The organism is Soonwooa sp. T0.1_25 (assembly GCF_057652215.1).
This window is the reverse complement of record NZ_JBYFBZ010000001.1, coordinates 172,223-633,595: the sequence shown is the minus strand read 5'-3', so window position 1 is coordinate 633,595 and position 461,373 is coordinate 172,223. Positions and strand designations below refer to the sequence as shown.

Annotated in this window: 437 protein-coding genes, 10 tRNA genes, 2 other RNA genes, 4 pseudogenes and 2 riboswitches (2 of these 455 only partly in view); of the genes and pseudogenes, 199 read left to right on the top strand and 254 right to left on the bottom strand. The window is 35.1% G+C overall.

The window, feature by feature from the left end:
* A protein-coding gene (locus AC23MB_RS03095; protein WP_312321759.1) for a beta strand repeat-containing protein crosses the window boundary here: on the top strand, positions 1–4,209 show its 3' portion. Its footprint begins 1,452 nt before the window's first position; 4,209 of the gene's 5,661 nt are visible here — the last part of the coding sequence; the start codon falls outside the window, past its left edge; it ends in the stop codon at positions 4,207–4,209.
* A 190-nt stretch (positions 4,210–4,399) separates the two neighbouring features.
* Here AC23MB_RS03095 and AC23MB_RS03090 read toward each other — a convergent pair whose 3' ends face one another.
* The 29 genes from AC23MB_RS03090 to AC23MB_RS02950 all read right to left on the bottom strand — a co-directional run bounded on the left by AC23MB_RS03090 (position 4,400) and on the right by AC23MB_RS02950 (position 29,266).
* On the bottom strand, positions 4,400–4,960 hold the full coding sequence (locus AC23MB_RS03090; RefSeq protein WP_313030029.1) for a hypothetical protein: 561 nt from the start codon (positions 4,958–4,960) through the stop codon (positions 4,400–4,402).
* Between the two features lie 5 nt (positions 4,961–4,965).
* Positions 4,966–7,362, bottom strand: coding sequence for a hypothetical protein (locus AC23MB_RS03085; protein WP_487786491.1), 2,397 nt, complete (start codon positions 7,360–7,362; stop codon positions 4,966–4,968).
* Positions 7,363–7,441: 79 nt separating this feature from the next.
* Entirely contained in the window at positions 7,442–8,107 is a 666-nt protein-coding gene (locus AC23MB_RS03080; RefSeq protein WP_487786490.1) for a hypothetical protein, read from the bottom strand.
* A gap of 108 nt (positions 8,108–8,215) precedes the next feature.
* The gene (rplL, locus tag AC23MB_RS03075) at positions 8,216–8,584 is read right to left on the bottom strand and encodes a 50S ribosomal protein L7/L12 (RefSeq protein WP_079667294.1); all 369 of its coding nucleotides are present in this window, start codon (positions 8,582–8,584) and stop codon (positions 8,216–8,218) included.
* A 48-nt stretch (positions 8,585–8,632) separates the two neighbouring features.
* On the bottom strand, positions 8,633–9,202 hold the full coding sequence (rplJ, locus tag AC23MB_RS03070; RefSeq protein WP_313030039.1) for a 50S ribosomal protein L10: 570 nt from the start codon (positions 9,200–9,202) through the stop codon (positions 8,633–8,635).
* Positions 9,203–9,214: 12 nt separating this feature from the next.
* Positions 9,215–9,907, bottom strand: coding sequence for a 50S ribosomal protein L1 (gene rplA / locus AC23MB_RS03065; RefSeq protein WP_312323392.1), 693 nt, complete (start codon positions 9,905–9,907; stop codon positions 9,215–9,217).
* Positions 9,908–9,912: 5 nt separating this feature from the next.
* Positions 9,913–10,356: a 50S ribosomal protein L11 gene (gene rplK / locus AC23MB_RS03060; protein WP_313030042.1), complete on the bottom strand. Its 444-nt coding sequence runs from the start codon at positions 10,354–10,356 to the stop codon at positions 9,913–9,915.
* Between the two features lie 155 nt (positions 10,357–10,511).
* Positions 10,512–11,630, bottom strand: coding sequence for a DUF6080 domain-containing protein (locus AC23MB_RS03055; RefSeq protein ID WP_487786489.1), 1,119 nt, complete (start codon positions 11,628–11,630; stop codon positions 10,512–10,514).
* A gap of 128 nt (positions 11,631–11,758) precedes the next feature.
* Positions 11,759–12,304 carry a transcription termination/antitermination protein NusG gene (gene nusG, locus AC23MB_RS03050; RefSeq protein ID WP_312323386.1) on the bottom strand — a complete coding sequence of 182 codons (546 nt, stop codon included), beginning with the start codon at positions 12,302–12,304 and terminating at the stop codon, positions 11,759–11,761.
* A gap of 11 nt (positions 12,305–12,315) precedes the next feature.
* A complete protein-coding gene (gene secE / locus AC23MB_RS03045) occupies positions 12,316–12,522 on the bottom strand; it encodes a preprotein translocase subunit SecE (RefSeq protein WP_079667288.1) in 207 nt (68 codons plus the stop codon).
* A gap of 14 nt (positions 12,523–12,536) precedes the next feature.
* A tRNA-Trp gene (locus AC23MB_RS03040) sits at positions 12,537–12,607 on the bottom strand.
* A gap of 53 nt (positions 12,608–12,660) precedes the next feature.
* A complete protein-coding gene (gene tuf / locus AC23MB_RS03035; RefSeq protein WP_312323385.1) occupies positions 12,661–13,845 on the bottom strand; it encodes an elongation factor Tu in 1,185 nt (394 codons plus the stop codon).
* A gap of 184 nt (positions 13,846–14,029) precedes the next feature.
* Positions 14,030–17,131 (bottom strand): efflux RND transporter permease subunit, encoded by a 3,102-nt coding sequence (locus tag AC23MB_RS03030; protein WP_487786488.1) that lies wholly within the window; start codon positions 17,129–17,131, stop codon positions 14,030–14,032.
* 118 nt (positions 17,132–17,249) lie between these two features.
* Positions 17,250–18,335, bottom strand: coding sequence for an efflux RND transporter periplasmic adaptor subunit (locus AC23MB_RS03025; RefSeq protein ID WP_487786487.1), 1,086 nt, complete (start codon positions 18,333–18,335; stop codon positions 17,250–17,252).
* Positions 18,336–18,337: 2 nt separating this feature from the next.
* Positions 18,338–19,477 (bottom strand): TolC family protein, encoded by a 1,140-nt coding sequence (locus tag AC23MB_RS03020; protein WP_487786486.1) that lies wholly within the window; start codon positions 19,475–19,477, stop codon positions 18,338–18,340.
* A gap of 339 nt (positions 19,478–19,816) precedes the next feature.
* Entirely contained in the window at positions 19,817–21,175 is a 1,359-nt protein-coding gene (locus tag AC23MB_RS03015) for a HAMP domain-containing sensor histidine kinase (RefSeq protein WP_487786485.1), read from the bottom strand.
* Positions 21,176–21,859 (bottom strand): response regulator transcription factor, encoded by a 684-nt coding sequence (locus tag AC23MB_RS03010; protein WP_313030067.1) that lies wholly within the window; start codon positions 21,857–21,859, stop codon positions 21,176–21,178. It abuts the gene before it with no gap.
* Between the two features lie 150 nt (positions 21,860–22,009).
* A complete protein-coding gene (locus tag AC23MB_RS03005) occupies positions 22,010–22,561 on the bottom strand; it encodes a hypothetical protein (protein ID WP_487786484.1) in 552 nt (183 codons plus the stop codon).
* A 5-nt stretch (positions 22,562–22,566) separates the two neighbouring features.
* Positions 22,567–22,971 (bottom strand): hypothetical protein, encoded by a 405-nt coding sequence (locus tag AC23MB_RS03000; RefSeq protein ID WP_312323033.1) that lies wholly within the window; start codon positions 22,969–22,971, stop codon positions 22,567–22,569.
* A 238-nt stretch (positions 22,972–23,209) separates the two neighbouring features.
* Positions 23,210–23,281, bottom strand: a tRNA-Thr gene (locus AC23MB_RS02995).
* A gap of 48 nt (positions 23,282–23,329) precedes the next feature.
* Positions 23,330–23,402 (bottom strand) — tRNA-Gly (locus AC23MB_RS02990).
* Positions 23,403–23,478: 76 nt separating this feature from the next.
* Positions 23,479–23,559, bottom strand: a tRNA-Tyr gene (locus AC23MB_RS02985).
* Between the two features lie 14 nt (positions 23,560–23,573).
* Positions 23,574–23,647 (bottom strand) — tRNA-Thr (locus AC23MB_RS02980).
* A gap of 239 nt (positions 23,648–23,886) precedes the next feature.
* Entirely contained in the window at positions 23,887–24,177 is a 291-nt protein-coding gene (locus tag AC23MB_RS02975) for an HPF/RaiA family ribosome-associated protein (protein ID WP_313030074.1), read from the bottom strand.
* A gap of 56 nt (positions 24,178–24,233) precedes the next feature.
* On the bottom strand, positions 24,234–25,115 hold the full coding sequence (locus tag AC23MB_RS02970; protein WP_487786483.1) for a tyrosine-type recombinase/integrase: 882 nt from the start codon (positions 25,113–25,115) through the stop codon (positions 24,234–24,236).
* Positions 25,116–25,200: 85 nt separating this feature from the next.
* A complete protein-coding gene (gene rpsU, locus AC23MB_RS02965; protein ID WP_079667281.1) occupies positions 25,201–25,398 on the bottom strand; it encodes a 30S ribosomal protein S21 in 198 nt (65 codons plus the stop codon).
* A gap of 304 nt (positions 25,399–25,702) precedes the next feature.
* Entirely contained in the window at positions 25,703–26,686 is a 984-nt protein-coding gene (locus AC23MB_RS02960) for a pyruvate dehydrogenase complex E1 component subunit beta (protein ID WP_409508543.1), read from the bottom strand.
* 110 nt (positions 26,687–26,796) lie between these two features.
* The gene (locus AC23MB_RS02955; RefSeq protein WP_409508544.1) at positions 26,797–27,216 is read right to left on the bottom strand and encodes a DUF2147 domain-containing protein; all 420 of its coding nucleotides are present in this window, start codon (positions 27,214–27,216) and stop codon (positions 26,797–26,799) included.
* Between the two features lie 130 nt (positions 27,217–27,346).
* The gene (locus AC23MB_RS02950) at positions 27,347–29,266 is read right to left on the bottom strand and encodes an LTA synthase family protein (protein ID WP_487786482.1); all 1,920 of its coding nucleotides are present in this window, start codon (positions 29,264–29,266) and stop codon (positions 27,347–27,349) included.
* Positions 29,267–29,365: 99 nt separating this feature from the next.
* On the opposite strand from AC23MB_RS02950, the gene AC23MB_RS02945 reads away from it, so the two are divergent.
* From AC23MB_RS02945 to AC23MB_RS02930, 4 genes are all read left to right on the top strand, one after another.
* Complete coding sequence (locus tag AC23MB_RS02945; protein WP_487786481.1) at positions 29,366–30,100, top strand: CDP-alcohol phosphatidyltransferase family protein; 735 nt, start codon at positions 29,366–29,368, stop codon at positions 30,098–30,100.
* An 82-nt stretch (positions 30,101–30,182) separates the two neighbouring features.
* On the top strand, positions 30,183–30,947 hold the full coding sequence (locus AC23MB_RS02940; protein WP_079667276.1) for a 3'-5' exonuclease: 765 nt from the start codon (positions 30,183–30,185) through the stop codon (positions 30,945–30,947).
* Between the two features lie 38 nt (positions 30,948–30,985).
* Positions 30,986–31,594, top strand: coding sequence for a fumarylacetoacetate hydrolase family protein (locus AC23MB_RS02935; protein ID WP_431412942.1), 609 nt, complete (start codon positions 30,986–30,988; stop codon positions 31,592–31,594).
* A gap of 127 nt (positions 31,595–31,721) precedes the next feature.
* Positions 31,722–32,165, top strand: a complete 444-nt coding sequence (locus AC23MB_RS02930; RefSeq protein ID WP_409508549.1) for a universal stress protein — start codon at positions 31,722–31,724, stop codon at positions 32,163–32,165.
* A 72-nt stretch (positions 32,166–32,237) separates the two neighbouring features.
* Here the strand turns inward: AC23MB_RS02930 and AC23MB_RS02925 are convergent, their stop codons facing one another.
* Positions 32,238–32,471: a hypothetical protein gene (locus tag AC23MB_RS02925; protein WP_079667273.1), complete on the bottom strand. Its 234-nt coding sequence runs from the start codon at positions 32,469–32,471 to the stop codon at positions 32,238–32,240.
* A gap of 43 nt (positions 32,472–32,514) precedes the next feature.
* Between AC23MB_RS02925 and AC23MB_RS02920 the strand changes: the two genes are divergently transcribed.
* Complete coding sequence (locus tag AC23MB_RS02920) at positions 32,515–33,423, top strand: DUF6427 family protein (RefSeq protein WP_487786480.1); 909 nt, start codon at positions 32,515–32,517, stop codon at positions 33,421–33,423.
* A gap of 2 nt (positions 33,424–33,425) precedes the next feature.
* A complete protein-coding gene (locus tag AC23MB_RS02915; RefSeq protein WP_374328978.1) occupies positions 33,426–34,007 on the top strand; it encodes a DUF3109 family protein in 582 nt (193 codons plus the stop codon).
* A 10-nt stretch (positions 34,008–34,017) separates the two neighbouring features.
* On the opposite strand, the gene rnpB is transcribed toward AC23MB_RS02915, so the two are convergent.
* The 5 genes from rnpB to AC23MB_RS02890 all read right to left on the bottom strand — a co-directional run bounded on the left by rnpB (position 34,018) and on the right by AC23MB_RS02890 (position 39,434).
* Positions 34,018–34,324: RNase P RNA component class A (rnpB, locus tag AC23MB_RS02910), an RNA gene on the bottom strand.
* 46 nt (positions 34,325–34,370) lie between these two features.
* Positions 34,371–34,886 (bottom strand): hypothetical protein, encoded by a 516-nt coding sequence (locus tag AC23MB_RS02905; protein WP_487786479.1) that lies wholly within the window; start codon positions 34,884–34,886, stop codon positions 34,371–34,373.
* Between the two features lie 89 nt (positions 34,887–34,975).
* The gene (locus AC23MB_RS02900) at positions 34,976–37,267 is read right to left on the bottom strand and encodes a TonB-dependent siderophore receptor (RefSeq protein ID WP_487786478.1); all 2,292 of its coding nucleotides are present in this window, start codon (positions 37,265–37,267) and stop codon (positions 34,976–34,978) included.
* A 185-nt stretch (positions 37,268–37,452) separates the two neighbouring features.
* Positions 37,453–38,529: a putative type IX sorting system protein PorV2 gene (locus tag AC23MB_RS02895; protein WP_487786477.1), complete on the bottom strand. Its 1,077-nt coding sequence runs from the start codon at positions 38,527–38,529 to the stop codon at positions 37,453–37,455.
* Entirely contained in the window at positions 38,529–39,434 is a 906-nt protein-coding gene (locus AC23MB_RS02890) for a DMT family transporter (protein WP_487786476.1), read from the bottom strand. Before AC23MB_RS02890 ends, AC23MB_RS02895 begins: the two co-directional genes overlap by 1 nt.
* A 70-nt stretch (positions 39,435–39,504) precedes the next feature.
* Between AC23MB_RS02890 and AC23MB_RS02885 the strand changes: the two genes are divergently transcribed.
* Positions 39,505–40,290 (top strand): TerC family protein, encoded by a 786-nt coding sequence (locus AC23MB_RS02885; protein ID WP_487786475.1) that lies wholly within the window; start codon positions 39,505–39,507, stop codon positions 40,288–40,290.
* Between the two features lie 166 nt (positions 40,291–40,456).
* Here AC23MB_RS02885 and AC23MB_RS02880 read toward each other — a convergent pair whose 3' ends face one another.
* From AC23MB_RS02880 to AC23MB_RS02870, 3 genes are all read right to left on the bottom strand, one after another.
* On the bottom strand, positions 40,457–41,128 hold the full coding sequence (locus AC23MB_RS02880) for a response regulator (RefSeq protein ID WP_487786474.1): 672 nt from the start codon (positions 41,126–41,128) through the stop codon (positions 40,457–40,459).
* On the bottom strand, positions 41,097–41,873 hold the full coding sequence (locus tag AC23MB_RS02875) for a sensor histidine kinase (protein WP_487786473.1): 777 nt from the start codon (positions 41,871–41,873) through the stop codon (positions 41,097–41,099). Before AC23MB_RS02875 ends, AC23MB_RS02880 begins: the two co-directional genes overlap by 32 nt.
* A 72-nt stretch (positions 41,874–41,945) precedes the next feature.
* Positions 41,946–42,641, bottom strand: coding sequence for a hypothetical protein (locus AC23MB_RS02870; protein ID WP_374328973.1), 696 nt, complete (start codon positions 42,639–42,641; stop codon positions 41,946–41,948).
* A 129-nt stretch (positions 42,642–42,770) separates the two neighbouring features.
* Between AC23MB_RS02870 and AC23MB_RS02865 the strand changes: the two genes are divergently transcribed.
* The 6 genes from AC23MB_RS02865 (at position 42,771) to AC23MB_RS02840 (ending at position 48,187) form a co-directional block, all read left to right on the top strand.
* Complete coding sequence (locus tag AC23MB_RS02865) at positions 42,771–44,399, top strand: acyl-CoA carboxylase subunit beta (protein WP_313215948.1); 1,629 nt, start codon at positions 42,771–42,773, stop codon at positions 44,397–44,399.
* Between the two features lie 138 nt (positions 44,400–44,537).
* Entirely contained in the window at positions 44,538–44,804 is a 267-nt protein-coding gene (locus AC23MB_RS02860; RefSeq protein WP_409508557.1) for a DUF2089 family protein, read from the top strand.
* Between the two features lie 3 nt (positions 44,805–44,807).
* On the top strand, positions 44,808–45,392 hold the full coding sequence (locus AC23MB_RS02855) for a hypothetical protein (RefSeq protein WP_409508558.1): 585 nt from the start codon (positions 44,808–44,810) through the stop codon (positions 45,390–45,392).
* Positions 45,393–45,402: 10 nt separating this feature from the next.
* A complete protein-coding gene (locus tag AC23MB_RS02850) occupies positions 45,403–46,758 on the top strand; it encodes an alpha/beta hydrolase family protein (protein WP_487786472.1) in 1,356 nt (451 codons plus the stop codon).
* 37 nt (positions 46,759–46,795) lie between these two features.
* Positions 46,796–47,458 carry an HAD-IA family hydrolase gene (locus tag AC23MB_RS02845; RefSeq protein ID WP_419311344.1) on the top strand — a complete coding sequence of 221 codons (663 nt, stop codon included), beginning with the start codon at positions 46,796–46,798 and terminating at the stop codon, positions 47,456–47,458.
* Between the two features lie 174 nt (positions 47,459–47,632).
* The gene (locus AC23MB_RS02840) at positions 47,633–48,187 is read left to right on the top strand and encodes a hypothetical protein (RefSeq protein ID WP_487786471.1); all 555 of its coding nucleotides are present in this window, start codon (positions 47,633–47,635) and stop codon (positions 48,185–48,187) included.
* 37 nt (positions 48,188–48,224) lie between these two features.
* On the opposite strand, the gene AC23MB_RS02835 is transcribed toward AC23MB_RS02840, so the two are convergent.
* From AC23MB_RS02835 to lptB, 13 genes and pseudogenes are all read right to left on the bottom strand, one after another.
* Complete coding sequence (locus AC23MB_RS02835) at positions 48,225–49,616, bottom strand: type III PLP-dependent enzyme domain-containing protein (protein ID WP_487786470.1); 1,392 nt, start codon at positions 49,614–49,616, stop codon at positions 48,225–48,227.
* A gap of 93 nt (positions 49,617–49,709) precedes the next feature.
* On the bottom strand, positions 49,710–50,321 hold the full coding sequence (locus AC23MB_RS02830; protein WP_487786469.1) for a thiamine diphosphokinase: 612 nt from the start codon (positions 50,319–50,321) through the stop codon (positions 49,710–49,712).
* Complete coding sequence (locus tag AC23MB_RS02825) at positions 50,322–50,906, bottom strand: cob(I)yrinic acid a,c-diamide adenosyltransferase (protein ID WP_487786468.1); 585 nt, start codon at positions 50,904–50,906, stop codon at positions 50,322–50,324. It lies immediately after the preceding gene.
* 116 nt (positions 50,907–51,022) lie between these two features.
* Positions 51,023–51,607 (bottom strand): hypothetical protein, encoded by a 585-nt coding sequence (locus AC23MB_RS02820; protein ID WP_487786467.1) that lies wholly within the window; start codon positions 51,605–51,607, stop codon positions 51,023–51,025.
* A gap of 174 nt (positions 51,608–51,781) precedes the next feature.
* The gene (locus tag AC23MB_RS02815) at positions 51,782–53,512 is read right to left on the bottom strand and encodes an ABC transporter ATP-binding protein (RefSeq protein ID WP_487786501.1); all 1,731 of its coding nucleotides are present in this window, start codon (positions 53,510–53,512) and stop codon (positions 51,782–51,784) included.
* Between the two features lie 276 nt (positions 53,513–53,788).
* Positions 53,789–54,208 carry a DUF6691 family protein gene (locus AC23MB_RS02810; protein ID WP_312322524.1) on the bottom strand — a complete coding sequence of 140 codons (420 nt, stop codon included), beginning with the start codon at positions 54,206–54,208 and terminating at the stop codon, positions 53,789–53,791.
* A gap of 80 nt (positions 54,209–54,288) precedes the next feature.
* The gene (locus AC23MB_RS02805) at positions 54,289–54,852 is read right to left on the bottom strand and encodes a YeeE/YedE family protein (RefSeq protein WP_312322525.1); all 564 of its coding nucleotides are present in this window, start codon (positions 54,850–54,852) and stop codon (positions 54,289–54,291) included.
* 106 nt (positions 54,853–54,958) lie between these two features.
* On the bottom strand, positions 54,959–55,603 hold the full coding sequence (locus tag AC23MB_RS02800; RefSeq protein ID WP_312322526.1) for a methyltransferase domain-containing protein: 645 nt from the start codon (positions 55,601–55,603) through the stop codon (positions 54,959–54,961).
* Positions 55,604–55,673: 70 nt separating this feature from the next.
* Complete coding sequence (locus AC23MB_RS02795; RefSeq protein WP_487786466.1) at positions 55,674–55,994, bottom strand: rhodanese-like domain-containing protein; 321 nt, start codon at positions 55,992–55,994, stop codon at positions 55,674–55,676.
* A complete protein-coding gene (locus AC23MB_RS02790) occupies positions 55,991–57,403 on the bottom strand; it encodes an MBL fold metallo-hydrolase (RefSeq protein WP_313032051.1) in 1,413 nt (470 codons plus the stop codon). The genes AC23MB_RS02795 and AC23MB_RS02790 overlap by 4 nt, the downstream gene beginning before the upstream one ends.
* Positions 57,404–57,628: 225 nt before the next feature.
* Positions 57,629–58,420 (bottom strand): sulfite exporter TauE/SafE family protein, encoded by a 792-nt coding sequence (locus tag AC23MB_RS02785; RefSeq protein ID WP_313032049.1) that lies wholly within the window; start codon positions 58,418–58,420, stop codon positions 57,629–57,631.
* Positions 58,421–58,589: 169 nt separating this feature from the next.
* Positions 58,590–59,213 carry a Crp/Fnr family transcriptional regulator gene (locus tag AC23MB_RS02780; RefSeq protein WP_312322530.1) on the bottom strand — a complete coding sequence of 208 codons (624 nt, stop codon included), beginning with the start codon at positions 59,211–59,213 and terminating at the stop codon, positions 58,590–58,592.
* A 337-nt stretch (positions 59,214–59,550) separates the two neighbouring features.
* Positions 59,551–60,276 (bottom strand): annotated as a pseudogene (gene lptB, locus AC23MB_RS02775) (LPS export ABC transporter ATP-binding protein); the annotation flags it as partial.
* Between the two features lie 243 nt (positions 60,277–60,519).
* Here lptB and AC23MB_RS02770 point away from each other — a divergent pair.
* Positions 60,520–61,290, top strand: a complete 771-nt coding sequence (locus AC23MB_RS02770) for a TrmH family RNA methyltransferase (protein WP_313030235.1) — start codon at positions 60,520–60,522, stop codon at positions 61,288–61,290.
* A gap of 52 nt (positions 61,291–61,342) precedes the next feature.
* On the opposite strand, the gene AC23MB_RS02765 is transcribed toward AC23MB_RS02770, so the two are convergent.
* Complete coding sequence (locus AC23MB_RS02765) at positions 61,343–61,594, bottom strand: hypothetical protein (RefSeq protein ID WP_079667241.1); 252 nt, start codon at positions 61,592–61,594, stop codon at positions 61,343–61,345.
* Positions 61,595–61,776: 182 nt separating this feature from the next.
* Here AC23MB_RS02765 and AC23MB_RS02760 point away from each other — a divergent pair, with 182 nt between their 5' ends.
* Positions 61,777–62,943, top strand: a complete 1,167-nt coding sequence (locus AC23MB_RS02760) for a hypothetical protein (protein WP_313030231.1) — start codon at positions 61,777–61,779, stop codon at positions 62,941–62,943.
* A complete protein-coding gene (locus tag AC23MB_RS02755; RefSeq protein ID WP_313030229.1) occupies positions 62,933–63,586 on the top strand; it encodes a hypothetical protein in 654 nt (217 codons plus the stop codon). The genes AC23MB_RS02760 and AC23MB_RS02755 overlap by 11 nt, the downstream gene beginning before the upstream one ends.
* A gap of 44 nt (positions 63,587–63,630) precedes the next feature.
* Here AC23MB_RS02755 and AC23MB_RS02750 read toward each other — a convergent pair whose 3' ends face one another.
* From AC23MB_RS02750 to AC23MB_RS02735, 4 genes are all read right to left on the bottom strand, one after another.
* The gene (locus tag AC23MB_RS02750) at positions 63,631–63,852 is read right to left on the bottom strand and encodes a hypothetical protein (RefSeq protein WP_312324125.1); all 222 of its coding nucleotides are present in this window, start codon (positions 63,850–63,852) and stop codon (positions 63,631–63,633) included.
* A gap of 177 nt (positions 63,853–64,029) precedes the next feature.
* The gene (locus tag AC23MB_RS02745; RefSeq protein WP_487786465.1) at positions 64,030–64,602 is read right to left on the bottom strand and encodes a 5-formyltetrahydrofolate cyclo-ligase; all 573 of its coding nucleotides are present in this window, start codon (positions 64,600–64,602) and stop codon (positions 64,030–64,032) included.
* Positions 64,602–64,832, bottom strand: a complete 231-nt coding sequence (locus AC23MB_RS02740) for a ferredoxin (RefSeq protein WP_313215525.1) — start codon at positions 64,830–64,832, stop codon at positions 64,602–64,604. The genes AC23MB_RS02745 and AC23MB_RS02740 overlap by 1 nt, the downstream gene beginning before the upstream one ends.
* A gap of 11 nt (positions 64,833–64,843) precedes the next feature.
* On the bottom strand, positions 64,844–66,139 hold the full coding sequence (locus tag AC23MB_RS02735) for a peptidase U32 family protein (protein WP_487786464.1): 1,296 nt from the start codon (positions 66,137–66,139) through the stop codon (positions 64,844–64,846).
* Positions 66,140–66,486: 347 nt separating this feature from the next.
* Here AC23MB_RS02735 and AC23MB_RS02730 point away from each other — a divergent pair, with 347 nt between their 5' ends.
* Positions 66,487–68,010, top strand: coding sequence for a trypsin-like peptidase domain-containing protein (locus AC23MB_RS02730; RefSeq protein ID WP_313030215.1), 1,524 nt, complete (start codon positions 66,487–66,489; stop codon positions 68,008–68,010).
* 55 nt (positions 68,011–68,065) lie between these two features.
* Here AC23MB_RS02730 and AC23MB_RS02725 read toward each other — a convergent pair whose 3' ends face one another.
* The 4 genes from AC23MB_RS02725 to AC23MB_RS02710 form a co-directional block, all read right to left on the bottom strand.
* The gene (locus tag AC23MB_RS02725; RefSeq protein ID WP_312323762.1) at positions 68,066–68,959 is read right to left on the bottom strand and encodes a DUF72 domain-containing protein; all 894 of its coding nucleotides are present in this window, start codon (positions 68,957–68,959) and stop codon (positions 68,066–68,068) included.
* Positions 68,960–69,090: 131 nt separating this feature from the next.
* Complete coding sequence (locus tag AC23MB_RS02720) at positions 69,091–70,746, bottom strand: ribonucleoside-diphosphate reductase subunit alpha (protein ID WP_312323763.1); 1,656 nt, start codon at positions 70,744–70,746, stop codon at positions 69,091–69,093.
* 66 nt (positions 70,747–70,812) lie between these two features.
* Positions 70,813–71,022 carry a hypothetical protein gene (locus tag AC23MB_RS02715; RefSeq protein WP_313030211.1) on the bottom strand — a complete coding sequence of 70 codons (210 nt, stop codon included), beginning with the start codon at positions 71,020–71,022 and terminating at the stop codon, positions 70,813–70,815.
* A 12-nt stretch (positions 71,023–71,034) separates the two neighbouring features.
* Positions 71,035–72,009, bottom strand: a complete 975-nt coding sequence (locus AC23MB_RS02710; RefSeq protein WP_079667232.1) for a ribonucleotide-diphosphate reductase subunit beta — start codon at positions 72,007–72,009, stop codon at positions 71,035–71,037.
* A gap of 420 nt (positions 72,010–72,429) precedes the next feature.
* On the opposite strand from AC23MB_RS02710, the gene ssrA reads away from it, so the two are divergent.
* Positions 72,430–72,829, top strand: a transfer-messenger RNA (tmRNA) gene (ssrA, locus tag AC23MB_RS02705).
* 49 nt (positions 72,830–72,878) lie between these two features.
* Here the strand turns inward: ssrA and AC23MB_RS02700 are convergent.
* The 31 genes from AC23MB_RS02700 to AC23MB_RS02550 all read right to left on the bottom strand — a co-directional run bounded on the left by AC23MB_RS02700 (position 72,879) and on the right by AC23MB_RS02550 (position 89,748).
* The gene (locus tag AC23MB_RS02700) at positions 72,879–73,553 is read right to left on the bottom strand and encodes a hypothetical protein (RefSeq protein ID WP_487786463.1); all 675 of its coding nucleotides are present in this window, start codon (positions 73,551–73,553) and stop codon (positions 72,879–72,881) included.
* Positions 73,554–73,573: 20 nt separating this feature from the next.
* Complete coding sequence (locus tag AC23MB_RS02695; protein WP_487786462.1) at positions 73,574–74,944, bottom strand: DUF4403 family protein; 1,371 nt, start codon at positions 74,942–74,944, stop codon at positions 73,574–73,576.
* Positions 74,945–75,041: 97 nt separating this feature from the next.
* A complete protein-coding gene (gene rplQ, locus AC23MB_RS02690) occupies positions 75,042–75,548 on the bottom strand; it encodes a 50S ribosomal protein L17 (RefSeq protein ID WP_313214974.1) in 507 nt (168 codons plus the stop codon).
* A gap of 8 nt (positions 75,549–75,556) precedes the next feature.
* Entirely contained in the window at positions 75,557–76,552 is a 996-nt protein-coding gene (locus tag AC23MB_RS02685) for a DNA-directed RNA polymerase subunit alpha (protein WP_079667199.1), read from the bottom strand.
* 31 nt (positions 76,553–76,583) lie between these two features.
* The gene (gene rpsD, locus AC23MB_RS02680; protein WP_487786461.1) at positions 76,584–77,192 is read right to left on the bottom strand and encodes a 30S ribosomal protein S4; all 609 of its coding nucleotides are present in this window, start codon (positions 77,190–77,192) and stop codon (positions 76,584–76,586) included.
* A 19-nt stretch (positions 77,193–77,211) separates the two neighbouring features.
* Complete coding sequence (rpsK, locus tag AC23MB_RS02675) at positions 77,212–77,601, bottom strand: 30S ribosomal protein S11 (protein WP_487786460.1); 390 nt, start codon at positions 77,599–77,601, stop codon at positions 77,212–77,214.
* 15 nt (positions 77,602–77,616) lie between these two features.
* A complete protein-coding gene (gene rpsM / locus AC23MB_RS02670) occupies positions 77,617–77,994 on the bottom strand; it encodes a 30S ribosomal protein S13 (protein WP_079667197.1) in 378 nt (125 codons plus the stop codon).
* 16 nt (positions 77,995–78,010) lie between these two features.
* A complete protein-coding gene (gene rpmJ, locus AC23MB_RS02665) occupies positions 78,011–78,127 on the bottom strand; it encodes a 50S ribosomal protein L36 (RefSeq protein WP_007839480.1) in 117 nt (38 codons plus the stop codon).
* Positions 78,128–78,171: 44 nt separating this feature from the next.
* Positions 78,172–78,387: a translation initiation factor IF-1 gene (infA, locus tag AC23MB_RS02660; protein WP_079667196.1), complete on the bottom strand. Its 216-nt coding sequence runs from the start codon at positions 78,385–78,387 to the stop codon at positions 78,172–78,174.
* A 6-nt stretch (positions 78,388–78,393) separates the two neighbouring features.
* Positions 78,394–79,776 (bottom strand): preprotein translocase subunit SecY, encoded by a 1,383-nt coding sequence (gene secY / locus AC23MB_RS02655; RefSeq protein ID WP_079667195.1) that lies wholly within the window; start codon positions 79,774–79,776, stop codon positions 78,394–78,396.
* Positions 79,777–79,787: 11 nt separating this feature from the next.
* Complete coding sequence (rplO, locus tag AC23MB_RS02650; RefSeq protein WP_313214977.1) at positions 79,788–80,237, bottom strand: 50S ribosomal protein L15; 450 nt, start codon at positions 80,235–80,237, stop codon at positions 79,788–79,790.
* Positions 80,238–80,307: 70 nt separating this feature from the next.
* Positions 80,308–80,490, bottom strand: coding sequence for a 50S ribosomal protein L30 (gene rpmD, locus AC23MB_RS02645; RefSeq protein WP_313030173.1), 183 nt, complete (start codon positions 80,488–80,490; stop codon positions 80,308–80,310).
* Positions 80,491–80,500: 10 nt separating this feature from the next.
* Positions 80,501–81,016 (bottom strand): 30S ribosomal protein S5, encoded by a 516-nt coding sequence (rpsE, locus tag AC23MB_RS02640; protein ID WP_079667192.1) that lies wholly within the window; start codon positions 81,014–81,016, stop codon positions 80,501–80,503.
* A gap of 20 nt (positions 81,017–81,036) precedes the next feature.
* Positions 81,037–81,390 (bottom strand): 50S ribosomal protein L18, encoded by a 354-nt coding sequence (gene rplR / locus AC23MB_RS02635; protein WP_079667191.1) that lies wholly within the window; start codon positions 81,388–81,390, stop codon positions 81,037–81,039.
* Positions 81,391–81,401: 11 nt separating this feature from the next.
* Complete coding sequence (gene rplF / locus AC23MB_RS02630; protein ID WP_313030168.1) at positions 81,402–81,947, bottom strand: 50S ribosomal protein L6; 546 nt, start codon at positions 81,945–81,947, stop codon at positions 81,402–81,404.
* An 18-nt stretch (positions 81,948–81,965) separates the two neighbouring features.
* A complete protein-coding gene (gene rpsH / locus AC23MB_RS02625) occupies positions 81,966–82,364 on the bottom strand; it encodes a 30S ribosomal protein S8 (RefSeq protein WP_079667189.1) in 399 nt (132 codons plus the stop codon).
* Positions 82,365–82,523: 159 nt separating this feature from the next.
* The gene (gene rpsN / locus AC23MB_RS02620; protein WP_027383308.1) at positions 82,524–82,793 is read right to left on the bottom strand and encodes a 30S ribosomal protein S14; all 270 of its coding nucleotides are present in this window, start codon (positions 82,791–82,793) and stop codon (positions 82,524–82,526) included.
* Positions 82,794–82,796: 3 nt separating this feature from the next.
* Complete coding sequence (gene rplE, locus AC23MB_RS02615) at positions 82,797–83,348, bottom strand: 50S ribosomal protein L5 (RefSeq protein WP_313030165.1); 552 nt, start codon at positions 83,346–83,348, stop codon at positions 82,797–82,799.
* Between the two features lie 10 nt (positions 83,349–83,358).
* On the bottom strand, positions 83,359–83,688 hold the full coding sequence (gene rplX / locus AC23MB_RS02610) for a 50S ribosomal protein L24 (protein WP_079667187.1): 330 nt from the start codon (positions 83,686–83,688) through the stop codon (positions 83,359–83,361).
* A gap of 20 nt (positions 83,689–83,708) precedes the next feature.
* Complete coding sequence (rplN, locus tag AC23MB_RS02605) at positions 83,709–84,077, bottom strand: 50S ribosomal protein L14 (RefSeq protein ID WP_002661337.1); 369 nt, start codon at positions 84,075–84,077, stop codon at positions 83,709–83,711.
* On the bottom strand, positions 84,077–84,331 hold the full coding sequence (gene rpsQ, locus AC23MB_RS02600) for a 30S ribosomal protein S17 (protein WP_079667185.1): 255 nt from the start codon (positions 84,329–84,331) through the stop codon (positions 84,077–84,079). The genes rplN and rpsQ overlap by 1 nt, the downstream gene beginning before the upstream one ends.
* Before the next feature lie 12 nt (positions 84,332–84,343).
* Complete coding sequence (gene rpmC / locus AC23MB_RS02595) at positions 84,344–84,532, bottom strand: 50S ribosomal protein L29 (RefSeq protein WP_079667184.1); 189 nt, start codon at positions 84,530–84,532, stop codon at positions 84,344–84,346.
* Positions 84,533–84,545: 13 nt separating this feature from the next.
* Positions 84,546–84,971 carry a 50S ribosomal protein L16 gene (gene rplP / locus AC23MB_RS02590; protein ID WP_312322624.1) on the bottom strand — a complete coding sequence of 142 codons (426 nt, stop codon included), beginning with the start codon at positions 84,969–84,971 and terminating at the stop codon, positions 84,546–84,548.
* A gap of 85 nt (positions 84,972–85,056) precedes the next feature.
* On the bottom strand, positions 85,057–85,779 hold the full coding sequence (rpsC, locus tag AC23MB_RS02585; protein ID WP_079667182.1) for a 30S ribosomal protein S3: 723 nt from the start codon (positions 85,777–85,779) through the stop codon (positions 85,057–85,059).
* Positions 85,780–85,787: 8 nt separating this feature from the next.
* Positions 85,788–86,186: a 50S ribosomal protein L22 gene (gene rplV, locus AC23MB_RS02580; protein WP_079667181.1), complete on the bottom strand. Its 399-nt coding sequence runs from the start codon at positions 86,184–86,186 to the stop codon at positions 85,788–85,790.
* A gap of 2 nt (positions 86,187–86,188) precedes the next feature.
* Positions 86,189–86,467 (bottom strand): 30S ribosomal protein S19, encoded by a 279-nt coding sequence (gene rpsS / locus AC23MB_RS02575; RefSeq protein WP_079667180.1) that lies wholly within the window; start codon positions 86,465–86,467, stop codon positions 86,189–86,191.
* Positions 86,468–86,469: 2 nt separating this feature from the next.
* Positions 86,470–87,291 carry a 50S ribosomal protein L2 gene (gene rplB, locus AC23MB_RS02570; protein WP_079667179.1) on the bottom strand — a complete coding sequence of 274 codons (822 nt, stop codon included), beginning with the start codon at positions 87,289–87,291 and terminating at the stop codon, positions 86,470–86,472.
* Positions 87,292–87,312: 21 nt separating this feature from the next.
* Positions 87,313–87,603 carry a 50S ribosomal protein L23 gene (gene rplW, locus AC23MB_RS02565; RefSeq protein WP_079667178.1) on the bottom strand — a complete coding sequence of 97 codons (291 nt, stop codon included), beginning with the start codon at positions 87,601–87,603 and terminating at the stop codon, positions 87,313–87,315.
* A gap of 6 nt (positions 87,604–87,609) precedes the next feature.
* Positions 87,610–88,239 (bottom strand): 50S ribosomal protein L4, encoded by a 630-nt coding sequence (gene rplD / locus AC23MB_RS02560; protein ID WP_487786459.1) that lies wholly within the window; start codon positions 88,237–88,239, stop codon positions 87,610–87,612.
* The gene (gene rplC / locus AC23MB_RS02555) at positions 88,230–88,856 is read right to left on the bottom strand and encodes a 50S ribosomal protein L3 (protein WP_313030149.1); all 627 of its coding nucleotides are present in this window, start codon (positions 88,854–88,856) and stop codon (positions 88,230–88,232) included. Before rplC ends, rplD begins: the two co-directional genes overlap by 10 nt.
* A gap of 451 nt (positions 88,857–89,307) precedes the next feature.
* Entirely contained in the window at positions 89,308–89,748 is a 441-nt protein-coding gene (locus tag AC23MB_RS02550; protein WP_487786458.1) for a low affinity iron permease family protein, read from the bottom strand.
* Positions 89,749–89,837: 89 nt separating this feature from the next.
* On the opposite strand from AC23MB_RS02550, the gene AC23MB_RS02545 reads away from it, so the two are divergent.
* Positions 89,838–90,680, top strand: coding sequence for an aldo/keto reductase (locus AC23MB_RS02545; protein ID WP_487786457.1), 843 nt, complete (start codon positions 89,838–89,840; stop codon positions 90,678–90,680).
* 12 nt (positions 90,681–90,692) lie between these two features.
* Here the strand turns inward: AC23MB_RS02545 and AC23MB_RS02540 are convergent, their stop codons facing one another.
* Positions 90,693–91,475 (bottom strand): GLPGLI family protein, encoded by a 783-nt coding sequence (locus AC23MB_RS02540; RefSeq protein ID WP_312322608.1) that lies wholly within the window; start codon positions 91,473–91,475, stop codon positions 90,693–90,695.
* Positions 91,476–91,525: 50 nt separating this feature from the next.
* The gene (locus AC23MB_RS02535; RefSeq protein WP_312322607.1) at positions 91,526–91,765 is read right to left on the bottom strand and encodes a hypothetical protein; all 240 of its coding nucleotides are present in this window, start codon (positions 91,763–91,765) and stop codon (positions 91,526–91,528) included.
* Positions 91,766–91,926: 161 nt separating this feature from the next.
* Between AC23MB_RS02535 and AC23MB_RS02530 the strand changes: the two genes are divergently transcribed.
* The 3 genes from AC23MB_RS02530 to AC23MB_RS02520 are packed head-to-tail and all read left to right on the top strand — an operon-like array spanning position 91,927 to position 95,999.
* On the top strand, positions 91,927–92,907 hold the full coding sequence (locus AC23MB_RS02530) for a hypothetical protein (RefSeq protein ID WP_487786456.1): 981 nt from the start codon (positions 91,927–91,929) through the stop codon (positions 92,905–92,907).
* A gap of 3 nt (positions 92,908–92,910) precedes the next feature.
* Positions 92,911–95,604, top strand: a complete 2,694-nt coding sequence (locus AC23MB_RS02525) for a hypothetical protein (protein ID WP_487786455.1) — start codon at positions 92,911–92,913, stop codon at positions 95,602–95,604.
* Positions 95,605–95,606: 2 nt separating this feature from the next.
* The gene (locus AC23MB_RS02520; RefSeq protein WP_312322627.1) at positions 95,607–95,999 is read left to right on the top strand and encodes a hypothetical protein; all 393 of its coding nucleotides are present in this window, start codon (positions 95,607–95,609) and stop codon (positions 95,997–95,999) included.
* 57 nt (positions 96,000–96,056) lie between these two features.
* Here AC23MB_RS02520 and AC23MB_RS02515 read toward each other — a convergent pair whose 3' ends face one another.
* The 6 genes from AC23MB_RS02515 to rpsL all read right to left on the bottom strand — a co-directional run bounded on the left by AC23MB_RS02515 (position 96,057) and on the right by rpsL (position 104,212).
* Positions 96,057–98,279, bottom strand: a complete 2,223-nt coding sequence (locus tag AC23MB_RS02515; RefSeq protein ID WP_487786454.1) for a zinc-dependent metalloprotease — start codon at positions 98,277–98,279, stop codon at positions 96,057–96,059.
* 237 nt (positions 98,280–98,516) lie between these two features.
* Entirely contained in the window at positions 98,517–100,709 is a 2,193-nt protein-coding gene (locus tag AC23MB_RS02510; protein WP_487786453.1) for a TonB-dependent siderophore receptor, read from the bottom strand.
* 141 nt (positions 100,710–100,850) lie between these two features.
* Positions 100,851–101,156 (bottom strand): 30S ribosomal protein S10, encoded by a 306-nt coding sequence (gene rpsJ, locus AC23MB_RS02505; RefSeq protein WP_002661363.1) that lies wholly within the window; start codon positions 101,154–101,156, stop codon positions 100,851–100,853.
* Positions 101,157–101,173: 17 nt separating this feature from the next.
* Entirely contained in the window at positions 101,174–103,291 is a 2,118-nt protein-coding gene (gene fusA, locus AC23MB_RS02500) for an elongation factor G (RefSeq protein WP_313030127.1), read from the bottom strand.
* An 8-nt stretch (positions 103,292–103,299) separates the two neighbouring features.
* The gene (gene rpsG, locus AC23MB_RS02495; RefSeq protein WP_079667158.1) at positions 103,300–103,776 is read right to left on the bottom strand and encodes a 30S ribosomal protein S7; all 477 of its coding nucleotides are present in this window, start codon (positions 103,774–103,776) and stop codon (positions 103,300–103,302) included.
* Positions 103,777–103,798: 22 nt separating this feature from the next.
* Entirely contained in the window at positions 103,799–104,212 is a 414-nt protein-coding gene (gene rpsL / locus AC23MB_RS02490) for a 30S ribosomal protein S12 (protein WP_002983146.1), read from the bottom strand.
* 159 nt (positions 104,213–104,371) lie between these two features.
* Between rpsL and AC23MB_RS02485 the strand changes: the two genes are divergently transcribed.
* Positions 104,372–105,304: a hypothetical protein gene (locus AC23MB_RS02485; protein ID WP_487786452.1), complete on the top strand. Its 933-nt coding sequence runs from the start codon at positions 104,372–104,374 to the stop codon at positions 105,302–105,304.
* Between the two features lie 16 nt (positions 105,305–105,320).
* On the opposite strand, the gene AC23MB_RS02480 is transcribed toward AC23MB_RS02485, so the two are convergent.
* Positions 105,321–106,724 (bottom strand): glycosyltransferase family protein, encoded by a 1,404-nt coding sequence (locus tag AC23MB_RS02480; protein ID WP_312322879.1) that lies wholly within the window; start codon positions 106,722–106,724, stop codon positions 105,321–105,323.
* A gap of 174 nt (positions 106,725–106,898) precedes the next feature.
* On the opposite strand from AC23MB_RS02480, the gene AC23MB_RS02475 reads away from it, so the two are divergent.
* The 4 genes from AC23MB_RS02475 to AC23MB_RS02460 all read left to right on the top strand — a co-directional run bounded on the left by AC23MB_RS02475 (position 106,899) and on the right by AC23MB_RS02460 (position 111,145).
* Positions 106,899–108,524 carry a leucine-rich repeat domain-containing protein gene (locus tag AC23MB_RS02475; protein WP_487786451.1) on the top strand — a complete coding sequence of 542 codons (1,626 nt, stop codon included), beginning with the start codon at positions 106,899–106,901 and terminating at the stop codon, positions 108,522–108,524.
* Between the two features lie 246 nt (positions 108,525–108,770).
* On the top strand, positions 108,771–109,949 hold the full coding sequence (gene pncB / locus AC23MB_RS02470) for a nicotinate phosphoribosyltransferase (RefSeq protein WP_313026669.1): 1,179 nt from the start codon (positions 108,771–108,773) through the stop codon (positions 109,947–109,949).
* A 161-nt stretch (positions 109,950–110,110) separates the two neighbouring features.
* A complete protein-coding gene (locus AC23MB_RS02465; protein ID WP_313026673.1) occupies positions 110,111–110,563 on the top strand; it encodes a YciI family protein in 453 nt (150 codons plus the stop codon).
* A gap of 3 nt (positions 110,564–110,566) precedes the next feature.
* A complete protein-coding gene (locus AC23MB_RS02460; protein WP_487786450.1) occupies positions 110,567–111,145 on the top strand; it encodes a DUF1572 family protein in 579 nt (192 codons plus the stop codon).
* Between the two features lie 69 nt (positions 111,146–111,214).
* Here AC23MB_RS02460 and AC23MB_RS02455 read toward each other — a convergent pair whose 3' ends face one another.
* The 10 genes from AC23MB_RS02455 to AC23MB_RS02410 all read right to left on the bottom strand — a co-directional run bounded on the left by AC23MB_RS02455 (position 111,215) and on the right by AC23MB_RS02410 (position 120,869).
* Positions 111,215–111,769, bottom strand: coding sequence for a DUF4252 domain-containing protein (locus AC23MB_RS02455; protein WP_487786449.1), 555 nt, complete (start codon positions 111,767–111,769; stop codon positions 111,215–111,217).
* Between the two features lie 65 nt (positions 111,770–111,834).
* Positions 111,835–113,106, bottom strand: coding sequence for a DUF4252 domain-containing protein (locus AC23MB_RS02450; RefSeq protein ID WP_312322886.1), 1,272 nt, complete (start codon positions 113,104–113,106; stop codon positions 111,835–111,837).
* 29 nt (positions 113,107–113,135) lie between these two features.
* The gene (locus tag AC23MB_RS02445; RefSeq protein ID WP_487786448.1) at positions 113,136–113,873 is read right to left on the bottom strand and encodes a hypothetical protein; all 738 of its coding nucleotides are present in this window, start codon (positions 113,871–113,873) and stop codon (positions 113,136–113,138) included.
* Positions 113,839–114,357, bottom strand: coding sequence for an RNA polymerase sigma factor (locus AC23MB_RS02440; RefSeq protein ID WP_374329619.1), 519 nt, complete (start codon positions 114,355–114,357; stop codon positions 113,839–113,841). Before AC23MB_RS02440 ends, AC23MB_RS02445 begins: the two co-directional genes overlap by 35 nt.
* A 111-nt stretch (positions 114,358–114,468) precedes the next feature.
* Positions 114,469–115,629 carry a GlmU family protein gene (locus tag AC23MB_RS02435; protein WP_374329621.1) on the bottom strand — a complete coding sequence of 387 codons (1,161 nt, stop codon included), beginning with the start codon at positions 115,627–115,629 and terminating at the stop codon, positions 114,469–114,471.
* Between the two features lie 120 nt (positions 115,630–115,749).
* Complete coding sequence (locus AC23MB_RS02430) at positions 115,750–116,001, bottom strand: type B 50S ribosomal protein L31 (RefSeq protein ID WP_079667302.1); 252 nt, start codon at positions 115,999–116,001, stop codon at positions 115,750–115,752.
* A 361-nt stretch (positions 116,002–116,362) separates the two neighbouring features.
* Positions 116,363–117,118 carry an enoyl-CoA hydratase/isomerase family protein gene (locus AC23MB_RS02425; protein WP_313026710.1) on the bottom strand — a complete coding sequence of 252 codons (756 nt, stop codon included), beginning with the start codon at positions 117,116–117,118 and terminating at the stop codon, positions 116,363–116,365.
* 189 nt (positions 117,119–117,307) lie between these two features.
* Positions 117,308–118,033 carry a LytR/AlgR family response regulator transcription factor gene (locus AC23MB_RS02420; RefSeq protein ID WP_487786447.1) on the bottom strand — a complete coding sequence of 242 codons (726 nt, stop codon included), beginning with the start codon at positions 118,031–118,033 and terminating at the stop codon, positions 117,308–117,310.
* Positions 118,024–119,946 (bottom strand): sensor histidine kinase, encoded by a 1,923-nt coding sequence (locus tag AC23MB_RS02415; protein WP_313026720.1) that lies wholly within the window; start codon positions 119,944–119,946, stop codon positions 118,024–118,026. Before AC23MB_RS02415 ends, AC23MB_RS02420 begins: the two co-directional genes overlap by 10 nt.
* A 62-nt stretch (positions 119,947–120,008) precedes the next feature.
* A complete protein-coding gene (locus AC23MB_RS02410; protein ID WP_487786446.1) occupies positions 120,009–120,869 on the bottom strand; it encodes a two-component regulator propeller domain-containing protein in 861 nt (286 codons plus the stop codon).
* A gap of 167 nt (positions 120,870–121,036) precedes the next feature.
* Between AC23MB_RS02410 and AC23MB_RS02405 the strand changes: the two genes are divergently transcribed.
* Positions 121,037–123,187, top strand: coding sequence for a LamG-like jellyroll fold domain-containing protein (locus tag AC23MB_RS02405; RefSeq protein WP_487786445.1), 2,151 nt, complete (start codon positions 121,037–121,039; stop codon positions 123,185–123,187).
* Between the two features lie 110 nt (positions 123,188–123,297).
* Here the strand turns inward: AC23MB_RS02405 and paaZ are convergent, their stop codons facing one another.
* The 12 genes from paaZ to AC23MB_RS02345 form a co-directional block, all read right to left on the bottom strand.
* Positions 123,298–125,346, bottom strand: coding sequence for a phenylacetic acid degradation bifunctional protein PaaZ (gene paaZ / locus AC23MB_RS02400; RefSeq protein WP_313026732.1), 2,049 nt, complete (start codon positions 125,344–125,346; stop codon positions 123,298–123,300).
* Positions 125,347–125,439: 93 nt separating this feature from the next.
* The gene (gene pcaF / locus AC23MB_RS02395; RefSeq protein WP_312321814.1) at positions 125,440–126,645 is read right to left on the bottom strand and encodes a 3-oxoadipyl-CoA thiolase; all 1,206 of its coding nucleotides are present in this window, start codon (positions 126,643–126,645) and stop codon (positions 125,440–125,442) included.
* A gap of 43 nt (positions 126,646–126,688) precedes the next feature.
* Positions 126,689–127,843: a 3-hydroxyacyl-CoA dehydrogenase NAD-binding domain-containing protein gene (locus AC23MB_RS02390; RefSeq protein ID WP_313026738.1), complete on the bottom strand. Its 1,155-nt coding sequence runs from the start codon at positions 127,841–127,843 to the stop codon at positions 126,689–126,691.
* Positions 127,844–127,873: 30 nt separating this feature from the next.
* Positions 127,874–128,362 carry a 1,2-phenylacetyl-CoA epoxidase subunit PaaD gene (gene paaD, locus AC23MB_RS02385; RefSeq protein WP_313026743.1) on the bottom strand — a complete coding sequence of 163 codons (489 nt, stop codon included), beginning with the start codon at positions 128,360–128,362 and terminating at the stop codon, positions 127,874–127,876.
* 162 nt (positions 128,363–128,524) lie between these two features.
* Positions 128,525–129,289: a 1,2-phenylacetyl-CoA epoxidase subunit PaaC gene (gene paaC / locus AC23MB_RS02380; protein ID WP_312321817.1), complete on the bottom strand. Its 765-nt coding sequence runs from the start codon at positions 129,287–129,289 to the stop codon at positions 128,525–128,527.
* A 209-nt stretch (positions 129,290–129,498) separates the two neighbouring features.
* The gene (gene paaB, locus AC23MB_RS02375; RefSeq protein ID WP_079666698.1) at positions 129,499–129,786 is read right to left on the bottom strand and encodes a 1,2-phenylacetyl-CoA epoxidase subunit PaaB; all 288 of its coding nucleotides are present in this window, start codon (positions 129,784–129,786) and stop codon (positions 129,499–129,501) included.
* Between the two features lies 1 nt (position 129,787).
* Positions 129,788–130,744, bottom strand: coding sequence for a 1,2-phenylacetyl-CoA epoxidase subunit PaaA (paaA, locus tag AC23MB_RS02370; protein ID WP_313026755.1), 957 nt, complete (start codon positions 130,742–130,744; stop codon positions 129,788–129,790).
* A 416-nt stretch (positions 130,745–131,160) separates the two neighbouring features.
* On the bottom strand, positions 131,161–132,243 hold the full coding sequence (paaE, locus tag AC23MB_RS02365) for a 1,2-phenylacetyl-CoA epoxidase subunit PaaE (protein WP_487786444.1): 1,083 nt from the start codon (positions 132,241–132,243) through the stop codon (positions 131,161–131,163).
* A 6-nt stretch (positions 132,244–132,249) separates the two neighbouring features.
* On the bottom strand, positions 132,250–132,834 hold the full coding sequence (locus AC23MB_RS02360; protein ID WP_312321820.1) for a TetR/AcrR family transcriptional regulator: 585 nt from the start codon (positions 132,832–132,834) through the stop codon (positions 132,250–132,252).
* Between the two features lies 1 nt (position 132,835).
* Positions 132,836–134,917: an alpha-ketoacid dehydrogenase subunit alpha/beta gene (locus tag AC23MB_RS02355; RefSeq protein WP_487786443.1), complete on the bottom strand. Its 2,082-nt coding sequence runs from the start codon at positions 134,915–134,917 to the stop codon at positions 132,836–132,838.
* A gap of 14 nt (positions 134,918–134,931) precedes the next feature.
* The gene (locus tag AC23MB_RS02350) at positions 134,932–135,051 is read right to left on the bottom strand and encodes a hypothetical protein (protein ID WP_313215383.1); all 120 of its coding nucleotides are present in this window, start codon (positions 135,049–135,051) and stop codon (positions 134,932–134,934) included.
* On the bottom strand, positions 135,044–135,283 hold the full coding sequence (locus tag AC23MB_RS02345) for a hypothetical protein (protein WP_487786442.1): 240 nt from the start codon (positions 135,281–135,283) through the stop codon (positions 135,044–135,046). Before AC23MB_RS02345 ends, AC23MB_RS02350 begins: the two co-directional genes overlap by 8 nt.
* Before the next feature lie 214 nt (positions 135,284–135,497).
* On the opposite strand from AC23MB_RS02345, the gene AC23MB_RS02340 reads away from it, so the two are divergent.
* From AC23MB_RS02340 to AC23MB_RS02300, 9 genes are all read left to right on the top strand, one after another.
* Positions 135,498–136,892 carry a hypothetical protein gene (locus tag AC23MB_RS02340; protein ID WP_487786441.1) on the top strand — a complete coding sequence of 465 codons (1,395 nt, stop codon included), beginning with the start codon at positions 135,498–135,500 and terminating at the stop codon, positions 136,890–136,892.
* A 17-nt stretch (positions 136,893–136,909) separates the two neighbouring features.
* Positions 136,910–137,236, top strand: coding sequence for a nucleotide pyrophosphohydrolase (locus AC23MB_RS02335; RefSeq protein ID WP_079666692.1), 327 nt, complete (start codon positions 136,910–136,912; stop codon positions 137,234–137,236).
* Positions 137,237–137,243: 7 nt separating this feature from the next.
* Positions 137,244–138,464, top strand: a complete 1,221-nt coding sequence (locus AC23MB_RS02330) for a 3-phosphoshikimate 1-carboxyvinyltransferase (protein ID WP_487786440.1) — start codon at positions 137,244–137,246, stop codon at positions 138,462–138,464.
* 176 nt (positions 138,465–138,640) lie between these two features.
* Complete coding sequence (locus AC23MB_RS02325) at positions 138,641–139,435, top strand: SDR family oxidoreductase (RefSeq protein ID WP_487786439.1); 795 nt, start codon at positions 138,641–138,643, stop codon at positions 139,433–139,435.
* Positions 139,436–139,465: 30 nt separating this feature from the next.
* A complete protein-coding gene (locus AC23MB_RS02320) occupies positions 139,466–141,073 on the top strand; it encodes a BamA/TamA family outer membrane protein (protein WP_313026788.1) in 1,608 nt (535 codons plus the stop codon).
* Between the two features lie 124 nt (positions 141,074–141,197).
* Positions 141,198–142,418 carry a response regulator transcription factor gene (locus AC23MB_RS02315; protein ID WP_313026791.1) on the top strand — a complete coding sequence of 407 codons (1,221 nt, stop codon included), beginning with the start codon at positions 141,198–141,200 and terminating at the stop codon, positions 142,416–142,418.
* A 28-nt stretch (positions 142,419–142,446) separates the two neighbouring features.
* On the top strand, positions 142,447–143,655 hold the full coding sequence (locus tag AC23MB_RS02310) for a response regulator transcription factor (protein ID WP_487786438.1): 1,209 nt from the start codon (positions 142,447–142,449) through the stop codon (positions 143,653–143,655).
* A 116-nt stretch (positions 143,656–143,771) separates the two neighbouring features.
* Positions 143,772–145,232, top strand: coding sequence for an IMP dehydrogenase (guaB, locus tag AC23MB_RS02305; protein WP_312324596.1), 1,461 nt, complete (start codon positions 143,772–143,774; stop codon positions 145,230–145,232).
* A 177-nt stretch (positions 145,233–145,409) separates the two neighbouring features.
* Positions 145,410–145,859 carry a DUF6759 domain-containing protein gene (locus AC23MB_RS02300; protein ID WP_487786437.1) on the top strand — a complete coding sequence of 150 codons (450 nt, stop codon included), beginning with the start codon at positions 145,410–145,412 and terminating at the stop codon, positions 145,857–145,859.
* Positions 145,860–146,048: 189 nt separating this feature from the next.
* Here the strand turns inward: AC23MB_RS02300 and AC23MB_RS02295 are convergent, their stop codons facing one another.
* The 7 genes from AC23MB_RS02295 to AC23MB_RS02265 all read right to left on the bottom strand — a co-directional run bounded on the left by AC23MB_RS02295 (position 146,049) and on the right by AC23MB_RS02265 (position 151,373).
* The gene (locus AC23MB_RS02295) at positions 146,049–146,738 is read right to left on the bottom strand and encodes a T9SS type A sorting domain-containing protein (protein WP_487786436.1); all 690 of its coding nucleotides are present in this window, start codon (positions 146,736–146,738) and stop codon (positions 146,049–146,051) included.
* A 13-nt stretch (positions 146,739–146,751) separates the two neighbouring features.
* Positions 146,752–147,321, bottom strand: coding sequence for a phage tail protein (locus AC23MB_RS02290; protein WP_487786435.1), 570 nt, complete (start codon positions 147,319–147,321; stop codon positions 146,752–146,754).
* 47 nt (positions 147,322–147,368) lie between these two features.
* Positions 147,369–147,863, bottom strand: a complete 495-nt coding sequence (locus AC23MB_RS02285; RefSeq protein WP_487786434.1) for a phage tail protein — start codon at positions 147,861–147,863, stop codon at positions 147,369–147,371.
* Between the two features lie 86 nt (positions 147,864–147,949).
* Entirely contained in the window at positions 147,950–148,540 is a 591-nt protein-coding gene (locus AC23MB_RS02280) for a phage tail protein (protein ID WP_374330906.1), read from the bottom strand.
* Positions 148,541–148,682: 142 nt separating this feature from the next.
* Positions 148,683–149,717, bottom strand: a complete 1,035-nt coding sequence (locus AC23MB_RS02275; RefSeq protein ID WP_487786433.1) for a DUF4407 domain-containing protein — start codon at positions 149,715–149,717, stop codon at positions 148,683–148,685.
* A 192-nt stretch (positions 149,718–149,909) separates the two neighbouring features.
* Positions 149,910–150,854, bottom strand: coding sequence for a YihY/virulence factor BrkB family protein (locus tag AC23MB_RS02270; RefSeq protein ID WP_487786432.1), 945 nt, complete (start codon positions 150,852–150,854; stop codon positions 149,910–149,912).
* 3 nt (positions 150,855–150,857) lie between these two features.
* A complete protein-coding gene (locus AC23MB_RS02265) occupies positions 150,858–151,373 on the bottom strand; it encodes a gamma carbonic anhydrase family protein (protein ID WP_079666678.1) in 516 nt (171 codons plus the stop codon).
* Positions 151,374–151,639: 266 nt separating this feature from the next.
* Here AC23MB_RS02265 and AC23MB_RS02260 point away from each other — a divergent pair, with 266 nt between their 5' ends.
* From AC23MB_RS02260 to AC23MB_RS02240, 5 genes are all read left to right on the top strand, one after another.
* The gene (locus AC23MB_RS02260; RefSeq protein ID WP_487786431.1) at positions 151,640–152,518 is read left to right on the top strand and encodes a NifU family protein; all 879 of its coding nucleotides are present in this window, start codon (positions 151,640–151,642) and stop codon (positions 152,516–152,518) included.
* 41 nt (positions 152,519–152,559) lie between these two features.
* Complete coding sequence (gene hemH, locus AC23MB_RS02255) at positions 152,560–153,618, top strand: ferrochelatase (protein WP_487786430.1); 1,059 nt, start codon at positions 152,560–152,562, stop codon at positions 153,616–153,618.
* A gap of 3 nt (positions 153,619–153,621) precedes the next feature.
* A complete protein-coding gene (locus AC23MB_RS02250; protein ID WP_487786429.1) occupies positions 153,622–153,999 on the top strand; it encodes a VOC family protein in 378 nt (125 codons plus the stop codon).
* A gap of 89 nt (positions 154,000–154,088) precedes the next feature.
* Entirely contained in the window at positions 154,089–154,706 is a 618-nt protein-coding gene (locus AC23MB_RS02245) for a hypothetical protein (RefSeq protein ID WP_487786428.1), read from the top strand.
* 41 nt (positions 154,707–154,747) lie between these two features.
* On the top strand, positions 154,748–155,011 hold the full coding sequence (locus AC23MB_RS02240; protein WP_487786427.1) for a hypothetical protein: 264 nt from the start codon (positions 154,748–154,750) through the stop codon (positions 155,009–155,011).
* A 99-nt stretch (positions 155,012–155,110) separates the two neighbouring features.
* Here the strand turns inward: AC23MB_RS02240 and AC23MB_RS02235 are convergent, their stop codons facing one another.
* Positions 155,111–157,852 carry a M16 family metallopeptidase gene (locus tag AC23MB_RS02235; protein WP_487786426.1) on the bottom strand — a complete coding sequence of 914 codons (2,742 nt, stop codon included), beginning with the start codon at positions 157,850–157,852 and terminating at the stop codon, positions 155,111–155,113.
* Positions 157,853–157,954: 102 nt separating this feature from the next.
* Between AC23MB_RS02235 and ruvC the strand changes: the two genes are divergently transcribed.
* The 3 genes from ruvC to AC23MB_RS02220 are packed head-to-tail and all read left to right on the top strand — an operon-like array spanning position 157,955 to position 161,106.
* A complete protein-coding gene (ruvC, locus tag AC23MB_RS02230) occupies positions 157,955–158,509 on the top strand; it encodes a crossover junction endodeoxyribonuclease RuvC (protein ID WP_312323618.1) in 555 nt (184 codons plus the stop codon).
* 12 nt (positions 158,510–158,521) lie between these two features.
* Positions 158,522–160,654 carry a helix-turn-helix domain-containing protein gene (locus tag AC23MB_RS02225; RefSeq protein WP_487786425.1) on the top strand — a complete coding sequence of 711 codons (2,133 nt, stop codon included), beginning with the start codon at positions 158,522–158,524 and terminating at the stop codon, positions 160,652–160,654.
* A gap of 8 nt (positions 160,655–160,662) precedes the next feature.
* Positions 160,663–161,106: a hypothetical protein gene (locus tag AC23MB_RS02220; RefSeq protein ID WP_374330098.1), complete on the top strand. Its 444-nt coding sequence runs from the start codon at positions 160,663–160,665 to the stop codon at positions 161,104–161,106.
* Positions 161,107–161,144: 38 nt separating this feature from the next.
* Here the strand turns inward: AC23MB_RS02220 and AC23MB_RS02215 are convergent, their stop codons facing one another.
* The 21 genes from AC23MB_RS02215 to AC23MB_RS02115 all read right to left on the bottom strand — a co-directional run bounded on the left by AC23MB_RS02215 (position 161,145) and on the right by AC23MB_RS02115 (position 184,187).
* The gene (locus AC23MB_RS02215; protein WP_487786424.1) at positions 161,145–161,822 is read right to left on the bottom strand and encodes a hypothetical protein; all 678 of its coding nucleotides are present in this window, start codon (positions 161,820–161,822) and stop codon (positions 161,145–161,147) included.
* Positions 161,823–161,852: 30 nt separating this feature from the next.
* Positions 161,853–162,719: a dTDP-4-dehydrorhamnose reductase gene (gene rfbD / locus AC23MB_RS02210; RefSeq protein ID WP_312322012.1), complete on the bottom strand. Its 867-nt coding sequence runs from the start codon at positions 162,717–162,719 to the stop codon at positions 161,853–161,855.
* A 4-nt stretch (positions 162,720–162,723) separates the two neighbouring features.
* Positions 162,724–163,209: an acyl-CoA thioesterase gene (locus AC23MB_RS02205; protein WP_313026858.1), complete on the bottom strand. Its 486-nt coding sequence runs from the start codon at positions 163,207–163,209 to the stop codon at positions 162,724–162,726.
* Between the two features lie 60 nt (positions 163,210–163,269).
* On the bottom strand, positions 163,270–163,767 hold the full coding sequence (locus tag AC23MB_RS02200) for an OmpH/Skp family outer membrane protein (RefSeq protein ID WP_312322010.1): 498 nt from the start codon (positions 163,765–163,767) through the stop codon (positions 163,270–163,272).
* A 25-nt stretch (positions 163,768–163,792) separates the two neighbouring features.
* Positions 163,793–164,464, bottom strand: coding sequence for an OmpH/Skp family outer membrane protein (locus tag AC23MB_RS02195; RefSeq protein ID WP_312322009.1), 672 nt, complete (start codon positions 164,462–164,464; stop codon positions 163,793–163,795).
* 18 nt (positions 164,465–164,482) lie between these two features.
* Complete coding sequence (locus AC23MB_RS02190) at positions 164,483–167,023, bottom strand: BamA/OMP85 family outer membrane protein (RefSeq protein WP_313026870.1); 2,541 nt, start codon at positions 167,021–167,023, stop codon at positions 164,483–164,485.
* A gap of 39 nt (positions 167,024–167,062) precedes the next feature.
* Positions 167,063–167,806, bottom strand: a complete 744-nt coding sequence (gene uppS, locus AC23MB_RS02185; RefSeq protein ID WP_312322007.1) for an undecaprenyl pyrophosphate synthase — start codon at positions 167,804–167,806, stop codon at positions 167,063–167,065.
* A 4-nt stretch (positions 167,807–167,810) separates the two neighbouring features.
* Complete coding sequence (porG, locus tag AC23MB_RS02180) at positions 167,811–168,494, bottom strand: type IX secretion system protein PorG (protein ID WP_374330089.1); 684 nt, start codon at positions 168,492–168,494, stop codon at positions 167,811–167,813.
* Positions 168,495–168,745: 251 nt separating this feature from the next.
* A complete protein-coding gene (locus tag AC23MB_RS02175) occupies positions 168,746–171,235 on the bottom strand; it encodes a polysaccharide biosynthesis tyrosine autokinase (RefSeq protein WP_313026878.1) in 2,490 nt (829 codons plus the stop codon).
* Between the two features lies 1 nt (position 171,236).
* Positions 171,237–172,112, bottom strand: coding sequence for a polysaccharide biosynthesis/export family protein (locus AC23MB_RS02170; RefSeq protein WP_374328923.1), 876 nt, complete (start codon positions 172,110–172,112; stop codon positions 171,237–171,239).
* Positions 172,113–172,140: 28 nt separating this feature from the next.
* Positions 172,141–173,250, bottom strand: a complete 1,110-nt coding sequence (locus tag AC23MB_RS02165; protein WP_487786423.1) for a glycosyltransferase family 4 protein — start codon at positions 173,248–173,250, stop codon at positions 172,141–172,143.
* Positions 173,251–173,453: 203 nt separating this feature from the next.
* Positions 173,454–174,461, bottom strand: a complete 1,008-nt coding sequence (locus AC23MB_RS02160; protein WP_487786422.1) for a glycosyltransferase — start codon at positions 174,459–174,461, stop codon at positions 173,454–173,456.
* Between the two features lie 5 nt (positions 174,462–174,466).
* Entirely contained in the window at positions 174,467–175,537 is a 1,071-nt protein-coding gene (locus AC23MB_RS02155) for a formimidoylglutamase (RefSeq protein WP_312322001.1), read from the bottom strand.
* Between the two features lie 40 nt (positions 175,538–175,577).
* Entirely contained in the window at positions 175,578–176,039 is a 462-nt protein-coding gene (locus AC23MB_RS02150) for a heme-binding domain-containing protein (RefSeq protein ID WP_312322000.1), read from the bottom strand.
* A complete protein-coding gene (locus tag AC23MB_RS02145; RefSeq protein WP_487786421.1) occupies positions 176,036–177,691 on the bottom strand; it encodes an Ig-like domain-containing domain in 1,656 nt (551 codons plus the stop codon). The genes AC23MB_RS02150 and AC23MB_RS02145 overlap by 4 nt, the downstream gene beginning before the upstream one ends.
* 68 nt (positions 177,692–177,759) lie before the next feature.
* On the bottom strand, positions 177,760–179,037 hold the full coding sequence (locus AC23MB_RS02140; protein ID WP_487786420.1) for a serine hydrolase domain-containing protein: 1,278 nt from the start codon (positions 179,035–179,037) through the stop codon (positions 177,760–177,762).
* 164 nt (positions 179,038–179,201) lie between these two features.
* Positions 179,202–180,140 (bottom strand): 2-hydroxyacid dehydrogenase, encoded by a 939-nt coding sequence (locus AC23MB_RS02135; RefSeq protein ID WP_487786419.1) that lies wholly within the window; start codon positions 180,138–180,140, stop codon positions 179,202–179,204.
* 51 nt (positions 180,141–180,191) lie between these two features.
* Positions 180,192–180,713, bottom strand: coding sequence for an acyl-CoA thioesterase (locus AC23MB_RS02130; RefSeq protein ID WP_312324248.1), 522 nt, complete (start codon positions 180,711–180,713; stop codon positions 180,192–180,194).
* 3 nt (positions 180,714–180,716) lie between these two features.
* Positions 180,717–181,355 carry a hypothetical protein gene (locus AC23MB_RS02125; RefSeq protein WP_487786418.1) on the bottom strand — a complete coding sequence of 213 codons (639 nt, stop codon included), beginning with the start codon at positions 181,353–181,355 and terminating at the stop codon, positions 180,717–180,719.
* A 114-nt stretch (positions 181,356–181,469) separates the two neighbouring features.
* Positions 181,470–183,584: a TonB-dependent receptor gene (locus AC23MB_RS02120; RefSeq protein WP_487786417.1), complete on the bottom strand. Its 2,115-nt coding sequence runs from the start codon at positions 183,582–183,584 to the stop codon at positions 181,470–181,472.
* Between the two features lie 210 nt (positions 183,585–183,794).
* Positions 183,795–184,187 carry a DUF2752 domain-containing protein gene (locus AC23MB_RS02115; protein WP_487786416.1) on the bottom strand — a complete coding sequence of 131 codons (393 nt, stop codon included), beginning with the start codon at positions 184,185–184,187 and terminating at the stop codon, positions 183,795–183,797.
* Positions 184,188–184,460: 273 nt separating this feature from the next.
* Here AC23MB_RS02115 and AC23MB_RS02110 point away from each other — a divergent pair, with 273 nt between their 5' ends.
* Positions 184,461–187,223, top strand: coding sequence for a bifunctional aconitate hydratase 2/2-methylisocitrate dehydratase (locus AC23MB_RS02110; protein WP_487786415.1), 2,763 nt, complete (start codon positions 184,461–184,463; stop codon positions 187,221–187,223).
* A gap of 374 nt (positions 187,224–187,597) precedes the next feature.
* Entirely contained in the window at positions 187,598–189,868 is a 2,271-nt protein-coding gene (locus tag AC23MB_RS02105; RefSeq protein WP_487786414.1) for an aconitate hydratase, read from the top strand.
* A gap of 69 nt (positions 189,869–189,937) precedes the next feature.
* On the opposite strand, the gene AC23MB_RS02100 is transcribed toward AC23MB_RS02105, so the two are convergent.
* A complete protein-coding gene (locus tag AC23MB_RS02100; protein WP_487786413.1) occupies positions 189,938–190,372 on the bottom strand; it encodes a hypothetical protein in 435 nt (144 codons plus the stop codon).
* Positions 190,373–190,565: 193 nt separating this feature from the next.
* On the opposite strand from AC23MB_RS02100, the gene AC23MB_RS02095 reads away from it, so the two are divergent.
* Positions 190,566–192,761 (top strand): outer membrane beta-barrel protein, encoded by a 2,196-nt coding sequence (locus AC23MB_RS02095; protein ID WP_487786412.1) that lies wholly within the window; start codon positions 190,566–190,568, stop codon positions 192,759–192,761.
* A 96-nt stretch (positions 192,762–192,857) separates the two neighbouring features.
* Here AC23MB_RS02095 and AC23MB_RS02090 read toward each other — a convergent pair whose 3' ends face one another.
* From AC23MB_RS02090 to AC23MB_RS02075, 4 genes are read right to left on the bottom strand one after another with little or no spacing between them, the layout of a single operon-like run.
* Positions 192,858–193,556: an RluA family pseudouridine synthase gene (locus tag AC23MB_RS02090; protein WP_487786411.1), complete on the bottom strand. Its 699-nt coding sequence runs from the start codon at positions 193,554–193,556 to the stop codon at positions 192,858–192,860.
* A complete protein-coding gene (locus AC23MB_RS02085; RefSeq protein ID WP_312321675.1) occupies positions 193,556–193,882 on the bottom strand; it encodes a hypothetical protein in 327 nt (108 codons plus the stop codon). Before AC23MB_RS02085 ends, AC23MB_RS02090 begins: the two co-directional genes overlap by 1 nt.
* A gap of 9 nt (positions 193,883–193,891) precedes the next feature.
* Entirely contained in the window at positions 193,892–194,707 is an 816-nt protein-coding gene (panB, locus tag AC23MB_RS02080) for a 3-methyl-2-oxobutanoate hydroxymethyltransferase (RefSeq protein ID WP_312321676.1), read from the bottom strand.
* A 47-nt stretch (positions 194,708–194,754) separates the two neighbouring features.
* On the bottom strand, positions 194,755–195,468 hold the full coding sequence (locus tag AC23MB_RS02075) for a Crp/Fnr family transcriptional regulator (RefSeq protein ID WP_313026946.1): 714 nt from the start codon (positions 195,466–195,468) through the stop codon (positions 194,755–194,757).
* Between the two features lie 92 nt (positions 195,469–195,560).
* Here AC23MB_RS02075 and AC23MB_RS02070 point away from each other — a divergent pair, with 92 nt between their 5' ends.
* The 8 genes from AC23MB_RS02070 (at position 195,561) to AC23MB_RS02035 (ending at position 204,408) form a co-directional block, all read left to right on the top strand.
* Complete coding sequence (locus AC23MB_RS02070) at positions 195,561–197,939, top strand: heavy metal translocating P-type ATPase (RefSeq protein ID WP_487786410.1); 2,379 nt, start codon at positions 195,561–195,563, stop codon at positions 197,937–197,939.
* Positions 197,940–198,049: 110 nt separating this feature from the next.
* Positions 198,050–198,241 carry a cbb3-type cytochrome oxidase assembly protein CcoS gene (ccoS, locus tag AC23MB_RS02065; protein ID WP_300672485.1) on the top strand — a complete coding sequence of 64 codons (192 nt, stop codon included), beginning with the start codon at positions 198,050–198,052 and terminating at the stop codon, positions 198,239–198,241.
* A gap of 2 nt (positions 198,242–198,243) precedes the next feature.
* Entirely contained in the window at positions 198,244–200,514 is a 2,271-nt protein-coding gene (ccoN, locus tag AC23MB_RS02060) for a cytochrome-c oxidase, cbb3-type subunit I (RefSeq protein WP_487786409.1), read from the top strand.
* Positions 200,515–200,526: 12 nt separating this feature from the next.
* Positions 200,527–200,736: a CcoQ/FixQ family Cbb3-type cytochrome c oxidase assembly chaperone gene (locus tag AC23MB_RS02055; RefSeq protein WP_313215099.1), complete on the top strand. Its 210-nt coding sequence runs from the start codon at positions 200,527–200,529 to the stop codon at positions 200,734–200,736.
* Positions 200,737–200,751: 15 nt separating this feature from the next.
* Positions 200,752–201,630, top strand: coding sequence for a c-type cytochrome (locus tag AC23MB_RS02050; RefSeq protein ID WP_374329284.1), 879 nt, complete (start codon positions 200,752–200,754; stop codon positions 201,628–201,630).
* 130 nt (positions 201,631–201,760) lie between these two features.
* Positions 201,761–203,212 (top strand): cytochrome c oxidase accessory protein CcoG, encoded by a 1,452-nt coding sequence (ccoG, locus tag AC23MB_RS02045; RefSeq protein WP_487786408.1) that lies wholly within the window; start codon positions 201,761–201,763, stop codon positions 203,210–203,212.
* 9 nt (positions 203,213–203,221) lie between these two features.
* Complete coding sequence (locus AC23MB_RS02040) at positions 203,222–203,677, top strand: FixH family protein (protein ID WP_313215096.1); 456 nt, start codon at positions 203,222–203,224, stop codon at positions 203,675–203,677.
* A complete protein-coding gene (locus tag AC23MB_RS02035) occupies positions 203,668–204,408 on the top strand; it encodes a sulfite exporter TauE/SafE family protein (RefSeq protein ID WP_313215095.1) in 741 nt (246 codons plus the stop codon). The genes AC23MB_RS02040 and AC23MB_RS02035 overlap by 10 nt, the downstream gene beginning before the upstream one ends.
* Positions 204,409–204,462: 54 nt before the next feature.
* Here AC23MB_RS02035 and AC23MB_RS02030 read toward each other — a convergent pair whose 3' ends face one another.
* From AC23MB_RS02030 to AC23MB_RS02015, 4 genes are read right to left on the bottom strand one after another with little or no spacing between them, the layout of a single operon-like run.
* Positions 204,463–204,933 (bottom strand): DUF6702 family protein, encoded by a 471-nt coding sequence (locus AC23MB_RS02030; protein ID WP_487786407.1) that lies wholly within the window; start codon positions 204,931–204,933, stop codon positions 204,463–204,465.
* Between the two features lie 49 nt (positions 204,934–204,982).
* Entirely contained in the window at positions 204,983–205,699 is a 717-nt protein-coding gene (locus AC23MB_RS02025; RefSeq protein WP_487786406.1) for an LOG family protein, read from the bottom strand.
* The gene (locus AC23MB_RS02020; protein ID WP_374329296.1) at positions 205,696–206,409 is read right to left on the bottom strand and encodes a nucleotidyltransferase family protein; all 714 of its coding nucleotides are present in this window, start codon (positions 206,407–206,409) and stop codon (positions 205,696–205,698) included. Before AC23MB_RS02020 ends, AC23MB_RS02025 begins: the two co-directional genes overlap by 4 nt.
* An 8-nt stretch (positions 206,410–206,417) precedes the next feature.
* Entirely contained in the window at positions 206,418–206,834 is a 417-nt protein-coding gene (locus AC23MB_RS02015; RefSeq protein WP_313215091.1) for a RapZ C-terminal domain-containing protein, read from the bottom strand.
* Between the two features lie 159 nt (positions 206,835–206,993).
* On the opposite strand from AC23MB_RS02015, the gene AC23MB_RS02010 reads away from it, so the two are divergent.
* The 5 genes from AC23MB_RS02010 to ypfJ all read left to right on the top strand — a co-directional run bounded on the left by AC23MB_RS02010 (position 206,994) and on the right by ypfJ (position 211,074).
* On the top strand, positions 206,994–208,202 hold the full coding sequence (locus AC23MB_RS02010; protein ID WP_487786405.1) for a hypothetical protein: 1,209 nt from the start codon (positions 206,994–206,996) through the stop codon (positions 208,200–208,202).
* Between the two features lie 4 nt (positions 208,203–208,206).
* Positions 208,207–208,743 carry an adenine phosphoribosyltransferase gene (locus tag AC23MB_RS02005; protein ID WP_374329291.1) on the top strand — a complete coding sequence of 179 codons (537 nt, stop codon included), beginning with the start codon at positions 208,207–208,209 and terminating at the stop codon, positions 208,741–208,743.
* Between the two features lie 70 nt (positions 208,744–208,813).
* Entirely contained in the window at positions 208,814–209,515 is a 702-nt protein-coding gene (locus AC23MB_RS02000; protein WP_374329292.1) for a YfgM family protein, read from the top strand.
* A gap of 3 nt (positions 209,516–209,518) precedes the next feature.
* Positions 209,519–210,001 carry a 6,7-dimethyl-8-ribityllumazine synthase gene (gene ribH / locus AC23MB_RS01995; protein WP_374329293.1) on the top strand — a complete coding sequence of 161 codons (483 nt, stop codon included), beginning with the start codon at positions 209,519–209,521 and terminating at the stop codon, positions 209,999–210,001.
* 215 nt (positions 210,002–210,216) lie between these two features.
* On the top strand, positions 210,217–211,074 hold the full coding sequence (gene ypfJ / locus AC23MB_RS01990; protein ID WP_374329294.1) for a KPN_02809 family neutral zinc metallopeptidase: 858 nt from the start codon (positions 210,217–210,219) through the stop codon (positions 211,072–211,074).
* Between the two features lie 88 nt (positions 211,075–211,162).
* Here ypfJ and AC23MB_RS01985 read toward each other — a convergent pair whose 3' ends face one another.
* Complete coding sequence (locus tag AC23MB_RS01985; RefSeq protein WP_374329295.1) at positions 211,163–211,696, bottom strand: sensor histidine kinase family protein; 534 nt, start codon at positions 211,694–211,696, stop codon at positions 211,163–211,165.
* A gap of 645 nt (positions 211,697–212,341) precedes the next feature.
* Between AC23MB_RS01985 and AC23MB_RS01980 the strand changes: the two genes are divergently transcribed.
* On the top strand, positions 212,342–212,518 hold the full coding sequence (locus tag AC23MB_RS01980; protein ID WP_079666618.1) for a histone H1: 177 nt from the start codon (positions 212,342–212,344) through the stop codon (positions 212,516–212,518).
* A gap of 207 nt (positions 212,519–212,725) precedes the next feature.
* On the opposite strand, the gene AC23MB_RS01975 is transcribed toward AC23MB_RS01980, so the two are convergent.
* From AC23MB_RS01975 to AC23MB_RS01965, 3 genes are all read right to left on the bottom strand, one after another.
* Positions 212,726–212,809 (bottom strand) — tRNA-Leu (locus AC23MB_RS01975).
* Positions 212,810–212,815: 6 nt separating this feature from the next.
* Positions 212,816–212,891 (bottom strand) — tRNA-Gly (locus AC23MB_RS01970).
* A 4-nt stretch (positions 212,892–212,895) separates the two neighbouring features.
* Positions 212,896–212,977: transfer RNA gene (locus AC23MB_RS01965), tRNA-Leu, on the bottom strand.
* A 178-nt stretch (positions 212,978–213,155) separates the two neighbouring features.
* On the opposite strand from AC23MB_RS01965, the gene AC23MB_RS01960 reads away from it, so the two are divergent.
* The 3 genes from AC23MB_RS01960 to AC23MB_RS01950 are packed head-to-tail and all read left to right on the top strand — an operon-like array spanning position 213,156 to position 215,126.
* Positions 213,156–213,530, top strand: a complete 375-nt coding sequence (locus AC23MB_RS01960; RefSeq protein ID WP_312323428.1) for a DUF3127 domain-containing protein — start codon at positions 213,156–213,158, stop codon at positions 213,528–213,530.
* Between the two features lie 56 nt (positions 213,531–213,586).
* Positions 213,587–214,240: a leucyl/phenylalanyl-tRNA--protein transferase gene (gene aat / locus AC23MB_RS01955; protein ID WP_312323426.1), complete on the top strand. Its 654-nt coding sequence runs from the start codon at positions 213,587–213,589 to the stop codon at positions 214,238–214,240.
* The gene (locus AC23MB_RS01950) at positions 214,230–215,126 is read left to right on the top strand and encodes a DMT family transporter (RefSeq protein WP_374329685.1); all 897 of its coding nucleotides are present in this window, start codon (positions 214,230–214,232) and stop codon (positions 215,124–215,126) included. The genes aat and AC23MB_RS01950 overlap by 11 nt, the downstream gene beginning before the upstream one ends.
* 14 nt (positions 215,127–215,140) lie before the next feature.
* Here AC23MB_RS01950 and AC23MB_RS01945 read toward each other — a convergent pair whose 3' ends face one another.
* The 7 genes from AC23MB_RS01945 to AC23MB_RS01915 form a co-directional block, all read right to left on the bottom strand.
* Positions 215,141–216,511: a tetratricopeptide repeat protein gene (locus tag AC23MB_RS01945; RefSeq protein ID WP_487786404.1), complete on the bottom strand. Its 1,371-nt coding sequence runs from the start codon at positions 216,509–216,511 to the stop codon at positions 215,141–215,143.
* 113 nt (positions 216,512–216,624) lie between these two features.
* Positions 216,625–218,007, bottom strand: a complete 1,383-nt coding sequence (glmM, locus tag AC23MB_RS01940) for a phosphoglucosamine mutase (RefSeq protein ID WP_487786403.1) — start codon at positions 218,005–218,007, stop codon at positions 216,625–216,627.
* A gap of 62 nt (positions 218,008–218,069) precedes the next feature.
* Complete coding sequence (locus AC23MB_RS01935; protein ID WP_487786402.1) at positions 218,070–218,210, bottom strand: FeoB-associated Cys-rich membrane protein; 141 nt, start codon at positions 218,208–218,210, stop codon at positions 218,070–218,072.
* A gap of 20 nt (positions 218,211–218,230) precedes the next feature.
* Positions 218,231–220,270 carry a ferrous iron transport protein B gene (feoB, locus tag AC23MB_RS01930; RefSeq protein WP_374329681.1) on the bottom strand — a complete coding sequence of 680 codons (2,040 nt, stop codon included), beginning with the start codon at positions 220,268–220,270 and terminating at the stop codon, positions 218,231–218,233.
* A gap of 2 nt (positions 220,271–220,272) precedes the next feature.
* The gene (locus AC23MB_RS01925; RefSeq protein ID WP_374329679.1) at positions 220,273–220,521 is read right to left on the bottom strand and encodes a FeoA family protein; all 249 of its coding nucleotides are present in this window, start codon (positions 220,519–220,521) and stop codon (positions 220,273–220,275) included.
* A 114-nt stretch (positions 220,522–220,635) separates the two neighbouring features.
* Positions 220,636–221,529: a GLPGLI family protein gene (locus AC23MB_RS01920; RefSeq protein ID WP_313027050.1), complete on the bottom strand. Its 894-nt coding sequence runs from the start codon at positions 221,527–221,529 to the stop codon at positions 220,636–220,638.
* A gap of 64 nt (positions 221,530–221,593) precedes the next feature.
* Positions 221,594–222,364, bottom strand: a complete 771-nt coding sequence (locus AC23MB_RS01915; protein WP_374329687.1) for a Rossmann-like and DUF2520 domain-containing protein — start codon at positions 222,362–222,364, stop codon at positions 221,594–221,596.
* A gap of 112 nt (positions 222,365–222,476) precedes the next feature.
* Here AC23MB_RS01915 and AC23MB_RS01910 point away from each other — a divergent pair, with 112 nt between their 5' ends.
* The 13 genes from AC23MB_RS01910 to serS all read left to right on the top strand — a co-directional run bounded on the left by AC23MB_RS01910 (position 222,477) and on the right by serS (position 236,635).
* On the top strand, positions 222,477–223,034 hold the full coding sequence (locus tag AC23MB_RS01910; protein ID WP_313027056.1) for an RNA polymerase sigma factor: 558 nt from the start codon (positions 222,477–222,479) through the stop codon (positions 223,032–223,034).
* A gap of 12 nt (positions 223,035–223,046) precedes the next feature.
* Positions 223,047–223,625 carry a hypothetical protein gene (locus tag AC23MB_RS01905; RefSeq protein WP_374329676.1) on the top strand — a complete coding sequence of 193 codons (579 nt, stop codon included), beginning with the start codon at positions 223,047–223,049 and terminating at the stop codon, positions 223,623–223,625.
* 16 nt (positions 223,626–223,641) lie between these two features.
* The gene (locus tag AC23MB_RS01900) at positions 223,642–224,265 is read left to right on the top strand and encodes a hypothetical protein (protein WP_487786401.1); all 624 of its coding nucleotides are present in this window, start codon (positions 223,642–223,644) and stop codon (positions 224,263–224,265) included.
* A gap of 155 nt (positions 224,266–224,420) precedes the next feature.
* The gene (locus AC23MB_RS01895; RefSeq protein WP_487786400.1) at positions 224,421–226,568 is read left to right on the top strand and encodes a peptidylprolyl isomerase; all 2,148 of its coding nucleotides are present in this window, start codon (positions 224,421–224,423) and stop codon (positions 226,566–226,568) included.
* A gap of 123 nt (positions 226,569–226,691) precedes the next feature.
* Positions 226,692–227,633, top strand: coding sequence for an MlaD family protein (locus AC23MB_RS01890; protein WP_487786399.1), 942 nt, complete (start codon positions 226,692–226,694; stop codon positions 227,631–227,633).
* 12 nt (positions 227,634–227,645) lie between these two features.
* Complete coding sequence (locus AC23MB_RS01885) at positions 227,646–228,980, top strand: 4Fe-4S dicluster domain-containing protein (protein ID WP_487786398.1); 1,335 nt, start codon at positions 227,646–227,648, stop codon at positions 228,978–228,980.
* A 95-nt stretch (positions 228,981–229,075) separates the two neighbouring features.
* Positions 229,076–229,861, top strand: coding sequence for a (Fe-S)-binding protein (locus AC23MB_RS01880; RefSeq protein WP_487786397.1), 786 nt, complete (start codon positions 229,076–229,078; stop codon positions 229,859–229,861).
* 120 nt (positions 229,862–229,981) lie between these two features.
* Entirely contained in the window at positions 229,982–230,467 is a 486-nt protein-coding gene (locus AC23MB_RS01875; protein WP_409507854.1) for a hypothetical protein, read from the top strand.
* Between the two features lie 6 nt (positions 230,468–230,473).
* Positions 230,474–231,595 (top strand): glycosyltransferase, encoded by a 1,122-nt coding sequence (locus AC23MB_RS01870; protein WP_487786396.1) that lies wholly within the window; start codon positions 230,474–230,476, stop codon positions 231,593–231,595.
* Positions 231,592–232,827: an oligosaccharide flippase family protein gene (locus tag AC23MB_RS01865; RefSeq protein WP_487786395.1), complete on the top strand. Its 1,236-nt coding sequence runs from the start codon at positions 231,592–231,594 to the stop codon at positions 232,825–232,827. The genes AC23MB_RS01870 and AC23MB_RS01865 overlap by 4 nt, the downstream gene beginning before the upstream one ends.
* Entirely contained in the window at positions 232,827–234,731 is a 1,905-nt protein-coding gene (gene asnB, locus AC23MB_RS01860; protein WP_487786394.1) for an asparagine synthase (glutamine-hydrolyzing), read from the top strand. The genes AC23MB_RS01865 and asnB overlap by 1 nt, the downstream gene beginning before the upstream one ends.
* Before the next feature lie 33 nt (positions 234,732–234,764).
* Complete coding sequence (locus AC23MB_RS01855; protein WP_487786393.1) at positions 234,765–235,265, top strand: hypothetical protein; 501 nt, start codon at positions 234,765–234,767, stop codon at positions 235,263–235,265.
* Positions 235,266–235,366: 101 nt separating this feature from the next.
* Complete coding sequence (gene serS, locus AC23MB_RS01850) at positions 235,367–236,635, top strand: serine--tRNA ligase (RefSeq protein WP_487786392.1); 1,269 nt, start codon at positions 235,367–235,369, stop codon at positions 236,633–236,635.
* Positions 236,636–236,798: 163 nt separating this feature from the next.
* Here serS and AC23MB_RS01845 read toward each other — a convergent pair whose 3' ends face one another.
* The 3 genes from AC23MB_RS01845 to AC23MB_RS01835 form a co-directional block, all read right to left on the bottom strand.
* Positions 236,799–238,037 carry an MFS transporter gene (locus AC23MB_RS01845; protein ID WP_487786391.1) on the bottom strand — a complete coding sequence of 413 codons (1,239 nt, stop codon included), beginning with the start codon at positions 238,035–238,037 and terminating at the stop codon, positions 236,799–236,801.
* 69 nt (positions 238,038–238,106) lie between these two features.
* Positions 238,107–238,478, bottom strand: coding sequence for a hypothetical protein (locus AC23MB_RS01840; RefSeq protein WP_312323302.1), 372 nt, complete (start codon positions 238,476–238,478; stop codon positions 238,107–238,109).
* Positions 238,479–238,482: 4 nt separating this feature from the next.
* Entirely contained in the window at positions 238,483–239,976 is a 1,494-nt protein-coding gene (locus tag AC23MB_RS01835) for a GH3 auxin-responsive promoter family protein (protein WP_487786390.1), read from the bottom strand.
* A 385-nt stretch (positions 239,977–240,361) separates the two neighbouring features.
* Here AC23MB_RS01835 and rplU point away from each other — a divergent pair, with 385 nt between their 5' ends.
* Together rplU and rpmA are read left to right on the top strand one after the other, a co-directional pair.
* On the top strand, positions 240,362–240,778 hold the full coding sequence (gene rplU, locus AC23MB_RS01830) for a 50S ribosomal protein L21 (protein ID WP_300675738.1): 417 nt from the start codon (positions 240,362–240,364) through the stop codon (positions 240,776–240,778).
* Positions 240,779–240,809: 31 nt separating this feature from the next.
* Positions 240,810–241,067: a 50S ribosomal protein L27 gene (rpmA, locus tag AC23MB_RS01825; protein ID WP_312323300.1), complete on the top strand. Its 258-nt coding sequence runs from the start codon at positions 240,810–240,812 to the stop codon at positions 241,065–241,067.
* A gap of 305 nt (positions 241,068–241,372) precedes the next feature.
* Here rpmA and AC23MB_RS01820 read toward each other — a convergent pair whose 3' ends face one another.
* Both AC23MB_RS01820 and AC23MB_RS01815 read right to left on the bottom strand, forming a co-directional pair.
* Complete coding sequence (locus tag AC23MB_RS01820; RefSeq protein ID WP_487786389.1) at positions 241,373–243,976, bottom strand: MGH1-like glycoside hydrolase domain-containing protein; 2,604 nt, start codon at positions 243,974–243,976, stop codon at positions 241,373–241,375.
* A 209-nt stretch (positions 243,977–244,185) separates the two neighbouring features.
* Positions 244,186–244,992, bottom strand: a pseudogene (locus tag AC23MB_RS01815) (glucose 1-dehydrogenase).
* A 273-nt stretch (positions 244,993–245,265) separates the two neighbouring features.
* A riboswitch (SAM riboswitch) is annotated at positions 245,266–245,370 on the top strand.
* A gap of 39 nt (positions 245,371–245,409) precedes the next feature.
* On the opposite strand from AC23MB_RS01815, the gene AC23MB_RS01810 reads away from it, so the two are divergent.
* From AC23MB_RS01810 to AC23MB_RS01760, 11 genes are all read left to right on the top strand, one after another.
* Positions 245,410–246,369, top strand: coding sequence for an alpha/beta fold hydrolase (locus AC23MB_RS01810; protein WP_487786388.1), 960 nt, complete (start codon positions 245,410–245,412; stop codon positions 246,367–246,369).
* 6 nt (positions 246,370–246,375) lie between these two features.
* Positions 246,376–247,914, top strand: coding sequence for an ACT domain-containing protein (locus AC23MB_RS01805; RefSeq protein WP_313027102.1), 1,539 nt, complete (start codon positions 246,376–246,378; stop codon positions 247,912–247,914).
* Between the two features lie 62 nt (positions 247,915–247,976).
* Positions 247,977–249,176 (top strand): O-succinylhomoserine sulfhydrylase, encoded by a 1,200-nt coding sequence (locus AC23MB_RS01800; protein WP_313027104.1) that lies wholly within the window; start codon positions 247,977–247,979, stop codon positions 249,174–249,176.
* 176 nt (positions 249,177–249,352) lie between these two features.
* Positions 249,353–250,393, top strand: coding sequence for a homocysteine S-methyltransferase family protein (locus AC23MB_RS01795; RefSeq protein ID WP_312324064.1), 1,041 nt, complete (start codon positions 249,353–249,355; stop codon positions 250,391–250,393).
* Positions 250,394–250,465: 72 nt separating this feature from the next.
* The gene (metH, locus tag AC23MB_RS01790) at positions 250,466–253,132 is read left to right on the top strand and encodes a methionine synthase (protein WP_313027107.1); all 2,667 of its coding nucleotides are present in this window, start codon (positions 250,466–250,468) and stop codon (positions 253,130–253,132) included.
* Positions 253,133–253,403: 271 nt separating this feature from the next.
* Positions 253,404–254,360 carry a methylenetetrahydrofolate reductase [NAD(P)H] gene (metF, locus tag AC23MB_RS01785; RefSeq protein ID WP_487786387.1) on the top strand — a complete coding sequence of 319 codons (957 nt, stop codon included), beginning with the start codon at positions 253,404–253,406 and terminating at the stop codon, positions 254,358–254,360.
* A 200-nt stretch (positions 254,361–254,560) separates the two neighbouring features.
* Entirely contained in the window at positions 254,561–256,270 is a 1,710-nt protein-coding gene (gene recJ, locus AC23MB_RS01780; protein WP_374329633.1) for a single-stranded-DNA-specific exonuclease RecJ, read from the top strand.
* 9 nt (positions 256,271–256,279) lie between these two features.
* Positions 256,280–256,867 (top strand): nicotinate (nicotinamide) nucleotide adenylyltransferase, encoded by a 588-nt coding sequence (nadD, locus tag AC23MB_RS01775; RefSeq protein WP_312322231.1) that lies wholly within the window; start codon positions 256,280–256,282, stop codon positions 256,865–256,867.
* Between the two features lie 29 nt (positions 256,868–256,896).
* Positions 256,897–257,817 (top strand): alpha/beta hydrolase, encoded by a 921-nt coding sequence (locus AC23MB_RS01770; protein ID WP_312322229.1) that lies wholly within the window; start codon positions 256,897–256,899, stop codon positions 257,815–257,817.
* Between the two features lie 42 nt (positions 257,818–257,859).
* A complete protein-coding gene (locus AC23MB_RS01765; RefSeq protein WP_312322227.1) occupies positions 257,860–258,201 on the top strand; it encodes a DUF3817 domain-containing protein in 342 nt (113 codons plus the stop codon).
* A 267-nt stretch (positions 258,202–258,468) separates the two neighbouring features.
* The gene (locus AC23MB_RS01760; protein ID WP_487786386.1) at positions 258,469–260,724 is read left to right on the top strand and encodes a TonB-dependent receptor domain-containing protein; all 2,256 of its coding nucleotides are present in this window, start codon (positions 258,469–258,471) and stop codon (positions 260,722–260,724) included.
* A gap of 194 nt (positions 260,725–260,918) precedes the next feature.
* Here AC23MB_RS01760 and ctlX read toward each other — a convergent pair whose 3' ends face one another.
* The 3 genes from ctlX to AC23MB_RS01745 all read right to left on the bottom strand — a co-directional run bounded on the left by ctlX (position 260,919) and on the right by AC23MB_RS01745 (position 264,432).
* Positions 260,919–261,842, bottom strand: a complete 924-nt coding sequence (ctlX, locus tag AC23MB_RS01755) for a citrulline utilization hydrolase CtlX (protein WP_487786385.1) — start codon at positions 261,840–261,842, stop codon at positions 260,919–260,921.
* A gap of 84 nt (positions 261,843–261,926) precedes the next feature.
* Positions 261,927–263,213, bottom strand: coding sequence for an O-acetylhomoserine aminocarboxypropyltransferase/cysteine synthase family protein (locus AC23MB_RS01750; protein WP_487786384.1), 1,287 nt, complete (start codon positions 263,211–263,213; stop codon positions 261,927–261,929).
* A gap of 138 nt (positions 263,214–263,351) precedes the next feature.
* Positions 263,352–263,452: riboswitch (SAM riboswitch) on the bottom strand.
* Between the two features lie 65 nt (positions 263,453–263,517).
* Positions 263,518–264,432: a dimethylarginine dimethylaminohydrolase family protein gene (locus tag AC23MB_RS01745; protein ID WP_312322219.1), complete on the bottom strand. Its 915-nt coding sequence runs from the start codon at positions 264,430–264,432 to the stop codon at positions 263,518–263,520.
* Positions 264,433–264,691: 259 nt separating this feature from the next.
* Between AC23MB_RS01745 and AC23MB_RS01740 the strand changes: the two genes are divergently transcribed.
* Positions 264,692–265,564 (top strand): DMT family transporter, encoded by an 873-nt coding sequence (locus tag AC23MB_RS01740; RefSeq protein ID WP_487786383.1) that lies wholly within the window; start codon positions 264,692–264,694, stop codon positions 265,562–265,564.
* 111 nt (positions 265,565–265,675) lie between these two features.
* On the opposite strand, the gene AC23MB_RS01735 is transcribed toward AC23MB_RS01740, so the two are convergent.
* Positions 265,676–266,962 carry a citrate synthase gene (locus AC23MB_RS01735; RefSeq protein ID WP_487786382.1) on the bottom strand — a complete coding sequence of 429 codons (1,287 nt, stop codon included), beginning with the start codon at positions 266,960–266,962 and terminating at the stop codon, positions 265,676–265,678.
* Between the two features lie 81 nt (positions 266,963–267,043).
* A complete protein-coding gene (gene eno / locus AC23MB_RS01730; RefSeq protein WP_487786381.1) occupies positions 267,044–268,336 on the bottom strand; it encodes a phosphopyruvate hydratase in 1,293 nt (430 codons plus the stop codon).
* A gap of 290 nt (positions 268,337–268,626) precedes the next feature.
* Between eno and AC23MB_RS01725 the strand changes: the two genes are divergently transcribed.
* The 4 genes from AC23MB_RS01725 to AC23MB_RS01710 are packed head-to-tail and all read left to right on the top strand — an operon-like array spanning position 268,627 to position 271,287.
* Positions 268,627–269,397, top strand: a complete 771-nt coding sequence (locus tag AC23MB_RS01725) for an enoyl-CoA hydratase/isomerase family protein (RefSeq protein ID WP_312324836.1) — start codon at positions 268,627–268,629, stop codon at positions 269,395–269,397.
* Position 269,398: 1 nt separating this feature from the next.
* Positions 269,399–269,833: a deoxycytidylate deaminase gene (locus tag AC23MB_RS01720; RefSeq protein WP_312324835.1), complete on the top strand. Its 435-nt coding sequence runs from the start codon at positions 269,399–269,401 to the stop codon at positions 269,831–269,833.
* A gap of 38 nt (positions 269,834–269,871) precedes the next feature.
* The gene (gene xerD, locus AC23MB_RS01715) at positions 269,872–270,777 is read left to right on the top strand and encodes a site-specific tyrosine recombinase XerD (protein WP_313027140.1); all 906 of its coding nucleotides are present in this window, start codon (positions 269,872–269,874) and stop codon (positions 270,775–270,777) included.
* A 6-nt stretch (positions 270,778–270,783) separates the two neighbouring features.
* Entirely contained in the window at positions 270,784–271,287 is a 504-nt protein-coding gene (locus AC23MB_RS01710) for an NUDIX hydrolase (protein ID WP_312323340.1), read from the top strand.
* 62 nt (positions 271,288–271,349) lie between these two features.
* On the opposite strand, the gene pckA is transcribed toward AC23MB_RS01710, so the two are convergent.
* The 15 genes from pckA to rimP form a co-directional block, all read right to left on the bottom strand.
* Positions 271,350–272,945 carry a phosphoenolpyruvate carboxykinase (ATP) gene (gene pckA / locus AC23MB_RS01705; protein ID WP_487786380.1) on the bottom strand — a complete coding sequence of 532 codons (1,596 nt, stop codon included), beginning with the start codon at positions 272,943–272,945 and terminating at the stop codon, positions 271,350–271,352.
* Between the two features lie 107 nt (positions 272,946–273,052).
* On the bottom strand, positions 273,053–273,961 hold the full coding sequence (locus tag AC23MB_RS01700; RefSeq protein ID WP_487786379.1) for a GYDIA family GHMP kinase: 909 nt from the start codon (positions 273,959–273,961) through the stop codon (positions 273,053–273,055).
* A gap of 9 nt (positions 273,962–273,970) precedes the next feature.
* The gene (gene fabD, locus AC23MB_RS01695) at positions 273,971–274,846 is read right to left on the bottom strand and encodes an ACP S-malonyltransferase (RefSeq protein ID WP_313027150.1); all 876 of its coding nucleotides are present in this window, start codon (positions 274,844–274,846) and stop codon (positions 273,971–273,973) included.
* 28 nt (positions 274,847–274,874) lie between these two features.
* Positions 274,875–276,827, bottom strand: coding sequence for a LysM peptidoglycan-binding domain-containing protein (locus tag AC23MB_RS01690; RefSeq protein ID WP_374329161.1), 1,953 nt, complete (start codon positions 276,825–276,827; stop codon positions 274,875–274,877).
* Positions 276,828–276,858: 31 nt separating this feature from the next.
* Positions 276,859–278,436 (bottom strand): bacillithiol biosynthesis cysteine-adding enzyme BshC, encoded by a 1,578-nt coding sequence (gene bshC, locus AC23MB_RS01685; RefSeq protein WP_487786378.1) that lies wholly within the window; start codon positions 278,434–278,436, stop codon positions 276,859–276,861.
* Between the two features lie 10 nt (positions 278,437–278,446).
* Positions 278,447–280,363 carry a putative porin gene (locus AC23MB_RS01680; RefSeq protein ID WP_487786377.1) on the bottom strand — a complete coding sequence of 639 codons (1,917 nt, stop codon included), beginning with the start codon at positions 280,361–280,363 and terminating at the stop codon, positions 278,447–278,449.
* Between the two features lie 40 nt (positions 280,364–280,403).
* Positions 280,404–281,093 (bottom strand): hypothetical protein, encoded by a 690-nt coding sequence (locus AC23MB_RS01675; RefSeq protein ID WP_487786376.1) that lies wholly within the window; start codon positions 281,091–281,093, stop codon positions 280,404–280,406.
* Between the two features lie 73 nt (positions 281,094–281,166).
* A complete protein-coding gene (locus AC23MB_RS01670; protein WP_487786375.1) occupies positions 281,167–282,660 on the bottom strand; it encodes a RagB/SusD family nutrient uptake outer membrane protein in 1,494 nt (497 codons plus the stop codon).
* 12 nt (positions 282,661–282,672) lie between these two features.
* Positions 282,673–285,522 (bottom strand): SusC/RagA family TonB-linked outer membrane protein, encoded by a 2,850-nt coding sequence (locus AC23MB_RS01665; RefSeq protein WP_487786374.1) that lies wholly within the window; start codon positions 285,520–285,522, stop codon positions 282,673–282,675.
* Between the two features lie 137 nt (positions 285,523–285,659).
* Positions 285,660–286,988, bottom strand: a complete 1,329-nt coding sequence (locus tag AC23MB_RS01660) for a T9SS type A sorting domain-containing protein (protein WP_487786373.1) — start codon at positions 286,986–286,988, stop codon at positions 285,660–285,662.
* 88 nt (positions 286,989–287,076) lie between these two features.
* Complete coding sequence (locus AC23MB_RS01655; protein WP_312321561.1) at positions 287,077–288,519, bottom strand: RagB/SusD family nutrient uptake outer membrane protein; 1,443 nt, start codon at positions 288,517–288,519, stop codon at positions 287,077–287,079.
* Positions 288,520–288,529: 10 nt separating this feature from the next.
* Positions 288,530–291,391: a SusC/RagA family TonB-linked outer membrane protein gene (locus tag AC23MB_RS01650; RefSeq protein ID WP_487786372.1), complete on the bottom strand. Its 2,862-nt coding sequence runs from the start codon at positions 291,389–291,391 to the stop codon at positions 288,530–288,532.
* 223 nt (positions 291,392–291,614) lie between these two features.
* Complete coding sequence (infB, locus tag AC23MB_RS01645; RefSeq protein WP_487786371.1) at positions 291,615–294,548, bottom strand: translation initiation factor IF-2; 2,934 nt, start codon at positions 294,546–294,548, stop codon at positions 291,615–291,617.
* A gap of 77 nt (positions 294,549–294,625) precedes the next feature.
* Complete coding sequence (nusA, locus tag AC23MB_RS01640) at positions 294,626–295,861, bottom strand: transcription termination factor NusA (protein WP_313027182.1); 1,236 nt, start codon at positions 295,859–295,861, stop codon at positions 294,626–294,628.
* 17 nt (positions 295,862–295,878) lie between these two features.
* Positions 295,879–296,346 (bottom strand): ribosome assembly cofactor RimP, encoded by a 468-nt coding sequence (rimP, locus tag AC23MB_RS01635; RefSeq protein ID WP_487786370.1) that lies wholly within the window; start codon positions 296,344–296,346, stop codon positions 295,879–295,881.
* A gap of 275 nt (positions 296,347–296,621) precedes the next feature.
* On the opposite strand from rimP, the gene AC23MB_RS01630 reads away from it, so the two are divergent.
* From AC23MB_RS01630 to AC23MB_RS01555, 16 genes are all read left to right on the top strand, one after another.
* A complete protein-coding gene (locus AC23MB_RS01630) occupies positions 296,622–297,932 on the top strand; it encodes a UDP-glucose dehydrogenase family protein (protein WP_487786369.1) in 1,311 nt (436 codons plus the stop codon).
* A gap of 3 nt (positions 297,933–297,935) precedes the next feature.
* Positions 297,936–299,015, top strand: a complete 1,080-nt coding sequence (rfbB, locus tag AC23MB_RS01625; protein WP_487786368.1) for a dTDP-glucose 4,6-dehydratase — start codon at positions 297,936–297,938, stop codon at positions 299,013–299,015.
* Between the two features lie 13 nt (positions 299,016–299,028).
* The gene (gene rfbA, locus AC23MB_RS01620; protein WP_487786367.1) at positions 299,029–299,889 is read left to right on the top strand and encodes a glucose-1-phosphate thymidylyltransferase RfbA; all 861 of its coding nucleotides are present in this window, start codon (positions 299,029–299,031) and stop codon (positions 299,887–299,889) included.
* Positions 299,890–300,750 (top strand): ABC transporter permease, encoded by an 861-nt coding sequence (locus AC23MB_RS01615; protein ID WP_487786366.1) that lies wholly within the window; start codon positions 299,890–299,892, stop codon positions 300,748–300,750.
* A gap of 21 nt (positions 300,751–300,771) precedes the next feature.
* Positions 300,772–302,040, top strand: a complete 1,269-nt coding sequence (locus AC23MB_RS01610; RefSeq protein ID WP_487786365.1) for an ABC transporter ATP-binding protein — start codon at positions 300,772–300,774, stop codon at positions 302,038–302,040.
* Positions 302,037–302,441 (top strand): sugar 3,4-ketoisomerase, encoded by a 405-nt coding sequence (locus tag AC23MB_RS01605; RefSeq protein ID WP_374329174.1) that lies wholly within the window; start codon positions 302,037–302,039, stop codon positions 302,439–302,441. Before AC23MB_RS01610 ends, AC23MB_RS01605 begins: the two co-directional genes overlap by 4 nt.
* Positions 302,428–303,210 (top strand): acyltransferase, encoded by a 783-nt coding sequence (locus AC23MB_RS01600; protein WP_374329175.1) that lies wholly within the window; start codon positions 302,428–302,430, stop codon positions 303,208–303,210. Before AC23MB_RS01605 ends, AC23MB_RS01600 begins: the two co-directional genes overlap by 14 nt.
* 222 nt (positions 303,211–303,432) lie before the next feature.
* On the top strand, positions 303,433–304,533 hold the full coding sequence (locus AC23MB_RS01595) for a DegT/DnrJ/EryC1/StrS family aminotransferase (protein ID WP_487786364.1): 1,101 nt from the start codon (positions 303,433–303,435) through the stop codon (positions 304,531–304,533).
* 2 nt (positions 304,534–304,535) lie between these two features.
* The gene (locus AC23MB_RS01590; protein WP_487786363.1) at positions 304,536–305,435 is read left to right on the top strand and encodes a glycosyltransferase family 2 protein; all 900 of its coding nucleotides are present in this window, start codon (positions 304,536–304,538) and stop codon (positions 305,433–305,435) included.
* An 87-nt stretch (positions 305,436–305,522) separates the two neighbouring features.
* A complete protein-coding gene (locus AC23MB_RS01585) occupies positions 305,523–306,596 on the top strand; it encodes a glycosyltransferase family 4 protein (RefSeq protein ID WP_487786362.1) in 1,074 nt (357 codons plus the stop codon).
* A gap of 487 nt (positions 306,597–307,083) precedes the next feature.
* Positions 307,084–307,677: a hypothetical protein gene (locus AC23MB_RS01580; protein ID WP_487786361.1), complete on the top strand. Its 594-nt coding sequence runs from the start codon at positions 307,084–307,086 to the stop codon at positions 307,675–307,677.
* Positions 307,678–307,994: 317 nt separating this feature from the next.
* Entirely contained in the window at positions 307,995–308,846 is an 852-nt protein-coding gene (locus tag AC23MB_RS01575; RefSeq protein ID WP_487786360.1) for a glycosyltransferase family 2 protein, read from the top strand.
* Complete coding sequence (locus AC23MB_RS01570) at positions 308,847–309,812, top strand: glycosyltransferase family 2 protein (RefSeq protein WP_487786359.1); 966 nt, start codon at positions 308,847–308,849, stop codon at positions 309,810–309,812.
* Positions 309,813–310,685: a glycosyltransferase family 2 protein gene (locus tag AC23MB_RS01565; RefSeq protein WP_487786358.1), complete on the top strand. Its 873-nt coding sequence runs from the start codon at positions 309,813–309,815 to the stop codon at positions 310,683–310,685.
* Between the two features lie 156 nt (positions 310,686–310,841).
* Positions 310,842–311,834: an SDR family oxidoreductase gene (locus tag AC23MB_RS01560; protein ID WP_487786357.1), complete on the top strand. Its 993-nt coding sequence runs from the start codon at positions 310,842–310,844 to the stop codon at positions 311,832–311,834.
* A 4-nt stretch (positions 311,835–311,838) separates the two neighbouring features.
* Positions 311,839–313,125, top strand: a complete 1,287-nt coding sequence (locus AC23MB_RS01555) for a nucleotide sugar dehydrogenase (RefSeq protein ID WP_487786356.1) — start codon at positions 311,839–311,841, stop codon at positions 313,123–313,125.
* A 40-nt stretch (positions 313,126–313,165) separates the two neighbouring features.
* Here AC23MB_RS01555 and AC23MB_RS01550 read toward each other — a convergent pair whose 3' ends face one another.
* Positions 313,166–314,164, bottom strand: a complete 999-nt coding sequence (locus AC23MB_RS01550) for a glycosyltransferase (protein ID WP_313027246.1) — start codon at positions 314,162–314,164, stop codon at positions 313,166–313,168.
* A 69-nt stretch (positions 314,165–314,233) separates the two neighbouring features.
* Between AC23MB_RS01550 and AC23MB_RS01545 the strand changes: the two genes are divergently transcribed.
* The 13 genes from AC23MB_RS01545 to AC23MB_RS01485 all read left to right on the top strand — a co-directional run bounded on the left by AC23MB_RS01545 (position 314,234) and on the right by AC23MB_RS01485 (position 326,827).
* The gene (locus AC23MB_RS01545; RefSeq protein ID WP_374329183.1) at positions 314,234–314,776 is read left to right on the top strand and encodes an acyltransferase; all 543 of its coding nucleotides are present in this window, start codon (positions 314,234–314,236) and stop codon (positions 314,774–314,776) included.
* A gap of 4 nt (positions 314,777–314,780) precedes the next feature.
* Entirely contained in the window at positions 314,781–315,587 is an 807-nt protein-coding gene (locus tag AC23MB_RS01540; protein WP_374329184.1) for a glycosyltransferase family 2 protein, read from the top strand.
* Positions 315,587–316,609, top strand: coding sequence for a glycosyltransferase (locus AC23MB_RS01535; protein ID WP_313027255.1), 1,023 nt, complete (start codon positions 315,587–315,589; stop codon positions 316,607–316,609). The genes AC23MB_RS01540 and AC23MB_RS01535 overlap by 1 nt, the downstream gene beginning before the upstream one ends.
* Positions 316,610–316,625: 16 nt before the next feature.
* Positions 316,626–317,819: a glycosyltransferase gene (locus tag AC23MB_RS01530; protein ID WP_487786355.1), complete on the top strand. Its 1,194-nt coding sequence runs from the start codon at positions 316,626–316,628 to the stop codon at positions 317,817–317,819.
* Positions 317,806–318,714 carry a glycosyltransferase family A protein gene (locus AC23MB_RS01525; RefSeq protein WP_487786354.1) on the top strand — a complete coding sequence of 303 codons (909 nt, stop codon included), beginning with the start codon at positions 317,806–317,808 and terminating at the stop codon, positions 318,712–318,714. Before AC23MB_RS01530 ends, AC23MB_RS01525 begins: the two co-directional genes overlap by 14 nt.
* A 3-nt stretch (positions 318,715–318,717) precedes the next feature.
* Positions 318,718–320,160 carry an MBOAT family O-acyltransferase gene (locus tag AC23MB_RS01520; protein WP_487786353.1) on the top strand — a complete coding sequence of 481 codons (1,443 nt, stop codon included), beginning with the start codon at positions 318,718–318,720 and terminating at the stop codon, positions 320,158–320,160.
* 5 nt (positions 320,161–320,165) lie between these two features.
* Complete coding sequence (locus AC23MB_RS01515; protein ID WP_487786352.1) at positions 320,166–321,098, top strand: hypothetical protein; 933 nt, start codon at positions 320,166–320,168, stop codon at positions 321,096–321,098.
* Positions 321,099–321,103: 5 nt separating this feature from the next.
* Positions 321,104–322,252, top strand: a complete 1,149-nt coding sequence (locus AC23MB_RS01510; RefSeq protein WP_487786351.1) for a glycosyltransferase — start codon at positions 321,104–321,106, stop codon at positions 322,250–322,252.
* 21 nt (positions 322,253–322,273) lie between these two features.
* Positions 322,274–323,422 (top strand): glycosyltransferase, encoded by a 1,149-nt coding sequence (locus AC23MB_RS01505; protein ID WP_487786500.1) that lies wholly within the window; start codon positions 322,274–322,276, stop codon positions 323,420–323,422.
* Positions 323,423–323,431: 9 nt separating this feature from the next.
* Positions 323,432–323,989 (top strand): serine acetyltransferase, encoded by a 558-nt coding sequence (locus AC23MB_RS01500; RefSeq protein ID WP_312321612.1) that lies wholly within the window; start codon positions 323,432–323,434, stop codon positions 323,987–323,989.
* Between the two features lie 121 nt (positions 323,990–324,110).
* Positions 324,111–324,779 (top strand): carbonic anhydrase, encoded by a 669-nt coding sequence (locus AC23MB_RS01495; protein ID WP_313027284.1) that lies wholly within the window; start codon positions 324,111–324,113, stop codon positions 324,777–324,779.
* 30 nt (positions 324,780–324,809) lie between these two features.
* The gene (locus AC23MB_RS01490; protein ID WP_313027289.1) at positions 324,810–325,106 is read left to right on the top strand and encodes a hypothetical protein; all 297 of its coding nucleotides are present in this window, start codon (positions 324,810–324,812) and stop codon (positions 325,104–325,106) included.
* Positions 325,107–325,234: 128 nt separating this feature from the next.
* Positions 325,235–326,827, top strand: a complete 1,593-nt coding sequence (locus tag AC23MB_RS01485) for a SulP family inorganic anion transporter (RefSeq protein ID WP_312321607.1) — start codon at positions 325,235–325,237, stop codon at positions 326,825–326,827.
* Positions 326,828–326,898: 71 nt separating this feature from the next.
* Here AC23MB_RS01485 and pth read toward each other — a convergent pair whose 3' ends face one another.
* Genes pth through mfd form a run of 3 tightly spaced genes read right to left on the bottom strand, consistent with a single transcriptional unit; the run spans position 326,899 to position 331,710 of the window.
* Complete coding sequence (gene pth, locus AC23MB_RS01480; protein ID WP_312321605.1) at positions 326,899–327,462, bottom strand: aminoacyl-tRNA hydrolase; 564 nt, start codon at positions 327,460–327,462, stop codon at positions 326,899–326,901.
* Between the two features lie 3 nt (positions 327,463–327,465).
* Positions 327,466–328,302, bottom strand: a complete 837-nt coding sequence (locus tag AC23MB_RS01475; protein WP_312321604.1) for a hypothetical protein — start codon at positions 328,300–328,302, stop codon at positions 327,466–327,468.
* A 39-nt stretch (positions 328,303–328,341) separates the two neighbouring features.
* Positions 328,342–331,710: a transcription-repair coupling factor gene (mfd, locus tag AC23MB_RS01470; RefSeq protein ID WP_374329191.1), complete on the bottom strand. Its 3,369-nt coding sequence runs from the start codon at positions 331,708–331,710 to the stop codon at positions 328,342–328,344.
* 153 nt (positions 331,711–331,863) lie between these two features.
* On the opposite strand from mfd, the gene AC23MB_RS01465 reads away from it, so the two are divergent.
* From AC23MB_RS01465 to AC23MB_RS01450, 4 genes are all read left to right on the top strand, one after another.
* Positions 331,864–332,217, top strand: a complete 354-nt coding sequence (locus AC23MB_RS01465) for a hypothetical protein (RefSeq protein WP_312321602.1) — start codon at positions 331,864–331,866, stop codon at positions 332,215–332,217.
* Positions 332,217–332,837 (top strand): hypothetical protein, encoded by a 621-nt coding sequence (locus tag AC23MB_RS01460; RefSeq protein ID WP_312321601.1) that lies wholly within the window; start codon positions 332,217–332,219, stop codon positions 332,835–332,837. The genes AC23MB_RS01465 and AC23MB_RS01460 overlap by 1 nt, the downstream gene beginning before the upstream one ends.
* Before the next feature lie 114 nt (positions 332,838–332,951).
* A complete protein-coding gene (locus tag AC23MB_RS01455; protein ID WP_312321600.1) occupies positions 332,952–333,242 on the top strand; it encodes a hypothetical protein in 291 nt (96 codons plus the stop codon).
* A 103-nt stretch (positions 333,243–333,345) separates the two neighbouring features.
* Entirely contained in the window at positions 333,346–333,693 is a 348-nt protein-coding gene (locus tag AC23MB_RS01450; RefSeq protein ID WP_312321599.1) for a hypothetical protein, read from the top strand.
* Between the two features lie 32 nt (positions 333,694–333,725).
* Here AC23MB_RS01450 and AC23MB_RS01445 read toward each other — a convergent pair whose 3' ends face one another.
* Complete coding sequence (locus AC23MB_RS01445) at positions 333,726–334,520, bottom strand: DUF2797 domain-containing protein (RefSeq protein ID WP_487786350.1); 795 nt, start codon at positions 334,518–334,520, stop codon at positions 333,726–333,728.
* A gap of 141 nt (positions 334,521–334,661) precedes the next feature.
* On the opposite strand from AC23MB_RS01445, the gene AC23MB_RS01440 reads away from it, so the two are divergent.
* From AC23MB_RS01440 to msrA, 5 genes are all read left to right on the top strand, one after another.
* Positions 334,662–335,687: a GDP-mannose 4,6-dehydratase gene (locus AC23MB_RS01440; RefSeq protein WP_312321595.1), complete on the top strand. Its 1,026-nt coding sequence runs from the start codon at positions 334,662–334,664 to the stop codon at positions 335,685–335,687.
* Positions 335,688–335,843: 156 nt separating this feature from the next.
* Positions 335,844–336,065 carry a DUF2795 domain-containing protein gene (locus AC23MB_RS01435; protein WP_079666493.1) on the top strand — a complete coding sequence of 74 codons (222 nt, stop codon included), beginning with the start codon at positions 335,844–335,846 and terminating at the stop codon, positions 336,063–336,065.
* A 114-nt stretch (positions 336,066–336,179) separates the two neighbouring features.
* On the top strand, positions 336,180–339,251 hold the full coding sequence (secA, locus tag AC23MB_RS01430; protein WP_312321591.1) for a preprotein translocase subunit SecA: 3,072 nt from the start codon (positions 336,180–336,182) through the stop codon (positions 339,249–339,251).
* 191 nt (positions 339,252–339,442) lie between these two features.
* On the top strand, positions 339,443–340,408 hold the full coding sequence (locus AC23MB_RS01425) for an ROK family protein (RefSeq protein WP_313027319.1): 966 nt from the start codon (positions 339,443–339,445) through the stop codon (positions 340,406–340,408).
* Positions 340,409–340,430: 22 nt separating this feature from the next.
* Complete coding sequence (gene msrA, locus AC23MB_RS01420) at positions 340,431–341,078, top strand: peptide-methionine (S)-S-oxide reductase MsrA (RefSeq protein WP_313027323.1); 648 nt, start codon at positions 340,431–340,433, stop codon at positions 341,076–341,078.
* Between the two features lie 62 nt (positions 341,079–341,140).
* On the opposite strand, the pseudogene AC23MB_RS01415 reads toward msrA, so the two are convergent.
* Both AC23MB_RS01415 and AC23MB_RS01410 read right to left on the bottom strand, forming a co-directional pair.
* Positions 341,141–342,028: pseudogene (locus tag AC23MB_RS01415) on the bottom strand (DUF3078 domain-containing protein).
* Between the two features lie 30 nt (positions 342,029–342,058).
* A complete protein-coding gene (locus AC23MB_RS01410) occupies positions 342,059–343,165 on the bottom strand; it encodes a DUF3078 domain-containing protein (RefSeq protein ID WP_487786349.1) in 1,107 nt (368 codons plus the stop codon).
* 141 nt (positions 343,166–343,306) lie between these two features.
* Here AC23MB_RS01410 and AC23MB_RS01405 point away from each other — a divergent pair, with 141 nt between their 5' ends.
* From AC23MB_RS01405 to gdhA, 3 genes are all read left to right on the top strand, one after another.
* Positions 343,307–344,083 carry a rhomboid family intramembrane serine protease gene (locus tag AC23MB_RS01405; RefSeq protein ID WP_487786348.1) on the top strand — a complete coding sequence of 259 codons (777 nt, stop codon included), beginning with the start codon at positions 343,307–343,309 and terminating at the stop codon, positions 344,081–344,083.
* Between the two features lie 20 nt (positions 344,084–344,103).
* The gene (gene dprA / locus AC23MB_RS01400; RefSeq protein WP_312323603.1) at positions 344,104–345,210 is read left to right on the top strand and encodes a DNA-processing protein DprA; all 1,107 of its coding nucleotides are present in this window, start codon (positions 344,104–344,106) and stop codon (positions 345,208–345,210) included.
* A gap of 177 nt (positions 345,211–345,387) precedes the next feature.
* Positions 345,388–346,746 (top strand): NADP-specific glutamate dehydrogenase, encoded by a 1,359-nt coding sequence (gene gdhA / locus AC23MB_RS01395; RefSeq protein WP_487786347.1) that lies wholly within the window; start codon positions 345,388–345,390, stop codon positions 346,744–346,746.
* Between the two features lie 78 nt (positions 346,747–346,824).
* On the opposite strand, the gene AC23MB_RS01390 is transcribed toward gdhA, so the two are convergent.
* Positions 346,825–347,709, bottom strand: coding sequence for a cupin-like domain-containing protein (locus AC23MB_RS01390; protein WP_312323283.1), 885 nt, complete (start codon positions 347,707–347,709; stop codon positions 346,825–346,827).
* A 227-nt stretch (positions 347,710–347,936) separates the two neighbouring features.
* On the opposite strand from AC23MB_RS01390, the gene AC23MB_RS01385 reads away from it, so the two are divergent.
* From AC23MB_RS01385 to porW, 5 genes are all read left to right on the top strand, one after another.
* A complete protein-coding gene (locus tag AC23MB_RS01385; protein ID WP_487786346.1) occupies positions 347,937–350,624 on the top strand; it encodes a hypothetical protein in 2,688 nt (895 codons plus the stop codon).
* Positions 350,625–350,720: 96 nt separating this feature from the next.
* Positions 350,721–351,611, top strand: coding sequence for a GLPGLI family protein (locus AC23MB_RS01380; RefSeq protein WP_487786345.1), 891 nt, complete (start codon positions 350,721–350,723; stop codon positions 351,609–351,611).
* A 66-nt stretch (positions 351,612–351,677) separates the two neighbouring features.
* Entirely contained in the window at positions 351,678–352,199 is a 522-nt protein-coding gene (locus AC23MB_RS01375; protein WP_312323288.1) for a KdsC family phosphatase, read from the top strand.
* 1 nt (position 352,200) lies between these two features.
* The gene (locus tag AC23MB_RS01370) at positions 352,201–352,779 is read left to right on the top strand and encodes a Maf family nucleotide pyrophosphatase (protein WP_312323290.1); all 579 of its coding nucleotides are present in this window, start codon (positions 352,201–352,203) and stop codon (positions 352,777–352,779) included.
* An 85-nt stretch (positions 352,780–352,864) separates the two neighbouring features.
* Positions 352,865–355,408 carry a type IX secretion system periplasmic lipoprotein PorW/SprE gene (gene porW / locus AC23MB_RS01365; RefSeq protein ID WP_487786344.1) on the top strand — a complete coding sequence of 848 codons (2,544 nt, stop codon included), beginning with the start codon at positions 352,865–352,867 and terminating at the stop codon, positions 355,406–355,408.
* A 43-nt stretch (positions 355,409–355,451) separates the two neighbouring features.
* Here porW and tnaA read toward each other — a convergent pair whose 3' ends face one another.
* From tnaA to AC23MB_RS01350, 3 genes are all read right to left on the bottom strand, one after another.
* Entirely contained in the window at positions 355,452–356,828 is a 1,377-nt protein-coding gene (gene tnaA, locus AC23MB_RS01360; protein ID WP_487786343.1) for a tryptophanase TnaA, read from the bottom strand.
* Positions 356,829–356,921: 93 nt separating this feature from the next.
* Entirely contained in the window at positions 356,922–357,536 is a 615-nt protein-coding gene (locus tag AC23MB_RS01355; protein WP_487786342.1) for a DUF502 domain-containing protein, read from the bottom strand.
* Between the two features lies 1 nt (position 357,537).
* A complete protein-coding gene (locus AC23MB_RS01350) occupies positions 357,538–358,116 on the bottom strand; it encodes a MiaE family protein (RefSeq protein WP_374329943.1) in 579 nt (192 codons plus the stop codon).
* 66 nt (positions 358,117–358,182) lie between these two features.
* Here AC23MB_RS01350 and AC23MB_RS01345 point away from each other — a divergent pair, with 66 nt between their 5' ends.
* A complete protein-coding gene (locus AC23MB_RS01345) occupies positions 358,183–359,043 on the top strand; it encodes a DUF4846 domain-containing protein (protein WP_487786341.1) in 861 nt (286 codons plus the stop codon).
* Between the two features lie 116 nt (positions 359,044–359,159).
* Positions 359,160–359,396 carry a hypothetical protein gene (locus AC23MB_RS01340; protein WP_079666407.1) on the top strand — a complete coding sequence of 79 codons (237 nt, stop codon included), beginning with the start codon at positions 359,160–359,162 and terminating at the stop codon, positions 359,394–359,396.
* A gap of 29 nt (positions 359,397–359,425) precedes the next feature.
* Here AC23MB_RS01340 and AC23MB_RS01335 read toward each other — a convergent pair whose 3' ends face one another.
* Entirely contained in the window at positions 359,426–360,517 is a 1,092-nt protein-coding gene (locus tag AC23MB_RS01335) for an acyltransferase family protein (protein ID WP_487786340.1), read from the bottom strand.
* Positions 360,518–360,664: 147 nt separating this feature from the next.
* On the opposite strand from AC23MB_RS01335, the gene mutL reads away from it, so the two are divergent.
* From mutL to AC23MB_RS01315, 4 genes are read left to right on the top strand one after another with little or no spacing between them, the layout of a single operon-like run.
* Positions 360,665–362,458 (top strand): DNA mismatch repair endonuclease MutL, encoded by a 1,794-nt coding sequence (mutL, locus tag AC23MB_RS01330; protein WP_487786339.1) that lies wholly within the window; start codon positions 360,665–360,667, stop codon positions 362,456–362,458.
* Positions 362,459–362,461: 3 nt separating this feature from the next.
* Positions 362,462–363,214 carry a rhomboid family intramembrane serine protease gene (locus AC23MB_RS01325; RefSeq protein ID WP_487786338.1) on the top strand — a complete coding sequence of 251 codons (753 nt, stop codon included), beginning with the start codon at positions 362,462–362,464 and terminating at the stop codon, positions 363,212–363,214.
* Positions 363,214–364,194, top strand: a complete 981-nt coding sequence (locus tag AC23MB_RS01320; protein WP_487786337.1) for an endonuclease/exonuclease/phosphatase family protein — start codon at positions 363,214–363,216, stop codon at positions 364,192–364,194. The genes AC23MB_RS01325 and AC23MB_RS01320 overlap by 1 nt, the downstream gene beginning before the upstream one ends.
* Before the next feature lie 4 nt (positions 364,195–364,198).
* Positions 364,199–364,570 carry a hypothetical protein gene (locus tag AC23MB_RS01315; RefSeq protein WP_487786336.1) on the top strand — a complete coding sequence of 124 codons (372 nt, stop codon included), beginning with the start codon at positions 364,199–364,201 and terminating at the stop codon, positions 364,568–364,570.
* A 21-nt stretch (positions 364,571–364,591) separates the two neighbouring features.
* On the opposite strand, the gene AC23MB_RS01310 is transcribed toward AC23MB_RS01315, so the two are convergent.
* The 6 genes and pseudogenes from AC23MB_RS01310 to AC23MB_RS01285 all read right to left on the bottom strand — a co-directional run bounded on the left by AC23MB_RS01310 (position 364,592) and on the right by AC23MB_RS01285 (position 369,898).
* Positions 364,592–365,275, bottom strand: coding sequence for a hypothetical protein (locus AC23MB_RS01310; protein ID WP_487786335.1), 684 nt, complete (start codon positions 365,273–365,275; stop codon positions 364,592–364,594).
* 102 nt (positions 365,276–365,377) lie between these two features.
* The gene (gene prfA / locus AC23MB_RS01305) at positions 365,378–366,463 is read right to left on the bottom strand and encodes a peptide chain release factor 1 (RefSeq protein ID WP_079666401.1); all 1,086 of its coding nucleotides are present in this window, start codon (positions 366,461–366,463) and stop codon (positions 365,378–365,380) included.
* A gap of 263 nt (positions 366,464–366,726) precedes the next feature.
* Positions 366,727–366,876: pseudogene (locus AC23MB_RS01300) on the bottom strand (DUF4260 family protein); the annotation flags it as partial.
* A gap of 103 nt (positions 366,877–366,979) precedes the next feature.
* Complete coding sequence (locus AC23MB_RS01295; RefSeq protein WP_312324214.1) at positions 366,980–367,252, bottom strand: hypothetical protein; 273 nt, start codon at positions 367,250–367,252, stop codon at positions 366,980–366,982.
* A 124-nt stretch (positions 367,253–367,376) separates the two neighbouring features.
* A complete protein-coding gene (locus AC23MB_RS01290) occupies positions 367,377–367,925 on the bottom strand; it encodes a HutD family protein (protein WP_313027387.1) in 549 nt (182 codons plus the stop codon).
* A gap of 365 nt (positions 367,926–368,290) precedes the next feature.
* Positions 368,291–369,898, bottom strand: coding sequence for a fumarate hydratase (locus tag AC23MB_RS01285; RefSeq protein ID WP_313027391.1), 1,608 nt, complete (start codon positions 369,896–369,898; stop codon positions 368,291–368,293).
* A 166-nt stretch (positions 369,899–370,064) separates the two neighbouring features.
* On the opposite strand from AC23MB_RS01285, the gene AC23MB_RS01280 reads away from it, so the two are divergent.
* Positions 370,065–370,826 carry a Rossmann-fold NAD(P)-binding domain-containing protein gene (locus AC23MB_RS01280; protein ID WP_487786334.1) on the top strand — a complete coding sequence of 254 codons (762 nt, stop codon included), beginning with the start codon at positions 370,065–370,067 and terminating at the stop codon, positions 370,824–370,826.
* 8 nt (positions 370,827–370,834) lie between these two features.
* The gene (gene fumC, locus AC23MB_RS01275; protein ID WP_374329962.1) at positions 370,835–372,229 is read left to right on the top strand and encodes a class II fumarate hydratase; all 1,395 of its coding nucleotides are present in this window, start codon (positions 370,835–370,837) and stop codon (positions 372,227–372,229) included.
* A 454-nt stretch (positions 372,230–372,683) separates the two neighbouring features.
* Here the strand turns inward: fumC and AC23MB_RS01270 are convergent, their stop codons facing one another.
* From AC23MB_RS01270 to AC23MB_RS01255, 4 genes are all read right to left on the bottom strand, one after another.
* A complete protein-coding gene (locus tag AC23MB_RS01270; RefSeq protein WP_487786333.1) occupies positions 372,684–374,723 on the bottom strand; it encodes a M16 family metallopeptidase in 2,040 nt (679 codons plus the stop codon).
* Between the two features lie 4 nt (positions 374,724–374,727).
* Positions 374,728–376,041 carry a M16 family metallopeptidase gene (locus AC23MB_RS01265; RefSeq protein WP_487786332.1) on the bottom strand — a complete coding sequence of 438 codons (1,314 nt, stop codon included), beginning with the start codon at positions 376,039–376,041 and terminating at the stop codon, positions 374,728–374,730.
* Positions 376,042–376,129: 88 nt separating this feature from the next.
* Positions 376,130–376,831: an ABC transporter ATP-binding protein gene (locus AC23MB_RS01260; RefSeq protein ID WP_487786331.1), complete on the bottom strand. Its 702-nt coding sequence runs from the start codon at positions 376,829–376,831 to the stop codon at positions 376,130–376,132.
* Between the two features lie 12 nt (positions 376,832–376,843).
* Positions 376,844–378,310, bottom strand: coding sequence for a DUF5687 family protein (locus AC23MB_RS01255; RefSeq protein WP_374329968.1), 1,467 nt, complete (start codon positions 378,308–378,310; stop codon positions 376,844–376,846).
* A gap of 201 nt (positions 378,311–378,511) precedes the next feature.
* Between AC23MB_RS01255 and dnaB the strand changes: the two genes are divergently transcribed.
* The 9 genes from dnaB to AC23MB_RS01210 all read left to right on the top strand — a co-directional run bounded on the left by dnaB (position 378,512) and on the right by AC23MB_RS01210 (position 389,370).
* Positions 378,512–380,131: a replicative DNA helicase gene (dnaB, locus tag AC23MB_RS01250; RefSeq protein ID WP_312322188.1), complete on the top strand. Its 1,620-nt coding sequence runs from the start codon at positions 378,512–378,514 to the stop codon at positions 380,129–380,131.
* A gap of 10 nt (positions 380,132–380,141) precedes the next feature.
* Entirely contained in the window at positions 380,142–380,618 is a 477-nt protein-coding gene (rnhA, locus tag AC23MB_RS01245) for a ribonuclease HI (protein WP_419308745.1), read from the top strand.
* Positions 380,619–380,810: 192 nt separating this feature from the next.
* Complete coding sequence (locus tag AC23MB_RS01240) at positions 380,811–381,437, top strand: NAD(P)H-dependent oxidoreductase (protein ID WP_487786330.1); 627 nt, start codon at positions 380,811–380,813, stop codon at positions 381,435–381,437.
* 17 nt (positions 381,438–381,454) lie between these two features.
* Positions 381,455–383,026, top strand: coding sequence for an L-aspartate oxidase (nadB, locus tag AC23MB_RS01235; RefSeq protein WP_487786329.1), 1,572 nt, complete (start codon positions 381,455–381,457; stop codon positions 383,024–383,026).
* Positions 383,027–383,085: 59 nt separating this feature from the next.
* A complete protein-coding gene (gene nadC / locus AC23MB_RS01230) occupies positions 383,086–383,946 on the top strand; it encodes a carboxylating nicotinate-nucleotide diphosphorylase (RefSeq protein WP_312322193.1) in 861 nt (286 codons plus the stop codon).
* Between the two features lie 142 nt (positions 383,947–384,088).
* Complete coding sequence (locus AC23MB_RS01225; protein ID WP_487786328.1) at positions 384,089–386,692, top strand: TonB-dependent receptor; 2,604 nt, start codon at positions 384,089–384,091, stop codon at positions 386,690–386,692.
* Between the two features lie 80 nt (positions 386,693–386,772).
* The gene (locus AC23MB_RS01220) at positions 386,773–387,204 is read left to right on the top strand and encodes a hypothetical protein (protein WP_312322195.1); all 432 of its coding nucleotides are present in this window, start codon (positions 386,773–386,775) and stop codon (positions 387,202–387,204) included.
* Between the two features lie 94 nt (positions 387,205–387,298).
* Complete coding sequence (locus tag AC23MB_RS01215) at positions 387,299–388,288, top strand: aspartate-semialdehyde dehydrogenase (protein ID WP_487786327.1); 990 nt, start codon at positions 387,299–387,301, stop codon at positions 388,286–388,288.
* Between the two features lie 77 nt (positions 388,289–388,365).
* Positions 388,366–389,370, top strand: coding sequence for a cation diffusion facilitator family transporter (locus AC23MB_RS01210; RefSeq protein WP_487786326.1), 1,005 nt, complete (start codon positions 388,366–388,368; stop codon positions 389,368–389,370).
* Here AC23MB_RS01210 and AC23MB_RS01205 read toward each other — a convergent pair.
* Positions 389,367–389,804 (bottom strand): exosortase F system-associated membrane protein, encoded by a 438-nt coding sequence (locus AC23MB_RS01205; protein WP_487786325.1) that lies wholly within the window; start codon positions 389,802–389,804, stop codon positions 389,367–389,369. The two genes, AC23MB_RS01210 and AC23MB_RS01205, sit on opposite strands and share 4 nt — an antisense overlap.
* A complete protein-coding gene (gene xrtF / locus AC23MB_RS01200; RefSeq protein WP_487786324.1) occupies positions 389,791–390,327 on the bottom strand; it encodes an exosortase family protein XrtF in 537 nt (178 codons plus the stop codon). The genes AC23MB_RS01205 and xrtF overlap by 14 nt, the downstream gene beginning before the upstream one ends.
* A gap of 77 nt (positions 390,328–390,404) precedes the next feature.
* Here xrtF and AC23MB_RS01195 point away from each other — a divergent pair, with 77 nt between their 5' ends.
* The gene (locus tag AC23MB_RS01195; RefSeq protein WP_487786323.1) at positions 390,405–391,418 is read left to right on the top strand and encodes an aminoglycoside phosphotransferase family protein; all 1,014 of its coding nucleotides are present in this window, start codon (positions 390,405–390,407) and stop codon (positions 391,416–391,418) included.
* A 50-nt stretch (positions 391,419–391,468) separates the two neighbouring features.
* Here the strand turns inward: AC23MB_RS01195 and AC23MB_RS01190 are convergent, their stop codons facing one another.
* The 3 genes from AC23MB_RS01190 to AC23MB_RS01180 form a co-directional block, all read right to left on the bottom strand.
* Positions 391,469–392,143: a C40 family peptidase gene (locus AC23MB_RS01190; protein ID WP_374329990.1), complete on the bottom strand. Its 675-nt coding sequence runs from the start codon at positions 392,141–392,143 to the stop codon at positions 391,469–391,471.
* 247 nt (positions 392,144–392,390) lie between these two features.
* The gene (locus AC23MB_RS01185) at positions 392,391–392,855 is read right to left on the bottom strand and encodes a GNAT family N-acetyltransferase (protein WP_312323801.1); all 465 of its coding nucleotides are present in this window, start codon (positions 392,853–392,855) and stop codon (positions 392,391–392,393) included.
* Between the two features lie 270 nt (positions 392,856–393,125).
* Positions 393,126–395,324: a glutamine synthetase III family protein gene (locus tag AC23MB_RS01180; protein WP_374329992.1), complete on the bottom strand. Its 2,199-nt coding sequence runs from the start codon at positions 395,322–395,324 to the stop codon at positions 393,126–393,128.
* Between the two features lie 308 nt (positions 395,325–395,632).
* On the opposite strand from AC23MB_RS01180, the gene AC23MB_RS01175 reads away from it, so the two are divergent.
* On the top strand, positions 395,633–397,300 hold the full coding sequence (locus AC23MB_RS01175; protein ID WP_374329994.1) for a DUF6909 family protein: 1,668 nt from the start codon (positions 395,633–395,635) through the stop codon (positions 397,298–397,300).
* Between the two features lie 86 nt (positions 397,301–397,386).
* Here AC23MB_RS01175 and AC23MB_RS01170 read toward each other — a convergent pair whose 3' ends face one another.
* Complete coding sequence (locus AC23MB_RS01170) at positions 397,387–397,914, bottom strand: hypothetical protein (RefSeq protein WP_313027447.1); 528 nt, start codon at positions 397,912–397,914, stop codon at positions 397,387–397,389.
* A 276-nt stretch (positions 397,915–398,190) separates the two neighbouring features.
* Between AC23MB_RS01170 and mnmA the strand changes: the two genes are divergently transcribed.
* Positions 398,191–399,378: a tRNA 2-thiouridine(34) synthase MnmA gene (gene mnmA, locus AC23MB_RS01165; RefSeq protein ID WP_487786322.1), complete on the top strand. Its 1,188-nt coding sequence runs from the start codon at positions 398,191–398,193 to the stop codon at positions 399,376–399,378.
* 78 nt (positions 399,379–399,456) lie between these two features.
* On the opposite strand, the gene AC23MB_RS01160 is transcribed toward mnmA, so the two are convergent.
* The 4 genes from AC23MB_RS01160 to AC23MB_RS01145 form a co-directional block, all read right to left on the bottom strand.
* Complete coding sequence (locus tag AC23MB_RS01160) at positions 399,457–400,203, bottom strand: LytR/AlgR family response regulator transcription factor (RefSeq protein ID WP_487786321.1); 747 nt, start codon at positions 400,201–400,203, stop codon at positions 399,457–399,459.
* Positions 400,204–400,272: 69 nt separating this feature from the next.
* On the bottom strand, positions 400,273–400,575 hold the full coding sequence (locus AC23MB_RS01155) for a 2TM domain-containing protein (protein ID WP_487786320.1): 303 nt from the start codon (positions 400,573–400,575) through the stop codon (positions 400,273–400,275).
* On the bottom strand, positions 400,559–400,858 hold the full coding sequence (locus AC23MB_RS01150) for a 2TM domain-containing protein (protein WP_487786319.1): 300 nt from the start codon (positions 400,856–400,858) through the stop codon (positions 400,559–400,561). Before AC23MB_RS01150 ends, AC23MB_RS01155 begins: the two co-directional genes overlap by 17 nt.
* Positions 400,859–400,860: 2 nt before the next feature.
* On the bottom strand, positions 400,861–402,087 hold the full coding sequence (locus AC23MB_RS01145) for a 2TM domain-containing protein (protein WP_487786318.1): 1,227 nt from the start codon (positions 402,085–402,087) through the stop codon (positions 400,861–400,863).
* 277 nt (positions 402,088–402,364) lie between these two features.
* Between AC23MB_RS01145 and AC23MB_RS01140 the strand changes: the two genes are divergently transcribed.
* The 3 genes from AC23MB_RS01140 to AC23MB_RS01130 all read left to right on the top strand — a co-directional run bounded on the left by AC23MB_RS01140 (position 402,365) and on the right by AC23MB_RS01130 (position 404,564).
* Complete coding sequence (locus tag AC23MB_RS01140; RefSeq protein ID WP_487786317.1) at positions 402,365–402,562, top strand: hypothetical protein; 198 nt, start codon at positions 402,365–402,367, stop codon at positions 402,560–402,562.
* A gap of 168 nt (positions 402,563–402,730) precedes the next feature.
* Complete coding sequence (locus AC23MB_RS01135) at positions 402,731–403,771, top strand: PA0069 family radical SAM protein (protein WP_487786316.1); 1,041 nt, start codon at positions 402,731–402,733, stop codon at positions 403,769–403,771.
* Between the two features lie 34 nt (positions 403,772–403,805).
* Entirely contained in the window at positions 403,806–404,564 is a 759-nt protein-coding gene (locus AC23MB_RS01130) for an amidohydrolase (RefSeq protein ID WP_312322062.1), read from the top strand.
* Between the two features lie 32 nt (positions 404,565–404,596).
* On the opposite strand, the gene AC23MB_RS01125 is transcribed toward AC23MB_RS01130, so the two are convergent.
* From AC23MB_RS01125 to AC23MB_RS01110, 4 genes are all read right to left on the bottom strand, one after another.
* Complete coding sequence (locus AC23MB_RS01125; protein ID WP_300673561.1) at positions 404,597–404,896, bottom strand: thioredoxin family protein; 300 nt, start codon at positions 404,894–404,896, stop codon at positions 404,597–404,599.
* A gap of 11 nt (positions 404,897–404,907) precedes the next feature.
* Positions 404,908–405,303, bottom strand: a complete 396-nt coding sequence (locus AC23MB_RS01120; protein ID WP_312322061.1) for a rhodanese-like domain-containing protein — start codon at positions 405,301–405,303, stop codon at positions 404,908–404,910.
* A gap of 1 nt (position 405,304) precedes the next feature.
* Complete coding sequence (locus tag AC23MB_RS01115; protein ID WP_487786315.1) at positions 405,305–406,714, bottom strand: MBL fold metallo-hydrolase; 1,410 nt, start codon at positions 406,712–406,714, stop codon at positions 405,305–405,307.
* 120 nt (positions 406,715–406,834) lie between these two features.
* Positions 406,835–407,278 carry a hypothetical protein gene (locus tag AC23MB_RS01110; RefSeq protein ID WP_487786314.1) on the bottom strand — a complete coding sequence of 148 codons (444 nt, stop codon included), beginning with the start codon at positions 407,276–407,278 and terminating at the stop codon, positions 406,835–406,837.
* A 140-nt stretch (positions 407,279–407,418) separates the two neighbouring features.
* Here AC23MB_RS01110 and AC23MB_RS01105 point away from each other — a divergent pair, with 140 nt between their 5' ends.
* From AC23MB_RS01105 to AC23MB_RS01090, 4 genes are all read left to right on the top strand, one after another.
* On the top strand, positions 407,419–408,945 hold the full coding sequence (locus tag AC23MB_RS01105; RefSeq protein ID WP_487786313.1) for a helicase HerA-like domain-containing protein: 1,527 nt from the start codon (positions 407,419–407,421) through the stop codon (positions 408,943–408,945).
* Positions 408,946–408,979: 34 nt separating this feature from the next.
* Positions 408,980–410,206: a 3'-5' exonuclease gene (locus AC23MB_RS01100; RefSeq protein ID WP_487786312.1), complete on the top strand. Its 1,227-nt coding sequence runs from the start codon at positions 408,980–408,982 to the stop codon at positions 410,204–410,206.
* Positions 410,207–410,306: 100 nt separating this feature from the next.
* Positions 410,307–411,506, top strand: a complete 1,200-nt coding sequence (gene lysA, locus AC23MB_RS01095) for a diaminopimelate decarboxylase (protein WP_487786311.1) — start codon at positions 410,307–410,309, stop codon at positions 411,504–411,506.
* A 9-nt stretch (positions 411,507–411,515) separates the two neighbouring features.
* Entirely contained in the window at positions 411,516–412,025 is a 510-nt protein-coding gene (locus tag AC23MB_RS01090) for a hypothetical protein (RefSeq protein WP_487786310.1), read from the top strand.
* A gap of 25 nt (positions 412,026–412,050) precedes the next feature.
* On the opposite strand, the gene AC23MB_RS01085 is transcribed toward AC23MB_RS01090, so the two are convergent.
* Positions 412,051–412,737: a class I SAM-dependent methyltransferase gene (locus AC23MB_RS01085; protein ID WP_487786309.1), complete on the bottom strand. Its 687-nt coding sequence runs from the start codon at positions 412,735–412,737 to the stop codon at positions 412,051–412,053.
* A gap of 108 nt (positions 412,738–412,845) precedes the next feature.
* Between AC23MB_RS01085 and AC23MB_RS01080 the strand changes: the two genes are divergently transcribed.
* The 4 genes from AC23MB_RS01080 to tsaB are packed head-to-tail and all read left to right on the top strand — an operon-like array spanning position 412,846 to position 415,392.
* The gene (locus tag AC23MB_RS01080; RefSeq protein WP_312322052.1) at positions 412,846–413,595 is read left to right on the top strand and encodes an SDR family NAD(P)-dependent oxidoreductase; all 750 of its coding nucleotides are present in this window, start codon (positions 412,846–412,848) and stop codon (positions 413,593–413,595) included.
* Entirely contained in the window at positions 413,595–414,026 is a 432-nt protein-coding gene (locus AC23MB_RS01075) for a nuclear transport factor 2 family protein (protein ID WP_487786308.1), read from the top strand. Before AC23MB_RS01080 ends, AC23MB_RS01075 begins: the two co-directional genes overlap by 1 nt.
* Positions 414,027–414,048: 22 nt before the next feature.
* Entirely contained in the window at positions 414,049–414,684 is a 636-nt protein-coding gene (locus AC23MB_RS01070) for a hypothetical protein (RefSeq protein WP_487786307.1), read from the top strand.
* 21 nt (positions 414,685–414,705) lie between these two features.
* The gene (gene tsaB, locus AC23MB_RS01065; RefSeq protein ID WP_487786306.1) at positions 414,706–415,392 is read left to right on the top strand and encodes a tRNA (adenosine(37)-N6)-threonylcarbamoyltransferase complex dimerization subunit type 1 TsaB; all 687 of its coding nucleotides are present in this window, start codon (positions 414,706–414,708) and stop codon (positions 415,390–415,392) included.
* 22 nt (positions 415,393–415,414) lie between these two features.
* Here tsaB and AC23MB_RS01060 read toward each other — a convergent pair whose 3' ends face one another.
* The 5 genes from AC23MB_RS01060 to AC23MB_RS01040 form a co-directional block, all read right to left on the bottom strand.
* On the bottom strand, positions 415,415–416,629 hold the full coding sequence (locus tag AC23MB_RS01060; protein ID WP_312323002.1) for a PQQ-dependent sugar dehydrogenase: 1,215 nt from the start codon (positions 416,627–416,629) through the stop codon (positions 415,415–415,417).
* A gap of 178 nt (positions 416,630–416,807) precedes the next feature.
* Complete coding sequence (locus tag AC23MB_RS01055) at positions 416,808–417,122, bottom strand: T9SS type A sorting domain-containing protein (protein ID WP_312323001.1); 315 nt, start codon at positions 417,120–417,122, stop codon at positions 416,808–416,810.
* A 46-nt stretch (positions 417,123–417,168) separates the two neighbouring features.
* Complete coding sequence (locus AC23MB_RS01050; protein ID WP_312323000.1) at positions 417,169–417,618, bottom strand: hypothetical protein; 450 nt, start codon at positions 417,616–417,618, stop codon at positions 417,169–417,171.
* The gene (locus tag AC23MB_RS01045) at positions 417,603–417,986 is read right to left on the bottom strand and encodes a hypothetical protein (protein WP_312322999.1); all 384 of its coding nucleotides are present in this window, start codon (positions 417,984–417,986) and stop codon (positions 417,603–417,605) included. The genes AC23MB_RS01050 and AC23MB_RS01045 overlap by 16 nt, the downstream gene beginning before the upstream one ends.
* A complete protein-coding gene (locus AC23MB_RS01040; RefSeq protein WP_312322998.1) occupies positions 417,983–418,189 on the bottom strand; it encodes a hypothetical protein in 207 nt (68 codons plus the stop codon). The genes AC23MB_RS01045 and AC23MB_RS01040 overlap by 4 nt, the downstream gene beginning before the upstream one ends.
* A gap of 292 nt (positions 418,190–418,481) precedes the next feature.
* Here AC23MB_RS01040 and uvrB point away from each other — a divergent pair, with 292 nt between their 5' ends.
* Entirely contained in the window at positions 418,482–420,473 is a 1,992-nt protein-coding gene (uvrB, locus tag AC23MB_RS01035) for an excinuclease ABC subunit UvrB (protein ID WP_487786305.1), read from the top strand.
* A gap of 10 nt (positions 420,474–420,483) precedes the next feature.
* Here uvrB and AC23MB_RS01030 read toward each other — a convergent pair whose 3' ends face one another.
* The 4 genes from AC23MB_RS01030 to AC23MB_RS01015 all read right to left on the bottom strand — a co-directional run bounded on the left by AC23MB_RS01030 (position 420,484) and on the right by AC23MB_RS01015 (position 423,367).
* Positions 420,484–420,738 carry a DUF3820 family protein gene (locus AC23MB_RS01030; RefSeq protein ID WP_487786304.1) on the bottom strand — a complete coding sequence of 85 codons (255 nt, stop codon included), beginning with the start codon at positions 420,736–420,738 and terminating at the stop codon, positions 420,484–420,486.
* Position 420,739: 1 nt separating this feature from the next.
* Entirely contained in the window at positions 420,740–421,834 is a 1,095-nt protein-coding gene (locus AC23MB_RS01025) for an AI-2E family transporter (RefSeq protein ID WP_487786303.1), read from the bottom strand.
* Between the two features lie 19 nt (positions 421,835–421,853).
* Positions 421,854–422,582, bottom strand: coding sequence for a beta-carotene 15,15'-monooxygenase (locus AC23MB_RS01020; protein ID WP_487786302.1), 729 nt, complete (start codon positions 422,580–422,582; stop codon positions 421,854–421,856).
* A gap of 65 nt (positions 422,583–422,647) precedes the next feature.
* Complete coding sequence (locus tag AC23MB_RS01015; protein WP_487786301.1) at positions 422,648–423,367, bottom strand: hypothetical protein; 720 nt, start codon at positions 423,365–423,367, stop codon at positions 422,648–422,650.
* Between the two features lie 51 nt (positions 423,368–423,418).
* On the opposite strand from AC23MB_RS01015, the gene AC23MB_RS01010 reads away from it, so the two are divergent.
* Positions 423,419–424,396, top strand: a complete 978-nt coding sequence (locus tag AC23MB_RS01010) for an aminodeoxychorismate synthase component I (protein ID WP_487786300.1) — start codon at positions 423,419–423,421, stop codon at positions 424,394–424,396.
* Entirely contained in the window at positions 424,380–425,009 is a 630-nt protein-coding gene (locus AC23MB_RS01005) for an aminotransferase class IV (protein WP_487786299.1), read from the top strand. The genes AC23MB_RS01010 and AC23MB_RS01005 overlap by 17 nt, the downstream gene beginning before the upstream one ends.
* On the opposite strand, the gene menD is transcribed toward AC23MB_RS01005, so the two are convergent.
* Entirely contained in the window at positions 425,004–426,677 is a 1,674-nt protein-coding gene (menD, locus tag AC23MB_RS01000; RefSeq protein WP_487786298.1) for a 2-succinyl-5-enolpyruvyl-6-hydroxy-3-cyclohexene-1-carboxylic-acid synthase, read from the bottom strand. The genes AC23MB_RS01005 and menD overlap by 6 nt on opposite strands.
* Before the next feature lie 281 nt (positions 426,678–426,958).
* Between menD and AC23MB_RS00995 the strand changes: the two genes are divergently transcribed.
* The 6 genes from AC23MB_RS00995 to AC23MB_RS00970 all read left to right on the top strand — a co-directional run bounded on the left by AC23MB_RS00995 (position 426,959) and on the right by AC23MB_RS00970 (position 430,685).
* Positions 426,959–427,393 (top strand): DUF6646 family protein, encoded by a 435-nt coding sequence (locus tag AC23MB_RS00995; protein ID WP_487786297.1) that lies wholly within the window; start codon positions 426,959–426,961, stop codon positions 427,391–427,393.
* Positions 427,394–427,439: 46 nt separating this feature from the next.
* The gene (locus tag AC23MB_RS00990; RefSeq protein WP_487786296.1) at positions 427,440–427,916 is read left to right on the top strand and encodes a hypothetical protein; all 477 of its coding nucleotides are present in this window, start codon (positions 427,440–427,442) and stop codon (positions 427,914–427,916) included.
* Positions 427,917–428,032: 116 nt separating this feature from the next.
* Entirely contained in the window at positions 428,033–429,370 is a 1,338-nt protein-coding gene (rseP, locus tag AC23MB_RS00985) for an RIP metalloprotease RseP (RefSeq protein WP_487786295.1), read from the top strand.
* Positions 429,371–429,455: 85 nt separating this feature from the next.
* Positions 429,456–429,529 (top strand) — tRNA-Asn (locus AC23MB_RS00980).
* Positions 429,530–430,248: 719 nt separating this feature from the next.
* Positions 430,249–430,322 (top strand) — tRNA-Asn (locus tag AC23MB_RS00975).
* Between the two features lie 54 nt (positions 430,323–430,376).
* On the top strand, positions 430,377–430,685 hold the full coding sequence (locus tag AC23MB_RS00970; protein WP_374331144.1) for a GIY-YIG nuclease family protein: 309 nt from the start codon (positions 430,377–430,379) through the stop codon (positions 430,683–430,685).
* Between the two features lie 129 nt (positions 430,686–430,814).
* Here the strand turns inward: AC23MB_RS00970 and AC23MB_RS00965 are convergent, their stop codons facing one another.
* On the bottom strand, positions 430,815–431,321 hold the full coding sequence (locus tag AC23MB_RS00965; protein WP_313027553.1) for a hypothetical protein: 507 nt from the start codon (positions 431,319–431,321) through the stop codon (positions 430,815–430,817).
* Positions 431,322–431,386: 65 nt separating this feature from the next.
* Positions 431,387–433,510, bottom strand: coding sequence for a carboxy terminal-processing peptidase (locus tag AC23MB_RS00960; protein ID WP_487786294.1), 2,124 nt, complete (start codon positions 433,508–433,510; stop codon positions 431,387–431,389).
* A gap of 209 nt (positions 433,511–433,719) precedes the next feature.
* On the opposite strand from AC23MB_RS00960, the gene surE reads away from it, so the two are divergent.
* Positions 433,720–434,487 (top strand): 5'/3'-nucleotidase SurE, encoded by a 768-nt coding sequence (gene surE / locus AC23MB_RS00955; RefSeq protein ID WP_312323156.1) that lies wholly within the window; start codon positions 433,720–433,722, stop codon positions 434,485–434,487.
* Positions 434,488–434,524: 37 nt separating this feature from the next.
* Here the strand turns inward: surE and AC23MB_RS00950 are convergent, their stop codons facing one another.
* Positions 434,525–435,118 carry a 5'-methylthioadenosine/S-adenosylhomocysteine nucleosidase family protein gene (locus tag AC23MB_RS00950; protein ID WP_374331136.1) on the bottom strand — a complete coding sequence of 198 codons (594 nt, stop codon included), beginning with the start codon at positions 435,116–435,118 and terminating at the stop codon, positions 434,525–434,527.
* Between the two features lie 193 nt (positions 435,119–435,311).
* Between AC23MB_RS00950 and AC23MB_RS00945 the strand changes: the two genes are divergently transcribed.
* Complete coding sequence (locus AC23MB_RS00945) at positions 435,312–435,881, top strand: Crp/Fnr family transcriptional regulator (RefSeq protein ID WP_374331134.1); 570 nt, start codon at positions 435,312–435,314, stop codon at positions 435,879–435,881.
* 119 nt (positions 435,882–436,000) lie between these two features.
* Here AC23MB_RS00945 and AC23MB_RS00940 read toward each other — a convergent pair whose 3' ends face one another.
* From AC23MB_RS00940 to AC23MB_RS00915, 6 genes are all read right to left on the bottom strand, one after another.
* Positions 436,001–437,404 (bottom strand): radical SAM protein, encoded by a 1,404-nt coding sequence (locus AC23MB_RS00940; protein WP_312323403.1) that lies wholly within the window; start codon positions 437,402–437,404, stop codon positions 436,001–436,003.
* 9 nt (positions 437,405–437,413) lie between these two features.
* Entirely contained in the window at positions 437,414–437,650 is a 237-nt protein-coding gene (locus tag AC23MB_RS00935; protein WP_312323402.1) for a hypothetical protein, read from the bottom strand.
* Entirely contained in the window at positions 437,628–438,413 is a 786-nt protein-coding gene (locus AC23MB_RS00930) for a prolipoprotein diacylglyceryl transferase (RefSeq protein WP_312323401.1), read from the bottom strand. Before AC23MB_RS00930 ends, AC23MB_RS00935 begins: the two co-directional genes overlap by 23 nt.
* A 57-nt stretch (positions 438,414–438,470) precedes the next feature.
* A complete protein-coding gene (fabG, locus tag AC23MB_RS00925) occupies positions 438,471–439,214 on the bottom strand; it encodes a 3-oxoacyl-[acyl-carrier-protein] reductase (protein WP_079667527.1) in 744 nt (247 codons plus the stop codon).
* Positions 439,215–439,295: 81 nt separating this feature from the next.
* A complete protein-coding gene (rsmI, locus tag AC23MB_RS00920) occupies positions 439,296–439,970 on the bottom strand; it encodes a 16S rRNA (cytidine(1402)-2'-O)-methyltransferase (protein ID WP_312323398.1) in 675 nt (224 codons plus the stop codon).
* The gene (locus tag AC23MB_RS00915; RefSeq protein ID WP_312323397.1) at positions 439,970–441,199 is read right to left on the bottom strand and encodes a hypothetical protein; all 1,230 of its coding nucleotides are present in this window, start codon (positions 441,197–441,199) and stop codon (positions 439,970–439,972) included. Before AC23MB_RS00915 ends, rsmI begins: the two co-directional genes overlap by 1 nt.
* Before the next feature lie 131 nt (positions 441,200–441,330).
* On the opposite strand from AC23MB_RS00915, the gene AC23MB_RS00910 reads away from it, so the two are divergent.
* From AC23MB_RS00910 to AC23MB_RS00885, 6 genes are all read left to right on the top strand, one after another.
* Positions 441,331–441,930: a thymidine kinase gene (locus AC23MB_RS00910; protein ID WP_079667530.1), complete on the top strand. Its 600-nt coding sequence runs from the start codon at positions 441,331–441,333 to the stop codon at positions 441,928–441,930.
* A 15-nt stretch (positions 441,931–441,945) separates the two neighbouring features.
* Positions 441,946–444,393, top strand: coding sequence for a bifunctional UDP-N-acetylmuramoyl-tripeptide:D-alanyl-D-alanine ligase/alanine racemase (locus tag AC23MB_RS00905; protein WP_487786293.1), 2,448 nt, complete (start codon positions 441,946–441,948; stop codon positions 444,391–444,393).
* 2 nt (positions 444,394–444,395) lie between these two features.
* Entirely contained in the window at positions 444,396–446,552 is a 2,157-nt protein-coding gene (locus AC23MB_RS00900) for a patatin-like phospholipase family protein (RefSeq protein ID WP_313027585.1), read from the top strand.
* A 4-nt stretch (positions 446,553–446,556) separates the two neighbouring features.
* Positions 446,557–446,976, top strand: a complete 420-nt coding sequence (gene ybeY / locus AC23MB_RS00895; RefSeq protein WP_487786292.1) for an rRNA maturation RNase YbeY — start codon at positions 446,557–446,559, stop codon at positions 446,974–446,976.
* 61 nt (positions 446,977–447,037) lie between these two features.
* Positions 447,038–448,900, top strand: a complete 1,863-nt coding sequence (mnmG, locus tag AC23MB_RS00890; protein ID WP_313027588.1) for a tRNA uridine-5-carboxymethylaminomethyl(34) synthesis enzyme MnmG — start codon at positions 447,038–447,040, stop codon at positions 448,898–448,900.
* 137 nt (positions 448,901–449,037) lie between these two features.
* Positions 449,038–449,862, top strand: a complete 825-nt coding sequence (locus AC23MB_RS00885) for a class I SAM-dependent methyltransferase (protein WP_487786291.1) — start codon at positions 449,038–449,040, stop codon at positions 449,860–449,862.
* Between the two features lie 220 nt (positions 449,863–450,082).
* On the opposite strand, the gene AC23MB_RS00880 is transcribed toward AC23MB_RS00885, so the two are convergent.
* Entirely contained in the window at positions 450,083–451,276 is a 1,194-nt protein-coding gene (locus AC23MB_RS00880) for a phosphoglycerate kinase (RefSeq protein ID WP_487786290.1), read from the bottom strand.
* A 635-nt stretch (positions 451,277–451,911) separates the two neighbouring features.
* Here AC23MB_RS00880 and rpiB point away from each other — a divergent pair.
* From rpiB to AC23MB_RS00855, 5 genes are all read left to right on the top strand, one after another.
* A complete protein-coding gene (rpiB, locus tag AC23MB_RS00875; protein WP_487786289.1) occupies positions 451,912–452,343 on the top strand; it encodes a ribose 5-phosphate isomerase B in 432 nt (143 codons plus the stop codon).
* Positions 452,344–452,397: 54 nt separating this feature from the next.
* Positions 452,398–454,542: a ribonuclease R gene (rnr, locus tag AC23MB_RS00870; protein WP_487786288.1), complete on the top strand. Its 2,145-nt coding sequence runs from the start codon at positions 452,398–452,400 to the stop codon at positions 454,540–454,542.
* Positions 454,543–454,628: 86 nt separating this feature from the next.
* Positions 454,629–455,315 (top strand): LysE family translocator, encoded by a 687-nt coding sequence (locus AC23MB_RS00865; protein ID WP_487786287.1) that lies wholly within the window; start codon positions 454,629–454,631, stop codon positions 455,313–455,315.
* Position 455,316: 1 nt separating this feature from the next.
* Positions 455,317–456,252, top strand: coding sequence for a S66 peptidase family protein (locus AC23MB_RS00860; protein ID WP_487786286.1), 936 nt, complete (start codon positions 455,317–455,319; stop codon positions 456,250–456,252).
* Between the two features lie 2 nt (positions 456,253–456,254).
* The gene (locus AC23MB_RS00855; protein WP_313027612.1) at positions 456,255–456,623 is read left to right on the top strand and encodes a YraN family protein; all 369 of its coding nucleotides are present in this window, start codon (positions 456,255–456,257) and stop codon (positions 456,621–456,623) included.
* A gap of 32 nt (positions 456,624–456,655) precedes the next feature.
* Here the strand turns inward: AC23MB_RS00855 and AC23MB_RS00850 are convergent, their stop codons facing one another.
* Positions 456,656–457,162: a superoxide dismutase family protein gene (locus tag AC23MB_RS00850; protein ID WP_313027617.1), complete on the bottom strand. Its 507-nt coding sequence runs from the start codon at positions 457,160–457,162 to the stop codon at positions 456,656–456,658.
* A 192-nt stretch (positions 457,163–457,354) separates the two neighbouring features.
* Here AC23MB_RS00850 and AC23MB_RS00845 point away from each other — a divergent pair, with 192 nt between their 5' ends.
* From AC23MB_RS00845 to AC23MB_RS00835, 3 genes are all read left to right on the top strand, one after another.
* Positions 457,355–459,565: a TonB-dependent receptor gene (locus AC23MB_RS00845; RefSeq protein ID WP_312321774.1), complete on the top strand. Its 2,211-nt coding sequence runs from the start codon at positions 457,355–457,357 to the stop codon at positions 459,563–459,565.
* A gap of 105 nt (positions 459,566–459,670) precedes the next feature.
* On the top strand, positions 459,671–460,318 hold the full coding sequence (locus AC23MB_RS00840; RefSeq protein WP_487786285.1) for a hypothetical protein: 648 nt from the start codon (positions 459,671–459,673) through the stop codon (positions 460,316–460,318).
* A 95-nt stretch (positions 460,319–460,413) separates the two neighbouring features.
* On the top strand, positions 460,414–461,373 hold the 5' portion of the coding sequence (locus AC23MB_RS00835; RefSeq protein WP_487786284.1) for a prolyl oligopeptidase family serine peptidase. Its footprint extends 1,161 nt past the window's final position; the window shows 960 of its 2,121 coding nt (coding positions 1–960); the start codon lies at positions 460,414–460,416; its stop codon lies off the right edge, out of view.

Sequence of the window (461,373 nt, the reverse complement as noted above, 5' to 3'; positions counted from 1 at the left end):
AGATTTGATGATGTCATCTTTGATGAGAAATCTGGCTTTACAGCAGGTAATAATACCCTGACAGGAAGTTCTACCTCATTGGAGGTTCGTAATATGACCTGGAACAATACTCCCGGAAACCCTGTATTTAATCCTGGGTTTTCTTATGTCAATATTTACGGGAGTCTTTATTTACAAAAAGATATGACAGCTTCCAACGCAACGTTTAGCTTTTTTAAAATTAGTCCTGCAGATCCGCCGATAGACCGTTATCTGAGCTTTGAAGGGCAGAAAATTAAGACCTTATATGTAAGTGAGTTGGCAAATGACAATTTTCACTTGCAACCGGCAAGCTGGGCAGCACCTTATGATGTAGAGGTAGTGGAAGGTTTTAGCTTCAATGTAATGAACAATGGTATTTGGCAACCTGCCAATCTATATGCCAATAGTACAAAGATTAATGCAAACTCTGTTTATCTTGGAGGTAAATCTGTATTCATAGATCATACGCTCATCCGTACCCCTACGCTTTGGATGTACACCCAGCAGCCTGTAAATGCACCAGCTTCTACACTATATATTGCAAAAGAGTACAATGGTAAAAAAGACACCTATACTCATGCTAATCATTTCTTTGGCAATCTCTATATGGAGGGTACAGCAACAGGTACTTTTTCAGCGGTAAAATCCAATTTGTTCCAGATAAATTCTGGGACAGATATTAGCATTACCGATGCAACAACTAATATATTGAATGTCAACGCTGGAAATAAAATATCTTTTACAGGAACTGATTTCGTAAAGAATTTTAATGTTAATACAGCAGTTGATTTGGTTATTAATCTACTTACTAATTTGACTGTTACCGACACCTTTTTGTATAAGCGTTTGGATTGCGATATCGTAAAATCCTTTACAGGAGCAGGAAACAGTAATCTTATTTTAGGAAATACTATTAACGGTAATGGTTTTGTAGAGCTTAATCGTTTATCAGTTTCTTATATCCGTGCGTCCTATGTGACACCGGTTGCTGGTTCCAATCCTATTAATGCCAACAATTCTATAAATAATACAGGCAATAGCGGTGTAAATTTCACATTACCTGCTCCCAAAAACTTTTATTGGAAAGGTGGCTCTGGCAATTGGAATGATATCAATCACTGGTCTCTGGATTCTTCCCCGGCAAGAGCTACCAGCACTTGTGGGATTCCTTCGCTATACGATAATGTATTTTTTGATGAATATTCTGGAATTGCTACGGTTGGTACAACGAATGTTGAAACACAAAATCCCGTTTATGTTAATAATATGACATTTAGTGGGCTTCCAGCAACTGCAATTTTTAATATTACAAATAATAATAGTTATCAGACTTATATAAACGGTGATCTTACACTATATCCCGGATATGGAGCCGTATACAACAACAACCCTGGGTTTACCCTGATTAACAGAAATAAGCCGGCAGGCATCAACAAATCGGTGTACCCGAACGGAGCAGGTGCAAATTTAATTTTTACGGATAATGCCAACTGGAAAGTGCATCACGGGACAGAAGCTGTAGATATGTCATCTGGCTCAATTAATCAACAGTATATTGCTAGGCTGGATCTTAGCGGTACGGTGTTGAGGCTGAATCAACTCTCCACAACCGGAACAGAAATCCTATTAGACGGATCAGATATTTCTGCAAGCACGATTAATATTAGTCCGCAAACCCCAGTTAATTCGCTTAATAGTATTTTGAAAGGTGGTTCTATTAAAACCAATTCTCTTGCTCATTATTTTGAGAGGATCGATATACGCGGTTATTATAGCAATTATACTGACCAGTTTTTGACCACTATTGATTTACCAAATACCAAAGTAAATCTTCTGAATATTTTAACAAATAGTAATAGTAGCACCCCTATAACTACTACATACGCGACTGTAAGATTTGCCAGTCTGAAGGAAGTAAATCAACTGAACATTGAGAGATCAAATATCATTGAGCTGGCAAATAATATCAAGGTAAACCAGTCTATGTTGTTGCAGGGAGGATGTACGGATGCGGATCAGCTGCTGATACGGGGATATAAAAATGCGCTAAGGCAAATCATTATCCCTGCATACAATACTACAGATTTTATCATCAACCGAGTAAGGTTAAACTATATATCATCTTCCGACGGACAAAGCTACACCGCGACCGAAAGTACGAATGTGGGCGGAAACTCTGGGATTAATTTTGTTGCATCTCCTTCCAAGGATTTGTATTGGGTAGGAGGGCAAGGTAACTGGAATGACGGAAATCATTGGTCGCTAACCTCCGGCGGAACTCCTGTCGGGAGTTGCGGTTTCCCCAGCGCAAAAGACAATGTGTTTTTTGATGCTAATTCAGGTTTCACGACGACACACAAAACCGTAATCGTTGGTGGTAATCAAAGTTCCCTTGCCAATAATGTCACTTTTAACAGTGATCCTAATTCTCCATTAATAAATGGAGCTACATATTCTATTGAGAGAAATCTTCTAGTTTATGGAAACCTTGTATTACAAAACAATACAACACTTGGCTCTTCTATTGACGTTACTATGCCGCAAAGTACCACACCTGGACAAACCAGGTATATTGACACTAAAGGAGTAATGGGAATGAGGATTAGCATAAACGCGTCTCAGGATTATTTTGAGCTTCAGAGCCCTTATAAAGGTTCAATATACGGAACGAATGTAAAAGGTTTCAAAACCAATGCCTATGCAATGGATATTAATAATTATGGGTTGCAGTTCCATTACACACAGAACATTAATCAGGTATTGGATTTCGGACAATCCGTAATTACTGATGCTTCATCAGGTAGCGGTATTGTTATTTCATCAGGTAACAATTATCCTGTAACGATAAATGCCGCGAATGCTAAGATAGCAACCGGTAACTTTGTCATCAATGTTCCGAACCAGAATAGCTTTGGCGATATTACCATCAACAAAAACGGAATATTTAATGCGGGAACAACAATACACAACTTCAACAAGGTAACTTTCCTGGGAATCCTGACGCCTTCGGCAACCAGTACGCTGGCTTCTGCTGGGAATTATAAGACTCTGTACTTCTCTCCCGGAAATTATAAAATAGCTTCGGGACAAAACATTTCCGAAAACCTGTTTATGACAGGAACACCATGCAACAGGATCAATATAAGTAGGACAGCAGATTCCGGGCAAAGTCTTATCAATTTGAATATGGCAGCAAGCTATACATTGTTTTACGCTTCTATTCAGGATATGAATTTTTCAAGAACTGTAAATGCCTATGGAAACAGTCAGGATTTGGGTAACACCAACAACCTTACTATTGTACCCACCAATGTACAGGCTGCGGGATTTGGGAGTAAAACACTTTGTGCTTCTGATTTCCCCAAAACCTATGATGGATCAGCTTTATTTGGTACAGACCCTAATGCAACTTATACGTGGACAAAGATGGGAACACCTGATGTGGTGATCAGTACTCAGCCTATTGTTACCTTTACCCAACCGGGAAGCTACAAGGTAAATGTAACTTACAGCCAAGACGGATGTAACATTACAGAAAACTTTACGGTTTCTTCTGTTGCTTTACCTGTAGATAATACTACTGTGTCTACTACTAGTGTATCCCAGTTGCCTATGGGAAATGTTCCCGTTATTTTCAAAGGAAGCCAGACCAGCCAGACCTATATCTTTACATACAGTATTAACAACGGTCCCGATATGGAAATCACTTCCAATACAAATGGGGTTGCAACAATTAATCATCCGAGAAATGTCGCGGGCACTTTTGTGTATCATCTGAAAGGGATTCGTTTTGCTAATGGAATGGCTTGTCCAGTTGTTATTAGTAATAAAGATATTGTTGTTCAAATTAATCCTGATTGCCCAACACCCGGAGTTGTTCAGATGTATGGCACCGAATTGATGGGATGTACAGCAAGTAAGGGAGCAAAAAGACTCGCAGAGGCATCCCCGATTAGCATTACAATTCCTTCTTTGGATCTCAATATAGCACGCTTCATCCCAGAAACTGGCATTATTGTTAAAGAAGGTACAGATATTTTCCTGCTTAGAAACAGCAATGCTTCACCTGAGACTTTAACAGGACTTCCAGCCTCAAAACCTCATGCAGTAGGTGCGATACTCTACCATAACGATCATTTTTATGAAGGCGTAGAAAACGGAAAATGGATACGGATTGATAATGATTAAATAATGGCTCAAAATTTATAATGATTATTGAATAAGCAATACCATTCGTAAAATAACCTGAGTTCGGTTTAGGCAAAGTCTAAAAATACTTGACCGTCATTTACTTTTTTCAAGTTTAATGGCGGTTTTTTTTGGAAAGAAAAAAACCACTTCACAAAGAAGTGGTTTAGAAATATTTAGATTTAAAATCTTAAGGCTTAGTCCAGAAAGTCCATTCTCTACCGTTGTACAAAGCCAATTGCTGTGTTCCGGTTACATAGACCATCATTCCAGCTGTTGGATTGACGATATCTGTGTGTGAATTCACTCTCGGTAAGATCATCGCTTTATTTGTATCCCCTAAGACCAAAATCCCAGAAGTTGTATCTGTAGCCGGCGTTCCACCAATCAAGGTTTTCGCTGTTGAATTTTCAGTATTAGTATCTGGAACGTTGGCTGTTGTTGGTGCATAGGCACCTGCCGACAAATCTCCCCAACTAGTCACAGCAGTTGCATTAGCTGTAGCTGCAGTTCCAAATTTAACTTTCTGATCAGTACTATCAAAAATTATAGTTCCTGGAACTGCAGAAGTTACACCTGCTGCAGAAGTCACCCAAGGCAATACAACTCCTCTCGCGCCTCCAGCTGCATTTCCAAATTCTAAGGACACTGTTGCGTTAGCCGCTGTATATGGACTCGCTTTACCAATAGTAACTTGAGCAAAACTAAGGTTAGAAACTAAAATTATTAGTGATGTTATATATGTTTTCATCTTAATTATGGATTTGAATCATTACAAGTTTGTTTAGTATAACAGTTCCAAGACGTCCCGTCATAAATCTTAAGACAATTGACAGTTGTGTCATATACCATCATTCCCGTTACTCCAGTAATAGAAGTCAATGCAGAAGTTGGCACCCTATTGATAACGAAACCTTTTGTTTTTGCATCTAATACCGTATATGCTCCATTTACTCTTACAGGCCATTCTCCTGTATTACCTCCAGCTCTAGCAAGAGCAGTAATACCGTGTTTAGTAGGCAATGTTGTTCCTGTAGTCGTAGCAGGGCGGAAACAACGATCACAATCTGGATCTCTTACAAAACTATTTTGAGAACTTCCAAAATTTTGACCAATATCAGCCGTACCATCTGTATTGTCAGAAATACCTGCTAAGTTGGATGGGTTTGTAGTTGTATTCAAGTTACTTCCTGCAACATTCACCAATTGAGGAACTCCGTTAGCTCCCGTAGATGTACTAATGATCTGAGCCGGAGTACCCGTTGTTGTGCCATTATAAGTCACTTTGATTTGACCACGGTAAGGATAATTCGCATCTGTTGTAGGTAGAGATAATGAATGGATGTGAGTTCTTCTTACAAATTCTGACCCCTCCAAAGCATCTGCACAACCATCATTGTCTGAATCAACATCAAACTGATTGGAAATCCCATCATTATCTGGATCACAGAAACCATTTTTGACTCCATTTGCTTTTCCAGTAATATGAGTAGGTCCTTGAACGATCTGACTTAGAATAACCGTGTTAGATCCTGTCCTATTCCAAGTGATATTTTTAAATGCATTTCCATTAAAAAGCTGAAGAGGAAACAGCTGCCCCCCACTAACTTTACTACCATACATATTAACCGTTCCATTTTTATGAATTATAATTCTCACCAGCGGATTAGCAGCTGTTCCTGTCATGGTATAAATCTGGGGTATGCTTCCATTACCATATCGATCTCCATTAAAAAACCTTACGTTATCCGTTTGATCCGGCTGAAACTGCAATTCACTTGTTGTTAAATTTGTACCATTTATATTCAGTGTAAATGAATTATCTAATGTGTAAACATCAAAGATAAATCCTAAATCTGCAGCAGGCGCAGAGAAGTTAACCGTAGTTCCGTTTGAAGTATTATAATTAACAGTTCCTACTTCATCTCCACATTCAAAAATATCTAATATACCATCATTATCAGAATCTAAATCTTGATAATCAGGAATAGTATCAGCATCCGTATCTTTTTCTACTACCACATTCACACTACAAGCAGTAGTACTACCATTTAGGTTGACAGAAAGTGTTCTTGTTCCTGAGCTACCACCACCATCATAAACTAGTGGAACATCAATAGACGTAGTAGAAGATGTAATATTTACGGTAGATGAACTATTGAAATTTGCTCCTATGATATTAATAGTATAAGTTCCAGGTCCATAAACATTAGTAATTGGAATATTAAGAGACCTTACACCGTTACTAGGTACTCTCTCAACAAAAGGAATTGTTGTAGATGATTGCGATATCCCACCACAAGTCAATGTGAAAGGAACATAATAAGGCACTGTTGCTAAGTCTAGATTAGCCCGAGAAGGAGTGTTATAAGTAGCTGATACAATAGATGTACCATCATATATATTGATTCTTCTCACAACTATAGTTCCAGCCGTTGTATTACCAGTTGTTGTTGCAATATAAACGTATCCCTGTAAGTAAGCCATTCCTTGAATCCCATTTGCTGTAGGCAAATTCGCAATACTAGCCGCCCCAGTTATAGCAGTAGAAATTGCCTTTGTAGCAACGCCAGTAGCAATAGAAATTTTAAAAAGATATCTTGCTGTACCCGCAGCATTGTTAATAAACATGTAGATATTATTCTGATAATCAAAGAATGTATCGGTTCCAAACGTAGTTCCATTATTCCAGTCAGTATCTGTACTGGTAATAGGTATAGCAGATCCGGATGGATAAATTGGGTAAAGAGTCTTGGTATCAGATCGGAAACCATAAACATTTCCAAAATAAGGACCTGGAACGTTATTGGTTGCTATCCCTCCAATTTCTACACCAGGATTAGTAGTTCCAGATATAGCAGTACCATTTTTATACAATGTAGAACCTGCTGCATTATTAGAATTAATGAAAACAAGTGTTGATGGATTCCCGCCAGGCTGATCATAACCAACAGCTAAGTTGCTTATATTTGAAGGTGTTCCACTTGAATTAGGTATTGTTATAAGTATTGGCGAAGCTCCATCTGTTATATCATAAACTCTACCAGTGGAAGCAGTTGATAAATAAAGTCTATCTGCGGCGGCTTGAGAAAATAGCATTCCACTAGTCATAAGTAGAAATACTAATATATAAAGTAGATTTAATTTTTTCATAAAAGATTATTATTAATAAATATATAATTTGCCTTGGAAAATTATTCCCAAAGAAAATGTCTAGTAAAAAAACTTATGATTAAATTAAATCCGGTGGTGGCCTTACTGAATAGCCAACTGGATTGGCTTTTAAGTTGTAATTACTATGAGTATAAAAATAATCCGCCGAATAAAGAAAATCTAATGAAACGGTTTTGGACTGCTCATTAGAAAGAACAATGCATTTAAAATATTGATAATCGTTATTTGGTGAAATAAAAGAAATATTTCCAGATCTCTTTCCTATTAAGAACCGACTACCATCAAGACCATTAGAAATCTTCAAAGTGATTTCTTTTTTTGGCAAATCAGGTAGTGATTTCGCCATTTTTTCTTCTTTAGAAACCAACAGTTTCTTTTTCGGATGAAGTTCTTCCGCGCTTTGCTTTGCAGGAGATTCGGTTGTAGAATTTTTAGCGATAAGTTTGATCTCATCGTCGTTAAGCTTAACGACTTTTGAGTATTGCTGTATGCTTTTGCTTTTAGATATCTGCTGGTTGAAGGATTCATCTTTGGAATAGATGACCGCGTCTCCAACCACTACAATTCCTGGAGGAGCAGACTCATTATGGCTTATTTCTTGAGCCGAAACAGAAAAAGAGCCTAATGAAAAAAAGAAGAATAAAAGAGAAAACTGCCACAATTTAAAATTTAAATTGGCATAATCTCTTGCTTGCACCGAGGTAGGCAATAAACTTTTTTTCATTTTGCAAAAGTAATAAAAATAATGGCTTAGTATCAACAATAACAAAACTTAACATAAAAAAGCGACTAGGTGTAAACCTGTCGCTTCTATTATATTATTGAGTAATGATTACTTCAATTCTACTTCAGCACCAGCTTCTTCAAGTTGTTTCTTAAGAGCTTCAGCTTCGTCTTTAGATACACCTTCTTTGATTGGAGAAGGAGCTCCGTCTACGATATCTTTAGCTTCTTTAAGACCAGCACCAGTTAAATCTTTTACTAATTTAACAACAGCTAATTTAGAAGCACCAGCTGACTTAAGGATTACGTCGAATTCAGTTTTTTCCTCAGCAGCATCACCAGCACCACCAGCAGCTACAACTACAGCAGCAGCAGCAGGCTCAATTCCGTACTCATCTTTAAGGATTGTAGCTAATTCGTTAACGTCTTTTACAGTTAGGTTTACAAGCGTTTCCGCTAAATTTTTTAAATCTGACATTGTATTAATGTTTTGTTTGTTGAACTTATTTGATTGTTTTGAGTTTAATTATTCTGCGCTAGCTTCAGGAGTTTCTGTAGCTGGAGCTTCTTCTGCGTTTACTTCTTCTACAGCTGGCGCTTCTACTTCTGTAGCACCTTCTGCTTTGTTTTGTAATGCAGAAACCAATCTTTGGATTGGTGATTGAAGTAATCCAATGATTTCTCCGATCATCTCCTCCTTAGACTTGATGTTAGCAAGAGTGTCTAGGTTGTTATCACCAACGTAGATAGTCTCTTGTAAGAATGCAGACTTAAGTGCTGGTTTTTCAGCTTTCTTTCTGAATCCTTGGATTAATTTTGCAGGAGCGTTAGCGGTTTCAGCGATCATTACTACTGAATTCCCTTTGAAAGTTGGGAACATTTCAGAATAATCAACACCTTCAACTTGCTCCATAGCTTTTTGTAAAAGTGTATTTTTAACAACTTTTACTTTGATATTTTGCTTGAAAGCTTGTCTTCTAAAATCTGAAGTCTGACCAGCATTCAATCCTTCAAGATCAGCTACATAAACAACTTTAGCATCTTGTAGTAGATCTTTTATATCTTGTATTACTAATACTTTTTCTTCTTTTGTCATTTCTTCTCGATTTTAGTTTACAGATTTCGTGTCAATGGCAATACCTGGACTCATAGTAGAAGAAAGGTAGATAGACTTAACGTAAGTACCTTTAGCCGCGGTTGGCTTTAACTTCATTAGAGTTTGGATCAATTCCTGAGCATTTTCCTTGATTTTATCAGCATCGAAAGATACTTTACCGATAGCAGCATGGATAATACCATATTTATCAACTTTGAAGTCGATTTTACCAGATTTCACTTCAGAAACTGCTTTACCTACTTCCATTGTAACAGTACCAGATTTTGGGTTAGGCATTAGACCTCTTGGACCTAACACACGTCCTAAAGGACCTAGTTTACCCATAACTGCTGGCATAGTAACGATAACGTCAACATCTGTCCAACCATCTTTTATTTTTTGTAAGTACTCATCAAGACCTACATAATCAGCACCAGCTTCTTTAGCTTCAGCTTCTTTATCTGGAGTTACTAAAGCAAGAACTTTAACATCCTTACCAGTACCATGAGGAAGAGATACAACACCTCTTACCATTTGGTTAGCTTTTCTTGGATCAACGCCTAATCTTACAGCGATATCTACAGAAGCATCAAACTTTGCAGTGTTTACTTCTTTCACTAAAGCAGAACCTTCTTCTAAAGAATAAACTTTGTTCTTTTCTACTTTTGCTAAAGCTTCCTTTTGCTTTTTTGTTAATGTTGCCATAATTCTTACGCGTTTGTTGGTTTAGTTCCTGTTACTCTTAATCCCATAGATCTTGCAGTACCTGCAACCATACTTAAAGCTGAATCGATTGTAAAGCAGTTAAGGTCTGCCATTTTATCTTCAGCGATTTTTTTAACTTGATCCCAAGATACAGATCCTACTTTGTTTCTGTTTGGTTCTCCAGAACCTTTCTTTACCTTAGATGCCTCCATCAACTGAATAGCTGCTGGAGGAGTCTTGATTACGAATTCGAAAGATTTATCTTCGTAAACCGTAATAACTACTGGTAAAACTTGTCCTGGCTTGTCTTGAGTTCTTCCGTTAAATTGTTTACAAAACTCCATGATGTTAACACCTGCAGAACCCAATGCTGGACCTACTGGTGGCGAAGGGTTTGCTGCACCTCCTTTCACCTGAAGCTTAACCATTTTAAAGACTTTCTTAGCCATTTTGATTTGTTTTTGTGTGAATAATTAATGAATTTGGAAGCATTATTTATTCATACCAAATTGTTGTCTCACCTAACAAGATGGTATTTCGGATTGCAAAATTATAAAATATTTTTGAATCTACAAACACCAAATCGTTAAAAATCAATAAGTTTTTAATTTTTGTAGAAATACAAAGCAAAATGATACAATTCGTAAAGTGATCTACTATTCAAAATAGCAAAACCTACTAAGAAAAACATTAGGATACCAACGTATAATTTTCTGAATTTAAGAGAACTAATATTTTTAAATCCTATTCCGAAAATAATTGGAAAAATAAAAGCATAATTACCAGTAAATATATAAGCTTCGTGAATGCCCAGACCGAAAACAACATGGATAACAATATCAACCAAGAAACTTACAATTAAAAAGCGCATCCATATATTACTTCTATTTTTTAAAACAATAAAAACTAAAAATAAAAACAAACTATAGAATAAAACATTTGGAAATATCGCCGAATAAGAACCACCAATGACTGCATCAATACTAGATCCATCGATATACAAGATTCTAGTTGTTACAACTCTTGGTATTACAAAAACACTTCCTAAAAAGAATTGAAAGTAATAACTGAAATCAAAACTTGGTCCGTATAAATGTGACTTCATAAAACTTAAAGAAGCTTGAATCTTGTCATAAAACACAATAAAAATACCTAAAAACGAGCAACCAATTAGAAATAGTTTTGATAAATAATCTTTTTTAAACTTAGACAAAAAAGAAACTAATAGTATTTTAAAAAAATTGGAAACCGTAATACCAGCAACAATAACGGTTGACAAAATAAATAATGGCGTCGACAATTCTTTGTTTTCCTTTTCTCCTTTAAAAAAGTAATAAAAGAAAATTGGCAATACACAACTCGTAAACACATAAGAATCGAAAGTGAAACTTAGCAGCAAATTCCCAGCAAAAGTCATGAAAAACAAGCTTAACCAAAGTGAACTTGTAGTTGTTAAACCAACAATTTTATTTAAAATTTTAAAAATGAACAAATTCTGAAGACTTAATAAACTGGAACAAATCGTAACTAGCACAACAGAACTTGTTTTAACACTAGAACCAATCAGCAAAAGATTAAGACTTTTTGAAATAAGTTTAAGTAAAGGATGTCGAACAAAACTTGCTTCATGCAAAGCATTATCAAATCCGAAATACAGATCACATATATAATTAGGGTGGTAGACCAGCTTGACACTTAATCCAAAACACAAACCAACTGACATATAAAAAACAAAGGAAATAAATACAATCAGAACACTGTACTTATGAAAGTTTTTATCAGAATTAATTTGAGAATTGAGCATAAAAAAAAACCACTCGATCGAGTGGTTTCAAATATAGTATAATTTTTTTATCCTACTTTTTCTACTTGTACGAAGCTCAGCTCCATAGGTGTCTTACGACCAAATATCATAACCGACACTTCAAGTTTTTTCTTCTCTTCAAGAATTTTTTCGATAGTACCATTAAATCCGTTGAAAGGACCATCAATAACTTTCACATTCTCTCCAACTACGTAAGGGATTTCAACATCTGTTGCAAATTCTGACAACTCATCTATCTTACCTAACATTCTGTTAACCTCAGATTTTCTCATCGGTACAGGATCTCCACCTTTAGTTAAACTTAGGAAAGAAATAACCCCCGGAATGTTTTTGATGATGTGAGGCACCTCACCTACTAAATCCGCTTCTACCATTAGATAACCTGGATAATAAGGTCTTTCTTTAGGAACCTTTTTACCATTTCTAATTAAGATAACTTTCTCCATTGGAATAACGACCTGAGTAACATAAGACTCCATGTTAAGTCTTCTCATTTCGTTCTCAATATAGTTCTTAACTTTATTTTCCTGCCCGCTGATTGCTTTCAGCACATACCATTTCAACTCACCCATCGCAGAAAACCTTAGTTAAATATATTAATTAAAGAAGATACAAAATTCTTAATTGTCGTACTAAACAAAGTATCTACACCGAATGTAAACATAGCTAGAATAACAGTAGATATTGCAACAACGATAGTTGAAGATTGCAAATCTGGCCACTTCGGCCACTCTACCTTATCTTTAAACTCTGTGTAAGAACCTTTCAAAAAATCAATTAGCGAACTCATAAAATTCTTATTAGCACGGGCACAAGGACTCGAACCCTGATCAACGGTTTTGGAGACCGGTATCCTACCATTGGACGATGCCCGTAGATTAAAAAGTTCCGCAAGTTTCCTTACGGAACTTTAGTTATATTTAGATGATTAGTCTAAGATTTCAGTTACCTGACCAGCACCAACTGTTCTACCACCTTCTCTAATCGCAAATCTAAGACCTACGTTAAGAGCGATTGGTTGTAACAATTCTACTGTAATAGTTAAGTTATCACCAGGCATTACCATCTCAACACCTTCTGGTAAGAAGATCTCACCTGTAACGTCAGTTGTTCTTACGTAGAACTGAGGACGGTATTTGTTATGGAATGGCGTGTGACGACCACCTTCTTCTTTAGAAAGGATATAAACCTCTGCTTTGAATTTTTTGTGTGGCGTTACTGAATCTTTCTTAGCGATTACCATACCTCTCTTGATGTCAGTTTTTTCAATACCTCTCAACAATAGACCTACGTTATCACCAGCTTCACCTCTATCTAGGATCTTTCTGAACATCTCAACCCCTGTAATAGTAGAAGTTAATTTTTCATCACCCATACCAACGATATCAACTGGATCACCAGTGTTGATAACACCAGCCTCGATTCTACCAGTTGCTACAGTACCTCTACCTGTAATAGAGAATACATCTTCGATTGGCATCAAGAATGGCTTATCTTGATCTCTTTGTGGTTGCTCGATCCAAGTATCAACAGCCTCCATTAATTCATCAACAGTTGCAACCCATTTTGGCTCACCGTTAAGTGCTCCTAACGCAGAACCAGCGATTACTGGTGAATCTTCTGAATAGTCATAAGTAGATAATAAATCTCTTAATTCCATTTCAACAAGTTCTAACAATTCTGGATCATCAACCATATCCACTTTATTCATGAATACAACAATTCTAGGTACGTTTACCTGACGACAAAGAAGGATATGCTCTCTAGTTTGAGGCATTGGACCATCTGTTGCAGCACATACTAAGATTGCACCATCCATTTGAGCAGCACCAGTTACCATGTTCTTAACATAATCGGCGTGACCTGGACAGTCTACGTGAGCGTAGTGACGGTTTTCAGTTTCGTATTCAATATGTGAAGTATTGATAGTAATACCTCTTTCTTTTTCTTCTGGTGCAGAGTCAATCGCAGAGAAATCTCTTTTCTCAGCAAGACCTTTATCAGCTAATACTTTACTGATCGCAGCAGTTAAAGTAGTTTTACCATGGTCAACGTGACCAATAGTACCAATGTTCAAGTGGGGTTTGTTACGATTAAACGTTTCCTTTGCCATGACTTTAATATTTAATTATTTAAAATTCAATTTTTAGGTGTGCAAATATAGTGATTTTTTTTATACCAAAATATTTTTTGATATTTTTTTTAAGAATTCACCAACATTTACACCTATTTAATTTTCAGATGCAAATTTACAAAAAAAATTCACTTTCGAAAACTTATTATTAATTAGTTCAAAATTATTCGAAAGATATTTCTTTTTTACCTCTGTTAAACATCCAAAATATGATCGGGAATATCAACAAGGTTAATACTGTTGCAGTTATCAAACCGCCTATAATAACAATAGCTAGAGGTTTTTGTGACTCAGAGCCAATACCTGTTGACAAAGCAGCAGGCAATAATCCAATCGACGCCATCATAGCGGTCATCACCACGGGACGCGTCCTAACTTTAACACCTTGGAAAATGGAATCCTCCAGACTTAGTCCCAATTTAACGTTATGATGAAACTCTGTTATTAAAATAACACCATTTTGGATACAAATCCCAAGCAAGGCAATCATCCCAACGCCAGCCGAAATTCCGAAATTCATGTTGGTGAGATGTAGAGCCAAAATCCCGCCTATTAAAGCAAACGGAACATTGGCTAAAACCAACAACGAATCTTTCATGTTCCCAAACAGAATAAATAATAAAAAGAAAATCATTATAAAACTAATCGGCACCACTTGTCCAAGCCTGTGCGTCGCACGTTGTTGATTTTCGAACTGCCCTGTCCAACCAACCGAATAGCCTTCTGGCAATTTGATGTCAGCAACTTTCTTTTGTGCATCAGCGATAGTGCTTCCCAAGTCGCGATCACGGATAGAAAATTTAACACCAATATAACGTTTGATGTCATCTCTATAAATAAACGCCGCGCCGTTATCCTTCTCAATAGTAGAAATTTCTTTTAAAGGAATTTTGGAACCATCTTGCGTCGGAACCATCAACGATGCGATATCGGTTTCGTTCTTTCGATATTCTTCGGAGTAACGTAATCTAATCGGGAACTTCCTTTCACCGTCAAACATTTCCGAAGCTGTTTTCCCCCCGAAAGCCATTTCTAAAACCGCTTGCGCATCCGATGCCATTACGCCATAAGCCGCCATCTTGTTACGATCAAGCACCACGACAACTTCTGGCTGACCAACATTTTTAATAATTCCGGCATCTTTAACACCATCAACATTTTTAATCGATTTTAAAACATCTTCTGCCAAACGATCTAAGGTATTAAGGTTATCGCCATAGATTTTAATACCATTTTCAGCTTTAAAACCTGCAACCGCCTCAGCAACGTTATCGGAAATAGGTTGAGAATAATTAAATGTTATCCCTTGATAATTTCTAAGCTTAGCATCAATCTCTTCAATAAGTTCGTCGTAAGTTATATTGCGCTTCCACTGATCGCGTGGCGCAAGATTAACCGCAAACTGCACGAATCCAAAACCGTTAGGATCGGTCCCATCGTTACTACGTCCTGTTTGTGCCAAAACGCCAGTTACTTCCGAAAAGCTCATGATATCTTTTTTAAGCTCATCCGCTGTTTTCAGAGATTCTTTAAGCGAAGAGCTCATCGGCATCTCCGCAGTTATCCATAACGAGCCTTCATTAAGTTGTGGAAGAAATTCGGTACCAAGGAATTTTGCAGAAAACAAAACACTTCCCAATACACCAAGTGCGATAATGATGCTTTTCTGTTTATTCTTAAAAGTGAAAGAAAATCCTGCTAATACAATTCTGTCCCAAAAATTAACAAACAGATTATTTTTTTCTTTTACATTTTTATTTAAAAGTAAATGTGATAAAACAGGAACTAAAGTCAATGTAAAAAGTAGTGCGCCCACCAACGCAAATCCCAAAGTATAAGCTAAAGGCGAAAACATTTTGCCTTCAACTTTTTGGAATGCAAAAATCGGCAATAAAGATGTGATGATAATTAATTTTGAAAAGAAAATCGCTTTTCCAAGTCCAGTTCCGGTTTGTTTAATCCAACCGCCTTTTGCCATTTTGTTAAAACGATCCATTCCATATTTATGAGCACGATGGTCGAGCATTACAAAAAGTCCTTCTACCATGACGACGGCGCCATCGATGATAATCCCGAAATCGACCGCACCTAAAGATAAAAGATTGGCGCTCATCCCAGCAAGATTAAGACACAGAAACGCAAACAACAAAGACAACGGAATAATAATCGACACGATAAAGGTCGTTCGCCAGTCCGCCATAAAAATAAAAACAATAACAGTTACCAAAATAATCCCTTCGATAAGGTTATGCATCACCGTTTTTGTCGTAAAATCCATAAGGTCATCGCGATCATAGAATGTCACCATCTTCACACCTTTTGGAAGAATCTTTTCGTTAAGCTCTTTAATTTTTGCTTTGACACCGACCAGAACTTCGCGTGGGTTTTCACCCTTCCTCATGACAACAATTCCTTCGACTTTATCTGGATGATGGTTAAGTGACGCCTGCCCTACTCGCGGCATCGACGACTCGTGGACTTCTGCAATATATTTAACCAAAACTGGATTTCCACTATCATTCTGAATGCTAATATTTTCAATGTCTTCGATCGATTTCGCAAGTCCAATCCCACGAACAACATAAGCTTGCCCGTTTTTTTCGATGACGTCACCACCGACATTCAGGTTACTTTGTGTCACCGCATCATAAACTTGTAGCGGCGTCAAATTATATTTATCCAAACGTCGAGGATCGATACTCAACTCAAAAACTTTTTCTTGACCACCAAAAACATTGATGTCCGCAACGCCAGGAACGCCACGCAGCGCACGATCAACCACCCAATTCTGAAGTGTTAATAATTCTCGAGAATCTTTGGTTTCACTTTCTAAAGTATATCGAAAAATTTCACCAGTTGGTCCGTAAGGTGGCTGAACTTCAGGATCGACTTCGTTGGGAAGACTAACTGTCCGAAGTTGGTTGTTGACTTGATTTCGAGCAAATGTATCATCAACACCGTCAGCAAACAGAATTTTAACAATAGAAAGTCCAAACATTGTTGTACTTCGGACGCTTGTTTTTTTCTGAACCGAGCTCATCGCAAGCTCAACAGGCGTGGTCACAAAACGTTCTACTTCTTCGGCGCTTCTACCATTCCATTGGGTAATGATAACAATCTGCGTATTGGTTACATCAGGAAATGCTTCAATCGGCATATTTTTAAAACTGATAAAACCCGAGACCGCCAAAATAGCCACCCAAATAAAAGTAAAGACTTTATTTTTTAATGAAAATGAAATTATATTTTTAATGAATTTGTTCATAATAATTTTTTGAAAGTTTTCAGAAATGTTGGTTAGTAGCATCCTGAACAATTAGAAATAATTGCTCTAAATGCTTTCAAAAAAAGAGAAAAATGAAAAGAAAGTTTAAATCAAATTTCTAAACAATTAATGATCGATAGATTAAAAGCTGATTATTGGTTATCACTTCTTCGCCTTCGGCAACGCCTTCGGAAATGTAAGTGACTTCGCCAACTTGTTTAAGAATTTTAACCTCTTTGACTTTGATGTTAGTTCTTGATTTAAAAACCACAACAAAATAGCGGTTGTCATCATAAATCACCGCTTTGGAAGGAACCGCAAGAGCAGTCGTACTATCGGTAGAAGTCACTTTTATCGTTGCTTTACTATCTGGAATAAGTAGACCGTCAGAATTATCCAAAATGACTTTGGCTTGCATCGCATTGGTATTTGGATCAATGATTTTAAAAATTTTGTCAATTTTACCGAAGAAAGTTTTGTCAGGATATGTCAAAGTCGAAACTTCCGCTTTCATACCCAAATGGATTTTATCAATATCAGCTTCATTGATGTTCATAATCGCCCAAACCTCTTTGGTATTCGCTACATCAAAAATATTTTCACTTCTGTCGCTTCGCAATTGCATATCTTTATTGATATCTTTATGAACGATGTAACCGCTAATCGGGGCCAGAACTGAATAAATATTTCCTTTTTTAACATTGTAAACCGTACTAACAGCATTGGCGCGTTGCATTTGATCTTGTGCTTTTTTCACTTGACTTTTAGCTTCCAGCACATCCTTTTCTGTGGTTAGTTTGCCTTCGTACATTTCTTTAGCCACACGAAGATTATTTTGCGCCACCACCAAATCGGTTTTTGCATCGCTAACATCCTTCTGAACTTCCGCAAGCTCTGTACTTCTAATAGTCGCCAAAACTTGTCCTTTTCGGACATAGTCGCCAAGTTCTGCATTAACACTCAAGACATTACCGCCAACCAAAGGAAACACATCGATGTAATTGTTTTTGTCGGCAGCAATTTTTCCAAAAAAACTGATTTCGTTTTCTATAAATTTCTTTTCAACTTTTGCGAATTTGGTGGTTGCATACATTGTATTACTAAGTTCAAATCCTTTCTGTATCGGCGCTTTGACGTCTTTCTCGTTTTTAGAACAAGAAAAAAGACCAATAACAACCGTTGGAATAATGATTAACTTTTTCATGATTAATAGAAAATTTTTGTTTGTACTAATTGATTTAATTGCTCGGCTGACAAAATAACTTGTCTTCGCATATCGTAAAGTTGTAGCATCGTCTCGCGATAACTGTCCATAAAGTCGGTGAACTCAATAAGGCTGATGTTAGAATTTCTAAAATTCTTCAACATGCCATTATACACGGCGTGTAGATCTTTGATATCTTCCTCGGTAATGCTTTTTAATTGGTCGTAATTATTCTTCCAAGTGTTATAAGACGACGCGACTTGTGTTTCTAAATCCAACTTTTGAAACTCTGCATTCTTTTGATTTTGTTGAATCGCAAAGTTGGCTTTGTCAACATTTCCTGTATTACTTTTCCAAAGCGGAATCGGAATACCAACATTTAGATTGAATTCATTTCTGAAAGTTCCTCCGTTTTGATCCCAAGCCGCACCAAGATTAACATCGGGAACATTGAGCGACTTTTGCCATTGCGCATAGAGTTTCGCATTGTCTATCAAACGTAGAGCGTACTGATAGTCGGCATTATGAGTGATAGCCTTGGATTTAATCTGTTCCAGATCATCAGCTGTTGAAAGATCGAGAAGTTGCGCAGCATCAAGAGATTCGACATCTGGCGTTATATCTTCGAAAATCCCTGTTAAAACTTTTAGGGTCTTTTGAAGTGCTAATATCTCGTTATTAGACGCGATTTTATCATTATTTAATTGAATGACGAAACTTTGCAAACGCACTTTGTCTTTTAAAGAAATATTGCCTTTTTTAACTTGAACATTGTAAGCTGCCAAAAGTTCTTCCATGTAGCCAAGCTGATGTTGGACATTTTCTAGTTTCTTGTTTTCGAAATAAAGACTGAAAAAAGCAACTCTCAGCTGCGCTTTAAGATCAACCAACAATTGATTGAACTGTAACATCGACAATTCTTTATTTGACTTTGCAAAAGCGATTTCGTTTTTCTTTTTACCACCAAGGAAAATAAGTTGCGACACGCTCACACTTTTCGAATGTGCAGCATCAAATACTTTTTTGTCCTCAGGATTGTAAGCGTTGACTTGCAAACTAAGTTCGGGTAACGGCCAAATCTTTGACTGTACAATATCAGCATCTGCCATACTCAGATTGTATTGCTCTGCTAATAGTTGCAAATTGTTTTTTTGAAAGGCGACTTCACAGTCTGCGAGAGTCAGTTTTTGTTGGGCTCCAAATAGGCCACTGAACACAAAAATTAAGCTTTTTACATATCTCATCTCATAGGCTTTGAGACAAAAGAGCACTTCTCAAATTAAAACCTCCTTAAAATTCAATTAAAAAAACATTAAATTATTTAATTACGACTAAACAAATCCGTACCCAACAATCTGATTTAAAACAAATTAAAATACAAAATCAATAGAATGAACATTAGTTAATTTTAGAAATAAAAAGAGGTGTTCTTTTTGGGAAAATTTAGAAAAAGTCATGAAAAAGTATAAAACAACTTAAATCTAAAATGTAATTCTGAAGAGATTTTCGTTTTCGGATTTTGCGATGTAATAAATATCGGCGTTATGATATTCCAGAATTCGTTTAGTAATGCGAAGTCCAAGTCCAGAGCCAGATTTGTTTTGCGTATTGTCACCTCGCATAAAAGCTTCGTACAATCGAGATTGCTCTTCTTCGCTAAGCGTTTTTCCTTTAGAACAAACATCTACAACCAAACGATTATCGATTTGCAAAATGTCCACACTAGCCTTTTGATCTTCGGAATAGATGGCTGCGTTTTTCAATAAATTAATAAAAACAATTTCTAAAAGCGACTTAACACCACGAAGTTCTAAAATATCGAGATCGTCGATACTATCCAAAATTTCGAAATCCATCTGCAATTCTGGAAAGTTACTTTCAACATTTGCAAAAGCATCAAACACGACTTCGTCAATTCTCACAAGTTCGAAAATACTTCGGATGTTTTCTTTATCAAATTTGGTTAATAGCAACAGCGAATTCGTTAAATCAGACAATTGATGGACGTCGGTGTGCATCCTCTTTAACGATGCTAAAACTTCATCATCATGTTTTTGAAGCTTTATTAAATTCTCCAACTGAAAAGACATCCTCGTCAACGGCGTTCTGATCTCGTGCGAGGCACTTGCCGTAAAATCTCTTTGTGATTGGAAAACATCATTAAGCCGTTTAATCATCGTATTAAAAGACCTTGTCAACACACTTATTTCGTCTTTAAAATTCTGCTCTGGTATTTGATTGGTTAATTTGTGCGCCGTAATATCCGAAACTTGAGCGTTAAGTTCTTCAAGCGGTTTCAAAAACTTCCCAACGATATTGTAACAAAACAGCCAAAGAATAAGCAAACTAACTGCGTAGGAAAAAATCAAAAGATATTTAAGAAACAACAATTTCGAGTTACCATTAACATCAACCGCTGTTGTTAAAATGTAATATTTGGTGTTATTAATCTCACGAAGCGCCGCGTAGATTTCGGGAGAAGCACTTTCGTCGTAGATAATTTTCTTATTTTCCAAGTCGTCCAAAATCCGGCTGTCCCAACTCACCTTCCGATCTTTAATCGTGCTGTAGATTAGTTCTCTTTTAGCATTAAAAATAAGAATCTGCTCATTAAGCAACACGTTATCAGAATTTTCATCAAAAAACAAAGGCGCTTCTTCCTCAAAGTTTTTAGACTTTTCAATAAAAGTAATTGTAAAATCAAGTCGCTTTCTGAATCGCTCTTTAAATTCTTCTTTTCTAAAACCATTAAAAAGAATATAAATAACAATCATTACCAACCCAAATAAAATTGAAAAGGCGATACTTAGATTAAGCGCTATCTTTCGTTTTAGAGTCATCTATTGTACAAGGCTAAGATAATAGCCAAAGCCAGAACGCGTATGGATCAATTTAACAGGGAAATCTTTATCGATTTTCTTTCTTAAAAAATTAATGTAAACTTCTACAGTATTGGTATTCGTACTAAAATTATGCTCCCACACTTGTTCGGTTATCTGCTGCTTAGACACTGTGCGACCTTGCGCTTCTGCTAAGAAAACCAAAAGTTGAAATTCTTTAACTGTTAAGTTAATTTCTTGATTTCCGCGAAAAACTTTGTGATCAGCTTTGTTAATCTTAAGATCACCAATTATGATGACATCTTCAGAAGGCGTATCCGTAGACACTTTTCTACGCAACAAAGAGTTAATGCGCAGTAACAATTCTTCAAACTGAAAAGGCTTAACTAGATAATCGTCCGCCAAACGGCTATAAGCATCTTTTTTATCTGATAAATCCCCGTAAGCAGACAAGATAATGATAGGCGTTGTTTTGTCGTAAGAACGTATCGTCTCGCAGACTTCTAGCCCATTAATTTTAGGAACATTAATGTCTAGAAGAAAAAAATCATAATGTTGCATTTTGGCTTGATCTAAAAATGCTTCGCCATCATAGACCTTATCACAAGTAAAATCGTTAGCTGTCAAAAACTTAGCAAGCTCTTCTGATAACACCAAGTCATCTTCGAGAATTAATACCTTCATCCAAAAAATTTTTCTGAAAATTAACGAAAAATAAAGACATAAAAAAAATCCTAGTATTATTTTAGGATTTTGATTAGTTTAAATCTTCACTAAAAACGCAAACCTTTTTTAAAGGTTTTGTAGTGGTGTGAATATAGTGTGAAAATTAGGTTACCAATTGTCATTTTTTTCAATTCCTTTTGCAATATAATTTGACAAATCCCCATTCATAGAATTATAGTATTTTGGGATAAGCCTAAATAATTTTTCGACTGATGATCTAACCGATTTATCTTTTTTATAATACGTCTTATCTTTGAAATCTATTTCCATATATTCAACCCCACCACCAAATCTTGGAACCAACATTGATGTACTTAAAACATCAAATTTATATCTGCCATCTTTAAATGATAATTCAACAACAGACTTCACTGTATAACAATTGAATAAAAGTTGGTTTTTATCATTTTGGCAAAAATAATTTTTATCAACTGTTTCAAATCTTATGTAGTCGTTAACAATATCGCCTTTAGTTACAAAGTCAGGATTTTTAAAAGTTCTTTCAATCCACTCTTTTGATTTACTATAAATTTCACTTTGTTTTTTTTCAGGAACATTTGTAATCACGAAATCTGTCAATCCTTCCTCTTGGTTAATTGTAAATTGCCCAAAGACAAACCCCGACACGATCATAAATGTAAGTAGTAAATATTTTTTCATATAATTTAGATTTTAACGTATAACAAAATAACTTCTTCTGGATTATCCGAATCTGGATTATCAAAAATAAAATATATTAATTTTTCTCCTACATATTGAAGTTGGTAAGTCCTACTTATACCTTCATTATCTATTCCTATTACACTATAAACACCTTGCTTATCTTTTTCTATTTTTTCTATTTGTAAAGGATAGGTATTGCCATTCATTTCCAAAGCTAATGAGCCTTGATTTTTATAATATGCTAAATTCAACTCTGAAAACTGGTCTATTGTTTTACCGCTTTTTGTTTTCAAATTAAAAAATGAGAACTGGTTAAATTTTTTACTCACAAATAATTCTGATACTTTTTCCTGACTAAAAATGCCAATTGAAGATAGTATAAGGAAAAATAGTATAGACTTTTTCATTTTATATTGTTTGTAGATATGATTTTAAATATGGCATGCAATTCCCACTACTTCTGTTTTAGTTCGTAATATATCTTAATCTAATTTCAATAATCATTTTTGCTTCATGCATGTGAAATAGTGTATGTAAAAAAAATTTATTTAGTAATCTTTTATATCCATTTTACAAAGTAAAAGTAATAAAATTAAGAAGAAAGAGCAAAACAAAAAAACCGCTATAAAAGCGGTTTGTATAGAGAGCCAACAATGAGATTTGAACTCACGACCTCTTCCTTACCAAGGAAGCGCTCTACCCCTGAGCTATGTCGGCTTGGATAAAAAAAAATCACATTCCAGAAGAGGTTTGTGATTTTAGTTGAGCGGAAGACGGGGGTCGAACCCGCGACATTCAGCTTGGAAGGCTGACGCTCTACCAACTGAGCTACTTCCGCAATTTTGTTTCCAAAAATGTTGGTAACGGGAGCAAATTTAAAAATTAAATTTTGAATTTGCAAAATTAAAAAAACGTGGGGAGAGCAGGATTCGAACCTGCGAAGCCGAAGCAACTGAGTTACAGTCAGTCCCATTTGACCGCTCTGGAATCTCCCCAGTATTTTCAATAGAGCCTCCAGAGGGATTCGAACCCACGACCCCGAGATTACAAATCACGTGCTCTGGCCAACTGAGCTATGGAGGCATTTACTATTTAAGAACTCTTATCTTGCTGTGGTTAAGCGGTTGCAAATATAAAACTTATTTTCTTATTTCCAAAAACTTTTTCAAGTTTTTTTTTAATTTTTATTTTTTTGTGACTTTTTGCAAAGCCTTATAAAAACTGAGGATTTCAAAAAACTTTCGTTCTGTTTTGCGAGTGCAAATATAACGTAGTTTTATTGAAATCCCCAAATTTTTTATTAAGTTTTTTCAAACTTTTTTCTAAGCCATTTCTTTTCTCTTGATTAACAATTTCTTAGCGGTGTCCGCACAAAGATCAAGACTTTCTTCAAAGCTAGCGCAAGTCTTCTTAACAACGATATCGTCGCCCGGAATTTTTACGATAAGCTCGGTAGTTTTATTTTCTTTGTTCGAAGTATTTTCTACTTTTAAGAATACTTGACACTCGACAATTTTGTCATAAAACGTATCTAATTTGTTTAATTTGTTTTCAATTCTTTCTTCTAATGGTTCGTGAGGTGTCAACCCCATTGCCTGAACTGTGATTTTCATAACAACATTTTTTTTGAAAATTAATATTATGGATGTGATGGTGTATCACATTCTTCCTATTTCTTTAGCGCTCTTGGGTGCGCTTTGTTAAAGACCTTCTTCAATTCTTCTATATTAGCTTCGGTATAGACTTGTGTTGAGGCTAAACTGGAATGTCCCAAGATTTTTTTTACTTTAGAAATTTCAGCGCCATTGTTCAAAACATGTGTAGCAAAGCTATGTCTAAGAATATGCGGACTTCTCTTTTCTTTTGTAGTAACAAGACTAAGGTACTTATTTACCACCGAATAAACAAATCTTTCACCGAGTTTTTTGCCCTTTTTGTTAATAAAAAAATAAGTTTTATTTTCTGCATCAGGACGACGCACTTCGGCATAATTTTGGAGGTCACGGTGCAATCTTTCAGAAATAGGAACCACGCGTTGCTTATTTCCTTTACCAATAATCTTAAATTCTGATTTGCTAAAGTCTACGTTTTCGAAAAGAAGATTGCAAAGTTCTGTCTTTCTCATCCCCGTTTGATACAAGGTCTCAATAATCAATTTTTCTAACAAAGACATAGCTGATCTGCTTTCGGTCTTCTCCTGCAACAAAGTCATCTCGTCTTGAGAGAAGGCTTGTTGTTTTTCTGCATAGAATTTGAGGGAAGAGATACTCTCCATCGGAGATACCGTAATCTCGCCAATCCTGAGTAAATAAACATAAAAACCACGTAAGGATGAGAGCTTTCGGTTGATACTTCGCTTACTGAGTCTATTCTCGCTAAGATGTACTATAAAGTTACGAATAACCTTCTTGCTAATATCACGAAGATCTGCGGTGGCTTCGGTTTTTAAAACAAAGGACGTAAAGTCTTCTAAGTCTTTTTTATAAGATGTTATGGTGTGTGCGGAATATCGCTTTTCGATACGGATATAATCCAAGAATTTTTCTAACATCGACTAAAATGGGTTAGATATAAAAAAAAAATCACTCTCAAATATACGAATTTGAGAGTGATTGTATGATTAGCGAAAAAGAATATTAAGCTTGTTCTTCTTTGCTTTGTAGTCTTTGTTTATGAGCTGCTTTTGCTAAAGCTTGTCTGTTAGTTACAGAAGGCTTGATAAATTGTTGTCTTGCTCTTAGTTTACGAACAACACCTGTTTTATCAAATTTTCTTTTGTACTTTTTTAAAGCTCTGTCGATAGACTCTCCGTCTTTTACTGGAATTATTAACATATTTTACATCTCATTTTGAGTTGCAAAAATAGAACTATTTTTCGAATCTACAAATTTTATTTTATTTTTTTGAATAAATTTTAATAAAACCACGGATCTCGCGTGAGCGATGTTAGCGAAAATCCTTTGGCTTGGCGCGAGGCGGCGGAGCGTAGCGGAGCTGTCCGAGCGCCAAGCCAAAGATTGTAGCGGACGTAGCGACCCCAGCGAGGAACTGACGGTGCGCAGCGAAGCAAGCACCAAATGTTACCGAGCGAAGGGACACGCCATAAAAAAACTCCCAACAGCATCGGGAGTTACTTGTTTATGCTTTGATGTACATTGCTTTTTTGATTTCAGCTTTTATAGTTTCCAATTTCGGGAACCATTCTGCAAATAATGCCGCTGAATATGGTGCTGGCGCATCTGGCGTCGTAATTCTCTTAATTGGCGCATCCAAATAATCGAAAGCTTTCTGCTGGACCATATATGTGATTTCTGAAGCAACTGACCCAAATGGCCATGCTTCTTCTAAAATCACCAATCTGTTTGTTTTTTTAACAGATGCTAAAACAGTGTCGTAATCTAGTGGTCTAACTGTTCTAAGGTCGATAACCTCTACCGAAATCCCTTCTTTTTCTAAATCTGCTGCTGCCTGCATCGCCAATTTCATGATTTTACCGAAAGAAACTAAAGTTACATCTTTACCTTCTTTTTTGATATCGGCCTTCCCAATTGGGATGTAATATTCTTCTTCTGGAATTTCCATTTTGTCGCCATACATTTGCTCTGACTCCATGAAAATAACTGGATCGTTATCCTGAATTGCTGTTTTCAAAAGTCCTTTCGCATCGTAAGGGTTAGATGGTACAATTACCTTAAGTCCTGGACAGTTAGCATACCAACTTTCGAAAGCTTGTGAGTGCGTCGCGCCCAACTGACCTGCCGAAGCTGTTGGCCCACGGAAAACGATTGGCACATTCCACTGTCCACCGCTCATCTGAAACATTTTTGCAGCGTTGTTGATGATCTGGTCAATAGCAACCATCGAGAAGTTGAAGGTCATGAATTCTACGATTGGGCGATTCCCATTCATAGCTGATCCAACAGCAATACCAGAAAAACCTAGTTCTGCGATTGGCGCATCGATAATTCTTTTAGCTCCAAATTCGTCCAACATACCTTTAGAAGCTTTGTAAGCTCCGTTATATTCTGCAACCTCCTCTCCTACTAAGTATATGGATTCGTCCTTGCGCATCTCCTCGCTCATAGCTTGAGCAATGACTTCACGAAAAGTATATTCTTTCATTTATTGAAAAATTTTAGACTACAAAAGTAAGATTTTTTTATTATTTGCATAGCATAAAAAAGCAAGCTCCTGAGAACTTGCTTTTTTTTGATCTTAAATCTTAAGTAATATTAGTCTACTTTTTGCCAAGTTTGGGTTCTTCCGATAAGAGAGATCCCCATGTAACCTCTTACATTAAGCTTGTCTCCATCTTTAGTAACTGTACACTTGTAAGTTTTTCCATTTTTAGGGTCGGTGATTGTCCCTCCAGTAAATTCGTTACCGTCTTTTGATAGTCCACGGATAACTTCCATACCCAAAATTGGTTTTCCTTTGCGGTCATCTTTACAACCTGTGCAATTAGGATCTGTTGGCTTAATTAACAATTGAGCTACTTTTCCGTAATATTTACCATCTGATTTTTTAAAAATCTCAACATAAGATTTAGCTTTTCCTGTTTCGTCATCGATGGTTTTCCATTTTCCTTCGATTTGCGCGAAAGACATAGCACTAATGAATATTGTTGCAAAGGCAAGCATGTATTTTTTCATAATTTTAAATTTATTAACAATGTTATGATATAAAGAAGTTGTTAAAGTTAAATTAACATTCGATAAAAATAAATAAATATTCTATACCAACAAGTATTTTTTAATTAATGATCAAAAAAATAATATGCATCTAATACAATTTTTTATTAATCACTCGATTCATATAATCTTGATACCAAGCTTTTACTTTCATCATATCCAATTCTTGTTGCTTAGATTTTGCTTTGTTAATTTGATTATTGGTCAATCCTAAATCCGTCTTATCGTAAATCCCAGTTACTTCTTTACCATTAAAAGTATAAATAAAATCTCCAATTATCATTTGTTCTTGGATAGAATCAGAATTTACAATAATGCTCGGTTCGTTTTTATCAGATACCAAACTTCTCCCCCAGCTTCGGATTGTTTTATTATAACCCATCAAATCTGCTAAAGTTGGATAAATGTCAATCTGTTGGACAAAATCTTTATTAACGCCTTGAAGATTATATTTCGGATTTGGTGAATAAAACAACAACGGAATTGCAAAGCGATTCATTGTTTTTTGATATTCTGGATAATGGACCATATTGGTATGATCTGCTGTAATCACAAAAATAGTGTTTTGATACCAAGGTTTTTTAGAAGCGGTTTCAAAGAATTTTTTTAGAGACATGTCCGTGTATTGGATTGGCTCATGTATCGCCAAAGGTCCCTTTCTAAATTTCCCTTTATAGTGTTCAGGAATCTTAAAAGGATCATGCGAAGATGCTGTAAAAATTGTCGACAAAAAAGGTTGATGAGACCCTATATTATTGGCAAAATACTGAAAAAACGGTTCATCCCAAATTGACCAAATCCCATCAAAATCTTTATCATTATTATATTCGTCTTTTCCGAAATAATGTTTAAAACCTAAAATATTTCCGAATCCTAAAAAGCCCATCGAGCCATTGGGTGCTCCGTGATAAAAACTTGTGTCGTAACCCAAGTCATTAGCGACAGAAACAATCGACTGAATTTTTTGATTAGAATATGGCGACGACGTAAAAGCATCCGTCAAACTCGGAATCCCCGCCAACACAGAACTCATCCCATGAATCGACTGGCGACCATTAGCAAAGGCATTAGTAAAAATCAAACTATGCTGTGCCAAACTGTCTACAAAAGGCGTATACGACACATAATCTTTAATATTTGTTTCTTTATTAAATGCGCCAGAATATTCTTTCCCGAAACTTTCAACAATAAAAATAACAACATTAGGTCGCGATTCAACATGTCGTTTATAGTTTTTGTACGGCTGAATTTCCTTTTCAATAAAGACATCATCAACGAAATGAACAATTTTAAAACTATTCGTATTGATTGTTCTAAAAAACGAAAAAACACTGTTAAGAACAACATTGGCTAAGGTTGGATTCTTGACATACTTATTTGCGTCCACCAAATTAATCGGTCGCGTGCTATGTCTAAAATCACCGCGAATACCACCTACGACCAAAACTGCAGTTCCGCACAATATCAAAATACTCGACACAAAATATACCACTAGATTATGTGGTTTGCGATATTGGACTTTAACGCGTCTATATAAAAAGATCCAAAGCGCCATACATAACACAAAACTTATCAAAACCATCGGATTCTGAATCGTTGAATTCAAAAAAACCTGGGTTAAATTACTTTCGTGCTCAACTACAGAAAGCACCGAAGAGGTTAAACGTGACTGACTAAATCTGAAATAAACGAAATCTCCAAAATTGAAAGAAAACGCAATCCCATTTGTGATAAAATACCACCAAAATAAAAACTTCTGATATCCCGCTTTTGAATTAACAATTATTGGAATTAAACTCAACAATATAAACACCGAATTGACATACAAAATCGCGGTCGTATCGAAGGCTGTCCCGTGATAAGCAATATTAAAATAATCACCAATGCTATTGATTTTTAGCAAGTCTCGGTTAAAAAACCAAAACAAAAATCTCGCAATTTGATAAAAAAAGTAAACCAAAAAAAGGCGATACATCAGGATTAAAAACTCCTGCCATCTTATTTCTTTCATCTTGCAAAAATACATTTTTTACATGTTCAGTAAGTATTTCCTGACTTTTCTTCTTACAAATTGTCATTGCCCAATATCAATATTTTGTACTTTTGCGCTATGAACTTCATTAAAAATAACCTTGCCAACGCCTTTACGCTTGGCAACTTGTTCTCTGGCTGCGTCGGGATCATCCATTTGTTGAACAACGACTACCAGACGACTGCGCTCTGCATTATAATTTCGTTGGTATTGGATTTCTTCGATGGTTTTGTTGCACGAGCGCTTAAATCTAATAGCGATCTTGGCGTCCAGTTGGATTCTTTGGCCGATATGGTAAGTTTCGGATTTTTGCCAGGCGTTGTTCTTTACAAGTTTTTGGAAACTTATGGCAATACTGCTTTTGGAATCGATTTCCCTTTTGAATTAAAATACTTAGGCTTTTTTGTAACGCTTTTCTCTTGTTTGCGATTGGCTATTTTCAATCTGGACGAAGACCAAAAATATTATTTCAAAGGTCTTAATACGCCAACTAATACCGTTTTTCTTTTTGGATTATATTATATCGCTCAACAACATTCGACCTCAGGATTTTTTAACGTAGAACAATTAAAAAATCTGCTATCACCAGCAGTTTTATTAATATTGACGACACTTTGTAGTTGGCTTTTGATAAGTCCAATTAAGATGATTTCGATGAAATTTAAATCGATGAAACTAGAAGACAATTATCCAAAAGTTGCATTATTAATTGGTGGTATTATTTTATTAATAGTTTTAGGCGTTAATGCAATTCCGCTTTTGGTTGTGTATTATATTTTGATTTCTTTAGTATTTCAGAAACAGCTTAAATAGTTAAATTAAATTTGAGATTTGAAGTTCAACATTTGACATTCATAAATCTCAATAAAAAATTGTAAATCTTAAATAAACAAAAATGAATTTAAAACTGCATAAACCGCTTTGTGTTTTCGATCTCGAAACAACAGGCACCAACGTATCGACAGACAGAATTGTAGAAATTTCGATTCTAAAAGTTAATCCCGACGCATCCAAAGAAACCAAAACTTGGCTTGTAAATCCCGGCATGCCGATTCCAGAACCTGCGAGTTTGGTACACGGCATCTACGACAAAGACGTGATGAATGCGCCAATCTTTAAAGATATTGCACCCAAAGTTTTAGAAATGATAAAAGATTCAGACTTGGGAGGCTTCAACTCTAATCGTTTTGACATTCCTGTTTTGGCGGAAGAATTATTACGTGCTGGGATGGATTTCGATTTAACAAAACATAAATTTGTTGATGCACAAACGATTTTTTTCAAAAAAGAACCTCGTAATCTTGGCGCTGCTTATCAATTCTATTGTGGAAAAACCTTAGAAAATGCCCATTCTGCTGAGGCTGATACTTTAGCAACTTTTGAAGTTTTGGATGCGCAAATTGGTAAATACGATGATCTTCCGAATGATATTTTAGGTCTAAGTGAATATTCTTATCATCAAAAAAACGCAGATTTAGCAGGTTTTATCGGTTTTAATGACAAGAATGAAGAAATTTTTAACTTCGGAAAATACAAAGGACAAACGGTGAAAAGTGTTTTCCAAAAAGATCACGGTTATTATGGATGGCTGCAAAATGCTGACTTCCCATTGTACACCAAGAAAATATGGACGAAAATTCAATTAATGAGCAAGTTTTAATCTTGCTTTTTTATTTTAATTAAACTTAAAATTAAGACATGAAAATTATTTGCATAGGTCGAAACTATTCCGAACACGCTAAAGAACTTGGCAATGAAGTGCCAGAAAATCCTGTAATTTTTATTAAACCAGATACGGCAGTTCTGAAAAAAGATTCCGATTTCTACATTCCCGAATTTAGTAACGACATGCATTATGAATTGGAAGTTGTTGTTAAAATATCAAAAGGCGGCAAATACATTCAAAAGGAAAATGCAAGTAAACATTATGAAGAAGTAGGCTTGGGCATTGACTTCACAGCACGCGATTTACAAAGCGAACTAAAAGCAAAAGGCCTTCCTTGGGAACTTGCCAAAGGATTTGATGGTTCTGCTGTCGTTACAGATTTCGTTAATAAAAGCAATTATGATTTAGCATCATTAAATTTTTCTTTAACAAAAAACGGCGAAAAAGTCCAAAACGGAAATACAAAGGAGATGATTTTTGATATCGATAGTATTATCGCTTTTGCGTCACAATATTTCACGTTAAGAGTTGGTGATTTAATCTTTACAGGAACGCCAAAAGGTGTCGGCAAAGTAGAAGAAAATGATATTCTAGAGGGATTTTTGGAGGACAAGAAACTTTTATCATTACGCATTCAGTAGAACTTTAATTTAAAATTCTTATCTTTATAGAAGAGTAAAAGATGGATTTAAAATTAATATTATTGAATTATTAATTTCGAATTAGCATCCTATCTTTAAGATAATCATTAACCTGAAAATTATAGTCATGAAAAATATTATCCTTCCCATTGACTTTTCTGATAGCACAGAAAAACTTATAGATTATGCCATTTCTTTCGCAAAAGATGTTAATGCCAAAATCCACCTCATCCATGTAAGTCCGACTGACATTGGATTTGTAATAAGCGATATGGGTTACCAATACTTTCCAGAAGTTGAGGAAAACGAGTTAAAATATGAACTGAAAGAACTCAATAGACTCGAGCAATATATTATTGCTCACGATGTTGACGCATCGCACATCCTGAAACAAGGCAACGCATCGGAAGTGATAATGGATTATGTTACTGAAAAAACTGGCGATTATATCGTAATGGGATCACACGGCAGAAGCGGAATCTACGATGTTTTTGTTGGATCACTAACTAAAGATTTAACTAAAAATGCTAACGTCCCAGTTGTTGTAGTCCCTTGTAGAAAAGAAAAATAAGATCATTATCTTTTAATAAAATAAAGCCCACATTATGATAATGTGGGCTTATATTTAATATAATCAATTTATTTAACCTTCGTTCTTGTAAAGTTTTGGATCGTAGTAAGGGAATTTACCTTCTGTTTCAGAATGATACTCTTTATCCTTATCACCACCTAAAGTAACTACCAAAATATAGCACCAATAAATGAAAAATCCAGATGCTACGATAAATAGTACCCAGTTTAGGAAATTACCTGCAAAATCAAAGAACCCAAAAGTCCACTTGAAAACACTACCTAAGAATAACCAGAAAGATGTCATTGCTCTTCTTTTTTTAAATTAACTTTGCACAAATTTATAAAAAATGTTTCGATTACTTTCTAAAGAAAGCAATATTTTTTCAATTCCTGTTTACATTGGTTTTTTATCGCTGATCATCATTGCATTTAACGCGATGGATATCAACAGGTTGGATGCGGTATCAGCGGTTATCACTTTCGCTGGGATTTCGTTGGGATATTTTTTGTTTAATAAGCTCGATCTGACTTATCAAACGCATTTGCCGTTGTTTTTATACACATTTTTTGTATTTGCATTCTATCCAGGCGACCTTAGCATCGGTCTAGCAATCACCTTGTTAATTAACTCTTTTTTGCTTTTAATCTTGACCTCAACTAGCGACAAGCTCCGCAAAGGTTCATATCTTTTAGTAGGTGCATTATTATGCCTTAATTATCTTTTTCTGCCGATATTTTGGCCGATGATATTTTTTGTTATTATCCATGTTTTTGTAACATCGGGAAAAGCTCTTGCTAACCTATTTAGATTAATTTTCGGTGCACTATTGGTTTTAATCGCTTATTTCAGCATGATGTATTGGATTGATTACAGAAGTTGGGATCCTGATTATTTCCCTTTTACAAAAGAGTTTAAACTTGTTGATAAATTCACGAATTTGCTATTTATAAGCCCGATAATACTTATGGTAATCTATGGTATTATGGACCATTTTAAACATTTTAATGAAAAAAGTCCCACCAGTAAATACAAATACACATTTTTACTACTTTTTTCTTTAGCATTATTAATATCCGTAATTTTGTACATGGGAACTAATTACAAAATGCTTTTGGTTTTAGCACTTCCCGTGACAATTATCCTAAGCCGAATGTTAAAATTTCTTCCCAAATATTGGATGCAAGAAGTTGGCGTTTGGTTAATTTTGGTGTCATTATTTATTTTTAAAATAGCACCATTTATATTTCATATTTAGACATGATTCAGTTAGAAGATAAATTAATTTCTGAAGATATTTTTTCTGAAGAATTTGTATGTAACCTTTCCAAATGTAAAGGTGCATGTTGTGTAGATGGCGATACAGGCGCGCCTTTGGACGAAGACGAACTTCCGATCCTAAAAGAGATTTTCCCAAAAATAAAACCTTATCTAAGACCCGAAGGCATCAAAGCGATTGAAGAACAAGGTACGCATGTTATCGATAGCGAAGGCGATTTAGTAACAACTTTGGTCAACAATTCGGAGTGCGCTTATGTTATTTTTGACGAAAAAGGTTGGACAAAATGCGGTATCGAAAAAGCTTATGAAGACGGTGTTATCGACTGGAAAAAACCAATCTCTTGCCACCTTTACCCAATACGTGTAACCAATTACAGAACCTTCACAGCGCTTAACTACCACGAATGGCCAATTTGTGATGATGCTTGTACGCTTGGGAAAGAATTAAAAGTAAAAATCTATCAATTCTTAAAAGAGCCTTTAACAAGAAAATACGGCGCTGAATTCTATCAAGATCTAAGCAATGCTGCCGAAGAATGGGAAAGAGAATATAATTTCTAGGAATTTTTAAAATAAAAGAAGTGCTATAAGCCGGATTCTGTGCCCTCCTAGGAGGGCGCTTGTTATTTATCTGATTTGCAAATTGCTTTGCAACTTTAGCTGCTTACCCCTCGCCAACGACCGAGCCGACCTTAACTGGCGATATACTTAGCATTGCACCACATAGAGTTTACCTGGTTTCACTACAGCCGAACTGTACTTGCTTTCTGTTGCACTTGTCCTACGCTCACGCGTGACGGATGTTATCCGCTATGTTGCTCTTTGGTGTCCGGACTTTCCTACCTTCTCGAGAGAAAATCAACAAGCCGCACTTCTTTTATGCTGCAAAATTATCGTTTTCTGAAACAAGTTCAGATATTTTTTTTAAATAAATAGCATCGCTAAAGCTAATACCAAACCAATTGCAGTGAAAATAATCCCACGTTTGAAAGCTTTGGTCTTAGGATTAAACATCCAAAAACTCGAAATTACAAAGAAGAACAATGAAATTCCAAAGAAAGTATTGAGCGGCGACAATGTATCTTTGGATTGCGACTTGTGCAGTTTTGTCATTTTATCTAAAACGAAAGGCAATTCTTTTTTAGAATATTTAGCTTCACCCGTTGCGATATTATAAGTCCCTTGTTTGAAGTACATCATGCCGTTTTCAGTCTTATCAACTTCAAAACCTTTGATTTTTATTACTTTACCAAGTGCTTTTTCATCAAGATTAGCCTCGAATTTCTTTTCGTATTTAACTTCTTTTTTAAGAAAATCGGTATCGCGATAGACCAACAAAATCCCGCTAATGGCATACACCGTCATTATTCCTGCTAAAAAATAGCCCAAATAACGGTGTACAATTCTCATGAAGGTTTTGGTGTTTTTAATCTTATCCATTCTGTATTTATTTTTTTATTTGAAAACCCAAAAAGTGGAAGCTAATAAGCCTCCACTTTTTGATATGAAAAATTTAATTCTAGTAAATATTATAATTTGTATGTCAAAGTAACATAATAATTTCTAGGTGCAATAGGATTAACCGAATAATTCTCATGAACATTGTAATTAACCACATCGAACAGGTTGTTAACTTTCGCTTGGATCATGAATTTCTTCCACTCATAACCAGCAGAGAAAGATACTGTTGTGTAATCTTTAAGATCCATCATTCGAGAAACATCTTTTCTATTAACAGTTGTAGATTTAGAATCATTCCATCCAGCAATACGATCACCGATGTAATAAGCTCCAGCACCTAATCTAAGTCCTTTTAGCGTATTTTCGAATTTATAAAATACTGACAAATTAGCTGTTGTTGCAGGCGTTCTTACCAATCTTTGGTTTTCAACATATCCTTTTTCCGGTGTGTCTAGATACACAGAGTTGTTATAAGAAAAACCTCCAATAATAGATAAGTTTTGTGTAGGATTACCAGTAATATCTAACTCCACTCCACGGCTTCTCATTTTACCAGCTTCTTCTTTTAATAGTGAATCTGCGGCATTTTGAGCAGGAGTTGCAGGCTTGCTAGGATTTAAAAACCAGAATGTTTGGTAATAATTATTATAATTAATTTGGTATAAACTTAAATTAATAGCAACAGCATTGTTCCAGAAATTCTTTTTAGCACCAATCTCATATTGATCTACAGTTGTCGGTTTGATAGCTTGTTTTGGAAGTTTATTCAATGCTATATTTATATCGTCTGCACTTTGAGAAAAATCAACAGTATTGATTTGATCTGACGTATAACCAGCATTAGTTGCAAACGAATTGGTATAAGTTGCGAAAACAGACAAATCATCATTTGGCATATACACAATACCTAATTTTGGAGAAAATGCTTGATCTGAAGTTGACGAATTTTTAGTAAAAGTCTTTGTACCGCTTGCAAATACAGTGTTAATAGTCGGCATATTCTCAATATATGACCATCTTAGACCTGCAATAACTTTCCATTGGTTAGTAAGACTAATAAAATCCTGAACATATGCACCAACGCGTCTAGTTCTTGATCTATTGTTTTGATTAAGCGTCGCTGTTGGCTTATCAATATCTGTATTACCCCATGTTGATGCATCATCTAAATAAAGAATTCTGTTAGGCGTATTTGTTAAATTGTAAGTGTAAGAATCTGCTTGATTATAATCTGCATCAGCACCAATTAACACTTTGTGTCCAATACTTCCGGTATTAAATTCACCATTAATATTAGCTTGCACAGAACCATAATTTTGCTCAGCATAAGTTTTATTAAATGGCATTTTCCAAGATAATCTAGTAGCTGCATCTGATGCATAGCTCCATGCTACTCTTTCTGTTGAGAAGTAATCTTTTGTATAGTTTTGATAAGTACCAATAACATTTAAAGTCCACTTTTCGCTTAACTGATGATTAAATGTAACATTGGTTGATGTTTGTTGTACATTTTGATACTGCCAATCAGTACCGAAAAAAGTATTTCTTGGTATCCAATCGATCAATTTGTATCCACCATTTCTTTCTGTAATCGATCCAATTCCGAAGTCTGGCGTAGAATCGTTTTTAAGATAATCAGCTTCAACAATTAATTGTGATCTTTCTCCTAAATTAAATATAAACGACGGGTTGAAATAAAATTTTTCTGAATGAACAACATCACGGAAACTATCTGCATACTCGTAAGCACCATTCACACGAAAAGCAACATTCTTAGACAAAGGTCCATAAACATCGATAGTTGGCTTATAGCTATTCCAACTTCCAACGCTTGCCGAAGCACTTCCTCCGAAATGGAAACGAGGTTTTTTTGTAATTAAGTTAATAACACCTCCAGCAGCCGTGTTACCAAACATCATTGCATTAGCACCTTTCAGCACCTCAACTCTTTCTAGACCGCTAACCTCTGGGAAAACACCACTATTCATTCTACCTCCATTTTTGAAGATATTATCATTTCCTAATTGGAAACCACGACCTCCAAAACTGTCTTGCGAATTACCACGAGAAGAAGTAATATATACACCGTTAACGTTTTGCAAAACATCGCTTAACTGCTTAGACTGTTGCTGCTCAATAATCTCGTGCGTTACAATCGCTACGGGTTGAGGCGTTTCCATCATAGTCAAGTTAGACTTCGACGACAAAGGTTTTGCTTTGTTAGGATTACCAGTTTTATGAAGAAGCACGTCTTCAATCTGTTGAATCTTCACTGTATCACTTACCGCTTCATATTTCATTTGACTGAAAACCAATCCTGAAATTGCGATTAAACCGAGGCTAAATATTTTCTTGTTCACGTTATATTTATTTAGAAAGATTTAAAATAACGATGCGAATTTATAAATATTTAACATTTCTGCAAATTTATTTTTAATAATTCTAAATAAACGATCAATAAAAAAGTCTAACTAATTGATTTAGCCAGACTTAAGTTAATATGACATTTCTCAACTTTCTTAAAATCTAGAAAATAAGTGAAAATTTAGTTTCTAAAATCCTGCATATCCAGTTTTAGAGAAAAGAAATTTGAATAAAAATTAGACCCGCCAATTCCAGAATTTGTAATGGCGTAATCTAAAGTCAGACCTTTGTATTTTATACCGATACCAGCGCTCGGTTGGAAGGACATTTTTCGTTTTAAGCTTTCGATGTCTGTAATATTACTAAATTGGTTAACTCCCAATCTCACAAAAATCATATCTTGAAAAGTAAGTTCGGCACCAGCATAAGGCGTAATACTCGCAAAATCGGTCGAAATCAAAGAAGGTGTTTTAGCAAAATCAACATTAATTCCAGCTTCGGGAAGAAGTTTCAGATCACGATTAATCTCGAAAAGTCGGCTTGCTCCAACATTAAGCTTTGGCATCGTAATTTCCATTTTATCTTTTGGCGCAGGGTTAAACTCTTCCCCATTAACCACCGCTGATAACTCTTTCTGATTAACTGTCCAGAAGTTAACTGTTGTTGTTGCATCGCGCAACATGGCACCATAATTCCAGCCAGATTCGCTTTTATAGATTGCACCAAGGTCAAACCCGAATCCATAACCACTCGCAAATTTACCAACATTACGGTAGACAACTTTGGCATTAGCACCCAAACTTAATCTTTGATTGCCCGCAGGATAAAAGGCATAAGACAAGATTGCTGCATAATCTGCCGTCGAGAAAGAGGATATTTTATCATAATCGATGTTCCCTTCCGGATCGATCATTTGCGTCGTATTAAGAATATTATCTACGCCAAGACGCACTAACGAAATCCCAAAAACTCCACTTTCTACAGATTTTGCAAAAGCAACGTAATCGTATTTAGCAATAGACTCAAAATATTCTGCGTGCATTGCAGAAGCTTGCCAATCTCGGTCTATACCGTTAAGACCTGCAGGATTCCACATTGGCGCATAGACATCTTCTTGGTTAGATATAACCGCGCCGCCCATCCCGAGACCACGTGCACCAGCTCCAATATTTAAAAATTCATTAGAATATTTTCTAATAATCTGAGCTTCTACTAAACTAAGCGCCAAGAGGCATATAAAAAATAAATATCTTTTCATTAATCAACGATCTTATTGGCTTCCAGCAATTCTGCGGCTTTCTTCCTTTTAGATTTTATTAAACCATTAACTACAATGGACAAAATCATCACAGCTGAGGCGATATAAAAAATCGGACTCATATGTTCTGAAGATCCAAAGATAAAAAAAGCTAAAATAATCCCATAGACTGGTTCTAGATTAACAGTTAATATTAATGTAAATGGCGAAATATACTTCATTAGCTTGATACTTTCGAACATTGGATATGCTGTGAAAACACTTGCTAATAAAATTACTAACGCATAATCATGTAAACTTATTTCATGCGCAAAAGATAATTGTCCCGTTAACAAGAAAACCGCCGAAATAACAAGCCATCCTCCAAAGATTTCATAAAAGATAATATTGCCTGATGATGTTTTACCAAACATTTTACCATTAAGAACCGAGAAAATAGTACCGCAAAGCGCACAAAGTATCCCATAGAAAATCCCCAGTTTATATTTAAACTCTGCATTGAAAATCAACAAAATACAGACAACAATCACAATCCCGATAAGAATCTCAACCCAATCTATTTTTCTTTTAAAAATAATAGGTTCTATAACGGCCGCAAACAAGGTAGACAATGACAAGCACGACAATGCAATGGATACATTCGATACTTTAATAGACTCAAAAAAGAAAAACCAATGCGCCGCCATCACACTGCCAATGGCTACTAAACGGAGCAATGTTTTTTTATCAATTTTTAAACTTTCCTTTTTAAAAAACCTTAAATAGATAAATAAAAAAAATGCTGTGAAAAGCATTCTGAAAAAGACTAATGACGAGGCATCTATCTGAATTAACTTTCCTAAAATTGCGGTGAACCCCCACAAAAAAACAATTAAATGTAATCGAAATAAATGCGAACTAAACATTATTAAAACGGGTTTGTAAGATTTAATACAAACTTAGGCATAATTAAGTTATTTTTGCAAAAATAAAAGAATGGAATTTTTACAAATTTTCACCTCTGTAGATGCGCTCATTGCACTACTGACCCTAACATTTTTGGAGATTATCTTAGGGATTGACAATATCATTTTTATCTCCATTGTCACCGGAAAACTTCCTCCCGAAAAACGCAAACGTGCCACAAGAATTGGACTTTTTTTAGCGATGTTCATGAGAATCGCTTTATTATTCGGGATTACATGGCTTATCGCGATGAAGACAACACTTTTCGGATTCGATTGGGGATGGTTTCGTGCAGATTTTACTGGTCAAGCGCTGATATTATTAGCTGGAGGTATTTTCTTAATCTATAAAAGTACAAAAGAAATCCACGAAAAAGTTGACGCCAAAGGCGAGCAAGAAAGAGAATTAGCAACCGGATCTGGCGCAAAATCTTTCGGAAATATTATTTTTCAGATTTTGTTAATCGACTTGGTATTCTCGGTTGACAGTATTTTGACGGCAGTTGGGATGACAAATGGCTTACACGGCGCACTTCCGATTATGATAACGGCCGTTGTAATTTCGGTTGGTGTTATGATGTTGTTTGCTGTGCCAGTTGGTAATTTCGTTAATCAAAATCCATCGATCCAAATTCTTGGATTGGCTTTTCTAATTTTGATTGGTTTTATGCTGATTACAGAAAGTATGCACTTATCAGGTGCTGTACTTGGCGGACAAGAAGTTGGCGCAGTACCAAAAGGTTATCTGTATTTTGCAATTTTCTTCTCGCTGGTCGTAGAATTCTTAAATATGAGAATGCGTAAAAAGAAAGCTTAAATCTATAAAAATAAAATTCCCACCTCGATTGAAGTGGGGATTTTTGGTTAATTAGTTTTTAAAAATGTTTTCTGGGCTATTAGTTTCTGTGTCAAAATTAGACATTGATTTTAACAAAACTTTAAGTAAAAACCCCTCAATTTTAAAATGAGGGGTTTTTACTATTTTATTGAAGTGGCAATTCTTCGAGTTTTACAATATTCTTCTGTAACGCATAGACAACCAATCCAGTCACATTTTTAACACCGATTTTTGCAAACAATCTCGACTTGTGACCTTCTACAGTTTTTTGAGAAATAAACAATGTTTCGCCTATTTCTTTTGCTGTACGTTGTTGGCAAAGCTGCCTGATGATTTCTATCTCACGATCCGAAATACTTTCATCTGACTCTAAAATCGGCTTTGGAGAACGACTGGATATTTGATCGCGCAAAGCTTCAACTTGATCAGGTTTAAAATAAAAACCAGTCACAGCAACTTGTTTTATAACATTAACCAAATCAAAAGGTGACATCCCTTTCGGTATAAATGCTGAAACGCCTTCCTTTACCATAAAACCAACCGAATTATCTTGATAATGACTGGAAATAACGATAATCTTCAAATCAAAATTTTTGACTTTAATATGACGAAGCACCTCGAGACCGTCGATTGTTTTCATTTTTAAATCTAAAAGAAGAACATCAATCTCGGCGCCCGCTTCAAGATGTTGAAGCAATTGGTAACCGTCTGTAGTTTCGAAAACAACGTCCAGTTGCAGATCTTGCTCGAGAAAACTTTTCAAAAGACTTACGATAAGATAATCGTCATCTACTATTGCTATGCGAAATTTTTTCATAAGAAATATCAAAGATAAAGCGTGTACCTTTATCTTGTTTGGTTCTAAATTTATATTTTGCGTTAAGCTGATTCGCTCTCAAATCGATATTTTGAAGACCAATACCCTTTCCTTCAGTTTTAGAAAAACCGACGCCATCATTTTGTAAAACAAACGAAATTCGATCTTTTTTAATCCTAATGATCATTTTAATCTCACTAGCTTTTGCGTGTTTGTGGATATTATTAAGAAGCTCTTGCAAAATCCTGACAATTTGCAATTTCGTATTTTTATCAACTACTAAATCATCATCTGCTACAATGTAGAATTTAACAATATAAATACTTTCCCAACTTTCTAAAACACTTCGAATAACATCTGCCAAAGTTTTGTTTTCATACAAAGGTGGCGCAAGGTCATGAGAAATCCTACGCGACTCGTCAATTGTATTTCCCAAGAGATAATCCAGCTCTTTAGAAACTGTTCCCATGGCGGACTTCAGTCTAATGATCGTTAGTTTACTAATAATATTATCGTGCAAGTCTGCAGCAATACGCTCTCTCTCCCTTTCTTGCGCTTCGAGACTGACATTGAGAAGTTTTTTCTCATGTTCCAAAGTTTTATGATGTTCGGCTTCCTTACTTTTTAAAAGACGATGATAAGAAATATAAATAACGCTAACGGTTGTCACCACCAACAAGACAATCACTATAAGAATAAATATAATAATTAACAGAAAATTGCTTGGATCTTGCCAGTAGTTCATAACAAAAATTAAAATCGAAATTTACACAGTTAATTGCAAATTTGATTAGGTAAAAACCCTCTATTTTAAAAATTAGTAATTAGTCTTAAACTTGTTAAAATTCCAGATAAAATAAAACATAAAACAGGCAAATAGGAATTCAAAAATAATAAATGACAGCATAAAATAAACAACACCATTATTTTGTAACGCATTATTTAACAAGAAATTAACAACGATATCATCCAATAACGTAAACGAAAAATAGGTTAATAAGCCGACGCAAAGCAATAAATATTTAAAATTAAAGGCTTCTTCATTTTTAAGTTGCAAAATAACATAACCAATACAAAAACTAATAAACATTAATTTCATAAAAATTACGGCGTAAGCATTATAGTTGTTTATAGTAATGTTTTCGTGACCTAAAATAGTCATGGCAAAAAAAGAAAGACTCAACGTCCCAAGTACGATAACTAAAGTTTTTAAAACGCTCGAAGTACTAAATAAATCGTAAAAAATTTTGCAAAAAATAATAACAAAAGTACAGTTGACAAAATCAATATAATTATCCGAAATCGAAACTGAATTCCCTTCAGGTGGAAAAAACACTGATTCAATAACACTCTTCAACGTATGCACGCCACTTATTAAGCTGAAAATCCCAAGCAGTCTAAGGTTAAGTTTATCAGAAGAGTTGCTTTTTCGCAATGAGTAGAAAAAGGCCAAAATCAATAAAATCCCGATTACAAAACTTGTAACATTATATGCGCCGATAGAAAATTGCAAAAAGTCCATTTAAGACATGATTATTAGTTTTCAAAAATAGTTTTTTTCTTAAAAATGAGATTATCAAAGATCAAATTTTGTCCGTATCTATAAAAACAAGTATTTTTAGACTCTAAGAAAAATTATAAAATGGATTTAGAATTCAACAAGCGTGAAGATCAAAACAAACTGAAACTTTCAGAAATAAATAGACTTTATAACCAAATAAAAAAAGGCGGAGGCGACAAAGCTTTACAAAAGCAACACGACCAAGGCAAATTAACTGCGCGCGAACGTATCGACTATCTTCTTGACAAAAACTCCGACAGCATAGAAGTTGGCGCTTTTGCAGGATTCGACATGTACGAAGAGCACGGCGGATGTCCATCTGGTGGCGTAGTTGTGGTCATTGGATATGTTTCTGGCAAGCAATGTATTGTTGTTGCGAATGATGCAACGGTAAAAGCTGGTGCTTGGTTCCCAATTACTGGTAAGAAAAATCTACGTGCACAAGAAATCGCAATGGAGAATAGACTTCCGATCATCTATCTAGTAGATTCTGCAGGTGTATATCTTCCAATGCAAGACGAAATTTTCCCTGATAAAGAAATGTTCGGACGCATTTTCCGAAACAATGCAAAAATGAGTTCTGCAGGCATTGTTCAGATATCTGCCATTATGGGAAGTTGTGTTGCGGGAGGCGCTTACCTACCAATTATGAGTGACGAAGCGATGATCGTTGATGGCACGGGCAGTATCTTTCTTGCAGGAAGTTATCTTGTAAAAGCAGCCATCGGAGAATCTATTGACAATGAAACATTGGGTGGTGCAACGACGCATTGCTCTATTTCGGGTGTTACAGATTACAAAGCCAAAGATGATAAAGACGCATTAGATCGTATCAAAATGATTATGAAATCTATTGGCGGTTACAACAAAGCAGGATTTGACCGTATCGAAAGCGCACCACCAAAAGAAAATCCAGAAAATATCTTCGGAATAATGCCTGTGGACCGTTCAGAACAATATGACACTTTTGATATTATTAAATGTCTGGTTGACAATTCTGAATACGAAGAATACAAAGCAGACTACGGAAAAAGCATCGTATGCTGTACAGCACGTATCGATGGCTGGAGTGTCGGTATCGTTGCTAACCAAAGAAAATTAGTGAAAAGCGGAAAAGGCGAAATGCAATTTGGTGGTGTTATTTACTCAGATTCTGCCGACAAAGCAACGCGATTTATCGCAAATTGTAACCAAAGAAAAATTCCCTTGGTTTTCTTGCAAGACGTAACGGGCTTTATGGTCGGTTCTAAATCTGAGCATGGTGGCATCATCAAAGACGGAGCAAAAATGGTAAATGCGGTTTCAAATTCTGTTGTTCCGAAATTTACTATTATTACCGGTAATTCTTATGGTGCTGGTAATTACGCAATGTGCGGAAAGGCTTACGATCCAAGATTAATCGTTGCTTGGCCTTGGGCGGAGCTTGCTGTAATGGGCGGCCAACAAGCAGGGACTGTTTTATTACAAATTCAAGAATCTGCGCTTAAGAAGCAAGGCAAACAAATTACCGAAGAAGAACGCAAAGAGATTTTGGATAAAATCGTTGCCAACTATAAAAAACAAATCGATCCTAAATATGCAGCGGCAAGACTTTGGACAGATGCCATTATTAATCCTGTTGACACTAGAAAATGGATAAGCATGGGTATCGAAGCGGCTGATCATGCTCCAATTACCGAGAAATTTAATCTTGGGGTTATTCAAGTTTGATAAATTAAAAAACCTTAAAAGCCTTTCCTTGTGAGAGGCTTTTTTTATGGCTTGATTTAAATAAAATCCATTCTAATTAAAAATATTTTTAACTTTATTAAAATATTTTTTAACTTTATCAAATATAATTTTAAAATAATGAAACTCCCCATCTTTTGTCCAAGCTGCGAATCAACACTGCGCGTCAGCCAAATGACTTGCGAAACCTGCAGTACTGTCGTCAACGGCGATTATGATTTGCCCTTATATCTTAAACTAAACCGCGACGAGCAAGACCTTATCCTAGAATTTTTCCTAAACAGCGGCAGCATCAAAGAGATGGCAAAACAGGCAGAACTCTCCTACCCGACTATGCGCAACAAAATGGACGACCTCATCGAAAAAATCAAAAACCTAAAATCATAACCTATGTACTGGACATATATTTTTAATCCGCTTGCCAAAATATCATCAAAAGCCTTTATGCTAATTGGCCTTATATCTGCCGTTATCGGTTCGTTTATCTCACAGTTTTATTTTACAGTTTATGATGGTTTGATCGATGCACACACCTATTATTTGCTGACTTATGCGGAGGCCATTACTGCCAATATGATTAACATTATTTTGCCTTGTATCTTATTATTTATTTTAGGTCGCTTCATTAATCCAAGAACCAGAATGATTGATGTTCTTAATACATCTTTTCTGTACAGAATTCCGATCTATGTTTTCCCGTTCTTTACAAATCTACCTGCAATAAAGAGTATTGAGGCAAAAATAAATGATCCATCAATCGGTATCAGAAATATTCAATTTTCTCCTGACGAAACTGGGACAATTATTTGGATTTCCATTCTTAGTATTGCTTTAATAACCTATGCAATTACTTTAATGTTTTTCGGTTTTAAAACTTCAACTAACGCTAAGAAAACTTGGCATTATATAGCATTTGCAGGTGTTTTTATTATAGGTGAGATTTTAAGTAAGATCATTATCCTTTCAATATTATAAAATCCAAATTATGAAAAAATTAGTTTTAACATTCAGTTTTTTGTTGTTAAATGTTATGATTTTAGCGCAAACTATCATCGGAAAATGGCAAGGCGAATTAGTGTTTTCGGGGCAAAAACTTCCATTAATTATTAATCTTGGTGGCACTCCAGAAAACCTTAAGGCAACAATGGATAGTCCAAAGCAAGGCGCAAAAGACATTCCTATCGAAAAAGCTAACTTTCTAGGAAATCAGCTAAATCTAGTTTCAGAAAAACTAAACATCACCTATCTCGGTATTTTTAAAGACAATAAAATCACGGGAAAATTTATGCAAAGCGGCTTAAGCTTTGATTTGGTTCTGACTCCGTACACAGAACAAGAAAACGCTGTCCTCGATAGACCTCAAACACCAAAACCTCCTTTCGATTATCTCACCGAAAATATTAGTTTTAAAAATCCAAAAGACGGAAATACGCTCGCAGGATCTATTAGTCTACCAAAGGATCAAAAAGACTTTCCCATTGCAATTTTAATAACTGGTTCTGGCGCTCAAAATCGAGATGGGGAAATTGCTGGTCACAAACCTTTTGCTGTCATCGCTGATGATTTTGCTAAAAAAGGAATTGCAACATTAAGACTTGATGATCGTGGCATCGGCGAATCTTCGGTGGGTTCTCGAAGTGACACATCCGCCAACTTTGCAGGAGACATCGATGCCGCAGTGGATTTTTTATTAAAACGCGGTTATAAAAATATAGGTTTAGTTGGTCATAGCGAAGGTGCTATGATTGCGCCAATGGTCGCCGTCAAAAATCCAAATGTAAAATTTATTGTTTCTCTTGCAGGTCCTGGTGTTGCAATTAATCAGTTAATGTATCAACAAAACGAAGATGTTTTAAAACAAGCGGGACTACCCGAAGATATTGTTAAAAAAGATTTAGACCAAAAAAAAGCAATGTTTGATTACATTGCAAATTATAAAGGCAAAAATATTACTGTTGACTTTTCTAGTTTTTTATCGCAAACATTTCCAAATTTAGGTCCACAAGAAAAATCGGCATATTCTCAACTAACACAACCGTGGATGGTTTATTTCCTTCAATACAAACCAACAGAAAATTGGTCTAAAATCAAAATACCTGTATTAGCGCTTAACGGAAGTTTAGATTTACAAGTTTCTGCTAAACCAAATCTGGAAGTCATCAAAAGGGCTTTGACTGAGGCTGGTAACAAAAATTTTAAAACTGAAGAAATTGCAGGCCTCAATCATCTTTTCCAAACTTCGAAAACGGGAAGTGTTGACGAATACGGAGAGATTACAGAAACTATTTCACCAAAAATTTTAGATATAGTTTCGAACTGGATTTTAGGCTTAAAAAATTAATTTTCAGTATTTTTGCACTTAGTAAAAATGAAAAAAAATGAGTCTTAAAGCCGTATTATTTGATATGGATGGTGTTATCGTAGACACCGAACCTCTGCACAGAAAAGCTTATTTCGGGATGTTCAAACACTATGGCATGGATGTCAGCGAAGCCTTGTTCAAAACATTTACCGGTCGCACAACCGATAGCGTTTGTCTAGAATTAATCGATAAATACAATCTCGATGCTCAAAAGGAAGAATTAGTAAAAAAGAAACGAGAAATCTTTAAAGAACTTTTCGACAACGATCCAGAGTTCGATTTACTTCCTGGTGTAAGGAGTTTAATTCAACATTATTTTGACAACGATATCAAATTGGTTTTGGCATCATCGGCTTCCAATACTACTATTGAAATGGTTTTTAATAAATTTAAATTAGACCCATTTTTCGTTGGAAAAATTAGTGGGGCCGATCTCAAAGAGTCAAAACCTCATCCAGAAATATTTCTTCGTGCTGCCGAAATTGCCAATGAACCTATTGAAAATTGTATGGTGATTGAAGATTCAACTAACGGAATTTTAGCATCTCATCGCGCTGGTATTTTTTGCGCCGCTTACAAAAGCGAACATACTTTGGGCCAAGATTATACATTAGCCAATATTTTAGTTGACAATTATGAAGAATTAGAACTGTCTAAAATTGCACAGCATTTCAACTAAAACGAAACCAAGATTTGGATTTATAAAACGTATATCGAGAGAATTTAATTTAAACAATATCAAATATTCATATTACAATCCTAAACATATCTATCAAACATTTAATTTTAACACTACAATCCATTGATAATCAGTTATATTTTTATACCTTGGGTATTACAAAATTTCAAAGTTATGTATGTAGATAGAAAAATTTTAGAGGAAAAAAATGATAAAGAATTAGAACTTTACATTTCTCCTAATGATCGATATGTTTCAAAATCGATTGAATATGCTTTTAATATCTTAAAAAATAGAGGACGCCAATTTAGTATTCAAGAGGAAGAACAAATTCGACTTCTTATTAATGACAAGAAAAAAACGGAGGAAATCCATATCCACAAAAATCACATAAAAGCTGGGAATCTGGTGTATCTTTCCGGTGCAATCGGGATAGGAATTTTTATATGGAAGTTCGACCAATTACCACATCCCGCTTATAATATAATTCCATTTTTAACTTTAGTTGTTATTTTTATTATGGGATACCTTATGCAAAAAGGTGTCGACTGGATGAGATTTATATTATTGGGATTTGTCGTTGTCGGGACTTTAGCAATGCCTATTGTTGTGATGAATATTCTTAATGATCCAATCTTAACGATAGCTAACGCGGTACAAGGTGTATTACAAATTTGGGCTTTAGTCTTAATGTACAAAATTCCAGAAAATTGCAGAAATAAAGATTAAAAAAAAGGCAGGAAAATTATTCCTGCCTTTAATATTTTTAGTAACCTAAAAGTTTAAGTACATCTTGCGGCTGTTGCGCTTCCTGAAAGACTTCATAGGTAAAATTACCTTCATCATCTTGATTAATTAAAATATGTTTTGGCTGCGGAATCAAACAATGATGCACGCCTCCATAACCACTAATCGTATCTTGATAAGCACCAGTATGGAAGAAACCAATGTATAAAGGCTTTGTATCGTTATATACTGGCAAATAAATCGCGTTGGTATGTTGCTCGGAGTTGTAATAATCATCAGAATCACAAGTTAATCCACCAAGGAAAACTCTCTCGTAAGTGTCATCCCAACGGTTAAGTGGAAGCATGATAAAGTGACGAGAAATCGCCCAAGTATCTGGCAAAGTCGTCATAAAAGATGAGTCAATCATATTCCATTTTTCTCTATCGTTTTGACGCTTTTGTGACACGATTCTATAAAGCGTAGCGCCACTTTCACCAACCGTAAAACTGCCAAATTCGGTATAGATATTTGGTGCTTCAACACCTTCTTCGTCGCAGAATTTTTTAATTTGTGAAACAATTTCATCAATCATATATTGATAATCGTAATCAAAATTAAGAGAGGTTTTAATTGGGAAACCGCCACCAATATTAAGAGAATCTACTTCTGGCGCAATCTTCTTAAGACGTGCATAGACGCGAAGACACTTGTACAATTCGTTCCAATAATACGCTGTATCTTTAATACCAGTATTAATGAAGAAATGCAACATTTTTAGTCTAGCATTCGGATGTTCAGCGATTTTTTGACTGTAGTAAGGAATGATATCGCGATATCCTATTCCTAATCGAGAGGTATAAAATTCGAATTTAGGTTCTTCCTCAGAAGCAATACGAATCCCGATATTAAAGGTTGTATCAATCGACTCCGTCAACTTATCCAACTCACGATAATTATCCAAAATCGGTGTGATGTTTTCAAAACCAGAATTAATCATATCTGAAATTTTCGTCAAATAATCATCGGTTTTAAAACCATTACAAATTACTTCGATACTTTTATCAAACTTTCCTTTATCATGAAGACTTTTAACAATATCCATGTCAAACGCCGAAGAAGTCTCGATAGAAATATCATTTTTAATCGCTTCTTCTAACACAAATGCAAAATGGCTCGACTTTGTACAATAACAATAGCGATAGTTTTTTTGATAATCGTGTTTTTCAAAAGCTTCTTTGAACCAACCTTTTGCACGTTGGATATTTTGAGAAATTTTCGGAAGATAATTGAGTTTTAAAGGGGTTCCGTACTTTTCGACAACCTCCATCAAAGGAATATCGTGAAAGGTCAACTTATTCTCCTCAACATTAAATTCTTGTGTAGGAAAATAAAGGGTCTGATCAATTAACTCCGAATATTTTATTTTCATTTCTTAAATCCTAATTTTACAAATTATACAATTACAAAATTAAATAAAAAAAGATGCGAAATGCACCTTTTACAATTTTTTATGATAAACTTATTATCCTACAAAAATCAGGAGATTTCCTTTTTCATACTTTACTGTAACCACATCATTTTCAGCGACATTACGCGTTCCTATACGTTCTCCTATTTTTAAATTTTCTTTGTAAAGTGGCCACTTCAATCCTTTTGTTGTAATACTTTCGGCTTTTGGAAATGGAAAAAGCGAAATCATTTTATCCTTAACACCCGAAATTTCAAAATTTTTCGGGATAAAATAATAGCTCGAAAACTCATCAAAAAATTGAATCTTCATTTTGGATTTCATAAAATCAGCAACGCTTAAATTTCCTAAAAAATGATCCATTTCGCCTCCGCTTCCACCGTAAACATCAACGTTTTCAATTCCTTTCTCTAAAATAATTTCCAAAGCTTTTTGAAAATCGGTTTTGTTTTGATCAGGCGTTTCTATAAATTTTTCGTCACCTAAATCTAATAGTATATGTGAGTCAAAATCACCAGAAATAAAATCTAATTTTGAAACAATTTCAGAATCAAATTTCAACAGATAATTTAACGCGCCGTCTGTGCACGCGACCAAATTATATTTCGAGAAATCAACTAAACTTTTCGGTGGTTCACCAGTTATATAAAGTAATGCTTTCTTCATCTATTTTGAAATTCTGTCATTCGGATTCCAATATTCCTCTGGCTCATTTTCAATTTTTGAAATATATCTCGACAACACAAAAAGATAATCTGACAGGCGATTCAAATACTTTATCAACTCTGGACGCACTTCTTCGGATTCATTCAAAAAAACCATACTTCTTTCGGCTCTTCTACAAACGGTTCTTGCTACATGAAAATGCGTCGCCGCTTTTCCACCACCTGGCAAAATAAAATACTGAAGAGGCTCTAATTCTTCCTCAAAAGCATCAATCCAGTGTTCTAATTCTTCAATTTCTTTTTCAGAAATTACCAAGGCTAATCGTGCTTTTCCGTTGGCTAAAAACAATTTATCAATTGGCGTTGCTGCTTCGGAACCAACTGTAAACAAGTCAAACTGAATTTTCTTCAATTGTTCTAAAACTCTAGAATCAGTAACATAGGATTTTGCAACACCCATAAAAGCGTTGAGTTCATCGATGTTTCCGTAAGATTCCACACGCGAACTTGCTTTAGAAATTCTTGTTCCACCGTACAATCCAGTTTCGCCTTTGTCACCCGTTTTCGTATATACTTTGAATGTCATATTGATAGAATTAAAGCCTAAAATTACGGTTTTTTATCGCATTTTTAAGCTTCACATAATTTAATTTGACGAAAATTAAAATCTAAATTCTCTTAAGATAAAAGCAATTTAGAAACTTAAGAAACTTCAACAAATTGATAAATAAGCTTTGTTTTTGGATTAACAATAATAGTGGATTTTTTAGGAAAACGTTTGATTCTGTAGAATTCTATTGATTTATCGCTTTTAATTTCTTCTAAAAAATTAGTATCTAAAACACCATCTGGAATAAATTTCTCGAAGAAACTTAGTTGGTCAATAAACTTTTGACCATCGATTTTTTGAGCTTCTTTATCAGACTTTCCTTCGTCGGCTGTTGGTTGAGCCGCCATTAATTGCAATAATTCAGTTCTGTCGGCTTTGTATTTTAAGAAATAAGCTGGACTTCCATTCGGAAATTTCATTTTTTTGCCTTTAAAATCGGAAACAATATCCGTTTTTGCATTTGGAAAAACCTCTTGAAAACTTACGTTTTGCGAATTAGTAACCGAATTTATCGTTTCATTCACGGCTTTATCCATGGTTTCTTTTACTTGCTCTTGGGCTTTTTGCTTTACAGTTTCTGTGGCTTGGTCGATGCTTTCGTTGATTTTTTCTTCAACTTTATTACAAGAACTCAATGTTAAAGCTAAAATTAAAGTAATAGCGATATATTTTTTCATTCTTTTATAAAATTTTGAAATCTACATTCAACAATTAACTTGCCAGGATTTTCTATAAAAAAACGAACTACCATTTAATCATTTGGGAATTCTTATTACAGAAAAAGGGTACATTTAGAGTAACACACCTATAATTCAAAATTCAGGTTCTACCTTTTTCAAATTTCAAATTAACTATTCCTCATCTTTATACGTTTTCACCAATAAATCGAGGTTCAAACTTCGCGCTGAAGCATCAAAAATTTCTTTGTAAGTTCCGTCTAAATGGTACAACTCATCGTGGTTTCCGTGTTCTACAACTCGACCTTTTTTCATGACATAAATCGTATCCGAATCGATAATTTGTGACAACGAATGAGAAATAATAACCACCGTTCTTCCTTTTTTAATGGCATCCAACGAGTTTTTAATTTGTTCCGTTGCAATTGCATCCAAACTTGCCGTTGGTTCGTCCAAGAAAATAATTGGTGGGTTTTTCAAAAATAATCTTGCAATTGCAATTCGTTGTTGTTGACCACCAGAAAGTTGCGTTGCATCATGCTGATAAGCCAATGGCAAATCCAAAACTTGTTCGTGCAAATAGGCTTTTTTCGCTGCTGCTTCCACTTCTTCAAAACTGGCGTTCATGTCGCCGTATCGAATATTATCTTCAATACTTCCTTTAAAAATGTGATTTTTTTGAAGCACCAAACCAATATCATCCCTCAAAAACGTATTGTCGTAATCGTTTAAATCCACATTATCCAACAAAATTTTACCAGAATCTGGAAGATAAAATTTACACAACAAATTAATCACCGTAGATTTTCCAGCGCCTGAAAGTCCGACCAACGCTGTGGTTTTACCATGTTCAATTAACATATTGACATCAAAGAGCGCTTGTGTTCCGTTTGGATAAGAGAAATTTACGTTTTGAAGTTCAAAAGTCCCTTTTATTTCTTTTTCAATAAATTTTCCGCTTGGTTCTTCCTCATCATCAGCATTCAAAATATCAAAATAACCTTCGGCATAAATCATCGCATCATTCATATCATCATAAATCCTGTGAAGCTGACGGATAGGCGAAGAAACGTTGTTGAACAACATTATATGCAACATAATTGCACCAATCGTCATCTGCTGATCGAGCACCAAATAAACAGTTAAAAGAATAATTAAAACAACACCAATTTGCTCAATAAAAGTTTTTAATCCATCATAGAAAAAATTCGTTTTACGCGTGTACAACTGGCTTTCCATGAGTTGCATTTGGAGGTCGTATTGTTTTTTTCCTTCAAATTTTTCTCGAACAAAACTTTTAATCACCAAAATTGAATTGATGAGATTAAGCAAACCTGAAGTCTTTTCTTCACGTTGATTTCTTAATGTTCGTCGGACTCCAGAAAGTTTTTTAGCTTGCAAATTACTTACCCAAAAATAAATAGGAACAATAATCGTGGAAACCAAACCGACATAAACATTCTGCATGTACATTACGATTAACGCAATAATAGAAGTTGTGAAAAGTGGTAAAATATCGATAAAAAAGTTTTGCACAAGCTTTGTTAAACTTTCAATTCCTCTATCGATGCGGGTTTGCAGTTTTCCAGATTCGTGGTTTTCATCATTAAAATAAGAAACTTTGTAAGTCAGAATTTTATCAATTGCTCGTTGCGCTAACTCTGAACTGACATTAATTCTAATTTTTTCGCCATAAAATTTTTGTCCGAAATTGATAAAAATGTTCAAAATTTCCTTCACCAAAAGAATAATCGAAATAACGACCAAAATATGAATTCCTTCCTGCATAGGATTTGGTAAGTCAATCAATTTTTGAACCTCATCAACGGTATATTTCAGGACAATTGGGTTGACTTGCGCCGCCAAAGCGCCCAACAAAGTAAGAAGCAGCGTCCAAAAAATCATCAAACGATAAGGCTTAATGAAAGGTTGAAGCTGCTTAAATATTCCATAGATAGTAATGGTTCGGTTGAAAGGATTTTTCATATTTCAATTTGCGAACCATAAATGTAGGAAAAATATGAGTCAGACGATACGAGTTTCGGTTTTTAAGGTTTAAGGTTAAGCATGTCATAAACTTCTAAGATTGATAAAACCCGCAAATTCTACCTCGTAACTCAAAACTCGCATCACGAGCCTCGTAACTCGCAACTCATAATTCATAATTCATAACTCGTATCTCTAATGCGGCAACTTTTCACGGAATTTACCATAAACCCAAGTTCCGAAAATTGCTGAAAGTAGCGTCACCGTTACGACCAAAGCGCCAGTTCCGATTTGCGCAAACAATGGTCCTGGACAAGCGCCTGTAATCGCCCATCCAAATCCAAAGATTAAACCGCCATAAATTTGACCTTTGTTGAATTTTTTGTCAGCGATTTTTATGGGTTCGCCATCCAAAGATTTGATTTTGAATTTTTTGATTAACCAAACCGATAACATTCCCGTTACAACGGCACTTCCGATAACACCGTACATGTGAAAAGATTGCAAACGGAACATTTCCTGAATTCTAAACCAACTGATGAGTTCGGCTTTTGTGATGACGATTCCGAAGAATATTCCGGCTATTAAAAATTTTATATAATCTAATGTTTTCATTTTTTAAATTTTAATTTGAATTGCAAGTTTTGAGTTTTAAATTTAAGATTTAACGTTCTTAAATCTTTCTTCTAGGCTCTTTACAATGATAAAATCCACGGCATTACAAAATTAGCAACGATGAATCCACCCAACATAAAACAAATGGTTGCAACCAACGATGGCCATTGCAAATTTGACAATCCCATGATGGAATGTCCACTCGTACAACCGCCCGCGTAACGCGTTCCGAAGCCTACTAAAAACCCACCAACGACGAATAAAAAGAAACCTTTTAATGAAAATAAAGTTTCCCAATTCATAAAATCGGATGGAATTAAACTTGAAAAATCTGTAATTCCGTAAGCTGCTAATTCTGTTTTTAGATTCGGATTTACATCGACTGGTTGCCCATTAGAAAGGAAATTAAAAGCGATAAAACCGCCAATTAAAATTCCGAAAACAAAAACTAAATTCCAGATTTCGCTTTTCCAGTTGTATTTAAAAAACGGAATATTCGATGGTGCGCAAGACGCACAAATATGTCTTAACGACGACGAAATTCCAAAAGTTTTGTTACCCAAAATAAGCAACATTGGGACTGTAAGTCCGATCAAAGGTCCCGCAACGTACCATGGCCACGGATTTTTTATAAGTTCTAACATTTTTTTTTAGATTTTAGATGCTAGAACCAAGAATCAAGATTTGAGATATTTTTTCATATCACTTCTTGGCTCTTGGCTCTTGATTCTTGATTCTTGATTCTTGATTCTATTTTTTAATAACTTCTAGCTCAACAAAGACTTCGCTGCCTTTTCTTGGTGGAATTGAATTATAACATTCTTCCATTTTTTTGATTTCGTAATAAGGTTCAAAAATGGGTTTGTATTCGCACGGACAACCACCAAACGGAGGACCTTGATGTTCGAAAACCGCATCAAACATAACACCTACAATTTTACCATTTGGGTTTAAAAGTTCAGCGGATTTTTTTGCATAATTTGGTCGCATTGAGGGCGGAATTGCACAGAAAAAAGTCTGTTCCAACATCAAATCATATTCGCCTTTATGCTCAAAAAAGTCACCTAAAATCACTTTTATTTGAGGATCATTTCTGAATTTACTTTGCAAAATTTCGACAGCTTTTGGCGCAATATCGATGAGTGCAATGTTTTGAAAACCGTTCTTTAAAAGATATTCGGCTTCGTAAGCATTTCCGCAACCAGGAATTAAAATCGAGATATTTTTATCCTTAATTTCGTCTATGTAGTCGGTGATTGCAGGTGATGCATAGCCAACATCCCAAGCCGTTTCTTGATTTTCCCAGCGGGTGTCCCAATATTTTTCGTCTAAAGGAAGGTCGCATTGCGTAACGCAACATTTTAGGTCTTGATTTTTATTTTCTTCTGTATTCATTTTTCTAGTTTAAAATGTGTCGCAAGGACGGAATTTATTTCAAATTTAAAGTCAACGAATATTTCAAAAATCAGTTCGTCGTTAATTTTTTCATGTTTTGTAAAGAACCTCCATTAAAAACATTCTCAAATCCAGCTTGTTTTAAAATGGATTGCGCTTGTTTGCTACGCATTCCACTTCTGCAAAAAACCACAATATTTCTTTTATTTTTCAACTTGTTTATTTGATTTGAAATTTCATTTAACGGAATATTCACCGCATTTTTTATACTTCCCGAAGCAAATTCTCCTTTGGAACGAACATCAATTAAAGTTGCTCCATTATTGATAGCTTCCGTCAGCTTTTCTGAATCTTCGGAACCAAAAATCTTTTTTAGAAAATCAATAATCATAATTGCATTTTTTTAGATGGACAAACAAAATCAGTTTTTGGAATTTCCGTTTTTGAAATGGCATTAAAACCGCCTTCAACTTCCGAAAAATTACGATAACCACGCGCTTGAAGAATACTTGCAGCCATCATACTTCTGTAACCTCCCGCACAATGAATGTAAAAAGGCTCGCCAGAATCTACATCATTTATCCAATCATTAATATACGCCAAAGGTCTGCTGTAAGCATTTTGCACGTGTTCTGCTTCGAACTCGCTTTCTTTACGAACGTCTAATATTTTAATATCTTCATAATATTCTGAACTAAATTGTTCGGCAGAAATTCTGTTCACGGTATCGATTTCTTTTCCTGAATTTTTCCAAGTTTCAAAACCATTTTCAAGATGGCCTAAAATATGATCAAAACCCACACGACTCAATCTGGTAACAGCTTCTTCTTCATTTCCTTTATCGGTTACTAACAAAATCGGTTGTCGAACATCTCTCACCAAAGCACCAACCCAAGGCGCAAAATCACCATTCAGACCAATATTTATCGACTGCGGAATAAATCCTTTTGCAAAATCTGCCGCCGAACGAGTGTCCAAAATCAAAGCTTCTGAACTCTCTGCAATGTCTTCAAATTCTTCGGCTGACAAAGCTTTTAAACCATTATTTAAAACTTCGTCAAAATTTTCGTAACCTTTTTTGTTCATCGCAACATTCATCCCAAAATAAGCTGGCGGAGGCAACAAACCTTCGGTAACTGCTTTAATGAAAGCTTCTTTGTTAGGTTGATTTAACGCATAATTAGTCTTTTTTTGATTTCCTAAAGTGTCAACCGTTTCTTTTTGCATATTCTTACCACAAGCGGAACCCGCACCATGAGCTGGATACACCGTAATATCATCCGACAAAGGCATAATTTTGTTTTGCAAAGAATCATAAAGCAAACCTGCCAAATCTTCCTGCGACATATTTGCGGCTTTTTGAGCTAAATCTGGGCGACCAACATCACCCAAAAACAAAGTATCTCCCGAGAAAATAGCGGTTTCTTTTCCGTTTTCATCAATTAAAAGATAAGTGCTGCTTTCCATGGTGTGACCAGGCGTGTGAAGAACTTTAATCTTGATATTTCCGATCTCGAAAACTTGTCCGTCTTCAGCAATAATTGCTTCAAAAACTGGATTTGCTGTTGGTCCGTACACAATTTTCGCTTCTGTTTTTTGACTTAAGTCAACGTGACCGCTAACGAAATCCGCATGAAAATGCGTTTCGAAAATGTACTTTAAAGTCACATTATCTTTTTGCAATCTTTCGATATAAGGTTGGGTTTCACGAAGTGGGTCAATAATCGCAGCTTCGCCGTTGGAAACTATATAATAAGCGCCCTGCGCTAAACATCCTGTATAAATTTGTTCTATTTTCATATTCTTTAATTTAGTTGTACAAAGTTCTTACTATTTAAAATCTTACACCGCTACTTTTGTTACATAGGAAGGTTTTGGTTGTTGGTTATTGGTTATTAGTTGTTAGTTGATGGTTGTCAGTTGTCAGTTGTCGATTTTGGGTTCTTGATTCTTGTCTCTTGCCTCTTAATCAAAACTGATTCATAATTCATAATTCATAATTCATAATTCATAATTCATAATTCATTACAAAAACATTTCCTTTATAATTACAAAAATTCCCATTATCAAAACAAACCATCCGAAAGCGGGTTTTAGTTTTTTACCATCAATATTTTTTGATAAACGAGCACCAATTATAATTCCGAGAATTGCTAATCCAGAAATGATCATTAAAAATGTCCAATTAATTTCGTCGAAATGCTCATAAGAGGCTAAAAATCCGAATGCAGAATTAATTGCAATAATTAATAAAGAAGTTCCAATTGCTTTTTTCATGGGTGTTTTTAATAATCCAACCAAAGCTGGAATAATTAAAAACCCGCCTCCAGCTCCTACAAATCCAGTAATTACACCAACCATTAATCCTTCAAAAATCACTAATGGATAATTGTATTTTTGATTAGTTGGCAAAATTTCATGCTTATCTTTTTTTATCATTTTAAAGGATGCCACCAACATTAAAACTGCAAAAACCAACATCAGGAACATGCTTTTCGAAACGTGAAAATCTCCAATTTGGAATAATGTATTTGGAATTTGAGGAAGAATGAAATGTCTTGACAAGTAAACACCAACAATAGACGGCAAACCGAAAGTGATTACGGTTTTTAAATCGATTAAATTATTTTTAAAATAACTGGTTGAGCCCACCAAACTTGTTGCACCAACCACAAAAAGCGAATATGTTGTTGCTAAAACGGCATCCACTTGGAATAAATACACCAAAACCGGAACGGTTAAAATACTTCCGCCACCGCCAATTAATCCGAGTGAAATTCCTATTAAAATTGATGCTAAAAATCCTGCTATCTCCATTTCCTATCTTATGATGATGCAAAATTGGGATAATCGAAGAAGTTGTACAGCTACTTTTGTTACAGAGCCCTTAGCTATTTAACATTAAATGATTGAAAAGATTGAAAAGATTGAAAGATTAAAATTTTACATACATCACAACTAACTTCTAATTTCTAACCTCTAATTTTTAAAGTAAAGTAATTTTGTTACGACCAAGTTGAACTTCGCCGTTTTCTTCAAGTTGTTTTAGAAGTCGGGAAACCACGACACGAGCGGTTCCTAGTTCATTGGCGAGTTGTTCGTGGGTAACATTTAACGTGTTGGATTGCGTGAGTTCAGCTTTTTTTTCGAGAAGGTTTAGTAAACGTTCATCTACTTTTTTAAAAGCAATTTCGTTGATGATGCCCAACAATTCTTCAAATCTTTTATGATACAATTTGAAAATATAATCGAGCCACTCAGGATGTTCTTTTATAAACTCCGAAACCTTGGTAACAGGAAGGAAAAGAATCTCCGCGTCTTCCTCGATTTCGGCTTTCACTTTGCTGGTTTCGTTGTGCATTCCGCCCAAAAAAGACATGATACAAGATTCGCCAGCTTTTATGTAATACAAAAGAATTTCGCGGCCGTCTTCCTCCGTACGAACGACCTTCATTGCGCCTTTTGTAACAATAGGAATCGCTCGAATGCTAGAATTTTCGTCCACAATTACATCTCCAGCTTGATATTCTTTGCTAACGCTGTATTTATAAAGCTTTTCAAGAAGTTTTGGCGTGGATTGAAACTCTTGTTTTAATTCTGGACTATCCATTTTATTGTTGACTATCGAAAGTTGTAAGGTATTTTAATCTTGTGTTAGAAAGCTGTTCTGCGTTTCGGGCAACTTCTTCATAACTTTGATTGGACTTCAATTCAGTTTTTTGAAGAACGAAAGAATTATGTGCGTTTTTATCAACAACATCTGAGAAAATAAATTCAATTTCGGAATTTGCTAAAGATGCAAAGCTAATATCTTCGAAACCATAAAGCAATTTTAAATCTTTGGTTGCAGGATAAAACTCATCTACATAAGCTTGGAATTCATTTTTTGAATCGAAATCTCCAGCCCAAATATTATAAACATAATGCTTTTTCGTTGATTTATTTAGAATATCTTGATACACGAAGTTTTCACCCAAATAAGCTTCTCGAACTTGTGGGTCGTTCGCCAAATCCTCCGGAAGACCTTCTTTCAGGATTCTTCCTTCAAACATAATGTAAGTTTTATGTGTAATCGCTAAAGTCTGTTGAACATTGTGGTCGGTAATTAAAATCCCGATGTTTTTGTCCACCAAACTGCGGACAATCTTCTGAATATCTTCAACCGCAATCGGGTCAACTCCCGCAAATGGTTCATCGAGAAGAATAAAGTTGGGACTTGTCGCCAAACATCTTGCAATTTCGGTTCTACGACGCTCTCCACCAGAAAGTAAGTCACCACGGTTTTTGCGAACGTGATGAAGCGAAAATTCTTCAATCAGTTCATCACATTTCATTTGTTGCTGCTTTTTCGAAAGATTTGTCAACTGCAAAACGCCCATCAAATTATCTTCAACAGACAATTTCCTAAAAATAGAAGCTTCTTGCGCCAAATATCCGATGCCTTTTTGGGCACGACGGTACATCGCATCGTTGGTAATTTCTTGTTTATCGAGGAAAATTTTACCAGAAGTAGGCTTCACCAAACCTACAATCATGTAGAAAGAAGTGGTTTTTCCGGCTCCGTTTGGACCTAACAAACCGACAATTTCACCTTGTTGAACCTGCACAGAAACTCCTTTTACAACTTTCTTTGGTCCGTATTCTTTAATTAAATTTTCTCCTCGTAAAATCATAGCGACAAAGATAATTATTTTTTGAATCTAAATTAGTTTTAGGATTTTACTTCTTTGCAGATTTTATAGCCCCGATTGAACGGCATGTTTGAGCTCATCCCAAATAACAAGGAAAAAGCTTGGCTTTGGGATAGCGAGTAGTGAAAGCGGGATTAGCTCCTGATTATAAAATAGATGAAAACTAGGATTTGAAATTTGGAAATAGCACAAAATAATAACGTAATTTGTGGAAAAATAGCAGAAATGCAAATCATCGAAAGTTTCCAGAACGAGAAAATAAAGAAAATTAGTCGTTGGCTAAGCAAAAATAATGACCGAAAAAAAGCCGAAGTTTTTTTGGTGGAAGGTCAACAAGAAAATGAACGTGCACTAAATTTTGGCTACGAGGCTGTAGAGTTTTATGTTGCACCAGATATTTTTGTAGGCAAAACACCAACCGAAAATGTGAATTTTGTAAGTAAAGCGGTGTACGAAAAAATTGCATATCGTGGGACGACGGAAGGAATAATTGGTGTCTATAAGAATAAGGAACTGAATTTGGCTTCGCTAAAACTAAAAGAAAACTCTACAATTATCATTTTGGAAAGCATTGAAAAGCCGGGAAATCTGGGCGCAATCTTGAGAAGTTGCGAGGCTTTTAGTATTGATGCTTTGATTGTGACCGATCCAAAAGTTGATTTTTATAACCCGAATGTTATCAGAAGTAGCGTTGGTTGTCTTTTTGGAATGAACTTTTGTGCGGTAAGTAATGAAGACGCTTTCGACTTTTTGAAAAGAAATGCTTTTGAAATCTACACGACTTTTATGTCTGACGATGCGCAACCGCTAGACTCGCGTAATCTAAAACAAAAAAGTGCTGTACTTTTTGGGACTGAACATTCTGGACTTAGTGATTTTTGGAAGGAAAAAGGAAAAAACACACTGATACCGATGGCTGGAAGTATTGACTCTTTGAACTTGAGTAATGCTGTTGCGATAACTTGTTATGAAGCACTTCGTCAAAAAATGAAATAAAAAAAACCGTTTCGAAATCGAAACGGTTCTTTTTTTTACAAATAATTTTTAATTATTTTGTAGCTTCTTTTACTTCTTTAGCAGCATCTTTAACTTCTTTAGCAGCATCTTTAACAGTTGCAGCAGCAGAGTCAACTTTAGCAGCAGCTGAATCAACAGTAGCTGAAGCTGAATCAACAGTAGCAGCAGCAGTATCAACTACAGCAGCAGCTGAATCTGTGTTAGCAGCATCTACGTTTTCAGTTTTTTTACAAGCTACAAGAGCAACAGCAGCGATAGCAGCTACAAATAATGACTTTTTCATAATAAATTAAATTTAATTTTGTTTGTTATTTTAAATGAATTCTTTTCTGTTCTATCAATTTGAACAGGACAAAGGTATGGCAGCAAAAAAATTTGTGTTAGAAAATTAATTGTAATATCTTTGTAAAATAGTTTTACAATTAAAAGCACCTGTAAAACAGTTAATTATAAATTTTTCAACATTTGGACAATTTAGAAATTTTATACTTTGAACAGCTAAAAAAAGAGGTTCAAGCCAAGTATTTAGACAATCATACACCTTCCCACAATGATATTACTAAGTGGAAAGGCATTGACATCATATATTTTCAAGAAGACTTAAGAAAATACGCTAAAGGAAACATTAGTGAAAAGTCTTTTTACACTTATTTCAAAACCTCGCCAGTAAGCAAATTGCCAAGAATTGACATGCTTAATTTATTATCAAATTATGCAGGTTACGAATCCTGGTTTAATTATAAAAAGCTGAAGCCAATTACTTTACCTACAACTGAAGTAGATGAACCAGAAATAGAAATTACACCTACTGAAAAAACAGTAAAATTTGTTGAAAATTCAACAATGGATAAGCAAGCAACGATTGATGTTATTCCAAATAATCTTGAAGTTGAAAAAGTCGATAAAAATCTGCAAATTCAAGATAGAAATAATTTAGAAAAATCTACAAAAAAAGAAGTTTTACAATTAAACACTACTGAAGATCAACAAATTGAAACTTTATCTAGTATTTCGAAAAGAAATTTCTTCAAGAAAAACATTTGGTATATCATAACATCTGTATTAAGCCTTTCGATTTTATTCTTAATATTTCGCGATCAATGGTTATATAAAGATTACACATACAGCTTCATTGACTCTGATCGAAATACATTAATAAAAGATGAACTAGATGTAAAAATACTTAAAGAGAATGAATCTCCAATCCTAATAAGAATTAAACCGAACGCTCCTTTTAAATACACAACACAGAGCAAAACTTTAACTATGATTGTTTCTTCCCCTTTTTATAAAACTGATACAATCAAAAGGAACTTAGAAACAGCACCTGAAAAAGAAAACATTGAGCTAAAACCTAATGATTATGCGATTCTACTTTACTATTATTCTAGATCTATAAAAGATTTTAAAAAGAAAAGAGAACAGCTAAACCAATTAATTAGCGATGATGCACAAATAACGCAAGTCTACGACAACGAGACTTACGCTGTTGAGCGACTTGATAAACAAAAATATATTAGCCTTGTTACGTTACCAACCACTGCTTTAGAAAACCTAAATGTGATTGATACACAGATGAAAAATGGCAAAATAGTACTTATCCGTTTTAAAATTTCAACCAATGAGAATTAAAATACTATCCATATTTATAGCAATTTCTGCATGCATTAGTATTATTTCGTGTAACAAAAAGTACGAAGGCGAATCGAACATCAATGATGTTAAATACAAGAATAATCGCAATACGATTCCATCTGCAAAAATGGATAGCGCACAAGCTATAAACATTATAACTAAGCAGAAAATCCAAGACCTACTGGATCTTTCAACGCTTTATATTTCTGGAAATAAGGATACTGAAATTGACTCTGTAATCTATGCACAAATGCAAAGCTATTTTTTAAAAACGGATTCTACTCAACTAAAACCTCTATTCAAAGATCTTGACAGCCTAAAAGTCCGCTATGCGAGTATCAATAATTTAAATATCGAAAGAAAAATTACTGAAAAAGACACTTTTGATGTTGCTAAATTTAGTGTTGAATATTATAATAGCAAAAAAGCTTTTATTGGAAGTTATGATAGAAATGCCGAATATGTTTTGAAATCTGTCCCAGCTAAAGACAACAATGAATTTAAGTTTTATTTTAAAAATTTTTACACCGATCTAGGTAAGAAAAAAGATTCGACATCGGCGCAAACTGAAAGCAACCAGGATAAATCAAAAGAACAAAAAACATTGATTAAAGCAGAAAAACCTATCAAAAAGAAATAAAAAAAGCCTCCAAATGGAGGCTTAATTTTTAAATCTTATTAAGATTATTTTTTAACTGCATCGACAGCTTCTTTAACTTCTGCTTTTGCAGAATCTACTTTAGCAGTCGCAGAGTCAACTTTAGCTACTGCCGTATCAACCTCTTTAGATAATGAATCTACTTGCGCTGCAGCCGAATCAACGATTTTTGTATCAACTGTTTCAGCTTTTTTACAAGACACTACCGCTAATAAAACGATCGCTAATGCTCCTAATACTTTTTTCATAATAAAATGTTTTTTAGTAATTATATATGTAAAATTTGTGTTTTGTCTTAGGTTTAAGACATTACAAATATATACCTCGAAATATTACAAATAAAATAATCGTATTGTATAGTTTTTGTAATTCAATTTACAAATTTACCATACTATAAATCAACAAATTAACCAGAGCAATGGTTACTAAAATACAAAAATTTGATTAGGGATTATTAAAAAATCCAACCTAATATCCGAAGACAAAACATCTGAAATTAAAAAATCTGGTCTATAAAAACTTAATCCCACTTTAGTATTAACAATATTTTCACTAAAGAAGCGATCATAAAAGCCTTTACCATATCCTACTCTATTACCTTTTGCATCACAATACAACAACGGGGTCAAGCAAAAATCAAATTCCTTGATAGTGTTACTAACACTATTTTTGGGTTCTTTAATATTCCATTTGCTAATAGAAAACTCGGTGTCGGGCGTTACTTCGATAGAAATTAAATCATCAGCAACAATTTTCGGAACAAAAATTTGAATGTTATTTTTAAAACAATAATCAAAGAAAAACTTTGTATTAACTTCGTTCTTAGACGTTATTGGCACAAAACAATGAAGTTTCGAATTCGGTTTTAGGCTAAATTCTTTTAAAAACATTTCAAAAATCTGCTCAGAAAACAGAAAAACCTCGTCTTGGGACAAGGTCATTCTTTTATCTAAATATTTTTTTCTTAAAACTTCTTTTGTCTCAAAAATTGCTTCCATTATATCTCTTTAACCGAAATAATATTAACCGGACAAGCTTTTGCAGCTTTATCACACGACTCAAAAGCATCAGGAAATGGTGTTTTAATGGTAAAAAAACCTTTCTTTTCTACTGATTTTAGTAATACAGATTTACCATCTTTTTTAGACATTCTAAAAAATTCTGGTGCAAATTCCGCACAATAATTACAACCAATACATTTGTCTCTTTGCAATGTAACAATAACCATCAATCCTATTATTAATGAGAATAAGCGCCTTCTTCTACATTGTTTTGTTGCGTTCCGGGCTCTTCAACCTTTACAACTTTATAAAGTTTGTCCGATGGACGCACACGGAAATCCGTTTTGAAAGTAATAACATCAGCCTTTGTTGCCTTTGTAGCACCTTCTTTACCATCAACCATCAGACCTTTAATCACCATTTCTTGCGAACCAGTTGTCGGACCTTGAATTAAAACTGTATCTCCTTCCGCCAAATCATAAGCCTCGATTAAGAATTCAGCAATCTCCGATTTTGGATAGAAATGACGACCTTTTCCGATATAAACTTTCTTCTGTGTTGCACTAGATCCAGAATTATCAGACCATTCTCCCAGTTCTTGACCAAGATAATAGCCAGCCCAGAAACCTCTGTTATACACAGTTTCTAGACGCTCCATCCAGCCATTAACCTTTTCTTGAGAGAAAGTCCCATCTGCGATACTGTCAATAGCTTCACGGTAACATTTTGTCACCATAGCCACATATTCTGGGGCACGACCACGACCTTCAATTTTTAAAACTTTAACACCGGCATCCTCAATTTGATCTAAGAAACCAATTGTACAAAGATCTTTTGGCGACATCATATATTCGTTATCCAGTTCGATTTCGAAACCAGTTTCTTGATCGATAACTGTATATTTTTTACGACAGTTTTGCTTACACGCGCCTCTATTAGCTGAAGAATTGTGAGAGTGAAGACTCAAATAACATTTACCCGAAACCGCCATACAAAGCGCACCATGACCAAAAATTTCAACTTCTACTAAATTACCAGAAGGACCTTTAACTTGTTCTTTTTCGATTTGTGTCGCAATTTTTTTGATTTGAGAAATACTCAACTCGCGACTCATTACCATTGTATCAGCAAAAAGTGCATAGAATTTAACCGTTTCGATATTGGTAATATTAATCTGGGTAGAGATATGAATTTCCATACCGATTTGTCTTGCATACGCAATAACCGCTTGATCCATCGCAATAACCGCTGTAAGATTAGCAGCTTTCGCTTTATCCAAAAGGGTTTTTATAATCGATAAATCATGGTCATATATAATCGTGTTAAGCGTCAAATACGTTCTTACACCCTTCTCTTCACAACGTCTTGCAATCTCAGGAAGATCGTCAAGTGTAAAGTTCATGGTAGCACGGGCACGCATATTAAGCTGCTCTACACCAAAGTAAACAGAATCTGCACCATTGTCAATCGCCGCTTGTAACGAAGTAAAATCTCCTGCGGGAGACATTAGTTCTATTCTTCCTGTCTTTGTCATTTTATTATTACTAAATTTTTTGCAAAGGTAATTAATTTATTCTTGTTTAAAATTAAAGGCAATTGATAGTTTTATTAACCTAAAATTATATCCTCTATGAGAAGTTTTGTCAGCATTCAAAAAAAATCATTGACAAATTTTCACATTTAGTAAAAATAAAAAGTATATTTCAAATCTTAAAAAGCCTTTAAAACCACTAAAAAACTCTTAAAATCGAGAAATATTTATTAATTTATATTTAATAATGGTTAAACTTAGTTAAATCTGTAACACTAAGTTTTTAGTTTATACATATTTAGCATTAAATTTGTTTAAATATTAAAATCAAAAACTAAAGGAAATATAAAATGAAGAATACATTAAAAAAACTAATGCCGTTAGCTGTAGTTGGGGTTTTATCAGGCGCAACTACTTTTGGAGCTATTAAATATTTTGATCCACATAATTCTGGTGAGGATTTTTCTTACTTTACAAAATCTAGTAACAATGCAAGCTTTGCTGGTCTTAATACTAGCGCAGTCGGAGATGACTTTGTAAAAGCTTCTAAGATGACTGTCCCTGCAGTTGTTACTATAAAAAATTATTCTAATAGATCTGCGCAAAGAGCGCCAGATAGCGATTTGTTTGATTTCTTCTTCGGGAATCCATTTGGAGGAGGAAGACAGCAACCGCAGCAACGTCAGCAACCACCTAAAAATATGCCTTCTGGTTTAGGTTCTGGTGTAATTATCTCTCCTGATGGTTACATCATTTCTAACAACCATGTAGTAGCAGGTGCTAGTAAACTAGAAGTTGTACTCAGTAATAAAAAGACTTACATTGCTAATCTAGTTGGTACCGATCCAAATACAGATATCGCACTTTTAAAAATTGAAGAAAAGGGTCTTCCTTATCTTAATTTCGCAAACTCAGACGCGGTTGAAGTTGGACAATGGGTTTTGGCAGTTGGTAACCCGTTAGGACTTAATTCTACAGTTACAGCGGGTATTATCTCCGCTAAAGGAAGAAGCATCGATCTGTTAAGTCAACAATCTAGAACGCCAATTGAAAGCTTTATCCAAACGGATGCAGCAATTAATCCGGGTAACAGTGGTGGTGCTTTGGTTAATGTGAGTGGTGACCTTATTGGTATTAACACAGCAATCTCGTCAAATACTGGATATTATGAAGGTTATGGTTTTGCAGTTCCTTCTAACTTAGCAAGAAAAATTGTTGAAGACATTAAGAAGTTTGGTTTGGTACAAAGAGGTTTCTTAGGTGTTGGTACACTTGATTTATCAAACGACAACCAAGTGATGGCTTACAACCAAGAGAAAAAAGCCAATTTAAAAACTGGAAATGGCGTCTATGTACGAGAAGTTAGCGATAATAGTGGCGCTGGTGATGCAGGTATAAGAATTGGAGATGTTATTACGAAAATCGATAACACAGACATCAATAGCTACGCAGATTTATCTTTCGTGATTGGTAGCAAAAGACCTGGTGACAAAGTTTTGGTGACTTATACCAGAAACGGAAAGACCAATACCGCTAACGTAACGCTTAAAGACCAAAAAGGTAATACCTCTGCAAGAAGTAAAGCTGATTTAACGGTTACTGAAAAAATCGGTAGTGAGTTCGAGCCATTAAGTGATAGAATTAAAACAAACTATGGACTTAACAGTGGCGTAATTGCTAGAAATGTAACCGAAGGTGGCGAAATGGACAAAATCGGAATCGTTGATAACTACATCATTATCGAAGTTAATGGAAAACCTGTTAACAGTCAAAAAGATGTTGAAAAAATCCTTGATGGATATTCTGGAAATGTACAAGTTAAATACGTTGACGAATACGGAAGAATGACAACTAGAGGTTTCAAAATGCCTTAATCAATAAACAAAATCCAAAAGAAAAGCAGCTCGAATAAGAGCTGCTTTTTTAGTTTTAAAACAAAGTCAATTTGGATGGATCACTTCCCATTTGTGGAATATGAATTTCTTTTCCCCAAGCTTCATTTAGTTTTTTAATAAAATGTGCGGACAAAAGTGGCGATGCTTTTTCTATATTTTGATGAACGAAGAAATACAAGTTTTCTAAACCTTCTTTCTTCCACGTTGTCAATCGCTCCAACCAATCGTCCAATCTTTGATAATCGTTCTCAGCATTAGCACCAACATATCTAATAAAAGCTGTTGGCGTCGTCAATCGCATGTGTAACATATCACGACGTCCAGCAGTATCAACAATAATATTGCTAACATTATTATCTTCAAACAATTTGCATGTTTTATCAAAAATCTCTTCATCTACAAACCATTCGGTGTTGCGAAGTTCGACTGCTAATGGCACTTCTTTAGGCCAATTTTGGACAAACTTTTCTAAACGTTCATAATCTTTAGGTTTAAAATTATCGTGTAACTGTAAAAAAACCATTCCTAATTTATCTCCGAAATTAAGAACCGAAGTTGCAAATTGTGTCACAACATCATCAATATTCAATAATCTTCGAAAATGCGAAACTGTATTTGTGATTTTTGGGAAAAATTTAAAATCATCGGGCGTTTTATCTTTCCAAGTTAAAACCTGATCAGGAGAAGGCATTCCGTAAAACGTTGCATTCAACTCAATGGAATTAAATTGCGTCGCATAATAACTTAATTCATCTTTTGTACCTTTTGGATAAAAGCCTTTAAGGTCAGTTTTATTCCATTTTGCACAACCGATTGATATGTCTTGCAAACCTTTTTTATTTAGTTTTAAAATAGTCTTAGTATGCGAATTATCTTGAGGTAGCCTAAAATCTATTTTTGAAGGATCTTCAACTTGTCCGAATTTCATTGTGATTAAATTTTAAATTCAAAGTTTAAAGTTAGAAAAAAACTGACATCTTTTGTAAATGTTTACTTCAAAAAAAGACCGCAGAAAATCTACGGTCTTTTTAAGTATCAATTAATTATAATGTCATTTTGTTATGCTTCGCAAGAAGAACAACTTACAAAGTTCACCATCAATTCTTTTGACACCGACGAACTTCTTTGGTAATATAGGGTTTTTACGCCTTTTTTCCAAGCTTCAATCATCACATAGTTAACATCCTTAACCGGCATTGTAGACGGAATCTGTAAGTTAAGTGACTGTGCTTGGTCGATATATTGTTGTCTTTGAGCGGCTTGTGATACAATTTCCATTGGAGAAATTTCTCTAAATGTTTTGAAAACTGCTTTTTCATCATCTGTCAAACCATCAAGATGTTGTACCGAACCGTGATTAAGCATCACATTTCTCCACGTCTCTTCGTTATCAAGACCTTTTTCTTGTAGCAATTTAGCAAGGTATTTATTTTTACGCATAAAGTTTCCTTTTGCTAAACCTGCTTTGTAATAGTTAGAAGCGAAAGGCTCAATTCCTGGAGATGTTTGCCCTAAAATAGCAGAACTAGAAGTTGTCGGCGCAATCGCCATCAGAGTTGTGTTACGAAGTCCGTAACCTTTTAACATTTCTGGTTCACCATAGATGTTAGCCAACTCTTTAGAAGCTTGCTCAGCTTGCTCTTTAATATGTCTGAAAGCTCTCGCGTTAAATTGTGTCGCTTCGAAACTTTCAAATGGAATCATATTCTTTTGTAAATAAGAATGGTAACCCAAAACTCCCAAACCTAAAGCTCTGTGACGCATTGCGAAATTACGCGCTGATGTCAAATAATAGTTACCTTCAGTTTTTTCAATAAACTCTGACAATACAGCGTCTAGAAAATAAATCGCCAATTTAACAGCGTTGGTATCTTTCCACTCGTCGAACAACTCAAGATTCATTGAAGATAAACAGCAAATAAACGACTCGTTGGTTGTCGATGGCAACATAATCTCCGAACAAAGATTACTTGCATTAACCATTAATCCAGCGTCTTTATAGACTTGAGGTTTATTTCTGTTAACATTATCTGTAAAGAAAATATATGGCAAACCTTTTTGCTGGCGGCTTTCTAGCACGCGCGCCCAGATTTTACGTTTTTCCATATCACCATCTACCATATCTTGCATCCAATAATCTGGAACGCAAACACCTGTAAACAAGTTTTGGATAGGACTTCCGATATCTTTAATTGATAAAAACTCTTCAATATCGCCGTGGTCAATGTCTAGATAAGCTGCAAAAGCACCACGTCTAACACCACCTTGTGATACAACATCCATCGCAGTGTCAAACAGTTTCATAAACGAAACCGCACCCGAAGATTTTCCGTTGTCTGTAACAGCAGTACCACGATTACGCAATTCTCCAAAATATCCCGATGTACCACCACCGATTTTAGTTTGCATAATTACTTCACCCATTTTGTGTGTGATTCCTTCGATACTATCTGGAATATGAACATTAAAACACGAAATCGGCAATCCTCTTTGTGTTCCCATATTTGCCCAAACTGGCGATGAAAAACTGATCCACCCTTTTACAATCATCTCTTTGAAAGCTGGTTGCAATTCTGGTTTGAAAAGTCTTTTTGCCGCAGCAGTTGTAATACGATCAATTGCGCCATCTACAGTTTCACCTTTTAGAAGATAACCTCTGTTAAGCATTTGCTCGGACTCTTCGTTGAGCCACCAGATATCGATATTTTCGTCCATCATAATTTTATGTAAAACTCTCTTTACTTTGTATAAATTAAAAAAAACATTTAAAAGGAAAACTTATTAGACTCTATTTTCAAATAAATATATTAAATGATCTAATTTTCCACTTAGTTTTTCAACCTCTAATTTTAAATTTCTAACATTCTCTTCGAGTTGTTCTTTGTTCACATCAATACTTGTTGGCATATCACTATAAATATTATCAAGTCTTTGATTAATGGTTTCAAGACCTTCCTCATGCTTATTTAGCAAATCAATAATTTCTTTCATTAAAAATAAATTTTAAAACAAATCGTTAGCAGTAATCGACTTGTCATGCTTAGTATAATCTACAGGTCTTTTTGCAAAGAAATCGTCCATAGAGTTTGCGAATACTTCCTCCTCGAACCAAACCATTGGTCTGTATTGTTCTGGAGAAACATCGTAACGTGTTTTCATACCGATTTTTTTAAGAGAATCGTCAACACGGTATTTCATAAAGTTAAGAAGATCTTCTTTTGAAAAGTTATCCAATTCACCTTGCTCAAAAATCCAATCAAGAATTTCTGCTTCCAACGCGATAGACTCATCCACTAAAGTGTAAATATCTTCGATGTCAGAATCTGTTAAAAGATTTGGTTGCTCCTCTCTGATTTTGTTGATTAAATAAATACCAGCATTAGCGTGAATTTGCTCATCAACAGACGTCCAAGCAATAATGTTAGACACATTCTTCATGAATCCTTTGAATCTTGTAAACGACAAAATAATCGCAAACTGAGAGAACAATGATACGTTTTCAATCAAAATCGAAAACAACAACAAAGAAGAAACATATTCTTTCGGCGTTGTAGAATTAGCGTGTTTAAGAACGTTTGACAAAAAATCAATTCTTTTCTTAACTGCAGGAATTTCTACAACGCTGTTAAACTCTTCGTTGTACCCAAGCACTTCCAACAATCTAGAATAAGCTTCTGAATGACGGAATTCACACTCCGCGAAAGTTGCTCCCAAACCATTAAATTCAGGCTTTGGCAAGTGGTTGTAAAGATTTCCCCAAAATGTTTTAACCGAAACTTCGATTTGAGCAATTGCTAAAAGCGCATGTTTAACCGCAATTTTTTCATGTGGCGCCAATTGAGAATGAAAATCTTGAATATCTGCAGTAAAATCTACTTCTGAATGAACCCAAAATGATTTGTTAATCGCTTCCACAAATTGCAAAATCTCTGGATACTCAAATGGTTTGTAACTAACTCTTTTATCGAAAATGCCCATAATTCTTTAACTTTTTATTCGCGTTTTATACTTTCTAACAGTGATTTATTTCCTTTATAAACACTTATTTGTTTCAATTTCAATAATTTAGAAAATATGATTTTGAAACAAATCGGTCTTACAAAAATAGAAATTGAAAGTCTAAAAAGAAAATGCAAAAGCCCCGAAAACTCGAAATTTAATGTTAATGTTTGAAAAAGTTTTCCACAGAATTCACCAAGCTTTGATTAACAATAGGTTAGCAAAATCTTAATCTCTTTTTATCCACAATGATGCTTTCAACTATTAAACAAAAATATACATCATATTGATATTCAACAATTTAAAAACAAACAGGAAGCGGTGTGTTGATATAAAATAAGAGAGCTTAAAATTTAGAAAAAAAGACGAGATAAAATTCGTATCTTTGTAGACAAACTTGGGGTTGACTGGTTTCGACAGCAAGACCAATGTGTAAGTAAGCATGCAGAGAACCGTAGCGCGATCTCTTTAATCCCTTGCTACAAAATTTTAACTGGCAACGAAGAGTTCGCTCTTGCAGCTTAATCCGAAGTTTAGTAGGTTCTGAGCGCTTTCCTGAAGATAGTAAGGAAGCAAGATGTCTCACCAATGTTCTGTTCTGCGACGTTGGATTCTGGGGCATAGGAATGCGGAAATAAGGTTTTGGAAGCTTCGTCCAAAACACGAAAATTTTAGAAGATAAGATGTAGGTTGGGTGTTTGCTCTCTGCCTATGTTCGAAAACCAATAGCAAAATAAGCATGTAGAAAGCTTATGTATTGCTTGTTTGGACGAGGGTTCGAATCCCTCCAACTCCACAAAAAAACCTCTGAAGAATCAGAGGTTTTTTTATTTCTAATATCTAATAAATTATCTATTTAAAAGTGAGACAATTAACTTTTTAGTATTAAAATCAAAGTCATTAGAAATTACATTATCATTAATTGACTTTTTCTTATCCGGAAATAATTCAATAAGTTTTTTCTTATTCTTAGGAAATTCCACAAATTTTCCGTCCTCCAATTTCAAATAATATTGATCTGGCTCTTCTCTAAATCGATTCGGTTGATCTTTATCAAAAGAAGATGCCGCATATTCACCTTTCTTAAATGTCTTGGAAATTTTACGATATGCACTTACCTTATCACCTTTAATATATTCAAACAAATAAGATTTCGTCGATTTATTCTTATATATAATATCTCCCAATACAACAAATTCCTTTGTTGACGGAAAATAAACAGGGCTGTACCAATCTTCTTTGCCCATCAATAGCATTTGTCCATTCTGAAGAAACTCAAACTGATCTAGGCTAGCATTATATCTAACACTAGTCAACTTTTCAGAAGTTCCAACTTTAGCTTCCGAAAAAAGATCATTGTTTATGTAAGGAATACCTTCTGTTCCTAAATCAGTTTTAAATCCATCTTTCAAAAAAATACTTTGAGCATTCAAACTCATATTTTGGATGTGCAACGGCGCGGCTTCCTGAGCAAATATTAAAACTCCCGAAAGAGATAAAAATGAAATAAAAATATTCTTCATGATTTTTTCTTTTAAATATACTAAAAATTCAGTCCCGAAATTAATAATTGTAACTTTGCTTTAGTATCGATGACCACAGTAATATAAGTCGGTGTTAAAATAAATTTACTTGGTTTAAAATCGACAACTTGACCCGATAATTTTAGTCCTGGAAAATACTCTTTATTAAAATTTTCTGTCAAGCTTTGTTTAGACGACGTTACCATGTCTTTCATAGGGATGCCATATTCTTGCTCCACCATTTTTCTAATCTTACCTTCGAACAAAACTGTCACAGCTTTTTGAAAAATGTTTTTCGTTTTTAAATTAAAATCTGTATTGGTTAAAACAATCTTTTGTCCGACTTCATCATAAGAAGCTTGTCCTTTAATAAAAGACGTTCCATGAACATAGCCCGAAGTCGTAATTTCTAAAACAATATTATCTTTTTCTGGATATACAGAAATGGCTTCTACTTTAACTTTTCGAGAAGAACTGCCAAGTTCGATTTCCTTATGTAAAAACTGTTTCTCTGCTAAAATACTTGCTTCATTAAAACTAATATTAGTTGTTGTCTGTAGCACAAAATCATCAGAAATATCAGGTTTAGAAATGTAATTAGGAACTTTTTTAACCAAAGCTGACGCAGACGGCACTTCGCCTACGAAAGTCTCAGAAAGAAGGCTAAGACCAACATTTGTCTTAATCTTATCTGCATAGACTTCAATGGGTTTTAAATATGTTCTTTGAGGCGTAATTTTTAACCAAGTATTATATTCTTGAGAAATATTAATTGGCTTTGCAAACTGATTCCAAGCAAGGACTAAGTAAGGTTGTAACTTAAAAGAATTTTTAATCTGTGCATCTATTAAAGAAGTGAATTTTGATTGTTGTTCTTTAAGTGTTGATTCAATAAAGTTTGCAACAGGGATCTTAACTTTTCCGTAATCGAGAACCGGCTTTTCTTTCCAAACAAAGCCTGCACTCTGCGTCGATGTGGTCAAACTCCAATCTGGATTAGTAGAAATTGACGAAACAAAATTCATCACTAAGTTAAAACTTGTATCTTTGTATAAGTAAACCCCCATTGTCCCGTAACCTTTTTCTGCCCAAATTTGTAATGGCACCGAAATCATCAATCGATTATTGGTTAAGGCTTTCAGCTTAATATCTGACAACTTGTTGACTTTAACTTTGAATTGGTCGTTATTGTTATCCGTAAAAGATTTGTCTTCGTAGATGGTTCCTATAACAGATTTATTAATGAGATTTTCAATTTCGGAAATTGGAAGTTGTATGGGAATACTAATATTGGACGGGATCTGTGGAAGATCGAGCTTTGGGTTAGTTGTTGTTTGGCTCCATCCCAAAACAAAACATAAACTATATAACCAGCTAAGGAAAAATTTCATTCAACTATTTTGAACAAAAATAATAGAATTCTAGTTACTACAAAAATTAAAAACGCCTTACAAAAGCAAGGCGTTTTTATTATGATCAAAACGAAGATTATTCTTCAGTTTTTTCTTCTTTAGAATCAGCAGCAGGTGTTTCTTCAACTTTCGTTTCAGCAACTGGAGCTGTTTCTTCTTTTTTAGTAGCAGGTTTTCTACTTCTTCTCGTTGTTTTTTTCTCTTCAGCTTTAGGGTTGTAAAGCTCGTTAAAGTCAACAAGTTCGATCATAGCAGTATCTGCACTATCACCAAGTCTGAAACCAGTTTTGATGATTCTTGTATAACCGCCATTTCTTTCAGCGATTTTTGGTGCTACAGTTCTGAAAAGTTCTGTAACAGCTTCTTTACTTTTAAGGTAAGAGAATACAGTTCTTCTGTTATGAGTTGTATCTTCTTTAGCTTTAGTAAGAAGAGGTTCAACGTAAGTTCTTAAAGCTTTAGCTTTAGCAACTGTAGTGTTGATTCTTTTATGTTCAATTAGGGAACAAGCCATGTTAGACAGCATTGCTTTTCTGTGCGGCGCCGTTCTACCTAAGTGATTGATTTTCTTTCCGTGTCTCATTGTAAGGATTATTTGTCAGCGTCTAACTTATATTTTGCAACATCAAACCCGAAATTTAGTCCTTTTGCGTGAACCAATTCTTCAAGTTCTGTTAAAGATTTTTTACCAAAATTTCTGAATTTCATCAAATCAGACTTACTGAAGGCAACAAGTTCTCCAAGCGTTTCTACTTCAGCCGCTTTCAAACAGTTAAGGGCTCTTACAGAAAGATCCATATCTGCTAATTTTGATTTAAGAAGTTGTCTTGTATGAAGTGTTTCTTCGTCATATTGGATAGATGCTTTAACAGCTTCCGTTTCTAGCGTAATTCTCTCATCAGAGAATAACATAAAGTGATAAATTAATATCTTAGAAGCTTCTGTTAAGGCATTTTGAGGTGTGATAGAACCATCAGTCTCAATATCCAAGATTAGTTTTTCGTAGTCTGTTTTTTGCTCTACACGATAATTTTCGATGCTATACTGTACTTTTTTAATTGGTGTAAAGATAGAATCTATTGCAATAGTACCAATTGGTGCATTGTTAGACTTGTTTTGTTCTGAAGGAACGTAACCTCTACCTTTTTCAATATTGAAAGTAATCTCAAAGTTAACGTCTTTAGTAAGGTTACAGATAACAAGATCTTGGTTAAGAACCTCGAAATTGTTGATACCTTTACCTAAGTCACCAGCCGTAATAACTTCTTGACCAGAAATTTTTACATTAACTTGCTCGCTAGATGGGTTTTCTGTTGTAGCCTTAAGACGAAGTTGCTTAAGATTAAGTATGATTTCAGTAACATCTTCGATCACACCTGGTATAGTCGAAAATTCGTGCTCTACGCCCTCTATTTTGATAGATGAAATAGCATATCCTTCCAGAGAAGAAAGCAAAACTCTTCTCAATGCATTACCGATTGTTAATCCAAATCCTGGTTCAAGAGGTCTAAATTCGAATTGACCTTTGAAATCTGTAGAATTAAGTAGGATTACTTTATCTGGTTTTATAAATGTTAAAATTGCCATAGTATGGTTGAGCAAAAATTTGAAAAAATTATTATTTAGAGTATAATTCGACGATTAACTGTTCCTTGATGTCTTCCGGAATTTGGATTCTTTCAGGAGCAGAAACGAAAGTACCTTCTTTCTTCTCGTCATTGAATTGTAACCACTCGTAGTTAATTTTAGATGCTAAAGAGTTAGCGATAACTTCTAGTGATTTTGATTTTTCTCTTACTGCAACTACATCACCAGCTTTTAATAGATAAGAAGGTATGTTAACCAACTCACCATTAACAGTGATGTGTCTGTGAGAAACTAATTGTCTTGCAGCAGATCTAGTTTTTGCATAACCTAGTCTGTATACAACGTTGTCTAGTCTAGACTCACATAATTGTAAAAGAACTTCACCAGTTACTCCTTTGCTTCTATCAGCCTTTTCGAAAAGGTTAGCAAATTGTCTTTCTAAAATACCGTAAGTATATTTAGCTTTTTGCTTTTCAGCTAACTGAATAGCGTATTCAGACTTCTTAGCACCTCTTCTTTTGTTAGGTCCGTGTTGTCCAGGCGGTTGGTTTTTTCTTTTTTCAAAGTTTTTATCGTCTCCGTAAATTGCTTGACCAAATTTTCTAGCAATTTTAGTTTTAGGTCCAATATATCTTGCCATTAGGGATAAATTCTAAAAATTAAACTCTTCTTCTTTTAGGTGGTCTACATCCGTTATGCGGCATCGGTGTAATATCAACGATTTCGCTCACTTCGATTCCTGAGTTGTGGATAGTTCTGATAGCAGACTCTCTACCCGCACCTGGACCTTTTACAAACACCTTAACTCTTCTAAGACCAGCTTCGTGAGCTACTTGAGAACAGTTTTCTGCTGCCATTTGTGCAGCAAAAGGAGTATTCTTTTTAGAACCTCTGAATCCCATTTTACCGGCAGATGCCCAAGAGATTACTTCTCCGTTTTTATTTGTTAAAGAAATGATGATGTTATTGAAAGAAGCTTGAATATGCGCTTCACCAATAGCCTCAACTTTTACTTTTCTTTTTTTAACAACTTTAGTTTGTTTTGCCATAATAAATTCTACAGATTATTTACTTGCTTTCTTTTTGTTAGCAACAGTTTTTCTCTTTCCTTTACGGGTTCTAGAATTATTTTTAGTTCTTTGGCCTCTTAAAGGTAATCCCAGTCTGTGACGTATTCCTCGTTGGCAACCAATATCCATCAATCGCTTGATGTTTAATTGCGTTTCAGATCTTAATTCTCCTTCAACTTTGATGTTGTCTGAGATATAACCTCTGATTAATGCCAATTCATCGTCATTCCATTCGTTGACTTTCTTGTCTTCGCTGATACCAGCGCTCTTCAAAATTTCTGAAGCCGTGCTTCTTCCTACACCGTAGATGTAAGTAAGACCGATAACGCCTCTTTTGTTCTTTGGTAAATCAATACCTGCAATTCTCGCCATAATTTAATAGTGGTTGTTAACCTTGTCTTTGTTTAAATTTAGGGTTCTTCTTGTTGATTACGAACAGTACACCTTTTCTGCGTACAATCTTGCAATCAGCACTTCTTTTTTTAATAGATGCTCTAACTTTCATTTGAGAGATTTTTCTTTTATATTTCTATTATTACATTTAGATAATTAGTATCTAAAAGTGATCCTTCCCTTAGTAAGGTCATACGGAGACATCTCCAATCTTACCTTATCACCAGGAAGCAGTTTGATGTAATGCATTCTCATCTTACCAGAAATATGGGCAATAAGGATATGCCCATTTTCTAGTTCTACTCGGAACTGCGCATTCGAAAGTGCTTCCGTAATAACACCGTCTTGTTCTATATGCTTTTGTTTTGCCATTTACAATTATTCTACATTTGTTGTTCTAGACAATTTTGACTGCATTAAACCATCGTAATGATGATTTAACAAATACGTATTGATTTGCTGAACTGTATCCAGGATCACACCAACCATAATTAATAGTGATGTACCACCGAAGAACAGGGCAAATCTATCTGTCTGAACAAACGCTCCGTGCACTATAGCCGGAAGGACTGCAAAGATAGATAAAAAAATCGCACCTGGCAAGGTAATTTTTGACAAAATGTCATCTAGGTAATCTGCAGTCTCTTTTCCAGGTCTTACTTTTGGTATCAAACCGCCATTACGCTTAAGGTCATCCGCCATTTGGTTAACTGGAATTGTGATTGCAGTATAGAAAAATGAGAAAATAATAATTAATAATGCAAACAATACATTGTATTGCCAACTAAAAACATTTTTGAATCCTGCCAAAAACGTATTAGACTCATCCACTTTTGTTAATAATCCTGGTACGAACATCAAAGCTTGTGCAAAGATAATCGGCATAACACCTGCTGCATTTACCTTCAATGGGATCCATTGTCTAGCACCTTGCATTAGGTTTCTGTTAACACCGCCTCTTGCCTGAGCACGACTTACATACTGAATAGGAATTTTTCTAACAGCTACTGATAAAATAATAGCTAAAAGAACTACTAACAACCAGAACAATACTTCTACTAAAATCATGATTGTGCCAAATCCACCTTTACCAGTCTGAGTTGAAAACTCTTGGATAAATGCAGTTGGAAGATCCGCAAGGATACCAACCATAATAAGGATAGAAATACCGTTTCCAATACCTTTATCTGTAATCTTCTCACCTAACCACATTGCAAAAACTGATCCTGCAACTAGGATAACAATACTTGGTAACCAGAACATAATAGAGTTAGGATCTATATAATAAGCTGATTGGAATTGTCCGTAAGGTAAAAAGAATTGTGTTACCGATGTTAAGTATGAAGGTGCTTGTACCAAACATACTGCAATCGTTAACCATCTTGTGATTTGGTTTAGTGTATTTCTACCACTCTCACCATCTTTCTGTAATTTTTGCAAATAAGGAATCGCCATACCCATCAACTGTACGATAATCGAAGCAGAGATGTAAGGCATAATTCCTAATGCCATAATTGATGCTCTCGAGAAAGCACCACCAGTGAATGATGAAAGTAAACCCAAAAGGCCGGCCCCTTGTTGGTTCCCGCCTTGATTTTGGTAATGTTGTAGAAGGTTGCCCACCTCTGCCATGTTAATAGCAGGAAGTGAAATATAAGAAGCGAATCTATACACAAGGACTAAAGATAGAGTTAAAATAATTTTATCTCTAAGCTCCTTTAGGCTCCAAATGTTTTTTAGTGTTTGTATAAATTCTTTCATTTGATCTTTTATTAAAGAGTGATTGCTTTACCTCCAGCTTTAGTAATAGCTTCTTCTGCAGACTTAGTAAACTTGTTAGCAGAGATAGAAACATTAGCTTTAAGGTCTCCTCTACCTAAAATTTTGATTAAGTCATTTTTAGAAGCTAAACCGTTAGCAACCAATACTTCTTTAGTGATCTCTCCAGAGATACCTTTTGTATCGACAAGATTTTGGATACTATCTAGGTTGATAGCTCTGTATTCTTTTCTGTTAACGTTTTTAAAACCAAATTTTGGCAATCTTCTTTGAAGTGGCATCTGTCCACCTTCGAATCCGATCTTCTCAGAATAACCAGCTCTTGCTTTTTGACCTTTGTGACCTTTGGTAGATGTACCACCTTTACCACTTCCTTGTCCTCTACCAATTCTCTTAGAGTTATGCGTAGATCCTGATGCTGGTTGTATGTTATTTAAATTCATTACGATTATGATTTTTAAAATTATAATGTAATGGCCTAGATAAAGACCATTACACTACGTATACATTGTATTATTTCTCTTCTTGAACTTCTAGTAAGTGACCTACTGCAGCAACCATACCTAAAATAGCAGGTGTTGCTTCGTGCTCAACTACTTGGTGAAGTTTTTTCAAACCTAATGCTTCAAGCGTTCTTTTTTGGGTTTTTGTTCTACCAATAGCGCTTCTTACTTGTTTTACTTTAATCTTTGCCATTGCTTATATATTAACCGTTAAACACTTTACTTAGGGAAACACCACGCATTCTAGCGATTTCTTCAGGTCTTCTGATGTCTAATAAAGCTTTGAAAGTTGCTTTAACCACGTTGTGTGGGTTAGAAGATCCTTTAGACTTAGATAATACGTCTTGTACACCAGCAGATTCTAGTACTGCACGTACTGCACCACCAGCGATAAGTCCTGTACCGTGAGATGCAGGTCTCAAGAAGATATCAGCACCACCATATCTAGCTGTAGTCTGGTGAGGGATAGTTTTGTTCATTACAGGTACTTTTACTAAGTTTTTCTTAGCATCTTCTACAGCTTTAGAGATTGCAGAAGCTACTTCCTTAGATTTACCTAATCCGTAACCAATAACACCATCTTCATTACCAACAACTACGATAGCAGAAAATCCGAATGCTCTACCACCTTTAGTTACTTTAGTTACTCTATTAACAGCAACCAGACGATCTTTTAGTTCTAATCCTCCAGGTTTAACTCTTTCTATATTGTCTAACATATTTTTCTGAATTTAAAAGATTAGAATTTAAGACCAGCTTCTCTAGCACCATCAGCCAAAGCTTTAACTCTACCATGGAATACGAAACCGTTTCTGTCGAATACGATGTTCTCGATACCAGCAGCGATAGCTTTCTCAGCGATTTTTTTACCAACTGCAACAGCAGCTTCAGTCTTAGTACCTTTAGCGTCAACACCTTTCTCACGAGAAGAAGCGAATACTAAAGTTTTACCCTCTTTATCATCTACGATTTGAGCGTAGATTTCTTTATTACTTTTGTAAACAGACAATCTTGGTTTTTCAGCAGATCCTGAAATCTTACCTCTAACTCTTCTTTTGATTCTGTTTCTCTTTTCAACTTTTGTTAATGCCATTTTCTTAAATTTTATGCAGATTTACCGGCTTTTCTTCTGATGATTTCACCTACGAATTTCACACCTTTTCCTTTGTAAGGCTCAGGTTTTCTGAAAGATCTGATCTTTGCAGCCACCATCCCAAGAAGTTGTTTATCGTGAGAAGATAGAGTAATAATAGGGTTTTTACCTTTTTCAGTCAAAGTTTCTACAGCAACTTCTTTTGGAAGTTCTACCACGATACCGTGTGAGAAACCTAGAGCTAATTCTAGTTTTTGACCAGAGTGAGAAGCTCTATAACCAACACCCACAAGCTCTAATTGCTTTGTAAAACCTGTACCAGCACCAACAACCATGTTATTGATAAGTGCTCTGTATAGACCGTGAAGTGCTTTATGTTGTTTAGAATCTGATGGGCGAGTTACTGTGATTACGCCATCTTTTTCTTCAATTGAAATTCCATCGGTTAACTCTTGAGTAAGTTCTCCTTTTGGACCTTTAACTGTTACAATACCATTGTTGTTAGTAACTGTAACACCAGCAGGAATTTCTATAATTGCTTTACCAATTCTTGACATTATTTCCTATATTAAAAATTAATAAACGTAGCAAATTACTTCGCCTCCTACTTTTTCTTCTCTTGCTTTTTTATCAGTCATCAACCCTTTAGAAGTTGAGATGATTGCAATACCTAGTCCGTTAAGAACTCTTGGAAGTTCTGCAGTACCTTTGTACTGACGTAGACCTGGTCTAGAAGCTCTTTGGATAGACTTGATAGCTGGTTTGCTAGTTTGTTTGTCATACTTTAAAGCGATTTTGATAGCTCCTTGAACTGAGTTATCCTCGAACTTGTAGTTAAGGATATAACCTTGGTCAAAAAGAATTTTCGTAATCTCTTTTTTGATTTTCGATGCAGGAATTTCCACCACTTTGTGGCCTGCGCTTTGTGCGTTCCTTACTCTAGTTAGGAAATCTGAAATTGGATCTGTTACCATTTCTTTTTTTAATTTATTGATTGGTTAATAACAGCTAGTTTTGAGTTTGGATTTCAGATTTCGGATATCAGATTCCAGACTATAGAAGTCTGTCATCTGACATCTTCTATCTTATATCTCGAAAAACCAACTTGGCTGTCTAGATTAATTTTTAGTTGATTACCAACTTGCTTTCTTAACTCCAGGGATAAGGCCATTGTTAGCCATTTCTCTGAAAGTTACTCTAGAAATCCCGAAAGTTCTCATGTAACCTCTTGGACGTCCAGTTAACTTGCAACGGTTGTGAAGTCTAACTGGAGAAGCATTTTTTGGTAACTTCTGTAGTGCTTCGTAATCTCCAGCTTCTTTAAGAGCTTTTCTTTTCTCAGCATATTTAGCTACAGTAGCTTCTCTTTTGCGCTCACGCGCTTTCATTGATTCTTTAGCCATGTCTTAGTTCTTTTTGAACGGTAAACCGAAGTGAGTTAATAATGCTTTAGCTTCTTTATCTGTCTTAGCAGAAGTAACGAAAGTAATGTCCATCCCTTGGATTTTCTTTACTTTGTCGATAACGATCTCTGGGAAGATAATTTGCTCAGTAATACCTAAGTTATAGTTACCTCTACCATCGAATCCGTCAGCTTTGATACCAGAGAAATCTCTGATACGTGGAAGCGCTGAAGATGTTAATCTGTCTAAGAACTCATACATTTTGTTAGCTCTAAGAGTTACCATTGCACCAACTGGCATACCTTTTCTAAGTTTGAAAGCAGCTTCATCTTTTTTAGATAAAGTACCAACAGCTTTTTGTCCAGTGATATTTGTTAATTCTTCTACAGCATAGTCAACAATTTTCTTGTCTTGCGTCGCTGCACCCAAACCTTGGCTAACAACGATTTTAAGTAACTTAGGTACTTGCATTACTGACTTGTACCCGAATTCTTCCATCATTGCAGGAACAATTTTGTCTTTATATGCTTGTTTTGGTCTTACGATATATTCCATTGTAATCTAATTATAAAGTTTCACCAGATTGTTTTGCAAATCTTACTTTCTTATCACCATCTACTTTATAACCAACTTTAGTAGCTTTTCCTGTTTTAGGATCAACTAACATAACGTTAGAAATGTGGATAGATGCTTCTTTCTCTACAATCCCACCTTGAGGATTTTGTGCAGATGGCTTAACGTGTTTTTTCACGATGTTAAGACCTGCTACAATAACTCTAGCGTCTTTACCTTCTTTTTTGATCACTTCAATAACCTCACCAGTTTTACCTTTGATTTCTTTTCTTCCGGTAGTGATGATTACGTTATCTCCTCTTTTGATTTTTAACTTTGTCATTTTTTTGTAAATTTTAAAAATTAAAGTACTTCAGGAGCTAATGAAATGACTTTCATATATTCTTTATCTCTCAACTCACGAGCAACTGGTCCGAAAACACGCGTTCCTCTCATCTCTCCAGCTGCGTTAAGTAATACACAAGCATTGTCGTCGAATTTGATGTAAGATCCATCTTTTCTACGTACTGCTTTTTTAGTTCTCACTACTACAGCTTTAGAAACTTGTCCTTTTTTTGCATTTCCTGATGGCGTAGAATCTTTGATAGTCACTACGATTTTATCACCAACTGAAGCATATCTTCTTCTGGTACCACCCAGAACTCTGATAACCAATACTTCTTTAGCACCAGTATTATCAGCTACTTTTAATCTTGATTCTGTTTGTAACATTACTTAGCTCTTTCTATGATTCTTACTAATCTCCATCTTTTGCTCTTACTCAAAGGTCTTGTTTCTGTAATTAGAACAGTGTCCCCTTCGTTGCACTCGTTATTTTCGTCATGTGCAGTATATTTTTTCGTTTTCAAAACGAATTTACCGTACATCGGGTGCTTCATTCTCATAGTTTCACTAACAACAATGGTTTTTTCCATTTTATTGCTGGAAACTACTCCGATTCTTTCTTTTCTTAAATTTCTTTCCATTGTAAAAAGGAATTATGATTGTTTGTTAGTTAACTCAGTGTTTAATCTAGCGATTGTCTTTCTTAAATCTCTAATCTGAATTGGATTTTCAATCGGGCTGATTTTGTGAGCCAAAGTTAATTTGTTAAGGTTAGCTTTAGCTTCAGTCAGTTGATTTTTCAAATCCTCAACGCTTAAGTTTTTGATGTCAGCTTTATTCATTGTTATTCAGATATTAAAGAGGTTTAACAAAATCGTTAGCAACTACGAACTTAGTAACGATTGGTAACTTTTGAGCAGCAAGTCTCAAAGCTTCTTTTGCTACGTCGTAAGGTACTCCACCTACTTCGAACATAATTTTACCAGGTTTAACTACAGCTACCCAATATTCTACAGCACCTTTACCTTTACCCATACGAACCTCTGCAGGTTTTTTAGTAATAGGCTTGTCTGGGAATATTTTGATCCATAATTGACCTTCTCTTTTCATATATCTAGTTGCAGCGATACGGGCAGCTTCGATTTGTCTAGCTGTTACCCATGCTCCTTCTGTTGCCTTGATACCAAATGTTCCGTATGCAAGTTGATTACCTCTTTGAGCAATCCCCTTCATCTTCATTTTATGAATCTTACGGAATTTCATTCTTCTTGGTTGTAACATAATTTAAATTTTAGATTTTGGATTTTAGATGTTGGATTTTAAAAAAGTAACGGTAATTTAAAATTTAATAGCCTAAAATTTTTAATTATTTTTTATCTCTTGAAGGTCTTCTGTTGTTATCTCTGTCACCTCTAGATGGTCCACCTTTTTTAGGTTGTCCTACTAGTGGCGAAAGATCTCTTTTACCATAAACTTCACCTTTCATGATCCATACTTTCACACCAAGCTTACCGTATTGAGTAAGTGCTTCTCCGATGTGATAGTCGATATCTGCTCTGAAAGTTGACAAAGGGATTCTTCCTTCTTTGAAAGACTCTGATCTTGCCATTTCAGCACCGTTCAATCTACCAGAGATTTGAACTTTGATACCTTCTGCACCCATTCTCATTGTAGATGCCATTGCCATCTTAACTGCTCTTCTGTAAGAGATACGGTTTTCGATTTGTTTTGCAATGCTATCTGCTACTAGTACAGCGTCTAGTTCTGGTCTTTTAATTTCGAAGATGTTAATCTGGATATCTTTTCCAGTTAACTTTTTAAGTTCTTCTTTTAGTTTGTCAACTTCTTGACCACCTTTACCGATGATAAGACCTGGTCTAGCTGTTGTGATAGTTACAGTAACTAGCTTAAGTGTTCTTTCGATAAAGATTCTTGAAATTCCACCTTTAGATAATCTTGCTTCAAGGTATCTTCTGATTTTGTAGTCTTCAGCGATTCTATCACCGTAGTTTTTACCACCAAACCAGTTAGAATCCCATCCTCTGATGATACCTAATCTGTTACCAATTGGATTTGTCTTCTGTCCCATACCTTGAATTAGTTTTCTTTATTACCTAAGATTAACGTAACGTGGTTAGATCTTTTTCTGATTCTGTAACCTCTACCTTGTGGTGCAGGTCTTAGTCTCTTCAATTGTCTTGCACTATCCACAAAAATTTCTTTAACGATAAGGTTAGCTTCCTCGATGTCAGCACCTTCGTTTTTTGCTTGCCAGTTGGCCATAGCAGAAAGAAGCAATTTTTCTAACTTGTTAGAAGCATCTTTCTTAGAATATTTTAGGATATAAAGAGCTTTGTCTACTTGTTCTCCTCTGATGATATCAGCAACTAATCTCATTTTTCTTGGAGAAGAAGGACAGTCGTTAAGACGAGCTTTTACCACATCTAGGTTAGCTGCCTTTCTTGCTATTGCGCTATCTTGCTTTCTTTTTCCCATGATTATCTGCTACCTTTATTTTTGTTACCACCGTGACCTCTAAAAGATCTTGTCGGAGAAAATTCACCTAACTTGTGTCCAACCATGTTTTCAGTAACATAAACAGGAACAAAAGTTTTACCGTTATGTACTGCGATAGTTTGACCTACCATGTCTGGAGAAATCATAGATGCTCTAGACCATGTTTTGATGACAGTCTTTTTGTTAGACTCGATATTTGCTTGTACTTTCTTCTCTAATGTATGATGAATGAAAGGTCCTTTCTTAAGTGATCTTGCCATAATTATTTTCTTTTAGATACGATGTAACGGTTAGACACTTTGTTTTTCTTTCTAGTCTTGTAACCTTTAGCTGGCTTACCGTTTCTAGATCTTGGGTGACCTCCTGAAGAACGTCCTTCACCACCACCCATTGGGTGATCAACTGGGTTCATTACAACCGCTCTTGTTCTTGGTCTTCTACCTAACCATCTGCTTCTACCTGCTTTACCAGATACAGTAAGTTGGTGGTCAGAGTTAGATACAGAACCGATCATTGCCATACATTCTGTAAGGATCATTCTAGATTCTCCTGAAGGCAATTTGATGATTGCATATTTACCGTCTCTAGAAGTCAACTGTGCTGATGAACCTGCAGATCTTGCAAGGATTGCTCCTTGACCTGGCTTAAGCTCGATACAAGAGATAACTGTACCTAGAGGGATATTCTTAAGTTTCATTGCGTTACCTACGTTAGGTTCAACGCTTTCTCCTGAAACTACTTTTTGATCTACTTTGATACCGTTAGGAGCGATGATATATCTCTTCTCTCCGTCTGCATACTCTAATAGAGCGATGAAAGCAGTTCTGTTTGGATCGTACTCTACAGTCTTAACTGTTGCTTCAACGTTAGCTTTGTTACGTTTGAAGTCGATAATTCTGTATTTCTTTTTGTGTCCACCTCCGGTGTAACGCATGGTCATTTTACCAGTTTGGTTACGTCCACCTGACTTACTAATACCAACTGTTAGAGATTTCTCTGGCTTGTTGGTAGTAATTTCTTCAAAGTTATTAACAACTCTGAATCTCTGTCCCGGGGTGATAGGTTTTAATTTTCTAACAGACATTACTATTATTTATAATTATAATTAATTCGTTGCAAAAATGTCGATTACTTCTCCAGCAGCTAATCTAACAACTGCTTTCTTTAATTTGTTGGTTTTACCAACTTGTAATCCTTTTTTCGTGTATTTAGAAGAAACTTTAGGCGCATAAATCATGGTTCTAACGTCTGCTACTTTTACACCGTAAGCTGCTTCTACAGCCAATTTGATTTGGATTTTATTCGCTTTAGTATTTACTAAGAAAGAATAGTCACCTCTCAAATCTGTAAGATAGTTAGCTTTTTCTGAGATAATTGGTTTAATAATAACTGACATGATTTATTATTTCTTTAAGTTTTCTTGAAATTTTTCTACTGCACCTTCTAAGAATACAATCTCTCCTGCGTTAACTAAGTCATAAGAACTGATCTCGTTATAAGTCATTACTTTAGTCTTAGGTAAGTTTCTTGAAGATAGATATACATTCTTGTTAGCTTCTGCTAAAATGTAAAGAGATTTTTTTCCTTCAAAACCTAATGCATTGTTAATGTTGATAAACTCTTTGGTTTTAGGCGTATCGAAGTTGAACGCTTCTAAAACTTTGATTGAGTTATCTCTCATTTTTTGAGACAATACAGATTTTTTAGCTAATCTCTTAAGCGCTTTGTTCAATTTGAAACGGTAATCTCTTGGTTTTGGACCAAAAACTCTACCCCCACCTTTGAAAGTTGGCGACTTGATATCACCATATCTCGCAGATCCTGAACCTTTTTGCTTTTTAAGCTTTCTTGTAGAAGCTGTAATTTCGCTTCTTTCTTTTGATTTATGAGTACCTTGACGCTGAGCAGCAAGATATTGTTTCACTTCTAAGTAAACCGCATGCTGATTAGGCTCTATTCCGAAGATTGTTTCGTCTAGACTTACTTTTCTTCCGGTTTCTTTTCCTGATGTATTTAATACTACTAGTTCCATTTTCTGATAATTACATAAGAATTTTTAGCTCCCGGAATAGCACCTTTTACTACTAAAAGATTTTGCTCTCCATCTACTTTCAACACCTGAAGGTTTTGTACAGTCACCTGCTTACCTCCCATTCTTCCAGCCATTCTCATACCCTTGAATACTCTTGAAGGGTCTGATCCAGCACCGATAGAACCTGGAGCTCTAAGTCTGTTGTGCTGACCATGAGTTGCTTGCATTACACCTCCAAAGTTGTGTCTTTTAACAACACCTTGGAAACCTTTACCTTTTGAAGTTCCTGTAACATCAACAAATTCACCCTCTGCGAATAAGTCAACTTTAACTTCGTCTCCTACTTTTACTTCGTCAACAAATTCTCTGTAGAATTCTACCAACTTAGCTTTAGGAGTTGAACCAGCCTTTTTAAAATGACCAGCTAACGCTTTACCAACGTTCTTCTCACTCTTGTCATCGAAACCTAACTGAACAGCTTTGTAACCGTCGTTTTCAATGGTTCTGACCTGTAAAACCGAGCATGGACCAGCTTGGATAACTGTACAAGGAATGTTTTTCCCTTCTTCGTTAAACAAAGATGTCATACCGATTTTTTTACCAATAATACCTGACATTATTTAATATATATTATTATTAATTCTCAACACTTTAGCGGTTTTTGTCATGTACTATGTTTGAAATAGGCAGACTTCTTCCCTAAAATGAGTGTGCAAATGTATGAATATTTTAATAAACTCCAAAAAAAATTTAAGAAAATATTTGATTTTTTGACAGTTAGCTGATTTTAGAAAAAAATGTGCCACAAAAATTATAATCTAGAAACCTAGATCTATTTTGCGAAAATTTGTTATAAAATGAAAATCTGACAAAAATTTACAGAAAAACACACTGCTGAATTTGAGTCAATAAATGAGTAATTAATAGAAGTTCCAAAATTAATATTACAAAATATCTCGACAAACATTAAGGCAAAAGTAATTTAATTAAAGAGGAAATCTTTTATTTAATGGTTTAATACAGTTTGATATGTTAAGAAGTCAATCGAAATAAGAATGAATGTCAAAATTAAATACTATCTACTTTTTCCTTGTGCTTTTTAACCGCCGCATCGATCGAATATGACTTATGAATGTCTGCTTCTTTCTTTGCCAATTCAGCAAGCTTAGCAAAATATTGATGTAATTGATCTAACTCCTTTTCTATCAAATCCTCAATATCGACCATGCGATTACTAGCTTGTTTGCTTGCAGCAATTAATTCATTAAGTTTAATTTGAAGTGCCTTCGAATCTTTATTCTGCGACTTTTGTATTAAAAAAACCATAAGAAAAGTAACGATGGTTGTCCCAGTATTAATAACTAATTGCCACGTATCGGAATAATGAAAAAACGGACCAGTGACTACCCAAATAACAACAACCAACAAGGCACCCAAAAAAGCTATAGAACTTCCAGTAAAATTGGTAGCCCAGTTAGCAAAAGCTTCAAAAAAATTATGTGATTTCATAAGGTTAATTTGTAATATTTGGAGCTAATTTAGCAAAATCTTAATGCAAAAACATCAAGACTTCTGTAACTTCGTAAAAAAGGAAATTTATGTTTTCACGGCTTATCATTGGTTGTATGCGTTGGGGAATTTGGGGCAGCAATCTCAACAAAAACCAAACTAGTCAACTTATCGTAACTTGTATAGAAGAAGGTTTTACATCATTTGACCACGCTGATATTTATGGTGATTATACAACTGAAGCTCTTTTTGGTTCAGCTTTGGAAGATATGAAACTGGATCGAACACAAATTCAACTAATTTCTAAATGCGGAATCGTTCTTAAAAATGAAACTAACATAAAGCATTATCATTACGATTTTGATTACATCATAAAATCTGTCGAACAAAGCTTAAAGAATCTTCACACGGATTATCTAGATATGTTATTATTGCATCGTCCATCGCCACTTCTTAATCCAGAAGTTGTCGCAGAAGCTTTTCAAAAACTTAAAAATGATGGAAAAGTAAAATCCTTTGGCGTTAGTAATTTTTCGACCACTCAATTTGAACTTCTTAACCAGTTTGTAAAATTGGAAACCAACCAAATTGAGATTTCTGCAACAGAACCAAAAGCGTTTTTTGACGGAAGTTTGGATCAAATGATGTCTAAAAATATTCGTCCACAAGCTTGGTCTGTCATGGGAAATTATTTCAGCGACAGAAATAAAAATTTAACAGAAATAATAAAAAATTTAGCAGAAAAACATAATGTGGAAGAAGATTTGATACTGTTGTCATTTCTACTAAAGCATCCTTCAAAAATCCTCCCAATTGTTGGAACAACCAATATTAATCGAATTAAGAATTACAACAAAGCTTTTGATATAAAGCTAAACACCGAAGATTGGTTCAGGATTTTGGAAGCAAGTCGTGGAAAAGAAGTTGAATAATGAAAAGATTTACTACTTTAATTCTATAGGGTTGTTTCTTTTTTTAACATTTGATTTAACCTTATCAATACTTTCTGGCATAACAGTAAGACCTGATGAAGAAAGTTCACCTATAATATTATCATTAATATCTTTAATTACCTTTGAATACTCTGTTTTTGAAATTTTTTTATATAATTTTAAATTTTTCTCATCCATAAGTCCATTTCCATAATTAACATTTTTACTAACGCTAATCAAATTAAATTCATAATGTTTCTTTGAATCACCAATTTTAACAATAAGGCCAGGTAATTTTCCAAATTTATATGGTCCTTTACTAATGGGTATATCAGGAGTAAACCACGCTTCCCATGTACGCCCTCCATAATTTGCTATTGCTTGAAGGCAATTAAAATTGCCTATTTTCTCTTTCTTACCCGTAAGCTTCCAATCCAATTCTGGTTGCTCAGAATATGTAAATTTATATTTAAGTAGGGTTTCGCAATACTCAATTTTATCATTATCAGATATAATAATATATTTAAATCTTGTATTAGGAATATTTGAAATATTCATATTGTTTGCAATTTTTACGGATTGCAATATTGAATCTTTAGCAAAATAATTATTGCTCGCAAAAAATGATTTATCCCCCACAACAAATAGACTAAAATCCTCGGTCTTTTTATTTACCACATTAGTGGAATCTGGAGAATAATTTAATCTATACTCAAACTTATACTGAAATTCTTGCTTGTCATTATTTTGTCCAAACATTATTAAAGGCAACAGAAAAAAAAATAAATATCTCATAATAAAAAAGACGGATATCTCCGCCTCGATTTTAAATTATACTAATACTGTTAGTCATTACACATAAAATCATATCCATTCCAAGCCATTTCAATAATTTCTGCCATATTATTTCCGCACGCTATTCCCATAGAACCACAATCATATTGAATAAGTAAACAATCATAAATTTTCGTATTTGTTTCAATATTTTGCGCGGCATATTCTATATTATTGCTATCCACTGCAATTGTATTTGCACTCATAATTCCTGCAACACCTATAGCTGCAACTAATAATAATTTTTTCATTTTGTGAAATTTTAGTTTGTTAATCAGCTCAAAACTAAAACTAAAACTAAAACTAAAACTAAAACTATGCAAGCTTTTAATTAAAAAACATAAAATATTTTATTATGTTAAATTGATGTCTGTGAAAAAAAATCAATAAATTCGACATAAGTTTTTAAACCATGAAAAAACTATTATACCTTTTTTTACTATTACTATTATGGTCGTGTAACAAAAACATAGATCATGACTATGGTTTTTATTATTGGAGAAGCACATTTGGTTTAAATCAAGAAGAATCTAAACTTCTCAACCAATCGAAAGTAGAAAATCTTTACACTCGTTTCTTTGATATACAAAAAAGTGGAAACAATTATGAAGCTGTTGGTATTTTAAAAAGGAAAGACACTTCTAAAATCAATAAAATAATAGTTCCTGTTGTATTCATCACCAACGAAACTTGGTACAAAATTTCAAAACAAGACGTCACGCTTTTAGCACAAAAAACCTTTGATCAAGTTAATGAGATTTCAAAAAAAATGAATTTTGATTTGGCTAACGAAATCCAAATTGACAGCGATTGGACAAAAGGAACAAAGGACGATTATTTTCTGTTTTTGAAAGAACTTCAACGCATTTCGAAGCGCGACATTACATCAACTTTGCGATTGCATCAGGTTAGAGATAAAAAAACGATGGGCGTTCCGCCAGTTAAAAAAATGTATTTGATGTGTTATTCGACATCTTCACCTTTAGAAAAATCAGATAAAAATTCGATTTTAGATTTAAAACTTTTAAGATCTTACCTCAGTAACATCGAAGATTATCCTGTGAAACTTGACATTGCTCTTCCAATCTATTCATGGGCGATTGTGACCAATCATTTAGGAAAACACAAACTCATTAATGCCGTAAAAACTTCCGATTTAGAAAATTCAAATTTTGAAAAAGTTGGCGAAAACAACTATAAAGTTTTAAAAGATGACTTCTATTTTGGGATGTATCTTAACAAAGGTTTCGACATAAAAGTTGAAGAAATCCCCGAATCGGATATTGAAGAAAGTATTAACTTTATCGACAACAAGCTAAAATATCCTTACCAAATTGTTTATTATCATCTAGATAGCCAGTTTACACAACATTATAAAAACATCCTGAAATAAATTATGAAAAAAATAGGTATCAGTGCGCTTCTTCTCTTTGCGCTCAATCAACAGACACAAGCTTGTGCTTGGTACGATCCAGATTACGAATATTTTAATCTCTTCACGCAGAGCATTATTAAAGACAAATCTTACCTGCCGTTTTTGTTAAGTTATTCTTCCAAATTCTATGGTGATGAAGTCCATGTTCATGATGAAAATATCGAAGCTTGGCAGAAATTTTTCGGAAATAAATACAATTATGCCGAGACCGAATATCTAGTGAATAAAGTTTCTTATTATGATCTTAATGAGTTTAAAAAAGGAAAGACTAACAATACATTTTTAAAAAAGTTAGGACCGAATTTTTATACCCAAAATAAGGAAGCCATTGATTATTTGTTACAAGCAAAATATATGGAGCCTTATATGCAAATCAAATTTGTGGGAAATCCAGACAACTATTATTTTTCGGAGCAAACGGCCTCTGTTAATGCGAGTAATTTGGATTTTAACAATACCATGACCGCATTAACCAACCTTTATAATGCAGCAAAAAATCCTGAAATAAAGCTACGTTATGCTTATCAAATAGTAAGATTTAATCATTATACCCAGAATTATCAACAAGCCGTTGACGCTTTCAAAAAATATGTTGAACCTCTTAATCTAAAGTCAGCGCCTTATTATTTAGCTTTGGATCAAATGGCGGGCGCATTACGTGGTTTGGGAAAAGGTCAGGACGCGAATTGGAATTTCTTTAAAGTATTTTCGTTTTCAAAAGCGAGAAAAGAATCGGCTTTCACATCGATGCAATTGTCGGATAGTACGTCTTTCAAAGATCTGATGGCGCGCGCACAATCACCGGAAGAGAAGAATATGGCGACTTTTCTGTTAGCTTATCGAGATTACAGCAACCCGATTCCTGCGATGGAAAAAATGTATGACATCGATCCAAATTCAGAAATCTTGAAAGTTCTTGCAGCACGAAGCATCAACGAGTTGGAGCGAAGCTATCTTCCGATTATGTACAATTCTGACGAGGTTAACAACCAAGGAGAAGCGACAACAAGTGGAAATTCAAATGAAAAAAATACAACAAAATCAACTACAACCACTGAACAAAAAGTTGAGAAACCGAGCTTCTGGTCGAGAATTGTCAGCTTTTTCAAAAACTTATTTGGTGGAAGTTCTGACGATTCAACAGAAAGAGGCGCAAACTTAAGCGACAAATCTTATCTCAATAATCCTAATAGAATTCCGTTTTTCTCAGCAAAGGATAATCTTTGGGATGACAACAACAAAGTCCTCAACTACATCGATGATTTTGATAAATTTATTGATAAAACAAAAGACAAATCCAACGACGAATTTTGGAAAATTGCCTCTGCTTATCTTAAGTTTTTGAAAAAAGATTACGATGCGAGTAATGATATTTTGAACGATATTAAAACTAACAATCCAGAATATCTTCAAGAAATCAAAAAAATGAAAGCGCTAAATGCTATCGTTTCGCAACCGAAAATTGATGCGGATTTCGAAAACAAATTAATGACCGAATACAAAGAGTATTTCATTAAACCTGAGAAAAAAGCAAGTGACAGTACAGAATATTACGATTATTCGCCGCCATCAACTTCACAATTTTTGGTTGATATTTTAGCAAATCGTTACTTTTTGCAAGGTGAAGATGGAAAAGCTTATTTGATGAACAATTCGTTATCGTCTTTACAATACAGTCCAAACGCAGATTTGGCGAAAAAGCTACAATCATTTATTAACAAAGACAACAAAACCGCTTTCGAAAAAGAAGTTGTTTCTAAAAATATTGACATCAAAGGAAATCCTGATGCGTTTTTCAATTTAATCTATGGTGATCAAGAAATGCGAAATGCCAATTTCACTAAGGCGAAAGATTACTATTCTAAAATAAAAGATTTTGGAGGTTTAAATGATTTAAGTATGTACAATAATACTAATGATAACAAGACGCCGACAGATCCTAGTATTTATAATGGTTTTAATAATATATCACCATTAGTTTTTGGTCATAATGTATGGGAGAGTTTTGGAAGCGCTGAAACCGAAAGTATGAAAGCTGAAAGTTTTGTATCGGATTTCCCAATGATCGGAGCAGATATGAACAAATTGGAATTAGCAAATACCGCGATGGAACTTCAAAAAATTGGAGCGGGAACCGGTCCGAAGGCAGCACAAGCCAATCAGTTGATCGGAAATATGTTGTACAACTCTTCTATTTTGGGTTATTATCGGGAACTTTTTGTGATGGATCTCAACAATGCTGGTTGGAACAAATATGATTTTTGGAAAATCGACACACCATACAAATATTACTACAAAAACTATTCGTACACGAGTTACATAAAACCTGAGAATTTTGATTTGTCAATTAATTATTACAAAAAAGCTTTGGATCAAACAACTGACAAAGACCAAAAAGCAAGAATCTTGTTCCAAATGGCAAGTGCGGAGCAAGGAAAATATTATCAGTGGGAGTCTAAACAAGAAAATAATTTATCTTGGGACGATCCTAACTATGAACAAAAACGTAAAGCTTTTGATGCGCAAATTGACAAAACTAAAAATGACAAATACCGAACTTACTTTGCACAGTTAAAACAAAACTATGCGGATACGCAGTCCTTCAAAGATTTGCAAAGTAGATGTCTTTATTTTAAATATTATACCACTAAGTAAATATGAAAACTCTTCTTTTAGGTTTTGGTCTTTTGACATTATTAAATTGTAACGCATCAAAATCCAATACTGGTGATAGCAAAAACCATGATAGTCAATTAATTGGAAAATGGTCTATGGCATTTGACAATGCATCAATCACGAGGTCTCGCACAATAACCAGAGCCGCGGATGGAAAATTTGTCGCAGATAATGCAACAAAAATCCAAGGTCGTGCCCAACGCTATCAAACTTCTGGAACTTGGTGGACAGAGAATGGATTTTATTACGAAGCCAACATACAATCTGGCGACACCATTAAATACAAATACAAAGTCGACAATGTAGCGAAGTTAAGTTTTGAAAAAGAACCAAGCGCAGAAGAAGATTATAAATACTTTGAAGTACGCCAATAAATAACAAAAAAGAGATGGAAAATTCCATCTCTTTTTTTATTCTATTTAATAAAGAAATTAATTCTTCTCAAATTTGGTAGATGATGATTCGCCGTTAATATTGGTTTTAATAAGGTAAAGACCTTTAAGCAATTTAGAAACGTTAATCTGTGCATCTTTAGATTCACCCTTCATCACAAGTTGACCAGCAGCATTGAAGATCTCGTAAACAACTGTAGATTTCACATTAGAGAAATGTACAACATCAACAACTGGATTTGGATAAAGTTTAACAGCAGTTTTGTTAACTTCAGAAGTTGCAAGAGCTCCTAAAGTAAACTTCTTAACTGCGTAGAACACATTATTAATTGCAGAAACTCTTACGATAACTGTTTTGTTAGCTAACTCCGCTGGGAAAGTTACAGAAGCGGCTCCGTTATTAGGAGTTGTCTCCAAAAGCGTCACCCAAGTCGCACCATTATCAGCAGTATAATCAACTTTGACATTAGTAACATTATATGGTGAAGCATTTGTCCCCGAAACAACCCAAGTTAAATTAATAGGACTACCAGCACTACCAGTTGGTGCGTTTACAGTGAAAGCTGCAGCAGATCCAACAACAATTTTTTGTGTTGCATAGGCAGTTTGCGCTTGACCAGCTGGTTTGTTATCTCTAACTGTAACGCGGAAATTAGAAGTTTTTGCAACGGTTGACACCGCTTCGAAGTCCAAAGTATTTTTGAGATTACCCGCTAACACAGTTGCCAATTTTGGAAAATATCGAGTTGGGCTAGTAGATGGCATCCATGATCTAAAGCTTGCACCACTTGTTGTGTTACCAATATTTGATTTTGTAACACCGTTTGCCAACTTACTAGGATTCATTTCTTCCCAAGAATAAGTTAAAGCATCACCATCTGGATCTGTTGCTTGAGCCGTTAACACAAAAGCTGTAGATTTTGGAATAGTATAAGTTGTAGGCATCGCAGTAACAACTGGCGTCCCGTTAGTAATGGGCGTTTTCACACTAACATTGCCAGATAATACTGTCTGCACTTGATCAATACTTATTGAATGGAAATATGGATCAGAATGTGCTTGTACATCTGTTGTTGACCCAGTAATACCAGCATAACCCATAATTGTAGATCCTGAACCAGGTTCAACTTCTGTATTTAAATATTGTTCGTAGAAACTATATGTATGGCTATCTCCCAACTGGTGTCCCATCTCGTGAGCAACATAATCGATATCAAAACTATCACCAAATGGTTTGTCATCGCCTGGAGACGTAATGCCACTACCTTTATAATTGTTAGGAGAATTAAATGCATAACCACAACCATCTGGATCGCTAGCTGAAACCGCTGTATAAGACACATCGTTACTACCTATACAACCAATACAACCAGCGTTACCGCCGCCGCCAGTAGCACCAAATAAGTGGCCAATGTCAAAACTAGCATCAGTTACACCATATTGTCCGCCGTGCAAAACATTCATTAATTCATAATTCCATTTACACATTTGTGATGATGAACTATAAGGATCGCTTGATGCAGATTCAAAAATTAAAGCTGGAGCATCAATAGCATTAACATGAAGGTTAAATTCTTGCTCAAACACAGCATTAACACGTGTAAGAGTCGCATTAATTTGTGCTAAAGCATTTGCCTTACCTCCAAAATAACTTGTATATTCACCAGTTACAGACATTGCCAAACGAAGGGTGTGGGAGGTTTTATTACTGGATTTACTTGCAGTAGCCGCCTCATCTTTTAGTTTTTGCAAACGTGCTACAGATTCTGGATTTTCTTTAGTACTACAAATAAAAGAATGTCCATTTTTATTAGATTTTTCACTAATAGCATAGTAAGTTTTATCTAAACTCGTTGGACTGATAAACTCGTATCTGTCACCACCCATAATTGTAGCTTGGAAATCATTGGGCGCAACACTAAAACGAATTGTTTTAGTAGGATCGTCAATTCCAACGCCCACATACGAACCTAGATTATATCGTTTCGCTAAAGCTTCGTCCATTACGGGAAAGCTATTTACTGCGAAACGTTCTATCTTTCCAGAAGTTGTTGGGACATACACATTAACCGTTTGTCCTGCTCCAACTTTGGAAGCTGATAGTAACTGCGTTTGTATTTGCTTGATGTCAACTTTATAAAAACTTGCATTATTAAGATTGCTGTTTTTAAGTTCAATACTGCTAGGCGTTACTTTTGTCCATTGTGCATGTAGCATAGGAACTGATAGCGCCAAAGCAAAAGTTGTAATTATTAATTTCATAAAAATAAAAAGTTAGGGCGCAAATATATTACTTCAACAACAAAAACGCGCATAACATTAATAATATTTAATTAAATTTTAAGAACTAAATACATTTTATGAATTAAATTGTACTCTTATAACATATAGAATAAAATTTAATTTTTGATATGATTTTCAAAATTAAAAAAGCGGCCTCAAAATTTTGAGGTCGCCTCTTGTCAAAGAAATATTAAATTGAAAAATGAAAAAGTGTTTTTAGAATTTGTAGTTAAGTTGTACTGCAAAGTTTCGAGGCTGAATTTGGTCAATGTAACCTCCTCTGAAATACGAATTGTAACCAACAGCATCAAAAATATTATTAAAGAAAACACGAACACCCACTCCATTTTTAAGTGCATAACCAACCTGCGCATCCACTGTAGTATACTCTTTCATCATAAATGGTTTTAAACCAGGAGTTACGCTATTAACATGTAATGTATTAATAGTTTTTTGTGTCCATTCATCTACAGGTCTTTGTCCTACATAATATATTCCGGCTCCAACATCTAATCTATTTAAAATACCTTGATTGAATTTATAATTCAACCATACATTAGCTGTATGCTTTGGAGAATTCATAGGTGCTGATCCGTTAACATAAGATGGACTATTTTGGTATTGTGCATCAAGATATGCCCAACCTGTCATAACTTGAAGATTTGGAAGAATTCTACCAATTAACTCTACTTCCACTCCTTTTCTTTTCAACTCTCCAGCCAATCCGTATAAACCTGTTGATTGACCAGCTTCATTATTAATAGCATAAGAAAGATTATCCGTCTTAATATCGAACAAAGTTACATTAAACCTAAGTTTTTCATTTAGCCAGTCCGATTTAATCCCTGCTTCCCATTGTTCTGTTGTTGATGCTCCAACGGTTCCTCCTCCGAATAATGGATTCATAGAGCTTCTCAAAGCGGTTGTTGTTGTATACGATCCAAATACATTGAGGTTCTCTATAGGGAAGAACATTAATCCAAAAGAAGGATTCCAAGCTTCATTCTTCATTCCTTCTTTCGCAGCATTTAGATGGCTATATCGAATACCCAAATGAGCTTTCACATATTTATTAACTGTAATAACATCATGAGCCATAAATCCAAACGTACTTGCCAGCGTATTGATTGGTGTCTTGGCACTCCAAGTTATATCATAAGGTAATTGGTTATTAATATCGGTAAGTACATTAATTTGATCAACATTTTTTATTATTGTTCCATCTGATTTCTTAGCATCATATGCAGTACTTGTTACATCTGTTTCTTTCCAATCAAATCCTAATTGAAAAGTATGCTTCAAGAATCCTGTTTGCACATCTTGACCAATTAAATCCAACTGTAAAACTTTGTTAATATCTTCTTTGCCACTTCGGCCGATAGTACGATTTCTTAGTTCATTTGGATTTTTCGAATCAACTGGAGACAAAGAAGCTCCAATATTATCAGAGTGGTATGACGAACTCATGTAAGCTGCTCTTAATTTCAACTTGTCGGTCAATTTTCTAGTAGCAGCAGTTGAAAAGTTAAAACTATTAGTTTTTACATTATCTGATGAGAAACCAAGGAATTTTCCTTTTGGCATTTCATACAATGCGTTAATATCTCCTGTTGCCAAATTAACCGTTCCTCTATCTGGTGTAGTATTGTTGTGCATATAATCCATTTCAACAATAATTTCCGTTTTATCATCTGGTCTAATAGCAAAAGATGGATTTACATAAATTCTGTCTGTAGATACATAATCTCTGAATGAATTATTATTCTGATAAGCGGCATTAAATCTAAATGCTAGTTGCCCTTTAGAATCTAATACACGTTGAATATCTAATGTTGGTCTATAAAAATCCCAACTTCCATATCTAAATCCGACATTTCCTTTGTTAATAAATTGAGGTCGCTTTGTTACCACATTGATAACTCCTCCAGCTGCTCCAAGTCCGTCTCCAATACCTTGCGTAACTGCAGCAGAACCTTTAATAACCTGAATACTTTCAACACCTTGCATATCTGTTAGCATCGCTCCGGTTCTGAAGTCAGAATCCATCATCACTCCATTTTTAAGAACAGGAACTCCACGATATCCTCTAATAGACATACTCTCTCTTGTTCCTCCGTAGCTCCCAAACTGGGTTACTCCAGGAATATTTTTGGCTACCTCTGTAATTGTTAATCCTCCTAGATTCTCAATTACTTTGTGTGAAATAACAGAGATACTTTGTATTTGCTCTCTAGTCTTAAGTGGTAGTCTCGTAATCACTTCTAATCCTTCTGGTTGTCTATTTTTCAAACCAAAAAGTTCAACTTCTTCTATTTCAGTTTCTTTCTTTAGAGTGTCCTTCTTAACTTGTTGTGCGTTAGCGAAAGCACCAGCAAGAATAAGGATAGAAACAGATACTAATTTGTTCATGTATTTATTTTTTACAAATCTATTATTTTTATTAATTCTAAATAAACGCTGATGAATGATTTTTGTCACGAACAAGCATAAAAAAAATCCCTTTCCAAATAATGGAAAGGGATTCTATAATCATAGCAAAGTATGCTAGTATCACACTTTAATTTCTACATCAACACCTGAAGGAAGTTCTAACTTCATAAGAGCGTCTACAGTTTTAGAAGAAGAAGAGTAGATATCCATCAATCTCTTGTGAGCTGATAATTGGAATTGTTCTCTTGCTTTCTTGTTAACGTGCGGAGATCTCAACACAGTGAAGATTCTTTTGTTAGTTGGTAAAGGGATTGGACCGTTAACTACAGCACCAGTTGCTTTAACCGTTTTTACGATTTTCTCAGCAGATTTGTCTACTAAATTGTAATCGTAAGACTTAAGTTTTATTCTGATTCTTTGTGACATTTTAATCTAATTTAAAATTAACCTTTAGCTTTAGCGATTACGTCTTCAGCAACGTTATTAGGAGCAGCTTCGTATCTTTCGAATTCCATAGAAGACGATGCTCTACCAGAAGATAATGTTCTTAATGATGTTACATAACCAAACATTTCTGAAAGTGGAACGAATGCTTTGATAACTTTAGCGTTATTTCTGTCATCCATACCGTTAACTGTACCTCTTCTTCTGTTAAGGTCACCAACGATATCTCCCATATATTCTTCTGGAGTTACTACTTCAAGTTTCATGATTGGCTCCATGATAACAGCTTTAGCAGCTTTACCAACAGATTTGAAACCTAACTTAGCAGCTAATTCGAAAGATAATTGATCAGAGTCAACCGCGTGGAATGAACCGTCCTTAAGAGTAACTTTCATTGAGTCAACTTCGAATCCTGCTAATGGACCATTTTTCATTGCTTCTTTGAAACCTTTCTCTACTGAAGGGATAAATTCCTTAGGAATGTTACCACCTTTAATTTCGTTAACGAATTCAAGACCTGTTTTACCTTCGTCTGCAGGACCAATTTCGAATACGATATCTGCGAACTTACCTCTACCACCTGATTGTTTTTTGTAAACTTCTCTGTGGTTAGCTGTAACTGTTAAAGCTTCTTTGTACTCTACTTGAGGTTGTCCTTGGTTAACTTCAACCTTGAACTCTCTTCTCATACGGTCTACGATGATATCTAAGTGAAGCTCACCCATACCAGAGATGATCGTTTGTCCAGAAGCCTCGTCAGTTTTAACCGTGAAAGTTGGATCTTCTTCAGCCAATTTGGCCAAAGCGTTACCCATTTTATCTTGGTCAGCCTTAGTTTTAGGCTCAACTGCGATACCAATTACTGGATCTGGGAAAACCATAGATTCAAGAACGATAGGGCTCTTTTCATCACATAATGTATCACCTGTTTTAATATCTTTAAATCCTACAGCAGCACCAATATCACCAGCCTCGATAAATTCGATAGGCTCTTGCTTATTAGCGTGCATTTGGAAGATACGAGAGATTCTTTCTCTGTTACCAGATCTTGTGTTAAGAATATAAGAACCAGCATCTAATCTACCAGAGTAAGCTCTAAAGAATGCTAAACGACCTACGAATGGGTCAGTAGCAATTTTGAATGCTAAGGCTGCGAATGGATCATTAACAGATGGTTTTCTGCTAATAGGCTCATCAGTCTTAGGGTTAGTACCGTGGATCGCTTCTTTATCCATCGGAGATGGTAAATAACGACAAACAGCATCTAACATAAACTGTACACCTTTATTTTTGAATGAAGACCCACAAGTCATTGGAATGATGGACATATCCAAAGTTGCTGCTCTTAAAGCTGTATGGATTTCCTCCTCTGTAATAGAGTTTTCGTCTTCCATAAACTTCTCAAGAAGGTTTTCGTCATAAGCTGCAATCTCTTCGATCAATTGACCTCTGAATTGCTTAACTTCGTCTAACATTGATTCAGGAATGTCAACGATGTCGAAAGTAGAACCATAGTTATCATCATGCCAAACGATAGCTCTATTTTTAACTAAGTCTACAACACCTTTAAAGTCTGCTTCTTCACCAATTGGTAAAACGATAGGCACTGCATTAGAACCTAACATTGTTTTAACTTGGTTACAAACATTAAGGAAGTCTGCACCTTGACGGTCCATTTTGTTTACAAATCCCATTCTAGGAACTTTGTAATTGTCAGCTAGTCTCCAGTTAGTTTCTGATTGTGGCTCAACACCATCAACAGCAGAAAATAAGAACACTAAACCATCTAACACTCTTAATGAACGGTTAACCTCAACAGTAAAGTCAACGTGTCCCGGTGTATCGATTACGTTAAAATGGTAATCTTTAGCATCTGGAAGTGGCTTACCTTGCTCTGTTGGGAATTTCCAATCAACAGTTACAGCTGCAGAAGTAATAGTGATACCTCTTTCTGCTTCTTGCTCCATCCAGTCAGTTGTAGAACCACCTTCGTGAGTTTCCCCAATCTTGTGATTTTTACCTGAATAAAATAAGATACGTTCAGTTGTTGTAGTCTTACCAGCATCAATGTGCGCAGCAATACCAATATTTCTAGTTAATTTAAGATCTCTACTCATTGTCTTAATTAGAATTTAAAGTGAGAGAAAGCTTTGTTAGCTTCTGCCATTTTGTGAGTATCTGTTTTCTTTTTATATGCAGCACCTTCTTCTTTAGCAGCAGCGATAACTTCAGCAGCTAATTTCTGAGCCATTGACTTATCATTTCTTGCTTTAGAGTACTTAATTAACCATTTCATAGCCATAGAAATTTTTCTATCAGCTCTGATTGGCATAGGAATTTGGAAGTTAGCACCTCCAACTCTTCTAGATCTTACTTCTACATGAGGCATAACGTTAGTTAATGCATCTTTCCAGATTTCTAGAGAAGTTTTCTCGTTGTCACCTTTTTTGTTTTCAACGATATCTAACGCATCATAGAAAATCTTGAATGCGATAGACTTCTTCCCGTCTAACATAAGGTTGTTTACAAATCTTGTTACCAATTGATCATTAAACTTCGGATCTGGTAACAACGGTCTTTTTTTAGCTTTTGTCTTTCTCATTGTCTTGTACCTTATTTAATGATTATTTTTTCTTTCCTTTAGCTGGAGCAGCTGCTGCCTGACCTGGTTTTGGTCTCTTAGCACCATACTTCGATCTTCTCTGTGTTCTTCCGTTAACACCTGCAGTGTCTAACGCACCTCTTACGATGTGGTAACGTACTCCCGGTAGGTCTTTCACCCTTCCGCCTCTTACCAATACTATCGAGTGCTCTTGAAGATTATGTCCTTCGCCCGGGATATAAGCGTTGACTTCTTTACCGTTAGAAAGTCTTACCCTTGCAACTTTTCTAAGTGCAGAGTTTGGTTTCTTAGGTGTAGTTGTATATACTCTCGTACATACACCGCGTCTTTGTGGACAAGAATCAAGGGCAGCCGATTTGCTCTTCTTGGCAAGCGTGGCTCTTCCTTTTCTTACTAATTGTTGAATAGTAGGCATTTAATTGCTTTTATTTTATAATTCAGGGTGCAAAAGTAATGATATTTTTTTAATTTACAATAGCTTACACAAAAAATTAATATTCTTTCTGATTATAAATCATTTGTTTACATCACTCACAATAGATACTTTTGCGATAATTAATTCTAAAATTTAATGATGAAAAAAATCTACTTACTTACAAGTTTTCTTATAGCTGGTTTTGGTTTTGCTCAAATAAACAAAGACATCAAAACAGGTATTATCACAACTGTAACTAATGAAAAAATAGCTACAAAAGATATTAAATGGGATAAAAATGGTAAAGCAAGCTTCCTAAATGCTAGCAATAAGCAAATGGAAGATCTTTATGAAAACTCGATAAAATCTTTAGAACCAACTGAAGAAAACACAGAAATTTTCACCAATATTACCAACGAGAAACCGCTTGATCCTTCTGTTAAAAAAGTGGTTGATGATGGACTCTATCGTCCAATGTTACCAGAAGGCATCTATGTCACCAAGCAAGAATTTATTGACAAAGCGCCATCTCAAAAGAAACATTTGTCAAAGCGTGGACTTTATGGTTTTGAAAAACCTGTATTGGAAGACGCTGATCAAATATGTATTTTCTTTGATGAAAAAGAATCAAAATTGAAAAACGTCTTTGCGGTTGTACAAAATGGTATTCTTTATTTTAATATTAAAGCTATTCTTGATATCAAAAACCGAAATAAAAACGACAGAGCACAAGACAGCGACAATCCTAACTCTTTTGCGCGTGCAACAATAGGAGGAAACAATTACTACTACTCCGAAATTAACATTGGAAATGTTTGGGCAAAAGGTCTAGCTTTAAACTCTCCTCTAGGCGCAGCAATAACAAGCCCAAAAAGCGGCACAATTACCACTGACCCTTACAGTAATATGACCGCCATGAATGCGTATAAAGGTATCGTTTGGGATTCAGCGAATCAAGAATTCAACATTTTTAAAAATTGTAAGGATTACAATGATTTTATAAAAGATAAGTCGCCCGAAGATGTACAAGAGTGCACGACAAACCAACCAGATAACTTCCGAGTTAGAAAAGCTATTGAAAAGATTAAGTAAACAAAAAACGGATGAATTATTGTTCATCCGTTTTTTGTTGTTTTTTATTGTGATTCAATTTTATTTCTGATGTGTAAAGGACTTTTGATTTATCAGTAACGGTGTCATATTTCAGCCATTTAATTTTAGGGTTTATAGTACCTGCAATCGACTGCTTTGTGTCACCAGCTTGCCCATTGGTATGCCTGTATTGGAAAGTCTTGTTAATCAATGGTAGGGTGTAAGTTGTCATATCGTTTTCATCTCGCTCATCATTAAACATATACTTTTTTGAATTAAATTTTGACATTTGAGGTTCAATCTCTTTTCGATTATCAAAATAAAACTCAGGACGTTTTAATGTATACAAAACACCAAAACAGAAAAAGAACAAAGACAGCCTAAATATAATTTTGTCAGATGTATTAATTTTTAAATAAATAATTAGAAAAGAGAAAAACAAACATACATTAACTGCAGCTTGCATTCTTGTGTTCATTTCTTCGATCTGCTGCACTAGGCCAGAGCAAAAAAGACAAACTGCATAAACTCCCGCAATTATCCAAAGCAACTGATGAAAATTAGACTCAGCACTAGCTTTCGCTTTTTTAAAGTATTTAAGAAAGTACACAAAGATCGCAAGATCAACTAACATTAATAAAAACTGAAAAGCTATACTAATAAAACTATTAGACGAAGGCTTCAATCCTATGTAAGGATTAATAGAGTTAACAGTCCCAAGAGCATCTCGCAGAACATTCATTTTTAAAATTGCATGCGGTTGACCTCTAAGATTTTCTCCGGTGAAACTTCCAAAAGAAAAATAATTAAACGCTAGATAACCTCCTATGCCGACTCCAGCAATAACCAGAAACAAAAACATCATCTTGAAACGTTTTCTTTCCTGAGGTCTAAAAAACATAAAAATACTGAAGAATCCAATTCCTAAATAAAAATAAATTCCAGAATATCTTGTCGCAAACATCAAGATCATTAAAAATGATGCTGCAAGAATATCCTTTATTGAGGATGAATCTGTGCATAGAATCTTGTACAAAAAGTACATCATAAAATACATTAAGAATAGAAACGGTCCTTCAGAAATTGCAATTGAAAAAACGAATAACAAAGTTTTTCCCATAAATAAAAGCACAGTTTCTCGGAAGAAAAATTTCTTCACATAAGAAAATACAAAGACAACAATGATCATACTGACACTCAAAAACTTGTATGCCCAGAAATAATCTCTAAAAACCTCAAAAAAAACTCTTAAAAACGCCGGATAACCTAATGGAAACAAATTGGTGACAGGCTTGGGAAGATCGCTTGCAATTTCAAAATAAGACAAACTATCTGCATATACACCACCTGTTGGTAACAAAAAGCTTTGTCCAAAGTTGACAAGAACTACTATTATTGCAAGAATAATATATTTATTCATAATCTAATAAATGCTTCTACAAGTCGCAATATTAATAAAATTTCAAGAAAAATAAGAATAATGCATTATAAGCTTGATTTTGTCAAAAATCAGCAATTTTAATAAAATTACATTACAAAAAAAATAAATCAACTAATACATTTTAAATATATATTTGCAAAAAACATTTAGCTTTTGAAAAAAACTCTACTTTTTATACTGATTTCCAATTTTATATGGGCACAATGGAGCATTTCTAACGCACAAAGAAATGCTTTAGTAAGCTTATACGACAATACCAATGGACAAAATTGGAATCGAACTTGGGACCTATCAAAAGATCCTAGAACATGGTTTGGTATTACTGTCAAAAATGGTGATGTTGTCCAAATTTCACTCAACAACAATGCTTTAAAAGGTGTTTTCCCATCTAACTTGGCTTTGTTTACAAAACTTCAAAAATTAGACTTAGGAAATAATGAACTAAATGGTGAAGTTGCACCCAGCCTTTCTAGTCTAGCATCGTTAACGGTTTTAGACATTTCTAATAATAGATTATCAGGCGATCCCAGTACTAGAATATCAGGTTTGACAAACCTTGAAGATTTAAGTATTGGTGGTAACAATTTCGAAGTATCTGACCTTAACGCCAGTCTACAGAATTTCAGCAAATTAAAATCCCTGAATATTTCTCAGATGCAGCTAACAGAAATCCCTGCGAAGATTTCTACATTTTCTAATTTGCAACAACTTGACCTTAGCAACAACCAATTAACATCAGGTTTCGGTAGTTTAGCAAGCCTCACTTTGTTACAAGAACTTAACTTGTCTAATAACCAGCTTAATACCATTCCGGCTGAAGTTGCAACACTTATTAAACTGTTAAAACTAGACCTCAGCCATAACAATATTTCTAATTATTCTAACCTTGGTAATGCGCTAAGCCTAGAACAATTAAACATCGCAGATAACAAGCTAGAGCAAATTCCTAGTAAGATTACGACGCTTCCCAACCTTCTTAATCTTAACCTGAATCAAAATAATATTAAATCAGGATTATCAAATTTATCACAACTTAAAAATCTTCAACAGCTATCTATAGACGACAACGATCTTCGTGGTAGCTTTCCTACAGAACTTCTTAACATTCCAAGTCTTTTAATGTTATCACTTCGTGACAATCATTTGGAAGGCGAAATCCCAGCTAATATACCCGCAATTGCAGATGTTAGCAACAATAGATTTTCAAAGCAGGCTGTAGAAGCACAATTTGCAAATCCTAACTTCAATTATGATAGTTTTTATTACTCGCCACAACGTTATGACGGGCCTGCAGAAGTATTGGGTGTAATTGGTGAGCCCGCAAGTCTTTATCAATCTTTAAGCGGAACAGATTACAGTTTTACATGGTTCAAAAACTTGGACGAAAACATGAACATCGAAACCGAAAATCTTTTCTTTAACGAGGTCAAATCCGAAGATTATGCGACTTACACTGTCGAAGCTTTCACTTACAAAAAGATCGGCAACAATCTTATGCAATTATCACTTTTCCGTGAACCTATCAAATTAACAGATAAATTGGGCGTTGAAGATCCATCAAGATCGATTAAGATCTTCCCAAATCCAACAACAGATTTCATCAACATACTTGCAACCAACAAAAGCATCGAAAAAATCCTTATCTACGACCTTAGTGGCAAACAAGTTATGTCGACGACAGCAACAAGGATCAATGTTTCGCGACTTCCCTCAGGCGTTTATATGTTGAACATCAAAAACGAAAACGGCATTAAAAACTTCAAATTTATCAAACAATAATTTGAAACTACGATAATAAAATTTTTCAGGAGCATGGCAATTTGTCATGCTTTTGTCTTTTACACCCGCTGTCCGCTGTATCTTTAGGTTTGGCGCTCGGACGGCTCCGCTACGCTCCGCCGCCTCACGCCAACCCAAAGGATGCCGCTTCCATCGGGGCTAATTATTGAAGATTCCACATTCTTTTGACTAAAACTTATAACACAGAAAATGATAATTCAGTAGATTTGTATAAAACAAGCTTTTATGCAACATGTAAGACTAAAATCAATCCTAGATAACGATTTCTACAAAATAACGATGCAAAATGCCGTCGTAAAACTCTTCACCAACGAAATCGTCAAATACGAATTCATCAACCGAGGTCAACATAACTTCCCAGATAACTTTGCCGATGAACTTCGCAAAGCCGTTGACGACATGGCAAACCTAAAACTTACCAAAGAAGAAAAAGCCTATCTCCGCAAGACTTGTCCGTATCTTAGTCTTCCCTATCTGGACTTTTTAGAAGGTTATCAATACGATCCTAGCGAAGTCAAAATCGAACAAAATGGCAGCGACGTTAAAGTCAGCGTCGAAGGTTATTGGTACCGTACAATACTTTGGGAAGTTCCTATTCTAGCATTGATCAGCGAATTACATTATGAGATGAACCATTTCGAAAGACAGTCCAACCAAGAAGTCATCGACAAAACCGTCGAAAAAGGAAAGCATTTGACTGACCTTGGCGTTTCTTTCGCCGAATTTGGGACACGAAGAAGACATTCTTATCACGTTCACAATTTGGTAATGGAAGCACTTTTGCAAGACGAAAACTCAACTTTCATTGGAACATCGAATGTGCATTTCGCCATGAAATTTAATGTAAAACCAATCGGTACCCACGCCCACGAATGGTTTATGTTCCACGCGGCTGAATTCGGTTTCAAAATGGCAAATTCTTTAGCCTTAGAACATTGGATTGACGTTTATCGTGGTGATTTGGGTGTTGCATTGTCCGACACTTATACAACCGATGTGTTCTTCCAGCAGTTTGACAAAAAGTTTTCAAAACTCTTTGATGGCGTGCGTCATGACAGCGGTGATCCAATAGAATTTGCTGAGAAAACCATCGCGCATTATCAATCTTTGGGCATTAATCCGCTTTTCAAATACATTATTTTTTCGGATGGGCTTAACCTCGAAAAAGTGGACGAAATTACAAAAGCTTGTCGTGGAAAAATCGGAATTTCATTTGGGATTGGCACCAACCTTACCAACGATGTCGGCCTAAAACCTATGAACATCGTTATGAAATTAATCGGTGTACAAGCGCCCAATAAAGAATGGATACCGACTGTAAAACTGTCTGACGAAAAAGGAAAATACACGGGCGATCCAAAAATGATAGAACTTGCAAAAGAGTTTTTAAGAATCCAGGAATAATTACCCGTCATTTGCGTGAGGGCGAAGCGCATTGTCGGAGCTCGTTTTTTTTTCAAAAAAACAGCGACTGTGCGAAGACCGACCCGAAAGAGGAAATGGCGTGCGAGCGAAGCGAGCGCATAATTTCCGAATGAGGGACACGCCCAAAAATGTTAAAAGCTATGAACCAACTATTAACATTCGTATTCGGCATCTGCGCCGCAATAGGATTTGGACAGAATAAGAACTACGATAAAAAAATCGCAGATTCGCTGAGTGCAGATCAATACGGCATGCGTCCTTACGTTATCGTCATGCTGAAAACTGGTCCAACAAAAATTGACGACAAAAAGAAAATGTCAGAATTGATGCGCGGACATCTCGATAATATTGGGAAGCTTGCAAAAGATGGAAAACTGTCTGTAGCAGGACCTTTCTTTGATAAAAACGAAAGAGATTATCGCGGCATGTTTATCTTTAATGTTAAAACTATTGAAGAAGCAGATGCTTTAGTAAAAACTGATCCTGCGATTATGGCGGGTGTTTTTGCTTATGAAAGTTTCAAATGGTATGGATCAGCGGCTTTACCAATGTATCTGAAATATCACGAAAAAATTTCTAAAGAAAATCCTTAGATCATGGAAAGCAATTATCTCGAAAGCGTTAAAAAACAGTTCGAATATTACAAAAGTATTGGCGATAAAACCTTCGAGCAACTTTCGGATGACACTTTGTTTTGGCAATACAACGAAGAAAGCAACAGCATTGCAATTATCGTAAAACATCTTTGGAGAACTATGTTGTCGCGCTGGACAGATTTTTTGACAACAGATGGCGAAAAAGATAATCTTAATCGTGACTCGGAGTTTGAAAATAATATAAAATCTCGCGCCGATCTATTAGAAAAATGGAATACTGGCTGGAATTGTCTTTTTTCAGCATTAAACGACTTGACGGAAAATGACTTGGATAAAATCATCTACATTCGCAACCAGGGTCGTACGGTTTTGGAAGCCTTCAACAGACAATTGGCCCATTATCCATATCATGTTGGGCAAATTGTTTTAATAGGAAAAATGATTGCCGACAACAATTGGAAAAGTCTATCTATCCCAAAAGGAAATTCGAAAGTGTCTAATGATGAAAAATTTTCGCAACCGAAACATCAAGAACACTTCACCGAAGAAATGCTTAGAAAACTTGAAAATAATCAATAACAAAAAAACACTCGAATCTTCGAGTGTTTTTTGTTTGAAAAATATAGTTTTGAGTGAAAAATGTTTGAACTAAGATTTTTGGCTGATAAGTTTTGATTTTGAATTTTTAAAATTGATTTTCACTTTCGCATTTTGTCCTGCAGCCACCAATTTCGAAATATCATCCATTGTAAATTTGCCAGTTACATCGACAAATACGGCATCGCGATCTTGCGAGTTAACCACAATCATTAATTTTTTAATCGTATCATCTATCTGTTGCGCATTGATGTTGATAATATCACCTTCGCTGCGGATTGATGCCCATTCTTGAAACTTTTCATCATTAAGATAAGTCGTAAATTCTGACATGACTTTCGGACTCATATTCTCGGAAACCATCACTCGGATTTTAGAAACTTTCTTAACCAAATTAATAACTTCTTCGTTATCGCCTTCATTTCGTAACTGATTTTTAAGATAAGTTTTTGCTAAAAAAGTAGGCACATTAATGCTCATATAATTGGCTTGACCTCTATATTGTGGTGCATTAAAAAAGTCAACCGATGGCTTTTGCGAAACAATGCAAGATTGTAAACTTAGCAATGCAAAAGTCAAAACGGCAAAGAATAGATATTTTTTCATGGATAATATTTTATTTAATTTTTAAACTTAAAATCGTCTAAAAAAGTGATTGGTGAAATGTTATATTAATTGATCTGGGTAATACTTGCACCTGTTATTTTCTTAACATCGGTCACAATGTTACTAGGATTCCCTTTGTACTGAACCGACGCTGCAGAAGATACTTGTGCCGTCAAAGCATCGCTAACCGCTAGTTTTACACTACTTCCAGAAGATGCACTAACAGTCGCTTTTTTAGAAGTAAAACCAACTCCGTCCAAAGCTGCGCCACTCGACACGCTGTATGCAACATTATCGCCAGAGCCGTTAAGTCTTACAAAAGAGCCACTTGATACATCAATCGCCAAAGCATTTGTTTTTAAATCCATTCTAATGTTAGATCCAGAGCTTGCTTGTAAAGCTGCCGAAGAGGAAATATCAAACTTACCATCGATACGCGATCCTGAAGTTGCTTCAACCGCTAAAGCACGATCCGTAATGGTATTCATCGCTTGGAAGCTCGCTCCAGATTTTGTGACAATGCGATTCATTTTCGGGGCAGAAACAATAACTGTTAAGTTTCTGATATTTAAGTTTTTAACACCATTATTTCTGATGAAAACTTTTAGCACACCATTTTCAACTTCGGTAATAATGTACTTTAGTTTATCAGGCTCTACATCTACAAAAACCGATTGATTGGCAGCTTGCGTAAATTTTACACTCACACCAGTTGATACTTCGATGCCATCAAAATTTGCAACTTTTCTTTCGCTTTTAGAGTTTTCATCTGATGTCGAATTAATGCTCGAAATCGGATTAAGTGCTGTTACATTTTTAGTTTCTTCTATTAAATTAGAAACATCATCCATAGAGATTTTCCCATCCAACAGCATCAAAATGGTGCTTTCATCAGAAGAAATATTTAATAATAAATCATTTAGCACACCATCTTTAGCTTCCGAAGCCAAGAACTTAATTTTGTTATCACGACTATTGACAGTCATCAATTCTTCGTACTTCATCGCTTTAATAGCTGATAAAACACTATTTTTTTGGTTCTCATAATTCTGCAACGGAATTTTATTTTCCGCAGCCAACTCCGCTGGGAAGGTTGGTTTTTCCATGATCATAATATTAAGACCTTGGATTTTACTTAACAAAGGTTTTATTTTACTCAGCTCAGAGTCGCCAATGTTAAGTTTGTTCAACATGCCGAACATTGGTTTTGCAATCTTTATCGTCGTGACACCCTGCGAGTCTTGATATTGCGTGAATAACTGATTCAGCTTTTCGGACTGACCAAAAATATTGGTCGATAAGAAAAACAGGACGAGTAATATTGATAGTTTTTTCATTGTCTTAAATTTACAAAAATCAGTTGTATTTACTTTACACTTTGTGCTTGGTCAACAGTTTGGCTAACATTACTTGCAAGATAGTTAAAAGCATCTTCTGTTAGTGCCAAAGCTTCTTGCTCGTTGTATACAGGTTTTCCGTTGATCATCACGTAACTTGGGTTGTAGGCAACCTCGCTTTTGCTTGATGGTTTTGCCTGATTATTTTTTGCCGGGGAAGATGTCTCTGGTTTTGATGTCGTTGTCGCAACCTGATTCACCCTTGGGGTCTTTGTTTCAATTGTTGTAGGTTCAGAGATGTTTGCCTCTGTATCGTGCTTTGTTGGCTCTTCTATATTTTGAGAACCTATATCTTTCGGTGTAGTTTGTTCTGGTTCTAATGGTTCTGTATCTTGTTTAACAACGCTTTTTAAAGGTTTATTAAAATCACCATTTTCTTCATTAACAAAAAGGTAACCTCCCAAAACTCCCATAAACATTACTAAACTTGCAGCCATCCAATAATTCTTCAAACCGCTTCCGAATTTTGGTTTTGCTGTAACTAACGGAATAATTGTCGTTTTCTCTTCAGCTTGCTTTCCTCCCGCATCTTCTACTTTCGATAAAAAACTACCGAAATCCATCATCATCTTTTCCTGTTTCTCTTCTCTTAGAAAAGAAAAATAAGGATCGTCGCTTTCTTGCTTTAGAAGTTCTTCTTCTTCGGGCGACAGCTCCTCACCTTCAAAAAATCTATACTCCCAATCCTTGTATTTGTCGGTTTTCATACACGTAAAGTTTATTAATAGCTTCTCTCACCTTCTGACGGGCCCGCATCAGGTTAATTCTCACTGCATTTTCCTCCATTTCTAGAATCCCGGCGATCTCGGAAATGTTGTATTCCTCAACATCTTTAAGGTGGATGACCATCTTTTGTTTTTCGGGCAAATCGTTGATAAACTTCAAAATTTGCTCTTTCAAATTATTGGTTTCTATTTGATAAAGCTCGGATCTACCGTATTCTAATTGTGCGAAATTCTGTTTAACATCATGGTGTTTCAGCCGGTTGAGACACTCATTTTTCACACATCTTAATACATAAGATTTAAGATTATCTATAGAAAGTAATTCTTCTTTTTTCTGCCAAAGCTTCATCAACAATTCCATCGTTACATCTTCGGCTTCGTCGGCGCTCATAACAAACCTTTTCGCAAAACGATACATCTCATCCTTGAGTGTATATATCGATTCTTGAAATACTTCTTTAGTCATGTTATGTTTGCCGGTTTATAAGTAAGACACCTGTGATTACAAAAATATTACATTTAAAATAAAAAAAGCGCTTAAATAAATTTAAACGCTTGATTTTCAATAAAATGAAATTTAATAATTCTCGTAAATATATTTTAAAATATGTTTGTCATTTTCAGTTAAAACAACTTTGCGACGTTCCATTACTCTCTCCGAAACTTCATAAGCTTTCTCGATTTTGAATTTTTCATCACCCTTCATGCCGCCCCAAGTAAAATTCTCTACCAAATTTGGTGGAAAACCAGCTTTGAAAATATTAGCAGCAACGCCAACCACAGTTCCTGTATTTAGTTGTGTGTTAATCGCTGTTTTAGAATGATCTCCCATAATCAAACCACAGAACTGAAGTCCAGTATCTTCAAAACGTTTGGATTTGTAATTCCAAAGTTTGACAGAAGCATAATTATTTTTAAGGTTTGAAGAATTGGTGTCGGCACCAAGATTACACCATTCGCCAATCACAGAATTACCAACAAATCCGTCATGTCCTTTATTCGAAAAACCGAAAACTACAATGTTATTAACTTCGCCACCTACTTTAGAATGCGGGCCGATGGTGGTCGGTCCGTAGATTTTTGCACCAAGATTAAACTTAGAATGTTCGCACAAAGCAATTGGTCCTCGAAGGTTGCAACCTTCCATGACTTCAGCATCTTTACCGATATAGATTTTACCAGTTTTACAATTAACTGTTGCAAACTCTAGCACAGCTCCTTCTTCTATAAACAAGTCTTTTTTGTCACCTAAAAATCCACAAGTCGAAGACAACTCTTGCGACGTGCGACCTTTCGTTAACAATTCAAAATCGAAATCGATGGCTTTGTCATTATACGAAAACAAATCTGTAGGTTTTTTGAAGAACAAAATCTCTTCTGTAACATCGGTCATTTTCTCAATCTGGTTAAGAGAGAAGTTTTCCATATTGATGTTAGCCACCAAAAGTTCGTTGTCGTAGACTAGCGCTTCACCAGCTTTCAGATCTTTAATTTGTTGTAAAAGACTTTCTGATGGCAAGAAATTCGGAACAATAAAAAGGCTTTGTCCCGCAGCAGGTTTTTTATATTTTTCTTGTAGAAAATCTTCGGTGATGTAGAAAGAAGTTTCTATATCCAAAAGCTTTTTCCAGCGTTCCGAAAAGGTCAAAATCCCGACACGCATTTCTGCGACTGGTCGTGTAAAAGAAAGCGGAAGAAAATCTTCCCAATATTGTGCGTCCGAAAATACAAGTTGCATTTTTATAGAATTTAGATGTTAGATATTAGAAATCAGACTTTAAATCTTAAAGTTCAAATTTAATAAAAAAAGCTTCCGGAAAATCCGGAAGCTTTTATATTTTACGTTAATTCTCTAAAATTATTTAGCGAATTTTTTGTACTTGTTCATGAACTTATCAACACGTCCTGCAGTATCAACTAACTTAGTTTTACCTGTATAGAAAGGGTGAGAAGTAGAAGAGATTTCCATTTTGATTAATGGATATTCTTGACCTTCGTATTCGATAGTGTCTTTAGTATCAGCAGTAGATTTGCAAAGGAACATTTCATCGTTACTCATATCTTTGAAAACTACCAATCTATAATTTTCTGGGTGTATACCTTGTTTCATTTCAGAATTTTTTAAAAATTTTTGTTTAAATATGAGTTTCGGACGTAATGGCTTCCTACTACTCTGGTATTTGAGATTGCAAAATTAAACAATATTTTTTAATCTACAAATATTTCATTAAAATTATTTGGGCGTGTCCGCTTGTTTTTTTTTCCTAAACTTTGGCCATCCAAAAAAACAAGCGGGTCGCTACGTTCGCTCCTATCTTTTGTAATTGGCGCTGAGTGGGTTGGTTGATGAGCGGAGCCCAAACGCCAATTACAAAAGGATATCCGCTACCATCGCTCACGCGCGCGATTCCCTGTTACTACTATACTCTTTTGGCGCTCGCTTCGCTCGCGCCACCAAAGCATTTGTACAACTATTTCGCTTTAAACTTATTAATAGCATTAACCGTAAACTCCGACAATACCAATTGCCCACTAACCGCAGCACGTTCTGTTAAAAGAGAATCCCAACTTTCTGTACCTTTCCAGAAGATTTCTTTTAATTGGAACATCGCTTCAGGATTTGATTTCGCAAGTTTCTCGGCAAGAATTTCGATTTCAGCGTCCATTTCTTCTGTTGTCTCGTAGACATCTTGGAACATATTTTTCTCACGCGCCCACTCCGCCGAATAGAATTCGGTAGCATTGATTGCCAACTGTGCGAAAGCAGCCGTTCCGATTTTCTTTTCTACAACTGGACCGATAACAAAAGGACCAATACCAACCGCCAGTTCGCTCAACTTAACCGCAGCGTTTTCTGTTGCAAAAGTATAATCCGCAGCGCAAGCGATACCAACACCGCCGCCAACAGCTTTACCATGAATTCTTGCAATTATCAACTTTGGAGATTTGCGCATCGCATTGATAACATTGGCGAAACCAGAGAAAAATACTTTTCCAGTTTCGAAATCTTTAATCGAGATTAACTCATCGAAAGACGCACCTGCACAAAAGGCTTTTTCTCCTCCACTTCTCAGAATAATGACTTTTACCTCATCATTTTTACTGAGGTTATTAATTTCTTCTACAAGATTCTTGAGTTGAGAACTCGGCATCGAGTTGCTTTGCGGATGGAAAAACTCGATGGTTCCAATTCCGTTTTCTATGGTTGACGTGACGTGTGCTTGCATTTTATTAAATTAAATTGACTGACTATACGTTGGTAAAGATATTGCTTTTCACATATCTGAGCAAACCTTGAAAACAGTTCGTTAAATTCTAAATTAAACCTGAGTAAAAAATGAAATTAAGCTATCCTTAGACATCATAAAAATTTCATCGATAGATTGTTAATCAACTTATCTCTTAATCAGAGCAATTTATTCCATAATCAAATCAACTTTATCCAGAGAAACAGGAATGCAAATTTTATTATTAAATTCCAAATTTCCGCCGTTCGATTTATTATAAATAGTAACATAACTCAAATTAGCAATATATGATTTCTGAACTCTCAGAAAATTAGGATAACTGGAAAGTATGTCTTCAAAGTTTTTCAGATACCTGCTGCAAATCATTTTTTCACCATTGAGCAAAACAATTTCACAATAGGAACCTTCTCCTTTGATATATAAAATCTGATTGGTTTCCAGAAACACAATGCTATTGCCAGTTGGAACAGCTATTTTGTTCAGTTTATTCTGATTGATATTCTCTTTTAAAACTTTGATGTTTTCTGTTTTTATTTTTTGAAACCGCTTGACCGCTTCTACAAGTTCATTTGGATTAACAGGTTTCAGTAAATAATCAATCGCTGAAAATTTGAATGCTTTTATAGCATATTGACTATAAGCCGTGGTAAAGATGATGGAAAAATGGATGTCTTCTTCGTGAAAAAAATCAAACAATTCCAGTCCGCTATGACCAGGCATCTCTATATCCAGAAAAACCAAATTAGGTTTGTGTTTGTTGATTTCTTTTACTCCTTCGGCAAGCGTCTCGCATTGTTCAATGATTTTTACATCCGGGCAATATTCTTCAATCAGTAATTGCAATGCAACACGTGCTCTGATTTCGTCATCTATAATAATTGCTTTTATTTCCATCTGGCTGGTATGTTGATAATTACTTTAGGTCCTATTGACTCTTCAAATTCTAATTTGTCAAGATATTGAACTGTAATTTTATTGGTTTTATTTTTATTCAGAATTTCCAATCTTTTTGAAATAGCATTGGTTGCAAATGACATATGATTTTTTCTGTTGGTTGCATTTAATTCTACACTTTTCTTCCTGCCGATGCCGTTATCATCAATCCAAATTTCCAAAGCATTATTGTTCCTTCTGAAGTCGATGGTCAATAATTTCATTCCTTTCAAATGCAGCAATCCGTGCTTAATGGAATTTTCTACAAAAGGCTGCAAAAGCATTGTCGGAATTTTGATTAATTCTGCATCAATTTGTTCATCAACAGTGATGGTGTAATTGAAATCATTAAAAAAACGCGCTTTTTCCAGGTCGAGATAAAGTGTTATGGTTTTTATTTCTTGCTGAATGGAGATATAATTTTTCTCCGTTAATTCCAAAATCATTCTCGTTAATGAAGAAAATTTGTTGAGATAAGTAATTGCCTCTCTTTTTTCATTCGATAAGATGTAGGACTGGATTGTATTCAAAGCATTATAGAAAAAATGCGGATTCATCTGTGACTGGATTGCTGTGAGTTTTGACTCATTCAGACTATTTTCTAGAGAAATCCTGTTGACTTCGATTTGGTTTTTTTTCTGAATTTTCTTCAGTTTAGATTTATAAAGCAGGTAGAAAAAAGTCATTAAAATCAGGATGCAAAAAACAATAAAAACATAACTTTCCCAAAATGGTTTTTGAATGGAAAAATTGTAATTGATAATTTGATTTTCAGTTTTCTCAAGATTTTCAATTTTGAATTGTATCGCATAATCGCCCGCCGCAAGCGAAGAGAGTTTCAAGCTTCTTTGGTTGTCTTCCAGCACGACCCATTTACGGTTATTTATTTTATAGGAAATAGGGAATTTAGTATTCGGCAAGTAAGCCAGGACAGAAAAGTTGAAACTGAGGTTATTTTCATCAAAAGCTAAATTCTTAGATGCCGCCACTTTATCATTCACCAAGACATTATTCAGCCTAAATTTGGGTAATTTTTCATCACTTAAATTAGAATTGGATTTGATGATTAGTCCGTCTGATGTTGCTAAAATGGTTTTATCTGATAATGTTGTAATGTCGCTTACGGAAACATCCGGAGTAATAATTTGAATTTTGGTTATTTTTTTTGTCTCCAAATGGTATTGAAAAATCGCATTGTCTGTAAACAAAAACATTTTATCATCAATCAACCTGATATTTTTGATGTCATCAGTAATACCATTCGAGATATTTTCTTTAGAAATCTGATTGTTCTGATTGATTTTTAATAATTCATTTTTATTCGACAACAGGTAAATGGAATTCTTGTAATAATACATTTTTTGACAAAAAACAGATTGATTCTTGTAAAGAATTTCCGTTTGAGAATCCAGTTTTTGAGCATAAAGGCCAATGTTTGTAGCAAAATAAATGCTTTGGTTTGCAGAATTATAAGCAACGGCTTTCCCTCTGACGTTAACCAATAAACGCGCCTCACTAAAAGTTGTATTATTTTTATTGTAATACTGTAGATATAGAGCATCCCAAACCGACTTTTTTGCTGCATCCAAATAAAAAATACCACAAACACCACTTGCAGCAAACGCATAATATTTCTCATCAATTTTAACGATGTCTTTTACAGCATTGTTGATTTCGGTGGTTGATTTACCGATAATTTTAAAATTATTTGAAGTAATGAAGTAAGTATTCTTGTCTTTAAATATTTTATAAACCTCGTGATTCGACTTTCCGTTATAAATGATTTTTTCTTTAAATGTTGTACTGTTTAGTTCACTCAAAATATCATTTTCATAACCAATCGTAATTTTTTCATTATCAGAAAACAAAGTCACAGGTTTGGTTTTGCATTTCCACAAAATAGAATTGAAATTCGGAACATACAGCAGTCCGTTGTTTAGGTTAGAAATCCAAATTTGTTTTCGGCATCTTTAAATATGCTCGAGATATTATAGTTTTTAAAATAGTTGGTGAATTTAGAATCATCATATTCAAACAATCCACGTGTAGTTGCCAGCCATAGCTTATTATTTACAAAACTTAGATTTTGAATAATGCTGCCTTTTAAAACAGTTTTTTTAGTAAATAACTTGTTAGAATATTGGAAAAATTGTCCATCAGTTTTTGAAACAATGTATAAATCTTCTGCATTACTTTCAATCAACACAGATTTTGCATTCGTCAATTCAGGAGGAAGTTCTAAAGATGCTATATTTAAATCGTAATCATTTTTTAAAAGTTTGTCGGTAAAAATGTAAAAATATTTCCTTGATAAATGTGTAGCTTTCAGAGAGATATTATTAAATTTTATTTTACGAATGAGTTTTAGATTGTTCAGGTCGTAAACTTCTATCTGATTTTTCTGAATCGTAAAAAGCTTATCTTCAATAATTCCAAATTCATAATAGCCGATACTGTTTTCTTGTTTGAAAGATTTTAAATCATTATTTTCAATATAATATAGATAACCATCAAAATTGATATACCATATTCTTCCAAACTTATCCTGCAGAATGTTGGAGCCACTTTTACTTGTCTGTTTTTTTGAAAAATAGGTAGAAAACTTGGTGCCATCATATTTAGACAATCCTTCACCGGTTGCAAACCACATAAATCCATTTTTGTCCTGAAAAACATCATAAACCTCATTAGACGGTAAACCTACCGACTTATCAATAGCATAGGAATATGGGTCTTGAGCTCGAAGAACAAAACAGTTTAAAAATAGAATGCAAAAAAGTAGATAGCGCAGTTTCAAATGGTGGAATAGTTACTTTACAAATATACTTTAATAACTTTTTGTACAGTGATTTACAAATGATTTGAGAAATAAATTTCATCAACTCATAATCCTGTTTGATGAATTGGTCTCGTCAATATAAACCTGGTGAAAGTAGTTTTGATGTAGAATTAAAATTTACAGACATGAAAAAACTATTACACTTTTGTTTATTACTGATTGCAGCAAGTGGTTTTGCACAAACACCAATATACAAATGGGATTTCGACGAAAGTATGAACAATTCGGGTTCAGCTACAATTTCAACTTGGATTCCAAGTGGTTCCTCTTCCTCAGCTTATGTTTCCAATAGATTTGGAGAACCTAATAAAGCTATTCATATTCCAAATACTTTGGGATATTCCATTGATATTACAAATGGAGCAATGCCTACAGGAAATGCTTCAAGGACATTAACTTTTTGGGTTAAATTTGTCAATGATACAGACAATAAAAATTATCCTGTAGTAGGCTGGGGTAATGTCGCAAGCGGACAAGCGTTTGGGTTTTGGAGAACCGGCGTACAAAACAGTTACTACACATATGGTACAGGAAATGATTATAATGTGCCACAGACAAATGCCCAAATACAAGCAACTAATAACGGTTGGATTCACGTTGCGATGGTTCATACGGGTTCAATGCTTTCTATTTATTATAATGGTGTATCGCAAGGAAATTTTGCAAGAGCCTTAAATACTGGCGTCCAATATTTTGGTCTTAATCGATTAGTAAATGCTTCTGCTGGTACGGGTGATGTCATACAAGTAGATGATTTAAGAATTTATAACGTGGCATTAAGCTCTACTCAAATAGGTGATATGTATAATCAAGCCACTACTGCCGCACCAACTATTACCAACCTGTCTTCTTCAAATATCGGAACTACAACTGCTACAATCAATTATACCGTTAATGCCAATAATGCGGCTACAACTACCGAAGTTCGTTATGCAGTTACACCGGTAGGATCTTCGCAAACTCAAAACGGACCAAGCGCATCTGGTATAGCCAACACACAGCTAACACAAAATTTAACTGGATTATCTCCCAACACAACTTATGAGTATAGTGTCTGGGCAACCAATAGTTCAGGAACAAATTTTTCAGCTCCTTTAACATTTACAACCGGTTCAACAGCACCAGCTGCAATAACGGCAGTTAATTCTAACAGTATCACGGATGTTTCAGCTACAATTAATTTTAATATAAATACAAACGGAGTCGCAACACCTACAACTATTAATTACGGAACTTCTGCATCTGCTTTGACAAGTACTACTCAAGGTCCAATTGTAAATTCAAGTGTTCCAATGTCAACCAATATAGGTTTAACAGGATTAACAGCCAATACAACTTATTACTATAAAGTGCAAGCGACTAATGGTAATGGTATTTCTAATTCTACTGTAAGTAGCTTTACAACATTAGCAACTGCTCCAACACCAATTCCTATTTATCATTATAAATTTAATGGAAATTTAAATGAAGAACATGGCGGACCGGCTTTAACCATAAGTCCATTAACCATAATGCCTTATAGTTTTCCAAACAATAGTGCTTTGCTGCTTGAAAAAGATAATCTGAATAGAACACCGTTTTTCACAGCCACTTTACCTAATTTACCACAAGGAAATGCGGCAAGAACGGTTTCCGTAAGAGTTTATTATGAGTCAGGTTCGCTTTCTTCAGAAAACAATCTTTTCTCTTGGGGAACTACTGTAAATACTCAGGCTTATGGTTTTAGTCAAACGGCTTCAAATGCAAATAATTATTTTGGGGGACCAACAGATTTAACTTTTTCGATGCCAACCAATTTTGCGACTTGGTACACATTAACCTTCGTTTATGATGGAACATTGGTTAAGGTTTACAGAGACGGAAGTCTTTTGCAGCAAGGAGCAAAAAGTTTGAACACAACGGGAACAATTCTTAGAATTGGATCTACACCAGATCAATCAGCTCGTTTTTTAAATGCTAGAATTGATGATTTAAAAATCTATAATACAGCTTTAACTCAATCACAGATAATAGGCTCGATTGAAACATTAGCCAACAATGATTACAATTCAAATACTTTAAAATTCAATTTGTATCCCAATCCTGCTAATGATATCGTATCAATTTCTACGAAAAATGAATTGAAATCTGTTGAGATTTACTCTTTGGTGGGACAAAAAGTTTTAACAACAGCTCAAAAAGAATTCAATATTTCTCAATTAAATTCAGGACTATATTTAGTAAAAGTTGAAGATGTGAACGGAAATGTCTCTAACCAAAAATTAATCAAAAAATAAGGAAGATTTTCATAAAATTAAAAAGCTTTAGCCAAGACTTATTTTAAGTTTTGGCTAAAGCCTTTATAAATATCATACGAACAAAGTGTTTAATTCAAATTGCTAATAATTTATTCTTGATTCAGTTTCTTTACCATTGTCAGAATGGTTGCAATCGCAACGGTTTCTCCCGTTTCGTCATAAACATCTACCAGCCAACGAACAATTCCTTTCGCAATATCTTCTTCGTCACGTTTTTCTTGATTAATTTTTTCTTTGCAGGTAAACTTCACGCCAATTGTCATTCCTGGATAAACTGGCTTCACAAAACGGCATTCGTCCAAGCCATAATTTAGTAAAACAGGACCTTTTCTGGCGTCAACGAATAATCCAGCAGCTTTACTCAGAATGAAATATCCGTGAGCCACACGCCCTTCGAAAATTGTCCCTTCCAAAGATGTCGCATCCATATGTGCATAGAAATTATCTCCGGAAACATTGGCAAAATTGGTGATATCAGATTCTGTAACAGTATGTTTTGCCGTGATATAAGTTTCACCGATTTTCAGTTCTTCAAAATGCTTTCTGAATGGATGAATGTTATCTTCCCATTGTTTTCCGCCGTATTGATATTGCTGAGTGATATGCGTTAACGTTGTTGGCGAACCTTGAATCGCCGTGCGTTGCATATAATGAAGAACGCCACGTTTTCCGCCCATTTCTTCGCCACCGCCAGCTCTTCCCGGACCTCCGTGAATCAACATCGGCAAAGGTGAACCGTGACCTGTACTTTCTTTGGCGCAGTCTGAATTAAGAATCAAAATTCGGCCGTGCATTGATGCGGCTCCAATAACAAAATCTCTGGCAAAATCATCATCAGCCGTCACAACCGAACAGCAAAGCGAACCTTTTCCCATTCTTGCTAACTCAATTGCTTCATCTAAATTATTATAAGGAATGATTGTGCTAACTGGGCCGAAAGCTTCAATATTATGACAATCTGTATATTTAAAAGGGTCAGAATTAAGGAATAAAATCGGAGAAATAAATGCGCCTTTATTTTTGTCCGCACCTTTAACTTCAAAATTTTCCAGATTTCCGAAAACGATTTCCTGAGTTTTGGATAATTCCTGAACTTTCTCAGAAACTTCTTTCACTTGGTCTTTATTGGCCAAAGCGCCCATTCTTACACCATCAACATTCGGATCACCGATGATAACACCAGAAAGTCTTTGTCCAAGTGCAATCTGAACATCTTCCACTAAATTTACAGGAACTAATAATCTTCTGACCGCTGTACATTTTTGTCCAGCTTTAGTTGTCATTTCGCGTGTTGCTTCTTTGATGAACAAATCAAATTCCGTTGTTCCAAGTTTTGCATCTTCGCCTAAAACCATTGCATTCAAGGAGTCTGCTTCCAGATTGAAAGGAACAGATTCTTCAACAATTTTTGGATGAGATTTCAACATTTTTCCTGTTGAAGCCGAACCTGTAAATGTCACAACATCTTCCATTGTCACATTATCCAGAATTCCGTTGGCTGAACCACAAATCAATTGCAGACTTCCTTCAGGTAAAATTTGGGAAGCAATAATTTCTTTAACGACAACTTCGGTTAGAAAACTGGTTGCTGTTGCAGGTTTTACAATTGCCGGAACGCCAGCCAAAAGATTGACCGCAATTTTCTCCAACATTCCCCAAACCGGAAAATTAAATGCATTAATATGAATTGCAACACCACGTTTCGGAGTGCAAATATGATGTCCGATGAACGTTCCTTCCTTCGAAAGCTTCACCGCATCGCCGTCGATGTAATAAGGTAAATCGGGAAATTGCCTTCTGAGTGATGCGTTAGCAAAAAGATTTCCAATTCCGCCTTCGATGTCTACCCAGGAATCTGCTTTGGTTGCGCCGGTTGCCCAACTCACTTTATAGAAAGTTTCTTTCTTTTCCAAAAGATGGAATGCGAGTTTCTTTAACATTAATCCTCTTTCCTGAAAAGTTAATTTCCGAAGAGCCGGGCCGCCAATTTTTCTGGCATAGTCCATCATTTCCGCAAAATCCAGACCTTTGGAAGTTGCTGTTGCTACCAATTCTCCATTAATCGAATTATATAAAGCCTGCCCTTCTCCCTCACCTTTTATCCATCTTCCGAGCGCATAATTTTCTAGTTGATTCATTTTTTTTGTATTTATGTATTTATGAAAATGTACAAAGTAGAATGTGTCGTTAAATGTACTTTTTAATTTGTACATTCTACTTTTTACAACTAATTAAACCTTCTCAATTACCACCGCAAAACCTTGTCCCAAACCTACACACATTGTTGCCAGCGCATATTTTTTATTTTGATTATGAAGTTCATACATTGCAGAATTCAGGATTCTTGCGCCACTCATTCCTAGTGGATGACCTAATGCGATTGCACCTCCGTTTGGATTGATTCTCGAATCGTCATCCGCCAAGCCCCAAGCTCTGATACAGGCTAAACTTTGTGCTGCAAAAGCTTCGTTTAATTCAATAATATCAATATCATTAAAAGTAAGACCTGCTTTTTGCAAAGCCAATTCTGCGGCTTTAACAGGACCAATTCCCATGATTCGTGGCTCTACACCAGCAACAGCGCTTGATACAATTCTTGCTTTTGGTGTTAAACCAAATTCCTTAATTGCTTGTTCTGAAGCAAGAAGATTAGCTGCCGCACCATCATTTAATCCTGAAGCGTTACCAGCAGTTACAGTTCCATCTTTTTTGAAAGCCGTTCTCAGTTTTGATAAACCTTCAACTGTTGTATCGTTTTTAGGAAATTCGTCTTTGTCAAAAATTATATCTTCACCTTTTCTTTGAGGAATATTAACGCCGACAATTTCTTTAGACAATCTTCCGTTTTCCTGAGCAACTTTAGCTTTCTGCTGAGAATTATAGGCAAACAAATCCTGGTCTTCACGCGAAATTTGGTCACGCTCAGCAAGATTTTCTGCCGTCTCGCCCATGGCATCAGCACCATACATTTCTTTCATTTTTGGGTTGATAAAACGCCATCCGAAAGTTGTATCATATATTTTTGAATCGCCACCAAAAGGCGTTTCTGTTTTTGAAATCACCAATGGACCACGTGTCATATTTTCGACACCGCCAGAAATCATCAAGTCGGCATCGCCAACCTGAATTGCTCTTGCTGCATTAATCGCCGCTGACAAACCGGAAGCGCAAAGTCTATTCACCGTTTCGCCGGGAACGTGATAATCCAAACCGGAAAGCAAAGCTGACATACGAGCGACATTTCTGTTGTCCTCACCTGCTTGATTGGCACAACCTAACACGACATCATAAATTCTTTTTTGGTCGATATTCGTGTTACGCTCCAAAAGTTTTTTAATAACAAAAGCCGCCATATCATCTGGACGTATGCTAGCTAAACTTCCTTTAAGTTTTCCGATTGGTGTACGAACACCGTCTACTATATATACTTGGTTCATTTTTTTTGATATTAGATTTTACAATTAATATTTTTTTCTATCGTTAATAAAAAGTTTTGTTTTCTTTGGCTAAACGACGGATAATTGGACTACAACGGTAGCGATCTTCATGATAGAAGTTATAAAGTTCATCCAATTCTTTTTCTAAATTTTGAAGTCCAAATTCGTCTGCCCAAGCTAATAGTCCTTTCGGGTAATTAACGCCTTTAGTCATTGCAACATCGATATCTTCAACTGAAGCAATATTTAAGAAATAGGCATCTGCTGCTTCATTCATCAACATTATTAAAACTCTTTTAAAAATTTTTTCTAAAAGTTTAGGATTTGTATCTAGTTCTGGCTGTGTCGCATTTTCTGAATAGTCATAAAAACCTCTACCCGACTTTCTTCCATAAAATCCAGCTTCGAATAATCGTTTTTGAGTAAACGATGGTTTAAATTTTGGATCATAGAAAAACTCCTTGAAAACACTTTCTGTAACACGATAGTTAACGTCATGTCCTATAAAATCCATCAACAGGAAAGGTCCCATTCGGAAACCTCCCAAACTTGTCATGGCATAATCAATCGTCGCACAATCTGCAACGCCTTCTTCTAAAATTCTGATTGCTTCTCCATAGAAAGGTCTTGCCACACGATTCACGATAAATCCTGGTGTATCTTTCGCAATAGCAGGAAGTTTTTTCCAGTTTTCAACTAAAGATTTCGTTTGTGTAACTATAGCAGGATTGGTTTGTACAGCAGGAATAATTTCAACCAAAGCCATCAAAGGTGCTGGATTAAAAAAGTGAATTCCGATAACACGATTTGGTTTTTGGCAAGACGCTGCAATAGAAGCCATTGACAACGAAGACGTGTTACTTGCCAAAATACAATCTTCAGATACTAAATTTTCTAATTTTTGAAACAAATCTTTTTTGATATCTAAATCTTCGATAATTGCTTCTATAATTAATTCCGAATGCGAAAGTTCATCCAATTTATTAACTAATCGAATTTTACTAAAATAAAGTTCAGAATCTTGCAAAGAAATTTTTCCTTTGTCAGCCAGTTTTTGAAAGGTTGCTTCTAGATTAGCGCCAGCTTTCTCTAACGCAATCGGATTGCTATCGTACAGACAAATATCATTGCCCGCCATTGCGACAACTTGAGCAATTCCGCTTCCCATTGCGCCACTTCCTACAATTCCTATTTTCATTTACTTTTTAATATTAGAATTTCATTTTTATTAATGACATTTAAAATAGTCAAAAGGTTCGCGGCAGTCTTCGCATTGATATAATGCTTTGCAAGCCGTCGATCCAAATTGACTTATCAATTTTGTATGACTTGATCCGCAATGTGGACAAGGCACCTCATCGGGCTTTGCAAACAAATCGTCTTGATTTGTTTTAGAATAAACTGGTGGCGCAATGCCATAAGCTTTTAGTTTTTCTTTTGCCTCCGCTGTCATCCAATCAGTCGTCCAAGCCGGACTTAATCGATTGGTTAATTTTACATTCTTGATACCTTTTTCAATAAGTTTTAATCGAATTGACTTATTGATCATTGATGTTGCTGGACAACCTGAATATGTTGGCGTTACAACAACTTCGACATCATCATCTTTGATAAGAACTTCTCTGACAATGCCAAGTTCCAAAATGTTAAGCACAGGAACTTCTGGATCCTGTACTTCACTTAAAAACCGCCAAATTTGTTCTTCTTTAAACTGCATTTCTTGCTGCTATTTCGACGGTTTGTAATCGTCGTTATTAATTTTAGCCATCGGTTAAAACCCAATGCTATGATAATTCGTACCTTCGGGACTATACAAGTTGAAGCATATTTTCAAATGTAAAGATTAGTATGAGGAGAACTACGAAGTGGCTCAACTAATTTACCATTCCATATTAGGGTAAGTGCGTTGCATATATTGCATTTCTGCAAATATGTAACCTAAAGCCTCGGTATGTTTACCGTCTTTACCACCAATTAATTTTCTTGATTTTGAAAAATCAACAGTCAACGTCGCTTCTTCTAAAACCTGATTAACACGAGTTATCCATTTATCTTTAAAAGTTGTGATGTCTGGCATTTCACCTGAAGCTATCAAAGACCTTTCCCAATTAGTTGGAATGAACATTTCGTCGGTATAATCAACAAAATCAAGAATTGATTTTTGAATTTTATCATGACTTTCTTCAGTGCCATCACCTAAACGGATTACCCATTCTGAGCTCCATTTTGTATGGTAAGTTGCTTCCTTCAAAGATTTTTCAGCGATGGCTGCAATTTCTGAATTTGAAGATTTCTTCAGTTCATTTAACAACAAAACATGATAGATATCGAAGTAAAACTGTCTTGCAATGGTATCTCCGAAATGTCCGTTTGGACGTTCGGTGATTAAAAGATTTTTGAAATCTCTTTCGTTGCGTAAAAATGCTAAATCGTCTTCAGTTTTGCCTTCACCTTGTAGATTAGCCGCTAACTCATAATAATGAGATGCTTCTCCTAAAAGATCCAAAGCAATATTTGACAATGCAATATCTTGTTCTAAAACAGGTCCTTTGCCACACCATTCTGACAAACGTTGCCCAAGAATCATGCTGGTATCTGCCAAATGAAGAAGATAGTTGAGCTGGTTGTTTTCTTTATTTTCCATTTTACTTGAAACGCTAAAATGCGCAAGTTTTAATTTTAAATTTGTTGATGGACTTTATAATTAAGTCCAATTGGGCTAAAAATTTTATCTTCCTCCGAAAATTAAAATCGGAACCCGAATCTGCAGCCCGGCCTGAGTGGAGCTCTTTTTGTGTAGCGTAGCGAAACAAAAAAGCGGGAACGGAGGACGGAAAAGCTGCCCAAATTGTTTTACATATTTTTGATTTCTTCAGGAACGTGGTAGAAGGTCGGATGTCTGTATACCTTGTCCTCCGAAGGCTCATAAAATGCACCTGCATCGTCGGGACTAGAAGCGGTGATAAATTTGGACTCAACAACCCAAATACTAACACCCTCCAAACGTCTGGTGTAAACATCTCTGGCATTTTGAATTGCCATTTCTGCATCGGCAGCATGAAGGCTACCAACATGTTTGTGATCTAGTCCTTGGCGGCTTCTGATGAAGACTTCCCAAAGTGGCCATTCGTTATTTTGCATCTTAACTTATTTTTTTCTGTTGTTCTTTTTGTTTTCTTTTTTCGTGGTAAGCTGTTGCCGCGTCTCGTACCCAAGCGCCTTCGTCGAAAGCTTTGCGACGTACTTCGAGTCTTTCTTTGTTGCACATTCCGTTGCCTTTAACGACATTCCAGAATTCTTCCCAATCGATTTCTCCGAATTCGTAGTGTCCAGTTTCTTCGTTGAACTTTAAATCTGGATCTGGAATTGTCAATCCTAAATATTCGGCTTGTGGCACCGTCATATCTACAAATCGTTGTCTTAACTCATCGTTTGAGAAACGTTTAATTCTCCAGTTCATAGAAGCTTCGGTGTTTCCTGATTCGGCATCACGAGGTCCAAACATCATCAAGGTTGGCCACCACCAACGGTTGAATGCGTCTTGTGCCATTTCTTTTTGTTCCGGTGAGCCTTGAGCCAACTTCATCATCAACTCGTAACCTTGACGTTGGTGGAAACTTTCTTCTTTACAAATCCTAACCATCGCCCTTGCATAAGGGCCATAAGATGCTCTACACAATGGCACTTGGTTAAGAATTGCCGCACCGTCTACCAACCAACCAATTGCACCCATATCTGCCCAAGTTAATGTTGGATAATTGAAGATACTTGAATATTTTGCTTTCCCTGAATGTAGGTCACGAAGTGTTTCGTCACGTGTTACGCCTAAAGTTTCGGCTGCACAATAAAGGTATAAACCATGTCCGCCTTCATCTTGAACTTTTGCTAAAAGGATTTTTTTACGTTTCAAGCTTGGTGCTCTGGTAATCCAATTGGCTTCCGGCAACATCCCAACAATCTCGGAATGTGCGTGTTGAGAAATCTGACGAATAAGCGTCTTTCTATAAGCTTCCGGCATCCAATCTTTTGGTTCGATGCGGATTTCGTTATCGATTTTGTTTTGGAAATGTTGTTCCAAGTTGATTTCTGTTGTTTCCATAATTTTATTTTTTAATGGAATTAAATTTTTTAAATCATTTATAAGATAGGACAAATCCTATTTTATGTCGATTAATAATCTTTTTTTTCATTGATAGGATTGCATCCTATTCTTTGTTAAATCGCCCCGTTGGGGCTTAACATTCTTCCTCTTTCTTGATAGAATTACATCCTATCCTTGGTTAAATCGCCCCGTTGGGGCTGATTATTATTTTTATGGTTTGTCCGAAGGAGCAAAACATTTCTGCGTTATGTTGTCGCAGCCCGACTTATCTCATTTCTTAAATTCATTTTTTGAATCGATGAATCTCGTTCCTCGATTTGAGCGGAGCTCATTTTTTTTGCGGCGGATTAAGCTTTTGCAAAAAAATAGCGGGAGCGGAAGGCGGAAAAGCTGCCCAAATAATCAATCTATAATTACTTGATGTCAAAGTTAACAATAACTTCCTCCGAACGCGGATGCGCCTGACAAGACAGGATAAATCCTGCATCCAACTCATCTTGCTCCAAAGAATAATTGATGTCCATTTCGACTTCGCCTTTCTCCAATTTACACTTACAAGTCGCACAAACACCGCCTTTACAAGCGTATGGCAAATCTGCGCCATTCTGCAATGCAGCATCCAAAATGGTCTGACCGTGATAAGCCAAATCCATATTAAGCGCCGATGCGTCCAACTTAACGGTTACTTTACTGTATTTATCGTCTGCTCTGTTAACCGCTTGTGCATGTTCTTTTTTCTTCTCCTCAGCTGTCGCACTATAAAACAATTCAAAATGAATCTTTTTAGGCTCTAAACCTGCGTCTTGCAAGGTATCGCGAACGCCAAGAATCATATCTTCTGGTCCGCAAAGGAAAACCTCATCAATATTATTAACAGGGACAATGTGCTCTAAAAACAACTTCGCTTTTTCTCCTGTGATACGTCCCGCCAACAAATCGGCGTCAGCAATTTCGCGACTCAAAATATGATAAACACTAAGTCTATCCATAAAGATATTCTTAAGTGCTTCGATGTCTTCTTTAAAGATAATGTGCGCTTTGTTTCGGTTTCCGTAGATTAAAACAAAGTTGCTGTTAGGTTCGTTTTTTAGGACAGATTTTACGATTGACATCACTGGTGTAATGCCACTTCCTGCCGCAAATGCAACATAAGTTTTTTTGTTGTCAGGTTTTAGTTCTGTAAAGAAAGTTCCTTGTGGCGTCATTACTTCTACCACGTCGCCTTCTTTTGCAACATCGTTGATATAGCTCGAAAATACGCCATCCGTGATCTTCTTCACCGCAACTTTTAGTTCATCTTCGCAGGGACTTGCACAAATTGAATACGAACGTCTAATCTCTTCGCCGTCGTTAATTTGTTTGAATGTTAAATATTGTCCTTGCGTAAATTTGAATTGCTCTTTTAAGTCCTCTGGCACGTCAAAACTTACCGAAACACAGTCTGGCGTTTCGCGTTTGATTTGTTTTATTTTGAGAGGATGAAAAGTTGTTGACATTATCTATTAAATATTTATTCCGTTAAGTAAAATTGTTGAAAGCTCTTCTTCTAATTCTTCCGCCGAAATATCTCGGCTTGGCTTGTACCAAAGCTCGATCCAGCGCAAAGATGACAAGATTGTGAACAAAGCTACAGAAACATTCATGGTTTTGAATTCTCCAGTTTTCATACCTTCTTCAAGAACAAAGGCAAAACTTCTTTCGTAAGATTTTCTGATGCTTTTATATTCTTCCTTCTTTTCATCACGAAGATACTTCCAATCGTTATTTGCAACCGAAACCGCGGCTGCGTCGTGAATCATCAAGTCTATGTGGACTTTGATAATTTGTTTTAATTTATCTTGAAAACTAGCCTCGGTATCTGCAATTTCTGAAAGTTGCGTTGTGTAAGCGTCAGCAATTTTAAAACAAATCAACTCTAAAATTTCGTCTTTAGATTTGATATGATTGTACATCGACGCTGCTTCCATACCGACTTTTTCAGCAATATCGCGCATGCCCGTTCCGCCAAAACCACGATCTTTGAAAAGCTTCGAAGCTTCGGTAAGGATAAGTTCTCTTTTATTTACTTTAGTTCTTAATGGCGCCATTTTAATATTTTAAAAGCTGATCGATTTGTATTTTTAATTTCTCAGCATTTGGAAGCATGGTTTCTTCTAAAACAGAGTTAAGTGGAATGGCTGGCATATTCTCAGCGCCAACCACTTTAACAGGCGCATCCAAATCGCGGAAACATGTATCCGAAATTCTTGCTGCAATGCTTTGCGCAAAGCTATTCTGTACTGGTTCTTCTGTTAAAACGATACAACGATTATGCTTTTTAACACTTTCAAAAATTCTTTTTTCGTCAAGCGGTGCCAAAGTTCTTAAATCGATAATTTCTACACGACCTTCAAAATCTTTAGCAGTATTGCTCGCCCAATAAACACCCATTCCGTAAGTGATAATCGTCAATGTTGATCGCTCTTTTTGAGAATCTGCTAACAAGACTTCTCTAGCTTTCCCAAATGGAATGATATAATCTTCGTCTGGCTCAATTGTTTTTGCTTCTTCAGTTCCTGCAATTTTTGACCAATAAAGTCCTTTATGTTCCAACATCACTACTGGATTTGGATCGTAATAAGCCGACTTCATCAAACCTTTAAGATCTGCTCCTGTCGATGGATAAGCGATTTTAATTCCTTTAATATTCGTTAAAACACTTTCCACAGAACTTGAATGGTAAGGTCCACCACTTCCGTAAGCGCCAATCGGAACTCTCAAAATCATGGATACTGGCCATTTTCCGTTTGATAAATAACAACTTCTTGCTACTTCGGTAAACAATTGATTAAGACCTGGCCAAATATAATCAGCAAACTGAACCTCAACAATTGGTTTTAGCCCAACAGCACTCATACCAACCGTTGATCCAATAATAAATGCTTCTTGGATTGGTGTATTGAAAACTCTTTTGTCGCCAAATTGTCCCGCCAAAGTAATCGCTTCACGGAAAACACCACCCAAACGTGCACCAACATCTTGTCCGTACAACAAAGATTCGGGATGTTTGTCCATAATTTCTCGAATGGCGAACAAAGCGCAATCCACCATTACGGTTGGCACTTTGCCTTCTGGCACACGTATTCCTTTTTCTTCGGTAATTGGTGTTGGCACAAAATCGTGGGTGAACAAATCTTCTGGTCGAGGATCTTCCGCTTGCAAAGCTCTTTGATAATCGGTTTTAACAAGGTTTAAAACCTCATTTTCTATCGTTGAAACTTCAGAATCGTCGATTCCGAATTCTGATAATTTTTCTCTAAGTTTTGGAAGTGGATCTCTTGTCGCTGCTTCTTCCAAATCGTCACGGTACCATTCTTTTCTAACCCCAGAAGTATGGTGATTTAATAAAGGAACCTTCGCATGAATCATCATCGGTCGACGTTCTTCACGAATAATGCGGATACATTCTTTAACTGTTTCGTAAGATTTAATAAAATCCGTTCCATCGATTGTCCTCGCCTCTATCCCTTCAAAACCTTGAATATATTTTGATATATCTTGAGCACGAATTTCTGAAGCATGCGCCGAAATATCCCACTCATTATCTTGTACCAAATACAAAATCGGAAGTTGCTTAAGCGCTGCCATTTGGAACGCCTCTGCCACTTCGCCCTCCGTACAACTTGCATCTCCAAGAGAGCATACTACAATTGGCTTATCATCGAAACCTTCGGCAAGACCCAATTCTTCTTTATATTTAAGACCCATCGCAACACCCGTTGTTGGAATTGCTTGCATACCAGTTGCACTACTCTGATGCGGAATTTTCGGCAGGTCGTCACGTCTCAAACTCGGATGAGAATAATAGGTTCTACCACCAGAAAAAGGATCATCACGCTTTGCTAAAAGTTGAAGCATCAACTCGTAAGGTGTAATCCCAATACCTAAAAGGATGCTATCATCACGATAATAAGCACTCAAAAAATCTTGTGGTAAAAGCTGTAATCCTACCGCTAATTGTATCGCTTCGTGCCCGCGAGACGTGGCATGCACATATTTCGAAGCCACACGTTTTTCTTCCTCATACAATTCGGTAAGACTTTTAGCAGTAAACATCAGTCGATAAGCATTCTTAAGAAAATCCTCCAAATTGCTTTCGTTAATATTTTTTTTGGGTTGGGTTAATTCCATTTTTACGTTTTAAATTAGATATTTCGATTATCCACAATTCGGTTAAGCTTTCCTCCTTCACTTCTTGGCAAATCACCATTATTACAAAGACATACTTCCATTGACAATCCGATGCAATCTTTAATTTTATACACTTGATATTCTATTTTCGCATGAAATTTTAGAAATATCACAACTTCTCAAAAAGGCGTCTTCAATTCCCACTGAGACTTTCACTATATCCATTGCCGATTTTCGTGTTAATTTGTTTTGATAATTAGCAGAAGCAAAATCATAAGTTTCCAAAACATCAGCAATCTGAGTATGAAAAAAATTAACACCGCTAATAATCACCATCTCATCAGCACGACCAACAATTGGTCCCATTTCACTAGAGTTCGAGACTTAGAAAGCTTCTGCATTGGGATTAAAAATCATTTTCGAGATTAATATCTTGTGATTGGTCGTTTACAAATATAAAAAAATAAACGACACTAACAAACGTTAGTTAGTGATTTTAATCAATATTTAGGATTAAGTTCAATTTAGATTGATTGAAAAAAAAAATTATTGTAGTTTTGAAACACTTTAAAAAAATTTGATGAAACTACGAGTACTTTTAGGATTAGCTTTTTGGTGTGCTTTATTTTTATTCTCTTGTAAAAATGACGATATCGTTTTTGATACGCCAGTACAATCGTTGAAATTTTCGACAGACACAGTGTTTTGTGACACCGTTTATAACCAAATGCGTTCCGAAACTTATGCTGTAAAAGTCTATAATAACGACAATAAAGATGTGCAAATCCCGAGAATTTCCCTAGAAGGAGGTAATGCTTCTCTTTATCGTATTAATGTTGATGGAAAGTCAGGAACTGATTTTAAAAATATCCCTTTAAGAAAAAATGACAGCCTTTTTGTTTTTGTAGAAATTGCGCCGACTGCCAACGCACCCGAAGCGATTGCAGAAGACAAAGTGGTCTTCGAAACCTCAGCTGGACAACAAAAAGTGACGCTTTTCTCAGTGGTACAAGATGCTGAGTATTTTATTCAGTCTGATAAAAATCCGAACATCTTATCCGACGATACAACTTGGAAAAACGATAAAGCCAAAATTATTTTTGGCGACTTAACACTTGCGGAAGGCAAAAGGCTGACAATAGAAAAAGGAACTAAAGTCTATTTCCATAAGAAAAGTGGACTTAAAATTTCTAAAAGCGCGCGGCTTGATGTACAAGGTGACTATCAAAACGAAGTAATCTTCCGTGGTGATAGAAATGATACGAGATACGACACGCTACCAGCAAACTGGAACGGAATACGCATGGATGCTGCCTCTACACTTAATATGAACTACGCCAAAGTCTATGGTGGAACGGTTGGTCTGCAACTAAAAGATAATACTGCAACAATCAACAATAGCATTATCCACACTTTCCAGAGTTTTGGAATCTATGCAATTGGTGCAACTTTGAAAACCAACAATTTGGTGATGAACAATTGCGGCGAAGCAGATTTAGCAATCTTTAAAGGTGGTACATACAATTTGACATACAGTACTTTTGCAAATTATTGGGACTTAAATGGAAGTCTTTCCGGCTTGAGCATCTACGCAACCAACTCTTGGAAAGACGGCGATAACGAGTATAAAGAACCGCTTATTTTCAACATGACTAACTCGATTGCTTATAACAATTTGTCAAATGCAGTTCTTTTTGCTCCAACGACTGGACAAGTCTTTAATTATAACATTAAAAACTCTTTGTTAAAATATGATGATAAAGCAGGTTTCGCTTTTGAAAACAATAACAACATCCAAAATTCTATCAAAAACGTGGAACCCAAATTCGCCAACTACTATATTCACAAAATGAATTTAAAAGTTAAAGAAGGTTCTGGCGCAATCGGAAAAGGCATACGTCTTGTGGCTGGTGAAAAAGATATTACTGGCACAGATAGAAAGAGTCCATCAACAATTGGAGCTTACGAATTTTAATAGATTCTCTTTTAAAAATGGAGATCACAAAACTTCAACAAGAAGTCGATGCTTGGATAAAAACGGTTGGCGTTAGATATTTTAACGAGTTGACCAATATGGCGATGTTGACCGAAGAAGTTGGCGAAGTAGCAAGAATTATTGCCCGTCGTTATGGTGAACAAAGTGAAAAAGAATCTGACAAATCCAAAGATTTGGGTGAAGAATTGGCCGATGTTCTCTTTGTAACTTTATGTCTAGCTAACCAAACTGGCGTGGACTTGCAATCTGCTTTCGATAAAAAAATGAAACTAAAAACCGAGCGTGATGCAGAAAGGCATGCTCAAAATGAAAAACTAAAATAAAGCTTTTATGCTATTAAAAAAGTCCCAACTGATAGACGGACAACAGATACAAATTACCGGTTCGAAAAGTATTTCGAACCGTCTTTTGATTTTGGCCGGTCTGTATAATCATATCGACATTCTCAATTTATCAAATTCGCAGGACACGCAACTCCTAGAGGCTGCGCTTAACCAAACTGGCGATGTTATCGACATCCATCATGCGGGAACAGCGATGCGATTTTTAACGTCTTATCTGGCGATACAAGAAGGAAGAACGGTGACTTTGACGGGTTCGGACAGAATGAAACAACGCCCGATTAAAGATTTGGTTTCGGCTTTAAAATCTTTAGGTGCTGATATTGAATATTTGGAAAATGATGGTTTTCCGCCTTTAAAGATTGTTGGTAAAAAACTTTCTAAAAACGAAGTTGAAATTCCTGCTAATATTTCGAGTCAGTTTATTACATCTTTGATGTTGATTGGTGCTAAACTAGAAAATGGTCTTAACATCAATCTGGTTGGCGAAATCACTTCTCGTCCTTATCTGGAAATGACTTTACATATTCTGCATAATCTTGGTATTGAAGCTAAACTTGACGGTCAACAAATTAAAATCGAAGCGCATACAGAAAGCCTAAGAACACAACATTACGAAGTGGAAAGCGATTGGTCATCTGCATCTTATTATTATTCTTTGGCAGCAATTGGTCGAAAAGTTATTAATCTAAAAAGTTTTAAAACATTGTCTTTGCAGGGCGACAGCGTTATAAAAGAATTGTATTGGAAATTTTTCGGGATTGATACATTATCAGATTTTGCGGAAAACAGCATTGCATTAATGCCCGATCCGCATCATGAGCTTATCGAGTTTATTAGTTTGGATATGAATGATTGTCCTGACATTGCACAAACTTTGTGTGTGACGGCGACGCTTTTGAAGATTCCGTTTTCGATAACTGGTCTGCAAACGCTAAAGGTTAAAGAAACGGATAGATTGGTTGCGCTTCAAAACGAATTAAAAAAACTGGGCGCAACAACCATCATCACCAACGACAGGATCGAATCTGTCAACTTTGGTGAAGCTGACGCACACATCCAAGTCGAAACTTATAATGATCATCGTATGGCTATGGCTTTTGCACCTGCAGTTTTGCTCTACGATCTTGAGATCTTGGACGATCAAGTGGTTGAAAAATCTTATCCCGAATTTTGGACAGATTTTAAAAAAGTGACCGAACAATTATAATCAAACAAAAGTAAAAATAGTTATCGCTAGCCCCGATGGAAGCGGCATCCTTTTGTGTGGGAGTGAGGCGGCGGAGCGTAGCGTAGCCGACCGAGCGACCAACAAAAGATATAGCGAACAGCGGGTCCATATTGTCATAGAACGACAAAATGGTCTTGCTCCTAAAAATTAATAAAATGTCAAAAGTATACATCATCACGGGAAGTTCGACTGGAATCGGTTTTGCGCTTGCAGAATATTTTGGTAAAAAAGGAAATAAAGTCTACGGTCTTAGCCGGAAAACGACCGATAGTCCACATTTTATGTGCCTACCAACGGATGTCACTAAGAATGATGACGTTAAAAATGCAGTTGGGAAAATTCTTGAAAAAGAAGGCAAAATCGATGTTCTCATCAACAATGCTGGAATGGGAATGGTAGGCGCTGTAGAAGATTCTGGCCAAGATGAGATTTTAAAACTTTTTAACCTGAATCTGGTCGGAACGGTGCAAATGATAAGTGCCATAATGCCAACCATGCGTGCCCAAAAAAGAGGGCAAATCATTAACATTTCGAGTATTGGTAGCGAGATGGGCTTGCCTTTCCGAGGATTTTATTCGGCCTCAAAAGCGGCGGTCGACAAGGTTACCGAAGCGATGCGCTACGAAGTTGAACAGTGGAACGTGAATGTCTGCTCGCTTCACCTTGGCGACATCAAAACCAATATTGCCGACAACCGCATCAAAACCAATGTCTCGGCACCTTATCAAGAAATTTTTAAAAAAGTCTACGCTTTGATGAACGCGCATGTGGACAAAGGCAATGAAACAATGGAAGTCGCCATCTACATCGATCAAATTCTACAAAAATCAAGCTGGAAAGCGCATTATTATTTTGGTGCTTTTGGACAAAAAATTGGTGTTCCGTTGAAATGGATTTTGCCACAAAACTTATACGAACATCTGATGAAGAAATACAATAATCTAAAGTAATTTCTGTTAAACTAATGTTGGTCGTTGTTAATGCCGAAATCTCTACTCTATATCATTGCGATTTTTTGGACTGTGTTTTTGCAAGCACAGCAACGGGATTTTTGGCTGATTGACAAAGACACGCAAACGAAAAACATCGTAAAAGATTCGGCAGCGGCAGTTAAGTTTTTGGACAGTCTCGCGCAAACCTCTTACTTTTTTGCAAAATTACACTCGGTAGAAAATAAAGACCAACACACCGAAATCTATTATGACAAAGGTCCCAACTTTAACCAAGCGCAAGTTAAATTTTCGGATAGTTTGCAAAAAGAATTCAATTATCCTAAGGAGATTTATGTCAAAAATTTGGATTCTTTAAAGCTAAAAATTAATCAAAGATATAGAGACAAAGGTTTTGCATTTAATCGTGTTAGAACAAAATTTATTGAGATTAAAAACGATAAGCCAACGATAGAAATTTCGGTGGTACCTGCGCAACAGCGACGCATCAATTCTTTTGTTGTTCGCGGTTACGAGCGCGTCCCCAAACGTTTTGTTAAAAATCTAGAAAAAGCCTATCTCGGGAAAGTGTACGATGATAAAAACCTTGTCGCCATCAACAAAGATCTACAAGGTCACACTTTTGTAAGTTTGGAAAAACCGCCGCAAACTTTGTTCACGAAAGATTCTACACAAATTTATCTTTTTCTTCAAAAAAAACGTGTCAACAATTTTGATGGAATGTTAGGTTTTGGAAACGATAAAACCGAGAAATTCACTTTTAACGGAACAATTAATATTGCGCTTCGTAATATGTTCAACGGTTTTGAAAGCATTAGTCTTTACTGGCAACGTAATCCTGACAAAGGTCAAACTTTTGATTTGCAAACCGATATTCCGTACACTTTTAAGTCGAATGTCGGCGTTAATGTTGGCGTTAATATCTATCGACAAGATTCGACTTTTGCAACGGTGAAATTCCGTCCTGCATTGTATTTACATTTATCACAGAATCAAAAAATTGGACTTCGAGGGATTTTTGAATCGTCAGCCGTTCTAGATTCTCTGTATACGCAAGCTCAAGATTTCACTAAAAAAGGTATTGGTGTTTGGTATCAATATCAATCTGGAAGCGACATTCCGTTGTTTATTTACAATACAAATATCCGAGCAGAAGTTGATTTTATTAAAAGTAATTACGATAAAACCAATCTCTCGGTTAACCAAATGCGTTACTTTGTTTCAGGCGAACATAATTTTCATCTAAAAGGAAATCATTATCTGAATCTTCGTGGTGAATCTGCTTTGTTATCGGCAAAAAACGATTTGTCCGTCAACGAACTTTTTAGATTTGGTGGTTGGAATTCGATGCGAGGTTTTAACGAATTAAGTTTGGTCAGCGACTTCTATGCCTTTGGTGGCGCCGAATATCGTTATCTCGTCAACGATCAAGCGTTCTTCGACGTTTTCGCACAGTATGGTACAATGTCTAACAAAAGTCTGAATGCCAGTCCAAGTCTTTACAGTTTGGGATTGGGTTTTAATTTCTTCTTGCCCGTTGGTTTGATGAGTTTCCAAATCTCGAACGGAAATCAATTCGGAAATCCTTTTAAATTTTCTGAAACCAAAATCCATTGGGGAATTGTGAGTCGATTTTAGAATTCATAGTTCATTAATTTGGATTATTACAGTTTTAAAAATATTTTATTATTTTAGCGAATAATTTCACAATTCTGGAATTATCCCCGTGTTCAAAAACTAAACTAATCCGAGAATTTACTAAATGAATAAATTTCTATTCGTTTTAATATTTTTTTGTCTCTATCTCAACACGAAAGCGCAACAGATAAATTCTGAAGCGCTTAATAAAGAGATTTCACAACTTAACGACGCCTACAAATACGAAGAGTCTATCATTAAACTTGAAGAAATCCTTCACAATAAAAAATCCCAAAACTACGAACGTTACAATGCTTACCTTCAAAAAGCTTTAACTTTTAAAAGACTTTACAATTATCCAGAAGTTCTAGAAAACCTAGATTTAGCTTTTGAGGAAGCGAAAGATACAGACTTTGTTGAAGAAGCAGAAGTTCGTGTTTTAACGGAAAAGATGTTTGTAGAATTCGACTTACGAAACTTCGATAAAGCCGAAAAACTTATTAAAGATTTATCCAAAAAAAATATTGATTTGCTAGATGCCGAGACGCAAGCTTTCTACCTAAGTGCGGTCGCTGTCCTACAAATCATCAATAAAAATTACAATGCCGCACAGTTGACTTTGGAGGATGCGATTGGCATTTTGGAACGGAAAAGCCCAAAACATCTTCCACTTATATACACCAAAATCATTGGACTTTCAGAACATCTTCAAGATAGAAACCTAGCGCAAAACGCCTTTGATAAAGGGATCTATTATGCTGAAAAATACAATATGGATATCTACAAAATATCTTTATATTACACGATGAGCCATTTTTTTCTGACTTTCGAAGATTATAAAAATGCTTATCTCTACGAGAATCAGGGTGTCGAAATCTCAGCTAGATATAATGCTGCATTTCAAAATGGAAAATTATCTGTTCTCGAAAGAAACCTTTTGAACAAAAGAAAAAATATAGAACTCGATTACCAAAAAAAAATTAAATACATCCTCGCTTTTGCATCCGCTATTTTGCTAGCTTTTTTAGTGGTTGTTGTTAAGTTATATCAATCTAACAGAGAAAAAAATAAGCTTATCCTTCGCGAAAACAACCGTATTCGCACCGAACTCGAAAAACTTACAAGTGAAGTGAATGAGCAAGGTGAAGACAAAATAAATCTTGCCAATTACAACCTTACAGATCGACAAATAGATATTGTGAACCTTGTAAAACTCGGAAAAACAAATAAAGAAATTGGCGAAAAACTTTACATTTCTGAAAATACAGTTAAATATCACCTCAAAATTATATACAGCAATCTCGGTATCGAAAACCGCTGGAATCTTCGTGAAAGTTTACAATAGAGCCTTTCATAATTTTTTTTTTAATTAGATGAAAACTTTATATATCCTTATTCTATTAGTCTTTAGTTGTTTTATTTCTGCCCAAAATGGGAATCTGAAAAAATTCAATGACGAAATATATGTCCTTAATAACAAGCATGAGTACGAACAAAGTATTATAAAAATCTATGAAGTTCTTTACAATCCAAAGTCTTCACATTACGAAAAATACAATGCTTATCTACAAAAATCTTTGACATATAAAAGGATATACAACTTTAACGAAGCTTATGGCAACCTCAACTACGCGTTAGAAGAAGGCTTAAAAACCGATAAAGTAAAAGAAGTAAATTCTAAGATCGCTATTGAAAAATTCTTTATCATTTTCGACTTACAACGATTTGAGAAAATTCGGGAAATGATAAATGATAACAAAAACATCGACTTATCATTAATCGATGAAGAAACAAAAGGTCTTTATCTTTCTGCCTTAGCCATTATTGAAATTATCGATGGTAACTACGGTGATGCCAATGACAAAATTAATAATGCAATTAGTATTTACGAAAAAGTAAGTCCTAAAGATTTACCCAATATTTATGGTAAGAAAATGTTTCTGTACCAAAAACTCAATCAACCAGAAAAAGTTGAAGAAGCTTTTCGAAAAGCAATGTATTATGCAGAAAAATATAAAACAGATCTATATATAAAGAATCTAGCTATCAATATGTGGGAATTTTACACCCATCAAAACAACCTCGAAAAAGCAAAATATTATCGCGAAATTGCGGACAATCTCAAAGAAGACGACAATACTTTAATCAATATTAATAGCCTAAAACTTATCGAACTCGAAAAGAAACTAACATCCGACTACCTAAGAAAAGAATACGAAGCACAACAAAAGAAACAACTATTAGTAATTGTTGGATTTGTAATTGTTCTCGGCATTTTAGGCTATTTAGGAATTACTTTATTTAAAAATAAAAAAAAACGTCTTGAAGTTGAATCTGAGAATTTAGAAATCAGAAAAAAACTAGATGAGATTTTATTTAATTCAAAAAATGAAACCGAAGATTCTGACTTTAAAAATACCAATCTCACCGATAGACAACTTGAAATTATCGAACTTGTAAAACTCGGCAAAACCAATAAAGAAATCGGTGCTGAGCTCTATATTTCGGAGAATACGGTTAAATATCACCTCAAGATAATCTACAATACTTTGGGAATAGAGAACCGTTGGGACTTGCGCTAAAAGAATTAACAAATTGATTTTCAAGCAATAGAAAAGACAAAAATTAAATTTAGTTAATATCAATTTCCTGATTTTCAGGATTCATTAAAAAGCTTTAATTTTGCAAGAAAGTAAAAATGTCTATTCATAACAAAATTGTTGAACAAGCCATCACTTTTGATGATGTTCTTCTCATCCCTTCTTACTCAGAAGTTTTACCGAATCAGGTATCTTTAAAATCTAGACTTACAGACAAAATCACGCTTAATGCGCCAATCGTTTCTGCAGCGATGGATACAGTTACAGAAGCAGATTTAGCAATTGCTTTGGCAAGAGTGGGTGGTTTAGGATTTATTCACAAAAACATGACAATTGCTGAACAAGCTGCACAAGTTAATCGTGTAAAACGTTCAGAAAACGGCATGATTTCCGATCCCGTAACCTTGTCAAAAGATCATACTTTGGGACAAGCCAAAGACTTGATGTCTAAATACAAAATCTCTGGACTTCCAGTTGTTGATGCTGACGGAATCTTAGTTGGTATTATCACAAACCGTGATGTTAAATATCAGGAAAACCTTGATATGAAAGTCGCTGAGATTATGACAATCGAAAATCTGATCACCTCTGACAAAGATACCAACTTAGAAAAAGCTAAAGAGATTCTTCTTAAAAATCGTGTTGAAAAACTACCGATCGTTGACAAGAAAAATAAATTGGTTGGATTGATTACTATTAAAGATATCGACAACCAAATGGAATATCCTAATGCTAACAAAGACGAAAACGGGCGACTAATCGTTGGAGCGGGTGTTGGCGTTGGCGAAGACACGATGGATCGCGTTAAGGCACTAGTTGCTGCAGGCGTTGACATTGTGGCGATTGACTCTGCCCATGGACATTCTAAAGGTGTTCTTGATAAAATTTCTGAAATTAAAAAAGCTTATCCTAACCTAGACATCGTTGGCGGAAACATCGTAACTGCCGAAGCTGCAAAAGATTTGATAAAAGCTGGCGCTAATGTTCTAAAAGTTGGTGTTGGTCCAGGATCGATTTGTACAACACGTGTTGTAGCGGGTGTCGGCGTACCTCAACTTTCTGCAATATATAACGTTTACGAATATGCTAAAAAGAAAAATGTTGCGGTTATTGCTGATGGCGGTATCAAACTTTCTGGCGACATCGTAAAAGCGATTGCTAGTGGAGCAAGTGCTGTGATGTTGGGTTCTCTTTTGGCTGGTACCGAAGAAGCGCCAGGCGAAGAAATCATCTTCCAAGGTAGAACTTTCAAATCTTATCAAGGTATGGGAAGTCTTTCTGCGATGAAGCGTGGTGGTAAAGAGCGTTACTTCCAAAGTGAAGCTAAAAAATTCGTTCCAGAAGGTATCGAAGGACGTGTACCTTACAAAGGAAAATTGGAGGATGTTATTTTCCAATTGACCGGTGGACTACGTGCTGGCATGGGTTATTGCGGTGCTAAAGATATTGAAACACTTCAAAAAGATTCTAAAATGGTGATGATTACAGGAAGCGGTCTTAAAGAATCGCATCCACACGATGTTATCATCACACAAGAAGCACCTAACTATTCTTTGTAAAACTAAAGATTTAGATAAAACTATTAAGCTGTCCTTTGTGGCAGCTTTTTTTAGGAGAAAACTTTTTTAAATGAAATTTGATTTAAAATAAAACATATTTCTGTAATTTTAAATTTCATATTTTTTTAGAGAATTTACTTTTAAAAACTCTAGAAATTAAAATTATTTTTAAAATTCATGTTTAAAATAAAAAACTATTTTCTTGTAGTATTACTGTTGTCATTAGTCGGATGTGACGTGATTCCGTCAGTTGCTATCTATCGTCCAAATTCGGGTATAACTTCCTCTACCAACGAAAGTCGCGAGTTTGCTGATCTTATCGCGAAAGATCAAATCAATAAAAATGACGAAACTGCGAAAGTCCTCACCTACCTACTCAACGACGCCGATCCAAAACAAAAGCAAACTGCCGCTGTCATTACCAATACTTCGAATTGCAATATTATTGTCCGTCTAACACAATCTGGAGGAAACAAAATTTACCATCTTCCAGTTTCTAAAAACAGTAAAAACCAATTTATCATCGATAAAGGAAATTACACTTTGAGATCAAATGTTTGTTCAGCTAAATATTATTCGCAGAAAAGTGTAACAGACGCTCTTATTTTGACTTTGGGCACCAATTAATTTTTTAATTTTTTTTTGAATTAAATATTGACTTCCGAGATAAAACATTAAGATGTCGGATCTATATTCATAGCGTCAATTCTTGTAAAATTCTGCAAGATTTTGTATCGAGAATTCAGAAAACTTAGCAATGCAAAAATCCGACTCAGCTAACCAAGTCGGATTTTCTTTTTTTAAAAATAGAAGTTTCTATTCTTTAATAAATTTAATTTCGTGATTTTTAGAATCTTTTGTTTCAATTTTTATGATGTACAAACCTTTTGAAAGTTTTGAAACATTAATGTTTAATTTAGACTTTTCCGAAACGACTAATCTTCCTGCAGTATCATAAATCGATATTGAATTTAATTGTTCATCAGCAATAATATTCAAGACGTCTTTAACTGGATTTGGGTAAATCTTAAATTTATTTTTATTAAAATCTGATAAAGCCAATGTTGAAGTATGGACATCTCCGGTCATTGTAGAATTAGCGCCAGACATGCTTCCGCCACATTCACCTTGGGTTATCGCAGTATTCTCTAACCATTCTCCTGTGGTATTGCTTGGTGGATTGACAGCTGAAGAGCTTCCTGTAGCATTATAAAAAATGACATAAGGATCGACAAAATCGCCATCACCTTGGTCAGCCAGAAATTCCCATCTCGTATTGGTATTATTCCATTGGATTTTGAATTCGCAAATCCCAAGTCCTCCGCAAGGTTGATCGCCTGTAACAGGCGTTGTAATATAGATGCCTTTACCGTAAGTATCCGTGCCGGTTTTAGTCAAAACAAAATCTTGGTTATTAAATAGATTGTAACAACCTTTATAATTAATTGTTTGTGCCTTAGATAATCCAAATCCCAAGCACAAAGACAGTAGTATTTTAGTTTTCATAATCTTAGTGTTTTTAGTTTTGTGATGGATAAATACCTTGAGTAGCAATAATACACTTAAAAGTAATGTAGGGCTGGATGTTATCATGTGGCTGATTACCTCCCGCAGTTTTAACAGAAAGATTACTCATTGGTGCTAAGGTCCCACTTGTCGCATACTTTTTATCCAAAACTTGACTATCAGACGGTAAAGCATTAGTAGGAAGATTTTGACTACCTACACTACTAACAGCATTAATTTGATGATTATGCAAAGGCATTTGATTTATTGTTAAAGTTTCCTTTTCTGTGCCAGCAGATTGTCCTAATACATAATTAGCACCACTAGTAGTAGAAGTACCATCGCCAATCAACACGCGACTTTGTACATTAGGCAATGCAAAGGTCGTCACACCATCGCCACCATAAGTTGTTCCTATCAAACTATATAAAGCAGAGTTTTCATTTATAGACATTAGTTGACCGTTACAGTCTGCCCAACCTTGCGGTGCAAAAGTAAATGCGACATATAGCATTTGTCCCAGATAAGCATCATCTCCGCCTTGTGCTTTTAGTTTAGTATTACCTGCTATAAAAGCAAGCAAAATACCTAGTATTAAAAATTTATTTTTCATGGTTTAGTTATTTGAAATTAATTACGTGACGGATAAATACCTTGTAGTGCGATAATACATTTTAATGTCGTATAAGGCTGCATATTGTTATGTGGTTGAGAAGCTCCTGAACCTGACAACATATTATTTGACATTGTAGTATCTGCAGCCGCATTCGAGTATTCTGGATCGCCTGCTAAAGTATCTGCCATACGATTTCCTACAGGAGTAGAAGAGTCACCTTTTACTTTGACAGCAGTAAGATTATGGTTATGCGTTGGTAATTCATTGGGAGTTAAGGTCACCCAGGGAACCCCAACTTGTGTACCAACTACATAGTTAGGACCATCTCCCATTATAGTACGTCCTCTCATATCGGGTAAAGCAAAATTGGACATACCATTGCCACCAAATTGTGTACCTAGCAAACTAAATAAAGCAGTATTTTGGCTAATGTTCAACAATCTTCCATCACAAGGCGCCCAGTTTTTTGGAACAACATTATATGGCACCCATATGATTTGGCCAATCAAGGGCACGTTTTGCGAAAAGCCTTTGATACCTATCATTAACAACGCAATGATAGATAGTTTTTTAAATTTATTCATGGTAAAAGTTTTTATGGTCTTGCTGGAAAAACACCTTGTAGAGAAATAATGCATTTTAAAGCCAAAGAAGGCATACGATTCTCGTGTGCTTGATTGCCTCCAACGGCACTAACAGCAGTAGATTTCATAATAACCTCATCTGCACCAAGTGTAGATGTTGAATATTCTTTGTCAAGCGTCTTTGTCTTTGCAGGATAAGCAGCATTTGGTTTATTCTGATTAGCCACTTCTGCCGTACCCATCAGTTGATGTGTATGTGTTGGCATTTCTGCGATGGAAAGTGTGACACTTTCTGTGCCACCTGTTTGTCCTATATAATAATCACTAAGACCTGCGCCTTGTCCATCATCAATAATCACGCGCCCTTGTGCATTAGGCAATGCGAAATTAGTCATACCGTTTCCTCCATAAGTTGTCCCTAGTAAAGAAAACAATGCGGTATTCTGAGAAATTTGTAAAAGAGCGCCATCGCAATCATGCCAACCTTGAGGTGCAAAATTGTAAGGTACAAACATAATCTGACCGATAAATTGATTTTGCGCAGAAAGCTTCGCGCTTAGACTCCCCAGAAGAACGAGGAGAGTACTGGTAATAAGTTTCATAGAAATTAGTTTTCGCAAAAATATAGAAATAATCAAATACGAAAAAAGATTTTTTTCATATTTAACATTAAGATAAAATAAAAGCTCAAAAAAAATAGATTCCAATAAATGAAATCTATTTTAAAACATCTAATATTTAAGTTTATTCTTCTTTATCTAAATCTCGTTCGAAAACCTTCAGGCGATGTTCAGTACTCATATCACCTTTTGCAATTTTTTCTTTTGCATAAACTTTAAAAGAATGTTCGGTTTTTTCTAAAAGATAATCATAAGGACCAACATTGGAAATTAGCTTAATCAAAACTGGAGAAGTCTCGAGACAGATAAACATTCCCATGATAAAACTCGCTGCTAGAGCAATGATTGCCGAGTTTTTGCCCAACTCGTCCAAAGCTTGTAATCGCGCCGCAAAACCATTAAATTTATCTTCAAAAGTTTCGGTGCTTTTTCTTTCAGTCTCTAGGTTGGTATAGACTTTTGACACTTCTTTGTCGAGATATTCCAAACGTGGCGCAACTTGTTTTTGATAATTTTCTAAATCTTGTCGACGTTGCTCTTTCAGTTCGGCTTTACGTTTAGCATTTGGTCCATAACCTTCTTTACCGCTGGTAAGTCCAGTTTTAGTACCGAGAATCTCTTTTTCCAATTCTACCGCAGCCGAATCATACGAAACTTTATAAGCTGCAATTTTATCATTAATTTCCTTTTTCTCAGCATCAAAAGGCTCAGATTGTTGAAGAATACGACTCTTCATTTCGGCTTGTAATTGTTTTTTATTCCGTTGAATAATCGTATTAAGTTGCTTGTTAACTTCCTTTTCAAAAATCTTAAGTTCCAAAGGTTTTGCAATGATAATCCCGAGAAAAGTCGCCAAAGCCAAACGCGGCAAAGTCATCAACAATTGATGCCACCAACCGACTGTTTTCTTAATCGATGACACGATATATCGGTCGAGATTAAAAATCATCAAACCCCACAAAAGTCCAAATCCTGCAGCAATCCAATAGTCATCAAAAACCGTAAATATAGCATAGCCAGCAGACAAAGTTGCAAAAATTGCGGTAAACAAAACGATACCACCAATACCTGCAAATTTATTCCATTCCGAGGGCGTTTTCTTCAAAATATGAACATTCGCACCCGAGCATAATATTAGAAAATGTTGTAATCCATTCATTATAAAAAGTTGTTATTTAGTTTGACTATTTGTCACATCAAATATCATTTTGCTACAAATAGTAATAGGCTTAACCAAGTAGCGAAAAATATGCCAAGGCTTTTAATCCTATTTTAAATTTTAAAATGAATTTCAACAAAGATTCACAAAGCTGATTTAGTAAAGAAAAAATTTAGTTTAAAAAGAAGAAAACTAAGATTCAGATTCTTCAGTTGGAATAATAATACTGTTTTCCTGGTCGCGCAATCGTTTTTCGGCATTCCATTTTGCGAACTTTGAAGGTTTTATATAATGTCCTTTTTTGTATGCATAGACTTTTGTAAACTCTGCACCAAAAAAGACGATTTGACAACTATAATTAACCCACATCATAATAAGAATGACCGTCCCAGCAGCGCCAAAAACAGAAGTTGGCTTAAACAAATCAAAATATAAACTCAGCAACATCTTCCCAATATTAAATAACAAAGCGGTTACCACAGCGCCCATCCAAACGGACTTCCAAGAGATTTCGACGTCGGGCAAAACTTTAAACATAAAAGCGAATAACAAAGTTACCACCAAAAACCCCAACACAAAATTGGATATTTGCATCAAAATGTAGGTTTCAATTCCAAAATAACTAGTTATAAGATTATTAGCTAGTCCCAAAAGTGAGGATAAAACCATACTTATCAAAAGCAAAAACGTGATAACGAGAATCATTCCCAAAGAATTGGCGCGGTCTAACAAAAATTTTTGCCAAGCACGTTTTGGTGCAGATTCGATGTCCCAAAGTTGATTAAGTGACGCCTGCATTTGGAAAAACAATGTCGTTGCACCAAAAATTAAAGTACCGACACCCAAAGTTTTCATCCAGATATTTTGTTTATCAATGACAGCGCTAGTAATAATACTTTCGATACTAGAAGCAACATCATTCCCCATGATTCCACGGAACTGAGCGGTAATTTCGCCACGAATCGCTTCTTCACCATAAAAATTTCCCGCAATCCAAATCACAATAATCAGCAATCCGGGAAGCGAGAAAATCGCATAATAAGCAATACTCGCACTGTCTTTGCTCGCAGACGACTTCATCCACTCGCTAAAGCTTTCTTTAAGAACACTCCAGAAGTCCGAGATTATTTTCAGCATATTTTATTCTTTATACCAACCCGAATATTTCATATAGTTGTTGGCAATTCTGTTGATTTCGCCTTCTATTAACTGTTGCGAAACATCCTTCACTTTTTTAGCAGGAACGCCAGCCCAGATTTCGCCTTCGCCGATGTGTGTATTTGCCGTAACAACAGCACCTGCTGCCACAATCGAATTACTTTCTACCACACAATCGTCCATCACAATTGCGCCCATCCCAATTAGGACATTATCTTTCAATGTACATCCGTGCACAATCGCATTATGGCCGATGGAAACGTTGTTTCCAATTTCTGTCGCACTTTTTTGATACGTGCAATGCACCATCGCGTTGTCCTGAATATTAACTTTGTTACCGATTTTTATGGAATTAACATCTCCACGAATCACCGCATTGTACCAAACGCTACAATCGCTTCCCATTTCCACATCACCAATTACCGTTGCAGTCTCAGCCAACCACGTGTTCTCCCCCATTTTGGGCGTTTTTCCTAGAAGTTCTCTAACTATTGCCATTATTTAATTTTAATTTTTTTTAGAAGCTATTCCCGCTTTCCGCTGTATCTTTTGTGGTGGCGACCTCGCTTCGCACGGCCGCCACCACAAAAGGATGCCGCTGCAATCGGGGCTAGAATTTTGTGCTTCGATAAGCCATAAGTCTGATAGAAAATTCAAATAACCTCTAAAGTCCTATTCCTCAAGCCAACACAGAATTCTTAAGCATTCTTACATTTTTTTCTTCCACCAAATTACGATATTTTTGCATAAGAAAAATCCAGTCTATGAGACAAATTTTAATAGAACCAACAGAAAATCCTAAAGTCCTAAAGTTTGTAGCAGATTACAACCTTATTCCAGGCTCTTTAGAACTCGATAGAGATTCCGACATTTCGGAAATCCCATTAGCGCAAGAATTGTTCAACTATCCTTTTGTTAACCGTATTTTTATCACGGCTAACTTTATCGCAGTTGCCAAAGAAGACAGCGTAGAATGGGAACATGTAGCCGAAAATCTTAAAAACGTTATCGAAGACGAACTTCTTGCAAACCCAAGAATTTACCTTCAAAAGAAAAAAGAATTGTACCAGATCTATTCTGAAATGACGCCCAACCCAAATGTTATGAAATTCGTTTCTAACAAAATGCTTATGGATGGCTTTTTAGAATGCAAAAATGTACAAGACGCAGAGTTTGTTCCTTTAGCAAAAGCACTTTTCGACGAATTTGATTTTGTAAAAGAAGTTTTCATTAGTGACAACTTTGTTGGCGTGACTAAAGATAACCAATACGAGTGGCATCAGATTATGACGCAAGTACGTTCTAAAGTTGCAGATTATCTACAAGGCGGCGGCGAAATTTCTAATGTAGAACCGCATCCACACGAAAATCCAGTTCAGAAAATTCTTGATAGAGATTATACAGACAACGAACAAAAAATTAGTAACATCCTTATGGAATACGTTGCGCCAGCTGTAGAAAATGATGGTGGAAAAATCTCACTTATGGAATATGATGAAGATAGCAAAACAGCAAAAATGCTTCTGCAAGGTGCTTGTAGCGGATGTCCTTCTTCAACAGCAACGCTTAAAAACGGTATCGAAAATATTTTAAAACAATTTGTTCCTGATTTAGTGGATAAAGTTGAAGCGGTTAACGGCTAAAATTTAAAATAAATTCAAAAAACTTTTTAATACAAAAAAAATTGATTACCAATAATATACCTCCAAAAAACACAAACAAAAAAGGGATTTTACTTGTTAATTTAGGTTCTCCTAAGTCAACTTCTGTCGCAGATGTCAAAGACTATCTCGACGAATTCTTGATGGACGAACGTGTTATCGATTATCGCTGGATTGGCCGTGCGCTTTTGGTACAAGGTATTATCCTGAAAACGCGACCTGCAAAGTCTGCCGAAGCTTACAAAACGGTTTGGACGGAGCAAGGTTCTCCACTTATTGTTATTACAGAACAGATAAAAAGCAAACTTCAAAAGCTGATTGATGTTCCTGTAGAAATTGGAATGCGTTACGCAGAACCAAGCATCGAAACGGGCATTCAAAAATTGGTTGATCAAGGTATTTCGGAGATTGTTTTGTTTCCGCTATATCCGCAATATGCGATGAGCACAACAGAAACGGTAATCGAAAAAGCAGAAAGCGTTCGCAAGAAATTTTTTCCGAATGTAAAAATCAATTATGTTCAGCCTTTTTATAATCGTGAAATCTACATTCACTGTTTAGCGGAAAGCATCAAGGAAAAACTACCAGAACACTTCGACGCACTTCAGTTTTCCTATCACGGCGTTCCCGAAAGACATATTTACAAAACCGACCCGACTAAAACCTGTAACTTAAACGATTGCTGCCAAAGAGAAAACAATCCGAGTCATCAATTTTGTTACCGTCATCAATGTTACAAAACGACTGAATCGGTAATTGAGAAATTGGGTATTCCAAAAGAGAAGGTTATTGTGAGTTTTCAATCGCGTTTGGGGAAAGACAAATGGATTGAACCTTATACCGATGAAACTTTGGAAAATCTGCCGAAAAAAGGGGTTAAGAATTTAGCCATTGTTTGTCCCGCTTTTGTTTCGGATTGTTTGGAGACTTTAGAAGAAATTTCGGTGGAGGGCAAAGAAGAATTTTTGCATGCTGGTGGCGAAAGTTTCCATTACATACCTTGTCTTAACGACGAAGACCAATGGATTAATGTTGTCAAAACTTTGTGCGAAGAAAAACTTGACCAATTTTATTTAGTTTAAAAAATGATATTTCGCATCGCTAGACATACCTCAAATATTGAAAAACTAAGCCATTTCTACTCTAGCATTTTAGGTTTTGAAGTTTTGGGAAGTTTTAAAAATCATGATAATTATGACGGTGTATTTTTAGGAAAGCGAAATGAAAACTGGCATCTAGAATTAACGCAAAGCAACGACGCTTCAAAAGCTGTTTTTGACGACGATGACATTTTGGTTTTTTATCCAACTTCACAATCAGAATATGATCAAATTTTGGAAAATCTACATCATCACAAAGTTCCGATTCTTGAAGCAAAAAATCCGTATTGGAAAGCCAACGGAATATGTTTTGAAGATTGTGACCATCACAAAATTATCGTCTCTCATTTAAAAATACAATAACAAAAACCTCAGAAATTCTGAGGTTTTTTTGTGGAAGAAAATTTTATTAAAAACTAAAATATTATCTTCGGAAAGCTAAAAACATTTTTATGAGAAAATTTCTGTTACTAATATTGTTGAGCGTTTTCACTTTTGGATTCTCACAAAATCGATATTCGGCTTTTGGTCACAACGGCATTTTCGGCATTGTTGACAAAACAAATCTTACAAAATTTTTAGCGCCAAGCTATCACGGTGTCAATTTCTTTTTCACGGATTATTTAGCAATGAAAAAAGACAGTCAAGTTGATTTTTACTCGAAGTCAAACGCCGAAAAATTTAGTTTAACAGACCAAGAACAGGATGAAATAAAACTTGACAATCGAAAATATTATCATTATCAAGATGCTTTTGCTTCTTATTTAATTCCAGATTTAGTTGCTGAAAAAATCAAACTTCCAAAAAAGTACAAAGCGATTATAGAGCATAAAGGTTATTTAATTGGGAGTTTAGAAAATAGTTTTGATATCGACGATTTTAAAAACCAACAAGTCAGCAAATCCATTAAGGCAATTTTTTATCACGCTGGGACTTTCAATAACAAATTAAATTCTAAAACCGAAGACCTTATTGTGTTTTATGGTAATGCGACAATCGAAGTTTATGATGGTCAAGAAATGCTTTTAAAAGCTTATAAATCCAAAGAAAAATCTAAGGAAACTGTTTAAAAATTATCAGTAAAGATTTTGAATATGTACCTACGCCAGAAATGGTTTATAGAGCAGATGTTGCCAATCCTGATTGGGCTTCTGAAAGTTTACAAAACCGAACCAAAATCTGGTTAAGCAAAGACAAACGAAGATACTTTAGCATAGTAGGACGTTGCGAATTCCATTACGCTGACGGTAAAAACTGGATTTCGATACAGTCATATTCACAGCAACAGACTTTCAAATTTGAAGTGGATTTTGAAAATAAAAAATTTAATATTCCTCAAAAATATTTTGATACTTTGGATTTGAAATTTGATTGAAATTGTCATTCAAAACATGCAACATTTAATCATAAAAAAATCAATAAAAAAGTCCAAGTAAATAACTCGGACTTTGTTTAAATATTATTTGGTTTAAAACTATTTCTTGTTAAAATCTCCAACAAAGATTGACGTCAATTTATCTTCAGAAATGTATTTTCTAAGAACAGCATTAACTTGATCTAATTTGAGTGCAGAAACTTGTGCTTCCAACTTGTCATAATCGTCTAATGGCACACCAAATTGCAATTGTATGTTCACTAAATTCATCAAAGTTCCGTCATTGCCCAAACCTGTTTTACGAGAGTTAAGCCAAGATGTGAGATTAGATTTCATCTCTTCTTGCGTGAAACCTCCTTTAAGAGCTGTTGCAATTTCTTCTTTCAAAGCCTTGTTAACAGCCTCTTTTTTAGTCGGATTGTAGAAGGCATACCAAGACCAAGATGCCACCTCGTTGTTAGCTGGGACGTTCATAAAAGAACCCGCACCATAACTGATACCTTCTTTCTCACGAAGACGCATTGGGATACGCGCAGACAAGAAGCCTCCACTACCAAGAATCTCGTTAGCCATCACCATCGCTGGATAATCTGGGCTATTACGATCCATTGTAAAGTTGATACGTCCAACTGCTGCACCATTCTCTTTATCGGGCGTAATGATTTCTTTATCTAATTTTTTAGTTGAAAATAATTCAGGTTTTATGTATTCATATTTCGATTTAGAATTCCATTTGGCAAAAGTATTTTCTAGCAATACCCCAGTCGTTTTTGCATCCAAATCTCCAACAACAGAGCCAACGCCATTATTACTACCAAGCATCGAATTGTAGAAATCTACCAATTGTTGACGTGTTATTTTCTTGTTATTTTCAATTTGCTCTTTAATAGATGGCGTGTAATAGATACTTTCTTTAGAATAAGGCGAAGCAACACGCTCGATTTCATTAAATGCAATAGCTTGCGGATCGTTAAGCGAGCCTTCTAGATACGTATTATATTCGTTAACCGTTTTTACCAATTCAGCTTCTGGGAAGGTTGATTCAGTTAAAATCTCTTTAACCAAGTTCATCACTTTTGGCAAATTTTCTTTGTAAGTGCTGACATTTACAACTAAATTTTGACCTCCAAATCCGAAATAAAGATTAGTTTTCCACTCGTCCAACATATCTTGTATTTGCTCTTTGGTATGAGATTTAGTCCCAGTTTTAAGAACTTCAGCCATTAAAGAAGCCACATCAGATTTTCCTGTTAAATCTTTAGCATTCCCGATTGGAAAACGGAAATTGGCAACCACTTTCCCACCTTTTATTTCTTTTTTAATCAAAGCATACTTCATCCCGTTGCTCAACTTAGACTCTGTAAGATTTGCTTTTAAATTTTTGATAGATACTTCAAAAGGTGCTGCTTCTTTCTCGATAGCACGACCTTTATAATCTTTAGTCAAAGTTGCAATCTGCGCATCCGAAAACTCTATATTTTTAACTCGAACTTCATCTTTAGTTGGGATAAAGGCTCCAACTGTTCGGTTGTTACTTTTAAAGTATTTTTCGGCAACACGTTGAATATCCGCTTTCGTTAACTTTTCGATATTGTCACGATAAAGCATTTCAAGTTTGTAGTTACCAGCACCAATAATTTCCGTTAAATTAATAGCATAATTAATCGTGTTATTTTTGGTATTTTCCAACTGTTTCAGAAGTTTCGCTTTTGCACGCTTAACATCATCATCTGTAAATTTAATTGTTGAAACTTTATCTAATTCTTTTCTAAAATCTTCCTGCGTTGCTTTAACATCTTTATCATTCGGAACTTCTAACCCGAAATACACATAACTAGCATCACGAACTGTTGGCTGCCACGCGTATACAGAAGCCGCTTTGTGCGTATCGATAAAAGCTTTGTACAAATATCCTGATGGATCTGAAGTCAAAATTTCGCTTAGCGCATCCAAAGCTGCATAATCTTTGTCAGCAAATGGCGCAGTGTGATAAAGAGCACCAATAACTTTGCTGTCACCGGAACGCTTCAATTCTACAAAACGTTCGCCATCTTGTGCAGGTTCAACCGTGTAAGTCAAGTCGATAACTCGTGAAGGTTTGGGGATGGGCGCAAAATATTGAGAAACATAATCTAGTGCTTTTTTCTCATCAAACTTACCAGCAACAATTAAGGTTGCATTGTCTGGTTGATAGAATTTTTCATAAAACTTTCTAAGTGTTGGCGCTTTTACACGTTCGATATCTTCCTTGCTTCCAATTGTCGAATTTCCGTAATTGTGCCATAAATATGCAGTTGACACGATTCTTTCTTGCAGCACTCTTCCAGGATTATTCTCACCGATTTCGAATTCGTTTCTAACAACAGAAAACTCTTTATCAAGATCCGATTGCAAAATCGTAGCATTTATCATTCTGTCAGCTTCCATCTCCAAAGCCCAACGAAGATTATCGTCACTCGAAGGGAAAACTTCGTAATAATTGGTTCTGTCGTACCAAGTTGTACCATTAGCAGCGCCACCTTTATCAGATAATTGTTTTTTAATATCACCTAATTTTTTGGTACTTTTAAAAAGCATGTGTTCTAGCAAATGCGCCATACCTTTTTCACCATAACCTTCGTGACGCGAGCCAACATTATAGACGATGTTAACCACCATGTTACTCTGTGAAGCATCTGGAACCAAAAGAACTTTGAGTCCATTTTTTAAAGTATATTCTTTGATTCCTTCTGTATTGCTAACAAAAACTGGAGCTTCTGTCATGTTTTTTTGCGCATAGATAGCGATTGGCGCAACACAAAAACTAAATGAAAATGCTGAGGCAAGTAAAAGTTTTTTCATAGATATTTTGTTAATTTTTTGTGATTCTAAATGTACTATTTTATTTGACGCAAAATTTTTAATATTCAAATTTTTAAAAAATCTTGACGTAACTTTGTAAGGATGCAAACGGAAAAAATCATTTTAGGAATTGACCCAGGAACAGCCGTGATGGGATTTGGACTTATCACTATTAAAAGTGGCAAAATGTCTCTTCTCGCAATCCACGAATTAATTCTTAAAAAATACGATACTCACGAAATAAAACTAAAACACATCTTTGACCGAACTCTTTCGTTGATAGACGAATATCATCCTGACGAAGTCGCTTTGGAAGCACCTTTCTTTGGTAAAAACGTGCAAAGTATGTTAAAACTTGGCCGCGCACAAGGTGTTGCAATGGCAGCAAGTCTGTATCGCGATGTCCCAATTGTGGAATATTCTCCCAAAAAAGTTAAAATGGCAATTACTGGAAACGGTAACGCCAGCAAAGAACAAGTTGCAGGAATGTTGCAAAAACTTTTAAACTTAAAAGAATTCCCGACCAAATATCTGGATGCGTCCGATGGATTGGCGGTTGCCGTTTGTCATCATTTTAATTCTGGAAGTATTTCTACCGAAAAATCTTATACTGGTTGGGATAGCTTTATTAAACATAATCCTAATCGAATTAAATAATCCTAAAAACTTATGGAACAAAACGAGGCTTTATTTGATTTGATTGAGCATACCAATCGTAGTATTTTTTTGACAGGAAAAGCAGGAACTGGTAAGACCACTTTCCTCAATAATTTTGTTAAAAAAACTCAGAAAAAACACATCATTATTGCGCCAACTGGCATCGCTGCAATTAATGCTGGCGGTGTAACCATACATTCGATGTTTGGGTTACCCTTGAGGACTTTTATCCCAACAACGGAACGTATCGACCAAAATATAGCGAATAATATTGCGGATCTTATGCCGCACTTTAAATACCGAAAAGATAAACTAAAACTCCTTCGTGAGATCGAAGTTATCATTATTGATGAAGTGTCGATGTTGCGTGCTGACGTTTTGGACATGATGGATTTTGCGCTGCGACATATCCGAAGAAATCCTTTAAAATTCGGAGGTGTACAGATGTTATTTATTGGTGACCTTTATCAGTTGCCGCCTGTTGTTAGAGACGAATATCTGTTAAATCAATATTACAAATCGCCGTTTTTCTTCCATGCTAAAGCTTTAGAAGATTATCCAATTATTACGATAGAACTTCGAAAAGTCTATCGACAAACGGATGAAAAGTTCTTAGAAATACTCAATGCAATCAGAAATGGTGATGTCGAAAATATTGATTTTAATGAATTAAATTCTCGTTACGACCCAGACTTTGATACCGATGAAGAAGCTTACGTTTATCTTTGCTCGCACAATAGACAAGCGGATGAAATTAATCAACGAAAATTAAAAGAACTAAGCAATTCTTCACATTATTTTGATGCCGAAATTGTTGGCGATTTCAAAGAGAGTCAATATCCGAATGAAGAAACTTTGGAACTAAAAGTTGGTTCGCAAATTATGTTTATCCGAAATGACACGTCACCAGACAAGCGTTACTACAACGGAAAACTGGCCGAAATCACCTACATCAACGGTGACGAAATAAGCGTTGTCATGGAAGGCAGCGAAGAAGAATTCATCATTAAACCTGAAATTTGGGAACAAAAACGATACGGACTCGATGCTGAAAAAAACATTACAGAGGAAGTTTTGGGAAGCTTCAAACAATATCCGATTCGGTTGGCTTGGGCGGTTACCATCCATAAAAGCCAGGGTTTGACATTTGACCGATTGATTATCGATGCAGGAAAAAGTTTTGCTTCTGGTCAAGTCTACGTTGCTTTGTCACGTTGCCGAACGTTGGAAGGTATTGTTTTGAAATCTCGAATTACGCCCGATGTAATTTTTAAAGATCATCGCGTTGCAGAATTCCAATCGACGACCAATGCGAATGATAAAATGGAAGCTATTTTGGAAGCTGAAAAATACGATTACAGCATCGAAAAAGTTATCAGAAGATTGGACTGCACTTGGTTTGCACAGACTTTAGAAATCTGGTACAACAGCGGAAAAGACAGCCGTTATCTCGATCGTGAGCAGAAGAAAAACCTGTATTTAACTTTAAAACCAGAAATCAATAATCTGCAGCAAATTTTTGTTAAGTTCGAAAAGATTTTAAAACAATTAACTTATAAATTTATCAATCAGGAAAGCGATTGGCAGCAAGTTGAAGAAAAAGCAAAAGGCGCTGTTAATTTCTTTTTCACGAATGTTAATGATAAAATTTTTGTTCCATTAAAAGATTTTTACGCAACTACAAAAGGCGTCAAAGGTCTAAAAGCTTACAATGAAGATTTTAAAATTTGGATTGATGATTTACAAGACTATCTAAAAGACATCAAAGACGCGAAGCTTCTTAACGTTGAATTATTCGACAAAAAAAATGATGTTGAAATCTCAGCAACGATCAAAAAAATCCCGACGCATATTATAAGTTTCCAAATGTTTCAAGATGGAAAAACCTTGGGCGAAATCGCTAAAGAACGAGGTTTGGTTGTATCGACGGTCTATGGCCATTTAGCCAAATTTGCTGAACAAGGCGTGCTGGATAAGAAAGATCTTTTAAGAATTTATCCAAAAGAAAAAATTGAAAGTTTCGAAAAAGCATTTAAAGAAAATCCACAAGAAACACTTAGCGACTGGAAAAGTGTTTTGCCATCAGATTTTGAATTCAATGAAATAAGGTTATTATGGAATTATTTTCTTAATTTGAAGCCATAATTAAAACTATGGAACAACTCGACATTTTTGATTCTTTTGACAACGAAAACCTTAGACGCCGTACACTTCTTCCTTTTTGGATAAAAGTCTTTACGTGGATTTTTCTAATTGCTGGGATTGTCGCATTATGTATTCCGATTTTTGGGATTTTCAGTTCAAAAATAGATTTGTCGATTTATGGCATCACGACCAACCAAGTTTGGACTTTTGATGGTATTGCAATTTTAATTATTTTCCTATTTAAAGCTTTGGTCGCTTTTGGGCTTTGGTTTGAGAAAGATTGGGCGATTAATTTAGGAATTGTCGATGCTATTTTTGGAATTGCATTTTGTCTTTTTGCCATGTTTATTCAGCATTCGACTTGGGACAATATTGACATTAATATACGATTAGAAATTTTGGTTTTAGTCCCTTATTTAATAAAACTTTGGAAACTGAAATCCATTTGGTAACATAATAAAAAAACATCTCAGTTGAGATGTTTTTTGTTTTATTTCTGTTCTGTATAGATCGTGGTTAAAAAATCACCGTAAGAACGTTCTAATCCAATAATATCGCTGGTTTTAATATTAATTCCGCCGTAGATACTTTTATTTTCTTTCACTTTAAAATTCGAGATTTGGAAGTATTGCGCTGAATGTTCTTCCTTGCCTGTAACTTTTATTCCACTTCCCAAAAACTGTCGAGTCGAGACAGTAATTTCTTCGCCAGCATTAAAACTTTTTTTGATAAAATGTCTTTCTTTAAGCTCTAACTTATCTTTATTAATACTGATTTTTTGATCCTTATTAGACGACGCCACCAAATAAATTGTATTGAATTCTTTGGGGATATCGTTGGCTGCAACATAGTACAAACTCAACATATAATGGTTGGAGTTGAAAGCTTCGTCCTCCAGTCCATCAGGTTTTCTCCACGAAAAAGTGTTGGCTCCGATTTGTTTTGCTTTTTTGTAAATCGCATCGAAAACAGCAACATCATCGTTAGAAAAACCATTCACTAAAATTTCTCCAAGATAGTCGCCTTTGGTTATTTCTGGATTTATTTTGTAAAGAAACTTATCGGTGTTCTCATGAGTTTTTGCAACGTTGCTCAGGATTACATTTTGTGCAAAAGTCATTACACCAAACAAAAAAAAACCGAAAGAAATTATTTTTTTAATATTCATTATTGATTTCTAAACTTGAAAAACCAAGTTTTATTTTAAACTTTTTAAAACTTCTATACACTCTTCCAAACTATGTTCCCAACGACGAGGCTCGATACCATAGGTTTTCTCTATTTTGTCAAGATTCATCGTAGAACGCATTGGACGTTTTGCAGGCGTCGGAAATTGCTCTGTCGTAATTGGGTTAAGCTTAACACTAGAACCCGAATATTCTTTAATTTTTTCAGCAAAGTTAAACCAAGTCGTCTCAGGATAATTTGAAAAGTGGAAAATCCCAAAATGCTTCGCATCTTTTTTAATAATTTCCATAATCGCGTCCGCTAAATCGTTTGCATTAGTCGGTTGTCCGTATTGGTCATTCACGATTCCTAGTTCATCCTTTGTTGCAAACAAGTTAAGCATGGTTTTAACAAAGTTCTTGTTAAACTCCGAATATAACCATGACGTTCTCACAATAATTGTTTTTGGGTTGTTATCTAAAGCCAACTCCTCGCCCTTTCTTTTACTTGCGCCATAAACGCCTTGTGGATTTGTAAAATTGTCTTCAGAATAATCGATGTTGGTGTTACCTTCAAAAACGTAATCTGTCGAAACGTGGATTAATGTACATTCGTGGCTTTCGCAAACATCTGCCAAATCTGCAACAGCATAAGCATTAACTGCAAAGGCTTTGTCTTCCTCAATTTCTGCCAAATCTACAGCCGTGTAAGCTGAAGCGTTGATGCAGTAGTCAGGCTGATAATCCTGAAACTCACGAGAAATATCTTCGTGTTTCGTAATGTCTAAAACACTAGAACTTGTAAAATTAAAATCGAAAACATCATGATAACGATGTGCCAATTTTTGTAAACAATGTCCCAATTGACCATTAGCTCCGATTACCAATATTCTTTTCATAGTATTAATTTTTAGCTTTATTAAATTGTCTTAAGACTTTCGCACGCTCACTGAATTCTTTTTCGGGAAGATCAACAATAGTCGGCGCAAACAAATCCAAAGTTTCTTGCGGATGTGGAACGCTAGTTCTGGCTTTCATACTAAAATGAATAACCGTCATCCAAAGAACTGCGTGGATTGTTTTTTCGTCCTCACTTTTCATTAAGATTTCGACTTTCGAAACGCGGTCTTGTAACTCGATTAACTTGCTGGAAATTACAACTTTTTTATTATATCTAACTTCTTTGAAATAGGCTATCTCATTCTGAATACTTACCCATGTAAAACCAGTTTTGGTAGCGTATTCTTCGTAAGTGAATCCAAAATGTTGTTCAACATGATCTTCTCTCGCATTAAGCATATATACCAAATAGTTGATATTGTTAAGATGCCCGATTGGATCGCAATCTCCGAAACGTATTTTGGCTAAACTCTTGAATTCTTTTTCCATAGGGCAAAAATAAAAAAACCACTCCATAAAGAGTGGTTAATATTTGTTAATTAAAACGAATTATTTAATACCTAATTGATTTTTAACATCTTGAGTTGCATCTGGACCTCCTTTGTATACGAAAACTGTGTCGTCAACGATGAAATCGTATCCTTTAGCTTTAGCTACTTTAGAGATAGCATCTTTAATTTTAGCTTCGATGGGAGCAAGACCAGCATCATATTTTTCTCTGATATCTTTCTCACCAGCCATAGCTTCTTGTTGAAGGTTAGATTGAAGTTTTTCCATCTCAGCGCTTCTTTGCTCATTGACTTGTTGAGTTTGAGTAGAAGCTTCTTTTTGGTATTTTTCAAATGTTTGTTGAGCTGCAGTTCTTTTCTTTTCTAATTCTGCTTTTTTAGTATCAGACAAAGTTTTCATTTGTTGATCTAACTTAATTTTCTCTGGCATAACGCTAAGTACAGAAGCAACATCTAATGAAGCTATTTTTTGAGCCTTTGCAACGCCTACTGCAACAAACATCATAACTGCTGCAAATAATACACTTAGTTTTTTCATAATAGAATTTATATAATTTTAATTGTTACTTAGCAACTTCCATTTGCAAACTCTCAATCTTTAACTGTTGAGATGCTTTTGGATTGTTGGTTTTAGTTGGTGCTGTTCTACTTCTAGTTCCACGATCGTTATTAAGAACTGGCGCTCCAACTTTGCTATTGTTTTTTGTATCCGTATTAGATTTTGGAAGTGTTTTCACCAATAAATCCAACACAGCATCTGTATAATCAAACTTTTTGTCTAAAAACAATACACTTGTGTTATTGCTTTTATCAAAGACTATGCCCAAGCTATTTTTCTTAGACATTGTTTCGATGCTATTCCAGATTTGATCTTGGTAAGGTTTAACAAGACTTGCGCGTAATTGATCGATCTCGCCACCTGTACCAAAACGTCCGTTGATAGAATTACGAATATTATTTTCTAAATCTGAGATTTCTTTTTCTCTCAATTTTAATTGATCACCAACTAATAAAACCTTTTCGCTTTCGAAAGCAGCTTTTTTGGTTTCATATTCATTTTGTAATCTTTGTAAATCACCTTGCCATTGCGTAACTTGTGTATTAAGTCTAGTTTCGGCTTCTTTATATTGTGGTAATTTGCTCAATATATAATTAGTGTCTACAACACCTATTTTTTGTGCGAAAGCTGTGCTAGAAAAAACACATACTGCAAAAGCTAAAAATAATTTCTTCATATTACAAATGTATAAAAATTATAATGGTTGGTTCATTAGGAAGTGAGTCTGCCATCCTGAAGGTTCTGTTTGTCCAATACCTTTGTCGAATCCATACGCAAAGTCAAATCCGATTAATCCAAATGCAGACATCGATACTCTAATACCAATACCTACGGATCTTTTTAATTGGAAAGGGTTATAACTTCCCCAAGAGTTCCAAGCGTTACCACCTTCTGCAAATGTTAATGCGAAGATTTTGGCAGTTTGGTTCATTGAGATCGGATATCTTAACTCCATCGCAAATCTATTGTAAATAGTTGCTCCACCGTAAGGTGTAATATCATAAGGTGTCGAACTTGTAAAACCTGTAGATGAAGCGTTTTCATAACCTCTTAACGGCACAATCTCTCTACCATCGAATCTACCATTGAAAAGCCCTACACCTCCGACATAGAATCTCTCAAAAGGTGGTGCTCCCAAATCTTTATTATAGCCACTAAGGTAACCCATCTCAGCAGTTGTTCTAAGAACAAGTTTACCAACAACTTCGTTATAGAAATCTGCTTTAAATTTAACTTTAAAGAATTCCATCCACTTATATTTATCCAAGGCAGACATATTGGCATAGTCCTTCTTTTCAAATAACGAATAAGGTGGCGTGAATTTAACAGACAAATCTAAGTTAGATCCATAAGTTGGGAATACTGGATCTAGACCCGCAGAGTTACGAGAAAGTCCTAGATTCATCGTTAATGACTTCGTAGAACCATTCATCTCTTGTTTGTCACCAAATTGGAAAGGATAATTCTGGAAGTTATAACTCTGGAATTGTAGCCCTGTGTAGAATGAGAAATAGTCATCCGGCCATCTCAATCTTTTCGTTAGACCTACGTTAGCAGAGAAAATATTCAATTTTTGATTTTCACCAGTATAATAATCATAATTAACGCGAGAGTAGTTGAAACCAACACTCAAAGCGGTTGGACGTGTACCATATAACCAAGGCTCAACAAAAGAGATTGAGTAGTTGGTAAAGTACTGACCTGCTTGTGCTTGTAAAGATAAAACCTGACCATCACCTTGAGGAACTGGTTTAAAATCTTTAAACTTCAAGAAGTTTCTAAGTGAAAAGTTATTAAACGTTAATCCCAAAGTACCGATAAAAGAGTTACCACCATAACCAGCTTGTAACTGCACTTGCGAAGATCCTTTCTCCACCAATGTCCAATGCATGTTAACCGTGTTATCTTGAGGATTTGGTTTTACATCTGTCCCGATTTGTTGAGGATCGAAAAACTGCATACCTGCCAACTCGAAATAAGTTCTTTTGATATCGGATTTTGCAAACAAAGCACCTGGTCTCGTTTGTAAAGATCTAAGGATAACGTGGTCATGCGTTGTTGTATTACCAGACCAAGTTACACGGTTCCAAGTTGCTTTTTCGCCTTCGTTGATACGGATTTCTAAATCGATAGAATCACCTTTAACGGCTTTCTCGATTGGTGTTACCGTTGAGAACAAGAAACCATTGTTCATGTAGATTGACTTAAGGTCAGAGTCATCCTCTTTACCGCCATCTTCACCAACTTTCTTGTTAAATCCTACCGCATCGTAAATATCTCCAGTTTTATAACCTAAAATCTTTTGTAAAAACTCTGTGGTAAAGGTTGTGTTACCGATGAAGTTAATATCACCGATATAATATTTTTTCCCTTCGCTAAGGTCAACATTTATGTGGAATCCTTTCTGGTCACGTGTTACGCTATCCGAAACAATTGCCGCATCTCTAAAACCTAACGAGTTGTAATAGCTAATAAGATGTTTTTTGTCTTCCTCATATTTTTCTTCAATAAATTTTGAAGGCTTAATAAGTCCGATTAAAAAGCGTTTTTGCTTGGTATCTTTGAAACCTTTTTTTCTTAATTTACTAGAAGATACATTTTGGTTTCCTTTAAAAACGATTTCATCAATCTTCACCTTTTTACCTTTATCAACTTCAATAGTCCAATCTACCATGTTAGGATCGGTAGCACTTGGCTTATCACTGATTTTGATATTAGCGTCTGCAAAACCTTTTTTTATATATTCTTGAGGAATCTTGTTTTGTAAACTTGAAACTAAATTGTTATTAATTTTAGTTCCTGGCTTTAGGTTATTGTCTTTTATGAATTTTTCATTCTTAGACTTACCGATACCTTTTCCTGTGAATTTAACTTCACCAAGTTCTTTAAGATCTTGTAATGAAAACTTAAGAACCGCTTGATCGCCTTCAACATTTTCTACAAGAACTTCAACTTTAGAAAAAGATTGTGAGTCCCATAATTTTTTAATTGCAGAGCTTATACGCTGACCTGGTATTTCTATTTTTTCGCCTTTTACAAAGCCTGCCATTCTAAGGATCTGTGCCGAAGAATATTTTTTAACACCGTCTACAACGATATCCTTAAGATAATATTCGCTAGTGTTTGTATCTTGCTGTAATTCTGCAGTTTGGCTACCAGTTTGCGGGTTAATTTGTGCATTAACCACGCTAAAAGTGGTTGCAAAAAATATTATAGGTAAAATAATTTTTTTCATTTCTCTTCCTGAGTTCTTCAATCGCTAAATCCCAAATTGTTACTTGACTTGCTCACTAGTCATCCCGTAACGTCTTTCTTTATTTTGATAATCCAATATACATTGGAAAAATATGTCTTTACTAAAATCTGGCCACAATACATCCAAAAATTGTAGCTCAGCATAAGCTATTTGCCATAGCATAAAATTACTAATACGAATCTCTCCACTAGTGCGGATCATAAGATCTACTGGCGGAAAATCTTTTGTATAAAGATGATTTTCAAATAGTTTATCATCTATGTCATTAATGGCTACTTTACCATCTTTAACATCAGAAGCTATTTCTTTAACCGCTTTCAAAATCTCATGTTGCGCTCCGTAATTGAGTGCCAATATAAGATTTCCTCCTTTGTTGTCTTTTGTAAGATCTACAAGGTTAAGCAACTGCTCTCTCACAAGATCAGGAAGCTTTGCAATGTCTCCAATAAAATGAAGTCTAAGTCCTTTTGTGTAGATTTCTTCGGCTTCGTTAAGCAAAGATTCTGACAACAAAGACATCAATGTATCAACCTCGTCTGTTGGACGCTTCCAATTTTCTGTTGAAAAAGTATATAATGTAAGATAAGGAATATTGATTTCGTTACACGCGTTAATCGCATTACGAACAGCCTCGATAGCATTACGATGTCCAAAAGTTCTTTGTTCACCTCTTGTTTTTGCCCAACGACCATTGCCATCCATAATGATAGCAACATGTTGTGGCAAATTCGCCTTATCTATTTTTTCTTTTAAATCTGACATGTGATTATTTACAATAACAAGGCGGTCGTCCAAATGAATATGATAAAATGATTGTTGCAGAGTTAACCCAATCGTTAGAGTTTGGATTTCCTATATTCCTAACAGCTTTGACATCTTCTGGTGCATTTTCTACAACACTATAATCGATCTCATCAGAGAAACTTTGTCTAAAGGTTAACTCACCAGAGATAGCCCAATTATAATTAAATTTGTACTTTAAACCAGCTCCAAAGGGAAGATCCATAGTGAATTTTTTCGCTGAGTTATAAACAGGTTTTCCGTCAACAACATCTTGAAACTTTACAATATTATGATACATCCCTCCAACACCCGCAAAAATGTAAGGGCTAAGCTTGCTTTTATATTCTTCATTAATATCAAAAAAATAATATTCAAAAGTTAGGTCCGCATGATAAATAGAATTTGAACCATATAGTTTTCTTATTCTTCTATAATTCTCCTTTGCATAAAGATCACTAAACTGTACATTACTATAACCTGCGCTAATCCTAAGAGACTGTTGAGGATTGACATTAAGTCTATAAATAGCACCTACATACACAGGTATCCCTAAATCAAGCGTTTTGCCCAAAATTGGTTTTTGCAAAATAAAATTGGTTCGACCTATATCACCTACCAAACTACTTGTGCCTATTTGTACACCAACTTCATGACGCTGAGCACTCATATTAGTATGACTTAGAAGACTAACAAGTATTATAAAAAAACTACAAACAATTCTAACTCTCATATTCTTTTGGGATAAATTCTCCCTAAAAATTGCTGCAAATATAACACATTTTTAGGTTAAGAAACCTCTTAAAGTTTCGTTAAAAATAATTGAACTACATTAAAATAAGTTAATTAAATAACGAAAAAATGAAATATTATTATTAGCAGAACAAAATAATATTAATCTAGAGCATTAACCTAATAAGACTAATCCCTTCTGAAAATTTTTCTTATTTGGTTTCTTACCTTAATAATTAGAGGCTCTTTATAGTTGACATCATCTTCAAAATACCCATAACCATAGCCGTAACCATAGCCGTAGCCGTAACCATAGCCTTGTTTAATTTCATAATCGTTATATATAAGTCCAATATTAGAAACCTCTTGTTTAGCTACTTTATCTTTAATCATATTTAACATATACTTTTCGGTATATTCATGTCTAACTATATATATCGTAGCATCCGCAAATTTGATCAACTCGAACGAATCTGCAACTAGTCCAATTGGTGGCGAGTCAATAACAATGTATTCATATTGTTTTTTTAACTCGTTTAGAAGAACTTCGTTTCTTCGCCCTAGTAACAATTCTGAAGGATTAGGAGGAATAGGTCCCGATGTTATTACATCCAAACTTGGAATCTGGGTACTATTTACAATTTGCTCAAGAGTCACCTCGCCTGTTAAATAATTAGAAACCCCGTTTTTATTAGTAAATTTAAAATCACCAAAAATTTTAGGTTTACGGAGATCCATTCCTACTAAAACAGTTTTCTTTCCACTAATTGCTAACACAGTAGCCAAATTCATAGAATTATAGGTCTTCCCTTCTCCACTTATTGATGAGGTTATAAGTATAATTTTACTCTCTTTTGTATCATCAAGTAAAAACTTTAGATTTGATCTGATGCCACGAAAAGACTCAGCAATCGAAGATTTTGGTCTATCCAAAACACTAAGACTACTATCTTCAGTATTTTTTCCGATAACCCCCAGAAGAGGTATTTTGATCACAGACACGATTTCTTTAATATTTCTCACTCGATTATCCAACACTTCAGATACCGCTATTAGAAGCAATGGAATAAGCAACAAGCCTCCAATAATTCCGTTTTGGGTCATTTTAATATCTGGAGCTATTGGACCTTGTCCTAGATTTTTGGCCTTATCAATAATTGTTAAATTACTTTTATTAGAGACAATTCTCATTTGAGCTTTTGCCTGCTCACTTAACAATGTATTATAGGTAGCTTCAATAATATTATATCCCCTTTCTGAGTCAAGAAACAATCTCTGCTTCTCTGGTAATGAATAAAGCTCAGAATCAATTTTTTGAACCTGAGAATTAAGATTACTCAACTCCTGATCAAAAGTTGAATAATATTGACGTAGACCATTAGTAGAGTTAAGTCTTGCTTCATTTATTAATCTATTAATTTCTCGCATTGGTTCAGAATTAGGCGTATAGATTGTCGCCATCTCTCTTCGCTTTGCATATAAGGCTTTGAGCTCAGAAACGGAAGCTGAAAACACACCGTCCTCAATACCAGCAGAACTAATGTTAATAATTTTTTCAATATTATTAGAATTCACAACATTACGCACTTGATCTAAATTTTTCATTTTAGCAAGTAGCTCTGCTCTCTTACTTTCTAAATTTTTAAGTTCTGCGAATGTCTTGGAGTCAAGATTTGTCATATCGTACAGCTTATTATCTACCTTAATTTGATTAAGATTGGCCGCACTCGAATCTAATTTTTTCCTAACTTTTAAAATATTTTCTGCTAAATAATCTAAAGTATTTTTGTCAACCGTGTTCGTATCTTCCAATCTTTTTTTAATAAGCTCTTCAATAGCTATATTTAAAAACCGTACTGTACCATTTAGATTATACCCGCTCTTGCTAATAATCATTATACTTGGTAGTTCTGGGTCAAAACTTACGGATAATGTAGATACAATGTTTCCAACTGATTCGCTTACAGATTTAAGAGTAACATTAATATTTTCATAATTAATAAGTGGTGGATTAGGATTTTTTTCCAGCTTAAATCTTAAGTTTGGAGATGTGTACCATTCATCTATGCCGATAATTTTATTAGCGGGACGTTTATAACTCCCAACTCTTTCAACCGCCTCTGTCGTATAGTTATAAAGAGTTATCGCATGTCCTTCTTCTGGTAAAACAATCTCATATTTATCATGTCCTTTAGGGATAATTGTGATGGGATAATTAGTCTGTTGAAGATGCGTCTTATCAATTCTAAGAATAACAGGTGAGTCATCTTGATCTAGATAGGTTTGCTTAATAACCCCTTTAGTAGTGTAGGTAGTATAAAGGTCTAGTTTATTAACCAAATACTCATTAAGACTTCGGGACATTAATATTTTCTTAATATAAATACCATCTTGATTGCCATTTTGTCCCCAAATGAAATTAATTGATTGATTGGGTGTAAAGTAACTTGCTGTATTATTGGAAATACTTAAAGTCAGATTAGAAGCGTATACTCTTTGTGCATAATATTTACTATAAAAATATGAAATCGCATAACCTAACATACCTAAAATCACAAACCAATACCAATTTCTCAATAATCTATTAAGAAAATTTATTGGATCAAACAGATTAAAAGACTTTGATTTAACGTCCTCTTCCGCTGGATTGTCGTATGTTTTATTCTTTTCAGGAATCATATTATAATTTGGTAAAAATCAAATAAATAGACAATACGGTCGTTAACAAAGTAACACCTGTCGACAAACTCTGCAATGGTTCTTTTCCAAAACCATACATACTTTTTTTATTAGTACTTAACAATATCATGTCGCCATTTTGCAACCAAAAATAAGGAGAATTCATTACATCTTCCCGAGTAAGATCAAGTCGAACGCGCTTCATTCCCTCAGGATATTTCCTAACAAGTACAATATTTTTTCTATCGACAGTTCTATTAAGACCATCATTAGTTGAAATAGCTTCCAAAATATTAAGCTGCTGCACATGTGCTTTTTTTGCACCAGTCAGACCAACTCCTTCCATATCACCAAGGATAAAATAGTTAATCCCGTCGATATTTAATCTAACTTCTGATTTGCCTTCAAGAAAGTTTTCATTTACTTTAATTTGTATCTCTTGCCCAATATCTTCTAAAGTTCTACCCTCTGCTTTCACAAATCCAATTCCAAAAACATAAATATCACCTTTGGAATCAACTTTCAACCCATTGAAGTAAAACCTAGTATTACCAACCGTTTGACCGGATGCTCCTCCTGAAGCACTAATTGTAGTAGTTGGATTTTGATTTACACTTCCGCTACCAGATTCGCCCCCACTTGAGCTAGTATTGAAACCTGAATAAAATTGCGCTGCATCACCTTTAGGTGTTGTTACAATATTCAGTGCCAAAATATCATTCTTTGTTATACGATACTCTTGTATGTTATAAGGAACCAAACCTTCCTCATTTAATACTAAACTAGGATTAGGCTGCAAATACGTAATATCCTTTCTCGAAACACAAGAAGATAACAACAAGACGGGTAAGAGCAGATATAAAAATATTTTTTTCATTATTTAAAACATTCACAAAATTAAATATTTATTTTAACATTTTTTTTAATATAAAAGGTAAAAAAGAACACATCAATCCAATTATAAATACCAAAGCAAAAAGTAAATTTAAATCTTGGTGCCTTAATAGGTAGACAATTCCAATCACTATTAAATAAACAATACAAATGCTGAATGTTGCTTGTTTATGACTCAATCCTAAATCTACCACTCTGTGATGAAGGTGATTCTTATCAGGCTTAAATAACGACTGCCTTTTTATTAATCTTATTAAAATCACAGAAAAGGTATCTGCAACTGGTAATATCAATACAGACAATGCGATTACAGGCGCGCTTACCAAATGATAATGAGGCTTAAAATAATCGCCCTTATCTATAAAAATATCAATGAAATTAATTGCGGTAAAAGCCAATAAAAACCCTAAAATCATGGAACCTGTATCTCCCATAAAAATTTTCTGATTCCGTTGACTAGAGAGATTAAAACGTAAAAAACCTAGAACAGATCCAATTATAATGATACAGAATACTACCAAAGGAAAGTTATATTCGCCAAGACGATAAAAACTAACCGCAAACAAACCACTAGACAACACACTATAACTTCCTGCTAGTCCATCAATTCCATCAATCAGATTGAAAGCATTTATCAGTATAATAAATGTTAATATACTGAAGAATACACTGAAATAATAGTTAAGTTCGTCAATACCAAACAACCCAAAAAAACTCCGTATCCTCACATCGGAACCAACGACAACTAGCACAGATACAACAATCTGAGCTAATAATTTTTTATAAGCACGCATCACGACAATATCATCAGTAACACCAATATAAAATAAAATAACTAATGAAGCGAACAAAAATTTGTATTGGTCAAACAATTCGTAGGCAAAAATTGGAGCACAAACACCGAGTGCAAAAAATATCGCAATTCCTCCAAGGTTGGGGATTTTTCTTTGATGAGACGACCGCATTGTTGGCTCATCCATCAAATTTTTTCTCCTAGAGATTTTAATAATTGCTGGAACCAAAAAATAGGTCAACAAAAATGATATTGAAAATCCTAAAACCATCTTCAAAATAAAGACGGATTCAAAACTCATATTTTGCACAAAACCTAAGTTGTCCATGGGCAGAATTCGTAATTTTTTTTCATCGCGTTGTGGGTGAAAAACTCTCTAAGGAATGCTTCTCAGCGCAAAAATACTAATAAATAGCAAATAACTTCAGATTAGTTTTAAAAACATTTCAACCATTACTCTCAAATATTATCATTAAACATTAAAACATTTCAAAATATTGAACTAAATGTTATTTTTGTAAAACAACAGCACTATTTAGATAATTTCGAAATAATTGTTGTATGCAAACTTACGGGTACAAAAAATTGAATTAAATAATAAAATCGCTTCGTTATTGGCAAGCTAGAAAAGTAATTTTCTCCAAATCTTTTGTAAGCAAAAACATCATTTCGTGATATTTGACGTTCCTTTATAAAAGTTGAAAGTGCATTTCGCATTTGCAGATAAGTCGACTTGTCTTTCACAAAAGCCAAATAAGCCAAAAAAGAATAAACACCTTCTAGAATCTGGAAATTCTTAAGCTCAATTGTTCGGTTAGAAAAACTAGAATTTTTAAAAGCAACTTCAACATCTTTAACAGCGTTAAGAATATCAAGGCCTTTCAAAGTATGTGTTTTGGTTATCGAATCGGTGCGTTCGAGATATTGATAAAGGAAATTCTGAGTTTGTGCAATTGTTTTGGAATTCAACAAAAGCTGTGGAATTAACTGTATATCCTCGAAATGAATTCCTTTTTTAAAATTTTTATTCGAAAACAAATCAGCTCTAAAAATTTTATTACAAGCAAAATAACTCAAATCCGAAAACACAGAAAAATGCTCGCTCAAATCAATTTTCTCTGGCATATTTGGGATTTGCGTCAACTTTTGCGTCACATGTCCGTATTGATCAACTTTTTGCAAATTACAAATGACCATTTCAGCATTGTGTTTTTGCGCCAAATCATACATTTCTGCAAACATATCTTCCGCCACATAATCGTCACTATCCACAAACCCAATATATTCGCCAGTGCAATGTTTTAATCCAAAATTTCGGGCTTCACTAAGGCCTCCATTTTCTTTTGTAAAAGCTCTAATTTTTTCAGGAAAACGATTTGTAAAATCATCGATAATCTGTTGCGAATTATCTTTGCTACCGTCATTAACAATAATAACTTCAATGGCGGAAAGTTGTTGACTAATTAACGAATTAAGACATTTTTCAAGGTAAATTTCAACATTATAAACGGGAACAATTACCGAAACTTTTGGTCGCATATTTTTTATTTTCTAGTAAAACGTTCGCCCAAATAACCTCTTTTTGCCTCCTCAAAATCCGATCGCGAACACGGAATTAAATTATTAGAATCTTCATCTTCCCCAAAATACCAAAGATTCCTAAATGTATCACGTTGGAAAGCATGACTTTCTTCGCCAACCATCACCCAATAAGTTTCGAATTTTCGTTCTTTAGGATGTGATCGCTGGATATTGATTCCTTCTATCAAATACCAAATCATTTGCGCCAAAAGCTGATGATTCATTCGGTCGTCAGAATAAATATTAAAATTAAAAATACCAACAGATTTCAGGTTTTCACTAAGACCGATTTCCTTCATATAAGCACAAATTTCGCGCTTATTAAGTCCGTTAACTTGAGGATTTATCGAGAAAGGATCCATGCCGCTTTCGATGGCGTCACAATTAATCGTTACTAAATCTGTTTTTCTAAAAAAAGGTTCGGTGCGCTCTGTAGAATTCATCATTTCAGCCAAACGAATAACATCAAACTGAACTTCTTTTATCAATTTAACAGAATCTAATTCGTTAAGATGTTTTTGATAACCAAGGTGATGATAATTCTGAATTTCGAAGTTTTTGGAACCCAAAATTTTACTTAAAAAATTGCGCTCATTGATTTCGTCACCTTGCGCCAAAGACACAACGTTATTGATTTGCGTATAATTTATCTTTTTATAATGAAAATCTAAAGCGGCATAAAGTGAATAAGAGAAATCTGTAGAACCGCCAACCACAACTGGAATCGCGCGTTTGTAATGACAAGCAGAAAGCACTTCTTGCAAAATATAATGCGTGTCTTCTAGACTTTTACCAGACACCAAATCGCCCAAATCCACCATCGGAATTTCAAAATCCAATTTTGACAACCTGTAAAACTCACGACGAACATTCATAAAATCCTGAACCTCAGCATCACCGCGCGCACCACGATTATCTGAAACAAACAACAACACAATGCTGTCTTCCAAAATTTCATTTGCGATATGAGCGCCCAATTGCCATTCTTCAGTTTTTATGGGTTTTGGAGCAATGATAAAATCTTCAAAATTCATGTTTAGTTTTATTTACGGTTGGTGATTTGATAGTAAAATTTTATTTTTCTTTTAAATCTTTAAGAACTTCACGGAAAAAATTTGCCATCAACTCTCGATCTGTCTTACTAAGATTAGCTTCGGGATGCTTTGAGATATACGCAGGCAACGGCATTGTATAATTTTCCACTGTAGTACTACTTTTCTCCATCATCCCCTCTTTTTGGAAAGTATTATAAGTCCCCCATTTGGAAAAATTAAGGCGCTCGCGACCTTCCGAAACGTGATCTTTCACCATCCACGAAATTGGCGCTACATAAGCATAATCTGGATATTTAACCTCGTTAGAATGACAATCGTAACAAGCCGCAATTATCAAATTCTTGACACGCGGACTCACTTTATAATTATCTACAAAATTCTCCTCTTTTTTGATAGGTTCATTAACTCTATCAATCGGAATTAATTGTATCAAGCCAAATATTACAATTACAACAATTAAAATTCTTAAAATCTTTTTCAATTCCCTTGTGTTTCAGCGTTAAGATCCCACTTTTCGTTAATTTCCCACATCGGTCGTATATTAACTTTAGTCATCGGATTTTGATCTTTTCCTTTTTTAAATAAATAAGCATCCTCCGCATATCGATTCTCCGCAAAGGAAGCGGTTTCCCAATAAGCATCATCGTTATTATCCACCAAAATACGAAGAAAATAATCACCAGGTTTTAAGTTTTTAAAATAGACAACATTCTCCTTAGTGTATTGTTGGTATTGGACATCGCCTTTTTCATTCAGCATTTGTACCCAAAAATGTGACGTCGGCGCATTGGAAATTTCAAGTTTAAAAGTTCCAAAATCTGTAGGTTTTCCGATTTCGAAATCGAGTCGATAAGATTTTGCGATAGATTTATAGAAAGATTTTACACTTTCTTTTGGAATGGAAAGTTGATAAGATTTCCCAGCTTTAAAATCAGAATTAATGATAATATCCTCGCTATTCGCCTTAGAAATATTTGCCGTAAAATTTTGCGAAATACTATCCGAAGTCAATCTCCATTTGTCCGATTGAATTTCTGACACTGGAAAATTAGCTTTAATTTTAAATAATGTATTTGGCGCTAAAACTTTGTCTGATCCACTTGCTAAAGTCATTTCCGCTCTTGGATCATTTTTATAATAAACCGAAACAGAATCTGTTTTAACAACAGTTTTTGAAGCTAATTTTATGTTATCACTTTTATCAATACCTATGTTTTGCGCAATTGCATCAAACCAAACAAACACCGAATCCGACTTTGGACGATGCGTGACCTTGTAATCTTTGAGATTGGCCGACGCAGAAGTTACCTCAACATTCTCAGGTTTTCCTTCATACAACAACATAATGCCGCCATTTGTCTGTTTGTATTCTTTATATTTAATAGGCGGAACACTTGGATAAAGTTTCAGTTTTGTCCCAGAAATATTTTTCTTGTCTTCGATAACAACATCATCTTTAGAAAAGGCAAATTTTTCTTTTCCATTATCAAAAATAGAATTTCCATTTTGATCTTCAAAAGCTAGAATTTTATATTTTCCTGGTGATAAATAATTAAGTTCAAAATAACCATCTGGATCAACATTCGTAATATAGTAAGGTTTTTGACGATAGTCCATCGAGTCTTTAACCTGATAAAGTCCTACAACATAATTAACGTCTTTATCTTCAGATTTTTTTTCACCGAGTGCATCCACCAAAGTTCCACTTAGATAATTATCTTCTATCTCTGGACCTGTAGAAAAAGCATAATTAAAATACGGTAAAACGTTAGCTTCATTAAGGTCGTTAATCGCATTCCCGAAGTTGAAATTGTAAGTCGTGTTTTCTTTAAGCGTATCGCTCCATTGGATCATCAAAAATTTTGTTCCAAGATTAGCGGGCAAAATCTTTTTGATATTCTTAATAGGGGGTGATATAATTAGGTTTTTGTTAATATCTTTTAGCTTGATATATTCATCAAACTCAATGCGCAATTCTTTAGTTGTCACAGGCACATTAACACGTGTTGTATCGATATTGCTAAACAACATTTTTGGCGGAATTGTATCTTTGGCGCCGCCGTTAGGAGAACCAACGCGCGCGCAAGACAGCATCAACAAACTGATGAGGAAAAGAAAAAAAATCTTCTTCATTATGGTATTTATACTGCAAAAATAAAAAAACTAAAACGGAAAATGCGTTTTAGTTCTCTATATGATTTTTATTCTGAATAATTCGTGTTACTCACATTGACAGAATCTGCATTTTCGTTGGTTGGTTTGTCGCCATTCATAACTTTATTAAGTTTTTCAATCTCAAAAGGAAACGGCTCGAACAAGCCTGACAAAGCCATTGCCGAATAAACACGCTGCGAATATTTGTTACCGATAGCGATTATCGTCACCTTAGATTTTAAAAGATGAACAAAAACTGCATTACTACCATGCCACCAACCATTATGATAGGTCAGTTTATTATTTTCGTCAAAGATTTTCATTCGGAAACCTAAACCGTAATTATTAACGCCAGCTTTTTCATTGCTGTAAGGTTCAAAAATTTTAGCTTTTAATTCTGGTTTCAAAAAGTCTTTAGAAAACATTGCAGTCGAAAATTTTAATAAATCTCTTGGCGTTGTGTAGACATTTTTATCACCGTAGATTAGGTCAAAACGATCTAGCGGATATAATCGATTTTGTCCATTATAAAAGGTTTGCGAAGCCGTCGGAATATCTTTTTCTTCAAAAATAAAAGAATGCTCCATGTGCAAAGGCTTGAACAAAATCTCTTGCATCGCCTCAGGGAATTTGGTCTCTGTCACTTTTTCAACAATTAAAGCCAACATCGCAAAGTTCGTGTTACAATACATAAAACCTGTATTGCTAGGACGCGCCAATTCTGGTTTGTCACGTTCCAAAATATTAAGAACATCTTGGTTGGTGATAAATTTCTTTTGCAGTTCAGCAGGCGCGGGTTTTACAGATTGGTCAAAATGCTCATATTTCGGAAGTCCGCTACGTTGCGACAACAAGCTAAAAACTGTAATATTAGGATACGGAAATTTTGGAAAAAACTTGGTTAAATCATCTTCGAGTTTCAACTTTCCAGCTTCAATTAATTTGAGAACCGCCATCGCTGTCATCGTCTTACTAACCGAAGCGACATGAAGCGGCGTATCTTTATCAATCGGCATTTGCTCATTTTCTCGTCCAAAACCTCGGTATTTTTCAACCAAAATCTCGTCACCTTTTGCCACTAAAAAACTTCCGCTAAGATTTCCGTTTTCCCAAACTGTTTTATAGTAATTATCGATTTGCGAAACGATTTGATCTTTGTTATCAAGTTGTCGATCCTCGTCAGTGAAAACTTTATCGAGTTTGACATTAGAATAATTGGGTAATTTGCTTTGATAAGCTTCTTTTTCCGTAGGTGAATTATCTTTTTTACAACTAAAAAATAACATCGACATCACTAATAAAAACACACCTTTGGAGTTCTTCATTGTTCCTTACATTTTTTCAATTAACAGAATCGCTAAATTATGGATTTGTACAAAGAAATGACGCACCCGAAAATGTTATTTTATGTTAAATTAATTACAAAAAAAGAAGCCTAAAAATGATTTAAGCTTCTCTTGATTATTATTAAAATGAAGACTTTATTCTATTAACTATTATAAAGTTTCAAAATTTTATCAACGATAAATTGCGCTAATTTTTCTTTGCTTTGATGCGTCCAACCAGCGATATGTGGCGTTACGATGACATTGTCAGAATTTAATAAATATTTTAAATCATCATTTTCAACATCTAAATTTTCGAAAGAAGATTTCTCGTATTCCAAAACATCAAGCGCAGCAGCTTTTACTTTTCTAGATTTAAGAGCTTCAACCAAAGCCGAAGTTTTCAGATTTTTACCACGTGCTGTGTTCACGAAATAAAAATCTTTTTCCATTTTATTAATGAAATTTTCATCAATTATATAATGCGTCAACTCCGTCAACGGAATATGAAGACTCAAAATATCCGCGTGTTTTTGCAATTCATCCAAACTAACTTGTGTTGCAAATTCATCCGACAAATTTGGTAAAATATCATAAAAAATAACTTCAACACCAAAACCCGACAATCGTTTAGCAACTGCTTTTCCCATATTTCCGTAGCCGATGATTCCGAAAGTCTTGCCTAAAATTTCGTCGCCACGATTTTCTTCACGAAGCCAAATTCCGTTTTTAACTTCGTTTGACGCAATAAAAAGACGATTCATTAAAATCAACAACATACCCAAAACATGTTCTGCAACAGAATCTCGATTGCCTTCGGGAGAATTAATTAATTCAATATTTAAAGCTTTGGCAGTTTCACAATCGATATTTTCCATACCAGCACCAACGCGCGCTATAAATTTCAAATTTTTAGCTCGATTCAGAAAATTAGCATCAATCGGAATTCTGCTTCTAATAATAATGCCGTCGTAATCATTTATTTTTTTTAAAACCTCATCGTATCTCGAACTAAAATCTTCGTCCAAAACAAATCCTTGCGCCAATAATTGTTCGTCAATTAATGGATGATTTTTGTCTAATAATAAAATCTTTGCTTGCATATCTACCTCATTTTTAATGATAAAAAAACGGAAGATAAATCTTCCGTCGTATTATATTTCTCCAGCGAATAGCTTTTTTAACTCGACAGAATCTGTCGCTTTCATTCTTCCAGAAAGGATTAATGACAATTCTTTTCTACGAAGCGCCGCATCAAATCTCTTAATTTCTTCTTCCGTTTCTGGCTCTAATGCAGGAATCGGAACTGGCTTGTTAAACTCATCAACCGCCACGAAAGTGTAAATACCTTCGTTAGTATGGATTTTTCTTTGGTTAATCGGATCATCCAACCAAACATCAACATAAATCTCCATCGATGTTGAAAATGCACGCGTCACTTTTGATTCCAAAACCACAATCCCCGCTTCAGGAATCGGATGGTTAAACGAAACGTGATTAACAGAAGCCGTTACCACACGTCTTTCGCAATGACGAGCCGCCGAAATTGAAGCACAACGATCCATTTTGGAAAGCAATTCTCCACCGAAAAGATTTCGCAACGAGTTGGTTTCGTTAGGCAAAACGATGTTCGTCATAACCGTAAGCGACTCCGCTGCTTTTTTTGATTTTTGCATATATTATTTGCTTGTATTGTTAATTGGTCGCGATAAAGAATCGTTTTTAATCGAGTCGCTCGGTTTTATACCCAACGAGTCGACAACGACAGGTTTAGTTGGTTGTTTTTCAATCTTTGAAAGTTCAACACTTTTGAAAGAAGATTTCCCAAACAGTTGATCTTTTTGGGTAAATGCAACGTACAAAATGCCCGCAATCGGAATAACGACTAAAAATGTCCAAAGAATAGATTTATTAAATTTGTAATCTTCATCGAGGCTTGGCATTAACTGCGGCGCATGGGCGCCAACTCTCGGCACTTCAATTTCTTCGAAACCGTAAAAGTCGTTTGCTGCAATTTGAGAATCTGCAACAAAGTCGATTTTCCCTGCAAAGTTTGTCCATTTACCAATACCTGCAAGATCGTAATTTCCTTTTTCCAAAAGATCTTTTAGAATTTGCGATGACAAACCATTAAATTGATTATCAGCCTTTTGACCACGATCAAGATTAAAAATTAATTCCTTTTTTGGAGGCAGAATTTTATCATTCTGAACATCCAATTCAGCATGTTTAGTGATAAGAGAAAGCATCCCCAACCCTGCTAGCTCAAGTTGACCTTGAGCATTAAGAACCTGTAAAATTTGCTGTGCAATGTCCATAATATGCAAATTTATAATTTTATAACAGGATGGCAAATTAATTAGTAATTTATAAAAACAAAAACACCCCAAAATTTTGAGATGCTTTTGCAGATATATTTAATTATTGTTTAATTATTTGAACTTTAAAGAAACTCCAAACATAAAGTTGACACCAGCTTGTGCGTAATAATAAGGTGTATCGCCATACACAAAACCATTGTTAATATATTTTTGATCAAAAACATTATTCACCAAAAGCTTGAATTCTGCCGTTGTTTGTGGCAACTGTAATGTAAACTTTGCATTAAAATCTGTCAAGAAATAATCTTTAATTCGGTAGTTTTCGTTTTGAGTATTATTCAAATATTGTTTTCCGACATATTGATTGGTTAAACCAATTGTAAAAGCATCACCGAAATTATATTGCAATCCCAAATTCCCGATAATAGACGGTGAAAAAGAGGTTTCTGCATCTTTAATAATGATAATAGCATCTTCTTTTGAGGCATTAACTTCTTTAATTTTGTTTTTGCTTAAACTTAAGTTTGCATTAACTCGGAAGTCTTTCGAAACATTCGCCAAAGCGCCCAACTCGATACCAGCACGGTAACTTTTGTCAACATTTTGACGGATAAAATTTCCAACATCATTAATAACGCCCGACAATACCAATTGATTTTTGTACTGCATATAATAAAGATTCGCTGAAAAAGATAACACCGATCCAAATTGTTTTTCTAGACCAAGTTCCCAATCTTGTAAAAATTCGTTTTTAGTATTTGGGTTTTCTTGTAAGTCAGCACGATTTGGTTCTCGGTTTGCGATGGCGTAAGATAAAAATAATTTACCACCATTTATCCTGTAATTAACACCAGCTTTAGGATTAAAGAACGTCCATTTTTTGTTTAAATCAAAACTTTCGCCATCACCTTGTTGAATGTTTTTTGCATCGTAAGTCACATTTCGCAGTTGCAAATCCCCAAACAATTCGAAGTCATTAATTCTGTAAAGTCCTTTAACAAAGCCAGAAATTTCATTCTTCACCGTTCTATTTCGGTAATACTCATGCTCATTAATTTCTGGAAAGAAAACACCCGACACATTCCCGAAATGTCTTCCGTAATATTGGTTAGCAACAACACCAATATTGATGTCTGCATTTTCATATTTACCATATAAAGTTGACACTGCGCCGTAGAAATCGTTATCTAACCATTTCTTTCTAATAAAATCTGAGCGCTTAATCTCTGAGCCTTCAACGAAAATATTCGGTAAGTTATATTTTGAAAACTTAGCCTCTTGTTTGTAATTTTCATAATAACCTTTTCCTTTGGTGTAATGTAAAGTCGTTTCAAGATTCCAATGATCATTAAAAGTCTGCTCCCAAAGTAATTGATAGTGATTTTGTCTATAATTGTCAGTTTCGTTATTGTAGAAACCAGTTATAGTTTCCCCATTTGCATCATAAATCGCCCCGGAATAATTATAACGTCTATCCATCTCATACATCGATTTATCAATACCATTCCATGCTTGATAAGTTTTTTCTTTCCCACCAAAAGCCATCAAACGAATTCTCGTTTTACCCTCTTCAAATAAGGCAGCAAAACTGTAGGAATTAAGATCGGAAAATGCGCGATCAATATAACCATCCGAATGGATCTTGGTGTAACGTCCCATCAATGACAATCGGTCTTTCCAGAACTTTCCAGAACCTATTTCGGCAGAATATTTATAGGTATTAAACGAGCCATAACTGTCATCGGTTTTTACATAAAATTCTTTTTCAGGATCTTTAGAAACGATGTTAACACTCGCTCCAAAAGCGGCAGCTCCGTTTGTGGATGTCCCAACACCACGCTGAATAACAATCTGTGATGCCGAACTTGTCAAGTCCGGAACGTTAACAAAGAAAGTCCCTTGACTTTCGGAATCGTTGTACGGAATACCATTCATCATCACATTGATACTTGTCCCAGCAACACCACGAATTCTAAAACCTGTGTAGCCAACGCCATTACCAGCATCTGAAGTTGACATAACTGAAGTTTGATTTTTCAATAAAATGGGTAAATCTTGTCCAAGATTTTTGGCATCAAGATCTCTCTGAACATTGATAATTTCTTTAGAAACTGGTAGTTTTTTGAAAACACGAACTTGCTCTATCTCCTTGATTGTATCTTGCTTGGATTGAGCAAAACTGAAAGCTCCGATACTAAGAGCCGATAAAAAAATAAATCCTTTCATTCTAACACAATATTTGTTGGAATAAAAGGATGCACCAAACAGCCAAGCCGTTTATATTTCCCTTGGCAGCATTACCCGCCCAGGTTCTTAGGGTATAATCTCAGCCTTTCTAGGGCACCCCTTTTTCCGTGTTGCAAACTTATGAAAAATAAATTTGATTTTTTGAAGATTTGTTAATGAAATTTTTAAAAAAAAGCTTGGTTTAAAAAACTAAATTGAATTAATGAATACGGTGTAAAATCCTGTGTTTCTAACAACAAAAAACATTAAAACAATAATTAAATAAATAAGAATACTTTTAAACCCAAACAACAAATTGTAAAATTTCGAATACTTTGTTTTTAAATCAACAATCTGAAAAACAAGAAAAATCAAAAAAACGGGAATCGCGACTACAAAAAGCGGATTCAAAACAAAAGCATTACTACATTGCCCATGTAATAATTGATGAAAAGCGCGCTGACTACCACAACCAGGACAATCGTATTTAGTTATAGCTTTAAATGGACAGTTAATCGCCCAACCAGAATATGCTGGATCTATAAAAAAGTAAACCAACAAAACACCAGTTAATAATACGCCCAAAAACCACTTAATTTTCATTTTCCAAATCATAAATCAGCGAATATTCGCTAAATATTTTTTACGATTTCCAAACTCACACCAATTAATAAAACACTAACCATCAATTAATTACAAACAAAAATAAGAAAATATAGATAAAAACTAATTGTACTTATTTCAAAACTGAATGAATAAAGTTTATAAAAAGTATAAAAAATCGTATTTTTGGCTGCAATTTATAGAATAATTTAATAATCAACTGAATTCACTTTTAGTTTTAAATAAAATTACAAGCAAAAGCTTCTACATATTATGAGCGTTTATACAGATTATCTTCAAGAGATTGAAGAAAGAAAAGGTCAAGGTTTGCATCCAAAACCAATTGACGGAGCAGAACTTACAAGCGAAATCATCGCACAAATTAAAGATTCCAACAATCCGAACAGAGCGGATTCTATTCAGTTTTTAATTTACAACACACTTCCAGGTACGACGCCTGCTGCGGGTGTAAAGGCTAAATTTTTGAAAGAAATTATTCTTGATGAAACTGCAGTTGCGGAAATTACACCAACTTTTGCGTTCGAATTGTTGTCGCACATGAAAGGTGGCCCGTCTATCGAGGCTCTTTTAGATTTGGCTTTAGGAAACGATGAAGCAATTGCAAAACAAGCTGCTGAAGTTCTTAAAACTCAGGTTTTCTTGTATGACGCCGATACAGCGCGTTTAGCAGATGCTTATAAAGCTGGAAACGCGATTGCAAAAGACATTCTTGAAAGTTATGCAAAAGCAGAATTCTTCACAAAACTTCCAGAAGTTGCTGAAGAAATTAAAATCGTAACATTCATCGCTGGTGAAGGAGATATTTCTACTGATTTATTGTCGCCAGGTAACCAAGCGCACTCGCGTTCTGACAGAGAATTGCATGGGAAATGTATGATTACGCCAGAAGCTCAGGAGCAGATTCGTGCGTTACAAGCACAACATCCTGATGCGAGCGTGATGCTTATCGCAGAAAAAGGAACTATGGGTGTTGGTTCTTCTCGTATGTCGGGCGTTAACAACGTTGCACTTTGGACAGGGAAACAAGCATCACCTTACGTACCTTTCGTGAATATCGCACCGATTGTTGGTGGAACGAATGGTATTTCTCCGATTTTCTTAACGACAGTCGATGTAACTGGAGGTATCGGAATCGACCTTAAAAACTGGACTAAAAAAGTAGATGAAAACGGAAACGTTGTTCGTAACGAAAATGATGAACCTATTTTAGAAGAGGTTTATTCGGTTGCAACAGGTACAGTTTTAACCATAAATACGAAGACTAAAAAATTATACAACGGCGACCAAGAATTAATTGACATCGCTCGTTCTTTAACACCGCAAAAAATGGAATTCATCAAAGCGGGTGGTTCTTATGCGATTGTTTTCGGAAAGAAAATTCAAACTTTTGCAGCACAAACTTTAGGTGTTGAAGCGCCAACAGTTTTTGCTCCAGCAAAAGAAATTTCAATAGACGGTCAAGGTTTAACCGCTGTTGAAAAAATCTTCAACAAAAATGCTGTTGGTGTAACGCCAGGAAAAACATTACACGCAGGTTCAGACGTTCGTGTAAAAGTAAATATCGTTGGTTCTCAAGATACAACTGGTTTGATGACAGCTCAAGAGCTTGAATCTATGGCGGCCACTGTTATTTCACCGATCGTTGATGGAGCTTACCAATCTGGATGCCACACCGCTTCGGTTTGGGACAAAAAAGCCCAAACCAACATTCCTAAATTGATGAAATTTATGAATGATTTTGGGGTGATTACAGCAAGAGACCCGAAAGGTGAATATCATGCAATGACCGACGTTATTCACAAAGTTTTGAATGATATTACGATTGACGAATGGGCAATTATCATCGGGGGAGATTCGCACACGAGAATGTCGAAAGGTGTTGCTTTTGGAGCCGATTCAGGGACTGTAGCTTTGGCTTTGGCGACTGGTGAAGCGTCTATGCCAATTCCAGAATCTGTGAAAGTGACTTTCAAAGGTGAAATGAAACCGTACATGGATTTCCGTGACGTGGTTCATGCAACTCAAGCGCAGATGTTGAAGCAATTTGATGGTGAAAACGTTTTCCAAGGAAGAATTATCGAAGTTCATATCGGTACTTTATTAGCCGATCAAGCCTTTACATTCACTGACTGGACGGCGGAAATGAAAGCGAAAGCGTCAATCTGTATTTCACAAGACGATACTTTAATTCAATCTTTGGAAATTGCGAAATCGCGTATCCAAATCATGATTAATAAGGGTATGGATAACAAAAACCAAGTTTTACAAGGTTTAATTGATAAAGCCAACAAACGTATCGAAGAAATTAAATCTGGTGCTAAACCAGCTCTTCAACCTGATGCAAATGCTAAATATTATGCTGAAGTTGTTGTAGATTTAGATATCATCAACGAGCCAATGATTGCCGATCCAGACGTAAATAATGCTGATGTTTCTAAACGATACACGCACGATACCATTAGAGACCTTACTTATTATGGCGGTGACAAAAAAGTAGATTTAGGTTTCGTAGGATCTTGTATGGTTCATAAAGACGACTTAAAAATCGTTTCTCAAATGTTGAGAAATGTTGAGAAAAAAGAAGGTGAAGTTAAATTCAACGCGCCATTAGTGGTTGCAGCGCCTACTTACAATATTATCGATGAATTGAAAGCAGAAGGCGATTGGGAAATGCTCCAAAAATATTCTGGATTCGAATTTAATGACGATGCGCCGAAAAATGCAGCTCGTACAGAATACGAAAACATCATGTATCTGGAGCGTCCTGGATGTAACCTTTGTATGGGTAACCAAGAAAAAGCGGAAAAAGGAGATACGGTAATGGCGACTTCTACGCGTCTTTTCCAAGGTCGTGTGGTTGAAGACCGAGATGGTAAAAAAGGTGAATCTTTATTAGCTTCTACTCCTGTAGTTGTTCTTTCAGCTATTCTGGGTAGAATCCCGAATATCGAGGAATACCAAGATGCTGTTGAAGGTATTAACTTAACGAAATTCACACCGATTTCTTGTCACTAAGAAATCTTGAATACATATAAAAGACTGCTCAATTTGGGCAGTCTTTTTTGTTTAAAATAAAGAACTTCTATGAAGCTTTCTAAGCTTCGTTTAACCTTGCGATTAAAAAACATCTCACTAATTTCATTCAAATCTAAAAATTGTTCCGATAGGTATTTTCAACTAAAATTTGGGGTTGATGGCATAAAATTTTCATCCTAATTAAGACTTTTAAAATTGATTTCAATTCAAAATATTAATGTCAGATTGTCTTTTTTGATTCTTATTTAAAATCAATATTAATAACAGTCTGAAACCGAATAAGTTCTAAATTATCACTAATTTTAGAAGTCGATTTTAAAACATTTCAAAGTATAATATTAAAAAATTAAAGTATGATTTTTGACCTTGATATGATCAAAAAAGTGTACGAACGTTACCCAGAAAGAATCGCTGCTGCGAGAAAAGTTGTGGGAAAACCTTTGACACTTGCTGAGAAAATTCTTTATGCACACCTTTGGGAAGGTAACGCAACACAAGCTTATGAAAGAGGAAACTCGTATGTAGATTTCGCACCAGACAGAGTGGCGATGCAGGATGCTACGGCGCAAATGGCGTTATTGCAGTTTATGCAAGCTGGAAAAGCGAAAGTTGCGGTTCCATCTACAGTGCACGCCGATCACTTGATCCAAGCGAGAGTTGGTGCTGAAGCAGATTTACAAGAAGGAATTAATAAGAACTCTGAGGTTTTCAACTTCTTAAGTTCTGTTTGTGATAAATACGGAATCGGTTTCTGGAAGCCAGGAGCAGGGATTATTCACCAAGTGGTTTTAGAAAACTACGCTTTCCCTGGTGGAATGATGATTGGTACCGATTCGCACACAGTTAATGCAGGAGGTTTAGGAATGGTAGCCATTGGTGTTGGTGGTGCAGATGCGGTTGACGTAATGGCTGGAATGGCTTGGGAACTGAAAATGCCAAAACTTATTGGTGTTAAATTAACGGGTAAAATGAGCGGATGGACTTCTGCAAAAGACGTTATACTAAAAGTTGCTGGTATTTTAACCGTAAAAGGTGGAACTGGTTGCATCGTTGAATATTTCGGTGAAGGTGCAGAATCTCTTTCTGCAACTGGAAAAGGAACAATTTGTAACATGGGAGCAGAAATCGGTGCTACGACTTCTACTTTCGGTTACGATGATTCTATGAGAAGATATTTGGCTGCAACAGGAAGACAGGATGTTGTAGATGCTGCCGACAAAATCGCAGAACATTTAACCGGTGACGCAGAAGTTTACGCAAATCCTGAACAATATTTCGATCAAGTTATTGAAATCAATCTTTCTGAATTAACTCCACACCTTAACGGACCATTCACGCCAGATTTAGCAACACCAGTTGCTGAATTTAGAGCAAAAGCAGAAGCTAACGGATGGCCTTTGGAAGTTGAATGGGCATTAATCGGATCTTGTACCAACTCATCTTACGAGGATTTATCAAGAGCGGCTTCAATTGTTGAAGACGCTGTTGCTAAAGGAGTGAAACCAAAAGCGATTTTGGGAATCAACCCAGGTTCTGAGCAAGTGAAATTCACAGCGGAAAGAGATGGTTTCTTGGATTCATTTAGAAAATTCGAAAACGCAAGAATATTTACCAACGCTTGTGGACCTTGTATTGGACAATGGGATAGAGAAGGTGCTGAAAAAGCTGAGAAAAACTCAATTATTCATTCTTTCAACAGAAACTTTGCAAAAAGAGCGGATGGAAACCCAAATACACACGCTTTCGTAGCTTCTCCAGAAATGGTTGCGGCGGTTGCAATTTCGGGTCGATTAGATTTTAACCCAATTACAGATACCTTAACGAACGAAGCTGGTGAGCAAGTGAAATTAGACGAGCCAAAAGGTTCTGAACTTCCTGCAAAAGGTTTCGCAGTAGATGATAACGGTTATCAAGCGCCGTCTGAAGATGGTTCTAATGTACAAGTTGTTGTTAGTCCAACATCGGATAGACTTCAGTTGTTAGAAGAATTCCCAGCATGGGACGGATTGAACATTACAGGAGCTTTTGTATTAATTAAAGCTTTCGGAAAATGTACAACCGACCATATTTCTATGGCTGGACCTTGGTTGAAATACAGAGGTCATTTGGATAATATTTCGAACAATATGTTAATTGGAGCCGTAAACGCTTACAATATGGAAACCAACAAGGTAAAGAACCAATTAACCGGTGCTTATGGTGAAGTTCCTGCAGTAGCAAGAGCTTATAAAGCAGCAGGTGTTCCTTCTATTATTATTGGTGACGAAAATTACGGCGAAGGTTCTTCAAGAGAGCACGCTGCAATGGAACCGAGACATCTTGGTGTGAAAGCAGTTTTGGTAAAATCTTTCGCTCGTATCCACGAAACTAACCTTAAAAAACAAGGGATGTTGGCTCTTACATTCGCTGACAAAGCGGACTATGACAAAGTAAGAGAAGATGACGTTGTGAATTTCTTGGATTTGGACAAATTTGCCCCAGGAAAACAATTGACTTTAGAATTTGTTCACAACGATGGAACTAAAGATATCGTTATGGCAAATCACACGTACAATGAGCAACAAATTGATTGGTTTAAAGCGGGTTCAGCATTGAATTTAATTAAAAAAATGGAAGCGAATTAATTTAGTTTTCAATATAAAATGAAACCACTCCGAATTGGGGTGGTTTTTTTGTTCTAAATAAAGTTTTTTTTACTTTCGGTCAGGATAATATGATCGAATCAACTTTTCTGGCGAAAGCTCAATTATTGCAAGACCATTAGAAATAAGTAAATAACTTAATTTTATTTTGGATAAAGTTAGTTTTTCAATTAGCGTATTAGCAGTTTCATCTTTCTTAATAACAGAAATTTCGGCATTTTTTAAGACCATCCCTTTTCCTTTTGCGTCTATAAAACCATTAATAGCTGCAGAATTAGGAATGAAAATAACAACGGAGTTTCTGTCATCAAGCACAGTTTGTAAAAAGAGTATTTCAAGTTGTTTTTCATAACCTTTATGCATACTTGTACCGACAATTACTTTATCCGAACCATCGACGAATTTACCGAATTGCATTGTTTTGTTAGAAACTTCTAGTAAGGATTTAGAAGCCAATTGCAGATTAAAGTTTTCAAAAGTTTTCATGGCATTATAATTTTCTGTTAAAGTGACAATAAATTTGAAAATTTGCATCCGTAAAAACCCCAAATTTTAATAGTGAAGTCCTCATCAACGTAAAACCAACCATAAAGAGATAGAACAATGACAATTATCATTATTTAGAAATAATTTGTAACAAATGCAAAAATTGTTTGTCTAATTGCGTAGACAAGCATTTATGAACAAAAGAATTATTTTAGCAGCGAGTTTATTTTTGAGCGTTCAAATTGCGTTTGCGCAAGAAACTAAAAAAGAGAACTCAAAGGAAAAACAAATTGAAGAGGTTACTATAACCAAAACAAAAAAAGCTGTCGAGCAAAAGGCTGACAGAACAATTTTCGACTTTTCCGAACAAGCAAGCCTTAATTCAGGCTCATCTTTAGAAGGCATTAAAAAACTTCCAGGTATGGTGGTTACAGACATCGCAGGAATGATGTATCAGGGAAAACCGCTCCAAGTCTACATGGATGGACGACCACTTAACATTTCGACCAACGATTTAACTGCTTTCCTTGAAGGCATGCCTGCATCGGCGATTGAGCGTGTGGAAGTTGTGACGCAACCAGGAGCGGAATTTCCTGCAACTTCTGGTGGCGCTATTCTAAATATTATTACTTCAAAATCTGCAAAAAATTATTTAACAGCAACTTATTCTGGCGGTTATAGATTTTCGGATTATGATAAATTCAGAAATAGATTCAATAATTCTATTGTTTTAAATTCTAGAAACAAAATTTTTGGATGGCAATTAAGCGCAGGACAAACTTACGCAGAAGCTTTTTCTAGCAACCAAATGGACGATTTATCGAGAGGTTTTGGTGACAAATATTCTCGCGGATATTTTGCAAAAGCGGCTTTAACTTTCGATTTAGGAAAAGATAGATTATTATTAAATTACGATTATTATAAAGCAAACAACGACGCTTACAACAATTCGGACGGAACATCTATGATCGAATCGCCGATCGGATCAGGAAATAATGTTGTTGCTAATTATCTAAACATCGGAAAAAGCAAAACCAAAAGCGACCGAAACGAAATTACGGCAACTTATCAGAAAAGATTTGATGATAAAAACCAAAAGTTAGACATCAAAGCCAATTATTCTAGTTTCAAATCAACTTTTGACCAAACAGGACAAAACTCATTTTATACACCAACTGGCACACAGATTTTTGGAGCTGATATGGACAATGCGTCCGATCAAAACTACTACAACCTTCGCGTCGACTATTCGCAACCGATAAAATTGTTGGATGAAGGTAAAATTAGTTTTGGAGGCTTGTACGAAAAGACGGATTTTACAACAGATTTTCTTGGCATTAAAAACTTAGATTATCAAAGACAAACGGCTGCAACTTATGCAGAATTAAATACGAAGATTAAAAAATTTACTTTTATCGCTGGTCTTAGAGCTGAAGATTACGACATTTCTGGTAAATCTTTGAATTTAAGAAAAAACCAATGGGATGATTTAACGCCTTTCAAAAGGTTTGAATTGTTCCCAAATGCTAGCATGCAATATGATTTTGCAAAAAGCTTGTATTTTAATTTAAACTATAACCGAAAAATCAGTTTGCCATCAACTGGTCAATTGAACCCGAACAACACGACTTTCCAAAATCCGAATGTTAGCATTTCTGGTAACCCAAATGTGCAACCGACGATTTACAACAACTTCGAAGCTAAAATTAGCGCATTCGATTATGCCTTTATCAGCTATAACGTGAGCAGCGTGAAAGACCAAGTGATGATGTATGTGGAACGCGACGGCTACAGCATTTCGCAGACCAATGTTAACATCCATAGTTTGACACAACACAGCTTTAATGTGGGACTTCCCGTTCCGTTTATGATTTTCTCGAAACCGTTTAGCGAGATTATGAAGTTTAATTTTAATCCTGATAAAATTAATTTCTTGTACTTGTATGCAGGTTATCAATTCCAAGACATCAAAGAAATTACGGATAAAAAAGGCATGTGGTTTTTCAATGTAGCTGGACAATTTATTCTTCCCTACAATATTAAATTTGCGCCGAATTTCTCTTATTCAACAAAAGGAAATTACTATTTCTTCCAATCGACACAACCAATTATGAATCGTGTTGACCTTAATTTCAGCAAGAAATTTAATAAAGATAGAATTACTGTAAGCTTGTTTGCAAATGATATTTTCAACAGTTCGAGAATGAATTTCAAAACGGTTAATACTGCAACGCCGATTTATCTGCAAAACCGTTGGGACAGCCGAAACTTTGGTTTCTCTATCAACTATAAAATCCCGACTAAAAATAAGTTAGCAAAAGTTGATCAAAACCTCTTAAATCAAGATACGCCAAAAGAAGACAACGGCGGATTGATGAACCAAAAATAGGCACTCAATCACACACATTTATATTACTTAAAAAAGGCATCCGAAAATTTCGGATGCCTTTTTAGTATTCTTAATTTTAAAATTTATTTTCTAAAATTACAAATTCTCACACGCCTGCCAAACCTTATCATTCTTCGGCAAAGACGCGATGATTTCAATGTCTTCTTTTGTTACAGGATGTACAAAATTCAGTTGTCTTGCGTGAAGATTAATGCCCCCGTCGGGATTAGAACGCGGCGAACCATATTTGAGATCACCTTTTATTGGCGTTCCGTTTTTTGATAGTTGCGCTCGGATTTGATGATGACGACCAGTTTCTAAATCAATTTCTAACAGCAAATAATTGTCCAAAGTTTGAAGCAAATGATAAGTCAGAATCGCTTCTTTTGCACCATCAGTTGGTTTTGAAAAGACAATCGCTTTATTATTTTTTTCATTCTTTTTAAGATAATTCACCAAACGTTGCGACGTCGGAATCATTTCTTTTGCCACCAAAGCCCAATAGGTTTTCTTAATTTCTCGATTTGCGACCATTTGTGTTAAACGAGAAAGCGCTTTAGAAGTTTTAGCATAAAGCACCAAACCCGAAGTTGGTCGGTCGATACGATGCACCAAACCCAGAAATACGTTTCCAGGCTTGTCATCTCTTTTTTTAATAAAATCTTTAATCAATTCTAACAACGACGAATCGCCAGTTTTGTCACCTTGTACAAGCTGACCAACTTTTTTGTTAATCACCATCATGTGATTATCCTCGTAGACGATTTGCGATGCAGAAAATACTTGTTCCGACATTATTGTTGTGCTTTTCTGTTACGTCCAAATAATGACATGATAACTCCAGCAATTAATCCGATGGTTTTAACACCTGAAAGTCTTGTCTCAACTGGTAAAAATGCACCAATAATACAAAGTCCAGCAGCGATGTACATTGGAATTTTGAATTTTGGATTGGCTAAAGTTGGCGCTTGTAATACAAAACTTGCACCTACCAAAATGTAAAATAATTTATTATAAAAAATATTGTTAAGCTCTGGAGAAAATGGCTGAATCCAACCAACTAATAAACAAGCTAAAGCCGCGAAAGATACGCCAGCTTGTATTGCCATAAGGTTTTTCATGTATAAATTTTAATAACTTTCTGAGGCATTCGGGAAATCTACAGATTTTACATCTTTTACAAACTGAGCAACAGCACCAGTAATTTCGGTATGTAAATCTAAATATCTTCTTAAAAACTTAGGTGAAAAACCTTTGTTCATCCCAACCATATCGTGATAAACCAAAACTTGTCCGTCGCAATTTGCGCCAGCTCCAATTCCGATCGTTGGAATTGTAATAGCTTCGGTCACTTTTTTAGCTAAATCAGCAGGGATTTTTTCTAAAACAACTGCAAAACAGCCTAGTTCTTCCAAAAGCTTAGCATCAGAAATTAGTTTTTCTGCTTCTGCATCTTCCTTAGCTCTTACTTTATAAGTTCCGAATTGATAAATCGATTGCGGCGTTAATCCCAAATGTCCCATCACAGGAATCCCCGCATTTACAATTTTACGAATCGATTCTTCGATTTCTTTTCCGCCTTCAATTTTTACAGCGTGTGCACCGCCTTCCTTCATCATTCTCACCGCCGATTCCAAAGCTTTTTCTGGATTACTTTGGTAAGTTCCGAAAGGCAAATCCGCCACAACCAAAGCTCTGTCAATCCCCCGAACAACGCATTGCGTGTGATAAATCATTTGGTCGAGAGTAATCGGAAGTGTTGTCTCGAATCCCGCCATAACATTAGCCGCAGAATCGCCAACCAACACCGCATCTATACCGCCAGCATCAACCATCTTTGCAGTTGTGAAATCGTAAGCAGTGATCATCGAGATTTTATCATTATCGAACTTCATCTTACGAAGTGTCTCCGTTGTAATCTTTTTTATTTCTGAATGTACCGACATGGGCTTAACTTTTAGGTTGTATTAAAGAAACAAATGGTTATCTAAAATTAGATAACCACATGACCAAGTTTTATAAGTTTTTCGTGATTGATGATTTTGATGTTCCGTCCCTCGACAAGGATCAATTCATCTTGTTTGAATTCTGATATTAATCGGATTGCACTTTCTGTCGCAGTCCCGATAAGGTTGGCAATTTCTTCTCTTGTTAAAGAAATATTAATAAATCCTTCTGGATCAGTTCCTAATTTTTGTTCAAGTAAAATTAAAATCTCAGCTAATCTTTCTCTTACTGTTTTCTGAGCTAAAAAGGTTACTGTGTTAGACGATTCGCCCAATTCGTAAGCAATTTTTTGCAGCATTGCGTAAGACAATTTAGCATCAACTTCTAATAAATGAATGAAGAAATCCGCTGGTAAAAAAACAACCTTCAGTGGTGTCATCGCTTCCGCTTTTGCTTGGAAATTTTCTCCACACAATAAAGAGCGATAACCGATAAGATCGCCTTCTTTACAAAATCGAAGGATCTGATCTTTACCATAAACTCCAGATTTTGAAAGCTTTGCAGTACCTTCTTTTATAAAATAGACACCTTGCGGAGATTCTCCATCTTCGAAAACAGTATCTCCCTTTGCGAACTCCATATCTCGCAGTTCTGCTACTAATTTATCATAATCCTCAGGTGATAAACTTCTCTTAAAAGACTCTCTATTAAAGGCTTTAATAAAATTCTGTTCAATAACTTGCTGTAATTCAAGTGACATATGTAATGACATTTATCAGCAAAAATAAGACTTTCTACTCCCAAAAGCAAAGTTTTTTGACGTAATTTTGTAAGCTAAACCCAACAAACCACATGTCAGAAAAGTGCTTCCATTGCGGTCAGCCTATTGAAAGTGAGCGCATTGAATTTGATGAAAAAGTCTTCTGTTGTAATGGTTGTCAGTCCGTTTACGAAATCCTAAACCTAAATAATCTTGGTAACTTTTATGAATTTAATAAGAATTCGGGGATACGACCAAGTAGCGACGACCAAACGCAGTTCGACTATTTAGATACTGAGGATGTCTTCAACAAAGTTGTAGACTTTCATGAAGGTGGAACGACATTAGTTACTTTCAAAATCCCTGTAATCCATTGTTCGTCATGTATTTGGCTTTTAGAAAGTTTAAATACTATTAATCCGAAAATAAAATATTCGCAAGTTAACTTCACGAGAAAAACTGTACAAATCGCGTACAAGAGCGACGAACTGAAACTCAGCGAACTCGCTAAATTTTTAACCAATTTTGGTTACAAACCTGTTATCAATCTCGAAACTGCGGACAAAAAGAAAGAAACACTTGACAAAAGTCTGTTGATAAAATTGGCGATTGCAGGTTTTGCTTTTGGAAATAGTATGTTTTTAAGCTTTCCAGAATATTTTGACAGTAACGATGCATGGTCAGAAAGCTACAAATATCTTTTCCGAATTATTCTTTTGATGCTCGCAACACCCGTTGTATTCTACTCTGCACAAGATTATTACAAATCCGCTTGGTATGGTTTGAAAAACAAAATCATCAACATCGACGTTCCCATTGTTATCGGGATTATCATGTTGTATGGCCGATCTATCTACGAGATTGTAACTGATTATGGCGGCGGATATTTTGACACGCTTTGTGGATTATTATTCTTTATGCTTTTAGGAAAAACTTTCCAGAAAAGAACGTACAACACTTTGTCTTACGACCGCGATTACAAATCCTTCTACCCGATTGCTGTTACAAAAATCGATTTTAATGGAAAGCAAGATAACATTCTACTTTCAGACCTTAAAGTTGGTGATAGAATTATGGTAAGAAACCAAGAGATTATACCTGTAGATTCTATCTTGATAAATGGTGAAGCCAATATTGACAACAGCTTCATCACTGGAGAAGCAGCTTTGGTTAATAAAAAATCTGGAGACAAAATCTTCGCTGGTGGAAAACAAAACGGCCCAGTTCTAGAACTAGAAGTTATTAAAAACGTTAACCAAAGTTATTTGACGCAACTTTGGAACAAGGAAGCCTTCAAAAAAACAGAAACGGGACTCGATACAATTACCAATAAAATCAGCAAATATTTCACAATTGTTATTTTGACGATTACTGCGATTGCCGCAATATATTGGTCACAAGAGAATTTTGAAAAAATGTTCCAAGTGGTTGCCGCAATTTTAATTATTGCTTGTCCGTGTGCCTTAGCTCTTTCGGCACCGTTCACCTTTGGGCACATTATGCGAATTTTGGGCAGAAATAAATTTTACGTTAAAGATACTTTGACCATTGAAAGACTCTCAAAAATTGACAGTTTAGTTTTTGACAAAACTGGAACGATTACAGAAAATAAAAAGTTAAATATTACTTATTCTGGACAAGATATTGCCGAGTTTGATTTGAAAAACATTAAAAGCTTATTAAAAAATTCGAATCATCCTCTTTCAAAATCTTTATATGATTTTATTGACACTAAAGATGATTATTTCCCGATCGAAAATTTTATAGAAATACCAGGAAAAGGTTATTCTGCAAGCGTTAGAGGCAAGCTTTACAAAATAGGCTCTGCGAATTTCACAGGACAAAAATCTGAGAACTTAGAAACCGCTGTTTTCGTACAAGTCGGCGACGAATTTTTGGGGAAATATATTTTTAAGAACGAATACAGAAAAGATTTAGAGACCCTTTTCACACATCTTAAATCTTACCAAGTCAATATCTTAAGTGGCGACAACGCATCGGAAGAACAGCAACTTAAAACGATGATCCCGAATGTTTCGCAGATGCGTTTTAATCAAAGTCCAGAAGACAAATTAGAATTTATACAAGAACTTCAAAACCAACATTATAAAGTAGCGATGCTTGGCGATGGTCTTAACGACGCAGGCGCACTAAAGCAAAGTAATGTAGGCATTGCCATTTCTGACGACACTAACGCCTTTACGCCAGCTTCCGACGTTATTATGGATGGTAGTAAAATTCCTGAATTGGATAAATATCTAAAATTCTCAAAAGACGCGATAAGCATAGTAAAATTAACTTTTGCAATCAGCTTATTTTACAATATTATTGGTGTAACATTTGCAGTAATGGGTAAGGTTTCGCCATTGTTTGCGGCTATAATTATGCCGATAAGTTCTATAAGTGTTGTTGCTTTTACGACTTTATCAACATGGTACCGTAGTACAAAGTATTTCAAGCTTTTAAGATAGAATAAACTATTTAGATAAATTATAAATTAATTAATTTAAATTCATTCTGACTAAAGTCATTAATTTTAACTAAATTTGGGAACTTTAATTAGCGTAAATTTGTCTCAGTTATGGAGATTCTCTATTTAATGATCATATGCAGCGTGTCTTTAGCTGTGGTTTTCTTAATAATTTTTATTATTGGAGCTAAAAAAGGGCACTTCGAGGACGATGAAAGTCCGGCTGTACGTATCCTAATGGATGATGAAATAAGGGAAGAGAAAACTGACAATAAAAAAGAAAAAGATAATAGTGATTTGTAGATATGGAAACACAAAAGTTTAGTTATGACAATAGTATCGTAAAAGCTTTTTTGATTGCAACTGTAGTTTTTGGCTTGGTTGGATTCTTACTTGGGCTTACTGCGGCACTAATGCTTTTTTATCCGGAACTTCCTGAATATTTCTTAGGAACGGACGACCTGACAATTGCCAGTCTCAAGAGTGGGGATATGCAGGGATTAATCAACTCACATGGGGCATTTGGGTTCGGAAGAATCAGAATGTTGCACACTAGTGCTGTGATTTTCGCGTTCGTATGTAACAGCTTCTTTGCTGGGGCATATTACTCGATGCAACGACTTCTAAAAACAAGAATGTGGAGCGACACGTTGTCATGGATCCACTTCTGGGGATGGCAGATTATGATCGTCTCTGTAGTCATCACATTCCTTATGGGTATTAACACTTCTAAGGAATATGCCGAGCACGAATGGCCTATTGACATTTTAATTACGGTAATCTGGGTGATTTTCGGTATTAACATGTTCGGGACAATTGCCAAGAGAAGAGTTAGACACTTGTATGTTGCTATTTGGTTCTACTTGGGCACATGGGTTGCCATTGCAATGTTGCACATCTTTAACAACCTTGAGGTTCCTTTAACAATGTGGAAGTCTTATTCTATCTATTCTGGTGTTAAAGATGCATTGGTACAATGGTGGTATGGTCACAACGCTGTGGCTTTCGTATTAACAACGCCTGTATTAGGTTTGATGTATTACTTCTTACCAAAAGCTGCTGACAGACCAGTATTCTCATACAAACTTTCGATTATCCACTTTTGGTCATTAATTTTTGTATATATCTGGGCTGGCCCTCACCATTTACAATATACATCTTTACCAGCATGGGCACAGGCCGTAGGGACTGGTTTCTCAATTATGCTAATCGCACCCTCTTGGGGTGGTATGCTTAATGGTCTATTGACATTAAGAGGAGCTTGGGATAAAGTAAGAGAGAATCCAATTCTTAAATTCTTCGTTGTAGCCGTAACTTGTTATGGTATGGCAACTTTTGAAGGTCCGCTTTTAGCAACAAAAACTTTAAATAAAGTTGGGCACTTTACAGACTGGGTAATTGGTCACGTACACTTAGGAGCTCTTGGATGGAATGGTTTCATGGCATTCGGGGTTATCTATTACTTGGTACCAGTAATGTGGAGAACAAAATTGTGGTCTACGAAGATGGCTAACTGGCATTTTTGGTTAGGTACATTTGGTATCATCTTCTACGCTGTGCCATTATACATTTCAGGATTTACACAAGGTTTGATGTGGAAACAATTTAACCCAGATGGTACTTTAGTTTACAAAAACTGGTTAGATACTGTTACAGCAATTCTTCCTTACTATAAGATGAGATTTGTTGGAGGTTTATTCTACATTTCTGGTACAATCTTGATGATTATTAACTTAGTTAAGACGGCAAAACAAGGTTCATTCCTTAAAGAAGTGCCTGCTGAGGCGCCTGCATTAGTAAAAACGGTTAAAGGAAGAAAACAAGGCGAAACCTTCCACCTTTGGTTGGAAAGAACACCTTTATATTTCACAATCGGAGCTTTCGTTGCTTTAGCTATCGGAGGTATGATCGAGATTTTACCAACAATATTTGTGAAAAATAATGTCCCTACTATATCAGCGGTTAAACCTTACAGTCCATTAGAATTAGAAGGTAGAGACATCTATATTAGAGAAGGGTGTAACGCTTGTCACTCTCAAATGATTAGACCTTTCCGTGATGAAGTTGTTAGATTCAACGGTAAAAATGGTCAGTACTCAAAAGCTGGTGAATTTGTATATGATTATCCATTTTTATGGGGATCTAAGAGAACTGGTCCAGACTTACACAGAGAAGGAGGTGTAAGACCAGATTCTTGGCACTTTAAGCACATGTATAACCCAAGATCGACATCTGCAGGATCTATCATGCCTCGTTACCCTTGGTTAATTACAAGCACGCTAGACAGATCATTAACAAGAGCTAAATTAGAATTGATGAAAAACAGTTTGGACGTACCTTACACTAAAGCGCAAATCGATTCAGCAGATTCTTGGATGAATAACCAAGCAGCAGCTATCGTTAAGAATATCTATTCTGAAGCAGGTGATGTTAAAGACCAATTTGCGAAGCAACAACAAGCACAAGGCGCAAGCTTTGTACCACTTGAGAAGAGAGAGATTACAGCACTTATTTCTTACCTACAAAGATTAGGTACAGACATTAAGACAACTGAAGTTAAAACAGCGAGCAACTAATAATAATTACGAATGATTCCGCAAAGTTTTAAAGATATTATTTCTAATGTTGAGTATGCAGGATTGCTGAATACCCTTTCTCTAATCCTGTTCATCATAGTTTTCGTAGGTATAACATTGTTTGTGTTTAACAGACCTAAAAAATATTATGAGGAAGAAGAAAATGCGCCTCTTAATGATGACCTAGATATGGATGATGATGACAATAAAACTTCGCACTAAAACATTTTTAAAATCATGAAAAGAAGAACACCCTTATATATCAATATTCTTATTGTATTAGGATTATTGCTTGTCGTATTTTACATGTTTGCACAATCTTCAGATTTCTTTAAAACAAAGTATTTCTGGGCTGCAGCATTGGTAAGTATAATCGTTGTATTTATCCAAGGAGCGATTGGTGACCTAATTGAAAATGAAAAATTCAAAAAGTTAACAGAGGAAGAGAAAAAGCTTTACTTAGCAGAAACTAAAGTTCCTTATTTCCAATATTTGTGGAACTCAGCTTCTAAAAAGCAAACAGCTAAAGAAGAAGAAGACATTCTTATTGACCACGGTTTCGATGGTATCATGGAGTTGGATAATCAACTTCCAAAATGGTGGTTAGGTCTCTTTTACTTTGGTGTTGCTTATTGTATTCTTTACATTGTTTCATTTAGTTTTACAGATTTTGCCCACCCAGATGTTGAATACAACATAGAGCATAAAGAGCAAATTGCTGCAATTGACGAGTATAACAAAAGTGTCCCTCCTGTAACTATTGAAACTGCGGTTTTCTCAGAAGATAATGTTGCAGAAGGAGAACAGATATTCAACACCAACTGTACTGCTTGTCATATGGATGCTGGTAAAGGTGGTATTGGTCCTAACTTAACTGACAATTTCTGGATCAACCAACCGGAAAAAACTTTATACAAAAGTATTTTCCACGTGGTGTACAATGGTAGCCCACATAACCCAACAATGCAAGCTTGGGGTAAAAATGGTGTATTAACTGGGAAAGATATCGAAAAAGTAGCGGCTTACGTATATCACATTAACCAAGAACAAGCACCTATTACAACAGCACAAGGCGGCGCAGCACCTCAAGGTACTGAAGCGCATTGGGAAAAATAGATTTTTAATATAACATACTAAAAGAGATTGTCAAGATGTATCGGTTCACTTGTGTCAAATGAGCTGATATATGAAAAGAAACTTCGTTTTTTTTCAGGGCAATCTCTTTTTCCATTTATAAATGAATGATATGAGCAACTCTAACAAAACTGACATTGGAGGCCAAGGCCAAATAATAGAGGCAGAAACATTTAGGGATTCTGTCGGGACAATGGACAATACTGGTAAACGTAAATGGGTCTTCCCGCGCAAACCAAAAGGAAAATACACCAACTATCGAAATATTGTTAGCGTTATCCTTTTAATTATATTTTTTGCTGTTCCTTTTATTAAAATTAATGGCAACCCATTTTTGATGATTAATATTATCGATCGTCAATTCTTTATCATAGGGCAACCTTTTTATCCACAAGATTTTTTCATACTTGCATTAGGAGCCATCGCATCTTTAGTATTCATTATTCTTTTTACCGTTGTTTTTGGTAGAATATTTTGTGGATGGATTTGTCCCCAAACTATTTTTCTTGAAATGATTTTTAGAAAAATTGAATACGCTATCGAAGGTGATAGAAACAAGCAAATCCGACTTGACCAACAACCTTGGAACTCAGAAAAAATATGGAAAAAAGGTCTTAAGTGGAGTATTTTCCTTTTGATCTCACTTATCATAACACACTTTATGTTTATGTATATCGTTGGTTATGAAGAAGTTTTCAAAATCATGAAAGAAGGTCCATTTGCAAGACCAACCAACTTCTTGGTAATGATAATGTTCACGGCGGCATTCTACTTTGTATTTGCTTGGTTTAGAGAACAAGTTTGTACACTAGTATGTCCTTACGGTCGTCTACAAGGTGTACTTATCGACAAAGAAACCATTAATGTATTCTACGACTATCAACGTGGAGAAAACCGATCTAAATGGAGAAAAGGCGAAGATCGTAAAGCAGAAGGCAAGGGAGATTGTATCGATTGTCACCAATGCGTTGTTGTGTGCCCAACAGGTATCGACATCCGTAATGGTCAGCAACTAGAATGTATTAACTGTACTGCATGTATAGATGCTTGCGACGAAGTAATGGAAAAAGTTGGTTTGCCAAAAGGTCTTATCCGTTACGCATCTATCAACCAAATCGAGAAGAAGGAAAGTTTCAAGTTTACCAACAGAATGAAAGCTTCAACTGTAATTTTAGTTTTACTAATGGTATTTTTAGGCTTTTTATTGAATAATCGAGGAACTATGGAAGCTAAATTCCTAAAACCTCCAGGATCAACATTCTTTGTTAGAGATGGTCAAATTACAAACACTTACAATTACACCTTCCTTAATAAGTCCAACAAGACGATGACAGTTACTATTAAGGTCATAGATCCTAAGAATGGTGAAGTTAATATGAGTGGTGGTAACAAAGTTGTTCTTAAGAGAGATGCAATGCAAAAAGGGACAATCAATGTTAGCTTCCCAGAAAAGCAAATTACACACTCGAAAGAAAATATTACAATTGGCGTTTATGATATGAATGGAGAACTTCTAGATTCTTTCCAGACCAATTTTGAAGGGCCGTTTAAGTTTCAATTTTAAAAATTAAATATGTTCAAGAAATTATCATGGGGACATGGAGTGGTTATAGCTTTAGGTAGTTTTATTGCATTTATTTTATACTTAATTCTCATCTTCCCAATGGGAAAACAAAATGCAGAAATGATATCGAGTAACTATTACGAAGAAGAATTGGTCTATCAAGATGTTATCGATGCTAAAAAAAGAGCGATGGACCTCGAGGTGCATCCAGTCTATTCTCAAGACAAAAACGGTATCAAACTTCATTTTCCAACAGAAAGAAAAGTTGACAAAAAGGAGATTGACTTTGTACTATTCCGTACAGATGATTCGACTTTGGATTTAAAAAAAGTAGAATTTTTGGATGGGACTAACTCGCTGCTAATTCCTGCTAGAGTGTTGGTTCCTGGTTCTTATACATTAAAAACTAAATGGAAAGAAAATAATCAATTGTACCAGATTGATTATGATGTATTATGGAAATAGCCTTGCTTTTTTCAGCATTATTTCTAGGATTTGCGTCGGGCTTTCACTGCATTGGTATGTGTGGCCCGATTGCCCTTTCCATGGGATTAACGCGCGAACAAAAGATTAATTTCTACCTTCAGAATTTGACCTATAATTTTGGCCGAATTATCACCTATTCCATCCTTGGCGCTATTATCGGTATTGTTGGCGAAAGTTTTCAATTTGCAGGATTACAAACAACTTTAAGTATTGTTGTTGGGATTTTATTAATATTAATGGCGCTATTTTCATTTGGAGGAAAAGACTTCGCAACCAAAATCCCGTTCATTAATAAAGCTTTATTAAAAGTTAAATTAAAACTGTCAAAACTCCTTACCAAAGCCGATCTTAGTTCGCGTTTTACAACAGGATTACTGAATGGTCTTTTACCGTGCGGAATGGTCTATATGGCGTTAACAGCATCCATCGCAGCTGGTGGAATCTGGCAAAGTGCGCTGTACATGCTATTTTTCGGATTGGGGACTTTTCCTTTTATGTTTGCTATCGTACTAATTGGTAATTTTCTTAACCAAAATATGCGTCTTAAAATTGTAAAAATCGTCCCAATTGTTATGATACTTCTTGGTGGCCTTTTTATACTTCGAGGTTTAGAATTAGGCATTCCATATTTATCACCGAAAAAAGAAGCTTTACAGATTAAACATCACAATCATGGTGCTGATCCTAACGATCATACAATGTGTCACTAAATAAAAAAACCTCCCGAAAAATTCGAGAGGTTTTATTTTTATTATTCGATTCAATTAAAAATCGACATCTGCAGTTTCTTTTCCTTTTTGGAAGTTAACTGTTTTTAGATTTCCTTTATAAGAAACATTTACAATATTAACTTGTTTAGGATAAACATTAGTTAAAATTGAATTCTTAATTCTTAGACTTGATACATCACTAACGCCAGTTGCTTCATAATACACGAAAACCGACTCTCCATTAACCTGACTTCCTGTAAAAGTTAAAGTCTTGTTAGCTCCATTAACAGCTACCGCAACGTTGGCATTAACATACTTTTTAACCTCAGCATCAAAACCTGCTGTATTTGGGTCAATACCTACTGCTTTAGAAATATGAGATGTGTTAACTTTAGTTGTAAACTTTAAGGTTTTACTACCTTCCACAAACTCCACCTTCGTCATCGAAGAAAACATCTCCAATCCAGTAAAACTCATTGCAATAAGCAAGAATAAAACCCCAAAAATGTTAAAATACTTTTTCATAACAATTGATTTTTATAATTAGCTCAAATAACATGCCATGCGACAGTATTTAGAAATTCACGTTTACAGAATATTTATCATAGAAGGCTTTAATGTGAGCAACCGCTTCATCTGCTGTATCTACAACTCGGAACAGTAATAAATCTTCTTCATTTATTAACTTATTCTTAAGAAGTGTATTTTTAAACCAATCCAACAGTCCACTCCAAAAATCGGATCCTACCAAAACAATCGGAAAACGTCCAATTTTTTTGGTCTGAATTAAAGTTAATGCTTCCATCAACTCATCTAAAGTCCCAAAACCGCCAGGCATTACAATAAAGCCTTGAGAATACTTAACAAACATTACTTTTCGAACAAAGAAATAATCAAAGTCCAAATTGTAACCTTTGTCGATGTACGGGTTAAAATGTTGTTCGAAAGGCAATTCGATATTTAATCCAATCGAGCTTCCGTACCCGAAAGCGCCTCTGTTACCGGCTTCCATAATACCAGGACCGCCACCAGTTATGACACCAAATCCTATTTCGGTGATTTTCTTAGCAATCTCGCTAGCCATTTTATAGTAATAGTTATCTTCCTTCAGACGGGCAGATCCAAAAATAGACACACAAGGTCCTATTCTACTCATTTTTTCGTAACCATCTACGAATTCTGACATAACTTTAAAAACCATCCAACTGTCTTTGGTAATGGTTTCGTCCCAAGTTTTTCTACGAAAACTGTCGTGTAACTTCTTATCTAATTCTTGATTATCGTCAATCATAAAAATATTTTTTCTGCTTCTTCAATTGATTCTGGTCTTCCAACATCAATAAGATTTGCGTGATGCTGGTAACCGACAATCTGTTCTGTCATCATCATATCGAGATATTCTTCCATGATGGAGAATTTTCCAGTTCTTTTAATTTTATTAAATATCGCTGAATTAATGCAATGAATTCCGCTAAAAGCCAATTCTTTAAAGCCAAAATTAGTACTTGCCATTCTCGTTTCGCCAGTCCCAACATTCTTCCAACCTTTCAATATCATTTGGTCGTCGAAAAATAATTTCCGAGAACTTGGTCTATCCGAAACCGCTAAAGTAACAAAATTCTGAGATTCGAGATGCGATTTAATAAAATCCGAAATATTAAGATCGGTAAGAATATCCGCATTCATAATGAGGAAATCTTCTTCTGATGATAAAAATTCTTTTGCAAAAATTAAACCACCACCAGTTTCCAAGAGTTCATTTCGCTCGTCAGAGATCTCAATATTGGCTCCAAAATTATTTCTAAGTTTTAAGAAATCAATAATTTGTTCTCCAAAATGATGAATATTAATAACAAAATCATTAATACCATAGGATTGTAAATACTTGATATTACGTTCTAACAAAGGGATTCCGTTAACTTCGGCTAAAGCTTTGGGATGCGCATTGGTGAAAGGTTGTAAGCGTGTCCCCTTTCCTGCCGCAAAAATTACAGCTTTCATCAAATCAATTAATTATTAAGTTGTGGTTGCTCATCATGATTAATCACAACTGTGACTTCAGGATATTTTTCTTTAATAAATTCTGCAATTTTTATCGCTGAATATACCGAACGATGTTGTCCACCAGTACAACCAAAATTAATTTGCAAATTCTCGAAACCACGTGCTAAATAATCTTCAATATTAATAGAAACGATAGTTTTAATAGCATTTAAGAAATCTGGCATTTGCGTCTTCTCTTCCAGATAATCTTGTACAGCAACGTCATTACCTGTTTGGATTTTATACTCTTCGATACGCCCCGGATTAAGGATCCCACGACAATCAAAGACAAATCCACCACCATTCCCAGACTTATCTTTAGGTATACCTCCTTTTTTATATGAGAAACTATGTATTTCAACTTTCAAAGTATTGGACATCATTTTATAATTTTTGTAAAAATAGTTTTTTTAATATGCTTAACGCAAAAAGAAATGATGTAATTTTGCAGCATCTAACATTCTATTTCATGCAAAACATTGCAATATAGAAGATTAACAATAATTATTGTATATTAGATTTCTAACAAAAAAAACATAGATATGAAATTCTTCCGTTACCTTTTATTTGCAAGTTTAGTCCTTGTGATGTCTTGTAAAAAAACAAGTGTAGATGGTGCTAACAGAAAGGCTTTCCAAGAAAGTATCAACGATATGACATCATCGCTACCAACGCTTAAACAGATAAAATTCAATGAAGCTTTATATATTCTTAAAACTTTCGGTGTAGAGGCCGATGGCGATATTGCAGAAATTGAAGCTTTAGGAAAACTTCTTAACGGAAAAAAAGTTCCTGAAATTTTGAAAATGGCGGACGAAGTAGCTCAAAAAAATAATATTACTTGGTCTAGCACTGCTCCACCGTCATTAGGAACGATGAATATCTTTGGTGATGAAAAAGCTTCGGAAGTTGACCCGAACGACGTAACAGCTAGCGGACTTAACATTGTTGTTCGTCCTGCGATGTCAGACAGCATCACTGGTCCAAAAGCGGTTGTTGTTGTTCCGCAATTAGTTGATCAAAACGGTGAAAAAATAAATTTTACAGGAGCAGGTCTAGAAACAACGCTTGAAGTTTTCAGTAACGGAAACAAATTGCAAACTGCAAAAAACATGATGCAGGACAATAACTTCAAAGGTTTTACTATTAAATTTTCTTCTCTTCCTGTGGCAAATATTGTCGACAACAAATTAGAAGTTAAGATTAGTGTAAAAACCGCTAAGAAAGTCTATCAAATGATTAAATCTGGAATAGAATTTAATCCTCGTGCGATTTTACAAGCCGCGCCTTCTACCGATATTCCAGAACCAACAGATCCTACTTTATTGGATCCAAACAACCCAGAGAATCCAACAAATGCCACTGAAAATCCATCAACTGGAACAACACCGGCCACGCCTACAACGCCAACCAAACCAGCTGGCGATCCAAAATCAACGGTTTCAAAATTCTTGAGCAATCTTAACGCTCAAAATTATAAGGCTGCTTTTGACAATGCTGACAACCCAGCTTGGGGAAGTTATGACAAGTTCTCAAATCCAAATTCTGGTTTTGGATCTGTTAAAAGTGTAAAGGTTAACTCGGTTTCTGCCCCAGTTACAAAAGACAATGCATCAACCATCAACGCCAACTACGATGTAACCGATAAAGATGGTAACGTGACCTCACTTAATGTAACCTATGGACTTAAGTCTACATCTAACGGCTGGAAAATCACAAGCTACAAAATTAACTCATCTAAAAAACAATAATTAAATGGCATCTTCGGATCTTATCCACGATTTAGAAAAAACGATAACCAATATCCCAGACTTCCCTATTGAAGGCATTCAGTTTAAGGATATTTCCCCAATATTTTTACAACCAAAACTTTACGAAGCGGTTATTAATGATTTTGTAGAATTTAGCAAAGGAAAAATCGATGTTGTTTGTGGTATCGAAAGTCGTGGTTATCTTTTTGGGATTGCGATTGCGGTTGCGTTAGAAGTTCCATTTGTTTTAATTCGTAAAAAAGGAAAACTTCCACCACCATTTATTGGACAAGTTTATGACTTAGAATATGGCACTTCGGAAATTGAGATGAAAACTGACCAGCTACAAAAAGGACAGCGCGTGCTCATCCACGACGATCTCTTAGCAACTGGTGGGACAACAGAAGCGGCCGCCAAATTGGTAGAAAAGCAAGGCAGCATCCCCGCACAATTCAGTTTCTTAATTTCTTTGGAAGACCTTAACGGCTCCAAAAAGCTTGAAAAATTCAACGCAGATATTTATTCAATTTTAAAATATTAATCTATAAAACGCAGTTTTTTTGCATATCACACAGAAAGCATTAAATTTGCATTTCGATTATATAAAAAATATGGCAGACTTAAATAAAAAACAAATCGAAGAAGGTAAAGAAACCGTAGAGTTTTTTAAAGACTTAGACCAAAAGGCTTTCAATGTAGAACAAGGCTTAGAGAAGCATTCTAAAACAGTTGGTATTGTTTTCGGTGTTCTCATCCTTGCAGTTTTAGGATTTTTTGGTTATAAACAATTTATAGTAGGACCTCAAAACGAAGAAGCGACTAAATCATTCTTAACAGCTCAAGCTAACCTTTCCAAAGGTGATAACGACTTAGCATTAGGAGGAAAAAGCGCCGCTAATCCTGGTTTTGTTGGGACTTACAACGAGTATTCTGCTACCGATGCTGGTAAGTTGGCGGCTTATAACGCAGGACTTATCGAATTCAAAAAAGGAAATTTCCAAAAAGCCTATGACCTGTTGGACAAATTCAGCAGCGACAATAAGACTTTAATGGCGATGAAGTACGGTGCAATGGCAGATTGCTCTGCTAACCTTAACCGTAGCGATGACGCAATGTCTAATCTTGACAAAGCAACAACTGCGTCAAAGGATGCTTATACAACTTATTATTTTACAAAAAAAGCAGGGATGTTGGCATTGTCTCTTAACAAAAAGGCAGAAGCTAAAAAATACTTTGCTACAATCGATGAGAAGTATCAAGACTATGACAATGGTCAGTCTGATGCTTATATTGAAATGACTAAATATTACTAAAACATGGCAACGGTTAATCTTTCCGATTACAAGCCACTCAGCCTATCAAATGCCGATGAATATTCTATCGGCATTGTTGTTTCTGAGTGGAATGATTTTGTAACATTCAACATGCGCGATGGCGCGATAGAAGTACTTCACAAAGAAGGCATTCGTAAAGAAAACATCAAAGTTTTCTACGTCCCAGGCGCTTTCGAACTTAGTTTTGCAGCAATGCAAATGTGCAAATCCAACCGTTTTGCAGCCGTTATCGCTATTGGATGCGTTATTCGTGGCGAGACGCCGCATTTTGACTACGTTTGTTCGGCAGTGGCGCACGGCATCAAAGATTGCAACATCCTTACCAAGACGCCGACTATTTTCTGTGTTTTAACAGACGACACCAAAGAACAGTCTATTGCAAGAAGTGGCGGTGCATTGGGCAACAAAGGCATCGAAGCAGCCGTTACAGCCATCAAAATGATACAGTTTAACAACAAAGTATAATTTTAGGAGCAGGACGATTCTCCATGCTTTTGACTATTGGTCCCGCTGTCCGCACTCGCTGTTGTAGCCAAAGCAAATCCAAGCTTTACAACGAGCTCAAACAATTGCTCCCATCGGGGCTATTTTAGACGATTTTCCACATTCTTAGAATAAAATCAAATGTAGGTTTCTCACCTACATTTTTTTTGTACTTTTATCACATAAATTTTCAAACTATGAAATGGACTAACGATAGAAGTGACAACGTTGACGACAGACGCGGTTCCGGCGGAGGTGGCGGAATTCTTGTTGGCGGTGGATTGGGCACTTTAATTATTGCTGCTATTGTTTTCTTTTTAGGAGGCGATCCATCAGCAATTTTAGGGACTGCTGTTAACTCTGGCGGACAACAGACAGAACAAAGACAACTTAACCAACAAGAACTTCAAGTTCGTGAGTTTGTACGGATGGTAACAGCCGAGACTGAGAAAACATGGACACAAATCTTCCAGCAAAACGGAATGACTTATAGAAAACCGTATGTTGTACTTTTCGAAGACGTAACGCGCTCTGGTTGCGGTACAGCGCAAGCGGCGATGGGACCTTTCTATTGTCCCGCTGACGAAACAGTCTACATGGACATGAGCTTCTTCAACGAGTTGCAACAACGCTTTGGTGCTAAAGTAACCGAATTTTCTATCGCTTATGTTATGGCGCATGAAGTTGGTCACCATGTACAGACTTTGTTAGGAACGACACAAAAAGTAGATCAACTTAGACAAAGTGGACGTTACTCCGAAGCTGAAATGAATCGTGTATCGGTTGCAACCGAACTACAAGCGGATTTCTACGCTGGTGTATGGGCAAGACAAACGGACAATCGTGAAAAGATATTAGAACCCGGCGACATTGAGTCTGCAATTAGTGCAGCAGAAGCTGTTGGTGACGACAATATCCAAAAAAGATCAAGCGGCTATGTTAATCAAGAAGCTTTTACACATGGTTCTTCTGCTCAACGTAAAGAATGGTTTATGAAAGGTTACAACACAGGCGACATTCGTCAAGGTGACACTTTCAATGCTCTTTTGAAATAGAAAAGTCTACAAAAAATAATGTAACAAAAACAAGCCGCGCGGAACTTCGTTCCGCGCGGCTTTCTTTACTAATATGAAAAAAAATAAACTAATTGGGAATTTGCAACTGATAATGCGTCCCTATTTTTGAATGCACATAATAGACGGAAGCTTCTATCTGCTTACTAAGCTCCATCGCCAATTTTAATCCCAAAGAAGGAGAATTTTTAAAATCAATCTCCGAAAAATTTTTGAGACCATTATCTTTAACATCAATAGCTAACTTGCCTGCTTCTTGCTTTACATTAACATTAACTTTTAAGCGCTCCTCTCCAACTGGCTGATGCGCAAAAGCACTTGACATCAACTCATGAACAATAAGCCCAATAAAAGCAAGTTTTTCAACCTCCAATTTTGGATTATGATTAACGCTAAATTTTAGATCAGCATGATTTGACTTCTCATTAATAAAACTTTCAAACATGGACATATATTCCTTCATGTGTAGTTGACTTTGGTTAGATCGCCTCGTTAACTCATTGTGCATTTGTCCAAGATCTGACACTCTATTTTTAATAGCTAATAAAGCAGTATTAACCTCTGGAGAACAGCCAACACCTTCCGCATCAAAAAGTGATTGCATTAAAGAATGTTGATAACTAAAGCGTAAATCTGCATTTCTACTTAAGAATTCATTTTCGGTTTTTAATTTAATAATCTCAGCTGTTGCGCTTTTTCTATGACGTCTGTGTTTTTTAAAAAAGAATAAAAACATTAAAACACATAGCAGAAAAATACCAAAAAACACGTCAATATGCTGATTCCTATACGAAATGTCACGAAAAAAAACAGCAATCGAATTTGTGATGCTTGTATTTTGTGGTAATGGCACTAAAAATTTGACAGTTGACAAAAAAGAAAAGTCTTTATAGAAAAGCTGAGGCGACGAATACACACACTCAGCAAAAGCAAAGCATCTCATATTGATTTCATTTTGGTTATTAGTTTCTCTAATATACTAAATAATAACGCAATAACTAACATTTTTACTAAATAATTTAAAAATCGGAAACAAACAATAAGAAACAGAAGTACTAACCAGTTTTTCTAATACAAATCATATAAATTTCGTAATGTGAATACAAAAACTAAAGAAAAAAGCTTAGAAAACTACTTTTTTATTTAAAAATCCGATAAGTAAAGCGTTAAAGCATCATTTTTATTGAAAAAAAATTGGGTGCAATCAAACAAAATTCTATATTTGACGCTCAAATTAAAATAATTTACAATGAAAGAACTTATTGAAAAGATCAATGCTGAAATCGAAGCTTTCAAAACTGATGCTAGCTTACAAGAAGAAAAAGGAAACAAAGCTGCTGGAGCAAGAGCTAGAAAATCAGCTTTAGAATTAACAAAATTATTCAAAGAATTCAGAAAAGTTTCTGTAGAAGAATCTAAAAAGTAATTTTTGAATTGTGCAAGTTATAAAAGTCCTCTGTTGAGGGCTTTTTTGTTTTTAAATATAAGGTAATGGCTATTTAATATTCCTTAAGATCATGCATTCTAATAGCTGAAAAGACGCCAATAGGTTTATTAAATATAAACTTCAAAAAAAAACATCTCATCCTAAAACAAAAAAGACCGATAATCAATGATTATCAGTCTTCTTATGTACCCCAGACGGGACTTGAACCCGTACGCCAAAAGAGGCACAGGATTTTAAGTCCTGCGTGTCTACCAGTTCCACCACCAGGGCATGGTGTGGAGCGAAAAACGGGATTCGAACCCGCGACCCCAACCTTGGCAAGGTTGTGCTCTACCAGCTGAGCTATTTTCGCATAGTGCGGATGAAGGGACTCGAACCCCCACGCCGTGAAGCACCAGATCCTAAGTCTGGCGTGGCTACCAATTACACCACATCCGCTTTATTTAAAGAACTTCTTACCTGTTGTTTTGTGGTTGCAAATATAGAGACTTTTTATTTTACCAACCAAATATTTTTTAAAACTTTTTAATATTTTTTTTCTTCACCTTTTTTAGACCTAAAAATTTTTAATCTATTTTCGTTTTTATTACCTTTACCCACATAAATTTATTTTAACATGGAGTTACAAGGCACTATTAAAAAACTTTCTGATTTACAGACATTTGCAAGTGGTTTTCAAAAAAAAGAAATGATATTATTAACTGAGGAACAGTATCCACAGCCGATTAACATCGAATTTCTTTCAGAAAAAGTTGACTTACTTAATGCCTACAACGAAGGAGATAAAGTGAAAGTTTCTATCAACATAAGAGGACGCGAGTGGACTTCGCCACAAGGAGAAGTTAAATATTTCAACTCGATTAATGGTTGGAGAATCGAAAAACTAGACGGTGGTAGCTTTAATGAGCCTACATCTGCGGCTGGCGCTCCTGCAAGTTCTAGCCAAAACACAAATGTTTTCGCAGACGAAGAAGATGATCTTCCTTTCTAAACAAAAGAAAACAACCAAAATAAAATCCTGCTAATAAGTAGGATTTTTTTATCCCAATGATTAGACTAGACGCCGACGATATTTCGTTTCCTGATCCGATGTTGTATAATCCTGACCAAGGCGTTATTGCTATTGGCGGAGATCTACGTCCAGAACGTGTGTATTTTGCGTATCAATTAGGGATTTTTCCTTGGCACAACGAAGATTCGGAAATTTTGTGGTGGTGCCCAGATCCGAGATTTATTTTAATTCCAAATGAATTAAAAATCTCAAAGTCGATGTCAAAAATCCTAAATCGAAATGTTTTCAGTTTTACTGAAAACAAAAACTTCGAAGCAGTGATAAAGGCTTGTCAGACAACTTATCGATCTGACCAAGACGGAACTTGGCTTAATGATGATTTAATAAAATCCTTTATTGAGCTCCATAAACATGGCATTGCCCACAGCTTTGAGGTTTGGCAAAACGAAGAATTGGTTGGCGGATTTTACGGTATTAAAATCGGGCGTGTTTTTTGTGGCGAAAGTATGTTTTCTAAAGTTAGCAATGCGTCCAAAGCTGGTTTTATTAATTTTTGTAAAACCCATGCTAGCGAATTTGATTTAATCGACTGCCAAGTCCATAGCGAGCATTTGGAAAGTTTGGGTGCCAAAATGATTTCGAAAAAAGAGTATTTAACAATTCTATACCAATCATCAAATGTCGAATGATAAACTAAAATGGATTCTACTCATCGTACTTTCCTTAATCTGGGGTTCTTCATTTATTTTAATAAAAAAATCTCTTATCTACTTTAATCCTTATCAAGTCGGAGGTTTAAGAGTTCTGATTTCGGGTTTGGTTCTGTTACCTTTTGCAATTAAAGAGATCAAAAAATTCCCGAAAGACAGAGTAAAATGGTTAATTATCACAGCATTGTGTGGTAACTTTTTCCCGATGTTCTTATTCCCGATGGCCGAAGAACATATTAGCAGCAGTATTGCGGGGATTATCAACTCTATGATGCCTATTTTCGTGATTATTGTTGGAAGTTTGGCTTGGGGAATTGCAACAACAAAATCGCAGCTTTACGGGATTCTTATAAGTTTTACTGGCGCTTGTATTTTAGCATTCGGAAATTTAAATTTTGGCGAATTCAAACTCTATCCAATTTTACTGCTTCTTTTAGCAACTTTGATGTACGCAGTTAGCACTACAACGGTCAAAGCAAAACTACATAACGTAGAACCAAAAATATTATCAGCTTTTGTATTTTCCATTGTGCTGCTAATTCCGTCGTTTTTGTCTTTAATTTTTTCTGGATTTTTCACTAAATTAAATTCTGGCACAGAAATTCCGTGGCACGGCTTTATGTACGTTGGGACATTATCGATTGTTGGGACTGGACTTGCAATGATGCTCAACTACAAATTATTACACATTTCTACACCATTATTCGCCTCCACAACAACGCTGGTTATGCCGATAGTTGCAGTTATTTGGGGATTATTAGATGGCGAACATTTAACATGGATACAATATTTCGGGGCAGCTTTAATATTAGGCGGATTAATATTTTTGAGAAGTACACCGACAAAAAAAATCATCTCAGATTGAGATGATTTTTAGTTCTATTTCTTTTTAGTCTTAACTTTTTTGACGGCTTCTTTTATAAATGGATACTTTTGTCCCATATCATCGGAGATTTCGGGATCCATTTCTAAAGCTTGTTTCAAGGCTTCATTTCCTTCTTTATTTAAATTAAGATGGAAATAACAGTTACTCTTTTGATAATGCAATTCTGCGCGGTTATGCAACTGAATTGCCTTTACTAAAAGCGCTAAAGCATCTTCGTACTCGCCAATCAGCATCAAAACTTCCGAAAAAGCATACCAATTATAAAATCTTGAAGGCTCAACAGCAATCAATTTTTTAAAACAAGCTAAACTTTCTTCAAACTTGCCAGACTCAATATAAAGGAAAGCCAAACGTTTTTGATACTCAATATTATTTTCGTTTAACAACACACTTTCTTTAGCAAAATGAAGCGCTTCTTTTAATTTGCCCATATCTTCGTAGATATAAGATTGCTCCATCATCGATAAATAAAACTGAGGATCTTCTATTAACGACTTTTGAAAATAAGCCAAAGCCTGAATCGGCATTTTGTTTTCTTTATAACAAAGTCCTATTTTGTAATAAGTAAAAGCCTTGGTATATTCCAAATCCAACATCTCTTCATAAACTTCGATCGCGCGCGCCCAATCTCCCAAAGCCTCATAACAAGCCGCTTTGTTAGCGTAAACTCCCACCGAATTTGGATTAATCGCCAAAAGATAATCAAAACCTTTGATAGCTTCCAGATAATTCTTTTTATTGAAATGAAGCTGTCCAAACTCGAACCAAGCCATTTCCGAGAACGGATACTTGTCCAAATATTGGTTGATAAATCCTAAAGCTTCTTGGAAGCGATTAAGCTTCGTATAACAAGCCATTGCATTTTCCAAAGAATATTCGTCTTGAGGATCAAATTGCAAAGCTTTAGAATAATGTTTCAAAGCGTTGAATGGATCGTCAAGATTCACATACTCATCAGCGATAAAATTGTGCAGGAAGTTCTCTTCTTCTTCCAACTCCAAAGCCTTTTCGCAATATTCAATTGAGCGTTTTGGATTCCCGAGGTTAGAATAATATTTAGCACAACACACCAAAAAGTCTGTCATTTCCATACAAGATGGCTTCAACTCATCGATAAGTTCTTTAGCCTTTGTATAGCGTTCTAGCTCTAGGAAAACCTCTAGTTGTTTTGTTTTTAATTCGATTGATGTTGGATGGAGTTTCAACGCATATTTTGTTGCCAATTCTGCGTAAGAAATGTCGCCAAGTTCCAAATAATAAATAATGATATCCTCGTATTCTTCGGTATCGAAGTAAAGTTCTTCATTATTTTCAATCATGTCTTCGAACTTTTTAGCAAGTTCGTTTTCAAAAAATTCTTCCAATATATTATAAACGTACTATCGAAATGAGAAAAAGTTTTACAAACTTCGATAGACTTTAATTAATAAAACACATAATCTGTCTAAAGCCGACTACTAAATTTAATAAAAAAATATTAAATCAAACTTTTAATTTTGGCGATGATATCATCACCCAATTTGTCAGCTTCCTCTTGCGATTTAGCTTCTGTATAAATTCTGATAATCGGCTCTGTATTTGACTTCCTAAGGTGAACCCAATTTTCAGCAAAATCAATTTTAACACCGTCTACCGTAGAAACCTCTTCGTTTTGATATTCTTTTTCCATTTTAGTTAAAAGATCATCAACATTAATTTCTGGCGTCAATTCGATTTTCTTTTTACCCATAAAATAAGCTGGATAAGTGGCTCTAAGCTCAGAAACTGTTTTGTTTTCTTTTGCTAAATGTGTTAAAAACAAGGCAACACCAACTAAAGAATCTCTTCCGTAATGTAAATCTGGATAGATAATTCCGCCATTACCTTCTCCACCGATAACCGCATCTTTTTCCTTCATCAAGTTAACCACATTAACCTCTCCTACTGCGCTTGCGAAATACTCCGAACCATGACTTTGCGCCACATCACGAAGTGCTCTACTCGATGACAAATTAGAAATAGCTGCACCTTTTTTATGTTTTAAAAGATAGTCTGCAACAGCAACCAACGTATACTCTTCACCGAACATTTCGCCTTTCTCATCAATTAAAGCCAATCTGTCAACATCTGGATCTACCACAACGCCAACATCAGCTTTTTCTTTTATCATCAATTCGCAAATGTCACCAAGATGTTCCTTCAAAGGTTCTGGATTGTGCGGGAAATGACCGTTTGGCTCGCAATAAAGTTTAACAACATCACATCCAAGTTGTTCTAATAACATCGGAATAGCTAAACCTCCGGTTGAGTTAACAGCATCCAAAACAACTTTGAATTTTTTAGCTTTAATCGCTTCTGCATCAACCATTGGCAATGCTAAAATCTTTTGAATATGAATATCGAAAGCATCCTTGTTAACTTCGTACTTTCCTAAATCATCAACTTCAGCATAATTAAAATCTTCGTTCTCAGCCAATTCTAAAACTTTAGCACCTTCCTCTGCATTGATGAATTCGCCTTTGTCATTAAGAAGTTTTAGCGCGTTCCATTGTTTAGGATTATGAGAAGCCGTTAAGATAATTCCGCCATCAGCATTTAGTTCTGGCACCATCACCTCCACAGTTGGCGTTGTTGACAATCCTAAATCGATAACATCGATACCCAAACCTTGCAAAGTTGCCGTCACCAAAGACGAACACATTTGCCCAGAAATACGAGCATCACGACCGATTACGAGTTTTAGATTTTTTTTGTTTTTAGTATTTTGAAGCCAAGTTCCGAATGCGGAAGCGAATTTTACGATGTCTAAAGGTGTTAAGTTAGCATTGACTTGTCCACCTATCGTTCCGCGAATACCAGAGATACTTTTTATTAATGACATTAAATAAATTTTTATGCAAAATTACATAAAAAATAACTGCCAAACGTTAATCAAAAATGATATTACGAACAACCGCAATTGGTATCGCAACCACCGCCTTTTTTTGACTTTCTAAAAGCGTTTCGTAAATTTCTGAAAAGTGCATAAACAATAGCAAAAATCAAAACACCAATCAATGTATATTGAATTACGAGAGAATCCATTTTGTTTAAATTTTTAGAAGTTATTTTAAAATCTGATACGTAAGTAACGACACAAAGTATGCCAAGAAACACATGACAACAGTTTGTGTTGCCGTTAACTTCCAACTTCCTGTCTCACGATATACAACCGCAATAGTTGTGAAGCATTGCATCGCAAATGCGTAGAACATAAGTAATGAAATACCTGTGGCTAAAGTGAAAACCTTCTCACCATTCGGATAAGTATCGTGATGCATTTTGTCGAGCAACTTCCCTTCTGGCGCTTCGTCATCTAGACTATATAAAGTTGACATCGTACCAACAAAAACCTCCCTTGCTGCAAAACTTGATAACAGGCCGATTCCCATTTTCCAATCGTAACCCAAAGGTCGAATGGCTGGCTCTATAAAATGTCCAACTTTACCAAGATATGAATCCTGAAGACTCACTTCACTTGCTACAAATTGATTTGGTTGCTGTTTTGGACCAAAATAACTCAGAGCCCACAAGATAACACTAACTGCAAAAATAACTTTACCAGCACCCGTCACAAATCCCCAAACTTTCTCCAACATCAACTTTACATTGTAACCCCAAAGTGGCATTTTGTATGTTGGCAAATCCATAACCAAAAAACTTTTAGTTTTAGATTTAATAAAAAACTTTGAAACCAAAGCTGCTAAAAGTGCCAGAACAAAGCCTAATAGATACATAGCCATCAAAGCCAATGCATGATATCCAAAACCTAAAAATGTCTTATCTGGAATAACCAAGGTTATCAAAATACTGTACACTGGTATTCTAGCAGCACAAGTCATAAAAGGTGTCGCTAAAATAGTAATTAATCGTTCTTTTGTATTTTCGATGTTTCTTGTAGACATAATTGCAGGAATCGCACAAGCAACACCAGAAACCAAAGGCACAATACTTTTACCGTTCAAGCCAAAAGGTCGCAAAAATTTATCCATCAAAAATACGACGCGCGCCATATAACCCGAATCCTCTAACAGATAAAGGAAATAAAGCATAATACCAATTTGAGGTGCGAAAACCAAAATCCCGCCAACACCAGGAATAATTCCCGTGGTTATAAGACTATTAATTGGTCCTGGAGGAATAGTTGCCGCAGCCCAATCTGTCAACCACGCAAATCCATCTTCGATCCACGCCATTGGGAATTCTGCTAAGAAAAATACGCTTTCGAAAACCAACATCAAAATCAAAAAAAAGAAAACATAACCCCAAACTTTATGCACTAAAACTTTATCTAGTTTTTCTGTTAAAAGTTCTTTAAAAGCCGGTTTTTTCTGAACGATTTGAGATAACACTTCATCAATAACTTGATAGCGTCTAATGGTCTCTTGGACTTGCAAACGTTTCGGAACATGGCAACTTACATCTTCTTTTTTAAGAATCTCGTTGATGTTATTAAGTTTCCCGATATAATTATTAGCCGCCAAAAGCGTCCATACTCGATATTGATTCGCCTCATGCGTTTGGTCAGAAATCCGAGTTACAATCTCTTTTTGCTCGACAGGGATTTCAAAACTAATTTTTTCGGTGGTTGTAAACTCAGAGTTTTTAACCGCTTTTTTAATTTCTTCGAGACCAATATTTTTTTTAGCATTCGATTTAAAAACAGGAACATTGAGAAGTTCTGAAAGTTTTTTAATATCGATATTAATTTCTCTTTTTTCGGCTTCGTCAATCTGGTTAATCACCATAATTGCAGGAATACCGTAATCACGAATCTGTTGAAAAAGCAGTAAACTTCGTCGCAAATTAATAGCATCAGCAACGTAAATAACGCCTTCGTAAGTATCGCGCTCTTCTACCAAATATTTTGAAAAAATAGCTTCATCCTCAGAAGTTGGATAAATACTGTAAGAACCTGGAAGATCGACAATCTCTACATTTTCGCCTTCGTATTCGTATTGTCCAGAATGACTAGCAACTGTTACACCTGCGTAATTACCAGTTTTTTGTTTTTTCTTAGAAAGTCCATTAAAAATAGTTGATTTTCCAACATTTGGATTTCCGACTAAAAGGACTTTTTTGCCCGGATTTTTTTGATTTTCCATAACTACATCATCTCTACCTCAATAAATCTTGCTTCTTCAATTCTTAACGCAAGTCTAGATCGCTCCTCTCCATATTCGATATACAAAGGCCCATCAAAAGGCGCTTGATACAAAATCTTAAAACTCGTTTTTGGCAACAGTCCCATTTCCAAAATTTTGGTTGGCATTTTCAATTCATCATTAAACCCACGAATTTTCCCTAATGTATTTTTAGGGAAACAACATAATGTTCCAGATATTTTTTTTGTCAAAACGAGTAATTTAGAATTGCAAAGATAGCTTATTTTAATTAAATCTAAATAACAAACTAAAACAGAAAAGCCGAGCTATCACCCGACTTTTATCATGTTATCAATAATATAAAACTATTTTTTCTTCTTCGCTGCGGTTTCTGTAATCTCAATTGGATTATCGTTAGCACCAAAAAAATCTTTCAACATTTTTTCTTGATTTTTCATCATTTCACCAATTGTCAAATCACTTCCTGGCATTTTCATACTCAACATATTTTCAGGAACGCGAGTTCTTGCCTCCGCCATTGGATCTTGTTTAAAAGCTAAATATGCTTTATCAAATTTCTCTTTAGTAATTAATTTCATTTCATTACTAACGCCATATTTAGCGTTTGCTTCTTCAGCATAGCTCAGCTCTTTCCAATCTTTTAGTTGTTTATTCCCTTTTAATTCCCAAGAATAATTTTTAGCATCATCTTCTATTTTAACAATTAAACCCGGAAGTCCATAGAATTTGTATGGCCCATCTTGGAAAGGCAAATCTGCACTAAACCAAGCTGTCCATTTTCTTCCTCCGAATTCTGTGGTTGCTTTTTGAGTATTGTATTTCCCAATCATTTGTTTGTCATTAGAAATTTTCCAATCGAATTTCACAGACTCTTCATACCCAAAAAGATTCATACTAATTCTATCTTGATACGTCTCAAGCATGGATGGATAGGACTTGTAAATCTTATAACTAAACTTTGGCATCTTAAGCGACTTGCTCAAATCTTTAAAAGTTTTCGTTCTTTCCATTTCTTCAACTGCGGATTTTATAATTGAATCTTGAGCGGGAAAAGTAAAATCCTGATAAATAGACTTTGTACTTGTAATATCCAAAATCGTCATGACTTTGTCAATTTTTGCAGAATCTTTTTTTGGTTTAAAACTTAATTCGTAGAAAAAACGGTTCGCATTTTCTTGCGCCGAAAGTAATCCTACAAACAAGATAAAACTAAGACTGATTAATTTTTTAATATTCATTTTGTATTGTTTTTAAATGTAATATCCAATTAGTAGCGAGTCTCGAATTTTGTTACAAAATATTTTAATCCAAATTGTACATTTTTTGGATCGAGGCATTCATAACTTCATAAACTGCCAATTGCTCAAGGTTTTTGATAAGTTCTTTATGCGCTTCCAAAATCCTCTTATCATTTCTAACCGCAGGTCCAGTTTGCGCGTCTTTTGGATTTACAGATTTAATTTTATCAAAAGTTTCTTCTATTAAAGGCATAAAATAATCAAACGAAATCTGTTGCGAATCCGAAATTTCTTTAGCTCGAGCAAAAAGATGATTCACAAAATTGCATGCAAAAACTGCTGTTAAATGGACATATTTTCGTTTTTCAAAATCAGCAATTTCGACATGTTTAGAAATTTTTGAAGCAACTTCTCTTAGAACCGTTTCAACATCTTTATTTTCGGCCTCAATAAAAAATGGAATCCCTGCATAATCTAAATCTTTCGACTTCGAAAAAGTTTGCAGTGGATAAAAGCTTGCTTTTTTGTAATCACCATTTAATATTTCTTTTGGTAAAGAACCTGAGGTGTGAGCAACAATTGCATTAGGATTTTTTATAATTTCTGAAACATCCTCAACCGAAGAATCGCTCACCGATACAACATATAAATCTGCATCCGCCAACTCGTTAGTCGACACAGGAATATCTAATTCTTTTGAAATAGAATTTAAAACTTCTTGGTTTCTTCCGAAAATTTGGACTAAATTTTGTTCAGTTTGTTTTAAGGCTTTTGCAAGATGATAAGCCACATTTCCGGAGCCGACGATAACGATTTTCACGATATTGAATTTAATATTTGTTGCAATTTAGTAGAATTTACAGACAATTTCGAGACTACAAATCAAAAATTTGAAAAACAATTTTAACTTTGGCTTGTTAAAAGTATCCAACTAACGAAACATCTCAATGAAGCTCAACGACGACGACATTCTCAAGCTAATGTTACAGCCAAAAACTGTAGAAAAGGGGCTTCGCGCATTGATGGATACACACCAAAGTCGATTGTATTGGCATATTCGACGACTTATTGTGGATCACGATTTGGCGCAAGATGTATTGCAGGAAACGTTTATTAAAGCTTACCAGAATTTTCATCAATTCAAACAAGATAGTAAGTTGTACACTTGGCTTTATAGGATTGCAACCAACGAAGCGCTTCAACAACTTAACAAAATGAAAAAGATGAAAAAAGCGGATGAAGATGCAGATTACTACATGCAGAATTTGGTAGCTGATAACGCAGAAAAAGACGCCGACGAGATTCAACTTTTGTTACAGAAAGCTATACAAAGCCTTCCTGAGAAACAAAAATTGGTTTTCACGATGCGATATTATGACGATTTGCCATACGAAGAAATTTCAAAAATTGTTGACATGTCCGTTGGCACGCTAAAAACGAACTATCACTACGCGAAAGAAAAAATTGAAACTTTTATTAAAGACAACTATTCTAGCGAATTTTAGTAAAATAAATAGATGATGAAAAATTTTGATATAGAAAATCTTGAACGTAAAAACAGTTTTGCAACACCGCCAGATTTCTTTGCGGAAATGCAGAATAATGTTTTGAACAAGACCATTCCTCAAAAGAAAGAAGCTAAAATAATTCCACTTAATTTTAAATGGGCAGCCGCTGCGGCAATAGCAGCTATCGGAGGTCTTGGCATCTGGAGTATTAGCAATCAAAACACCGATCAACACACAACTATTGCAAAAAACAAAGACATTGTTGACAGCAGTTATACAATAAAAAATGATGAAGCTTTAGCTGTATATAACGTGCCACAAGCTAAATCAACTCCACAAGAAAGCCCTACAACAGAAAGCAAACATCCTACTACAACTGAGCACAATAATAGGATTACAAATAAACCAATTGAACGTCAAGATCTAGCTTACACTAAAGTTAATTCTGCGACGCCAAAAGCTTCTTTTGCAAAAGCTAGTAAATCGGATGCGAAAATTACACAAGTTCTTGCGGTTATGACGCCTGACCAAGTCAGCGACCTTGATAAAACTGTGGACCAGGATGTTTATCTTGACCTTTACAATTAGTTGAAAAAAGAGAGTTATGAAAAAATTATTTTTTAGTTTAATATTAGTTTCTTCGATGGCGCAAATTAATGCGCAAACCGAGCGCCGTGGAGGAAGTACAGATAGAAATCGTACGTCATCAGAAAACCTTGGCAATACTTTGCAAAGAGGAAGTCTTGGCACAACAAGCCTTTCGCCAATGCAAAATGACAGAGTCCGTAATGCGCCGAACCAAATGCAAAACATGTCCAATTGGCAAGGGATGAATAAGGAAGAACGTCACGAGATGATGAAAAATATGAGTCCTCGGGAACGGTCACAATTCATGCAAACGGTAAAACAGGATATTTTCCTTGAAGAATTAGATATTCCGAAAGAATCTGAAGCCGAGTTTAAAGAAATTTTTGAACAATACACTAATAATCAAAAACAGATTAAAGATAAATTTAAAGGAATAGTTAACATCGACAAACTTAGCCATGATGAGGCTAAGCAAAAACTTGATGAAAGTTTTGAAGTTGGCAAACAACTTTTAGATAACCGAAAATTATATGCCGATAAGTTTTTAAAAATATTGACGCCACAACAAGTCCTCAAACTCTTCCAAACAGAAGGAAAAGTGCGTGATAAGATTATGGACAAAAAATATGGCGGTCATTAAGCATTAATAGTGAAAATATATCAGCCATCGAAAATTATTTTTTCGGTGGCTTTTTCATAAAAGACTTTTGAGAATGATAAAAGTTTAAAACAAATTTTTCATTTTAGTTCAAAAATATGTATTTTCGCGGATTGATTATAAACACATAACAAAAAATGGCAGTTTTAGGAGAGATTAGAAAACGACCTTGGTTATTGATGGGTGTTATTGCCTTGGCTTTATTAGCTTTCTTGGTAAATCCAGATTCTATCGATAAAATTTTTGGTAAAAACCCTAATATTTTAGGAAAAGTTAATGGTGAAGAAATTAGCCGTGACGAGTTCAACGACCAATTATTTGTACTTCAGCAGCAAGCGCAACAACAAGGACAACCTCAAAATGGACTTGAAGAGCAAGCTTGGCAAGTTTTGGTACAGTCAAAATTGATTAAACAAGAATTTGAAAAACTAGGTCTTGAGTTAACGGACGATATGTTCTGGAGTCAACTTCAGTACGATCCAATGTTTGCACAAAACCCGTCTAACTTTGACGAAAAAGGAAACTTCAAACTTCAAGACATCAAAAAACAAATCGAAGGTCTACAAGAATCTGGTCAAGCAGAAATGTACAACGCTTGGATTAGAAACAAAAAATCTATCGAGTACAGAATGATGGCAAGAATTCTTTTCGGAAACATAGGAAATGGTATAACTGCTAGCAAAAAAGAAGCGGATCTTGTTATCAAACAACGTGACGAAATCGCAAATATTGACTATGTAAAAGTAGATTATACAAGTTTCGAAAAAACAAATCCTACAAAAGTAACAACGCAAGATCTTACAGATTATATCAAGTTGCACCCAACAAGATTCAAAGTTGATGCTAACCGCAACATTGGTTATGTATACTTCCCAGCAACACCAAGCGCACAGGATGATGCAGCCTCTCTTAACGAGCTTAACAAGTTATTCTTAAAAGGATCTGATGCCTCTAACGGAACTGAAAATTTCCAAAACACAAAGAACGACTCAATGTTTGTGGAATTGAACTCTGACGTGCCTTACATGCCTCAGTATCTAAAGCCCGAGCAATTGCCAGCATCTTTGAAGGATAAAATTACAGGTGCTACAGTGGGACAAACTTTTGGACCTTACAAAGAGCAAAATTATTACATCGTTTCAAAATTAATAGATAAGAAGCCGACGGATTCTACAATGTCAAGCCATATCTTAATTGGCTACAAAGGCGCTGAAAGATCAGCTGCGACAAGAACTAAAGAGCAAGCAAAAAAATTAGCTGATAGCATCTTAGCTGATGTTAAATCTAATGCTTCTAATTTTGATAAAGATTTAAAATTCTCTGACGAGCCTAACGCTGTAGAAAGAAAAGGTAGCGTGGGTTGGACAACACCAGAATCGCAATTTGCGCCAGGATATCTTAATTTCTTAGCAAACAACAGCAAAGGCTCAATCGGACTTGCTGAGACGCAATTCGGTTACCACATCATAAAAGTTGATGATAAAAAATCTGGTGCTATGGCTTACAAAGTAGCGCATTTAGCAAAAGCGATTAAAGCCTCTGACAAAACTGAAAGCGAGGTACACAACAAAGCAACTAGATTCATCCAACAAATCCAAGGTAAGAGCTTTAACGAGTTTAGTAACATTGCTAAAAAAGGAGGTTTCAACATGCAAAATCCTAAAGCAGTTACAAGATTTCAAGGACAATTACCTGGTTTAGGAACTGATAAAGATGGCGAAATCTTAACTTGGGCATTTGACAAGAAAAGAGAAATCGGCGATAGCGACATCTTTACCGTTGATGGTACAGGAGATCGTATTGTTGCTTACCTAGTTGGTAAACAAGATGCTGGTCTTGCTAACCCAGAAAGTGTAAGAGAACAAATCGAACCGATTGTTAAAAATAAATTACTAGCTAAAAAGATCATTGACAAAATAAATGCAGCGAAAGCGGGAAGCCTAGATCAAATTGCGAAATTGTTTAACACAACAAAAGCAAATTCTGACATCAACTTCTTCAATGCCAACATTGGTGGATCTATGGAATCTAGAGTTGCAGGTGCTGCATTCGGTGTTGCAAACAACAAAATCTCTCAACCTATTGAAGGCATGGCAGGTGTTTTTGTTGTACAACGAAAGTCAATCAGGAGCAACAAAATGCCTGGCGATGCTAAGCAAGTTTTAGATGCAATCCAACAACAAAACAGTAATATGTTCGGACAAGGTTATCTTAAATCTCTCCAAGATAACGCTGACATCAAAGATTACAGAATTGAAGTTTGGGACAAAACAGGACATCAATAGTAAGAAATTACTCAAAATTATAAAGAAAGCGGCTTGCAATTTGCAGGTCGCTTTCTTGTTTTTATTTAGAAAGAATATTAACTGCAATATTCTTATATTTGTAACCTAAAAAATATTATTTACGTGAAGTTTAGTAAAGAATTAAAAGCTGGTCTTATTGCAATTTTTGCGATTATTTCCTTTACCATATTGTTTCAATTCATGAAAGGGAAAAATATCTTTTCTACAGACAATCAATATTACATCAAATATGATAATGTAGAAGGATTAGCAAAGTCAAACCCAGTTTCTATAAATGGTTTACGTGTTGGACAAGTTTCTGAGATTAAACCAGTACCAACCGCTAATGGCGATATACATTTTGTCGTTCAGATTACTGTTGATGACAAATTTGAATTTACAAAAAATTCAAATGTTGAAATTTTTGAACCAGGCCTTATGTCTGGCAAAGAGCTTAGAATAAATCTTGCAAAAGGAAATGTTTTAGCAAAAGATGGTGATACACTTAAAGGCAACTTCCGATTATCAATGTTTAACTCTTTGGCATCACAAGTTGGTCCTGTTAAAGATCAAATATCAAGTGTTTTGACAAAATTAGATTCGACAATGGTAAGCGCTAATAAGATTGTAGATGAGCAAAATCGTCAACAAATAAAAGTGCTTTTAGCAAACCTTAACCACACTGTTTCGGCTTTTAAAGTTACCGCTGACCAAACCAACAGAATGTTAGCAAATAACGAAGCTGGTGTTAAGTCAGTTTTGGATAACACGAATGACGCTGTTAAATCGACAAAAGTTACAGTAGAAAAGTTTGGGAATGTTGCAGACAATGTAGATGTTAAAAAACTTAACTCTGCGATTGACAATCTTAGCACGACTGCTGACAAACTCAATTCTGTTATTGCAGGCATACAAAATGGCGAAGGTTCTCTTGGAAAACTTACCAAAGATGAAGACCTTTACAACAATCTGAACAAGACATCTAGTAACCTTAATGCTTTAATAGAAGACCTTAAAGCAAATCCTAAGCGTTATATCAACATTTCCGTATTTGGTAAAAAATAATTTTTGATTGATATGCAGTATATTGACAACATCATTTTTGTAATTCTCCTTATCGTTGGCTTTGGCATGTTTGCAAAAAGCTTACAAAAGATTTACAGAAATATCAACCTTGGTAGAGACATTAAAAGATCCGACAGAAGATCCGAACGTTGGGCAACAATGACACGTGTGGCGCTTGGACAAAGCAAAATGGGCCAACGTCCCGTTGCTGGGATTCTTCACCTATTTGTCTATATTGGTTTTGTCATTATCAATATCGATCTTTTAGAAATTATCGTTGACGGTATTTTTGGAACGCACCGTTTCTTACATTCGATTTTAGGAGACTCGATTTATGATTTCTTCACTGCGACCTTAGAAGTTTTAGCTTTATTGGTGGTTATCGGCGTAGTCGTTTTCTTTATTAGAAGAAATTTTTACGGTGTTAAACGTCTTAACATGAAAGAACTTTTCGGTTGGCCAAAAGATGACGCTAACTGGATTTTGATTATCGAATTTGCGCTAATGATGGCTTTCTTCAAGCTAAATGCGTCAGAATCTATTCTACAATCTCGAGGCGTTTATCATGCTGTAGGATCTTTCCCAATTAGTAATGCATTCATCGTACCGATTTTGGAGTGGTTTAGTTTTGATGACGGCTTCTTAATCTTTGTTGAAAAATTCGCTTGGTGGTTCCATTTTGTGGGGATTTTATTCTTCATGAATTATCTTTACTATTCTAAACATTTGCATATTATTTTGGCATTCCCAAGCACTTGGTATGCCAACCTAAACCCGAAAGGAGAATTCAACGATTTGGAATCTGTTACCAAAGAAATTAAATTGATGATGGATCCAAACGCCGATCCTTACGCAGCACCAACTGAAGGAGCCGACGAAGCGCCAGCAAAATTCGGAGCGGAAGATATTTTTGATTTAAATAAAGTTCAACTTCTTAATGCCTATTCGTGTACCGAATGTGGACGTTGTACTGCAAGTTGCCCTGCCAATATTACAGGCAAAGAACTTTCGCCACGCCTTATCATGATGAAAACACGTGACCGTCTAGAAGAAGTGAGCAAAAATATGGATGCCAACGGTGGCAAATTTGTTGACGATGGCAAAAAGTTGTTAAACGATTATATTACGAAAGAAGAACTGTGGGCATGCACAACTTGCAACGCCTGTACAGAAGCTTGCCCTATCCTACTCGATCCGCTATCTATCATTTTTGAAATGAGAAGATTCCTAGTGATGGAGCAATCTGCGGCGCCGACAGAACTTAACTTAATGATGACCAATATCGAAAACAATGCTGCACCATGGCAATACAACCAAAGCGACAGATTGAATTGGGCAACCGAATAATGTAATAATTAAATAATTTAACAATCTACCAATGATGCTTTTGGTTTTTAAGATATTGGTAAATTGTGTCACTGATACATTGATAAATTAAAAAAATGGATTTCACTATAAAAACAATGGCAGAATATGCTGCCGAAGGAAAATCTCCTGAAGTTTTGTTTTGGGTTGGTTGCGCAGGAAGTTTTGACGATCGTGCAAAAAAAATCACCAAAGCTTTTTGTAAAATTTTACACAAAATAGGTGTAGAATTTGCTGTTCTAGGTCAGGAAGAATCTTGTACTGGCGATCCGGCAAAACGTGCTGGTAACGAATTTATCTTCCAAATGATGGCATTAACCAACATCGAAATTCTTAATGCTTACGATGTTAAGAAAATTGTAACGGCTTGCCCGCATTGTTTCAATACTTTAAAAAACGAATATCCAAGTCTAGGTGGAAAATTTGAAGTTCTTCATCACACGCAATTCCTTAAGCAATTAATGGAAGAAGGACGTCTAAAAATTGAAGGAGGACAATTCAAAGGGAAAAGAATTACCTTCCACGATCCATGCTATCTAGGTCGCGGTAACGGTGAATATGAAGCGCCAAGAATGCTTTTAGAAAAGCTTGACGCCGAATTGGTAGAGATGAAGCGTTGCAAAACCAACGGACTTTGTTGTGGTGCTGGTGGTGCGCAGATGTTCAAAGAGCCAGAAAAAGGACATAAAGACATCAATGTGGAAAGAACAGAAGAAGCACTTAAAGAAGATCCAAAAGTTATCGCCACAGGTTGTCCATTCTGCAACACCATGATGACCGATGGTGTTAAACACTTCAATAAAAATGAAGAAGTACAAGTTAAAGACATTGTCGAACTTCTTGCCGAAGCTGACGATTTGTAGACTTTAATAAGTTTCAAGATATTATTAAAACTCGGGCTTTGCTTGGGTTTTATTTTTTGTCAATATTAAAACTAAATAATAATTCGTAATTTTATACTTTAATTTTAAAACCATTCTGACATGAAAATTGAAGAATCTAGCATTGTAGAAACCAACGACTACAGAGTCATTATATATCCGGCATCTCGTCCTTTCTCACCAAAAGAAGCAAAAGACATTGCCGAGCGTCTGTACGAATTTTTATCAACTTGGGCTGCACATGGCAAACCGCTGGAAGCGTCTTTCAAGATTGAAAAAAATCAATTCATTGTTGTATGCGTTGATGAAGAAAAAGAAATGGCTTCTGGTTGCAGTATTGATGCTCTAGGAGGACTTATGCGCGAATTCGATAAAGAATATGAGCTTGGACTTTTTGACAGAATGAAAGCTAGCTATGTTGAAAACGGCGAAGTAAAAACTTTGAAACTTCTTGATTTTAAAAACAAAATAAGATCTGGCGAACTTTCTCGTGACATCGAGGTTTTTGATTTTTCTAAAAATACGTATTTAGATTTTTTAAGTCATTTTTTACAGCCACTCAGCAGAAGTTGGGCGCATAATATTTAGTAACATTTGAAAGTTCTTTTTATTTCTTCTTGGTATCCAAATAAATTGGAACCGACCAACGGAAATTTTGTACAACGCCACGCAGAAGCCGTGGCTTTGCAACATCATGTAGAAGTACTTCATGCGATTGGAGATCCTAATCAAAAGGAAAAATATCTATTCGATGAAAAAGTAATCAATGGTCTTAAAACCCTAATCGTTTATTATAAAAATACCAAGAATTCGCTTACCAATTTTAGAAGAAGAATGAAGGCTTACAAATTAGGCTTTCAAACTATGCAAAAACCCGACATTGTCCATGCGAATGTCATGCACAATAACATGCTTTTTGCTGTTCACCTAAAAAAGAAATACAAGATACCATATGTTGTAACAGAGCATTGGACAGCTTTTCAAGAGAATGCAACCGACTCAAGTGGTTATTTTGGGAAAAACATTGCGAAAAAGATAGCAACTAATGCCAATCATATTCTTCCAGTATGCGATCGACTGAAAAGAGGCATTAGAAATATGGGAGTCAAAACGCCAATTTCTATTGTGCCAAATGTTGTTGATACAGACATTTTTTCAAAAAGGAAAATTGAATCTCGGCCTGCCAAATTTTTACATATTTCGAGTTTAACTTACATGAAAAACATACCTGCAATTTTAGACACATTTTTAAAACTACATAATGCAGGTTACAACTTTAGACTTTCAATAGGTGGTGATGGAGATATTAAGCCAATCCTAGAATTCATCAAAAAAAATAATTTAGATTCCAAAATTTCTGTTTTTGGAACATTATCTCACAAAGAAGTTGCTGCAAAAATGCAAGCTTCAGATGCCTTCATCCTTTTCAGTAGATACGAAAATCAGCCTTGTGTGATTAATGAATCAATGAGTGTTGGCCTCTTTGTATTTAGTTCTGATGTTGGAGGAATTTCGGAATTCTTTCCAGAAAAATTTGGCGTCTTAATTCCAAAGGAAAATAACGATATATTTTACGCTACGCTAACACAATATTTAGATAATAAATTAGAAACTGCAAGTATAGAAGAAATGCATACCTATGCCGTCCAAACCTTCGGAAAAGAATCTATTTCGAATCAATTTACTAAAATTTACAACGAGTGCTTTAATCCATGAAAAGCTTCATCCAAGATTTCGTCGCAAAAAAAGGAATTTGGGTTGGCGCATCCTTATTTGTATCCAGAATTTCGTCATTTCTTATAAGTCTTTTTGGAGCGCGAATGTTGACAATGGAGGAGTTTGGGATGGCCACTTTTGCATTAAATTTTTTAGGAATATTTTTAGCAATCTCAGGATTTGGAGCAGCACAAGGTGTTTTAAAATACGGTCCCACAATACATGATCAAAAAGAAAAAGAGCGTTTTTTTTCTTATGCTTTTTCTTATGGATTGATTTACAATTTCGTACTTACCGCAATTATGTTTCTCGTTGCAGGATTTCTGTACTGGGATGAACATTCAAAAATATATCTTATTACCTTATTTCTCATTCGCTTTCTTGGCTTATATCTATCTGAACAGAAAAAAGCAGAGTATCGAGCCAATCTCGATAACGAATCTTATGCTAAACTAGACATTTTTATTTCTGTTTTAAGTTTGATTTTAAGTTTGGCGCTTACTTATTTTTGGCATTTCGAAGGCTTTATTATTAGTTTGGTTATTGCACCTTTCTCGTATCTTTTGTTTGATCGAAAGTTTAATTTAAGTTTTAAAAGCAATCATTTACAGAATTTTAATAAAAAAGAATTTTGGAATTTTTCTTCGACAACGGCTTTAACAACGCAAGTTGGCGAGCTGGTTTTTATCCTTGATATTTTTTTTATTGGCTGGTTGATGACCGATGCCGATGTTGCACATTACAAAGTTAGTACGATGATCCCAATGAATATTTTAGTTTTAGGTTTTATTTTTATGCAAACTGAATATCCAAAACTTTGTCAACATCACAGAGACCGAAAATACCAATACCACTTTGTATTTAATTACTTGAAATTATTTAGCATTGTTGGTGTTGCTATATATTTAGTTGGCTATTTTTTCAGCAAACAAGTTCTAGGAATTTTCGGAAAGCAATATGCAGATACAACAATTTATAACATTCTATTATTGGCGGCAGTTATGTCTTTAATTTTCCGAGTTTTGTTTGTGTACATGCTAGCTTCTATTGGAAAATCTATGTGGAACTTAAAAATCTCCGTATTAATGCTCCTTTTGACTTCAGTTTCATTATACTTAATAATTCCGAAATTTGGGTTAATTGGTGTCGCATACATCACATTTGGCTGTCTTACATTATCCGGCATTCTACCAGCAATTGCTTATTTTTACGAATCAAAAAAACTTTCCTAATGTGCGGTATCACTGGTTATTTTTCAATTAATAAAAAGCTTTCTTCCAAAAATATTTTGGAGATGAATAAAGCTATTGTGCACCGTGGTCCCGATGACGAAGGTTTTTGGCTTGGTGATCTCAACAATGGAAGTTTCTTTTCGGGAACTGATAGCATTTCAGAAATTAAATCAAAACAGACACTTCTTACAGAAGGCGAAAACTCCAATATTGCTGTTGGTTTTAGAAGGCTTTCAATTTTGGATTTATCAGAAAAAGGGCATCAGCCAATGTCAACATCGGATAGTAAATGTATTATTAACTTTAATGGTGAGATTTATAATTTTAAAAAAATCCGTGTCGAACTAGAAAATTTAGGTTATCAATTTTTAAGTCAAACCGACACCGAAGTTATCCTCAACGGCTATCTACATTGGAAAGAAGCGATTTTTGAAAAATTAGATGGTATGTTCGCCATCAGCATCATCGATTTAGAAAGAAAAAAAATATTACTTGCAAGAGATAGAATGGGATTAAAACCACTTTTCTATTCACTAAAAAAAGATGAAAATATTATTTGGGCTTCCGAAATAAAAGCAATATTAAAAGCAGATTGGATAAAACCCGAAATCAACTGGCGTGGTATTTACACTAATTTTCTTTTCCAAACAACCTTGGCTCCTGACACCTGTTTTGAAGAGATTTATTCTTTGAAACCAGCCCATTGGATGTCGATAGACTTAGAGAATTTTGAAACAAAAACCCAATCTTTTTGGGAACTTTCAACTATTAAAAATACAAATATTAGCTCAGAAGAAGCGCAAAAACAAGTTGATCAATTATTAAGGGAAAGCGTCGACGAACAGCTTTTTGCAGATGTGCCTGTGGCAAGTATGATGAGTGGTGGTATCGATTCTACTTTAATAACTGCGAAGTCGAAAGCATTTCATAATGATATTACGGCGTTCACAATTTCGTATAAATTCTCCGATCAAGAAGTCGAAAATGCAAGTTTGGTTGCAAAAACTTTAGAAATACCTCATCTTATAAAAAAAGTTGATGACGAGGAAGTTCTCAACAATTTGAAAGAAAATATTCAGCATTTTGAAGAGCCTTATTGCAGTCTCGAAGTATTAATAAATGCCGCTCAATTTGCAAATCAGAAAGGCTACAAAGTGGTATTAAGTGGTAATGGCGCGGACGAACTTTTTGGCGGTTACGAGCATTCTTTAAAACTTGGAAAATGGCAAAAACTTAAAAAATTCAACTTTGTTAAGAATTTTATTTTTACAAATGATAAATTTTCGCAGAAAGTAAAAAACTATTTTTCGCAAGATTCAATGTTTGATTTCTTCCGTCAAAGTCAATCCGGAATGCGTCCAGCTGAAGCAATGTTAATATTTTCAAACGAGATTAAATCCAAAAATAATTTTAATTTAAACAAATTTCATTTAACGAATAAAGAAAATTACGAAGGTCTATTCGAATACGACATAGCCTATTCTTTATCGTCACATCATGTTTTTAGAGACGATCTTAGCGCCATGAAATATGGCATCGAATTTCGCTATCCATATCTAAGTAACAAATTGATAGATTATGTTGCGCAATTGCCTATCAATATTCGTTATAACGGCATTATCAATAAACCTTTATTAAGAAAAGTAGCACAAAATTTTCTTCCAAAAGAAGTTTTAGAAATGCCCAAAAAAGGATTTAGTTTTCCACTTGCCTATTTTATTCAATCCAATGATAAAGCTAAAAATTTTGTTTCGGAAAATTTAAAAAATCTAAAAAAACGTGGTTTCTTTAATTCTGAAATTATTGATAAATGGCAACAAGAAGCGCAAGAACCAATGGATTATGTAAGGCTTTGGCAACTTGTCACTTTCGAATTATGGTATCAAAAATATTTTGAAAACTAAGTTATTCGTTGATATCTTTTTATCTTTGTCGTGATGAAACAAAAAATATCAATTTTTCTTATCGCCATTTTTAGTCTTTTGGCTTGTCGTCAAGATGAAGAATCTATCCAACAGATTGACCAAGTCCTTAATATCTATGTTAAAAATGCAGATGGTAAAGACTTACTAAAACCAAAAATTGCTGGCAACTACACGAGTGTTGCTTTGCTAGATTTATTGGCTGATACAGATCAAAAACCTGTTAATTCTTCGATTTTAATAAACAGCGATTCCATCCGCTATGTCGAATATGTGGCTGGTGCAACGCGCTTGATAAAAGATTCGATCAATCCAGATTCCAAAAGTTATTATTCGAGCATGATTATGCGTTTCACAAAAATGAATGATAAAACGCCAGTTATCGATGACGACACCATCAGAATCGAATACAATTGGACGCCACAAAAATTTGAAGTTTCCAAAATGTGGCATTCTAACAAATTAGTCTTCACAAAAACTGACACTCAACCGAATATTGTCAACATCGTGAAATAAAAATCACTAATTTTGCAATCTTAACTGATGTTTTAGGTTTTTTTAAATCATTTTTTTTAAACAGAAAACATCAACAACATCAATATACTAACAACAAAATTATGTTACAAGTTAATTTTTTACGCGATGAAAAGGAGCGCGTTATTGAAGGTTTAAAGAAACGTCATTTCAAAAATCTAGAATTGGTAGATGCTGCCATTTCCGCAGACGACAACAGAAAAAAACTTCAGTTCGACCTTGACTCCCAACTTGCTGAAATGAACAAAATTTCGAAAGAAATTGGCATCATGATGAAAGAAGGTAGAAAAGACGACGCCGAAGCTGCTAAATCTCAAACAGCGCAGTACAAAGAATCGAGTAAAGAATTACAACAACAACTTAATGACGCCGAAAAAGCTTTGTTAGATATTCTTTATCAAATCCCGAACATCCCTTACGAAAAGGTTGTTGCTGGTATTTCTGCTGACGACAACGAAAATATCTTCCAATCAACACCCGTTGAAGGACTTGGAGAAGGCGCAATTCCGCATTGGGAACTGGCGAAGAAATACAACCTCATCGATTTTGAATTAGGTGTTAAAATCGCTGGCGCTGGCTTCCCTGTTTATCTTGGAAAAGGAGCTAGATTGCAACGTGCTTTGGTACAATATTTCTTGGACAAAAACACTGATGCCGGATATCTGGAAGTTAATCCGCCACATGTTGTTAACGAAGCTTCTGGCTACGGAACGGGACAATTACCAGATAAAGAAGGTCAAATGTATTATATCGGTGCAGATGATTTGTATCTTATCCCAACAGCTGAAGTGCCTGTAACCAATATCTACCGCGATGTTATCTTGGATGAGAAAGAGCTTCCTATTAAAAACACAGCGTTTTCGCAATGTTACAGAAGAGAAGCTGGAAGTTATGGTGCGCATGTTAGAGGTCTTAACCGTCTTCACCAGTTCGAAAAGGTAGAAATCGTTAGAATTGAAAAGCCTGAAAATTCTTATGCTGTTCTTGAAGAAATGGTAGAGCACATCAAATCTATTCTTGAAGATCTTGAATTGCCTTACAGAATTTTGAGACTTTGTGGTGGCGACACTGGTTTTTCAGCTGCAATGACTTATGATTTTGAAGTTTGGAGTGCGGCACAAGAGAAATGGCTAGAAGTAAGTTCTGTTTCGAATTTTGAAACCTTCCAAGCAAACAGACTTAAATGTCGTTATAAAGCGGATGGAAAAACGCAATTGGTGCATACACTAAACGGTTCTGCAATGGCTCTTCCAAGAATTATGGCGGCTTTGTTGGAAAACAACCAAACACCTGAAGGCATCAGACTTCCAAAGAAAATTGCTGAATATGCAAGATTTGAATTGATTAATTAGTCTTAAAAGATAAATTATAATGAAAGGCGAACATTTTAGAATGTTCGCCTTTTTATGTGCTATTCTTGTGCAGCCCGGCTTGAGCGGAAATCCTTTTGTCATGACGAAGCATGAGGAATGACAAAAGATTGGGAGCGGAAGACGGAACTAGCTGCCCAAAAAATTAGTACTCCATCTTGCGAAGTTTGGGAGAAGTGGATCCTATAAATGCTGCCGTTGCAAAGGTTAACGCACCACCGATAACCACGGATCTGGCAACACCAAAAATCTTTGCCATCACACCGCTTTCAAATTGTCCTAGCTCGTTACTCGACATTATAAAAATTGAATTAACGCTCATCACACGACCGCGCAATTCGTCAGGTGTTTTGAGTTGTACAATGGTTCCGCGAATAACAACGCTGATGCCGTCTAGCATTCCGCTAAGCATTAGAAAACAAAATGACAGCCAATATAACTCCGACAAACCAAATCCAATAATACATAAGCCAAAACCTGCCGCAACTGCTAACAGAATGTTACCTTGATTGCGTTTTAAAGGAACAATAGACAAGAACATAATAACGCACATCGATCCAATATCCGACGCGGCATTTAACAATCCAAAACCTTCGGAACCGACTTTGAGAATGTCGCTTGCAAAAACGGGAATCATCGCCACTGCGCCACCAAACAGCACCGCGAACATATCGAGCATTTGTGCGCCAAGAATCTCTTTAGTTCGGACAATAAAAGAAAGACCTTCCTTGATGCTTTTCCATACTTTTGGTTGCTCTTCGTGCTTCACTAGTGGTTCCTGTTTGTTAAGACTCCAGAAGAAAAAAGACGCGATAATCATACTACAGATGATAACAACCAAAGTATATTTGATGGTAATCAAAGCAATTAAAAAACCGCCAATGGCATGTCCTGAAACCGACGCCGTTAAAAACGTTGCTTGATTCATGGTGACTGCATAAGGAAGGTTTTCCATTTTCACGATTTTGGGAATCATAGATGGAACAAGCGGTCCTAAGAACGCGCGACAAATCCCTGTGACGAATATAATTCCGTAAATAAAATAGGTAATTTCGTGCCCTGTAAAATGAAATTTGTGTCCTAAAAATGCTGGAATCAATAGAAAACTTATCATCACGACGTAAGCGTAGTTACACATTAAGAGTAGTTTTTTCTTTTCAGAATTATCGATTACGTGGCCAGCATACAGCGCACTTCCTACTGCAGGAATAACTTCCGAAAGCCCTATTAAACCTATCGACAAAGGATCTTTCGTCAATTGATAAACCCACCAACCAAGTACTGTCGCCAACATCCGGAAGGCTATAATCAAAAAGAATCTTCCCGAAAGAAGATTTCTGTATTCTTGGTTTTTTAAAACCTTTAATGGTTCAAATGAAATCATTTAACAAAGAAAAATATTTAAGTTAAATCTCGAATTGATTTAGATTAAGAAAAATATATATTCACTATTTTAATCTGAATAGTGATAGCCTAAACCACGCCCAATTTCTGCCATACCATTAAGTAAGTATACCATTCCGCCAATAAATCCGCCAACGCCAACTAGCAACGCTGCGGTACCAACAGGACTATCTTTTTTAATCAACCTAATATCCTTTTTCGCTATTGCAAAATTCTCTTTACGACGAATCCCGAAAATACTGTCTTTCTCAACACTTGTCACAGCCATTTTAAATTCGCCATTCGAAAAAGTTTTAAAATGATATTTGGATCCGGCTTTGACTTCCAAAAAATTATTCCCCCACTCCTGCTTATACTTTATCGTTCTACAAGCGCTTAACAACAAACAAACTATAACTAAAATCGGAAATATTTTTTTCATAAGCTTAGAGTTTTTCTAGAAAGTCAGCAATTTTTCTATCATTCGCTAATCTAGGAATTTTATTCTGACCTCCAAGCTTACCTTCGGATTTTGCATAATCTTGAAAAGCATTCTTTTTTAAACTTTTAATTTTTAAAACTTGAAGAATATTTCCTGAAATTAAATCATCGTAATAGGTATTTCGTTGTCTTAATTGTTGATCCAACTCTACACGAAATTTTTCTAAATCATTTGGTTCTTTAGCAAACTCGATAAACCATTCGTGATATGGCAATCCTTCTTCAGGATTAACTTGTGGCGCCAAATGAAATTCTGTAATCTGACACGGAAATTTCTCAACCGTCGCCTTCATGGCTTCTTCAACTTCATAAGCAATAACGTGTTCACCAAATGCAGACGTAAAATGTTTGGTCCTTCCACTCACCAAAACACGATGCGGATTTTTGGCAATAAATCTCACAACATCGCCAATCGAATATGCCCAAAGTCCCGAATTGGTTGTCAAAATCATTGCATAATCTTTATTAAGTTCTACCTCGCCTATTGTCAAACGTCGCGCATCTGGTTTTCCAAATTCTTCCAAAGGGACAAATTCGAAGAAAATTCCGTGATTGGTCAATAGCAAAAGACCTTCCTTTTGATAATCATCTTGAAATGCAAAAAAACCTTCGGAAGCTGGAAAAGTTTGTACAATGTCAACTGGCTTTCCTAACAAATCATTCATCTTTTCGCGATAAGGTTCGTAGTTAACGCCGCCAGTAATAATCAATTGAAGATTCGGGAAAATTTGGGTAATTTTCTTGTTATGTTTTTCTGTCAGTTTTTCAAAATACATAATCAACCAAGGCGGAATCCCAGAAATCAACGTCATATTTTGAGTTTCGGTTTCTTCAACAATTTTATCAACCTTGGTTTCCCAATCTTCGATGCAATTGGTTTCCCAACTCGGCAAACGACTTTTTTGTAAATAATTGGGAATATGATGTGCAACAATCCCAGAAAGTCGTCCGGTTTTAACGCCGTTAACTTCTTCCAATTCAGGTGAACCTTGTAGGAAAATCATTTTACCGTTGACGAAATCGGCGTTTCCTTTTTGTGCGATGTAATGAAATATTGCGCTTTGCGCCGCAGCAACTTGATATGGCATTCCTTCTTTGGAAATCGGAATATACTTAGCTCCAGACGTTGTACCAGAAGTTTTAGCAAAATATTCAGGAAGATCTGGCCAAAGAATTTTGGCTTGACCGCGTTTTACTTTTTCGATGTAAGGTTTCAGATCTTCGTAATCTGAAATAGGAACAAGTTTTTGAAAATCCGCGATGGACTTAATATTTTCGAACTGATGCTCGCGGCCGAATAATGTTTTTTCGGCAGTTTTGACCAAATCTAAAAGAAGTGCTTCTTGGTCTTTCGCCGCATTATTTTTAAAAGCTTGGGTTTTGGCAACATGTTTTTTTGCCCAGACTTTGGCAATATTTTTCTTGATAAAATTTAGCATTGATAAAATTTTCAATGCTCAAATTTATTGAGATTAATTAAGATTATTAGATTAAATATAAAATTGTTTTGTGAAAGAGATTTTGTAATAATTCGAAATTTGAGATTTGAGATTCTAATTGATGATAAGGCTCTCTCAGTCTGAAACTTTGAAAGCTTTGTATTTTTTCCACGAGACTGTCGCAGCCCGACCTGAGTGGAGCTCATTTTTTTGGCTTGGCTAAGGCTTGAAAAAAAATAGCGGGAACGGAGGGCGGAAATGCTGCCCCAAATAAAAATAAAAAGTACTGAGCATCAAATATTTGAAAAAAGTGAAATAAATATTGTGCTTGTTAAATAAATTGTCTACTTTTGCACCTCGAATAATTATATAAAAATCATAAACAATGTTTGCAATTGTAGAAATAGCAGGGCTTCAATATAAAGTTGAGCAAGACCAAAAGTTGTTTGTAAACCGTCTAGCAGGAGAAAAAGGATCAAAAGTATCTTTTGATAAAGTTCTTATGACTGTTAACGGAGCAGTAACTGTTGGCGCCCCAGCTGTAAGCGGTATCGCTGTAGAAGTAGAAATCCTTGACCACGTTCAGGCTGACAAAGTAATCATTTTCAAAAAGAAAAGAAGAAAAGGTTATGCTAAGAAAAACGGTCATAGACAACAATTAACTCAAATCCAAGTTGTTTCTATCACTGGTTTTGATGCAGCTAAACCAAAGGCTAAAAAAGAATCTAAAGCGACTGAAGCTGCAGAAGAAAAAGCGCCTAAAGCTAAAAAGACTACTAAAAAAGAGGAGTCTGCTGAGTAATTAATTAATACCCAAAAAACATTAAAGTAAGATGGCACATAAGAAAGGGGTTGGTAGCTCCAAAAACGGTAGAGAATCTCACTCTAAGAGATTAGGTGTTAAAATCTTCGGTGGTCAAGAAGCTATCGCTGGTAACATCATCGTAAGACAAAGAGGTACGCAACACCACCCAGGTGAAAACGTAGGTATCGGTAAAGATCATACTTTGTTCGCTCTAGTTGACGGAAAAGTTGTTTTTACAAAAAAAGCAAATAATAGATCTTTCGTATCTATCGAAGTTAATGCTTAATTCTTAGCATTTGAACAATATAAAAACCCAATCTTCGGATTGGGTTTTTTGTTTTTTTTTGAGAACTAAAAAAGACCTAATAATTTGTTAGGTCTTTTGGTTAATTTAATATAAAAATTTATCCAGCTAGATAATCTTCCATTTTGCTGCGGAGTTTGTACCAATCTTTTGGTTGAATGCCGCCACTTTCGAAGCGGACGAAAACGATAAATTAGCTTTCTTCAAAAAAAGCTATTAACAATATATTCTTTAGTTAAAAACAAAATGATATAAAGAAAACCATCGAAAACGATAGCTTCATTTCATCAAGTTGTTAATCTTGGCTGAATAAGTTTTGCAACCGTCGCTGTCCACCCCGTTTGATGCGAAGCGCCGACGCCACGACCATTATCGCCATGGAAATATTCGTAAAACAAAATATAATCTTTAAAATTAGGATCTTGATTCATCTTTTCGTTTCCACCATTAAAAGCACGATTTCCGTTTTCATCTTTTAAGAAGATACTGCAAAGTCGGCGTGACAGATCTTTAGAAATCTCATCAAGATTACGTTCTACTCCACTTCCTTTAGGATATTCGATTTTCAAACTATCACCATAGAAAAAGTGAAAACGCTGCAAGCTTTCCACAATCAGGAAATTAATCGGAAACCAAATCGGTCCTCGCCAGTTGCTATTTCCACCAAACATTCGGCTGTCACTTTCGGCAGGCGTATAATACACCACATAATCGTGACCTCCAACATTGAAACTAAAAGGCGTGTTTTCATAAATTTTCGACAAAGCACGAATCCCATAATCACTCAAAAACTCAGCTTCATCGACCATTCTGTTTAAGACTTTAGTCAAACGAGTTTTGCGCATAATGCTCATAAAATGTTTGTTACCTTCACCTTCCACATACCATTGCGACACCAACTTAGTCAAATCAGTTTTGTTGCGTAACACCCAATCCATTCGTTTTTTAAAATTCGGCAATTTCTCCAAAAGGCTATGTTCGATAACCTCAACAGCGAACATTGGGATAAGCCCAACGATGCTTCGTAACTTTAAATTGACGCTATTTCCGTCTGACAATTTTAACAAATCATAGAAGAAACCATCTTCCTCATTCCAAAGTCCAATATTATCTTCACCCAAATTCTCCATCGCTTCGGCAATGTATAAGAAGTGTTCAAAAAACTTAATCGCCATATCTTCGTAGACAGGATTGTATGTCGCCAACTCCATCGCGATGCGCATCATGTTAAGCGCATACATCGCCATCCAACTTGTACCATCGGCTTGCTCCAAAGTTTGACCAGCATCCAATTCCATATTGCGGTCAAAAGCACCAATGTTATCAAGACCTAGGAAACCGCCACCAAAAATATTATTGCCTTTAACGTCTTTTCGGTTAACCCACCAAGTAAAATTGAGTAGCAACTTCTGGAACACATTTTCTAAGAAAAACAAATCTGCTTTACCATTATGTTTTTCATCGATTTTAAAAACCCTGAAAGTCGCCCAAGCATGTACGGGCGGATTAACATCGCTAAAATTCCATTCGTAGGCTGGCTGTTGTCCGTTCGGATGTAGATTCCATTCTTTGGTCAAAAGCATCAATTGATTTTTCGCAAAAGCTGCATCTATCAGACTAAAACTCACACAATGAAATGCCAAATCCCAAGTCGCGTACCACGGATACTCCCATTTATCAGGCATCGAAATAATATCTTTATTATGAAGATGCTGCCAATCGACATTTCTTACAAAACCTTGTCGTTCTACAGGATGGTTAGGATCGCCTTTTAGCCATTTTCCAACATTGTAATGATAGAATTGTTTATTCCAAAGAAGTCCTGCAAACGCTTGTCGTTGCACATTTTTTTCGTCCTCGTCTTTTACGTCTTGCTGAATGCCTGCGTAGAAATCATTCGCTTCTTGAATTCGATGATTGATCTGATCTTCAAAATCCCAAAATGCATCATCCATAATATGTGGCGATAATCGAAATTCAAAAGTTTTATTGCCTTTCGCAGGAATCATCTCCTCACATCGAAAAGCCGATTTTGTCCCAACTCGATTTGGATTAACAGAAGTTCCGCCGCGTAAAACATAATCGTTAATACCGTCTTTATAAAACTTACCAGTTGTAACTTCACCGAAAAGTTTCGGTCTATTGGTTTCATTATCACAAAAAAGAGGTTCTACGTTGCGACTTCTCGAGTACAATTTCTTTATTGACAAACTATCATGATGAACATCGATTTCTGCATCTTTCGAAAAACCTAGATTTGGCTTATAAGTATTATAACCCCAGGACCAGTTATTGCGATACCAAAGCGTCGGCAGCACCACCAAAGGCGCATCCTTGTCGCTTCTATTATGGACATCAACTCTGATCAAAAAATCATCTTCTCCAACTTTCGCATATTCAATAAAAATATCAAAATAAGCATCTTTGTCAAAAACGCCAGTGTCAAAAATCTCATATTCCATTTCCTTGTTAGATCGTTGGGCATTGGTCGCCACCAAATCATAGTACGGAAAAGCATTTATCGGATATTTGTACACCATTTTCATATAGCTGTGCGACGGCGTATTGTCAATATAGTAGAAAATCTCTTTAATATCTTCGCCGTGGTTACCTTCGTAATTGCTTAGCCCAAAGAAGCGTTCTTTGATCATTTTGTCATTTTTATTCCAAAACGAAAGCGCAAAACACAACATTTGCTTATCGTCAGAAATTCCCGCAATTCCTTCTTCCGCCCAACGATAAGTCCAACTTTCGGCGCGATCATGCGTTGTATAACCCCATGCATCGCCATTGCTACTATAATCTTCTCGCACATTTCCCCATTGGCGGTGGCTCACATACGGCCCCCACTTTTTCCAATTTGGATTATTGAGTTTATCTTGTTCTGTCATATAATTTTATTTCTGAAGCATTTCAGATTCATTTTTAGGAGCATCGAGATTATTGAATTCTTAGACATCAAATCCCGCTGTCACTACTCGCTATTATATTTTTAAAAAAAATAAAATGAGCTCAAACATACCGTTCCATCGGGGCTATATTTGAAGATTTGTCATTCTTTTGACTATTAAAAAGAACCAATCCAAAATACTGTTTTCCGTTATCCATTATCCGAAAAACTCTCTAACGTTGACATTCCACCATCGATGTAGATGCTTGCTCCCGTAATATAATCTGAAAAGTCGCTTGATAAAAATACTGCTAAATTTCCAATATCTTCTGCTTTTCCGATTCTATTATATGGTATCAAAGTCATCAATGCATTAAAAGAAGCTTCGTTATCCCAAGCCGATTTGTTAATAGGCGTTTGGATGGCTCCCGGACAAATATTGTTGATTCGGATTTTATCTTTTCCATATTCCTGAGCCAAAGTTTGCATCAATATTCGCAGGGCGCCTTTGCTTGAAGCATAATTGGCGTGTCCAGCCCAAGGAATATTTTCGTGGACACGGCTGATGTTTACGATTTTCCCTAACGAAATAGATTTATCATTCATCCCCCTTTTCAAAAACTCCCGAATCGCCTCGCGTGCGCACAGAAACTGACCAGTAAGATTAACATCAATTACCTTTTGCCATTGCGCTAAAGTCATATCAATAAATTTTGCGTCTTGTTGTAATCCAGCATTGTTTACAAGAATTTCAACTGTTCCGTATGTATCAATCGTCTTTTGAAAGATCGCCTAGACTTCAACTTCTTTATTTACATCACATTGACTTAGCATGCCTTGTTCGCCTTTAACAAAAATATCATCAAGAATGATTTGTGCAGCTTCTTTCGAGTGTTCCGAAGAATGATTAACAATGACAATGGCGCCAGAAGCCGCTAAACATTTTACAATTCCTTCTCCTATTCCACTGCTAGAACCAGTAACGATTGCAACTTGTCCATTTAATTTTATTTCCATTTTATGTTTTTTAGAATTCTTTTTTATCAAAAATCATACGAGAAAATTTAATTTCTTTAAAAAATTTGCCAGATTAAAATAATTTAATTTTCAATAGAAAAATCTTAGAAACTCTACAAACACTAACAATTGCTAGCCGATAATTTTAAACCATTATTGCTTTTAATATTACAAAAACTATAATTTATTCTAAATTTTTAAAAATTTAAGATTATTTTATCGAATTATCAAAATTTTCATACATTTGCATTACCGCTCTTTCACATATTGAAAATGTTATCCAGAAAGGTTGAGGGACTAGACCCTATGAAACCTTAGCAACCCTTTGCGAAAGCGAAGAAGGTGCTACGTTCTACCATGTATTTGGAGAGATAACAACTGAAGTTCTTTACTCAACCATTCTTAGAGGCATTTTCAATGAAAAAAAATATTAAAGCATTGAAAAAAGAACTTTTAACTACAGATATTAAGTACAAATCATTTTCAGGACAGAATTTTGACATCCCTTTAAGCTACGAAGTATTCGGAAAAGCCCATGGCACCGCACCTATTGTATTGGTTAACCACGCTTTGACAGGCAACTCTACAGTGTCTGGCAGCAAAGGTTGGTGGAAAAACATTATTGGTCCACAAAAAATAATTTCTACCAAAAAATATAGTATTATTAGTTTTAACATACCTGGTAACGGTTATAATGATTTCTTTATCGATAATTACGAAGATCTTACAACCAAAGATGTTGCGGCGATTTTTTTACAAGGTTTAGAAAATTTAGAAATAAAAACTTTACACAGCATTATTGGTGGCTCGTTAGGAGGTTCCATCGGTTGGGAAATGCTAGCCATCAACCCTAAAATCAGCGAAAAATTTATCCCAATTGCTTCGGATTACAAAACCCACGATTGGTTACATGCACAATGTTTGGTTCAAAAATATCTTTTAGACTCACCTGAAAAACCACTAGAAAAAGCAAGAGCACACGCCATGCTTTGCTACAGAACGCCAGAATCGCTTAATGAAAGATTTGAGGGTAAATTAACAAAAGAAAATACTAGGCGCGAGTCCGAAGATTGGTTAATCTACCACGGAAAAAGTCTCAACGAAAGATTTAGTTTAAAAGCTTACAAATTGATGAACCATCTTCTGATGACCGTTGATACTAACGAAAAAGTGTTATCCAAAATAAAAGCAAACATTAACCTCATTGCGATTAACACAGATTTGTTTTTTCCAGCTTCGGAAATCAAAAAATGTTACGAAAAAATTAAGACACATAAAGAAGATATTTTCTACGACGAAATTGTTTCTATCCACGGCCACGACGCATTTTTAATAGAGTATGAACAATTGCAAGAATTATTAAAACGTATTTATTAGAACAAAATGACAGACCAAAATCCAATTAGTATATACAGAAAGAAAGCTTTAGTCAACTTTGAAGGCAAAGACTTTCTTGGACAAATCGGCATCGACTCTCGAATCTTTACAACACTTAACAAAGGTGGCATCAGCGTTGGGGTTATTTCTCAACAAGCCATCGAAAATGGTGTTTCAGTTTTGGTTGATGAGAAAGATGCCGAGGACGCCGTGGCATTATTGAAGAAAGAATTCCAAAATGAAAAAGCAGCTGGCATAGTGAGTAATATTTACAGCATTGACAATCTTTGCGTTCTTGGATTTGTTTCGGAACAAAATGCTAAAATCATGTCGGAACTTCAACGCAACAAGATTTATCCTTTGTTGCTTAACCAAGTGTCATCGACTGGTAGAGTTAACATTGTTGTAACTGACAATCAAACCGAAATCACTCAAAATATTATTGAAACCGAACTTTTCGGAAAACCTAAAGTTGTTCACTTAGCTTTAATTGGTCACGGAAATGTTGGTTCAACACTTATCGAACAGATTTTAGATTCTGCCTACGATATTTTGAACAGAAAAAGAATTGATCTTAAAGTCGTTGCGATTTCTAATTCCAAAAAAATGGCTTTAAACAAATCTGGTTTTGGCAGCGATTGGAGACAAAAAATAAACTATTCGAACACTAAAAGTAATATCTCAGAACTTATCAGTTACACAAAAGAGCACAACTTAGAAAACCTAATTGTTGTGGACAATACCGCGAGTCCAGCTTTTGTAAAAAACTATACCAAATTTGTCGAAAACGGTTTTGATGTGGTTTCATCAAATAAAATCTTCAATACTTTACCTATTTCAGATTATCGAAATTTCAGAACGCAACTTGCAAAAAATAATAAAAAATATTTATACGAAACCAATGTTGGTGCAGGTTTACCATTAATTGATACGCTTAAATTACTGCATTTATCGGGAGAAGATATCACCAGAATAAAAGGGGTTTTCTCAGGAACATTAAGTTATGTCTTCAACCAATTTTCTGTTCGTAATGAGAAATTTTCAACCATCGTAAAAGAAGCAATGAACAAAGGTTTTACAGAGCCAGATCCGCGCGAAGACCTTTCTGGAAACGATGTTGCAAGAAAACTTTTGATCCTTGCTCGCGAATTAGATTTAATGAACGAATTCGAAGATATCAATATCAAAAACCTAGTTACAGAACCGCTTCTTCCAATTTCAAAAGACGAATTTTTGACACGAATAGATGAGTTGGACGAAACTTTCCAAAAGATAAAAGACGAACAAGAACCCTATCATGTTTTACGTTACGTTGGCGATTTGCATGGCGATTTAAGTCAAGACAAAGGCGAACTGGATGTAAAATTAATTTCCGTTCCTGCCAATTCTGCTTTGGGACAATTAAAAGGTTCCGATTCTATTTTTGAAATCTACACAGAAAGTTACGGCGAAAATCCGATTGTTATTATGGGCGCTGGAGCTGGAGCAAAAGTTACTGCCCGCGGCGTTTTCGGTGATATTTTAAGAGTCAGTGAGACAAAATAGATGCTAGAATCAAGAATCAAGAGCCAAGAACCAAGAAGCAAGACAAATTTAATATTGAAAAAATGTCAGAAAACATACCAACAACCAGCAACCAACAACCAACAACCAACTTTGAAACCCTCGCCATCAGAACTCAAACCGAAAGAAGCCAGTTTGATGAGCATTCAACGCCGTTATATTTAACTTCAAGTTTCGTTTTTGAAGATGCCGAAGATATGCGTGCAAGCTTCGCCGAGGAAAAAGACAAAAACTTATACAGCCGATTTTCGAACCCAAATGTCACCGAATTCATCGATAAAATCGCATTAATGGAAGGGGCAGAATCGGGCTATGCTTTTGCAACTGGAATGGCGGCAATTTATTCCACTTTCGTGGCATTATTGAATGCGGGCGATCATATTGTGAGCTGTCAATCGGTGTTTGGTTCTACGCATACTTTGTTCACAAAATATTTCCCAAAATGGAATATCGAAACAACCTATTTCAAAGCCGAAGACGCACAAAATGTCGAAAAATACATCCAACCGAACACCAAAATTTTATATTTAGAAACGCCTACCAATCCCGCAATTGAAGTTTTAGATTTGGAATTTTTCGGTCAAATTGCAAAGAAGCACAATCTCATTTTTATTGTGGACAATTGCTTTGCGACACCGTATTTACAGAAACCGATAAAGTATGGAGCAGATATCGTCGTACATTCCGCAACCAAATTAATCGATGGTCAAGGTCGAGTTTTAGGTGGCGTGGCAGTTGGCAAGGCAGATTTGATTCGTGAAATTTATCTTTTCGCGAGAAACACCGGACCTGCGATGTCGCCGTTCAACGCTTGGATTTTGAGCAAAAGTTTGGAAACTCTGGCAATTCGTGTTGAAAAACATTGTGAAAATGCAATCAAAGTTGCGGAATTTTTAGAATCACATCCAAATGTCGATTTGGTGAAATATCCGTTTTTAAAGTCCCATACAAGTTACGAAATCGCAAAAAAGCAAATGAAATTAGGAGGAAATATCGTCGCTTTCGAAATTAAAGGAGGCATCGAAGGCGGTCGCAATTTCCTCAACAAAATCAAGATGTGTTCGCTTTCCGCGAACCTTGGTGACACGAGGACGATTGTTACGCATCCCGCTTCCACAACGCATTCCAAGCTTTCGGACGAAGAAAGAAATGAAGTCGGAATCACGGCAGGTTTGGTGCGCTGCTCCGTAGGTTTAGAAAATGTGGACGACATCATTGCGGACTTAAAACAAGCATTAGATTAGTTTTTTAGGAGCATCAAGATTTCAGCTTCGAAAGAAAAATTTAACCCGCATTACGCTATATCTTCTTTGATTTAGAAAACGAAAACATAAAAAGAAAGATTAGTAAAAAGCAAAAAAGGATGCCGCTTCAATCGGGGCTAAATAGAAAGTTTCCCTCATAATAACAAAATAAAAAAATGGATACTCAAGATAAAAACCAACTTCAAGAAACAAGAAACCAAGCTTTATACAAAGCCCTTTGCGAACGAATTCTCGTTTTGGATGGCGCAATGGGAACCATGCTTCAGCGCTATGGTTTCGAGGAAGAAGATTATCGCGGCGAGCGTTTCAAAGATTGGAAATCTCCAGTGAAAGGCAACAACGATTTACTGTCTTTAACGCAACCACAAGCTATTGAAGAGGTTCACAGACAATATTTAGAAGCAGGTGCAGATATTTTGGAAACCAATACTTTTTCGGGGACAACCATTGCGATGGCAGATTACCACATGGAAGAATTGGTTTACGAATTAAATTACGAATCTGCTAAAATTGCTCGTAAAGTTTGTGACGAATTTACGGCGCAAAATCCCGACAAACCGAGATTTGTAGCAGGTTCAATTGGACCGACTAATAAAACCGCAAGTTTAAGTCCAGATGTTAATGACCCTGGATTCCGTGCGATTACATTTGATGAATTAAGAATAGCTTACAAGCAACAAGCAGAAGCTTTGTTAGACGGTGGTTCAGACATTCTTTTAGTGGAAACCATATTTGACACACTAAATGCAAAAGCGGCACTTTTTGCCATCGACGAAATCGCAGAAGAACGCAACATCCGAATTCCCATCATGGTTTCAGGAACAATTACTGACGCTTCTGGCCGAACATTGAGTGGACAAACAGCGGAAGCCTTTTTAATTTCGGTGTCGCATTTAGATTTGTTAAGTGTAGGTTTCAACTGTGCTTTAGGAGCGAAACAGTTGACTCCTTATTTGGAAACCATTTCTAGCAACTCGGAGTTTTTTATTTCGGCGTATCCAAATGCAGGTTTACCCAATGCTTTTGGTCAATATGACGAAACTCCCGAACAAATGGCAGCTCAGATTAAAGAATACGTAGACAAAAATCTCATCAATATCATCGGAGGTTGCTGTGGAACAACGCCGCCACACATAAAAGCCATTGCTGATTTGATGAAAGATTATAAACCGAGAAAAATCAATGTGATAATTTGATAATGAGTTAATGCGATAATTTTTCACAACATTATCTAATTTTCAAATTACCTTATTATCTCAATTTAAAATATGAAATATTTAAAACTTAGCGGATTAGAACCGCTCATCATAACACCAGAAAGTAACTTTATCAACGTTGGTGAAAGAACCAATGTTGCAGGTTCCAAAAAGTTTCTTCGTTTGATAAAGGAAGAAAAATTTGCGGAAGCTTTGGATATTGCCAGAAATCAAGTTGAAGGTGGCGCCCAGATTTTGGATGTCAATTTCGATGATGGATTATTGGACGGAAAAGCCTCCATGGTGAAGTTCCTTAATCTTATCGCTTCCGAGCCTGATATTGCTAGAATTCCGATTATGATAGACTCTTCAAAATGGGAAATTTTGGAGGCTGGACTTCAAGTGGTTCAAGGGAAACCTGTCGTGAATTCCATTTCGTTGAAAGAAGGTGAAGAAGAATTCATCAAACATGCAAAAGCCATAAAACGTTATGGTGCAGCGGCGATTATCATGGCGTTTGACGAAGTTGGACAAGCTGATAATTACGAACGACGAATAGAAATCTCGAAGCGTTCGTATGATATTTTGGTGAACAAAGTTGGCTTCCCCGCCGAGGATATTATTTTCGATTTAAATATTTTCCCTGTAGCAACGGGAATGGAAGAACATCGTCGAAATGCAATTGATTTTATTGAAGCAACAAAATGGGTTCGCGAAAACCTTCCACATGTTTCGGTGAGTGGTGGCGTTTCCAATGTTTCGTTTTCGTTTCGTGGGAATGATGGTGTGAGAGAAGCGATGCACTCGGTTTTCTTGTATCATGCCATCAAAAACGGGATGAATATGGGAATTGTAAATCCAACTATGTTGGCAGTTTACGACGAAATTCCAAAAGAATTATTGGAATTGGTAGAAGATGTTATGCTTGATCGTCGAGATGATGCCACTGAAAGACTTCTTGATTATTCTGAAACGCACAAATCAACAAAGAAAGAAAAAGTCGAAGATTTATCTTGGCGAGAACTTCCTTTGCAAGACCGAATTACACACGCTTTGGTGAAAGGAATCGACCGATTCATCGAGGAAGATGTGGAAATTGCACGTCAGCAAGCAGAAAAACCGCTTCACGTTATCGAGATTAATTTGATGACAGGAATGGGCGTCGTTGGTGATCTCTTCGGAAGCGGAAAAATGTTTTTGCCGCAAGTCGTAAAGTCGGCGCGAGTGATGAAACGCGCAGTTGGGTATCTACAACCATTTATTGAAGCTGCAAAAGATATTAGCAAACCTACTAACGGAAAAGTTTTGATGGCAACTGTAAAAGGCGATGTTCACGATATTGGAAAAAATATTGTGAGCGTGGTTTTGGGTTGTAACAATTACGAGATCGTGGATTTGGGTGTAATGGTTCCGGCGGAAAAGATTATTCAGACTGCGATTGATGAAAATGTGGATGTTATTGGTTTGAGTGGTTTGATTACGCCAAGTTTGGACGAAATGGTGCATATCGCCGCAGAATTGGAAAGACAAAACCTTGATTTCCCTTTGATGATTGGTGGTGCAACAACTTCCAAAGCGCACACTGCGGTAAAAATTGACCCAAAATATAAAAATACAGTTATCCATGTTAATGATGCTTCACGAGCGGTTAACGTAGTAAGTTCTTTATTAAATAAGGAAAAATCCAATGTTTATGGTTTGGATTTGAAAAAAGAATACGAAGATTTCCGCGAAAAATTCTTGAATCGTCAAGTCGATAAAGAATATGTTTCGATTGAGGAAGCGCGGGAACAAAAGTTTAAAATTGATTGGGAAAACGAAAAGATTTCGATTCCAAAAAAATTGGGAATCACGATTATTGAAGACCAAAAATTGGATGATTTAATTGACTTTATCGACTGGTCGCCGTTTTTCAGAAGTTGGCAGTTGTTTGGAAAATTTCCAGATATTTTGACAGATGAAATAGTTGGCGAACAAGCAACAATACTTTTTGATGAAGCAAAATTAATGCTCAAAAAAATCCTTGAAGAAAAGAGTTTTAAAGCAAAAGGTATTTTCGGAATTTTCCCTGCGAACGCTAATGAACAAGACGATATTTTGGTGTATGACGAGAATCAAAATGTAATTTCAACATTCCGAACGTTGAGACAGCAACATAAAAAATCGGCTGGTAAAGAATATTTCGCATTATCCGATTTTGTGGCGCCAAAAAACATCGGTAAGCAAGATTATTTCGGAGTTTTTTGTGTTTGTACTGGTTTTGGAGCAGACGAATTAGCGAAAGAATACGAAGATAAAAACGACGACTACAACGCAATTATGGTGAAAGCTTTGGCTGACCGTTTTGCAGAAGCCTTTGCCGAATATCTGCACAAAAAAGTGAGAACGGAATATTGGGGTTATTCGGAAGACGAAACTTTGGATAACGAAGATTTGATTAAAGAAAAATATTTAGGAATTCGTCCAGCTCCCGGCTATCCAGCTTGTCCAGACCACTTGGAAAAACTGACGATTTGGGATTTATTAAAAGTAGAAGAAAATATCGGCGTTAGCTTGACAGAAAGTTTGGCAATGTGGCCAACAGCAGCGGTTTCGGGATATTATTTTGGAAATCCTAAATCTAAATATTTCGGGGTTGGAAAAATTTCGGAAGACCAATTGAAAGATTACGCCGAACGAAAAGATGTGGATATAGAATTTGCAAGAAAATGGTTAGCTCCGAATCTTTCGGAGGTGTAATGAGTTTAAAATTTAGGTTTGAAGTTTAATGTTGAAAGTTTTCTGGTTGATCTTGGGAAGAACGAAGATTCAACTTAAAACTCGAAACTTGAAACTCGAAACTTGAAAACGCGCATCTCACACCTCAAACCGCGTAAGCGATGGTAGCGGATATCCTTTTTTTGATGACTGAGCGGAGTCGAAGTCACCAAAAAAAGATAGCAGCGAACGTAGCGACCCGAGCGGCTGGAAAAGCTTGGCGAGGGATACGCCCAAATAAAAAACAAAAAAAATGAAAGTAACTGAACATATTGAAAAAGCGAACGGAAAAACATTGTTTTCCTTTGAAATATTGCCGCCTTTGAAAGGGCAAAACATAAAGTCGATTTTTGATGGAATTGACCCGTTGATGGAGTTTAATCCTGCATTTATCGACGTGACTTATCATCGTGAAGAATATGAGTATATCGAGCGTCAAGACGGCCTTTTGGAGAAGCGTGTCGTGAGGAAGCGCCCCGGAACTGTTGGGATTTGCGCGGCAATCCAAAATAAGTACAAAGTGGATGCGGTACCCCATATTTTGTGCGGTGGTTTTAGCCGCGAAGACACCGAAAATTTCTTGATTGATTTGGATTTTTTAGGTATCGAAAATGTGGTGGCACTTCGTGGAGATGCCGTGAAATCTGAGATTTATTTTAAGCCAGAGAAAAATGGTCATGCTAATGCGAGTGATTTGGTGAAGCAGATTCAAGGTTTGAATTTGGGTGTTTATTTGGATGAATCTTTGGAGAATTCTTGTCCGACGACTTTTTGCATCGGCGTGGCTGGTTATCCCGAAAAACACATGGAAGCGGCGAGTCTTTCGCAGGATTTGCAATACTTGAAAAAGAAAGTGGAAGCGGGTGCGGATTACATCGTGACGCAAATGTTTTTTGATAACGAAAAGTATTTTGAATTCGTTGATAAATGCCGTGAGGAAGGGATAAATGTTCCGATTATTCCGGGTTTGAAACCTTTGGTTACTAAAAGCCAATTGAGTATGATTCCGCACCGTTTTAAGGTAGATATTCCGAACGATTTAGTGATTGAAGTTGCGAAAAGTAAAGACAATAAAGCTGTAAAAGAAATCGGCATCGAATGGTGTATCCAACAAAGTAAGGAACTTCTGGAAAGAGGTGCTCCGGTTTTGCATTACTACACGATGGGGAAAAGCGAGATTACGAAGAGAATCGCGTCGTCTGTATTTTAAATTTAGGATTCATAATTAAAAAAAGGAGAACTATTTATTTTGTCTTTTTATATTGTGTTGCCATCTCTGCAATAGGGATGGTAGCGTCACATCCAAGATATAGCGAACAGCCCGACCCGAGTAGCTGCTGAGTGATGGGGAGGGAATTGTTCTGAAAAATAGAATTTTAATTCCCGCAATTTTTGACTAAATTTGTAACTATGAGTCAAAAATGGATTTATAAACCAGAACCCGATGAAGACATAGTAGATGGTCTCATTTCCTCAATTGGATTTGGAACTTTAGAATCCAAACTTCTCGTTTTGCGTGGCATCGACAATTATCAAAGTGCTCGCGAATTCTTTAAACCAAACGGAAACGATTTCCACAGTCCTTTTTTGATGGCGGACATGCAAAAAGCGGTTGAACGCATTGCAACAGCTATCGAAAATGGCGAAAAAATATTAGTATACGGCGACTACGACGTGGACGGAACAACCTCTGTGGCGCTAATGTACCTCTACCTCAGCAAAATCGTTGACAAAAAATATCTTGATTTTTATATCCCAGATCGTAACGTTGAAGGCTACGGTATTTCGACGGAAGGCATTGACTTTGCGAAAGAAAATGGGTTTAGCTTGATTATTGCGCTTGACTGCGGAATAAAATCTATCGATAAAATTGAATATGCTAACAAGCTAAAAGTCGATTTTATAATTTGTGATCACCACTTGCCAGGTGACGAAATCCCGAAGGCTGTGGCTGTCCTTGATCCAAAACGTAAAGATTGTCGCTATCCTTATAAAGAACTAAGTGGTTGTGGTGTCGGTTTTAAACTTTGCCAAGGGCTAAATACTATTTACAAAATTCCTGAAAACGAACTTTTCGAATTAACGGATTTACTAGCGATTAGTATCGCTTCCGACATTGTTGCAATGACTGGAGAAAATCGAGTTTTGGCTAAACAAGGGCTTAAATTTTTGCGTAAAACTAGAAAGTTCGGTTTGCGATTGTTGATTCCTGAAGAGAAATTAGCGCATTTTGAAATTTCTAATATTGTCTTTGACATTGCTCCAAAAATAAACGCTGCAGGAAGAATTTCGCACGCAAAAGCGTCTGTGGAACTGATGATCTCTGACAACCTAAAACAAGCACAACAGATTGTAAATGAGATTATTAACCTAAATGATGAACGTCGAGAAATGGATCACACGATTACGCAATCGGCGATGAATCAGGTTGAATCTTCAACTGAAAGCACCTACTCTACTATTGTCTACGATCCGTCTTGGAATAAAGGCGTTATCGGCATCGTGGCTTCGCGATTAATCGAAAGTCACTTTAAGCCAACTTTAGTTTTCACGGACGGTAACAATGGCGAAATGGTTGCTTCGGCAAGATCGGTTTCGGATTTTGATATTCATGCGGCTTTGGACTATTGTTCGGATCTTTTCCAGAAATTTGGAGGACATCAAGCTGCGGCAGGACTATCGATGGACAAAGAGAATTTTGAAGTTTTCAAAATTATGTTCGAAGGTTATGTTCGCGACAACATTCAAGAGCATCAAAAAGAACCATCTATCTACATCGACAGCGTTATCAACATCGATGATCTCAACCGCGAGTTTTATAATTTCCATCGAAAGTTGGCGCCATTTGGACCAAAAAATATGAAACCAGTTTTGGTTTTAAAAGATATAAAAGTCGCTGGATACGTCCGACTAATGGGCAAAGATGGCAATCATCTCAAATTTTTTGTACATCAACCAAGTACCAATCGCAACATCGAATGTATTGGTTTTAAACTGGGCATTTATGCCGAAGATTTCCGTACAAAGTCTTTTGATTTGGCATTTACAGTTGAAGAAAATCATTGGAAAGGCAATGTTTCTTATTTTTTAAACATTAGAGATGTTAAGTTTCATTCTTAAAATTTAAAAATGAAAAAAATCGGTTTGTTTTTCGGTTCGTTTAATCCCATTCATATTGGACATTTGATTTTGGCCAACTATATTCTGGAAAAATCGGATATGGAAGAATTGTGGTTTGTGGTAAGTCCGCAAAATCCTTTTAAAGATAAAAAATCACTTCTTGCCGATCATAATCGATTGGATATGGTGAATTTATCTATTAAACATTATCCAAAAATGCGTGCGTCGGATGTTGAATTTTCGCTTCCAAAACCAAGTTACACCATTGACACTTTAACTTATCTTCACGAAAAATACCCGAATTACCAGTTTAGTTTGATCATGGGTGAAGATAATTTGGCGGGACTTCATAAATGGAAAAACGCTGAAGTTTTAATAAAGAATCATCAAATTATTGTCTATCCAAGGCTGTTTGAAGGTGAAAAGAAAAATAACGACTACACTTCCGAAGGCGAAAATATCATTCTGATCAACGCGCCCATTATCGAATTGTCTGCAACTGACATACGTAACATGATTAAAGAAGGCAAAAATGTCCGTCCAATGCTTCCTCCAGAAGTTTTTGAATACTTAGATGGAAGTAATTTTTATAAATAAGTTTTCAATTATTTGATAATTTGCATTAAATGAAACTTATTTTCAGCATTCTATTTTCATTTGTTTGCTTTGGTATTTCGAAAGCACAAAATCTTTATTCTAAAGCTTATGGCGACAAGAAAAACCCAGCGATTATTTTTATCCATGGTGGACCAAGCGGAAATTCGAATTTGTTCGAAGCAACAACCGCGCAAAAGTTAGCAGACAAAGGTTTTTATGTTATTGTCTATGACAGACGCGGCGAAGGTCGTTCCAAAGATGAGAATGCGACGATGACTTTCCAAGAAAGTTTTGACGACCTCAACCAAATCTACGAGTTGTATCATCTAGAGAAAGCCAACATTTTGGCGCATAGTTTTGGCGGAATTGTTGGGACACTTTACACCAATCATTATCCTGAAAAAGTAAAATCTCTTATACTTGCAGGCGCTTTGGTCTCGCAACAAGAGACTTATGATCATATTTTGGAGAACGCGAAATCAGCTTTTAAAAATGATGAAAATAAACTTCGAGAAATTTCTACGATTGAAAGTCTGAACAAAAACTCAGCGGAATACAGAAAGAAAACTTATGATATTGCTAGTGATTTGGGGTATTTTTCGATGCCAAATCCGACAACAGAAAGTCAAAATTTGAGACAAGAATTTGAAAATTCGGAGTTTTATAAAACTAATTTTAGAAACCATAATTCGCCTTTATTATTTTATAAAAATGAAACTCAAAATAATCTAGATAACAAGGGAGTGCTTTTAGAAATTACGAAAAAGAAAATCCCTCTTTTTGCCATTTATGGACAAAATGACGGCATCTTTTCAGCGAAACAGTTAACGGATTTGCGTAATATTGTAGGAGCAAACAATTTTAGAATTCTTGATAATTGTTCGCATTATTTGTTTATTGATCAGCAAAATCAATTTTTAGATTTTATTAAACTTAAAATAAAAAAATAGTTTCAAAACTTGAGTTATGTATGCTCAAAACTAAACTGAATTATGAATTTCATCGAAAAATACTTTTCAAAATATCCAGAAGAAAAAGTCCTAAAATGGTTTAAGCAGGTTTGCGTTGCAGAAGCGATTTCATGTTTGTTACTTTACGGTTTCGCGATGATCTGGAAACGTTATGACCAAGAAGGACTTTTGCCAACGATTTTTATCATCATTGTCGGAAATATCCACGGTTTATTTTTCACACTTTATCTTCTATTATGTGTGCCAGCACGCAAAATTTACAATTGGGATGATGAAGATTCTGTCATTGCGCTCATAGCAGCTTTCTTCCCTTTCGCAACGATTTGGGTTGAAAAAAAGTTAGCCCGAAAAGATCGCGAATAGTATTTAATTTTAACATTGAAATTCAAAATAAGCAACACCGAATTTTTTTTCGGTGTTTTTTTGTGCCTTGTTGTAACAAAAATATAAGACTTGTTGTCTAATTGTATAAAGCATTAAATTTTAAACGAAATTTTATTAACTGAAAACCAGTATATTACAGTTAAATAAAAAACATTTTTAGTACTTTGTATTGCATAATACTGATTTTAATATATATCTTTGCTTTGTTCAATATTAAAACATACACACTTCTAAAAAATTACTATTATGAAAACGCCAATATTAATCGCCGCATTATTCTACAGTGGATTTGCAATTGCTCAACAAAAAATAAATGACACAATCAAATCTCAAAGTACAAAAGAGATTGAAGCTGTTATGATTACAAAACAAGTTTTCAAAAAGCAAAGTGATCGTTTTGTTTACGACGTTGCAGCTTCTCCTGTTGCCAAAGGAAATACAACTTTTGACTTGTTGAAGCAAACGCCACTTCTTTCTACAACCGACGATAAAACACTAAAAATCGCTGGGAAAAATAACGCGATTGTGTACATCAATGGAAGAAAATCTAATATGGATGCGGAATCTTTGGCTTCTTTTCTAAAAAACACACCTGCAGAAAACATTCAAAAGATTGAAGTTATTACGCTTCCTGGAAGCGAATATCAAGTGGAGGCTTCGGATGGCATCATTAACATTGTTTTGAAGAAAAAAATGACGGATGGACTTAACGGAAATTTAAGAATGTCAAACACTCAAAACAAATACAACTCGACGTCCAGCAGTGCTTCGTTAAATTATAGAAAAGGAAAATTCGGTCTTAACGCCAATATCACAGGAAGTCAAGAAATCGAACCTCAAGAATATATCATCAGAAACGGAAATAAAAATACAGTAACTGAATCTGTTGGTCCAATCGATAGTCCTGAGAAAAACTTGGGTGGTTACATCAACATGGATTATCAATTAACCTACAAAAGTAATCTTGCGTTGTCATGGAACTCTTGGGCGAGTAATAGTAAAGGCGCGACAATTTTACTTAACAACTCGTACAGCAATTACGACGATAACGGAAATCTGACGAATCGTTTTTATAATTTGAGCCGAAATGTGCTCAATAACAGATCTTACAACAATAATTTCAATTTGAATTATGAATTGAAAACCGATGAAGAAGGAAGTAAATTAAATTTGAATGCTGCTTATCTTACCTACAAACGAATTCAAGATTCGGATAACAGAACTTATGCTTCAGACGCCAATTGGAATCAAGGTGCTTTAGCGAATCAAATTATTCAAGATACGCCACAGAATATCAACAATATTTCTGCAATGGCAGATTACATCAAGAAATTTAAAAATGATTTTTCGATTTCGGTTGGTGGAAATTATAATAAAACGAAAACTAAAAATGACACGAAATACGAAAGCACGAATTTCGCAGCAAACGAAGCAACTAAATACAAACCAAACTTATTTGAATATGATGAAAATATCTATGGTTTTTATTTAACATTGGAAAAGAAATTTTCTGATAAATTTTCTGGAAAAATTGGAACACGCTACGAAATCACTAACAGCATCGGGACTTCGGATAATCCGCCAGCAGAACGACCAGACATGGCACTTGTTGAGAAAAACTACAACAATATTTTGCCATATTTAAATCTGAATTATGCGATTAATGATAAGAATAATATTTCGTATGCATTCTCTAGCCGAATGAGAAGACCAAGTTTTTGGGAATTGAATCCCGTACGAAACATCATTACACAAGACAATTACACGCAAAATAATCCATTTGTAAAAGCGTCTTCGATATATAATCAGGAGTTGACGTATATGTTTAAAAATTCATATTTCTTGATTCTTAACCACTCGTATTTTAAAGATGTTATTACGATGGTTCCGTTACAAAGAGATGTTGTCCGTGACGGAAATACGTACAGACAATTGGCTTACATTCGCAGCAATTATGGCGACAAACAAGAAATGTCAGCGATGTTGGGAATGCAGAAAAATTTCTTTAACCAGTATTTAACAACCAATTTCAATATCGGTTTTCAACATAATATTAATAACGGAACTTTGAACACAGATCCAACAACTGGCGAAATTTTTGACACGTATACAAATACAAAAAAATCAACCAGTTTATTAATTCAAACCAACAACACAATCCGTTTGGACAAAGCAAAAACCTGGTTTGCAGGCGTCAACTTCTTTTATGTAGATAAACAACAAATCGACTTTGGACAGTTGCAGAGCCTTGCTAGTTTAGATTTAAGCATCAAAAAACTTTGGAACAATTGGACGTTCGCGGTTAATGTCAACGATGTGTTAAGAACCAATATTGTAAAAATTAAAGATGAACAAGCTGACGGAAATTTCAATTATCTGTCTAATAACTCTTTCCGAAGAGGCTTAACAGCGAGTGTTACATATAATTTCGGAAATCAAAAAGTTAAAAAAGTAAGAGACATCGACAGTGCTGCTGGCGATATCAAATCCAGAACACGTTAATCTAAATTATAATTAAACTTTTCAACAAAAAAACTTCAGCCTGTACTGAAGTTTTTTTTTATTAGGAGCTAATCCTGCTGTCCGCTATATCTTTAGCATTGTCGCTCGGACGGCTCCGCTACGCTCCGCCGCCTCACTCCAACGCCAAAGGATGTCGCTTCCATCAGGGCTAGGGAGTTTGTCATCCATAGAAACTAATCCTTCGGTAAGAAAACCTCAGCCAACATACAACGAGCGCTTCCGCCGCCATTGGTTTCAATGGTTTCAAGATCCGAATATATAATTTCGGAATACTTTTCAATTTGATTTATTTGACTATCAATCAAAGACTTATAAGCCGACTGACTCATCACAAGATAAGTTTTTCCTTCATCATTTCTAACTTGCAGCATATTACCAGCAAACTGTTGCATTTGCGCTTCGGTGATTTCAACAATTTCTTTTCCAGAATCTGCGAGGCTGTTCACCACATTTTGTCTTTCGTCCTCGTCATCAATACATTCTAAACAGATTACTGCAAAACGATCCGCAACGCACATCATCACATTAGTATGATAAATAGGAAGTCGCTCATTATCATAACTTTGGAACGAATGAAAAACAACTGGCGTATAATTGTATTTAGCACAAAACTCACGGAACAACTTTTCATCCAATCTTAAAGAAACAGAACCATAAGCAATTTTGTTATCATGATCGAAAATCATACTTCCGGTGCCTTCCAAGAATTTTTCATCTTGTTCGCTTCCGCTAAGATCATCTATTTTACTGATATTAAAACCTTTAGCTTTAACTTGATCTAAAATATCTTGACGACGTTCTACTCTTCTATTTGGAGCAAACATTGGATAAAGTACAACTGTTCCGTCTTCTGCAAAACTCACCCAATTATTCGGAAAAATAGAATCTGGCGTATGCGGCTCCAAAGTATCTTTAATAGTGATTACGTTAATACCTTTACTTCTAAGTTTTTCAACAAAAGCATTAAACTCCGCTAAAGCTTTCTCCTGAACTTCAGCACCTTTTTGCTCTACCTGAAAATAATTATTCTCCGCCGTTTGGGCATTATAACCGAAAGCTATCGGCTCAATCATCAAAACTGTATTCGTTGTCTGCATAATTTTTAGTTAAGTCACAAAAATAGCAAAGTTCCGCAGAATAACTACGGAACTTTTAAAATTATAATTTTGTTTTCAGAATCGTTAAAATGCTTGTTCAAAATCCGCAATAATATCGTCGATATGTTCAATACCAACACTTACTCGGATTTGTCCTGGCGTGATACCCGCTGCTTTTTGTTCGGCATCACTCAACTGCTCGTGCGTTGTTGATGATGGATTGATAACCAATGTTTTAGCATCACCTACGTTTGCAAGATGACTCGCCAATTTTAATGAATTAATAAATTGAACCGCAGAATCTTTTCCTCCTTTTATTTCAAAATTAAGAACACCTCCAAAACCTCGTTTTAGATATTTTTTTGCATTTTCCTTATCAGTGAAACTTTCAAGTCCTGGATAAATTACTTTTTCGACATTTGGATGATTTTCTAAAAACTCTGCTAACTTTTGTGCGTTAGAAACTGTTCTTTCTAAACGAAGTGATAAAGTTTCTAAACCTAACAACAACTGATGAGAATTAAACGGCGAAATCGCAGGACCAAAATCTCTAAGACCTTCTACTCTAGCTTTAATGATAAATGCAATATTCCCAAAATCTGAATTGACACCAAAAACATCTGTAAACACCAAATCATGATAACCAGCCGATGGTTGAGACAACAACGGGAATTTCCCATTTGCCCAATCAAACTTTCCAGAATCTACAATAACGCCGCCAACACTTGTACCATGACCGCCGATCCATTTGGTCGCCGACTCAACAATGATACTTGCTCCATGCTCAAATGGGTTAAACAAATATCCACCAGCTCCAAAAGTATTATCAACAATCAACGGAATTTTATGCTTTCCAGCGACAGCTGCAATGGCTTCGAAATCAGCTACATTCAGCGTCGGATTTCCGATGGTCTCGACATACAAAGCTTTGGTATTTTCATCAATTAAAGCTTCAAAATCTTCAGGATTGTCGTCTTTTGCAAAACGGGCTTCAATCCCAAATTTTGCAAAACTCACTTTGAATTGGTTATGACTTCCTCCATACAAATATGGTGATGTCACAAAATTATCACCATTTTGCAAAATATTAGTAATCGCAATAAACTGTGCTGCCTGTCCAGAAGAAACCGCCAAAGCGCCAACGCCTCCATACAAAGCTGCAATTCTTTTTTCGAAAACGTCAGTTGTGGGATTCATTAATCGGGTGTAGATATTTCCGAAAGCTTTGAGACCGAAAAGATCCGCAGCATGTTGCGCATCATTAAAAGTATAAGAAGTTGTTTGATAAAGAGGAACTGCGCGACTGTTTGTATCTCTGTCAACGGTTTGTCCTGCGTGCACTTGTAAAGTTTCGAATTTTAAATTGCTCATTTTGTATAAATTTTAAATCGTTAATCAACTAAAAACTTATCCAAGATGTCGAGCAATTGCCGGAAAAATAAAAACTCTTCCGACAAGTCGAAAGAGTTTTTTGAATATTTTTAATAATACTTTTCAAAAAGTGTCTCTGACTTATCTTTCCTCAAATCTTGAGGTTGAATGCGGCACCTTACATTTGCAGGTTGCCAAGATTTCATCGGGTCAATTCCCTCCATCTTTCTGGATAAGTGTAATTCTTATTTCAGAATTACAAAACAAAAGTATTAACTAATTTTTGAATCTGCAAGAAAAATTTTTATTCTCTCACCAAAGGCATAGTAGAACAACGCAACAAACCGCCCATTTTAGAGATTTCTCTGTACGGGATTTCTTCCACCGTAATTCCCCAAACATCACGAAGATGATTGTTCATTCTTGTAAAAGTTTTATCCGAAACAACCACTTCTGGCGAAATTGAAAATACATTAGGAACCATCTCAAACATCTCCTGATCATCAACATGGAAACAGTTTTCTTCTCCAAAAATATCAACAATTAATTGATAATCGCTTTCGTCTACAAAACCATCTTTGTAAATAATGCATTTATCCTTCCCAATCGGATTAAATGTACAATCCAAATGTAAAATTCCTTTATAAGGTTCGGTATCGTTTTTCTTTAATTCAAAATCGAGGATACGTTTTTTTGGAAAATATTCTTTTAGAATTTCGATGGCATATTCGTTAGTTCTAGCGGTTTTAAAACTTCTGTAATCCTGACTATAACAAGTCCCGATAAAAATGAAATCGTCCCAAACAATCACGTCTCCGCCTTCGATATGAGCAGTTTCTGGCAAATTAATGATATTCCGCCAAGCTACTTTTTCGAAAATTTTACGATAAGCTTCCTGCTCATCAGCGCGATCTTCGATAATGTTAGAAATAATCATTTTATCATCAATAACAAAAGCGACGTCACGTGCAAAAACTTGGTTATAATCTTCAATAACTTCTGGACGATAAACTTTGACATTGTGTTTTAGAAGCACCTCTTCGAAAGCCGTCATCTCCGAAACAATATCGACTTCTTTAGGATAAATATTCTTCAGAATAGAATTGTAGGATTTTGCATCATAACTTTCCTCCAATCTTGGTATGCCACCAATGGAATTTGGTTGCCCCAAAACAACAGATTTTAGTCTTCCAGTTTCGTTTTTAATATTAAGCTTCATAAAATTACTCGTCTGTCACAAATATAATGATTGCATAACATTTTCATAGTCGTCTACAGCAGCAATATCATCTATATAAAGCTTAAATAAAAAGAAAATATATCAGCAATAATCAATTTATGGGAAATTTTATCCAAAACCCTTAAAATCAATGGTTAAAACAAACCGTTTAATAAAATTATTGGTTAATTATAAAAAGCTGTACAATAGACTAAATGTAGACAGTTAGTCGTAGCTTTGCAGCGTTTTAACAACAAAAATGAAGACTCAAGGATATATTTTAGCTGCAATTTCTGCGATTTCGTACGGATTAATTCCCATTTTTATACTTCCTATTAAGAAAATCAACTTTTCGATGGATGTGACATTGTTTTATCGATTTTTGTTTTCTGCAATAATGGTTGGCGTTTATTTAGTTTTTAAAAAAGTGAATTTGAAAATTAATAAAGGGGAATTATTAGTCCTATTAATTCTAGGATTATTTTACGCCTTATCTTCGGAGTTTCTATTCCTTGGTTACGATTATTTATCCGCTGGCATTGCATCAACCGTTTTGTTTGTATATCCAGTTTTGGTAGCATTAGTAATGTTTTTATTTTATGGTGAAAAGCTTTCTAAAATGGGTATCGTCTCGCTTCTGTTGACTTTCTTAGGCGTTATTGTGCTTTGTCTAAAAGGCAACAGTCTCGAAATTAATTTTGTTGGATTAGGCATCGTTTTGTTAAGTGCCTTATTTTATGGACTGTATATCATCATCGTTAATAAAGCGAAAATTAATGTATCAGGAATTAAATTATCATTTTATTCAATGCTGTTTACATCAATATATTTCTTGATGAAATCTTTAGTTTTAAAAGAGAGTTTAACAATTCCGAGTTATTCGATATTCTTCAATTTTGTGACATTTGCATTTGTAACAACTTTAATATCGAGCGTTGCTTTGGTCTTAGCGATTCAAAAAATAGGTTCGACACCAACCGCAATTATGGGCGCTTTAGAACCAGTTATCGCTGTTGCAGTCAGCGTTTTGTTCTTTAATGAAGACTTTACAAGAAATCTCTTAATCGGAATTGTTTTAATATTAATAGGTGTTTCTCTCAACATGTCATCTTCTCCAAAAACTATCAAGTAAAACGACAAAGCTTTCTAGATTTAAACCTTAAAGTCTTACTTAAATGAAAAACTTAATCATAAAAAAACTCCCAAATTACTTTGGGAGTTTTATATTGAAGTTTAAAACTTCTTATCTGTTAGTCATTGCAACGTAATCTCTTACACCTGCACCTTGATATACTTGTCTTGGACGACCGATTGGGTCACCGTGAAGTCTCATTTCTTTCCATTGAGAAATCCATCCTGGAAGTCTTCCTAATGCGAACATTACTGTAAACATTTCTGTAGGAATTCCTAATGCTCTGTAGATAATTCCTGAATAGAAATCTACGTTTGGATATAATTTTTTAGATACGAAGTAATCGTCTTCTAGCGCTACTTTTTCTAATTGCATTGCGATATCTAAAGCTTTATCATGGATTCCTAATGCGTTAAGGATATCATCAGCAGCTTTCTTAATGATTTTTGCTCTTGGATCAAAGTTTTTGTAAACTCTGTGTCCGAAGCCCATCAATCTGAAGCTATCTTCTTTGCTCTTCGCTTTTTCTACCCACTTGTTAACATCTCCACCGTCAGCTTCAATCATTTCTAGCATTTCGATTACTGCTTGGTTTGCACCACCGTGAAGTGGCCCCCAAAGTGCAGAAACACCTGCAGAAATAGAAGCGAATAATCCTGTGTGTGCAGAACCTACCATTCTTACTGTAGATGTAGAACAGTTTTGCTCGTGATCTGCGTGAAGAATTAATAATTTATCTAAAGCACTAACAACAACTGGATCCATTACAAACTCTTCGTTTGGTAATCTGAAAGTCATTCTGTAGAAGTTTTCTACATAGCTTAAGCTGTTATCGCCGTGGTTGATTGGTAAACCTTGAGTTTTTCTGTAAGTCCAAGCGCAAAGATGAGAGAATTTAGCAAGCATTAATTCTGCTGCGTGATCCATTTCTTCTTTAGAGTTTACATTTACAGCTTTCGGGTTAAATGCTGTTAACGCAGAAGTAAGAGAAGAAAGAACTCCCATAGGGTGAGCAGAACGAGGGAAAACGTCTAGTATTTTCTTCATTTCGTCTGCTACGAAGTTGTATTTTTTAATATTATTATCGAAAGAAGTAAATTGGCTTTCTGTTGGCAATTCACCGTGAAGTAATAAATACATTACTTCTGTAAAGTTCGATTTTTCTGCGATTTGCTCGATAGGATAACCTCTATAGTACAATTCTCCTTTATCACCGTCCAGGTAAGTGATGTCACTAAGCGTAGCTCCTGTATTTTTGTATCCTAAATCTAAAGTGATAAGACCTGTTTGATCTCTTAGTTTTGAAATATCAATCCCTCTATCACCTAAAGTGCTGTCAACGATTGGATATTCATAAGAATTACCATCGTAATTCAGTATAACTTTATTATCTGACATTATTATATAATTTTGGTTTAAATATACATAAAATAGAACGAACAGCGAAAGTTCGCTCGTTTAAAATTTTGTTAAAACTTATTATCTTTTTACTTTGAAAGCGTCCATTCCTGGGAAAATAGCTGTTTCACCCAAAGCTTCTTCGATTCTAATTAATTGATTGTATTTCGCCATTCTATCAGAACGAGAAGCAGAGCCTGTTTTAATTTGACCACAATTCATAGCAACCGCAAGATCAGCAATTGTTGCATCTTCAGTTTCACCAGATCTGTGAGACATTACAGAAGTATATTTGTTGTTTTGAGCCATTTGTACCGCTGCCATCGTTTCAGAAAGAGAACCAATTTGGTTAACTTTTACTAAGATTGAGTTCGCCGTATCTTCTTTAATACCTCTTGCTAAACGCTCTACATTAGTTACAAATAAATCGTCACCTACTAATTGAACTCTCCCACCGATTTTGTCGGTCAGCATTTTCCAACCCGTCCAGTCATCCTCATGCATACCGTCTTCAATAGAGATAATTGGATATTTTGCACAAAGTTCTGCCAAGTAAGAAACTTGCTCTTCTCTACTTCTGTGCGCTCCTTTATCGCCTTCAAATTTTCTGTAATCGTAAGTTCCATCAACGTAGAATTCAGAAGAAGCACAGTCTAAAGCCAACATAACATCGTCACCTGGTTTGTAACCTGCTTTTTCAATCGCTTGTAACAAAGTATCTAAAGCATCTTCGGTACCATTGAATGTTGGTGCAAAACCACCTTCATCACCAACAGCTGTTGAAAGATTTCTTCCTTTTAAAATTGATTTTAATGAATGGAAAATTTCCGTTCCTTTTCTTAATGAATCTGAGAAAGACTCTGCCTTCACTGGCATAATCATAAACTCTTGGAAAGCAATAGGAGCGTCAGAGTGCGAACCGCCGTTGATAACATTCATCATCGGAACTGGAAGTGTGTTAGCATTAACACCTCCAATATATTTATAAAGCGGCATTTTAAGTTCGTTAGCTGCGGCTTTAGCTGCGGCCAAAGACACACCAAGAATAGCGTTAGCCCCTAGATTACCTTTATTGTTAGTGCCGTCAAGATCAATCATAATTTGATCCAATAGATTTTGCTCAAAAACAGGAAGACCAATTAATTCTGGAGCAATAATTTCTTTTACATTTTCTACGGCTTTAAGAACACCTTTTCCTAAGTACAGGTTGCCACCGTCTCTTAATTCAACAGCTTCGTGCTCACCGGTCGAAGCACCAGAAGGCACCGCAGCACGTCCCATAGCACCGTTTTCTGTAAATACATCAACCTCCACTGTCGGATTACCTCTAGAGTCTAAAATTTGTCTAGCATCGATAAAAGAAATGTAACTCATTTTTAAATTTTAATTTGATTTAATATTCATTCTTAAATGTTTACAAAAATAATCAATTGAATTGATATTTAATAGAAACCTGTTTAATATTTGATAGAATTATTAAAAGTTTTTAATAGTAAAAATAAAAAACATTAAACACTTGATTAAGAAAAAGAAAAGAAACTCAAAATAAAATGTATAATGCCTAAAAATATCCATATATTTATTCATATTTTTGTCCATATAAGAAAGATACTTATTTAATAAGTAAGTTTAATTTAGTATTTTGCATTCAAAAGAGAATGAAGATGAATTTTGAAAATATCATTTTAGAGAAAAAAGAAAAAATTGCGGTTATCACAATTAACAGACCACAAAGTCTAAACGCCTTGAACAAACCTGTATTTACAGAGCTTTCAGCGGCTTTGGATACTATTGCAAATGACAAAGAAGTTAGAGCTGTCATCTTAACTGGCTCTGGAGAAAAGGCTTTTGTTGCAGGAGCGGACATTAAGGAATTTATGGATTTTGATGTCGCACAAGCAGAGGCTTTGGCAAGAGATAACCAAGAAATGATTTTTAACAAAATTGAAAACTTTAACAAACCTGTTATTGCAGCGGTTAACGGTTTTGCCTTAGGCGGAGGTCTAGAGTTAGCAATGGCGTGTCATATTCGTTATTCGTCTGACAATGCAAAACTTGGTCTACCAGAAGTAACTTTAGGATTAATCCCAGGTTATGGAGGAACGCAACGCCTTCCAAAATTGGTAGGAAAAGGAATAGCTAATGAAATGATTTTCACAGCGAAAATGGTATCTGCGCAACGTGCAAAAGAAATTGGCTTGGTTAACGAAGTCTATTCTCAAGAAGAACTTTTAGCCAAAACAACTGAGCTTGCAGAGACTATTGCTAAAAACTCGCCAATGGCTATTGAGAAAGCGATACAAGCCGTTAATAAGTCTGATGATGCAAAAGTAGGCTTTGAGCAAGAGATAAAAAGCTTTGGAGAATTGTTTGGTTTAGAAGATAAAAAAGAAGGAGTTGGTGCATTTTTAGAAAAGAGAAAACCAAATTTCTAAAATGACGGACTTTAATAAATTCGATGTTGCTTACCTGAAAATGGCTCTTGAATGGAGTAGCCTTTCTTACTGTAAAAGAAAACAGGTTGGTGCATTGATAGTAAAAGATAGAATGATTATATCCGATGGTTACAATGGGACACCATCGGGTTTTGAAAATAATTGCGAAGACGAATCAGGAAAAACGCATTGGTATGTGCTACATGCAGAAGCCAACGCCATCCTAAAATTATCGTCTAGCACACAGTCTGCAAAAGGAGCAACATTATATTTAACAATGTCGCCTTGTAAAGAATGCAGCAAATTGATACTACAATCTGGTATTACCAAAGTGGTGTATACCAGTGATTATTCAGATGACTCTGGATTAGATTTTTTAATTAGCGCTGGAATAGAAACTTTAAAAATAAGTGAACAAAAACTCTATGAAAATTAACAAAAACGATAACTAAACACAACTCAAAAACACAAACGATGAACTGGTCCGAAAAAATAAGTGACTTTTCAAATTATTTAAAATTTGAAAAGAACTTTTCCGATAATACACTTGATGCTTATGTACGAGATATTAAAAAGCTTCAAGAGTACGCTATGACAGAATTAGAAGGCATTTCTCCATTAGAAATAAGCTTCGAAAATCTGCAAGAATTCATTTATCAACTTTCTAAAAAGAAAATTAGCGAGCGATCTCAAGCACGTTGGATATCTTCTATAAAAGCATTTTTTAAATATTTGGTTGAAGACGAAATCCGCGAGGACAATCCTGCCACACTATTAGAAGGTCCAAAGTTGGGATTATATCTTCCTGATACCTTAAGCATTGAAGATATCGAGCGTATCATGAAGTGTATTGACCTAAGTAACGATCTTGGCCAACGCAACCGTTGTATTCTCGAAGTTCTTTACGCTTGCGGATTACGGGTTTCGGAATTGATTGATCTTAAAATATCAAACATCAATTTTAAAGAACATTATCTAAAAGTAGAAGGTAAAGGGGGAAAAGTAAGATTAGTTCCTTTAGCAGAATACACCTCAGAGCTTATTTTATCTTACATTAGCGACACACGTGCTAAAGGTAAAATAAACAAAAAATACGAAGATATATTATTCTTAAATTCTCGAGGTGCAAATATGTCACGCGTGATTGTATTCTTAATTATTAAAGAATTAACTGATCGTGCAGGTGTCAACAAGAAAATTTCACCGCACACTTTTAGACATTCTTTTGCGACACATTTGTTACAGAATGGTGCAGATCTCCGCTACATCCAAGAAATGCTTGGGCACAGCAGTATTACAACTACCGAAATCTACACACATCTAAAAACCGAAGAATTGCGAGATGTTATTCTCAATTATCATCCAAGAAATCAAGCTTAAAAAAATATGAATCAATTACAATATTGTCCTAAATGTGGAAATAAATCTCTTAAGTGGGATGGCGAAAAAAAATGGAGTTGTGGACAATGCGACAATACAATGTATCATAATTGTGCTGGCGCCGTCGCAGTTGTTATCCGTTGCGGAGAAGAAATCTTTTTAACCAAGAGAAATCAAAATCCTGCAATTGGGAAAATGGATCTTAGCGGTGGTTTTGTTGATCCAAAAGAATCTGCAGAAGAAACTTGTCGTCGAGAATTAAAAGAAGAATTAAACATTGACATCGATATTTCTAAACTTAAATATCTTACAAGTGCACCAAATGTCTATCATTATAAAGACATTGATTACAACACTTTGGATTTATTTTATGAATATGAAGTTTCGGAAAAGTTTGTTCCAGAATTGGAAGAGCATGAAGTTTCTGATTTTGTTTGGATTAAAAAAGAAGACATCAACTTGGACGACATCGCATTTGATTCCCAAAGAAATTTCTTTAAAACATATTAAATACAAAAAATAAGAAAGCCTCGCAAATTGCGCGGCTTTCTTTATTTAAAATAACATCAATATTAGATTTGAGGTCCGCTAGCAACTAATGCTTTAGCTTCGTCGTTATCTGTATATTGCTCAAAATTCTTAATGTATTTAGCAGCTAATTCTTTAGCTTTAGCTTCCCACTCTGCAGCATCAGCATAAGTATCTCTTGGATCAAGGATTCCTTCTGATACGTTTGGTAACGCAGTTGGGAATTCAAGATTCATTACAGGAACTGTGTTAGTTTCTGCTTTGTCAATAGAACCATCGATAATTGCATCGATAATCGCTCTTGTATCTTTAAGAGAAATTCTCTTACCAGTACCATTCCATCCAGTGTTAACTAAATAAGCTTTAGCACCGTGCTCTTTCATTTTTCCAATTAATGTCTGAGAATACATTGTTGGGTGTAATGATAAGAACGCCTCACCAAATGCTGGAGAGAAAGATGGCGTAGGCTCTGTAATCCCCCTTTCAGTACCTGCAAGTTTTGAAGTATAACCGCAAAGGAAGTGATATTGCGCTTGATCATCTGTTAAGATAGATACCGGAGGCAACACACCGAAAGCATCAGCAGAAAGATAAATAATCTTTTTAGCATGACCTGCTTTTGACGGTAAAACGATTTTGTTGATATGATAGATTGGGTAAGAAACTCTCGTATTCTCGGTAACAGATCCGTCAGCAAAGTCAACTTCTCCATTATCTTTAACCACAACGTTTTCTAACAAAGCATCTCTTCTGATAGCACCATAAATGTCTGGTTCTTTTTCAGCAGAAAGGTCGATAACTTTCGCATAACATCCACCTTCGTAGTTGAATACACCATTGTTATCCCATCCGTGCTCGTCATCACCAATTAGGTAACGTTTAGGATCTGCAGAAAGTGTAGTTTTACCAGTACCTGACAATCCGAAGAATACAGCAACATCACCAGCTTCGCCAACGTTAGCAGAACAGTGCATAGACGCCATACCTTTTAGTGGTAAATAGTAGTTCATCATTGCGAACATACCTTTCTTCATCTCACCACCGTACCAAGTACCACCGATGATTTGCATTTTTTTAGTTAAATCGAACATTACAAAAACCTCAGAGTTAAGTCCGTGGTCTTTCCAGTTCGGGTTAACAGTCTCTGCAGAATTGATAACTAAAAAATCTGGCTCTCCGTATTGATCTAGCTCATAATGAGAAGGACGGATAAACATATTAGTTACAAAATGCGCTTGCCAAGCCACTTTAGTTACGAATCTAACTTTAAGACGAGTGTCTGGGTTAGTACCGCAGAATGTATCAACAACATACAATTTGCTCCCCGACATATCTTTTTGTACAAGACCTAGTAATTCGTCAAAAATTGCCGTCGTTGTTGGTCTGTTGATGTTACCATCCCACCAGATTGTATTTTCTGAAGCAGCATCTTTTACAATGTAACGATCTTTTGGCGATCTTCCTGTAAAAATACCTGTTTGCACAGATACTGCACCAGTTGTAGTTAAAGTTCCTTTAGCAAATCCTTCGTTATTAGGATTCATTTCTTCTTGGAAAATTGTTTCGTAAGAAGGATTGTAAAGTATCTCTGCGTCAGTTGTGATACCATTACGCTCTAGGTAGCGTTTGATGTGTTCCATAATTTTTACTATATTATTTTGACCTTTTGCAAATTTAAAACGTTAAAGTAAGATTTTTAAAATAAATAAAATGACAATAGTCAGTTTTCAAAAAAATTAATTAAAAATTACGAATATACCATTTCATTCCATGGTATTATTGTTTCAAAACCTTTTTTGGAAAAGTATTTTTCGTAATCCTCAAATCGTGAAGTTAACACAAAATCGCCTCCCCAAGCCCCCAAAGACTTAATAAAACTAGGACAATCATCAAAAAAACGCTTTTTCGTAGTTTCTAATTCTAAAAACTCCGAAAGTAAATTTTCGTGCTCAATCATCAAATCAGAAAACTCAGAAAGTTGATTTGACTTTAAAACTTGTTGTGTAATGTTATTAAACTTCGCGATTAAATGTACGGATTTTTCTTTAGAACGGTAAAGTCTTATACCTTCCCTACTATCTTGTTTTTTGTTAAGATGTACAAATATTAAATCCTCCAAAAAATTGGGTTTGAAATCGACTTCTTTGTAAGTAGGCAAATTATTTTCAATTTTAAATAAAATCGAATGATTGGCTTTTGCAACAGCAACATCGTAACCACTTCCTCCCAAAGATTTTTCGTTTAAAACAAAAGCATCAACGCCAGCCCATTTTGCTAAAGAAGCCATCAAAGTCGAACTACTTCCCAAACCATAATTGCTAGGAAATTGCAAATTGGAAGTAATTTCAATATTTTGATCAGCCTCGAATTTTGTCGAGCCGAGCAACTGACAGTTTTTTAAAGTTTTTAAAACAAATTCGACAGCTTCAGGATTATTAGACTCGAGAACTTGCCAAGATTTGTAATCAATCTTAGTCGTTAACCAAATTTGCCCTTGATGTTTTCCTGTCCAAATAACTAGATGATTGGGCTCTTGTTGCTCTCTAAAAAAAAACTCTTGCCCCCAATTGGTTGGTACAGCAAGAGCTTCGGCGCCGTCTAACACGACGTATTCTGAAGTGAGCAATAATTTCCCGCGAGAAAAAATTTGACTCATATTTTTAAATTATAATGCAGAAGAAACAAAAACTTCTGGGTTAATTTTTTTGATAAGACCTTGTAAAGTCTTTCCTGGTCCAACTTCGATAAACATCTCAGCGCCATCTTTAATCATATTTTGTACACTTTGTGTCCACTTAACAGGACCTGTCAATTGTGCAATAAGATTTTTCTGAATTTCTAATGGATCAGAAACTGCAGTCGTCGTAATGTTTTGATAAACCGGAATTGTCGCTTTTCTAAACTTTGTGTTTTCAATAGCTGCCGCCAATTTTTCTTGTGCTGGTTGCATCAAAGGAGAATGGAACGCACCATTAACTGGCAACAACAAAGCTCTTTTAGCTCCAGCTTCTTTTAGTGCAACACAAGCTGCCTCAACCGCTGCTGTTTCACCAGAAATTACCAATTGTCCAGGACAGTTGTAATTTGCAGGAACAACAATACCATCAATCGATTGACAAATATCTTCTACAACTTTATCTTCTAAACCTAGAATAGCCGCCATAGAACTTGGGTTGATGTCACAAGCTTCTTGCATAGCTTCTGCTCTAGCTGCCACCAATTTAAGTCCATCTTCAAAAGATAAAACACCATTTGCTACCAAAGCCGAAAACTCACCAAGTGAATGTCCTGCCACCATCTGCGCACCAAGAGCATCTGCAGCTTTAACACCAGCAACAGAATGAATAAAAATTGCAGGTTGTGTTACTTTAGTTTTTTTAAGATCTTCATCAGTTCCTGCGAACATGATGTTAAGAATATCGAAACCAAGAATCTCATTTGCAGAATCCATCAAATCTTTGATGTCTCTACGGGCGTCATACAGCTCCTTACCCATCCCAACATATTGAGACCCTTGTCCAGGGAATACAAGTGCTTTCATATATATTAACTCTTTCCTATATTAATTTTTAAGGCACCAATCTTACCACTCTGTAACCTGTGTTAATGTAAGCACCGTTTGGTTTTGCTCGAGTAAATTCGAACTTTGTTGCTAATTGCGTTTGCGATTTATTAATTTGTTTAAAAATCTCGCCTTTTTTATTTTCACGAGACAACATATCATTAACCACATCAAATCCTACAACAGCGTAGCGACTTGGCGTTTTGCAATATTTAGTTTTATAATCTTTAAGAACTTCCTTCTCGAAAGAACCTTCTGTATTAATTTTTTTATCCATCAAATACACCAAGCTCGATTGTGATAAGTCATCCATCTTTTTCTCAAAGGTTGAATTATAAAACATGCTAAATGCTTTGTTACCTGTAACTTCTTTTGACAAGGCAATTAATCGATTTGCAAAAGCCGTCCCAACATTATCATCATCATTTGCCAATACCGCAATAACTGGCGCAGATTGACCTGTCATCATATTTTGGTCTGCTTTGATGTCGTTAGCAGAATTTACAATAATAACTTCTGGTTTCTTTAGAGATTTTTCTAAACCTACTTTCAATGCATTTGCATTTGCTTTAGAATCATCAGCTACAATGTATATTTTTTGATCGGAGTAAACTTGCCCAACTTCCTTCACAATCTTCTCGATGTAAGCATCTTGGTTAGTTTCTGCAATTATTAAATTACTATAATCATATAAATCTTCGGAGTTAGCAAAAGGCGCTACAACAGGGATTTTTTTATTTTTTACAAATTCTAAAACCTCTAAAACACTGGTTTTAAAAAATGGCCCAATTATTAAATCTGTATTATCTTGATTAATCTGTGAAACGCTATTTTTAAACGTATTTTCGTTACCAGCATCAATAACTTTGATGTCAAGATTCATCCCATTAGCAACATTACGCTCGATCGCCAACTTAGCACCAGTCATAAAGTCTAACGCCATCGATCTGTACTTGCTATCGTTAGCGTCAAAACCAAATGGCAACATCATAACAACGTTAAGTGCATCACCATTTTTCTTGCTGTACATAGGATCTAGTTTTTTAATTTTTAAAACCATTCCTGCACGAAGACCATTAATTAAATCTGGATTAAGCGCCAACAATTCGCTCAGATCAACATTAAAACGATTCGTAATTCCGAAAACCGTATCACCACTTTTTACTGTGTAAGTAATAAAATCATCCGAATTGCCTGTTGAATAATTTGTAGAATTAACAGTAGTATTATTGTTGTTTGATGTTGATGTAGTCGTCGTTGTTTTAGTTGGCTTTACATCTTCAATTTCTGTAGTGGTTGTTACGGCATCACCAGCAACTAGAATTTGCTCACCCACTTTAAGACCTTTATCCTCAAGACCAGGATTTAAAGCAAACAATTGTTTTTGCGTAATGTTAAACTCTCTCGAAATTTTATAGTAATTGTCTTTTTCTTTTACAGTATATAAATTTTTTGACTCAACAGTTGATATCTTTGTCGGCTGCGTTGTAGTAGTGGTTGTTGTTGTTGTACTTGCCACAACTGCTGTACTTTCGGCATATTTCTTTATACTTTCCAAAGGAAGAATAACCTGATCACCGATTTTCATGTGAGAATCTAAATCGGGATTTAGCTTTCTAAGATCAGCCTCCGAAATATGATATTGTTTTGTAATACCGTAAATCGTTTGTTTTGGTTGCAGAATAATCGCTCCCGTTTTCGCAGTAGAAGTCGTTGTTGTAACTTTTGGTGTCGTTGTAGTTGTCACAACTTTTCCAGATTTTGAAACCTTTAACACATCACCAATACCAAGCGCACCATCTTTAACTTGAGGGTTAAGTTGGTACAATTCGGCTACAGTTAGTCCGTACTTTTTGGCAATACCATAAGGCGTTTCTTTAGGTTCAACCTTGTGAGTTGCCTGTGCACTTGCTGTTAAAACTGTTGCTAACGCTGATAAAACAAAGAATTTCTTAATCATCTGGAAATTTATATTTACAAAAATAAGGCTTTCAAATTAAATGTGAAATGATCAATTCTGATTTTTCGACATTCATCATATCGTAACAAGATTTTAGCCAATCTCGGCCAGCATCGGCGAAAAAAACAGAAAAATTAAACTGTCGCTCTTGCCAAATTCCGCCAGGATGGACTTTTAAAAATAAATCTTCATATTGCTTTAGCTTTTCGCCTTGCTTGATCCGCTCTGCCCGCAACAATCTTTTTTGCATTCTTTTAAAAGATTTTAGTTGTCGTGTTTCTTCGGCGTCAACAAGGTTTTTAAAACTAATATCTGTTAAACCAGCTTCGTCTTTTAACACAGAAAAACGATTTTTAAAATCTTCTTCTTGTTGAATTAAAAGCTCATGAAGCGGATGATTTTCCACCAAATGTTTTTTAATAATAACCGAAAAATCCTCAAAAAATTCTGCAATTGTTAAATTTAATTTTTCAATTTTCTTAAATGTTTTTTCATTTAAAAACAATAAAGAATTTCGAGGAATCAAAATCGGAAAGGGCAGTTCTACAGAATTAAAAAAATCTGGAAGCTCCAACCAATACATGATTTCGGCGTTACCACCAACATAAGCCAAATTCGGTAAAATGCTTTCCTGATAAGCTGGACGAAGCACCGCATTTGGACTAAATTTTTCGGGGAAATTATTTAATTCTTCTAAAATCTCTTCTTCAGAAAAACTAATGTCTGTGTCCAAAACCTTGTAAACACCATCGATTTTTTCAATACGATTACGTGTTTCCGACAAATAGAAAAGATTTATTTCGCGCGGATTAATTTGGATTTTATGGTATTTTTGTTCGAGAAGTTGACGTTTTTCTGCTGTGGTTTTAAAAAGTTGTTCGTTTAATAATTCCTTTTTAAAAGTAGGAATCATCAACGTTTTAAGATCTTTATCATCACCATCCAACATTAATAAGCCATAATCTGCAAAAAGATTTTGTCCAATAATTCGGGTTGCTTCGGCAAAAGTATTTCCGACTTTATAAGCTTCTTTCATCATCAGAATAAGCTCTGTCCCGAAAACATAATCTTTAAACTCCTTCTCAAACTCAGAAATAAAAAATTGATCTTCAACTTTTATACGACCAACTGCGCCACCTTGTTTGGCTTTAGTTTGATAAAAATGGTTTTCGGTTTTGAAATGGTCAATCTCATCAAAATCATGATCTTCAGTAGCCATCCAAAAAATCGGAACGAAATTTTTAGTTGGAAATTTTTCTTTTAAAAAGTTTGCAGTTTTTATCGTTTGCAAAATCTTATAAATAAAAAAAACAGGTCCCGTAAAAAGGTTAAGTTGATGTCCTGTTGTTATCGTAAATGTCTCTTCATCCTTCAAAAGATCCAGATTCTGCTTTTGCAAATCTGTCAACTTTGAAGATTGCAACTGCATCGATAAACTTGTATGCAAAACCTCGCGATTAGCTTTTGGAAAAGACTTTTGCTTTAATTCTATTTGTTTTGAAATATTATCAAGACTAAAAATCTTGTCACCAGCAAAGCCCAAATCATCGTTAAGAAAATCCTTGATGAGTTGGGGTATATTTTTGATATGATTAAAAGCTATATTCATCACACCAAAATTAACTAAATAAGTACCAAACGATTCCTAAGTTAAGACGAAAATCATAAATCGGAAAATATGGCGCTGTATAAGATTTGTTCTGTAAAAATGTCGTGTTAAAATGTTGCGCTTCGATGTAGAAGAACATTCTTTTAACTTTTAGATTGAAGTAAGCATCAGCAATTGGTTGTCCTCCGATAGAATAAGCTTTGTCATTCGGCAACATAAATTCGTTAAGTATCGGCGAGTAATCTCGCGATGCAAACTTGGTAAAATAATACATTTTGATACCCGCTTGGATTTCCGCTGCATCTTTGAAAGCTTTGGTTTGATAAAACAAATTAGCTCGTCCAATAAAGCTTGGCATCGGATAATAGTCTTTCCCCGAAATGGCATTTTGAAAATGTAGACGACCATTAAGGTTAAACTTCCCATAACGCAAAGTCGCTTCACCACCAACTTGTGTAATATTAAGCGCATCGCTGGCTTGTAAAGACTGTCCTTGATTATTAAAATAAGCATAATTATCAACACGTACCAAATTGAGATAAATATTAGCGTCAAACCATTTTAGTCGCAGTTTTGCACCAAGCTCTGTCACACTTTGATTTTTTGGATCGCTCAGATAATAGTTGTAGCTCGCGTAGTTGGAACTATTAAGGATGTTATTAAAACTCGGTGTCGCGCTTTGAAAATTAAAATGCGCATCGACAAAGTAATCTTTAATAGGTTCGAACTCAACTAAATTTGTCGTTTTAAGAAAGGTCCCGAACGTATTACCATTAGAAAATTCAAGATAAGATTTGAGTTGAAAGCGATTCCAAAGTTTAATTTGAAGATTCCCTAAAGCTCCGAATCTATTTTCTTTTAATTTACCAGGAATTCCTAGAGAATCCGATGGGTAAAGGTTTCCGAAAGTAATACTCTGATGACGAACACCTGCGTCTAGCTTAAAATTCTCTTTGTCCCAAACCAAACTAAAGGTATTACTAAGATTATCCGAATATTTTTTAGAATTTAAACTGTATCCTTTAATGACATTTTTACTGAAAAAATCATCTGCAACCGTTTGATTAAAATAGTACTTGTTGCCCTGATGCGAAATCGTGTGACGCAATTTGAATGGATACTTTTCTGGATCCAAAGGCGCAAACTCGTGACTAAAATAATAGCGACGATAGTAAAGTCTCGATGTAACGCCTTCTAAATTTGTTTCTAAATTTTGTCGGTTTTTAAAACGAGAATCACCACTCAAAAAGACACTTAGATCAGCGATACCGCCATTCTCTTCGTTGTTTACATTTTGATGGATGTAATGTGCAAAAGCTTCGTACTTTTTATTTTTAGAAATATAATGTCCCGAAAAAATAGTATTGTTAGAAGCCGCCAAACTGTTTCTGTACAAGCCTTGCGAACGAAGTCCCATATACTCTATCGCAAAATTGAAATTCTTGCCAACATTTTGCGTGTAAGTCGATTGCAAAGCCGCACCGTTCTTCATCGAATTATGATAAATAAACGTCGCAGTAGGCGTTTTGACATCATAATATTTGATATCGTCAGCACCAAGAATAAAAAAAGATTTATTGGTTGGTAAAACGGACAAATTTTGCTCTTTATTAGTTTCAAAAATTAAAGGCTGAAATCCAGAACCAATATTGGAAAACTGAATTTTCCCAAAATTATCACGGTTGTTAAATTGCGTGAATTCGTAAGAACGCGAAATAGAAAAACTTGTATCAAACAGCTTCTTCTGCGAGAATTGGGTTTGATACAAGTAATCGTTAATTGTAGGTTTAAAAATTTCGAGAGAGTCGGACTTCCCCGAAACCACAACCAAAGTATCTTCACTTTTTCTAGTTTCGTCCTTTGTCGTAACAATCTGCGCTGACAAAAACTGAACGCCGAAAAGTAATATTAAAAGAATGTATTTCATTCGTAAATTTTGAAATACAAAAATAAAGGTTTTTTATGAATTAGTTTTGATTAATAAACTCAACTAATTTTATTAAGTCAGCTTCCTTTGAAAGGTTGATCTTGTTAGACTTGGCGAAGTCTTTTATAGATTGGCTACGCTCTTCAAAACGGTTCGCAAATTCATCAATAGATTTTGTAACTTTATAAAACTGATAGTTAACATTTACCAAGTACAAATCTTTCTCTTTTTCATAATAATCCTTTGCGTCTTTTAAAAATGCATTCGTGCTTTTAGTACCGGATATAAACTCAATTTTTTCTCTCTTATATAGTTTTGCTTTATCGCCATCAACTAGACTTACTAAATAACCGAATTTATTGTTACCATCCACATTATAGTTAAGGCATACATAAGTCTTTTTAAGCTCAGGAAAATTAATAAACAAGGCACTTTGCTTGGTTAAATTGTATAACGTGCCTTTATCATCAAACTCCATTTCATCTGTAAAGGCATTATATCGAAGTTCCTCTTTAATAGCTGAAAAACCTGAAAGTTTTACTTTATGAAAAGCTTTACCGTCAATAAATGGTGATCCCTCCGTTGTTTCATCTTTGATTACCTTCACCCCTCTTGTAAAGAAACCATCAGGTGTAACAACAACATTATCCATGCTAGACTGCGTATCAAGTGTTTGTGCCTTAGCTACAGAAAATATACAAATACATAAAACCAACAATAAATTTTTCATTCAAATAATTTTCTTTAAAAATAAAAAAAACCGCTTAATAAAAGCGGTTTATATTAATAAAAAAACTAAAATATTAGTTTGCGTAACCTGGGTTAGGTTCAACCTTATTACCAGGAACGTTAAGTTCAATTCTAGGAATAGGGAAAGCTAATAAGTTATCTCCGATATTTCTAACAGTACCAGAAACACCAGCAGCATTTCTCTGAGTAATTGGCTGACCTCTTCTCAAAAGATCCCAATAACCAAATCCTTCACCTACAAGTTCCTTTTGTCTTTCTAAGTAAAGTTGATCAATAGTTACCGATTTAATATCATTCATTTGCATATCTACAGTAACAATTACTGGATTACCATGTTGATCTAGCTCTGGTTGACCATTAGCATCTAATTTTGGATAAGCTAACAAACGGTTCTTTAAAATTGACTTGTAATATTCCAAAGCCTTAGTTGCCGTTCCTCCATTAAGTTCTGCTTCGATACCATTCAAAAGAACTTCTTCATATCTAACCAAATGAATATTATCTGTGGTATTAAGATATTTTCCTACTAAGAAGTTCGCAGTATTAATGCTAGGCTTTCTAGTATCATTTGCAGCAAATGTAGATTTAAGATTAGGTAATACTTTCATGTTACCATATCCTGCTGGAGCTGGGTTTAATTTATAAGATACAGATGTTGTACCTAAATCCCCACCAGTACCAACTGCTAATTCAAAAATAGAGTTAGGAGCTGAGTTAGCTTTCGTAAAACTGCCAGCATAATCGGTAGCTCCAACAACTGTATATTTACCTGAAGCAACAATTTCAGCAACTAGACTTCTAACTTTAGCATAATCTTTTTTGTAAAGATAGTATCTTGACATTAAAGCTTTTACCGCCAATGGATTAACTTCAGTCTTATTAGTATATGCATTAGTTGGAAGTGTTGTCATAAGACTAAGTGCTTTATCAAAATCAGCTTCTATTTGCGCTCTTGTATCAGCAACAGAGGATCTACCCATTAATGCTTTAGGATCATAAACAGTTGGAACAACTACTCCTAATGAACCACCAGAATACTCTTGACCAAACATTCTAAGTGCATCAAATAACACTAAAGCTCTTGTTGCGTAAGATTGTCCTTTTAGATAATTACTTCTTGCTTGAATAGCAGCTGGATTTTGTGAAGACTTCCAAGTTAATGCTGCACTAGGAGTATTGTTAATAACAATATTAGCTTTGGCAATAGCTTGGTACATTGCTAAATACGCTTCACGTGGATAAGCATCTGAAGATGTCATTGCATAAGTTGCAACTGTTTGGTAATAACCAGCGCCGTTTGCATAATCAGAATACATATTATTGCTACGAAGCTCCCCTATCATTAAGAAATCTCCACCATAGTATCCAGAAACTCTCATAGACGCATATTGTCCTCTAACAAAAGATTCTAATTCTTCGATAGTATTAAGTGGACCTTGTTGAACTTCTTGAAAGAATTCTGTTTCAACAAAATCATCGCTACATGATGTTAACGCACCTAGGGCTAATGTCGCTAGGACACCGTATTTAAAAATATATTTTTTCATTGTTTCGCTTGATTAAAATTGAAGGTTAAACCCAATTGAGTAAGTCTTTTGAACTGGCAAGTTAAGGTTGTTAGTTGAGTTCAAGTTATTCTCTGGATCAAATCTAAGATTCTTGTCATACATGTGTGTCAAGATGTTATTCCCTTGCAAATAAACTTCGAATCCACCAAGACCTGTACCTTGTAACATCTTACCATCGAATTTGTAACCAACTCTTAGGTTGCTTAATCTCAAGTAATCTGTTTTTGCCAAGAATCTAGTCGACGCTCTGTTAGACGATGTTGCGTTTCCGTAAACTGGTTTCGGGTTAGCTGCATTAGTATTAGTAGGAGTCCAGAAATCTAAAGCATCTTTTGATCCAGGATAAGAGTATGTATATTGACCATCTGATTGTGTATATCCAGACCAATCGTTAAGTACGTGTCCACCAAATCCAAATGTACCTAGAGCGGATAAAGTAAAGTTTTTGTAGAAAACATTCAAGTTAACACCTCCAAAAACATTAGAGTAAGCACGTCCTTGAACTGCCAAACCTGCTTGCGCGTACTTGTTAGTTGTTTCTCCATCTACACCATTTTTATACCATAATGCATCTCCATTTGCTGCATCTACACCAGCCCATTTTCTCATATAGAAAGTACCAATACCTTCTCCTTCTCTAAGGATAGTTGATCCAGTAATGATATCTTGTCCGCCGTATAATGAAGTAATTTCGTTCTTAAGCGTACTTAAGTTACCTCCTAAACTTAAAGTGAAATCTTCTTTGTTAATAATATTAGCATTAACAGTGAATTCAAAACCTTTATTTACCAAAGATCCAACGTTAACATCCATATAAGGATAAACCAATGTTGCACCAGATGGCAATGGAAGACCTTGAGAAGCTGATAATGGCACACTAAATACCAAATCATCAGTCTTCTTATTATAATATTCTGCAGTTATTGTTAATTTGTTCTTAAAGAATCCCATGTCAAGACCTAATGATAAAGGCTTAACTGTTTCCCACTTAAGATCCGGGTTAGAAACATAATTCATTGTTGCTCCTGGATTATCATTATAATTAATTGTATAACGATACAAAGAGTAAGGAATACTTGAAATCGTGTTACCTACTTTCCCATAAGAACCACGTAATTTAAACATAGACACTTTATCCAATTCTTTAATTGCTTGGATTCTTGCTAAGTCAACACCCAAACCGACTGAGTAGAAAGTACCCCATTTTTGATCTTCAGTAAAGTTTGACAATGCATCTCTTCTTACTGACGCATCAATTAGGATTAATTTATCATAATCGTAGTTTAACACCCCTGCGTAACCAGTTCTAGAATTAAGTTTCTTTTCACCTTGTGCATAGATAGGCTTAATAAAATTACTCATTGTTTCTAAGAAAGGTGATCCAACATTGATTCCTTGTCCACCAACAAATCTGTAATTACTTTGGTAAGCCTCTTGAATAGCAGAAACATTGAATCTGTTTTTATCACCTAACTTGAAGCTATAGTTTAAAATATTTTGTAAGTTCCAGTTAAAATATCTACCAGTAGATTCTGATTTACGCCCGTTTACAAGGAAGCCATCTCCATGAAGTGGATTATAGTAAGTTTCATTTTCAATATTATTGTATTCAGCACCTAAAACAATTCTATAACTTAAGTTCTTGATAATCTCGTACTCACCATAAACATTCCCATATACTTTAGCTGTATTTGCTCTAAAGTAATTATGTTCTTGTGTGTAACCCGAATTGAAAAGATTGTTACTTAATCTACCATTACTTCCTCCTAGATAATATGTTCCATTTGCATTATATGCAGGATCTGTTGGTCTTGCAAACAGCTCAAACAAGATAGGGTTAGCAAATCCTCCTCCATTAGGTAATGTATTAATTCTACTGTAAGACAACTGGATATTCGTTCCCATTTTGAACTTATCAGAAGCTTTAAAATCTACTTTAGACGAGAATCCTATTCTTTTGAAATCAGAACCTTTTAATTCACTTTCTTGTAAGAAGTAGTTAGCTGAGTTATAATAAGTAATTCTATCATTTCCACCACTAATCGACGCATTAATAGAGTTCTGGTAAGCAGATCTGCTCGTTACATCTCTCCAATTAGTATCATTTTTAGTTGTGAAAATATTCTGCCCAACTGCACCGTACTCTCCTGCAATCATATCCGCACGAACTTGATCAGGAGTTGTATTATCTGCGTTAGCGAAGGCATACTCTAGTAAATGTCTATACTCTGCAGTATTAAGACCTTCCATTCCTTTGATCGCTCTAGTATTTGTACCAGTTTCAAAGTTTAATGAAATTTTTGGTTTTCCTTTTTTACCCGATTTAGTTGTAATAACAATAACACCAGCACCAGCATCAGCACCATATACAGCAGTTGATGCCGCATCTTTAAGAACGGTTACGCTCTCAATGTCATCATTATTAAGGTTAGCCAAAATGTTAGCTGTAACTGCACCTGACGTTAAATCTCCAGACTGCACACGCACTCCATCAATAACATAGATTGGGTTAACTCCACCATTAACCGATGCAATACCTCTAACACGTACACTTGCGAATCCTCCAGGTTGTCCAGAAGCATTCCCCGTTTGTACCCCAGAGACTCTACCTTGTAGCATTTTATCAACAGAAGCAACAGGAACATCTTTAATTGCATCACTCTTCATCGTTGCAACAGCACCTGTTAATTCTTGTACGGCCTTCTTTTGGCCAAAACCAACAATAACTACCTCTTCAATCTCTTTAGTCGAAGTAGTATCTTTAGCTTTTTGTTGTGCAAAAGCTGCTTGTCCTGTAAAAAACAACACCCCAGCAGTTAACACTCTTAATTTTACATTCATATTAACACTATTTAATATTTACTCGACGCAAATATGTTAATAATATTTAACATGACCAAATTTTTAACTATTCAATATTAAAATGAAAAGCCACCAAACATAATATTTGGTGGCTTCATCTATTATTGAAATACTAATTATTTCTTAATCATTTTAGTATTTTCGAAACTTCCATCTGTATACTTAACTTGGATAATATAAGTACCTTTTGATAAGTTAGATACATTGAAAGTTGCAGCATTTTCTCTCTTAATAGCCTTACCAGCCATATCAATAACAGTAGCAGTTGCAATTTCTTTAGTAGATTTTAATTCAACTTTATCACCAACTGGGTTGTTAGCAATAGTCAACTTAGCCTTAGAAGCATTAACATCGTTAACAGCTAAGAATTGTCCCTTGAATTTATACATTGCACTTACTGGTCCTTCTGCAAGTTGAGCTTGGCTCATCCCCCCCATGTAACCAACTGTAGGACTAACGAACTGTATTGCACCAGAAGAATAATTTGCTTCACCAGCTGGATAAGTCATATCTATCCATGTATGACCACCGTCTGTTGAGTACGAAGAACTATCTCCTGTAGAAACATAAGTATTATCAGTACCAGGAACATATGCTATACTTGAACCATAAAAATTACCTGTTGGGGTTACTTGTGTCCAGTTAGCACCACTATCAGATGTTTCCCAAAGTTCTATAACATTATTATTATTAACTTGTAATAGACCGTTAGTAGAATTTTTAAATGCTAAAAATGCCTGACTACCTTCTGTTGTAACACCTCCAAAGTCGATTGCTGGACTTTGCCAAGCTTGCCAAGAAGTTCCTTTATCTGGTGAGTAAAGAATACGTCCTGTATCCGTACCCATCCAAATATTATTTCCTTGTACATATCTAACATGAGTATATCCAAAATCACCTGCAGAAGCTGGAGCAGATGCCAATTTAGTCCAGTTAGTACCTCCATTTGTTGTTTTATACATTTCAAAAACGTTACCAACAGGATCTCCAGCCGAGATACCTTCGTTTTCGTTCCAGAAATGAACTATATTAGCAAAAGATGCTGATCCATAAGCTGCAGAAGTTTGCTTAGTCCAAGATGTTCCTCCGTTAGTTGTCTTCCAAACACCGTTTTGAGAACCTGATCCAGAAGTTACTACCCATGCGGTAGTAGCAGTTGCCGCACTAAAGTCTCCAATAGTAGCTGCTGAAGGCACTCCAGCAATAACATTGGAAGTCCATGTTGCTCCACCATCAGTCGTTCTTGTCGTATATTTACCTTGATCAGTTGCTGCAGTGGCTGCGTGATCAGCAAACCAAACTGTATTAGCATCAATTACTGTCATTGCATACGGATAATGCAATGCTGGTGCTTGTGTTTGCATCCCATCCCATCCTGGTGCTGTTTGTGCAAAAGAAATTCCTGCAATTGCAAGAGCACCTAAAGAAAATAATAATTTTTTCATAATAATAAATTTAATTGATATTTCAAATATATGATATTTTTTTTGTATGGAGCGAAAAATTCCACTCCATACAAACTATTAATTGTAATTAATAACCTGGATATTGTTTCATATTAGGATTAACATTCATCTCTGTTTGTGAAATAGGAAAAACAAATAACTTACTACCTGCTGGAATTTCACAAATCCCAGAACAATTGGTAGTGTTAGCAAAGCCTAAATTATTTCTTTTCAAATCAAAGAATCTTTGTCCTTCACCAAAAAATTCTTTTTTTCTTTCGTTCAGCACATTTTCCAATGATCCAGACGTGTATGCATTACCTCCTCGTTTAGCTGAAAAAGCATTTAGTTCTACTAAAGCATCTGCCTCTCTATTTAATTTTACAAGAGCCTCCATTTTATTAAGGAAAGCTTCAGACATTCTAAAAATTTTGGGGTTTTGAGTGAAATTGCCGTCCTTCATAGTACGAACATATTTATTAGTCCAAACGCCTTTTGGTGTATCTTCTTGTGGAGTTCCATTTGGATTAAAAAGACCTCTTCTGACGTCTGTACTTTTAAAATTTTGATAAAATTCATTTCTAAATAAAAGCCTCTTCTTGGTGCCTGTATTTGAATAATATGCTGCTAATGCATCGTTAACACCAGGATTTTCTCCAGCTAAAGCCCCCATATTAATTTCCCAAATTGTTTCTGGTTGGTTTTCGCTTATTAAAGGGTCATTACTGGTAAAATACTTCTGGTAATCATCTTTTTTAACAAAATCAAATCCGTTAGACCCTGCACTATTAATTACTTCATTAGCATAATCTAAAGCTTTTTGAGCATCTCCTTGCTTCCCTCTTGTTAAATATACTCTTGATAATAAAAGTTTAGCTGCTGTTGGACTAAGATAACCTTTATTAATTGGGGATAAATTATTCATTAACGCAATACCTCCTTGTAAGTCTTTCTCAATTTGATCGTAAACTTGCATCACAGTAGAACGGCCAAGTTTAGTAGTAGCATCATAGTTCTCCAAATTTAATACTACACCATATTCTTGATTGACACCTTGTGCAGGAGTGGGTGAGTAAAAACTAGCTAAATAATAATAAGAAACTGCTCTAGCAATCATTGCTTCTCCTTTCATATTATTAACTTCCTCAGTGTTTGCTAATTTCGTATTGTTAATAATAATATTAGCTAACACAATACTTCTATATAGACCTCTGGTAATTGAAAATTCATTAATATCCTGAGACCAATTATATGCAGCTGTTAAACGATATCGACTATCCGTACTCTGGTTCGTGATAAATACATTATCCGAAATCAAATCTCCAAAAATCAACAAATCTGCCCCAAAAGTACTTGAACTTTGGTATTCATTGTAGATACCATTTAGTAAGGCTTTCATATCTGCCTCATTTTCTATTGCAGTGTCTATTGTTGTTTCATATGCAGGAGATTCAATTAACCTATCTTGAGAACATGATGTCGCTAATAGAAGACAAAATGCCGATGCTATGTAAATTTTATTTAATTTCATTTTCTTTTTTTTAAAAATCTAAAGATATTCCGAATGACATACTTTTCATGATTGGAGAGGTATAATCATAAAGCCCCTTTCCATTCCATGCTCCTCCACCAGCATTGGAATTAGCTTCAGGATCAAACGTAAGATTTTTGTCGAAAGTATATAACCACAAATTAACTCCTCTTAAATATATACTCAAATTATCTATTCCCACAGACTCTTTAAATAGTCTACCGAAACTATAACTCAATTTTGCTTCTTTTAATCTAATATGATCCCCATCTCTCATCCATCTTGTTGAAGGACCTGCTGCTGTTGAAGTGTTATTTGGTAATTGTATAGGATTAGCAGCATTAGGATTCTCCGGAGTCCAACTATTATACAATGCATCTGTAATCTGATTATTGATTTGGGATCCGTCTCCTAAAGTAAAGTTTTGCCATCTATTATGTACAGAATACTCAAACTGCCCAGTGAAAAATGCACTAAGTGACCAGTTTTTATATCTAAATTCCGTCTTTATACCAGCTGTGTATTTTGGAAAAGGAGATTTACCTTGCCAAACTCTTTTAGCTTCGGTCCTATTACTTGTTGTTGCAGTATGACTAGCGTCAGTATAGAATAAACCATTACCTGTTGCTGGATCAACCCCTGCCCAGTCAAAAGTATAATACTCACCTAATAAATGCCCTGGCGATAAAGCTCTCATATTATTAGAGGTACCATCCATAAATAAGTAATCTTTCTCAACAAGGGATTCGATTGTGTTTTTATTATATGCAAAATTAGCATCAATAATCCACTTAAATTCTTTATTAAATGGCTTGAAATTCATTGTAACTTCAACTCCTTTGTTTAAGATATCTCCAACATTTGCATAATAACTGCTTGGTCCACCGCTTTCTTCAGCTGTAGTGTATGAGAAAATAGCATCAACTGTTCTTCTTTGATATACATCAACCGAACCATTAATGTTGTTATTAAGAACCCCAAAATCTAAACCTAAGTTATATTGTTTTGAAACTTCCCAAACCAAATTTTTATTCCCTGCTGCTGTAATACTACTTGCTGCTTCATTTTCATATAAACTGGATGGAGATAATAATGCAAAGGTATTATACTGAACTCCCCACTGGTCTGCATAAGGAATATTCCCAATCTGACCATAGTTAGCTCTCAATGTTAAATCTGTAAATGTTTCTGGTAAAAAATTTTCCTTAGCAACACTCCATGAACCAGCAATTGACCAGAAATTACCATTTTTCTTGTTTCCTAATGTAGAGTTACCATCTCTTCTTATTTGTCCAGCTAAGTTATACTTTCCATCGAATGTATAATTAAGCCTTCCATAATACGAAATTTGAGTCCACTTAAAGCGATCTTCCCATGGTGATAAAAAGTGTGTTGCTAATGACAAAAATGGAAGTGGTTTAGCTAATTGATCGCCTTGAGCACCCATTGCATAATACTTATGCTCTTGGTATTCCATACCTGCATAAACCTGAAAATCATGCAAATCTCCAATTACTTTACGATAACTTAAAGAATTATTCCAATTCCAATCAAAAGCACTAGTACGAGCCTCTAACACATAACCTCCATAATTAAGACCATCTGCTATAGTTGGATGCCAAAATTTCTTTTCATCTACCGCTTGATACTGAACTCCTAATAATGAATTTGCATAAAGTCCTTTAACTATTTGCCATTCTGCATTCAATGAAGAAACAAAAGTTTTAATAGAACCTGTCATGAAATCTAGGTTTTGAACAGCCAATGGATTAAAATTTTCATTACCATTTCCAAGATTAGTTTGATTATATGATCCATCTTTATTATAAGCGGGATAAATTGGTGCTATATACCAATTTGTTAACCATGGATTTCTATATGCTCCACCATCATCATACGTATTTCTTTCAACATTCGTGAAATTATTTACAAAACTCAAGGTCAATTTCTCACCAAATTTATGATCAATTGCAGAGCTCAAACTTATTCTATCAAACTTACTATTCAAAATCAATGGTTGATTTTGATAGTAAGAACCACCTAATCTAAACGAAGTATTCTCTCCCCCTCCTGATGCAGAAAAATTGTATGTATTTACAATAGAATTATTTCTTTGAACTCTTTTTTGCCAGTTTTCGTCTGTATGACCATCATAGTTCTGACTAGTTGCAAACTGATCAATAGCTGTTTGCATATCAAGAGTTTGACCTGCTCTCCTTGCTTGATTAACATACATTAGCCCACCCCACTGTAAATATTCAGAAGCATTCATATACTTCTGTTTATCATATGCAATTTCTTGAATTGACATATCAGTAGAAAAGTTAAATTTAGTCTTCTGGTTATAACGCCCTTTTTTTGTCGTAATAACAATTACACCGTTAGCACCTCGCGCTCCATATAATGCAGTAGCTGAAGCATCTTTAAGCACAGCTACTTTTTCAATAGTATTTGGATCAATACTCGCTAACGGATTCCAAGATTCCATAACCTGCGAATTATCAGAACCTTTTCCTACAATTACCCCATCAATTACATACAAAGGGTTAGGAGTGCCAATAAGTGATCCCACTCCTCTAATTGTAATCATATTGGTTGAACCTGGATCACCTCCAGTAGTAGAGAATGTTAACCCTGCTACTCTTCCGTTTAAAACTTCATCTACTGAAGCTACTGGCGTACTTTCAAAATTCGCCTTTGACACAACCGTATATGATCCTAATTTAACTGCTGGATCAAGTTTAACACCTCCCACCAAAACAACTTCTTGTATTTTTGTTTCAGTTGTATCGGATTTCTTTTTTTGTGCTAGCATTGAGGCTCCCATAAAGAAAACTGCCCCAGCGCTTAAAACTCGTAGTTTTACGTTCATATTAACACTAATTTGATATTATAGTTTACAAATATGTTAATTTTTTCCTAATACACCAAATTAAATTTAAAAATCCATTAAAACTTTAACATTTAAGTACAAAAATAATAGATTATAAGTTAATGTTTTGACACATTACTCTTAAATCAAACGGTTGTTTATTAAAACAAAAAAAATACCACCGAGAGTTCTCAGTGGTATATTATCCAATACATAATATTGATTATTTCAGTTTCTTCTTAACTGCTACTTCTTCGTAGACTTCTAAGATGTCACCAACTTCAATATCATTATAACCTTTTAGGTTAAGACCACATTCGTAGCCTTTAGTTACTTCTTTAACATCGTCTTTGAAACGTTTTAAGCTTTCTAGCTCTCCATCAAATTTCACGATACCATCACGAAGCAATCTAATTTTAGAATTTCTAGTTACTTTACCAGTTAATACCATACAACCTGCAATAGTACCTACTTTAGAAATTTTGAACACCTCACGGATTTCTACATTACCGATAACTTGTTCTTTAATTTCTGGTGAAAGCATCCCTTCCATCGCTTCTTTAACCTCATCAATAGCAGCATAGATAATCGAATAAGTTCTGATTTCAACTTCTTCTTTATCCGCAATATCTTTAGCGTTTACACTTGCTCTAACGTTGAATCCGATAACAATAGCATCAGATGCCGCTGCTAATAGAATATCACTTTCTGTAATTTGACCAACACCAGAGTGTAAGATATTAACCTGAATTTCTTCAGTTGATAATTGTTGTAACTGATCTGATAATGCCTCTACCGAACCATCCACGTCACCTTTAAGGATAATGTTAAGTTCTTTAAATTCGCCAAGTGCAATACGTCTTCCGATTTCATCCAAAGTAAGATGTTTTTTAGTACGTAAAGTTTGCTCTCTTTGTAACTGCTCTCTCTTCGTAGCAATAGTTTTCGCTTCTTTTTCGTCAGCGTAAATTCTGAATTTATCACCTGCAGTTGGCGCACCATCTAATCCTAAAATAGTTACAGGAATTGAGGGACCAGCGGCCTGCATAGGTTTTCCTCTTTCATCAAGCATTGCCTTAACCTTACCGTGATTTTTACCAGCAAGAATATAGTCACCAACTTTAAGAGTACCATTCTGAACTAATATCGTAGAAACATAACCTCTACCTTTATCTAGAGCTGCTTCGATAACAACACCATTAGCAGCACGATTTGGATTTGCTTTTAATTCAAGCATTTCTGCTTGTAGTAAAACTTTTTCCAACAACGCATCTACGTTATTACCAAACTTAGCAGAAATCTCTTGAGATTGGATGTTACCACCCCATTCTTCTACCAAGATATTCATACCTGATAATTGTTGACGAATGTTGTCTGGATTAGCATTTGGCTTATCAACTTTGTTAAGTGCGATAATCATTGGTACACCAGCCGCTTGTGCGTGCGCAATAGCTTCTTTAGTTTGTGGCATCACGTCGTCATCCGCTGCAATTACGATAATTACAATATCGGTAACTTGTGCACCACGCGCTCTCATCGCTGTAAAGGCCTCGTGACCTGGTGTATCTAAGAATGTAATACGTTGTCCACCTTCTAGTTTAACATTGTAAGCACCGATGTGCTGTGTAATACCTCCAGATTCTCCCGCAATTACATTTGCTTTACGGATGTAATCCAATAATGACGTTTTACCATGGTCAACGTGTCCCATTACTGTAACAATTGGCGCTCTAGCAATAAGATCTTCCTCTGCATCTGGCGTTTCCTCATCTAAGTTTTCTTCCAAGTCAGCATCAGAGAATTCAATTTTATAACCGAATTCGTCAGCAACCAATGTTAAAGTATCCGCTTCTAGACGTTGGTTCATCGTAACCATAACACCTAGTGAGAAACAAGCAGAGATAACCTCAGTCGGGCTAACATTCATTAAGCTTGCTAACTCATTAACAGTAATAAATTCTGTCACTTTAAGTGTTGTATCTTGAGCATCACGTTCTTGTTGAAGTTCGTCTTGCTCTCTTCTCCAGTTACGTTTATCTTTTCTGTGTTTAGCGCCTTTATTTTTACCGCCTTTATTGGTCAGCTTTTCTAAAGTCTCTTTAATTTGATTTTTAACTTGCTCATCTGTTAACTCAACTGGCATAACTCTTTGACCACCGCCTCGGTTGTTACCTCCACGATTATTACCTCCACGATTACCACCTTGGTTATTACCTCCTGGACGATTTCCGCCTTGGTTGTTACCACCTTGACCACCGCGGTTGTTGTTGTTACCGAAACGGTTACCACCTTGACCTTGGTTATTATTACCTCCGCCTTGGTTGTTATTATTGTTGCCGCCTTGTTGGTTATTGTTAGCTCCTGGTTGTCCAGGTTTTTCTATACGTTTTCTTTTCTTCTTAGCAGCATTAGGACCACCAGCATTTGAAGGTTTAGGTTTTGGAGCAAATTGAGATAAGTCAACCGTTTGCTTAAGGATTTTAGGTCCATCAAGTTTTTGATAAACTGTTTCAATTTTTTGTGGCTCGCTATCTTCTGTTGTTTCAGTTGGTTTGTTATCAACAACCTCTTCTTTAGGAGCAAGCGGTTTTTCTTCAACTTTAGGCGTTTCGGCAACTATTTTTGGTGTTTCCACTTTTTTAGGTGCTTCTGGCTTTTCAGTTTTAGGTTCTGGTTTTTCCTTTTTTGTAGGTCGATTTCTGTTTTCTAATTGAGACAAATCAATCTTATCTAAGACTTTGAATTCTTGTTTAGAATCTTCTTTCTTAACTTCTTCAGCTTTTGGTTGTTCTACCACAGGCTCAGCTTTAACCTCGCTAGCAGGCTCTTCCACAACTGGTTTGTTAGAATCAAGATCAATCTTACCTAAAATTTTAGTTTCAGGTTTTAGGTTTGCTTTGGCTCTTATAACCTCAGGCGCTTTTTCTTCGATTTCCAGTTTTTCTTCCGGAACTTTAGAAATCACAACCTCATGAGAAGCTTTACGTTGTTCTCCATCTTTTTTGAACTCAGCTTCTAATGCAGAATATGCCGCTTCTTCTAGTTGAGCGTTAGGGTTACTCTCTACTTCGAAGCCTTTAGATTGTAGAAATTCTACCATCCTTCCCATCGAAATATTAAATTCCTTAACTGCTTTATTTAATCTAATTTTTGGCATTTATAAATGTTCTGTTTTTAATTTTTAAAATTAAAGTATTTTCTTTTTACTGTTTATTAGAGATTGTAACAACTCGCTTAGTCTTCTAATTCTTCTCTAAGAATATTTTTAACCTCTTCGATTGTTTCTTCTTCTAAGTCAACCAAGTTAAGCAATGCTTCTGTATCTTTATCTAATACACTTCTAGCAGTTTCTAGACCAACTTTTTTGAACTCTTCAATAATCCATGATTCGATTTCGTCGCTAAACTCTTTTAGTTCAACATCGTCATCTTCTTGTTTCTCTCTATAAACATCGATTTCGTATTCTGTTAACCAAGATGCCAACTTAATGTTTTGACCTTGTTTACCAATAACTTTAGAAATCTCCTCAATAGGTGTGTAGACCATTGCATAGTTATGCTCTTCGTCTACTTCTACCTTATTAATAATGATATTACCTAATGCTCTCTTCACCAAAATTTCTGGATTCTTAGACCATTGGATAACGTCAATATTTTCATTTCTCAACTCTCTTACAACACCGTGAATTCTTGATCCTTTAACACCCACACAAGCACCAACTGGATCAATTCTGTCATCGTAAGCATCTACAGCGATTTTCGCTTTCTCTCCTGGTATTCTTACAACCTTTTTAAGAATAATTGTACCATCTTGAATTTCAGGAATCTCCAACTCTAGCAATTGCTCTAAAAACTTCGGTGAAGTTCTCGAAATCATAATCTGAGGCTTAGATCCACGGAAGTCAACACTTTCTACAATCGCTCTTACATTATCTCCTTTTTTGAAGAAATCTGACGGAATCTGATTTTCTTTAGGCAAGATAAATTCGTTACCCTCATCATCCAACATAATAACATGCTTGTGACGAATGTGGTGAACTTCTCCTACAACCAACTGTCCAATTCTATCACGGAATTGCTCATACAAAGTCGCATTAAAGTGCTCTTGTATTTTGGTTGCAAGAATCTGCTTAAGTGTAAGAATGTTTCTACGTCCCAATTTAGCAACTGGAATTTCTTGTGTATATTCTTCACCAACTTCAAACGTAGAGTCTATTTTTCTAACTTCAGAGATTTCGATTTCTAAATCATCGTCTTCTGACATTTCGTCTTCAACAATAACCTTGTTTAAGAAAATCTGAAAATCCCCTTTGTCAGGGTTAACAATAACATCAAAATGATCATCAGAATCATATCTTTTTCTCAAAAGCGTTTTAAGAGAATCTTCAATGATCGCCATTAGGTCAATTTTGCTTATATTCTTTACTTCTTTAAAATCGCCAAAAGCTTCAATTAAAGCTAAATTATCCATTGATTATATTTTTCTTATTAAAATTTAATTACCACCAACGCCTTTTTAATCTCATCAAGACGTATTACTTTTTCTTCTTCGACATCTTCCTTACCTTTTCCGATAAGTTTTGGACGACGATATCTCAACAAAAGAGTGATCGAGTCTTCATCCACAGACACCAACTCGCCTTCAATCTTTTCACCAGAAGTCAAAACAACATCTAGTTCTCTGCCAATATTTTTTTGATATTGACGATTAAGAGCTAAAGGTTCCGACAAACCATAAGACATAACCTGCAAAGCAAAATCATGTTCTTCTCGATCCATATTAAACTCTATAGCACGACTTGCATCTAGACAATCTTGTAAAGTTACACCATTATCCCCATCCAAAGTCACTGTAATCTGGTCATCTGCAGAAATCTTAAGATCAACCAAAAACAAATCTTTTCTTTCTTCTAAAAAAGAAGCCAACAAAGCTTCAATCTGCTCTTTAAAACTCATACTTTTCCTTGAATTACGTTTACGAAAAAAGGCATTCTCTCGAAGGCCTTTTCATTCTGTTCCGTAAATCTTTTGCAAATATAGCTACTTTTTTCAAAAAATCCAAATTATATTGAATTTTAAGACTTTACGCTCTCTAATTTGGAAATTTAAATTTAATATTATTAACAAAAAAAAAGCATCATTTCTTCCAACATTAATAAAAAGCAAAATCGACATTATACTATAATATGTTAAAATAATTTATCTTTGTATGAAATTTAAAAACTCAAATCTTGAATATTACTATAGTAGGAACTGGTTATGTAGGTCTCGTAACTGGCACAACACTAGCAGAATTAGGCAATTCTGTATATTGTGTGGACATTGATGAAAAAAAAGTTGAAGGCATGAAGAAAGGCATCGTACCAATCTACGAGCCTAATCTTGAAGAAATGTTCCTTCGAAACATCCACGCTAACAGATTACATTTCACAACTAATTTAAAAGAAGCTTTAGACAAAAGCGAAGTTATTTATCTTGCCTTACCAACGCCTCCCGGTGAAGATGGTTCTGCAGATTTATCTTACGTTCTAAAAGTTGCGAATGACATTGGCGAAATGATGACTGAATATAAAGTTGTTGTTAATAAATCGACTGTTCCGGTTGGCACGGCTGACAAAGTAACTGCTGTTATTGCTTCTAAAACTGATTTACCTTTTGATGTTGTATCAAATCCGGAATTCTTGAGAGAAGGTTTTGCAGTAGAAGACTCTATGAATCCTGCAAGAGTTGTTGTTGGTTGTAGCTCTGACAAAGCAAAAAACATTATGGCTCAAATCTATCAGCCATTCACCAATACGGGCGTTCCAATTATTTTCATGGACGAAAAATCTTCGGAATTAACAAAATATGCTGCCAACTCCTTCCTTGCTGTTAAAATCACCTTCATGAACGAAATCGCAAACTATTGCGAATTGGTTGGTGCTGATGTTGACAAAGTAAGATTGGGTATGGGAAGTGATGATCGTATTGGACATAGATTTTTATTTCCAGGTATCGGATATGGTGGATCTTGTTTTCCGAAAGATGTTAAAGCTTTGATTAAATCTGGACAAGATGAAAATTTCAAATTCCAAATTTTAGAATCGACAGAAGCGGTTAACAATGCACAAAAAGTAATTTTAACAAAAGATATTGAAAAGTATTTCAACGATTTAAAAGGAAAAAAAATTGCACTTTGGGGCTTAGCTTTTAAAGCAAATACGGATGATATTCGTGAAGCTTCATCACTTGACAATATTAAATTATTATTAGAAAAAGGAGCAAAAGTAACAGCATACGACAAAATTGCAGAAGCTAATGTTCGCAATGTTATTGGTGACCAAATCGAATATGCAGAAGATATGTATGCTGCATTACAAGATGCGGACTGCTTATTAATCGCAACAGAATGGCCAGAATTTAAAAATCCTAATTTTGATCTAATGGCATCAAAAATGAAAAATAAAATCATTTTTGATGGACGTAATATGTTCCCATTAGAAGTTCCAGAACGACATGGTTTCTTTTACAAATCAATCGGGCGTAAAACAATTAACAACTAATAGATGAAAAATATCATCATTACCGGTGGCGCTGGTTTTATCGGCTCTCACGTTGTTAGAGAGTTTGTGAAAAATCTACCAAACACTAATATTATCAATCTAGATGCTTTAACTTATGCGGGTAATCTAGAAAATTTAAAAGATATCGAAAATGAACCAAACTACATTTTCGAAAAAGCAGATATTACAAAACCAGAAGAACTAAGAAGGGTTTTTGAAAAGCATAATCCAGACGCTATTATACATTTAGCCGCAGAATCTCATGTTGATAGAAGTATCACTGATCCTAATGCATTTATCAATACTAATGTTAATGGAACTGCTAACTTATTGAATTTAGCGAAAGAGTTTTGGACTCTTAATCCAAATCATCAACATGGTAACTTCCCAGATGAACCGAGAACCAATCTATTCTATCACGTTTCTACTGACGAAGTATACGGAGCATTGGGAGAAATAGGCTTCTTTACAGAAGAAACTTCTTATGATCCAAAATCACCTTACTCAGCAAGCAAAGCTGCATCCGACCACTTGGTAAGAGCTTACGGAAACACTTACGGAATGCCATTTATTGTATCTAATTGTTCTAATAATTATGGTCCAAATCACTTCCCAGAGAAGTTGATTCCGCTTTGTCTTTTCAATATTTTAAATGAAAAACCGCTTCCAATCTATGGCGACGGAAAATATACAAGAGACTGGTTATATGTAATTGACCATGCAAAAGCTATTTTCCAAATTTTCCATGAAGCAAAAACTGGAGAAACGTACAATATTGGCGGTTGGAACGAATGGCAAAACATCGATTTGGTTAAAGAATTAATTAAACAAGTTGACGAAAAAACTGGAAAAGAAGCTGGTTACTCTGAGAAGTTAATTACTTTCGTTAAGGATAGACCTGGACATGACAAGCGTTATGCAATTGATGCAACAAAACTTAACAAAGATCTTGGGTGGAAACCTTCTGTAACTTTTGAAGAAGGACTTTCTAAAACTATCGATTGGTTTTTATCCAACAAAGAATGGTTAGAGAATGTAACTTCTGGAGATTATCAAAAATATTACGACAAACAATATTCCTAAAAAGCGCGAACATATGAAAGGAATTATTCTAGCTGGTGGATCTGGCACAAGATTGTACCCATTAACAATCGCTGTTAGCAAGCAATTGATGCCTGTTTATGATAAGCCGATGATCTATTTTCCCATTTCGACACTATTGCTTGCTGGGATTAGAGAGATTTTAATTATTACAACACCACATGATCAAGAAGCTTTCCAAAGACTTTTAGGTGACGGATCTCAAATTGGATGTCGTTTCGAATATAAAGTTCAGCCATCTCCAGATGGGCTAGCGCAGGCCTTTATCCTTGCTGAGGAGTTTATTGGAGAGGATTCTGTTGCTTTAGTTTTAGGTGATAACATATTCTATGGCACTGGCTTACCTCAACTCCTAGAAAGTAAAACTAACGTAAAAGGAGGTTGCGTTTTTGCCTATCAAGTTTCTGATCCAGAGCGTTATGGTGTTGTAGAATTTGATGAAAATTACAATGCTCTTTCTATTGAAGAAAAACCAACTGAGCCAAAATCAAACTTTGCTGTTCCTGGATTGTATTTTTATGACAACTCGGTTGTGGAATATGCAAAAAATTTGAAACCATCTCCTCGTGGCGAATTGGAGATTACAGATATCAATAAAATTTATCTTGAAAATGGCGAATTAGAAGTTGGGGTAATGAGTAGAGGCACTGCTTGGTTGGATACAGGGACTTTCGACTCACTCCATGAAGCTTCAGAATTTGTGCGTGTTCTTGAAAAAAGACAAGGTTTTAAAATTTCTTGTATTGAAGAAATCGCTTACCGCAAAGGATTTATCAATAAAGAACAATTATTAAAATCAGCAGAAAAATATGGTAAAAGTGGATACGGAACTTATCTAAAAAAACTAATTAAATAAATGAACAACACATCTGATGAAAATAAAAAATGGACTCAAGTCATTGAGTCTGGGCATTCTCTTTTTTCTTTAAACTTAAAAGAAGTTTGGAATTATCGTGACTTAGTCTATATGCTCGTAAAGCGTGACTTTGTTACATCTTTTAAACAAACAATTTTAGGTCCATTATGGTTTTTTATAAACCCAATTTTCACAACAATTATGTATGTAATTGTTTTTGGGAATATTGCAAATCTTTCAACGGATGGCGCCCCACAGTTAGCATTCTACCTAGCGGGTGTAACATTATGGAATTATTTTTCATCTTGCCTTAACAACACTTCTAATGTTTTCCGTGGTAATGCCTCAATATTTGGAAAAGTATATTTCCCGAGACTGGTTATGCCGTTAGCAATTGTAAGCTCTAACCTCATGCAATTTGGCGTACAATTTATATTATTTATTTGTGTAACAGCATACTATTATTTTTTTGAAGGCAACATACATCCTAATATTTGGATATTGGCAACACCTTTTCTAATCGTCCTAATGGCAGCATTTGCAATGGGGATGGGGATGATATTTTCCTCAATGACAACCAAGTATAAAGATTTATCAATGTTGCTTAGCTTTGGGGTCTCTTTATATATGTATGTAACACCAGTGGTATATCCTGTTTCTTCAATGCCTGAAAAATACAGATGGATTGCTGATCTTAACCCTTTAACTGGAATTTTCGAATGCTTCAAATATGCATATTTAGGTGTCGGTGACTTTAACTTAAGTATGCTGCTGTATTCTACTATTGTGATTTTTATGATTCTCCTTTTAGGAACAATTATTTTTAATAAAGTAGAAAAATCCTTTATGGATACAGTTTAACCATAACCAAATGATGATTAAATGGATAAAAATATAATTCTAGATATTGAAAATGTTTCAAAACAATATCGTCTTGGAGAGGTTGGCACAGGAACATTACAACATGATATAAAACGCTGGTGGGCTAATCTGCTAGGTAAAGAAGATCCTTATCTTAAAATCGGCGAAGCTAATGATAGAACGCATAAAGGTGAATCTGACTATGTCTGGGCACTTCAAGGTATCAATTTCCAAGTAGAGCAAGGACAGGCTGTCGGGATTATTGGACGAAATGGCGCTGGTAAATCAACTTTATTAAAACTCCTTTCTCGTGTTACAAAACCAACAACCGGGTCAATAAAATACAAAGGACGTATTGCGTCATTACTTGAAGTAGGTACTGGTTTTCATCCAGAAATGACAGGTCGTGAAAACATCTACCTAAATGGAGCTATTCTTGGAATGACAAGAAAAGAGATTTCAAGAAAATTTGATGAAATTGTAGATTTTGCTGGTGTAGAACGTTATATTGACACGCCAGTTAAACGTTATTCATCAGGGATGTATGTACGTTTGGCATTTGCGGTAGCAGCACATCTAGAATCTGAAATATTAATTGTAGATGAAGTACTTGCCGTTGGAGATGCAGAATTCCAAAAAAAATGTCTTGGAAAGATGGGTGATGTTACAAAAGGTGAAGGTAGAACTGTTCTATTTGTAAGTCACAACATGACCTCCGTTAAAGAGCTTTGCAGCAATGGCATTCTTATGAAAAATGGAATGGTAAGCTATCAAGGAGATATATTGGAAACTATTTTAGAGTATCAAAAAGATTATGAATTATCAAATAGCTATTTGGCTGAAAACATAGAGACAGCAGTAGGAAATGACAATATCAAAATATTAGAATTCTCTGCTAAACCTATTAAGCAAAACATCATAGATATAGATTCAGGAATTCGAATAAAACTGCAATTTTACAACAATCTAGCAGATATAAACCTTGATGCTACTTTTGAGTTAAGAAACTTTGAAGAGTTGGTAATTTTCCACGTTGGTAAATTAATTAGTGAAAACTATAATGCTAAAAAAGGAGTCTACTCAATCGAATTTGATTTACCCGCAGGTATGCTAAATGCTGGTAATTACTACTTCAAGCTAATTTTTGGCAAGAATCAATCTGAAGTATTATTCAATGTAGATAATCTCATCGGCTTCGAAGTAGAAAATGTAAAAGTGGGTACTAAAACGCATATTTACCCAGGAATTATTAGACCTAGTTTTGATTACAAAATTGATTTTCAGTTATGAAACCACAAGTAATAATTTTAGATAAAATAGGTTCGTCACAGTTAGGGTATATAACCATTGCGGAAGCTCAAAAAAACATTCCTTTTGATATAAAAAGAGTATATTGGACCTATTATACACCGCAAGATGTTGTGCGTGGTGGGCATGCTCATAAAGCTTTAGAACAAGTAATATTTGCTGTATCAGGAACAATAACTTTTAATACAGAAAATCAATTAGGAAACAAGGAAGCATTTGTTTTGGATCATCCTTCAAAGGGCTTATATCTGCCTAAATTAATTTGGAGAGATATCCACTTTACTCACAATGCAGTTCTACTTTGCCTCGCTTCAGAATTGTATAATGAAGATGATTATTTTAGGGATTTTGAAGAATTTAAAAACCATAATGATGAAATTTAATAACCGTAATGTCTATATAAGTCCGAAAGCAAAAATTGGCAAAAATGTAAAAATTGGCGACAATAGTGTTATCTATGATAATGTTATAATCGGTGACAACTCTATTATTTCTAATGATTGTATTATTGGTGAGCCACTTAATGATTATTACTTTAAAGACGATTATCAAAATCCTGAAACCATAATTGGAGAAGGTGCTTTAATCCGTAGTCATACAATTATCTATTCAGGCTCTTCTTTTGGAACTAACTTTTCAACAGGTCATCGCGCAACAGTAAGAGAACAATCAAGATTTGGAAATAATTGCAGATTAGGAACAGTTACAGACATCCAAGGTTATGTAGAATTTGGAAATAATTGTTGGTTACACAGTAATGTTCATATTGGCCAACAATCCAAAATAGGAAACTTTGTTTTTATTTATCCTTATGTTGTATTAACTAACGATCCAACACCACCTTCTGACATTTGCGTTGGGGCAACAATTGGGGATTTTTCTCAAATAGCTGTTGGAACAGTCCTTTTACCTGCAACCAAAATTGGTATGCATTGTCTCGTTGGTGCGCAATCGCTTGTTGGGGGAAAATATGAAGATTATTCATTAATAGTTGGTAACCCAGCTAGACGAATTAAGGATGTTAGAGACCTAAAATCTAAAGAAACAGATGAAAGCCATTATCCATGGCCAGATAAATTCAGTCGGGGAATGCCTTGGGAAAAAGAAGGATTTGATGTCTGGAAACTAAAAAATGGCTATGAGAATGACTAAGTCTTAAGATCGCTAGAGAAAAATTTTACCGATAGTACTTCTTATGCTCAAAAATTTTCGTTAAAATATTTCATTTTCATGTGTTGCAGCCGTTATTTCGGTTGTACTATACTATTATGAATTTTCATTTTTCAAAGATTAATTTTTTGACCGCAAGTTCTAAAAAGAAAAACTTATATTTAACTAAATATAAAAATAAAAGAAACTAAAGACAATAGTACAATGATAAAATTCCTTGACTTACAGAAAGTAAACTTATTATATCAACAAGAAATTGAGCAAAAACTATTAGATGTTTTTCGTTCGGGTTGGTACCTGATGGGAGAAGAAGTTAAAAATTTCGAAAATAATCTTGCCAACTATATTGGTGCGAGATATGCAATTGGTGTTGCCAATGGATTAGACGCTTTACGTTTAATTTTTAGAGCTTACATTGAATTGGGAACAATGAAAGCTGGGGACGAAGTAATCGTTCCTGCAAACACCTATATTGCTTCTATTTTAGCACTTTCTGATAACGGATTAGTACCTGTTTTGGTGGAGCCTGATGACAATACCTTCAATATTGACATTAATAAGATTGAAACTGCAATCACAAAAAAAACGAAAGCAATTTTAATCGTTCATTTACAAGGAAGAATTGTTTTTAGTGAAGAATTAAAATCTATCGTAGCTAAACATAACCTAAAAATTGTCGAAGACAATGCTCAAGCTATTGGAGCAACTTGGCAAGGAATAAAATCTGGAAATTTGGGAGATGCAGCAGGATTTAGTTTTTATCCTGGGAAAAATCTCGGTGCGTTAGGAGATGCGGGTGCAGTCACAACAAATGATGACGAACTTGCAAAAACTATTCGTGCAATATCTAATTATGGGTCCAATCAAAAATATGTGAATATCTATAAAGGATTAAATTCTCGCTTAGATGAATTGCAAGCAGCTGTTTTGGATGTGAAACTAAAATACATTGACAACGAAAATAAAGCTCGTAGAATAATTGCCAAACGTTTTCTTTCGGAAATCAATAATCCAAAAATTATTCTTCCTGAAAATCCTACGGATGAAAACGAACATGTATGGCATGTTTTTGTTGTAAGATCTGCAGATCGAGATCAATTACAAAACTATTTGACTGAAAAAGGAATACAAACCATCATACATTATCCTATTCCACCTCATCATCAAGAGGCTTATAAAGAGCTAAAAGATTTATCTTTTCCAATAACAGAGGCTATGCACAACGAAGTATTGAGCTTGCCTATTTCTTCAATATTGACTGATGAAGAAGTGAGTAAAATTATTAATATTGTTAATCAGTTTTAAAAATGTCTACACTTCCATTAGTTACAATTGTTGTCATATCCTACAACCAATCAAAATATATTAAGGAAAATTTGGACAGTATAAAAGCTCAAACCTACTCTAATATAGAATTAATTGTTGCAGATGATGCATCAACCGATAATTCTGTGGAGATATTTGACAATTGGTTAAAAGATAATAATTATCGCGCAAAAAAGAATTACCATACAAAAAATACAGGCTTAGCCACTGTCCTAAATGAGTGTGTTGAATTGGCAACTGGAAAATACATAAAGTTAATAGCTGCAGATGATTTTCTTCATCCAAAAGCAATTGAAAAATGCGTCCAAAAACTTGAAGAATTAGGAGATGAGTATGGAATGGTATTTACAAATACGAATACGATTGATGATAATTCACAGATTATTAATATAGAGGCAGATTATAATATTGATTCAGAAATGAATCCTTATATTTTAAAAAAAGAACTATTAAAAAAGAATATAATTTCGGCATTGTCAGTTGTAATGCGTTTAGATGTATTGAAAGTTACTGGTGATTATAACTCAAGTTTATTAGTTGAAGATTATTATAGATGGCTAAAAATTAATAAAAATTATTTGATTGCTTATATACCTGATAAATTAGCTTTTTATAGATATCATGAGAATAATATAACTAAAGTAAAGAAAGAAAGAATAATAAAAGAAGACATTTATTTGAAAATACTTTATGATAAAGATGGAGAAATTAAAAATATTATTAACAATTATTTTTTTAATCAATATATAAATAAAAAAAATATTGATCGTGATATAATAGAACAATATAATAGCTATTCTTTTAAAATTAAAAGACTGTCTATTGCGATTAAGTATAAAATACCAGTGTTTGTTTATAAAATCATTTCAAAGATAATATAAAATAGTTTTGATAAAATGTTACCTAAATTAAAGAAAGCATTCAAGTTCCTTTTTACTTCGATTAGTTTCTTTACAAGATCACTTAAAGTGAAAACGATATTCTTTTTCCCATTTTATCACACAGGTGGAGCAGAAAGAGTTCATTTAGATATTGTGAAGAGTTTAGGAAAAAAAAAATCTATTGTAGTTTTTACAGCATATTCTAATAACAATCATTTTTTGAAAGAGTTTAAAGAATATACATATTGTTTTGATTTTAAACCATTTCTTAAAAATTTATATTACAATAACACAATAAATTATATATTCAGATTTGTAGGCTACTTCAATAATGTATCAATTTTTGGATGTAACAGTTCATACTATTACGATGTTTTAAAGTATTTTAATCAAAAAGTAAAAAAAATAGATTTGCTTCATGCATTTACATTGCCTGATTATGGAGGTATGGAAATTTATAGTTTATCATTTGTAAAATTATTAGATAAAAGAATTGTTATTAATAAAAAAACAAAGAATGACTTTGTTGCACTCTATAAAGAAAATAATATTGATTTAGAATTAACGAATAGAATAGACGTTATCTATAATGGAGTTGGAATTTCACCTACTTTTTCAAGGGATTATGATAATAGAAAAGTTCTATCTTGTGTTTATTGTGGTAGAATTGCAATAGAAAAGAGAGTTGATTTAGTTATAGAGATTGGTGAAAAAATTGTTCAGAATGTAAATCTATCAATCTATGGACATAAAGAGATTGAAGTTGACGGTATTGAAAAATTTTATATAAAGAATATAGAATCAAAAGAAGAAATTAATTTGATCTATCAATCAAGTGATATTCTTTTAATTACTTCTTATAGAGAAGGATTCCCAATGGTGGTAATGGAAGCTATGGCAAACGGCGTAGTTTGTATATGTACAGATGTTGGAGGTATAAATGAACATATAATAAATGGAGTAAATGGTTTTTTAGTTTCTAATGAATTAGATGAAAATGAGATTATTGAAAAATTTTGTTTAATAATAAGTGAATTAAATTCCGATAGAAATTTATTGCAAACTATTTCAAAAAATGCCCTTGAATACTCTAAAAAGAATTTTTCATTAAATACTTTTTCATCATCATATAAACAAATATTGTTGAACGATAAAGAGTAACTAAATTATATTTGATGAAATTTTGCATTGCTTACGATTCAATTATATCATAATTATTTTGAAACAATTATGTTGCGAAATTAACCTTCTGCATATTCAGTTAACCCTTTCTTGTTTCAATAAATGATTTTGTTACAAAGAAACGCAATGTTAAGATAAATAACTAACTTCTATTAATCTTCACCTAGCAAGAAAGACTAGACCATCATCCTCTACAAATTCAAAACAAAAATTAAGCAATCCACAAATTTATTCAGCATCATTATAGCTAATATACATAAAGTATCATCACAAATTCCTATAACAAACCTCCTCTTTAAGTCGGCTCAGAGGCGACATAAAGGTAGCAAAGAGGTAGCATAGAACTACTATAAAAATAACTTAGGAATACAGTTGAAGAAGTAAAAAACAATTAAAAAGAAGAAAAATAGAAATAAATTTACTATACTTAATTAACTGATTTTCAATTGTTAAATATAGTAAATTTATGGCTAAAACAGATAATAAATTTAATATAAATGTTAAATTAGGAAATTTAATTTTTTTTCAACGTAATGGTAAATCTTTTGTCAAAAAATATGCAGGTGGATTTGTTAATAGTTCAGCACAACAGCATCCAAATACAATAGAAGTTAAGAAACGTTTCAAAGAATTATCGATGTTTTCCGCATCCTTCAAGAAAAACATACTACCATTCAACTGGAAACAAAAAGACGGTACCTTTCATAACCAATTGGTTTCATTTTTCTCTACTATTAAAAAAGAAACTAATCAATCTACCATGTACACAGCACTAGTAGAAGCCTACAAAAATGGTAAATTACAACATCGTTCACTCAACAAAAAGTGCAAACTATCTCCGTTTTATGTGCAATATAACGCCCAAACAAATGAATTAAAAATACAAGCAGGCCTAGTATTTCAAAACAAATCCAAATTCCCAAACGCTTATTTAGAAATCAGTATAGGATGGTTTGTTTGCACCGAAGAATTAGAGATAAACCTTATCAATTTTCAACATTTCTATGTTCCAATAGATAACCTTGCTACACCACTTGCAGAAATTAAATTATCACCATAAATACAAGAACAACAAAACTCATCAACAACTTTTCCTTTTGTCGGTATATCCATTGTGACACAAGACAACGAACAAGCAAAACTCTTTCATCCTTTTCACTATACACTCACCACATTCCTATAAATAAGAAAGCATAACCTATAATTAGTAAATCTACTTTTCATTAAGAATACCATAATTATCGTATAAAATTAATAATGATAAATAAATACGGTTAAAAAATAGAAGAGCAAGGCCATCAAATAATAACTTGTATATTCTTACAAACGACGTAACTTTGTAAACAACCTAAATTAGAAATACTTAATATACACATCATGCAACAACCTCTTATTTCGGTTATTGTTCCCTGTTACAATCAGTCTATTTATATGGACGAGTGTTTGCAATCAGTTTTAGATCAAACGTACCAAAATTGGGAAGTTATCATTGTAGATGATTGTTCGACAGATAATTCAGTTGCTGTAATAAAAACATTAGTAGGTCAAGATCAACGGTTCAAAATATATGAAAATAATGAGAACAAAGGTGCTGGATATACCAAAAGACGTTGTGTTGAACTTGCCAATGGAGAAATCTGCGGATTTGTTGATCCAGATGATGCAATTGTAGAAAGTGCTATAGATGTAATGGTAAAAAAACATCAGGAGGAACAACTTGCCTCTTTGATTTATTCTCAGTTTTATCTATGTGATGAAAATTTGAATATCCAAAAACCTTGGAAAACGAAACAGGTTTCAAATAATAGTAAAGATTTTTTCAATTTTGATGGAACAATTTCTCATTTTGCAAGCTTTAAAAAAGCTGCATATTTTAAAACAGAAGGAATAGATTCTTATTTACAAAGAGCCGTAGATCAAGATCTTTACTTAAAATTATATGAAGTGGCTGATGTATTGTTTTTAGATGAACACCTTTATATGTATCGAATTCATGATGGAGGAATCTCAACAATAAAAAATGTAAATAAAGCAAATTATTGGCATTGGGTAACAGCAATAAAAGCTGCAGAAAGAAGAAATGTAAATATAGAGGATTTATTTGTTGAAAATTTGGAGCAAAGAGCTGTACTCAGAAAACTAAATCATAAATTAGATTTGATGAAAAAAAGTAAATGGTTGAGATTGGGATACAAATTGGGTTTGTTCAAAGCTTATAAATATCTATGAATGGAATCACTTATTTCAATTATTATTCCTGTATATAATACAGAAAAATTTATTTCAAGATGTATAGATTCCGTATTAAAACAGGATTATGCTAATATTGAAATAGTTCTTATAAATGATTTTTCAAAAGATAATTCTGAAAAAATAATTAGTGAAAAATTAAATTCAGCAACCCATTTTAAGCATGCTGTCATCAATAATAAAGAGAATTTAGGTTTGAGTAATTCTAGAAATATTGGTATTAATCATTCTACAGGAGATTATTTATATTTTTTAGATAGTGACGATGAACTTTCTAATGAGCAAGTTATTTCAAAATTTTACAAAAAAATTGAAGAAACAAAAGCTGATGTTTGTATTGCTGAAACGCAACAAATAAGGAATAAAGAATTTATTCAAAACAATTATCATCTTATCAAATCAGAAAAAAATAGTTTAGAACATGAAATTGCTGAACATTATTTGAAAGGTGAATGGGCAGCAATTGCGTGTAATAGATTATATAGAAAGCAATTTATTGTAAATAATAATTTATCTTTTTATCCTAATATTATAAATGAAGATGAATTGTGGAGTTTTCAGGTCTACTTGAAAGCTAGAAAAATTGTCTTTTTAAAAGAAAAAACATATTACTACTATATAGGAGAAAACCCCAATTCTATAACATTTTTAAATAAGAATGATATGATTAGTCTTGAGATTATTTTATTAGAAAAATTAAACGCTTTATATAATAATAAAACAAAAATTTCCTGTAAACCTTATTCAGATGTATTGAAGCATGATATTATAAAATTATTGAGTAAAAATGATTTTAATTATTTCTATTGGTGTAAATTTTATAATGGATTAAACCAGAAGCTTAGTAAATATAATGTTAATTTTTTATTACCAAATTTTATTGCTTACATCCTATACCATTATAATTTTAAACAGCTTCCTTTTCGTAATATTAGAATTAAGTAAATGATTACCATCTTCACCCCAACCTACAATCGCGCTTATATCTTGCCAATATTGTTTCAATCTTTGGAGGAACAGTCACACAAAGATTTTGAATGGTTAATTGTCGATGACGGAAGTACAGATAATACGGCGCAATTGGTACAACAATTTCAAGAAAAGGCAGATTTTGAAATACGTTACTTTTTGCAGGAAAACAGTGGAAAGCATATTGCGATTAATCATGGATTAGAAAAAGCCAAAGGCGAACTGTTCTTCATTGTGGACAGCGACGATTTCTTATCAAATGATGCCATTGATAGACTTACTGCTAAATATGGCCATATAAAAGACAACAAAAACGTCGCCGGAATTGCCATTGGCTGTCGTTCTATAAAAGACAAAAGCAAAATTATCTACTCAAAAAACCTTCCGCAGCACGAGATTCTTTTAACCCATAACGAACTCGTTTACCAGTTAGGAATAAAAGGAGATTTTGCTACAGCTTTCAAAACCGAGATTCAGAAACAATATCCTTATCCACATTTTGAAGGAGAAAAATTTTTCAGAGAATCCTATGTCTATCGTCAAATTGGTGAAAAATATAAAACCCTGTATATTGATGATCCTATCTATTTTGCTGATTATCTGGAAGATGGCCTTACATCAAAATCTTGGCAGTTATTAAAAAAATCGCCTAAAGGCGCCGCCTTATTTTTTAGAGAATTAAGTAAAGAGGATATACCATTAAAAAATAAATTATCTGCACTTAATGCTTATTGGGACTTTCAAATTAACGATATTAAATCACCCTGGACCGAAAAATTAAAAGGAACCTCGCTCCTACTCTCTTTACTTGTTTTAATTAATAAAAAAATTAAATATTATAAGTTTTAGTTTTAATATTTTTAAACATATTATAAAACATTTAGGTAAAGATACAATGGGGAATTTTTTTTTAAAGCTTTATTACTAAAATTTAAAGCTAAAAATATACATTTTTGACATAAAGAGAACGTAAATTTGCATCTACAATTACATTTAAAAATACAAATGAATTTCAAACCTCAACTCGAAAATAAAAAGATACTTGTCACTGGCGGCGCAGGTTTTATTGGCTCTAACCTTTGCGAAGTTTTACTACAAAACAATGTTAATGTAACTTGTCTAGACAATTTTTCTACGGGGCGTCGTGAGAATCTCGAAGCTATCATAAATCATCCTAATTTCACCCTAATAGAAGGCGATATCCGTGATCTGGAAACTTGTAAAAAAGCTTGCGAAAATAAAGACTTTGTTCTTCACCAAGCGGCTTTAGGCTCTGTGCCAAGATCCATCAACGATCCGATAACAAGTAACGATGTTAATGTTGGTGGCTTTCTTAATATGCTTGTTGCTGCAAGAGATGCAGGTGTTAAGAGAATGGTGTATGCAGCGAGCTCTTCGACCTACGGAGATTCGGAAGCGCTTCCAAAAGTAGAAGATAGAATTGGAAAACCTCTTTCTCCTTACGCCATTACAAAATATGTTAACGAACTTTATGCCGATGTTTTCAAAAAAACTTACGATTTCGATACGATTGGCCTAAGATATTTTAACGTATTTGGAAGAAAGCAAAACCCTGGCGGGGCATACGCAGCTGTTATTCCAAAATTTGTGATGCAATTTATGAATCATGAGTCTCCAACTATTAACGGTGGTGGCGAGTATTCTCGTGACTTCACATATATTGACAACGTTATCCAAATGAATCTTTTGGCAATAACGTCTGATAACAAAGATGCTTACAATCAAATCTATAATACAGCTTTTGGTGAAAGAACAACGCTTAATGATTTGGTTAAATATTTGAAAGAATATCTATCAGAATTTGATTCAAAAATTGCGGATGTAGACATCATTTACGGAGATTACCGAAAAGGCGACGTCCCACATTCATTAGCAAGTATTGACAAAGCAAAAAATTTATTAAATTACCAACCTCAATTTTCTATGAAAGATGGCTTAAAAGAAGCTGTTAAATGGTACTGGGAAAATCTAAAATAACACAATGACACACAAAATATCTATTATTGGGCTTGGTTATGTAGGTCTGCCTTTAGCAAGACTTTTTGCAACCAAATATCCTGTGGTTGGTTTTGATATTAACCAAGCCAGAATTTCAGAACTTCGACAAGGTATCGACTCAACTTTGGAAGTCGAAAATGATGTTCTGAAAAGTGCAATTATTGACCACAATCCAACCGCAACAGACAAAGGTCTTTATTGCTCTAACGAGCTTAACGACATTGCAGATTCTAACATCTATATTGTTACGGTCCCAACGCCTGTTGACAAGAATAACCGTCCAGATCTAACACCACTTTACAAAGCCAGCGAAACGGTTGCTAAAGTTTTAAAGAAAGGCGATATCATAATTTACGAATCGACAGTTTATCCTGGTGTTACTGAGGAAGAATGTATTCCTGTTTTAGAAAAAAATTCAGGCTTAAAATTTAATGAAGATTTCTTCGCTGGTTATTCGCCAGAGCGTATCAATCCTGGCGATAAAGAACATACGGTTGAGAAAATCTTAAAAGTAACTTCTGGCTCTAATCCCGAAATTGGAAAAATTGTCGATGACATTTACAAATCGGTTATTACCGCAGGGACACATCTTGCGCCAACTATTAAAGTTGCTGAAGCGGCTAAAGTTATCGAGAACTCACAACGTGACATTAATATTGCTTTCGTTAATGAATTAGCAAAAATATTTAATCTAATGGACATCGACACGCATGATGTTCTTGCTGCAGCTGGCACAAAATGGAACTTCCTGCCCTTCAAACCTGGATTGGTTGGAGGGCACTGTATAGGCGTAGATCCTTATTATCTTGCCCAAAAAGCTCAAGAATATGGTTATCATCCAGAAATCATCTTGGCTGGTCGTCGCATGAACGATTCTATGGGACATTATGTAGCAAGTGAAGTTGTTAAACAAATGTTGAAAAATGACATTAAAGTTAATCAATCCAATGTTTTGGTATTAGGTTTCACATTTAAAGAAAACTGTCCAGATGTCAGAAATACCAAGGTTATTGATGTTATTAAAAACCTAGAAGATTACAACATCAAAGTTAATGTCTATGACCCTTGGGCTAACCCAAGTGAAGTTAAGCATGAGTATAATCTCGACACTTCTAACCAACTTCCGCAAGAGAAATTTGACGCAATTGTATTAGCCGTTTCTCATAACGAATTTGAAAATTTAGATTTAAATAATCTTCTTAAAGAAAATGGTGTCATCTACGATGTCAAAGGAAAACTAGCTCTTGAGCAAAATATAAAAAGATTGTAAGAAAAAAGGCATCAAATTAGTTTGATGCCTTTTTTTTATTTTAGTCTCCAAAACGTTTTCGGAATAACTTGTATCCTAAATTAGTTGGCAAAGACATATAAAAATTTTCTTTTTTCTGTTTGGAAGAAAACTCTGAAGAAAAATAATGAGATAAGTTTAGCCCTTTAAGTTTAGCATAAGCTTTATAGCTATGTTTCCACAATTCCTCATTTTTTTGAGCCTTCCAATTCATCAATAAAGTCATTGCTTTAAAATTGAGTAAGTATTTTAGAATTTGTAATTTTCGTGAAGCTACTTTTTCCGATAAATAATAATCGTTAAGCTTATTAGCAATTGTGATCCAATTGTCAAAATGCACTTTTTTTCGGTTATGAATAACAGATTCCGAGTGCAAATAGTAATTATAGGTTTTCTTTCTTAAAAAAGCAATTTTAGTGAGTTTTAATGCCATCTCGAATGTATGAAGAGAATCTTGCGCATATAATCCTTTCGTAAAGTATATTTTATTATTCCTAAGAAAGTCAAGTCGAATCAACTTGTTCCAACTCGACACAGGAAATCCACCATCTACCAAACACTTAAGAATAACATCGTTACCTTCCAATACATCATCTTTAACTCTTAAAGGGAAAACATCAACTTCTTGATATTCCGGAAGCTTAATTCCTTTAACCTCTCCAACAACAACTTCAGCATTTGTCGCTTCTGCCACTTCAACAAAATCTGCAATTGATGACGCTTCCAATGTATCATCACTATCTAAAAAGAAAATATAATCGCCTGTCGCCTCATCTATCCCTTTATTTCGAACAACAGAAAGTCCAGAATTCTCGCTTAATTCTATCAATTTCCAATTACTAAGTTGACCTTCTCTAATAAAATTCGTCACTAAGTCCGCACTATTATCTGGTGTTTTATCGTTAACTAAAATAACTTCAATATTAGGATATGTTTGCGATTTTACTGACTCCAGCGTCTTGATAATAAAACTTTCACATTTGAAAATTGGTATCGAAATCGTAACTTTTTTGTCATTCATGTTATTCATTATCTGCAAAATTATCATTTTATTTTGGAAAGCAGTATCTTTGGACTACACAAACAAAAGATGATGAGTATTCTAGCAAAATTAATTCTCAAAATTTTAAAAAAAACTAACCTAAAAGAACTTTCGAAACACCAAAACACCAACATAAAGATTGGTAATTTTTGTGATTTCAAGTTTTATAATGGCTATAAAAACATAAGCTTTGGTAAGGACATTAACGTTAGGGATAATTGTCATTTTTTGGTCGGAAAAAATGCTAGTTTAAAAATTGAAAACAATGTGTTTTTTAATAATAACTGTTCCATAAATTGTCTCGATAGTATTGAAATTGGTGAAAATACATTGATCGGAGAGTCTGTCAAGCTCTACGATCATAATCACGAATATACATCATCACCCAACTTTAAAGTTGAACATCAAAAATTCACAACTGCTCCTGTCAAAATCGGCAAAAACTGCTGGCTTGGCAGCAATGTTATTGTGATAAAAGGCGTAACAATTGGCGACAATACAATTATTGGCGCAGGTTGTGTTATCCATAAAGATGTGCCAGCTAATTCGGTTATCATTAACAAGCAGGAGCAAATTGTAAAATCAACCTAGTTTTATGCTATTCTCTATATTAATTGCTCATTATAACAACTGGGATTACTTTCAAGATTGTTATAATTCTATAAAAAATCAGACTTACCAAAATTTAGAAATTATCATTGTTGATGATTGTTCTACAGATGGTTCGTACGAAAAATTACAAGAATTAGCGAAAGCCGATTCTCGCATTCAACTTTTTAGAAACAATGTCAATTCTAAAGTTGGATTTACTAAAAGGAGATGTATCGAAGAAGCGAATGGAGAAATATGCGGTTTCCTAGATCCAGACGATTTTTTAACGAATACCGCAATCGAAGAATCGGCCTTAGCATATAAAGGCGAAAACTGTATTGCAACTTATTCAAAAATTAAATTGGTCAATGATAAAGGGGAAGCTGTAGGCGATTTCAAATATTCTCGAGAAATACCTCAACATAAAAATTTGTTCTTTAACATTAATTTTGAAGTTGCTCACTTTTTTACTTTTAAAAAATATACATACAACCAGACAGAAGGGATAAACCCAGCATTAACATCGGCTGTCGACCAAGATTTGTATTTAAAACTATACGAAAAAGGTAATTTCAAGTTTATTAATTCTTTCCAGTATCTCTATAGACTGCATGACAAAGGGGTATCACAAAACAAATCGAAAAAAGCAAAACTAAAGGAAAATTGGCATAAAGTCATCTTTGCAACTTGCCACAGAAGAAAAATCAACAAACTTTATGGCAAGAATGTGGCAGAAATAACTGACTTACCAAAATATATTTTTGAAAAAGAAAATAGCTTTTTTAAAAAACTTTTACGAAAACTAAGCTAATGGATATCATTATAAAATCTTTCAATCGACCTTATTACTTAGATCGTTGCATTGCTTCTATTATGGAAAATGCTAAAGGAGATTTCAACATTTTTGTTTTGGATGATGGTACACCTCTGCGGTATTTAGAAAAGATTAAACAAAAATATCCATCGATTTCTATTTTAAAATCAAAACAATATCCTGAAAAGATTAAAGCTGTTGAGCAGAATATTGCATCAGGAAAAAAAATTGATGGCTTTACGATTCCCACCGACCTTTGGTATAATCAAATTAAAAAGGCTTCGGATTATGTTATGGTAACTGAAGACGACGTCTGGATGACAAAGCCGATTAACTTTGACACACTGACTTCCGAAATGCAAAAAAGCAAAATTCCTTTGTTAAAGCTAGGTTGGCTTGGGAATTATTCGGACGATAAAAACTGTGATGTCAATAATTTTGGCATTTTTGATTCGGTAATTCCTAAAAAAACATTTACATCGAATCAGTTTGTTATGGATCTTTTCATGTACAACAAGTACAAATTTTTTACGATTTTGTATAAATTAGGTATTGCCGACAACACAACAAAAAGAAAGTACTGGGCACTTAATTCTATCCTGATGGGACTGTATCAGAAAGATTATTGGTTACAAATCTGGAAAGACGCCAGAGGCAAAGTTGACGAAAAACAACAATTGCGAAACGCCGCAGCTTGGTATCACAACAATAAAAAAGCCATCTTTGCACGAACGAAACAAGAGGTTTTAAAAACGACTTTCAAATCTTCGGCAACAGAATCTTATCACGAATATGGAAACAATTTTGATGTTAACAGAATGAATTTTATCCTTAACGAAGCTTGGTACACAGATAAGTTTAACGCCATGGAAAATTATCCAAAAGATTTTTCTGACGACTATATCAAAACATTTTTAGAACAAGCCAATCATCCCGACGCGCAATATTTGGAATGGAAAAAATGGTCAGAAAAATTTAAAACACAATATCGAAATCTAGGGGCTGAAGTCGATAACTGAGAACATAAAACACAACATGCAAAAAATAAAAATACTATTTCGGTTACGATCACTAGAGATGGGCGGTGTCCCACGCGTAATCTTAGATATTTTAAACAACCTCCCAAAGGATAGATTTGATTTAACCCTGATGCTCAATCTGTATCAAGGAGAACTGGTGAAAGAGATTCCCAAGGACATCAAACTTATCGTTGTAGAAAAGGGTAAAGAGCAAATGAGCTCCAATAGATTAGTCCAAAATTTACAAATAGTTTTTCGCCGTATAAAGCTAGAGGTCTATACTAAATTTCCATCAATATTATATCATCTAAAAGTTCGTGAAAAATACGATATAGAAATCGCCTCTAGCTACGCAGAATTTGACATGGTACTAAACTCTCCTGATAAAAAATCGCGGAAAATTGCTTGGTTTCACACTGACATTTCTTATGATGTGAATCAAAAAAATGAACGTAATCAAAAGACCGCCTTGGAAAGAGTCGAGAAATTAAAAAAATTTGATCATGTAATATTTTGTGCGGCAAATATTAGAAATGCAATTGAAAAATATTATCATATAACATATCCTAGCAGTTCGATAATCTACAACGCGATTCGAACCGACGAGGTTAAAGAAAAATCTTTAGCCACAAATGTAGATCTTCACAACCTCAAAAAACCCATTTTTTGTTCTGTTGGCAGACTAAATAAAAGAAAAGCCTATCACACATTAATCAATATTCATCAAAAATTGATTAATGAAGGTTTTGACCACAGCATCATAATTTTAGGAGATGGAGAAGAAAAAAACAATTTGACTCAACAAATAAATGAGTGTGATGTACAAGAAACTTTTAAATTATTGGGAACAAAAACTAATCCTTTTCCGTACATGAAAAATTCAGATTATTTTGTTTTTCCTTCAAAAACGGAAGCATATCCATTGGTTATTAACGAGGCTTTAGCATTGGAAATACCTATAATTAGTACAAATGTTGGAGGAATCCCAGAGATGATAGATGATGGCATCGATGGTATGTTAGTTAATGATAACGAATCGCAGATCTACGAAGCCATGAAAAAAGTATTTACACAACCAGAATTATTTGAAAAAATAAGAAAAAACACTGCTGAATCCTATAAAAAGTTTGATTCTCAAAAGATATACAAACAGATCTGCGAAGTTTTTGAACAACAATACCAATTAAAACTACAGAATGAGCAGTCCTAAAATTACAGTTGTTACACCAACATACAATCGTGCGCATACCATAACAAGATCTTATGAATCTTTGAAACAGCAAAACTTTAAGGACTTCAAATGGATCATTATGGACGATGGGTCAACCGATGGGACAAAAGAATTGGTAGAACAATTTAAAAACGAAAACATCATCGACATAGACTATTTTTGGAATGAAAACCAACATAAATTCATAACCGTTTTTGAGGGCATAAAAAAAATACGGACACCTTACTTTATGATTTTGGATTCGGACGACACTTATCCAGAAAATTCTTTAAAGTTACTGTTTGAAGAATCAGAAAAAATCAAAAATCAAAACGATTACATTGGTGTTATAGGGCTATCTGCTGATGAGGAAGGCAATGTTGTAGGGCACAAATTCCCAATTGAATTTGATGGATCTATCTTTGATATGCGTTACAAATACAAAGTTAGAGGTGACAAAAATGGCATATTTTTCACCAATACTTATCTTCGATATTTACAAAACTTCGACTACGAAAAATATAAAGGTAAAGGCTACATCCCCCAATCTGTATTTTTCAATATTTACGATTCACAAGGCATCAAAACACGTTTTATCAATAAGATTGTACGCAATTACCACATGGACGAAGGCGACCAACAATCGGTCTCTAATACGAGGTGGACTGGGAAAAATACATTTGGATTGATGGAAGGTTATCGCTCTTTTCTCAATTGCTATCACAAACAACTTACAAGCTATCCTAATGTTTTAATAAGGAATCTAGTAGGTTATCAAACCTATTCTTTAATAAATAACAAAAATCTTAGTGAAATTAATAAAGGAATCACTAATTTTAAAGTTCTGTCAACATTAATCTTTCCATTAACGTTGATCTACAAAAAAACACAATAGCCGATGTTATTTAACTCTATTTCTTTCGCAATATTTTTGCCGATTGTATTTGCTTTGTATTGGATACTACGTAAAAATATGAAGCTTCAAAATTTGCTACTTCTAGTTGCAAGTTTTTATTTTTACAGCTGTTGGGATTGGCGTTTTGCATTTTTACTATCATTTTCAATATTTTTAGATTACTATTCGGGAATAAAAATCGAAGAGGCAAAACAAACCTCATCGAAAAAATTCTGGCTGACTTTAAGTATAGGAATCAACTTAGGCTTTTTAGGTTTTTTTAAATATTATAACTTCTTTGCAGCCTCATTAACAGAGTTCTTAAATGGTTTTGGATTAAATGTACATCCTTGGACACTTAACATAATCCTGCCAGTTGGGATTTCATTCTATACATTCCATGGACTTTCTTACATTATTGATATCTACAAAGACCGAATAAAAGCTGAGCGAAACCTTGTTGACTATTCTGTTTTTGTAAGTTTCTTCCCATTATTGGTTGCTGGTCCTATCGAAAGAGCAACACACCTACTCCCACAAATTAAGAAAGCACGGATTTTCAACTACCCTATGGCTGTTGATGGTATGCGCCAAATACTTTGGGGGCTTTTTAAAAAAATGGTGATTGCTGATAACTGCGCCATTTACGCCAACGAAATATTTTCTAATCCAGAAGCGCAATCTGGTTCAAATCTAGTTTTAGGCGCAATATTTTTTACTTTCCAAATTTATGGTGACTTTTCTGGCTACTCCGACATTGCTTTAGGTGTTGCGAAACTCTTCGGAATTAATCTTCTTAAAAACTTCAACTATCCCTACTTTTCTCGTGACATCGCAGAGTTTTGGAGAAGATGGCACATATCATTATCTACATGGTTCCGCGATTACCTATACATTCCATTAGGTGGTAGCAAGGGAGGCAATTGGATGAGAATTAGAAATACTTTCATCATATTTATTGTCAGTGGATTTTGGCATGGAGCCAATTGGACATTTATATTTTGGGGATTTCTAAATGCTTTATTTATTATGCCATCTATTGTAATGAAAACCAATAGAAACAACCTCGAAATAGTTGCTGGCGATAGAATGTTCCCATCTTTGAGTGAGTTATTCAAGATGATTGTAACTTTTGGTTTGACGGTTTTTGCTTGGATATTTTTCCGCGCCAATTCTGTAACCCATGCTTTTGATTACATTGGGGGTATTTTTAACAAAAGCTTGTTTCAATTCCCAGAGCTTAAAAAGAGTGCTTTAGGAACTTTAATATTAGTAGGATTTTTATTAGTTGTCGAATGGCTTGGTCGTCGTAATAATTATGGCATCGAAAAACTTTTACTTAACCAAAAACGATGGCTCAGATTGAGTTTTTATGCATTTATAATTATGTTAATCGCATTATTTTTACAAACTGAAGAAAGTCCATTTATTTATTTTCAATTCTAACACAAATGAAAAAATTTTTAATTAACATAGGACTATTTGCAGTTTTTGCTATATTATTTTATATAATTGTGATGCCACTCTGGAGTTCCATCATGCCTCCTTTTATGGCAAAAAATGTTAGAAATTGTATGGGTTGTTATGGGCATACTTTTACAAGGATGAAAGATGCTGCCAAGACAAAAGACATTGATGTCCTCATCGTTGGATCTTCACACGCCTATCGTGGTATAGATCCGAGAATTTTTGAAAAAGAAGGCATTACGGCTTTTAATCTCGGATCAAGCTCTCAAACGCCCATTAATACCAAAGCATTATTGCATCAATATTTGGACAAAATAAAACCTAAAATGGTGCTTTACGAAGCTTATGCAGGTACTCTGACAATTGACGGCGTTGAGTCTTCTTTGGATTTATTAAGTAATAACAAAATTGATATTAACGCTATTAACATGGCGAACGAAATCCATAACTTGCTAGCATATAACACTTTACTATTTTCCAGCTTTCGTCAGACCATTGGTTTAAATAAAAATTTTAAAGAAGCGCTAATACAAGGTGGTGATCATTATATACAACCAACAGGTTTTGTTGAAACTGAATATCGTAAAAATATATTCAATAAAGAAGATAAAACCCATTGGGACCTTCGTGATAATCAAAAAGAGGAATTAACAAACAACATCAACTATATAAAAAGTAAGGGTATCGAAGTTTACATTATCCAAACACCAATTACTCAAAAACTATACGATGCAATTAATAACAATGCCGAGGTTGATCACTTTTTATCGAGCTTAGGAACTTACAAAAGCTATCAACACGCACTCCCATTAAAGGATTCAACGGACTTCTACGATAGCAATCACCTTAATCAAATTGCCGTCGAAAAATTCAATCCAATTTTAGTAACCGACGTCAAAAAATTATTGAGTAAATAATCCATATGAAACCTAACAAAAAAATATTATTTATTTATTACAAACTCTTTAAGCCTGGAGGTGTTGCTAGAGTTTTAACTTCTCTAGCTAATGAGCTTTGTGAAGCTGGATATGATGTAAGTATTTTGGTTCTAATGGCTAATGATGGCAGCTTTTTTCATCTTGATCCACGTATTAAAATTATTAAAATTGACACATTTTCGCACTGGGGTTTTACTAAAATCAATGTTAATCTTGATAAATACTTTAGAAAACTACCAGCTAGAAAAAGTATCAAAAACTATATCTACGATTTTGGACAATGGGAAATGTTATCAAAATGGTTAAAGCAAAATCATCATGAGTATGATGTGCTTATATCTTCTTGGTATAAACTTTCATCTCAAATTGCTCGAAACAAAACAATTGCAGCTAAAACAATTGCATGGGAACATGCTAACTTTGAAGTCGGCGGCAAACTCTGGAAAGACTTACTAAGAAATAATTACAAAAACTTTAAAGCTGTTGTTTGTCTTAATTCACCATCATTAGGACACTACAAACAAATCAATCCCAATTCTTTTCTAATCGCAAATCTTATTGGACAACCTTTCGAAAGCTTCGATTCTGAAAAAATTGAAACCAAAAAAAATGACTTAATATTTGTAGGACGATTAGATAGTGACAAAAACGTATTGGAAACCTTAGAAGTGCTTAAGAATGTTGATCTAAAAAATTTTAAATTTAAAATCATAGGCGATGGCCCCTCAAAATCTAAACTAAAAAAATATATAGAAGGCAACAATAATCTCAAAAATAAAGTAGAAATTCTTGGCACAAAAAATCTCGATAAAATATTTTTAGCTTTAAGCACCAGCAAAGCATTCTTGTTTACAAGTAAAACGGAATGCTTACCAACTGTATTGATTGAAGCAAACCTCACTGCAAACGCATTAATTTCTTATGATTGCAAATATGGACCGTCTGATATTGTCAATCAGCAAAACGGATACCTCATCCCAATGCATGACAAAAAAATGTTTGCAGAAAAACTTCAATATCTAATCGATAATCCCTATGTCTTAGAAGAGCTTAACAAGTCAAGTTATAAAGAGTCTGCAAAATGGAGAAAAGATAAAATCATCCAACAATGGAAAACCTTAATCGATAATTAATTTTAACATCGTAAAAATTACATTTTGAAAAAGAAAATCCTTATTCGTATTGGTTCCTTAAGACATGGTGGTGCAGAGAAAGTTTTGGTGACTTTTCTCAAAAATTTGCCGTCAGACAAATACGAAGTAGACCTTTTGCTTAACTTGTATTCGGGGAAATATCTTACCGAAGTTCCGTCTTGGGTTAATGTGATGTACCTCAACAAAGGCGAAATGATTACGACCAATCGCCCACAAGACATTCCTAAAAAAGCCTATCGTGTTGTCTATCAACGTTTATTAAAAAAATATCCAAAAATTCTTTATAAGCGAAAGCTCAAAAACAAACAATATGATATTGAGTTTGCTGCCATCCATGGTTTTATGGACGAAGTGCTCAACAGTCCTTTGACATCCTCAAAAAAACTGATGTGGATCCATAATGATCTGACGCAAGTCGAAGGCTATACCAAAGAAAAAATCAGACGCTTTTTCAAATATGATAAAGTGATGGTTATTTCTGAAAAGATTAAAAAAACTTTTGAAGACCTTGCTATTTCCGAAACTGAAAAATCTAAAATTGTTAGAATTTTCAATCCTTTGGATACGGAAGAGATTTTGACAAAAGCACAAAAAACTGTCGAAAACTATAAATTTAATGACAAACTTCCGACTTTCATTTCGGTTGGAACCGTTTTCCCTCAGAAAGGATTTGATCGACTTTTAAAAGCTCATAAAAAATTAATAAATGAAGGATTAGACCACCGACTTCTCATCGTTGGCGATGGCTATGATTTTGAAAATATTAAAAAACTAAAAACCGAACTTGGCGTTGACAACACAGCGACGATGTTGGGTTTTACAGACAATCCTTATCCTTATTTCAAAAGAGCGAATTTTTATATTTTAAGTTCTCGTTACGAAGGCTTCCCGACCGTTTTATTCGAAGCGATGACACTTAACAAAAATATTATAGCAACCGATGTTTCTGGCGTTCGAGAAATGTTAAATGATGGCGACTTGGGTTTAATCATAGAAAACTCCGAAGAAGGTATTTATAAAGGTATGAAAAAAGCTTTATTACATCCTCAAACTTTTGAAAGTTATCAGGCTAAACTTCAAGATTACGAAATGCCATTTAACCTAAAAAATTCTGTGAAAGGGATTACAAATATTATCGATAATCTTTAACTTTGCAATATGTCTTATACGACCATTCAAAAAGATTTTTACAGAGAAAGTGGACAATATTTGTCACATTTTCAGATACTAAGAAAATGCTTTAGTCCAAATCTGCATTATATCTATTGGTTCCGAAATGCGCAAAAACATCCCAAATCTTCATTAACAGGGAAAATCTACAGATTCATTCTTCGTCATTATCAAATTAAATATGGTTTCCAAATCTATGCAGAAACTCAAATTGGCGAAGGATTTTATCTCGGACATTGGGGACAATTGGTGATTAATCCAAAAGCTGTGATTGGCCGCAACTGTAATATTGCACAAGGTGTAACCATCGCACAAGCCAATCGTGGAAGGCGCGAAGGCGTACCAACTATTGGCGACGAAGTCTGGATTGGTCCCAATGCCGTTATTGTTGGTGGCATCACAATTGGGAATAATGTTCTTATCGCGCCTAACGCTTATGTAAGTACAGATGTGCCAGAAAACTCCGTAGTCATCGGCAATCCTGCGCAGATTACACCCAATAATATGGCCACAGAAGGCTATATTAATAATAAAGTAAAATATTAAACTTTGTTAATATTTTTAATTTTTTAATCAAAATAAATTACTTTTGCATCATTATTGATTCAATCTATCAAAACACCGTATTTAATAGTTAAAGTAATTTTAACCTTAAATATATATTTTTATGCAAGATTCGTACAACAAAGTTTTTGAAAACAACCGTCAATGGGTAGAAGAAATGAAATCTACCAACGCAGACTTTTTTAAAAACTTAGCAGAAGGTCAAAACCCAGAATTTTTATACATCGGATGTTCCGACAGTAGAGTTCCGGCAGAAGACTTGATGGGATTGAAACCTGGTGAAATTTTCGTTCACAGAAATATTGCTAACGTGGTTAACAATATCGACATGAATGTTAATTCGGTTATTGAGTATGCGGTTAGTCATCTAAAAGTGAAACACATTGTTGTATGTGGACATTATGGATGCGGCGGTATTAACGCAGCGATGCAATCGACAGACCTTGGTCTACTTAACCCTTGGTTAAGAAGTATTCGTGACGTGTATCGTACACACCAAGAAGAGTTAGACGCAATCACTGACCAACATCAAAAGTTCGACAGATTGGTAGAACTCAATGTACAAGAGCAGTGTATTAACGTAGTGAAAGCTGCTGCAGTACAAAAAGGCTTTGTCCAAAATGGTTATCCCGTTGTGCACGGATGGGTTTTCGATTTGAAAACTGGCACATTAAAGGATTTGAATATTGATTTTGAAGGCATTCTTCACAATATTCAGAAAATTTATGATTTGACAGAATCTACTTGGTCGGTTCCAAAAATGGAAAAATAACCTTGTAAAAACTGTTATTAAAGCAATCTTATGAAGTATTTGAGTATTTTAGTTTTAGCAATCTTTATGAATTTCACAGCCTTACCGAGTATGGCTGCGGTTTTCGGATGGGATTTGCCAACGACTAATGTATCGATTGCTGAAGAAGAAGTAAAAACAAGCTCGTCATCTTTTAATGAAAAGGTAACGCCTAATCCACTTTCGATACACGACTTTATTAAGTTTTTCGAATCTGATCTTGGCAAAAAATCTTTCACCCTTATTGATGACAACGCGAGTATCTCTCCGTATATCCCTATTTTTTCGCCACCTCCGAATCAGATTTAATTTTAATCAAGCTTCCCTTTATCAACTATCGGGAAACTCCTCTTATTCAATTAATTAAAATTAAATTTTCAACGTAGAAAACTTCAGTTACGTCAGTAATGAGGTTATATACTTATACTTTTTCGGATATGAAAAAAGCAAAAAACTTCATGGGCTTATTCAAGGAGAATTTCCCATCAGGACTTGTCGTCTTTTTAGTTGCCTTACCACTTTGTCTTGGTATCGCATTAGCATCTGGCGCACCACCATTAGCAGGAATTATCTCAGGTATTATCGGGGGCTTGGTTGTCGGATTTATTAGTAACTCGCACATTTCGGTATCGGGGCCAGCAGCAGGACTTACAGCCATTATTATTGCTGCCATCACAGACCTAGGCTCTTTTGAATTGTTTTTAGCAGCTGGTATTATCGCCGGTCTTATACAGCTAATCTTAGGTTTTATTCGAGCTGGTAGTATTTCCAACTATTTTCCCAACAACGTTATCGAAGGTATGTTGGCTGGTATTGGTATTATTATCATTATTAAACAAATACCGTTGGCATTAGGTTACAACAGCAATATTGCAAGCGAATCAATTTTTGACAACGGAATTAATACAGCCTTCTTTAGTAATTTACTTTCGGCGATCCATCCAGGAGCAATCGTGGTAACTTTAGTTTCAATAACAATTCTACTCATGTGGGATAAAGTTAAAGCTTTAAAGAAACTAAAACTTTTGCCAGGCGCTTTGGTAGCTGTTATTGCAGGTATTGTTTTAAATCAAAGCTTTTTAGCGAGTGGAAGTTCTTTAGCGATTTCAAAAGAGCATTTGGTAAATCTTCCTGTCCCGAAAACGGCAGACGATTTTAAAGCAATGATTACTTTCCCAGCTTTTGAAGGTTTTTTAAACTATAAAGTTTGGATTGTTGGTGCAACGATTGCGATTGTAGCTTCTATCGAAACACTTTTGTGTATCGAAGCTTCGGACAGACTCGATTCTAAAAGAAGAATTACAGACACCAATCTAGAGTTGCGTGCGCAAGGCATTGGTAACATTTTGAGTTCTTTAATTGGTGGACTTCCAATGACTTCGGTTGTTGTGCGAAGTTCTGCAAATGCGAACGCTGGTGCAACCAATAAAATCTCAACGATGATACATGGTGTTTTGCTACTTGTATGTGTGCTAAGTATTCCATTTTTGTTGAATATGATTCCGCTAGCGACTTTGGCTGCCGTTTTAATCTTAATTGGTTACAAACTAGCAAGTCCTAAAAACATCATGCATTTTTGGCACAAAGGAAAATATCAGTTTATCCCTTTTATAGCAACGATTATCGCAATTGTAGCAACAGATTTATTAAAAGGTGTGGCTATTGGTTTGGCAATTTCGATTATCTATGTTCTTCAGGGTAATATGAAACGTGCTTATTATCTGAGTCGAGAAAAACTTAACGCAGCAGATGAAATTAATATCAAACTTGCAGAAGAAGTTTCGTTTTTAAATAAAGCCGCGATTAAGAAAACGCTGAAAAACATCAAAGCAAATTCTATCGTAACCATCGATGCGAGAGGCACATCTTACATTGCGACAGATGTATTGGAAATGATACAAGATTTCGCTAATATTAGAGCTGTAGAAGAAGATATCGAAGTACGATTAGTTGGTTTTAAAACCTCTTATAAAGATTATGCAATCGACGAAGATTCTCATGTAATTATTGAGCATCGAAGAGCGATTTAATTACAAAAACTCTTTTTTCACTTATATTCTATCAAAGAAAAGCGAACCAAAATTTGGTTCGCTTTTCGATTTTATTTACCATTAAAAGCTGTCATCGTATTCCCCACACCAGCGAACACAAAAGACAAACTAGCATTCGCAAACTTATCCAGTCGTTCTGGTAGTTTTTCATTTTCTTCTTCGGACCATTTCCCGAGCACATAATCGACTTGTTGTCCATCTTTAAACTCAGCAGAAATCCCAAAGCGAAGTCTTGTATAATTTCCTGTATTAAGAACTTCTTCAATATTTCTAAGTCCGTTATGACCACCTGCGCCACCTTTCATTTTCATTCTTAAAGTTCCGAAAGGTAAAGCCAAATCATCGGTAATCACTAAAACATTTTCCAACGGAATATTCTCTTTTTGCATCCAAAATCTAACCGCATTTCCGCTAAGATTCATGTAGGTATCAGGTTTAAGAACAAAAACTTTTCGGCCTTTGTGCTTACCTTCTGCCAACAATCCAAAATTACTAGATTTGAAAGGCGTTTCAATTTTTTCAGCGATTTTTTCAGCAACTTTAAACCCGACATTATGTCGGGTCTCAGTATATTCGTCACCTTTGTTGCCTAAGCCAACAATAAGATATTTCATAGTTTAATAATATTCGAAAGTAATTTTTCCACCATTATCACTTCTTGTACCAGCAACTGGATAATTATCAGTGTTGTAGGTGTATGTCATATCATAAGAAACACTATCACCAACCACTTTAATAGTTTTATAGTTGTTTTGAGAAAACATAGCGACAGGCGAAGATGAACCTAACATGAAATTCATAGAAAAAGCTTTAAAAGCTTCAGGAAAATTTGCAAATGGATTCTTTTTATCATCAAAATTAGACATTAGCATTTCCACTTTCGGGAAAATCGGAACCGTTGAAGTCAATTTAAACGAAGTAAGATTGGCTCCAGTAAAACCCAATGTACTATCCAAACTTCCCATCTCACTAGTACCATTTTTGAAAGTAGATTTAGCACCAGAAATATTACTTGCTGAATATCTAAACTGTGTATCAATATTATAAACCTCAACATCACTAGATTTTGCGACAGCTTTCATAGAAGTTAGCTTTCCTCCAGTGTATACCAAATCATAGGTTGTATCCATTTGCGACTCGCCCTCTTCTTTTTGAGTTTGCTTTATTTGCGATAACTCTGTTCCGTTATAAACAAGAACATACGTATACTCATTTCCATGACTAGATTTGGAATATACTTTTGTAAGCTTATCTGCGTCGTATGTATAAGTGGTTGTTAAAACATCCCCGTCTCCATTCGTATCTTCAATTTTTTTTAGCTTTTTGACTGATGTATTTGTATTACCATAATTAACCCCTACTAACGAATCCCCAGTTATGTCTCTTGTAGAGTCACAAGAACTTGTGATTAAAAAAGCACCAACAACAACTAAAATTTTGAAACTTAATTTCATCTTGTAAATTTTTACAAAAATACTATATTTCGATTAATCCTAACTTGCTAAAATCTTCTGCAATAAAATATTAACGGCATCCACATCATTAATATTGTCAATACGCATCATGAGCTGACTTCCTTCCTTGCCGGCTTTCTCCTTTAGCTGCGCTTCTGCTGGATTAAGTTGAAGATAGGAAATGATCTTTCTAAACTTTTCTGTTTGATAAAACTTATCTTGCGGATTGCTTGGGAAATAACCTAAAAAGACTCGATTTTTCATAACAATTTTATCAAAACCAATATCAGCCGCAAGCCATTTTAGACTAACACTTTTTAATAAATTAATCGCTTCTTTTGGTAACGCACCAAATCTATCAACCAATTCATTTTCAAATTTTTGCAAGTCTTTTTCATTGTCGATATCCGCCAATTTTTGATACAACAAAAGTCGCTCTTCTGTACTCGACACATAATCGTCTGGCAGCATCAAATCCAAATCGGTTTCAACATTAACTTCTTTGGTAGATTTAATTAATTTTTGACGCTCTTCTTCATTATCAAACAATTTCTCAAATTCTTCATCATCTTTTAATTCTTCCAAAGCTTCTTGCATAATTTTTTGATAAGCCTCAAAACCCATTTCGTTGATGAAACCGCTTTGCTCACCACCCAACAAATCTCCGGCACCACGAATTTCTAAATCCTTCATCGCTATTTGGAATCCACTTCCCAAATCTGAAAACTGTTCGATGGCTTCAAGACGTTTTCTAGCATCGGAAGTCATCATATCCATAGGCGGCGTTAGAAGGTAACAAAAAGCTTTTCTGTTACTACGACCAACACGACCACGCATTTGGTGCAAATCAGCCATCCCAAATCGGTGCGCATCGTTAATGAAAATCGTATTCGCATTAGGCACGTCTACTCCACTTTCGACAATGGTTGTCGACACCAAAACATCATATTTGCCTTCCATAAAGTCGAGGACATTTTCTTCAAGCTTTTTGCCATCCATTTGTCCATGTCCAGTAATTACTCGAGCATCTGGAACCAATCTTTGGATTAGCCCCGCAATGTCTTTAAGGTTTTCAATTCTATTATTAATAAAATAAACCTGGCCACCACGTTGTAACTCGTAAGAAACCGCATCTCGAATCAATTCTTCATCAAAACCGATTAACTGTGTATCAACAGGTTGACGATTAGGCGGTGGTGTTTTAATAACCGATAAATCACGAGCGGCCATCAACGAAAACTGTAAAGTTCTCGGAATCGGCGTCGCTGTCAAAGTCAACGTATCGATATCACTTTTCAGGGTTTTAAGTTTATCTTTTACAGAAACCCCGAACTTGTGCTCTTCATCAATAATTAAAAGTCCCAAATCTTTGAATTTAACATTTTTGCTAACCAATTGGTGCGTACCAATGACAATATCAACTTTTCCTTCTTCAAGTGCTTGTATGGTTTCTGATTTTTGTTTTGCCGTACGAAACCTATTGAGATACGACACGTTAACTGGGAAGTCTTTAAGCCTTTCTTTAAAGCTTCGATAATGCTGAAATGCCAAAATTGTCGTCGGTACCAAAATCGCAACTTGCTTCCCATCTGTTGCCGCTTTGAAGGCAGCACGAATTGCAACTTCCGTTTTACCGAATCCAACGTCACCGCAAATCAAACGATCCATCACGGTTTCGGCTTCCATATCATGTTTAACATCAATAGTTGCTTTCTCCTGATCTGGCGTATCTTCGTACAAGAAACTCGCTTCCAATTCATTTTGTAAATAAGAATCTGGTGAAAAAGCAAATCCTCGCGCCATTTTTCGTTGGGCATAAAGCTTAATCAGATCAAATGCAATCTGTTTAACTTTAGCTTTAGTTTTCTGTTTTAAAGTCTTCCAAGCAGGAGAACCTAACTTGCTTAAAACAATCTCGCGACCATCTAGTCCATTGTATTTTGAAATTTTATGAAGCGAATGAATACTCACATAAAGTAAGTCGCCATTCTTATAACTTAGCTTAAAACATTCCTGAACTTTACCATCATTAGTAACTTTCACAAGTCCCATAAATTTCCCAATTCCGTGGTCAATATGGGCAATGTAATCACCAATTTTCAAAGATGTTAAATCCTTGAGTGTCAACTGTTCACTTTTAGCGAACGAATTCTTTGCTTTAAAACGTTGGTAACGATCAAAAATCTGATGATCTGTGTAGACTGAAATTTTATTTTTACTGTCGACAAAACCTTCATGAAGCTCTGACAAAAATCCTTTGTAAGGCACTTCTTTTTCCAGTTCTGCAAAAATAGATTCTAGCCTTTCTTTTTGTTTTTCTGTTGAAAAGGAAATCCAAGTATCATAACCTTCTGCTTGTTTCTCCATTAAATCTTCAATCAAAAACTCAAAATTTTTATGGAAAGAAGGTTGCTGTGTTTGGAAAGCATCAACTTGATGAAATTTAATATCATCTAATTTGAGTGTATCCAAGGTAAAATCAACTAAAACCCTATCCTTCAAAGAATTAACAAAATCATCTTCCGAAACAAAAAGCTCCTTTGGACTTTGATGTTTGATATCTTTATTAAGACTTTCAAATTTTGTTTCTGCTTTTTCGTAAAAATTCTTAACCTGAATTAATGACATAAAAGCATTCTTCGCTAAAACAAAACAATCTTTTGGCAACAATTCGAACAACGAAACCTTACTTCCAGTAACGCTATAATTCATGTTCGAAACCAATTGAAAATCCGTTACTTTTCCAACAGAAAGTTGCGTTTCGATATCAAACGTTTTTATGCTTTCAACTTCATTTCCAAAAAATGTTATTCTGAATGGTTTTTCGTTCGCAAATGAAAATACGTCGACAATTCCACCACGAATAGAAAATTCGCCAGGCTCAGACACAAAATCAGTTTGGTTAAATTGATAATGATTTAATAATTCATCAACAAAATCAAAATCCAATTGATCACCAACTTTGATGTGATGTGAAATCGCTTTAAAATCTTCCTTCTTCAAAACCTTCTCCGACAGCGCGCCAGCATAAGCCACAATTATTTTAGCTTTTTTACTGGAATTCAACTTATTAAGAACCTCTGTTCGAAGTACAAGATTGGCATTTTGCGTCTTTTCTATTTGGTAAGGATCAAGATGCGTTGCTGGAAAATACAGAACATTTTCTTTCCCAACAAGATCTTCTATTTCCGCATTCGCATACAAAGCCTCTTCTTTATCATTAAAAATAAAAAGAATGCTTTTCTTCTGAGTAACAAACAGTTCCGCAGCAAAAATAGAAGCAGACGATCCCGCCGAACCTTTCACAGAAATATGTTGATATTGCTCCAAAGCCTCGAAAATGGATTTCCCAAATTCGTTTTTCAAAAGGTCTGGAAGAAGATATTGTTGAATGGTTTTTAGTGACATAAATTCTAAAGTCTATAAACGACATAACGATTCCGAAAGTTTTCCGGAATCGTATTTATTATGCAAATATAAGAAATCTGAAATTTTCATATCTTAGCTTTCTAAAAATTCGATGCAAGCATGCTAAAAACGTTACGGTTTTTCAGTTACATAATGATCGTTGTTTCTCTTATTATTTCTTGTAAGAGCAGTGATGATTCTGATCTTTTTCGTGCTTATGTTGAAGGAAAGGTTATACCTGGACCAAATAGCGCAGAAGATTTTATGATCTCACCAATCCATTTAATAAGCAACAACAGAATTATCGGAGAAACTTTTCCGAAAGAAAATGGACAATTTGTTATAGCTGGTCCATACGCATCAGGAGATTACAAACTTCAATTCAAATCAAAAATTAAAACTTTTTCTAACAGCAATACTAATTGCAAAATAGCCTCAGATTCAGTCAGTATTATTATACCATCTGGTGTGACTTATTTAGTTTTTAATGAAATAAAATTTAAATAATGTCAAGACTTGCACTACTTCTCATAGTTATCCCTACACTTGTTTTATCACAATCGAGAAAAAAGAAAGCCTTGCTTGAAGAAATGTCGTTTTCGATCGAACCAAACGTTCGCGTTATGAAGGCTATCGGAGATAATTCGATGAATAAAGCGCTTTCTCCATTTGTTGGTTTTGGTCTTGGAGGAATTCTGTATGTTTATAAAAACTTTGGACTAACAGCGGAATACAATTATATGACTGCAAATCTCAATCAAGATAACCAAGGCGGTCTTTTTGGTTATATGTCTGCTGCGACCATGCACAATGTAGAATTTTCAGGACTTTACAAACACAACATTAGCGAAGCTGTCGACCTTGAAGGCCTTGCAGGTGCTAGTATCTATAGAGTTTCCTCAAAGTTCATCGACAAAGGAGGAAAATTTAATGAAGGAAATTCTGGTTTTCATATTGGAGGAAAAATTCTTTACACATTGGATCGTGAAGGCGTTCAACAAGTTGTTTTTGGAACAAAACTCAATTATTATACAGCCAGTATTAGAAATCAAAATCCGGACATCGAAAAATTCTACTCTAAAGCTTGGTTTCTAAATTTCAGCGCTGCTTACCGAATTAACTTTTAAGTTTCATTTTAATGTTTTTTTAATCTTTGATAAATTATAGTTAAATATTTCAAATTCGTTTTAGCGAATGAAATTTTACTATACTTTTACCACAGAATTCACAAAGCAAACAAAATGAAAAATATCCTAACAGTATTAACTTTAAGTTTAGGTTTAGGAATTGCGAGTGCGCAAAGCACCCAGCCTTCTACATCTAAAACAACACCTGTCAAACCAGTTACTACAACGGTAAAAAAAACAGAGTTGAAAGAAGTTAAATCCTCAACAGGTAAAGCTGTTGTGACAGATACGAAGACAACATCTGTAAAGCTTAAAAAAGACGGCACACCTGACAAGCGTTACAAGCAAAATCAGCATCTTAAAAAAGATGGTACGCCAGACAAGCGTTACAAACAGAATAAATAATTTTTCATAACTTTTATTTTTAGCGTGAACCTTGTTTCAGATTTTTCTGAAGCGAGGTTTTTTATTGCATAATATTTGCTAGACTTTACAAAATCACAATATTATGACATTCGACTATCCAATGACAACACTTAGCGAACTTATGGCACAACTTGCCCAAAACGGCATTAACAAAGAAGTTCGCATGAATGATGATAAAGTATTTGAATTGCAAGGCGCAGGGAAAATCTACAATAAACCTGACGAATTATTAATTATTCGTGCCTACAGATTCGAAGGAGAAAGCAATCCTTCCGATAGCGCCGCTTTGTATGTTATGAAAGACAAAGATGGTGAAATAGCTTACCTTATCGAAACTTATGGCGCCGAAAGTAATTATGACGGACCGGAATTTGATGATTTTCTAAAGGCGATTCCGTTTGATGAAGATTCACAATTTAAACTGTCGTAATAAAAAAAGCGCTCAATAATTGAGCGCCTTTTTTACTTTATCTCAAGCTCTATCACATAACCTTCGTGTCCACGAACATTGATGAAATAGTCACCTTCGAATTGTAGATATTGTCCTTTAATACCTTTAAGTATTCCAGTGAATTCTGGTTGCTTATCTAAAGTGAAAACATTGACTTTTCCTGGCGCTGTGTATGGATAATCTAGTTTTACAATATTTTCTTCATCGCTTGTAAACTGCTTAAAATCCTTCGGAAAATACTCCGAAATTTTATCACGAAATTCTTTTAAATCCAAATCAGATTCAAGTTCCGACATTAACATTTTTTTATAGTTGGTTTTGTCTGCGATATGTTGTTTTAGTTCGACCTCGATCATTCCCGCTTCATAACGATTTTCGGTTCTCGCAATTGGTAAAGCAAAAGTTGCACCTTGGTCGATCCAACGTGTTGGCACTTGCGTCTCACGTGTCACACCTACTTTAACGTCGCCCGTGTACGAAAGATACACGACATGAGGAACTAACTGAATAGATTTTTCAACTTCTAAATCGCGCTCTGCAATGCCAAGATGTGCTGTTGACAACTCTGGACGAATGATGGTGTCGCTCGCATATGGACTTTCGAAAAAGCATTTTTTGCAAAACCCCATTCTGTAGATTTTCTCATCGCTCCCACAATTCACACATTGATAACCAATATGTTTGATGCGAAGTTCTTTTCCGAAAATTTGATTCATCGAAATCAAATCATCATTTAGATTTAAAAAATATTGAATAGGTTCTGCCAATTGCGAACTCATCTTTAGAATTTGTCCAGAAAATATCATCTCAAAAATTTAAGACTATAAAATTAGTCTTTTCTATTTTATCATTATTAAAATATGTGCAAAAAACTGTAACTTGTTACAAAAGCTTTTCATTAAAAATCTCTTTATTTTGTTACATTTGCGAATCAAGAAAACACAAGTATGCAATATCTGGTTACAGGTGGTTCGGGCTTTATCGGCTCTCACCTTGTCGAACATCTTCTTAAAAATGGACATTCTGTCATTAACACCGATAATTTTGATGATTTTTACGATTATAAAATTAAAATAGAAAATACTTTAGACAGCACTGGTCTTTCAGTGGCATTTGATTTTAATAATAAAGAAGAAGATATTGCAAATCTTAAAAATCTAACAAAAAGCGACAAGTATCAACTTTACTATCAAGACATTCGAGATTTAGATGGTTTAGAAAAAATTTTTGATAATCATAAAATTGATTTAGTAATTCACTTGGCGGCTTTGGCAGGTGTTAGACCTTCTATTGAAAGACCTTTGGATTACGAATCTGTCAACATCCGTGGCACAATGAACCTTTGGGAACTTTGCAAAAAACACAATATTAAAAAGTTTGTTTGTGCATCTTCTTCAAGTGTTTATGGTAATAATGAGAAAATTCCGTTTTCTGAAACTGACAATGTTGACAGACCGATTTCGCCTTACGCTGCTACTAAAAAATGTGGTGAAATAATGGGACACGTTTATCATCATCTTTATAGTATAGATATGATACAGTTGCGTTTCTTCACGGTTTATGGTCCGAAGCAACGTCCAGACTTGGCAATTCATAAATTCACGAAATTAATTTCTGAAGAAAAAGAACTTCCTTTCTACGGCGATGGTAGCACGGCGAGAGACTACACCTTTATTGATGATATTATTGATGGCATCTTGAAATCGATTAATTATCTTGAAAACAACGATAACGTCTACGAAATCTTGAATCTTGGCGAAAGCGAAGTTATCAACCTCCACGAAATGTTATCCACCATAGAAACAGAAATGTCACAAAAAGCACATCTCAAAAAACTGCCAATGCAACCTGGCGATGTGACAAAAACGAACGCTGATATTACAAAAGCTATGACAATAATTGACTATAAACCAACGACCAACTTCCAAAATGGCATAAAAAAATTTGTGGAATGGTTTTTGAGAAAAGCTTAGCAAGTCTCGCGAAACAATATTAAATACAGCACTTCGCAAGCTTTTTATTAAATTAAACTTAAAAATAAATTTAAAAAGTTTTTAAATTTATTTGAAAATTGAGAATAAAACTTATATTATATAACCTATTTTTTTACTTTTGCAAAAAATTAAATTATGTACTGGACTTTAGAATTAGCTTCATATCTGAGCGACGCACCTTGGCCAATGACTAAGGCAGAACTTATCGACTATGCCATCAGAACTGGTGCGCCAATGGAAGTTGTTGAAAACTTACAAGCCATCGAAGACGAAGGTGAAGTCTACGAAAGCATCGAAGAAGTATGGTCTGACTACCCGTCTGACGAAGACTTCTTGTGGAACGAAGACGAATATTAATATTATAATAATGCCTTTGGACAACCTCCAAAGGCTTCACTGAATTATTAACGAAGAAGACATTTGGTTTTCTTCAAAACTAAGGATGATTCCTGACGAAAAAATCAATAGATAATGAGTTTTTTAAATAGTGTTCTTAAAAGTTTTTTGGGTGATAAAAACGCAAAGGACTTAAAAGAAGTAAAAAAAGTTGTTAACAAGATCAAAGCTGTAGAGCCTAACATTCAGCAACTAACAGATGATGGACTGAGAGAGAAGACAGAAGAGTTTAGATCAAAGATCAAAACAGCTACAGCTTCTATTACAGAGCAGATTAACTCTGTACAAGAACAAATAAAAACTACAGAAAATATTGATGAGAAGGAAGCACTTTTCGGTAAAATAGAAGCTCTTAAAAAAGATTCTTACCAAATCGAAGAGAAAGTCCTTGGAGAGATTCTTCCAGAAGCTTTCGCATTAGTAAAAGAAACTTCTAGACGTCTCGCTCAGAATGGATCAATCCGCGTGAAAGCCACTGATTGGGACAGAGAGTTGGCTGCAACTAGAGATTTCGTAGAGTTGGAAGGCGACATTGCCGTTTGGAAAAACCAATGGGACGCAGCTGGTACAGCCGTAACTTGGGATATGGTACATTATGACACTCAGTTTATTGGTGGTATTGTACTACACTCTGGTAAGATTGCGGAGATGGCAACTGGTGAAGGTAAAACTTTAGTAGGGACACTTCCAATATTCTTAAATGCACTTCCGGGACGTGGTGTACACGTCGTAACAGTTAACGACTATCTTGCAAAACGTGACTCCGCTTGGATGGGACCACTTTACATGTTCCACGGGATGACTATCGATTGTATAGATAACCACCAACCTAACTCGGATGCTAGAAGAAAAGCTTACCAATCGAGCATTACGTACGGAACAAACAACGAATTTGGTTTCGATTACTTAAGAGATAATATGGTAACTTCACCAACCGAATTGGTACAAGGTGAACTTAACTTTGCGATCGTCGATGAGGTTGACTCAGTTTTAATTGATGATGCAAGAACGCCATTAATTATTTCTGGACCAGTTCCACAAGGTGATAGACAAGAATTTGATGTTTTAAAACCATCAATCGATCGTATCGTTGAAATCCAAAAAAGAACCATAACAGGTATTTTTAATGAAGCAAAAAAATTAATTGCCAACGGAAATACTAAAGAAGGTGGTTTCAAATTATTACAAGCTTACAGAGGACTTCCAAAATCTCGTCCTTTAATTAAATTCTTATCAGAAAGCGGAAATCGTGCATTACTTCAAAAAGTTGAAGCGCAATATATGCAAGACAACAACCGCGACATGCCAATTGTAGATAAAGATCTTTATTTTGTGATTGATGAAAAAAACAATCAAATCGATCTTACTGACAAAGGTGTAGAATATATGTCTGCTGGTAACGAAGATCCTAACTTCTTCGTATTGCAAGACATCGGGACAGAAGTAGCAGAACTAGAAAAACAAGGTTTAACAAAAGAAGAAGAATTCGCTAAAAAAGATGAATTGTTCAGAGATTTCGCTGTTAAATCTGAGCGTATCCATACCCTTAACCAACTTCTTAAAGCTTACACACTTTTCGAAAAAGATGATGAGTACGTTGTTATCGATGGTGAAGTAAAAATTGTTGACGAGCAAACTGGTCGTATCATGGACGGTCGTCGTTATTCTGACGGTCTTCACCAAGCGATTGAAGCTAAAGAAAATGTAAAAATCGAAGCAGCGACACAAACTTTCGCAACGGTTACTTTACAGAACTATTTCCGTATGTACAACAAGTTAGCAGGTATGACTGGTACAGCGGAAACTGAAGCTGGAGAATTCTGGCAAATTTATAAATTGGATGTTGTGGTTATCCCAACCAACAGACCAATCCAAAGACATGACAGACACGATCTGGTATACAAAACGAATCGTGAAAAATATAATGCCGTAATCGAAGAAATTGAAAAATTAACAGCTGCTGGAAGACCAGTTCTTGTAGGGACAACTTCGGTAGAGATTTCTCAATTGTTATCGAGAGCATTACAACTTAGAAAAATTAAGCACCAAGTTCTTAACGCGAAACTTCACAAGAAAGAAGCGGAAATCGTTGCTGGAGCAGGTCAACCAGGTGTTGTAACCATTGCAACTAACATGGCAGGTCGTGGTACCGATATCAAGCTTTCATCAGAAGTTAAAGATGCGGGAGGTTTAGCAATTATTGGTACAGAAAGACACGACTCTAGACGTGTTGACAGACAGTTAAGAGGTCGTGCTGGTCGTCAAGGAGATCCAGGTTCTTCACAATTCTATGTGTCTTTGGAAGATAACTTGATGCGTCTTTTCGGTTCAGAAAGAATTGCGAAAATGATGGACAGAATGGGCCATAAAGATGGTGAAGTTATTCAACACTCAATGATTTCTAAATCTATCGAAAGAGCTCAGAAAAAAGTTGAAGAAAATAACTTTGGTATTCGTAAAAAGCTTCTAGAATATGATGACGTGATGAACAAACAACGTGACGTAATCTACAAGAGAAGAAAGAATGCATTGTTCGGTGATCACCTTAAGTATGATATCGTTAACATGATCTACGATACGTCTGCATCTATTGTTGCGGCGGCTAAAGCTAACGGAAACTTCAAAGATTTTGAATTTGATTTAATTAAATATTTTACAATGGAATCTCCGGTTACTGAGCAAGAATTCAGCAACTTACAAGAGAAACAATTGGTGGACAAAGTATTTGCAAGCGCACAAGAAGATTACAAAATGAAGTTGCAACTTCTTAAAGAAAAAGCAAACCCAATCATCGAGAATGTTTTCCTTAATCAAGGTAGCATGTTCAAAATGATCCAAGTTCCTTTCTCTGACGGTGTTAAAACAACAACTATTGTAACAGATCTTCAACAAGCTTACGAAACTAAGTGTGAGAGTCTTATCACAGATTTTGAAAAAAATATCTGTCTTGCAATCATCGATGAAAACTGGAAAACTCACCTTCGTGAGATGGACGACTTGAGAAGATCATCACAAGGTGCTGTATACGAGCAAAAGGATCCGCTAGTAATCTACAAGCAAGAGTCTTTCTTCCTATTCAGCGAGATGGTTGACAAGGTTAATAAAGAAATCATTTCATTTTTATACAAAGGCGAAATTCCTGCATAAGAATATTAAATATCATAAAACCGGAGATTTTTCTACAATCTTCGGTTTTTTGTTTTTAAAATTAAAATACTAACGAGCTGTAGATTGAAAAAAACTTTAAAACAAAACTTTTATTATCTTTTGAAACTTTTGTGCTTATCATGTTTAAGCTCTAAGATTTTCACTAAATTTATCCTTCGATAAAATACAAGATGGCATTACTAGATTTATCCAACGAAGTCGCAATCGGTATCGATATTGGCGGCACTAACACTAAGTTCGGACTCGTTAACCACCGTGGCGAAATTCTCCAAAAAGGAAGCCTAAAAACAACGGGTTACGACAAAGTCGAAGACTTTATAGATGAGCTTTACAACAATATAAAAACCTTGGTTGACATGCATCCCGAAGTATCGGTGCGTGGCGTTGGCGTTGGCGCTCCCAACGCTAATTATTATAAAGGAACGATTGAGCATGCTCCCAATCTTAACTGGAAAGGTATAATCCCATTTGCTAAATTAATCACAGAAAAATTTGAAAAACCTTGCACCATCACCAATGATGCCAATGCAGCCGCTTTGGGCGAAATGATGTACGGCGCCGCGCGCGGTATGCGAGATTTTATCATGATAACTTTGGGGACTGGCGTTGGTAGCGGTATTATTTCTAATGGTCAATTAATCTACGGCCACGACGGTTTTGCGGGAGAATTAGGACACACCATTGTGAAACCTGGTGGAAGAAGACATTGGAGCACCGATTCCGAAGGTTCTTTAGAAGCTTATGCATCGGCATCAGGCATTAGTATCACCGCCAAAAAACTGCGTGCAGAATTTCCGAGTTCGATGTTAAATGATTTTCCAGAAGATGAAATCAATTCGCAAACCGTATTTGAGTGTGCTGAAAAAGGCGATGATATTGCTAAGGAAGTTTTCCGATATACAGGTCAAATTTTGGGTGAAGCTTTAGCCAATTTTGTTATGTTCTCTTCACCAGAAGCTATTTTGTTATTTGGAGGTGTTATCAAAGCGGGCGATTATATTTTGAAACCTACCAAACTCCACATGGAGAAAAATTTGTTACCGATTTTCCGTAACAAAGTGAAGTTAGTCACCAGCGAATTGGACGAAGCCGATGCAGCCATTCTTGGCGCAAGTGCTTTGGTCTGGGAAAAATAATTTTATTTAAACTTTTTTAAAAATGAAAAATCTTGCATTATTTATATTGACCTTGGTAGTATTTGTCAGTTGTAATGGACAAGATTCTAAACCTAAAACTATAAATATTAAACCTAAAAATAATCATAAAATGGAATTAGCAACAATAGGAGGAGGCTGTTTTTGGTGTGTCGAAAGCTGTTTCAATATGTTAAAAGGTGTCGAAAGTGTAACCTCTGGATATTCTGGTGGACATAAAGACAATCCCACTTACGAGGAAGTTTGTACGGGAGAAACTGGTCATGCAGAAGTCGTGCAAATTAAATTTGATCCAAGCATCATCTCGTTTTCAAAACTCTTGGAAGTGTTTTGGTTTTTACACAACCCAACAACGCTTAACCGACAGGGCAATGATATTGGAACACAATATCGTTCGGTGATTTTTTATCATTCTGAACAACAAAAACAAGACGCTCAAACTTCTCTTAAAAACTCGGAAGCGAAGCAGGAATGGGAAGGAAAATATGTGACAGAAATTGTTCCGTTTGAAAAATTTTGGGCTGCAGAAACTTATCATCAAGGTTATTACAACGCCAATCCCACACAACCTTATTGTAGCGCGGTGGTTGGTCCTAAAATTCAGAAGTTTAAAAAACATTTTGGTGCATTAGACATGTTGAAACCTGAATAAAATTAAAAAGCGCTCTAGAAATTCTAAAGCGCTTTTTTATATGTTTTAAATTTAATTAAAAACTACTTCCAAGTTTGGTTATCTTTTCTTTCAGAACGTTTTACACCGTTATCGATGTTATACGCAAGACCGATTCCCAAAGTTTGTTTAAGCTGAGTTTTCTTAATTTGATTGTGATCGTAGATAAGATCTAGAGTGATTAACGACGAAATATATTTATTAATTTTCATGTTAAGAACACCGCCGTACGACAGCATCAAACGCTCAGGATGATCTAGATAATTCGAAAATACCGAAGCCGAGTTCATCAAGCTGATATTCTCCATAATTTGCAATTTGTATTGCACTGTTCCCAAGAAACTGAACTGGAACAATGACGAATCGCCATCATGTTTAAGCCCGTAATCACCTGCCAATTGTAAATCTTTATCACCGACAAAAGTCCATCTCGCATTGGCTGCATGTAGTGACATTGTAAAATTATCATTCGGCTTGTATGTAAAACCCGCACCAACATTAACATAACCTGGCGCCATAAAGTTTGAAATCTTTTTAGCATCAGGATTGTTGCCATCCTCATAACCTGCCTAAAATTGTGTTAACAAACTTGCACCACCTGACGCATACCAATGACCAGAAATTTGTCTACCATAGTTAGTAGAAAGATTGATGATATCTTGTGTTTTACGATTTCCTAGACCTTTTGTATTGTTCATCCCGCAACCTAAAATCAAGATATTTTCCCAAAGGTCTTTATCTTTTTCGTAAGTCATGTTTTAGTTAACACCCGCAACCCAGCCAACGTTGTTAGCTCCACCACCAACCCAGTTGGAGAAAGCCGCTTGGTTTAGCATTAACGTATTTTGACCAACGATAGACCACGCTTTTGTAGACTCCGCACCCGCAACTTCTTTGTTATCTTTCGCCTTTGCAAGAACAGTCAAAAACAAAGAGGCGAATAAAAGTTTTTCATGTTTGTATTATTTAATAAAAGGATTAATTATTTTACTGTTTTTATCACGTTCAAGTTTGAATCCAAAATTATAAGTTAAACCAACACCCAAAGTTTGTTTAGTTTGTAAACCCGCAATTTGGTCATGATCGTACACCATGTCAAATGTGACAACAGTCGTTATAAATCTATTGAACTTCATATTTAAAGCTGCTGAATAAGCTACATCAACACGTTCAAAATGTTCTAAATAATTGGAGAAAAGATTCAGTTTGTTGAGGAGCGTCATATCTTTCATAATATTAATACGATAGGTCGCATTAACCATCGCCCCAAGCTCTGTTCTCATGCTTTGTCCATCTCTTTCTAGACCGAATTTACCAGCTTGTTGTAGATGTGGGTCTAAGACAAATGTAAACTTACCATTGACAGGACGCATCACCAATTGGAAATTGTCATTAGGATTGAAAGAAATACCAAGACCTAAGTTAAGATAACCCGGTGCCATAAATTTGGAAACGCGATCATTATAGGTAGGGTCAGGTGTTAAAGAATAATTATATCCAGCCCCAAATTGCGATGCAAACTGGAAACCTGTTGACAAATAATAATTAGCGCCTAAATCATAGCCATAATTGGAAGAAATGTTGATGTAATCTTCAGTTTTTCTGGTCGATTGTCCCGTTGACGACACAAAACCATAACCTAGCTGAACATTATTTTCAAGAAAATGTTTTCCTGTTTTGTAATTAAAATTATAGTTTACTTTTCCGATAACCCCAATGTTGTCATTACCCCCAGCATACCAATTCGAAAACGACGATTGGTTAAATACCAGACTATTTTGTCCAAAAATAAACCATCGTTGTGCTTCAACAGTGTTAAACATACTATAAGGCGTTATTGGCATATCTTGTAGTGACACTTGCGGCCGATCTTTGATGATGATTGTATCACCTTTTTTAATGACCTTTATATTAGACAGCGTTTCTGTATCAATACTATCCAAAACGGTATTAGCACTTGTCCAATTAGCTTGCGCTATGGAGTCAATTATTTTGCTAAGATCAGGTCTTTTCTGAGAAAATAATATTAAATTTAATCCTACAAATACTACTGAAAATAATTTCTTCATCGTTTAATTCAATCTTACAATCTGCAAAATTAAGACAAAATAAATAATTTCACTTTTTTTAAAAGTTAAAGCCCTCTATACAAAAATCTGGACAGAATTTCCTAATTCTATTTTTGGCAACCAATTTGACAATCCAAAGATATGTTTATAAAAAGTATCAACCGCAAAGCACTTGTTTCTCCTATCCTAATGCTTGCATTAATGTGGATTGGCTATGCATTACAAAACTTAGGTTTTTTCAGCAATTGTACAGGTGCCATTATTCCGTTGATGCCGGACGGGCTCGTAGGGATTATCACCTCTCCATTTTTACATGGAAGCCTCGAACATATTTTCGGAAATAGTGTTCCGATCGCTGTACTTTTATTTTTGTTGTATACATTTTATCCAACAATTGCGGACAAAATTTTAATAACAGGTTGGATTAGCACAGGACTTTTGGTGTGGCTACTTCCGCCAATCGATATTTTTACAGGACAATGGAACTACGCCTGTATCATCGGCGCCAGCGGCGTAGTCTATGTTTTAGCATTTTTCTTGTTCTTTAGCGGACTTTTTCGTTGGGATATGAAGTTGTTAACAATCTCTTTGTTAGTCGCTTTATATTACGGAAGTTTGGTTTGGGGTATGTTACCAGAAGAATTATTTAGTAACTTACAAGAGCCAAGCAGAATCTCTTGGCAGTCACACCTTGCTGGTGGCTTGGTTGGGATAATTCTCGCATTTTTGTTCAGAAAAATAGGAGAAAAAAAGAAAAAATTCATTTGGGAATTCCCGAACTATTACAACGAGAAAGATGACAAAATGTGGCAAGAATATAAAGAGAAATTTCCAGATGACTTTTTGGAGCTTCCTCACAAACCAAAAGATAATATTTGGGATCATCTTGATGAGATAAGACGTCGCGAATCTAAGTAACCATTCTAAAATCCAAAACGATGAACACTGAGCATCTATACGCTATTGCATTACGAAGTTGCCATCAACTTGGGAATCTCAATTATAAAAAACTGATTGACGAATTTGGATCTGCCGAGCAAGTCTGGAATCTTCCAAAATCTTCTCTCAAACAGATCTTTGGTATTGGTGATAAACGCTCGGAAGAAATCGGTTCCGAAAAACATTTGGATTTTGCGACTTCGGAGTTACAGTTTTGTGAGAAAAACGATATTAAAATCATTTCTTTCCAAGACAAAGATTATCCGCAACTTCTTCGAGAATGTCCAGATGCGCCAGTTTTACTCTTCGTTAAAGGGCAAATACCTGTTAAGACGCATAATGTCAGCATTGTTGGTACAAGAAATATCACGAGCTATGGGAAGCAATTTATCGACGACTTTTTATCTGAATTAAAACCTAAAAAAGTTTCAACCATCAGCGGTCTTGCTTATGGTGTTGACGCTCAAGTTCATGAAAAATCTCTACAACTCAACATCCCGACTGTTGCAGTTTTGGCGCATGGTTTACACATGATTTATCCTTCTAAACATCATCGTTTATCACACCAAATTATTGACAACGGTGGCGCTCTTATTTCAGAATATACTTCGAAATCAAAACCTGACCGCGAACATTTTCTCCAACGCAATCGTATTATTGCAGGATTTTCTCAACAATGCATCATCGTAGAATCGGCATTTGGAGGCGGATCGATGAACACCGCCAATTTCGCCAACGACTACAACCGCGATGTTTTCGCACTTCCAGGAAAGCTATCGGATAAATACAGCCAAGGTTGCAATCTTCTAATTTCGCAGAATAAAGCGCAAATTATCCACTCTGTATCAGATTTGGTGCAAACTTGCTTCACCAATCAAGCAGAAGTTGGAAATCTTTTCTTACAGTTTGAAATTCCAACTATTGATAACCCAATACAATCGAAAATCTATCGTTTAATACAAGAAAAGATTAGCATTTCTTTTGACGAGTTATTAAACAAAATCGATAAAAATCCGCAAGAACTTCTCAATATTTTATTAGAAATGGAACTTTTGGGATACATAAAATCGCAATCCGGCAAGAATTACACTTGTTCGAATTATTAATATATTGTTAACTTGATAAGAAAATTTTATTTTTAGTTCTAAATTTTCAAAAAGAAAAGCATTTTATAAAAACATTAAGAAAAATATTTGTTTAAGCTAAAAAGCATTAAAAAAACTCAATAATTGTTTTGCTTTTTTGAAAATAAAATTAAATTTGTCACATAACATTAAAGCTTTATGGAGCAACACGAAATCGATCAAAAGATTAAGGATTTTATCGCCAATATCGAAGCGAAAAATCCAAACGAACCAGAATTTATCCAAGCGGTGAAAGAAGTTGCTGTGACGGTTATCCCTTTTATTGCAACGAGGCCAGAGTACGACGGCATGAAGTTGCTAGAAAGAATGGCTGAGCCAGAACGTGCAATTATCTTCCGTGTGCCATGGGTAGATGACAAAGGCGAAATCCAAGTTAACCGCGGATTCCGTATCCAGATGAACTCTGCAATTGGCCCGTACAAAGGCGGTATCAGATTTCACCCGACTGTTAACCTAAGTGTTCTTAAGTTTTTGGCTTTCGAACAAGTTTTCAAAAACTCTTTGACAACGCTTCCGATGGGTGGTGGTAAAGGCGGTTCAGATTTCGATCCACAAGGCAAGTCCGATATGGAAGTGATGCGTTTCTGCCAATCCTTCATGACAGAATTGTGCAAGCATATCGGTCCTGAAACTGACGTCCCAGCTGGTGACATTGGTGTTGGTGCTCGAGAAATTGGATATCTTTTCGGACAGTACAAACGTATCCGTAACGAGTTCACGGGTGTGTTGACTGGTAAAGGCTTGGCTTATGGTGGATCTTTGATTCGTCCAGAGGCAACAGGATTCGGTGTTGTGTATTTCACGGAGCAAATGCTAAAAACGATTAATCAAGATATTAAAGGAAAAATTGTTACAGTTTCTGGTTTCGGAAATGTGTCTTGGGGTGTTATCAAAAAGATTGAACAACTTGGAGGCAAGACAGTTACAATCTCTGGTCCTGACGGCTATATCTACGATGAAGAAGGGATTTTTGGTGAAAAAATTGACTACCTATTAGAGTTAAGAGCAACTGGAAATAATCGAGCTGAGGATTATGTTAAAAAATATCCTAACGCAAAATTCTTTGCTGGGAAACGTCCTTGGGAAGTGAAATGTGACATTGCAATTCCGTCTGCTACTCAAAATGAATTAGATTTGGATGATGCTAAAAAGTTGGTTGCTAATGGATGTATCTGTGTGACAGAAGCGGCTAATATGCCTTCAACTTTGGAAGCAATTAATTATTTCTTAGAAAATAAAGTTTTATTCTCTCCTGGAAAAGCTTCTAATGCTGGCGGTGTAGCAACTTCTGGTCTAGAAATGACGCAAAATTCTATTCGTCTTAACTGGACATCCCAAGAAGTTGATGCTCGTCTTAAAGAAATTATGATTGGCATTCACAAAGCTTGTCGCGATTACGGTAAAGAAGAAGATGGTTATGTTAACTATGTAAAAGGTGCAAACATAGCAGGTTTTGTTAAAGTTGCCGAAGCGATGTTAGCGCAAGGTGTGGTTTAAAATAAAACCTATAAAAAGTAAAAATATAAAAGCCCAACTCGAATGAATTGGGCTTTTTTATTTTAAATTTAAATCAAATTACTTTCTTGGAAGTCCGCGTTTCAAAGCATAATTTGCTCTTTCTACGGCTTTTTTCTCTTTCCAAGTCATATATCTAATTTTGAAGTTTTTCTTCATAAAGTTGTCAAACGTTCTTTGCACAGTAAGATTCCACAGCGAATGAGCCTTTACGCCCCACGATTTATCCCAAGCTCTTAACGAAATTGAGAAACTTCCGTCCAAATATTTCATCCAATGCCACCAACCAGTTGGCATAAACAATGTGTCACCATGCTCTAAAAAACATTCGATACCCTCAACGCCATCCAAAGCTGGGAAGTTTTTGAAATCTGGATTTTCGATATCATAATCTTCCAAAGCATAAGTTGCGTAAGGAATTTGATACAATCTATCTTTCCACTTATAATCGAAAAGCATGATATGTTTTCTTCCATTAAAATGTGTGTGGAAGATGTGCGCCATATCGATATCATAATGTAAAAACGTTACAGAACCCTTTCCACCAAAGAACATATTAGGATATTTATCCAAAAACCCACCCATTAATTCTTTAGGAGAAATGTAATCATCTAATAATTTTGGAGCGCTTTTAATCGGATCAAATAAGAAAATTCTAAGATCTGTTGGCTCTCTTTGTATCAAATCGATATAATCACCAAACTTCATTTTTGCTGCGGAAGCGTTAATTGGCGCTGCTGGATCAGCTTTAGAACTGTCATACAAAGGCACCTCAACATCACCTACAGCCTGCTTCATATAGTCCATCGTCCACTTTTGGTAAGCTGGCCATTTTCTAGCCATATTCTTGATAACCACCGGTGTACGGGTTTTAAGGTATTTATTTTCGAACTCCTCTTTCGTAATGTCATCAACAACATCAATCGGTTTCAGAATGATTCCCATTTTGCTTAACTTAATATGTTACAAAATTATTAATTTTTTGTGGAGTGTGGTCAAAAAAAATAGTTTTTAATTATAATGATTCTAAATTATTTTATCTATTAAAATCTGCAATTGCCGATTAACACTAACAAAATTGACAAAGATTTAACTTTTCATCAAAATATTTCTCAAACAACTGTAACAAAAAAAACAAACTTCTACTAATTGTTTAGTGATACAGTAACTATATGAAAAATCTACTCAGTTTTATTTTGGTATTTTGTTGTTCAATAATTGTTTTAGCTCAAAAAACAATTAGCGGCAACATTACCGACTCTAACGGAAAAGCATTACCAAGCGCCAGTGTAACTATTGAGGAACCTGGCAAAAACGCAATTCTAGCTTATGCAATATCCAATTCTAAAGGTGAATACAAGATTATTTTCACCTCATCAGAAAGCGATGTGATTTTAAAGGTTAAAGCTTTTAATCAAAAAACGCAAAGCAAAACGATCAAAAATACTGACCAAACTCAAAACTTCTCATTAGCTGGTGAAACAACCGAAATTGAAGAAGTAAAAATTAAAACTAAGTTAATCACCAAAAAAGGTGACACGATTTCTTACGACATCAAAGCTTTCGAAAACAAAGCCGACCGTAGCCTTGCTGACGTTTTGAAAAAAATGCCAGGTATCGAAGTCAACAAAGATGGTACTGTACTTTATCAAGGTGAACCGATTAACAAATTTTACGTTAACGGAAAAGACTTAATGGAAGGTGGTTACGGAACAATTAACAATTCACTTCCAAAAGATGCTGTTGCTAAAGTTGAAGTCTTAGAAAATCATCAGCCAGTTAAAATTTTACAAGATAAAGTCCCATCAGAGAACGCTGCGCTTAACATTAAACTAAAAAAATCGGTGACGATGACAGGTCGTGGCGAGGTTGGCGCAGGCTTTAGTCCTTTCCTTTGGAATGTTAAATTAACGCCTATGTTTTTTGGGCAGAAAAACCAGTGGGTCGTTAACTATAAAGCGAATAATAATGGCGAATCTGTAGAGAATGAAGGCAACATGCTTTCTTTTGGATCTCGTTGGGAAGGTCGTCGATCGCAAGCATCACAAAAATCTTGGACCAATGTAGAATCTGCTAGCACACCAAATATTGGAGAAAAAAGATATTTGCTAAACAATGTACATTTCTTTTCAGCTAATTTGTTGACAAGCCCTTTCAAAAATAAAGAATGGGAATTAAAAGCCAACGCATCCTATACCAATAATAGCATAAAACGCGAAGAATACAAAGTTGACGTTTACGATATTGGCAGTACAGCAGTACCAACAGGCGGAACGTACATTTCTAGTACAAAAAACAATTTCTATGACAATGCTGCAAAAGGTGAATTAATCTTTACTAAAAATGCAAAAAAAGGCTTCTTTAAAAATACAACGACTTGGAATAGTTTCTGGAACGATGATCGTGCCGATGTTGACAAATACATACAAACGGATCGTAGAATCGCACAAGAAGATCTTAACTCGCCGAGTGGTATTTTCCAAAACTCGTTAAGCACGATTGTGCCTTGGAAGGAAAAGCTTTTCAATGTGATGAGTTATGTTAAATATCAAAAAGATAGACAAACGATGAGCATTAATCCAGGAAGTTATCTTATTGACTTTGGATTCGGAAATTATAGTAAGATCAACCAATATGCGACTTCAAAAACCTTAGAAGTTGATCATTCGGTGTCGGTAGGATTTAGCTACAAAAAATGGACTTTCACGCCGGAAGTGGGTTTAAATATGAATTTTAATAACTTAAATTCTGCGATCAATGGGGAAGTTGGTGGCACCAATCACTTTCTTGGAAGCGATATGCTTAACGATGTTGATTGGAACGAAATCCAACCTTACACACAATTGGGCGTTAATTTCAAATCCCAAAATTTTAATCTTAATATGACTTTGCCTGTTAATTTCTACGGCATTACATATAGAGATAATATCCGCAACAAATATCTTGACCGAAGCAAAACGGTTTTTGAGCCGACATTATTTGCAAATTATGAGTTTGCTTCATTCTTCAAACTTTGGGCTTTTGCTAACCAAAATTACGATTTCGGAAACTTTGGATTCTTGTATGGCGGCAAGATGCTGACAAGCCCAACAAGTCTTAGAGTTCGTAGTGCGGACAACATCGAAATGCCAGAATATTTAACTAGAAGCATTGGATCACGATTAGAATACCGAAATCCACTTAACAATTTGTTCTTCAATGTTAGATATAATTATTCGACCAACAAGAGAAACATTATAGAATCTTATAACACCAATGGTTTTACGAATGAGTTGGTGTTGGAAACAATGGACAACACGTCTAAAAGTCAAACCGAAAGCGCAGAAATTGGAAAGTATTTCCCTAAATATAAAATGAACTTATCGGTCTCAGCTAGCAATACAGGTTCTAATTCGTTTTCATTTTTTAATGATCTACGCGAAACAGATTCTAACCGACAAAATTTAGGAATTAAATTTAATAATGCTTATTTCAGTTGGTTGAGTGTTGATTACAATATAGGTTTTAATTGGTCAAAAAGTAGGAACACAACAGACAATATCGATGTGAAAACTTCTGGCTGGAATCACAATCTTAGCACTTACATCTACCCTAGCGAAAATCACACTTTTGGGTTCTTTTGGGATGATTTGACAACAAAAGTAAAAGGCACTAATTTCCGAAACTCTTTCTTTGACGTGTCTTATCAATACACTTGGGTTAAAAAGAAAATCGATTTCGAGCTAAAATGGTTAAACATTGTAAACCGAAAAGTTTATGAAACGGTAAGTGTTGACGTTGCACAAAGCTTGATCTCAACTAACCAAATGTACATCCGACCAAGTCAGTTTATGTTTACTGTTAAATTTAATTTTAAATAAAATTCAAAAAAAGAATCAAATAATTTCTCAATAAAAAAATATTTCGCTGAAACATTGCGAAATATTTTCTACATTCGTATAACTAATTTTTTAGTCATGAAGCATTTAAATCTACTTTTATTACTTCTTAGCATTTCCATTTTTGGACAAGGCACACGCATCGCCTATGAGTATGAATTTGCGCCAAACATTAATCAAAAAGATACGATAAAAAAAGAAACTGTCTTTCTTGATATTCGAAAAGATGGCAGCAAATTTTACAGCCAAAAACAGTTTGTTGCTGATTCGCTTCGCGATCAATATTTTAAACAAATGCGTGCGTCCGGAACGATTAACACCAACTTTAAAGGCACCAACCCTGGCATGGTAAAATATAATGTTACCAAATCTTATCCCGATTACAACATCGTTCTTAAAATGCCAATCAACAGAAATAATTACGCGATAAAAAACGAAAAAGCTATCGTTTGGAAAATCGATCCTGAAACCAAAAAAATTGACAAATTCACAGCTCAAAAAGCAACGACAGAATTTGGGGGAAGACAATGGACAGCTTGGTTCACACAAGAATTACCTTTCCAAGATGGACCTTACAAATTTTCGGGACTTCCGGGTTTAATTTTAGAAATGCAAGATGCAACGGGAACACATGCTTACAAGTTTTTAGGCATTAAAAAATTTGATGATGTCGAAATCAAAGAAAGTGCAAACGATGCTAACGGCAGAACAATGGTTATTATCGGTGGCAGCAATGACAAACCAATTGATGTGACAGAAGCAAAATTCATCCAACTTTGGAAAGAGTACAAGAACGATCCTGTAAAAGATATGCGCCAAACTTTGTCACAAGGTAACGTGAAAATGAAACTGAACATGAACGGAAAAGACATCAGCGATCCCAACGAAATTATTCGCGCCATGGAAAAAAGTCAAAAGGAAGCTTTCAAAAATGACAATAATCCGCTCGAATTGACTTTGTTCCCATAAATTGATTTCAAAATTCACTAATATTTATTACATTTATAATCCCTTATCAACAAGGGATTTTTTATTATGAGCTATTTAGAAAAACTAAAAAATATACGCGCTTTTGTATTCGATGTGGACGGCGTTTTCACAGACGGCAGCGTCTATCTTCTTCCTGACAAAAACATGTCTCGCGTTATGAATGTGCTAGACGGTTATGCTGTTGTAAAAGCGATAAAAGCAGGTTACAAAATTGCGGTTATCACAGGCGGAGATGATCCTATGGTGCGCCATCGCATCGACTATTTAGGGATTAAAGATTATTATGCAAAGTCAGCTCATAAAGTGTCGGATTATACAGATTTTAAACTAAAATATCAAATTGACGATTCCAAAGTTTTGATGATGGGCGACGACATTCCAGATATTGGCATTATGAAACAAGTGGCGATTGCAGCAGCACCAGCCAACGCCGTACCAGAAGTTAAAGACATTGCAGATTATATTTCGCCCATCGAAGGTGGAAAAGGCGCAGTACGTGATGTTATCGAACAAGTTATGAAAATTCAAGATCGTTGGAATCTAGAAGATGACACCAAATCAACTTAAAATGAAGTTATTATTAGCTTCGGCATCGCCACGTCGTCAAGAACTTTTAGCATCATTAAATTTTCCTTTCGAAGTTGTAAAAATTAACTGCGATGAGTCTTATCCCGAAGATTTAGCAACAAAAAATATTGCTGGCTTTGTAGCCAAAACAAAAGCTAAAGCTTATAAAGATTTAAAAAAAAACGAAATCCTTTTGACTTCGGACACGATTGTCGCTTTGGAAAACGAAATCCTTTTAAAACCGAAAAATGCTGATGAAGCCTTTGAAATGTTAAAAAAATTATCAGGAAAAACGCACCAAGTCTATACTTCGATTTGTATTAAAACGCTTGATAATTTAATAACAGAAACCGATTGCGCCAATGTAACAATGCAAATTATCTCAGATGACGAGATCAATTATTATATCGAAAAATACAAACCTTTTGACAAAGCTGGTAGTTACGGCATACAAGAATGGCTGGGGATGAGCAAAATCGAAAACATCAACGGTAGCTATTATAGCATTATGGGACTTCCGACACATTTGGTGTATAAATATCTGTCAAAATACTTTCGTGTTGAAGGATTCTCGATATAAATTCGTTTTTAAAAAGAAAAAGATTATTTTTACAAAAATTAATGTTTTAAATAATAAATTGCCTTTTAGCAAGTTATCTACTTAAATGAGAAAATTCGCCTTTATTATACTTTCTATTTTTGTTGTTGTTGTTGGATGTACACCTCGTAAAAAGAAGACGAAGAGTGGCCCGATGAATCGCTTTTCTACCTATTATAACACGATGTTTAATAGTAAAGAAGCCTTCAATACAGAAATGCAAAATCGTACTAAAAGTTTTAAAGACAACTTTTACGAAGCTTATATTCCAATACTTACTACTGAAGATGTCGCAACGGAAGTTTCTAACTTTGGTGCAGGAAATCCGATGACCAACATGAGCGGCAACAAAGGTCCTGCTTCGCCTAATGCAAATTCTACAATGGGAGGAGGTCCATCGCGACCTAGTACTTCTGGAAAAGGAGCTTCAATTTTACAAATTGCAGAAGCCAAAGCATTAAAAACGATTTCTAAAAACTCAGTTCTTGTTAACGGTGTAGAGAAAAATTCGTATATGTTTGACGCTTATATGTTATTGGCAAAATCACGAATGTACCAAGGCAAAAATCACGAAGCTTTGGATGCTTTGAATTATATTTTCAATAATATGCCAAAACATAAACGCATTAATACTGCAAGAATTTATCAAGCCGAAATCTATGCTAAAATAAAAGACTATGAAAAAGCAGATCGACTTTTCGTAGAGCTTAAGGATGAAAAACTTAACAAAGAAGAAAAACGAACTTTAAGTATTTTCTACTCAGAAATGTTACTAAAATGGGGCAAAAAAAATGATGCTGTAACCGAGTTAGAAGAAGCGTTTGAGTATAATAAAGTTAGAAAAACAAGAAGTAGAATTGCTTATCTACGTGGACAAATCTTGGCAGAATTGGGTAAAAAGCAAGAAGCTAGAGAATCTTTCACAACGGCTTATAAATACGCTTATGATTTCGAATTCGAGGTTAAAACGCAAATCCAAATTGCTAAAACATTCGATAATACCAACGACAATTATGACGAGGCTTTAGCTTATCTAGAAAAAATAGCTAAAAAAGGAACTTACGCTTCCCGTAAAAACGAATTGTATTATGCCATGGGACTTTTGGCGCTTAATGCAAAGCAAGATAAAGATGCAGATTCTTTGTTTAGAAAATCGATTTCGGCAAAAGTATCGGATCCACAAATCAGAGGTTTAGCATTTTCAGAAATTGGAAAAAAATATTTTGCACAAGACGATTATTTGACAGCGGGCGCTTATTACGATAGTGCGTTGGCGGTTATGACTTACGCACCAGAAAAAGCACGTCTCACAGAACTTACAACCAATATTAAAAAGCTTTCGAAAAACTATTATTTAATAAAGAAAAATGATAGTATTCTTGCACTTACAAAAATGTCTAAAGAGCAACAAGAAGCCTATTTTGCAAAGCATATTGATAAGTTGAAAGCGAAAGAAGCCGCAGAAGAAATCGAAAGAAAAAGAGCTGAGCGATCTAAAGGTTTTGACACTGGCGATTACAATGCTAACTCGATGTTCGCTAACTCTGGCGCTGGGACTTTCGGAGCCATCAATATGGCTGGTGATAACAAAAGTACATTCTACTTCGCAAATACCAACAATATCCCACGTGGAGAGACTAACTTTAAACAGATCTGGGGCAACAGAACATTAGCTGACAACTGGCGTTACTCCGCAAAATCTCAAACGATAGAAGATCTTAAAAACGAAGCTTTAGGTGTAACTACTGCGCCCGATCCTCGTCGTTTTGAACCAAGTTTCTATACAGAAAAAATACCGAGCAATTCTTCGGATATTGCAAAGCTTAAAAAAGAAAGAGATACCGCAAGTCTTGGTTTAGGAATTATGTTTGAGAACTTCTTTAGCAATTCTAAATTAGCGACTAAAACACTTTATGACCTTGTAGATGGGCAACCTGACGAAGACACAGAACTGAAAGCACTTTATCAAGCATTTGTTATTAATTATGAAAAAAATCCTGGTGCTGAAGAACGTGCAAAAACTATGATTTTAGAGAAATATCCGTACACTTCGTATGCAGAGTTTGTAAAAAATCCTCGTGATAAAAACTTCAACAAGTCGTCGGAAGATGTTCAGAAAAAATATGAAGAAGCTTACAAACTTTATGATGAAGGAAAATACCAAGCCTCTTCAGAATTAATTCTTAAAACCATTGACGAGAACAAGAAAGACGCCCTAGTTCCGAAGTTATATTTATTAAATGCTTATAACGCTGGAAAATCTGCTGGTAAAGAAATCATGATTCTTCAGCTTGAGCAGATTGTTCTTAACTATGCCAATACTATGGAAGGCGACAAAGCAAAGCAACTTCTTAAGTATTTGAAAAGTGATATTAAACTTGAAATGACAGACGGCGAAGGTAAAAAGATTGCCCCAACCGAACCTCAGAAAGTCAATAATGCACCAAATCCTGACGAGGAAAAATCTATCAAAATGAGAAGTATAGAAGCTACTCCAAGACCAGGACGACCAGGAATAAATCAAACAGAAGGCCCACCAAAGCCTAAAATGCAAGCGATTTCTCCTGATGCTGCAGACGCTTCTATTCAACAATTAAAAAGTGAAAAATAAAAAAAACCGACACTCAGCTGAGTGTCGGTTTTTTTTACTATGTTTAAGCTTTATCTAGCTTCACAGTAAAGTGTCTTAAAATCGCTGGTTCTTTCACGATTTTGTAACCTTTGGTGATCTCGTTTCTACGCTCATAGACATTTCTAACAGCCGCTGCGATATAATCCATGTGATTGTTAGTATAAGTCCTTCTCGGAATTGCTAAACGAAGAAGCTCTAGTTTTGGGTAACGATTTTCACGTGTGTCTGGATCACGATCGGCTAATAAAGTTCCGATTTCTACACCACGAATGCCAGCTTCAATATAAAGTTCAAGACCTAAAGTTTGCGCAGGAAATTCTTCACGAGAAATATTTGGTAAGAAACTTAGCGCGTCAACAAAAACTGCATGTCCACCAATTGGCTTTTGTACAGGTACACCGTATTCTATTAATTTATTTCCAAGATATTCAACTTGTGAAATTCTACTTTCAAGATAAGCACTTACTGTCGCCTCGTCCAGACCAACTGCCAAAGCAGCCATATCTCTTCCCGCCATTCCACCATAAGTAATGAAGCCTTCGTAGATAATCGTGAAATTAGAAGCTTTTTCAAAAACTTCTTGGTTGTTAAGTGCGATAAATCCACCAATATTAACCAAACCATCTTTCTTTGATGACATCGTCATACCGTCGCCGTAAGAGAACATTTCTTTACAAATTTCTTTAATGCTTCTCTCCTTTTCACCCTCTTCTCTTTGTTGAATAAAATAAGCGTTTTCTGCAAATCTCGCTGAGTCAAAATAAACTGGAATCCCATATTTATTCGACAATTCTCTAACCGCTTTTATGTTTTCTAAAGATACAGGTTGACCACCAGAAGAATTACAAGTCACGGTAACTAAACAAAATGGAATATTTTCTTTTGGATGAGATTTATAAACTTCTTCAAGTTTGATAAGATCGATATTTCCTTTGAAAGGATAAAGATCGTTAATATCAAAAGCTTCATCAATTGTACAATCGACAGCGTGCGCTTTACGGAATTCGATATGACCTTTAGTGGTATCAAAATGCGAATTACCCGGCACAACATCGCCTTCTTTTACTAAAACTGAAAACAATACATTTTCCGCTGCACGACCTTGGTGTGTTGGCAATAGATAAGGAAATCCTGTAATTCTTTCAACAGTCGATTGCAATTCTTGGAACGAGCGAGAACCTGCATAACTTTCGTCACCAGTCATCAAAGCTGCCCATTGTTGGTCAGACATTGCGCCAGTTCCGCTATCAGTTAATAGATCAATAAATACTTGTGAAGACTTTAGATTGAATAAATTATAGTCAGCCTCTTTTAGCCATTGTTCTCTTTGTTCTTTTGTAGATTGCTGGATATTTTCAACCATTTTAATTCTAAATGGCTCTGCATAAGGTAATTTCATATAGATAATGTTTTGTAGATTTTTAAAAATTGATTTCTTCTAAGTCAAAAGTGTCTTTAACCTAAAGTGTTTTTCGTATTTAAAAATCAAACATCATTCTGGCGCTTTGAAAACATTGTCATCGCTATGGAAGCCAGCAACACCGCCACTTACCGCAAACTTCATTGCTTCGGCAGCGCTCATACCATCAACCTCTTTTATATTACTAAATTTAGTGACAATAACCCAACCCGAAACGGCGTAAGAATGCGGAAGATATACCGCAATCATCCCATCCATTTTAACAGCTGACATATCGTTTTGAGTTAAAAATCCGATACGCCAAACTTCTGGATTCTCATTGGTTTTGACCCAAACAGGAACATTGAATTTCTTTTTATCACCTACAAAAGAACCCATCACATCTTTAAGAGACGTGTAGATAAATTTGATGCCGGGCGTATGTTCGAGGATGTAGTCAACACTATCAACAATAATTCGACCGATGATAAATTTGTTTCCAAAATAACCGATAAGCGTCGTCGCAGCAATAACCACAACAAAAACCAATCCTGGAAACTTCTCGGATACAGACGGGATAATGTTATCGATACTAAATACAATGTACCAAATGATCCACGCCGTAACCGCCAAAGGTCCGATAATAACAAGTCCTTGTAAAAAATTTCGGAACGCTAATCCTATATAGTCGTTGAATCCTCTCTTCATATTATCCGTGGATGGTTTCTTTATTTCCGTACGAACGGATAATTTGGGACTCGTAGTCTAGCCACTCTTCCCAGCGTTGGTTTACTTTTTCTGGATCGCCCAATTGACGCGCAAATCCAATGAAAGTTGTATAATGATTCGCTTCCGAAACCATCAACTCGTGATAGAATTTTTTTAGCTTTTCATCTTTAATATTTTCTGTTAAAACTTTGAAACGTTCGCAACTTCTAGCTTCAATCATCGCTGCAAAAAGCATTTTGTCAACAATTAAATCTTCGCGACTTCCTTGCACAATAAATTTGATTAAATCATTTACATAATCGTCTTTTCTTGGTCGTCCCAAAACGCCGCCACGTTCTTTGATAATCTCGTGAACTTGGTTGAAGTGATCCAACTCTTCTTGTGCAATCGCCAAAAGTTCGGTAACAATTTCGGGATATTCTGGCAGCATCGTAATCAATCCAATCGCGTTAGTGGCTGCTTTTTGTTCGCACCAAGCGTGGTCAGTTAATATTTCTTCCAAATTGCCTTCTGCAATATTTGCCCAACGCGGATCCGTAAGTAGCTTTAACCTAAACATTTCAATTTTTTTCGTAAAAATAAGAATTTTAAGCGCATTTCCTTTATTTTTAATACAAATTCAGGAATGATGAAAATTTTTAAATTAATAATTCTAAGTCTTGTCGTAATTGCTTGTAATAAACAAGAAAAAATTATAGAAAAACCTACACTCAATTCTCCAGAACTTAAAACTGAAAACATCACATTAATCAATCCAAAAGCCAATATTTTAAAAGATAGACTTCTTCCGATTTCTGATTTTAAAAGAGTGGAAACGCCAGCAAATTCTTGGGAAAATTTTCTACAAAATCTAAAACTGCAGGGTTTTGGAAAACCAATTCTTAAATATGATGGCTCCGAAATATCGGACCAAAAGCATCATGTTGGGATTTTGACTTATGACATAGGGACAACCGATTTGCAACAATGCGCTGATGCGTTGATAAGACTTCGCGCTGAGTATCTATTTAAAAATGAAAAATATAGCGACATCCATTTTCGATTTACAAGTGGTGATAATTACGCTTGGGAATCTTATGCGAAAGGTATTCGCCCAATTATTAACGGAAATTCGGTGAGGTTTTCTCAATCTGCAAACACAAATCAATTGAATAATTATCAAGAATTTAGAAAATACTTGGATATTATTTACACTTATGCAGGGACAATTTCTCTGGCACGAGATTTAAAATTGGATTCCAACAAAGAAGAATTTGAAATCGGTGATTTGATTATCACGCCAGGAAGCCCTGGTCACGTTGTGCTGGTTGTTGACAAAATCGAAAACGGCGCCCAAAAACGTTATGCTTTGATCGAAGGTTATACGCCAACACAATCGATACATATTCTTTCTGAAAACGGAAATCCTTGGTTTGATCTAAAAGTTAGTGACAATATTCCAACGCCGAGATATCATTTTAAAAACGCTGTTATTAAACATTTTTAAAATTTAAGTTTATAAAAAACCATCAATACATTTACGAACTAAATATAATTTTGGTACAATAATTGTGAATTTGAAAAACATTTAACACAATACATCAACATAACAAAATCAAAATTATGGAAAGCAACTTATCAACAAGACTTAAAAGCGTTCTGATTATGCTTTTATCTTTCTTTAGCACAGGACTTATCTTTGCTCAAGACAAAGGCGCAGATTTAACTGTTGACATTAACACCAACAAAGGAGGTGGCGCTGGCGAATGGTACACCAACCCAACTTATCTCATTATTGGTGGCGTTGTACTTATCATTATTATCGCGCTTATTATGCGAGGTGGCGGAAGCAAAAACTAAATATTAACACTAAAAAACATAACCGTTTCTTAACTAGAAGCGGTTTTTTTTCGCAAAACATTTAAAATTTTCCAGCCAAAAGCATCTACTTTTTTAAGGCCTTCTGCAATGATAACCGCAAGTACAACATTGATAATATAAACTGGAATTAAAAGTAAAATCCAATTAACATCATCTTTGAAAGGCACAACAATAAAGTAAATTAAAGAAGAACTTATCCCTTGCGAAAAATAAAAGAAAATTGCATTATTTCCGATATACGTCAAGAAGTTTTTCTTGTTAATTTTCAAACGATTATAACCAACAAACAAGGTGACAACTGCAAAAAGCGTCCAAATAATATATGGTAATTTCGGCGGGAATTTATTTTTATTAAGCTTGTAAAAAATTTCTGTTCCATAATACCAAAACATTCCGACCAAAGCCATCGCAACAAGTCCATACAAAACAGGAATCATCTTGGTCGGGATTTTTTTCCCACGCATCTGATGTGCAATTAAAAACACAGCAAAGTAAAACGCAACATAACCAACTTGTCCATTTGGATAATATTGCGGAAACAAATTGAATATCAAGGTTAAAGCAATACAAAGCCCGATAAACCAGTTGATATGTTTGGGGAAAAATTTAAGAACTAAAACCCCAAAAACCGTCAAAATATAATAAACTTTAAGATACCAAAAACTTCCCATCACCACAGGGAAAGTATCAGCATTAGAATATTGATGGAGATACCAATTTCCTAGATTTTGCCATTGTGGTTCCACTGAAATATTCTGTGGAACATACTTCCCGCCAAAGGTCGAATAGAAAGATTTAAGCCAATCCATCGAAAAAAATGTCAAGCCAAAAACTTTGAATAAATAATCTAAAACAAAAAGAAAAGTCACAAAAATCATATACGTGACCTGCAATTTCAACAATCGATAAAAAGTCTTTTCGATGTTATTACCAGAAGTTATTCCGCTAAGGGCGTAAAACAAAATTACATCAAAAAACAAAGACATCACACGCACTTCCGTCGGCACATAAAATTGTCCTGACCAAAAAACGGTGTGGATAAAAATTACAGAAAGCGTTGCAAAACCTTTTGCAAAATCAATATATAAATCTCTTTTCATTCAGATTATCAAATAATTAAAGGATAAAATTTTACTAAAATTTTGACAACAATATACAACAGAATTAGCTTTTATTAAGACATTTTCACAAACATTTAATTTTTGAGCCTCGATACTTATCCGTATTTTTGGGGGTTAATAAGAAATATGTCAGATATTATACAACTTTTACCCGATCACGTTGCCAACCAAATTGCTGCTGGAGAAGTTGTCCAACGTCCTGCATCCATTGTTAAAGAATTGATGGAGAATGCAATAGACGCTGGCGCTAGCAAGGTAGAACTTATAGTTCGTAATGCTGGAAAAAATCTGATTCAGGTTGTTGATAACGGCGTTGGCATGTCCGACACCGATGCAAGATTGGCGTTCGAACGTCATGCGACTTCCAAAATTAAAAGCACCGAAGATATTTTTAAAATCGCAACCAAAGGTTTTCGTGGCGAAGCTTTAGCCTCGATTGCTGCTGTTGCTCAGGTGGAATTAAAAACTAAAAAGGCCGAAGCTTCTGTTGGGACTAATATATACATCGAAGGTGGCGAATTGCAGTTTCAGGAACCTGTGCAAACTTTGGAAGGTTCTAACTTTTTAATTAAAAATTTGTTTTTCAATGTGCCTGCGCGACGCAAGTTTTTGAAAAACGACAATATAGAATTTCGTCACATCATCGACGAATTCCAGCGTGTGGCTTTAGCTCACGAAAATGTTGAGTTCGAAATGTTCCACAACGACGAACCTATTTTCCGATTGAGAAAAGGTGGACAAATGCAACGTATAGTGGAAGTTTTCGGAAGAAAAATCCAACCGCTTTTAATCCCTATTAAAGAAGATTTGGGTTGGGTAACACTTAACGGATTTGTTGCAAAACCAGAAGGCGCCAAAAAAACCCGCGGCGAACAATTTTTCTTCGTTAATGGAAGATATTTCCGCAGTCCTTATTTGAGCAAAGCGGTGCAAGAAGCCTTTGATGGACTTTTGCAGCCAGGTTATATCCCGAGTTTTTTCTTGTATTTAGAGCTTGATCCAGAGAAAATTGACGTTAATATTCATCCTCAAAAAACAGAAGTAAAATTCGAGGACGAAGCTTTAATTTTTGCACTTCTACGTTCAACAATTAAAAAAGCTTTAGGAATTTATAACATTGCGCCAAGTTTGGATTTTGATAGAGATCCTGCGATGGACGCTTTCTTCCAACCGCAACCGAGCAAAGCTAACATCGAAACTAGCAGTAGTGGCGGATCTTCATTTTCGAAAGCTGTAAAAGTTGATCGAAGTTTTAATCCATTTACTTCTGAAAAACCTTCGGCGATAGAAAGTTTTAATCTGTCAGAAATGTACAATGCCGATGTGCCAACTGCAGAACCTTCGAAAATTAATCTTTTTGAGGACGACGACGATTTGGAGGAAGATCTTTTCCGACTTCCAAACGGCTATTGGCTGTTTAACAAAGATGGAAAAACTTTGATGCTCGATTTGGGAAGAATACATCGTGTGATTTTGCAATCGCAGCAGAAAGAGTTTAAGCCAAATAAAAACGGGCAACATCTTCTCTTTTCGATTGAATATCACCTTAACGAAATTGAAAAAAACAAATACAAATCGATTAAAAAATATTTGCCATCACTGGGATTTGACATGGTTATTGCACACGATAATGTGTTAAGAATCAACGCAGTGCCAGAAGGACTTAAGGAATCTGCGGTTGCTGGATTTTTAGAAAAAATATTTGAGATTTTGGATTACAGAACAGAAGATGAGTTCATGAGTTTTTACCAAGATCAATGGTTAAAAGTGCATAGCAAATCTAAATTCGATTTTATTTATAAAACTGAAGTAGAACAACTTATAAAAGATTTTATCGACTTGGGCTTTCCACAATACACGGCTTCTGGCAAGAAGTGTTTCGAGGAAATACCTTTCGATGATTTTAAAAATAAATTTTAAAATATGTTTCAAAATATTACGCCTATAACCAAAAACATCATCATTATTAATGTTGCTGTTTTTATCTTGGTTTATCTTGCTGGCAGCTACGGTTATCAAATTGACCAATGGCTAGCAGGTTATTTTCCGTTGTCACCTAATTTCCGTTCTTGGCAAATTATTACGCACATGTTTATGCACGGAAGCATTATGCACATTGCATTTAACATGTTAACTTTATTGAGTTTTGGACCTGTTTTAGAACAAGTTTTAGGAGGTAAAAAATTTACAATTTTATATTTTTTAGCGGGTATCGGAGGTTTTGCACTTTACAACATTATCAATCTTGTCGAGGTTTTTAGAATTACACAATTTTTAAAAGAAAACGATTATAATATTAACGAAATCTATAAATACGCAACAATCGGCTACGTTGGTGATATGCCTTTTACGTCTTCGAATCCAGAAGTCCAAGAGAAAGCGCAGTCTTTGTTCAACATCTTACGAACGCCAATGGTAGGTGCTTCGGGCGCGATTTTTGGTGTTGTTGCAGCATTCTCGACATTATTCCCAAATGCGAAATTGATGTTCATGTTTATCCCAGCGCCAATCAAAGCAAAATATCTTTTACCAATCATTATTTTGATTTCGGTATTCTTAGGTGTAGGACAATTTAGTTGGGATAATGTAGCGCATTTTGCACATATTGGTGGCGCATTAGTTGGCTATCTCTACATCAGAAATTGGAAAAAACACAATAACATTATTGGTGGATAATGAAGGTTTTTAATTTCATTTTAACGATAGGACATTTAGTTATTGCAAGCTTGCTAATGGCGATGTTGCTTAATAATTGGATATCGCCAAGCCAAATTTCATTATTGAACTTGTTGTCTTTAGGTTTTCCTATCTTAATGATTTTGAATATTTTACTTTGTATCTATTGGATTATTTTATTTAAGAAAAGAGTTATTTTATTTTTAGTAATTTCGATTTTATTTATTACGCCAACGCGTCGATGGATTAATTATTCGCCAGAGAAAAAAGACAAAGCTGATTTCACGTTGATGAGCTTTAATGTAAGAAATGGCACGATGGGTAAAGAAGAAATTGAAAACTACATTTCTGAAAAAGATCCTGATATTGTTCTCCTACAAGAAGCGTCAATTGAATTTAATCTGACAAAATATCCTCACAAACTTCAGCAATTTCCACATATTCAATGTTATTCAAAATTTCCTATTGAAAAATTTGAAGACATAAAAACGCAAGTTGATATAGGCAATAGTTTTTATACTGATATTAATATTAAAGGAAAAATGATACGTTTTGTTAACATCTACATGGAGCCTTTTCAGATTGATAAACAAATGGTTATACCAGCCAACTCCATGGACGAAAACGAAGCGAAAGCAAAAGGTTTAGTCAAGAAAATGCTTCCTATTTTTAAGGAACATCAAATCCAAATGCAAAACACGATGACAGCGGTTGACAAATCACCTTATCCTGTTATTTTTGCTGGTGACTTTAACGCGGTTCCTAATTCTTACGAATATTATTTGGCTTCAAAAAACCTAAAAGACGCTTTTGTGGAAGCAGGAAGCGGAAGTGGAACAAGCTTTCATGAATTTAAATTTCCAATAAAAATTGACCACATCTTCACGTCAGAATCGATAAAAGCTTTAAATTATCGTGTTGACAGAAGTGTTCATATTTCGGATCATTTTCCAGTTTTAGCAAGTTTTAAAATCCAATAAAACGATGACAAAATATCTAATTATCATAGGCGCAATTGTTTTAACATCATGTTCAAAAAAAGCTGATGTCAACGCCAGTGTAGAAATTCCCGAGAAGTTAGATTATGACACCATTGCGATTGATTCTTTCGCACCTGGAGCAACGCCAGCTAATATGGCACCAAAGGTAATTGTCGTTAAAGATAGCGCTGCTGAGGCCAAAAAGAAAGAATTGGAAACCCAAATTAAAGATCTCGAAAAAAAGAAAAAAGAGGAAGAAAAAAAGAAAGCCGACGAGAAGGAGAAAGCAAAAAAGACTGAAACCGAAAAAGCTAAAGAAAAGTCCAAAGAGGAATCTTCGCAAACTTTGACACCTCCGCCACCAATTGCTAATTAACTTAAAAATTGCGGAAGTTATCTAATTTCCTAAATAAATGTCCTTTAAAGTTCCGGTCATTGTTTTAGAAATATTATCTCCAATGTAATATAATTTAGAGTCGAATTTTCTTTGATAAAGATTTACTTTTTGATCGACTTTAATTTCGACAGCTTGTGTTCTATAAGCTTCAGTCAATGTTTTAAAGATTTTATTAACCTCTTTTTCAGTTAATGATTTAGTCGTTTTATTTTGATAAGCATTAAGCGATTCTTGTAAACTAATATTTGGTTTTTTAAAACTAAACGTATAAAAGACTTCTGCAATTTTATCACCTTTAATAAAAGGATTTTCCACCAATTTTACTTGCTTTATTTTATATGATGAATCCCAAAGATTCTGAAACATCGCCATAAAAAATTCTCCTACCGAAGCTTTCACAGATTCTGAAATATCTTTAGAAAAATTAGCATCTATAAACTTATCAGTGCTAGCTTTAACTTCTTCGACAACAGCTTTTTTACTTAGATTTCCATAGACATCGCTTCCTTTGCTTGTTGGTCGTAGATAATCATTAAGTTCTGCGATGGCGCCATCATTCATATTCATCATTGCACGAAAATACAAGCCGAAAACCTCATCTGGTTTTTTAACTTCTTCTTGAGCAAAAATCACTTGTGCAGAAAACAGAGCGACAAGAATAAACGAAATTTTAAAATACTTCATAATGTGTTTTCTCAAGCATTAAATTAAAAATAAAATTCCAATTAAAAACAAAAAAGCTCCGAACGATTTGTCCAGAGCTTTATATAGTTTAAAAGAAATCAATTACATTCCTTCTTCTTCGCCTTTCATTTTCTCAGCATTTTCAGCCATGATAACCGCATCAATCATTTCGCCGATATCGCCATTCATGTATGAGTCAAGGTTGTAAATTGACTTGTTAATTCTGTGATCCGTCACACGACCTTGCGGATAATTGTAAGTTTTGATCTTTGCAGAACGGTCACCAGTTGATACCATCGACTTTCTTTGCGCTGCAATATCACCTTGCACTTTTTGCAACTCGATGTCATACAATTTTGTACGAAGCATTTCCATCGCCAATTCGCGGTTAGCAAGCTGAGAACGAGCTTGTTGACAAACAACAACCAACCCAGATGGCTTGTGCGTTAACTGAACTTTAGTTTCAACCTTGTTAACGTTCTGACCTCCAGCACCACCTGAACGCGACGTTTGCATTTCGATATCAGCAGGATTTAATTCAAAATCAACTTCTTCGGCTTCTGGTAAAACGGCAATCGTAATCGCTGAAGTATGCACACGACCCTGAGATTCTGTTTCGGGAACACGTTGTACGCGATGCACACCAGACTCGAATTTCATCACACCATACACGCCGTCGCCTTCAACCTTCATTATCAATTCTTTGTAGCCTTTCGCAGCTTCGTTAGAATCCGTCACTTCATGTCTCCAACCTTTGGTTTTAAAATACATCGTGTACATTCTGTAGATATCTTCCACAAAAATCGCCGCTTCATCACCACCAGTTCCGGCACGTAATTCCACGATAACGTTTTTGTCATCTGCAGGATCTTTCGGGATTAAAAGAACTTTCAACTCCTCTTCCAACGCAGGAATTTTGTCGATAGCCTCTTGTTTTTCCATTTTTGCTAAGTCCACCAAATCTTTGTCCGAACCATCAGCAATGATTTCGTCAGACTCTTCAATAGCATCCAAAGCGCCTTTGTATTGATCGTAGACAACAACAATTTTTCCCAAATCGCTGTATTCTTTGTTAAGAGTAGAATATCTTTTTTGGTCGTTGATAACATCCGGTTGGATGATCAGATCAGCAACTTCGTTATATCGTTGTTTTATCGCTTCCAGTTTTGGAATAAGAGATTTTGACATCGTGTAATTTTAAGAATGCAAAAATACGAATTTTCAGCGAATTATTTTTTTGGCTGTGTCCCTTTTGTTTTGCCGACTCTAAAACCTTACAAAAACAAACGGGTCGGTCTACGCGCAGTCGCTTTTCTTGTGGCGCCCAAGCTTAGTCGAACCCACCACAATAAAGAGCTCCAACAATGCGCTTCTCCCTCACAGGCACTATTAACCGCAAATAATTCTACTTCAAAATAAAATCTATTTTTAGACGAGTATATGTCTTCATTTTAATAAAAACAAAAAAGCTTGGCATCGAAATCCTTTAAAAAAAAATATTTCTTATCCTTCCCCATTCTCCCCAAATGCGTATTCTGGAAACTATCTTCATATTTTAATCCATAACCAACAATTCTATCAAAAGCAGAATGTTCCAACAAATTTCACAATAAAGCAAAAAAGCTTTTCGGATTTATCCGAAAAGCTTTTCAATATATGTTGTTTCGCTTTGAGTGCAATTCCCAAAACAGAAATTGCCAACTATTAGTGATGACCGTGCGCCACAGGCTTCTCACCAGCAGGTCTTTGGTAGATAACCTCTACACCTTCTTGCTCGTATAGTTTTTGGTAACGTACTTTTTCTGGATCAAAGTTTTTGTTGATTTTTCCAAAATACTCAGCAACACCCTCTGTTAACCAAAGTGGTACAATATAAGTTGCGAACATAAAAATACACCAAAATCCAGCTAAAAACATTGTGAAGAAATAAATAGTCCACAAAAACTGGTAAAACGGCCAAAATGCTGATAACATCATGTCTATAATATTTTATTAGGCAAAAATAGAACTTTTTCTTTTTCTAGCAAAGGTTTTATGCATGTTTTTTAATTTAGAATTTTTCAATATAAAAACTGTTGAATAATTAACATGATAATAAACATTAGATTTTAATGAAAGTACAAATGATATTTTGTTGACTTTTTACGCTTATTTCTTGTTGACTTAGATTTTCTATCACCAATAAATCGTCTTTTTTTAATGTTATTTTTCGATTATTTAATTGAATTTCGGTTTCTACTTTTGCAAAAACAAAGATAAAATCCGCAATAGAATTACTAAATTCGGTTAAGATGTCGACGGCTGAAAACGTGATAGATTTCGAAACCATTACATTAAAATCTTTACCCAAACTGTGCGAAATAATCTCATCGTTAGAGTCGAATACAAAAACATCTTGTTGGGAATAATGCTCTATTTTATCGTTTCTTCTGATCTTTAAATCATTGTCTAACATCACCAAAAAACGTTGAAAATTTTCAAAACGAGTGAAAATTGAAGGTTCTTTTTCTATAGAAGCAGCACTTATTCGAAACAAAAAATCTTTATTTGCATACTTTGTTTCGTGTGGGTAAATAAAATACTCGAAAGTTTTTCCGCCATCCCAAATCGAAGGAGAAATATGATGTTTTGAGATTTTAGTGTATTTCATTGGAGAATGTTTAGATTTAATTATAAAAATTGTAACAATGATAGTTCTCGATACGCATTTTCTTCATTTTATTTCGAAAACACTACTCGAACTGACGGAGGTTATTATTCTTCTTCAAATAGTATTAAACCCTCGTCACTTCGAGTAAAGCAGCGGAGCGAAGTGCATAGAGAAGTTTATAAGACAAGTTCTCTATACGATTTTTGCAAAATCTACTCGAAGGGACGTTAGTTTTCTTATCCCGAACTCAAGTTAAATTAAGGATATTTTCACATTTTTAATTAAAAAAACGGTTGCAAAATTCTTATTTACAACCGTTTTATCTTTAATGTATGTTAAAACTTAAATAAAGTTTCTTCTTAATTTTAATGCGCCAAATTTGCGAAGAAATCATTGCCCTTGTCATCCGTAATGATGAACGCAGGGAAATTAACCACTTCAATTTTACGCACAGCTTCCATTCCTAATTCTGGGAAATCAACCACTTCAACAGACTTGATGTTGTCTTTCGCCAAAATCGCGGCTGGACCTCCGATAGAGCCTAAATAAAATCCACCATATTTTCCGCAAGCGTTGGTTACATCTTTACTTCTGTTTCCTTTCGCAAGCATCACCATACTTCCGCCGTTGGCTTGGAATTCGTCCACATAAACGTCCATTCTTCCCGCTGTTGTTGGTCCAAAACTTCCTGAAGGCATTCCTTCTGGCGTTTTTGCTGGCCCAGCGTAATAAATTGGATGATTTTTGAAATATTCTGGCATTGGTTTTCCTGCATCCAACAATGCTTTAATTTTTGCGTGAGCAATATCTCTTGCAACGATTAAAGTTCCGTTCAGTTTCAAACGGGTTTTGATGGGATATTTAGACAATTCAGCCAAGATTTCTGGCATTGGTCTGTTCAAATCAATCGTTACAGGCTCTTCCAAATGCGGAGGCGTTGCAGGTAAGAATTTCTCTGGATTGGTTTCCAACTGCTCCAAGAAAATACCGTCTTTGGTGATTTTTCCTTTGATATTTCGATCGGCAGAACAAGAAACGCCCATTCCAACCGGACAAGAAGCCGCGTGACGAGGCAAACGAATCACACGAACATCGTGCGTTAAATATTTTCCGCCAAACTGCGCTCCAATCGCACTTTCTTGACAAATTTTCTGAACTCTTTTCTCCCACTCCAAATCGCGGAAAGCCTGACCGCCCATGTTTCCTTCAGTCGGAAGATTATCGTAATAGCCAGCACTTGCTTTTTTAACCGCAGCCAAATTCGCTTCTGCAGAAGTTCCGCCAATCACCAAAGCCAAGTGATAAGGAGGACATGCTGCAGTTCCTAAATCCATAATTCTTTCTCTCACAAAAGCGTCTAAAGAAGCTTCATTCAACAAAGATTTTGTTTTTTGATATAAGAACGTTTTGTTTGCAGAACCGCCACCTTTTGCTAAGAATAAAAATTTGTAAGCATCACCTTCTTCGGCATAAATGTCGATTTGTGCAGGCAAATTAGAACCCGAATTTTTCTCATCAAACATCGTCAAAGGAACGATTTGAGAATATCTTAAATTCTGCTCTTGGTACGTATTGTAAATTCCTTTCGAAATCCATTCTGCGTCGTTTGCGCCTGTGTAAACGTTTTCACCTTTTTTGGCAACGCAAATCGCCGTTCCCGTATCTTGACAAGAAGGCAACGCACCTTGAACCGCAACTGCTGCGTTTTGAAGTAAGTTATAAGCAACAAATCTGTCGTTATCTGTAGCTTCTGGGTCGTCGATAATGTTTTTTAGTTTCTGTAAATGAGCCGAACGAAGCATGAAAGAAACGTCTTTCAAAGCGTTTTCAGCAAGGAGTTCCAAAGCTTTTGGGTCAACTGTTAAGATTTCTCTGTCGCCCAATTTCTCAACTTTTACAAAGTCAGAAGAAAGCTTTTTGTATTGTGTATCGTCTTTTAAAATAGGAAATGGTTCCTGATAAGAAAATTCCATAATTTGATTGATTTCTGAAATAAAATTAATTCTCGTAAAATTAAGCATTGCAAAATGCTCTACTTGAACAAAATGAGCAAAATCAGTAAAGCTAATTGATATTTATAATGATTATAAATTGGCGCTGAAAATTATTCTTCTTAATTTTAAACAGCGAAAATTTAGAATGAAAAAAATTGGAATAATAGGTTGCGGTTGGTTGGGTTTAAGAATGGCAAAATATTTTGTTTCAACGAATGAAATTTTTACAACGACAAGGTCCAATGATAAAATAAACATACTTTCTGAACAAGGTTTTAAAACATTTAAAATTGATTTTGATACAGAGTCGTTTTTAAAACCAAATGATATCTGGAAGAATTTAGATATCATCATTATCACAATTCCTTTTTCTAAATCGACGGATTTTGAAGTTTTAAAGACGAGATTTGAAAATTTAAATTCATGTATTAAAACTTTTGAAAAACAAATTTTCTTAATGAGTTCTATTGGAATTTACCCTCAAATTGAAAAAGAAATTACCGAAACGAATTTGGACGAAAGCTTGTTAAATTCAAATATTTTTGGAATCGAAAACTTGATGAAAAGGAATTTTCCACAAATCAACATTCTGCGATTAGGTGGATTGATGGGCGAGAATCGGTATTTGAGTAAATATAAAATCAAAGAACCTCAACAAATCGTGAACCACATTCATTTTGAAGACATTTGCAGAATTGTCGAGAAAATGATTAATGACAATTTACAATTTAAAACCTACAATCTGGTTGCACCTTTGCATCCAACCAAGCAACAAGTTCTGGATTTTCAGACTAAAAATATTGAAACAAAAATTGAAGAAAGTTGTGGAAGAAAAATCGTTTCAGAATTTTTAGAAAATGATTTGAAGTACGAGTTTCTTCATCCAGACCCTAGAAAATTTAAATAAATAAAAATATGGATTACAGAATAGAACACGACACAATGGGCGAAGTAAAAGTGCCTGCTGATAAATATTGGGGAGCACAAACCGAACGTTCTCGCAACAATTTCAAAATCGGTCCAGAAAGTTCGATGCCGCACGAAATTATCGAAGCTTTCGCCTATTTGAAAAAAGCGGCAGCGCTTGCTAATGCAGATTTAGGCGTGCTTCCGAAAGAAAAAAGTGACATGATTGGAAAAGTCGCAGATGAAATTTTAGCTGGAAAACTTAATGACCAATTTCCTTTGGTAATTTGGCAAACCGGTTCTGGAACACAATCTAACATGAATGTGAACGAAGTAATTTCTAACCGAGCTCATGTTTTGAATGGCGGAAAGTTGGGCGAGAAATCTGAAATTCACCCGAATGATGATGTCAACAAATCTCAGTCGTCAAATGATACGTATCCAACAGCAATGCACATCGCAGCTTATGTAAAAGTGGTTGATGTGGTAATCCCCGCTGTTGAGAAACTAAAAATTACGTTGAAGGAAAAATCCGAAGCTTTTAAAGATATTGTAAAGATCGGTCGAACGCATTTGATGGACGCAACGCCGTTGACTTTAGGTCAAGAATTTTCAGGTTACGCTGCACAATTGGAATATGGATTGCGAGCATTGAAAAATACACTTCCGCATCTTTCGGAACTCGCTTTGGGCGGAACAGCAGTGGGAACAGGGTTGAACACGCCAAAAGGTTACGACGTAAAAGTGGCAGAATATATTTCGAAATTAACGGCACATCCTTTCATCACGGCGGAAAATAAATTTGAAGCTTTGGCGGCGCATGATGCGATTGTTGAATCTCATGGTGCTTTGAAGCAATTGGCAGTTTCATTATTTAAAATTGCACAAGATATCCGAATGTTGGCTTCTGGACCACGTTCCGGAATTGGCGAAATCCACATTCCTGAAAATGAGCCTGGTTCTTCCATCATGCCTGGAAAAGTAAATCCGACTCAAAATGAAGCATTGACAATGGTTTGTGCACAAGTTTTAGGAAACGACACTACGATTTCTTTTGCAGGAACGCAAGGGAATTATGAGTTGAATGTTTTCAAACCTGTGATGGCGTACAACTTCTTACAATCAGCTCAATTGATTGCAGATGCTTGTATCTCGTTTAATGATCATTGTGCGGTGGGAATTGAGCCAAACTTACCACGAATTAAAGAATTGGTAGATAAATCATTGATGTTGGTAACGGCTTTAAACACCCATATCGGCTACGAAAATGCCGCAAAAATTGCAAAAATGGCGCACAAAAACGGAACAACTTTAAAAGAAGAAGCGGTAAATCTCGGTTTGGTAACGCCTGAACAATTTGATGCTTGGGTAAAGCCTGAGGATATGGTGGGAAGTTTGAAATAGAGGAAAGAAGAAAGAGAAAGGATCAAAGACTTGAAGTTTTCTTAAATTTAAACCTCATAGATTTTGAAAACCTATGAGGTTTCTTGTGTAATGAAACCTAGAATTTGTAAAGGATAATTTTTAAAGAAATGTTGAACCCTGAAAGGCTTTGAAAGCCTTTCAGGTTTTTTTTGAATAACCAACCTTGATAGCATTTGATTGTTGCGCCTCGATTGATTCAGACTTGTTTTTGCTTTTTGATAAGGCAGCAGATTGTTGCGCCCTCGATTGATTCTGATATATTTATTTGCTTAAGGAATCATCGAAACTCGTTCCTCGTTTTGAAGCGGTTACCCCACAGCGAGCTGAAAGCGAGCGAGGAGTAAAAGCGGATAGCGGGAAAAGGCGCCCAAATAAAAACAAAAAAACTCCGAGCCAGAACTCGGAGTTTTATATTTAAACTAAAAATTTCGGTTTACTTGAAATCTGCGTCTTTAGCCTTGTTTAATTCGTACTTGCTTACAACGAAATCAAGGTTTTGCCCCATCATAGATTGCGATATTTTGTAAGGAAACTTAACACCATCCACCGCTTTGTAATCGCCGTATGTTGTTGGGATTGTAACCTCTTGACCATTTATCTTTTGAGTTTTTGTTTCACCAGTTTTAAGACCTGATGCTACGCTGTAATAATAAACCGTCGATCCATCTTTGATGGCGTAAGAATCTTCGCCGTTAATCTTCTCGATACCTGATACTTTAAGATCCGCTTTTTTCGCAAAAGCAACTTCTGGGAACAACTCTTTATCGTTTGCAAACTCAGCTTTCATCTCTGCAGGAAGATCCATCGTTTGACCTTGCGCAGTCATTTTACCATTAACACCGTCGAATACTACTTTTTGCATGCTGTTGCCCATCACCTTCATGTCCATCAACATTTTGCCTCCTTTAGCTTTTACCATTGTCATATCCAAATTCATACCCTGAACCGAAGCAGCAGCCGTTGTAGCAATAGATGTCACCTTATCCAAAGCAGCCTTACCACCAATTGCAGTAATGTATTTGTCCGCAACTTGTGCCGCTGTAACATCTATTTTTTGAACTATCGGTTTTGAAATCTTGTTGGCGTCTTTGTCATAATAGTTAACTGTGAAACCTAATTTTTCCAAACCATCAGAAACTTCCGACGACTTACCAGCTACAAAAATTCTACTTTGGTTAGGAAGAATATTAGCTTTGGCTGCGTTTTGAACATCTTCAACGGTTACATTGTCGATCGCCTTAAGATAGTTAGCATAGAAATCTTTTGGAAGGTTATAAATCTCTGAATTAACAGCAAATTTCGCCATAGTTTCTGGCTTTTCCATTGAACGGATAAAGTCACCTTTTAACTTCGCTTTTGCATTAGCCAATTCTTCTGGTTTGATCGTCGCAATTCCTTTTAATTCATTTAAAAATTCAGTAACTGCTTTGTCTGTCACTTCGTTTCTTACACTAGATTCCGCACTGAATCCTGGTGAATATTTACTGGTTGATAAACTTGAATAAGCGCCATAAGTAAAGGCATTTTTCTCACGAAGATTCATGAAAAGACGCGCTTCGCCTCCACCACCAAGAATGTAATTCGCGATTGTTGCAGCGAAAAACTGAGGGTCTTTCATCTGAAGCGTTGTGATATTCCCAACCGAAATTACAGATTGTACCGCCGATGGCACATCGATCATTTCTATTTCTGTTTTAGCAACATTTTTAGCTGGTTCAACCGCAGGAATCGTAGTTGAAGATTTTTTCCAAGCATTAAATTTGCTCTCAACAAGTTTTTTAACATCTTTAAATTTAACGTCACCAACAACTACCAGATAAGCGTTGTTTGGCGCAAAATATTTAGAATAAACATCTTGAACATCATTCAACTGAATTGCATTGATTGAAGCTTCGGTTTCGAACTCACCTCTTGCAGTATTTTTACCGTAGATAACAGCATTAGAAACTTTAGAAGCGATGGACTGTGCACTTTTTTCGTCAAGTTTTAAAGCTTCGATGCTTCTTTCTTTAGATTTCTGAATTTCGTTAGCAGAGAATTTTGGATTAATCGCCGCATCTGCCATCAAACCAAGGATTTCTGGAAAATATTTTGACAAGGTATTTGCAAAAGCACCATTCGAACTAAAATTAATTGTCGAACCTAAAAAATCAACTCTTTTGTTGAAATCATCTTTTGACATTGTTGTCGTTCCGTTGCCTAATTGGTCTGCCATAATGCTGTTAACGCCAACAATTTTGCCTTCGTATATCGGTGGGCGATCCATAGAAAGCGTTATGTTAACTCTCGGAAGTTTGTGGTTTTCTACAACCATAACCGTCAAACCATTGCTAAGTTTGAAAGTCTGAGGCGTCGCAATGTTGATGCTTGGCGTTGGACCAGCTTTTGGCATTGTGTTGATATCTATTTTTTGAGCCATCGTCATTCCTGAAATCAGAAAACTTGCGGCTATATATGTAAGTTGCTTTTTCATTTGATTATTTTTTTTCAGGTAGATAATTGATGATTACTCTTTGGTTAGGATTAAGATACTTCTTCGCTGCGTTTCTTAGATCCTCTTTAGTTACAGAACGATAGATGTCAATTTGTTTATTAATCAAATTAGTATCGCCATATAACACATTGTAAGTTGCCAAAGAACTTGCAATCCCCTGAATGCTCGAGTTTGCGTTTACAAACTGATTCTCAACAATGTTTTGAAGTTTTTGATAATCCTCATCAGAGATAAGGTTAGTTTGTAATTTTACGATTTCGGCATCAATATCTTTTTGTAAAACATCTTTGCTTGTAGATCCCATCGGGATAGCAAAAAATGCGAAAATACCATAATCTTCTAGACCTAAGTTAATCGCTTGTACTTCTAAAGCCTTCTTCTCTTGGTCCACTAATTTTTTGTAAAGAACTGATGATTTTCCGTTTGATAAATAAGTCGAAAGCATGCTCAAAGCATAAGATTCTTTATCACGACTTCCTGGCACTCTGTAAGAAAATAAATAAGCTGGAAGTTGAATGTTAGGATCATTCCAAGTTACTTCTTTAGCTTGTGTAATTGGATCTTCCTTTATTGTTGTTCTTTTAACTTCTGGACCTTTTGGAATAGAACCGTAATACTCTTCGATCCATTTTTTCGTTTCATCTTTTTTGAAATCACCCGCTACAACTAATGTTGCATTGTTCGGCGAATAATATTTTTTGAAGAAATCCTGAAACTCTTCCAATTTCGCACTATTAAGATCTTCCATCGTACCAATCGTTGTCCAACGGTAAGGATGTTTTGCGAAAAGGTTGGTTTGTAAAGCTGTCAAAAGGTTTCCGTAAGGTTGGTTGTCCATACGCAATCTTTTTTCTTCCTTTACAACTTCGCGTTGTGTATCAACACCAATTTGGTTGATAATCGGCTGGCGCAATCTGTCAGCTTCCATCCAAAGACCTAATTGTAGATTTTTGCTCGGGAAAGTTTCGTAGTAGTAAGTTCTATCATTAGTCGTATTGGCATTGTTAGTTCCACCGTTTGATGATACTATTTTGAACCAATCTCCTCTCTTAATATTTTTTGTCCCTTCGAATAAAAGGTGTTCAAAAAAGTGTGCAAAACCACTTCTCCCAACTTCTTCATCTTTAGCACCAACATGGTACATAACGCCCGTTGTTACAACAGGAGCCGAGTTGTCTTGATGCAAAATAACGTGCATCCCGTTAGGAAGGTTATACTCCTCGAATTTGATTTCTTGCGCGTTCATCAGCATTCCTGTCAATGCTAAAGCCGCCGTAGATAAAAATTTTAATTTCATTTTTGACTATGGTTAATCTCCTCAATAGGTAACAAAAAATTCGATGTTGTTACAGTTTCATTAATATTTTTCTAAATTTTAAACAAAATTAAAGACCTTCTGCAAAAAAAGCTTCCAACTCTTGAAGCGTTTCTGGAGAGGTTTGAATATCGCGAACCAATTCTCCTTTGTTGAGAACAACTATTCTTTCAGAAATTTCGATGGTGTGCGCCAAATCATGACTCGAAATCAAAAATATCGATTCCGAATTTTGCGACCAATTTCTAACTAAATTTTTAAGTTTAATTTGTGTCGTTGGATCGAGATTTGCAAAAGGCTCATCCAAAACAATAATTTCTGGTTGACCAATCAAAGCGCCAACAATCCCAACTTTTTTCATATTTCCCTTAGAAAGATCACGAATATATTTTTTTGAGTTTAAAATTTCACCATTAAAAAAATCATCAAACTGCTTAAGAAACTCATCAACACTCGCTTTATTCTGTCCACGCAATTCGCCCAAGAAATAAAAATATTCTTCTGGCGTCAAATAGCCAATCAAAAAACTTTCGTCAATAAAAGCCGACACTTTAGTTTTCCAATTCTCGGAAGTATTAACTTTTTGGCCATCGATTGCTACAAATCCAGTTGTGGCTTCTATTAAATCTAAAAGCAAACTAAACAAAGTTGTCTTCCCAGCGCCGTTGTTACCAACCAAACCAATGGTTTGACCTTTCGGGACTTCTAGATTTTCAATTTTTAAAACCGTTCTGTCACCGTATATTTTTGATAAATTATTTATAGATATCATAATTTTCTTTTTTTAAGTTGTTTTTTTGAAAGCGGTTAAAGTGTCGTATTTTTCCTTTTTGTAAAGTCGAAAGATGTAATCGAATATTTTTTCACGAATCAAAAATCCAATAACGCCCACAACTGCAATTGCTACAACCGCCGCAACTGTCCCGAAAAATGTACTTGTTACGCCATAGATTAACATTGGCAACGCCATTTTCGGAATCGCTAACAATATATTTTTAAAACTAAAATTATTCTGTTGTCCCATCGATTTTTTTGCGGCATTAAGATCGATAGGATTTTTGTTAAACGCACCCGAAAGTAGCGTCACTTGGGAGTTAACACCGATATTATAAAGTCCAGCAGCAAAGAAGGTGAAATAAACTTCCCAACCGAAAAACGCATAAAACAAAGCAAAAATCATCGACACAAAAGTCACAATATTTACGAGCCACCATTTGGCTTTAAGATAATCTTTGTAAGGGACATTTAGCGTCATCATCAACGGATAATACGAACTATCGAAAGACGGCACTTTTTGCCCAAACAACATTTGGAATCCGCCAGTCACGAAAATCCCAAGAAACATCATCATCGCTGGCGTTTTGTAAGTTGGACTCGCAAACATCAATAATCCATAAAATAGAAATAAAAATCCGCCCATCGCCACGGATTTTGCAGCTTTACTACGTTTCAACATTCGGATGTCGTTGTTAAGAAAAGTTCCTAAAATCCCAAATCTATTCAAGAATTGAATATTCTCGGTTTTACCTTCTTCTTTTTTTAATTCAAGATCTTTATCAAGATAAAAATTGGATTTAATTTGTTTAAAAACCAAAAACAATAAAGGAATAAATATCAAAACCGGAACAATACAAAGCAAAGGTTTTGTGTAAAACGAGTAAAATAATTGTCCTGAAAAATATCGAAAATTGATAATTCCATAATAATCTAAAGCCGCCAAAAGCAACAAAGATCCTCCAATAATGTAAGCAACAATGTCTTTACCGTTCATTAAAATATTAATGAGATTGCTGATAAAGTACAGACACATAATAGCAAACAGCCACGCCAAACTTCCTATAATACTGTAACCGTTTATCAATAATAAAACAACAAACGGGACGTACAGAAAAGCATTCCCCCAAGTAAAAAATGACAAAAATGTTTTCGAAATCAAATATTTAACGACCGTATTTTTAGGAATATTCATGGTTAAAAAAGCCTTGATATTCTGCGTCGGCATCTGCTGCATAAAATATCTCAAAAACACATCCGCCAAAAAAGCATACAACAAAAACTGTCCAACAAAATACAAAGGATCTGTCAGAAGTTTTTCTTTCGGATAATAAAAAGCCGCAACGCTAACCCCAACAAATGCTATCAGAAAATACACAATCAGCATAGCTTGCAAAATCTTCATCACAAGATTGGAGGCAAAACTGCTGGATCGCATAAAGTTCCTGAATTCTAAAACTGCAAAACGTTTGATCATATATGTAAGATTTAAAATAAAAACTCGTATATAAATTTAGTTGAATTAAATACAACATTGTTACAGTTTCGGAACTAAATCTTGATTAAAATTTAAGTTATCAACATCAAAAACTCCTTTAACAAAAGAATTTTATCACTTTTACAATTTTTTGTGAAGAACTTGATTTTACACAATTTTTAAAAGCTCTATCTTTGTACAATGGCTCAGAAAGAAACCTTATCGTCGCTTACACAGGGCAATTTTGCTAAAGAATTATCGATTTCTGATGGCAAAATGCCACCTAATGCTGTTGATTTTGAAAAACTTGTAATCGGTACTTTTTTAATTGATAGAAAAGGGCTTGACCACTCTATCGACTTATTAACGCCCGAAGTTTTCTACGATCCTAGGCATCAGACGATATTTTCTGCCATTTTAAAACTTTACGAAAGCAACTCGCCGATCGATATGATGACGGTTATTCAGGAGTTAAAAAGAACTGAAAAACTAAATCTGGCAGGTGGCGACCATTATATCATCGACTTGACTTTGGGTGTCAGCTCGTCTGCACACATCGAATATCACGTTCGTGTGATTTTGGAGAAATATATTTTGCGTTCGTTAATTAATGTTTCGGCTAACGTTATCGATAGTTCTTACAAAGAATCTACGGACGTCTTCGAACTTCTTGACAAAGCAGAGCAATCCTTTTTCGAAATTACCAACGGAACGATCAAAAAAGGATTCGATACCGCAAACTCTTTGGTAAAAGAAGCGATTGACAAAATTAAATCGCTTAAAGATAAAGAAGGTCTTTCTGGTGTACCATCAGGATTTACAGCTTTGGATAAAGAAACGGGAGGTTGGCAAAACTCCGACCTTATCATTATTGCAGCACGTCCTGCGATGGGTAAAACTGCGTTTATTCTTTCGATGGCGAGAAATATCACGGTGGATAACAATATTCCACTTGCGCTTTTCTCTTTGGAGATGGCGTCTGTACAGTTGATTACAAGGATGATCGCTTCGGAAACTGGCATTTCATCAGAAAACTTAAGAAAAGGAACTTTGTCCGATCAAGAATGGAGTAGTCTTTTCACCAATGTCTCGGCTTTGGAAAATGCGCCTCTTTTCATTGATGAAACGCCGTCGCTTTCGATTTTTGACTTCCGTGCAAAATGCCGACGCCTTGTCATGCAACATGGCGTTAGGATTATCATGGTCGATTATCTTCAGCTGATGACAGCAAGTTCTGGAAAAGGCAGCGGAAATCGTGAACAAGAAATCGCAATGATTTCGCGATCTTTAAAAGCCATTGCAAAAGAACTTAACGTCCCAGTAATTGCACTTTCGCAGTTATCAAGAACTGTAGAAACGCGTCCAGGAAAGCGTCCAATGCTTTCGGATCTTAGAGAATCGGGAGCGATTGAGCAGGATGCCGATATCGTATCTTTTATTTTCCGTCCCGAGTATTATAAAATTGCTGTTTGGGATAATGACGAAGAAGGTGCAGAAACACAAACCGAAAACCAAGCCGAGATTATCATCGCAAAACACCGTAACGGTGCAACAGCCGATGTTAGATTGGCGTTCCATAAACATATTGGTAAGTTTGCAGATTTGGAAACTTTAGGCAATTCTTATTATGGTGGATTTGGTGGTGAAGCACCATCGCCTAGCGGTGGAGGATTTAGCGGTGGCGCTTTTGAGGCTCCAGATTTTGCTAAAATTACTGTAACTGGTGATCCTAATTTTGTTTTTGGACCACCGACACCTTCTAGCGGCCAAGTTTCTGGCTCAGCCATGAATGATGACGATGATGACGAAATGCCTTTCTAAAATTTAGAGTTTGAAAATCGAAATTTTTACTGACGGTGCATGTAGTGGCAATCCCGGAAAAGGCGGATTTGGAATTCTGATGCGCGTCCCCGAGAAACAATATCAAAAACATTTTTCGGCCGGCTTCCGATTAACAACCAATAACCGTATGGAATTGATGGCTGTTGTTGTGGCGCTTTCCAAAATAAAAGATGAAGGTCATGACATCCATATCTTTACTGATAGTAAATATGTATCTGATGCGATTAATCAAAACTGGATTGCTGGTTGGGTAAAACGTGGTTGGAAAAATGTTAAAAATCCCGATTTGTGGCAAACTTTAATTCCGTTGTTGAAAAAGTACAAGCCAAAATTCCATTGGATAAAAGGTCACGCTGGACACGCAGAAAACGAATTGGTAGACCAACTTGCGGTTAAAGCTTCACAAGGCGCTAATCTACAAACTGACGTTTTTTTTGAAAATCAAAATAGACGCGGATTATTCTAAATTCTGTTTCGAAAATTTTCTTTGGAAACCTAATCTCCTAGCCCAGATTGAACGGTATGTTGGAGCTCATCTTGTATTTTGCAAAGGCAAAAACATGGCGAAATACAAGATAGCGACTAGTGAAAGCTGGAATTGCTCCTAATTAACAAAACTTTAGAATTAATTTTGAAGATGGTTGATTATCTTTGTTAAATGAATTATCTAGAGGCTTTGGCTTGGCGCTATTCTGTAAAGAAATTTAGTGGTGAAAAAATCGGTTCGCAATCCTTGCAAAATATTTTGGAAGCGGGACGACTGTCGGTAAGTTCGTTGGGTTTGCAACCTTACAAGTTGATTGTTGTCGAATCTGATACGCAAAAAGAAAAGATAATGCCCGCTTTTTATAACAAGTCGCAAGTGAGCACTTGCTCGCATGTTGTTGCAATTGTCTCGAAAACGAAAATCGATTCGCAGTACGTTGACGGCTACTTTTCGCACATTTCTAAAGAACGAAATATCGATTTGGAAATACTTGCTGCCTTTAGAAAAAACATCGAACAATACACTTCGAGCCATACTGAAAGTGACCTAAGACATTGGTCTGAAAAACAAGCTTATATACTTCTCGGAACCATGATTGTCGCAGCTGCAGAAGAAGGTGTTGACACTTGCCCAATGGAAGGCTTTCAACACGATGTTTTGTCAGAGCTTTTGGAATTGAATATGGACGAAGAACGCGTTGCGGTGGTTTTAACTTTAGGAAAAAGAGCTGATGATGATGGATTTCAACATTTGAAAAAAGTTAGAAAACCAGTCGAAAAATTTATTAAATTTATTTAAAACTAGCACAAAGCAATATGATAAAAACGGATGTTTTAGTAATTGGATCGGGCATTTCTGGATTGTCCTACGCTATTAAAATTTCGGAGAAGCTGCCAGATACCAAAATAATGATTGTCACCAAGGCAGACGAAGATGAAAGCAATACGAAGTACGCGCAAGGCGGACTCGCCGTAGTTACTGATTTCCAGAACGATAACTTCCAAAAACATATTGACGATACGATACGTGCTGGTGATGGCGAAAACGATCCCGACGTTGTAAAAATGGTGGTGGAAGAAGCGCCAAAACGCTTTAACGAAATCGTTGAATGGGGCGCAAAATTTGATCAAGAAAACGGAAAATTCGCTCTTGGACGCGAAGGCGGTCATACTGAAAATAGAATTGTCCATCACAAAGACATCACCGGTTTTGAAATCGAACGTGCTCTTTTGGAAACGGCGCGTAATTCTCCAAATATCGAAATCCTGCCTTACCATTATGTGATCGACTTGTTGACGCAACATCACGTTCCAGGAAAAGAGTTAGATCCAGAAAACATCCATTGCTACGGCGCATATATCTTGGACGAAAAGCAAAAACAAATCAAAAAAATCACAGCAAAAATAACTTTGGTGGCGACTGGCGGCGCTGGCCACGTTTATAAAAATACGACTAATCCAATTATCGCAACTGGCGACGGAATTGCCTTTGTAGCAAGAGCTTACGGCAAAGTTAGCAATATGCAATATTATCAATTCCATCCAACAGCGCTGTATTCGAAGCTTGACGGAATGTTATTTCTGATTTCGGAAGCTGTTCGAGGTGATGGCGCAAAACTTCGCACCAAGAACGGAAAAGCTTTTATGCAAAAATACGATCCGCGTGAAGAATTGGCTTCTCGTGACATCGTTGCACGTGCGATTGACAACGAAATGAAAACTTCTGGTGACGAATATGTTGGTCTTGATTGTCGCGAAATGGACAAGGAAAAATTCATGAAACATTTCCCAAACATCTATAATAAATGTCTGAGTGAAGGCATTGATCCCTTTAAACAACTGATTCCGGTAGTTCCTGCTGCACATTATTTGATGGGCGGTATTAACATTGATAAAGATGGACAATCGTCTATCAGAAATCTATTTGCTGTTGGAGAATGTACCAACTCTGGACTTCACGGCGCTAATAGATTAGCATCCAATTCGTTACTAGAAGGTTTAGTTTTCGGACATAATGCCGCTTTGAAATCCATGACTTTGCTTGAAGAGAATAATTTCAACTTTGATGATCTAAAAGCCATCCCCGAATGGAATGAAGACGGCATGAAAATAATGGATGAAATGGTTTTGGTAACTTATCTGAGAAAACAACTTCAAGAGATGATGAGCGATTTGGTAAGTATTGTTAGAAGCAACGAACGTCTTAAGATTGCAAAGAAAAAACATCAAGATATTTCCGAAGCGGTAAGCGAATTGTACAACTACTCTATTCTTTCGCCACAACTATCGGAGCTTAGAAATCTAGTTAGCGTTTCGGGACTTATCATCGATCAATCTTTAGAAATGAAACAAAACAAAGGCGCATTTTACAATAAAGAGCTTGCATAGACCTGTTAAAGTTAAACTTTAATTATTTAAAATAAATAATATATTTTCAAATATTTATCATGAAAAAACCATCATACGTAACCAACAAAGCATTACAGACTTTTATAAAAGCTGCGATACAAGAAGATATCAACACTGGTGACCACTCAACCTTAGCGACTATTCCCAAAGAACTTGAGCAACAAGCCAAGCTTTTGGTTAAGGAAAATTGTATCCTCGCAGGCGTTGATATGGCTTTAGAGATTTTCAAATATGTCGATAAAGATTTGAATGTTGAAGTTTTTATTAATGATGGTGAACAAGCAAAAGTTGGTGAAATTGCATTTTTAGTATCAGGAAAAGCACAATCTATCCTAACAGCCGAACGTTTGGTTCTCAATTGTATGCAACGTATGAGTGGCATCGCAACCTTAACGCACGAATGGGATCAAAGATTGGTTGGCACTAAAACAAAACTACTTGATACTCGTAAGACGACTCCTAATTTTAGAATCTGCGAAAAATGGGCTGTTGCTATCGGCGGCGGCACTAATCATAGATATGGATTATATGATATGATTATGTTAAAAGACAATCATATTGACTATAACGGAAGTATTACAAATGCAGTTAATATGGCAAAAGATTATATTCAAAAGAATAAATTGAAGCTAAAAATTGAAGTCGAAACTCGAAATCTAAAAGAAGTTTCTGAAGCCATCGATGCCAAAGTAGACCGAATAATGCTCGACAATATGGATGTAAAAACCATGAAAGAAGCTGTCGAATTAATCGATGGAAAATGTGAAAGTGAGGCTTCCGGAGGTATCACTAGAGATCAACTTAAAGAGATTGCTGCGACTGGTGTCACTTATATTTCGGCTGGAGCCTTAACACACTCTGCGGACAATATCGACCTGAGTCTCAAGGCTGTTAAGTAGCATTTGTTAATTGTTATTTAACATAATGTTAACTGAATATTAAATTTCTTGCAAACTGACAAATGTTAATTGTTTGTTAAAACGTCGTTCATTTATATTTCTGAAATTTGCAGAGTCAAATAAATATAGTAATTCATATCAAATGAAAAGCAACTTCGGAAGACGATCATTATCAATCGTTTTAACACTATCAACAGCGAGCATCTATTTTGCTCAGCAAAAACCGATCGACACACTAAAATCGAATGATATCGATGAAGTGGTTATCACAAAGGGGGTAACAGACATCGCTAAAGACAGAAAAACACCTGTAGCTGTTTCAACAATTAAGGCTGCACAGATTGTAGAAAGATTAGGTAACAAAGAATTGGTTGAAATCTTAAATACAACACCTTCAGTTTACGCTACAAAAGGTGGTGGTGGATTTGGAGATTCAGGTATTACAATGCGTGGTTTCGAAAGTAAGAATATCGCTGTTATGGTTAACGGTATGCCTGTTAACGATATGGAAGGAGGTTCTGTATACATGTCAAACTGGACAGGTCTTGCTGATGTAACTAGTACAATGCAAGTACAAAGAGGTTTAGGTTCTTCTAAACTAGCTATCGCTTCAGTTGGTGGTACGCTAAACTTCGTAACTAGATCTGCTGACATGAAGCAAGGTGGTGTCGTAAGATTTGGTATTGGTAACAATGACTTCTTAAAAACATCTTTTGCTTATAATACTGGTAAATCAGAAAAGGGTTGGTCTTCATCATTCTTAATGGCTAGACAATCTGGTTCAACATACATTGAGAATACAGATTATGAAGCTTATACTTACTTCTTTGCTTTAGGTTTTCAACCTAGCAAAAAACATAACTTGCAGTTTATGATCACTTCATCGCCACAATGGCATGATCAAAGATCTTATGCGCCAACAATTTCTAATTACATTAAATACAATCCAAATAAAGATGGTACGCCATACAGACAGTACAATTCAGATTTTGGATATTTAACTCAACCAAATGGTAAAAGAGTTGGAATTGCTAACGCAATGAACTATTATGCAAAACCAGTACTGATGCTAAACTGGGATTGGAATATTAGTGATAAATCTACTTTAAGTACAGTTGCTTACATGTCTAACGGACGTGGTGGTGGAGCAAGAAATGCTGGAAAAGTTGGAGGAAAAAGAATGCAAGATTTTGTAGATAACGAAGGGCACTACAATTTTGATCAAATCTTTGCAGCAAATGCAGCAGTAACACCAACAGTTGGTGTACAAGGTAATACATTGGTTAGAACATCAAGTGTTAACTCACACAACTGGTATGGTATCTTAATGAATTTCCAACATAAAATTAATGATAATTGGAATTTCTCAATTGGTACAGATGATAGATATTACTATGGTTATCATTACCAAGTTTTATCGAATCTTTATGGAGCTTCTGGATATACAGATGCGACTAACAAAAATCTGCCAACAAATAACTTGATTAGAAAAACTTACGACTACAAAAAATTATCATGGAATCCTTTCGGTGGAGCTAATGCACCAATGGAAGACAGAATGGTATTTAGTAATGACGGAGAAGTGTTATGGTACAGCGGATTTGGACAAGTTGAATATTCAACAGAAAAAGTATCTGCATTCTTACAAGGATCAGTATCTAACCAGGCTTACCAAAGAATTGATGATTTCGTAAAACCAGGGACTTTACAACAAGGTCAAGCTGTAGAAAGAAAAACAGGTTTCAAAAACATCTTTGGTTATAATATCAAAGGGGGGGCCAACTATAATATCGATGAACAAAACAACGTTTTTGCTAACATCGGTTACTATAGCAAACAACCATTTATGTCAGCAGTATATCCAAGTAATCAACAAGTGCTTAACCCGAATTTAACTAATGAAAAAATCTTCTCTGCAGAATTAGGTTACGGATTCAGAGCGCACAATTTTAACGCAAAAGTTAACTTGTACAGAACTGAATGGAAAGACAGATTTTTTAGAAAAACTGGGATTAAAGATATCGACGGTCTAGGAAATAATGGTTACTCTGAGATCAGTGGAATTACTCAAATACATATGGGTGCTGAGTTTGAAGGAAACTACAAAGTAAACAAATATCTAGAATTCAACGGGATGTTCTCTTATGGCGATTACCAATATAAAGGTAATGCACAAGGATCTAATTTCCTAGATGACAACACGCCAGTTGCAATTAACGGATCTAATCAAACAACCCTTTACTTAGATAAAGTAAAAGTTGGTGGTTCTGGTAGCAACAGTATTCCACAGATGACAGCATCTTTAGGAGCAACAATTTCTCCAGTAACAGACCTTAAAATCTATGGAGATTGGCAGTATGTTGGCAAAATTTATTCTTCTTTAAATGTTGCTGAATTTGATAAACAAGGTAAAACAGCTCTTGAATTGCCTAACTTTAACTTACTTAATATTGGTGCTTCTTATAAGATTAAATTGAACGACAAATCACAGTTCTTCACAATTGGAGTTAATGTTAACAATTTATTGGATACTACTTACATCCAAGATGGTTCAACTAACATTAAAGTTAAAACTGTTGCTGACTTTACTGATAAAACTGTTGGGGGAGTTACAACAACTGCACAACAACAATTTGACACATACATCAACAATCCTAATAACTTCTATAAAGGATTGGATGCTTCAAACAGAGTTTATTTCGGATTTGGAAGAACTTGGTCAACAAGTTTATCATTCAATTTCTAAGAAATTTAATATTAATACATCTCAAATCCCGGCCTTTGGTCGGGATTTTTGCTATCTTTGTTAACCTAAAATAAAAGACTATGGAATTTTACAACATTTTAATTAACGCACACAAAGGATTCGCTTATCTTGAGCTTTTGTTAGTTGCCTTATTCTTAGTAGCCTTATTAATGACGATGTTCGGTTACAGTGGCAAAGTCAATAACTTTTTAAAGAAAACAACATTGTTTACAATGATTTTCTTCCACATTCAATTACTAATTGGTGTTATCATGTTAGCTGTAACTTTCTCAAAAGGCTTAGACATGGGCGCTGTAATGAAAAACGCAGATTTAAGATTCCAATATGTCGAGCATCCTTTCTCGATGTTAATTGGTGTAATCTTAATGACGATTATCAACAAAAAAGTTAAAACTGCCGAAACAATCAACTTAAAAGTGGTTATCATGGGTGTTTTAGCGATTGCATTATTTGCATTTGCATTCCCTTGGGCAAAAGTTTTCGGAGCTTAAAATAGTTTTGAATTATGAATTATAAGTTACTAAGGTTAAACTTATAATTTTTTACTCATTAAATATTAAACCTTAAAAACCTTTATTTAAATCAATGAAAATAGCAGTAGTTGGCGCTACCGGAATGGTAGGACAAGTGATGTTGAAAGTTCTTGAGGAAAGAAATTTCCCTATAACCGAGCTAATCCCCGTAGCTTCTGAAAAATCTATCGGTAGCAAGGTCAAATACAAAGGGAATGACTACGAAGTGGTATCCATGCAAACTGCTATTGACAAAAAGCCTGAAATAGCAATCTTCTCTGCTGGCGGAGGTACGTCTCTAGATTGGGCGCCAAAGTTTGCAGAAGCTGGTATTTTTGTGATTGATAATTCTTCTGCTTGGAGAATGGACCCTACTAAAAAATTGGTGGTTCCAGAAATCAATGCAGATGTTTTAGAAAAAGAAGATAAAATTATCGCAAACCCTAACTGCTCAACCATTCAGTTGGTGATGGTTCTTCATCCTTTAAATGAAAAATACGACATCAAACGTGTTGTGGTTTCGACTTATCAATCGGTGACAGGAACGGGAAAAGCTGCCGTTGACCAATTGAACGCCGAGATCGAAGGTAAAGATGCAGATAAAGTTTATCCTTATCAAATTTTCAAAAATGCGTTGCCACATTGCGACGTATTTGCTGATGACGACTACACCAAAGAGGAAATTAAATTAATGAAAGAGCCTAAAAAGATTTTAGGTGATGACAGTTTTAATTTGACAGCGACTGCGGTTAGAGTGCCTGTACAAGGTGGACATTCTGAAAGTGTTAACATCGAATTCGAAAACGAATTTGATTTAGCAGAAGTTAAAAAAATACTTTCTGAAACGCACGGTGTTACAGTTCTGGATGATGTACAAAACAAAATCTATCCAATGCCGTTGATGGCAGAAGGTAAAGACGATGTTTTTGTAGGAAGAATACGAAGAGACGCCTCGCAACCAAAAACGCTTAACTGTTGGATTGTCGCAGATAACCTCCGAAAAGGCGCGGCAACCAACGCAGTACAAATTGCAGAATATCTTCTAGATAAGAAATTAGTATAAACCAAATGCTCACCAAAAAGTGGGCATTTTTTTATTATTAGATTAACCGAACAAAAGACAAATCTATTTTCAAACTTATGAATTCTAGCGGTCAAAATATCAGCAAAAATAATTTTCGATTCCAGCGAAATGTTGCCATCATCGGGATTGTATTATTTGTTGCAAAGCTCATTGCTTGGCGCTTAACAAATTCTGATGCTGTATTCTCCGACGCTATGGAAAGCATCGTCAACATCATTGCTGCCTTCATGGGACTTTACTCGCTTTATGTTGCAGCGAAACCAAAAGACGAAGATCATCCTTATGGCCACGGAAAAGTCGAGTTTATAACTTCTGGTGTCGAAGGCACACTTATTATTTTTGCTGGTGTTGTCATCATCGTACAGGCGGTTAATTCTCTTCTAAGCAACAACATTCCTGGTAAATTGGATTGGGGAATGCTGATCGTTGCTATTACTGCAATTATCAATTATGTGATGGGTTATATTTCTTTACAAAAAGGTTTAAAAGAGAAATCATTAGTTCTGCAAAGTTCGGGCAAGCATTTGATGAGCGACACCATTACAACTGGCGTTGTAGTTTTGAGTTTAATTATAGTTTATTTTACAAAAATCTATTGGTTAGACGCTGTAGTAGCCTTACTTTTTGGTGTTTACATCATCTTTATTGGATATAAAATCGTTCGTAAATCACTCAGCGGCATTATGGATGAACAAGACATACAACTGGTCGAAAAAGTGGCTGATGTACTTGAAAAAAATCGTGAGGAAGATTGGATCGATATCCATAATATGAAAATTCAACAATTTGGAGCACATCTTCACATCGATGCGCACATCACACTTCCCTACTATTACTCTCTGCGAGAAGCCCATCAAGAGATGGAAAAAGTGATTTTAGTTCTAGCTAAAAATGCAAAACGGCAAATAGAATTCAATTTCCACATGGATGACTGCAAGCCAAAATCTTGCGAAATATGTCAACTTAAAAACTGTCCCGTTCGCGAAAAAGAATTTTTAAAAAGAATCACTTGGACAGCACAAAATATTACGCAACCCGATAAGCACGACAGAAATAATTAAGCCGATTTCGTCAACAAATGCTTTCTGTAATAAAATATCGGTACAATTAGCAACAAAGTCATCGGTTGAATAACAAATCTTCGGATGTAGAATGCGAACAGATTTCCGATTTCGAAGTTCGTGTAGATGCAGTAAAGATACATTGGGAAGACGATTGCAAAGACCAGAAGCATTAAAACAACCGCTTGTTTGGTCCAAATTTTATTTCGAAATAAATTCTGAATAATAATTGTTGAAAAAACCAAATTAAGCAAAAACCTCAGCAAATAGCTTAAAATAAGTTTTGTATCATTAAATTTTGGAAAGCTACTTCCGTCCAATTCATTTTTAAAATAAGCCAAAAAAGGATCATAAAATAATTTATCTTCCAAAAATCTAACTGCGATTAATCCGGCAAGCCCAAGAATAACAAAAAGAATATTAAGCGGTTTCATCTTCCTTTTTTAATGCAAAAAACTTGATCCAAACAATCCATAAAACAATCACTGTCCCGTAGATAATCGCAGGAAAAACATAATCATGAAACATCTTCCCATACTGTGGAAAATCTGACATTACCATATTAAGACAAGCGATTCGGACGAAATTCATCACATGTAGCGCAAACAAGCCAAGAATGACAAATACAATGGTTTTTGCACCTTTATAAAACGCAAAGATGAATGCAACGAACATAATCATCACCGAAATCGCATTACAACCTTCTACCATTCTGGTCAAATATTCGCCTTGAATAATAAACCGAATTCCCTCCTTCCCGACGCCATCTTGTAAGCTTGATGTAAAACCACAAGTATTTTGGAACCAATTAGCCTGTCCAGCTACCCAACGCGAAAACGGATCGATAACTGCGTTGTCGAACCGATTAAGATACAATTGATACAATAAAAGTAAAACCAAATAAATCCCCACAAATCGTAGAAGAATTTTCAAAACTGGTTTTAGATCTTTTAGCATAAAACAAAACTACATAATTATTTGCTTCTTTCAACAATATCGACATTCTTAAAGTCTAAATAATTAAATTTGCTGTTATGGAATCACATATCAAAGAATTCTTTAACAACTTTTGTCAGAGCGAAAACACCAATATTGTTGCACTTCCACAAAGCGGATCTTCGCGCAAAAATTATATCGCAAGATTTGATGATAAAAAATACGTTATCACAGACAACGACAATCTGCGAGAAAATGAAGTGTTCTTTTACTTCACAGAGGTTTTTTCAGAATTAAATCTTAATACACCTAAGATTTTTAAAATCTCAGAAAATCGTCAAGTTTACATCCAAGAATATTTAGGAGAACATACGCTTTCAGAAATTATTTCTACCGAATTTGATGAAACAAGAATTAAATCGCTTGCACGAAAAACACTAAAGCAACTATTTGATTTACAGCAAAAAAGCATCCATAAAATCGATTACTCAAAAACATTCGATTACGAAGAATATGACGAGCTTGCCATTCTTCACGATTTATATTATTTCAAGAATTTTTTAGTTGATGTTTTAGAAATAAATTATCACAAATCGAAACTTCTAAAAGAATTTCAGAAGATCACAAAAATAGTTTCATGTTTAGAACCAAAAGGCTTGATGATTCGCGATTTTCAAGCTAGGAATATTATGGTAGATGATAATGACGATGTTTTTTTTATCGATTATCAAGGTGCAATGTTTGGACCGCTGATATACGATGTAATCTCGTTTTTGTATCAAGCAAAGGCCAATTTTTCTATTGAATTTAAGCAAGAGATGTTAGATTATTATATTTCTCTATTCTCTGAAGAAAAAGCGCGAGAAATGCTTAAAACAGCTATTAATCCAATTATCATGATGCGTTATCTTCAAGTGTTGGGCGCGTACGGTTTCCGTGGTTTAATTCAAAGGAAAAAACATTTCATCAATAGTCTTGACCAAGGCATTAAAAATATTGTTGAATTGTCTACAACTTGGCCTGATCTACAAGCTTATCCTGAACTTCTAAATGTTATACAACAACTAGAAACTACGGAGACAACACTAAAAATCGAAAGCATTCTAAAATAAAAGCAAAAAAAAACTTCAAATTACTTTGAAGTTTTTTTTATTATTTAATCTTAATTTATTTGACTTTGAGTAGAAGTTTGATTAAGAACTAAACTATTCTCTTTCAAAATTCTCTTTGCAAAACGATATCTCGGTCCCCAATATTTATCATTAAGTGACGAGACCATTACACCTTTTGACGTCGCAGAATGTATAAATTTTACTTCTCCATTCTCATCAACTTCTTCAACAATACCAACGTGAGAAATACGACCTCTACCATGAGAGAAGAATACTAAATCTCCTTTTTTAAGCTCTGACTTGTCCACTGCGTCCCCTTCTTGCGATTGTGCCGCAGCAACTCTTGGAAGGTTAACACCCGCTGCAGCGCCGTAAACAGAAAGTACAAATGCAGAACAGTCGATTCCGCTTCTTGTTGTACCACCGTATCTGTAAGGCGTTCCTAGATAAGTACTTGCTTCGTCTAATATGCTGTCGATTGTTTTTTCGTGCTTGATAGCTTCTGCAATCATCGATGCTTTAATCGAGTTAGAAGCGTTATTAAGAGATGCCAACATTCTTTTTGCTTGAATGTTATCTGAAGTTTCAGCTTTAACAACTACTGGAGTTACTTTGGCATCGGTTTTGTATATATTTGGTTGTGATACAACGTAGTTTGATACACATGATTGTAGTGAGAATGTTGTAATGATTGCTACTAAATAAAACAGAACTCTTTTCTTCATATATATTTATTTAAACGTGTTAAACAGGTTTCTTTTTGTTCAAATGCATGGCAAATTTAGAGAATACCTATAAAAGAGCTTTTCATATTGAATTATCGGAAGTTCGTTTTAACACATTTTAACATTTTTGATAAGAATGTTAAGTAAAAACAAATCGCAAAGCACCATTTTAGGGACTTTGCGATTTTATTTTGTTTAAGATTTTTTAACAATTATCATAGACATCTATTTAGATTTTAGAAATCATCTATTTAGTAATGATAGATTTTATAAAACACAAGCTTGTTTCAATACCTTGATATTGCCCGTAGTTCTCGATAATTTCGTAACCACATTTCTTGTACAACGCAATTGCTTCTGGCTGATTAACGCCTGTTTCTAAGATTAAGTTTTCGAAACCTAGATCTTTTGCCCATGTTTCTAATTCTTTTAAAAGTTGAGAAGCAAAACCTTGTCCGCGCTCTGACTCTAGAACAAACATTCTTTTAACCTCAGCCTTGTTGTCATCGTAAAATTTAATCGTGCCACAAGCAACTGCTTTTTCATTTTTAAATAAAAGCAAACAATGTTTCAAAGTATCAATCCCATTAAACTGATGATAGAAGTCGTGATCGTCGCCATCACGAATGGCTAAATCAGCATCCAAAAGTTTTACAAGTTGTTGGAAATCTAGATTTGTAGAATCTGTTTTCTTTATTTCGATGTTATACATATATATAAGGTATATTTTTTTGAGTTAAATGAAATTATTTAGGAAGCCTAAAACTTCTATTTAAGTTCTCGATGCATTGCGCTGTCAGAATTATTGATATGTATAAAAACAACCTGTTAGTAGTCATTAGCCCCGATAGAAACGGCATCCTTTTGTGGTGGAGCGAGGCGACGGAGCGCAGCGGAGTCGTCTGAGTGACACTACAAAAGATATAGTGGATAGCGGGATTGGCTCCAAATAAAAAGGCCTACGATTGTAGGCCTTCTTACTTTATCTTGTGAACAAAAGTTCTCTGTATTTGGTCATCGGCCAAAGCTCGTCGTCAACCATCATTTCCAAAGCGTCGGATCCATCGCGAATCACATCAAACAAAGGTTTTACTTTGTTACAATAAGCGTCTGCTTGTTTATGGCTGTCTTTCGTGTTCTTCGCAGTTTCTTTTTCTTTAAGAAGTTCGTCAACACCTAATTTGATTTTAGAAACGTTTTCAGAAATCTGAGTAATCAAGCTGATTTGCTCTTTTCCTAAAACCTTAAATTCTTTGTCACCAAAGATTTCTTTAAGACCTTTTACGTTTTCAATTAATCTATTTTGATAATTAAGCGCAGCTGGAATAATGTGGTTTCTTGCGATATCCGCCAAAACTCTAGCTTCGATATCAATTACGGTTGAATATTTTTCGAATTTAATTTCGTTTCTCGCTTCGAATTCTCTGTGAGAATAGATTTTTAATTCTTCAAAAAGCTCTGAAAATTTCGGATTTAATTCTTGTTTAAGCGCTTCTGGCGTCGTTTTATGATTGTTAAGACCTCTTTTTTTAGCTTCTTTTGCCCAATCATCAGAATAACCATCACCTTCAAACAAAATTGTTTTCGATTGTTTGATGTATTCTCTCAACACATTGAAAATCGCTTCGTCTTTCTTAAGTCCACCGTCGATTAGTGCATCAACTTCTGTTTTGAAAACTCGAAGCTGTTTTGCAACAATAGCGTTCATCACCGTCATTACTTCCGCACAGTTTGCAGAAGAACCAACCGCACGAATTTCAAATTTATTTCCTGTAAAAGCGAAAGGCGACGTTCTGTTTCTGTCTGTGTTATCCAAAAGGATTTCAGGAATTTTACCAACAACGTTCAGTTTTAATTCCGTTTTTTCTTCTGGAGATAGTTTTCCGTCGGTTACTTTTTCAAGTTCTTCCAAAACGCTAAACAATTGGCTTCCGATAAATGCGGAGATAATTGCTGGCGGCGCTTCGTTAGCTCCCAAACGATGGTCATTACTTGCCGACGCGATGCTTGCTCTCAACAAATCCGCATAATCATGAACTGCTTTCAATGAATTCACGAAGAATGTTAAGAATTGTAGGTTTTTCTTTGGATTTTTTCCTGGACTTAAAAGGTTTTCACCTGTATCTGTCGCCAAACTCCAGTTGTTGTGCTTTCCACTTCCGTTAACGCCTGCGAATGGTTTTTCATGGAACAAAATATGGAAATGATGTTTGTGTGCAATTCTCGCCATAATATCCATCAACAAAGAGTTGTGGTCAACCGCTACGTTACATTCTTCAAACATCGGCGCCAATTCGAACTGATTCGGAGCAACTTCGTTGTGACGTGTTGTAACTGGAATTCCCAACTTCATACATTCGATTTCCAATTCTTTCATGAAGTTCATCACTCTTGTAGGAATCGATCCGAAATAATGATCATCTAATTGTTGTCCTTTCGCTGGTGAATGCCCAAGTAAAGTTTTACCCGTTAACACTAAGTCTGGACGAGAAATATATAGGGCAGAATCTACCAAGAAATATTCTTGCTCCCAACCTAAAGTTGGCGTTACTTTGGTTACGTTCTTGTCGAAATAAGCCTTACAAACGTCTGTTGCAGCGTCGTCAACTGCGTTTAAAGCACGTAGTAAAGGTGTTTTGTAATCTAAAGTTTCTCCCGTATACGAAATGAAAATCGATGGAATACAAAGCGTCGTTCCCATGATAAACGCTGGTGACGTTGGATCCCAAGCCGTGTAACCTCTTGCTTCGAATGTGTTTCTGATTCCACCATTCGGGAAAGAAGAAGCGTCTGGCTCTTGTTGAATCAACATTCCTCCGTTGAAACGCTCGATTGCTCTATCGCCTTCAATTGGAGTAAAGAATGAATCGTGCTTTTCAGCAGTTGTTCCTGTTAAAGGTTGAAACCAGTGCGTGTAGTGTGTCACACCTTTGGACATCGCCCAATCCTTCATCGCAACTGCAACCTGATCCGCAATATGTCTTTGGATTTGAGTTCCTTTTTTAATCGCATCCATAATAGAATTGAATGCTTCTTTTGTTAAATACTCTCTCATGGTGTATTCTGAAAACACGTTGTTGCAGAATAATTCTGAAAGTTTTACGGGAACATCCACGAAATTGTCTTTTCTGTAATCTCTAAATGGAAGTTCTGCTAAGGCTTTAAATCTTAATGTTGACATCAGCTTATATTTTGATAGGGCAAAGTTAATAAAAAACTAAAAACAAAATCACATACCCCTAAAATTTTAATGTTAAATTAAAAAAAAATATAAATTCAGTAAACAACCCCTATAAATAAATGGCGTTTTAGACTTTAACTAACAAAATTTATATCCAATATTAATGCATTATGAATTTTTTGAAAACACAATCAAATATCATATTTAATACACACAAAATGCTTTTGATTAACAGTATCTTTACATAGAATTAGCTTTATATAATTAAATTTCGTAACTTTGCCCACTTTTCTAAAAACAAAAACATTATGGTAAATTCTAGAGCAAGAGAGACCACAGAAGCGATCGAAAGATTATATGTTTCTATGAGACACTTATTTTATAGAGGATTTTTTAAACCTTCTGGCGTTTCTGGTGAATCATTGAGAAAACTTCTTATGATTATCCAACCCGAAATCTATGGAAGCATGGGCAATCCACATAAAATAGAACTCAGCGGTCTACTTTATGTTTTGGATCGTTTGCCCGAAGGTATCGAAGAATGCGCTTTTATACATTTGACTTCTGATGAAGGATTTGAAAAAGGTAGCTTCGAGCCAATCGTTCCGAAAAAACGTCGTAGAAACTGTTACAGAATCGACGAACACCAAATGAACATTGAAGTTCTACTAGGTCGTTCCGAAATTTATGATATCCTTACCCACTTAACATTCTTATATCTAGAAGCAGACAAAATCAGAAATATTGGTTTTGATATGCAAGATGGCGGAAGACCAAGACGCGTTTGGAAAATCATCGAAGAGGTTGCTATTGGCGAGAAAAAATACAGTCGCAAAGAAAAAGAAGTTGCATTAATACATCTTTCTTCTTTATTAGGAAGAACTTTTGATGAGACTTTGGATGCTTACAACGACTTTGGTGACGATGCAAATCCTGATAGATTATTCAAGATTATTTATTGGTTAGGGCAAGTCAGCTTAGAAGATTGGAAGGAAGTTAGAAATCGTGAAATCTATTTTTCATCAATTCTTCAAGAACGTGTTGGCCATCACCTTTTCGGAGAAAGATGGGCAAACAAAATAAAGTCTGTTCTTTACGAAAACAACCTACACATGCGTCCGTTACACATCATTAGTGCTAACATGCATAGTGTGAAAAACATGTTGTATGCCAATGACGCACTTGGTAAAAAGGCGAAAAAAGAAATCGATTACAAACTTTTTGAAGAGATATCTAACAACAAAGCTTTACAAGACAAGATTCTTCATACATCGCAAGAGCAAGGTCTTATCTATATTAGAGACACAAGTGGAAGTAACATAGATGTACAAATAATTGATGTTTCTAAAACGAATCTTAAAAACACCGCTTTCGCAGATTCTGCACCGACAGGTGATGAAGTTATTTTGGTTTTCGATTATGCTTTTGGTGAGCAAGCTTACGAAGTTATGGACGAATTATTAAGACCATACGATGCAAACGGCGAAATCTACACCATGAAAGTAAAATCTATTTCAATCATGGGTAAAGCCGGAATTTTGGAAGGTAAAAAAGGGGACATTATGATTCCAACGTCTCACATTTTTGAAGGAACAGCGGACAACTATCCTTTCGTGAATGCTTTGGATTTGGAGGATTTCCAAGATGATGAATTAAAAGCTTTTGAAGGACCAATGATTACTGTATTAGGAACATCACTTCAGAATAAAGATATTCTTTCGTATTTTATGAACACTTCTTGGAAAGCTATCGGACTAGAAATGGAAGGTGCGCATTATCAAAAAGCCATCCAAGTTGCTAGCAAAATCCGTCACCACATTAGCGAAGATCTTTTCGTTTGTTATGCTTATTACGCATCGGATAATCCGTTAGAAACTGGTAGCACATTATCTTCTGGAGGTCTTGGACTAACAGGTGTAAAACCAACTTATCTTATTACTTTAAGAATCCTTGAAAAGATTTTTGGTAAAGTATAAGTCTAAAAATTAAACTTAAATTTTTCAATAAAAAAATCCCAATTCTGAGTAAGAATTGGGATTTTTGTTTTTAAGCTTTCAGTTTCTTAAAGCCCTACAACAAAACCAACACTTGGCATCAAACTACTAGAAAAAATACTTTTGTTTTCATTCCAAAGGACATTGTACATTAACCCGATTTGGAAGTAAGCGCCATTTCCGATTTGCGTCATATAACCGCCACCAAGATACAAAGCAGATTCGTCCGTACTAAATTTATAACCGTTGTCTTGTTTTATGTTGTAATTCACAAAATATTGTTGAAATGTACTTCCTAAATAAAAGTTACGTGCAAAATAATAGTTAGCAAAAGGACCAATACCAAACATCGTCGAATTGTAATAATTGCTGGTTTGGTAAGTGAAATTCCCCATAAGTCCTGCTTCGAAATCTTCGGTTACGCGATAACCAACTCTCGGCGAAATACCAATATTAAAAGAACTATTGCTTCCAAATCCTACACCAAGACCACCTCCATAAGTCCAACGGTTAGAACTAGCAGTTTGCGAAACGCCTATCTGCGAGAATGCAAACATATTTGCAAAGACTAAACAAAAAATAATAATTTTTCTCATATTATCGATTTTTTCAATGTGTAAAATTAAAGCTTTTTTAGCGATTATATTCGTCGTATTTTTGCATCGTGAAATTGGGCGCGAGCGAAGCGAGCGTCAAAGCAGTATGTTGATTGTCTTATTATTACAAAACTTCAACATAGCCCCGATGGAAGCGGCATCCTTTTTTTGGTGGCTGAGCGGAGCTGAAGCGACCAAAAAAAGATATAGCGGACAGCGGGCGAGGATTTTCCTAACGAAGAGAAAATCGTCCTGCTCCTAAAATTAGAAGACATTATGAAAGTAGTAGTTGGTTTGTCCGGAGGCGTAGATTCGAGCGTGACGGCGTATCTTTTGCAACAGCAAGGACACGAGGTTATCGCCCTATTTATGCGTAATTGGAATGATGCTTCGGTGACTTTGGAGGACGAATGTCCTTGGGTTGAAGATAGTAATGACGCGCTGATGGTGGCGCAAAAATTGGGAATTCCGTTTCAGGTGATTGATATGAGCGAACTTTATAAGGAGCGCATCGTCGATTATATGTTTGATGAGTATCAGAAAGGTCGTACACCAAATCCTGACGTGCTTTGTAACCGCGAAGTAAAGTTTGACGTGTTTATGAAAACCGCAATGTCTTTGGGTGCTGACAAAGTTGCGACAGGACATTATGCACGCGTGGATTCTACAATTGATGAAAACGGAAAAGAGGTTTTCCATCTTTTGGCGGGGAAAGATAACAACAAAGATCAGTCGTATTTCTTGTGTCAATTGAGTCAAGATCAGTTGTCGAAAGCGCTTTTCCCGATCGGTGAATTGACAAAGCCTGAAGTTAGAGAAATTGCTAAAGAAATTGGTCTGGTTACCGCTGATAAAAAGGATTCGCAAGGTCTATGTTTTATCGGAAAGGTAAGTCTTCCGACTTTCTTGCAACAACAATTGGTTCCGAAAGAAGGCGAAATCGTGGAAATTTTTAAAGACTTTAAGGGCTTTGCAGAAGAAGCACCGAATTTTGACAACAAAGAAGAAGAATTAAAATATCTGTCTCGCAACATAAAATACGAAAAGGCAGATGGTAAAGTAATTGGCAAGCATCAAGGTGCGCAATTCTACACGACCGGACAAAGTAAAGGTCTTGGCATCGGCGGTCACAAAGAAAGTTGTTTCGTGATTTCTCGTGATATGGAGAACAATATTATCTTCGTTGGCGAAAGTCACAGTTTCCCAGGACTGCATAAAAAAGCTTTGAAAATTGACAACTCGGAAGTGCATTGGGTTCGTGAAGATCTTCGTTTGAAAGCTGGCGAAAGCATGCGCGTTTTGGCGAGATATAGATATCGTCAAGATTTGCAGGAAGCGACAATTTTTCAGTTCGAAGATGCTTTCTATGTAGAATTTGACAAGCCTCAATCTGCAATTGCGGAAGGTCAATTTGCGGCTTGGTATTTGGACGATGAATTAATTGGAAGTGGCGTGATTTCTTAGGTTTAGAAATTGTTTTAAACATAAAATAGAAAAAGCTTTCTCATTTTCTGAGAAAGCTTTTTTTATTATAAATGAATTTTAGCTTGATAACCAATCTTTAAAATCTTTAACACGATCGCGACTTACAGTGATTTCTTCATCTGGTTGATAATCTAATTCGACTTTGCAGGTTGGCGACGTGTGAATGTTTTTTATAAATTTAGAATGAATAACGTATTGGCGATTAACTCGGAAAAAATCCTTTTCGTCCAAAACATTTTCTAATTCATCTAAAGTAAAATCGGTTGGAAAACTTCGTTCTGCTGTTTGTAGATATACGATTTTGTTTTGACTGAAAAAACAACTGATTTCGTTAGTTTGGACAATCCTGAGATTATAACCAATTTTAACCAAAACTCGAGAAAGTGTAGACTTATCTTTCTTTAATATCTGTTTGATTTCCTGCGAATTAACAAATCCATCTTCTGGTAAAAATGACTTAAACTTTTCAATAGCTTTTGTTAAATCTTCTTCCATAATTGGTTTTAAAAGATAATCGATGCTATTTAATTTAAAAGCTTTAAGTGTATATTGATCGAAAGCGGTTGTATATATGATAAAAGCTTTAGTTGCTACCTTTTCGAAAATATCAAATGACAATCCATCTCCCAAAACGATATCAGAAAAAATTAATTGCGGATGTTCATTTTCGCTAAACCAAGCCACGGCTTCTTCCACAGAATTTAGAGTTGCAACCAATTCTAAATCAGCATAATTAGCTAACATTCTTTCCAACTTTCTAGCTGCCGGTTTTTCATCTTCGATGATGATTGTTTTAATGCTCATATTTTAATTTAGGATATTTAATTCGAGAAGTAATTTTCTTTAAATACAAACGATTTGCAAAAATAAGTCTTAATAATTTTCTTTCTTCATCAACTCTCGAATTTTACGTTCTTCCCAATTTTTAGAAAAGATAAAACCCGGTACAAAAACGGTCATCGCATGGGTAATAATACCAAGTCCCCACAATACTGGCGTCAACCAAATTTGCCAAGTCCAAATGCTAGCTCCATTCGGAAGTTCGCTGTAGTTCATCACAAAAAGAAGAATGTTAACAGCTAGATACACAAACAGATGCGTATAAAAACCTTTCAAATCTTTGACGCGCTTCGCTGCCATTTGGTATTTGATGTTTTGACTATCGTTGGTATCCATCGTTTTGATGTTTTTTAAGTTCTTTATTCAACATATCTTTTTCCCAGTCAGAGTTTAAAAGAAACAATTTAATAGCTCGTATAGCAAGGATAATTGCCCAAACAATAATAATAATAAATAATCTTCCTAAATTCATTTCGAAATTTCCTGTCTTTTGAAAATGCCATAATACGATGGCCAGTGATACGACTATAAAAATTGCTAGACTAGAATAAAATTTCTTAATCGCTTTAACACGTTCTGAAGCAAACTCGAAGGCTACTTTTTCTTTAATATTTTCCATGATTATTTTTGATTTTCTTTTTGCATAAATTCTTTAATCTTGCGTTCTTCCCAGTTTTTTCCAATGGCAAAAACGTTCATTCCGTGCGCCAATAAGCCAATTCCCCAGCCCAACATCGGCCAATAAAACCAAAGCTCTTTAGGACTTGTCAATAGGTTAATGATGACTAAAAACGGAATTACAATGCAGTACGAAATTAGATTTCCGTAGAAGCCTTTTAGTTCTTTTACTCTTCTAGCCGCTTTTTCGTAGGCCAGACTTTCATTAGATGGGTTTATAATATTCATTGTGTTAATTTTTTGAGGTTCGGTTAACATTGGTATTTTGACTTTAAAATAGTCTTCTGATTTTTCAATAAAAACATTTTCTTTTGTTAAAAGCGAGTAACGCTGAACAATATTGGATAAGCCGATGCCGTCTCGATCTTTTGGAAGTTCTCGGGTTTGTAAATTATTTTCAATGCACAAAAATCCATTTTCGGTATAGATTTTCATAACCAAAGGTTTAGAAGATGTCGCAAAATTATGTTTGATACAATTTTCTAAAAGTAGCTGCAAAGACAATGGCACAACCTTTAATTGACACTCATGCTTCGGAACATTGAATTGGAACTCCACACTATCTTCAAACCTTGTTTTAAGCAATTCAGCGTATGTTTTTGCAAACTCCAATTCGTCTTCGACACTCACCAATTCTTTATCTTTTTGATCTAAAACGTAACGATAAATTTTAGACATTGACAAAGTAAATTTCTGCGCCTGATCTTGGTTTTCATCAATTAAAGCACTTAAAACATTTAAAGAATTAAACAAAAAATGGGGATCCAGTTGGTTTTTAAGACTTTCAAATTGGGCATTGGCAGATTTAGCAATAATCTTTTGCTCGACAACTTCTTTACGCGTCACTTTTCTAAGTTCCTCCATAAAGCTTTTGGCGTGAAGAAAAGCCGAAATCATCAGCGCAAAATTGATCATAAACCAATTCGCATAATTATATTTATCTGAAAAGAAAATATCCCAAGTCGTCACTTTTTGGATTAAAACGAAATTAATTCCGTTACATAAATAAGTCAGAAAAACATTAAGAACGATAGTCGCAATAACACCAACAATCGTACGACGTTTTGTCTGATTAACCCACGAGAATTTATGATTAAGATAGTTGTTAAGCAAACCATTGGGCACAGCCATCAAAAATGTGTACATCGTCGCAATCGATAAACTTATCAAAAAAGAATTCAGGCTTTTTTCACTTGAGAAAAAAATGAAAAAAAACAATCCCGAAAAGAAGGAAATTGAAATATAAGTTTTAAGCGATTTGCGAGTCATTATCTTGATTTATGAGACAAATTTATACGAAGCTTTTATAAAATCTAAAAAAAACTTACCGAATTGTCAAATTTGTCCTCCGAACCGTTTTTTAGTTTTAATAAACATTAACAGTTGTTAGTTTTTATTATGTCTAAAAAGGAATAAAATTTGTATCTTAACCTTCAAATAACATCTTATGAACAAAAATGTAGAAGTATTACTAGCAGGCGCTTTGGGACTATTCGCGATTGTTGGCGCATTGGCAGTAAGAAAGGTTTTAAAAGAAAAATCTTATAGCGCAGACTATACAGATACACACAAATTATTTTCGAAAAAGTATAAAAATCAATTCACGGAACATGGAGATGGCATCGAAATAAATGCATTACTGTAAAAAATGACACTATATATTTGACAGAGCCAGCTTCACAAGAGCTGGTTTTTTTGTGGAAAACTTTAAGTTAAAAGTCATTTTTATTTCGAAAATCTCTGATAATTTTACAATAGTTCTTGTTCAAAAAAAGAATTGATTTTCATTTAAATTAAATCCAAACTCAACAAAATGTCATCCCAAGCTCCCAAAGGTCAAGGCGCGCAACGCAACGTCAACAACCGATTCGACCGTTATACTTACGAGCCGAAAGAGGAAGATTTGGAAATGATGAAGACGCAGATTATTGAGGTTTTCCCAAAGACGATTCTTAATGTTGTCAAAAGTCCAGATCTTCCTTTGGACTATTCGATGAATCCTTACCAAGGTTGCGAGCACGGCTGTTCTTATTGTTTTGCTCGGCCAACCCACGAATATTGGGGTTACAGCGCAGGAATCGATTTTGAACGAAAAATTATGGTTAAAAAAAATGCCGCCGAACTTCTAGAAAAAACATTTCGAAAAAAAAATCATGTTCCAAAAACCATCATGCTTTCAGGGAATACCGATTGTTATCAACCCATAGAACGGCAATTCGAAATCACAAGAAGACTTTTGGAAGTCTGCCGCGACTATCGTCATCCCGTCGGTATTATCACAAAAAATGCGTTAGTGCTGCGCGATCTGGACATTCTAAAAGACATGGCGGAGAAAAATCTAGTTTCGGTGTCGTTGAGTGTTCCAACACTTAATGAAAAACTACGTCGTGTTATGGAGCCAAGAACTTCGTCTTCTCAAAATAAATTAAAAGCCATCGAAATCCTTTCCCAAAACGGAATTCCGGTTAACGTTATGATCGCGCCTGTTATTCCAGCTCTGACTAGTGATGAGACTTTATCGATTCTAAAATCTGTTTCCGACGCTGGTGCGACTAGTGTTGGTTATACTTTGGTAAGGCTAAACGATACGGTTGAGCCTGTATTTGTGCATTGGTTAACAACACATTTCCCAGACAGAAAGGACAAAGTCCTTAATCTTATTAAAAATATGCATGGTGGAAAATTGGGCGAAAAACGTTATTTCGAACGCTACAAAGGCGAAGGCAATATCGCCGAAATGATTCATAAAACTTTTGAAATTGGAAAAAAGAAATTCTTTGCAGGTAAAGAACGCGCCATACTTTCAACCGAAAACTTTACGGGCAGCCGAACGCAGCAACTTCGATTGTTTTAAACTAAATCCTTAACTTTAAGCAAGAATTTTAATTATGTCAAAACTTAAAATTGTTGGTCTTAACCTCAACATTGTTTGGAAAAATAAAACCGAAAATTACAAAAACATTGAACTTGCTTTAGCTAATGTTGAAGCCGATATTTTTCTTTTGCCAGAAATGTTTTCTACAGGTTTTTGTATGGATGCAGAAGAAATCGCAGACCGCAACAACGAAACACTTTATTGGATGCAAAGCTTTGGAAAACAACGAAATACAGCAGTTGCAGGAAGTGTTTCTATAAGCGAAAATGATAAATTCTATAATAGATTTTACTTTGTAAAACCTGACGGAAGATTTGAGTTTTACGACAAAAAGCATTTGTTTTCTTATTCTGGAGAAGATAAAATTTATACTTCAGGTGATCAACGAAAAGTTATTGAATACAAAGGTTTTAAAATTCTATTGCAAGTTTGTTATGATTTGAGATTCCCTGTTTTTCAAAGAAATTTGGGCGATTATGACCTTATGTTAAATGTGGCGAATTGGCCAAACACTCGCGTCGAAGCTTGGAGAACTTTATTAAAAGCGCGTGCTATCGAAAATCAAGCTTTTGTTTTTGGTTTAAATAGAATCGGAACGGATGGCAACAATCTTAATTATGAAGAAAGTACTTTGGCTTTGTTTGCTGATGGCACCGAGATCTCGACAAGACAAAACAATCTAGTTATCGCCGAATTTGATTTGGACGAATTACAACAATTTCGAGACAGATATCCGTTCTTAAAAGATGCAGATAAGTTTGAATTAAAATAAAAAAATCCGGAAGCATGATCCGGATTTTTTGTTTATTGAAACTGCTTTAGAAGTGCCGTTAATCTGTTAACATCGTGGACGCCACTTTCTTTGTACAGCATTTCTCCTTTTTTGAAAATTGCTAAAGTCGGCACACCACGAACACCGTATTGATTAGCCAAAGCTGGATATTGATCCACGTCGACTTTTATAATTCTGGCACCCTCACCAATATTTTCTTTTACTGTTGTCAACACCGAAGATTGAACTTTACAAGGTTGACACCAAGTCGCAAAAAAATCGATAAGAACAGGTCTTTCAGAGTCAATAATTTCTTGAAATTTTTGAGACATTTTATATATAATTAATTGTTAATAAATTTTTTAGCTTTATTTTCTTCTTGTATCGCTTTAACATTCTTCCAGCTCATACCCGAATACACATTTTTAATTCCGTGTTTGTTCAGAAGTTCCTTTGCGGATGCTGCTTGTTTCCCAGTATTACAGAAAACAACAATTTTATCTTTAGATTTTAAATCCTCAACTTGCGATTCCAAATCCTTCAAAGGAATATTGACAGCATTATCTGCTGTTCCTTCCGCATATTGCTCCGGAATCCTAACATCGATTAAAATTGTTTGTGGATCATTAACCAAAGATCTCATATCCACATTTTGTTCAGACACATTTGCATTAGATACTGTTTGGCAAGAAGTAAAACTTAAACCAACCAGCAATAACATCATCATTTTATACTTCATCCTAAAGCGTTTTCGACTGACAAACAAAATCCGTTGTCGCTACTTTTTCTGTTTTTTTAATTCCGTTAAAACCTCCTTCAACTTCAGTAAAGTTTCTGATGCCTCGCGCATTAAAAATACTAGCAGCAATCATACTTCTATAACCTCCCGCGCAATGTAAAAAGAAATGTTCGGTATCGTCAATGCTATCAACCCATTCGCTAATTTCGGCAAGCGGTCTGTGGTAGGCATCATTAATATGTTCTGCGGAATATTCTCCTATTTTTCTAACGTCAATAACTTTATCTTCCGTTTTGAAAGTGTCAGCAAATTCTTGCGGCGAAATTCTTTTAATCTCATCAATTTCGTTACCTGTGTTTTTCCAAGCTTCGAAACTTCCGTCCAAATAACCCAAAACATTGTCAAATCCAACGCGACTCAATCTCGTAATAACTTCTTCTTCTGTTCCGGCATCACTAACCAAAATAATCGGTTGTTTAACGTCAACAATCATCGCTCCTACCCAAGGCGCAAAATCGCCTTTCAAACCAATATTAATAGAATTCGGAATAAAACCTTTATGAAAATCTGCGGCACCTCTCGTGTCCAAAATCAACGCATCAGTATTTACTGCAATGGTTTCGAAGTCTTCAACAGACAAAGGATTCTTTCCTTTTTTCATAACATCATCAAAAGAAGCGTAACCGCCTTTATTCATCGCGACATTCATCCCAAAATATTTTGGCGGCGCCGAAAGTCCGTCCAAAACTTCAGTGATAAAACTTTCTTTATTTGGTTGATTAAGTGCGTAGTTTGTTCGTTTTTGATTGCCCAAAGTATCAACGGTCTCCTTTTGCATATTCTTCCCACAAGCCGAACCTGCACCGTGCGCTGGATACACTGTAATATCATCTGCAAGCGGCATAATTTTCTTTTGTAAACTGTCATATAACAAACCTGCCAACTCTTCTTGCGTCATACTCGCAGATTTTTGAGCCAAATCTGGACGACCTACATCACCTAAAAACAAGGTGTCTCCTGAGAAAATCGCTGTTTCTTTTCCATTTTCGTCAATCAAAAGATAAGTTGTACTTTCCATTGTGTGACCAGGCGTGTGAAGTGCTTTTATTTTCACTTTTCCGATTTCGAAAATTTGCTCATCACCAGCAATAATAGCATCAAACTCTGGCTTTGCTGTTGGTCCGTAAACAATTGGCGCACCCGTTTTTTGACTTAAATCCAAATGTCCAGACACAAAATCTGCATGGAAGTGCGTTTCAAAAATATATTTTAGTTTTACTTTATCTTTTTCTAAACGTACTATATAAGGCGATACCTCGCGAAGAGGATCAATAATTGCAGCTTCGTTTTCCGAAACAATATAATAAGCGCCTTGTGCCAAGCAACCGGTATAAATTTGTTCTACCTTCATATTTTCAGTTGTAAAATTTCTGTTTGTAGTGTTGCAAAAATCGTTCTTTAAACTTTAAAAATGTTAAAAATTAGGAATTGCAACAATCGATAGTGTCTATTTGGAATTAAAAAAAAGCTCTTACAGAATTTCTTTTATCGTATAAGACTGATTACCAAGCTCTACTCCATCTCCAATTTTATGATTTTCTAAACTCTTAAATGCGGGCGCCTCTGTAGAAAAACTAATGACAGATTGGTTTTCAAACTCGAATTTTGGGACAGAAAGTCCGACAAAGACAATTACACCATCCAGCACAACCAAACTACCTTTCTCAATTTCGGTGTGTGACAAATCTCTTTCAACCACCAAAAATCTCATTTCGTCTTGGGCTTTTTTCAAAAGTTGCTCAAAGCGAAGTTGCATATCTTTAGCTTGTACTTGTTGAGACAAATCATCAGGATCAATCGTGTTGTCTTCTTCCAAATCGGAAGCAGTCTCATAACGGTTTACGGAATATTTTAAATTATCAATTACTTTTTGTTGTTCATTGATAATGGCATCCATTATTGCTATTCTGTTCATCTTTAATTTTTTGGTATTTAACAAATTTAATAAAATAAAGCTAGATTAATATTGATTTACATCAAGCAAGCAATTTATTTATCCTTGCGGTTTTTAAGATGAAATTATTTACCTTTATCTTTTTATTTAAATTCAAACAAATGGCGGACAAAGGAAAATTTATTGAAGAACTTAACTCCAGATATAGCCCAAAAGGCGAACATATTATTTTAGGAAAAGCCATGTTAGATGGTGAAGTGTTACCTGAAGTTAACGTAACTATCCCTCTGAAAACCATTAACAGACATGGTCTAATTGCTGGAGCTACAGGAACTGGTAAAACTAAAACGCTTCAAGTTTTTGCTGAACAATTGTCACATGCTGGCATTCCGTCTTTGGTACTCGATATTAAAGGCGATTTCTCAGGAATTGCAGAAGCAGGAACTCGAAATGCCATTATCGACGAACGTTATAACAAAACTCAATTACCCTACGAGCCACAAGCTTTCCCTGTAGAATTGATGACAATTTCTGGCCAAAAAGGTGTTAAACTTCGTGCAACGGTAACAGAGTTTGGACCGATTTTGTTAAGTAAAATTTTAGGATTAAACGATACACAGCAAAGCATTATGTCCATCATTTTCAAATATTGTGATGATAAAGGCTTGCCATTAATTGATTTGGATGATCTTAAAAAAGTGCTACAATACGTCACTGACAATAAAGATGGCAAAGCAGAATTAGCAGCTAGCTACGGATCGATTGCGCCAGCTTCATTAGGAGCAATTTTGCGTTCTATTGTTGCTTTGGAGCAACAAGGCGCAACCTCTTTTTTTGGAGAACCAAGTTTTGACGTTCATGATTTGTTACAAACGAGAGATGGAAAAGGCGTGGTAAATATCTTAAGAGTTGCGAATATTCAAAATCAGCCACAGTTATTTTCTACATTTATGCTTTCGCTTTTTGCTGAAATCTATATGACTTTCCCAGAAGAAGGTGACAGTGGAAAACCAAAATTGGTTTTATTTATTGATGAAGCGCATTTAATTTTTAATGAAGCTTCCAAAACGCTTTTATCGCAAATTGAAACGATGGTAAAACTTATCCGATCAAAAGGTGTGGGGATTTATTTTATCACACAAATTCCGGGTGATGTGCCAGAAAATATCTTATCTCAATTAGGTTTAAAAATACAACATGCGTTAAGAGGTTTCACAGCAAAAGATAAAAAAGAAATAACAAAAGCGGTTGAAAACTATCCAACAACCGAATATTACAACGCTGCTAGTCTGATCCAGAATTTAGGAATTGGTGAAGCTTTTGTAACTGCCTTGGACGAAAAAGGTATTCCGACGCCATTAGTGCAGACTTATCTAATTTCGCCTGAATCGAGAATGGATGTTCTTAATGATGCCGAAGTTTTAGAACTGACAAGCAAATCGGCCATGGTTTCAAAATATGAGCAAAGCATTAATAAAGAATCAGCTTTTGAGATTTTAAGTCAAAGGATGAACCAAGCTGTTGAAGCTGCTACACCAACCCAAAAAACAAAACCGATAAAAGAAGAACCTGGCATGTTCGAATCTGTGATGAAATCGAGCGCAGGAAGAACCTTCACCAACACCTTAATGCGAGAAGGCGCAAAAGCGATCCTTGGGATGTTAGGCCTAGGTGGAAGAAGAAGATAAAATCCGTTTTTGGAAACGAAGAACTAGAATGTAGATGTATTCCGTAATAGATATAGAAAGTAATGGCGGACCGTACCGCAAAGAAAACATCATAGAAATTGCAATTTACCGATATGATGGTCACGAGATTATTGACCAGTTTATATCCTTGGTTAATCCCGAAGCAGATATCACGTCTTTTGTGCAAAAACTGACCGGAATTACACCAAATATGGTGAAAACTGCACCAAAATTCCATGAAATTGCAAAACGAATTGTAGAAATCACTCAAGATTCGACTTTGGTTGGGCATAATATTGAGTTCGATTATCGAATGTTGCGTCAATCATTCAAAAGACTTGGTTACGATTTCAAAATCAACACTTTAGACACAATTCCTTTAGCGAAAAAATTAATTCCAGACGAAAAAAGTTATTCATTAAGTAAACTTTGCAAGTCGATTGGTATTCCGTTATCGGAAGCGCATCGAGCAAGTGGCGATGCTAGAGCAACTTTAGATTTACTTAAACTACTGATTACCAAAGATAAAGATCACGAAATAATCGAGTCACAATTTGAGGAAAGTAAAGCACAAAACTACGTCAACAAAATAAAAGAGTTGACGGAAGATTTGCCCGCAGATCGCGGAATTATTTATTTTCAAAACAAAGACGGGAAAATTATTTTCTACGATTTGGTAGACAACATTTATAAAGCAGCAAAAAAAGTATTTAATTCTAATGCTAAAAAGTTAAAGCTTATCCAAACAGAAGTTGAGCAAATTCACTACGAATTAACTGGTAATGAAGTCATTGCACAACTTATTATGAAAACCAAAAACCTTAGTAAAGTACAAAAACTAAGTTTTGGATTATTTTTTAAAAACGGAAAATATAGTGTTGATAAATTTAATAAAGAAACAGAACCAAAACCTTTTTTAAAATTCAAAAGTTATACGCAAGGGCTCAAAGCTTTGAGTTTTATTAAAAACCAGAAAGAGCTTCACGACGTAGTTAATCTCACCAAAAAAATTGATCTAAAATCACGAAATGAGATTTGGACTTCACAAGGCAGACAACTTGGCGAACGAGTTTTTATAGTTTTTGAAAAGGGAAAACTAAAAGGTTTTGGCTTCTACGAGCTTTATCATCAAATCCAAACTTTGGACAAAATCAACAAATTGATTATTTCAATTTCTAGCGTTTCACCATATTTAAAAAACGAATTACAATTATCACTTCTGCGTGGTGACTTCGACATACAAGCACTTCCCCAGCACTGATTTTAGGTTTAATTTATATATTTCAAGTTTGTTTTGGTGTTTTTATCTAAAAATTGCCGAAATTTGCACGTTTATTTTTAAAAAAATATAGTATAATCCAATGACCAATCAAGATTTATTAAAAATTGCAGATGAGTTCGGTACACCTGTGTATGTGTACGATGTAGAATCGATAAAAGTCCAGTACGAAAAGTTGACTGGTTCTTTCTCGAAGAACACCCGATTTTTCTACGCTGCCAAGGCTTTGACCAACATTAATATCTTGAAATACGTTGAGAAACAAGGTGCTAGTCTCGATTGTGTTTCGATCAACGAGGTCAAACTTGGATTAAAAGCTGGTTTTTCATCAGACAGAATTCTCTTCACGCCAAATTGTGTTGACATTACAGAAATCGAGGAAGCAATGGCTTTTAACGTGCACATCAACATCGATAACATTTCGATTTTGGAACAATTCGGTAATAAGCACGGTGCCAACTATCCTATCTTTATCAGAATTAATCCGCACATTTTCGCTGGTGGAAATTATAAAATTTCGACAGGACATATCGATAGCAAATTCGGGATTTCGATCCACCAAATGCGCCACATTGAGCGTATTGTAAAGTCTACAAACATTAATGTAGAAGGACTTCACATGCACACAGGTAGCGAGATTAAAGATCCAGATGTGTTTTTGCAAGGTTTAGAAATTATGTTCGAACTAGCTGATCATTTTCCAAATCTAAAATACATCGACATGGGAAGTGGTTTCAAAGTGCCTTTCCAAGATGGTGATCTAGAAACGGATGTTAAATCTTTAGGAAAAAAGGTTGATAAAGCGATGAAGGATTACACCAAAGAAACAGGAAAAGAATTCCAACTTTGGTTTGAACCAGGGAAATATTTAGTAAGTCAAAGTGGACATTTTTTAGTAAAATCAAATGTTATTAAACAAACAACTGCAACGGTTTTTGTTGGTGTTAACTCTGGTTTCAATCATTTGATACGTCCAATGTTCTACGATGCATATCATAAAATCGAAAATCTATCAAATCCAAAAGGTCCAGAAAGAATCTATACAGTTGTCGGAAACATCTGTGAGACAGATACTTTCGCGTGGGATAGAAAACTTCACGAGGTTAGAGAAGGCGATGTTTTAGTGTTTAGAAATGCGGGTGCTTATGGTTTTGAAATGAGTTCAAATTTTAATTCAAGATTAAAGCCTGCGGAAGTGATGTTCTTGGATGGAAAAGCAACTTTGATAAGAAAACGTGAAGAATTTGAAGATTTATTAAAAAATCAAATCGAAGTTTTGTAAATTAGTTATATGAAACGATTAGCTTTAGTTTTTAGTTTGATTTCGGCTTTCTCTTTTGCGCAAACCGATGTTGAAGACCAAGCGCCAGAAAGTATGGTAAGCTTGCAAACAGCCCAAAATGTTATGACTTACGATCTGCGTGGTATTTATCAAATTGCTGATAAAACTTGCTCTGTTGACCAAGGTCATACTTTTAATTCTGTAAGATATTCTGAGGGTGAGCAACAATTAAATACAGACCTTAAGAAAAGAATTAATCAATATCTTAATTCGGATGCTTATGCAGCAGACGGACATTTTTATATTGACTTGACAATCAGTAAATCTGGTGATATTAAGCAAATTAATGTTGGTCCCGATGTTCCTAATACACGTTATTTTTATGATGATCTAAAATCTGCCGTAAAAAAAATAAAAGGAAAATGGATACCAGCAAGTTGCGACGCAACGCCGATAGAATCTAAAGTACGAGTTAAGCTACTTTTCGATTCTTTAGTTATCGACAACAATCCTAATTAATATAAAAGCTCGGTTAATCCGAGCTTTATTTTTTTAGTTCCACTAAATATTGATAATGATTGTCTTCGAAAAGGACTTTCATTTCCCAGCCCAATTCTTCTGAAACTTCTAGCAATTTATCTTGGTCAATATATAACCATTTGAAGAAATCTGTCTTAAGATTTTTATAGGAATAAGCGCATTCGACTTCACCGTAATATCGTTCTGGCAAAATATCATGTTCGTACATATAAATCGTATCAGACGAGTCAAAAACCAATCTTCCATCTTCGTTAAGAAGTTCTTCTGACTTTTTTAAAAATGTTTTTAAATTTTCAATTGTTCCGCAAAGTCCAATGCCATTCATTAAAAGTAAAATCGTATCGTATTTTTCCTCTGAATTAAACTTAAAAAAATCGGCACAAATTACATGTTTTACGCCACGAGATTCCATAACTCCACAAGCCGAGGGCGAAATTTCTAATGCTGAAACGTCGAATCCTTTCACTTGCAAAGCCAAAGCGTGAGACCCTGCGCCTGCGCCAACATCAAGAACGCGACCTTCACAATTTTCTAACGCAATATCCTCCAATTCTGGCATTTCGACCTCATTGCGGAAATACATCGAAATCGGCATTTCTACTTTCGGACCAAATTGATCATGAACATAAAGTTTTGATTTTAATTTTTTTTCGTAAAAATCTTTGATGGCCAAGCCTGGAAGATCTGTCATAAACTGAATTTGAAAGTGTAAAAATACTCAAATCAACTGAAATTATCTATCGAAAAACAAAGCTTAAAACTCAAAAATGAAATAGCTTTGCAAAGAAATTTAATCTAAATGAAAACAACTCTCATAACCGGCGCAACGTCAGGAATTGGTAAAGCAACCGCTTATCTTTTAGCACAACAAAAGCATCAACTTATCCTTTGTGGACGAAACGAAGCTGCTTTAGAAACGATAAAAAACGAACTTTCTCAACTAACCGAAGTTTGCACCTTAACATTTGATGTTCGTGATCGCAATCAGGTTGAAAATGCTTTTAAAAACATTCCTGATCATTTTAAAAACATTGATATTCTCATCAACAACGCTGGAAATGCGCATGGTTTGGACTCTTTAGAAAACGGAGATTTGGACGATTGGGATGCGATGATAGATGGTAATGTGAAAGGTTTGCTTTATGTTTCAAAACAAGTTATTCCGCAGATGAAAACTAGAAACTCTGGACATATCGTGAACATTTCGTCTGTTGCAGCAAGACAAACTTACGCAAACGGCGTTGTCTATTGTGCGAGCAAAAAAGCAGTTGATACCATTTCCGAAGGCATGCGAATCGAGCTGACAGAATTCGGGATTAAAGTGACCAATATTCAGCCAGGTGCTGTGGCTACAGATTTTTCTAAAATTCGTTTCAAAGGCGATGAGGAAAGAGCTGCAACGGTCTACGCAGGTTACGAAGCTTTGAAAGCCGAAGATATTGCAGATGCCATTTCTTATTGTATTAATGCTCCTGATCGTGTTTCGATTGCAGAACTTTGCATTTATCCAAAAGCGCAAGCAGAACCAAGAACGATTTACAAAAAGTAATGATTTACAAATATTTAAGTTTATTTATTTTAGTATTTAGTTTAAGTCTATTTTCGGCACAAACTTTAGATAGAACTTTAGAAATCAAAGTCAAAGCTTTGGATAGTTTGATGCAAACTAACAATCCTAATATTCTTAATTTGCTTGCTAAAGATGTTAGTTTTGGACATTCTAATGGCTGGATTCAAAATATTGACGATTTTAAAAAAGATATTATTTCTAAAAAAGTCGATTACAAATCTGTAAGTCAAACTGCGTTAAAAGAGTTTAAAACTTATAAAAAAACCGCTTCTATTCGCAGAATTGTTCATGTCGTCGGAACTTACAAAAGCTATGATTTTGCAATGGATTTGTCGGTTTTAGAAATTTGGATTAAAAAAGCTGGCGACTGGAAGTTGTGGTCACGACAAAGTGTGGAAATAAAAAACTAATTTTGACAAAGAATTTTACAAGATGACATTCGAACAAGATTTTAAGGACGCACTCGCCAATATTCCGGACAAGGAAAAGGATAAATTGATTTTAAGACTTTTAAAGAAGGATATTATTCTTGCTAAACGTCTTCAATACGAACTTTTGAGCGAAGAATCGGTTGAGGACAAACGCAACCAACTGCAAGAGATTCTTGACAAAAAAATTGAAAGCGCTATCAAACATTTTAAATCGCCAGGCTATCTGTCGATGGATGTTCGTTATATGAGCGGGATGATTACCGAACATGTCAAAATAACAAAAGACAAGTTTGGTGATATTTGGCTTAACCTTTACATGCTGACGAAACTTGTCCCAAATCTGGAAGAGCAACTTGCGTATTTCTCGAGAAGACAAGGCGAAAAATTCTACATTCCGGCTTTGGCAAGAATTTTTAAAATCTTAATGGCGATTGTAAAACTGCATGAAGATGATCAATATGAGTTTAAAGAAAATTTACAAATTCTCGGGAACAGCATTGGAGACAACGACAACTTTATGATGACCGCAATGCACCACGGTCTAGACATCAATTGGTTGACACAAAACAAGATTCCTGAAGATATTGCTGACATCCATAAAGAGATTAAAAACAATGGCTTTCTAAAGCTAAGTTAAACGATCAATTATTTACAAAAAATGAAAATTTTACATATCGAAACTTCTTCTAAAAACTGTTCTGTAGCTATTTCTGATAATGAAAAGTTACTTTGCCTTTGTGAGGAAGTTTCCGAAAATTATAAACAATCCGAAAGCCTACACACTTTTGTAGAATGGGCTTTGGAAGGTGCAGAAATTGAGCTAAAAGATCTCAACGCTGTGTGTCTTGGGAAAGGACCTGGCTCTTACACAGGATTAAGAATTGGTGCAGCTTCTGCAAAGGGATTTTGTTTTGGATTAAACCTTCCTCTGCTATCAATTAATTCTTTAGATAGCATGGTTGAAAAATTTGTCAATCAAGGATTTGACAAAATAATTCCGTTGATTGATGCGCGAAGAATGGAAGTCTACACCGCAGCTTATGACGGAAAGACTGGCAACGAAATTTCGGCAACCGAAGCTTTGGTTTTGGATGAAAATTCTTTCCAAGATTTAAAAGAAGAAAAAGTTTTATTTGTTGGTGATGGCGTGACAAAAGCACAAGACATTCTTAATCTTCCCAATGCTAGTTTTGATGCTACAATTTATCCATCAGCTCAATATTTAATTAAAAAAGCGGTGGAAAAATTTAATAATAAAGATTTTGAAGATGTTGCTTATTTTGAACCATTTTATCTAAAAGATTTTCATGGTGTCAAAAGAGCCGATCGCATAAAAAAATCCTGAGCCACAACTCAGGATTTTGTTTTTATTTTTTAGAAATTTTATAAAGTTTTCCGCTGTCCGTAATGGCGTAAAGCGATCCATCTTTTGCATCCAAGACATCTCGAAAACGTTCGCCATCATCTTCTAATAGGCGTTCTTCTCCAACAACTTTATTATCTTTAATGACGATTCTGTCGATATGTTCGCCGCTGAGACAAGCGATAAACAGATTGTTTTTCCATTCGTCAATAGAGCCTGTGTAAAACGTAATTCCGCTCGGAGAAATCACTGGATCCCAATAATAAACGGGCTGCTCCATACCTTCTTTCTGAGAAATATGTTTTCCGATATTATCACCGCTATATTCGATGCCATAGGTAATTGTTGGCCAGCCGTAATTTTTTGCGGGTTTTATTAAATTAATTTCGTCGCCACCGCGTGGTCCAAATTCGGAGTTCCAAAGTTCTCCTGTCGAAGGATCGATCGCCAAACCTTGTACATTGCGATGTCCATAAGAATAGATTTCGGGTTTTGCATCTTTACTATGGAGGAAAGGATTTCCTGCAGCTGGTTTCCCGTCTTTTGTAATTCTAACAATTTTTCCGAGATAGGTTGTTAAATCTTGTGCCAAAGGTCGCGTAACTTTATCAGAACGCTCGCCTGTGCTCACAAAAAGATTTCCGTCTTTATCAAAAACGATACGACTTCCATAATGCAATTTGCCATCATAAGAAGGCGTTGCTCGAAAAATAACTTGGGGATTTTCAATTTTGGACTCGTCGGCAGAAAGTTTTCCTTTCGCAACTGATGTTAAATTTCCTTTCTCGAAAGGTTCGGAAAAAGTCCAAAAAATCATTTTATTATTTTGATAATCAGGATCGACTGCAACATCCAAAAGTCCGCCTTGCCCCGATGCATCAACTTTTGGAAAACCTTGAATTTTTTTGTTCGTTTTTCCATCAGCGCCAACCAAATTAACAAAGCCTGACTTTTCAGTTACCAAAAATCGTCCGTCAGGAAGTTGGGCTATTCCCCAAGGTTTTCCTAAAGAAGAATTGAGAACTTCGCTTTTATATTCGGTTTTGGATCTAACGGCAGGAATTCTTGTTTGTCCCGGAAATGCTGGCTCCAGATCCACAGAGTTTGGTTTCCCAGTTTCGACAGACTTTGTTGCGTTAGATTTATTTTGGGATTTGGAGTCGCAGGAACATAAAAAACTTAAGGCAACAACTGCAAATATTTTATAATTGATTTTCATAATTTTAAGTTTAAAATTTAACATTCCAAAAGCATGATTCGTAAAGTTAGTTATTTTTTATTTTTTCGATTTAAACTTAAAAAAACAGATAGAATTTCATTTAACAATAAAAACAAAAAAGCCCCGAAAAATCGAGGCTTATTAATTTTAAATATAAAAACTAAAGTTTAGTTTTTAATTACTTTAAGTGTTTGCGATTGTCCATCAGCAAGCTCACCTTAAGAAGATAAGTTCCTTGCGCCAATTGTGACATATTAAGTTTCGCATCTTTAATCTGAGATTTTGAAGAAACGATTTGTCCAGCAATATTATAAACAACAACTTGTTTGATTTCTTTTTTCGTATTGAAATTAACAACATCTTTAACTGGGTTTGGATAGCATGTTAATCTTTCAGTTTTAACATCAGAAGTTGCTATTACCGAACATTCGATACCGTAAATTAATTCTTGAGGAATTGTAATCCAAATGCCTGGCGCAGGCCTAATTGCCATACCAGCACCAATGTTACTTGGCCCTGTAATTTGTCAACCACCAGTATTAGAATCTACCGACATCCAATAAGTTTTGTTTAGCATCTAGAGTCATCGGCGTGTCAAAACCTAAAATAAAATTATAAACGTCATGACCTTCAGCATTTCCCACTAATGCTTTCCCTTTAATGCTTGCTGTTAAAGATTTTAACTCAGTCCCTGGAACATTGTTGTCTGCGTTATCATATAACTTAACCGTAAAAGTTGGCGTCGCAGTAGCATCCGTTTCATAAACGTTAATATTAACACCATAAGCTGTAAAACCTTGTGCACCAACTGGAATATCAAATGCTGATTTTGTCGATCCGAAAACCGCTGAACCACCAAAATTATCTGCTGTTACTTTTTGCTCTGCACAAGAAAGAGAAGTTGGTAACTTAACCATAAACGGAACATATTCATGTTCGGCATTATAGGCATTCCCAATAATCAATTTACCATTTACATTTCTTGCCATCCAACAACAGTCGAACCATCTGCACTTATACCATTGGCTCTTGTATTACGTTCTGCAATAGAACTTCCCAAATTAACCAAACCTGTAGCTGTAATCCACTTGAAGGCGTTCATATTCATATTATTAATCCATCCGCCACCAACAATCGCAATACCGTCCGCCGAAATAGCAAAAGGTGCAGTTGTATTGCCATCAATAGCAGCGCCCATTCCTCCAATAAAGTCATATTGTTTTGTTACGGGATTATAAGTTGCTACTTCTACTTGATTAGTCTGCGGGTTAGTTGCTGCTAAAGCATAGACAGATTCATTGGCTGACAAAGAAGGATTACCAGGAATACGGCTGTCATTCGATAAAGAATCTATCATTTTAAACCTTGTTGCTCTGTCCACGTATAATTGGCTTTATTTGCTTTTAAAAGAACTAAACCATCATTACTAACTTTTGACGCGTAAGTGACTGGTCCTGTGTCTCCTTTAGGGATTTCAAAAACTTGGGCATTCGCAATGCCACCTAATAATGCAAAACTCAAAACTGAAAGTTTTACATTTCGTAAATAAAGGTATTTCATAAAAATTTTTTGTTGGCATAAAAGGTTATATTTTTAAGAATTTAGCATCAAAAAAAAATAATATTTTAACATACTATGACTAAATAACATTATATATAATTAAAATAACATACTTCTAATTATTACTAAACTAAACATAAGTAATCTTCATTCGCAATTAATATAAACATTCAACTGTATTTAACAGAATATTGTTTTTAAAAATCTGTGTGAAATTAATCACTTTTAAAACCAAGAAGAACTTAGCTAAAATAATTTTCAAAAGAAAAATTGCTTTTCGTAATTTTGATGTATGAATTTTAAACTTCAATCTGAATATCAACCGACTGGTGATCAACCACAAGCCATCGAAAAACTGGTAAAAGGCCTCCAAATTGGTGAAAAATATCAAACGCTACTCGGCGTAACGGGTTCTGGTAAAACCTTTACCATCGCAAATGTTGTCAACCAAATCCAACGGCCGACGATTGTCTTGGCGCATAATAAGACTTTGGCGGCACAGCTTTTTATGGAGTTTAAAGAGTTTTTTCCAGATAATGCGGTAGAATACTTTGTAAGTTACTACGACTATTATCAACCAGAAGCCTATATTGCAACGACTGGAACATACATCGAAAAAGACCTCAGCATCAACGAAGAAGTTGAAAAGCTTCGTCTATCGGCAACCGCTTCCCTACTTTCGGGACGTCGCGATGTGTTGATTGTCGCTTCTGTATCGTGTATTTATGGTATCGGAAATCCAACCGAATTTCATAAATCTTTGATTACAATTGAGAAAAATGAAAAAATATCAAGAACCAAACTTCTTCACTCGTTAGTTAACGCATTATATTCTAGAGCTTTAAATGATTTTCAGCGAGGAACTTTCCGAGTAAAAGGTGATGTTGTAGACATTTTTCCAGCTTATGCAGATAACGCAGTTAGAATTCAATTCTTCGGTGACGAAATTGAAAAAATCCAAAGCTTTGACCCTGTAAATGGAAATGTAGAAGCTAATTTTGAACAAATTAATATCTATCCTGCGAATCTGTTTGTTACTTCACCAGAAACCATGCAAGGTGCGATTCGAGATATACAGGATGACTTGGTTAAGCAAGTTGATTTTTTTAATTCGATCGAAAAACCTTTAGAAGCAAAACGTTTACAAGAGCGTACAGAATTAGATTTAGAAATGATAAAAGAACTTGGTTACTGTTCTGGTATCGAAAATTATTCTCGTTATATGGATGGCAGATTGCCTGGATCTCGACCTTTCTGTCTCCTGGACTACTTCCCGAAAGATTTTTTGATGGTTATTGATGAGAGCCATGTAACCATTCCTCAAGTTCATGCGATGTATGGCGGCGACCGAAGTCGCAAAGAATCTTTGGTTGAATATGGCTTCCGTTTGCCTGCAGCGATGGACAATCGTCCGTTGAAGTTTCCTGAGTTTGAACAAATGCAAAATCAGGTTATTTATGTATCAGCAACGCCAGCAGATTATGAATTAGAGAAAACTGGTGGTGAATATATCGAGCAAATTATCCGTCCGACTGGACTTTTAGACCCAATAATTGAAGTAAGACCAAGCCTTAATCAAATTGATGATTTAATTGAAGAAATACAAAAAAGATCAGAAGTTGATGAGCGAACTTTGGTAACAACTTTAACCAAAAAAATGGCGGAAGAGCTCACCAAATATTTCACAAAATTCGGAATAAGAACACGTTACATTCACTCTGATGTAGAAACACTTGAACGTATCCAGATTATGCAGGATTTGCGTTTAGGTCTTTTCGACGTGTTGATTGGTGTTAATTTATTAAGAGAAGGCTTGGATTTACCAGAAGTATCGTTGGTTGCGATTTTGGATGCAGATAAAGAAGGTATGTTAAGAAGTCGCCGATCGATGATACAAACTGTTGGTCGTGCAGCAAGAAATGTAAATGGTAAAGCGATTATGTATGCGGATAAAATAACAAAATCGATGCAAGCTACTATCGATGAAACCTTGTATCGACGCGAAAAACAAATCCGTTATAATGAAATAAACGGTCTGGTACCAACTGCCTTGAATAAAAAAATTAGTGAAAATCTTGTAGGTAGGAGCAAAGATTTCCCTGATGAAAAATACACTCAAAAATCTATATTACAAGAAGTTGCAGAAGTTAAAGCAACCTATGCGAATGAAGATATTCAGAAATTAATTGAGCAAAAACAAAAAGAAATGGAAGAAGCTGCCAAGAAATTAGACTTTATTGCTGCAGCCAAATTGCGTGACGAAATTACAGCTCTGAAAGCTTAATTGATTTAATTTATAATTTATAAACCCGAGGTTTCGAATGAGCTTCGGGCTTTTTATCCTCACGTATCGCTGTAAAGATATGATCTAGACCATTAAGTTTAACTTCATAAATCGTTGCTAACTGCGAACCTAATTTGTTTTGAGGAAAACCTTTGCGATTGAACCATTCTAGATAGGAAATCGGAAGGTCAATAATCCATTGGTCTTTATATTTCCCATACGGCATTTTTACTTTGCAAAGTTCTTGCAGAATTTCGGGCGTCATTTTATATAATTAAATCTACTTTTTGTTCGAGTTGGTCATTGTCGGGTAAGACAATATCTTTAGGAGTTTCGTCATCGTCGTCTGAAAATTCATTACGATATACCTGAATTAATAAAACCGTCACAGACACCAAAATTGGCCCAAATATTAAACCTAAAAAACCAAAAATGTTCATCCCTGCGATAATTCCGAAAACGGTATTCAACGGGTGGATGTTTTCTAGTTTTTTTAATAATGTAAATCGAAGTAGATTGTCTGTTAAGCCAACTACAATCAAACAATAAGCAGCTAATCCTAGCCCTGGACCTGTTTGGCCTTCAGCAATCATAAAAATACAAACCGGAACATAGACAAGCGCAGCTCCAACTATTGGGATCATACTTGCAACAAACGTCAATGCAAATAAAAGAACCGGACTCGGCGCTCCAAAAATAAAATAACCGACTAAGCCAACAATACCTTGTCCAAGTGCAACTACAGGAATTCCGATTGCATTTGCGATTACCATTTTTCGGATTTTTTCACCTAATAAATTAATGTTTGCTTTTTTGAAAGGTGCTGCATTTGTAAGTAATTTCTCAAACTTACGAGGATCAACCAGCATAAAATACAAGATAAAATACATCGAAAATATAATCGTGAATGTATTAAAAGTTGTGCTAAGAGCCGATGTCGAAAACTTGCCTGCTGCAGCTTTTAGTTTGTCAAGATTTTCTTTGCTAAGAATATCAACATGTATTTGCGCATAGACATAATCATGCACTTTATCGATAAATGCATTGAATTTTCCCATATAAGCTTGGGCATTTCCCAACTTCTCAATGAGCATATCTACGATCCAATACACTGGTAGAATAAGAATTAGCAGCGTTGCAATTATTATAACTGTGGCAGCTAAAGATGGTTTCCAATTTTTAACTTCGAGAAGATACAAAAGATATTTTCGCGAGATGATATATAAAGTTAAAGCGCCTAGCAAAGAAGGTATAAATAAGGCGAGATTGTAGCAAATGAGCCCAACCAATATGACAATCAGTAAGATAAGGGCAATTTGTTTAATAACGTTTCCGCTAATTTGTTTTTCAGAGTTAGGCACTTTAATTGTTTTTCTTTAATTAAGAATTGTAAGTAATTTGTTTTGGAAGTCCAACAAATGCAATATATAATGAATAAGCAGCAGTTAGATAAAATGGCGCTGTTGCCAAAAGTCCAATACCACAAAGGATAATACCAGCAAAACTAATAATCGCTGATAACACCGCAACACCTAAAAAGGTACCATAATTTTCTTTAGCGATGTTAAAAGCCTTTGTTATTGCATCAATTGCACTCGCTTTTTCGAAAATCAAAATTGGATAACCAATAAAAAATAATGGCATTAATAATAAACCAGGAATTAAACAAGCAGAGAATCCAATCGTTAAAATAATACCTGTAATTAAACTATAAACAATAATGTTAATTAAATTCTCTTTGTAAGCATAAAACAAATCTGAGAAAGAAACTTGTTGTTTTGTATTTACTTTATGAGAAATATAAATTAATCCCAAAAATAGTGGAGACAATAAAAGTCCAAATAAAGACGAAATTGCATAATAAGTTTTAAGTCCTGGGATTGCTAAATAGTCAATCTGACCACCACTAATCATAGCTTCTTCATAAATTGCTTGAGAGTTAAATCCAGAAATGGCTTGGATTATAAAAGAAATAATAAGGTAAAGAATCATCGTTACAATTGCGTAAAGCACTACACCTTTGTACGTCTCAAAAGCATGAGAAATAATGTCGCCCGTGTTCTTAGCTGGGACTTTTGCTTGCGAATCAAATTCGTTAAATGTTTCCATATTTTATTTTTTGTTGTTCCAAATTACAATTTTTTCTAAAGATTTAGATTAATTATATAAAAATTTTAATTTTTCACAGTAAAAATCTGTCGAAAACACGAATAAATGATAGCATTCCAAAACGGAAACGTCAATAATATTCCAAATCCAAACATCAAAATACCAGAATATGAAAACAAAATCGCAACAATTGTACAAATGAAAATAATGAAGAAGTTGGCACGAATCGCCTGAAAGCTCTTCCCAATTGCCTGAAAACTATTAATGTTTGTAAAAAACATCAGCGGACTAACAAAAAAAGTAACTAAAACCCAAACCAACAGAAAAGGCGCAAAAATAGAACATAGGTAATATACGCAACCCCAAAAAATTCCATAGGTGAAATATTTGAAAAAACTAACGCCTTGGTAACCCGCCAACAGATCGTTCAGACCAGGATTTTCGCCCATCTCCTTCATGGCATAGACTTTAAACATCCCAATATTAAGAGGGAAAACCAAAGCTTTTATCAAAACAATAACATACACAAAATTCGAATATTCTGGTGTCACCGCAAGTTCTCGAAGTTTTGCCATGAAAGCATCTGGATCCGACTGCATCAAAGGGGCAAAGTCTTCGACCTTTTTATTAATTCCGAAATAATTAAACGCAAAAGATGCCAAAACTAAAAGTATCGCAAAATAAAAAATGCTAAAACTTATCTGGAACTTCATCGTATTGCTCCACAAAGCAAAAGCACGAGAAAGTACAATATTGATTTCAGAATTGTTGGGAGTATTCTCCATATTGATTTATATTTGAGCTGCAAAAATAAAGCTTCAAAGCCTAATAAAAGAATGTTACAAGAAATTGATTTTGATTTCGCAGCTATTGACAAACTTTCTTTGTCAAAAATTCCGTTTGTGTTTTTTATTGATTTTCTAAAAGAAAAAATGATTCTTTTAACAGAAAGTGAACTTAAAAATTCGAATATTAAAATAGAATTTCCAAATATACAAAGTGTTAGTAAAGAAGGATTTAATAATAAAAAATTCAATCTTAGCTTTAATGCTGAATCTTTAGAATCTTACCGAAAAGGTTTTGATTTAGTTCAAGAAAATTTGAAGAAAGGCAACTCATATTTAGTAAATTATACGAGAAAAACGCCGATCGAAATTAATTATACTTTAGAAGAAGTTTTTGCACATTCTAAAGCGAAATATAAAGCTTGCATTCCGAATAAATTTGTGTTTTTTTCTCCCGAAACTTTTATTGAAATAAAAGACAATCAGATTGTTACACATCCAATGAAGGGTACAATAGATGCCGATATTCCTAATGCAAAAGAACTTCTGAAAGCCAACATTAAAGAAAAGGCTGAACATTATACCGTTGTAGATTTGCTGCGAAATGATCTAAGTATGGTCGCAAATAATGTTAAAGTTGATGAATTTCAACGGATTGATTATATCCAAACACAACAAAAAAATCTTTTTGCAATGAGTTCGGAAATTTCAGGAACATTAAAACCTAAATTTCAGAATAAAATCGGTAGCATTCTTAATCTTCTTTTGCCAGCTGGCTCCATTCTTGGCGCACCAAAAAAGAAAACTTTAGAAATAATTTTGGAAGCCGAAAATTATGATCGAGGTTTTTATTCTGGCATTTCTGGATTTTTTGATGGTGAAAATTTAGATTCTTGCGTCATCATTCGTTTTATTGAAAAAGAAGGCGACAAGTTTGTTTTTAAAAGTGGCGGCGGCATTACGCATCAAAGCCAGTTACTCGACGAATACGAAGAAATGAAAAATAAAATCTATGCTCCAATTTATTGAAAGTATCAAAGTTGAAGATCAAAAAATCTTCCTTGCAGAATTGCATCAACAACGAATGATTGAGACTTTTTCGCACTTCGAAAAAGATTGTCGAATCGATATTTTAAAAGTTTTTAAAAATTTGAATCATGACGAAGATGGCTTGTACAAATTCCGTTTAGTTTACGATTTAGAAAATAATTTTAAAACCCAAATGTTACCTTATTCTATCTCAGAAATTGAAGATTTCGAATTAGTTACTGATGATAATCTAAACTATCAATTTAAGTATATTGATAGAAAAAACTTAGATCTTTTAAAACAAAAATCGCACGCTAACGAAGTCATCATTCTACAAAACGGAAATGTAACTGATACCAGTTTTAGCAATTTGCTTTTCTTAAAAGATAAAACTTGGTACACGCCCGAAACTTATTTGTTAAATGGTGTACAAAGACAACATCTTTTAAAACAGAGACAAATAAAGTCAACAGCAATTTCGGTTGATAATATTTTGGAATTCTCTCATTTGCAAATCATTAATGCATTGAATGATTTTGATGAAAATTTCGTTTATCCTATTTCAAGAATTAAAAATCTACCTTCCAAAATTTTGGATATAGACGATTTATAAAGTTTGTGTTAAATTTTCAAAATAAGCTTTTAACTTATCTTCGTTATGATGTCCTTTTGTCATCACTTCAAGGATTTTTGGCTTTTGACCAGGTTTAAAGAAAGACTCAATCACTCGATCTAGACTCAATTCGTCTTCCGCTTTTATGTAATCGAAACCGAAATGTTTTACTAAAAGTTCGGCACTTTTGTGATGTTGTGTGGCAATTAACTCATCGACCGCGTTGGTATCACTCGGTCCCGGAATAATTCTGAAAATGTTGCCTTCACCATTATTAAAAATCACAATTCGCGCAAACGGCGGAATGTATTGGTTCCAAAGTCCGTTGATGTCGTAGAAAAAGCTAATATCTCCAGTTATCAAAAGTGTTGGCTCATCAGTCATCATCGCAAATCCCATCGCAGTTGAGGTGCAACCATCGATGCCGCTTGTCCCGCGATTACAATAACAATCATATTTATTAAAATCAAAAAGTTGAGCATAACGAATAGCCGAACTGTTTGAAAAATGGACTTTATAATTGGCAGGAATAACGTCCGAAAGCATGTTAAACAAGTAAAAATCTGAATAGCCAATTTTTGGAAGTGTAGCATCGTGACGCGCATCGGCTTTATCTCTCAAAACATCCCACAAATTGTAATATGGCGATGGTTCTAGATTGATATTATTCAACAATTTAGAGAAAAACACTTCTGGCTTTGCTTCAATATTTCGGTCTAAAACAAAGTAAGTGTCTGGTTGCCAGTTCTCATCAACATGCCAATGATGTTTTGGTTTTGCTTCACGTAAAAATTTCTTAACCTTCTTAGAAACAACATTTTGACCAACTGTAATCAACAAATCTGGAGCATATGTTTTGAAATCTTCTTCATTAAAATTAAAAATATATCGATCAATATGTGAGAAGAATTTTTCGTTATTTAAGTTCGAAGTTACTTCAGTTAAAACCACAACACTGTGATTTTTAACTAATTGTGACAATTGCATTTGCAATTCAGGATTTGGATCTTGACTACCAACTAAAATTAAAATTCTCTTTGACGTATTCCATTCTGCAGTCAAATTTGGTGCAAAATCAAATTTCTTTTTTTGAATCGTCGACTCAACACTTGGTAAAACAGGAAGTTCGTTCACTAGATTATAAAGAGGTTCACTTAGAGGAACATTGATGTGTACAGGTCCACTTTTTTCAAAACATAATTCGACTGCTTTTTTCACAGTATCAAGATTATAATCATAAGAACCTTCCTCTTTATCTTCTTTTAACTGAAAATCTCCGTAAGAATGTTGTTGATAAAGATGATTCTGGCGAATCGTTTGTCCATCAAAAATATCAACATAATCTGCTGGTCGATCTGCTGTTAAAATCAACAACGGAATGTTTTGATAAAATGCCTCAACAATCGCAGGGTAATAATTAGTCGCTGCCGATCCACTGGTACACGTTAATGCAACAGGTTTTTTAAGAGCTTTAGCCATTCCCATTCCGACAAAAGCTGCTGAGCGCTCATCCACAATACTATAACATTGCATCTCGTCCAGTTCGGAAAAATGAATTGCCAAAGGCGCGTTTCTAGAACCTGGTGATACAACAATTTTATCGATGCCATATTGTTGTAGAACATGTGCCAAAATCTGTACGCTTCGTATTGAGGAATATTGTTTCATTAGATATAATCTTAAGTTTGGCAAAATTAGTCAAAAAACATGGCATTTTTAGTAGCGATATTTTTCAAAAATGCATAACAACAAGTTAAAAAGCTTAAAAATATTGCAAAGATCTAATCCAATTAACATTAGAACAATTTAAAATAAACTAATATTTAAGAATCTAAAACACTTAATTATGAGGATTTTAACACGATGTTTAGTTATTTTTTATTAAAAAATTATGCGCTCCATAAATTCTTGGTCTTATTTTTGATTAGGACTTAAATAGAAGAAACAATATGAAGAAATTGATGCTAGCAGCTTTAGGTTGCTTTATGATGACAACAGCTTCGGCTCAAGCTTGGAACGGAAAAGGCGATCAAAAGGTACAAGCAGGTCTTAATATTTATGGAAGTGAAGGTCTAGGTCTTAAAGGTAGTTATGATTATGGTATCGCAGATGCCATTTCTGTAGGAGCAGGATTAGGTCTCTATTTTGGAAAAAACGATTCTAAATCTGACTTTTCAATACATGGACGTTTCAATTATCACTTGCATGATTTACTCAATTTAGATAACAATTTGGACATTTATCCAGGTGTAACTCTAGGCGTTTTGGGCGATACTTTTGATTTTGGGGCACATGTCGGTGTTAGATACTTCTTCACAGAGAAAATTGGAGGTTTTGTAGAATTAGGAAACCGTGGCGGCTTGGGAGTCGTAGTTAATTTATAAAAAATCAGAATAAGAAATATTACACAAACTATTAAAATTTACAATAATGAAAAACTTAGTTAAATCAATCGCTTTATTAGGTGCAGTAGCACTAGGGAGTCAATTTGCAAATGCGCAGTCTTATAGAGACGCATTAGGTCTTGCAGTAGATTTAGGAGATGGTCCAACATTATTTGGTCCTCAATATAAGCACTCTTTCGATGGAAGAAATGCAGGTAACGTACAAGTATTGTTCGGAGATAACACAACTGTATTAGGTGCAGATTATACCTACAATCAAAAATTCAGTGGTGCTGGTGGCCTTGGATGGTACATCGGTGTTGGTCCACAAGTTACATTTTGGAAAGCTGGAGGATATAGCGACACTTCATTTGCTATTAGACCACAATTAGGTTTAGAATACAAAATCCCATCTGCTCCGTTAGCAATGAGCTTTGACTGGAAGCCTTGGTGGAATCTTTCTAACGATTCTAACTTCGAAGCTGGTCGCTTTACTTTAGGATTCAAATATGTTTTAAAATAAGCAATTATTTATAAAAATAAGTTAAAAAAGGTCTTATCTTGTGGATAAGGCCTTTTTCTTGATAAGAATCTAAGTCAATTGCTTACCTTTGCGTAATTTAATTTTAAACAAAATAAATGGCACCAGAACAGTTATTTCAATTTATACTGAGTATTTCTATCCTTGTTATTCTACATGAGCTTGGGCACTTTATCCCAGCTAAACTTTTTAAAACTAAAGTAGAGAAGTTTTATCTATTCTTTGATCCCTGGTTTTCAATCGCTAAAAAGAAAATCGGCGAAACCGAGTACGGTATTGGTTGGTTGCCTTTTGGTGGTTATGTAAAAATCGCGGGTATGGTTGACGAAAGTATGGACACGGATCAACTTAAGAAACCAGCAGAACCATGGGAATTCCGTAGTAAACCAGCTTGGCAACGCCTTATCATTATGATGGGCGGGGTTACGGTTAACTTCTTTTTGGCTTGGATAATCTATTCTTGTCTTTCTTATTTTAAAGGTGAAAAATATTACGACAATTCAAAATTTGAAGCGGGAATCGCAGTCACTTCAGAAGGCTCAAAAATGGGTCTTAAAACAGGTGATAAAATTTTGAAAATAGATGGTAAACCTGCCGAGCGTATGCAGACTGCTATTATGAATATGCTTTTTGCTAATAACGTAACTGTATTGCGTGATGGTAAGGAGGTGACTTTCCCTGTTAATGAGGACGGTGTTGCAGAAGTCTTGAAAGCGAATGAAGCAAAATTGTATTTCAGTAACCGTTTTCCAGCAGTTGTAGATAGCATTGCACCTAATCTTCCTGCAGCGGCAATGGGACTGAAAAAGGGTGACAAAATTATTGAGATTAATAATCAACCAACACAATACTACGATCAAGTTACTACAGCTTTATTAAAAAATGCTGGAAAACCAATTTCAGTAAAAGTTGATCGAAATAACCAAGTTGAAACTTTACAAACAACTTTGGATAAAGATGGTAAATTAGGTTTCGGTATTAATGGGGCTTTAGCGCAAAAAGAGCTTGACAAAACACAAGTTGTTAAAAGCTACACTTTCCTAGAGTCTATCCCAAGAGGTTTCGAAAGAACCATCGATGTATTGGTAATGCAGGTTAAGCAGTTCAAAATTATTTTTAACAGCAAAACTGAAGGCTATAAAAAAGTATCTGGACCAATTGGTATCATCAAGCAAATGCCAGAGACTATTAATTGGGAGTTTTTCTGGAGCTTTACAGCGATGTTCTCTGTTTGGCTGGCATTCCTTAACCTCATACCGATTCCGGGCTTAGATGGTGGTCATGTTATTTTCACGTTGTGGGAAATGATTACAGGTAAGCCTGTACCGCAAAAAGTCTTAGAAAATGCTCAAATGATTGGTGTTATTTTCTTACTTGGATTAATGGTGTTAATCTTTGGAAATGACATCGTTAAGTGGATAACAGGGAAGTTCTAAAAAAATATTTTCAAAAAAAGTTCAAAATAAATTTGGTGCGAATATAAAATCTATATATATTTGCACCACTTTAAACGAAGGACATTCCTCCTTAGCTCAGTTGGTTAGAGCATCTGACTGTTAATCAGAGGGTCGCTGGTTCGAGCCCAGCAGGAGGAGCTTTTTTACAAAACACTTACTTTAATTAGTAGGTGTTTTTTTTGTACATTAAAGTTAGTTGAAAAAATTTTCAATCCAAGTTTTAGTTCACTGGAGAGGCTTAGTCAGTTGGTTAGAGTCCCGAAACTTCGGGATTAATCAGAGGGTCGCTGGTTCGAGCCCAGCAGGAGGAGCTTTTTTACAAAACACTTACTTTAATTAGTAGGTGTTTTTTTTGTACATTAAAGTTAGTTGAAAAAATTTTCAATCCAGGTTTTAGTTCACTGGAGAGGCTTAGTCAGTTGGTTAGAGTCCCGAAACTTCGGGATTAATCAGAGGGTCGCTGGTTCGAGCACAGCAGGAGGAGCTTTTTTACATAACACTTACTTTAATTAGTAGGTGTTTTTTTTGTACATTAAAGTTAGTTGAAAAAATTTTCAATCCAGGTTTTAGTTCACTGGAGAGGCTTACTCAGTTGGTTAGAGTCCCGAAACTTCGGGATTAATCAGAGGGTCGCTGGTTCGAGCCCAGCAGGAGGAGCTAAAAGACTTATAGAAATGTAAGTCTTTTTTGTTTTAAAATTCCTGTTGGAATCAAAATCAAACCCAGTTATCTAAATTTTTTTTAATTCAGAATCAAACAGATAAGAAATTTTTGAACTTTTTTCTTTATTAAAGCATGATAGGCTTGATTTGAAACAAATTAATTTTTATATTTGCACCACTTCAAACGAAGGACATTCCTCCTTAGCTCAGTTGGTTAGAGCATCTGACTGTTAATCAGAGGGTCGCTGGTTCGAGCCCAGCAGGAGGAGCTTTTTATAAAACACTTACTTTAATTAGTAGGTGTTTTTTTTGTACATTTAATTATGTATTTTATTTACATTCTTTACTCGGAAACTGCAAATCTTTATTATGTTGGATATACTTCTAACATAGAATTAAGATTGCAACAACATAACGAGCAAAACAGCTTTAATACGTTTACATCCAAACATCGACCTTGGAAGCTTGCTGCACTTTTTTCTTGCGGAGATCAAGAAAAAGAAGCTATCTCCATTGAGCGATTTATTAAAAAACAGCATAGTAGAAAAATTATAGAAATGCTCGTCGATCCAGATTTTACCCTACTGGGGAGGCTTAGTCAGTTGGTTAGAGTCCCGAAACTTCGGGATTAATCAGAGGGTCGCTGGTTCGAGCCCAGCAGGAGGAGCTAAAAGACTTACAGAAATGTGAGTCTTTTTTGTTTAAATAGAAAAGGAATTTCACCAATGAAATTCCCTTTTTAATTTTAAGTTTTTGAAAGCTTAGCAACCAGTTCCTCCCTTAAATTCTGCTGAGCCTGTTGCTTTTGCTTTTTTATTGGTAACTTTTATTATTCCGTGGGCTTGCGCCGTGTCACTGTCAATACTTACTTCTCCTATAATGGCATCAATTATTACTTGGTAATTGTCGTCTTCTAATTTAATAGTGAATTTATTTTCGTCATCATTTTCTCCGGAACTAGATTCTTTTGTATAAAATTCAATTTGTTTTCCATCAATGTTTAAAAAGTTAAGCCAACCTTTTTCATCAGGCGCACCAGTTTGCATAAAAATTAAATCTTTATATTCTTTTTCTTTCCGATAATATTCGGTAATACAACCTATTCCGATTTTGTCATCTGGCACCGTAATCGTTCCAATTTTGATATTCTTAACACTAGGAATAGAATCAGATTGTTCAATTTTATTTTGAGACTTATTTTCCTCTTTTTGACAAGATAAACTTCCTAGACTAAAAACGGCTAAGAAAAAGATGCTTTCTAATTTCATAAATTTTAGTTTAATCAAAATTAAATTCTATTATGAAAAAAGCGCTCAATGATGAGCGCTTTTTATTATTTTGAAGATTGTTCTAAGGCGTCTAAAGTTTCCTTCAGATAAAAATCTTTCTGTAAATTTTTAATCCAATTTTCGGACTTTTTCGCAAAAGCTTCGTCTTTCTTTTCTCTTGCAACTTCATCTGCATGCAAACTAATTTTGAGACCATTATTGTATTTATCCAAAGCTTTGAATTTTTCAATCTGCGCTTTACGTTCTTTCATCAAAGCCATATATTTAGCTTCGTTCAACGTAATTTTTTCTTCTTTAGATAAAGCTTCTCTCCATTTTGCAGACTCTACAAGCAGTTGATAATTCGTATTATTTTTAATTTTAGAATCTATTGATTGCTGCAAAGATGCTGTATTGATGTTATTAACTTTATTGAACTTTGCTGGTGCAATTTTATCCCAAGGCAAAGCAAATTGGTCATAACGCTCCCCTATTTCTGCATAAGTATACAAATCTTGCATCTTAACGTCGGATTCCACACCTTTTCTCTGTGTCGACTCACCCGTGACACGATAATATTTTTGAATTGTTAATTTAAGATCACCAAAGTCATCGCTGGTATTTAAAAATCTGTTTAGAGACACAAAAGTCTGCACAGTTCCTTTACCAAAAGATTGTGGAGAACCAACGATTGCAGCTCTTCCGTAATCCTGCATTGCTCCTGTCAAAATCTCAGATGCAGAAGCCGAAAGTTCGTTTTGCATAATAACAAGCGGACCTGTCCAAACTGGCGCATTGGTTTTGTTACTAAGAACATTTATTTTTCCGTTTCCGTCTTTAACCTGAACAACTGGACCAGCATTGATAAACAAGCCCATAATATCAACAACTTCTGTTAATGAACCGCCACCGTTATTTCTTAAATCTAAAACAACGCCATCAACTTTTTGAGCTTTTAGTTTTAAAAGTTCAGCTTTAACATCGTCTGAAGCGTTTCTTCCTTTACTATCCTCAAAATCTGCGTAAAAACCTGGTAGATAAACATAGCCTAATTTTTTCCCGTTTGGAGAGTTAATAATCGAACTTCTTGCGTAAGTGTCTTCAATCGCAACTTCTTCTCTTATTAAGGTAACATCTTTAACTGTACCATCGGTTTTCTCAACAGTTAAAGTGACTGGCGTTCCTTTCTCTCCGCGGATAAGTCGCACCGCTTCTTCTGTCAACATCCCAACGACGTTAACTGGATCTTCTTTGGGTTTTGATCTAACTTTAAGGATTTTGTCTCCTTTCGCTAATTGTTTAGACTTCCAAGCTGGTGCACCGATTGTTAAATCGCCTAAATATAAATATCCTTTTTTCTCTTGGATTAAAGCACCAATACCAATAATTTTCCCTGTGAAATTAGTATCGAAATCTTCTTTATCTTTTGGTGAAAAATAATTGGTGTGCGGATCAAACACTTCTGTATAAGCGTTCATATAAACTGTAAACCAATCGTTTTTCTTTCTCTTTTTGTAACGACGGAACATATCCGTAATCAAATCTTTAACCTCACCTTGCGCTTTGATTCTTTTTTGATCTGCAGAAAGAATTTCTAACTTAACAGTATCTTTTAGTTTATTAGCAATTAGTGAGTCTTTTCTTTTCTTAGCAGATTCTTCCTTGTTGTTCAAAGTTTCCATCTCGCGAAGAATATAATACTTAACATAACGCTTCCATTCTGCTTTTTGGTCAGCAATAGTAGTTGCATTTTTCTTAAGTTTTGGTTCAAGAATCATACTATCATCTTCATTAAGGTCGATTGGCTTGCTCAAGATATCTTGTGTCATTTTATCGATATCATCCAATCTTTGATAAAGACGATCTGTTGTCGCTTTATAAAAAGTCAAATCACCGTTGTTAAGGTAATCATCAAGCTTGGTTTTGTGTTTCGAAAACTCATCCATATCCGATTGTAAAAAAATCCTTTTGTCTGGATCTGCAGACTCAAAAAATTTATTATAAACTTCTGCTGAATAAGCATCATTAATAGGTTTTGGTGCATAATGCAAATACGAAAGTGTGTTCTTAACACTTACCATAATGGTTTGCATTTTTTCGTCGTCATTCTGTGGTGCGTTGAAACAAAACATCAGCGTCATAAGTGGCGCAAACATGAAGATTCTGTTCCATTTAAAATTCTTAAACATATAGATTACTTAAGTGATAAAATATTGGTAATTAGCTTTTGATTTTTGTTACAAATCTTTGAAAATTTATTTCTAAATCATAAGCCGAAGTCACATCAAATTTAATACCTTATTTTTATTCGACTGCTATATTTTAGCTAATTTTGTGATATTCTTTAAAAAGGAGCATCTACAAATTAAGATGCATCACGATATTTTTGAAAATTATTATGGAAAAACCTTTGATATTAGTAACCAATGATGATGGCATAACAGCGCCTGGTATTAGAAATTTGGTAAGTTTTATGAACGAAATTGGCGATGTAATTGTCGTTGCGCCTAACTCCCCACAAAGTGGAAAAGGACACGCAATAACCATTAATGCAACTTTAACTTATGAAGAAATTAATCTCGAAGGCCCACAAACAGATTATGCGCTAAGTGGGACGCCGGTTGATTGTGTGAAATTTGCGTTGGATAAAGTTTTAACAAGAAAACCCGATATTGTGGTTTCGGGTATTAATCATGGTGCCAATTCTTCGATTAATGTTATTTACTCTGGGACAATGTCAGCGGCGGTTGAAGCTGGCGTAGAAGGTTTGCAAGCTATTGGCTTTTCATTATTAGATTTTTCTTGGGATGCCGATTTTTCTCAAGCTAAAGAATATATCCAAGCAATCGTTAAAAAAGTTCTTGACAATCCACTTCCAAAAGGAGTTGTGTTAAATGTCAACATTCCTAAACTTGCAAAAGAAGAAATAAAAGGTGTAAAAGTCTGCAAACAAGCGCATGCAAAATGGGAAGAAAGTTTTGATGAGCGTGTTAACCCACACGGCAAAAAATATTATTGGTTATCCGGCTATTTTAACAATATGGACAAATCTGAAGATGCTGACGAAACAGCTTTGGCAGAGGGTTATATCTCAATTGTTCCTGTTAAATTTGATCTAACCGCACATGAGTATCTTAAAGAACTTGATACTATCATGAAGTTTTAAAATAAAAAGGCGATTCAGAAATTTGAATCGCCTTTTTCTATCTTTCTAAAGCCTTACTCAAAGCTTCAGATGCTCGTTTAACTTCAGTTGTCCAATCGTCAACGGCATTGCCATCGGCGCCATCAGAAATATATTTTAAAGCCAAAAAAGGAATATTTTCCAAATTGGCGACTTTAGCTAAAGCATAAGCTTCCATCTCTATAACATTGTATTCGTGGTTGTTATGTTCCATTTCGAATTGATCTCCCGTACCACAAATGCCTATCGGAAAATTTGGAAGTTCGATCCCGTTATTCAAAATAATCGCTGAATTTTCGAATGGAGTTTCGAATTTTGCAAAACCTAAAGCCGACACTTCCATATCACGTTGGATAAACGCTGTACAACACACAACACTTCCACGATCAAAAACAGTGCTTCCTGCTGTACCAAGATTAATGATAATATCTGGTTGAAATTTCGCAATTGCTTTTGTTAAATGGTAGGTTGCATTAACTTTCCCTACACCAACAAAAACTTTGTTATCCTTATCAAAATGACTACCTGCTTCGCTTTCTAATGCAAAAACAAAAAGCGGATTTTCATAGGTTTTAGTATTAATTGTAATCAAAACTTTATAGAATTTGGTCAAATATAGTTTTTTTTGATAAAATATTTTTCAAATTAAATATTTACGAATTTAAAAATTATTTTAAATAACTTTTATTAATTAAATTGATATTAAAAACGATTATTTTTCTATCATAATATCTTTTTAGTTATTAAATATAGTACAAATCCCTAATTTTATACTGGTTATATCATAACAAAAACCACTTTCTTAAATGATGAATTATAAAGACTATTTAACCTCATTCGGGATTGAAATGACCGACAAAGATTGGGAAATATATGAACCTAGAATTTTTGTCCAAGCCTACAAAAAAAATGATTTTATAATAGAAAAAGGCGAAGTCGAAAATCATCTTTCATTAATAACAACAGGTATTGGACGATGCTTTTTAAATAAAAAAGAAAAAGAAATCCCCGTTAATTTTCTTTTCGAAAATGATTATTTAACATCATACGAATCTTTTCTCACGCGAGAACCTAGCAAATACTCGATACAAGCAATGACCGACATGGTCTTGTTGCGCGCCACCCACGACAGTTTTTTACACTTTTTCGAACATTCATCAATCGGGAATTTTCTTGGTAGGATTTCGGCGGAAGCACTTTATCTTTCAAAAGCTAGACGAGAACTTTCTCTATTAACCGAATCGGCCGAAGAGCGCTATCTAAAACTTTTGAAAACAGACAAAAACTTATTGCAAAAAGTTCCGCTCAAATATATTGCTTCATATATCGGCGTTACGCCACAAGCTTTAAGTCGTATTCGGAAGCGAATTAATTAACCCAAGTTCATTTCATATTAAAACTAATAAAAGTACATTTGTGTTAGTATTTTAAATAATACATCTAAAATCACAAATGAAAAAAGGGTTTTGAGATGATTTTCAAAACCTTTTTTGCCTTAAAACAACACTCTTGTATCTTTTCTCAATTCCTCTAGACATTTTTGTTTGTCATCACGGTAAAAAAGATTCATGGTTTCAAACGGAATCAATTTTAAATCTTTATTTACGATGTGGACACAAGATTTTTTCACAGCTCGAACATCAAAATCGTGAGCATCCATAAAATTCATGATGATAATTCTGAACAAATTGTCATAACCCAAATCTGGCGCTACAACTTCTGGAAGACAACATAATAATTGATTAACTTTTGGCTGAACTTTATCAACAGAAATTCCAGTGCTGAAAATATCAATTAATTGCACTTTTAAACCCTCATCCTGTTCGTAAACAATGGTGTTTTTCGATTCATTATTCAGTAAATCAGCTGGATTGATGTATCGAGTTAAAGGAATAATTTCATCATTCAATTTTAAAATATATCCCATTGCCAAAGCATCTGGATTGCATGGAACAGGAATTAAATCATCAGAATTTAAAGCAGGAAACTGATTCAATATTTCTTGTCGAACTTCTGTTAAAGTAATTTTTTCTGCAGCAGAATCGTCGCGATTTCGTCCCGCAATTTCTACAGGTTGGAAGGTAATTCCGCGAACACATTTTTGTTTTAAAGCAAAATCGATGATTTTTCCGATTTCATCAATGTTTTTACCTTGTTGCAAAACAACAACCAGCGTTGTAGAAAGATTTAACTCATTCAATTTTGCTAAAGCTTTCATACGAACATCCGTCAAATTTTTTCCTCTGAAGTCTTCCAAAACTTCTGGTTTAAAAGAATCAAATTGAAGATAAACCTCAAATTCTGGGGCATAAGTTGCCAATTTTTCTGCAAAACCGGAATCGTTTGCAATCCGAATTCCGTTGGTGTTCAACATCAAATGTTTAATCGGTTTCGACTTTGCAATATCCATGATTTTAAAAAACTCTGGATGAATGGTCGGTTCGCCACCGCTTATTTGGACAACATCGGGCTCGCCTTCATTTCTTACAATCGTGTCGAACATCGCTTCAATTTCGTCCAAACTTCTGTGGCTTCCATAATGCGGCGAAGACATTGCGTAACAAGTCGGACAAGTCAAATTACAGCGGTCCGTAACTTCCACAATAGATAAACAACTATGTTGTTCATGATCTACACACAATCCGCAGTCGTAAGGACAACCGTAATTTACATCAGTCCCAAAATGCAAGGGCATTTCTGAGGCTTTGTTGAAATTCCTGATGTTTTTATAATATTCTACATCGGTTGCTATTTTAGTTTTGAAAAAACCATGATCTGGGCAACGTTTTGTCATAAAAACCAAATCGTCTTCAATAATAATTTTTGCGCCCACACGCTGCAAACATTCTGGACAAAGACTTATCGTATAATCGTAATAAGTATAATTTCTTACTGGCATAATTGTAAATTAAATTCCACCTCCGCAAATCATTCCACTAATCAATCCGCAAATAAGCAGACACACTAAAACTGTTCTCCAAAATTGACCTTTTGTGAGTTTTCTGCCAGCTTTGGATTCGTAAATTAATTTAAAAATTCCAGCAACTACTAAAGATATCACGAAAGAGGCAACAGCAATCATCGCTACAATCATCACTACAACCCCTTCTAAGTTGCCGACTTCAAGAATTACTAATTGGTTCATCTGAATATTGGTTTTGTATTTTGGTGTTGAAGGTTAAATATATTTTATAAATGTAATAAATAATCATAGAAAGACATACAACTTGAATGGTTCCAAGATTAAAAATAACGTCAACTTTAGGTTTAATAAAATCAAGTAAAAATCTAAAAGTGAAGTAGCTTATCATGAAAACTTGAAATACAAAACCCGATGGATACTTCCTTTTCTTTTCGATTTTTTTCAGAATAATCCAGAGGATGATGAGGAATACAATCTCATACAAAGCAACAGGATGACGTTTCACATTATCTCCTAAGTACATCCCGAAAACCGAATCGGTGGGAACTCCGTATGTTTCTTCATAAATTCCTGTGAAAAAGCAGCCGATTCTACCAATAATCATAGCAAGAATTAACGGAAATGTAATTAAATCTCCCGTGCTTTCTTTGTGTCCAACAATTTTCTTTGCGAATTCAACTCCTAAAAGTCCAAAAGCCAATCCGCCAACGATTGTATTATTCGACCAAAATGTTTTGAAATTAAACGCTTGTTCGACTAGTTTGTATGGATTTTCAAGATTTCCAATTAGTTTAGAACCAAACAACGCGCCTGCCGTTGCACCAATGAGAATCGCTAATGAAACATTTAAGTTCATTTTTTCATTGGATTTTCTTTTCAAAAAATAGTAATAGCGCATCGCAATGAAAATCCCTAACGATTCCAAAATTGGATGCAGCAATATATCGTGTCCGAAAAGATGAAGCGTAACAGGAAAATCTATCATAAAATGAAGATAAAAAAAAGCAGCCCGAAAGCTGCTAAATATTGTAAAAAATCTTGACTAAGTCAACATTCCGCCATCTACGTTAATCACTTGTCCAGTGATATAACCTGACATATCACTTCCTAAAAATACGCAAGCATTTGCCACATCTTCTGGTTGTCCACCGCGCTTCAACGGAATTGCTTCTCTCCAACCCTTAACCGTATTTTCGTCAAGAACAGCCGTCATTTCAGTTTCGATGAAACCTGGTGCAATCACGTTGCAACGGATGTTACGAGAACCCAACTCCAAAGCCACAGATTTAGAAAAACCAATAACGCCTGCTTTAGAAGCTGCGTAGTTTGCTTGACCAGCGTTTCCTTTAACACCAACCACAGAAGACATATTGATGATAGAACCCGACTTCGCTTTCATCATCGGTTTGATCACCGCTTTTGTAAGGTTAAATACAGAATCCAAATTCACTTTGATAATTGTATCCCAATCGTCTTTGGACATTCTCAACATCAAATTATCTTTGGTAATTCCAGCGTTATTAATCAAGATATCAATTTGTCCAAACTCTGCCATAACATCGTCTACCAACTTTTGTGCAGCATCAAAATCAGATGCATCAGATTGGTAAGATTTAACAGTTGTAATCTTAGAAAGTTCCTCTTCTAAAGCTTTTGCCTTGTCAACAGATCCTGCATAAGTGAAAGCCACCTTTGCGCCTTGCGCTGCAAAAACTTCGGCAATTCCTTTTCCGATTCCTCTTGTTGCACCTGTAATTAAGGCAACTTTTCCTTCTAATAGTTTCATATATAGTTTATTCTTTTTCTATTTTCAAATGTAGCAAATAATATTTTTATTGAATTTGAATAAATTTACAAAAACTAAATTTTAGACAACATTATTCACAATCAATACAATTTCTCCTTTTAAAGTTTTACTTTTGGAGAATTCAATTAACTCATTGATTGTACCACGTTTAGTTTCTTCAAACTTTTTCGAAATCTCACGACTAAGACTTGCCTTAGTTTCTTCACCAAAAAATTCTTTTATCTGCTCCAAAGTTGTATTAATCTTATGCGGACTTTCATAAAGAATGATAGTTTTCTTCTCTTCAGCAAGTTGTTTTAATTTGGTTTGACGACCTTTTTTCTGCGGTAAAAATCCCGCAAAATAAAAATCATGATTCGGCAACCCCGAAACAACCAAAGCCGGAACAAAAGCTGTTGCGCCTGGCAAGCATATCATTTCGATATCGTTATCAGCGCCAGCTTTTGCTAACAAATAGCCAGGATCCGAAATCCCTGGCGTTCCTGCATCCGTGATAATGGCGATGTTTTGACCACTTTGCAAATCCTGAATCACCTTTTCCGTCGCTTGATGTTCGTTGTGTAAGTGATAGGATCTCAACGGTTTCGAGACTTCGTAATGTCTTAATAAAATACCAGAAGTTCGGGTATCTTCACACAAAATATAATCGACTTCTTTCAGAACTTTAATTGCTCGAAAAGTCATGTCTTCCAAATTCCCAACTGGCGTTGGAACAAAGTACAAAATGCCTGACATTACAAAAATCTGTTTTCTACCAAAGTCCAAAGTCGTTGTGCGTAACTATCTGCCTTTTCCCAATTTCTATCATAATACAAATCGCTCAAAAATTCTTTAGCATCGTCAATATTATCAAATTCATTCAACTTATGAACAACTTGATTCAGCTCAACCTGACTATTTTTAAACAAGTGTTGTGTAAAGGCAATTTTATCATTTAAATCCAAACGGAATTCTGGTTTTGGTTTTGGCGCCTCCATATAATCAGTTGGCATATTGCTTTTACCAAGACTTCCACTATTTTTAGGTTCAGAAGTAGTTTCAGAAGCTTGTATTCTCTCTAAAGGATCATTATCAAACAAAGTTTTGTGAATACCTTTAATGTTAGATAATTTAATTTTTTTAGAATTTTGGTTGTCATCGGCATTTGATTTTTCAGTATCAAATAATGATTTTTTTTCTTCTTCTACATCAGAAATTTCATCTTTAGTATCTTCTATTTTTACTGAAGATTCACTTACTAATTCTTCTGATTTTGAAATAGTTTCAGTTAAATTTTCTTTAACTTCATTAGCATCTTCCGACACTGAGATTTCTGAAACCAAACTTGGCTCTTCAACAGTTTCCACTTTAGACTCCTCAACAGAATCCATCGCAAAAGAGAAGGTACTTTCATTGTTTAAAGAAGCTTCTTTTTCTTTGACAAGATTTTCTTCGTCTTTAGCAAGCTCTTCAACATCATGCTCCGTATCGTCATCTTTCAACATTTCGTTGTCTGACAAATCTAGGTGATCATTTTCAACTTCGTCATCATGATCAACATTTTCGATTTCCTCAGTTTTGTCAAAATCTTCGACATTTTCAGTCTCCACAATTTCTTCTTGATGCGCTTCCGCAAGAATTTGGTTATCGATTAAGTCCAAATCATCATCTTGAATATCATCTTCAGTAGCTTCGTTTTCAACGTTTTCAACTTGTGACGGTTCTTCAACATTATCATCTTCGGTTACTTCGAAAATTTCCTGTTCATCTACAACAGAAACAACGGGAAGAACTTGAGGTTTATTTAAAATTTGATTTAATCCAAAAGCTTCACTTAATTTTAGAAAATTGGTCTTTTCTGACAATTCTCGGATCAATTTTTCTTTCTGTAGTAAGTCGTCGATAGAAGAAATATCGTTTAATTCTTCAATAATATTTTGAATATCAAGAAACAACTCGTCATGGATTTCTTGCAGCCCATTCATAACAATCTAATTATCTTTTTCGTAATTTTGAAACTTAATTATAAGTCCACTTCAACCTGTCAAAACTTCAAAAAAACGAAGCAAAAATTTGTTGAAAAAAAAATGGCTTATATGAATTGCTAAATTAAAGAATGTTTTTAGAAAATACAATAAATCATTCTAAACAGAGTGGTTGGATGGAAGTCATCTGTGGATCGATGTTTTCAGGTAAAACGGAAGAATTGATTCGCCGATTACGACGTGCCGAAATGGCCGGACAAAAGGTTGAAATTTTTAAACCGAAAATCGATACGCGATATTCAGATGAAGATGTTGTGTCGCATAATCATAACAAAATACCAAGTACAGCGGTAGATTCTTCTAACGAAATCTTGCTACTTGGTTCAAATTGTGATGTTGTTGGTATCGATGAGGCGCAGTTTTTCGATGATGGTATTGTCGAAGTTGCTAATCAACTTGCGAATGGTGGCACACGAGTGGTGATCGCTGGTCTAGATATGGACTTTCTTGGACGCCCTTTTGGTCCAATGCCTAACCTTATGGCAACGGCCGAATATGTAACAAAAGTGCATGCTATTTGTAAAAGAACCGGAAATCTCGCGAATTATTCGATGAGAATTTCTCACGGCAAAGATATTGTAGAACTTGGTGAGACCGAAAGCTACGAGGCTGTTAGCCGAAGAGTTTTCATGGACGAAGTTCTGTCAAAAAATAATCCGGAGTCAAAATAATGATTCCACAAAACAATGAAATATACAACTCAAGAGCTTGCTTTTTTTACCAATTCTGAACTGATTGGTAACCCAAAAATGATTGTCAAAAATTTGGCTTTCGACAGTCGTAGCATTTATTCTTCCAAAAACACTGCTTTTATAGCCATTAATTCTTCCAAAAATTCTGGCGAAAAGTACATAGAATCTGCGATCGAAAAAGGTATTGAAGTTATTATTGCAGAGAAAAAGACTTCCGACAATCCGCAGATTACATGGATAATTGTAAAGAATAGCTTACAATTCTTGAGGCAACTCGCCAAATATCATCTCGAAAATTCTTATATAAAAAGTATTGGAATTACAGGCAGTAATGGTAAAACGATTCTTAAAGAATGGCTTTACCAAAGTCTTTGGAACGAATATCAAACGGTGAAGAGTCCAAAAAGTTTTAATTCTCAAATTGGTCTTCCGCTCTCTTTGTTACAAATAAATGCAAAACATGAGCTGGGAATTTTTGAAGTTGGAATTTCTAAACCCAACGAAATGGAATTGCAGGAAGAAATCTTCCATCCCAACATTGGAGTTTTGACTTACATTGGATCAGCACATTCTTCGAATTTTGAAAATGAAGAAGAGCTGATTGATGAAAAAATTAAACTTTTCAAATATTCTAAAACTATAATATACAACGGAGATAAAGAATTGGTTAATAATAAAATAACTAACTTATATTCAAGTAAAAAATTAATTAGTTTTGGTTTTAAGTCAAATAATGACATTCACATTATTAATGATTATAAAAACCGTCAAGAACTTGTAAAAGTTAAAATTTTCGAAGATGAAATCGAATTTGAAGCAAGTACTCGCGATGAAGCAACTTTGTCAAATGCTTTAGCTTTAATTTCTGTTTTAAAAGAGCTTGGTTTCTCTAATTCAAAAATTGTTGAAAAAATCAATGCTTTACAAGCGATCGAAATGCGTCTAGAAGCTGTAGAAGGCGTTCGTAATAATTTGATTATCAACGATTCGTATAACTTAGATTTAGATTCACTTAAAATAGCTTTTCAGTTTATACAAGAATATAATAAGCCAAAAAAATCTTTGGTATTGACAGATTTTGTAGATTCAGATTCTCACAATCCTAGTTTCTACAAAGAAGTTATTGATCTTGTAAACGAGCAAAATTTTGAACAAGTTTTCTTAATCGGGAACGAAATCTCAAATTTTGCAAAAGATATCAAAACAAATGTTTTTAGTTTTGATTCAACATCAAGTTTTATTGAAAGTAAATCTTTTGAAGAGATTGATAATCAATTAATTCTATTAAAGGGTGCACGAAAATTTGAGGTTGAACGCATCAAAGATATTCTAGAACTTCGTAAACACGAAACCCGATTAGAAGTTAATCTGAACGCACTTTTACATAACATTAATGTTCATAAATCGCTTCTAAAACCCGAAACCAAAATGATGGCAATGGTTAAAGCCAATGCTTACGGATTAGGAAGTTTTGAAATTTCAGAATTTCTTCAACATCATCATATTGATTATCTTGGTGTTGCAGTTGCTGATGAAGGTGCCGATTTAAGAAAAAAAGGAATCACCACTCCAATTATTGTGATGAATCCTGAGCAACATAGCTACAGAACGGTTATTGAGTACAATCTAGAGCCAGAAATCTATAGTTTCCGAGTTTTAGAATTGTTCTGTAACGAATTGAAGAAACTTGGTGTCACCGAAAAATATCCTATACATATTAAGTTAGAAACAGGTATGCATCGTCTTGGTTTTAAAGATCAAGAAATATTGCAACTAGCTGATTTTATAGCAAATAACAATATTAAAGTACAGAGTATTTTTAGTCATTTGGCGACGGCTGATATGCCCGATGAGAAATCTTATGTAGAATTTCAATTAGAAAATTTTGAAAAGACTTCAAATAAATTAATAAATTTACTTGGTTATCAACCTATTCGACATATTTTGAATTCGTCAGGTATATTAAATTATACTGATAATCAATACGATATGGTCAGAATTGGGATTGGTATGATGGGAATTGCTTATAATGATGAGATTCAGAAAAAGCTTAAAAATACTGTAAGTTTCCAAACCGTTATTTCTCAAATTTCTGATATAAATACCGGAGAAACAGTTGGTTACGGTAGACGTTTTAAAGCTGAAAAAGAATCTAAAATAGCTACAATCCCAGTTGGTTATGCTGATGGAATTCCGAGATTAATCGGTAATAAAATTGGGAAAGTTAATGTACAAAATAAATTAGTACCAATTGTTGGTACAGTTTGTATGGATATGTTGATGGTCGATGTTTCAGATTTGGAAGCTAAAGAAGGTGATGATGTCATTATTTTTTCTGAAAAACCAAGCTTAATGGATTTTGCTACTTATTGTAATACAATACCTTACGAAGTTTTAACTTCAATATCACCTCGGGTAAAAAGAGTTTATATAAAAGATTAAAGATGAAGAATTTTTGGATATTAATAGTGTTTTTGTGTTTTAATTTGTTTCAATCACAAGTTAAAGAGCCACTAGTCATACCCAAAAATGCAAAAATTGGTCTTTCGTTAAGTGGCGGCGGCGCTAAAGGCTTCTCACATGTAGGCGTTTTAAAAGTTATCGATTCATTAGGAATTAAAATCGATTATATCTCGGGAACCAGCATGGGCGCCATAATTGGAGGAATGTATGCGGCTGGTTATACAGGAAAAGATATCGAAAAAATTGTAATGGACACCGATTTTTATTCATTAATTACGGATCCAACTTCACGAAAAGATGCTACTTTTTTTAATAAATCTGTTGACAAATATCTTCTAAATATACCATTGCAAAATGGTAAAGCTAGTTTTCCGTCATCTATTTCGACTGGTCAACGTAATGTTTATATGTTGAAAGAGCTCCTGAAAAACGTATCAACAGTAACAGATTTTTCAAAGCTTCCGATTCCGTTTTTATGTGTTGCAACCAATCTAGAAAGCGGAAATATGCAAATTTTTGAAAAGGGTGATTTGGTTCAGTCCATTATGGCAAGTTCGGCGTTTCCATCATTGTTAGAACCTGTTAAGATTAATGATAGTTTGTATGTTGATGGCGCAATGACGGTCAATTATCCTTCAAAACCTTTAAAAGAAAAAGGAATGGATATTGTCATTGGTGTAGACCTTAACCAAGGTCTAGCAAAGCGTGATGATCTTAAAAGCATGATTTCGATTTTAAATCAAATTATAGATTTTGGAATTCAACGGGATACCAAAAGACAATATAAATACACGGATATCAACATAAAACCAGACTTGACAGGAATGACGGCTACAAGTTATGATAACAAAAAGTCTATTCTTGATAGTGGATATGTTGCTGCACATCGTTACGAAACAGTACTTGATCGACTTCCTAAACGCGAATACGAGCGTCTTAGAGTACCAATTAACCCAATATATAGCAATGTGTATAAGATTGATAGTCTCGTGCTAGAAAATGGTAAAATCTACGGTAAAAACTATGTTTTAGGAAAGATGGGATTGCGTACGCCATCCATGCAAACTTATGGTAGCGTTAACAAAATGATTGATAAGCTTTATGCAACCAACAATTATCGAATTATCAACTACGATATCGTTCAGAATGCTGAAACCAATTATTTAAAAATACAAGTAACAGAAGACGATACAAGACATTTCATCAAGTTTGGATTGCATTATGATGAGATTTTTAAAACTGGTTTATTATTAAATTATTCAGCAAAACGACTGTTATTTAAAAACACAGATTTATCTTTAGATTTAGTTGTTGGTGATAAACCGCGATATTATTTCAATTATTTTATTGACAATGGCTATATTCCTGGCTTTGGACTTTATGCATCTGGGATGAGTTTTGAATTATTAAATAAGAGCAAAAACGTTATCGAAGATTGGAAATGGTTCCGTAATGAAGCCTATCTACAATCTATCTGGAAAGATAGATATGCTTTGGGAGGCGGGCTAAGTTTTGATTATTTCGATACTGAAGATGCGTCTGGACAAAACTACAATTCGGACAGATATCTAAATCTTTATGCATTTGTAAAAAGTGATACGCAAGATGACAAGGACTTCCCTACTCGCGGATTTTATCTGAATGGCGAAGTAAAAGTTCTTGACGTATTTTCTAACGAGCTTGAGAAGAAACCTGTCCAAGCAAAGGCAGATATTAGGATGAGCTTTAGATTGTCCAAAAAATTCACATATAGACTTAATCTTTTTGGAGGATTTAGCTTTGGTGATGTTATTCCACATTTCTATCAATACAGGTTAGGCGGGATTTTCGAACAAAATTTTAATAATATAAAAGCCATGTCAGGTTATCAGTTTGGTCAAATTAATGATAATAACTTGATTTATGCTTCCAACGATGTGCAATTTAGATTTAACAAAAACTATTACATCATCGGTAATTTTAGCATTGCAAATATGTTCAAGGATTTTGGATTGGAAGATACGGCAAAAATTAGTTTTAGTTCTGTTGGTATAACTGCAGGATACAAATCGCCATTTGGTCAGATTAAACTTAATTTTAGTCAATCTATTAATAAACAAAAAGGAATTTTCAGTGTGATATTAGGACACTGGTTTTAAAATTATGATACAATTTTTCTTTGAAGATGTAGAGAATACGATTCAGCCGAACTATACAAATTGGCTTGAAGATTTAATATTAACAGAAGGTAAAAAACTTGGAGATATCAATTACATCCTTTGTGATGACGAATATCTTTTAAAAATAAACCAAGACTTTCTTCAACATGATTATTATACCGACATCATCACTTTTGACAAAGTAAAGGGCAAAACAATAAACGCTGACATTTTTGTATCTTTGCAACGCGTAATAGATAATGCGGAACAAATAGGAAAATCTAACGACGAAGAGTTGAGACGCGTCCTTGCACATGGCCTACTCCACCTCGTTGGATACAAAGATAAATCCGAAGCAGAACAAACCGAAATGCGTTCTAAAGAAGATTTTTATCTCGCATTATTTAGCGAAAAGTATCTTTAAATTAAAAATGTTTCACGTGAAACATTTTGTTTTTTTTTTTTTTTATTAAACTGAATGTAAAATGATATCAGAAATATATGACGTTATCGTCGTTGGTGCAGGTCATGCAGGTTGCGAAGCTGCTGCTGCTGCTGCCAATCTCGGTTCAAAAACATTAATGGTTACCATGAATATGCAAACCATTGGTCAAATGAGCTGTAATCCTGCAATGGGAGGTATTGCAAAAGGACAAATTGTTAGAGAAATCGACGCTATGGGTGGTTATTCAGGGGTAATTTCTGATAAGTCCGCAATACAATTCAAGATGTTGAATCTATCAAAAGGTCCAGCAATGTGGTCGCCAAGAACACAAAATGACCGTATGTTATTCGCGCAAGAATGGCGTATCGCATTAGAAAACACGCCTAACCTTGACTTCTTCCAAGATATGGTTAAAAACCTTATTATCGAAGATAATAAAGTGGTTGGTGTTGTCACGTCATTAGGCATCGAAATTCGTGGAAAGTCAGTTGTATTAACTAACGGAACTTTCTTAAATGGTTTAATCCACGTTGGTGATAAACAACTTGGTGGCGGTAGAATGGGCGAACCTAGAGCATATGGAATAACCGAACAATTGGTTTCTTTAGGCTTTGAATCTGGCAGAATGAAAACTGGCACACCTCCACGGGTAGATGGTCGTAGCCTAGATTATTCGAAAATGGAGGAACAATCGGGTGATGAAAATCCGCAAAAATTCTCTTACTTAGATACTCCAAAACTAAAAGAACAAAGAAGCTGTTATATTGTCTATACCAACGAAGAAGTACATGAAGTTTTGCGTTCAGGATTCGATAGAAGTCCAATGTTTAATGGTACCATCCAAAGTTTAGGACCACGTTATTGTCCAAGTATAGAGGATAAAATTAATCGTTTTGCAGAACGTACAAGACATCAACTTTTTGTTGAACCAGAAGGCTGGAACACTGTTGAAATATATGTTAATGGATTCAGTTCTTCGCTTCCAGAAGATGTACAAATAAAAGCAATGAAGCTTATTCCTGGTTTTGAAAATGTTAAAGTTTTCCGTCCTGGTTATGCGATTGAATACGACTACTTCCCTCCTACTCAACTTTATCATACATTAGAAACAAAATTAATTCAGAACCTTTATTTTGCGGGTCAAATTAATGGTACTACAGGTTATGAAGAAGCGGCTGGGCAGGGTTTAATAGCAGGTATTAATGCTGCTCTTAAAGTTCAAGATAAGCCTGAATTTACACTTAGTAGAGATGAAGCTTATATCGGTGTTCTTATTGATGATCTCATCACAAAAGGCACTGAAGAACCTTACAGAATGTTCACATCAAGAGCTGAATATCGTCTACTTTTAAGACAAGATAATGCTGATATTAGATTGACTGAAAAGTCTTATAATCTAGGCTTGGCAACGCAAGAAAGACTTGATCGCGTAAAAGACAAAATCGCTAAAAGTCAGCAACTTGAAGACTTTTTACGAGAAATGTCTTTAAAACCTGGTATTATAAATCCTATCTTAGAAAGTATAGAGTCAAGTCCTGTAGATCAAGCTTATAGAGCTGCACAAATCCTTACAAGACCTAATATGACACTTGAAAAACTGGAAGAAATTCCTGCCATTAAAGAGTTTGCAAGCCAATTTAATGATGAAGTTAGAGAGCAAGCTGAGATTAATATTAAGTACAGAGGTTATATTGAAAAGGAAAAAGAGAATGTATCTAAACTTAATCGTTTAGAAAATATCAAGATTCCTGAGGATTTTGACTTTACTAAAATCTCTAGTTTATCATCTGAAGCTAAACAAAAACTTAGTAAAGTAATGCCAAAAACTATTGCTCAAGCTGGTAGAATTAGCGGTGTTTCTCCTGCAGATATCAATGTTTTATTGGTATTTCTTGGTAGATAAATTGTGGATAACTTGTTAAATGTTCCACGTGAAACATTTATATAAGCTTAAAACATAGCATAAATATTAAATTGTGGAATTGTGGATAACTACAATTCCACTTTTAGAAAAGAATAAAACCTATTCATCAAAATTTAATGAAAATAAAAGATCATTTTCTTACTCAAGAAATTTTTGAATTAAAAGAAACCGAAACTAAAGGCGTTTGGAAAACCTCCCCTATTCCATCAAATCTTTCTAAATATTACGAAAGCGAAGATTACATTTCACACCATCAAGATAGCGGAAGTGCAAAAGAAAAATTATATAAATTCTTACAAGGTTTCAATCTTTCTTACAAGAAAAATATACTTTCAAAAAGCATAAATTCTGGACAAAATAAAAAAGTTTTAGACTATGGCTGCGGCGCTGGAGAATTTGTAAAATATATCGAAAATGATTTTAAAACTTTCGGTTTCGAACCAAATGATGATGCTAGAAATGCTGCAAAACAAAAAACTAGCAAGACCACTTTAGTATCGAATCTTGATGAAATTGAAGATCATTCTTTAGATGCCATTACGCTTTGGCATGTTTTCGAGCACGTGGAAAATCAAGAAGAAATGCTTTCTATCTTTTATAAAAAATTAAAAGCTGAAGGAAAATTAATTATTGCTGTTCCGAATCCAACTTCACATGATGCAATTTATTATAAAGAATTTTGGGCAGCCTACGACGTACCTCGACACGTTTATCATTTCTCAAGAAACGGAATGTTGAAACTTATGAACAACCATTCTTGGAAAGTTGAAAAAGTTAAGCCTCTCTTACTCGACTCGTTTTATATTTCGATGTTGAGTGAAAAATATAAAAAATCGAGCCTTTTTTGGCTTAAAGCAAGTCTTCGTGGAGCGATTTCTAACATAAAAGCATCTTTTTCGGGCGAATTTTCGAGTTTGATATATATTATCGGAAAAAAGTAGAAAATCGATTTTTGGCTATATTCTGAAAGCCGATTTTTGAGCATTTTGTGATTTTTTTGTGGAAAACTTCAAAATTTTAGAAAAATAATGTGAATTTTAAAAATTCGACTACTAGCTTGAGAATCGCTCAAAAAAAATAATCAAGACCTTGGCAAAATCTAAGACAAAAAAAACCGACATCTATTTGTCGGTTTTCATTTTTTTTATAATCTAAAAAGAATTAATCTTTGTTAATTGCAGCAACTCCTGGAAGTTCTAGACCTTCAAGACTTTCTAACATGGCGCCACCGCCAGTTGAAACATAACTAACTTTGTCACCATAACCGAATTGCTTAACAAAGGCTACACTATCGCCACCTCCTACTAAGGAGAATGCTCCAAGTTTAGTGGCTTCTTCGATACTATCACCTAAAGCAATTGTACCATCAGCAAATTTTGACATTTCGAAAACACCAATTGGCCCATTCCAAAGAATTGTTTTAGAATTTAAGATCACATCGTTAATTTTTGATCTCGATTGACGACCAGCATCCAATCCCATCCAACCTTCTGGAATTTCGTAAACGTTTACTTCTTCAGTATTCGCATCATTACTAAATTGATCAGCAATAATCACATCACTAGGCAAATAAACTTCAACTTTATGTTGCTTCGCTTTTTCTAAAATTTCTAAAGCTAATTGCAACTTATCATCTTCTACTAAAGAGTTTCCGATTTTGCCGCCTAAAGCTTTAATAAACGTAAATGCCATACCACCACCAATAATTAAATTATCAATTGCTGGTAAAATATTTTCAATAATAGTAATTTTAGTAGAAACTTTAGATCCACCAAGTATTGCAGTTACAGGTTTTTGACCAGATTTAAGAACTTTATCAATCGCTTCTAATTCTTTAGCCATCAACAAACCGAAAAATTTAGTTGAAGGGAAAAATTTAGCAATAACTGCTGTTGAGGCATGTGCTCTATGCGCTGTACCAAAGGCATCGTTAACGTAAGCATCACCTAACTTAGAAAGTTGCTCTGCAAATGCTTCATCACCTTTCTCCTCTTCTGCATGGAATCTTAGATTCTCTAACAACAAAATTTCACCCGCTTGTAAAGCAGAAGCAGCTTGTTCTGCTTTTTCACCAATCGATTCCTCAACAAACTTAACTTCTTTTCCTAAAACTTTAGAAACTTCAGAAACAATGTTTTTAAGCGAATATTTATCATTAACTTCACCTTTTGGACGACCAAGATGCGTCATCAAGATTACCGAACCGCCATCAGCCAAAATCTTATCAACTGTAGGTTTAACAGCAACAATTCTTGTATTGTCACTTACGTTAAGATTGTCATCTTGCGGAACATTGAAGTCAACGCGTACCAAAGCTTTTTTGCCAGAAAAATTGAAATTCTTAATTGTTTTCATTCGTATTTATTAAATTTATTTCAGATTGGTTTGATATTTGAAACACTAGTTTCAACGATTACAAATGTAAGATTTCTCTTTATCAAAAGACGAACTTTTCACACAAAAGATTCCACACCGCTACAACAATCATTATCTAACAATTTTATTTATTTAAAAAAGAAAGAATATTGTTATTGTATATTGTAGTTGTGAGTTTTGTGGAAAAGTATTTTTGAAATTTTTGATAACATTTAATTTAAAGTCTATTCATATTCTATTAACATTTAAGATATTTGATTTTCAATAATTTAACTGAGTTTTCCACAAATGCTGATAAATATTAATAAGTCTAGATTATGGATATTTTAACTGGGGAATATATTCGGATTGGCACATTAAAAGTTTTTCAAGTTTGGGAATTGTTTTTCCATTTAGGAAGTGCAATATGAATTTTAATTCAAACTAAAAAGAACAATCTCAACCTAGTTTTCCACATTTGTTTTCGTAGTTTTCCACAGGTTTTGATAGGTAATATTAACAAAGTATTAATTATCGACATTTTATTTAGTTATTCTTTTCTTCCAAAGATTATCAATCAACAGAATAATATTAAATTTGTAGAAAATCTATCTAATATTATATAAAAGTAAATTATGAAAAAAATAGCTATTGCCGCTGACCATGCAGGTTTTGAGTACAAAGAATATCTTAAAGTACAATTAAAAGATAAATACGAAATTCAAGATTTTGGGACACATTCTTTGGATTCTGTAGATTATCCAGATTTTGTACATCCTGCGGCTTCTTCTGTGGAAAACGGTGATAACGAACTAGGGATTTTGATTTGTGGTAGTGGTCAAGGTGTACAGATTACAGCCAACAAACATCAACAGATCCGTTGTGCGCTAGCGTGGATGCCAGAGATTGCGGCATTGTCTAGACAACATAATAATGCTAATATGGTCGCTCTGCCTGCAAGATTTATTGCAAAAGAGCTTGCCTTAGAAATCGTTGATAAATTCCTCACTACAGATTTCGAAGGAGGCCGACATCAGAACAGAGTCAACAAGATTGCTTGTTCTTAATTGTAAAAACCTTAGTATTTCTTAAAATATTAAGGTTTATTAATTTTTAAACCTATGAAAAGAAATAGAAGTCTAAAAAACGATCAGAAACTCATCGAATTAGGGAGAATTATTCTGCGTTTCATGAACCAAAATACCAACAAAATCTATAATTATAAACAGATTGCGAATGGTATAGATTACAAAAATCCAAGACAACGAGAATTGGTGATACAAGCCTTACATCGTCTTCTTGCGAGTGAAAAAATTAAAGAAACTGAAAAAGGTAAATACATCATCAACTTAAAAATCGAAGGTGCTTTAACTGGTATTATCGATTTTAACCAATCTGGTAACGCTTATGTAAGTGTCGAAGATATAGAAGATGATATTTTTATCCATCAAAAAAATGTAAAAGATGCCTTACAAGGTGATAAAGTCCTTATTGTGACTTATCATTTTAAAGGAAAAAAACTAGAAGGTTCTGTTGTTAATGTTCTCGAACGTGCAAAAGATACCTTTGTTGGGACTTTCCAAGATATTCCGCATAAGGATTTTGGATTCGTAGTTTTTGATAAAAAGAATATGCATTCGGATATGTTTATCCCAAAAGATAAAGTCCATGATGCGACAGATGGCGATAAAGTCATTGTTAAAATGATAAAATGGGACGCGGGAAGTAAAAATCCAGAAGGCGAAATTATTCAAGTTCTAGGAAAACCTGGCGAACACGAAACCGAAATTCATGCAATTTTGGCTGAATATGGTTTGCCTTACAATTTCCCTCCAGAAGTTGAAAAAGAAGCTGACGAAATCGATACCGAAATTCGTCCTGAGGAAGTTGCAAAACGTTGGGATATGCGAAATATTTGCACATTTACCATCGATCCAAAAGATGCAAAAGACTTTGACGACGCACTTTCTATTCAAAAATTAGAAAATGGAAACTGGCAAATAGGTGTTCATATTGCGGATGTGTCGCATTATGTACGTCCTGGGACTTTGCTAGATGACGAAGCTTATGATCGCGCAACTTCAGTTTATCTAGTGGATCGCGTTGTACCGATGTTACCCGAAGTTTTGAGTAACGGTGTTTGTTCTCTTCGTCCAAATGAAGATAAATATACTTTCTCCGCGGTTTTCGAAATGGATGATCAGGCTAAAGTTAAAAAACAATGGTTTGGTCGCACAGTAACGCATTCTGACAGAAGATTTACTTATGAAGAAGCACAAGAACGTATCGAAACTAAAGAAGGCGATTATCAAGAAGAAATTAATAAATTGGATGATCTTGCAAAGATCCTCCGTGATGAACGTATCAAAAACGGTGCGATTACTTTTGATAGAAGCGAAGTAAGATTTAACTTAGATGCAGATGGTAACCCGATTGGTGTTTATTTTAAAATTAGCAAAGATTCGAATCATTTGATTGAAGAATTTATGCTTTTAGCAAACAGAAAAGTGTCAGAATTTATTTCATTAAATAAAAGAAATGAGCCTTCTCACAACACTTTTATTTATCGTGTTCACGAAGATCCAGATCCTACCAAATTAAATGCTTTACGCGATTTTGTTAGTAATTTCGGTTACAAAATGAATTTAGCCAATGCTAAAACTACAACCGAATCTATGAATAAACTTTTACAGGAAGTAAAAGGTAAAGCGGAAGAAAATATGATCGAAACGCTTGCTATGCGAAGCATGAGTAAAGCTAAATACACCACCGAAAGTCTTGGTCATTACGGCCTAGGATTTGAGTATTATTCGCACTTTACATCGCCAATTCGTCGTTATCCAGATGTTATCGCACATCGATTGTTGCAACATTATCTAGATGGCGGCAAGTCGGTTGATGTGCACGAAGTTGAAGAAAAAGCTAAACATTGTAGCTCGATGGAGCGTCTTGCAGCCGATGCAGAAAGAGATTCTATCAAATACATGCAGGTCAAATTTATGGAGAAACATGTTGGCGAATATTTCAACGGTGTTATCTCTGGAGTTTCGGACTTTGGTTTCTGGGTAGAAATCCCTGAAAACGGTGCCGAAGGTATGATAAAACTTCGTGATCTAATCGACGATTCTTATAGTTTTGATGCTAAGAATTATGCGATCGTTGGTAGCAGAACTGGTAATACTTACCAATTGGGTGACCAAGTTAAGATAAAAGTTATGAAAGCTAATTTGTTGGTTAAACAGTTGGATTTCAAGATTATCAATTAATTATAATCATTAAGAATTTTTTAGTAAAGCTTAATTTAAGCTAAGGTTTATTAAAAATTCTTTTTCTTTGCAAGATACTATAAGCTATGTTAGAACTTATTTTATATGCAATTGTACTAGGAATCATGCTGAGTTTGGTGTTCATCGGGCCCATCTTTTTCCTCCTTATAGAGACAAGTTTTTCGCGTGGTCCCAAGCATGCTTTAGCATTGGACTTTGGGGTGATAACTGCCGATATACTCTGTATTGTTGCATCGTATTACGCAAGTGCCGACCTTGTCGAACTTATTGACAAACATCCCTCATTTTATCGGATTTCGGCGCTCCTCATTTTTATTTATGGCTGTATCATGATAGTTTCTAAAACCAAAATGCACATAAAGGGAGAAGAAAAACTTATCAGTCGTAATTATTTCAAAACCTTTGCTAACGGCTTTTTATTAAATTTATTAAATGTCGGGGTTATCTTATTTTGGTTGGTGACGGTAGTTTCCGTTCGTAATCAATATCCAGAAACTAATGATTTTATACTTTACATTGGGATTGTAATTTGTACTTATTTAGCGATAGATTTAGCGAAGATTTTCCTTGCAAAACAATTCCATGATAAGTTAACTCAAAAGGTTGCAAATGCCATCAGAAAGGGCGTTGGCGTTATCTTGATTATATTTAGTTTCTTTATATTTTTACAAAGTTTCAAAAAATTCAATCAGTTTGATAAAAAACTAGAAGAAGCCGAAAAAACTGAGGTTAAATACAAACGTTCGAAATAAAATGAAGTCTATTATTTTTCCTAAAAGTCTTAAAAAAGCTGATAAAATTGCTATTATTTCGCCAGCTGGTTCTGTTGAAGAATCGCAATTACAAAACACTTTAGATTTAATAATTTCTAAAGGTTACGAACCTATTTTGGGACAATATACTTTAGAGAAATTTCAAGATGGTTATAGTTACGCTGGTAACGAAGAACAACGTATTTCGGATATCAATTGGGCGCTCAACGATCCCGAAATTAATGCAATTTGGACAACACGTGGCGGTTACGGATGTCAACATTTGTTAGAGCATATCAAACTAACGGACTTTAAGAAAAATCCAAAATGGTACATCGGTTATTCGGACAATACTGCGGTACAAAGTTTACTTTTAAAGAAAGGTTTTGCGAGTATCCATGGGCAAACTTTGAAGACTTCTTCTTTTGGCGTTAGCGAAGAAAGTTATGATTTGGTTTTTGATATTTTAAAAGGGAAAAAACTTAATTATACTTTTAAATCAAACGATTTTAATAAAAAAGGAAATACCGATGGACAAATTGTTGGCGGTAATTTAGCTTTGATTTATGCACTTTTAGGTACCAAATATTCTTTCGATTTTAAAGATAAAATTTTATTAATTGAAGATATCGGCGAGAATTTCTATGCCTTGGACAGAATGTTGATGAGCCTCGAATTGGCTGGTGTTTTCAGTAAAATTAATGGATTAATTGTTGGCGGAATGACCAATATGGGAAAAGAAGGCGAAAACAAAGCTTTTGAGGAGTCTTTTGATCCTTTCGCTTATCATTTGATAGAACATCGTGTAAAAGGCTATAATTTCCCTGTTTTGTACGAATTCCCTAATGGACATATTTTCGACAATCGACCAATTATTTTGGGCGCTGAAGTTGAATTAAACATTGGCAAAAAATCGGAAGTTATTTTTAAATCTTAAAAATGTCAGAACATTATGATTTCGGAAAACGCGCTGAAGATGCAGCTTGCGAATTTCTAGAGTCTAAAAAGTATCAGATTCTGGAACGCAATTTTCGATTTCTGAAAGCAGAAGTTGACATCATTGCAAAGCAAGATCAAAAACTTGTTATTATTGAAGTTAAAGCGCGAAGCGATAATCACATCATCAATCCGGAAGATGCCGTTAACAAAAAGAAAATGAAACTTCTTATTATGGCGGCTGATGGGTATTGTCAAGAATTAAATGAAGAATTGGAAGTAAGATTTGATATTATTTCTGTTCTTAAAACAAATACCAACGACTTAGAAATTCATCATATTGAAGATGCTTTCCAAAGTCATGAAATATAAAAACTCCGAAAATTTTCGGAGCTTTTGGTTTATTATTTTATCTCAACACAAGCGACTCTTCCACCTGAATTACCTGTTGGCTGCGTATGGAAATCATCTTTGTCCGCGTGAATAATGATCGCTTTACCGATAATATTTTTACTTTCATCCTTACATCCTATACACCATTTATCAGTTTTAAACTCCAATTGTGCCGTTCCGTTGGCATCAGCTTTTAGGTTTCCGATATCACCCATGTGGAAGTGTTCAGTTTCCCATTTACCATGTTGAGCGCCAGCAGGATTCCAGTGTCCACCAGTCGAAGTCCCATCTGTTGCCGAGCAATCCGCCTTCTCGTGAAGATGGATGGCGTGTTCTCCAGGTTTTAAATTATAGACATTAAGCTTCATGGTGACTTCCTTCCCTTTTTGTGAAAAATCTACATATCCTTGCGTATTAGTACCACTTTTTGGATAGATTGTGTAATGTTTATTTTGAGTAGAACAAGACGTTACTGCAACAGCAGCGCCCAAAACTCCGAGTAAAAATATAGGTTTCATAATCTTAAAATTTATATTGCTTTTTTGATTTTACAAAATATAAGCCAATCAGTTTGCTTACAATTAAGACTTGTGATAATAACAAAATTACTAAAAATTACCATTCAGTCTTGTTATTTTACCGTTCAGAAAAAATTAATTTTAATAAACGATTTTGGTATTTAATTTTGAGCCAGAAATAAACAACAAACTATGACTTCCAATTTTGCATTAAGAACAATGATTTTAGCTTGTACAAGCGTTGCAGCGTTTTCTTTTGCTCAGGTTAACATATCTGGAAAAGTGCTTTACAAAAACAAACCCGTTAAAGATGTTAATGTTAGCTTGAAAGATTCTTATGATGGCGCAACAACTGATGCCGAAGGTAATTACAAATTTCAAACTGATGAAAAAGGTGCTAAAATTTTGGTTTTTTCCCATCCAAAATATGAAAATTCTGAACAAAGTATTAATGTAGAATCAAATGATATTACAATTAATACAAATCTAAAAGAAAGTCTTAGCGAAATAGATGCGGTGGTGATTACTGCGGGAAGTATCGAAGCAAGTGATAAAAAGCGTGCTACTGCTCTACTGACGCCGCTTGACATCTATACAACTGCAGGAGCCGATGGACAAGTTACTGCAGCTTTAGGTTATCTTCCAGGTGTGCAAAAAGTAGGTGAATCGGAAGGACTTTTTGTTCGTGGTGGTACAGCTGGCGAAACCAAAATCTTTATAGATGGGACTTTGGTAAATAATTATTTTTCGCAATCGACGCCAGGATTATCGGGGCGAGACCGTTTTAATACGTCATTATTTAAAGGGAATGTTTTTTCGAGTGGTGGTTATTCGGCGCAATATGGACAAGCTTTATCTTCGGTTTTGTTGTTAGAAAGTGTCGATTTGCCGAGCAAAACTTCTTATGATTTTTCTTTGTCTCCTTTGTTTGCTGGAGCGAATTATCAAAAATTAAATGAAGCTAAAACCGCTTCTTGGGGCGTTTCTGCTAATTACAGCAACCTTGGATTAGTAAATGGCGTTTTTAATGCCAACACAGATTTTAGTAAAAGTCCTAATGGTTTTGGATCGGATGCTAATTTTAGGATTAAAACTAAAAAAGGTGGTTTCATCAAATATTACGGAAATTTCCAAACTGGAAGTATGGGCGTTAATAATCTTAGTTTGGAACCAAATATTGACCGAAGTGAAGTTGATCTAGAATCTAATTACACCTTCCAAACACTTTCTTATAAAGAAAAATTTGGAAAATATAAAGTTAATCTAAGTGCATCTTATAGTTTTAATCAAAATAATTTAGATTTTACAAATGTTGAAAATGGCATTGCTTCGGATCCATTTGCAATCTATACAAAAGGAAATTATGTTAACGCAAAATCTGTTGTAGAACGCAAAATAAGCAAAATAAGTGTTTTCAGAACGGGTCTAGAATTTAATAATTCAATAGAAGATTCTCAGTTTGGAAGTTACAAAAAACATGTTACCGATCTTATTTCTTCTGGATTTGCGGAAACAAATTTAGCTGTTAACCGAAATTTTTCGTTGAGCCTTGGCGCAAGAGCCGAACATTCTAGCTATCTTGATAGATGGAACCTCGCACCAAGAGTTTCTATGGCTTATAAAATTTCTGATACTTGGGTATCCTCCTTGGCTTACGGAATTTATTATCAAAATCCTGAAAGCAAATTTATAAACTCAAATGCGCGATTAGGTTTTCAAAAAGCTGATCATTACATTTTCCAACTTCAACATAATACAGATGGGCGAAGTCTTCGATTGGAAGCTTTCTACAAAGATTATTCTTATTTGATAAAAACTGTGGGAAGTACTAGCTTTCAAACAGCGATCGACAACTCAGGAAATGGCTTTGCAAAAGGAATGGAGATATTTTGGAGGGATAGAAAATCCATCAAAGGTATCGATTATTGGTTGACTTATTCTTATCTCGATACAGAGCGTAATTTCATGAATTTTCCAACCAGTTTAACGCCAACTTTTGCTGCCAAACATACACTTTCGGCAGTGGCTAAAAAATTTGTTTTGAACTGGAAAACAGGATTTAATCTTTCCTACACTTATGCTTCTGGTCGACCTTATTATGATTTGACACAGGATTTTAACAGTAGCATCAGACATCAAGGTTATCTTAAAGATTACAATGCGCTCAATTTTAGTGTTAATTATGTACCAAGCATTGGCCGTACAGATAACAAAGCAAACACCGTAATTGTACTGGGCATTAATAATATTTTAGGAACGAAAAATGTGTTCGGATACAATTATTCTCAAGACGGAATGCGCCGTAGTCCAGTTTTGCCAGCTTATGATACTTTTGTATTTATTGGGGCGTTTATAAGTTTTGGCGTTGACAAAACCGATGATGCTATTAATAATAATCTCTAACGGTTCGGTATCAGAAATTGACGTTTCGGTATAATTTATTTTAAATCAAATACTTTTTGAACTTAAATTTAATCCAAGAAATTAAAACAACAAACAATTTATATTATGAAAAATTTAATCTTAATCGCAGCATTTATTTTTATCGGAGTTAAATCTTTTGCGCAATCAGCTTATGATAAAGCAATGACAGACAAAATATCCAAAGTTGAAACAACGATGAATCCTGACGATTTCACAGCTTTGGCTAATGACTTTGACAGAATCGGAACTAAAGAATCAAAACAATGGTTACCGTACTACTACGCCGCATTTTCAACCATCCAAAAAGGTAGATTATTAATGCGCAACAACAAATTGTCAGAGTTGGATGCAGTTGCTGCAGAAGCTGATAAATACATTGCAAAAGCAGACGAACTTAGCCCAAATAATTCTGAAGTTTATGTACTTAAAAAAATGTCTGCAAGTTTAAAAATGATGGTTGATCCAATGTCTCGATTTATGACTTATGGACAAGAAGCGCAACAACACTTAGCAAAAGCCAAAGCGTTGGATGCTAACAACCCAAGAGTGACTTTGCTAGAAGCAGAAGACACTTACTTTACACCTGAACAATTTGGTGGGAGCAAGACAAGAGGGATCGAACTTTTTAAACAAGCAATTTCGCAATTCGGAACTTACAAAATCAAAACACCTCTTGATCCTAATTGGGGAAAGATGGAAGCAGAGTATTTTTTAGGTCAATCCGCTAAATAAAAAGGCGAAACATTTCTAAAACTAAATCTTCCGGTTAAGCTGAAAGATTTTTTTATTTTGAAACTTTCTGTATTTTTGATAGAAATAAATATTATATGAAATTAAGATATACTGTACTTAGTATCAGTTTGATGTTTTTTACCAATACTTATGCTCAGAAAATGAAATTAGGTTCTTACCCAAAAGCAGAAAAAGGAAACCAAGTTGATAATTATTTTGGGACGCAAGTAGCTGATCCTTATCGCGATCTAGAAAATGACTCTCCAGCGACTAAAAAATGGGTTGACGAAGAAGTTGCCTATTCTCAAGATTATCTTTCGAAAATACCTTATAGACAAGAGATTAAAGATCAATTAAAGAAACTTTGGAACTACGAAAAAATCTCTGCGCCTTTCAAAGAAGGAAGTTATACTTATTTTTATAAGAACGATGGGTTACAAGCGCAATCTGTCCTCTATCGTAATAGCAGAAGTTTAAAAACGGCAGAAGTTTTTCTTGACCCCAATAAGTTTTCAGAAAAAGGAACGACCTCAATGTCAAATATTTCTTTTAATAAAAAAGGAAATTTAGCGGCCTATTCTATCTCAGAAGGTGGTAGCGACTGGAACAAAATCATCATTATCGATACCGAAACCAAAAAACAAATCGATGATACTTTAGTTGATGTTAAGTTTAGCGGTATTGCATGGCAAGGTGATGAAGGCTTCTACTACTCTAGTTATGACAAGCCAAAAGAAGGCACTGTACTTTCTGGCATGACCGATAAACACAAGGTTTATTTCCACAAATTAGGAACAAAACAATCTGAAGACAAATTGATTTTTGGTGGTGAAAAAATGCCAAGGAGATATCTAGGAGCTAGTTTAACAGAAGATGAAAGATTCCTAGTTATTACCGCTGCTAATGCTACCAACGGAAATGAATTATATGTAAAAGATTTACAAAAAGCTGGTGATTTTGTACAACTTGTAAAAGGTTTTGATATCAATGCAAGTGTTATTGATAACGATGGCGAAAATCTATTTATATATACTGATAAAGATGCGCCTAATGGC

Excerpts from the sequence above, each read along its gene's own strand:
- AC23MB_RS03090 (WP_313030029.1), bottom strand. The coding sequence starts at position 4,960 with ATGAAAACATATATAACATCACTAATAATTTTAGTTTCTAACCTTAGT.
- AC23MB_RS03085 (WP_487786491.1), bottom strand. The coding sequence starts at position 7,362 with ATGAAAAAATTAAATCTACTTTATATATTAGTATTTCTACTTATGACT.
- AC23MB_RS03080 (WP_487786490.1), bottom strand. The coding sequence starts at position 8,107 with ATGAAAAAAAGTTTATTGCCTACCTCGGTGCAAGCAAGAGATTATGCC.
- rplL (WP_079667294.1), bottom strand. The coding sequence starts at position 8,584 with ATGTCAGATTTAAAAAATTTAGCGGAAACGCTTGTAAACCTAACTGTA.
- rplJ (WP_313030039.1), bottom strand. The coding sequence starts at position 9,202 with ATGACAAAAGAAGAAAAAGTATTAGTAATACAAGATATAAAAGATCTA.
- rplA (WP_312323392.1), bottom strand. The coding sequence starts at position 9,907 with ATGGCAACATTAACAAAAAAGCAAAAGGAAGCTTTAGCAAAAGTAGAA.
- rplK (WP_313030042.1), bottom strand. The coding sequence starts at position 10,356 with ATGGCTAAGAAAGTCTTTAAAATGGTTAAGCTTCAGGTGAAAGGAGGT.
- AC23MB_RS03055 (WP_487786489.1), bottom strand. The coding sequence starts at position 11,630 with ATGTCAGTTGGTTTGTGTTTTGGATTAAGTGTCAAGCTGGTCTACCAC.
- nusG (WP_312323386.1), bottom strand. The coding sequence starts at position 12,304 with ATGGGTGAGTTGAAATGGTATGTGCTGAAAGCAATCAGCGGGCAGGAA.
- secE (WP_079667288.1), bottom strand. The coding sequence starts at position 12,522 with ATGAGTTCGCTAATTGATTTTTTGAAAGGTTCTTACACAGAGTTTAAA.
- tuf (WP_312323385.1), bottom strand. The coding sequence starts at position 13,845 with ATGGCAAAGGAAACGTTTAATCGTAACAAACCCCACTTGAACATTGGT.
- AC23MB_RS03030 (WP_487786488.1), bottom strand. The coding sequence starts at position 17,131 with ATGAACAAATTCATTAAAAATATAATTTCATTTTCATTAAAAAATAAA.
- AC23MB_RS03025 (WP_487786487.1), bottom strand. The coding sequence starts at position 18,335 with ATGAAAAAGTTAATCATTATTCCAACGGTTGTTATTGGTCTTTTTTCT.
- AC23MB_RS03015 (WP_487786485.1), bottom strand. The coding sequence starts at position 21,175 with ATGACTCTAAAACGAAAGATAGCGCTTAATCTAAGTATCGCCTTTTCA.
- AC23MB_RS03010 (WP_313030067.1), bottom strand. The coding sequence starts at position 21,859 with ATGAAGGTATTAATTCTCGAAGATGACTTGGTGTTATCAGAAGAGCTT.
- AC23MB_RS03005 (WP_487786484.1), bottom strand. The coding sequence starts at position 22,561 with ATGAAAAAATATTTACTACTTACATTTATGATCGTGTCGGGGTTTGTC.
- AC23MB_RS03000 (WP_312323033.1), bottom strand. The coding sequence starts at position 22,971 with ATGAAAAAGTCTATACTATTTTTCCTTATACTATCTTCAATTGGCATT.
- AC23MB_RS02975 (WP_313030074.1), bottom strand. The coding sequence starts at position 24,177 with ATGAAAATCACAGTTCAGGCAATGGGGTTGACACCTCACGAACCATTA.
- AC23MB_RS02970 (WP_487786483.1), bottom strand. The coding sequence starts at position 25,115 with ATGTTAGAAAAATTCTTGGATTATATCCGTATCGAAAAGCGATATTCC.
- rpsU (WP_079667281.1), bottom strand. The coding sequence starts at position 25,398 with ATGTTAATAATTCCAGTAAAAGACGGAGAGTCTATCGACAGAGCTTTA.
- AC23MB_RS02960 (WP_409508543.1), bottom strand. The coding sequence starts at position 26,686 with ATGAAAGAATATACTTTTCGTGAAGTCATTGCTCAAGCTATGAGCGAG.
- AC23MB_RS02955 (WP_409508544.1), bottom strand. The coding sequence starts at position 27,216 with ATGAAAAAATACATGCTTGCCTTTGCAACAATATTCATTAGTGCTATG.
- AC23MB_RS02950 (WP_487786482.1), bottom strand. The coding sequence starts at position 29,266 with ATGAAAGAAATAAGATGGCAGGAGTTTTTAATCCTGATGTATCGCCTT.
- AC23MB_RS02945 (WP_487786481.1), top strand. The coding sequence starts at position 29,366 with ATGAACTTCATTAAAAATAACCTTGCCAACGCCTTTACGCTTGGCAAC.
- AC23MB_RS02940 (WP_079667276.1), top strand. The coding sequence starts at position 30,183 with ATGAATTTAAAACTGCATAAACCGCTTTGTGTTTTCGATCTCGAAACA.
- AC23MB_RS02935 (WP_431412942.1), top strand. The coding sequence starts at position 30,986 with ATGAAAATTATTTGCATAGGTCGAAACTATTCCGAACACGCTAAAGAA.
- AC23MB_RS02930 (WP_409508549.1), top strand. The coding sequence starts at position 31,722 with ATGAAAAATATTATCCTTCCCATTGACTTTTCTGATAGCACAGAAAAA.
- AC23MB_RS02925 (WP_079667273.1), bottom strand. The coding sequence starts at position 32,471 with ATGACATCTTTCTGGTTATTCTTAGGTAGTGTTTTCAAGTGGACTTTT.
- AC23MB_RS02920 (WP_487786480.1), top strand. The coding sequence starts at position 32,515 with ATGTTTCGATTACTTTCTAAAGAAAGCAATATTTTTTCAATTCCTGTT.
- AC23MB_RS02915 (WP_374328978.1), top strand. The coding sequence starts at position 33,426 with ATGATTCAGTTAGAAGATAAATTAATTTCTGAAGATATTTTTTCTGAA.
- AC23MB_RS02905 (WP_487786479.1), bottom strand. The coding sequence starts at position 34,886 with ATGGATAAGATTAAAAACACCAAAACCTTCATGAGAATTGTACACCGT.
- AC23MB_RS02895 (WP_487786477.1), bottom strand. The coding sequence starts at position 38,529 with ATGAAAAGATATTTATTTTTTATATGCCTCTTGGCGCTTAGTTTAGTA.
- AC23MB_RS02890 (WP_487786476.1), bottom strand. The coding sequence starts at position 39,434 with ATGTTTAGTTCGCATTTATTTCGATTACATTTAATTGTTTTTTTGTGG.
- AC23MB_RS02885 (WP_487786475.1), top strand. The coding sequence starts at position 39,505 with ATGGAATTTTTACAAATTTTCACCTCTGTAGATGCGCTCATTGCACTA.
- AC23MB_RS02880 (WP_487786474.1), bottom strand. The coding sequence starts at position 41,128 with ATGAAAAAATTTCGCATAGCAATAGTAGATGACGATTATCTTATCGTA.
- AC23MB_RS02875 (WP_487786473.1), bottom strand. The coding sequence starts at position 41,873 with ATGAACTACTGGCAAGATCCAAGCAATTTTCTGTTAATTATTATATTT.
- AC23MB_RS02865 (WP_313215948.1), top strand. The coding sequence starts at position 42,771 with ATGGATTTAGAATTCAACAAGCGTGAAGATCAAAACAAACTGAAACTT.
- AC23MB_RS02860 (WP_409508557.1), top strand. The coding sequence starts at position 44,538 with ATGAAACTCCCCATCTTTTGTCCAAGCTGCGAATCAACACTGCGCGTC.
- AC23MB_RS02855 (WP_409508558.1), top strand. The coding sequence starts at position 44,808 with ATGTACTGGACATATATTTTTAATCCGCTTGCCAAAATATCATCAAAA.
- AC23MB_RS02850 (WP_487786472.1), top strand. The coding sequence starts at position 45,403 with ATGAAAAAATTAGTTTTAACATTCAGTTTTTTGTTGTTAAATGTTATG.
- AC23MB_RS02845 (WP_419311344.1), top strand. The coding sequence starts at position 46,796 with ATGAGTCTTAAAGCCGTATTATTTGATATGGATGGTGTTATCGTAGAC.
- AC23MB_RS02840 (WP_487786471.1), top strand. The coding sequence starts at position 47,633 with ATGTATGTAGATAGAAAAATTTTAGAGGAAAAAAATGATAAAGAATTA.
- AC23MB_RS02835 (WP_487786470.1), bottom strand. The coding sequence starts at position 49,616 with ATGAAAATAAAATATTCGGAGTTAATTGATCAGACCCTTTATTTTCCT.
- AC23MB_RS02830 (WP_487786469.1), bottom strand. The coding sequence starts at position 50,321 with ATGAAGAAAGCATTACTTTATATAACTGGTGAACCACCGAAAAGTTTA.
- AC23MB_RS02825 (WP_487786468.1), bottom strand. The coding sequence starts at position 50,906 with ATGACATTCAAAGTATATACGAAAACGGGTGACAAAGGCGAAACTGGA.
- AC23MB_RS02820 (WP_487786467.1), bottom strand. The coding sequence starts at position 51,607 with ATGAAAAAATATATCGCTATTACTTTAATTTTAGCTTTAACATTGAGT.
- AC23MB_RS02815 (WP_487786501.1), bottom strand. The coding sequence starts at position 53,512 with ATGATTTTTTGGACGCTGCTTCTTACTTTGTTGGGCGCTTTGGCGGCG.
- AC23MB_RS02810 (WP_312322524.1), bottom strand. The coding sequence starts at position 54,208 with ATGAAAACATTAGATTATATAAAATTTTTAATAGCCGGAATATTCTTC.
- AC23MB_RS02805 (WP_312322525.1), bottom strand. The coding sequence starts at position 54,852 with ATGTTAGAACTTATAAAAAATCCGTGGCCATGGTACGTTGCGGGACCT.
- AC23MB_RS02800 (WP_312322526.1), bottom strand. The coding sequence starts at position 55,603 with ATGAATACAGAAGAAAATAAAAATCAAGACCTAAAATGTTGCGTTACG.
- AC23MB_RS02795 (WP_487786466.1), bottom strand. The coding sequence starts at position 55,994 with ATGATTATTGATTTTCTAAAAAAGATTTTTGGTTCCGAAGATTCAGAA.
- AC23MB_RS02790 (WP_313032051.1), bottom strand. The coding sequence starts at position 57,403 with ATGAAAATAGAACAAATTTATACAGGATGTTTAGCGCAGGGCGCTTAT.
- AC23MB_RS02785 (WP_313032049.1), bottom strand. The coding sequence starts at position 58,420 with ATGGAGATAGCAGGATTTTTAGCATCAATTTTAATAGGAATTTCACTC.
- AC23MB_RS02780 (WP_312322530.1), bottom strand. The coding sequence starts at position 59,213 with ATGGATAGTCCAGAATTAAAACAAGAGTTTCAATCCACGCCAAAACTT.
- AC23MB_RS02770 (WP_313030235.1), top strand. The coding sequence starts at position 60,520 with ATGCAAATCATCGAAAGTTTCCAGAACGAGAAAATAAAGAAAATTAGT.
- AC23MB_RS02765 (WP_079667241.1), bottom strand. The coding sequence starts at position 61,594 with ATGAAAAAGTCATTATTTGTAGCTGCTATCGCTGCTGTTGCTCTTGTA.
- AC23MB_RS02755 (WP_313030229.1), top strand. The coding sequence starts at position 62,933 with ATGAGAATTAAAATACTATCCATATTTATAGCAATTTCTGCATGCATT.
- AC23MB_RS02750 (WP_312324125.1), bottom strand. The coding sequence starts at position 63,852 with ATGAAAAAAGTATTAGGAGCATTAGCGATCGTTTTATTAGCGGTAGTG.
- AC23MB_RS02745 (WP_487786465.1), bottom strand. The coding sequence starts at position 64,602 with ATGGAAGCAATTTTTGAGACAAAAGAAGTTTTAAGAAAAAAATATTTA.
- AC23MB_RS02740 (WP_313215525.1), bottom strand. The coding sequence starts at position 64,832 with ATGGTTATTGTTACATTGCAAAGAGACAAATGTATTGGTTGTAATTAT.
- AC23MB_RS02735 (WP_487786464.1), bottom strand. The coding sequence starts at position 66,139 with ATGACAAAGACAGGAAGAATAGAACTAATGTCTCCCGCAGGAGATTTT.
- AC23MB_RS02730 (WP_313030215.1), top strand. The coding sequence starts at position 66,487 with ATGAAGAATACATTAAAAAAACTAATGCCGTTAGCTGTAGTTGGGGTT.
- AC23MB_RS02725 (WP_312323762.1), bottom strand. The coding sequence starts at position 68,959 with ATGAAATTCGGACAAGTTGAAGATCCTTCAAAAATAGATTTTAGGCTA.
- AC23MB_RS02720 (WP_312323763.1), bottom strand. The coding sequence starts at position 70,746 with ATGGACGAAAATATCGATATCTGGTGGCTCAACGAAGAGTCCGAGCAA.
- AC23MB_RS02715 (WP_313030211.1), bottom strand. The coding sequence starts at position 71,022 with ATGAAAGAAATTATTGATTTGCTAAATAAGCATGAGGAAGGTCTTGAA.
- AC23MB_RS02710 (WP_079667232.1), bottom strand. The coding sequence starts at position 72,009 with ATGGGCATTTTCGATAAAAGAGTTAGTTACAAACCATTTGAGTATCCA.
- AC23MB_RS02700 (WP_487786463.1), bottom strand. The coding sequence starts at position 73,553 with ATGAAGAATATTTTTATTTCATTTTTATCTCTTTCGGGAGTTTTAATA.
- AC23MB_RS02695 (WP_487786462.1), bottom strand. The coding sequence starts at position 74,944 with ATGAAATTTTTCCTTAGCTGGTTATATAGTTTATGTTTTGTTTTGGGA.
- rplQ (WP_313214974.1), bottom strand. The coding sequence starts at position 75,548 with ATGAGACACGGAAAGAAAATCAATCACTTAGGTAGAACGGCGCCGCAC.
- AC23MB_RS02685 (WP_079667199.1), bottom strand. The coding sequence starts at position 76,552 with ATGGCAATTTTAACATTTATAAAACCAGATAAAGTAATCCTACTTAAT.
- rpsD (WP_487786461.1), bottom strand. The coding sequence starts at position 77,192 with ATGGCAAGATATATTGGACCTAAAACTAAAATTGCTAGAAAATTTGGT.
- rpsK (WP_487786460.1), bottom strand. The coding sequence starts at position 77,601 with ATGGCAAAACAAACTAAAGTTGTTAAAAAAAGAAAAGTAAAAGTTGAG.
- rpsM (WP_079667197.1), bottom strand. The coding sequence starts at position 77,994 with ATGGCGAGAATTGCAGGTATTGATTTACCAAAGAACAAAAGAGGCGTT.
- rpmJ (WP_007839480.1), bottom strand. The coding sequence starts at position 78,127 with ATGAAAGTTAGAGCATCTATTAAAAAAAGAAGTGCTGATTGCAAGATT.
- infA (WP_079667196.1), bottom strand. The coding sequence starts at position 78,387 with ATGGCAAAACAAAAGCATATAGAACAAGACGGTGTTATTACGGAAGCA.
- secY (WP_079667195.1), bottom strand. The coding sequence starts at position 79,776 with ATGAAAGAATTTATACAAACACTAAAAAACATTTGGAGCCTAAAGGAG.
- rplO (WP_313214977.1), bottom strand. The coding sequence starts at position 80,237 with ATGAATTTAAATAACATACAACCAGCATCAGGATCTACGCATAACTCT.
- rpmD (WP_313030173.1), bottom strand. The coding sequence starts at position 80,490 with ATGGCAAAGATTAAAGTAAAACAAGTAAGAAGCGCTATTGGTAGAACA.
- rpsE (WP_079667192.1), bottom strand. The coding sequence starts at position 81,016 with ATGTTAGACAATATAGAAAGAGTTAAACCTGGAGGATTAGAACTAAAA.
- rplR (WP_079667191.1), bottom strand. The coding sequence starts at position 81,390 with ATGGCATTAACAAAAGTTGAAAAGAGAAACAGAATCAAAAGAAGAGTT.
- rplF (WP_313030168.1), bottom strand. The coding sequence starts at position 81,947 with ATGTCAAGAATTGGTAAAGCAATTATAGAAATTCCTGCTGGTGTTACA.
- rpsH (WP_079667189.1), bottom strand. The coding sequence starts at position 82,364 with ATGGTAACAGATCCAATTTCAGATTTCCTAACTAGAGTAAGGAACGCA.
- rpsN (WP_027383308.1), bottom strand. The coding sequence starts at position 82,793 with ATGGCTAAAGAATCAATGAAAGCGCGTGAGCGCAAAAGAGAAGCTACT.
- rplE (WP_313030165.1), bottom strand. The coding sequence starts at position 83,348 with ATGGAATATATCGTAAGACCAAAACAAGCATATAAAGACAAAATTGTT.
- rplX (WP_079667187.1), bottom strand. The coding sequence starts at position 83,688 with ATGACAAAGTTAAAAATCAAAAGAGGAGATAACGTAATCATCACTACC.
- rplN (WP_002661337.1), bottom strand. The coding sequence starts at position 84,077 with ATGTTACAAACAGAATCAAGATTAAAAGTAGCTGATAATACTGGTGCT.
- rpsQ (WP_079667185.1), bottom strand. The coding sequence starts at position 84,331 with ATGGAAAGAAATTTAAGAAAAGAAAGAATCGGAGTAGTTTCCAGCAAT.
- rpmC (WP_079667184.1), bottom strand. The coding sequence starts at position 84,532 with ATGAATAAAGCTGACATCAAAAACTTAAGCGTTGAGGATTTGAAAAAT.
- rplP (WP_312322624.1), bottom strand. The coding sequence starts at position 84,971 with ATGTTACAACCAAGAAGAATGAAATTCCGTAAGATTCATAAAATGAAG.
- rpsC (WP_079667182.1), bottom strand. The coding sequence starts at position 85,779 with ATGGGACAGAAGACAAATCCAATTGGTAACAGATTAGGTATCATCAGA.
- rplV (WP_079667181.1), bottom strand. The coding sequence starts at position 86,186 with ATGGGAAAAAGAAAGCAAGATAGCGCAATAGCAAGAAAGGCAGCTAAC.
- rpsS (WP_079667180.1), bottom strand. The coding sequence starts at position 86,467 with ATGGCAAGATCACTTAAGAAAGGACCTTTCATTCATCATACATTAGAG.
- rplB (WP_079667179.1), bottom strand. The coding sequence starts at position 87,291 with ATGTCTGTTAGAAAATTAAAACCTATCACCCCGGGACAGAGATTCAGA.
- rplW (WP_079667178.1), bottom strand. The coding sequence starts at position 87,603 with ATGTCAGTTATTATTAAACCAATTATCTCAGAAAAAGCTAACTATCTT.
- rplD (WP_487786459.1), bottom strand. The coding sequence starts at position 88,239 with ATGGAACTAGTAGTATTAAATACATCAGGAAAAGAAACCGGAAGAAAA.
- rplC (WP_313030149.1), bottom strand. The coding sequence starts at position 88,856 with ATGTCAGGTATTATTGGTAAAAAAATCGGTATGACATCTTTGTTTAAC.
- AC23MB_RS02550 (WP_487786458.1), bottom strand. The coding sequence starts at position 89,748 with ATGAAATCACATAATTTTTTTGAAGCTTTTGCTAACTGGGCTACCAAT.
- AC23MB_RS02545 (WP_487786457.1), top strand. The coding sequence starts at position 89,838 with ATGTTTTCACGGCTTATCATTGGTTGTATGCGTTGGGGAATTTGGGGC.
- AC23MB_RS02540 (WP_312322608.1), bottom strand. The coding sequence starts at position 91,475 with ATGAGATATTTATTTTTTTTTCTGTTGCCTTTAATAATGTTTGGACAA.
- AC23MB_RS02535 (WP_312322607.1), bottom strand. The coding sequence starts at position 91,765 with ATGAAAAAATTATTATTAGTTGCAGCTATAGGTGTTGCAGGAATTATG.
- AC23MB_RS02530 (WP_487786456.1), top strand. The coding sequence starts at position 91,927 with ATGAAAAAACTATTATACCTTTTTTTACTATTACTATTATGGTCGTGT.
- AC23MB_RS02525 (WP_487786455.1), top strand. The coding sequence starts at position 92,911 with ATGAAAAAAATAGGTATCAGTGCGCTTCTTCTCTTTGCGCTCAATCAA.
- AC23MB_RS02520 (WP_312322627.1), top strand. The coding sequence starts at position 95,607 with ATGAAAACTCTTCTTTTAGGTTTTGGTCTTTTGACATTATTAAATTGT.
- AC23MB_RS02515 (WP_487786454.1), bottom strand. The coding sequence starts at position 98,279 with ATGAAATTAATAATTACAACTTTTGCTTTGGCGCTATCAGTTCCTATG.
- AC23MB_RS02510 (WP_487786453.1), bottom strand. The coding sequence starts at position 100,709 with ATGAACAAATTAGTATCTGTTTCTATCCTTATTCTTGCTGGTGCTTTC.
- rpsJ (WP_002661363.1), bottom strand. The coding sequence starts at position 101,156 with ATGTCACAAAGAATCAGAATAAAACTTAAGTCTTACGATTACAATTTA.
- fusA (WP_313030127.1), bottom strand. The coding sequence starts at position 103,291 with ATGAGTAGAGATCTTAAATTAACTAGAAATATTGGTATTGCTGCGCAC.
- rpsG (WP_079667158.1), bottom strand. The coding sequence starts at position 103,776 with ATGAGAAAGACAAAAGCTAAAAAAAGACCGTTGTTACCAGATCCGAAG.
- rpsL (WP_002983146.1), bottom strand. The coding sequence starts at position 104,212 with ATGCCTACTATTCAACAATTAGTAAGAAAAGGAAGAGCCACGCTTGCC.
- AC23MB_RS02485 (WP_487786452.1), top strand. The coding sequence starts at position 104,372 with ATGAAAAAAATCTACTTACTTACAAGTTTTCTTATAGCTGGTTTTGGT.
- AC23MB_RS02480 (WP_312322879.1), bottom strand. The coding sequence starts at position 106,724 with ATGAATAAATATATTATTCTTGCAATAATAGTAGTTCTTGTCAACTTT.
- pncB (WP_313026669.1), top strand. The coding sequence starts at position 108,771 with ATGCAACATGTAAGACTAAAATCAATCCTAGATAACGATTTCTACAAA.
- AC23MB_RS02465 (WP_313026673.1), top strand. The coding sequence starts at position 110,111 with ATGAACCAACTATTAACATTCGTATTCGGCATCTGCGCCGCAATAGGA.
- AC23MB_RS02460 (WP_487786450.1), top strand. The coding sequence starts at position 110,567 with ATGGAAAGCAATTATCTCGAAAGCGTTAAAAAACAGTTCGAATATTAC.
- AC23MB_RS02455 (WP_487786449.1), bottom strand. The coding sequence starts at position 111,769 with ATGAAAAAATATCTATTCTTTGCCGTTTTGACTTTTGCATTGCTAAGT.
- AC23MB_RS02450 (WP_312322886.1), bottom strand. The coding sequence starts at position 113,106 with ATGAAAAAACTATCAATATTACTCGTCCTGTTTTTCTTATCGACCAAT.
- AC23MB_RS02445 (WP_487786448.1), bottom strand. The coding sequence starts at position 113,873 with ATGAAAACCGACAAATACAAGGATTGGGAGTATAGATTTTTTGAAGGT.
- AC23MB_RS02440 (WP_374329619.1), bottom strand. The coding sequence starts at position 114,357 with ATGACTAAAGAAGTATTTCAAGAATCGATATATACACTCAAGGATGAG.
- AC23MB_RS02435 (WP_374329621.1), bottom strand. The coding sequence starts at position 115,629 with ATGCAACTTGTATTTTCGGACGCACAATATTGGGAAGATTTTCTTCCG.
- AC23MB_RS02430 (WP_079667302.1), bottom strand. The coding sequence starts at position 116,001 with ATGAAACAAGGTATACACCCAGAAAATTATAGATTGGTAGTTTTCAAA.
- AC23MB_RS02425 (WP_313026710.1), bottom strand. The coding sequence starts at position 117,118 with ATGCAAGCACACGTCACGTCAACCATAGAAAACGGAATTGGAACCATC.
- AC23MB_RS02420 (WP_487786447.1), bottom strand. The coding sequence starts at position 118,033 with ATGGAAATAAAAGCAATTATTATAGATGACGAAATCAGAGCACGTGTT.
- AC23MB_RS02405 (WP_487786445.1), top strand. The coding sequence starts at position 121,037 with ATGAAAAAACTATTACACTTTTGTTTATTACTGATTGCAGCAAGTGGT.
- paaZ (WP_313026732.1), bottom strand. The coding sequence starts at position 125,346 with ATGAATCAACTAGAAAATTATGCGCTCGGAAGATGGATAAAAGGTGAG.
- pcaF (WP_312321814.1), bottom strand. The coding sequence starts at position 126,645 with ATGAACCAAGTATATATAGTAGACGGTGTTCGTACACCAATCGGAAAA.
- AC23MB_RS02390 (WP_313026738.1), bottom strand. The coding sequence starts at position 127,843 with ATGAAAATAGGAATTGTAGGAAGTGGCGCAATGGGAAGCGGAATTGCT.
- paaD (WP_313026743.1), bottom strand. The coding sequence starts at position 128,362 with ATGCAGTTTAAAGAAGAACAAATTTGGCGGTTTTTAAGTGAAGTACAG.
- paaC (WP_312321817.1), bottom strand. The coding sequence starts at position 129,289 with ATGGAAAATAAAGAAAACAACCAGCTCAACTATCTTCTTCATTTGGCA.
- paaB (WP_079666698.1), bottom strand. The coding sequence starts at position 129,786 with ATGCAAAATAACGAATGGCCACTTTGGGAAGTCTTCATCAGAAGCCGC.
- paaA (WP_313026755.1), bottom strand. The coding sequence starts at position 130,744 with ATGGAAACAACAGAAATCAACTTGGAACAACATTTCCAAAACAAAATC.
- paaE (WP_487786444.1), bottom strand. The coding sequence starts at position 132,243 with ATGTCAACAACTTTTCATCCTCTCAAAATAAAACAAATCAAACGCGAA.
- AC23MB_RS02360 (WP_312321820.1), bottom strand. The coding sequence starts at position 132,834 with ATGGCGCCATTAAGAACTAAAGTAAATAAAAGAGAACTTATCCTTACC.
- AC23MB_RS02355 (WP_487786443.1), bottom strand. The coding sequence starts at position 134,917 with ATGGAATTAACCCAACCCAAAAAAAATATTAACGAAAGCAATTTGGAG.
- AC23MB_RS02345 (WP_487786442.1), bottom strand. The coding sequence starts at position 135,283 with ATGGGACCAATTGTTGGTCGTGCTGATGAGATGGTGATTATTAGCGGT.
- AC23MB_RS02340 (WP_487786441.1), top strand. The coding sequence starts at position 135,498 with ATGAAACTACGAGTACTTTTAGGATTAGCTTTTTGGTGTGCTTTATTT.
- AC23MB_RS02335 (WP_079666692.1), top strand. The coding sequence starts at position 136,910 with ATGGAGATCACAAAACTTCAACAAGAAGTCGATGCTTGGATAAAAACG.
- AC23MB_RS02330 (WP_487786440.1), top strand. The coding sequence starts at position 137,244 with ATGCTATTAAAAAAGTCCCAACTGATAGACGGACAACAGATACAAATT.
- AC23MB_RS02325 (WP_487786439.1), top strand. The coding sequence starts at position 138,641 with ATGTCAAAAGTATACATCATCACGGGAAGTTCGACTGGAATCGGTTTT.
- AC23MB_RS02320 (WP_313026788.1), top strand. The coding sequence starts at position 139,466 with ATGCCGAAATCTCTACTCTATATCATTGCGATTTTTTGGACTGTGTTT.
- AC23MB_RS02315 (WP_313026791.1), top strand. The coding sequence starts at position 141,198 with ATGAATAAATTTCTATTCGTTTTAATATTTTTTTGTCTCTATCTCAAC.
- AC23MB_RS02310 (WP_487786438.1), top strand. The coding sequence starts at position 142,447 with ATGAAAACTTTATATATCCTTATTCTATTAGTCTTTAGTTGTTTTATT.
- guaB (WP_312324596.1), top strand. The coding sequence starts at position 143,772 with ATGTCTATTCATAACAAAATTGTTGAACAAGCCATCACTTTTGATGAT.
- AC23MB_RS02300 (WP_487786437.1), top strand. The coding sequence starts at position 145,410 with ATGTTTAAAATAAAAAACTATTTTCTTGTAGTATTACTGTTGTCATTA.
- AC23MB_RS02295 (WP_487786436.1), bottom strand. The coding sequence starts at position 146,738 with ATGAAAACTAAAATACTACTGTCTTTGTGCTTGGGATTTGGATTATCT.
- AC23MB_RS02280 (WP_374330906.1), bottom strand. The coding sequence starts at position 148,540 with ATGAAACTTATTACCAGTACTCTCCTCGTTCTTCTGGGGAGTCTAAGC.
- AC23MB_RS02275 (WP_487786433.1), bottom strand. The coding sequence starts at position 149,717 with ATGAATGGATTACAACATTTTCTAATATTATGCTCGGGTGCGAATGTT.
- AC23MB_RS02270 (WP_487786432.1), bottom strand. The coding sequence starts at position 150,854 with ATGCTGAAAATAATCTCGGACTTCTGGAGTGTTCTTAAAGAAAGCTTT.
- AC23MB_RS02265 (WP_079666678.1), bottom strand. The coding sequence starts at position 151,373 with ATGGCAATAGTTAGAGAACTTCTAGGAAAAACGCCCAAAATGGGGGAG.
- AC23MB_RS02260 (WP_487786431.1), top strand. The coding sequence starts at position 151,640 with ATGAGACAAATTTTAATAGAACCAACAGAAAATCCTAAAGTCCTAAAG.
- AC23MB_RS02250 (WP_487786429.1), top strand. The coding sequence starts at position 153,622 with ATGATATTTCGCATCGCTAGACATACCTCAAATATTGAAAAACTAAGC.
- AC23MB_RS02245 (WP_487786428.1), top strand. The coding sequence starts at position 154,089 with ATGAGAAAATTTCTGTTACTAATATTGTTGAGCGTTTTCACTTTTGGA.
- AC23MB_RS02240 (WP_487786427.1), top strand. The coding sequence starts at position 154,748 with ATGGTTTATAGAGCAGATGTTGCCAATCCTGATTGGGCTTCTGAAAGT.
- AC23MB_RS02235 (WP_487786426.1), bottom strand. The coding sequence starts at position 157,852 with ATGAAAAAACTTTTACTTGCCTCAGCATTTTCATTTAGTTTTTGTGTT.
- ruvC (WP_312323618.1), top strand. The coding sequence starts at position 157,955 with ATGCAAACGGAAAAAATCATTTTAGGAATTGACCCAGGAACAGCCGTG.
- AC23MB_RS02225 (WP_487786425.1), top strand. The coding sequence starts at position 158,522 with ATGGAACAAAACGAGGCTTTATTTGATTTGATTGAGCATACCAATCGT.
- AC23MB_RS02220 (WP_374330098.1), top strand. The coding sequence starts at position 160,663 with ATGGAACAACTCGACATTTTTGATTCTTTTGACAACGAAAACCTTAGA.
- AC23MB_RS02215 (WP_487786424.1), bottom strand. The coding sequence starts at position 161,822 with ATGAATATTAAAAAAATAATTTCTTTCGGTTTTTTTTTGTTTGGTGTA.
- rfbD (WP_312322012.1), bottom strand. The coding sequence starts at position 162,719 with ATGAAAAGAATATTGGTAATCGGAGCTAATGGTCAATTGGGACATTGT.
- AC23MB_RS02205 (WP_313026858.1), bottom strand. The coding sequence starts at position 163,209 with ATGGAAAAAGAATTCAAGAGTTTAGCCAAAATACGTTTCGGAGATTGC.
- AC23MB_RS02200 (WP_312322010.1), bottom strand. The coding sequence starts at position 163,767 with ATGAAAAAACTAAGTGTATTATTTGCAGCAGTTATGATGTTTGTTGCA.
- AC23MB_RS02195 (WP_312322009.1), bottom strand. The coding sequence starts at position 164,464 with ATGAAGAAATTATTTTTAGCTTTTGCAGTATGTGTTTTTTCTAGCACA.
- AC23MB_RS02190 (WP_313026870.1), bottom strand. The coding sequence starts at position 167,023 with ATGAAAAAAATTATTTTACCTATAATATTTTTTGCAACCACTTTTAGC.
- uppS (WP_312322007.1), bottom strand. The coding sequence starts at position 167,806 with ATGTCAGATTTAAAAGAAAAAATAGATAAGGCGAATTTGCCACAACAT.
- porG (WP_374330089.1), bottom strand. The coding sequence starts at position 168,494 with ATGAGTGCTCAGCGTCATGAAGTTGGTGTACAAATAGGCACAAGTAGT.
- AC23MB_RS02175 (WP_313026878.1), bottom strand. The coding sequence starts at position 171,235 with ATGATTCCTGAAAAGAATAAAACATACGACAATCCAGCGGAAGAGGAC.
- AC23MB_RS02170 (WP_374328923.1), bottom strand. The coding sequence starts at position 172,112 with ATGAAAAAAATATTTTTATATCTGCTCTTACCCGTCTTGTTGTTATCT.
- AC23MB_RS02165 (WP_487786423.1), bottom strand. The coding sequence starts at position 173,250 with ATGGACAACTTAGGTTTTGTGCAAAATATGAGTTTTGAATCCGTCTTT.
- AC23MB_RS02160 (WP_487786422.1), bottom strand. The coding sequence starts at position 174,461 with ATGCGACCAAAAGTTTCGGTAATTGTTCCCGTTTATAATGTTGAAATT.
- AC23MB_RS02155 (WP_312322001.1), bottom strand. The coding sequence starts at position 175,537 with ATGAATTTTGAAGATTTTATCATTGCTCCAAAACCCATAAAAACTGAA.
- AC23MB_RS02145 (WP_487786421.1), bottom strand. The coding sequence starts at position 177,691 with ATGAAGAAGATTTTTTTTCTTTTCCTCATCAGTTTGTTGATGCTGTCT.
- AC23MB_RS02140 (WP_487786420.1), bottom strand. The coding sequence starts at position 179,037 with ATGAAGAACTCCAAAGGTGTGTTTTTATTAGTGATGTCGATGTTATTT.
- AC23MB_RS02135 (WP_487786419.1), bottom strand. The coding sequence starts at position 180,140 with ATGCAAGCAAAGATTTTATTATTAGACAAAAATCATCCATTAATTGAC.
- AC23MB_RS02130 (WP_312324248.1), bottom strand. The coding sequence starts at position 180,713 with ATGCAAAAATCAAAAAAAGCAGCGGAGTCGCTTACGGTTATGACGAAC.
- AC23MB_RS02125 (WP_487786418.1), bottom strand. The coding sequence starts at position 181,355 with ATGGACATTGCACAGCAAATTTTACAGGTTCTTAATGCTCAAGGTCAA.
- AC23MB_RS02120 (WP_487786417.1), bottom strand. The coding sequence starts at position 183,584 with ATGAAAGGATTTATTTTTTTATCGGCTCTTAGTATCGGAGCTTTCAGT.
- AC23MB_RS02115 (WP_487786416.1), bottom strand. The coding sequence starts at position 184,187 with ATGAAAATTAAGTGGTTTTTGGGCGTATTATTAACTGGTGTTTTGTTG.
- AC23MB_RS02110 (WP_487786415.1), top strand. The coding sequence starts at position 184,461 with ATGAGCGTTTATACAGATTATCTTCAAGAGATTGAAGAAAGAAAAGGT.
- AC23MB_RS02105 (WP_487786414.1), top strand. The coding sequence starts at position 187,598 with ATGATTTTTGACCTTGATATGATCAAAAAAGTGTACGAACGTTACCCA.
- AC23MB_RS02100 (WP_487786413.1), bottom strand. The coding sequence starts at position 190,372 with ATGAAAACTTTTGAAAACTTTAATCTGCAATTGGCTTCTAAATCCTTA.
- AC23MB_RS02095 (WP_487786412.1), top strand. The coding sequence starts at position 190,566 with ATGAACAAAAGAATTATTTTAGCAGCGAGTTTATTTTTGAGCGTTCAA.
- AC23MB_RS02090 (WP_487786411.1), bottom strand. The coding sequence starts at position 193,556 with ATGTCGGAACAAGTATTTTCTGCATCGCAAATCGTCTACGAGGATAAT.
- AC23MB_RS02085 (WP_312321675.1), bottom strand. The coding sequence starts at position 193,882 with ATGAAAAACCTTATGGCAATACAAGCTGGCGTATCTTTCGCGGCTTTA.
- panB (WP_312321676.1), bottom strand. The coding sequence starts at position 194,707 with ATGTCGGTACATTCAGAAATAAAAAAGATTACAACGGAGACACTTCGT.
- AC23MB_RS02075 (WP_313026946.1), bottom strand. The coding sequence starts at position 195,468 with ATGTCACTTGAATTACAGCAAGTTATTGAACAGAATTTTATTAAAGCC.
- AC23MB_RS02070 (WP_487786410.1), top strand. The coding sequence starts at position 195,561 with ATGTCAGAAAAGTGCTTCCATTGCGGTCAGCCTATTGAAAGTGAGCGC.
- ccoS (WP_300672485.1), top strand. The coding sequence starts at position 198,050 with ATGGAGATTCTCTATTTAATGATCATATGCAGCGTGTCTTTAGCTGTG.
- ccoN (WP_487786409.1), top strand. The coding sequence starts at position 198,244 with ATGGAAACACAAAAGTTTAGTTATGACAATAGTATCGTAAAAGCTTTT.
- AC23MB_RS02055 (WP_313215099.1), top strand. The coding sequence starts at position 200,527 with ATGATTCCGCAAAGTTTTAAAGATATTATTTCTAATGTTGAGTATGCA.
- AC23MB_RS02050 (WP_374329284.1), top strand. The coding sequence starts at position 200,752 with ATGAAAAGAAGAACACCCTTATATATCAATATTCTTATTGTATTAGGA.
- ccoG (WP_487786408.1), top strand. The coding sequence starts at position 201,761 with ATGAGCAACTCTAACAAAACTGACATTGGAGGCCAAGGCCAAATAATA.
- AC23MB_RS02040 (WP_313215096.1), top strand. The coding sequence starts at position 203,222 with ATGTTCAAGAAATTATCATGGGGACATGGAGTGGTTATAGCTTTAGGT.
- AC23MB_RS02035 (WP_313215095.1), top strand. The coding sequence starts at position 203,668 with ATGGAAATAGCCTTGCTTTTTTCAGCATTATTTCTAGGATTTGCGTCG.
- AC23MB_RS02030 (WP_487786407.1), bottom strand. The coding sequence starts at position 204,933 with ATGAAAAAGTATTTTAACATTTTTGGGGTTTTATTCTTGCTTATTGCA.
- AC23MB_RS02025 (WP_487786406.1), bottom strand. The coding sequence starts at position 205,699 with ATGATTGACGATAATCAAGAATTAGATAAGAAGTTACACGACAGTTTT.
- AC23MB_RS02020 (WP_374329296.1), bottom strand. The coding sequence starts at position 206,409 with ATGAAAGCTGTAATTTTTGCGGCAGGAAAGGGGACACGCTTACAACCT.
- AC23MB_RS02015 (WP_313215091.1), bottom strand. The coding sequence starts at position 206,834 with ATGATGTCCAATACTTTGAAAGTTGAAATACATAGTTTCTCATATAAA.
- AC23MB_RS02010 (WP_487786405.1), top strand. The coding sequence starts at position 206,994 with ATGAAATTCTTCCGTTACCTTTTATTTGCAAGTTTAGTCCTTGTGATG.
- AC23MB_RS02005 (WP_374329291.1), top strand. The coding sequence starts at position 208,207 with ATGGCATCTTCGGATCTTATCCACGATTTAGAAAAAACGATAACCAAT.
- AC23MB_RS02000 (WP_374329292.1), top strand. The coding sequence starts at position 208,814 with ATGGCAGACTTAAATAAAAAACAAATCGAAGAAGGTAAAGAAACCGTA.
- ribH (WP_374329293.1), top strand. The coding sequence starts at position 209,519 with ATGGCAACGGTTAATCTTTCCGATTACAAGCCACTCAGCCTATCAAAT.
- ypfJ (WP_374329294.1), top strand. The coding sequence starts at position 210,217 with ATGAAATGGACTAACGATAGAAGTGACAACGTTGACGACAGACGCGGT.
- AC23MB_RS01985 (WP_374329295.1), bottom strand. The coding sequence starts at position 211,696 with ATGCAATCACTTTTTGATGCGGAAGGTGTTGGCTGTTCTCCAGAGGTT.
- AC23MB_RS01980 (WP_079666618.1), top strand. The coding sequence starts at position 212,342 with ATGAAAGAACTTATTGAAAAGATCAATGCTGAAATCGAAGCTTTCAAA.
- AC23MB_RS01960 (WP_312323428.1), top strand. The coding sequence starts at position 213,156 with ATGGAGTTACAAGGCACTATTAAAAAACTTTCTGATTTACAGACATTT.
- aat (WP_312323426.1), top strand. The coding sequence starts at position 213,587 with ATGATTAGACTAGACGCCGACGATATTTCGTTTCCTGATCCGATGTTG.
- AC23MB_RS01950 (WP_374329685.1), top strand. The coding sequence starts at position 214,230 with ATGTCGAATGATAAACTAAAATGGATTCTACTCATCGTACTTTCCTTA.
- glmM (WP_487786403.1), bottom strand. The coding sequence starts at position 218,007 with ATGTCATTAATAAAAAGTATCTCTGGTATTCGCGGAACGATAGGTGGA.
- AC23MB_RS01935 (WP_487786402.1), bottom strand. The coding sequence starts at position 218,210 with ATGGATTCTCTCGTAATTCAATATACATTGATTGGTGTTTTGATTTTT.
- feoB (WP_374329681.1), bottom strand. The coding sequence starts at position 220,270 with ATGGAAAATCAAAAAAATCCGGGCAAAAAAGTCCTTTTAGTCGGAAAT.
- AC23MB_RS01920 (WP_313027050.1), bottom strand. The coding sequence starts at position 221,529 with ATGAATATTAAAAAATTAATCAGTCTTAGTTTTATCTTGTTTGTAGGA.
- AC23MB_RS01910 (WP_313027056.1), top strand. The coding sequence starts at position 222,477 with ATGAAGCTCAACGACGACGACATTCTCAAGCTAATGTTACAGCCAAAA.
- AC23MB_RS01905 (WP_374329676.1), top strand. The coding sequence starts at position 223,047 with ATGATGAAAAATTTTGATATAGAAAATCTTGAACGTAAAAACAGTTTT.
- AC23MB_RS01900 (WP_487786401.1), top strand. The coding sequence starts at position 223,642 with ATGAAAAAATTATTTTTTAGTTTAATATTAGTTTCTTCGATGGCGCAA.
- AC23MB_RS01895 (WP_487786400.1), top strand. The coding sequence starts at position 224,421 with ATGGCAGTTTTAGGAGAGATTAGAAAACGACCTTGGTTATTGATGGGT.
- AC23MB_RS01885 (WP_487786398.1), top strand. The coding sequence starts at position 227,646 with ATGCAGTATATTGACAACATCATTTTTGTAATTCTCCTTATCGTTGGC.
- AC23MB_RS01880 (WP_487786397.1), top strand. The coding sequence starts at position 229,076 with ATGGATTTCACTATAAAAACAATGGCAGAATATGCTGCCGAAGGAAAA.
- AC23MB_RS01875 (WP_409507854.1), top strand. The coding sequence starts at position 229,982 with ATGAAAATTGAAGAATCTAGCATTGTAGAAACCAACGACTACAGAGTC.
- AC23MB_RS01865 (WP_487786395.1), top strand. The coding sequence starts at position 231,592 with ATGAAAAGCTTCATCCAAGATTTCGTCGCAAAAAAAGGAATTTGGGTT.
- asnB (WP_487786394.1), top strand. The coding sequence starts at position 232,827 with ATGTGCGGTATCACTGGTTATTTTTCAATTAATAAAAAGCTTTCTTCC.
- AC23MB_RS01855 (WP_487786393.1), top strand. The coding sequence starts at position 234,765 with ATGAAACAAAAAATATCAATTTTTCTTATCGCCATTTTTAGTCTTTTG.
- serS (WP_487786392.1), top strand. The coding sequence starts at position 235,367 with ATGTTACAAGTTAATTTTTTACGCGATGAAAAGGAGCGCGTTATTGAA.
- AC23MB_RS01845 (WP_487786391.1), bottom strand. The coding sequence starts at position 238,037 with ATGATTTCATTTGAACCATTAAAGGTTTTAAAAAACCAAGAATACAGA.
- AC23MB_RS01840 (WP_312323302.1), bottom strand. The coding sequence starts at position 238,478 with ATGAAAAAAATATTTCCGATTTTAGTTATAGTTTGTTTGTTGTTAAGC.
- AC23MB_RS01835 (WP_487786390.1), bottom strand. The coding sequence starts at position 239,976 with ATGCTAAATTTTATCAAGAAAAATATTGCCAAAGTCTGGGCAAAAAAA.
- rplU (WP_300675738.1), top strand. The coding sequence starts at position 240,362 with ATGTTTGCAATTGTAGAAATAGCAGGGCTTCAATATAAAGTTGAGCAA.
- rpmA (WP_312323300.1), top strand. The coding sequence starts at position 240,810 with ATGGCACATAAGAAAGGGGTTGGTAGCTCCAAAAACGGTAGAGAATCT.
- AC23MB_RS01820 (WP_487786389.1), bottom strand. The coding sequence starts at position 243,976 with ATGACAGAACAAGATAAACTCAATAATCCAAATTGGAAAAAGTGGGGG.
- AC23MB_RS01810 (WP_487786388.1), top strand. The coding sequence starts at position 245,410 with ATGAAAAAAAATATTAAAGCATTGAAAAAAGAACTTTTAACTACAGAT.
- AC23MB_RS01805 (WP_313027102.1), top strand. The coding sequence starts at position 246,376 with ATGACAGACCAAAATCCAATTAGTATATACAGAAAGAAAGCTTTAGTC.
- AC23MB_RS01800 (WP_313027104.1), top strand. The coding sequence starts at position 247,977 with ATGTCAGAAAACATACCAACAACCAGCAACCAACAACCAACAACCAAC.
- AC23MB_RS01795 (WP_312324064.1), top strand. The coding sequence starts at position 249,353 with ATGGATACTCAAGATAAAAACCAACTTCAAGAAACAAGAAACCAAGCT.
- metH (WP_313027107.1), top strand. The coding sequence starts at position 250,466 with ATGAAATATTTAAAACTTAGCGGATTAGAACCGCTCATCATAACACCA.
- metF (WP_487786387.1), top strand. The coding sequence starts at position 253,404 with ATGAAAGTAACTGAACATATTGAAAAAGCGAACGGAAAAACATTGTTT.
- recJ (WP_374329633.1), top strand. The coding sequence starts at position 254,561 with ATGAGTCAAAAATGGATTTATAAACCAGAACCCGATGAAGACATAGTA.
- nadD (WP_312322231.1), top strand. The coding sequence starts at position 256,280 with ATGAAAAAAATCGGTTTGTTTTTCGGTTCGTTTAATCCCATTCATATT.
- AC23MB_RS01770 (WP_312322229.1), top strand. The coding sequence starts at position 256,897 with ATGAAACTTATTTTCAGCATTCTATTTTCATTTGTTTGCTTTGGTATT.
- AC23MB_RS01765 (WP_312322227.1), top strand. The coding sequence starts at position 257,860 with ATGAATTTCATCGAAAAATACTTTTCAAAATATCCAGAAGAAAAAGTC.
- AC23MB_RS01760 (WP_487786386.1), top strand. The coding sequence starts at position 258,469 with ATGAAAACGCCAATATTAATCGCCGCATTATTCTACAGTGGATTTGCA.
- ctlX (WP_487786385.1), bottom strand. The coding sequence starts at position 261,842 with ATGCAGACAACGAATACAGTTTTGATGATTGAGCCGATAGCTTTCGGT.
- AC23MB_RS01750 (WP_487786384.1), bottom strand. The coding sequence starts at position 263,213 with ATGAGCAATTTAAAATTCGAAACTTTACAAGTGCACGCAGGACAAACC.
- AC23MB_RS01745 (WP_312322219.1), bottom strand. The coding sequence starts at position 264,432 with ATGAAGCTTAATATTAAAAACGAAACTGGAAGACTAAAATCTGTTGTT.
- AC23MB_RS01740 (WP_487786383.1), top strand. The coding sequence starts at position 264,692 with ATGAAGACTCAAGGATATATTTTAGCTGCAATTTCTGCGATTTCGTAC.
- AC23MB_RS01735 (WP_487786382.1), bottom strand. The coding sequence starts at position 266,962 with ATGTCAGATAATAAAGTTATACTGAATTACGATGGTAATTCTTATGAA.
- eno (WP_487786381.1), bottom strand. The coding sequence starts at position 268,336 with ATGAGTTACATTTCTTTTATCGATGCTAGACAAATTTTAGACTCTAGA.
- AC23MB_RS01725 (WP_312324836.1), top strand. The coding sequence starts at position 268,627 with ATGAATTTTGAAAATATCATTTTAGAGAAAAAAGAAAAAATTGCGGTT.
- AC23MB_RS01720 (WP_312324835.1), top strand. The coding sequence starts at position 269,399 with ATGACGGACTTTAATAAATTCGATGTTGCTTACCTGAAAATGGCTCTT.
- xerD (WP_313027140.1), top strand. The coding sequence starts at position 269,872 with ATGAACTGGTCCGAAAAAATAAGTGACTTTTCAAATTATTTAAAATTT.
- AC23MB_RS01710 (WP_312323340.1), top strand. The coding sequence starts at position 270,784 with ATGAATCAATTACAATATTGTCCTAAATGTGGAAATAAATCTCTTAAG.
- pckA (WP_487786380.1), bottom strand. The coding sequence starts at position 272,945 with ATGGAACACATCAAACGCTACCTAGAGCGTAATGGTATCACAACTGAC.
- AC23MB_RS01700 (WP_487786379.1), bottom strand. The coding sequence starts at position 273,961 with ATGAGTCAAATTTTTTCTCGCGGGAAATTATTGCTCACTTCAGAATAC.
- fabD (WP_313027150.1), bottom strand. The coding sequence starts at position 274,846 with ATGAAAGCACTTGTATTCCCTGGACAAGGGTCTCAATATGTTGGGATG.
- AC23MB_RS01690 (WP_374329161.1), bottom strand. The coding sequence starts at position 276,827 with ATGATTAAGAAATTCTTTGTTTTATCAGCGTTAGCAACAGTTTTAACA.
- bshC (WP_487786378.1), bottom strand. The coding sequence starts at position 278,436 with ATGAATATAGCTTTTAATCATATCAAAAATATACCCCAACTCATCAAG.
- AC23MB_RS01680 (WP_487786377.1), bottom strand. The coding sequence starts at position 280,363 with ATGAAATACATTCTTTTAATATTACTTTTCGGCGTTCAGTTTTTGTCA.
- AC23MB_RS01675 (WP_487786376.1), bottom strand. The coding sequence starts at position 281,093 with ATGAAAAATTTATTGTTGGTTTTATGTATTTGTATATTTTCTGTAGCT.
- AC23MB_RS01670 (WP_487786375.1), bottom strand. The coding sequence starts at position 282,660 with ATGAAAAAATATATTTTTAAATACGGTGTCCTAGCGACATTAGCCCTA.
- AC23MB_RS01665 (WP_487786374.1), bottom strand. The coding sequence starts at position 285,522 with ATGAATGTAAAATTAAGAGTGTTAACTGCTGGGGTGTTGTTTTTTACA.
- AC23MB_RS01660 (WP_487786373.1), bottom strand. The coding sequence starts at position 286,988 with ATGAAAAAATTATTATTTTCTTTAGGTGCTCTTGCAATTGCAGGAATT.
- AC23MB_RS01655 (WP_312321561.1), bottom strand. The coding sequence starts at position 288,519 with ATGAAATTAAATAAAATTTACATAGCATCGGCATTTTGTCTTCTATTA.
- AC23MB_RS01650 (WP_487786372.1), bottom strand. The coding sequence starts at position 291,391 with ATGAACGTAAAACTACGAGTTTTAAGCGCTGGGGCAGTTTTCTTTATG.
- infB (WP_487786371.1), bottom strand. The coding sequence starts at position 294,548 with ATGCCAAAAATTAGATTAAATAAAGCAGTTAAGGAATTTAATATTTCG.
- nusA (WP_313027182.1), bottom strand. The coding sequence starts at position 295,861 with ATGGATAATTTAGCTTTAATTGAAGCTTTTGGCGATTTTAAAGAAGTA.
- rimP (WP_487786370.1), bottom strand. The coding sequence starts at position 296,346 with ATGAGTTTTAAAGAGCAGATTGAAGCTTTGTTGGCTTCTTTTTTAGAA.
- rfbB (WP_487786368.1), top strand. The coding sequence starts at position 297,936 with ATGAAAAATATCATCATTACCGGTGGCGCTGGTTTTATCGGCTCTCAC.
- rfbA (WP_487786367.1), top strand. The coding sequence starts at position 299,029 with ATGAAAGGAATTATTCTAGCTGGTGGATCTGGCACAAGATTGTACCCA.
- AC23MB_RS01615 (WP_487786366.1), top strand. The coding sequence starts at position 299,890 with ATGAACAACACATCTGATGAAAATAAAAAATGGACTCAAGTCATTGAG.
- AC23MB_RS01610 (WP_487786365.1), top strand. The coding sequence starts at position 300,772 with ATGGATAAAAATATAATTCTAGATATTGAAAATGTTTCAAAACAATAT.
- AC23MB_RS01605 (WP_374329174.1), top strand. The coding sequence starts at position 302,037 with ATGAAACCACAAGTAATAATTTTAGATAAAATAGGTTCGTCACAGTTA.
- AC23MB_RS01600 (WP_374329175.1), top strand. The coding sequence starts at position 302,428 with ATGATGAAATTTAATAACCGTAATGTCTATATAAGTCCGAAAGCAAAA.
- AC23MB_RS01595 (WP_487786364.1), top strand. The coding sequence starts at position 303,433 with ATGATAAAATTCCTTGACTTACAGAAAGTAAACTTATTATATCAACAA.
- AC23MB_RS01590 (WP_487786363.1), top strand. The coding sequence starts at position 304,536 with ATGTCTACACTTCCATTAGTTACAATTGTTGTCATATCCTACAACCAA.
- AC23MB_RS01580 (WP_487786361.1), top strand. The coding sequence starts at position 307,084 with ATGGCTAAAACAGATAATAAATTTAATATAAATGTTAAATTAGGAAAT.
- AC23MB_RS01575 (WP_487786360.1), top strand. The coding sequence starts at position 307,995 with ATGCAACAACCTCTTATTTCGGTTATTGTTCCCTGTTACAATCAGTCT.
- AC23MB_RS01570 (WP_487786359.1), top strand. The coding sequence starts at position 308,847 with ATGGAATCACTTATTTCAATTATTATTCCTGTATATAATACAGAAAAA.
- AC23MB_RS01565 (WP_487786358.1), top strand. The coding sequence starts at position 309,813 with ATGATTACCATCTTCACCCCAACCTACAATCGCGCTTATATCTTGCCA.
- AC23MB_RS01560 (WP_487786357.1), top strand. The coding sequence starts at position 310,842 with ATGAATTTCAAACCTCAACTCGAAAATAAAAAGATACTTGTCACTGGC.
- AC23MB_RS01555 (WP_487786356.1), top strand. The coding sequence starts at position 311,839 with ATGACACACAAAATATCTATTATTGGGCTTGGTTATGTAGGTCTGCCT.
- AC23MB_RS01550 (WP_313027246.1), bottom strand. The coding sequence starts at position 314,164 with ATGAATGACAAAAAAGTTACGATTTCGATACCAATTTTCAAATGTGAA.
- AC23MB_RS01545 (WP_374329183.1), top strand. The coding sequence starts at position 314,234 with ATGATGAGTATTCTAGCAAAATTAATTCTCAAAATTTTAAAAAAAACT.
- AC23MB_RS01540 (WP_374329184.1), top strand. The coding sequence starts at position 314,781 with ATGCTATTCTCTATATTAATTGCTCATTATAACAACTGGGATTACTTT.
- AC23MB_RS01535 (WP_313027255.1), top strand. The coding sequence starts at position 315,587 with ATGGATATCATTATAAAATCTTTCAATCGACCTTATTACTTAGATCGT.
- AC23MB_RS01530 (WP_487786355.1), top strand. The coding sequence starts at position 316,626 with ATGCAAAAAATAAAAATACTATTTCGGTTACGATCACTAGAGATGGGC.
- AC23MB_RS01525 (WP_487786354.1), top strand. The coding sequence starts at position 317,806 with ATGAGCAGTCCTAAAATTACAGTTGTTACACCAACATACAATCGTGCG.
- AC23MB_RS01520 (WP_487786353.1), top strand. The coding sequence starts at position 318,718 with ATGTTATTTAACTCTATTTCTTTCGCAATATTTTTGCCGATTGTATTT.
- AC23MB_RS01515 (WP_487786352.1), top strand. The coding sequence starts at position 320,166 with ATGAAAAAATTTTTAATTAACATAGGACTATTTGCAGTTTTTGCTATA.
- AC23MB_RS01510 (WP_487786351.1), top strand. The coding sequence starts at position 321,104 with ATGAAACCTAACAAAAAAATATTATTTATTTATTACAAACTCTTTAAG.
- AC23MB_RS01500 (WP_312321612.1), top strand. The coding sequence starts at position 323,432 with ATGTCTTATACGACCATTCAAAAAGATTTTTACAGAGAAAGTGGACAA.
- AC23MB_RS01495 (WP_313027284.1), top strand. The coding sequence starts at position 324,111 with ATGCAAGATTCGTACAACAAAGTTTTTGAAAACAACCGTCAATGGGTA.
- AC23MB_RS01490 (WP_313027289.1), top strand. The coding sequence starts at position 324,810 with ATGAAGTATTTGAGTATTTTAGTTTTAGCAATCTTTATGAATTTCACA.
- AC23MB_RS01485 (WP_312321607.1), top strand. The coding sequence starts at position 325,235 with ATGAAAAAAGCAAAAAACTTCATGGGCTTATTCAAGGAGAATTTCCCA.
- pth (WP_312321605.1), bottom strand. The coding sequence starts at position 327,462 with ATGAAATATCTTATTGTTGGCTTAGGCAACAAAGGTGACGAATATACT.
- AC23MB_RS01475 (WP_312321604.1), bottom strand. The coding sequence starts at position 328,302 with ATGAAATTAAGTTTCAAAATTTTAGTTGTTGTTGGTGCTTTTTTAATC.
- mfd (WP_374329191.1), bottom strand. The coding sequence starts at position 331,710 with ATGTCACTAAAAACCATTCAACAATATCTTCTTCCAGACCTTTTGAAA.
- AC23MB_RS01465 (WP_312321602.1), top strand. The coding sequence starts at position 331,864 with ATGATCGTTGTTTCTCTTATTATTTCTTGTAAGAGCAGTGATGATTCT.
- AC23MB_RS01460 (WP_312321601.1), top strand. The coding sequence starts at position 332,217 with ATGTCAAGACTTGCACTACTTCTCATAGTTATCCCTACACTTGTTTTA.
- AC23MB_RS01455 (WP_312321600.1), top strand. The coding sequence starts at position 332,952 with ATGAAAAATATCCTAACAGTATTAACTTTAAGTTTAGGTTTAGGAATT.
- AC23MB_RS01450 (WP_312321599.1), top strand. The coding sequence starts at position 333,346 with ATGACATTCGACTATCCAATGACAACACTTAGCGAACTTATGGCACAA.
- AC23MB_RS01445 (WP_487786350.1), bottom strand. The coding sequence starts at position 334,520 with ATGATATTTTCTGGACAAATTCTAAAGATGAGTTCGCAATTGGCAGAA.
- AC23MB_RS01440 (WP_312321595.1), top strand. The coding sequence starts at position 334,662 with ATGCAATATCTGGTTACAGGTGGTTCGGGCTTTATCGGCTCTCACCTT.
- AC23MB_RS01435 (WP_079666493.1), top strand. The coding sequence starts at position 335,844 with ATGTACTGGACTTTAGAATTAGCTTCATATCTGAGCGACGCACCTTGG.
- secA (WP_312321591.1), top strand. The coding sequence starts at position 336,180 with ATGAGTTTTTTAAATAGTGTTCTTAAAAGTTTTTTGGGTGATAAAAAC.
- AC23MB_RS01425 (WP_313027319.1), top strand. The coding sequence starts at position 339,443 with ATGGCATTACTAGATTTATCCAACGAAGTCGCAATCGGTATCGATATT.
- msrA (WP_313027323.1), top strand. The coding sequence starts at position 340,431 with ATGAAAAATCTTGCATTATTTATATTGACCTTGGTAGTATTTGTCAGT.
- AC23MB_RS01410 (WP_487786349.1), bottom strand. The coding sequence starts at position 343,165 with ATGAAGAAATTATTTTCAGTAGTATTTGTAGGATTAAATTTAATATTA.
- AC23MB_RS01405 (WP_487786348.1), top strand. The coding sequence starts at position 343,307 with ATGTTTATAAAAAGTATCAACCGCAAAGCACTTGTTTCTCCTATCCTA.
- dprA (WP_312323603.1), top strand. The coding sequence starts at position 344,104 with ATGAACACTGAGCATCTATACGCTATTGCATTACGAAGTTGCCATCAA.
- gdhA (WP_487786347.1), top strand. The coding sequence starts at position 345,388 with ATGGAGCAACACGAAATCGATCAAAAGATTAAGGATTTTATCGCCAAT.
- AC23MB_RS01390 (WP_312323283.1), bottom strand. The coding sequence starts at position 347,709 with ATGGGAATCATTCTGAAACCGATTGATGTTGTTGATGACATTACGAAA.
- AC23MB_RS01385 (WP_487786346.1), top strand. The coding sequence starts at position 347,937 with ATGAAAAATCTACTCAGTTTTATTTTGGTATTTTGTTGTTCAATAATT.
- AC23MB_RS01380 (WP_487786345.1), top strand. The coding sequence starts at position 350,721 with ATGAAGCATTTAAATCTACTTTTATTACTTCTTAGCATTTCCATTTTT.
- AC23MB_RS01375 (WP_312323288.1), top strand. The coding sequence starts at position 351,678 with ATGAGCTATTTAGAAAAACTAAAAAATATACGCGCTTTTGTATTCGAT.
- AC23MB_RS01370 (WP_312323290.1), top strand. The coding sequence starts at position 352,201 with ATGAAGTTATTATTAGCTTCGGCATCGCCACGTCGTCAAGAACTTTTA.
- porW (WP_487786344.1), top strand. The coding sequence starts at position 352,865 with ATGAGAAAATTCGCCTTTATTATACTTTCTATTTTTGTTGTTGTTGTT.
- tnaA (WP_487786343.1), bottom strand. The coding sequence starts at position 356,828 with ATGAAATTACCTTATGCAGAGCCATTTAGAATTAAAATGGTTGAAAAT.
- AC23MB_RS01355 (WP_487786342.1), bottom strand. The coding sequence starts at position 357,536 with ATGAAGAGAGGATTCAACGACTATATAGGATTAGCGTTCCGAAATTTT.
- AC23MB_RS01350 (WP_374329943.1), bottom strand. The coding sequence starts at position 358,116 with ATGTTTAGGTTAAAGCTACTTACGGATCCGCGTTGGGCAAATATTGCA.
- AC23MB_RS01345 (WP_487786341.1), top strand. The coding sequence starts at position 358,183 with ATGATGAAAATTTTTAAATTAATAATTCTAAGTCTTGTCGTAATTGCT.
- AC23MB_RS01340 (WP_079666407.1), top strand. The coding sequence starts at position 359,160 with ATGGAAAGCAACTTATCAACAAGACTTAAAAGCGTTCTGATTATGCTT.
- AC23MB_RS01335 (WP_487786340.1), bottom strand. The coding sequence starts at position 360,517 with ATGAAAAGAGATTTATATATTGATTTTGCAAAAGGTTTTGCAACGCTT.
- mutL (WP_487786339.1), top strand. The coding sequence starts at position 360,665 with ATGTCAGATATTATACAACTTTTACCCGATCACGTTGCCAACCAAATT.
- AC23MB_RS01325 (WP_487786338.1), top strand. The coding sequence starts at position 362,462 with ATGTTTCAAAATATTACGCCTATAACCAAAAACATCATCATTATTAAT.
- AC23MB_RS01320 (WP_487786337.1), top strand. The coding sequence starts at position 363,214 with ATGAAGGTTTTTAATTTCATTTTAACGATAGGACATTTAGTTATTGCA.
- AC23MB_RS01315 (WP_487786336.1), top strand. The coding sequence starts at position 364,199 with ATGACAAAATATCTAATTATCATAGGCGCAATTGTTTTAACATCATGT.
- AC23MB_RS01310 (WP_487786335.1), bottom strand. The coding sequence starts at position 365,275 with ATGAAGTATTTTAAAATTTCGTTTATTCTTGTCGCTCTGTTTTCTGCA.
- prfA (WP_079666401.1), bottom strand. The coding sequence starts at position 366,463 with ATGTCAAAATCTCTTATTCCAAAACTGGAAGCGATAAAACAACGATAT.
- AC23MB_RS01295 (WP_312324214.1), bottom strand. The coding sequence starts at position 367,252 with ATGATGTTATCAGCATTTTGGCCGTTTTACCAGTTTTTGTGGACTATT.
- AC23MB_RS01290 (WP_313027387.1), bottom strand. The coding sequence starts at position 367,925 with ATGAAATACACTAAAATCTCAAAACATCATATTTCTCCTTCGATTTGG.
- AC23MB_RS01285 (WP_313027391.1), bottom strand. The coding sequence starts at position 369,898 with ATGGAATTTTCTTATCAGGAACCATTTCCTATTTTAAAAGACGATACA.
- AC23MB_RS01280 (WP_487786334.1), top strand. The coding sequence starts at position 370,065 with ATGAAAAAAATTGGAATAATAGGTTGCGGTTGGTTGGGTTTAAGAATG.
- fumC (WP_374329962.1), top strand. The coding sequence starts at position 370,835 with ATGGATTACAGAATAGAACACGACACAATGGGCGAAGTAAAAGTGCCT.
- AC23MB_RS01270 (WP_487786333.1), bottom strand. The coding sequence starts at position 374,723 with ATGAAAAAGCAACTTACATATATAGCCGCAAGTTTTCTGATTTCAGGA.
- AC23MB_RS01265 (WP_487786332.1), bottom strand. The coding sequence starts at position 376,041 with ATGAAATTAAAATTTTTATCTACGGCGGCTTTAGCATTGACAGGAATG.
- AC23MB_RS01260 (WP_487786331.1), bottom strand. The coding sequence starts at position 376,831 with ATGATATCTATAAATAATTTATCAAAAATATACGGTGACAGAACGGTT.
- AC23MB_RS01255 (WP_374329968.1), bottom strand. The coding sequence starts at position 378,310 with ATGATCAAACGTTTTGCAGTTTTAGAATTCAGGAACTTTATGCGATCC.
- dnaB (WP_312322188.1), top strand. The coding sequence starts at position 378,512 with ATGGCTCAGAAAGAAACCTTATCGTCGCTTACACAGGGCAATTTTGCT.
- AC23MB_RS01240 (WP_487786330.1), top strand. The coding sequence starts at position 380,811 with ATGAATTATCTAGAGGCTTTGGCTTGGCGCTATTCTGTAAAGAAATTT.
- nadB (WP_487786329.1), top strand. The coding sequence starts at position 381,455 with ATGATAAAAACGGATGTTTTAGTAATTGGATCGGGCATTTCTGGATTG.
- nadC (WP_312322193.1), top strand. The coding sequence starts at position 383,086 with ATGAAAAAACCATCATACGTAACCAACAAAGCATTACAGACTTTTATA.
- AC23MB_RS01225 (WP_487786328.1), top strand. The coding sequence starts at position 384,089 with ATGAAAAGCAACTTCGGAAGACGATCATTATCAATCGTTTTAACACTA.
- AC23MB_RS01220 (WP_312322195.1), top strand. The coding sequence starts at position 386,773 with ATGGAATTTTACAACATTTTAATTAACGCACACAAAGGATTCGCTTAT.
- AC23MB_RS01215 (WP_487786327.1), top strand. The coding sequence starts at position 387,299 with ATGAAAATAGCAGTAGTTGGCGCTACCGGAATGGTAGGACAAGTGATG.
- AC23MB_RS01210 (WP_487786326.1), top strand. The coding sequence starts at position 388,366 with ATGAATTCTAGCGGTCAAAATATCAGCAAAAATAATTTTCGATTCCAG.
- AC23MB_RS01205 (WP_487786325.1), bottom strand. The coding sequence starts at position 389,804 with ATGAAACCGCTTAATATTCTTTTTGTTATTCTTGGGCTTGCCGGATTA.
- xrtF (WP_487786324.1), bottom strand. The coding sequence starts at position 390,327 with ATGCTAAAAGATCTAAAACCAGTTTTGAAAATTCTTCTACGATTTGTG.
- AC23MB_RS01195 (WP_487786323.1), top strand. The coding sequence starts at position 390,405 with ATGGAATCACATATCAAAGAATTCTTTAACAACTTTTGTCAGAGCGAA.
- AC23MB_RS01190 (WP_374329990.1), bottom strand. The coding sequence starts at position 392,143 with ATGAAGAAAAGAGTTCTGTTTTATTTAGTAGCAATCATTACAACATTC.
- AC23MB_RS01185 (WP_312323801.1), bottom strand. The coding sequence starts at position 392,855 with ATGTATAACATCGAAATAAAGAAAACAGATTCTACAAATCTAGATTTC.
- AC23MB_RS01180 (WP_374329992.1), bottom strand. The coding sequence starts at position 395,324 with ATGTCAACATTAAGATTTAAAGCCTTAGCAGAACTTCCATTTAGAGAT.
- AC23MB_RS01175 (WP_374329994.1), top strand. The coding sequence starts at position 395,633 with ATGGTAAATTCTAGAGCAAGAGAGACCACAGAAGCGATCGAAAGATTA.
- AC23MB_RS01170 (WP_313027447.1), bottom strand. The coding sequence starts at position 397,914 with ATGAGAAAAATTATTATTTTTTGTTTAGTCTTTGCAAATATGTTTGCA.
- mnmA (WP_487786322.1), top strand. The coding sequence starts at position 398,191 with ATGAAAGTAGTAGTTGGTTTGTCCGGAGGCGTAGATTCGAGCGTGACG.
- AC23MB_RS01160 (WP_487786321.1), bottom strand. The coding sequence starts at position 400,203 with ATGAGCATTAAAACAATCATCATCGAAGATGAAAAACCGGCAGCTAGA.
- AC23MB_RS01155 (WP_487786320.1), bottom strand. The coding sequence starts at position 400,575 with ATGGATACCAACGATAGTCAAAACATCAAATACCAAATGGCAGCGAAG.
- AC23MB_RS01150 (WP_487786319.1), bottom strand. The coding sequence starts at position 400,858 with ATGGAAAATATTAAAGAAAAAGTAGCCTTCGAGTTTGCTTCAGAACGT.
- AC23MB_RS01140 (WP_487786317.1), top strand. The coding sequence starts at position 402,365 with ATGAACAAAAATGTAGAAGTATTACTAGCAGGCGCTTTGGGACTATTC.
- AC23MB_RS01135 (WP_487786316.1), top strand. The coding sequence starts at position 402,731 with ATGTCATCCCAAGCTCCCAAAGGTCAAGGCGCGCAACGCAACGTCAAC.
- AC23MB_RS01130 (WP_312322062.1), top strand. The coding sequence starts at position 403,806 with ATGTCAAAACTTAAAATTGTTGGTCTTAACCTCAACATTGTTTGGAAA.
- AC23MB_RS01125 (WP_300673561.1), bottom strand. The coding sequence starts at position 404,896 with ATGTCTCAAAAATTTCAAGAAATTATTGACTCTGAAAGACCTGTTCTT.
- AC23MB_RS01120 (WP_312322061.1), bottom strand. The coding sequence starts at position 405,303 with ATGAAGTATAAAATGATGATGTTATTGCTGGTTGGTTTAAGTTTTACT.
- AC23MB_RS01115 (WP_487786315.1), bottom strand. The coding sequence starts at position 406,714 with ATGAAGGTAGAACAAATTTATACCGGTTGCTTGGCACAAGGCGCTTAT.
- AC23MB_RS01110 (WP_487786314.1), bottom strand. The coding sequence starts at position 407,278 with ATGAACAGAATAGCAATAATGGATGCCATTATCAATGAACAACAAAAA.
- AC23MB_RS01105 (WP_487786313.1), top strand. The coding sequence starts at position 407,419 with ATGGCGGACAAAGGAAAATTTATTGAAGAACTTAACTCCAGATATAGC.
- AC23MB_RS01100 (WP_487786312.1), top strand. The coding sequence starts at position 408,980 with ATGTATTCCGTAATAGATATAGAAAGTAATGGCGGACCGTACCGCAAA.
- lysA (WP_487786311.1), top strand. The coding sequence starts at position 410,307 with ATGACCAATCAAGATTTATTAAAAATTGCAGATGAGTTCGGTACACCT.
- AC23MB_RS01090 (WP_487786310.1), top strand. The coding sequence starts at position 411,516 with ATGAAACGATTAGCTTTAGTTTTTAGTTTGATTTCGGCTTTCTCTTTT.
- AC23MB_RS01085 (WP_487786309.1), bottom strand. The coding sequence starts at position 412,737 with ATGACAGATCTTCCAGGCTTGGCCATCAAAGATTTTTACGAAAAAAAA.
- AC23MB_RS01080 (WP_312322052.1), top strand. The coding sequence starts at position 412,846 with ATGAAAACAACTCTCATAACCGGCGCAACGTCAGGAATTGGTAAAGCA.
- AC23MB_RS01075 (WP_487786308.1), top strand. The coding sequence starts at position 413,595 with ATGATTTACAAATATTTAAGTTTATTTATTTTAGTATTTAGTTTAAGT.
- AC23MB_RS01070 (WP_487786307.1), top strand. The coding sequence starts at position 414,049 with ATGACATTCGAACAAGATTTTAAGGACGCACTCGCCAATATTCCGGAC.
- tsaB (WP_487786306.1), top strand. The coding sequence starts at position 414,706 with ATGAAAATTTTACATATCGAAACTTCTTCTAAAAACTGTTCTGTAGCT.
- AC23MB_RS01060 (WP_312323002.1), bottom strand. The coding sequence starts at position 416,629 with ATGAAAATCAATTATAAAATATTTGCAGTTGTTGCCTTAAGTTTTTTA.
- AC23MB_RS01055 (WP_312323001.1), bottom strand. The coding sequence starts at position 417,122 with ATGGCAATTAGGCCTGCGCCAGGCATTTGGATTACAATTCCTCAAGAA.
- AC23MB_RS01050 (WP_312323000.1), bottom strand. The coding sequence starts at position 417,618 with ATGGCAAGAAATGTAAATGGTAAATTGATTATTGGGAATGCCTATAAT.
- AC23MB_RS01045 (WP_312322999.1), bottom strand. The coding sequence starts at position 417,986 with ATGATAGATTCTTTATCGAATGACAGCCGTATTCCTGGTAATCCTTCT.
- AC23MB_RS01040 (WP_312322998.1), bottom strand. The coding sequence starts at position 418,189 with ATGAAATACCTTTATTTACGAAATGTAAAACTTTCAGTTTTGAGTTTT.
- uvrB (WP_487786305.1), top strand. The coding sequence starts at position 418,482 with ATGAATTTTAAACTTCAATCTGAATATCAACCGACTGGTGATCAACCA.
- AC23MB_RS01030 (WP_487786304.1), bottom strand. The coding sequence starts at position 420,738 with ATGACGCCCGAAATTCTGCAAGAACTTTGCAAAGTAAAAATGCCGTAT.
- AC23MB_RS01020 (WP_487786302.1), bottom strand. The coding sequence starts at position 422,582 with ATGGAAACATTTAACGAATTTGATTCGCAAGCAAAAGTCCCAGCTAAG.
- AC23MB_RS01015 (WP_487786301.1), bottom strand. The coding sequence starts at position 423,367 with ATGGAGAATACTCCCAACAATTCTGAAATCAATATTGTACTTTCTCGT.
- AC23MB_RS01010 (WP_487786300.1), top strand. The coding sequence starts at position 423,419 with ATGTTACAAGAAATTGATTTTGATTTCGCAGCTATTGACAAACTTTCT.
- AC23MB_RS01005 (WP_487786299.1), top strand. The coding sequence starts at position 424,380 with ATGCTCCAATTTATTGAAAGTATCAAAGTTGAAGATCAAAAAATCTTC.
- menD (WP_487786298.1), bottom strand. The coding sequence starts at position 426,677 with ATGAAACAATATTCCTCAATACGAAGCGTACAGATTTTGGCACATGTT.
- AC23MB_RS00995 (WP_487786297.1), top strand. The coding sequence starts at position 426,959 with ATGAAGAAATTGATGCTAGCAGCTTTAGGTTGCTTTATGATGACAACA.
- AC23MB_RS00990 (WP_487786296.1), top strand. The coding sequence starts at position 427,440 with ATGAAAAACTTAGTTAAATCAATCGCTTTATTAGGTGCAGTAGCACTA.
- rseP (WP_487786295.1), top strand. The coding sequence starts at position 428,033 with ATGGCACCAGAACAGTTATTTCAATTTATACTGAGTATTTCTATCCTT.
- AC23MB_RS00970 (WP_374331144.1), top strand. The coding sequence starts at position 430,377 with ATGTATTTTATTTACATTCTTTACTCGGAAACTGCAAATCTTTATTAT.
- AC23MB_RS00965 (WP_313027553.1), bottom strand. The coding sequence starts at position 431,321 with ATGAAATTAGAAAGCATCTTTTTCTTAGCCGTTTTTAGTCTAGGAAGT.
- AC23MB_RS00960 (WP_487786294.1), bottom strand. The coding sequence starts at position 433,510 with ATGTTTAAGAATTTTAAATGGAACAGAATCTTCATGTTTGCGCCACTT.
- surE (WP_312323156.1), top strand. The coding sequence starts at position 433,720 with ATGGAAAAACCTTTGATATTAGTAACCAATGATGATGGCATAACAGCG.
- AC23MB_RS00945 (WP_374331134.1), top strand. The coding sequence starts at position 435,312 with ATGATGAATTATAAAGACTATTTAACCTCATTCGGGATTGAAATGACC.
- AC23MB_RS00940 (WP_312323403.1), bottom strand. The coding sequence starts at position 437,404 with ATGCCAGTAAGAAATTATACTTATTACGATTATACGATAAGTCTTTGT.
- AC23MB_RS00935 (WP_312323402.1), bottom strand. The coding sequence starts at position 437,650 with ATGAACCAATTAGTAATTCTTGAAGTCGGCAACTTAGAAGGGGTTGTA.
- AC23MB_RS00930 (WP_312323401.1), bottom strand. The coding sequence starts at position 438,413 with ATGATAGATTTTCCTGTTACGCTTCATCTTTTCGGACACGATATATTG.
- fabG (WP_079667527.1), bottom strand. The coding sequence starts at position 439,214 with ATGAAACTATTAGAAGGAAAAGTTGCCTTAATTACAGGTGCAACAAGA.
- rsmI (WP_312323398.1), bottom strand. The coding sequence starts at position 439,970 with ATGTCAGGCATTTTGTACTTTGTTCCAACGCCAGTTGGGAATTTGGAA.
- AC23MB_RS00915 (WP_312323397.1), bottom strand. The coding sequence starts at position 441,199 with ATGAATGGGCTGCAAGAAATCCATGACGAGTTGTTTCTTGATATTCAA.
- AC23MB_RS00910 (WP_079667530.1), top strand. The coding sequence starts at position 441,331 with ATGTTTTTAGAAAATACAATAAATCATTCTAAACAGAGTGGTTGGATG.
- AC23MB_RS00905 (WP_487786293.1), top strand. The coding sequence starts at position 441,946 with ATGAAATATACAACTCAAGAGCTTGCTTTTTTTACCAATTCTGAACTG.
- AC23MB_RS00900 (WP_313027585.1), top strand. The coding sequence starts at position 444,396 with ATGAAGAATTTTTGGATATTAATAGTGTTTTTGTGTTTTAATTTGTTT.
- ybeY (WP_487786292.1), top strand. The coding sequence starts at position 446,557 with ATGATACAATTTTTCTTTGAAGATGTAGAGAATACGATTCAGCCGAAC.
- mnmG (WP_313027588.1), top strand. The coding sequence starts at position 447,038 with ATGATATCAGAAATATATGACGTTATCGTCGTTGGTGCAGGTCATGCA.
- AC23MB_RS00885 (WP_487786291.1), top strand. The coding sequence starts at position 449,038 with ATGAAAATAAAAGATCATTTTCTTACTCAAGAAATTTTTGAATTAAAA.
- AC23MB_RS00880 (WP_487786290.1), bottom strand. The coding sequence starts at position 451,276 with ATGAAAACAATTAAGAATTTCAATTTTTCTGGCAAAAAAGCTTTGGTA.
- rpiB (WP_487786289.1), top strand. The coding sequence starts at position 451,912 with ATGAAAAAAATAGCTATTGCCGCTGACCATGCAGGTTTTGAGTACAAA.
- rnr (WP_487786288.1), top strand. The coding sequence starts at position 452,398 with ATGAAAAGAAATAGAAGTCTAAAAAACGATCAGAAACTCATCGAATTA.
- AC23MB_RS00865 (WP_487786287.1), top strand. The coding sequence starts at position 454,629 with ATGTTAGAACTTATTTTATATGCAATTGTACTAGGAATCATGCTGAGT.
- AC23MB_RS00860 (WP_487786286.1), top strand. The coding sequence starts at position 455,317 with ATGAAGTCTATTATTTTTCCTAAAAGTCTTAAAAAAGCTGATAAAATT.
- AC23MB_RS00855 (WP_313027612.1), top strand. The coding sequence starts at position 456,255 with ATGTCAGAACATTATGATTTCGGAAAACGCGCTGAAGATGCAGCTTGC.
- AC23MB_RS00850 (WP_313027617.1), bottom strand. The coding sequence starts at position 457,162 with ATGAAACCTATATTTTTACTCGGAGTTTTGGGCGCTGCTGTTGCAGTA.
- AC23MB_RS00845 (WP_312321774.1), top strand. The coding sequence starts at position 457,355 with ATGACTTCCAATTTTGCATTAAGAACAATGATTTTAGCTTGTACAAGC.
- AC23MB_RS00840 (WP_487786285.1), top strand. The coding sequence starts at position 459,671 with ATGAAAAATTTAATCTTAATCGCAGCATTTATTTTTATCGGAGTTAAA.